Here is a 442951-nt window from a genome sequence, read left to right as displayed (position 1 = left end):
TTCTCAACCGACCCCCCCCCCCCCCCCGGCCGCCCCCCGCTTTTTTTTCTTGTGTTTTCCGCGGGCTTCCCCCCCCCCCCCCCCCCGGGCGCCCCGGGCCCCCCCCCCCCCGCTTCTGTGTTCGCTGGGAGAAGGACGCCGGCACCCTGGGTGCGGCCTAGGCTGAACGAGCGCTCCGCGCTCGGACCGACAGAAGGTGACGACGATGCCCGCCCGCACCACCGCGACGACACGACGACGTCGCGCGCGCCGGACGAAGGCGTCGGCGCGCAGGCGCAGGCCGCAGCGACACGCCCGCCGGCGCGGCCGGCGCGCGGGCGTCGCCCTGGCGATCGCTGTACCGGTGATCCTGTTCGCCGCCTTCCTGGTGGGGGCGGCGATCCTCGCGGGGAGCTTCCGGACGTCGTGGGCGGACGACCTCGCACTCGTCCCTGACGACCGCGCGCCCGCGCCGCCGACGATCGTCGAGCCCGCGGTCGCCGGGTACCGGTTCGAGCAGCTCACGAACGCCTGCACGATCCTGGCCGCAGGCAGGGACCTCGGATTCGACGCACGGGACCAGACCATCGCCGTCATGACCGCGATGGGCGAGTCGTCGTTGCGCAACATCGACTACGGCGACTGGGAGACGAGCGGGGTGACCAACCCCGACGGCTCCCGCACCACTTCGATCGGCCTGTTCCAGCAGCAGGACTCCTGGGGCACGCGCGAAGCGCGCCTGGACCCGTACACGGCCGCGACCGTGTTCTATCGGGCCATGGCCGAGCGCGTGCCCGACCGGGCGGCGGTGGAGCCGACACTCGTCGCGCACCGCACCCAGGTCAACGCCGACCCGGATCACTACGCCCGCCACTGGGATCGCGCGGTCCGCGTGGTGGCGGCCGTCACCGGGAACCCGTTGGACGGCGACCGCATCGACGGCATCCCGCACTGCCCCGGCGTGTGAGCCGCCGCGGGGAGCAGCATCGGGATCAGCCGTAGAAGAGCTTCTCGAAGACGCGACGTGCCCGGCGGGTCGTGCCCAGGTAGTCCTCCTCGACCTCTGTGGCGGATCTGGGCGGGTACTCGAGCAGTCGTCCGATCCCGTCGAGCTTCTTGCGGTCCACGGGGAGCACGTCGCTCGTCTGACCCGAAAGAAGCGTGTTCGCCGAGCGGAGGCGGCTCGCGAGGCGCCAGGCCGCCGCCAGGCGGTCTGCGGCGCTGGCGGGGATGAGCCCGGCGCTCTCGGCGGCGCGGAGCGCACCGAGGGTCGACGTCGTGCGCATCTCGGGCACCGCGTGGGCGTGCTGCAGCTGCAGGAGCTGCACGAGCCACTCGACGTCGCTGAGCGAGCCCGGGCCGAGCTTGAGGTGCCGCGAGGGGTCGACGCCCTGCGGCAGGCGCTCGCTCTCGACCCGCGCCTTGATGCGCTTGATCTCGCGGGTGGCCGCGAGGTCGACACGCTCGGGGTAGCGCACCTGGTCGGCGAGCTTCATGAAGTCGCCGATGAGCTTGACGCTGCCGGCCACCCCTCGCGCCCGCAGCAGCGCCTGAGCCTCCCACGAGAGCGCCCACCGCCGGTAATACTCCTCGTACGCGTCGAGAGAGCGCGCCAGCGGGCCGTTGCGGCCCTCCGGGCGAAGATCGGCGTCCAGCTCGAGCGGCACCCGTTGGTCCTCGGAGTGCGTGCGAAGGGCGGCGACGAGCTTCAGGGCGAGCTCGTGCGCGCGCTGCGGGTCCACGCCGTTCGGACGGTAGACGTACATCACGTCGGCATCCGAGCCGAAGCCGAGCTCCGCACCGCCGAAGCGTCCCATCGCGATGACGGAGAAATCGAGCGCCTCGTCCTCCGCCGGAACGACCTCGCGGCGCACCGCCCGCAACGTCGCCTGGATGGTGACGTCGGTGATCGTCGTGAGGGCGTCCGCGACTTCCTCGATCGTGACGCTTCCGAGGATCGCGCCCATCGCGATGCGCAGCTGCTCGCGGCGCCGGAGCGCCCTCACCGCACGCATCGCGTCGATGACCGTCCTGTGGCGGGTCTGGATAGCCCGCGCCTCCTGCTGCAGCGCGACGCCGGAGCGCGGACGCAGAAGATCGGGATCGTCGAGCCACGCGGCGGATTCGGGGATCCACTCGATGAGCTCGCCCACGTAGCGGGAACCCGACAGCACGCGGGAGAGGCTCTCGGCAGCCCCTGAGGAGTCCCGCAGCATGCGCAGGAACCAGTGCGTGTCGCCGAGCCGCTCGCTCAGCCGGCGGAACGCCAGGAGGCCGTAGTCGGGATCGACGCCGTCGGCGAACCAGCGGATCATGACGGGCATGAGGTGGCGCTGGATCGTCGCCTTGCGGCTCAGGCCGGCTGTGAGGGCGGCGATGTGCCGCAGCGCGCCCGCAGGGTCGGCGAAGCCGATGGCCGCGAGACGGTCGTGCGCCTGCGCCGTCGACAGCACGCGCTCATCGGCCGGAAGGGCGGCGACCGCCGACAGCAGCGGCCGGTAGAAGAGCCGGACGTGGATGTCGCGCACCTCGCGCTTGACCGACTCCCACAGCCCCCAGATCCCCTCGCCGGTCTCGGCGAGGCCGGTCGCGCGTGCGAGGACGCGCAGGTCCTCCGGACGCGACGGCATGAGATGCGTGCGACGCAGCTGGCGCAGCTGCACGCGGTGCTCGAGGAGGCGAAGGACGCGATAGTCGCGCGAGAAGGCGGATGCCTCTGCCCGGCCGATGTACCCCTCGGCGACCAGCGCATCCAGCGCCGCGAGCGTGCCCCGCTGCCGGATGCGGTCGTCCGAGAGACCGTGCACCAGCTGCAGGAGCTGGACGGTGAACTCGATGTCGCGGATGCCGCCCGGGCCGAGCTTGAGTTGATACGGCACGTCTGCGGGCGGGATGTGCTCGGTGACGCGCTCGCGCATGCGCTGCACGCTGTCGACGAAGTTCTCGCGGGCGGCGCTCGTCCACACCTTCGGCTGCACCGCTTCGATGTAGGCCTGCGCGAGGTCCTCGTCGCCCGCGATGGGTCGCGCCTTCAGCAGCGCCTGGAACTCCCAGCTCTTCGCCCAGCGGTCGTAGTACGCCAGGTGGGAGTCGAGCGTTCGCACCAGGGCGCCCTGCTTGCCCTCGGGACGCAGGTTGGCGTCGACCTCCCACAGCCCGGGCTCGATCTCGACGCCGGAGATCCCGCGCATCGTCTGGACCGCGAGCCGCGTGGCGATGTCGACGATGCGACTCTCACCGAACTCTTCGATCGCATCGTCGCCGCCGCCTCCCACGAAGATGACGTCCACATCGCTGACGTAGTTGAGCTCGCGCGCGCCGGTCTTGCCCATGCCGATGATCGCGAGCTTCGTGCGCGCCACCTGGTCGCGCGGGAACAGCCCGGCGCCGACGGCGCCTCCTGATACACGGGTGCGGGCGACCGCGAGGGATGCCTCGAGCGCCGCGCCTGCGGCATCCGCGAGTCGTGCCGACACCGCTGCCACCTGGTCGACCGGTGCCGGGCTCAGGAGATCGTACGCGGCGATCCGGGCGAGCATGCGGCGGTATCGCACCCGCAGTGCCACCCAGGCGCTCTCGTCGCCGTCTGCGGCGAACCCGTCCACCGCACCGATCGACTCGAGCAGCTCCGCGCGCAGCTCGTCGGGGGTGGGCAGCCGCTCCCCCGCATCGGCGAGCTGGTCGATCTCGGCGGGGTGTCGGAAGAAGAACTCTCCGAAGCCGGTCGATGCGCCCAGCAGCGCCCACAGCGCGCGCCATGCCGCGGGCCGTTCGCGAGCCCGGTGGACGGGCGCGGCGTCCCGACGCGCGAGCCGCACCAGGGCCTGCAGCGCCTCGTCGGGATCCGCGGCGTCGACGGCTCCCTCGAGCAGCGCGTCCCGCGGTGCGCCGATGAGCTCGGAGAGTTCGGCGAGCAGCGCCTCCGCCTCGGCGAGACGGCTGAAGCCCAGGCGCGCGAGCGGGGTCAGAGAAGCCGGCCGGTCGCTCGCAGACATGCGTGAGCCGGTCTCAGAGCATCTCGAGGTTGCTCTTGAGCTCGAACGGGGTCACCTGCGAGCGGTACTCCTGCCACTCGCGGCGCTTGTTGAGCAGCACGTAGTTGAAGACCTGCTCGCCGAGCGTCTCGGCGACCAGCTCGGATTCCTCCATGTACTCCAGCGCGTGGTCGAGGCTCGCGGGCAGCGGGGCGTAACCGAGAGCCCGGCGCTCAGCATCCGTCAGCGACCAGACGTTGTCCTCCGCCTCGGGCGGGAGCTCGTACTCGTTCTCGATGCCCTTCAAACCGGCTGCCAGCATGAGCGCGAACGACAGGTACGGGTTCGCGGCCGAGTCGAGGGCGCGGTACTCGACGCGCGACGACTGGCCCTTGCTGGGCTTGTACAGCGGTACGCGCACGAGCGCCGAACGGTTGTTGTGGCCCCAGCAGATGAAGCTCGGCGCCTCGTCGCCGCCCCATAGGCGCTTGTACGAGTTGACGAACTGGTTCGTCACGGCCGAGATCTCGTTCGCGTGGCGCAGCAGGCCGGCGATGAACTGACGGCCGACCTTCGACAGCTGGTACTGCGCGCCCTCTTCGTAGAACGCGTTGACGTCGCCCTCGAACAGCGACATGTGCGTGTGCATGCCGCTGCCGGGCTTGCCCGTCATCGGCTTCGGCATGAAGGTCGCGTAGACGCCCTGTTCGATGGCGACCTCTTTGATGACGGTGCGGAACGTCATGATGTTGTCGGCCGTGGTGAGGGCGTCCGCATAGCGGAGGTCGATCTCGTTCTGACCGGGGCCGCCCTCGTGGTGGCTGAACTCCACCGAGATGCCGAGGTCTTCGAGCATGCGGACCGAACGGCGGCGGAAGTCGTGGGCGGTGCCGCCCGGGACGTTGTCGAAGTAGCCGGCGGAATCGACCGGCTCGGGACCCTCGGTGCCGAACGACGATGACTTCAGCAGGTAGAACTCGATCTCGGGGTGCGTGTAGAACGTGAACCCCGCGTCGGCGGCCTTCGCGAGCGTCCGCTTGAGGACGTGGCGCGGATCGGCGACGGCCGGCTGCCCGTCGGGCGTGGTGATGTCGCAGAACATGCGCGCGGTCGGGTCGATCTCGCCGCGCCAGGGCAGGGTCTGGAACGTGGTCGGGTCGGGGTGGGCCAGGAGGTCCGACTCGTAGGAGCGTGTCAGGCCCTCGATCGCCGAGCCGTCGAATCCGAGGCCCTCGCTGAACGCGCCCTCGACCTCCGCGGGGGCGATGGCGACGGACTTCAGCGTGCCGATCACGTCTGTGAACCACAGCCGTACGAACTTCACGCCTCGTTCTTCGATGGTCCTCAGAACGAAGTCACGCTGCTTGTCCATCGCGTCCTCTCCGGTGCCGGATCGCCCGAGGTGTCTCTACGACCGCGGTGAAAGCCAGACTACTGGTCCTCGCCGCCCTCGCCGGACACCGTGTCGGAGCTCCAGGAGTCCTCGCGCGCCTCCTCCGCCGCCCAGGCGCGTGAGCGCTCCTTGATGACCTCGGGGGCGCTGGCGGCCTCCTCTGGAGTGTCGAAGGGGCCGGCGCGGTCGGGTGCGGGCGATTCGAAGCCCTTCTCGACCTCACCTGTCTTGAGGTTGTACCAGTACTTGTCGCTGCCGCTCGTCATCATGCACACTCCTCGCTCCGCGGGCTGGTCGCCGTGAGCACGATCCTACTGACGCCCGCCTCGTCGGCGACTGCGTCGGCGTCGATAGGCTGTCGACATGGCATCTGACGCGGCACGCGCCGTCGGCGTGGACATCGGCGGTACCGGAATCAAGGCGGGGATCGTCGATCTCGACAAGGGCGAACTCGTCAGCGACCGCGTGAAGGTCGCGACGCCGGCTGGGGCGCACCCGCCGGACGTCCTCGCTGCGGTGCGGGAGGTGCTGTCGACCCTGGGCGTCGCCGACGACCAGTCGGTTGCGCTCGGAGTGGCGTTCCCCGCGATCGTCAAGAACGGGCGCACGCTGTCGGCCGCCAACGTGTCCGAGCAGTGGATCGATTTCGAGGCCGAGAAGTTCTTCGAGGACGGCCTGGGCCGCGACATCCACTTCGCGAACGACGCGGATGTCGCCGGGGTCGCCGAGGTGCGCTACGGCGCCGCGAAGGATCAGCCCGGGCTCACGATCCTCACGACGCTCGGCACGGGCATCGGTTCGGCGCTGCTGTACGACGGCGTGCTGGTGCCGAACTCCGAGCTCGGTCACGTGCAGCGTGCCCGGCACGGGAAGGATGCCGAGGCCTACGCCGCATACTCAGCCATGGAGCGCCACCACCTCTCGTGGGAGCAGTGGGCGAAGCGGCTGCAGTGGTACTACAGCCACATCGAGTTCCTCTTCAGCCCGGACCTGTTCGTCGTGGGCGGCGGCGTGTCGAAGCACGCCGACAAGTTCCTCCACCTGCTCGACCTCACGACGCCGATCGTGCCCGCGGTGCACCGCAACAACGCGGGGATCATCGGCGCCGCGGCGCTCGCGCGCGGCTGACACCGCGTCGTCGCCGGCCCGCGACGACGCACAGTGGCGGAGAGGGCGAATGGGCCGGCCTGTACGCCGGGTTCTGTCCGGGGGCGTGAGCCCCGTGGACGGTCATCTCTCTCGGCGACACGTTGCCGTGCCGCTCCAGCGGCCTACCCGGGGACTCGGCGGGCCGCGTCGTCATCCCCTGTCTGGCCTTGCTCCGGGCGAGGTTTACCGTGCGGGCCGTGTCACCACGACCCCGGTGGTCTCTTGCACCACCCTTTCACCCTTACCCGGCCGAAGCCGGGCGGTCTGCTCTCTGTGGCACTGTCTCGCGGATCGCTCCGGGTGGGTGTTACCCACCGCCCTGCCCTGTGGAGCCCGGACGTTCCTCGGCGCGTGGCGGCGAACCGCCCGCGACGCGACCGTCCAGCCGACCCATTCGCTTGCCTGATCTTAGGCCAAGCCGAACAAACCCACACGCGGAGGTGCTGTCACGCGACCGCTCGATGGAGTAGAGTCAGCTTCACGATCCTTCTGGGGAGTTGGGTCGATCATGCCTGCTGGGGAGGCAACTGTGAAGCGACCATTCTTTCTCGCGCTTGCTGTCGCGGCCGTCGTCGCACTCGGTGCGCCCGCGGCTGCCTACGCGGAGCCCGACGACTATACGCCGACCAATCCGGCGACACCCACTCTCGCGGGCTCGACTGCGGTCGGCATCTGCGAGAAGGACGCACCGTGGATCGCGTACAACGTGACCCTGATCGATCCCGACGCCCAGGCGACGAGCAACGAAGCCAGGCTCGTCATCACCGACGGCACCAACACGTCGACCATCGTGCTCGGCACTCTCGTCAACGGGAGCCTGTCGGGTCGTGTCCTCTGGCCGGGCGCGTCGGTGAACGCGGCCGGCGAAGCCACAGGATGGCCTGGATGGGCGTTCGAGAACGGACAGTGGGTCGAGGTGCCAGGGAACTTCCGCTGGACGCGCGGAGACATCACCGCCACCATCGAGGTCAACCCGTCGCTCGTGGTGCCGCTGTCGTATCCGCCGGCGACGCCGCAATGTTCGGCGAACCCCCACAATCCCTCGACCGCGTCGCTCCCGGCGACCGGCATGACGGCAGCCGTCGGTCCCATTGCGATCGCCGGCGGTGCGGCGCTCGCGGTCGGCCTCGGCTTCCTCCTGGTCGTTCGACGGCGCTCCGCGCGACGCTGAGGTGACGATGTCCACGGCGATGGGGGCGCCGCGGAAGACTCGCCGCTGGATCCTGATCGGTGTCGTATCGCTCGGGTTGCTGGTGCTCGTCTTCGCCGGCTGGGTCGGGTTCCGCATCTGGTCGGTCAAGGTCGAACTGGACGGTCTCATCCCGGTCGCCCAGCAGGCGCGAGAAGCGATCGAGAGCGGCGATCTGGGTCGTCTTGCCTCGGTGACGGATGATCTGTCGGCCGGAGCGGATCGCGCTGCCGGGGCGACGAGCGATCCGGCGTGGAGAGTGGCGGAGGCCATCCCCGGCATCGGGTCCAACCTCGTCGCGGTCAGGGTGGTGGCGGAGGAACTCGGCGACATCTCGGGCGCGGCCCCGGGTGTCCTCACGGCCGCCGAGACACTCGCGAGGCGGGCCCCGGGGACGCTCGTCGACACGGCCGCGCTGGCGGCAGGAGAAGCGCAGCTCGCCGAGTCGGCTCGGGCTCTCGCCTCCTCGGCGAAAGCACTCCACGCGCTGGACGTCGATTCGCTCGTCTCCCCGGTGGCCAAAGGCGTCACGCAGGTTCGAGACGCTGTCGATGCGCTCGCTCCGGTCGCCGAGACCGCTGCCGGGGCGGCGCGAGTCCTTCCCACGGCTCTCGGGGGTGACGGACCTCGCTCGATCCTCCTCCTTGTGCAGAACCCGGCCGAGTTGCGCACAGGCGGCGGCATCTCGGGCAGTTTCGTCGAGCTGCGGGCGGAGGACGGACGGCTGACGCTCGTCGACCAGGCGGACTCGTCCGAGTTCCCGCGAAGGGAGACGCCGATCGTCGCAGTTGCGCAGCCGACAACCGCTTTGTACGGCGACGGCGTCGGCCGATACGTCCAGAACGCTTCGATGACGCCGGACTTCGCCGTCTCCGGCCAGTTGGCCTCGGCATGGTGGGCGAGTCTGACCGGGCACACACCTGACATGGTCATCGCTGTGGACCCGTATGTCCTGCAGGCGCTGCTGTCGGTGACCGGGCCGGTCGCTCTGCCGTCCGGGCAGGTGCTCGACGCCGGTAACGTGCTCGATGCGCTCCTCGTGCAGCCCTACCTCTCGATGTCATCGGACGATCAGACAGAGCTCTTCTCGGCGGCCGTCGAAGCGGTCTTCGGACGCATCTCGGACGGCACGCTGGACGCGCTGGCCCTCTTGAGCGCCGTCGAGGAGCCCGCCGCAGAAGGTCGGATCTCAGTGTGGAGCGCACATGCCGATGAGCAGGCGGTGTTCGCCGGCTCCCCCATCGGCGGAGCAACGGCCCGGCAGCGCGCCGCTGGCGCGGGCGCCTTCGCCGTCTACTTCAACGACGCGACGGGCGGAAAGATGGCGAGCTACCTCGACGTCGCCATCGAGAGCAGCACCGTCGATTGTCGTTCGGACGATCTGGCTGAAGTGGCCGTGACGGTGACCATGGGCAGCCACGCGCCGGTCGACGTCGGGTCGCTCCCCGTGAGCGTCACGGGCGGCGGACTGTTCGGCGTCGGAGCCGGTGACATCGGCACGAACGTCACGGTCGTCGCACCCGAGGGGTCGTTCGTCGGCGGGGTGGTCGTGAAGGATGAGCCCTACCCCGCTGCGACGGCGATCTCTGAGGGCCGCGCCGCGAGTACCGCCAGAGTCAATCTGTCGCCCGACGAAGTCAACGTGCTCGAGTTTCACTTTCTGATTCCTCGCGGCGACTCCGACGCGCAGGCGATCGTGCACACACCGCTGATGAACCCGCCGCAGGTCCGCGTCGGCGAAGGCTGCGGCGCGGGCGTCAGTCCTTGAGCGCGGTCTCGGCGATGCGCACGTCCAGCCGGAAGTCGAGCGGGAAGCCACCGAAGAGCAGGTGCGCAGCCGTGGCCGCGGCATCCGTCACCGCCTGAGCGGCGGCATCCGCGTGCTCCTCGGGGGTGTGCACGATCACCTCGTCGTGGAGGAAGAAGGCGAGATGCGGCCGTCGCGCGAACGCAGGGCCTGAGCGCGGCGCGGCGCGCTCAGCAGGCACGGCCGGGAGGGCGGCCAGACGCCCGCGGAGGTCGGCGAGCCACGCGAGCGCCCACTCGGCGGCGGTACCCTGCACGACGAAGTTCCGGGTGAAGCGGCCCCGATCGCGGGCCCAGCGCCGGGCGCGGGTCTCGTCGGCTCCGGATGCCTCGGCCTCGGTCGCGCGCGACTGCGCGGCCGACCACTCCGGCGACGGGGCGGGCGACGTGCGGCCGAGCCACGTCGAGACGATGCCGCCGTCCTCGCCGGTGCGCGCGGCATCGTCGACGAGCGCCATCGCCCGCGGGTACGCGCGACGCAGGCGCGGGACCAGCCTGCCGGACTCCCCCGTCGTGGCGCCGTACATCGCGCCGAGGATCGCGATCTTCGCCTCCTGCCGGGTCGCCACCGCGCCGCTGTCGACGATCCCGGCGTAGAGGTCCCGTCCGCGTGCGGCAGCCGCGAGCGCGGTGTCGCCCGACATCGCCGCGAGCACGCGCGGCTCGAGCTGCGCGACGTCGGCGACGACGAGCCGCCAGCCAGGGTCGGCGCGCACGGCCTCGCGCAGCTGGCGCGGCAGTTGCAGCGCTCCCCCGCCCGATGACGCCCAGCGCCCGGTGACGACGCCGCCCGGCACGAAGACGGGGCGGAACCGGCCGTCGGCGACCCACTCGGCCAGCCACGTCCATCCGTTCGCCGACAGCAGCCGCGAGAGCTTCTTGTACTCGAGGAGAGGTTCGATGACGGGATGCCGCTGCTCGGCGAGCTCCCATCGGCTCGTGGAATCGACGAGCACGCCGGCGCGGTGCAGCGACCGCAGCAGCTTCGGCTGCGAGTCGAGGCTCGCCGCGGGGTCGCCGAGTGCCGCGCGGACCCGCTCCGCCGAGGCGGCGAGCTTGGCGGGCTGCGCGCCGCCAGGTCGGCGCTCCCCCAGCGTCTCGACGAGGATGCGGTCGTGCGCCTCGGCGTCCCACGGGAGTCCCGCGGCGCGCATCTCGGCGGCCACGAGCGCGCCCGCCGACTCGGCCGCCGTCAGCAGCCGCAGGCGGCCGGGCGCGGCGCAGTCGGCGATCGCGTCCCGCTGCCGCGCGAACTCGGCCAGCGCCGCGTCGGCGTCCGGGGGCGGACCGGAGGGGCGTCCGACAGCGTCCAGCTCGAAGAGGGTGGGCGCGGCCGCTTCGGCGTCGACGTGCGGGGCGGCATCCCATTCCCGCGACCGTCTCACCGCTGCCGTCTCGGAGACCAGTGCCGACTCGCGCAGGATCGCGTGGCACAGGCGGAGGTCATGGCACCGGGCCACGCGGACGCCGTCGGCGAGCAGCGCGGCATACCACTGCGGGGTGTCGTGCCAGACCCACCGGGGCGCCCAGCGGACCTCGGCATCCGAGATCCACGACGTCAGCGCGCCTCTTTCGACCTCGTCACGCCCGAACTCCTCGGCGTTCGCGTCGAGCAGGATGACGGCGGCACCGCGTCCGGTCCGCCCGAGGACGATCCAGCCCGGGGCCTCAGACACGCCCACCGCAGAGAGTGCCTGCCGCCGTCACAGTCCGGATTCGTCGTCGCGCACGAGGATGCAGCCGCACTCGGGGCACATCACGACATCGTCCTCGCCCGCCTGGCGCAGCACGTGCAGGTCGGTGCCCGCGAGAACCATGTGGCATCCCTCGCACGTGCGACGGCGCAGGAACGCGGCACCGGCGCTGCGGACGGCGAGGCGGTCGTACAGGGCGAGCAGGTCGGCCGGGACGCTGCCGGCGACGGCCGCGCGGTCACGCGTGGCGGCATCGAAGGCCGCGGTCGCCTCGGCGACAGCCCGCTTGCCCTCGGCGCTCAGCTCGGCGCCCTCGGCGTTGGTCGCCGCGATGATGGCCTCCTGCTCGGCGACGGCGGCGTCGGCGATCTCGAGCCGCTCCATGACGGCGAGCTCCGCGTCTTCGAGGTCGCTCTTGCGCCGGGCGAGGGCGGTCAGTTCGCTCTCGAGCCCCTGGGCCTCCTTCGAGTTCGTCGAGGCGGCGAGACGGTCCGAGTCGCGGGCTGCGCGAGCGTCGACGACGGCGACGTCGGACTCGATGCGCGACAGCTCGGTGCGCAGATCGTCACGGGCGCCGAGGCGCGTGCCGAGCTCCTGCGAGAGCTCTTGACGACGGCCCAGCAGCTCCTGAACGCGACCGGCCTGGGGCGGATTCTTGCGGGCGTTGTCGGCCTGGCGGATGCGGGCGTCGAGCTGGGCGACCTCGACGAGGCGGCGCTGGTCTGCGGGGCTGGCGTTCACGTCACCAACCTACCGTCAGGCATCGACGGCGCGAGCGGTGGCGACTAGCATTCGACGACCGGCCCTTCCGAAGACGAAAGGCGCGCACCATGGGCGTTCTCCGCACAAAGTCCGTCGAGCAGTCGATCGCCGACACCGACGAACCGGAATTCCGACTGAAGAAGTCCCTGACGGCCCTCGACCTCACCGTCTTCGGCATCGGCGTCGTGATCGGCGCCGGCATCTTCACCCTCACCGGCCGTGCCGCGCACGAGGTCGCGGGCCCGGCGATAGTGATCAGCTTCGTGGTGGCCGCGATCGCCTGCACGCTCGCGGCGCTCTGCTACGCCGAGTTCGCGTCGACCGTGCCCGTGTCGGGCTCCGCCTACACGTTCTCCTACTCCTCCCTCGGCGAGCTGTTCGCCTGGATCATCGGGTGGGACCTCATCCTCGAGATGTTCCTGGGCGCGAGCGTTGTCGCGCAGGGATGGAGCGCGTATCTCGGCACGCTTTTCGAGCAGCTCGGGATGCCGATCCCGGCCGAGATCGGATACGGCGGCACCGTCGATCTGATGGCGATCCTGCTCGTCCTCGTGCTCGGCGGCCTGATGACGTTCGGCATCAAGGAATCGTTGCGCGTGAACATGGTGCTCGTCGCCGTGAAGCTCTTCATCGTGCTGTTCGTGATCGTCGCCGGCCTCCTGTTCGTGAACCCGGCGAACTGGTCGCCTTTCGTCCCGGCGCCCGCACCGAGGGACACCGCGACGGGATTGAGCCAGCCGCTGCTGCAATTCTTCTCCGGCATCGAGCCGACGGCGTTCGGCGTCGGAGGTATCTTCGCCGGCGCCGCGCTCGTGTTCTTCGCCTACATCGGGTTCGACGTCGTCGCGACCACGGCCGAGGAGACGCGGAACCCGCAGCGCGACCTGCCGATCGGCATCATCGCGTCGCTGGTGATCTGCACGCTGCTGTACTGCGCCGTCGCGCTCGTGGTGACGGGGATGGTGCCCTATCAGGACCTCGACCCGGCGGCCGCCCTCGCCAACGCGTTCGCATTCCACGGCGCGACCTGGATGGCGACGCTGATCTCGGCTGGAGCCGTGGCCGGTCTCACCACGGTCGTGCTCACGCTGCTGATCGGGGCGACGCGCATCATCTTCGCGATGTCGCGCGACGCGCTCCTGCCTGTTCGGCTCGCGAAGGTGCACCCGCGGTTCCGCACTCCGTGGATCATCTCGATCCTCGTCACGATCATCGTCGCCGTCGTCGCAGGCTTCACCCCGATCGGGCTGCTCGAAGAGATGGTCAACATCGGCACACTCTCGGCGTTCGTGCTCGTGTCGATCGGCGTCATCGTGCTGCGGCGCAAGCGCCCGGACCTTCACCGCAGCTTCCGCGTGCCGCTGAACCCGTGGCTGCCGGGGCTGTCCGCCGCGATCTGCGTCTATCTGATGCTCAACCTCACCGTGGAGACGTGGCTGCGATTCCTGGTGTGGCTCGTCATCGGCTTCGTCATCTACTTCGCGTACTCCCACCGGCACTCCAGGATCGGCCAGCCCGGCTACGAGGAGTTCGCGCTGCCGCACGTCGTCTCGCACCATCACGACGACGGCGATCGGGGCGGAGACGCCGATCCGCGAGCGGATCGGCCCTGAAGAACTTCGGTGGGCCCTGCCGGGATCGAACCGACGACATCCACGGTGTAAACGTGGCGCTCTACCAGCTGAGCTAAAGGCCCTCGCGGCCAGTCTACGAGGTGCGTCCGGACGGTCTCGAACTCGCTAGGCTGGCAGTTGGTGCGTTTGTGCAGGGCAGACAACGCCCGCGCCGCTCCGGTAGCGATTACCTGGCACGATCTGCCAGACGACGAAAGGTCTTCTGTGACTGTCAACGATCAGGATCCGTACTCGCAGGAACCCCTCGACAGCGATCCCGATGAGACCTCCGAGTGGCAGGAGTCCCTCCAGCAGCTCGTGCAGGCGAAGGGCCACGGACGTGGCCGCGAGATCATGCTGAGCCTGCTGCAGACCTCCCACGAGCTGCAGCTCAACGTTCCGCAGGTTCCCACGACGGACTACATCAACACGATCGCCCCCGAGAACGAGCCCGAGTTCCCGGGCGACGAGGAGCTCGAGCGCCGGTACCGCCGGTGGATCCGCTGGAACGCCGCGGTCACGGTGCACCGCGCCCAGCGTCCCGGCATCGGCGTGGGCGGCCACATCTCGACGTACGCGTCGTCCGCGTCGCTGTACGAGGTCGGCTTCAACCACTTCTTCCGTGGTCTCGACGACCCGACCGGCGGCGACCAGATCTTCATCCAGGGTCACGCCTCCCCCGGCATCTACGCCCGCTCCTTCCTCGAGGGCCGCCTGAGCTCCGAGCAGCTCGACGGCTTCCGCCAGGAGAAGTCGAAGGCACCCCACGCGCTTCCGTCCTACCCGCACCCGCGCCTCATGCCGGAGTACTGGCAGTTCCCGACGGTGTCGATGGGTCTCGGACCGATCAACGCCATCTACCAGGCGATGTCGAACAAGTACCTCACCAACCGCGGCATCAAGGACCTGTCGAACTCGCACGTCTGGGCATTCCTCGGCGACGGCGAGATGGACGAGGTCGAGAGCCGCGGTCAGCTGCAGGTCGCGGCGAACGAGGGTCTGGACAACCTCACGTTCGTCGTCAACTGCAACCTCCAGCGCCTCGACGGCCCGGTGCGCGGCAACGGCAAGATCATCCAGGAGCTCGAGAGCTTCTTCCGCGGGGCGGGCTGGAACGTCATCAAGGTGGTCTGGGGCAGCGGGTGGGACGAGCTTCTCGCCAAGGACACCGACGGCGCCCTCGTGCACCTCATGAACACCACGCCGGACGGCGATTTCCAGACGTACCGCGCGGAGGACGGCGCGTTCATCCGCGAGCACTTCTTCGGGCGCGACGAGCGCACGGCGGCTCTCGTGAAGGACTGGTCGGACGACGACATCTGGGGCAAGCTCCGCCGCGGCGGCCTCGACTACCGCAAGGTCTACGGCGCGTACAAGGCCGCCACCGAGCACAAGGGCCAGCCCACCGTGATCCTCGCCAAGACGATCAAGGGCTACGGCCTCGGGCATCACTTCGAGGGCCGCAACGCGACCCACCAGATGAAGAAGATGACCCTGCAGGACCTCAAGTACTTCCGCGACTCGATGCGGATCCCGGTCTCGGACGCGCAGCTCGAGGAGAACCCGTACCTGCCGCCGTACTACAACCCCGGCTCGAACGACGAGACGATCCAGTACATGCTGGAGCGTCGTCGCGCGCTGGGCGGCTTCCTCCCGGAGCGCCGCTCGCACCACGTCGGGCTGCAGCTGCCGGGCGACGACGCGTACGCGCTGCCGAAGAAGGGCTCGGGCACGCAGGAGATCGCCACGACGATGGCGTTCGTGCGTCTGCTCAAGGACCTCCTCCGCGCGAAGGACTTCGGCCACCGCATCGTGCCGATCATCCCCGACGAGGCCCGCACCTTCGGCATGGACGCGTTCTTCCCCTCGGCGAAGATCTACAACCCGCACGGCCAGAACTACACGTCGGTCGACCGTGAGCTGCTCCTGGCCTACAAGGAGAGCCCGCAGGGCCAGATCGTCCACGTCGGCATCAACGAGGCGGGCGCGGTCGCCGCGTTCACCGCGGCGGGCACCTCGTACGCCACGCACGGCGAGCCGCTCATCCCGGTGTACGTCTTCTATTCGATGTTCGGGTTCCAGCGCACCGGCGACGCGCAGTGGGCGGCGGGCGATCAGATGGCGCGCGGCTTCATCATCGGTGCCACCGCCGGACGCACGACGCTGACCGGTGAGGGCCTCCAGCACGCCGACGGCCACTCGCTGCTGCTCGCCTCGACCAACCCGGCGACCGTGTCGTACGACCCGGCCTATGGGTACGAGATCGCGCACATCGTCCGCTCGGGCATCGAGCGCATGTACGGCGGCAACCACCCCGACCCCAACGTCATGTACTACCTCACGGTGTACAACGAGCCGCTGGTGCAGCCGGCCGAGCCCGAGGGTGTGGACGTCGACGGCATCGTGCGCGGCATCCACCGCGTCTCGACCGCCGAGGGCGAGGGCCCGAAGGCTCAGCTCCTCGCCTCGGGCGTGGGAGTGCCGTGGGCGCTCGAGGCGCAGCAGCTGCTGCGCGACGACTGGGGCGTGCAGGCCGACGTCTGGTCGGTCACCTCGTGGAGCGAGCTGCGACGCGACGGGCTCGCCGCCGACGAGCACAACTTCCTCCACCCGGAGGAGGAGCCGCACACCGCCTACCTGACCGAGAAGCTGAAGGACGCGGCCGGCCCCGTGGTCGCGGTCAGCGACTTCATGCACGCGGTCCAGGACCAGATCCGTCCGTGGGTTCCGAACCGCTTCGCGACGCTCGGTGCCGACGGCTTCGGCTTCTCCGACACGCGCGCCGCGGCCCGTCGCTTCTTCAAGATCGACGGCCCTTCGGTCGCGGTCCGTACGCTCCAGGCTCTGGCCGAAGAGGGTGCCGTCGACCGCAGCCTCGCCGCGCAGGCCATCCAGAAGTACCGCCTGCACGACGTGACCGCCGGCACGAGCGGGAACGCGGGCGGCGAGAGCTGACCCGCAGATGGGCAAGTCCACCGAGGTGATGGACAAGGTCGAGACGCTCGCCTGGCTGCGACGCATCTCCGGCGACCTCGCGACCGTCACCATCAAGCGCCTCGAGGAGACGCTGCCCTGGTATGCCGAGATGCCACCGGCCCGACGGTCCGCCGTCGGGCTGGTGGCCCAGGCCGGCATCACGTCGTTCATCCAGTGGTACGAGGACCCCGCCTCGACGCCGTGGATCGCGTCCGACATCTTCGCGGCGGCACCCCGTGAGCTGCTGCGGAGCGTCAGCCTGCAGCAGACGCTCCAGCTCATCCGCGTCACCGTCGAGGTGACCGAGGAGCGGGTCGCGGGCAAGGGGGAGCACCTGCGCGAGGCGATCCTGCTCTACTCTCGCGAGGTGGCGTTCGCGGCGGCCGACGTGTACGCGCGCGCCGCCGAGGCCCGCGGCCTCTGGGATGCGCGCCTCGAGGCGCTCGTCGTCGACTCGATCCTCACCGGCGAGGCCGATGAGGAGCTGCCGAGCCGCATCGCCGCCCTGGGCTGGCACGGCCACGGCGAGGTCGCGGTGCTCGTCGGCACGACTCCCCCGCAGTTCGACGTCGATCAGCTCCGTCGTACGGCGCGCAAGCTCGGTGTCGACGTCCTGATCGGCGTGCAGGGCTCGCGCCTCGTACTGGTCGTCGGGCGCTCCGAAGCGTCGACCGGCGCGGACGATGCCGTGTCCGACCTTCCCTTCGCCGAGATCGCGCGCCGCCTCGAGCCCGGCTTCGGCGCCGGATACCTCGTGCTCGGCCCGACCGTGCCGGCGCTCGTCGACGCGAGCCAGAGCGCGCGTGCCGCCCTCGCCGGATTCGCCGTCGCGCGCGCGTGGCGGCATGCGCCCCGCCCCGTCGAAGCTGACGACCTCCTCCCCGAGCGCGCGCTCGCCGGGGATCCGCTGGCCAAGCTCACGCTCGTCGAGCGCATCTACCGCCCGCTCCAGTCCCACAGTGCCGACCTCGTGTCGACGCTATGGGCCTACCTCGACAACGGCCGTTCGCTCGAGGCCACCGCACGCGAGCTGTTCGTACACCCCAACACGGTGCGTTACCGCCTCAAGCGGGTGTCCGAGGTCATCGGCTGGGACGCCACCGGTCCCCGCGAGGCGCTGATCCTGCAGACGGCGCTGATCCTCGGGTCGATCGGGACGGATGCCTCGCGCCGCCGCCCGCCGGCCCGGCGCAACCCGGCCTGATCGCCCTGTCAGTGTGGATCACACACAAAGCAGCGCGCGATTCTTGTGACGGTGTCGCCAGAACGACCTTTCTGATCCTTGACAGGATGGAACGGTGAGAATCGCGGTCTTCCCCGGGCAGGGCTCCCAGTCCCCCGGCTTCCTGACTCCCTGGCTCGAATCGGACGGCGCGGCGGATCGCCTCGCGCAGTACTCCGAGTGGTCGGGGGTCGACCTCGTCGCCGCCGGCACCGAGTGGGACGCCGACCAGATCCGCGACACCCAGGTGGCGCAGCCGCTCATCGTCGCGGCCAGCCTGCTGTCGTGGAACGCGCTGCCCGACCGTGAGCGCATCGGCGGCGTCGCCGGGCACTCCGTCGGCGAGGTCGCCGCCGCTGCGGCGGCGGGCGTCCTCAGCGAGCAGTCCGCACTCACCCTCGTCGGGATCCGGGGCCGCGCGATGGCGGAGGCCGCGGCGACCGCCGAGACCGGCATGAGCGCCGTGATCGGCGGGGACGAGGCATCCGTCCTCGCCCGTCTCGAAGAGCTCGGCCTCTCCCCCGCGAACTACAACGGCGGCGGCCAGCTCGTCGTGGCCGGCGCGCTCGACGCCCTGCAGGCCCTCGCGGCCGAGCCGGTCGCCGGGACCCGCGTGATCCCGCTGCAGGTCGCGGGCGCCTTCCACACCGACTACATGGCGCCGGCGGTCGAGGCTCTGCGTGAGGCCGCGGCCGACCACGACGTGTCCGATCCGGGGATCACGCTGTGGACCAACCGCGACGGCTCCGCTGTGGCGTCTGGCCGTGCGTTCGTCGACCTCCTCGTCGACCAGGTCGCCTCGCCGGTGCGCTGGGACCTGTGCATGGCGTCTTTCGCAGACGCCGGGGTATCGGGCATCGTGGAGCTGTCCCCCGCGGGCACGCTCGTCGGGCTCGCGAAGCGCGCCCTCCGCGGAGTTCCCGCCGTCGCCGTCAAGACGCCCGCTGACCTGGAGGCCGCCGCCGCACTGGTGGCCGCCGACGCCTGACCGGAGTACCCCCGCATGACCCGCAGCCTCATCCAGCCCACCGGTGCCGCCCACACGCGCATCTACTCGTACGGCGCCGCCCGAGGCGAGATCGCCGTGCCGAACGACGACCTCATCGGCCCGATCGACTCGAGCGACGAGTGGATCCGCCAGCGCACCGGCATCGTCACGCGCACTCGTGCGGTGGCCGAGACGGACGCGATCGACCTTGCGACGGATGCCGCCCGCGAGGCGATCGAGCGGTCCGGCGTCGACGCGTCGCAGGTCGACGCCGTCATCGTCGCGACCATCAGCAACCCGAAGCAGAGCCCCTCCGTCTCGGCGATCGTGGCGGACCGCGTGGGTGCCAACCCCGCGGCTGCATATGACGTGAACGCCGCATGCGCAGGCTTCGCTTACGGCGTCGCCCAGGCAGACGCCCTCATCCGCGCCGGCGCGGCGCACTACGCCCTCGTCATCGGCACGGAGAAGCTCAGCGACATCGTCGACCCGGCCGACCGCAGCATCTCGTTCCTGCTCGGCGACGGCGCGGGCGCAGCGGTCGTCGGGCCCAGCGACACGCCCGGCATCGGACCCACGGTGTGGGGCTCCGACGGCTCGAAGGCCGACGCGGTGGGCATGAATCACACGCTCACCGAGTTCCGCGACGGCGTCGCGCCATGGCCGACCCTCCGCCAGGAAGGCCCCACGGTCTTCCGCTGGGCGGTCTGGGAGATGGTGAAGGTCGCACGCCAGGCGCTCGAGGCCGCCGGGGTCGAGGCATCCGATCTCGCCGCCTTCGTGCCCCATCAGGCCAACATGCGCATCATCGACGAGTTCGCCAAGCAGCTGGGCCTTCCCGACACGGTGCTGGTCGGCCGCGACATCGAGACCACCGGCAACACCTCGGCGGCCTCCATCCCGCTGGCCACGCACCGACTGCTCGAGGAGCACCCGGAACTCAGCGGCGGCCTCGCGCTCCAGATCGGCTTCGGCGCCGGGCTGGTTTTCGGCGCGCAGGTGGTCGTCCTTCCCTGACGCGGCGAACCGCGACCCTAGACTGATTCCCGGCCCGCTCGGGCACGCCTACCCCTAACAAACAGGAGAATCCCATGGCATTCACCAACGACGAGGTCCTCGCCGGACTCGCGGAGCTCATCACCGACGAGACCGGCATCTCGGCCGACGAGGTCGCACTCGAGAAGTCGTTCACCGACGACCTCGACATCGACTCGATCTCGATGATGACGATCGTCGTCAACGCGGAGGAGAAGTTCGGCGTCACCATTCCGGACGACGAGGTCAAGAACCTCAAGACCGTCGGCGACGCCGTCACCTTCATCACGTCGAACCAGGCGTAGGACCATCCCGGTGGGGGCCGCGGCCCCCACCGGCCAGCATCACGAGGACTCTGATCTCCATGAGCACACCCCGTATCGTCGTCACCGGCATCGGTGCGTCGACCCCCGTCGGCGGCACCGCCCCCGAGAGCTGGTCGGCGCTGCTGAACGGAGCATCCGGCACGCACACGATCGAGCAGGAATGGGTCGAGGAATACCAGCTCCCCGTCACCTTCGCCGCACAGGCGCTCGTCCGGCCCGACTCCGTGCTGGAGCGCCCTGTCGCCAACCGTCTCGACCCTTCGGCGCAGTTCGCGCTCGTCGCGGCGTTCGAGGCGTGGGAGGACGCGGGCAAGCCGGAGGTCGAGCCCGAGCGGTTCGCCGTGGACTTCGCGACCGGCATCGGGGGTCTGCAGACCACGCTCGCGGGGTGGGACACGCTCAAGACCAAGGGTCCCCGCCGTGTCATGCCGATGAGCGTCCCGATGCTCATGCCGAACGCGCCCGCCGCGGCCGTCTCGATGCACTTGAACGCCCGCGCCTACGCGCGCACCGTGGCCTCGGCGTGCGCATCGAGCACCGAGTCGCTCGTCAACGCGTTCGAGAGCCTTCGTGCGGGTCGCGCCGACGTCATCATCGCGGGTGGCGCCGAGGCCGTCATCCACCCGCTCACGATCGCCGCCTTCGCCGCGATGCAGGCGCTGTCCAAGCGCAACGACTCCCCCGAGACCGCGTCGCGCCCGTACAGCGTCGACAGGGACGGGTTCGTCATGGGCGAGGGAGCGGCAGCGCTGGTCCTCGAGACCGAGGAGCACGCCAAGGCCCGCGGTGCGAAGATCTACGGCGAGGTCGTCGGCGGTGGCGTGACGGCCGACTCGTACCACATCACGGCTCCGGAGCCCGAGGGCCTGGGCGCCTCGCGCGCGGTTCGCCTCGCGCTCGAGCAGGCGGGCGCCACTCCCGACGAGGTCACGCACATCAATGCGCACGCGACGTCGACGCCGACGGGCGACATCGCCGAGTACAAGGCTCTGCTGAGCGTTTTCGGCGACCGCGTCCACGAGATCCCGGTCTCGGCGACGAAGGGGGCGACCGGGCACCTGCTGGGCGGCACCGGCGCGCTCGAGGCGATCTTCACCCTCCTCGCGCTGCGCGAGCGCCAGGCGCCGCCGACCATCAACGTCAGCACGCAGGACCCCGACATCCCGCTGCGCATCTCGGGCTCGCCGATCGCCCTCGGCGCCGGCGACCAGCTCGCGATCAGCAACTCGTTCGGCTTCGGCGGCCACAACGCCGTCGTCGCCTTCCGCTCGGTCTGACGACCCGCGACGCGAAGACGCCCCCGGCGGTGCCGGGGGCGTCTGTCGTGTCAGGCGGCGGTTCGCGGTCCCGCGACCCGGGATTCACGGCCTCCGAGCCTCGGTAGTGGCGCCTCGCGCCGCCTGCGTCTGTGGGGTTGTGGCGTCAGCCGACCTTGTGCAGCCAGACGACGGGCGCATCGTCGCTCGCGTGCCGGAACGGCTCGAGCTCCTCGTCCCACGCCGCGCCGAGCGCGACATCGAGTTCGCGCTGCAGCTCGAACGCGTCGCCTCCGGCGATCTCCATCGCGTAGCGGATGCGGTCCTCGCCGATGACGACGTTTCCCGCGGTGTCGGTCTGGGCGTAATGGATGCCGAGGCCCGGCGTGTGCAGCCAACGGCCGCCGTCGCTGCGGGGAGTGGGATCCTCGGTGACCTCGAAGCGCAGGTGCTCCCAACCGCGGATGGCGGTGGCCAGGGCCGAGCCGGTCCCGGCGGCGCCTTCCCAGTAGAACTCGGAGCGCCGGCTGCCCGACAGCACCGGCTGATCCGCCCAATCGAAGCTGACGGCGCGGCCGAGGGCTCGCCCGACCGCCCACTCGAGGTGGGGGCACAACGCCCGTGGCGCGGAGTGGATGAAGATCACCCCACGCGCTTTTTGTGTCGCCATGATCTCTCCGTTCGTCAGGTGCGTCTTCCCCTACGACCTGTGACGGTGTCATGACGTGCTGTTCGGTTGTGCTGCCGCCATTATCGCGGAGAGGGCCCGGAAATCACAAGACTGTGATTCCCGGGCCCTCTCCGATCAGGCGGGCGGTGCTCAGGCCTCGCTCATGGCCTGGACCTCGGCCTTGCCCTTGGCGGCGTAGTACGCGGCGCGCGCGGCGTCACGGCGGGCCTGCTCGGCCTGACCGGCGTCGAGCACCTCCTGCGCGACCTCGAACTGCGGTGCGGTCGGCACAGCGTGGTACTTCTCCATGTATGCGTCGAGCTCGGGGCCCGACTCCCACGACGTGATGAGGCAGTAGCGCGGCTCGGTGCCGTCGTGGTGCACGGCGTGCCACAGGCGCTGCGTGTCGACGATCAGCTGGGCGCCGGCGGGAAGCGCGACGCGGTACTCGATGCTCGGGTCGGTGCGGTTCTCACGCAGCACGAAGTAGCTGTTCTTGTCGTCGGTGAGGTTGAAGAACCCGCGCACGACCCAGCCGGTGCCGTCGGGGTTGAGGCGGTTGTTGTCGTCCTGGTGGAGGTTGTACAGCGCGTCGGCGTAGGTGTTGGGCTGCAGCTCGATGATGCGGCAGCGGCCGACGTTCGAGCCCGGCTCCTGTGCGCGACGCGTCAGGGTCGGCGCCTTCTCGGTCTGTTCGGGGATCCAGACGCCGTCCTTGTCGGTGCGCGGCGGCGTGTGGTTCCAGAACCCGTTGCACTCGATCTCGCCCTTGGCGGACGCGAGCGGCGCGAAGCGGGTGTCGCCCGACGACTTCCAGTCGACGTACTCGATCGACAGCCACTCCTGCGGGTCGATCTCCTCACCGTAGGAGTCGAGCACCACGAAGCCGGTCTCGTCGAGAGCGGCGGACTTGATGTAACCCATGACGAATCATGCCTTTCGGTCAGTGAGCCAGCACGTTTTAACAGGCTCAACTTAGGTAAGCCTACCTCGGGGGTCTGGACGACCCCGAAGCCCGCGCCGTGAATAACCGGGGGCCGTCGCGCGCCCGCTCCGAGGCGGGGAGCCCGGCCTAGACTGGACACGCCATGGTCACTGCCACGAACGTCGATGCCACTGCTGTCAACACCATCGGCTGGCTCTCCGCCGCGGACTGGACGATCGTCGTCCCGGTGTATCAGCGGCAGTACCGGTGGGACATCGGCGGGTGCGAGCAGCTCCTCTCCGACATCCGTGCCGTGGCGGATCTCGACGATCGGCAGATGCACTTCATCGGCTCGATCCTCTCTTCGGCGAGCGGCGAGGGATCCGACGCAGAACTCGTGCTGATCGACGGGCAGCAGCGGACGACGACGCTCATGCTGCTCGTCGCCGCCCTGCATCACACTGTGCGCGAGGCGGATCCCGACCTCGCCGATCAGCTGCAGCGGGTGCTCGTGCACTCGCACGACGCGACACGCACGAAGCTGCGCCCGCATCGCGCGTGGGCCTCCGTGTTCGAGCGCGTCGTGCTCGACCTTCCCCTGGCAGCGGGCGAGCACCGCGATTCGCGATTCGATGACAACTACGCGTTCTTCCGCAGTCAGATCAGCCTCGAAGAGGCGCCCCACATCTGGCGAGGGCTCCAGAAGCTCGAGCATGTGGCGATCACGCTCGGCGCCGGCGCCAACGCGCAGCAGATCTTCGAGAGCCTCAACTCGACCGGTGAGCCGCTGCGCGACCACGAGCTCATCCACAACTACGTGCTGATGGGGCTCAACCATTCGGAGCAGCGTGAGATCGAGGTCGACTACTGGCAGGCGATCGAGCAGAACACCGGCGACTCGATCGCGGAGTTCTGGAGGCAGTACCTCGTCATGCGGACCGGCCGAGAGGTCACCGTCGTCGGCGGCCGCGGCGTGTACGACGCGTTCCGCCACGAGTTCCCGCGGCTCGACTTCGACGGCCTCCTGCACCACGCCGACGAGTGGCGCGAGCTCTCCCGCGTGTATCGCATCCTGCTCCGGCCGAAGGAGGCGCCGGACGCCGAGATCACGCGTCACCTCGCCTACCTCGGCACCTTCGGCACGGGCATGTATCCGCTCGTGATGCGGGCGTACCGCGACTTCGAGCTGGGGTCGATCGGGCGCGACGAGCTGATCGATACGCTCGAGATGGTGCAGTCGCTGCTCGTGCGCCGAGCGGTGGTCGGCACCGGGGTCGATCGCCTGGTCGCGCGCCTCTGCCGCGCGCGCGAAGAGGGCGCCGGCGCGCTGGTGTCGGCGATCTCTCGCATCACGCCGTCCGACGAGCGGATCGCGGTGGCCCTGAAGTACTCGGAGCTCCCCCACGCGGCTTACGTCCTCGGCCGCATCGCCGGAGTGGACGGCGCGGGCGGACTCGACGTCGAGCACATCTTCCCGCTCGCTCCTGGCGACGGGTGGTCGGGCGACGGCGTGCGCGAGTGGGCGTCATACACCGACGACGAGCAGAACAGCCATCGCGCCCTCGCCAACACGATCGGCAATCTCACCATCCTCGAGGAGGATCTCGCGCTCCGCGCCTTCGATCGCTCGTTCCCCGAGAAGCGGGCGCTGTACGCGCGCAGTTCCGTCGCCGCGACCGCCGAGCTCGCCGAGCTCCCCTCCTGGGGCACGGCGGCGATCGCGGACCGCTCGGCGCAGCTCACCGGCCGATTCGTCGAGGTCTGGAAGCGTCCGGGCGGTCCCGCGATCGACGACGACGGCCTGACCCCGATCCTCGACGCCGTGCGCCGTCGCGGATGGCCTCCGGGGTGGCACCGGGAGTGGTCGTATGTCGAGTACTGCGGCGAGCACTGGGAAGTGCCCGACGTCAAGTACCTCTTCAACCGAGTCTTCAAGCGGCTCTGGGCGGACTCCCGCGAGGCGGTCGTCGCGTACAGCGCGCGCAGGGGTGGCCCGGTCTACACCGCGCAGTCCTGGAACGGCCAGTGGGACCGCCTCGACGACGAGCATTCGCTCTATATGGGCTGGGACTCCAGCTACATGCTCAGTGCCGTGCAGGGCGTGCTCGAAGAGGCAGGACTGGCCCCCGAGGTCTTCGTCAAGTACTCCTACATCGGCAACGCGATGTGAGAACGGGACGGATGTCTCAGTGAGAGGCATCCGTCCCGTTCATCGTCGCCGGGACGCCGAGGTCACTCGAAGGTGACGGCGGCGTTCTCGTTGTTGAGCACGATCACCGGCGTGATCGATGGGTGCCCGGCTGCGTGGATCTTCGCGAGATCGAAGCGCAGGAGCGGCGTGCCCGCCGTGACCTTCTGCCCCTTCTCGACGAGGGTCTCGAAGCCGTCGCCCTTCATGCCGACCGTGTCGATGCCGACGTGGATGAGCAGCTCGGTGCCGTCGCCGAGGACGAGCGCCACCGCGTGGCTGCTGTCGAACGTGGCGCCGATGGTGCCGTCAGCGGGCGCGACCACGGTGTCGCCGGTCGGCTCGATCGCTACGCCCGGGCCCATGATCCCCTGCGCGAACGTGGGGTCGGGCACCGCCGTCAGCGGCACGATCTTGCCCTCGAGCGGCTGGCGGAGCTTGACGGCGGTGGTCGTCGGCGCGTCCGTCAGCACCGCGGTGCCTCCGGTGGCCGGGGTCTGCTCCGGTGCGGCTCCTGCCGGCGCCTCGGCCTGGCCCGAGATGATCTGCTCCATGGCGTCTTTCACGAACTGCACGTTGGTGCCGTAGATCACCTGGACGGACTTTCCGCCGGGCTTCATCGTCCCGGCCGCTCCCGCTCGCTTGAGCGCCGCGTCGTCGACCTGACTGACGTCGTCGATCTCCAATCGCAGGCGCGTGGCGCAATTGTCCAGGTCGAGGATGTTCTCCTTGCCGCCCAACGCGTCGATGAAGCGGCTTCCGGTGACGAGATACTTCTGGTCGACGTCATGCGTGTCGAACTCCGTGCCCTCCTCGAGGATGTTGTCGTCCTCGCGGCCCGGCGTCTTGAGGTTGAACCGCTTGATGAAGAAGTAGAACACCCCGAAGTAGATGAAGAACCAGAAGACGCCCATGACCGGGATCAGCCACGGGTTCTGCGCCATCGGGTTCGTCCAGTTGAGGACGAGGTCGACGAATCCGGCGGAGAACCCGAAGCCCATGCGGACCGGCAGGATCGCACTGATCGCCATCGAGATGCCGGTGAAGACCGCGTGGACCAGGTACAGCACCGGAGCCAGGAACATGAAGGAGAACTCGAGCGGTTCCGTGACGCCGACGAAGAACGAGGCGATCGCAGCGGACAGCAGGATGCCGTATGTGATCTTCTTGCGTGTGCTCTTGGCCGTGAGGTACATCGCGAGGGCGGCACCTGGCAGGCCGAACATCATGATCGGGAAGAAGCCCGTCATGTACTGACCGGTGACGCCGTACGTGCCTGTTCCGGCGAGGAAGTTGTTCAGGTCGTTGATCCCGGCGACGTCGAACCAGAACACGGAGTTCAGTGCGTGATGCAGGCCGATCGGGATGAGGAGCCGGTTGAGGAACCCGTAGATGCCTGCGCCGAGCGGTCCGAGGAACGAGATCCATTCGCCGAAGGTGACCAACCCGCCGTAGACGAACGGCCAGACGAAGAACAGGATGGCCGCCAGGACCAGCGAGAAGCCCGCCGTGACGATGGCCACCGAGCGCTTGCCGGAGAAGAACGACAGTGCGTCGGGCAGCTTGGTGTCTTTGAACCTGTCGTAGCAGAATGCGCCGATCAGGCCGCAGAGGATGCCGACGAAGACGTTCTCGACGTTGGCGAACGCGGCGGGCACCTCGTTGACGTCATTCACGCCCATGAACAGCATCACGGACTCCGGCTTCAGGAGCGTGGTCACGACCAGCCAGGACACCACGCCCGCGAGCGCGGACGTGCCGTCGCTCTTCTTCGCCATGCCGATCGAGATGCCGACGGCGAACAGCAGCGCCAGATTCGACAGCAGCGAGATTCCGGCGGTGTACAGGAAGTCGACGACGACTCCGCCGCCGATCGTGCCTTTGATCCAGTTGCTGATGCCGACCAGGATCGCGGCCACCGGCAGCACGGCCACCGGAAGCATGATCGATCGGCCGAGCCTCTGCAGGAACTTCATTGTTCGCCTCCATCAGGAGCCAGGGACAGTTGATGTCGCTGACGCTACAGCCAAACCGAGCCGCGCGTCACTGGGTCCCCCTCCGAAAGTTAGGGGTATGAACGAATTTCTCCTCGACCGTGATCCGCGATCCGGAAAGACGCGAGGTCCGTCGCAACCCGGTGGGTTGCGACGGACCTCGATCCGTAGGGCGGGTGGGACTTGAACCCACGATCGTCGGGTTATGAGCCCGCTGCCTTGACCAGCTTGGCCACCGCCCCGTGTGCGTCAGGCGCGCGCTGACGAGCCTACCTGCCCGCCTTGCCCTCGGTCTCGTCCGCGCGATCCTTCACCGGAGGCTCGGGCCACACCTTGGCGACGGCCTCGGTCACCTTGATGGATCCGGTGCGCGGGTGCGCGGCATCCGTCGCGCCTCCGGCGCTCCCCCGTTGGATCGGGAGCTCCTGACTCTCGCTCAGCACCTGCGGATGGTGGCGGGCGAGCTGGAACACCCCCCACATCGCGACCGCGCCGACCAGCGCGAACGAGATGTAGACCCAGAGCGGTGCGCCGGCCGCCTCTTGCAGCACCGTCAAGCCGATGAAGATCGCGACGATCGGGTCGATGACGGTGAGGCCGGCGACGACGAGGTCCGGCGGGCCCGAAGCGTATGCGTTCTGCACGAAGTAGGCGCCGACGATGGCGCCCGCGATGAGGGCGGCGAGGCACGTGAACGTGAGCCAGTCGAAGTCCTGCGACTGGACGCGCACGATGACGACCTTCGCGAGGGTCGCGACGAAGCCGTAGATGACGCCCGCTGCGATGATGTAGAAGAGGGCGCCCATTCGCTTGCGCAGCCAGATCCACAGGCCCGCGAACACGATGGTGACGACGCCCAGCAGTACGAGGATCGTGATGAGCTGACCGTTCGACACCGGCTTCTCGGTCGCGAACAGCGCCGCGATGGTGACGAAGATGAAGATGCCGCCGACGCAGGCGCCGATCGCGATGAGCGAGCGCTTCGTGGGCTTGTGCCCGCTGATCTGTGCGTTGAGCAGCGTGGTGATCACGAGTGCGATCGCACCGAGTGGCTGCACCACGATGAGGGGTGCATAGGCGAGGGCGGACAGCTGGCAGACGATCGCGAGCCCCAGCATCACGGTGCCGATCACCCAGGACGGTCGCGCGAGGAGTTTCAGCAGGTGGTTCGCTCCCAGCCCGCCGTTGCCATGGGACCCGTAGAGGCGCTCGACCTTCGTCACGCCGCGGTGCTGATACTGCGCGCCGAACGACATGAAGATCGCGCCGAGCAGGGCCAGCGGGATGCCGATGAGGATTCCGGGATTCTGGAACGCGCCGACGAGCTGATCGCCTACGTCCTCGAGCTCAACCGCAGTCCACACCACACATCGACACTAGCCGCAGGCGTCGGTCGATAGGCTCAAGGCGTGGCTGTTCTCCCGATTCGCATCATGGGCGATCCCGTCCTGCACTCCCCCGCCTCCGTCGTCGAAGAGATCACGGACGAGATCCGCACCCTGGTCGCCGACATGTTCGAGACGATGGATGCCGCTCCCGGCGTGGGCCTCGCGGCACCGCAGGTCGGCGTGCCGCTGCGCATCTACACATACAACTACGCCGACGAGGACGGCGCGCCCTGGCGCGGTGTGATCATCAACCCCGAACTCTGGATGAGGCCGCTCGAGCCGGGTGCGCCCGACCCTGACGAAGAGTCCGAGGGATGCCTCTCGTTCCCTGGCGAGCGATTCCCGCTGCGTCGGTCGGACGAAGTGCTGGTGACCGGCACGGACCTCGTGGGCGACCAGGTCCGCATCCAGGTCGACGGCTGGCGGGCGCGCATCATGCAGCACGAGTTCGATCATCTCGACGGCATCCTGTACGTCGACCGCCTCGACGACGGCGACTGGAAGACCGTGCAGAAACTCGCGCGCAAGCGGGGGTGGGGCCGTCCCGGAAGCTCGTGGACGCCCGGCGTCGACCAGATCGACGCCTGAGAGCGTCGCGGCGTCAGTCTTCGGTCCGGCGGTTCTGGCGCTCGACCCACCGGCGCAACTCCGCATCTGCTCCGGGAGGCGCCTGGGCGATGACGTTCATACCGTGCCGCACCAGGGTCGTGCCGATGCGCATCGGGCCCCACACGCGAGCGGTGGAGAGCTCACCGGTGTCGACGTCGCGCACCTGGATCTGCGTGGTGTCTGTTCTCCTGCGCGCACCGGGCTTGCCCGCGACATGCTGCACGACGAGCACCGGAAGGTCGTGCGCCGCGGCGGTCGCGATCACGGAATCGAGATCGTGGGCCGCCCACTGCCGGCGGATGCCTCGCACGGTCCAGAGGGCGACCAGGACCACGGCGATCGTGGCCACGCCCGTGGGAACGAGCCAGAGGCTCGCCACGGCGGACAGCAGCGACCACAGCGCGATCCCCCGGACGGCGAGCAGGATCGCGATGATCGACGGCACGAGCGCGAGGAAGAGCCAGGGCGCCGGTGCGGAGACCGGGAACATCCAGGGATCGCCGCCGAACAGCACCACGAGCCCGACCCACAGCACGGTCGCGCCGAACACGGCGAGTGCGATCAGAAGGGGGACGCAGCGATAGACCGGCGCCGGCGCAGGGACGCCGCCCTCCACGACCAGACGGGGCGAAGGCTTCGCGCGAGCCGCCATGTGCACTCCTCGACGTGATCCCCGGAGACGAAGAAAGCCTCGGGGGTGGAGCCCCGAGGCTTTCGCTCCCCCACTTGGACTCGAACCAAGAACCTATCGGTTAACAGCCGATTGCTCTGCCAATTGAGCTATGGAGGAATGTTCCGCACTCTCGTGCGGGCAACCAGTCCATACTAGCAAAGCTCAAGCCGTGCTCATGACCACGTGAGCCCGTTCAATAGTTGACGACGCGGCGATCGGCTCGCCCGTCGGGCGTCCACAGCAGGTCCTGCGTGCCGTGCCCGAAGGCGACGGCGTGGCCCGCGCGGAGCACGAGGACGTCCGCGTCGAGCTCGCTCACGACCTCCGGCTCGTTGGTCACGACGAGGGCGGCCATGTCGAGTTCGCGTCGACGCCGGAGCACCGCCTCGCGTGCGGCCTTGCGGACCTCGACGTCCATGTTGGCGAAGGGCTCGTCGGCGATCAGCACGCGCGGCTGAAGCACGAGAGCCCGGGCGAGCGCCACGCGCTGGCGCATTCCGGCGCTCAGTTCGTAGGGGTACTTGGGCGCCGCGCCGAGGGGGAGCATGAGCTCGTCCAGAAGTGACGCCACGCGCACCGCGAGTGCGCGCGCGCTGACGTGTCGATCGCGGCTGGTGATCGGCTCGCCGATCACCTCGGCGACGGTGAGACGGGCCGGAAGGTGTGCGCCCGCGGCCTGCGGCACATAGCCCGCGTAGTACGTGAGATAGCGGTGCGCGCGGCCGCGACGCCTCACCGCGATGCCTTCGACGGTGCCACGGCCGCCCACGACCGCGAGGCCGGGCTCATCGGCACCGGCCAGCACCGCGGCGAGCGAGGACTTGCCGGAGCCGGTCGGGCCCATCAGCGCGAGGATTCCGCCGTGCGGCAGTCTGAACGACACGCCGTCGACGACGCGCTTGGGCGGACCGCCACGGCTGGAACGGGCGATCGACAGATCGGAACAGTCGATCGCGACGTCCGCGTCCCGCCGATGAGTCATGTCCTCATCCTGCCGGGTGGACGCCGCCGACGCCAGCCGACGGGACGGGATCAGGAGCCCTCGTCAGCGAGGGCCTGGCGTTGTGCGTCGAGCTCGCGCAGGCGCAGGCGGATGGTTCGGCCCTCTTCCGAGTCCGCGGGCACGCGCTGGATCGCTCCGAGCAGCTCCGCCTTCTCGCGGTCGAAGCCGCGCATCACCAGGCGGCGAGCGAGGTCGCTCGCCGAGGAGACCGCCTCGTCGTCGCTCAGCGCCGGGAAGTCGGCCGCGAGCAGCTCGGCCGCGAGTGACCGATAGGGCTCGCGGACGGTGGCGACGGCATCCACGGCCCAGCCGGGACGCTGCATGCCGGCGGCGTCGCGCACGGCGATGCGAACGGCATCGAGGGCCGGGTGGCGGAACGGCAGGTCGAGAGCGCGCGCGACGAGCGACGGGTCCATGCGATGGCCGAACTGCAGCACGCCCATCACGGCACCCCGCTCCAGCCCGACCTCCGGTGTGCGTGGCAGGGTTGCGAGTGTGACGCGCAGGGCGCCGTCGTCGACCGGCGGTTCCGCCGGCTCGGCCGCGCCGGGCGCGGCGTCGCGCCGACCGCCCCCGCCGCTGCGGCCCGCACGCTCGACTTCGCGGCGGACGTCCTCGGTGTCCATGCCGAGCCGTCTGGCCAGCACGCGCACGTACTCCGGCTGCAGCAGCGGATCGCGCAGTTCCGCGACGACCGGTGCGGCGGTGCGCAGCGCGCCGACACGTCCTTCGACGCTTCGCAGGTCGTAGCCCGAGATGCGCTGGTCGAGCACGAACTCGACCATCGGCACCTTCGTCTCGAGGAGCGCCCTCACGGCGCCGTCGCCGCGCGCGAGTCGCAGGTCGCACGGATCGAGTCCTTCCGGACCCGTGGCGACGTAGGTCTGCGCGTTGAACCGCTTGGCGTCGGCGAAGGCCCGCAGCGCCGCCTTCTGCCCCGCCGCATCCGGGTCGAAGGTGAACACGACCTCGCCTGCCGTGGAGTCGTCGCCCATCACGCGCCGGAGCACCGTGATGTGGTCCGCGCCGAACGCCGTGCCGCACGTCGCGATCGCGGTCGTGATGCCTGCGAGATGGCACGCCATCACGTCGGTGTAGCCCTCGACCACCACGACCTGGTGCTGGCGGGACACCTCGCGCTTGGCGAGGTCGAGCCCGTAGAGCACCTGCGCCTTCTTGTAGATCGTCGTCTCAGGCGTGTTCAGGTATTTCGGTCCGTTGTCGTCGTCGAAGAGCTTCCGCGCCCCGAACCCGATCACCTGCCCCGTCACGTCGCGGATGGGCCACACCACGCGCCCGCGGAAGCGGTCGTACACGCCGCGCTGTCCCTGCGACACGAGGCCGGCGGACGAGAGCTCCTCGTCGGTGAAGCCCCGGGTGCGCAGGGCCTTGGTCATGCCCTCCCAGCCCTTCGGGGCGAATCCGACGCCGAAGTGGGCCGCGGCGCCGGCGTCGAAGCCGCGCTGGCCGAGGAAGCGTCGGGCGATGTCGGCCTCGGGCGTCATGAGCTGCGCCCGGAAGAATTCCGCGGCCGCCGCGTTCGCCGCGTAGAGGCGCGCGCGACCGGTGTGTTCGGGGGCGGCGCCGCCGTCCTCGTAGTGCAGGGCGTAGCCGATGCGGCCCGCCAGGCGCTCGACGGCCTCGGTGAACGTCACGTGGTCCATCGCACGCAGGAACGAGTACACGTCCCCGGACTCGCCGCAGCCGAAGCAGTGGTAGAAGCCGGCCTGGGGGCGCACATTGAAGCTCGGACTGCGCTCGTCGTGGAACGGGCAGAGCCCCTTCATCGAACCCACGCCGGCGGACTTGAGGGCGACCCTCTCTCCGATGATGTCGGCGATGTTCGTGCGCGCCTTGACCTCGTCGACGTCCGCCTGGCGGATGCGCCCCGCCATCAGCGCGCCTCGGACGCGCGGAAGGCGCGGGACGCCGTGTCCATGGGCCGTGCACCCGGCGCCCACACGCCGACGGATGCTGCGTCCACGGGCCCCACGAGCGACCCGTGCCACGCGATCGCGAGCTGATCGGTGAGGCTGGCGACCTGGTCGACGACCACGCGGCGGCGCGCGGCATCCGTCTCGGCCGCGGCGAAGTCCTCGGCGTGGAGCGCGTCGAGCGCCTCGGGGCGGTCCCACAGGGCGGTCGCGAGGCGCTTGAGGACGCGGCGCTGCTCCTTGTAGAGATCCTTGCGCCCCTCGATCGACACGACCGCTGCGCCGATGATGCCCTTGAGCACCGCCATCTCGGCCTCGACGATGCGGGGCACGATGAGGTGCCCGCGATACCGGGTGAGAACGGACGTCGCGTAGGACTCGCGTGTTGCCGTCGTCGCAGCGCGCGCGAAGCGGCCGATGAGGTCGGACGTGAGGTTCTTGAGCCGCGCGAGCGATGCACGGGTGCCGTCGAAGGAATCGATCCACTCGGGCATGCGGGTGAGCCGGAACAGCGCGTCCTCGAGCTCGTCGCGGGCGAAGTCGAACCCGACCCAGGATTGGATCGCGGTGAGGAGCCAGTCGTGCTCGCGCGGATCGACCAGGCGCGCCGGATCGAGGTAGCCGTTGACGACCGCGTCCTCGAAGTCGTGCACCGAGTAGGCGATGTCGTCGGAGAGGTCCATGACCTCGGCCTCGATGCAGCGCAGCCTGCCCGGTGCGCCGTCGCGCACCCAGCGGAACACGTCTTCGTCTTCGGGGTAGACGCCGAACTTGAGCCGGCCGCCGGGATCGGGCAGGGGGTGATCGGCGGTCCACGGGTACTTGCAGGCGGCGTCGAGGCTCGCCCGCGTGAGGTTGAGACCGAAGCTGCGCCCGTCGGCGTCGACCACCTTGGGCTCGAGCCGTGTGAGGATGCGCAGGGTCTGCGCGTTGCCCTCGAAGCCGCCGAAGTCCTCGGCCCACTCGTTCATGGCCCGCTCGCCGTTGTGGCCGAAGGGCGGGTGCCCGAGATCGTGGCTGAGGCAGGCGGTGTCGACGACGTCGGCGGCGAGGTCGAGGGCCGTCGCCAGCTCGCGACCGACCTGGGCGACCTCGAGCGAGTGGGTGAGGCGATTCCGCGCGAAGTCTGCGGGGCTCGCAGGGCTCAGCACCTGCGTCTTCGCGGCCAGACGGCGCAGCGCGGCCGAGTGCAGCACACGCGCGCGGTCGCGAGCGAAGTCGTCGCGCTGGGAGCGGTGGCGCTCGGCGTGGAAGCGGGCGGCGTCGGCATCGTCGTATCCCACGGGGCGCTCGGATGCGCCGGCCAGGTCACCCGCCACTGTGGTCGAGTTCCGCTTCGGCGATGGCGGTGGTCGCCTCGGCGCTGAGCTCCCGCGACTCCAGCCAGCGGTCGGGCAGAGCGGGGCGCTTCGGGGTTCCGGCGCGCCCGCGCTGACCTTCGGCGGCCGAGCCCGGGTACGGGGCGTCGGCATCGAGGGTGGCGAGCAGGTCGTCGATCTCGGCGAGGCTCGATGCGGTGGCGAGGCTTGCGCGGAGTTCCCCACCCACCGGGTAGCCCTTGAAGTACCACGCGACGTGCTTGCGGATGTCGCGGCAGCCACGGTCCTCGTCCTCGAAGAACTCGACGAGCAGTTCGGCGTGACGGCGGAACGCGCGGGAGACGAAACCGAGGGTCGCGTCGACCGGCTCGGCGGGTGCGGCGCCGGGGCCGCCGAGCGCGCGGGCGAGATCGCCGAACAGCCACGGACGCCCGAGGCAGCCGCGACCGACGACGACGCCGTCGCAGCCGGTCTCATCCATCATGCGTGCGGCGTCGTCGGCCGACCAGATGTCGCCGTTGCCGAGCACGGGGACGCCCGTGACAGCCTCTTTGAGCCGGGCGATCGCGGACCAGTCCGCCTGGCCGGAGTAGAACTCGGACGCGGTGCGGGCGTGCAGCGCGACGGCGGCCACGCCGGCGTCCTCGGCGATGCGTCCGGCGTCGAGGTAGGTGAGGTGGTCGGCGTCGATGCCCTTGCGCATCTTCACCGTGAGGGGGATGTCGCCGGCGGCGCGGGCGGCGCGCGTCACGATGTCGCGGAACAGGCCGAGCTTCCACGGAAGAGCCGCTCCCCCGCCCTTGCGGGTGACCTTCGGGACGGGGCATCCGAAGTTCAGATCGATGTGATCGGCGCGATCCTCTTCGACGAGGAGGCGCACGGCCGCCTCCGTCGTCGCGGGATCGACGCCGTACAGCTGGATCGACCGGGGTGTCTCGGACTCATGATGCGTGATCAGGCGCATCGTCGTCGCGTTCCGCTCGACAAGGGCTCGCGTCGTGATCATCTCGCTGACGTAGAGGCCGGCTCCGTATTCACGGCAGAGGCGTCGGAATGCGGTGTTGGTGATGCCCGCCATCGGCGCGAGCACCACGGGGGCGTCGAGTTCGATGGGCCCGATGCGCAGCGTCGGCGCAGGGGCGAGGGCAGTGGTCACGCGTTCCATTCTCTTACAGGAATCCGTCTCTTGGCTGAACGGCCGCGTCCCTGTGCACAGGGTTTAGCCTGGGGGGATGACCGAGGCCACGATCACCGACCTGCGCGAGATCCCCTTCACCACCGCCGACGGCGGAACTGCGACCCTCTCCGAGTACGGCGACCAGGTGCTTCTGGTCGTCAACGTCGCGTCGAAGTGCGGCCTGACCCCGCAGTACGAGCAGCTCGAGCAGCTCCAGCGGGCGTACGCCGACCGCGGCTTCACGGTGCTGGGCTTCCCCTGCAACCAGTTCATGGGGCAGGAGCCGGGGTCGATGGACGAGATCCTCGAGTACTGCTCGGTCACGTGGGGCGTGACCTTCCCCGTTTTCGACAAGGTCAAGGTGAACGGACCCGGTGCCGCTGCGGTCTACAAGGCGCTGAAGAAGTCACGCGATGCGGAGGGCAAGAAGGGCCCGATCGTCTGGAACTTCGAGAAGTTCGTCCTGACGCCGGAGGGCGGCGTCCACCGCTTCCGTCCGAACGTCAAGCCCGACGACCCGGCGATCGTCGAGGTCATCGAGGCGAACCTGCCTCGCTGAACCCGCAGGCATCGGACGGGCCCGCCGCGACGAATCGCAGCGGGCCCGTTCTCGTTCACGGGTTTCAGGCGTCGACGTCGGCGGGCTCGCGATGCTCGGACCACACCTGCCGCACGATCTGCGCGAAGGCCTCAGCCGGCTGCGCGCCCGACACGCCGTACTTGCCGTCGATCACGAAGAAGGGCACCCCGTTGATGCCGTAGGCCGCGGCCCGCGCCTGGTCGGCACGCACCGCGTCGAGGTAGCGGCCGCTGTCCAGCGCTTCCCGGGCGGCGTCGGCGTCGAGTCCGGCATCGGTGGCGAGGTCGACCAGCTCGTCATTTCGCCCGAGGTGGCGCCCTTCGGTGAAGTACGCGGCCATGAGGCGCTCGGCGAGCTCGTGCTGGCGGCCCTGCTCCTTCGCGAAGTGCAGGAGCTCGTGGGCCTTCACGGTGTTGGTGTGCTTGAGGAGATCGAACCGGTATTCCAGGCCCGCGTCGGCGGCGACGCCGGTGACGCGCTCGAGCATCTGCTGCACCTGGGCGCGCGGCATGCCCTTGTGCTTGGCGAGGAAGTCGAGCTCATCGCCCTCGAAGTCGACGGGCGTATCGGGCGAAAGCTCGAACGAGTGGTACGTCACCTCCACGGCGGGGGCGTCTTCGTCGGCGGATGCCTCGGCCAGTCCGTTCTCGAGATTGCGCTTGCCTATGTAGCACCAGGGGCAGGCGATGTCGCTCCATACGTCGATCTTGATGGCGTCCGTCATGCTGACGACAACCCTGCGCGTCGGCGCATCTATTCCGCCGAATGCGGCGGCCGGTGCGGATGCTCAGGGAACGGGCGGATCGGCGTCGGGCACGAACCGGAACCGCACCCGCACGTCGTCGTACGGCACCACCAGGGTCGAGGCATCAGGCGACCAGGCGTCGGGCACGAGGTAGAGGCGTCCGCCGCCCTGCGCGAGCAGTCGGAGCCCGAAGTAGCGGTATGCGAATGTCTGCGGCGCGGCCGCGGGATCTTCGACGGATGCCTCGTCCTCGAGCTGCTGGAACGTGATGGCGTCGTTGCCCGGGTAGAGCCGCTCTGGGGTGTCGAGCACGACGGCGGGGAGCGTCGTGAGGTCGGCGGCGAGGGAGCGGGCCTGCCCGAGGCCCCACCATTGCGCGATGGTCGCGGTCGACCAGAACGTGCCGGCGATCATCACGAGGACGAGGAGCACGACGACGCCGCGCCCGCCGCTCGACCGGTCGAGGGCGCGCACGGTGGCCGAGGCGTAGGCCGCGAGTCCCGCGCCGATCGCGAGGAAGAGCGGGGTGAGGAGCTGACCGTACGTCCACCCCGGCAGGAACGGCACGAGGAAGGCCAGGACGAGGCCCGCGAGGATGAAGCCGATCCCGGTCCAGGCGAGGAGGCCGATCACGCGCCGTTGCGCGGGCCGCTTCTGCGCCAGCAGCCGTCTGCGCAGGACGCGGTGGCCGAGGATCGCGGCGGCGGCGAGCAGGGTGAGGACCATGACCGGGATGAACAGCGCGCCGGGGCTGCGCATCACGAACTCCTGCGAGCTCAGCCCGATGATGTCGACGTCAACGCCGAAGTACCGGAAGAACTCGCGCGTCGACACGTAGCCGAAGTAGAACAGCAGCGCGGTCACCAGGGTGAGCGGAGCCACGAAGGAGGAGAGGAAGCCCATCCACTTCTCGAAGCCGAGCCCGGGGTCGACGGGGAGTCGCTCTTCGGCCGTCGGCACGGAGGAGGCGCCGGGTGCGGGGGGTCCAGCGAGTGCGGACGTGCCGTGACCCGCGGCATCCGCAGCTGTCGCGGCAGCGGGTTCGGACGGTGCGGCAGCGGGTTCGGACGATGCGGCAGCGGGCGTGTGAGCTGCCATCATCCGTCCACCTCTGTGGTCGGCGTGTCGGAGGGTTGAGGCTGCTGCTCCTGCTCCTGGTCCTGGTCCTGCTCGGCGGACGGCTCGGGGTTGTTGACGATGATCGGCGGCCCGGGTTCGACTTCGCGCGCCGCGACCTCGTCGCAGATCTCGGCGGTCGGGCACTCGAGCGTGCCGAGGAAGGTGATGGCGGTGCCGTCCTGGAAGTCGGCGCCGGGGCGGAGGACGAGACTGCAGAAGATGCCGGACTCGTTCGCTGCGACGAGCATGCCGAGGCAGGAGCGGTCCGCGCCACGCGTCCCGCAGACCCCGCCGTCGACCTGCAGACCGGGCCGATCGGTCACGGCGTTCTCGAACGTGAAGCTGACGCCCTCCGGTACGGGGTCGCCGCCCCAGAACACCGCGATCGTCTTGCACCAGAGCCCCGGCTCGAGGACCTCGGCGGTCCCCTGATCGCCGTAGGCGGGTCCGCCGTACTGGGCGGCGGGGCCGGTGCGAACGCGGTCCTGGGTGGGATCCTCCCCGCCGTCGGAATCGGCCTGCCCTTGGTCGTCGCCGCCGGTGTCGGTCTCCCCTTCGGCGGTGGCCTCTTTCGTGGCGTCCGTGGACGGGGAGGGGCTTGCCGTCGTCGTTCGTCCTGCGTCCTCAGCGGTCACCGGCGTCCCGCAGCCCACCAGGGCGAAGGCCGCGACGAGGCTCAGGATCGCGGCGAGGCCCACCCGAGGCCCTGACAGCGCCATGACGCGCCTCCTGACCGGCCGCATGCGCGGCTCACGTCAATGATGAGCGCGCGAGGGCTCGCTGGATACCCCTTCGGACGCAGGCGTGAGATCAGGACGTGGAGGCGTCGGGGGCGTCCACGGCGCCGCCGAAACGGCGATCGCGGCCGAGGTAGGTGTCGATGCCGTGCCAGAGGTCCTCTCGCGTGAAGTCGGGCCAGAGCGTGTCGAGGAACACGAACTCCGCGTAGGCCGATTCCCACAGCAGGAAGTTGGACGTACGCTGCTCGCCGCTCGAGCGCAGGAACAGGTCGACGTCCGGCATGTCCGGGCGGTAGAGGCGCCGCTGGATCAGCTTCTCCGACACCGCCGACGGCTTGAGCCGGCCCGCCGCGACGTCGTCGGCGATCGAGCGCATCGCGTCGACGAGCTCGATGCGGCCGCCGTAATTCACGCACATCGTGAGCGTCAGCAGGTCGTTGCCGGCGGTCAGCTGCTCCGCGAACTGCAGCTCTTTGATGACGCTCCCCCACAGGCGCGGCTTTCGGCCGGCCCACTGGATGCGCACGCCCCACTCGTTGAGCTGATCGCGCCGACGGTGGAGCACGTCGCGGTTGTAGCCCATGAGGAAGCGCACCTCTTCAGGGGAGCGCGACCAGTTCTCGGTCGAGAACGCGTAGACCGACAGGTGCTTCACGCCTGCCTGGATGGCGCCCGCCACGACGTCCAGCAGTGCGGCCTCGCCCGCCTTGTGCCCCTCGATGCGCGTGAGACCCCGGCGATTGGCCCAGCGGCCGTTGCCGTCCATCACGATGGCCACGTGGTTGGGCACGGCGCCGCGGGGGTACTCCGGCGGGTAGACGCCGGTCCAGTCGAGCGGGCGGTATGGCACCGCGTCGCGGTGCGTGTAGGGCTTCGGGGTCACCTGGTGCCTTCCTGCGGGGCTGCCGAGACATGGGAGAGCGAACGGATGCCGCGCTCGAGGTGCCACTGCGCGTAGGCGGCGATGAGTCCCGAGGCGGCGGCGGTCGACCCCGGCGACGCGGCATCCACCACGTCCCACTCCCCTGCCATCAGCGACTGCAGGAGCGACACCGTGGCGGCGTCGACGCGGGCCGCCCCGGTAGGAGCGCAGTCGCGGCAGACGATGCCGCCCTGCTGGGCGACGAACGTGTCGTGGGGGCCGCGGCGACCGCAGAGCGCGCATTCGCCGAGGCCGGGCGCCCAGCCCGACAGCGCCATCGCACGGAGCAGGTACGAATCCAGGACGCTCCGCGAGGCATGCTCGCCGCGCGAGAGGGCGCGAAGGCCTCCGACGAGGAGCAGGTACTGCTGAGGCGTGGCCTCGGCCTCGTTGAGGCGATCGGCCGCTTCGACCATGGCGTGCGCGGAGGTGTACCGGTCGTAGTGGGCGACGATCTCGGCGCCGTACGAGCCGAGCGATTCGGCCTGCTGGACGATGTCGAGCGAGCGCCCCTGGTACAGCTGCACATCGGCGACCATGAAGGGCTCGAGGCGTGCGCCGAACCGCGACGATGTGCGCCGCACGCCCTTCGCGACGGCGCGCAGCTTGCCGTGACGGCGGCTCAGCATCGTCACGATCCTGTCGGCCTCACCCAGCTTGTGGGTGCGCAGGACCACGACTTCATCGCGGTAGGTGGGCACGGGTCAATTATCCCTGCGCACCTGGCGGATCGGGCGGCACGACGCTGCGTAGGACCCGAATTAATGTACCATGTTCACTATGTCCGGCACTCAGATTCTCGACACGCTGCTCGCATTGACGGGCGTCCTGAGCGCCGACCAGGAGCGCGAGCTCGATCGCCGAGGCCTCACCCCTGCACGCACCCACGTCCTCTGGCTCGTCTTCCACGAGGGCCCGCGCACCCAGGCGGAGCTGGCAACGGGGCTCGGCGTCACGCCGCGCAATGTCACGACCCTCGTCGATGGACTCGAGGCCACCGGCTTCGCACGCCGCGAGCCGCACCCCCACGACCGCCGGGCGGTGCTCGTGACGCTGACAGACCGCGGTGAGGTGGCCATGCGGGCCATGGATGCCGAGCACACCCGACTCGGCGCACAGCTCATCGACGGCCTCGACGACGCGACGGCGCAGGCGACGCTGCGCGGACTGAACCACGTCCTCGACCGGCTGAGCCGGCTCATCGCGGAGCACGAGGCCCGCACCGCCGAGGATGACCCGTCGTGAGCGCCGTCGACACTCCCCGCGACAGCCCACCCCGACCGGAGCGGTCGCCGGGCAGCCCCACTCGACCCGCGTGGCGGGCGAAGCTGGGCACCTTCACCCGGCGCGCGTGGATCATGGAACTCGGCGTCTACCAGAGCATCTACCGGTTCGTGTTCCGCCGGCCCCGCGTTCCCGCGGGCGCCCGCGACCGCATCGAGGCGATGCGACTGTGGACGGACGATCTCGACGGATTCCTGTCGGCGGTGCGCACCCACATCCCCTGATCGCCGTCGACAATGGAGGGGTGTACGAGCCGGTCTTCGTGATCCCCCTCTGGGCCGACCTCATCGCCGTGGGCCTCGGCGGAATCCAAGGCGCGCTGTTCGCCTCCGGCTTCCGCGGCGAACGCCGGCTCGACATGCTCGGCGTCGCGATCATCGGCATCGTCATGGGCATGGGCGGCGGGCTCATCCGCGACCTGCTGCTCAACGTCACGCCGACCACGCTGCAGAGCAACTGGTACCTGCTCACCGCCGGTGGCGCGGCCCTGTTCGGGATGCTGCTCGCCGGCCTCTTCCAGCGGCTCAACGCCGTCATCGTCGGCCTCGATGCCCTGGTCATCGGCCTGTTCGGCGCATTCGGCACCAGCAAGGCCCTCGTCCTCGGGCTTCCGCTCGTGCCGGCCGTCTTCGTCGGGGTATGCGCGGCGGTAGGCGGCGGCATCCTCCGCGACGTGATCATGGGCCTGCCGGTCGCGATCATGCATGTGGGCTCGCTCTACGCAGTCGCCGCGGGAGTCGGATGCCTCGTCCTCGCGACGGCGGAGGAGCTCGGCGTGAACGTGGTCATCGCCGCGGTGATCGGCATCGTCGTGACGACGGTGATCCGTCTGCTCGCGGTGATCTTCGACATCTCGCTGCCCGAGCAGCGGGCGCTCTACCGTCGCAAGGTGGCCGTGGAGACCTCGACGATCCCGATCGTGAAGCACTGAGGCATCCGCGGTTCGTCCCTGCGCCTCGACTCGTCAGCCGCTCGACGACCAGCGGCGGCGAACACCGACGGGCGCGCGCGGGGATCACCCGCGCACACCCGTCGACGGTTCGCGCTCAGACGCCCGCGAGGGCCCCGGTGCGCTGCCGCGTACGGATGGCGCGGTTCACGCCCGACACGATCGCCTTGAGCGATGCGGTCGAGATGTCCGAGTCGATGCCGACGCCCCAGAGGCGCTCGCCATCGACCTGGAGTTCGATGTAGGCGGCCGCCTGGGCGTCGCCGCCGGCGCTGAGGGCGTGCTCGACGTAGTCGTAGAGCGTCACGTCGAATCCCTGTGCGCGGATGATCTCGAGGAAGGCTGCGACCGGGCCGTTGCCGCGACCGGATGCCTCGAACCGGTCGTCGCCGTCACGCAGCGTGATGTCGAGAGCGACGTCGCCTGACAGGTCGCTGCGGGTGCTGGTCGCCAGCAGCTCGAAGCGTCCCCAGCGCTCGTCGGCGACCTCCGACGGCAGGTACTCGTCGGTGAAGATCTTCCAGATCTGGTCGCTCGTGACCTCGCCGCCCTCGGCATCGGTCTTGGCCTGCACCACACCCGAGAAGTCGATCTGCAGCTTGCGCGGCAGGTCCAGCGAGTGGTCGGTCTTCAGCAGGTACGCGACGCCGCCCTTGCCCGACTGCGAGTTGACGCGGATGACCGCCTCGTACGAGCGACCGAGGTCCTTCGGGTCGATGGGCAGATACGGCACCGCCCACTCGATCTCGTCGACGGTGACGCCGGATGCCGCAGCGCGGGCGTCCATCGCCTCGAAGCCCTTCTTGATCGCGTCCTGGTGCGAGCCGCTGAACGCGGTGAACACCAGGTCGCCGGCCCACGGGCTGCGCTCGTGCACCGGCAGCTGGTTGCAGTACTCGACCGTCCGCTTGACCTGGTCGATGTCGCTGAAGTCGATCTGCGGATCGATGCCCTGCGTGAACAGGTTGATGCCGAGCGCCACCAGGTCGACGTTGCCCGTCCGCTCGCCGTTGCCGAACAGACAGCCCTCGATGCGGTCGGCGCCGGCCATGTAGCCGAGCTCGGCCGCAGCGATCGCGGTGCCGCGGTCGTTGTGCGGGTGCAGTGAGAGGATCACGTTCTCGCGGTGCGCGAGGCGGCGGCTCATCCACTCGATCGAGTCGGCGTAGACGTTCGGCGTCGCCATCTCGACGGTCGCGGGCAGGTTGATGATGACCTTGCGCTCAGGCGTCGGCTCGAAGATCTCGATGACCTGGTTGCACACGTTCAGCGCGAATTCGAGCTCGGTGCCGGTGTAGCTCTCGGGCGAATACTCGTAGAAGACCTTGGTCTCGGGGATGCGCTGCTCGAACTGGCGGCAGAGGCGCGCGCCCTCGAGGGCGATGTCGATGATGCCCTGCTCGTCGGTGCGGAACACCACCTCACGCTGCAGCACGCTCGTCGAGTTGTAGAGGTGCACGATGGCCTGCTTGGCACCCGCGATGGACTCGTATGTGCGCTCGATGAGGTGCTCGCGCGCCTGCGTCAGCACCTGGATCGTGACGTCATCCGGGATGAGGTCCTCTTCGATGAGCTGACGCACGAAGTCGAAATCGGTCTGGCTCGCCGAGGGGAAGCCGACCTCGATCTCCTTGTAGCCCATCCTCACCAGCAGGTCGAACATGATCCGCTTGCGCTCGGGGCTCATCGGGTCGATGAGCGCCTGGTTGCCGTCGCGAAGATCGACGGCGCACCAGCGGGGTGCGGTCGTGATGCGCTGGTCGGGCCAGGTGCGGTCGGGCAGATTCACGGTGATCTGCTCGTGGAACGGCCGATACTTGTGGGTCGGCAGGCCCGAGGGCTTCTGGGTGTTCTCCATGATGTCGTCGCTTCTCTCGTCTGTTCCGAGCTGCTGCCCGATCGGGGCGGCTCGATGCCTGATGATGCGGGCCAACGAAAAGCTCCGCGACGAGGAAGGCCCTAGAACGAGGTCTCGTCGCGGCGGCTAAGAAGGAGAAGCCGGCCGAAGCGCATGGATTCAGGCTACACCCCGTTGCGAGCAGAGAGCGAACGGATGACGGACGGATGCCGCGGCATCCGTTTCTGAGACGATCGGCGTCGACGCGACACCATCGAGACATGAGAGGTCTCCATCGCCCCCTCGGCATCGCCGCCACCGCCGCCGTCGTCATGGTCGCCATCGCCGCGTGCGCGAGCGCGGGTCCCGGCGGGACGCCCGCACCCGCGTCGCTCGGGGCCGTCACCCCGATCCCGCCCGAAGGCGAGGTCTCCGCCACCGGCACCGTGATCGACACCGGCGGCGCCGCACAGCTGTGCCTGGGCGCGGTCGCGGAGTCGTATCCCCCGCAGTGCACCGGGATCCCGCTGGAGGGCTGGACGTGGCAAGGCGTCGACGGCGCGGAGTCGTCGGGTGACGTCACGTGGGGCGCGTATGCGGTGCGCGGCACGTACGACGGCGAGTCCTTCACTTCGACGCAGCCGCCGATCCTCCTCGCCCTGTACGACCCGATCCGGCCGGAGGACCCGACGGGCGGGACACCCGGCACGGGCGACGAGGCGACTCTCGCGGCCATCCAGGACGAGCTCCCCGCCAAGCTCGGCGACGCCTATCTGACCTCTTACCCGCAGGACGGATGGCTCTGGGTCGACGTCGTGTGGGACGACGGGAGCTGGCAGGAGGCCGCCGACGCCGAGTACGGTGCCGACACGGTCGTCATCCGCTCGGCGATCACCGAGACCGGCGGGTGAGCGGGGCTCGGGTCAGAAGCCGAGGCGTCCGAGCTGCTTCGGGTCTCGCTGCCACTCCTTCGCGATGCGCACGTGCAGCTTCAAGAACACCTTGGTGCCCAGGAGCGGTTCGATCTGCGCGCGGGCGCGGGCGCCGACATCGCGCAGCCGGGAGCCCTTGTGGCCGATGATGATGCCCTTCTGGCTGTCGCGCTCGACGACGATGTCGGCGTAGACGTCGGTCAGGTCGGAGTCCTCGCGGGCCTCCACCTCCTGCACGACGACGGCGATCGAGTGCGGCAGTTCGTCGCGCACGCCGTCGAGGGCGGCCTCGCGGATGATCTCGGCGATCCGGTCCTCGGTCGACTCGTCGGTGACGACGCCCTCCGGGTACAGGGCGGGGCCTTCCGGCATGAGGGCGAGCAGCTCGTCGCTCAGGACCTCGAGCTGGTCGCGAGTGAAGGCGGAGAGCGGGATCACGGCGGCCCAGTCCTCGCGGAGCTGGTCCACCTCGATGAGCCGCTCGGTGATCTCGTCGCGGGTCGCGGCATCCGTCTTCGTCACGATCGCGACCTTCTTCGCGCGGCCGTAGCCGCTGAGCGACTCCGCGATGCGGCGATCGCCCGGTCCGACCTTCTCGGTCGCGGGCACGCAGAAGCCGATGACGTCGACGTCGCCGAGCACCTGCTCGACGAGGTCGTTCAGGCGCTGCCCGAGCAGCGTGCGGGGCTTGTGGAGGCCCGGGGTGTCGACGATGACGAGCTGACCGCCGGGGCGGTTCAGGATCCCGCGGATCGCCCGGCGGGTGGTCTGCGGCTTGTCGCTGGTGATCGCGACCTTCTCGCCGACCAGGGCGTTCGTCAGCGTCGACTTGCCGACGTTGGGTCGACCGACGAACGTGACGAAGCCGGATCGCCCCTCGCCGGACGCAGCGGTCGAGTCGGCCTCGGGTGCCGGTGCGGGGTCTTTCTCGGTCATGACGTCTCTTCCTTCCGAGGCAGCCGGATCTCGCCGGTGCGGGGGCTCACGATGCGGATCTCGCCCGTGCGCGGTGAGCGGCCGACGCCGAGAGCGGGATCGCCGCGCTCGACGAAGACCGTCGAGATTCCGCGCCCGCGCCCGCGGGACGATCCCCCGGTGAGCACGAGGCCGGCGTATTCGGCCGTGGCGCCCGGCTGCGGCACGCGGCCCAGAGCCTTGCCCAACAGCCCGCCGATGGAGTCGACGTCCTCGTCCTCGAGCTCGAGACCGAACAGGTCGCCGACTTCGTCGAGACCCAGACGGGCGCTCACGCGGTAGTGACCGGGCTCCAGTTCGGTGACTTCCTCGGCGCGCGGGTCGTACTCGTCCGCGATGTCGCCGACGAGCTCCTCGATGAGGTCTTCGAGCGTCACGAGTCCCGACACGCCGCCGTACTCGTCGACGACGAGACACACGTGCACGGCGTCGCGCTTCATCTGCTGCAGCAGCGTCTCGGCCTTCATCGACTCGGGTACGAACACCGCCGGACGCGCGATCCGGCTGATCGGGGCATCCCGCCACCCGGTCTCGTCGCGGAAGCCGAACTGCACCAGGTCCTTGAGGTACAGCACGCCGATGACGTCGTCCGCGTCGTCGTCCACGATCGGCATCCGCGAGACGCCCTTCTCGAGGAACAGCGTCATGGCTTCGCGCGTCGAGGTCGAGGCATCCACCGTCACCATGTCGGTGCGCGGCACCATCACGGCCCGCACGAACGTGTCGGTGAAGTCGAACACCGAGTGGATCAGCTCGCGGTCGTCCTGTTCGATGAGTTCGTTCTCGGCCGCCTCGTCGATGATGCTGAGCAGCTGCTCCTCCGACGCGAACGACGAGCCTCGCGACGCGCCCGGAGTGATGCGCGTGCCGAGCGCGACGAGCCCATGCGCGAGCGGGCCCAGGATGATGCGTACGCCACGAACCACCGGAGCCGCCCCGCGGAGCAGCCCGCGGGCGTGCAGCCGGCCCACCGATCGCGGGCTGGCGCCGACGACGACGTACGAGACGCCGGTCATGAGCAGGGCCGCCGCCAGCATCGCCCACCAGATGTTGTCGAACAGGTCGACGAAGGCGACGGTGACGAGCACGGCGGCCGTCGTCTCGGCCAGCACGCGGATGAAGATCACGGCGTTGGCGTGCGCGTCGGGATCGTCCGCGATCTTCCGCAGCGACGCCGCGTTGCGCCCGCCTGCTCCGAGCTCGGCGAGGTCGGCGCGGGAGGTGACGCTGAGCGCCGCGTCGATCGCAACCATGAGGGCGCCGAACGCGAGCAGGAGCGCTGCGGCGACGAGAAGGAGGGCGGCGGTCATGCGCGAGGTCGTCGGCGTTCGGATGCCTGGAACGAGGTGATGAGCTCGCGCTGCAGTCCGAACATCTCCCGCTCCTCCTCCGGCTCGGCGTGGTCGAAGCCGAGGAGGTGCAGCAGGCCGTGCGTGGTCAGGAGGATGAGCTCGTCGAGCGTGGAGTGCTTCGCGGCGACCGCCTGGGTCTCGGCGACCTGCGGGCACAGCACGATGTCGCCGAGGAGGCCCGCAGGCGTCGGGGCGTCCTCGGTGCCGGGACGCAGCTCGTCCATCGGGAAGCTCAGGACGTCGGTCGGTCCAGGCTCGTCCATCCACTGGACGTGCAGCGCCTCCATCGCGCCCTCGTCGACGAGGAGGATCGCGACGTCGGCCTCGGGGCTGACGTGCAGTTCGGCGAGGTTGTGCTCCATGAGCCGCAGCAGGACCGTCTCATCGACGGCGATCCCCGATTCGTTGCCGATCTCGATGGTCATGGGCGTCCTCGCTTCGGAAGGTGGTCACGGGGTCCGCCGGTGCGGGCGGTGGCGGCACGCCGCTCGGCGCGGTTGGCGAACTCGGAGGCCTCGTCGCGCTCGCGACGTGCGGCGAGCCGGCGCTCGTCGTACTCGCTGTAGGCGTCGACGATGCGGCCCACCAGCGTGTGGCGCACGACGTCGTCGCTCGTCAGGTACGAGAAGTGGATGTCGTCGATGTCGCCGAGCACGCGCGTCACCAGCCGCAGACCCGACGCGCCCTGCGGGAGGTCGATCTGCGTGATGTCGCCGGTGACCACCATGCGCGTGCCGAAGCCGAGGCGCGTGAGGAACATCTTCATCTGCTCAGGCGTCGTGTTCTGGGCCTCGTCGAGCACGACGAACGAGTCGTTGAGCGTGCGGCCGCGCATGTACGCCAGCGGCGCGACCTCGATCGTGCCGGTCGCCATGAGCTTGGGCACGAGCTCGGGGTCCATCATCTCGTTGAGCGCGTCATAGAGCGGCCGCAGGTACGGGTCGATCTTGTCGGTGAGCGTGCCCGGGAGGAAGCCGAGCCGCTCCCCCGCCTCGACGGCCGGCCGGGTCAGGATGATGCGGCTGACCTCCTTGCGCTGCAGCGCCTGGACGGCCTTCGCCATAGCGAGATACGTCTTGCCGGTACCGGCCGGGCCGATGCCGAACACGATCGTGTTCTCCTCGATCGCGTCGACGTACGCCTTCTGGCCGAGGGTCTTCGGGCGGATGACCTTGCCGCGCGACGACAGGATGGCCTCGCCGAGCACCTCCGACGGGCGGAGCCCGGCTTCGCTGCGGAGGATGCGGTTCGACGACGCGACGTCGTCCTCGCCGAGCGACTGGCCCGCCTTCGTCATCGCGAGCAGCTCGTCGACGAGCGTCCGCGCCGCGGCGACGGCCGGCGCCTCGCCCGTGAGCGTGATCTCGTTGCCGCGCACGTGCACATCGACACCCGGGTGCTCCTTCTCGACGACCCGCAGCAGTCGGTCCTGCGGACCGAGGAGCTGCACCATCGCGACGCCGTCGACCTCGACGTGGTCGCTCACCGTCTCATGACCGGGTTGATCAGGCACCGATGCTCTTCTCTTCGAGGCCCCCCGCGAGCACATGGGCGTGCACGTGGAAGATGGTCTGGCCCGCGTTCGGGCCGGTGTTGAAGACCAGGCGGAAATCGCCGTCCGAATGCTCGGCGGCGACCGTGTTCGCGAGTCCCACGAGCTCGGCCATGAGGGCCGGGTCGCCCGCGGCGAGCTCGACGACGTTGCGGTACTCCTCGGTCTTGGGGATCACCAGCAGGTGCACAGGCGCCTTCGGGGCGATGTCACGGATGGCGAATGCGTTCTCGGTCTCTGCGATGATCTCGGACGGGATATCGCCGTCCAGGATGCGCGTGAAGATCGAATGTCCACTCATGTCGCAAGTCTACCGACGGGGCCCCTCGGCAGGATCCGGGACCGGTCGGGTGATCCTGTCGAACCGTCACCACCGCCCGAGTGCGGTGCTGACGACAGCCAGCGCCGCGGGACCCGCGGTCGACGTGCGCAGCACGGTGTCGCCGAGGCGCACGAGTCGCGCGCCCGCGGACGCGAGGGCGTCGAGCTCTTCGGGGGCGATGCCGCCTTCGGGTCCGACGACGAGCACGACGTCGCGCTCCTCATCGGGCTCCACCGCGAGCGCGCTGAGCCGCTCTGTGGCCGTCGGCTCGAGGACCAGCACGACGGATTCCGGCGCCCGGCGCGCGAGCGCCGCGGTCGTGGTCAGCTCCGCCACCGCCGGCACCCACACGCGGTGGGCCTGCTTCGCGGCCTCCCGCACGATGGTGGCCCAGCGGGCGCGGCCCTTCACGGCCTTCGCCGCGTCCCATCGCGAGACGCTGCGTGCGGCCTGCCACGGCACGATCTCGTCGACGCCGAGCTCGGTCGCCGCCTGCACGGCGAGCTCGTCCCGATCCCCCTTGGCCAGCGCCTGCACGAGCACGATCCGCGGGCTCGGGGCTGCGGCATCCGTCCGTCCGTCGATGCGCACGATCACCTCGCGGGGCGCGACCGACTCGACCGTGCCGGTCAGCCACGCTCCGCGCCCGTCGCCGACCGTGACCTCCTCGCCGATGCGCACCCGGCGCACCGTCGAGGCGTGGTGGGCCTCCGCACCGGTGAGCGTCACGGCGTCGCCGGGAGCGGCGCCGACGGGCTGGTCGAGGAGGAAGTGCAGTGCCACCGGTCAGCTGTTCCGGAAGCGATCGCGGAGCTTCGCGAACAGGCCCTGGTGGAACTCGGCGAGCTTGGGGGCCGGCGCCTTGGTGCGCTTCGCGAAGTCCTCGATGAGGGCGCGCTCCTTGTGGTCGAGGCGCGTGGGCGTGACCACGTGCACGCCGACCTTGAGGTCGCCGCGCTGCGAGCCGCGCAGCGGCGTGATGCCGCGGCCCTTGATCGTCAGGATGTCTCCCGCCTGCACGCCTGCCCGCACCTCGAGGTCGACCGGGCCGTCGAGCGACTGGATGGTCGTCGTCGTGCCGAGGATCGCGTCGGGCATCGACACTTCGAGCGTCGCCAGCAGGTCGTCGCCGTCACGGCTGAACACCTCGTGCGGCTGCACCGTGACCTCGATGTACAGGTCGCCGTTGGGGCCGCCGGCCGGGCCGACCTCGCCCGAGCCCGGCAGCTGCAGGCGGAGCCCGGTCTCGACGCCGGCCGGGATGTCGAGCGACACGGTGCGGCGGGCGCGCACGCGGCCCTGGCCCTGGCAGGTGGCGCACGGGTACGGGATGGTGGTGCCGTAGCCCTGGCACACGTTGCACGGCTGCGTCGTGACGACGTTGCCGAGGAGGCTGCGCACCTGTCGCTGCACATTGCCGGTGCCGTGGCAGATGTCGCACGTGACGGGGCTCGTCCCGGGCTGGCAGCAGGAGCCCTGACAGGTCTCGCACACCACGGCCGTGTCGACCTCGATGTCGCGGTGCGTGCCGAACACGACATCGCCGAGCTCGAGCGTGACACGGACGAGGGCGTCCTGGCCGCGCTCGCGGCGCGATCGGGGCCGGCCCCCGCGCGAGCCGCCCGCCGCGCCGAAGAACGTCTCGAAGATGTCGTTGAACCCGCCGAAGCCGCCGGCGCCGCCGAACGGCGAGTCACCGCCGCCCATGTCGTAGCGGGCGCGCTGCTCGGGGTCGCTGAGGACGTCGTACGCGTGCGTCACGAGCTTGAAGCGCTCGGATGCCTCCTCGCCCGGGTTCACATCCGGGTGCAGCTGACGGGCCAGCCGCCGGTACGCTTTCTTGATCTCGTCGGTGGAGGCGTCGCGTGAGACGCCGAGGACCTCGTAGTGGTCAGCCACTTTCGCCTTCCTGCCGCGGCCGCGCCGCGGGATCGTGTGTGCGCGCGTGCGTCAGCGGGAGCTGTCGTCCTGCTCGAGCATGCGCGTGAGATAGCGCGCGACGGCGCGGACCGTCGCGAGGTTCGTGGGGTAATCCATGCGCGTCGGGCCCAGCACGCCGACGCGGGCGAGAGAGCCCGTCGCGTCGTAGTCGCTGGCGACGACGGATGCCTCGGCCAGGCCGAACGCCTCGTTCTCGCGGCCGATGCTCGCCGCGAGTCCCTGCTCGTCGGCGACCATCTCCCCCATCAGCCGCAGCAGCGTCACCTGCTCCTCGATCGCCTCGAGGAGCGGATAGATGCTGCCGCGGAAGTCGGATTCTCGGCGTGCCAGGTTGGCGCTGCCGGCCATCACGAGCTTGTCCTGGCGGAACTCCTCGAGCTCCTCGGCGACGGCGCGGACGATCTCGTCGGTCGCGCGCTCGTGCGCCGGAGCCTGCGCATCCCGTCCTTCGAGGCGCTCGGCGATGCGCTGCAGTCCTTCGCGGACGGGCCGGCCGACCAGCAGGGTGCCGAGCCCCGCACGGATGTGCGCGAGGTCGACGTCGTCGAATTCCTCGCCGACGAAGGTCAGGCGCTGCGACACGCGTCCCGTGTCGGTGACGACGATCACCAGCATCCGTCCGCCGCCGAGCTGGACCAGCTCGACGTGGGTGACCGTCGCGCGCGCGAACGAGGGGTACTGCACGATCGCGACCTGGCCGGTCAGCTGCGTGAGGGCGCGCACGGTGCGCACGAGGACGTCGTCGAGGTCGCCGGAGCCGTCGAGGAACGAGGCGATGGCCGCCCGCTGGGCCGGCGACAGCGGCCGGAGCTCCGCGAGATGGTCTACGAAGACGCGGTAGCCCTTGTCCGTCGGTACGCGGCCCGACGAGGTGTGCGGTGCGACGATGAGCTCTTCGTCCTCGAGCAGCGCCATGTCGTTGCGGATCGTCGCGGCCGACACTCCGAAGGCGTGCCGTTCGACGATCGCCTTGCTGCCGACCGGCTCGCGCGTGTCGACGTAGTCCTGGACGATCGCCCGCAGCACCTGCAGACCCCGTTCGCTGACCATCCCGCCTCCTCACGCCGCAGCTGGCACTCGCATGACTGGAGTGCCAATTCTATCCGATGGCCCTGTCAGGATCGTCGAGCGACGCCGAGACAGATTGCGAAGCCGTCCCACGCACGATCGCTCCGGGCTAATCGGTGAGCGCCCGCACCACCGCATCGGCGAGCAGACGCCCACGCCGCGTGAGCACGACCCTCCCGCGCAGGGCGGCAGGACCCTCGATGAGTCCGTCCGCGATCAGCGCGGCTACCGCGTGACGGCCTTCGCCGAGGAGCTCCTCGACGGGGAGCCCCTCGCGGATGCGGGTGCGCAGCAGCATGCTCTCGAGGTTCCTGGCCGCGGCATCCGGGATCTCCCGTCCGGCGGCCGGCGACTGCCCCGCGGCCAGCCGTTGCGCGTAGGCGGCAGGGTGCTTGACGTTCCAGAACCGCACGCCCGCGACGTGGCTGTGCGCGCCGGGGCCGAAGCCCCACCAATCGGCGCCGACCCAGTAGGCGAGGTTGTGGCGGGAGCGGTGCGCGTCGCCGCGCGCCCAGTTCGACACCTCGTACCAATCGAACCCTGCTTCCCCGAGCAGATCGTCGGCGAGCTCGTACATGTCGGCTTGCAGGTCGTCGTCGGGTGCGACGACCTCGCCACGGCGGATCTGGCGGGCGAGCTTGGTCCCGTCCTCGATGATGAGCGCGTACGCGGAGATGTGGTCTGACTCGAGGGACACAGCCGCCTCGAGCGAGGTGCGCCAGTCGTCGAGCGATTCGCCCGGAGCGCCGTAGATGAGGTCGACGCTGACGTCGAGCCCCGTCTCGCGCGCCGCAGCCACCGCGGTGCGGACGTTGTCGGGATCGTGCGTGCGATCGAGGGCGGCCAGGACGTGCGGGACGGCGGACTGCATGCCGATGGACAGGCGCGTGACACCGGATGCCGCGAGCTCGGCCGCCACCGCAGGCGTCACCGTGTCGGGGTTGGCCTCGACCGTGATCTCGGCGCCGTCGGCGATGCCGAACGTGTCGCGCACGCCGGCCAGCATGCGTGCGAGGTCGCCGGGCGGGAGGAGAGTCGGCGTGCCGCCGCCGAAGAACACCGTCGACGCGGGGCGGTTGCCTCCGGCGCGCTCGAGAACGGGCGCCGACAGCGCGATCTCACGAAGGAGCGTGTCGGCGTACTCGTCCTGTCGGGCGCCGCGCAGCTCGGACGACGTGTACGTGTTGAAGTCGCAGTAGCCGCAGCGGACACGGCAGAAGGGGACGTGCAGATACACGCTGAAGTCGGCGGCCGGATCGATGCGCGTGCCGGGCGGCAGCGAGCCGTCCGAGGGAACGGGCTCGCCGAGCGGAAGAGCGGAGCCCATCAGCGCCTCACGCGGGGGTCGTGTACAGCGGCGAGATCGCGCGCAGGTACCGCGTGAACAGCTCGCGACGACGGCGCTTCGTGAGCCCCGGGAGCATCCGGTACAGCACGGCACGGGGCGCGTCGAACGCGCGGACGGTGAACCACACCTCGTCGTTGTCGTACCAGTCGAGCATGAACGACTCCTCGCCGCTCACCACGGAGTCGCTGACGGTCCCGAGCGCGAAGCCGACCCGCCGAGGCTCTTCGACGGCGAAGATGACGCGAAGCTCCGCGTCGGCACGGAGCCCCTTGACGCGGCCGTCGACGCGGATCGTCGTGCCCGCGCCGACGAACGGGGTGCCGTCGACGTCGAAGCGCTGCTCGGCCTCGGATCGGCTGGGCTTGACGGGGTTGCCCTCCGCGTCGAAGCTCACCCCCGAGTACATGGGCCCGGACGCGGGGCGCACGTCGCTGACCTCGAGCCCGGCACCGCGCTGCGCGGTCCATGACATGAGCGCTTCGCTCGCGGCGCGGAAGCGGGCTTCCCCGCTGCCGATCCGCCAGGACTGCTCCGCCGGGATGCTGCGCTCCGGCGGATACTGCATCAGGTCCGGCGCTTGGGTCGCCCCGACAGCGGCATAGTCGACGGTGTCGTCACGGAAGGTTCCTCGACGCATGGATTCCAGCCTACTTCGCGAGTCGCATCACTTCTTGGCAGGACCCTCGACGTCGCCTGAGAGCGCGGCGATGAACGCCTCCTGGGGGACCTCGACGCGACCGACCATCTTCATGCGCTTCTTTCCCTCCTTCTGCTTCTCGAGGAGCTTGCGCTTGCGGGAGATGTCACCGCCGTAGCACTTGGCGAGGACGTCCTTGCGCATCGCGCGGATGTTCTCGCGGGCGATGATGCGGGCGCCGATGGCTGCCTGGATGGGCACCTCGAACTGCTGGCGCGGGATGAGCTTGCGCAGCCGCTCGGTCATCATCGTGCCGTAGGCGTACGCCTTCTCGCGGTGCACGATCGAGCTGAACGCGTCGACCTTGTCGCCCTGGAGCAGGATGTCGACCTTGACGAGGTCGGCGGTCTGAGAGCCTGCGGGCTCGTAGTCGAGACTCGCGTAGCCCTGCGTCTTGGACTTGAGCTGATCGAAGAAGTCGAACACGATCTCGCCGAGGGGCATGTGATAGCGCAGCTCGACGCGGTCCTCGCTGAGGTAGTCCATGCCCAGGAGGGACCCACGGCGGGACTGGCACAGCTCCATGACGGTGCCGACGTAGTCCTTGGGCAGCAGGATGCCGACCTTCACGACCGGCTCGGACACCTCCGCGACGCGCCCGTCAGGGTACTCGCTCGGGTTGGTGACGACGACGGTGTCGCCGGTGTCGGTGGTGACCTCGTACGTCACCGAGGGCGCGGTCGTGATGAGGTCGAGGTCGAACTCGCGCGAAAGGCGCTCGGTGATGATCTCGAGGTGCAGAAGTCCCAGGAAGCCGCAGCGGAAGCCGAAGCCGAGCGCCACCGATGTCTCGGGCTCATACTGCAGGGATGCGTCCGACAGCTTGAGCTTGTCGAGCGCCTCACGCAGGTCGGCGTAGTCGCTCTGGTCGATGGGATAGATCCCCGAGAAGACCATCGGCTTCGGGTCGGTATAGCCGGCGAGCGCCTCGGTCGCGGGCTTGCGCTGGTTGGTGACGGTGTCGCCGACCTTGGATTGGCGTACGTCCTTCACGCCGGTGATCAGATAGCCGACCTCACCGACGCCGAGCCCCTTCGTGGGGACGGGCTCCGGGCTCGACACGCCGATCTCGAGGAGGTCGTGCGTCGCCTTCGTCGACATCATCTGGATGCGCTCGCGCGGCTCCAGCTTGCCGTCGACCATGCGGACGTACGTCACGACGCCGCGGTAGGAGTCGTACACCGAGTCGAAGATCATGGCGCGGGCCGGGGCATCCGCGTTCCCCTTCGGAGCGGGGATCTGCTCGACGATGCGGTCGAGCAGCGTCTCGACGCCCATCCCGGTCTTGCCGCTCACTCGCAGCACGTCGTCGGGCGAACCGCCGATGAGGCCGGCCAGCTCTGCGGCGTACTTCTCGGGGTCGGCGGCCGGCAGGTCGATCTTGTTGAGCACGGGGATGATGTGCAGGTCGTTCTCGAGCGCGAGATACAGGTTCGCGAGGGTCTGCGCCTCGATGCCCTGCGCGGCGTCGACCAGGAGGATCGCACCCTCGCAGGCGGCCAGCGAACGCGAGACCTCATAGGTGAAGTCCACGTGGCCGGGGGTGTCGATCATGTTGAGCGCGAAGGTCTGATCGGCGGCGGCCCACGGCATGCGCACGGCCTGCGACTTGATCGTGATGCCGCGCTCGCGCTCGATGTCCATGCGGTCGAGGTACTGCGCGCGCATGTCGCGGTCGGAGACGACACCGGTGATCTGCAGCATGCGGTCGGCCAACGTCGACTTGCCGTGGTCGATGTGGGCGATGATGCAGAAGTTGCGGATCAGCTCGGGCGGCGTGGCAGAGGGCTCGAGGGGCTTCAGGGCGCGCGGTGACATGTCCAGACGATTGTACGGGTGCGCGCCCCTCGACGAACCCCGGGGCCGGTGTCAGGGTCGGGCCGGAGCGGGGATGCGACTCAGCCCTTCGAGCAGCTCGTCGCGGTCGCTGGCCACGCACACGCGGATCCAGCCCTCGCCCGAGGCGCCGAACGCGCTTCCCGGAGCGACGGCGACCCCCTCCTCGTCGAGGAACCGCTCGCACCACGCGACGACATCGCCGCCGGAGACATGCGCGACGTCGATCCAGAGATAGAACGCCCCTGTGGGGTCGAGGTAGCGCAGACCCCGTGCGTCGAGGAGCGCCGTCGCGGCGGCGAGGTTGTCGCGGTAGTGCGCCGCACTGCGCCCGACCGCCGCCTGGTCGCCGGTGAGCGCCTCGGCGGCCGCCCGCTGCGACGGCTCATCGACGCAGCTGACCACGGACTCCTGCACGCGCAGCATGGTCTGCCGCCATCCCGGAGGTGTGACCAGCCACCCGACCCGCGCTCCGGTCATCGCGTAGGTCTTCGACATCGAGAACACCGACAGCACGCGGCCGTCGTCATCGAGGGTCGCGGGGCTCACGTGGCGCTCGCCCCACGTGAAGCGCTCATACACCTCGTCGCTGATGAGCCACAGGTCGTGGCGGCGCGCCAGAGCGATCAGCGCCTCCAGCGTCGGGCGGTCGAACGTCGACCCGAGCGGGTTGGAGGGGGTGTTCACGATGATTCCTCGCGTCCGCGGCGTGACCAGCGACTCGAGCTCGGCGAGATCGGGCTGGAACGCGCGCCCGGGGCGCAGCGGATACGGCACCGGCGTCGCCTGCAGGAGATGGGCGTTCATCGTGAAAGTCGTGTAGCCGGGGTCGGGCACGAGCACTTCGTCGCCCTGCGACAGGGTGAGCGCCATCGCCAGATGCAGCGCCTGGGTCGCGCCGACCGTCACCCAGATCTGCTCGAGGTCGACGTCGAGGGCGTTCTCGCGAGCGAGCTTGTCCCGGATCGCTTCCCGGAGCGCCGGGATCCCGCCGTTCGGGGTGTAGCGGATCGCACCCTCGCGCCACGCCTGGGAGGCGGCATCCCTGATCCGCTCCCCGGCGACCTCTCCCGGCTCGCCCACCGCGAGGATGATCGTGCCGGGGCGGCGCAGGGCGCGCTCGAGGATGTGACGCACACCGGAACCCGGCATGCGCGCGACGTGCGGGGCGATCTCGGGCATGCCGCCATGCTAAGCGGGCGCGCGCGGCTACCCTGGCGTCATGGTCGTCCAGGTCGTGCTCGTGCACGGCATCCGGACGTCTGCGACCATGTGGCGCGCCCAGGAGGAGTACCTGACGGCCCGAGGCAATCCCGTCACGGCCGTGGACCTTCCCGGCCACGGCTCGCGGATGGCCGAGGATTTCACGCTCGAGACGGTGTTCGAGACGATCGACTCCGCGGTGCGCGCAGCGGCGGAGCGCGGCCCGGTGCTGCTGTCGGGGCACTCGATGGGCGGCCTGCTGTGCATCGAGTACGTGGGCGCCGAGAAGCCGCCACCGGTCGCGGGATTCATCGCGGCATCCTGCACCGCGATCCCTCGCGGCGTCGCGCTCGCCACGTACCGCGTGCTCGCCCGCGGCTTCGACGCCCTGCCCGATCGTGGCATGTGGCTCACCGATCGCATGCTCGACCGCATCCTCCCCGAAGAGACCCGCGCCGATTTCGGGGCCGGCGGGTACGCGCTGGATGCCCAAGACGTCGCGCTGCGCAGCCTCTCGGTGCTCGACCTGCTCGCGGCCCTGCATCGCATCGACGTGCCGCTGTGGTTCGTCAACGGGCAGTGGGACCAGCTCCGCGTGAACGAGAAGCTGTTCATGAGGGTCGCCCAGCACGCCGAGCTCATCGTCGTACCGCGGACGACCCATCACGTGACGGTGATGCGGCCGCGCGTGTTCGACGCGGTGCTCGAGGTGGCGCTCACGACTCTCGAGGCCTCACAAGGCTGACGCGGCGCGCTCCCGGCTGCGGATCGCATACGTCATCAGTCCGCCCGCGATCGACAGGATGCCTCCCACGAGGAACAGCAGCCAGAAGCCGCCCACGAGGGCGACGAGACCGGCGCCGAGGAGTGGGCCGATGAGCTGACCGAGGCTCGCCGAGACGTTCACGAAGCCGAGGTCGCGGGCGTGGTCCTCGGGATACGGGAGCAGGTCCGTGCCGAGGGCGAGCCCCACCGACATGTACGCGCCGTACCCGACGCCGAGGAGCGCGGCCGCGATCATCGCGGTCGAGAGCGACGGGGCCACCACCAGGATGATCGACGCGAGCCCCTGGACGACTGCCGACCACACGACGAACGGGATCCGTCGCCCGGTGCGGTCCGACATCCACCCGGACGCGATCGAGGAGCCCACCACGAACAGGGTGTAGACGAGGATCAGGAGCAGCAGCTCGTCCTCGGCCGTCGCTGGGTCGCGCTGCAGACCGTACAGCAGGAAGAACAGCAGCAGGCCGGTCCCGAGCGCGTTGCCGATGTTCACGGTGAGCCGCCCGGCGAGCAGCCACGCGAAGTCGCGATCGCGCAGCGCTGCCAGCCGTTCGCCGAGCGTGCGCACCTGGCGGGCGACGGCGACGTCGGAGCGCGCCGGCGGGTCGGGCAGCAGGAGCGCCGACGCCGTGCCGACCACCGCCAGGAAGCCGGCGAGCACGAGGTACCCGACCACGACGCCGAGCTCGAGCAGCACGATCACGCCCACGCCCACGACGATGCCGAGCGCCTGCGACGAGGAGACGGCGGCGGATGCTGCGCCCCGCTGCGTCGTCAGCTGGTCGGCGATGAGCGCGGTGAAGGCCGCGGAGGCGACCGCGACGCCGACAGAGACGCCCACCCAGGCGAGTCCCACACCCCACGGTCCGGACGCGAACGCGATGGCGGCGAGCGACGCGGTCCCGAGCCACACTCCGCCGAGCGCCCAGGGGCGCCGGCGCCCCATCCTGCCGCGCGTGCGGTCGGACAGGCCGCCGGCGACAGGCGCGGCGATCACGCCGGCGATGCCGCCCATCGCCAGCACGAGGCCGGACGACACCACGCCCGACACCCACCCGTCGGGGTCGTCGGGCGTGTTGAGCTGCAGCGGGATGAGCAGCTGCAGCGGCGTGAGCTGCACGGTCCACAGCGCGAGCCACGCGAGCGTGAAGAGCGTGAACCACCCCACGCCGACCTTGGCGCCCTGCCGGGCGCTCATGCGCGTGCCTCCGCGATGAGGGCGCGGTACCAGTCGAACGACGCCTTCGGGGTGCGTGCCGAGGTGTGGAAGTCGACGTGGACGAGACCGAACCGCTGGGTCCAGCCGTCCGCCCACTCGAAGTTGTCCAGGAGCGACCACACCGTGTACTCCCGCACGTCGACGCCGTCGGCGGCGGCCGCGCCGACGGCGTCGATGTGGCCCGCCAGGTACGAGATGCGGTCGGAGTCGCGGACGGGGCCGTCGACGTGGTCGGGCTCCGGGAAGGACGCCCCGTTCTCGCCGATCACGAGCGGCGGCAGACGGTCGCCGTAGCGTTCGCGGAAGTCGAGCAGGAGGCCGGTGAGGGCCGCGGGCACGATCGGCCACTCGGATCCGAAACCGGTGACGGGCGCGCCGGGCGTGGGCACGATCGCGAACGGGACAGGGCTGTCGTCGGGACCGGCGGCGACCGTCGTCGGGTTGTAGAAGTTGATCCCGTAGAAGTCGCCCGGCGCCGAGATCAGCTCGAGATCGCCCTCCTCGACGGGCATCGGCGGGATCCCGAACGCCTCGAGGTCGGGGTAGGCGCCGGTCAGCACGGGGTCCGCGAAGACGCGGTTGTGGAGCACGTCGTACACGGCGGCGGCCGTGAGGTCGGCATCCGCCTGCGACGCCGGAAGCACGAGGGTGTGGTTGTTGACGATCCCGACCTCCTCGGCCCCGGATGCGCGCAGCGTTCGCACGGCGAGGCCGTGCGCGAGCAGCTGGTGGTGCACCGTCGGCAGTGCGCCGAACAGCAGCTGCCTTCCCGGCGCGAGCGTGCCGACGGCGTAGCCCTGCAGCGACGTCGAGACCGGCTCGTTGAGCGTGTACCAGTGACGGATGCGGTCGCCCAGCGACTGCGCGACGATCTCGGCGTACTCGCCGAAGCGCAGCGCCGTGTCGCGAGTGAGCCATCCGCCGCGCTCTTCCAGGACGCTCGGGAGATCCCAGTGGTACAGCGTCGCGAAGGGCGTCACCCCCGCCGCGAGCAGGTCGTCGGCGAGGCGTCGGTAGTAGTCGAGCCCGGCCTGCCGGACCGGGCCGCCGGGCTCGGGCTGCACCCGCACCCACGAGATCGAGAAGCGATAGCGGTCGACGCCGAGCGCGGCCAGCAGCTCCACATCCTCGCGGTGACGCCGGTAGCTGTCAGGACCCGGGTCCGCCGTCGCCCCGTCCCGCACCGCGCCGGGCGTCGCGACGAAGTCGTCCCAGATCGACCGTCCGCGTCCGTCAGCGGCGCGCGAGCCCTCGACTTGGAAGGCGGCGGTCGCCGCCGACCACCGGAAGCCCGGCGGGAACGGCGAGAGATCGACGGACGGATGCTGCGGCACGGCGGACTCCTTCGTCACTGAGCGCGTTCGGGTGAGCACGCTCCCACGCGTAGATCATGCATCATGGAAGGGCTTCGCCGCGCACGCCTGTGAGTGTCAATGGCTCCTCGGTTCACCTGATAGAATCCTTGTTTGGCTTGCGTGTGGGTTCGCCCTCACGACCGCCGCGAAGCGCCCCTCTCTCGCTGACCGGCACATCAATCCGATTCACCTTCGAACGAAAGAACGTCGACACGTGGCGAACATCAAGTCGCAGATCAAGCGCAACAAGACCAACGAGAAGGCGCGCGAGCGCAACAAGGCCGTCAAGAGCGAGCTGAAGACGCACGTCCGTCGTACCCGCGAGGCGATCGCGGCCGGCGACAAGGCCGCGGCCGAGAAGGCGCTGGGCACGGCTACCAAGAAGCTCGACAAGGCCGTCAGCAAGGGCGTCATCCACAAGAACCAGGCGGCGAACCGCAAGTCGGCCATCGCCAAGCAGGTCGCCGCTCTCTGAGCCTCTGACAAGCTCCGCGACTCCGAGTCGCGTGAAGGCCCGTCCCGAAAGGGGCGGGCCTTTCGCTTGCGCTCGCGGGCGTCGTGTCAGGCACCGTACGGCGCGCGCGTGGCGATCACCGTGATCATGCGCTCGAGCGCGAACACCGCGTCGCGCGAACCGCCCTTGACCTCGGCATCCGCCCGTGCCGTCGCCTGGATCGCGCGGCCGAGGCTCTCTTCGTTCCAGCCGACCAGGTCGCGACGTGCGCGATCGATCTGCCAGTCCTTCATGCCCAGTCGCGAGGCGAGGGCCTTCGCCGGCTCGCGGTTGCCCGCGACCCGCGCCATCGTGCGCAGCTTCATGGCGACGGCCGCGACGAGCGGCACCGGGTCGGCCCCCGAGGCCAGGGCGTGCCGGAGCGCGATGAGCGCCTCGCCGTAGCGCCCCGCGATCGCCGTGTCGGCGACCGTGAAGGCCGACGTCTCGACGCGGCCGCCGTAGTAGCGCTCGACGACCTGCTCGGTGATGTCGCCGGGGACGTCCGCGATGAGCTGCTGGCACGCCGCCGCGAGCTCGGTGAGGTCGTCGGCGAACGCGGAGACGAGCGCGCGCAGCGCGGTCGGCGCGATGCGCTTCTTCGCTGCCTGGAACTCGCCCGCGGCGAAGTCGAAGCGGTCCGAGTCGCGCTTGACGGCCGGGCACGCGATCTCGACGCCCGAGCCCTCCCCCGCACGGATCGCGTCGAGCAGCTTCTTGCCGCGCACGCTCGCACCGGTGTGCCTGAGCACGACCGTCGCGCCGTCCTGCGGGGCGGCGAGATACGCGACGGCCTCGGCGAGGAACGTGTCGGAGCACTTCTCGACGCCGCTCACCCGGACCAGTCGGGGCTCGCCGAACAGCGACGGCGACGTGACGCCGAGGAGCGTTCCAGCGGCGTAGTCGTCGGCGCGGATGTCGGACACCTCGAGCGTGGGGTCCTCCGCACGGAGATAGTCGCGCACGCCCGCGATCGCCCGTTCGGCGCAGACCTCCTCCGGCCCCGAGACGAGCACGATCGGCGCCGGCTGCGGAGCCCGCCAGGACAGCTGGGGAATGGCGCTGCGCGCGGCCTTCGCGGGTGCTCGGCGTGCGGGGGAAGCCATTCCCCCAGCCTACCGACGCCCACCGACGGCGGCCGCGTCCCCTCATCCGCCGCGGTCGCGCCAGATAGACACCGAACCGGTCTCGGAGATCCACAGCGCGATCGCCCCGTCGCGGTCGGTGCGAAGGATCTTCGCATCGACGTCGACGAGCATCGCCAGGGCCGCGTCGCGCGGATGCCCGTAATCGTTGTCGGCGCCCACGGTGACGAGCGCGATCGACGGCTGTGCCGAGGCGTAGAGCCCCGCGTCCTGGTCGGCGCTGCCGTGATGAGCGGTCTTGACGATCACGTAGGGCGGGTCCAGCGCCCCCGATGCGGTCAGCAGCCGCTGCGGAGAGGCGGAGAGGTCGCCGAGCAGGAGGGTCGGCGGGATGCCGCCGCCGCGGACGTCGAGCACGACGCTGGCGTCGTTGCCCGGCGGGAAGGCCCGACTGCCGGTCTTCGGCCAGAGAACCCGCCATCGCGCGCCTCCCAGTGACCCGCTGAGGCCGGCGGAGGCCTCGGTCGCCCGGGCGCCCCGCGCCGTCAGCGAGGCGATCGCCGCCTGCCCCGTGGCGTCGCCGGGTCCGTGGAGCACCGAGCCGACACGACCGCGCACGGCGTCGAGCCCGCCGATGTGGTCGAGGTCGTAGTGCGTGAGGACGAGCAGGTCGATGCGATCGAGGCCCGCCCGCGAGAGGCAGGCGGCGAGCGGTTCGGGGTCGGGCCCGGTGTCGACCAGCGCGACGGCGCCCTCCGACCGGAGCAGTACGGCATCGCCTTGGCCGACGTCGCACGCGAGCACCGCCCAGTCGCCGGGCAGCGTCCATCGGCCGGCGATCGTGGTCAGGGCGCTCGCGCCGATCCCGCCACCGGTCAGCACGGCGACGACCACGATCGCGGTCACGCGCGCAACCCGTCGAGCCCGCGAGCCGCCGCGGTCGAGTGCGATGGCGAGCCCGATCGAAAGGCCGACCCCGGCGAGGGCCACCGCGCCGGGGATGCCCTCCAGCCAGGGCAGCGCGTCGCCCGGGAGCGCCGAAGCGGTCGAAGCCGTCGCGGCGATCCACGATGCCGGCAGCCAGGCGAGCACAGCGAGACCCGACTGCAGCCACGGAAGCGGTGCGCTGAGACATGCCGCCAGCCCGAGCACGGTCGCCGCCGGTGCCGCGGGGCCGGCGAGGAGGTTCGCGAGCACGCCGTAGACGGGCACGGTCGGCTCGATGAGGATCAGGAGCGGGCCGCACGCGAGCTGCGCGGCGAGCGGCACCGCCAGGGCGAGTGCCAGCGGCCGCGGGACCGCTCTGGCGAGACCGGTGGCGAGCGGGCGCGCCCACAGCAGCAGCGACCCTGTCGCGACGACCGAGAGCGCGAATCCCAGTGAGGAGGCGAGCCAGGGATCCAGCGCGAGGAGCAGGGCGACGGCCACCGACAGCAGCGCCATACCCGCGCCGGAGCGGCCGAGCAGCACCGCGAGCATTGCGATCGCGGCCATGGCCGCCGCGCGCAGGACGCTCGGCTCCGGCGTGACCAGGAGCACGAAGCCGGCGAGCACCGCCACTCCGCAGGCGACGCGGAGCCTCCTCGAGGCACCGAGTGCGGCGGCGAGGGCGAACGCGATGCCGACGACGAGCGCGCAGTTCGCACCCGAGACGGCGGTGAGGTGCGACAGTGAGGACTCCTTCATCGCCGCGTCCAGGGACGGCGACACGATCGACGTGTCTCCCACAGCCAGCCCCGGGACGAGCCCCGCGCCCGCGCCAGGCAGACCGTGCACCGCCGCGACGAGCCCCCGGCGCAATCCACCGGCGACCGCTGCGGCCCCGCCCGGCGGCTTCACCACCTCGACACCGCGCGACGCCAGCACCTCGAGCACCGCCCGCTCTCCCGGTCGCCCGGGCCCCGCGGTGCCGTGGGCGTCGATGGTGGAACCGACGTCGAGCTGCCACGGGCTGTCGACGTCGTCCGGTGAGACGCGCACCGCGATCTCGACATCCGCGCCGTGGCTCTCGTCGCCGATCGTCACGCGCGACGCCCACGCATCGAAGGCGAGCGAGCCGTCGGCGCGTCGCTCGATCTTGCCGACGACGTCCGCGCGGACGTCGACGGCCCGGCCGCCGGTGAGAGCGAGATCCTCGACGGCCGTCCGGGCCGGCTGTGCGAGGGCGACGTGGGACGCCGCGGCCGCGGAAGCCGCCCCCGCGAGCACGACGACCACGAGCACGCGGTGCACAGCGGCGCGAGGCATCCGCCATCGCGCGCGCAGGCGGCTGCGCCGAGACGGAACGTCGTCGTGTGCGCTGAGGCTCACCACAGCCGTCGTCAGGCGGAGGACGACGGCCCAGAGGGACAGAGCGATCCAGGGCGCTGCCGAAGGAGCGAGGATCGCGACGGCCGAGACAGCCCAGCACGCGCCCGCGACCGGCACCAGCCGCAGTCCGAGTCGGCCACGCACGTCACACCGTCACCAGGTCGCGCAGCGACTCGAGCATCTTGTCGCCGATGCCGGGGACGGCGAGGAGATCCTCGATGCTCGTGAACCCGCCGTTGTCGTCGCGCCACGCGATGATGCGCTCGGCCAGCGCGGGACCGATGCGCGGGAGCGTCTCGAGCAGGGTCGCGTCCGCCGAGTTGAGGTCGACGCGCGTGTCGGCGGATGCTGGGGGTCCAGGTGCTTCCGCTGTCGGCGCTTCCTCCCCTTCGTGCGGCACCGGCAGCTGTTCGCCGTCGTCGAGCGTGCGCGCCAGGTTGACCGCGTCGCGGTCCGCGTCGTCGGCGAACCCGCCGGCTGCCGCGATCGCGTCGACGACACGGGAGCCGGCCGGGAGCACATAGAGGCCAGGCGTGCGCACCGCACCCGAGACGTGCACGTAGAGCCTGGACGCGGGCGTCGCCGATGCCGCGGGCGTCTGGTCGATGACGACCTCATCGACCGGTGACATCGCTGCGCGAACGATGCCGATCCCGACGGTGATAGCCAATGCGGCGATCACGAGCACGATGACGGCGCCTCGCGCGAGACGTCGACGCGCGGCGAGGTGCTCGGCCGACGCGCTCTCGGAGCGGTCGCCGGCTGTCACGGACCCACGCTATGAGGCGGAAGGGGCCCGAGACGGAGCGGGTCCCGGGGATGTGCATACCCCGGGACCCGCTCTTGCTGTGGAGGAAGCTCAGTGCGTGCTGAAGCTCACGACCTTCGGTGGGCGGACGACCACACGCGTGATCTCGCGGCCCGCGAGCGAGCGGACGACCTTCTCGTCGGCGCGCGCGAGTCGCTCGAGCTCGGCGGCATCGATGCGCGCAGGCACCTGGAGGGTGCCGCGCACCTTGCCGTCCACCTGTACGACCGCGGTGACGCTCTCCTCGACGAGGAGGGTCGGGTCGGCGGTGCGCCACGGCACCAGGCCGACGAACCCGTCGTACCCGAGGATCTCCCACATCTCCTCCGCGAGGTGCGGAGCGAACAGGTCGAGGACCATCGCGGTGGCCTCGGCGGCCTCGCGAACGGCCGGGTCGGCGGGTCCGGCGCCGGTGTCGATGACCTTGCGCGTCGCGTTGACCAGCTCCATGAGGCGGGCGACGACGACATTGAACTTGGTCTGCTCGACCAGCCCGGGAGCGTCCGCGAGCAGGCGGTGGGTGACACGGCGAAGTGATGCGTCGCCCTCGGCCCACACCACGTCGGGCTCGCTCGTGACGTCCGTCGCGACGCGCCAGGCGCGCGCGAGGAACTTCTGGGCACCCGTGGTCGACACGTCCTCCCAGTTGATGTCGTCCTCGACCGGGCCGGCGAACGCGATCGCGGTGCGCACCGCGTCGGCGCCGGGGTCGATCATGCTCGAGGCGAACTCGACCAGGTTGCCCTTCGACTTCGACATCTTCGAGCCGTCCAGGAGCACCATGCCCTGGTTGATGAGGCTCGAGAAGGGCTCGGTGAAGTCGATGAGCCCCATGTCGAAGAGGACCTTGGTGATGAACCGCGCGTAGAGCAGGTGCAGGATCGCGTGCTCGACGCCGCCGATGTACGAGTCGACGGGAGCCCAGCGGTCGGCCTCGCGGGACGGGAACGCCTCATCGGGGTCGTTCGGCGCCAGGAAGCGGAGGAAGTACCACGAGCTGTCCACGAACGTGTCCATCGTGTCGGGGTCGCGCAGCGCCGGCTCGCCCGTCTCGGGGTCGGTCGCCTGCATCCACTGCGTTGCGCCCCCCAGGGGCGACGTTCCCTTGGGTGCGAGGTCGAGTCCGTGCGCGTCAGGCAGGCGCAGCGGCAGCTGGTCCTCGGGGACGGGCACGATGCGGCCGTCCTCGGTGTGGATCATCGGGATCGGCGTGCCCCAGAACCGCTGACGCGAGATGAGCCAGTCGCGGAGGCGATACGACTTCGCGGCGCGGCCGGTGCCGGCGGCTTCGAGCTGCTCGATGATGCGCGCGATGGCGTTGCGCTTGGAGAGGCCGTCGAGCGAGCCCGAGTTGATGAGGCGTCCCTCGCCGGTCAGAGCGATGCCGGTCGTCGCGGGGTCGAGGTCGGCCAGCGTGTCGAGGGGGCCCGGATCGATCGGCACACCCTCCTCGTCGAGCTCGATGACCGGGATCGCGCCCGTGATCGGCGCCGTGGTGTCGACGACGACCTTGACGGGCAGGTCGAACGCCCGCGCGAAGTCGAGGTCGCGCTGGTCGTGTGCGGGCACGGCCATGACGGCGCCGTGGCCGTAGTCGGCCAGCACGTAGTCCGCGGCCCAGATGGGCAGGCGCTCCCCGTTGACGGGGTTGACGGCGAAACGGTCCAGGAACACGCCGGTCTTCGGACGATCGGTGCTCTGGCGCTCGATCTCGGTTTCGCGCTGCACGCTCTCGAGGTAGTCCTGGAAGCGCATGCGCACGTCGGCCGACGAGCCGGCGGCGAGCTCGGCTGCCAGGTCGCTGTCGGGTGCCACGACCATGAAGGTCGCGCCGTGCAGCGTGTCGGGTCGGGTCGAGAAGACGGTGACCTTCTCGGCGCGGCCCTCGATCTCGAAGTCGATGTCGGCACCCACCGAGCGGCCGATCCAGTTCCGCTGCATGCGGATGACCTTCTGCGGCCAGAAGCCCTCGAGCTGGTTGAGGTCGTCGAGCAGCCGGTCGGCGTACTCGGTGATCTTGAAGTACCACTGCGTGAGCTTCTTCTTGATCACCTCGGCGCCGCAGCGCTCGCAGTGCCCGTCGACGACCTGCTCGTTGGCGAGCACGGTCTGGTCGTTGGGGCACCAGTTGACCGGGCTCTCCTTGCGGTACGCCAGGCCGCGCTCGTAGAGGCGCTGGAACAGCCACTGGTTCCAGTGGTAGTACTCGGGGTCGCTCGTGTGGAGGATGCGGCTCCAGTCGTAGGACGAGCCGTACTCGCGGAAGCTCTTCTTGTGCTGCTCGATGTTCGCGTAGGTCCACTCGCGCGGGTCGGCCCCGCGCTGGATCGCCGCGTTCTCGGCGGGCAGGCCGAACGAATCCCACCCGATCGGGTTCAGCACGTTGTAGCCGCGGTGACGCCAGAACCGCGCCACGATGTCGACGTAGGCGTAGCTCTCGGCGTGGCCCATGTGGAGGTCGCCGGAGGGGTAGGGGAACATGCCGAGCACGTACTTGCGGGGGCGCGTGTCGTCGGCGCCGCCGGCGCGGAACGGGTCGGCCTCGGCCCAGCGCGCCTGCCACTTCTGCTGGATCGAGTAGGCGTCATAGCCCTCTGTGGGCGCAGAGGTGTCGGGGGTTTCGGTCTGACTCACGTGGAAAGTGCCAATCATGGAAGCCGGAAAGCGCGCGCAGCGCGCGAAGCGCGTCTTCCAGGTTAGCGGAACGGGCGGTTCACCAGCCCGGCGGCAATGCGGCACCCAGCGCCGCAAGGGGCCCGCGTGCCTTGATCCCGACCTCGGCGACCTCGGCCGCAGCATCCGATCGCCACGTGATTCCGCCGCCGGCGCCGACGTACGCGCTGTGGGGCGTGACGACGATCGAGCGGATCACCATGGCGAGATCGAGTGCGCCATCGTCGCCGACCCAGCCGAAGCACCCCGAGAAGACTCCGCGCGGAGCGCCTTCGAGGCCGTGCAGGATGCTCATCGCGGACAGCTTCGGCGCCCCCGTCATCGAGCCCGCCGGGAATGTCGCCGCCAGCAGGTCGTCGAGGGTCGTGCCGGTCGCGAGCGTGCCCGATACGGTGCTCACGAGCTGGTGCACCGCGGGGTACGACTCGACCTCGAGAAGCGCGTCGACGCCTACGGAGCCGGCCACGCACACGCGCGAGAGGTCGTTGCGCATGAGGTCGACGATCATGACGTTCTCGGCGCGCTCCTTCTCGCTCGTGCGCAACTCGGCTGCCAGCGCAGCGTCCTCGCCGGCGTCCGCACCGCGCGGGCGGGTGCCCTTGATCGGCCGCGTGCGCACGACCGCACTGCCGTCGGGCGCCCCCTCGACGTGAAGGAACTGCTCCGGGCTCGCGCTGAGCAGCGCGGTGTCGCCGGAGCGGATGAAGCCGCCGTGGTGCGCGGGTGTCGCCGCGCGGAGCCGGGCGTAGACCTCGACAGGATCGACGGATGCCTCGACCTCGAAGCGCGTCGTCAGGCACAGCTGGTAGGCGTCGCCCTCGCGGATCGCGTCGCGGCAGCGTTCGATGAGAGCGGCGTATTCGTCGGGGCGGTGGCGCGCACGCGCGACAGCCCGGTGTGGGATGGACGAAGGCCGGCCGGGCGGAAGGGTCGCCGCGGCGACCGCGGTGGTGAGCTCATCGACGTCCGGCGCGGAGGCGTACACGCGGACGCTCCGACGCGCGTGGTCGAACGCGACCAGGCGCTGCACCCGCAGCCACAGCTCCTGCGGGACGTCGTCAGCCGGGCGAGACGCGGGCGCGCCTGCGCGCGCCGCTGCGTCGTCGTAGGCGGTCCAGCCGACCCACCCTCCGCGCAACGGGCTCTCGCCGTCGTGCGAGGTGACGGCCGTGCAGGTCGTCGCCTTCACGTGCGCCGGGTCGTCCGGAGCCCCTGCGCCCATCCAGCTCCACCCCTCGCGCGCATCGGGTCCGGCATCCAGCCAGAACGAGTGGGGCACGTGCGCGAAGACGGCGCCGAAGACGGATGCCGGGTCTGCCCAGTGCGCGACGTCCGCGGCGGCGAGGGGCTCCGTCATGTTCCCAGGTTAGAGGGGTGCGCGGAGCTCTAGGCTCATGGCGTGAACGAGTTCCTGACGTGGCTGCTCGACGCCGTGCAGAGCGTCGACCCCATCGTCAGGACGCTCCTCGCCGGGTTCGCGATCATGCTCGAGACCAGCGTGCTGATCGGGCTCGTCGTGCCCGGCGACACTGTGGTGATCGTCGCCGCAACCGCCGTCTCGTCCGTGCTGGAGGGCGTGATCCTCGGGATCGCGGTGGTCATCGGCGCCGTGATCGGCGAGAGCATCGGCTTCTGGCTCGGACGCTACCTCGGCCCGCGCATCCAGCACTCGAAGCTCGGGCGCCGGATCGGCGAGGAGAATTGGGCGCGCTCGGAGAGATACCTGCGGCGTCGCGGCGGGCCTGCGATCTTCATCTCGCGCTTCCTGCCGGTGCTGCACTCGCTCGTGCCGCTCACCGTCGGGATGAGCGGCTACCCCTACCGGCGGTTCCTCGCGTGGACCATCCCGGCGTGCGTGATCTGGTCGACGCTCTACATCTCCGTCGCCGCCGTCGCCGCAGGCACGTACCGCGAGCTCGCGGACCGGCTGCACTACGCGGGGTACATCTTCGTGGGCGTCATCGTGCTGTTCCTGGTGCTCGTCTTCGTGAGCAAGAAGGTCATCGAGCGGGCCGAGCGCAAGCACCTCGAGCACGACGGCCCGGACGAGTCGCCCGTGGCGGACGTGAAAGACTGAAGGGGTGCCCCACACCGACGCCCAGAACGCGCGCGCCAAGGTCCTGTGGCTGGCACGCCTGGAGTACCGGTTCCACGCGTGGCGCGAGCGGCGCGCGCGCCGTCGGGGCCAGACGCCCACCGTCACGCCTTTCCCCGGCTACGGGGGTCCCGGTTGGGTGCGCGTCCTCGGCCGGGTGATGATCGTCCCGCCGGCGAAGCAGACGACCACCGGCGAGTACGCCGGAGTGCGCGGCTGGCGCAGCTTCGCGGCCGTCCCCATCGGATACGCGCAGGTCACGGTGACGATCGGTGGCGTCGATCACGACGTGGTCGCCGACCGGGGCGGTGTGATCGACACGAAGCTCCCGACTGACCTCGAGCCCGGCTGGCAGACCTTCACGCTCTCGGTGGAAGGCGGGACGCCCGTCGATACACGGGCGTACATCGTCGCGCCGGATGTGAAGTTCGGCATCGTGTCGGACGTCGACGACACCGTCATGGTCACGGCCATCCCCCGTCCGCTGCTCGCTGCGTGGAACTCGTTCGTGGTCAACGAGCACGCGCGCCAGCCGGTGCCCGGCATGGCGGTGCTCATGGAGCGTGTCGTGCGGGAGAACCCCGGCGCCCCGCTCATCTATCTCTCCACCGGCGCGTGGAACATCGCGCCGACGCTCATGCGCTTCCTCAGTCGCCACGTCTTCCCGCCGGGTGCGCTGCTGCTGACCGACTGGGGCCCCACCCACGACCGCTGGTTCCGCAGCGGCAGTGCGCACAAGCTCTCCAACCTGCGACGCCTCGCCGAGGAGTTCCCGCATGTGCGGTGGCTCCTCATCGGCGACGACGGCCAGCACGACGACGCGATCTACACGACCTTCACCGACGAGCACCCTTCGCGGGTCGTGGCCGTCGCCATCCGCCGCCTCTCCCCTGCGGAGGCGGTCCTCGCGGGCGGCCGCACAGCCGTCAACGACCACGCCGCCGCCGAGGTGCCGTGGGTGAGCGACAGCGACGGCGCCGGCCTGCTCGAGCGGCTGGAGGATGTCGGGGTCCTCGGCGCCGCCGGAGCGCTCGAGGCCTGACGGTCCCGCCGGCACCGACGTCGGCGGCCCCGCGTAGGCTGGCCGCATGTGCGGACGCTTCGTAGTGGCCAGTGCCGGCTCCGACCTCGTCGGGGTGCTGCGCGTCGACGTCGAGGGCGACGATCTCCCGGCGCCGTCCTTCAACGTGGCGCCGACCGCCACTGCCGCGATCGTGCTCGACTCGGCGAAGACCGAGCCGCCGACGCGCCGGCTCGAGGCCGCCCGCTGGGGACTGATCCCTTCGTGGGCGAAAGACACCAAGATCGGTGCGCGGGCGTTCAACGCCCGGGCGGAGGAACTCGAAGACAAGCCCATGTTCCGCAGCGCTCTCGAGAAGCGCCGCGCGGTGGTGCCCGTGTCGGGCTACTACGAGTGGAAGAACGTCGACGGCACGAAGATCCCCCACTACATCCATCCCGCCGACGGCGAGCCGCTGTTCCTCGCCGGGCTGTACGAGTGGTGGCGCGACAAGACCAAGGGCGACGACGACCCCGAGCGCTGGCTGCTGAGCTTCACGATCCTCACCCGCGACTCGATCGGGCACCTGGGCTCGATCCACGACCGCATGCCGCTGTTTCTCGACCCCGACCACGCCGACGCCTGGCTCGACCCGACGACCGACAACGTGCGCGATGTGCTCGACGCGGCGATCGACGCGGCTCCGGCCCTCGCCGACACCCTCGACGACCACGAGGTGTCGAAGGACGTCGGCAACGTCCGCAACAACTCCCCGGAACTCATCGAGCCCGTCGAGGCCTGATCCGCGCCCGGGTCCCGCCGGGGCGCACCCGCGTATCCTCGAACGGTGACGATCGCGCCCTCGGAGACCCCGGTGCTTGCCGGCGGGGTCTGGCGCGAGCGCGAGGCGGCACATGAGGAGCGCGCCCGAGCGCTCACGTCCGCGCATCGCGACCGGGCCGCGCGCCGTGAGAAGCACCCTGTCGAGGACTTCCTCTTCACGTACTACTCCTACAAGCCCGCTGTCCTGCACCGCTGGCATCCCGGTGAGGACGTGGAGTTGGCGGATGCCGCCGCCGACGCCCGCGCCGAATGGCGCTGGTACCGACCCGGCAGCGTTACCGGTGCTCTCGCCGTCGACGGTTCGGGTTTCCGCGCCGAGCGGGGCGCGCTCGTGGCGAACGTCGGTCGGATCCTCAGGGCCACCGCCGGCCGCGCCCCCGGCTTCGGGTGCTTCGGCCTGCACGAGTGGGCCATGGTGTACCGGCAGCGCGAGCACCGGCATCCCGTTCCGCTCCGACTGGGACAGGACGAGACGGACGCCGTCGTCGAAGCCCACGATCTGCGCTGCACCCACTTCGATGCCTACCGGTTCTTCACGCTCGAGGCGGTGCCGCGCAACCGCGACGCACTCACCCGCGAGAGCCAGCCCGCCCTCGAGCAGCCCGGCTGCCTTCATGCCGGCATGGACCTGTACAAGTGGGCCGTCAAGCTCGGGCCGCTCGTGCCGGGCGAGGTGATGCTCGATGCGTTCGAGCTCGCCCGCGACATCCGGGTGCTGGACATGCGGGCGTCACCGTACGATCTCGCGGACTGGGGTTACGCCCCCGTCCCGATCGAGACTGCGGAGGGCAAGGCGGCCTATGTCCGCGCGCAGCGCGGCTTCGCCGAGCGCGGCCAGGTCATCCGGGCCCGCCTCGTCGAGATCGCGGGCGCCTGACTCACCCGGCCGGATCCGCGCACGTCGTGCACGGGAGCTCGCCGCCTGCCGCCTCCGCGACGGCGAGGCGCAGCCCCATCACGCGGGTCGCCGCCTCCTCCAGGCGCTCGGCGGGCACCGCGCCCGCCTCCACCGCGGCGACGATGCCGTCGATGATCTGCGGCGCGGTCTCGGGTGTCGACGAGGCCACCGTCAGCAGCATGTCGTTGCCGGCCGCGAGGGCGTTGACGGCATTCGCCACGGGGTCGGCGTACTCGGGCAGGCCGGAGCTTTCCAGCATGCCCAGGTCGTCGGTGATGATCACGCCCTCGAAGCCCAGTTCGTCGCGCGCGATCCGGTGCCATTCGGGCGACAGGCTCGCGGGCGCCGGATCGACGGCGGTGTACGCGAGATGGCCGAACATGAGAAGCTCGGCGCCGGCATCGACGCCCGCCTGGAACGGGAGGGCATCGGTGGCGCGCCACTGATCGAGCGGGATAGGGGTCGACGGGATCGACGAGTGGGAGTCGCCGGGTGCCGCGCCGTGGCCGGGGAAGTGCTTCAGCGTGGAGAACACCTTCCCTTTCTCGCCGTCGACCGCTGCGGCGACGTGAGCGGCGGCCGCGTCGGGTGTGGTGCCGAGGACGCGGCGATGGATGAACGAGTCCGGATCGGCCGTGACGTCCGCGACGATACCGAAGTTGACGGGGATCCCCGCCTGGCGCACGAGTGCCGAGCGCCCCGCGTACGCGGCCTCCACTGTGGCGGGATCGGCCTGCTGCAGCTCGAGTGGCGACGGAAGATCGTCCCACGGCAGCCGCGACACGTCGCCGCCCTCCTGGTCGATGGCGATGAGCGGCGGCTGCGCCGGATCGACGGTGAGCGATGCGGTGATCTCCTTGAGTGCCGCCTCGTCCGCGGGGATGTTCGCGCCCATGAGCAGGAAGCCCCCGGCGTCCGTGGATTCCATGTACGAGCGCAGGGCCGCGGCATCCGTCGTCGGAATGTGCCCCATCACAACGCTCGCCGCGCGCTCCCGCAGCGACATCGATGAGACTGCCTGCTGGGCCGGCGAGAGACCTGCCGCCTCGGCCGTCGGGGTCATCGTCGGCGACGGCGACGATGTCGGCGACGGCTTCGCGGTGGGGGCCGCGGCGCAGGACGCGCACACGATCGCCGCCGCTGCGACGACCGCGGCAAGCAGGAGGGAACGTCGCGCCGCAGTCACCCAGTCAGCCTAAGCGCGGACGGCGATCAGTGGCGCGCGACGATGGCCGCGGCATCCGTCCCCGAAGGCAGCACACCGTACTGCGCGCCGCGCTCCTCGCCGAGCCGGGCGGCGATGAACGTGTCGGCGTCCTGTCCCGGAGCGTGGCGCAGCATGAGCGACGCCTGGAAGGCGAGCGCGAGGTCCTCACTGAGTCGGCGGGCCTGTGACGGTGCCTCATCCGGTTCGGCCGCAAGACGCTGCAGCAGGGCGAGGGTGCGCTCCACGTGCCGATCGAGGATCGCCGAGGAGCCCGCCGTGGTCGCGAGCTCGTCGGCGAAGGCCTCACCCGACTCACGGTCGCGCGTGAGCGCTCGCAGCACGTCGAGGGCGATGACGTTGCCCGATCCCTCCCAGATCGCCATGACGGGCTGCTCACGGTACCGGCGGGCGAGCGGGAAGGTCTCGGTGTAGCCATTGCCGCCGAGGCACTCGAGCGCTTCGTAGGCATGGTGGGGGCCGCGCTTGCACACCCAATACTTCGACACCGGAGTCGCGAGACGGCGGAGCGCGACATCGCGATCGGATGCCTCGGCCTCGAAGAGCTGCGCGAGGCGCAGGCCGGCGAGCATCGCGGCTTCGTACTCGAGTGCGAGGTCCGCGAGCACGGCGGTCATGGCGGGCTGATCGACCAGGAGCGCGCCGAAGGCCTCGCGTCCGCGCGCGTGCCAGACCGCCTCGGCGACCGACTGCCGCATGCCCGCCGCGGTGCCCAGGACGCAGTCGAGACGCGTGCGCTGGACCATCTCGATGATCGCCCGGACACCACGGCCGGGCTCGCCGATCAAGAACCCGATGGTGCCGTCGAACTCGACCTCCGCCGACGCGTTTGAGCGGTTGCCGAGCTTGTCTTTGAGTCGCTGGATGCGGAACACGTTGCGCATCCCGTGCGGCAGGATGCGGGGCACGAAGACGCACGTCAGGCCTTCGTCGACGCCCCCGCTGCGCGTGTGGGCGAGCACCAGGAAGCCGTCCGACATCGGGGCGGAGCAGAACCACTTGTGCCCCGTGAGCTGGTAGGCGTGTCCGCCCATCGACTCACCCACGGTGGTGCCGGCGCGGACGTCGGAGCCGCCCTGCTTCTCGGTCATCGCCATCCCGATGAGGGCGCTCGCCTTGCCGCCGTCGACGATGAGCCGCGGGTCGTACTCGCGCGAGTACAGACGCGGGAGCCACTCGTCGGCGACCCACGGCGACCCCTCGATCGAGGCGACCGCGGCGTGCGTCATCGACACCGGGCACGCGTGACCCGGCTCGACCTGCGCGAACAGCATGAACATCGCCGCGCGGGCGACGTGCGCCCCGGGCCGCGGATCGGCCCATGCCGAGGTGTGTGCGCCGCGGGCGACCGCCTCGGCGATCACGCGGTGGTACGACGGGTCGTACTCGACCTCGTCGAGGCGGAAGCCCCACCGGTCGTGGGCGTGGGCGAGCGGGGTGTGCACGTTCGCGAGATGCGCGTCGCGCTGGAACGGTCCCGACCCGACGAGCACGCCGGCCGCGCGGAGGTCGTCCTCGGCCCACTCCGCCCCGAATCCGCGCATCGCCGCGCCGAGTGGCGCGTTGAGCGCGTATTCGTCGACGTCCACACGCCAGGGCGGCTGGTTCTCGACGTAGTGCGTCGCCGCACCGATCACCCGCTGCCCCCGCGCGAACGAGGTCATGACGTCTCCGTCTCCCCCGCCCCGGCACCCGCCATCGCGAGCGTGTACTGCTCCCCCGGGCTGAGCGGCGCGCGCGTCACGATGTCGTGGACGAAGGCGAGCTTGTGCCGCACCGGCGTCACGATCGTGAACGGATACAGGTCGCCGAAGCCCATCGATCGGTTGATGCGGTTGAACGCCTGCGACAGCCACTCCCAATCGGTGAGCAGCCTCTGGATCGGCTCGTTCTCGTACGAGTCGAGCGGCACGACATCGGTGTCGCGGAGGTTCGTCACGGACGCATCGAGATGGATGCCGATGACCGCGGCGGTCTGCAGCGTGCCGGTGATGTGGAGGTAATGCGCGAACGTCTCGGCGAAGTCCTCCCAGGGGTGCATCGTCGCGTACTCGGAGATGAACGCCTCGTGCCAGTCGGACGGGGCCCCGAAGGAGTAGTGGCGCTTCAAGGCGTCGCGGTAGCTCGTGCGCTCGTCGCCGAAGAGCTCGCGGCACCGGGCCCAGAGTTCGTCGTCGGTGAGGAGGACCCTCTGGTAGTAATGACCGACTTCGTGCCGCAGATGGCCGAGGATCGTGCGGTATGGCTCGCCGAGCCGCACGCGAAGAGCCTCGCGCCGGTCGTCGAGGCTCTCGGCGAGGTCGATCGTGATGATGCCGTTGGCGTGCCCGATGGTGACCGGCTTGCCGTCGGAGAGGCTGGAGATCAGGTCGAAGCCGAGCCCGCCCTTCTCGACGTCCCAGCCGACGATGGGCAGGCCGAGATCGGCGAGCTGCAGGAGGAGCCGGCGCTTCGCCTCCTCGGTCTTGGCGAGCTTCTCGAGCGCGACGGTGTCGTCCGCCGCGGGGCGGCGGCGGGTGAGCCGGCAGGAGAAGCAGCGGCCGGCGGGCGCGTTCTCCCACACCAGCCAGTTGCACGCCCATTCGCGGTTCGAGCAGGTGTACCAGGTCTCGCCGTCGATGACGGCCTGGCCGTGACGGAGCCCGAAGAACTCGCGCGTCGGGATGTGGTAGCCGATCTCGGCTTCGCAGTTCGGACACTGCAGGGTGTCCAGATAGACGAAGTGGCGACAGTGCGGACAGCGGGGCTGCGAGGTCACGCTCTCACCGTAGCGTGCCGGGGTGCGCGCGGACGCACGGGTCACGGCGCCTCGACGAGCTCCACCCGCAGGAGCAGATCGTCGCCCGGTCGCGGCGCGCCCCGCCCATCGGTGTTGTTGGTCAAGAGCCACAGCGACCCGTCGGTCGGCGCGACCACGTCGCGCAGCCGCCCGTACTCGCCCACGAACGCGGCGACGGGTTCGCCGCGCATCACGCCGGAGGCGGTGTCGATCTGCCAGAGCCGCTCGCCGCGGAGTCCCGCCATGAAGACCGTGTCGCCGCGGGCGGCGATCCCGCTGGGACTGGCATCGCTCGTCGGCCATTGCGCCACGGGATCGGTGAAGCCCTCCCGGCCGGAGATGCCCTCGACGATCGGCCAGCCGTAGTTCGCCCCCGGTTCGATGCGATTGAGCTCGTCCCATGTGTTCTGACCGAACTCGCTGGCCCACATCGTGCCGTCCGCCGTCCACGCGATCCCCTGGACGTTGCGATGTCCCATGGACCAGACGCGCGTATTCCACGGGTTCCCGGGAGCGGGGTCGCCCTCGGCGGTGACGCGGAGGATCTTGCCGCCGAGGTCGTCGCGGTCCTGGGCGGCGTCGCGCCGCTGCGCATCCCCAGTCGTGACATAGAGGCAGCCGTCGGGCCCGAACGCGAGGCGTCCGCCGTCGTGGGTGCTCGCCCGCGCGATGCCGTCGAGGATGACCTCCGGCTCGCCCAGCCCGAAGGATCCCGGTTCGCCGAGCAGCGGCATCCGTGCCACCCGGTTGTCGTCTGCCGCGCCGAAGTAGGCGTAGAGCATCCGGGAGTCGTCGGTCTGGAGCAGCGCAAGGCCGTGGAGGCCGGATTCGCCGCCCGACACCACACCGGGGATGACGCCGATCGTGCGGACCTTCCCGTCCGTGGTGAGTTCGAGCACCGTGCCGTCCCCGCGTTCGGAGATCAGCGCGCCCCCGCCGTCGAGGGGCACGACCGACCAGGGCGCCACCAGATCCGACGCAAGGGTTCCGGTGACCGAACCGGCGCGCCACCATGTCTGGGCTGCCGGAGCCGTGCTCGGGCCGATCGTCGGCGCCTGCGACGAGGGCGCCGGCGTCGGCTGCGGGGCGGTGCACCCGGCTGACGCGGTCAGCGCCAGCAGGAGGCATCCGACCGCCGCCCACCGGGCGTCGCGCCTCATCCGTCCGCCACTGCCGCCTCGAGGGCCGCGAGATCGATGCGGCGCATGCGGAGCATCGCCTGCACCGCGCGGTGGGCGATGTCGGGGTCGGGGTGGCGGATCAGTTCGACCAGCCGGTCGGGGATGATCTGCCACGACAGACCCCAGCGGTCCTTGAGCCAGCCGCAGGGCTGCTCCTGGCCGCCCTCTGCGGTCAGGGCGTCCCAATAGCGGTCGACCTCGGTCTGGTCGCGGCACGCGACGTACAGCGAGACGGCCTCGGTGAAGGGGAACTGCGGGCCGGCGTCCATGCCGAGGTAGTCGCGGCCGCCGAGCCGGAAGTGCACGTGCATGACCTTGCCGCCCATGCCCGGCACCTCGTCCGGGTAACGGTCGATCGTGACGAGTTCGGAGTCCGGGATCAGTGCGGTGTAGAACGTGACGGCCTCCTCGGCGGCATCGTCGAACCAGAGGAACGGGGTCACAGCGCTCATGCGTTCCACCCTTGTCGACGTGCGGCACCCGCGCAATGGGCGGACTACGGATGCTGCGCACGGAGCTGCACCGTGACGCGCAAGCCTCCTTCCGGTCGTGGCGTGAGCGCGAGCGTCCCGCCGTGGGCCTCCGCGATGCTCCGGACGATCGCGAGCCCCAGCCCGACTCCGGCGTGGTCGCCGGTGCGCACGCGCTCGCTCCCGCGCTGGAACGGTTCGACCAAGACGGCGGCGCGCGCCGGACTGAGCATCTCGCCGGTGTTCTCGACGACGATCTCCACCGCGTCGCCGCGCTCGGAAGTGAGGACGTCCACCGTGCCGTGCTCGGGGAGGTTGTGGACGATGGCGTTGTGCAGCAGATTCGACACCAGCTGCAGCAGCAGCGCGTCAGAGCCGGTGGTCCAGGCGGCGACGCCGCTCGCGCGGACGGTCACGCCACGGGCCTCGGCGAGCGGCAGCAGCGTCTCCACGGCCTCCTCGGCGACGAGTGACAGATCGACCGGTCCACGGGCGAATGAGCCCTGCTCGGCCCGGCTGAGCACCAGCAGCGCCTCGGTGAGATCGATCGCGCGCGTGTTCACCGCGCGGAGTCGCGCGATGAGCGCGTCGACGTCCGGATCGGGGTCGGTGCGGGCGACGTCGAGCAGGGTCCGGGTGATCGCGAGCGGCGTGCGCAGCTCATGCGAGGCGTTCGCGGCGAACCGCCGCTGTTCGGCGACGTGCGCCTCGAGGCGCGACAGCATCGCATCGAAGCTGTCGGCGAGCTCGCGGAACTCGTCCTGGCGACCGGGGAGCGCGATCCGATGCGACAGCGAACCGCCCGCGGCGAGGCGCGTCGCCTCCGTGATCCGCGCCAGCGGACCCAGCATCCGGCCGGCGAGGATCCAGCCGCCGAGCAGTCCGAACACGAGGAGGAAGACGAGCGCCCACGACGCCGCCGGCGTGAAGGCGCGGATGAGGTCATCGCGATTCGGGACGAAAGGCCCGGGTCCGGTGATCTGCCCGTTCGGAACGTATCTCAGGAGGAAGACCCACACCACCGCGAGCAGCAGCGCCCCGGCCACCATCAGGAATCCGGCGTAGCTGAGGGTGAGCTTGAGCCGCACGCTCATGCCGGGAGCCCTACTCATGCCGCTCGCCCTCGTCAGGGTCGATGCGGTAGCCCACTCCGGGCACGGTGGCGATGACCCAGGGCTCACCCAGCCGCTTGCGCAAGGCCGAGACGGTGATGCGCACCGCATTCGTGAAGGGGTCGGCGTTCTCGTCCCACGCACGCTCGAGCAGCTCCTCGGCGCTCACGACGCCGCCTTCGGCGCTCATCAGCACCTCCAGCACGGCGAACTGCTTCCGCGTCACGGCGATGTACCGGTCGTCGCGGTAGACCTCGCGGCGGAACGGATCCAGCCGGAGCCCCGCCAGCTCCCGCACCGGCGGCCGGCTGTGACCGCGGCGACGATCCAGCGCCCGCAACCGCAGCACGAGCTCCTGCAGGTCGAAAGGCTTGGTGAGGTAGTCGTCGGCGCCCAGCTCGAATCCGGTCGCCTTGTCGTCGATCCGATCCGCCGCCGTGAGCATCAGGATCGGGATGCCGCTGCCGGATCGCACGATGTGCGCCGCCACGTCGTCGCCCGACGGGCCGGGAATGTCGCGATCGAGTACGGCGATGTCGTAGCCGTTGATGCTCAGCAGCTCGAGCGCAGTGTCGCCATCGCCCGCGATGTCGGCCGCGATCGCTTCGAGGCGCAGCCCGTCGCGGATCGCCTCCGCCATCAAGGGCTCGTCCTCGACCACCAGCACGCGCATGCCCTCGATGGTACGAGCCGGTGCATATCGTCCGCGTATCCGAAAACCCATACGCCCTCGCAACACGCGCGCGCGTTGGCTGGGAGCATGATCCCCACAACGACGGCCCCGGCGAGAACCCCCCGTGTGCTCGGCCGTGTGCTCGTGTCCCTGCTCATCGCCGCCCTCGCGATCGTCGGTGTCGCCGTGTATCGATCGGCGTCGGCCACTGTGCCGACCGGCGGCGCCGTCGATGGCGCATCGCAGGCAGACCCGCCGCCTGCCCCCGACGGCGCGGTCACCCTGGACGACGGGCTCCTCCCCTCCGGCGCGACGGCGTTCGACGAGGGGTACCCGGGCATCGCGGGTCTGTCGCACGATCTGCGAGAGGCGCTGCAGCGCGCGTCGCGCGATGCAGCCCACGACGACGTCGCAGTCCGTGTCAACAGCGGCTGGCGTTCGGCGGAGTACCAGGATCGGCTGCTGCAGGAGGCCGTGTCTCAGTACGGTTCGGCGGAGGAGGCTGCGCGCTGGGTGGCGTCGTCCGCAACCTCGGCCCATGTGGCGGGCGACGCGGTCGATGTCGGTTCGTACGACGCCGTGGACTGGCTGACAGCGCATGGCGCCGGCTACGGGCTCTGCCAGACGTACGGGAACGAATCCTGGCATTTCGAGCTGCGCCTCGAAGCGATCGATCGCGGTTGCCCGACGCCCTACGCCGATCCGACCCAGGACCCGCGCATACACGGGTGACGCCGCGTGCCGCGACGCCCGGTCAAAGCGAAAGGCCGCCCTGATCGGGCGGCCTTCTCGGTGGACCTGAGGGGACTCGAACCCCTGACCCCCTGCATGCCATGCAGGTGCGCTACCAGCTGCGCCACAGGCCCGGACGCTGTCCCCGCTCTCGCGGGGCAACTCGTCTAGCTTACAACACTCCGAAGGGTGCTCCGTACCAGCATCACTCTTCGGCGGTCGCCCGAGCGGGAAGGGTGATGGGTACCACGGGGCAGTCCTTCCACAGCCGCTCGAGGCCGTAGTAGACGCGCTCCTGCTCGTGGAACACGTGCACCACCAGGTCGCCGAAGTCGATGAGGATCCACCTCGACTCCTCACGCCCCTCACGACGCAGCCGCTTGTGGCCGGCTTCGAGCAGCTTGTCCTCGATCTCGTCGGCGATCGCCGCCACGTTGCGCTCGCTGCGCCCGGTGACGAGCAGGAAGATGTCGACGAGCGGTAGGGGCTCGGACACGTCGAGAGCGACGAGATCCTCGCCGCCCTTCGCGTCCGCCGCGGCCGCGGCGATCTGGAGCATGTCGTGCGACTGCGCGCTCGCCACCATCAGAACACTCCTGTCACGAAGGCGAGGATCAGAACGCCGACGAGGGCGAGGGCCAGCACGCCCGCGGTGATCGCGAGCGACATCATGAGCTTGCCGCCCTTCTCGGGCACCGGGGGCTTGATGACGTCGCCGGGCGCCTTCACCGTGCTCACCGCGGAGCTTGCGGCGATCGGCGTCGGCGAGGAGTGCGACGGGAGCTCGCCGTCGACCAGCGTGGCGTCGATCTCCTTGCCGTCGGCGGTGCCCTTGGCGTGGCCGGTGGACCCGAGGCCCTCCGGCAGGTTGAACGTGCCGGTGACGATCACCTCGCCGGTCGCGGTGACGGGCGCCACGAGCGGCGCGATCTCGGGCGCCTGCGACACGATCAGCGCGTTGGGGATCGCGATGGCGCCGGTCGTGCGCGTGAGCAGCTGGTCGAACGACGGCGGGAACTCGACGGCGGCGGGCTGGCCGGCGTCGGGTCCGGCGTCGAGAAGGCTGGCACCGAGGAGCGGGCTGACGGCCTTCGGCGGTGCAGGCGTCGCTTCGGCCTCGTCGTCGGCGGAGGCGCCGAACACGCTGTCGAGTGAGCGGTCCTCGATCTCGGGCTCCGGGGTCTGCTCCGCGAAGGCGGGAACCGGGACCGGGGCGACGGGCGCGGCCTGCTGCCAGCTCGGCGCGGGGGCCGGCGCCGGAGCGGGCTCCGCCTCGCGCGGGATGCCGAACAGTGCATGCACGCCGCTGTCGGTCGATACCGGGGACTCGTCAGGGGCGGGGGCGAAGAGCGACGGCGTGTGCTCGTCGAACGGCGCCACGGGTGGAGGGGCGACGGGGAACGCGAACGTCGGGGCGGTGCCGCCGGTGGCGGCGGCGTGGGCGGCGACCACCTCCGGCGTGATCACGGGCACCGACGCGGTGCGGATGCGCTCCTGCTGACGCGCCTGGCGGCGGGTGAGCGGAGACACGCCGAGGTCCACGGCGGAGTCGGGAACGGGCGCGGGCGCCACGGCGGCAGGCTCGGATGGGCGCGGGAACGGTGCGGCGGCGATGGGCGTGGGAGGCGGGGTCGACAGCGCGGCGTCGACAGGGGGCGCCACGACGGGCGCGGCCGGGGTCTCGATGGCCTCGTCGTCGCTCGGGGTCGGCGTGATCACGGGGGTGGACCCCGTGTTGCGCAGTTCGCGGATCTGCTTACGTGTGAGGGCTGGCGTCGCCGGGTGCTCGGGTGTACTCATTCCTTGCTCCGGTAGAGATGGTGCTTCGCAATGTATTGGACGACCCCGTCGGGTACGAGGTACCACACCGGGTGCCCTCGCTGAACTCGATCACGGCAGTCCGTCGATGAGATCGCGAGGGCGGGGATCTCGAGCTGGCTGACGTCGTCGCTGGGCAGGCCATCCGTGTTCAGTACGTGTCCAGGCCTGGACACCGCGACGAAGTGGGCGAGGTCCCACAACTCATCATGGTCCCTCCAACTGAGAATTTGCGCTATGGCATCGGCCCCGGTGATGAAGAACAGCTCCGCGTCCGGGCGCTGGGCCTTCAGATCGCGGAGCGTGTCTATGGTGTAGGTGGGGCCGTCACGGTCGATGTCGACGCGGCTGACCGTGAATCGGGGATTGGATGCCGTGGCGATGACGGTCATGAGATAGCGATGCTCGCTCGGCGAGACGTCGGCCTTCTGCCAGGGCTCGCCCGTCGGTACGAAGACGACCTCGTCGAGGTCGAACCACTGCGCCACCTCACTGGCGGCGACCAGGTGCCCATGATGGATGGGGTCGAACGTGCCGCCCATGACCCCGATCCTCGGGGCTGTCGCCAAGGACATACAGCAGCCTCAGTGGCCGTGCCCCGCTCGCTGCACGTCGTTCGCGTGGGCCTTGGCGTACGCCTCGGCCTTGTGCGCGTGGCGGTTCGCCACGTTGCGGTACGACAGCGTCACGATCGCCAGCGCGGCGAAGACAACGATCGCGGTGATGCCGTACCCGACGGTCTCGAGGGCGACGTTGCCGTGGTGCTCCGACTCTTCAGCGGCAAAGGCGAGGATCGTGGCGAGTGTCATTCGGGCTCCGTTCGGGTTCGCCTCTGGGGCGCGGGACTGGACAAGTCTATTCCGTTATGCGCGGACCTGCCCGGCACCCCGCGCGAGCCACTTCGAGCTCGTGAGTTCGGCGAGGCCCATCGGTCCGCGCGCGTGCAGCTTCTGAGTCGAGATGCCGACCTCGGCACCGAAGCCGAACTCGCCGCCGTCGGTGAACCGGGTCGAGGTGTTGGCCATCACCACCGCCGAGTCGACCTCGGCGAGGAAGCGCGCCTCGTTGGCGGCATCCTGCGTCACGATCGACTCCGTGTGGTGGGTCGAGTAGCGGCGGATGTGCGCGAGCGCGTCGTCGAGGTCGTCCACGACGCGCATCGCCAGATCGAGGCTGAGGTATTCGGTCGCCCAGTCCTCGTCGGTCGCGGGTGCGACGCCCGAAGCCAGACGCTCGACGGTCTCGTCGCCGTGGACGGTGACGCCGCTCTGCTGCAGGGCCTCGACGACGGGGCCGACGAGGCGGTCCGCGGCGCCCCGATGCACGAGGACGGTCTCGACAGAGTTGCACACGCTCGGCCGCTGGGTCTTGGCGTTCACCACGATGTCGCGCGCCCAGTCGAGGGGCGCCGTCTCGTCGAGGACGATGTGCACGACTCCTGCGCCGGTCTCGATGACCGGGACCGAGGACTCGGTCACGACCGTCTCGATCAGCTGCGCACTGCCGCGCGGCACGAGCACATCGACGATGCCGCGGGCGTGCATCAGCTCACGGGCTCCCTCACGGCCGAACTCGTCCACCGTCTGGATGGCCTCGGGGTCGATCCCGCGGTCTGCCAGTGCGCCGCGCATCGCGCGCACGAGCGCGGCGTTCGTGTGCTCCGCCGCGGTGCCGCCTCGGAGCACGACCGCGTTGCCGGAGCGCAGGGCGAGGGCCGCGATGTCGACCGTGACGTTGGGCCGGGCCTCGTAGATCGAGCCCACCACCCCGAACGGCACCGCGACCTTGGTGAGCGAGACGCCGTTCGCCAGGGCGCGCTCGTCGAGGATCCGGCCGACCGGGTCGGGCAGCGCGGCGATCTCGCGCACCGCCGCAGCGAGGGAGGCGACGCGCGGCTCGTCGAGACGCAGACGGTCCTGCAGAGCCGTCGACAGTCCGCTCTCCGTCCCTCGGCGGAGGTCGTCCTGGTTGGCCGCCACGATATCCGGCGCCGAGGCCTCGATCGCGTCGGCGATCGCGAGGAGCGCATCGCGCTTCGCTTCGTCACCGAGGAGGCCGATGCTGCGCGCGGCATCCTTGGCGAGCAGCATCCGTTCGCGTGCCGTCGTGGCGGTGGTGGTCATCCGCCCAGTCTATCGAGCGCCGTCCGCACCGGACCGGTCGCGGCGGGCGCGGTGGGCTCGGGATTCGGCTGGAACCACGTGCCGATCTCGTCGCCCGACAGCGCTTCGCCGACGAGGTCCGCGCTCGTGACGAGGACGCCGATCCCGGATGCCGCAGCCAGACGCGCGGCGGACACCTTGGTCGCCGCTCCCCCGGTGCCGACGCTGTTGACGACGACGGAGCCGAACTCGAAGCCGTGCAGGTCGTCGCCGTACGAGACGTGCGGGATCGGCCGAGCGCCTGGCTCGTCCGGCGGACGCGTGTACAGGCACTCGATGTCGCTCAGGAGCACCAGCGCGTCAGCGCCGATCAGCTGCGCGACCAGCGCGGCCAGTCGGTCGTTGTCGCCGAAGCGGATCTCGTGTGTCGCGACGGTGTCGTTCTCGTTGACGATCGGGAGGATGCGCAGGCCCAGGAGCCGCTCCATGGCGCGGCGCGCGTTGGAGCGGTGCGTCGCGTTCTCGAGGTCGCCCGCGGTGAGGAGCACCTGCCCGGCGACGATGCGGAACGGCCGCAGCGACTCCTGGTAGCGGTAGATGAGCACGTTCTGGCCCACCGCGGCCGCCGCCTGCTGGGTGGCGAGGTCGCTCGGACGCTCATCGAGGAGCAGGTAGGGCATCCCTGTCGCGATGGCGCCGGACGAGACGAGCACGACCTCCGTGCCGCGGCCGTGGGCGGCCGCCAGGGCGTCGACGATCGGCTTGATCTTGTGGGCGTTGTCGCCGCTGATGGAGGAGGACCCGACTTTGACGACGACGCGGCGGGCGAGCGGGAGGTCGCTGCGCTCCCGCGCGCTCACTCCTCGTCCTCCTGGTCGCGGTAGCGCTGGGCGATCCGCTCGGCCTCGAGCTCCGCGCGCGCCTCCGCCTTCGCATCCATCATGTCGTGGTACCGCTCGCGGCGCTCCGACGTCGTGCGGCGGTTGTCGCGCAGCAGTCGCGGGTCGGTGCCGCGCGGTGCCGTCATGAGCTCGGCGTTCGACGAGATCGAGGGCTCCCAGTCGAACACGATGCCGTCGCCCTCGCCGATCACCACGGTCGCACCCGGGGTTGCGCCTGCGCGGAACAGCTCGTCCTCGACACCGAGCTTCTCGAGGCGGTCGCCGAGGTAGCCGACCGCCTCCTCGTTCTGGAAGTCGGTCTGCTGCACCCACTTGAGCGGCTTGTCGCCGAGGATGCGGTAGATGTTGCCGTAGGTGCCGCCTTCGACGCGGACCGAGAAGTCCTTCTGCGAACCCTTCGGCCGGATGACGATGCGCTCGGGCGCGGGAGCCGCCGCCTGCTCGGCGCGGTGCTTCGCGACGATGTCGCCCAGCGCGAAGGTGAGCTGACGCAGTCCTTCGTGGCTCACGGTCGAGATCTCGAACACGCGGAAGCCGCGCGCCTCCAGGTCGGGGCGGACCAGGTCCGCGAGGTCCTTCGCCTCGGGGACGTCGACCTTGTTGAGCGCCACCAGCTGCGGGCGCTCGAGCAGCGGCAGCTGCCCGTCGGGAACGGGGTAGGCGGCGAGCTCGGCGAGAATGACATCGAGGTCGCTGAGCGGGTCGCGGCCAGGCTCGAGCGTCGCGCAGTCGAGGACGTGGACGAGCGCCGTGCAGCGCTCGACATGGCGGAGGAACTCGAGACCGAGTCCCTTGCCCTCGCTCGCGCCCTCGATGAGACCGGGCACGTCGGCGACGGTGAAGCGCTGCTCCCCCGCCTGAACGACCCCGAGGTTGGGGTGAAGCGTGGTGAACGGGTACTCGGCGATCTTGGGCCGTGCGGCTGAGATCGCGGCGATGAGACTCGACTTGCCCGCGGACGGGAAGCCGACGAGCGCGACGTCGGCGACGGTCTTGAGCTCGAGGAGGACATCGCCCTCCCAGCCGGGCGTGCCGAGCAGCGCGAAGCCCGGCGCCTTTCGCTTGGGGTTGGCGAGGGCGGCGTTGCCCAGACCGCCGAGACCGCCGGGGGCGGCGACGAAGCGCATGCCCGGCTCGATCATGTCGACGATCACCTCGCCCGAGGGGTCCTTCACGACGGTGCCGACAGGGACGGCCAGCTCGAGCGGCTCGCCCGCGGCACCCGATCGGTGGTCGCCCATGCCGAAGCCGCCGTTGCCGCTGGAGCGGTGCGGCGAGTGGTGGTACGACAGCAGCGTCGTGACCTGCGGGTCGGCGACGAGCACGACGTCACCGCCGTGGCCGCCGTTGCCGCCATCGGGGCCGGCGAGCGGCTTGAACTTCTCGCGCTTGACCGACACGCAGCCGTTGCCGCCCTTGCCGGCGCGCAGATGCAGCGTCACCCGATCGACGAACGTGACCATGCGGTCCCCCCTGAGGTCTGGTGCTCCCCGGTGTCCGGGAAGGGATAAAGGGAAAGGGCGAGCCGAAGCCCGCCCCTTCCGGTAAACCGTGCGACTCGCTGGATTACTCAGCGACCGCCACGATGTTGACGACCTTGCGGCCGCCCTTCTGGCCGAACTCGACCGAGCCCGCAGCAAGCGCGAACAGCGTGTCGTCGCCACCGCGGCCGACGTTGGCGCCGGGGTGGAAGTGCGTGCCACGCTGGCGGACGAGGATCTCGCCGGCGTTGACGGCCTGGCCGCCGAAACGCTTCACGCCGAGGCGCTGAGCGTTGGAGTCACGACCGTTGCGGGTGGAGCTTGCGCCCTTTTTGTGTGCCATCTCTGCGTCTCCTGTGGCTTACTTGATGCCGGTGACCTTGACGCGCGTGAGGTCCTGACGGTGCCCCTGGCGCTTCTTGTAGCCGGTCTTGTTCTTGAACTTCTGGATCACGATCTTCGGGCCGCGCTCCTCACCGAGCACCTCGGCGGTCACGGTGACCTTCGCGAGCTTGTCGGCGTCGGTCGTGACGGTGTCACCGTCGACGAAGAGCACCGCGGGGAGCTCGATCTTGTCGCCGATCTTCGCGGCCTGACGGTCGAGAACGACGATCGTGCCGACCTCGACCTTCTCCTGCCGGCCGCCGGCGCGCACAACTGCGTAAACCACTTCACACCTGTTTCTTCTGGGAGCGCGCGCACGCACTCGGGGACGTCAACGAAGACTTGGTGCGGATATCTCGACGCACCAAGGGTCTACTTTATCAGATGGCGGAACAGTCCGCGAAAGCACGCCGCCGCCGTGTCGCGGCGTGCGGTGCGTAGGATCTGCACGTGGCGATCCTGATCGACGATCCTCTGTGGCCGGCGCACGGCCGGCTGTGGGCGCATCTGGTGACCGACACGGACCTCGCGGAGCTCCACGCGTTCGCTGCGGCGAACGGCATCCCCGCGCGTGGATTCGACCTCGATCACTATGACGTGCCCGAAGAGGCGCACGCGCGTCTGGTCGCGGCCGGCGCCCAGCACGTGAGCGGGCACGAGCTCGTGCGACGCCTCATCGCGTCCGGACTTCGCGTGCGGGGGCGCGACCGCCGCTGACTCACCGCGGCGCGACCGCGGACAGTTCGAGCACGTCGGCCGCGCGCCGGGGGCCGTCGAAGGCACGGATCGCGACGCCGAGCCGCTGGGCCCGTCCGCCGGTGCGATCATCGGCCAGCGTCCGCCGGATCGCGCGACGGATCGCGGCGGGTTCCGTCCGCCGCGACATCGTCGCTCCGACACCCGCGCGGGCCACCGCGCGCCCGATGCGCGGCTGGGCGGAGGTCGGCTCGAGAGGGAGCGTGCGCACCGGGATGCCGTGGGCCAACGCGGCGAGAGTGGTGCCGTGTCCGCCATGACCGACCACGAGCGAGGCCTCAGGGAAGAGCTCGTCGTGCGGCATCCACTCGTGCACTTCGATCCCGAGGGGCGCCGTCCCGGCCTGGGCCGGGACGGCGCGACATGCTCAGTCCTCCGACGGCGTGTGGGGCACCGGGGTGCCCGTGAGGGCCGCGGTCGTCACGCGGCGGCGCGCGCGACCCTGGCCCGGAGCCTTGGGCTCCGGAAGGGCGTTGAGCACCGAGTCGAGGAGGAGATCCTTCTCGGTGCGGTTCTCCTTCTTCGCGCCGGAATCCTGACGCTTCTTGCGCGGCTTCTTCGGGCGCTCGGCCGGGGCCTGCTCGACGACGGGGGCCGCCTCGACGGGCGAGGCCTCCTCGCTGTGATGGATCGTGGATGCCGCGATCTGTGCGAGCGCCGACTTCACGCCCTCGGTGATCACGTGGGTGCCGTTCGAGCCGCCGCTGGTCGCGGGAGCCGGTGCGCCGCCACGCGGGCGACGGCCGGACGACGGCGCACCGCTCGCTGCGGGCACGCGGTGCTTCACGACCGGGTCGTGGTGCACGATCAGGCCGCGCCCCGCGCAGACCTCGCACGCCTCGCTGAACGTCTCGAGGAGGCCGAGGCCGAGCTTCTTGCGCGTCATCTGCACGAGTCCGAGCGAGGTGACCTCGGCGACCTGGTGCTTCGTCCGGTCGCGGCTCAGGCACTCGACGAGACGCCGCAGCACGAGATCGCGGTTGGACTCGAGCACCATGTCGATGAAGTCGACGACGATGATCCCGCCGATGTCACGCAGGCGCAGCTGGCGGACGATCTCCTCCGCGGCTTCGAGGTTGTTCTTGGTGACCGTCTCTTCGAGATTTCCGCCCGAGCCGACGAACTTGCCCGTGTTGACGTCGACGACGGTCATCGCCTCGGTGCGGTCGATGACCAGCGAGCCGCCGGAAGGCAGCCACACCTTGCGGTCGAGGGCCTTCTCGATCTGCTCGGTCACGCGGAAGACGTCGAACGGGTCGTGCTCCCCCTCGTAGCGCTCCACGCGCTCCAGGAGGTCGGGCGCCACGGACTCGAGGTACTTCGAGATCGTGTGGTGCGCGTCGTCGCCCTGGATGAGCATCTTCGAGAAGTCCTCGTTGAAGACGTCGCGGACGATCTTGACGAGGAGGTCGGGCTCCGAGTGCAGCAGCGCCGGCGCCTGGATCGTCTCGATCTGCTTCGAGATGTGCTCCCACTGGTTCGTGAGGCGCTGCACATCGCGCGTCAGCTGATCCTCGGTGGCGCCTTCGGCCGCGGTGCGCACGATGACGCCGGACGACTCGGGCAGCACCTCCTTGAGGATCTTCTTGAGGCGCGCCCGCTCGGTGTCGGGGAGCTTGCGCGAGATGCCGTTCATGTTGCCGCCCGGCACGTACACGAGGTACCGGCCGGGGAGCGAGATCTGACTCGTGAGGCGGGCGCCCTTGTGCCCGACCGGATCCTTCGTGACCTGGACGAGCACACGGTCGCCGGTCTTGAGCGCGAGCTCGATCCGGCGCGGCTGGTTGCCGGTCTCGACGGCGTCCCAGTCGACCTCGCCGGAGTACAGCACCGCGTTGCGACCGCGTCCGATGTCGACGAACGCGGCCTCCATGCTCGGCAGGACGTTCTGGACGCGGCCCAGGTACACGTTGCCGATGAGCGACGCGTCCTGGTTGCGGGCGACGTAGTGCTCCACGAGCACGTTGTCCTCCAGCACGGCGATCTGGATGCGCCCGTTGCGCGAGCGCACGATCATGTCGCGGTCGACGGCCTCACGGCGGGCGAGGAACTCCGCCTCGGTCACGACCGCACGGCGGCGGCCCGCCTCGCGGCCGTCGCGGCGGCGCTGCTTCTTGGCTTCGAGACGCGTCGAGCCCTTGATGCGCTGCGGCTCGGTGATGAGCTCGACAGCGCGCTGACGCGGCTGCGACGGCTCGGAAGGCGCGGAGGCCTCGTCCCGGCCCTCGCCGCGACGGCGGCTGCGGCGGCGCGAGGTGCTCGACGATGCCCCGGTCTCGGGCTCCGGCTCGGGCTGCTGGCGGCCAGGACGCGCCGGAAGCGGCGTGATCTCCGGCGCGTAGAACATGAGCTGCGTCGACACGGCCGACACGAACACCTCGGGGAGCAGCCCCAGGGTCACCGCGGTCACCGCCTCGGGCTCGGCTTGCGCCTCAGGCTCGGCTTGCGCCTCGGGCTCCGGCTCGGCAGGTGCTTCAGCCTGGGCCGGTGCCTCGGGCTCCGGCTCGGCAGGCGCTTCAGCCTGGGCCGGTGCCTCGGGCTCCGGCGCGGTTTCAGCATCGACCTCGGCCGGTGCCTCAGCCGTGGGCTCATCCTGAGTCGCGGCGTCAGCCACGGGCTCGGGCGCGGTCTCCGCGTCTGCCGCGGGTTCGGCCTCCGCCGCCGACTCGGACACCGCTCCGGTCGCCTCGGCCGGGCTCACCTCAGCCTGCTCGGAGACCTCGACGGTCTCCTGGGGCTCCTCTACCGGCGAGTCCGCGTCTGCCGCTGTCGTCAGCGGCGCGTCCGGTTCGGTCTGAGGGGTGAATTCTGCATCGGTTCCATCAGCCATCACTGGCGTACTCCTTGCGGGGCGACACCGCGCGTCGCCCGGCGAAATCTCGTGCAGCGCCGCCCATGCCCTCTGGACGGGGCGGTGCCGCGAACTCACTCGGTCTGCAGCGGTCGTCCGGCGCTAGGCGGATGCTCGCGCTGCCAAGGGCATTCGTCGCCCTGAAGTCTTCTGGTGATGATCGTCACGGCGCGGCCGTGGGTCATCGCCCCCATTATCGCACTTCCCCCGCCAGAATGCCCATTCGCCCGGCAACCGCGCCTTCCCCACGCCGCGGATCGGCGATTTGCCACGGCGCGAGGGTGCGGCATCCGCGCAGAACTCGATGTCATAATCCGAGGCATGCCCGAGCAGCAGACCCACACCCGTCCGACCGGTCTCGCCATATGGCTCGTGATCGCGGGTGTGATCGGGTGGTGGGCGGCGTTCTCGCTGACGGTGGAGAAGTTCGAGAAGCTCGCGAATCCCGACGCGATCGCGTCCTGCGACCTGAGCGTGCTCGTGCAGTGCAGCGCGAACCTCGAGTCGTGGCAGGGCAGCGCGTTCGGGTTCCCGAACCCGGTCCTCGGGCTCACCGGCTGGGTCGCACCGATCGTCGTCGGCATGGCGATCCTCGCGCGGGCCCGGTTCGCTCGGTGGTTCTGGTGGTGCTTCTGGGCCGGCATCGCGTTCGCGTTCGGCTTCGTGATCTGGCTCATCGGCCAGAGCATCTACGCGCCCAACCTGCACACGCTGTGCCCGTGGTGCATGGTGACCTGGTCGGTCACCATCCCCACGTTCTACGCGGTGACGCTGCACATGCTCCGCGCCGGCATCGTTGCGGCATCCGACCGGGTCCGCGATGTCGCCGACCGGCTCATGGTGTGGGTACCGCTGGCGGCGATCGTGAGCTACGCGATCATCCTGCTGCTGGCGCAGCTCGAGATGAACGCCGTCGTCAACATCTGGCAGACGCTGTTCGGCTGACCCCGGAGTCGCGCCCGGGGGTCAGCCGACGTGCGATCAGCCGAACCAGATCTCGAGCTCGCGCGCGGCGGACTCCGGGCTGTCGGAGCCGTGCACCAGGTTCTGCTGCACCTTCAGGCCCCAATCGCGGCCGAAGTCCCCGCGGACCGTGCCGGGCGCGGCCGTCGTGGGGTCGGTCGTGCCCGCGAGCGAGCGGAAGCCCTCGATCACGCGGTTGCCGGCGAGGCGGATCGCGACCGACGGCCCCGACATCATGAACTCGAGCAGCGGCTCGTAGAACGGCTTGCCCTCGTGCTCGGCATAGTGGCGCTCCAGCGTCTCGCGGTCGGGCTCGACGAGGCGGATGTCGACGAGGGCGTACCCCTTCGCCTCGATGCGGGCGAGGATCGCGCCGGTGAGGCCGCGAGCGACGCCGTCGGGCTTGACGAGGACGAGGGTCTCTTCGATGGGCATGCGGGACCTTTCGTTGCTGATCAGGCGTGGGGAGGAGGATCCGCCGCAAGGCGCGCGTTGCGCCGGTCGAGAGCGGCCCCCTTGATCGTCGCATACCCGTACATGCCGCCGAAAATGAGCGCGACGATCGCGAGCGCCGGCACGAGGAAGGCACCGAGCAGGACGACCGCCTGCAGCGCCCAGCCGAGCACGATGCCCCAGCGGTAGCGCACGACCCGCGTCGTGAGGATCATCAGCACTGCCAGTCCGGCGCCGGCGACGATGCCCCACCACGGTTCGATCGACGCGGGAAGCGCCTTCAGACCGTAGACGACCAGGCCGCCGAGGAAGACGACGATCGACTCGAAGCCGAGCACGATCGTGGCCAGCGACTCGGCCGCACCGCGCGGGCGACGGGGTTTCGGCTGCTTCTCGCCGGTCACTCGCTCCACCCGGACTTCCAGTCCTCTTCCGCCGCGAGGGCGAGGGCCTCTCCCGCGAGCACCACTGATCCGGCGATCACGACAGCACGTCGGTCGGATGCCGCAGCCCACGCGCGTGCCGCCGCTGCGGCATCGGCGAGGTCACGGTGAACGGAGACGCGCAGATCGTGCGCCTCCGCGAGGTCGGCGATGGCATCCGCGTCCTCCGCCCGCTCGGAGTCGGGGGCGGTGGCGAACACGTGGGCGGCGACGGGTGCGATCTCGGACACGATTCCGGCAGCATCCTTGTCGGAGAGCACACCGAGCACCACGCCCCATTCGTCGAAGTCGAACGCCTCGCGCAGCGCCGTGACGAGGGCGCGGGCGCCGTGCGGATTGTGTGCCGCGTCGACCAGCACGGTCGGGGCGGCGCCGACGAGCTGGAGGCGTCCGGGCGAGGTCACTCCGCCGAGGCCCTCCGCCAGCACGTCCCCGGCGATCGGCTGCGACGCGCCGCCGACGAGCGACTCGACGGCCGCGATCGCGAGCGCCGCGTTGAAGCCCTGGTGGGCGCCGTACAGCGGCAGGTACTCGTCCTCGTAGGTGCCGGCGAGGCCGCGCACGCTGATCTGCTGCCCGCCGACGGCGAGTCGCTGCTGCGCGAGTGCGAACTCGGAGCCCTCGAAGGCGATCGAGGCGCCGTGTGCGGCCGCGGCTTCGCGCAGCACCGCCTCGGCGGCGGCATCCTGCCGTGCCGACACGACTGCGGCGCCGTCCTTGATGATTCCTGCCTTGACGGCAGCGATCTCGGCGATGGTGTCGCCGAGCCGGTCCGCGTGGTCGAGATCGATGGGCGCGAACACCGCGACGTCGCCGTCGGCGGTGTTGGTGGAGTCCCACGACCCGCCCATGCCCACCTCGAGCACGAGGACGTCGATCGGCGCGTCGGCGAAGGCGACGAAGGCGAGGACCGTGAGCAGCTCGAAGAACGTGAGGGCCGCGTCGCCGCTCGCGGCGAGCTCGGCATCGACCAGGTCGACGAACGGCAGGATCTCGTCCCACGCGTCGGCGACCGCCGCGTCGTCGATCGGCTCACCGTCGACCATGATCCGCTCGGTGAACCGCTCGAGGTGAGGACTGGTGAACAGGCCCGTGCGCAGGCCGTGCGCGCGCACGAGGGTCTCGATCATGCGGCTGGTCGACGTCTTGCCGTTGGTGCCGGTGACGTGCACGACGCGGTACGTCTTCTGCGGGTCGTCGAGCAGCTCGAGCACCCGGCGAGTGCGCTCCACGCGCGGCTGCACCCACCGCTCCCCCTGGCGCTGCAGGAGCGCCTCGTAGACGGCGTCGGCGCGCTTACGGTCGCGATCACTCATGCCGTGGCCTCCGTCCGGCCGACCGAGACGGTGAACGCGCCGCGGTTGGCGTAGGTTCCGGCGTCGACCACGGCCTCGAACTCGATGGGTGCCGCGGAATCACCGGATGCTGCGAGCTCTGCCGTGCGCGTCCGCACGGTGTGCGCGAGCGCGAGCGTCTCGCCTGCCACATCTGCGACGTCGAACGCCGTCGCGACGGCCTCGCCGTCGGCGTCGTCGTCGAACACGAGACCGAGACGGATGCGATCGCTCACGTCGAAGCCTGCCGCCTTGCGGGTGTCCTGGACGGCGCGGATCACGTCGCGGGCCAGGCCCTCCGCCTCGAGCTCGGGCGTCGTCGTCGTGTCGAGCAGCACGAAGCCGTCGCCCGCCAGAAGCGCGATGGCCGTGCCGTCGGCGACGCCACCCGCCTCGAGGGTGAGGTCGTACTCCCCCGGCTCCAGGGCGATGCCGTCGACGACCACGACACCGTCGCGCTCCTCCCACACGCCCGCCTTCGCACCCGAGATCACGTGCTGGACCTGCTTGCCCAGGCGTGGACCCGCGGCGCGCGCGTTCACGCTGAGTCGCTTGCTGATGCCGTAGCGCTCCGAGACGTCGTCACCGAGCTCGATGAGCTCGACCGACTTCACGTTGAGCTCATCGCGCAGAATGCCGTCGAACTGCGCGAGGGACGCGGCATCCGGAACCGCCACCGTCAGGGTGGGAAGCGGCAGGCGCACCCGACGGCCCTCCTTCTTGCGCAGCGCGTTGGCCACGCTGGATGCCTCGCGGACGGCGTCCATGGCGGTGCGGATGTCGTCCGCCGCGGGGAAGGCGCCGGCGTCGGGCCAGTCCTGCAGATGGACGCTGCGCCCGCCGGTGAGGCCCTGCCAGATCTTCTCGGAGACGAGCGGGATGAGCGGTGCCGCGACGCGTGTGAGCGTCTCGAGGACCGTGTAGAGCGTGTCGAACGCTTCGCGGCTCGACGGATCGTCGGAGACGCCGACCCAGAACCGGTCCCGCGAGCGGCGGATGTACCAGTTGGTGAGCGCCTCCGCGAAGTCACGGACCTTCGCCGCAGCCAGCGTCGAATCGAGCACCTCGAGGTCGGCGGCGACATCGCGCACCAGGTCGCCCGTCAGCGCCAGGATGTAGCGGTCGAGCACATTCGTCGAATCGGTGCGCCACGACGCCTGGTAGCCCTCGCCGCCGGCGCCGCCGGCGGCGTTGGCGTACGTCGCGAAGAAGTACCACGCGTTCCACAGCGGCAGCAGGAACTCGCGCACGCCTGCCCGGATGCCCTCCTCGGTCACGATGAGGTTGCCGCCGCGCAGCACGGAGCTCGACATCAGGAACCAGCGCATCGCGTCGGAGCCGTCGCGGTCGAACACCTCGCTGACGTCGGGGTAGTTGCGCAGCGACTTCGACATCTTGAGCCCGTCGCTGCCCAGCACGATGCCGTGACACGACACCCCGGTGAACGCCGGGCGGTCGAACAGGGCCGTCGAGAGCACGTGCATCACGTAGAACCAGCCGCGCGTCTGCCCGATGTATTCGACGATGAAGTCGGCCGGCGAGTGCTCGTCGAACCAGTGCTGGTTCTCGAACGGGTAGTGCACCTGCGCGTAGGGCATCGAACCCGAGTCGAACCAGACGTCGAACACATCCTCGATGCGGCGCATGGTGCTCTTGCCGGTCGGGTCGTCCGGGTTCGGGCGCGTCAGGTCGTCGATGTACGGGCGGTGCAGGTCGACCTCGCCGTCGGCATTCGTCGGGAGGCGCCCGAAGTCCCGTTCGAGTTCCTCCAGCGACCCGTAGACGTCGACGCGCGGGTGCTCAGGGTCATCGCTCTTCCACACCGGGATCGGCGAGCCCCAGTACCGGTTACGGCTGATCGACCAGTCCCGCGCACCGTCGAGCCACTTGCCGAACTGGCCGTGCTTGACGTTCTCCGGCACCCAGGTGATCTGCTCGTTGCCCGCGAGCATGCGGTCCTTGATGTCGGTGACGCGCACGAACCAGCTCGACACTGCGCGGTAGATCAGGGGGTTCCGGCAGCGCCAGCAGTGCGGGTACGAGTGCTCGTAGCTCGCGTCGCGCAGCAGGCGCCCCTCCTGCCGGAGCAGGCGGATGAGCGGACGGTTGGCGTCCATCCACAGCTCGCCGGCGACATCCGTCACCTGCGGGAGGAATCGTCCGCCGTCGTCGAGGCTCATGATGAGCGGGATGCCGGCGGCCTCGGTGATCCGCTGGTCATCCTCACCGAAGGCCGGGGCCTGGTGGACGATGCCGGTGCCGTCGCCGGTGGTGACGTAGTCGTCGACGAGGATGCGCCAGGCGTGCTTCGTGCCCCAGATCGAGGCATCCGCGTAGTAGTCGAAAAGGCGGTCGTACGTGACGTTCTCGAGATCGGCGCCCCGCACCGTCTGCTCGACGGCGTCGCGTGCGGCCTCGGCGGAGTCGTACCCGAGGTCCTTCGCGTAGCCCGCGAGCAGATCCTCCGCGAGGAGGTATCGGTGTGCGGTCGCGCCCTCGGGGTCGTCGCCCGCCGGCACGTCCGCCGCGCCGAGGGGACCGCCGGGAACGACGGCGTAGCGGATGTCGGGGCCCACGGCGAGGGCGAGGTTCGTGGGCAGGGTCCACGGGGTCGTCGTCCACGCGAGAGCGCGCACGCCGGTCAGCCCGAGCGCCTCGGCCTTCACGCCCGTGAGCGGGAACGTGATCGTCACCGACGGGTCCTGGCGCATCTTGTAGACGTCGTCGTCCATGCGCAGCTCGTGGGCCGACAGCGGGGTCTCGTCGCGCCAGCAGTACGGCAGCACGCGGTGCCCCTCGTAGGCGAGGCCCTTGTCGTAGATCGTCTTGAACGCCCACAGCACGGATTCCATGTACGTGAGGTCGAGCGTCTTGTATCCGCGCTCGAAGTCGACCCAGCGCGCCTGGCGGGTGACGTAGTCCTCCCACTCCCGCGTGTACGCCAGGACCGACTCCCGCGACTTCGCGTTGAACGTGGCGATTCCCATCGCCTCGATCTCGCTCTTCTCGGTGATCCCGAGCTGCTTCATCGCCTCGAGCTCGGCCGGGAGGCCATGGGTGTCCCAGCCGAAGACGCGATCGACCTTCTTGCCCCGCATCGTCTGGAAGCGCGGGAAGACGTCCTTCGCGTACCCGGTCAGGAGGTGGCCGTAGTGCGGCAGCCCGTTGGCGAAGGGCGGGCCGTCGTAGAAGACCCACTCCTCGGCGGCGTCGCGCTGGTCGATGGACGCGCGGAAGGTGCGGTCGGCCTCCCAGAACGCGAGCATCTCCTGCTCGATCTCGGGGAAGCGGGGGCTCGGAACGACAGTGGCCGGCGCGGCGTCGGCCGCGGGCCCGAAGGCGGAGGGGCGGGGGTAGGTCATCTTCTCTCGCAGGTGCTCGCTCGTGTGCTTCCTGCGGGGACGACACTGCTGGATCCCTGACCAGACGTACCGCGGTACCACCCTGCATTGGCGCTCGGGCCCTTCGACAGGCTCAGGGACCGAGACGCCCTCTCTCACAGCGGCTGTGACGGGCCTGACCCGCTCGGTTCTAATGGGGGCGCCACGTGCGTGGGGTCCTGTTCTTCCGAGAGCTCCCCGGTGATGGCCGGATCCGCGCTGGTCCGACGAGTCTACCGTGGCTGTGCAAGAGGGAATGCGACGACCGCTGCCGGGGTTTCTGGACTCGTGCCAAGATTGACGCCCGTGACCGCAGCAGCACCCGAACCCGCACTCGCCCTCGAGACCGCCCCGACGCGACGCGTCGCATGGGCGTCGATGGTGGGCACCTCCCTCGAGTCCTTCGACTTCTACCTGTTCGCCTACTTCTCGGCGTTCTTCGTCGGCCCTCTGTTCTTCGACCCGCTGGGCGAGTTCGGTGCGACCAGCGCGGCGTTCCTCACCATCGCCCTCGCGTTCGTCGTGCGCCCGATCGGCGCGGTGATCTTCGGCTACATGGGCGACCGGCTCGGGCGCCGTGCGACCCTCTTGTGGACCGTCGCCATCATGGGCGTCGCGACCGGCCTGATCGGCGTCCTCCCCACCTATGCACAGGCGGGGTGGCTCGGTGCGATCCTGCTGATCCTCCTCCGCATCGCGCAGGGTCTCTCGCTCGGCGGCGAGTGGGGCGGCTCGATCCTCATCGCCACCGAGAACTCGGGTCCGCTCAAGCGCGCCTTCTACGCCGCGGTCCCCCAGCTCGGATCCCCCGTGGGCTCGATCCTGTCCGCCACGGTGTTCATCGTGCTGACCGCGGTCCTCCCGGCGGACCAGATCGCCGAGTGGGGCTGGCGCATCCCGTTCCTGCTCGCGATCCCGCTGCTGCTGGTGTCGCTGTACCTGCGGTGGTCGATCACCGAGACGCCGGTGTTCGAGCGCGTTGTCGCCGAGGGACGCCGCGACCGCGTCCCCTTCCTCACGATGTTCGCGAAGCGCCCCGGTGCCATGGCCATCGCCATCGGCGCCGCCCTGCTCGGCATCGGGTCGTACTCGCTGATGAACACGTACACGGTCAACTACGGCGTGGAGCAGCTGGGCTTCAGCTTCCAGGACCTCCTCATCGCGACCACGATCGGCGGCCTGCTGCAGCTGGTCACCATCCCGCTGTTCGGCGTGTGGGCGAGCCGCGTGGGATCCGCCAACGTCGTGGTGTGGGGCGCCCTGGGCACACTCCTCATCACGTTCCCGATGTACTTCCTGCTCCAGTTCGCGACCTTCCCGATCCTCATCGCGACGATGCTGGTCGGCGGCATCCTGCCGACGATGGCCTGGGCCGCGCTCGGGGGTCTCATGAACGACCTCTTCCCCGATCGATTCCGGTACTCGGCGCTGTCGTTCGCGTACGCCCTGGCGGCGACGATCAGCGGTTTCGTGCCCTACCTCACGTTCGAGCTCGGTGTGGCGACGGGCTTCGTGTGGTGGCACCCGGGTGTGATCCTCGCGATCATGTCGGTCATCACCCTCGTGTCCGCGTTGTTCGCTTCCCGGCGCACCGTCGAGCCCGAGTTCGCGAGTGCCCCGGAGACCGTGACGACCGGCGCCTGAGCGCAGACGCCTGACCGCGAGCGGATGCCGGGACCCCCGGCATCCGCTCGCTTTTCCCGGTGGATCCACACCCGGGTAGAATCGTGCGACATCCCACACTCAGGCACGCACACACGGTGCCGCACATATCGCTCGAGGAGACGCCATGACCGACGCCCGCCCCGCACAGGGTCAGATCCCGGACAAGCCCGCGCTGGAGGGCCTCGAGGAGAAGTGGGATGCCGCGTGGTCCGGGCAGGGCACTTACCTGTTCGACCGCGCCCGTGCCGCGCAGGTCGGCCGCGCCGGCGTGTACTCGGTCGACACTCCCCCGCCGACGGCGTCCGGGAGCCTGCACATCGGGCACGTGTTCTCGTTCACGCACACCGACCTCAAGGTGCGCTACGAGCGCATGCGGGGCAAGACCGTGTTCTACCCGATGGGCTGGGACGACAACGGACTTCCCACCGAACGCCGTGTGCAGAACTACTACGGGGTGCGCTGCGACCCGTCGCTGCCCTACGACGCGGACTTCACGCCGCCGTTCGAAGGCGGCGACAACAAGTCCAGTCGCGCCGCCGACCAGGTGCCTGTCAGCCGCCGCAACTTCATCGAGCTGTGCGAGAAGCTCACCGTCGAGGACGAGAAGCACTTCGAGGCGCTCTTCCGCCAGCTCGGCCTCAGCGTCGACTGGACCCAGACGTATCGCACGATCTCCGACGACACGATCCGCACCAGCCAGCGCGCGTTCCTGCGCAACCTCGAGCGCGGGGAGGCCTACCAGGATCTCGCCCCCACCATGTGGGACATCGACTTCCGCACCGCCATCGCGCAGGCCGAGCTCGAAGAGCGTGAGCAGCCCGCCGCCTTCCACCGCGTCGCTTTCCACCGCACCGACGGCGCCGGAGACGTCCACATCGAGACCACTCGCCCCGAGCTGCTGCCCGCGTGCGTCGCGCTGGTCGCACACCCCGACGACGAGCGCTACCAGCCTCTCTTCGGCTCGACCGTGCGCACGCCCCTGTTCGACGTCGAGGTGCCTGTGCTCGCGCACCCGCTCGCTCAGCCCGACAAGGGCTCGGGCATCGCCATGATCTGCACCTTCGGCGACGTGACCGACATCATCTGGTGGCGCGAGCTGGATCTGCCGAACCGCACCATCCTCGGCCTCGACGGCCGTGTCGTGTCGGAGGCGCCCGAGGCGATCGCGACGGATGCCGGACAGGCGGCGTACGCGGAGCTCGCAGGCAAGACGGTGTTCAGCGCCAAGAAGCGCATCGTCGAGCTGCTGCAGGAGTCCGGCGAGCTGATCGGCGACCCGAAGCCGTTCACCCACGTCGTGAAGTTCTACGAGAAGGGCGATCGCCCGATGGAGATCGTCTCGACGCGTCAGTGGTACATCCGCAACGGCGCTCGCGACGAGTCGCTGCGTGACAAGCTCATCGCGCTCGGCAAGGACATGTCGTGGCACCCCGACTTCATGCGGGTGCGGTACGAGAACTGGACCAACGGCCTCACGGGCGACTGGCTGGTGTCGCGCCAGCGCTTCTTCGGCGTGCCGATCCCCGTCTGGTACGCGCTCGACGAGAACGGCGAGCGGGACTACGACCGCGTGCTCACCCCCGACCACGCGTCGCTCCCGATCGACCCGTCGACCGATGTGCCCGCCGGCTACACCGCCGACCAGCGCGGCGTCCCCGGCGGCTTCGAGGGCGAGAACGACATCTTCGACACGTGGGCGACCTCCTCGCTCACCCCGCAGCTCGCCGGCGGCTGGGATCGTGATCCGCAGCTCTGGAGCCTCGTGGCCCCGTTCGACATGCGCCCGCAGGGTCAGGACATCATCCGCACCTGGCTGTTCTCGACGATGCTGCGCAGCGCCCTCGAGGACGACCGCGCGCCGTGGACGGATGCCGCGATCTCGGGCTTCATCGTCGACCCCGACCGCAAGAAGATGTCGAAGTCGAAGGGCAATGTCGTGACGCCCGCCGACATCCTGTCGCAGCACGGCTCGGACGCCGTGCGGTACTGGGCGGCGTCGAGCCGCCTCGGCACCGACGCGGCGTTCGACCCTCAGAACCCGACGCAGGTGAAGATCGGCCGTCGCCTCGCGATCAAGGTGCTCAACGCGGCGAAGTTCGTGCTGTCGTTCCCCGTGCCCGAGGGCGCCGAGGTCACTCATGCGCTCGACGCGTCGATGCTCGCCACCCTTCACGGCGTGGTGCGCGACGCGACGAAGGCGCTCGACAACTACGACCACGCTCGCGCGCTCGAGCTCACGGAGTCCTTCTTCTGGACGTTCTGCGACGACTACCTCGAGCTCGTCAAGGAGCGCGCGTACAACCAGACCGACGCCGGGCAGGCATCCGCCGCGCTCGCGCTGCGGACCGCGATGTCGGCGCTTCTGCGCCTGCTGGCCCCGGTGCTGGCGTTCGCGACCGAAGAGGCCTGGTCGTGGTTCAACGACGGCTCGGTGCACACGGCCGACTGGCCGGTGGCGCCCGAAGAGGAGTGGGGCGACCCCGCCGTGCTCACGGCGGTCAGCGCGGCGCTGATCGGCATCCGGCGCGCGAAGACGGAGGCGAAGGCCTCGCAGAAGACCGCCGTGGCTTCGCTCACGCTTCGCGCCGACGACCTCACGATCGCGAACCTGCGACTCGCGGAGGGCGACCTGCGGGCCGTGGGACGCATCGAGACGCTGGAACTGCTCGACGGCTCGGAAGAGCTCGTCATCGAGGGCGTCGAACTCGCTCCTCAGGAGGCGTGACATGCAGCTCGGAACACGCTGGACCTCCGGCGACGAACCGCCGAAGGCCGTCCCGGACGCGCTGGTGCGCGGCATCCGCTCCGTCGATGAGACGATCCGCGCCGACCAGCTCGGTCAGCCGCGTCCGCGCTGGACGCTCACGTGGCTGGAGGGCAAGCCGATCGCGGAGCTCGACACGGGCGTGATCGTGTCGCTGGACGCCGACGGCGAAGCCGTCGTCCGGCACGATCCGGACGACGGCTTCGCCTGAGCCTCGGGCTCACTCCTCCGGTGCGTCGTGATGCGACGCCGAGAGGAGCCGCCGGATGGCGAACAGGGTCGCGACGAGCGTGACGCCCGCGGCGATGAGGAACGGCAGCCGCAGATCGATGCGAGCCACCCAGCCGCCGAGAAGCGTCGCGAACGGGAAGATGCCCCACGTGAAGGTGCGCGTGATTCCGAGCACGCGACCGAAGATGCGGCCCGGCACGATCGTCTGACGCAGCGCGCCCCACGGCACGTTCCACACGGAGACGGCCGCGGCCATGAGCCCGTACGCGATGGTTCCCGTGATCGCCTCGGGGGCCGCCCACACCGCCGCGAGGCTGACAGCCGCGACGATGTTCGCGCCGAGCATCACCGGGCCGCGGCCGAACTTCGCGACGAGCGACGAGGCCACCAGCGAACCCGCGAGTCCGCCGAGCCCGATCCCGGCGGTGACCACGCCGATCGCGGCCGCCGGGACGTGCTGCACGTCCAGGAAGTACAGGTACACCGGTGCCTGTGCGAAGGCGAACGCCGAACCGACGATCGAGGTGAAGATCACCATCGAACGGAGGAACCTGTGGTTCCAGAGGTACACGAAGGCGTCCCGAGCCGAGACGTTGGGACGGGCGGTGGCGGCAGCGTCCGTCTGGGCAGCCTCTTCGGAGGCCGCCAGCGGGTCGCCGGCTGCGACCGCAGCCTCGGCCCGCACCGAGGTGGCGCGAGCATCGTGCAGTGGACGAGCGGCTGACAGCGGGAGCATCACCGCGAGCACGATCGGGATGAGGTAGCCCGCAGCTCCCACCCATAGCGGGAGCGCGAGCGAGATCGCGAACAGCACGCCGCCGATCGGCGAGGAGATGAAGCTGTCGATCGTGATCTGCGCGGCCTGCATCCAGCCGTTGGCACGATCCAGTGCCGGCCGCTTGACGACGGCCGGCACGATCGCGTTCGTCGCGTTGTCGAACAGCGTCTCGCCGAGACCGAAGACGAGCACGCCGGCGAACAGCCACCAGATGTCGAGCGCGCCTGAGACGGTGAGCAGGGCAAGCCCGACCGCGGCGAGACCGCGGATCCCGTTGGCGATCGCCATGATCCACCGGCGGTCGAAGCGATCGACGAGCATGCCGGCCGGCAGGCCGAAGACGAGCCACGGGAGGAACGCCAGCGCGGAGATCGCCGAGATCGCGAGCGGATCACGCGTGAGGGTGGTGGCGATGAGCGGGACCGCCACGCGCCCGAGGCCGTCCGCGAGGTTGCTGAACGCAGCCGCGGTCCACAGCTTTCCGAAATCGCGGCCGAGCGGGACCCTGCGTGCCCGCCCGGCCGGCGATCCGGTCCGCTCGGCCGTGTCGACGCTGTCGCTCATCGCGGCAGCAGTCCCATCGCTGCACGCGCCTCGGCTTCGCGCCGAGCCCCGATCGCGGCGGCCTGTGCGGTCCGTGCGCGACGCTCCTCGGCGTCGTCTCGCTTCTCGACGCGTGCGACGACGTACGCGTCGAGAGCGGATGCTGCGCGCAGCAGCGCGCGGTCGAATCGGGTGGCGGATGCCCGGAACCCACGTGCCGCGAGTTCGTCTGCCGTGATGGCGGTCATGACTGTCCTCCTATTTGCGGGAGCGGGAACAGATCGGCCCGGATGGTGACGGGGCGGACGTTCTCGCCTGTCTGATTGCGGTAGTTGTCGACGGTCTCGTCGATGAGCGCCATGATCTTGAGCGCCAGGTCTTTGCTCTGCTCGGGGGTGAGGCGTGCGGTCGCGGTCGAGATCAGCGTGCCGTCCTGCCACATCTGGTCCTCGCCGCCGATCCCGCGGTTGACGAAGTCGAGCAGTTGGTCATTGCGGTTGCGCAGGAACTCGTTCATCACGACCTGCGTCGCCGCACGACCGGCGGGCGTCGCCATCGCATCCGGGTTGGCGAACGACACGCCCCCGACGGGACGCTCCCACCACCGCTCGCGGCCGGTGCCGCGGTCTTCGGCCTCGCGGATGAGGTCCTGCTTGGCGAGAGCGCGCAGGTGGTAGCTCGTCGAACCGCTGGACTCCCCCAGCCGCTCCGCCAGCGAGCTCGCCGTCTGCGGGCCGTACTGGCTGAGGATGTCGTAGATCTTCACGCGCAACGGGTGCGCCAGGGCCCTGAGCGCCCCCGAGTCGAGGACACGATCCTGGTTGTGTCGCTCCTCGGTGCGGGCGGCGGCATCCGCGGTCTCAGGTGTCTCGTTCTCTGCCATGACCCCAGATTAGCGATGCAAAGAGTACTTTGCAACTATCTCTTTGCAACTGATCGTTTGCAAGGGGAGCTTTGCAAAAGAGTCTCGGCATAGCTGGTCCGCGTGACTAGGCTGGACGCCATGCCGAACGAGAACCCGCTCCTGTCCCCCAGCACGCTGCCGTACGGTCTGCCCGAATACGCAGCCATCCGTCCCGAGCACTACCTTCCGGCTTTCGAGCAGGCGTTCGCGGATCACACCCGGGAGGTGGCGGCGATCACCCGTGTGCGCTCGATGCCGACGTTCGAGAACACGCTGGTGCCACTGGAGGAGAGCGGCCGCCTTCTCGGTGACGTCGCCCGCACGTTCTACACCGTGTCTTCGGCGGACGCGACGGCGGAGATCCAGGAGATCGAGGAGCAGCTCGCACCCCTCATGTCGGCGCACCAGGACTCGATCCAGCTCGACTCGGACCTCTTCTGGCGCATCAGGACGATCCACGAACAGCTCGACGAGCTCGACCTGACGCCCGAGCAGCGGTATCTCGTGGTGCGCCACCACACCGAGATGGCGCACGCAGGGGCGGGACTGGACGACCCTGCGAAGCAGCGCCTCACAGAGCTGAACCAGCGGCTTTCGACCCTCACCACGCAGTTCGAGAAGAACCTCCTCGCCGACACCAATGACCTCGCGATCGTTTTCGACGACGCGTCCGAGCTCGACGGGCTCTCCGAGGGCGAACTGTCGGCAGCGGCGCAGGCCGCGGCGGACCGCGGACTCGAGGGCAAGTGGGTGGTGACACTGACCCTCTTCACGGGGCACCCCTATCTGTCGAGCCTGACGGACCGCGGATCGCGGGCGCGCCTGCTCGCGGCATCCCGCTCCCGAGGCTCGCGCGGCAACGAGCACGACAACCGTGCCACCCTGCTCGAGATCGTTCGCCTCCGCGCCGAGCGCGCGGCGCTTCTCGGCTACGACTCGCACGCCGCGTACATCACGTCGGACGAGACCGCCGGCTCCCCCGCGGCGGTCCACGACCTGCTGCGCCGGCTCGCCGCGCCCGCGGCCCGCAACGCCCGGCGGGAGCAGGCCAAGTTGCAGGCCCTCATCGACGCCGAGCCGGAGCCCTTCGCTCTGGAGGCGCACGACTGGGCGTTCTACACCGAGAAGGTGCGCGCGGCCGAGTACGACCTCGACCGCGCCGCGCTGCGTCCGTGGTTCGAGGCGGAGCGCGTCCTCCAGGACGGCGTGTTCCGGGCAGCCACCGATCTGTACGGCGTCACGTTCGCCGAGCGGGCAGACCTCGGCGGCTATCACCCCGACACCCGCGTGTTCGAGATCCACAACGCCGACGGATCGCCGCTCGGTCTGTACATCCTCGACCTCTACACGCGTGACACCAAGCGCGGCGGCGCATGGATGAACTCGATCGTGCTGCAGTCGCGGCTGCGCGGCACGCAGCCGATCGTGGTCAACAACCTGAACGTGCCGAAGCCCGCCGAAGGGCGGCCGACGCTGCTCAGCCTCGACGAGGTGACCACGCTGTTCCACGAGTTCGGACACGCCCTGCACGGACTGTTCGCAACCGTGACGTACCCGCACTTCGCCGGGACCAACGTCTACCGCGACTTCGTCGAGTTCCCGAGCCAGGTCAACGAGATGTGGATCTACTGGCCCGAGATCCTCGCCTCGTATGCGCGCCACATCGACACCGACGAGCCGCTGCCCGCCGAGGTCGTGGAGAAGCTGCACGCGTCGGAGGCGTTCAACCAGGGCTTCGCGACCAGCGAATATCTCGCGGCGGCATGGCTCGACCAGGCGTGGCACTCGCTGTCGGTCGACGGCGCCGCGGCGGACATCGACGTCGCGGACTTCGAGGCGGCCGCACTGTCCGACATCGGGCTCGACAACGCGGTCGTGCCGACCCGCTACTCGTCGACCTACTTCGCCCACGTGTTCTCGGGCGGCTACAGCGCCGGATACTACTCGTACATCTGGAGCGAGGTGCTCGACGCCGACACGGTGGAGTGGTTCCGCGAGAACGGCGGCCTCCGTCGCGAGAACGGTGATCGCTTCCGCGGCCGGCTGCTCGGGGTGGGCGGGTCGAAGGACCCGCTCGAGGCCTACCGCGACTTCCGCGGGCGCGATGCCGAGATCCAGCCGCTGCTCGAGCGCCGCGGACTGGCGGGCTGACCCAGGTTCACAGCAGGTCGAGCTCGCGGGCGAAAGCGCGCACCCGCTCGGCCATCACGGCGGGCACCTCGGCGATCGCGAAGTGCCCGCCCTCGTCGAGCCGCTCGAAGGTGCGCAGGTCGCGGTAGAAGCGCCGCGCCAGCGATTCGGGGTAGTCCCCCTCGTGGCGTTGGATGTGGACGGATGCCGGAACCACGACCGGCGGCATCTCGTCAGGCTGGTCGGCGCCCTCGTAGTAGGGGCGGAACGACGTGCCGATGGTCTGGGTGGTCCAGTAGATCATCGCCTCGGTGAGGATGCGGTCGCGTGAGATCCGCCGCTCGACCGCGCGCGGGTCTGCGGCCGGGGTGTCGCTCCACTCGACGAGCTTCTCTGTCAGCCAGGCGAGCAGACCCGCGGGTGAATCGTTGAGGGCGGCCGCAAGCGTGTCGGGCCGGGTCGCCTGCACATGCCCGTAGGCGCCGTTGGTTCCGCCCCATTGCTCGAGGCGTGTGAAGAAGGCGACCTCGTCAGGGGCGGTGAGCAGCGAGCGCTCGGCCATCGACGGGAAGTGCGAGTGGGTGACGACGACACCGGTCACCGCCTCCGGGTACGATCCCGCGATCAAGTCGTTGACGTTCGCGGACACGTCCTCGCCGTAAGTCAGGTAAGTCTCGTAGCCGAGCGCCTCCGTCATGAGGCCGTGCATCGTCGCGGCGAGCCGGGTCTCCGTCATCGGGCCCTCGGCGTACGCGGACGAGTACGCGAAACCGGGGAAGCTCGGCACCACGACATGGAAGTCGGGCAGCAGATCCGCGAAGTCGAGCTGGAGCGCGAACGTGTGCGGCCAGCCGTGCATCACCAGCAGCGCGGGCGCGTCGTCGCGTGCGGAGCGCAGATGCGCGAAGTGGATCGTGGCGTCGCCGATGTCGGCGAGGAACTGAGCGTGCCCGTTCAGCCACGCCTCGCGTGCTCGCCAGTCCCAGTCGCGCCATGCCTGGACGAGGGTGGCGAGATAGTCGGCGTTCATCCCCGACGGCGGTCGCCGGGGTGATTCCGGAAGAGGCCGGAACCGATCGAGGCGCCCCTGCAGATCGGCGAGTGCGGGGTCGGGCACGTGGATCGAGAAGGGACGAACGGTGGGCATGGCCCGACGCTAGTCGGCCCTTCCGACACCGGCCGCCCGGATCGCGCCCATCAACTCGCGCACACGGACGAAGGTCGGCACCTCCACGTTCGCGAGGCCGGTGACGGTGGTGCCCGTCGGCGGGTGGTGCCGGCTCACCGCCACCACGCCGTGATCCCCGCCCACGATGACGAGATCCTCGCCATCGAGCCACACCCCGCGGCCGTAGCCGAGCCCGTCGCCGGCGTCGGCGGTGACCCGCTCGGTGAAGAGCGCCACGAGCGAGGGATCGACGATGCGCCCCGCCAGGAGCGCCAGCCAGAACCGGTGGAGATCGCCTACGGTGGAGTGCGCTCCCCCATCGCCCGATCCGACGACCGGCAGTTCGAACACGTTGGTGCGACCGTCGTCCTTGTAGCCCGTGGCGGTGCCTGGCGGGAGCAGATCGGAGCGCGGAAAGCCGGTCGATGTCATCCCGGCGGGGTCGAAGACGCGGGTGCGCACGAGGTCCGCGAAAGGGGTGCGCGAGACGCGCTCGGCGATGATCGCGAGCACGACGTAGCCGCCGTTGCAGTAGGAGAACCGTTCGCCTGCGCGGAACTTCGTCGGGAAGCCGTCGAGCATCGGCAGGTAGGCGGGCGTGGAATCGAGACGCTGCACCGGCAGGCTCAGGGGCGCCAGCGCATCGACCTCTTCATCGAGATAGTCACCGATGCCGGACGTGTGGCTCAGCAGGTGCTCGATGGTCACGTCGTCGGCGATGAGCGGCAGGTCGTCCTCGAGGATCTCACGGGCGGGGGTGTCCTGACGCAGCAGACCGTCGCCGATCAACGAGAGCGTGGTGAGGGCGGTGAAGGTCTTCGTACCGCTCGCGAGTCCGAACCGCGTCGTGGGTGTGTTCGGCGCACCCGCGGTCCGGTCGGCGAGCCCGACAGCCCACTCGCCCAGCACGTCGTCGTGGCCGCGACGCGCACTGATGACGCCGCAGAAGCCCTCGAGATCCGGTACGACGTCGGCCATGTACGGCACTCCCGGGGTCGTGGAACCCCGGTCAGGCGCTCTTGCGCTTCTCCCGCAGCACGAGAGTCGGCGCCGCGCCCTCGTCGACGGCGGCACGGGTCACGATGACCTTGTCGACGTCGTCGGTCGACGGGATCTCGAACATGATCGGTCCGAGAACGTCCTCGAGGATCGCGCGAAGTCCGCGCGCGCCGGTCTTGCGCGCCACCGCGAGGTCGGCGATCGCTTCGAGGGCCTCGCGATCGAACTCCAGGGTGACCCCGTCGAGTTCGAACATGCGGTGGTACTGCTTCACGAGCGCATTCTTCGGCTCGGTGAGGATCTCCATGAGGGCCTCGCGGTCGAGCGACGAAACCGATGCGACGACGGGGAGCCGGCCGATGAACTCGGGGATCAGGCCGAACTTGTGCAGGTCCTCCGGCTGCACGTCGCCGAAGAGATTGAGGTCTTCGTCCTTGCGGTGCAGCGAGGCGCCGAAGCCGACGCCGTGCTTGCCGACGCGGGAGGAGATGATGTCTTCCAGCCCCGCGAACGCGCCGGCCACGATGAACAGCACGTTCGTCGTGTCGATCTGGATGAACTCCTGGTGGGGATGCTTGCGGCCGCCCTGTGGCGGAACCGATGCCACGGTGCCCTCGAGGATCTTGAGCAGCGCCTGCTGCACGCCCTCTCCCGAGACGTCGCGGGTGATCGAGGGGTTCTCGGCCTTGCGCGCGATCTTGTCGACCTCGTCGATGTAGATGATGCCGGTCTCGGCGCGCTTCGTGTCGAAGTCAGCGGCCTGCAGCAGCTTGAGGAGGATGTTCTCGACGTCTTCGCCGACGTAGCCGGCCTCGGTCAGCGCGGTGGCATCAGCGACGGCGAACGGCACGTTGAGGCGCTTCGCGAGAGTCTGCGCGAGATAGGTCTTGCCGCAGCCGGTGGGGCCGAGGAGCAGGATGTTGCTCTTGGCGATCTCGATCTCGTCGGCGCGCTGCTCGGCCGACTGGATCGTGCCGTGCGCGCGCACACGCTTGTAGTGGTTGTAAACGGCGACCGAGAGGGCACGCTTGGCGTCGGTCTGCCCGACGACGTACTCCTCGAGGAACGCGAAGATCTCGCGGGGCTTCGGCAGGTCGAAGTCGGCGACGACACCGGACGACGACTCGGCCATACGCTCTTCGATGATCTCGTTGCACAATTCGACGCACTCGTCGCAGATGTAGACGCCGGGGCCGGCGATCAACTGCTGGACCTGCTTCTGGCTCTTGCCGCAGAAGGAGCACTTGAACAGGTCGGCGCTCTCACCGATGCGTGCCATGCGCTCCTCCTCGTACGTCGGGGGCAAGCCCCCCAGCTGTTCTCCGAGCCTAATAGCTGAGGCCGACATGCGGCGGCATTGCGACGCACGTTGTGGACGACCCGGGTTCGCGGAGAGAGAACCCAGGGCCGCCCACGCGAGCGCCCCGCCGCCCGGTCATCCGGGCGGCGGGGCGTGAGCTCTGCGTGGATCGACGCGGAGCGACTACTTCGTCAGGGCCTGCTGGCCGCGCTTGCGCGTGGTGAGCACCTGGTCGACGAGGCCATAGGTGACCGCTTCCTCCGCGGAGAGGATCTTGTCGCGATCGATGTCCTTGTTGACCTCGGCCTGCGTCTTGTTCGAGTGCTTCGCGAGCGTCTCCTCGAGCCAGGTGCGCATGCGCAGGATCTCGGCCGCCTGGATCTCGATGTCCGACGCCTGACCATGGCCGGCCTCGCCGACGGCGGGCTGGTGGATCAGGATGCGCGCGTTCGGCAGCGCCAGGCGCTTGCCGGGTGCGCCGGCGGCGAGCAGCACGGCCGCAGCGGATGCTGCCTGGCCGAGGACGACGGTCTGGATCTGCGGCGACACGTACTGCATCGTGTCGTAGATCGCGGTCATCGCCGTGAACGAGCCGCCGGGCGAGTTGATGTACATGATGATGTCGCGGTCGGGGTCCTGCGACTCGAGCACGAGCAGCTGGGCCATGACGTCATCGGCCGAGGCATCGTCGACCTGGACGCCCAGGAAGATGACGCGGTCCTCGAACAGCTTGTTGTACGGGTCCTGACGCTTGTAGCCGTAGGCGGTGCGCTCCTCGAACTGCGGCAGGATGTAGCGGCTGCCGGGCATCTGGAGGCCCTGGGGCGCCATCGGCGCTCCGCCGAAGGTGGGGGTCTGCATTCGGGGTTCTCTCTCTTTCGCCTTCGGGTCGTTCAGTTCGAGGAGCCGGCGGTGCCGCCGCCGCCGATGACGTCGCTCGCGGATTCGCGGATGTGGTCGACGAACCCGTACTCCAGTGCCTCCTCGGCGCCGAACCAGCGGTCGCGGTCACCGTCGGCGTTGATCTGCTCGACCGACTTGCCCGTCTGCTTGGCAGTGATCTCGGCGAGGCGCTTCTTCATGTCGAGGATGAGCTGCGCCTGCGTCTGGATGTCGCTCGCGGTGCCGCCGAAGCCGCCGTGCGGCTGGTGCAGGAGGACGCGGGCGTTCGGCGTGATGTAGCGCTTGCCCTTGGTGCCCGCCGTGAGCAGGAGCTGGCCCATCGAGGCGGCCATGCCGATGCCGACCGTGACGATGTCGTTGGGCACGAACTGCATCGTGTCGTAGATCGCCATGCCGGCCGTGATCGAGCCGCCGGGCGAGTTGATGTAGAGGTAGATGTCCTTCTCGGAGTCCTCAGCGGCGAGAAGCAGGATCTTCGCGCAGATCTCGTTGGCGTTGTCGTCACGCACCTCCGAGCCCAGCCAGATGATGCGGTCCTTCAACAGCCGGTCGAAGACGCTGGTCGCGACAAGTGGTTCGGCCATGTGTACTCCTGTTTCCTTGGGTCGCCATCGAATCTACCGGCGCCTTGCGAACGACCCGCCCGTGTTCGCCCTGGGCAGAGCGCACACATGACAGAAGAGGACGGATGCTGCGGCATCCGTCCTCTTCCGTCAATCGGTCAACCGACCGAGACGAGTGTCACTCGGCGTCGGCCGCCTTCTTGGCCGGGGCCTTCTTCGCGGCCGGCTTCTTGGCGGCCGGCTTCTTGGCGGGGGCCTTCTCGGCGGACGCGTCGTCCTCGGCGGCCGCCTTCTTCGCGGCGGGCTTGCGCGCGGGGGCCTTCTTGGCGGGCTTGTCGGCCGCCTCGGCCTCTTCCGCCTCGATCACGGCGTCGGCGTCGGCTGCGGCATCCGCGATCTCCTCCGCCTCCTCGACGACCTCTTCCTCGTCCTCGGTGGCGACGAAGCCGCTGAGGTCGACGGGCTTGCCGTTCGTGTCGACGACGTTCACCTTGCCCAGTGCGACGGCGAGAGCCTTGTTGCGCGCGACCTCGCCGATGATGGCGGGAAGCTGGTTGCCCTCCTGCAGCGCGTTCACGAAGTCCTGCGGAGCCATGCCGTACTGGGCGGCCGACTGCACGAGGTACTGCGTGAGCTCGTCCTGCGAGACCTGCACGTCGACGGACTCGGCGATCTTGTCGAGCAGCATCTGCGTCTTGAACTGCTTCTCGCTGGCCTCGGCGACCTCGGCGCGGTGGACGTCGTCCTCGAGCCGGCCCTCGCCCTCGAGGTGGTTGTGCACCTCGTCCTCGATGAGCTGCGGCGGGACGGGGATCTCGACCTGCTCGAGGAGCGTCTCGATCAGCTTGTCGCGCGCGGCGGAGCCCTGCGTGAAGGCGCCCTGCTGGCCGACGCGCTCCTTGAGGCTGTCACGCAGTTCGGCGATGGTGTCGAACTCGCTCGCGATCTGGGCGAAGTCGTCGTCGGCCTCGGGAAGCTCACGCTCCTTGACCGCCTTGACGGTCACCGAGACCTCAGCCTCCTCGCCCGCGTGGTCGCCACCGACGAGCTTCGAGCGGAAGGTGGTGTCCTCACCGGCGGTGAGCGAGTCGATGGCCTCGTCGATGCCCTCGAGGAGCTCGCCCGAGCCGACCTCGTAGGAGACGCCCTCGGCGCGATCGATCTCGTTGCCGTCGATCGCGGCGACGAGGTCCAGCTCGACGAAGTCGCCCGTGGCGGCGGGACGGTCGACCGTGACGAGCGTGCCGAAGCGGCCACGGAGGCGGTCCAGCTCCTCGTCGATCGCGGCCTCGTCGACTTCGACGGCCTCGACCTCGACGGTCGTGCCCTCGAAGGACGGCAGGTCGAACTCGGGACGCACGTCGACCTCGACGGTGACCTCGAGGTCGCCCGAGAAGTCCTTCTCGTTCGGCCACTCGGTGACCTCGGCCGACGGGCGGCCGAGCACGCGCAGCTCGTGGGCCGCGGCGGCCTCGCGGTAGAAGGTGTCGAGCCCCTCGCTGACGGCGTGCTCGAGCACCGCGACACGGCCGATGCGCTGGTCGATGATCGGCGCGGGCACCTTGCCCTTGCGGAAGCCGGGGATCTGCACGTCCTGCGCGATGTGCTCGTACGCGTGCTTGATCGACGGCTTGAGCTCGTCGGGGCTGACCGTGATGTGCAGCTTGACCCGGGTCGGGCTGAGCTTCTCGACGGTGCTGTTCACCATGCCTGTACTTCTCCTCTATCGGACCGCGCGAGGCCGCGGCGGTTGAAGGTCTGGGTTCGGAATTCCGATGGCCGTGATGTCGGGGCGACAGGATTTGAACCTGCGGCCTCCCGCTCCCAAAGCGGGCGCTCTACCAAGCTGAGCTACGCCCCGGGCGGGTTCGCACGCGTGCGTGCGCCTTTCGGCCCCGAGAAGTCTAGCCGACGCGCCCGGGAGGTTCCCCCTCGCGGGTCGGAACGGGATGACCTCCGCGATGTAATACGATTGGTCGGTGCCCGTCCGCGGGCGCTCGGGGATGTAGCTCAATGGTAGAGCCTCAGTCTTCCAAACTGATGGTGCGGGTTCGATTCCCGTCATCCCCTCGCTAACGAAACCCCTGATCAGGGTGAGGAACCTGATCAAGCTTCGTAGCTCCATCTGCGGATGAGTTCAGACCTCCGTGCAACTGCGTGCAACATCACGCCAGCACGAAAGGTCCTCTCCATGGTCACGAGCACTCCCCGGCGTCCACGCCGACGCCACAGTTTCGGCGCCATCCGCCAGCTCCCCTCCGGGAATTACCAGGCGTGGTACGTCATCGACGGCGAGAAGTTCAAGGCGCCCGTCACGTTCCCCTCCCGCACCGCCGCGCAGCGCTGGCTGGACTGCGAGAGCGCGGACCGCTGGCGCGGCGACTGGTTCGATCACCGTCGCGGCCAGCGCAAGCTCGCCGACTACGCCGCCGAATGGCTGGCGCTGCGCCCCGATCTCGCGCCGCGGACGCGGGATGTCTACCAGCACTCTCTCGACCGGTGGATCCTGCCGCAGATCGACGCGCCTGGCCAGCGCAGCGTGCGTCTCGCCGACGTCCCGCTCGCCGAGCTCACCCCGGCGCTCATCGGACGCTGGTACGCCACGGTGGTGATCGCCGCCCGCGCCAGCAGCGCCGACCGCCGCGGTGGCGGGCGGCGAGTCCAGCCGGCTCGGACGTGGGCCCGTGCAAACGGCTACGACGTCGCCGACAGCGGACGCCTCTCCCCCAGCCTCACCAATGCGTGGCAGCGCGCGGGCAGCCCCGACGTCTCTGCTCAGCCGGCAGCATCGCCAGACGACCAGGCGGGGCGCACTGCCGCGAAACGCGCCTTCGACCTGCTGCGCGCCATCCTGAACTCGGCAGTGCGTCAGGAGCTGATCGACCGCAATCCCTGTCACGCCGTCACCGGGACAATGGCGCCGCGCCGTCGCGAGCGCGGCGTCGCCACACCCGATGAAGTGCGTGCACTGGCGGAGCTGTTTCCCGCACGGCTCCGGGCCGCGGTACTGCTCGCCGCATGGTCCGGGCTGCGACACGGGGAGCTGTTCGGGCTCGCCCGTCGTCACATCGATCTCGACAACGGCACCGTCACCGTCACCCGCGCGCTGCTCATCCGTCCCGGACACGCGCCGTCATTCGGCTCGCCGAAGACCGCACGTTCGGCCCGCACGGTAAACCTGCCCGGGTTCGTCCTCGCCGAGCTGCGCAACCACATGGCGAACTACACCGACGCATTTCCCGACGCACTCGTGTTCACGACCGAGGCCGGGACGCCGGAGTCGACCTCCACCACATCCCGGCTGATGCGCCGCGCCCGACGCGGCATCGACCGCGAGGACCTCACCTGGCACGACCTTCGTCACACCGGCGCTACGCTCGCCTACACCACCGGTGCCTCAGTCCCCGAGGTACAGCGCCGCTTGGGCCACGCCACCCAGGCGGCCGCCGCCGTCTACCAGCACGTCTTCGCCGATCGCGATCAGCTCCTCGCCGCGCGGCTGAACGACCTGTACGGCGACGCGCCGAGCACGCCGCGCGCGCCGAGCGTCGCGACGCACGCGATTGGGTCCCGCAGTCTTGACACGCCGAGCGCGCCGGACGAGAGTTTGAGGTCCATCCCGGCGTAGATCGCACGGAGCAGCCATGGCACGCACGCCGCACGCGGAGACCGCAACCGCACGGTACCGTGCGGCGCGCGCCGAGGACGGTCCGCCCACGAGCGGGCTCTACCGCGGCAACGACATCCAGACGTTGCGGCTGATCGCGTTTCGCGGTTCGCGGCGCAGTCCGCTCGATCGGCAGCGTCGTCGCACCACGAGCCTGCTCGGTCGGGATGCGCGGGGCGAGCAACTCGCCGAGTTGACGGTGGACGACTTCGACGTGGTCGACGCGATCGCGGCCGTGCGCGACGTGCTCATACAGGCAACCGCGTACACCGCGCTGGCAAACCTGGCACCTGCCTGGTCCCACGACTTCGGCCCTCCCGCGCCACGGATCCTCTGCACGACTCCCCGCGCCCCGGCAGGAGCCTAGCCGAGCGCGCCCCGGCGACGCCGCGGCTGACGAGCATCCCACACAAACGGGGACTCGGGCCGGTTCTTGTGCATCCGCCGACGTAATACCCACGCTGCTAGCGCGCTCATCGTCGGGAGACCACCTGATTCTTTGGCCCGGTGTCCCCAGAACGGCGGTGCCCTCGTGGCTCGCAACACTGGTTCCGTTTCCCACGCCGGACCGAACGACGGTCCCGCGCAATGGCTCAAGGTCGACGACGTCGCCCGGCGGCTGAACTGTTCGCGCACGTTCGTGCTGACCGAGATCCGCGCCGGACGCCTCCTCGCGTTCCGGGTGGGGCGTCACTTTCGGTTCGACCCGTCCGAGGTCGAGGCGTACTGCGCATCGCTGAGGCAGACGCGATGAACGTCGATGCTCTGGTGGCAGCCGTCGCCAGCCTGCCGGACAGCGTTCTCCGTGATCCCGGTTCTCGCGAGACACGCGAACGTCTCCGGTGGGCGTACCCGCCATCGTCGGCGCTCTCACGACGGGAACGAATCGCGCTCGTGTCCGCCATCGTGAACCATGCCGGAGACGCGCGATGAACGCGCACGGCTGCTTCCGTGGCCGCGCGCACCAGTTCGACGAGATTTCGGGCTGGTGCGATCGCGGCTGCGGCGTGCGCGACGACGGGCGCGTGATCGACCGCGCCGGGAATGTCGTCTTCCCGGGTCCGCCGATGTCGCCGGAGCGCCTGGACGCCCATCGGACGAAGATCACGGCGATTTTGGCCGAGCGGGCGCGACTGTCAGCCGCGCCCCTCGATGAGTCGAGCGAAGCGGCGTCGGTGCCCTCTCAGAACACCGGTGTGGGGAGAGACTCGTGAGTACCTGGCCGTCGTCGCGAGAGGCGACGGCGTGGGCACGCAGCTTCGCGATGCTCGACATCGCGGTGGCGGCGCCCGAGGAGCTGCACGCGGCGAACATGCGCGCGCGTGGACTCGACCCCCGCATCGACTACAAGAGCGAGGAAAGGCGGCTGCGCCGAATCGGCGTGCGCGGTGCCGATCCAGGCGAGCGTGTCTCCGCGCGGGCGCTACGGGCGGTGCTCATCGAAATCTGCGACTGGTACGGCATCGAAGGCCCTTATGCATGGCGACCGGTCGACCAGATCGCAGCTCGCACCGGGATCACCGGGCGCACCGTCGCCCGTGCTGTCGCAAGGCTCGAGGAAGCCGGGCTCATCGTGCGGTCGATGTGGTGGGACGCGCGCTCGGGACGGCGGCTGCCGAACCGCTACTACCTGCCCTGGCTCTTCGACTGCCCGGTCCCCGTTAGCCCCGTCGCCGCGACCCGGGAACCCATGGTCATCCGCGGCAAGCTCGTCACGTCATACCAACCGGTCGCGGCACGCCGTGGCCCGAGTAGCCGCGACGACACACCGGTCATGATGTCCCCTCCCACACCCGACACCGCGACGCACGTGGGAGTCGACACGGTGTCGTCTGTGCACACCGGACACCGTGTCGAGCGTTAAGAAGACCGGAGCTACCTGAGACTGACGACTCTTACTAACGTGCGCGAGACTGAGGATCGAGCCGCAACCTGGTCACGCCCATGGCTTGTCCACATGCCCGAGAGCGCGCGCAGGCCGCACCAAAGCTACGTTGTCGGATGCTGCGGGCTCATCTTCCTGAAGGCCTCGGCCGACCGGCGGTGGCCGCGGCGCCTTTTTGGGGAGCATTCCGGCCGGTGTGACAGCACTGTCCGTGGTATTTACCCATGGGAGCAAAAAACAAGTGACATTCGGCATTGATCCCTACCGCGACCGGATCGCCGCCAACACGCTCGCGGGATGCTGCTTAGACGCCCGCGATGACTTCGAGTACCACGGAATCCACGCCCGCCAGAACGTCGCCCGCCTAGTTCCGCGGGGGTGAGCAGGTGTTCCCCGTGAGTGGAGCGGTGCCTCCGTTCTCCATCCGGTAGATGAACGCCGCCATCTCGGAGCGGAGCACGTTCTGCGCGGGGCGGTAGTCACGACACCCGTAGCCCATGTCCCAACCAGTCGAGATGCCCTGTGCCGCGAGCCACAGGATCTCGTTGTAGAACACGATGCCAGGCTGGACGTCACGGAACGGGCTGGCTCCACTCGGCGCGTACGCGGGGCTCCCCTCGAACCGGTGAAGGAACGCGGCCATGACCTCTCGGGTCGTGGACCACTCGGCGCGGAACTCGGTGCCGTTGGGCGTCACCCACCCCTTCGAGATCCCGGTCGAAGCCAGCCACGAGATCTCCTTGTAGAACACGTGGGTGGTGGGCACATCGATGAACGGCGACGACACGGGCGGGGTGTACGCCGGCTGACCGGCGAGACGGTAGAGGAACGCCGCCATTTCGCCGCGGAGGATCTGATTCTGGGGGCGGAACTCATACGTGCTCGGGCCAACCTGCCAGCCGCGGCTGATGCCATTGTTCGCCATCCAGGTGATCTCGCTCTGGAACACGTGCCCACTGATATCCGTAAACGAGATCGACGGCGCCGGCGGAGTGGGAATCTCCGGGTCGCCCACAACCGTGGAGTACCCGTTCCAAAGTGGTGTGGTAAACCCGGCCGCGTCGGGCGATATGTACAGGGTGGTAGATGCCGAATCACCGAACGAGCCGTACCAGTTTTGCCCGGGGGCGAATTCCTTGATAATCGGCGCGTCACCCCGAAAGATGACAAGTGGCGCACGGAAAGCGGCATCCCCGATCTTCCTCACCGATACCGGAATTACTACACTGGTCAACGGGTTGTGATCAAAAGCTTTGTCCCCAATCGATGTAACCGAGTGGGGTATGTCTACGTGGGTGAGCGCATTCCACCCGAACGAGTCTGGCTCGATCGTGGTCACGGAGTCCGGGATAACCACGCTTCTCAGCGAGTTTAGCAAAAATGCACCTCGGCCGATCGAAGCCACTGAGTCCGGAATCACGATACGCGTCAGGTTATTCTCGTAAAAGGCAAGGTCACCGATCTCCGTGACAGATCGGGGGATCTGAAGGCCGCCTAACTGATTGAAGGCAAATGCGCCATCACCCACGGTCGTTACCGAGTCCGGGATCTCCACGGTCCGCAGCGCATTGCTGGCGAAAGCCGATGCACCGATCACAGAGACCGAACTGGGTATCGTTACCGCGGTCAACGAATTCGACCCGAATGCGTTGTCCGAGACAGCTGTCAAGGCATCAGGAAGATCGACGCTCGACAACATATTCGCCTCAAAAGCCGACGTGCCGATGGATGTAACGGAGTTCGGAATCGTTACCCTGGTCATGGCGTTCGAAGCGAATGCGCCATCCCCAATCGCAGTTACTGAGGCGGGAACATCGACCTTCCAAATCTCATTGGATGCGAACGCGTGGGTTCCAATCGACGTTACCGAGTTGGGGATCGCTACAGTCGTCAGCGCGTTCGAGGAGAAGGATCCTTGCGCGATCGTAACCAACGAGTTGGGGATCATCAGATTCTTTAGGGAATTCGAGGCGAACGCATAGATCCCCACCGAGGTAAGAGAATCCGGCAGCACGAGACTCGTCAGAGAATTCTGATAGAAGGACCAGTCTCCGATCGTTGTCACAGACCCGGGGATCCCCACATTCGTCAGCGAGTTCGAGGCAAAAGCGCCATCTCCGATCGCTGTCACGGACCCGGGGATCCCCACACTCGTCAGCGAGTTCGAGGCAAAAGCGCTATCTCCGATTGTCGTCACGGACCCCGGGATCACTACACTCGTCAGCTTCCTCGAGAGTGTCCCTCCGTTGTACTGGAATGCTCGCTCAGCGATGCCGCTCACGGTGTAGGAGTTGCCGTCCTTCCAGACGACTTCAGGAATCGAGATATCGCTTGAAGACCCCCGATAACCTGTGACGGTCGCAGTCTCACCAGCGTAGGTGAACACAAAGTTGTCCGCATTCGCATCGAGCAAGGCCAATGCCTCCAGAGTCGCAGCCGCCTCCGTTGGTTGTGCCAACGTCGACGCGGCGGCCGGTACCGCAGGCGACGAGAGCGTGTAGGTCGCGACGAGTGGAACCGCAAGCATTGAACCAATTACAACAGAAAGCCATCGCGCAGACATGAACGCCCCTCGTTCTGAAATGCGACCGGCCGCGTCTCCCAACAAGCGATGCACGGTCTTTCCCAAACTCCATAGATCGTACGCCAGAGCAAGCGGGCTCTGAGCAGCCACGACGCTGAAAGTGTTGTCGCGGCCTCGGCGTCGGGCGCCCGTGCCCTAGCGCCAACGGAGTCGGGACTCCGTGGGCGAGGTCTTGCACTGCATCAGTGTTCCTCCGGACGTATACCCGTACCAGCCCGAGTACTGCTGAGCGCAGAACGCACCGGCCGTGACATTGCCAGAGATGAGCGGGGACGGCGGGGGTGAGCAGGTGTTCCCCGTGAGTGGAGCGGTGCCTCCGTTCTCCATCCGGTAGATGAACGCCGCCATCTCGGAGCGGAGCACGTTCTGCGCGGGGCGGTAGTCACGACACCCGTAGCCCATGTCCCAACCAGTCGAGATGCCCTGTGCCGCGAGCCACAGGATCTCGTTGTAGAACACGATGCCAGGCTGGACGTCACGGAACGGGCTGGCTCCACTCGGCGCGTACGCGGGGCTCCCCTCGAACCGGTGAAGGAACGCGGCCATGACCTCTCGGGTCGTGGACCACTCGGCGCGGAACTCGGTGCCGTTGGGCGTCACCCACCCCTTCGAGATCCCGGTCGAAGCCAGCCACGAGATCTCCTTGTAGAACACGTGGGTGGTGGGCACATCGATGAACGGCGACGACACGGGCGGGGTGTACGCCGGCTGACCGGCGAGACGGTAGAGGAACGCCGCCATTTCGCCGCGGAGGATCTGATTCTGGGGGCGGAACTCATACGTGCTCGGGCCAACCTGCCAGCCGCGGCTGATGCCATTGTTCGCCATCCAGGTGATCTCGCTCTGGAACACGTGCCCACTGATATCCGTAAACGAGATCGACGGCGCCGGCGGAGTGATCGGCATCACCGTCGGCAGGGTGATCGACGCCGCGCCACAGTCACCCGACAACAGGTTTGTCAGCGCAGCGTACTCCGCGGGATCAACCGCGAGGCTCCACCGGTACTTCACGAGAGCCCATGACGTCACGTACTCGCACGTGAACGACGTGTTGGTCGGCAGCCACTCCGCCGGATCCTTGTCGCCCTTGGACTGGTTCGACACCGTCGATGCCGCGGTCAGGGCGTAGGGCACGTCGAGGTCGTTAGCGAACGTGCGACGCTGGTCGTCCGTCCACGCGAACGCCCCGGACCTCCACGCTTCAGCGAGCGCGACGACGTGGTCGATCTCGATCCCCGCGGGGGTCGTTGCCGTCACACCGTCGTACGGGGATACCCACGTCCCACCGGTGAGGGAGCAGCCGGAGCCGACGGTGACAGGCGTGGTGGACTCGTCGATGAGCACCTCGTAGCGGGTGTTGCACCCGTCCCCGTCAGCGTCGATCCAGTGCTCGAACCGATCACGGTTGTACGCCGGTGATGTGGTCTCAGCAGTTTGCTTCAGCATCCCCGGAAGCTGCGAGGCGGTCGTAGTCGCTGCTGACGCGGGCTGCACCGCGACGAACAGAGACACTAGAACTGATGCGCCGGCGACCATTGCCAGGCGCGCACGTATTGACACGAAAATGTTGCCTTTCGTAGAGAACGCGCGGACCCCCAGGACAGCGCACTCTTAAGCCTAGGACCAGCCGCCGAAAGTTTCCTGCATGTCCCACGCTGCCCGGCTGAAGAGCGCCTCAGGGTTCTCAAAGTCATCGCAAGCCGAATGCACACTGGAATGCCGTTGAGCCGCGTGAGTCCGCCCGACCCGCGTGAGGGAGAAACAGTGGTCACTCTGCTGGCTTGTACGCAGCCAGCATCTGTCCTCGGTCGCGCGCTCTCCATATCGGGACAGTCCGTGTGGTCAATCGGGTCGAACCGAAGCCGACGGAAGAGGCTCTTGCCTGAGTGACCCCTAGAGGATGTCTATGTACATGTGAGGGGGCAGACCATTGCGTCAGCACTCTCTACACGGAGATACGCAAGGGTCGATCGGGGTGGCATCGACGATGCGCATCGGCCACGACGACGGGCATTGCCTTCTCGACGCGCTGCAGGGGTCTCTCCCGAGTATGTCGTGCAATAACGTGCAACAACGTGGCGCGCGAGAGGTATCCCTGCGCCTCGTACGTGCGCTGCGCGCGCGGCACCAATGGGCGTAAAATGCAGATCAACATAATAATCGGCGAAATCCAGCGGCGCGCCCCGAGCGCGGCGGTCAGAACTTCCAAACTGATGGTGCGGGTTCGATTCCCGTCATCCCCTCCGAATGCCCTTCCGAGGCCGGCCGAGCGCCGCCGCGGAGGGGCGTATTTCATTCACATCGCGCGATCCCTCCCGCGTGCCCTACTGTTCCCGGGTCGCCCACTCGCGGCAGACTGAGTGTGGAACTGTTCCATGCCCTCCAGGAGCCGCGATGAGCAGCCGTAAGCCGATTCCCGAGCCGGGCGAGCGCAAGCTCCCGCGGCGCCCTGCGTCGGAACTCGCCGAGAAGTGGACCCGCATCGACGGCGTCGACGTCTTCTACCGGGAGTCGCCGAATCCGACCAAGGACGAGCGCGTCATGGCGCACGTGCACGGGTTCGGGCTTTCCGGCCGATACCTGCTGCCGACGGCCGAGCGGCTCGCCGACGAGTTCCACACCTATGTCCCCGACCTTCCCGGGTTCGGACGCAGCGGCAAGCGCAGGGACATGCTCGACATCCCCGACCTCGCGCGTGCCGCGGTCGACTTCTTCGACGACCGCGGGGTTGAGAAGGCGACGCTCGTCGGCAACTCGATGGGCTGCCCGGTCATCATCGAGTTCGCGCACCGCTACCCCGAGCGCATCGACCGCGCGGTGCTGGTCTCCCCCGCGGGCGGACTGTTCAACCAGCCGCTGCGTCGGGCGATCAAGCAGCTCTCGCAGGATGCGCCGCGTGAGCCGGTGAAGATGGCGCGTGTCGCCGTGCCCGACTACGTGCGCTTCGGCGTGCCGAGCACGATGAAGATGTTCCGCTCGCTCACGCAGTACCCGTCACTGCAGCGGCTGCTCGAGATGCGCATCCCCACTCTGGTCGTGCTGGGCCAGCGCGACCCGCTCCTGCCCCACGCGCACCGCGTCGACGAGATCGCCAGTCAGACCGACAGCCATGTGCTCGTCGTGATGCTCGAGGGGGCCGCCCACGCGATCAACTTCAGTCATCCTGGGCAGCTGGCCCATGTGATCCGTCATTTCATGGACGACCTGCCGATCGAGAACGACCCGGCGTGGCCCGGCCATGTGCGCCTCTACGAGGTGCACCGCGGCAAGCACCACCCGCCCGCCCAGCCGCGCGTCTGACGCGTCGCCGCCTCAGACGAGGGGCGTCGCGTCGCGATGCTCGTCGATGTGCGCCAGGTAGTGCTCGGCGTTGCGGAGCAGACCCTCCCGTTCCTCCGCGGTGAGCTCTCGGCGCACCTTCGCGGGCACACCGGCGACGAGGGATCCGTCCGGGATCTCCGAGCCCTCGAGCACGACTGCGCCACCGGCCACGAGGCATCCGGATCCGATCTTCGCGCCGTTGAGCACCACCGCGCCCATGCCGATGAGCGACCCGTCGCCGATCGTGCACCCGTGGACGACGGCGTTGTGGCCGACCGAGACGTTCTCGCCGATCACGACGGGCTTTCCGGCGTCGACGTGGACCGAGACGTTGTCCTGGAGGTTGCTGTTCGCGCCGACCGTGATGGTGTCGCCATCGGCGCGGAGCACCGCGTTGTACCAGACGCTCGCGCCGGGGCCGAGGGTCACTCCCCCGACGACGCGTGCACCGGCGGCGATGAACGACGTGGGATCGAGCGAGGGCGTCCTGCCCGCTGCGACGAGGACCGATGCTCCGGGTGCGACCGTCATGATGCGACCCTATTCGCCAGGGCCGTCTGGATGGCTTCGGTGTACCACGGGGCGAGCGTATCGGCGAAGGTGACCGTCAGGTGGTCCTGGTCGCGGTAGATGTTCGCCCCGCCGACGACGGGTGCGCATGTGTCGGCGCCGCAGAACACGTCGGTGAAGTCGAGCAGCGTGACGGAGTCGAGACCGGATGCTGCACCCCGAAGCGGATCGTTCTCCACCAGCAGGTCCGATCGGGGGCCGTCGCACTCGGACATGTCGTGCGTGCGCAGGCACTTGTTCGGGTCTGTCTCCCAGACCGGGTTGTCGACGACCGTGATGACGGGGATGCCGCGCTCGGTGACCGTGCTCCACGCGTCGCGATAGCCGGCGACGGCCGCGTCGTACGAGGAGTCGTAGCCGGCGGCCGAGTACGGAGTGGTCGCGATCGCCGCGGTGAACACGGCGTCGAGATCGGCGTCGTCGATGGCATTCTGCACGCGCTCGCGCCATTCGGTGCACGCTGCGCCGAACGCCCCCGGCGTCGACAGCGGCGTCGCGTTCCACGGACACGCGCCCTTGAACCAGGTCACGAGCTGCCAACCGTTCTCGTCTGCCATGCGCTGGAACGTCGAGAGCAGCTGGTAGGCGTGGCTGTCGCCGATGAGCGCGACACGCGGGGCGTCGGGATCATCCGAGCCGAAGGTGCACGAGACGGGTCGCGAGTCGGTGAGCTGCACGAAGCAGTCCGGGTTCTCCGGCCGATCGATGCCCGCGAAACCGGGAGCGGGCAGGATCGTGTCGCCGAAGTCGGCGTCCGCGCAGGAGGAGTCGAGGACCGATGCCGCCCCGAAGCAGTCCGGCGGGTTCTGCTGCAGCTCGGCGATGTCGCGGGTGCCCTGGCCGTACAACGGCGCGTTGACGAACCATGCGGAGGCGGCCACCAGGCCGACGACGATCATCGCCGCGAGCGAGGACCACAGGGTCACTCGGGCGGGGCGCGAGGTGAGCACCTTCCAGCCGCGCGCGGGATCCTCGACGAACCGCTTCGTGAGCCACGCGAGCACGAAGCACAGCACCAGCAGCGCGACGCGGTGGTAGATCGTCAGGCCCCAGAACGGGACCGACGGTGCGATGACGATCAGCGGCCAGTGCCACAGATACAGCGAATACGAGATGTCTCCGACGAACTGAGCCGGACGGATCGCGAGGATGCGGGTGGGGTACCACCAGCGCTCGGTGTTCGCGGCTGCGATGACGGCGGCTGCGCCGAGGGTCGGCAACGCCGCCATGTACCCGGGGAACGGCGTCTGACCGTCGAACGTGAAGGCGACATAGAGCAGGAGAAGGATGCCGCCCCAGCCGAGGACGAAACTGCCGACTGCGCCCCGGACCCTCAGCATCGGGACGAGCGCGATGAGGGCGCCCACGCCGAACTGCCACATGCGGCCGAACGTGACGAAGTACGCAGGCGCAGGGTTCGTGATCGTGAAGACGACGCAGAACGCGAAGGAGACGACGGTCACGATGCCGAGCGCCGTGATGATGACACGGCGTCGCGCACCGCGGAAGAACTTCACGCCGATCCATGCGGCCAGCAGCATGATGAGCGGCCACATCACATAGAACTGCTCTTCGAGCGAGAGCGACCAGTAGTGCTGCACCGTGGTGGGCGAGCCCGAGTGGTTGAGGTAGTCGGCCGAGTTGAGCGCCAGGTACCAGTTCTCGACGTAGAACGTCGACGCGAGGATCTCGCGCACCTCGTTCGGCAGCGCCGACGTCGGCATGAGGTACGGCGACATCACGACGACCGCGCAGAAGAGCAGGACCAGAAGCGATGCTGGGAGCAGACGTCGTGCGCGGCGCGCCCAGAACTGGCCCAGCTTCACCGTGCCCGTCGCGGTCAGCTCGCGCATGAGGTGCGCGGTGATGAGGAAGCCCGAGATCACGAAGAAGATGTCGACGCCGATGTAGCCGCCTGTGAGCCGGCCCGGCCAGAAGTGGTAGAGCACGACGCAGAGCACGGCGATCGCACGCAGGCCCTGCACGTGCGGGATGAAGCGCGAGGGCTCGGCGTGTTCGGGCGAGCGGTCGCGGGGCTCGCGGGTCACGGTCTTGGCGGGAACGCTCAGATGCTGCGGTCCGAGGTCGTGATCGGCGGAAGGCACGAATCGACGTTAGCCGCTGTCGCGCCGTCGGCCCGCACCGACGGCGCGGATTCCCCGGTTTAGCCCAGCCTTCTCTTGCTTGCGGAATGACTCCCCGTGAGTAGCGTTGCAGTCACTGGAGGACGAAAAATGGAGACGAGCGACATGACGAACACCCAGACCACCCCCGCAACCGCGGCGAACCCCGACGTCGCCGCCGCGACGGCGCAGTTCCTCACCCCCGTCGTCTTGGGCCTGCAGGCACTGGCCGTGAACGGAAAGCAGGCGCACTGGAACGTGCGCGGTGCGAACTTCATCGCGATCCACGAGCTGCTGGACTCCGTGGTGGCCAACGCGCAGGCCGGCGCCGACCAGGCGGCCGAGCGCATCGTGGCATTGGGACTCCCCATCGACGCCCGCGTCGGAACGGTCGCCCAGAAGACGTCGAGTGCGGTGCCCGCCGGCTTCACGCAGTGGGACGCGCTCATCCGCAACGTGATCTCCGACATGGACACCGTCATCGCCGACACGCAGGCCGCGATCGAGGGACTCGACGAGTTCGACCTCACGAGCCAGGACATCGCGATCGGCATCAAGGAGTCGCTCGAGAAGGACCGCTGGTTCCTCTTCGCGCACCTCGCCGAGTGATCGCCACCTCGTGACGAAGGCCCCCGGGATTCCCGGGGGCCTTCGTCATGTCACGGATGCTGCAGAAAGGCGAGGACCGCGAGGACCCGGCGGTGCTCGGTGCCCGACTCCTCGAGCCCGAGCTTCGCGAAGATCGCGCTGATGTTCTTCTCCACCGCTCCCACGCCGACGAACAGCCGCTCCGCGATGCTCGCGTTGCTGCGCCCCTCGGCCATGAGCGTGAGCACATCGCGCTCGCGCGGCGTCAGCGTGGAGAGCGGATCCGGCCGCGCGGAGAGCAGGCCCTGCACGACGAGCGGATCGAGCACCGTCCCTCGCTCGCGGACGCGGCGGACGGCGTCGGTGAACTCGTCCAGGGATGTGACACGGTCCTTCAGCAGATAGCCGACGCCGCCCTCACCTCCGGCGAGGAGCTCCTTCGCGTAGACCCCCTCGACGTACTGGCTGAGAACGAGGATGCCGACCGCCGGCAGCGCGGCCCGCACGGCCAGCGCCGCGCGGATGCCCTCGTCACGGAAACCCGGAGGCAGTCGGACGTCGAGGATCGCCACGTCCGCACGCGCGTCGCGCACGCGGGCCACCACATCGTCGGCGTCGCCCCAGGCACCGGCGGTGACGTATCCCGCCTCGTCGAAGAGCCGGACGAGGCCCTCGCGCAGCAGGACGGAATCCTCGAACAGGACGACGCGGAGCGGTGCGGAGTGGGGCGAAGAGGCCATTCCCTCAGGATAGGGATCGGTCATGGCAGGGCCGTGAGCGGGATGTGCGCGCCGACCGAGGTCGGCCCGCCGACCGGGCTGGTGACGACCAGCACGCCGCGAAGACCCGCGACGCGCTCGCGCAGGCCCTCGAGCCCGTGACCGGAGGTGATGACGGCCCCACCGCGGCCGTTGTCCACGACCCAGACGTCGAGGTGCGTGGGCGCGCCGGTCGCCGTGCGTCGCAGCGAGGCACGCAGCGTGACCCCAGTGGCGCCGGAGTGCTTGACCGCGTTCGTCATGAGCTCCGCGACGACGAAGTAGACGGTCCGCGCCACCTCCTGGCTCACTCCGCGGTCGATCGCGGGGTCGATCTCGACCTGCACCCACAGCGGCGATGCTGTCGCGACGGCGTCCAGCGCTGCCGCGAGCCCGCGGTCCTGCAGCAGCGGCGGAGCGACGCCGCTCGACAGCGCTCGCAGCTCGTCCAGCGCCGCCTTCGCGTGACCACGTGCTTCCCGCGCGAGCTCGGCGGCGGCATCCGTGTCGCCGGTCTCCGCGCGGCGCTCCAAGGCGGCGAGATCCATCTGCAGGCGCACCAGGCGCTGCTGCGGACCGTCGTGGATGTCGCGCTCGAGGCGGCGCAGGGCGACGTCCTCTGCGTGCACCGCGGCACCGCGAGCAGCCGCTTCGGCGCGGACCTCGGCAGCGAGCTCGTCCGATTCCCACCGGCCGAGCATGCCCATCGCGATCGCGTGGTGACCGCGCGCGAGGCCGCCGAGCACCCACGGCATCGTGAAAGTGAAGACGATGCCGGCGATGAGGTAGAGCGTGACCTCGACGGCCCAGCTCGACCAGCCGCCGAACAGCCACGGCATGAAGTCGGCGACGTAGTGCCCCCATTCGCCGTCGCCGTTCCAGCTCCGGGGCAGGAACAGTCCCCAGAACCAGTACGTGAGGCCGCCGAGGCCCACGCTCAGCCACACCACGGTGAGGGTGAAGGAGATGGTGCTGATGATCGGGTTCACGATCATGCCGTGCACGAGGTACAGCCAGTAGTGCGTGTTGCGGATCGGGCGGGTGAGAGTCATCCAGAAGCCGGTCGCCTGCGGCGTGTCGCGATTCCACTCCGGCTCGGCGATCACGGGCTGCCCGGTCAGCAGCAGCAGGAACCTGTCGGCGACGCCGAACCCTCGCGCGATCAGCAGCGTCAGCACGATGAGCGGCAGGCCGATCACGAGGATCAGCAGCCCGACGCCAGTCCAGAACAGGGAGGCGAGGACGCTCACCGAGACCATGGCGAGCACGAACACCGCCAGCAGGTACAGCGCGCTGCCCGGTGTGCGGACCCAGGATCGTCCGTAAGATGCCCAGAACCCGGTGGCGGGGCCGGACGCGACGGGCTGGAGCGGAGCCGGTTCAGTGGTGGCGGCGGTCATCGGTGTCTCCCTCGGAACTCATGCTCCCAGCTTCGCGACGGCCCCGGCGTCGGGGCATCCGATGCCCTCCCGAACAGGTAGGGGGGCTGACCCCCCGTACCTGCGATTGATCACGCCACGTGGGTGAGTCGTCCCGCCAGCAGCGTCGCGGCGACGCGCATGCCGCGCAGCCTCGGCTCGTCGGCAGCGAGGGGGTCGTGCTCGCAGATCGCGAGGTCGGCGACGTCTCCGGGACCGATGCGTGCAGGCTCGGCGGAGCCGCCGCGCGTCGAAGCCGCCAGCGCCGTCGACGCGTCGACGCGCTGTGCCGGCTGCCACGGATCGCGGCTCCCGCGGGTGCGGAACACCGCGGCCGCCATCGCCGCCCAGGGATCGAGCGGCGCGACGGGCGCGTCGGAGCCGAACAGCAGGTTCGCCCCGGAGTCGGCGAGAGCCCGCAGCGGATATGGCTGCGCCGTCTGGCCCGCCCACACCGCGTCGGTCAGGTCGCGGTCGTCGAGCGCATGCTCGGGCTGGACGCTCGCGCCGACGCCCAGCCGCGCGAACCGCGGGATGTCGGCGTGCGCGACGAGCTGCGCGTGCTCGATCGTGCCCCACGCCCCGGTCGCGGCGAAGGCGTCGAGCGCGTGCGAGTTCGCGACGTCGCCGATGGCGTGGATCGCTGACGCGAGACCGGCAGCGGTCGCTCGGGTCATGAGGTCGACGAGCGTCGCGACATCCACGGTGAGCAGGCCGTGGTTGTGCGGATCATCGGGGTAGGCGTGCGAGCACGCCGCCGTTCGGGTGCCGAGCGATCCGTCGGTGATCACCTTGAGCGGGCCGACATGGACGAGATCGGATGCTGCGCCCCGGGCGACGTCTCCTGTCCGGAGTCCGTCGGCGATCGCGCGGTCGAGGAACTGGGGGTAGATCCCGAACGAGATCCGCAGCGCGTCGAACCCCGCGGCGAGGCGCCTGACCCACGCGTCCTCGTTCCACGACATGTCGAGGTCGACGACTCCCACGACACCGCGGGCAGCGGCATCCTGCGCCATGCGCGCGACGAGCGGGTCGGACACGGACGCGTCGACGGCGTTGAGCCGGCGCGAGATCTCGAACGCCGGCTCCTCACGGAGGATGCCGTAGCCGTCGGGTTCGAAGCCCTCACGGCGCAGCGCCGCCGAGTTGAGCCACACGCTGTGCACATCGGCGTTGATGAGGTACGTCGGAATCTCGCCCGTCGCGGCATCGAGCACGGCGAGGTCGGGGGTGTCGGCCCAGAACGCATCGCGGAAGCCGCTGCCGACGCGGCGTCCGTCGGGAAGCGGATCGGCGGCGCCCATGAGCCTCGCCGCCTGCGCGGCGGACGACGCCTCGCCGAGAGCCATCCGCTGGGCCGAGAGCGCCCACTGCACGGTGTGGACATGGTGGTCCCAGAGCCCCGGGACCACCCAGCCGCCGTCGACGTCGAGCACGTGCCCGCGGCGCGGGAGCGCCCCGGCGGGCGCGATGTCGACGACGAGGCCCTCGGCCAGGTGCACGTCGACCGGGTCGGCGCCGAACGGATCGGTGCGGTCGGAGCCGGTGAGACGCGCGTTCGCGATGACGTCGACGGTCTCGCCGCGCGCCGCCGTCACCGAGCGGCCTTCCGGGTCTCGAGATCGCGGCGCATCTCCGCGGGGAGCCGTGGGTCGGCGTAGGGGCTCTCGCCGGCCTCGAGCTCCGTGATCACCGTCTCGACGGTCTCGTCGGGCTTGTTCTGACTCAGCTTGCGCTTGGCGACGACCTTCGTCGGCGTGAGACGGAAGCCCACGGTGCCCCTTTCGAGCCGTCGCACGTACTCGGGATCGTTCGGCGGCTCCCACATCAGGCGCGGCTGCGGCAGGCCGCCCTCGAACCGAGCGACGAGGCGCTCAAGCACCTGGAGGTTCTCCTCCGGCGTCAGCAGCTCCGGGACGCCGCTGAGGTGCGCCGACACGAAGTTCCAGGTGGGGACGCTCTGCACGTCGCCGTACCAGCCGGGCGAGATGTATCCGTGCGGACCCTGCACGACCACGAGCAGCTCACGCTCGCCGAGGCCGTGGACGAGATCGTCCGGCTTGCCGACGTGGCCCACGATCGTGAGGTCGTCGCGATCCGCGTCGAGCAGCACGGCGTAGTGCGAGGCGACGAGCCCGTTCTCGGTCGACGAGACGATCGTCACCCACGGGTTCTGCTCGATGAGCCGGCGGATCTCGCCGACATCCGACATCGCGAAGCTCGGGTTCTGACGCATGCGCCCAGCCTATTCGCGGGCTGCGCCACCCGGCCGCGCGGTCATGCCTGGCAGCTCGGGCACCAGTAGAGCTTCCGACCGGCGGCCTCCTCGACCACGATCGCGGTGCCGCACACCCGGCACGGGAGTCCAGCGCGATGGTAGACCCAGTGCCGGTCGTCGCGACTCGCCATCGCGGCGCGGTAGGCCTCGGGGTCGAGATCGTCCATCGTCATCATCTGGCCCGTCTCGACGCCGATCGCGAGCAGCCGCACCCAGTCCCGCCAGAGCTCGCGGACGACCTCCTCCGGGACGTCCCGCCCCGGCGTGTGAGGATTCTGCCGTGCCCGGAACAGCAATTCGGCGCGGTACACGTTGCCGATGCCGCTGACGACGTTCTGGTCCATGAGCAGGAGCCCGATCGATGTCGGCTTGCGGCGCACGACGGAGGTGAAGCGCTCCTCGCCCTCCGCGACGTCGTCGACGAGCGGGTCGGGCCCGAGCTTGGCGATCGTCGCTGCGACCTCGTCGGGCGTCTGCAGCTCGCACGCTGTCGGACCGCGCAGGTCGGCGCAGGTCACTGGGCCCACGCGCCCTGAGGCTCCGATCGACGCGCCGGCAGCGAGGGGAGAGGGCGAGGGGACGGTGAGCAGGCGCAGGCGAACTTGACCCACGACCGGCGGGGGCCACTCGTCGCCCTCGTCGGCGAGCCCCGTGGTCTGCTCTGACATGCGCACGTGCACGCGGGTGCGCCGGGGCGCCCCGATCGAGGTCAGCGAGTTCTCGCCGGCGCCGTCGAAGATCGGGTCGTCGAGGTCGGTGCCTCGCTGGTTCGTCTGACCCATCCGGCCGTTGGCTGAGGCGATCGTCGGATCGACCAGGATGTCGCCCGCGAAGTCCCACGCGCCGTACATGCCCAGGTGCACGCGCAGCCAGATGTCGTCGTCGAACTCGAGGAACATCTGCTTGCCAACGGCCCGCACCGACGTCGCGGTGCGTCCGCTCAGGATCCCCGCGCCCTCGACGAAGCGCCCCTGGGGGCTCGACGCCGCCACGGGGCGGCCCACGAAGTTGCGGTCGAACTGTCGGGCGATGCGATGGACGGAATGCCCCTCGGGCACGACTCAGCCGGCTTCGGGGTCGAACGAGCTGTCGTCGGCGGCCAGGACGTCCGGCTGCCCGGAGACCGCACGCGGATCGGGCTCGAGCGTGCCGTCCTCCTCATACGCGGCGAGCTGCGCGATGCGGCGGGCGTGGCGCTCCTCGCCCGAGAACGGCGTCGCGATGAAGCGGTCGATGAAGGTCGCGGCCTCCTCGAACGTGTGCTGGCGTGCGCCGATCGCGATGACGTTCGCGTCGTTGTGCTCGCGGGCGAGCTCAGCCGTGGCGATGCTCCACGCGAGGGCGGCGCGGACGCCCACGACCTTGTTAGCGGCGATCTGCTCGCCGTTGCCGGAGCCGCCGAAGACGACGCCGAGTGCATCGATGCCGGCGGTCTGGTCGCGCACGACAGCCTGCGCGGCGCGGATGCAGAACGCGGGGTAGTCGTCGAGCGGGTCGTACTCGATCGGGCCGTGGTCGACGACCTCGTGACCGGCCGCCGCGAGGTGATGCTGCAGCTGCGTCGAGAACTCGAGGCCGGCGTGATCGGTCGCGATGTGGATGCGCATGGGTTCAATCCTAGAGAGGGGGGACGGCGGAGGACGACGGATGCCGCGCCCGCGGCGAGCGGTCCGCTCAGGCGGGTCGCCGGCTCAGGGGGCGATGCCGGCGGCGGCCGGCTTGAAGCCCGCGCGCACGTTCTCGCAGCAGGCGGGACGGCAGACGTCGAACCAGGGTCCGAGGTCGGTCGCATGTGGCCGCTCCCCCACGGGGGTGCCGTGCAGGCGCTCCTCGAGGAGGTCGACCAGACCCGACACGAAAACCGGGTCGACGCCGGGCGTCGGCGTGCGCACCGCGCGGATGCCCGCCTCGGCCGCGGCATCCATCGCCTCGGTGTCGAGGTCCCACAGCACCTCCATATGGTCGCTCATGAAGCCGAGCGGCACGATCGCGACGGCCTCCACGCCGCCCGCGGGGAGCTCGGCGATGACGTCGTTGACGTCGGGCTCGAGCCACGGCTGGCTCGGCGGGCCGGAACGCGACTGGTAGACGAGATCCCACGCGACGCGCTCCGCGCCGGGGACCTCCGCGGCCACGGTCGCCATGACGACCTCGGCCACGGCGAGGTGCTGAGCGGCGTACGCGCCGCCCTCCCCCAGGTCGCGGTGCCGCTCGTCGCCCTCGCGCGGACCGGAGCGCTCGGCATCCGCCGTCGGGATGCTGTGCGTCGAGAACAGCACCCGCACGGCCTCGGGCGCGATGCCGTCGGAGAGGAAGCCGGCCACGGCATCGCGCACGCCGTCGACGAAGGGCTGCACGAACCCGGGGTGGTCGAAGAACTGCCGCACCTTGTCGATCGTCACCGTGTCGCCGAGACCCGTCTCGGTGAGGACGCGGGCGAAGTCCTCGCGGTACTGACGGCAGCTCGAGAACGACGAGTAGGCACTCGTCGCGAGACCCAGGAGGCGCGTGTCGCCGGCGGCGGCGGCATCCGTCACCGCCTCGCCTAGGTACGGCGCCCAGTTGCGGTTTCCCCAGTAGACGGGCAGGTCGAGACCGCGACGCGAGAGCTCGGCCTCGAGGGCGGCCTTGAGGGCGCGGTTCTGCGCGTTGATCGGGCTGACGCCGCCGAAGTGGCGGTAGTGGTGCGCGACCTCTTCGAGGCGCTCGTCGGGGATGCCGCGCCCCCGGGTGACGTTGCGGAGGAACGGGATGACGTCGTCCTGACCCTCGGGACCGCCGAAGCCCGCGAGCAGGATCGCGTCGTATGCGACCGGCTGCTCCACATAGGGGGATCCCGACGCAGCGGCCGGGGAGGCGAACGGGACGACGTGCTGCTCGGGAGAAGTCACCCCTCCATCCTGACACCGCCCGCGGGTGCTTTCGTCCACGGGATCGGTGGTTTCCCGTGCTGCTGGCATAGGCTGGGACGGTTGTCATCGGTGCCAGCAGCGCTGGTGGCGGCCGCCGGATCGAGTGTCCGCGCAACGGGCCTATCGACATCCTCAGCCATCCTCACCCATGGGAGCCAAGCAGTGCCTGGAGAGAACCTCACCCGCATCGAGGCGCAGGAGCGCCGCGCGATCGTCGACACGCAGTCGTACGAGATCGCGCTGGAGCTGACGAAGGGCGCGGAGGTCTTCGGATCGCGCACCGTCGTCCGCTTCACCGCCACGCCCGGTGCTTCGACGTTCATCGACCTGATCGCCCGCGAGGTCCGCGAGATCACGCTCAACGGCCGGTCCATCGACCCGGCGACCGCGTTCGCGGACTCGCGCATCGCGCTCGACGACCTCGCGGCCGACAACGAGCTCGTCATCGACGCCGACTGCCTGTACACGAACACGGGTGAGGGCCTCCACCGCTTCGTCGACCCCGTCGACGGCGAGGTCTACCTGTACTCGCAGTTCGAGGTGCCCGACTCCCGCCGGGTGTTCGCGGTGTTCGAGCAGCCCGACCTCAAGGCCACGTTCGCGTTCACGGTCACCGCGCCGGAGCCGTGGAAGGTCGTCTCGAACTCCCCCACCCCCGAGCCGAAGAAGCACGGCGACGGCACCGCGACGTGGCGCTTCGAGCCGACTCCCCGCATCTCGTCGTACATCACGGCGCTCATCGCCGGCCCGTACGAGGCCACGTTCTCGGAGCTCACCAGCGCGTCGGGCCGCGTCATCCCGCTCGGCGTGTACGGCCGCAAGAGCCTGTGGCAGTTCCTGGACGCGGATTACATCTTCGACAAGACGCGTCAGGGCTTCGCGTACTTCGAGGAGAAGTTCGACTACGCCTACCCGTTCGCGAAGTACGACCAGCTGTTCGTGCCCGAGTTCAACGCCGGGGCGATGGAGAACGCGGGCGCGGTCACGTTCACCGAGACGTACGTGTTCCGCTCGAAGGTGACGGATGCGGTCAAGGAGCGTCGCGTCGTCACGATCCTGCACGAGCTCGCGCACATGTGGTTCGGTGACCTGGTCACCATGAAGTGGTGGAACGACCTGTGGCTGAACGAGTCGTTCGCGGAGTGGGCGTCGACGATCGCCACCGCCGAGGCGACCGAGTGGACCGAGGCGTGGACCACGTTCAACGCGATGGAGAAGACCTGGGCGTACCGGCAGGACCAGCTCCCCTCGACGCACCCGGTGGTCGCGCAGATCAACGACCTCGAGGACGTGCAGGTCAACTTCGACGGCATCACGTACGCCAAGGGCGGCTCGGTGCTCAAGCAGCTGGCCGCGTGGGTGGGCATCGAGGCGTTCTTCGCGGGTGTCGCCGCGTACTTCAAGAAGCACGAGTGGTCCAACACCGAGGTGGGCGACCTGCTCGCCGAGCTCGAGGTCACCAGCGGTCGTGAGCTGTCGACGTGGTCGAAGAAGTGGCTGGAGACGGCGGGCGTGAACACGCTGTCGCCTGAGATCGTGACGGATGTCGACGGCACCATCACGCGCTTCGCGATCGTGCAGACCGCTCCCGCGGACTATCCGACGATCCGCCCGCACCGCCTCGGCGTCGGCTTCTACGAGCTGCGGGGCGAGGCGCTGGTGCGTGTGCACCACGTCGAGCTCGACGTGGACGGCGACCTCACCGAGGTGCCCGAGCTCAAGGGACACAGGCGTCCGGCGCTGGTGCTGCTGAACGACGAGGACCTCGCGTACGCGAAGATCCGTCTCGACGACCAGTCGCTTGAGACCGCGATCGATCACCTCGGCAAGATCAGCGACCCGCTCGCCCGCTCGCTGGTGTGGGGTGCCGCGTGGGACCAGACCCGCGATGCCGAGGCATCCGCTTCCGACTACGTCGACCTGGTGCTGCGCAACATCGGCGCCGAGACCGAGTCGACCACCGTCCGCACCACGCTCGCGCAGCTGCAGCTCGCCGCGAACTCGTACGTCGCGCCCGAGAAGCGCGACATCACCCGCGCGAAGGTCGCCGACGCGCTGTGGCAGCTCGCGCAGGACGCGGAGTCCGGCAGCGACAGCCAGCTGCAGTTCGTGACCGCGTTCGCGTCCGCCGCGGCCACCCCTGGCCAGTGGGACAAGGTCCGTCAGCTGCGCGACGGCGAGGCGACGTTCGACGGCCTCGACATCGACACCGACCTCTCCTGGCAGCTGCTCGTGTCCCTCGCCGCCGGCGGGGTCGTGACGGCCGCCGACATCGACGAGGCCCTCGCCGCCGACAACACCGCCAAGGGCGGCGAGTTCGCCGCGCAGGCCAAGGCGGCGCTCCCGTCGGCGCAGGCGAAGGCAGCGGCGTGGTCCTCGCTCGTCGACAGCGACGACCAGCCCAACACGATCGTCCGCTCGGCCGCGCTCGGCTTCGTGCACCCGGCCGGCCGCGGACTGCTCGCCGACTTCGTCGCACGCTACTTCGACGCGCTGCTGCCGATCTGGAACTCCCGGACCTACCAGATCGCCCAGTACCTCATCGTGGGTCTCTACCCCGCACCGCTCGCCGACGTCGCACTCCAGGGCGCCACCCGCGCGTGGCTCGAAGCGAACCGCGACGCCGCTCCCGCCCTGCGCCGCCTCGTCGCCGAGAACCTCGCCGGCGTCGAACGCGCACTGTCCGTGCAGGACCGCGACGCCCAGTAGCGCCGTCGCGATCCACCGGATGCCTCGACCCCGCGTGGGTCGAGGCATCCGGTGTCTTCGGCACCGTGGTACCACGCCGTCGCCGATTGTTCATCCCGGAGGCTGACGCACGCGGGCACAGCGGCCTCATAGCGTGGTGGGCATGATCGTTGCAGAGCAGCTCACGAAGCGCTTCGGAGACAAGACCGCGGTGTCGAACGTGTCGTTCACCGTGCAGCCGGGGAAGGTCACCGGGTTCCTCGGCCCGAACGGCGCCGGCAAGTCGACCACCATGCGGATGATCGTCGGCCTCGACCGGCCCACATCCGGCACGGTGACCGTAGCCGGCCAGAACTACGCGCACCTGCGCTCACCGCTGACCGAGGTAGGCGTCCTGCTCGACGCGAAGGCCGTGCACACGGGCCGCTCGGCACGCAACCATCTGCGCGCGATGGCCGCCACCCACGGCATCGGACGTTCGCGCGTCGACGAGGTGATCGAGCTCACCGGCATCCAGTCGGTCGCCGGCAAGCGGGCGGGCAAGTTCTCGCTCGGCATGGGCCAGCGGCTCGGCATCGCCGCGGCGCTGCTCGGCGATCCGCGCACACTCATCCTCGACGAACCGGTGAACGGCCTCGACCCCGAGGGCGTGCGGTGGGTGCGCCAGTTCGTGCGGCACCTCGCCGCCGAGGGGCGCACCGTCCTGCTCTCCAGCCACCTCATGAGCGAGATGGCGCAGACCGCCGACCACGTCATCGTGCTCGGCCGCGGGCAGGTGCTCGCCGATGCCGAGCTGTCGGAGCTCGTGCGGGCGTGGACCACCAACAACGTCGTCGTGCGGTCGCCGCGCCTGTCGGAGCTCGTCGCCGCCCTCGCAGGCCCCGACGTCACCGTGACGGCGTCGTCCCCCGGGGTCGCCGAGATCTCGGGCGTCACCGCCGCGTCGATCGGCGACCTCGCCGCGTCGCTCGGTATTCCCGTCCACGAACTCACCTCCCGCACCGGATCGCTGGAAGACGCCTACCTCGCCCTCACCGGCGACGCCGTCGAGTACACCTCCAAGGAGATCGCATGACCGCCCTCGCCCCCGCCACGCGTGCCGACGCCGGAGCTCGCGCCGCCTCGCCGCACCGACTGACGTTCGCGAACCTGCTGCGCAGCGAGTGGATCAAGATCACGACGCTCCGCTCGACGTGGTGGTCGCTCGGGATCACGGCCGTGCTGTCGATCGGCATCTCGATGATGATCGCGTCGGCGTCCGCCCAGTTCGGCGGCGGATTCCCCGCTGTCAGCGCGATCCTCTCGCCGACGCAGTTCACCATGCTCGTCGCCGGCATCCTCGGTGCGATCGTCATCACCGGCGAATACTCGACCGGCATGATCCGCTCGACCCTCACCGCCGAGCCGCGCCGCGGCGCGGTCGTCGTGGCGAAGGCCGTCGTGGTGAGCGTGCTCATCGCGCTGACGACCGTGGTGACCTACGCCGTCGCGATCGCGGCCACCGCCCCGTTCCTCGCCGAGGGGCTCGACTGGTCGGAGCCTGCGCAGTCGATCGTGCCGCTCGCGCTGGGCGTGCTCTCGATGGTGGTCTTCACCCTCATCGGCCTCGGGTTCGGGTTCATCCTGCGCAACGGCGCCGGTGCCATCGCCGTGACCGTCGGCGTGCTGTTCGTGCTTCCCATCGTGTTCAGCCTGTTCTCGATGTTCGGTGAGAGCTGGAGCTGGATCGCCGACCTCGCGGAGTACCTCCCGATGAATGCCGCGTCCGCGGTGACCGCTCCGGGCGCGGAGGACCTCGCGGTCCCGCTCGTCACCCTGGCCGCGTGGGGCCTCGTGCCGCTCGTGGGCGGCTGGGCGGTGCTGCGCGGCCGCGACGCGTAGAGTCGTCCGAATGCCGCGAACCGCCAGTCAGGCCGTCGTCGGCGCCGCTTCCGGCGCCGACGACGGCCTCCTGCTGCCACGGCCCCCGGGCGTCTTCCGCCGCTTCTGGGCACGGCATCCGCGATCCGCCGATGTGATCGTCGCGGTGGTCGCGTTCCTCCTGTCAGCACCCACTGCCGCGCTCCGCTCCGAATACCCGGTCCTTCCGACCATGACGCAGACGGTGTACGCGATCGTCGTGGTCGTCGGCGCCTGCGTCGCCCTGGTATTCCGCCGTTCGCGGCCCGTCCTCGTCTTCGCCGCGGCGGCGCTGCCGCTGGTGATCCTGCCGCCGAGCCTCGTCCCGGCATCCCATGTCCTCCCCGCCTTCGCCATCTACGCGGTCGCGGTCTACCGGTCGGTCCGGTCCTGCTGGATCGCCTTCGCGACGGCGACCGCCCTGATGGTGGTCTACACGGTCACCGCCGGCCTCGCGGCTCGACGACGTGCCGGCGGAGGTGCGCTTCGCGGTGGCGCGCATCGTGCAGGAATCCCTCACCAACGCGATGCGGCACGCTCCCCTCGCCACCACGATCGACGCGCGGATCTCCGTGCGGGCGGACGGCGTCGATCTCGACATCGTGAACGACGGGGTTCGCCCGCGCACCGAGGCCGCGCAATCGCAAGGCGGCCCGGGGTTCGGGCTCCCGGGGCTCCGCGAGCGCGCGGCGCACGTGAGCGGCACGCTGCAGGCCGGACCTGCCGACGGAAGGCGGTGGGCCGTGCGCGCCTCGCTGCCGCTGCCGCTGCCTGCGCCGGCAGGCGCTGAGGGCGCGCTGGAGGATAACGCACCATGACCACACCCATCCGCGTCATCCTGGTCGACGACCAGGAGCTCATCCGACTCGGCTTCCGCCTGGTGCTCGAGGCCGAACCGGACGTCGAGGTGGTCGGTGAGGCGGCCGACGGAGACGAGGCGCTGCGTGCGGTGGCCGCGCATGCACCCGATGTCGTGCTGATGGACATACGGATGCCGCGCACCGACGGCATCGCGGCCACCCGGTCGATCGTCGCCGCGCACCCGTCGACACGCGTTCTCGTGCTCACCACGTTCGACCTCGACGAGTACGCGGTGGGGGCGCTCGATGCGGGCGCGAGCGGATTCCTCCTCAAGGATGCGCACCGCTCGGAGCTCACCGCGGCGATCCGCGCCGTGCATCGGGGCGACGCCGTGCTGGCGCCGTCGGTCACACGGCGGCTCATCGACCGGCTCCATGCGGCGCCGCCCGTGACGGAGCACACGAGCCCGGTCGGCGACCCGACGACGGAGCTGACGCACCGTGAACGGGAGGTGTTCACCGCGATCGCGCGCGGGATGAACAACACCGAGATCGCGGGCCACCTGTTCCTGAGCGAGTCCACGGTCAAGACGCACGTCGGCCGCGTGATGGCCAAGATCGGGGCGCGCGACCGTGTGCACGCCGTGATCCTCGCTCACCGGCATCGGCTCGTCGACGCGTCCGCGCCGCCCAGCGATGAGCGGTCCACAACCTGAGCGCCGCCCAGGCTGAGCGCAACCTCCGCTAGTTAGGATCGTGACGATGAGCCGCGTACCCCTCCAATCCACCCCGCCCGCGGAAGCCCCCGATCTTACGGACGCAGAGCTATGGCGGGGCGTCGGCGAGTTCTTCGTCCAGGCCGGCTGGAACCTGCTCGCCGTCGCCGGCATCATCGTCGGCGCCGTGCTCGTCGTCTGGATCCTCCACTTCGTGATCCACCGGGTCGTCGGTCGCATCGTCAACGGCGCCAAGAACAAGGCGAACGTCGACGACACCCAGGCCCTCGAGCGGTCGCCGCTCGCGTCGGTGCGGCTCGTCCAGCGCACGCGGACGCTCGGCTCGATCCTCGGCAACATCGTCAATGTGACGGTCGTGATCATCGCGCTGCTGCTGGTCATCAACGTCCTGGCACCGACCGCTCTCGGATCGCTCACACTGCTCACCGCCGCCATCGGCGCCGGTCTCGGCTTCGGCGCGCAGAACATCGTCAAGGACGTGCTCAACGGCATCTTCATCGTGGCCGAGGATCAGGTGGGGATCGGCGACGTGGTCGACCTCGGACTTGCGACGGGCATCGTCGAGTACGTGAGCGTCCGCGTCACGCACGTGCGCGACGTCAACGGCACCCTCTGGTACGTGCGCAACGGTGAGATCCTGCGCATCGGCAACCTCTCGCAGGGCTGGTCGCGGGTGATCCTCGATCTCTCGGTGGCCACCGACTCCGACATCGGCGAGGTCGAGAAGGCGATGCTCGACACCGCCAAGGAGCTCGCGAAGGACCCGAAGTGGCGCACGCGGATCCTCGAGCAGCCCGAGGTGTGGGGCCTCGAGTCGATCTCGGGCGACGCGCTCGTCATCCGCCTCGTCATGAAGACCCGCGCGAATGCGAAGGACGACGTCGCGCGCGAGCTGCGCATGCGCCTGAAGCACACGATCGACGAGATGGGCATCACGCTGCCCGCCCTCACCGCGGTCATGCCGAGCGGGCTCGAGGGCGCTCAGCGTGTGCGCGGCGCCAACCCGCCCAAGACCAAGCCCACGCCGGTCGCTTCCACGCCGGAGCGCCCGGTGTGGAAGCCGAAGCGAACCCCCAAGAAGCCGTCGACACCGCCCGCGGGTGATGAATCCGGCACGACCACCGGAGGAACCGCATGACGGACTCGGCCACCCCGCTGAGCTTCTACGACGAAGTCGGCGGCCACGACACGTTCGCTCGGCTCGTCGACGCGTTCTACCGCGGGGTCGCGGAGGACGAGGTCCTGCGCCCCATGTATCCCGAGGAGGACCTCGGCCCGGCGAAGGAGCGGCTCACGCTGTTCCTCGAGCAGTACTGGGGCGGTCCGACGACGTACAGCCAGGAGCGCGGCCACCCCCGGCTGCGCATGCGTCACGCGGCGTTCCACGTGGATCCCGACGCGCGCGACCGCTGGCTCGCGCACATGCGCGTCGCGGTGGACGAACTCCAGCTCCCGCCCCTCCACGAGGCCACCCTCTGGGATTACCTCCAGCGCGCCGCATATGCCATGGTGAATACCTTCGAGCCCTCGGGCATCGGACCCGCCGCAGGACCCCGGGCTGCGGCATCCTTCCCTGTCATTGCGGCACCCCCGGCAGACGCCGACCCCGCTCGCTGAGTCAGCGACTCGGCTACATCCCCTCGCCGACGAAGGAGTCGACATGCCCTCCCACCACACCGACATCCTCGTCATCGGATGGGGACTCGCCGGTCTCGTCGCCACCGCGGAGGCGGTCGCGGCGGGCAAGCGCGTGACGATCGTCGACCAGGAGCCGCGGTCGAATCTCGGCGGTCAGGCGTGGTGGTCCTTCGGGGGCCTCTTCTTCATAGACTCGCCCGAACAGCGCCGGCTGGGCATCCACGACTCGCTCGAGCTCGCGCGACAGGACTGGTTCGGCAACGCCGGGTTCGACCGCGAGGAGGATCTCTGGCCCCGCAGGTGGGCCGAGGCCTACCTGCAGTTCGCGCACGAGGAGAAGCGCGCGTGGCTGCGCGAGAAGGGCGTCGGCTTCTTCCCGATCGTCGGCTGGGCAGAGCGGGGCGGGTACACCGCGACCGGGCCGGGCAACTCGGTGCCGCGCTTCCACATCACGTGGGGCACGGGGCCCGGGATCGTGGCGCCGTTCCAGGCGGCTGTCGAAGCCGGCGAGGCCGACGGACGCGTGACCATCCTCCCCCGCCACCGGGTCACGTCGCTCACCGTCGCCGGCGGCGTCGTCACGGGCGCAGCCGGTGCGGTGCTGGCTCCGTCCGGCACCGCACGCGGCGTCGCGAGTTCGCGCGAGGCCGTCGACGCCTTCGAGATCACGGCGGACGCGACGATCGTCTCGTCCGGAGGCATCGGGGGAAACCACGACCTCGTGCGCCAATGGTGGCCCGAGCGCCTCGGCACTCCCCCCGCGACGATGGTCACCGGCGTCCCGGCGTACGTCGACGGCTCGATGCAGCCCGTGTCGGAGGCCGCTGGCGCGCGCCTCATCAACGGCGACCGCATGTGGCACTACGTCGAGGGCATCCAGAACTGGGATCCGATCTGGCCGGATCACGGCATCCGCATCCTTCCCGGGCCCTCGTCCGTATGGCTCGACGCGACGGGCAATCGCCTGCCCGTGCCGCTCTTCCCCGGCTTCGACACGCTGGGAACCCTCGCGCACCTCCGCGCCACCGGGCACGACCACTCATGGTTCGTGCTGTCGCAGAAGATCATCGAGAAGGAGTTCACGCTCTCCGGCAGCGAGCAGAATCCCGACCTCACCGGCAAGGACGTCAAGCTCCTCGCGAAATCCCGCCTCGGCAAGGGCGCCGCCGGTCCCGTGCAGGCGTTCATGGATCACGGCGCCGACTTCGTCGTGCGCGACAACCTCGACGACCTCATCGCGGGCATGCAGTCGCTCCCCGGCGGCGATGCGCTCGACGCCGACCGCGTGCGGTTCGAAGTCGAGGCTCGCGACCGCGAGATCGACAACGACTTCACCAAGGACGCCCAGATCGCGATGCTGCGCTCGGCGCGCGCGTTCCGCGGCGACCGCCTCATCCGCACTGCAAGCCCCCACCGCATCCTCGACCCCAAGTCCGGGCCGCTCATCGCGGTGAAGCTGCACGTGCTCACCCGCAAGTCCCTCGGCGGCATCGAGACCGATCTGTCGGGCCGCGCGCTCGGTGCCGGCGGCGAGCCCGTCCCCGGCCTGTACGCCGCAGGCGAGGCGAGCGGATTCGGCGGCGGCGGCATCCACGGCTATCGCGCCCTCGAGGGCACCTTCGTCGGCGGATGCCTCTTCTCGGGGCGGGTCGCCGGGCGCGCCGCCGCAGCGGCCGTGTGACGAGGAGCCCGCGTCAGTTCGCCGAGGAGCCCGTGCGGCGCACCGGCGTGAGGCCGGTCGCCACCGGTCCGCGAACGAGCACGTGACCGCGGCTGAGGCTCACTCGCGTCCACGGACCGCTCGCGAACACCCGAGCGGTCTCGCCGCCGCTGATGAAGCCGAGGCTCAGGGCTGCGAACGCGACCCCGAGCGGCAGACCCCCCAGCTCCTCGTCGGGCGCGCCCCACACGGCGGCGCGGACGGTGCGCACCACGTCTTCGCCGGCATCCGTCGGCACCGTGTCGGCGACGCGGGCGATCCCCCCTTGGGCCTTGGCCGCGAGCGTCGATGCCTCGATGCCGGGCTGCGCGTCCCAGCCGCTGCGCGGCGGGGTGATGCCCGCCCACGCGGGCGACAGAGCGGTCTCGGGAAGCGAGAGGGCACGAGGATCGTCGACGGTCGCAGACAGGGCGGATGCCTCGACCACGAGGTCGCACACGAGCTCGGGGTCCGCGTTCAGCGATCGCAGAGCCAGGACGGTCGGCGTCGGATCCCCGAAGCCGCGCGGCGCCAGAGGCGCGGCGGTCATCGCCAGGACGCCACCGGAAGCCTGCAGGCGCACGCCTTCGACCGTGAAGCGCGCTGCCCGACCCGCGAAGGTGAGGGCGTCGGCGGCGGACTCGGGATCGGCGAGCAGGAGGCGCGGTGACATCGCCCCCTAAGCTACCAAGCGGACCTGCGGGCGGCCGCCGCCCCGGAGAGGAGCACCCGTGGATGCCGAGCCGAACGCCGAGACGGTGCTGGAGAAGGATCCGGTCGCGTCGATGCTGTCGGTCATCGATCTGAGCGCGTCCGACGCGCGCACCACGGAGGACATCTTCACCGGCGCATCGCAGTCGATGCCGCTCGGGCGCGTCTACGGCGGCCAGGTGCTCGCGCAGTCCATCGTCGCCGCGTCGCGCACGATCCCCGAGGAGCGGATCGTGCACTCGATGCACGGGTATTTCCTCCGCCCCGGAGACTCGGCGAAGGGCATCACGTTCTCGGTCGACCGCATCCACGACGGACGCTCGTTCTCGACGCGGCGCACGCAGGCGTTCCAGGAGGGTGTCCCGATCTTCTCGATGATCGCGTCCTTCCAGGACGAGGACCCCGGCCTCGAGCACCAGGAGCCGATGCCGGAGGGCGTGCCCGCGCCGGAGGATCTCCCCGACATCGAGTCGCACCTGGGCGGCCTGCATCCGATGTCGAAGCGGCTCTTCACCGATCGGCCGGTTGATCTGCGGCACATCCCGGCGCCGATCTACGTCGCGGCGGACACCGAGAAGGCGCCGCGGCAGGCGGTCTGGATGCGCGTGCGCCGGCCTATCCCCGATGACCCTGCGATCCATCGCGCCGCGCTCGCGTACCTCAGCGATCTGACGATCCAGGAGTCGATCCTCCGGGCACACGGCGTCTCGTGGGCGACGCCGGGTCTGAAGGTCGCGAGCCTCGACCACGCCATGTGGTGGCATCGATTCGGCCGCGTGGACGAATGGATGCTGTACGTCCAGGAATCCCCGAGCGCCCGCGGTGGCCGCGGCCTCGCGTCAGGACGGATCTACGCCGCCGACGGCACCCTGCTGGCCAGCGTGGCGCAGGAGATCATGATCCGCGTTCCCGGGAGCGACGGCGACACCCGCTGAGCCGGCGCCGGTCGGCCGGGTCAGCGCCGGTGGGTGTAGTGGATCGGCTCGCCGACGTAAGGCCCCCACGCGGCGCGCTCCTCGCTCGTGAGTCGGAGCGGGCGCCCGGTCTCGGCATCCACCTTCACGATGACGGTGGTGGCGCGTGCGTACAGCGTTCGTCCGCCGGCACCGGACTCGACCGGGCTGTAGACCTCGTAGCAGACCTCGATGCTCGACCCGCCCAGCTTGCCGAACCACATCTGCACGTCGAGCGGATGTCGCTGATACGGCACCGGTGCGAGGTACTCGATCTCCTGCCGGGCGATGAGCGTGAGCATCCCGCTGAAGATGCTCGAATCCAGCACCGCCGTCGGCGGTGCGTCCTCGCCCGGTTCGGGAAGCCAGAACGCCCGCACGCGCGCTTCTTCGAGCAGCTTCAGCATCGACGTGTTGTTGACGTGGTTGAACGCGTCGAGGTCTCCCCATCGCAGGTGGATGGGGATGTGCAGGCGGCGGTCGCCGGCCGTGGCTGCGACCGCCGCGTCGCCCATCTCAGTCACGTGTGAGCTTGCGGTACGCGGTGCGGTGCGGACGTGCCGCCTCCACGCCCAGGCGTTCGACCTTGTTGGCCTCGTACGCCTCGAAGTTCCCCTCGAACCAGTACCACTTGTCGGGGTCTTCGTCGGTGCCTTCGTACGCGAGGATGTGGGTCGCGATGCGGTCGAGGAACCACCGGTCGTGCGTGATGACCACGGCACACCCGGGGAACTCGAGCAGGGCGTTCTCGAGCGACTGCAGCGTCTCGACGTCGAGGTCGTTGGTCGGCTCGTCGAGGAGCAGCAGGTTGCCGCCCTCCTTGAGCGTGAGCGCGAGGTTGAGGCGGTTGCGCTCACCGCCGGAGAGCACTCCCGCCTTCTTCTGCTGGTCGGGACCCTTGAACCCGAACTTCGACACATAGGCGCGCGACGGGATCTCGGTCTTGCCGACCGTGATGATGTCGAGCCCGTCCGACACGACCTCCCACAGTGTCTTGTTCGGATCGATGCTGGCGCGCGACTGGTCGACGTAGCTGATCTTGACCGTCTCGCCGACCTTGAGGTCGCCGCCGTCGAGGGGTTCGAGACCCACGATGGTCTTGAAAAGCGTCGTCTTTCCCACACCGTTCGGGCCGATGACGCCGACGATGCCGTTCGGCGGGAGCGTGAAGCTCAGCCCGTCGATGAGCGAGCGGCCGTCGAAGCCCTTCTGCAGCTTCTTCGCCTCGATCACGACGCTGCCCAGGCGCGGTCCGGGCGGAATCGTGATCTCCTCGAAGTCGAGCTTGCGGGTGCGGTCGGCCTCGGCCGCCATCTCCTCGTAGCGCGCGAGACGCGCCTTCGACTTGGCCTGGCGCCCCTTCTGGTTCGAGCGCACCCATTCGAGCTCCTCGGCGAGGCGCTTGGCGAGCTTGGCGTCCTTCTTGCCCTGGATGGCGAGGCGCTCCGACTTCTTCTCCAGGTAGGTCGAGTAGTTCCCCTCGTAGCCGATCAGACGCCCGCGGTCGACCTCGGCGATCCACTCCGCGACGTTGTCGAGGAAGTACCGGTCGTGGGTGATCGCGATCACGGCGCCGGGGTACTTCTGAAGGTGCTGCTCGAGCCAGAGCACGCTCTCTGCGTCGAGGTGGTTCGTGGGCTCGTCGAGCAGGAGCAGGTCGGGCTTCTGCAGCAGGAGCTTGGTCAGGGCGACGCGCCGCTTCTCACCACCCGAGAGCGGGCCGATCTCGGCGTCGGCCGGCGGGGTGCGCAGCGCGTCCATCGCCTGTTCGAGCTGGGAGTCGAGGTCCCAGGCGTCAGCGGCGTCGATCTCCTCCTGGAGCACGCCCATCTCGGCGAGCAGGGCGTCGAAGTCGGCGTCCGGGTCGGCCATGAGGCCGGAGATCTCGTTGAACCGGTCGACCTTCGCCTTGATAGCGATGCCGTCCTGGATGTTCTCGAGGACCGTCTTGGTCTCGTCGAGCTCGGGCTCCTGCATCAGGATGCCGACCGTGAAACCCGGGCTGAGCTTCGCCTCACCGTTCGACGGCGTGTCGAGCCCGGCCATGATCTTCAGGATCGTCGACTTTCCCGCGCCGTTGGGGCCGACCATGCCGATCTTCGCGCCGGGGAGGAACGCCATCGTGACGTCGTCGAGGATCAGCTTGTCGCCGACGGCCTTACGGGCGCGGACCATCGAGTAGATGTACTCAGCCATGCGGGTTTCTGCTCTCTTTGGACTTCAGACGTCAGCGTCCCAGCCTACCGGGCGACGCGACGAGCGGCGTGAGCCGACCCGCGTCCGAGCCGGTGCGGGTGGCGGTCGGGCCTCACCAGTCGATGGGCCGCGTCTGCCCGACGAGGCAGTTCCCCTCGGCGAGCACCGGGACCACGACGGTGACGGGATCTCCCGTCGCCGGGCCGACCTGGCCGACGAGGCACTGGTCGTTCCACCGCACAGAGAACTGGATGCTCTCGGCGGGATTGCCCACCGTCGAAAGGTCCTGCGTCACCTGCATCGCGGCCTTGTCGAACCCCGCCGCGGTGAGCGCATCGACATACGCCCGGCCCGTCACCCGGGCGTCCGTCGCCCACACCGCCGCGGTGACCGACGAGAACAGCGGGAGGTTGTCGTCAGCCGTCCCCTCCGGCACGAGCGTGGGCTCCGGCGGCGTCGTCGGCGAGGCGATCGGGCTCGGGGCGCCGTCGGTCGTCGTCGTGGTCGGCTCCGGCTCGGGCTCCGGCTCACCAGGGCTGCACGCGGTGAGCGCGCCGACGAGCGCGAGTGCGGCGATCACCCGCATGGCGCGCAGTGAACGGACGTCGAAGCGAGCGCGGGGCGGGAGGTCTCGGGCCACGGGGAGAGTTTAGGGGCCGCCGGCCCCGCGCAAGCTGAACGGCTCAGAAGGGCGCGTCCGTGCCGCCCGTCGACGAGTCAGCGCCCGTCGCGACGGCGGCGAGCATCGGCCTCGCGGCCCCTTCGATCTCTTCACCTGCGGACGCGCCGTCGACCCCGGGGGTCGCCCACGCGTCGTCGCCGACCGGAGCCGGCCGGGCCCCGGCGGCATCGATCGTCGCGCCGTTGGCATCCTTCACGAACGTCGTCGTCCCCCAGAGCAGGTCGTGCCCGATCGCCTCGGCGTCGATCTCGATCGCCGTGCCACGGCGGGTGCCGTTGTCCCATTCGCGCAGCCGCAGGCGGCCGGTGAGGATCACCCGATCTCCCTTCTGCAACGACCGATACGCGTGGTCGGCCAGCGAGCGGAACACCGAGACGGTGTACCAGTTCGTCCCGGCGTCGGTCCACGCTTCCGCTGCGCGGTCGTAGCGTCGCTGGCCGCTCGCCACCCGGAAGGTGGCGATCGGCACCCCGGCCGGCGTGCGTTTCAACTCCGGAGGTGTCGCCACATTGCCGGTGATCGTGATGGTGTCGCCTCTGTCGCTCATCGCTCATCCTCTCTGTCTCCCGAGGACCCTCCTCGGTCCTGCCGGCGCCCCGTGCCCGAGGACGCCGGCAGTGCACTCAGCCTCCCCGCGCGCAAGCGCTCGGAGTGGGGCGGGCCGGCGATCTGTGGACAGCGACGTGGTTCGCGTCGCTGGGGAGGAAGCGCCGGAGAAGCCCTCCCGCCAGGAATGTCGGCGGTCGTAGCTATGTTCGAACGCAGAGGAGGTACACCATGCCAGCTCTCGTTGAAACCCGCACATCGGGCCCGCCGACGCTCCAGACGCGGACCCGCTTGCGTCTCATCGCCGCGTCGCCGTCCCTCTGGCGGGTCGTGGAACCGGACGGGCGCGTGATCGGCCATCTCCAAGAAATCGCGCAGGCGGGCGCCATCCGCTTCCGCGCGCGACGCTACAGCCCCGCAGCGCACGCCTTCCGCGATCTGGGCGATTTCTGGAGCGCCGACGACGCGGTCGAGTGTCTGGTGTTCGCCCGCTGAGACCGCGAGCCGGGGTGGGGTGGGGCGCAGGCCCGCGTGTTCAGATGACCGCGCCGACCTGATCCACGAGCGTCGACGGCGCACCGGCGCGCACCGACGACCAGGCGTCGGCGAGCACGTCTGCGGCGCGCACCATCTCCTCGGGCGGCGCAGTGAAAGGCACGCGGAGGTGTCGCTCGTGCCCGCCCTCAACGGAGAAGCGCGGCCCGGCGCTCAACAGCACCCCGCGTGCCCGCGCCTCGATGACCAGCGCGGAACTGAGCGGGGCGCCCAGTTCGATCCAGAGCGAGACGCCGCCATGCACTTCGGGCAGGTCCCACGAGGGCAGGCGCTGTTTCAGCGCCCGCACGAGCGCGTCCCGCCCCGATCGCAGCAGCTCTGAGCGTTGCACGACGACGTCCTCGAACTGCGAGAGCAGCCGGGTGGCGATCGCCTGCTCGAACTCGGGCGTGCCGAGGTCATGTGCCGGCCGCGCCGCGACGAGTCTGCGGATCAGATCGCCGTCGGCGCGCACCCACCCGAGCCGCAGCCCACCCCACACCGTCTTGCCCAGAGAGCCGATGCGCACGACCGTCCCGGGCTCCGACGCCGCGAAGCCTGCCGCGAGGGATCCGCGGTCGATGTCCAGATCCGCGGTGGTCTCATCGAGGACGAGCACCGATCCCGACCGCTCTCCCGCCGCGAGCATCGCCTCACGCTCGCCGACGCTCATGCTCCGGCCCGTGGGGTTCTGGAAGTCGGGCATCAGGTACGCCATCACGGGGAGGGTACGTGCAAATGCCTGCTCGGCTCGATCGAGGTCCCAGCCCGCTTCGGTGGTCACGGGCACGCCCACGAGCCGGGCGCCGGCCCGGCGGAGAGCGTCGGCAGCGTGCGGATAGGTCGGCGTCTCGACCAGCACGCGGTCGCCCCGGCCGATGAGCACCGACGACACGAGATGTATCGCGCTCTGGGCGCCCGTCGTGACGAGCACCTCGTCAGGTCGCGTCGGCACCCCGCGTGCGGTGTAGCGGTCGGCGATGGCCTCACGCAGCTCGATGCGCCCGAGGACGTCGTAACCCACGCGCGACACCAGGGCGGACGCGGCGCCTGCCGTCTCGGCCATGATCCCGGCCAGGCCCGGCCATGCGGGCGGGCTGGCCTGCTGGAGATCGATCATCCCCTCAGCGGCGTCGGCGCGCCCGGGCTCCCTGCGCCCGAGAGGCAGCGTGACGCTGCCCGACCCGCGCAGGCTCGCGATGTGGGCGGTCTCCCGCAGGCTTCGATAGGCCGCCGCGACTGTGCTGCGGCTCAGGTGAAGGGCGGCCGCCAACTCGCGCTCGGCGGGCAGTGCGGTGCGAGGGGCGAGGCGGTTGTCCAGACAGAGCAGGCGGATGCCGTCGGCCAGTGCTTCGTACGCGGGCTCGCGAGTGCGCCAGCCGCCCAGGGCGGCCGCCAGGGCGCGCGCGGAGATGCGGGAGTCCATGAGGCCAGGGTACTCATATTGGACTGCATGCGTCGATCCAATTCTACGATTGGATGGACGCATGCCACGCCGAATCGCCCAGCTGCTCGTCGGCCTCTTCCTCTACGGAGCGGGCTGCGCCCTGACCGTCGAAGCCGGCCTCGGGGTCGACCCCTGGACGGTGTTCGCCCAGGGGCTCTCCGTCCGCACGGGGATCGGCATCGGCTGGATCACCAACATCGTCGGCTTCTTCGTGCTGCTGTTGTGGATTCCGCTCAGGCAGAAGCCGGGCGTCGGGACGATCGCCAACATCCTCCTGGTCGGCACCAGCATGCAGGTCGTCCTCGGGGTCGTTCCGCCGGTATCGGGCTTCGCCGCCCAGCTCGCGACACTGCTCGGCGGGATCGTCGTGGTCGCGGTCGCGTCGGGCCTCTACATCGGCGCACACTTCGGCCCTGGACCCCGGGACGGCCTCATGACGGGCATGAACGCCCGCCTCGGCTGGCCGATCTGGCTGTGCCGCGCACTCGTCGAGGTCTCGGTGCTCATCGTTGGATGGCTGCTGGGCGGCACGATCGGCATCGGCACGGTGCTCTTCGCCGTCCTCATCGGGCCGCTGGTGCACGTCGCACTGCCCCTGCTCGACACACGCAGAAAGCCGACGCGCGTCGCCGCCGAGCACTCGGCGTGACGCGCGTCAGCCCACGGCGCTCAGACGATCGCGTGCGCCGTGCGCATCAGTGCTCGCGGAACATGGGCCAGTCGCTGCCAGGCGTCATGTGCGAGTGAAGTGCGCTCTTCGCGATCTCCATCGTCGGGTATGTGCCCGTCGCTTCGCTTGCGCCGGCCATGGTGACCGTGTAGCCGCCGTCGTCCTTGCGGATGCTTCCGGCGACGCCGGATGCTCCGTAGGCGACCCAGAGCGGGTGGTGCGTCTCCGTGGTGCTCATCGGTGAACTCCTTTCGATGCGTCCGGTCCTGACGCTACGCCGAGAGAACGTGATGCGCCAGCGTCCGCGACGGCGTGGTGCGACCCGGTAGTGTGGAAGACCCATCCCTCCGTAGCTCAGGGGACAGAGCGAGCGGTTTCTACCCGCCAGGTCGGGGGTTCGAATCCTCCCGGAGGGGCGAACGGGGCTGGCGTGGGAGTCGGCACCCGAGTCCAGGCCCGTGGGATGTCTGGACTTGCGACAAGGATGGAGCACATGGTGGGTGCATCCGAGAACGACCGTCTGGTGTGGATCGACTGCGAGATGACCGGGCTCGACCTGGGCGTGGACGAACTGGTGGAGATCGCTGTGGTCATCACCGATTTCGAGCTGCGCACGCTCGATCCAGGCTTCTCCGTCGTGATCAGACCCGACGACTCGGCGCTGGCGAACATGAACGAGTTCGTCACCAATATGCACCGCAGTTCCGGGTTGCTCGACGAGATCCCGCAGGGCGTCAGCCTGGCGGACGCGGAGTTCCAGGTCCTCGAGTACATCCAGCGATTCGTCCCGCTCGAGGGGAAGGCACCTCTCGCCGGGAACACGATCGGCACCGACCGCATGTTCCTCGCAAAGTACATGCCGCGGGTGGACCGCTGGCTGCACTACCGCAACGTCGACGTGTCGAGCATCAAGGAGCTTTCGCGCCGCTGGTACCCGCGCGCGTACATCCACGCACCCGCGAAGGACGGCGGTCACCGCGCCTTGGCCGACATCCTCGAGTCGATCCGCGAGCTCGCCTACTACCGCCAGGCGGTGTTCGTTCCGGAGCCCGGTCCGACGAGCGACGGCGCGCGCGCGGCGGCTGCTGCCGTCGTGTCGTCGTTTGCTCCGGAGGTGTGAGAGAATCGTCTGGTTGCCCGCGCGAGCGGGAGACATGGTGGGTATAGCTCAGTTGGTAGAGCACCTGGTTGTGGTCCAGGGGGTCGCGGGTTCAAGTCCCGTTACTCACCCCAGTAGAACCCCCGAGATTCCGCGGATCTCGGGGGTTTTTCTCGTCTATGCCTACATCTAGGCCTACATCGCTGTTAATCTGTTAGTGGGTACAACCCACAAAGAAGCCCCCGAACCTGCTGTCACAGGCCGGGGGCAGAAGCCGACTAACAAGGAGTCGACATGGCACATCGTACCGAAATCGGTAGGCGTGAGCCGCACGACGAGAAGACGCCCGAGCAGACGATCGACTGGGTGGTCCAGGACTGGGACCAGAACGCACTCCGCGGCATCCCTCAGCCGCCACTCGCCAGCGCGATCATCGACGCCCTGGTCTACAAGGCGTATTTCGAGGAAGCGGAGAGCGCGCTGCGGTGGCTTGACCCCGAGGGTGGCGTTCAGCGCCGCGTCCTCAACGGCAAGGTGACTGAGTAATGAGCGCGGTTCTTGGTGCCGCTGCTGTTGTTATCTTCGCGGTGGTCTGGGTCGGTTGCGTTGTACTTCTGATCCTCCCCGCCGAGGGGAGTGAGCAATGAGCGGCCACTACCTTGCTGTCAGACACGAGTCCTACGACAGCGACATGGTGTACGGCATATTCGACTCCCTGCATGGAGCGAAGGACAGGCTAGAACAGGCCGGTGACCGGTCGGCCGCGATCGAGCTATGGGTAGATGCGAACGTGGTCGAGTCATGGGAATGGCTTCGCGAAGAATGGATGACTTGGGCAGAGTACCGAGCATCCAGGGCGCGCAATGCCTAGGCCTTCGCCGCGGAAGAACAAGGACGGCACCGTCTCGTGGCGGGTGCAGTTCCGCATCGGGGACAAGGTCGTCCAAGAGACATTCCCCACCGAACGGGGCGCGGCGGAGTTCGCCCGCCTCGTGGAAACCGCGGGTGGGGCTGCGGCACGTCAAGTGCTGCGGAGACGCGAGGAAGGCCAATCTGACGCGGTAACCCTCCGTGCCTGGACCGCCCGCTACCTCGACCCCGAATCAGGCCTCCTGACAGGCGTGGAACCCGGCACCCGCAAAGGCTACGAACGCGCCGCGAACAACAGCTTCCTCCGCATACTCGGCGACTACCCCGTAGACGCCATCCACAAAGCCGACGTCGGCCGCTGGTTGGCATGGCAGGAAGCGCAACCCGCCCGCCGTGGTGGCGGACGCCCTGTCGCGGCGAAAACGATCCGCAACTACCACGGCATTCTCTCCGCCGTCCTCGCCTCCGCCGTCGCCGAGAAGATCCGTGACGACAACCCCGCCTACAAGACCCGACTCAGTAAGGGTGTGAAACGGGAGGCAGTGTTCCTGTCCCCCGACGAGTTCGCCACACTCCTCTACTACATCCCCGACCACTACCAAGGTCTCGTGATGTTCCTCGCCGGCACAGGCGCACGGTGGGGCGAAGCAACCGCAGTTAAGTGGTCCGACGTGAACTCTCGAGCGATCCCCGCGACGGTGCGGATCGATGAGGCGTGGAAGAAGTCTGAGACGAACGTTCCCGTGTTGAAGCACACCAAGTCGTCGAAGTCGTTGCGTACGATCAGTCTTCCCCCGGATGTTCTTGACGCGATGGGGGTTCGCGGGGGTTCCCCCGAGCTCGTGTTCTCGACGCGACAGTTGCGGCGCCGGGTCCGGTATCAGACGTTCCGTGACCGGGTGTGGTTGCCCGCGGTCGAGAAAGCGATGGACGGGGATCTTTGCGACACGGCAGGGCTCGTGCCCCTCACCCGCCGACCCACCCCGCACGACCTACGCCACAGTCACGCGTCATGGTTGATCGCTGCGGGTACACCACTCCCCTACGTGCAGGCTCGCCTCGGGCATGAGTCCATCCAGACCACCGTCAACGTGTACGGGCACCTGGTACCCGAAGCGCACATTCAGATGGCGGACGTCATCGGCGGCACCCTCGCGAACGTGCGAACGCTGAAGCAACTGGACCACTAAGTAGCCACCCGGGCGTGGTGCGACCCTCCCGAGGGTCGTGTGTCTCGCCAGGGAGGGCCGCACGGTGAGCGTACCCTGGATTCCTCGGCCGGAGGAAGAGAGGCGCCGATGGCCGACTGGCATCCGATCGAATCAGCCGTGGAGAATCCGGCGGGTGTGTGGGCGATGGTTGCGCCGGATGGTCGCGAGTACGGGCGTATCGAACTGCGGCGTGTGAACGGTGGCGAACTGCGGTACAAGGTCACCCGTGACGGTGTGGTGTTGGGGTGGGCGTCGACGTTGCGGGAAGCCTGCTACCGGGTACACATGGTGTTCCTCGCGGCGCATGGTCCGGGTGGTGGGTCTGTGTCGGACTGGGGTGAACTCACTGGGCGGGAACGACGAAAAGCCCCCTCGAACCCGGCGTGAAGCCGAGCCCGAGGGGGCAAATCAAACTGAGGTGTTTAGGTGCCGGGTCAGAGTGTGAGCGGCTCGCGGAACAGGGTGAGCTTGACGCCGCCGAGGCGGAACGCCTGGTTCACCGCGGCCTTGGTCTGCATCATCAGCGCGCCGCACACCGACCCTGAGAGCATGGCCGAGGCGTCGAGCGTGGCGACCGGGTTGGCCGGGTCGTCCTCGAAGAACACCGCCTCTTTCTGCTTGGTGTAGAGCAGGAAGCCCATGTTGCGGAACCGGTAGCCCTCTCGGAGCGTGCGGAACGACGCGCCGAACTCGCCGAAGTCGCCTGTCACGCCGGGCATGGCGAACCGTGCCCACGAGTCGGTGTTGCGCTGGATGATGCGGGCTCCCGCGTTGCCTGCCGGGCCGCCCGTGTAGGTGACCGAGTGGATGCCGAACGAGATGAGCACGTTCAGGTCGTCGGATGCCGCGTTCGCGTTGGAGAACTGCACACCCGAGCACTGGAACATGATCGCCGCATACTGATCCATCGGGATCGGGGCCGTCGCCAGCCGGGCCACGTTGTCGAGCGTGGAGCCGGTGTTGACGAGGTAGGAGCCTGGCGTTGTGCCGTGGACGACGACACCGCCCGTGCCGCTGCTGCCGCTCGTGCCGTCCGTGGCCGGCGTCTGCAACCATGCCGGGGCTGTGGGGAGCCCCTCGCCGAACACGAAGTTCCGCTCGTAGACGTGCTCGCTGAGTCCGGGGCGCACCAGGCGTCCCTCGAAGTCGAGTGCGTAACCGCGTTTCAGATCCATGGCTCAGGCCTCCGCAACCGCGACCCGGAACGACGAGTAGGCGTCCCCCGATCGGTAGAACATGTACAGGCGTCCCTCGTGCTCGATGACGCCGCCCGCGCCGACTGCGGAGTCTGTGAGGGTGTGCACGCGGCCGACGACGCGGCGCAGGTCGGGTGAGAGCTGCACGAACCCGACCTGGCGTGGGGCGGTCACGAATCCGGACGTGTGGTTGCCGATGGTGACGACCGCCCACGGGTTGCCACGCCACTGGAAGATGGACCGGATGGACACGCGCCGGCCGTTGTCTGCCCCGACGAGGTGGGAGAAGTGCCCGAACCGGCGAGGGTCGGTGACGAACGTGATGCCGTCGTCCGAGTAGGATCGGCCGTATTGCGCCCAGTCCCCGCCGCCCATCAGGTGCACGGCGACGATGCGCCCGTTGATGCGCTGGGGCTCGAGGTACGTGGACTGCCCGTCGCCCGGCCACACGGGGTCGGTGGTGCCCCGGCCCTGCACGACGATGCCGACGCGCTCGAAGCTGCCCGGCAGACCGTTCGCTGACCGTGCCAGGAGCGTGGACTGGTTCAGCCCGGCGCCCTGGTTCTGGTAGTAGATGTAGATCGGCTTTCCTGCCGGGTCGCTCGGCACGTACAGCGGCGTGGGCGTCTCGGTCTGGTTGCCGACCACAGTGTCTTGCCACACGGTGAGGGTGCCGCCCGGCTTGTACATCGTCCACGGGCCGGTGAGCGCGTCGGCGTAGGCGAGCATGATGCCGCCCTTCCCGTTGAACGGCTCGGGGGTTCCTGCGGTGTCGTGGTCGGTAGCGATGTAGGCGTAGAACCGGCCCAGCGGGCTCGTGATGATCCCGTCCGTGCAGATCACCCGCATGGTCGCGATGGACGGCGCACCTACCACGGCGCGCGTGAGCAGGTCGCCGCCCGTCGCCACAAAGTTGGGGGCGAGTTCCTCGCCAGATCGCCCCGGCGTGACCGTCGTCTTTCCCGTGAACCGGGTCTGCCCGACCGCACCAATCGTGGCCGAGAGTTCTGGTGCTGCGGCGATCTTCGACATGTCCACCACAGCAGGCAGCGCACCCCACAAGTGCACCCCATCACCACGCTTCTCAACACCCGTGTCAGTGTCGAGACCAGGCTCACCAGGACGGAGAACCCGGGTTGATGCCGCCCACTGCGCGGTCGTACCCCGACGCAACTGGAACACATAATCAGTCACGGTGCACCCCCATCCAGAATCACCTCAGGGCCACCCGGGAGCGTCCCACCATCATCCAGAGAACGCCCCACAACAAGCGTCGCCGACCCGGACTGCGGGTACGTCCACGGCCCATCCGACCCCTGCGTCACCTTCACCTGCAACCGATACTTCCCCACCGGAAGCCCACCCGTGCGCGCCCACAACACACCCGCCGCAGCATCCTTCACCACATGATCGAGAGGCCCACCGCCACCCCCAGACACCGGTTCAGCAACTACCAGAACAGTCGCGGCGGTGAGGTCACCCGACGTGTCGACCACAGTCCACATGTCTCCCTGGGTGGTGAAGATCATTGCCCCTCCTCAAGGGTTCTATGCGTGCCCCCGTTGAGGGTGCGTGTGGTGTTGCCGGTGAGGGTGCGTGCCATGGCGGGCTCAAGGGTGCGGTGGCCCGGGATGGCGGGGTATCCGCCAGGAGGTGCCACCGTGGCCGTGAAGCCCGTCACTGAAACGAACAGGACCGCCCCCGCCGCGGGTACTGTTGGCGCCGCTGTGAGGGCACTGGTCGATCCGAGGGCGACTGTCCCCGCGACCCGCGCCGCACCAACCGCGGTCATGCCCGACGACGACACAAACAGGACTGTCGCGTCCGTGGGTACCGTGGACGACGCACCGAACGTGGACGTTGACGTGAACGTGCGCGAGCTCGCAAGCCGTGCCACCGGGGCCATCGTCAGCCCCGACGTAGACCCGGACGTGACGGTACTGGCTAGCCGTGCCACAGGTGCCGCGGTGACAGTGGATGTGGATCCGAACGTGACTGTTGCGGGGAACGTCCCGTTAGACGACACCGCGAACGTTGACGACGCCGGAATACTCACCGTGCCCACAAGCGCCGCCACAGGCGACCCCGTGAAACTCGACGCAGACCCGACTGTGACAGCACCCGCAAGAGCCGCAACCGGAGACACCGTCAGGCCACTAGTGGACGTGAACGACACCGTCGCGGCGAGACGCGCCACAGGCGAAACTGTCAACCCTGACGCTGCCGGGACCGTCCCCGCCGCCGCCAACCGTGCAACCGGGACACCCGACACCGTCGACACGGAATCGAACTGCACCGTGCCCGCGAACGACCCGCCACCGCCCGCGGTGTCCATACGGAACACCGCACCGGACACATCATGCCCAGACAGCCCAGACGGACCATAGTTGCGGGTGCCTGCCGTTTGCCCCGTCCACGACCCAACGAACAGAGAATAGTTGGTCGTGTCGAAGTAGGTCCGGTGGACCGTGCCGCCCGCGGGTGTCGTGGTGGACCCCATGTTCGTCGCAGCCCAGTCCGCAGCACCATACAGAGTCGTAGACGAGGTCGACAACGTAACCGACGTTTGTCCGTCCGTGTCAGCCGCGAACCCGGACCCCACGAACCCGTACGTCGCGCCAACCTCAGCAGCCGGAATGAGGAACGCCGCCACACCCATCCGCATGGATGACGTGTACCGAAGAGTGCCCCTAACCGTCACCGTCCCCGGAGCGGAAACGAGGGCGTACCCGCCGACAAAGTCCACGTCGTTTGACGCGGTCACGGCCGGTGACACCAGCGTCCACGATCCCGTCGAACCTGACTGGGTGGCAACGCTACGAGTGCCGGCACCCGCATAGTTCTCACCCATCACGAACACGACAATCAGGTCACCTGACTGCGCCCCCGTGATCGCAAGATCCTTATAGACGTTCCCCGAGCCGGTGCCCGACGTGCCGAACGAGCCGCCCGTCGACTGGGTGTCGAAGTAGGAGATAGCCATCCGCTACCCCCTCAGATCAGTTGAGACCAGTCAGCCGGTCAGCAAAGAAGAAGAAATCGTCCGCCTGAGCCTGCGTGCTCTGACCATTCGCGATCAGCGACAGCTTCGCCAACGCAAGAAACGCGGACTTCATCGTCGCCACATCCTCAGACGTCCAACCCTGCGAAACCAGGTCAGCATCCTGCTTCCCCTGCAACCACGCGTTGATCCGGGTGACGTCGTCTAGCTGGTTACGGAGAGCAATAATCGAGTTGCCCATGCGGGCGTCAACAGTGGGCTTATCAGTGGGGTAGCCAGCGGCCATCAAAATGTCCTAATCAGTCGAGGGTGAACGCAACCGAGCCAACGGCCCAACTGATTACGTCAGAGGTCGCGAGAACCCGGGAAGCACCAAGCGCCGTCCAGTCCGTGATCTGGTTACCCGACGTCGACGCGTCAAACAGGGCCACATGCGTGACCGTGACCGCACCGGACGCGCCCGCCGAAGTGAGCGCGTTCGCGTTCGCCTTCACAGACGGGGTCGCAGCAGTCGCAGCCGCCCACCCGGTAGCACCGATCGCGGTACGGGCAAGGTTCCCCGTCTCCGTCGTACCATTCGCGGAATACGCGATATACGACGTCCCACCGGTCGTCGGGAACCGCAGATCGAGGACCGCCTGCTGTTGCGCCTGAGTCCAACCACCAGCCATCTCAGTTCTCCTCAGTGTCGCCCGGAACAACCGGGGGCTTCGTGTTCAACGCCGCAAGCACCACGGCAAGGATCAGCGGCACCGTCGCAGGGTCAATCCAGCCCTGCTGAATCGCGAGCGCACCGACCGCGGAAAGCACCCAGTACACCCAACGGCGCACCAGATACCACTTGATGTTCTTCATGGTTCCTCCTGTGGAAGCAGAAACGCCGCCCATGAAGGCGGCGCGACGATTAGTAATGCTGTGAGGACTCAACCGGTGAAAGCCTTCACCGTGATCCCACCGAGAGCGACGATGACAATCCCCACCACAACCCACTGAGCGGCAACCTGCTGCTCGATCTTCCGCAGACGCTCATCCAGGATCGACTTGATACCCTGCACCTCGACGTACACGTCCTTCAACGTGACCCTGAACCCGGGCTCCTCAGGCGGCGTTGTCACGAGGCAAGCCGCTTCGCAAGCTCATCCGCAACAACCCCGCCCAACGCTGCCTTCAGTCGATCAGCCAACCCGCCGACATCCACCACGCCCTCAGCGTCCTTGATCCCAAGAACCGTCGCATGGATCTGTGCCAGCATCGCCGCGGCATTCAAACCACCGACCACACCCGTGACATTGTGACCCCACACCTCAGTGCCCACCGTGGGCACCTGGTCAATGTGCAGACCACCCGTCGCGATCCGCACATACGCGTCATACTTCTCAGTCGTAAGCCCCGAGAGCACCTTCGATGAGATGTCACCCGCCCACTTCTGGTCGGCAGGGTTGTCGATCTTCTGCGCCCCGAATGGGACACCGCCGATAACGGCCCAGGGCCGGCCAGCACCTGAGATTGTGATCATTTCGTCCTCCAAATTGACAGGCGGTTCAAACGGGGTAGCGCCGATGCCTGCTGGCACGGCCCGGTAAGGGGCGAAATCGATGACATGCCAGGGCTCATCTGGGTAACCGCGGCCACGAGATATCAGTCCCGGCTCGAGACCCACAGCACGCACATCCCTGTACCATGCGGCGCGGTCGCCGCCGTACACGTCCGACCAGTTGTGGTAGTCGATCGCCATCGTGTCGCGGTTCTCCCAGTAACCGCCGTGCGAAGACGTGCCAACGGTCGCGGCACCTTTTCCGTAGAGCCGCTTAGCAAACGCCTGCGAAGCGAGAGGCCTGTAGAACGAGTAGCCGGCGGATGGTTGCAGGTCGCGACCAGTGTTCCTCTTCGCAAGCGCAACAAGAGCACAGTGCTTCGCGTACGTGCCGGGCGTGGTCAACCACTGCCATTCCTCGATCTCGACCTTCCCGTTGATGACATGCCGGGTGGTTCCCGACTTGAGAAGGACCAGCGCCGACGCAGGAACACGACCATTCGGGAACGTCCCCGGCATCAGGTGACCCCGAACACGCGAATGACCCCGGTGGTCGTACCCCCCGAAGGACAGTTAAGCTGCAAGCCGGTGAGTTGATCGGTGGAGTTCAGGTTCCCGGAACAGAGCAGGGCGCCTGTTGACCCGCCCAGGAGGGTGAGGTTTGAGATAACCATCGTCGCTTCGGCAGCGTTAGCCGCAATCACATCCATGGTCGACGCGGACATGGAACCCGCATCACCGACCATTGGGTCACCGAAGTGCGACTGTGCCACGTTCGACCCACCCGTGACCGCGCCACCATTGATGACCCCAACCCGCGTGTGCGAGTACGACGTGCCACCAATGACGGTTGTGCTCACCATGCCCTGCACCGTGTACCCACCCGCTGCGATGCGCGCAGAGAACTTTGACATGATCCGGTAGTCGCGGAAGTTCGTGGAGAAGATGTCACGGATCTGCACTGCTGTCGACGCGGGAACCGCAGTGAGGATCACGTCGCCGTTCGCGCCAATGCTTACTCCCGATCCGTTCACCGATCCCGGAGTGAGGCGGAACATTCCGCCAGACCCAGCGGCCCACGCCGACCCAGTCCACCTGTACTCGTCAACGCCGATTCGGCAACGGTCCCCCGAGGCAAGGTAGGCGCTGTTGGACGTGGTCCATGTGTCGCGGGCGCCGGTCGACGCGAACGCCAGGACGCCGGAACTGGGGATCCATACGGTTCCGTCAACCGTGTACTCGAGGCGGTGGAGCCCAGGTGCATCGTGCCGGTATACGACGAGCGGTTTCGTTGAGGACGGCGCCTCACCAGCGGCGGTCAGATCGGAGACAAGCGTGGCACGTGCAGTCGTGTTCGCCACAGGGACGACATCCCGAATCGACTCGCCGAATTCCTTGAAGATCGTGTCGCGGCTCACCGAAGCGTCGGTCCCGGACGGGATGACGTGCTTACGCGCGTTCGTGGTTGGCATTAGTCCTCCTGCTGTACCTGGGCTTCATGCCACAGAATGTGTCTTACGCCGGACGCGACGATGGCCCCGCACGTCGGGCACTCCCACCAAACGTCGTCAGCCATCAGACGGTGACCGTGTACTGGATGGTCAACGCCATGCCGTCGCCCCGAGCTGTCCCGTAGAACCCGGCGTAGTCTGTCCCCACCGTCGCCAGGCCCTTGTATGTGCCTGCAAGGAAGCCTGCAAACACACTGGAGTTGAGGGCTACGCCTGTCGTCTGTCCGGGTGCGATTGCGGCGCCGGAGCTCGTCGCCCCGCCAACGCTCGGCGCTCCGCCTGGCTGCACACCATTTGACGACGGCTGAACGGTTGGTGTCTTACCGGTGGAAACGCTCGAATCTGCGCGGGTTACAGTGACAACCATTGATGTAATCGACGTCGCACCAAGATTGACGATCTGGTCGCCGTAGGTGGCGAGGCCGGTCATCGGACCAGACCCATACCCATTCCCCTGCCACAACGTGGACCTGCCTCCGTAACGATCCGTGTTCCACGAATCCCACCGGGAGTATGCCGACCGCCAAGAGCCTGACCACTGCGGGCTGATCGTCGCCTGCCGCGTCACAACCTGCCCAGGGTTGCCCGTCCCCCCCGACCCGGCCGTGCCACCATCACCCGCATAGGAACCCTGCGGCCCGAGGATGATCACCGGAGCACCGAACTGTTTCAATGAACGCAGCACATGCACTGCCGTCGACACGGCGTAGGTACCTGTGACGTAGGGAAGCGTGTACGAAGACCCAAGGCAGGTGATGGTGAGCGTGCCGGTGCCAGCGTTCACAGCCGTCACGGTGCCTGTCACGATCTCTGGTTGCGTGTCCAACGCGCCCAGACAGTAGTAGGCGCGTCCCCCATCAAGCGGGGATCGCTCCAAGCGGACCTTCGCTCCCGCGACGTAGATGTCTGCGGCAGCCGGAACCCACAACGGGTCTGAGGCACCAACAGTCACTTGAACCTGTCGTGCGGAAGCGTTCACACCAACGACGGTCCCGATCCGCAACGAACCTGAATCGGAACCCGGGTCGAGCCCGTCAGGCAGGTTCCCGAAGACGTCCATCAGAAAACCCCCACGTCAACAGTCATCGGCCCGTCATCGACCGTCAGCGGCAGTTCCACCGCCACCACGTAGCCTCGGTCGCGGAACCCGTCACGCATGACTTCGACCGGGTCGTCCAGTTCGATCCGAGGGTCCGGGGCCGCTGTGACCCTCACCGTCCGGGACGGGCGCACAGCATCAGAGAGTTGGGTCTGCGCGGCGGCGAGGCACTGCGCCTGATTCAGCAGCAACGGAGATGAGAAGAACTTCGTCACCCGGAAATAGGTGGCTGCATTCATCGGCCCAGCGGTCTGCACGGCTTCAGCCCACGCATCCACTCCATCCGCGGAAGACCTGGCCACCACGTGGTTATAGGCACGATCGCGGGACTCTACCCGCGGCACCGACACCACAGTCCCGCCCTCACCATCGGTGAAAGCAACGACCACCGACGACACCTCATCAGCAAGCGGCTGCTTCAACAGCACCTGACCCCACTCATCCATTCGCAACCGCGCCGGCCACGAATCAGCAATCAGATACAGGTCATCCAGACGGTTCTCTTCCCACTGCATCGACACCGGGCAGGACCGGTTCGAGAGCCCCACGAACTGCGCCGACATCTGGGCCGGCAACAGTCGCAGGAATTCGGACTGCAAAGTCCCACCGTCGCGTGGTGACAGAACGGCCGGGAGGCGATCGTCAGCAGCGATCCGCAGCAACCCCTCACCCTGAACAGTGATCGACGACTCGTCGTAAGCCCACTCAGTGATCAGGAACCGTCCCAGACGGGTATCAACATCGTTGACAACCACAGTCACGTCGAGCATCTGCCCGAATCGCGCCAACGGTGCCGAGTCGCTGACAGGAAGCCAGTCGACCGTCCGATTCCCCTCGACAGAGAACCGGGGCACAGTGATCTGCACACTGTCTGGTATCTGCCTGTCCAGCGACCACCGCGCGCTGCCCCGCAGGATGGGAACGTTGTCCGCGAGCAGCACGCCAGCCCTGGTCGATGAGATCCGCACGCTCCATGACGCCGCGGCGGCGAGCACTGCCGCGGAGGCACCAGCCCTCACAGCAACGTCCAATCCTGCGTGTCGAACTGATTCCACAGTTTGCCCGTGAACGCGGCGTCGAACGTTGACCAGAGGTCCGGCGACGCCATCGCGGCGTCGAAGTCGTCCCACGAGAACGCACCCAGCCGGGTATCCATGTACGGGTCATCGACCAGCAGGTAAGCGAGGCCCCATTCCCGTTTCCCCACTTCAGGGATGCCGGTGTTCGATGCTCGAGTAACAAGAACCGGTGCAACTGGGGACATGTCAAACGTGGACGACCCCATCAGCCAGATCAGCGGGGCACCGTCTTCCAGAAGCTCATCGAACGCCACCGAATCGGCGATGTCGACGCGCACCAGCAGATTCCCGCCACCAGCACCCGTGTTCGTGTACCGAACCACGGGCCGCCGCCTGCCCGGAACGGAGAACACGGCGTGCCGAACCTCAAGCTCGGTGTCCTGAGACCCATACATAAGGTCGGCGCCGACCGTCCTTCGCCCATCCAACGACTGCAATGCGATATCACGGCCGAACGTGCGCGTCACCGGGGAAGCGGCCTGTGTAGTACCTGCCGTGTACTGGTATGTGATCGGAGTGTTCAGCGGCCCACGGTTGTCAACGAGGACGAGCTGGTTGCCGTCGCCGACACCTTCACCACCGGGCACCGTCCACGTGTACGCCCCCGTCGTGCCGGTCACGGTCCACCCAACCCCAAGGGTTGTCGCGGAGACCACGATCTGCACCGACTGGGGCGCGGACCCGCTGATGAGAGTTGCCGTTGTCGTCAACGTCTACCTCCCTTAAAAGGTGTCGCAGCCTGCCGCAGTGCCGCATTCGCGACACCGCCAGAAACGTCCTCCACATACGCGGTGAACTCCCGCTCACCAACACGCAGCGTGAGGCTCGATGGCAGCGAAGTGCCGGACGACACCGATGCGCCGCCGCCGTGTAGCGACTCGCGGAACGCGTACACGGAATGCTGACCACCCATCGCAGCCACATCCGCCGCAGACAGCACATGCTCACCGTCAGACAGTCGGTACAGACCCGCAGTGTCCGACGTTCCCGTACCAGGTCCGTGGATCGCGCCACCCGACGCACGCCCCGGGACCAGACTGTCCGTCGCCGGGTTGTAACCGACCGTGCCGACCGCGGTACGGATCGTGATGACCCGACCGTCGTACTTGTTGAACACACCCTGAATCGCGTTGAGAGCGTCCTGCGTGTGCGCCTTCACATACGTGTCGATGTTCTCCGGGATCAACCCGAGCTCATCCGCGTACGCCTCCGCCGCATCGCCAGTGATACCGAACTGAGCCAGCATGTCGATCAGCTTCTGCCGCCCGTCAGCGACAACCTTGTTGGCGTCCTCCTGTGAACCGGTCTGCTCATACGTTGCCGCAGCCAGGTCGAGCGAAGACTTCGCGAGGTCATCCAACGCAGCCTGGTTGTCACGGCCCGCCTGAGTCGTCACATCGAGACTGTTACCGTTCTCGTCAATCGACGCCTGAAGGTCATCCAACGCCTGCTCGAACTGACGGTTCGCGTCACGAGTGGAGAGCGTCGCGGAACCGAAGTTGCGGATCTGATCCGCCAGCCCATCAACCTCGTCACCCGTCGACTCCGCCTGACCAGCAAGAGCCCGCAGAGCGTCCGTGTTCTCCTGAGTCGTCTCCTCGGACTCGCCCATAGCCAGGTCGAGAAGTGACTGCGAATCAGCCGCGACACCCGCCGCGGTCGCCTGATCTGTCAGTTCCTTCCTCAACGCCGGCATCGTCTCGAGCAACGTCTTCTGCTGCTTCTCAGTCAGATCGCCCGACTCCACCAGGAGACGGAACTGACGCTGAGCAGACGGAAGATCCGACTCCGCTAGTTTCGCGAGCTCGCCACCCAACCGTTCAAGGTTGAAGATCGTGTTCCCAAACAGGGGGTTGTTCTGCCCGCCCGTTCCCTTCGCGAAGTTGTCCAGCGCGTCACCAAGAGACTTCACCTGAGCCTCAGCGAGCTTCAGGTTCGACGACCCACCAACCTGCTTCTGAATCGCCGCGTCGAACAGCTTCGTGGCGTCCGTAGCCGTCTTGATCTGGTTGGCAGTCTCCTCCGCAGAAGGACCAATCTCACTCAACGCAGTCTGGAGCGCATCCAGAGCCACGACACCAACCGCAAGCCCCGCAAGAGCCCCGCCGCCGATCTTCGCCACCATCCCGATACCACGAGCCGCCGAAGCAGCCTTCGGGCCAAGGACATCCAACGCCGCGTTGAACTCAGCGATCTTCGGCACCAGCAGCAGATACGACCCAAGCGCGACCGAACCGGCCGTCGCCACAGCGCCCACCCAGAACACGGCATCCTTCGCCGGCTGCGGCATGTCATTGAACTTGTCGACAAGCCCCGTGAGGCCCTGCACGAACGACCGCAGAGGACCATCAGCAGCGGCACCGATCGAGATCATGGCCGTGTCAACCGCACCCTGAAGCGCCTCGATGTCACCCTTCAGGTTGTCAAGGCGGGTCTCAGCGGTCTCCGCCGCGTACCCGGCATCGTTGACCTTGTCAGTCCACTCCTCGATACCAGCGGCGCCCTCTTCGTAGAGGATCGTCGCGGCACGGATCGCGTCCTGACCAAAGATCGTCGCAAGGGTCGCGTTCTTCTGCTCATCCGTCATCCCACGCAGGGAATCCTGAAGTTCGCCCGCTAGCCCCGACATGCCGATGAACTGGCCCCCGGCGTCATACGCCTCGATGCCAAGTTCCTTCATCAGGTCTTTGACTTCCCCGGTGGGGTTCGCGAGACGCAGAAGCATCGTGCGGAACGACGTACCAGCGTCGGACCCGAGCAGACCCGCGCTAGCGAACGCTGCCAGCGACCCGACCGTCTCCTCAACGGAGATACCAAACTGGTTCGCGACAAGACCGGACTGCTTGAGCGCCTGCGACATGTCGCCGACGTCACCCATCGCCTTACCCGCACCAGCCGCAAGGAGATCCGCGACGTGAGCCGCCTGGTTCCCCTCCAACTGGAACTGCTGCATCGTGGTCGCCGCGATACCAGCCGCGTCTGCAACCTCGATCCCACCAGCCGCCGCAAGATCAAGAGCACCCGTCAGCGCACCGCCCAGAATGTCGGTGGTCGAGATACCAGCCTTCGCCAGTTCCTCAATCGCCCCAGCCGCCTCCGTAGCGGAGTACACCGTTGACGCGCCAGCCTCGAGCGCCGCGTCCGACAGCAACTTCATGTTCGCCGCGGTCTCATGCGTCGCCGCCTGAACGTTCGACATCGCCTGGTCGAAGTCCGCAAACTTCGAGATCGCAAGCCCCAGCCCGACAGCCATCAGCCCGCCGGCCGCAAGAGCCGTCCGCCCCAACTGGTCGAACTGCTTCTTCGTCTCCGCAAGCTTCTGCGCCTCAGACGCGGTGTCTGATGTCGCCTTCCGAGCCTTCTCCATCCCGGCCAGATAGTTCTGCATCTGCGCGGTCAGAGTGACCTTTACGACGCGCTCGGAAGCCATAAGGACCGCCCCTCGTGTATCACCACTCGCTAGACGGCCCTCAGCAAGGTATGTTCACTCACATGAGGGTCGGAGGAGTTGTCCTAATCGCCGCAGCCGTAATCGGCCTCGGCTTGCTCCTGGCCGCAGGATTCTTCCTGCCGTGGGTCATCGCCGCCGCAATAGTGACCGGCCTCGCCGGCGTCACCCTTGTGGTTTCTTCTGCACGTCCCACACGAACGACGAATCGCCCTTAGCAGCCGGGTAAGCGTCGTAGAACCGCTTCTGCGCCGAGTTCAACGCCGCCACCGACCAATCACGGATCGGCGGCTTCACATCAAACGCGAACTGATTCGCCGGGTCCGTCGCCTCCGCAAACGTGTACCCCGTGGGGCTTCGCCTCACGTTCGCCCGACGCCGGGACGCGATCAGCGCCGCAACGTCCTGCATGGAGAACTCCGACTCACGCACGACAACTGTCCGCCGAACCACATTCCCGTCACCGTCGAACTCAACGTGCGTCTCAGCGGGCTCCCACCCAGCCAGACGCCGCGGCGAAACACCTAGTTCGCGTGCGAGGTCCGCTTCCTCTTGGGCGCGGACATTCGTGCTTTTCCCAGTGACGCCAACAGGTCAGCGGGGGCCTTCTGATTCACAGCCCACAACGCCGCCGCAATGAGCTTGAGGTTCGGGGACGTGAGCTCGTCAATGAGCGCACCCCACGTCTCCCTGTCGAACTCGCCCTCATCGTCGAGCAGCGGTTCACCACCAACAACGACACTCTCGAGCGGGTAGACGCGGACGATACGGTCAGCATTGAACCCCACGTTCTCGTCCTGAGTGGAGCCCTTACGCGGAGGGCACATCGCAGTAAGGTCCGCCCATACATGCCCCGGAATCCTCCCGAACGCAATGTCAACGAGCTCCCCACCAACCTCCACCGGGACCACCGTGGGCGGCGCCGTTTCAGCCTTCGCGCGCGCTTTCGCGATCAACGCCTTCACATCAGTCATGTCCACCCCTTTTCCACCCCTTGGTTTGACACCGTGCCGGAGCCAAGGGTGGAGGTGCCCCGGCACGGTGAACTCATGAGGGCCTAGAGACCCACTCAGCGGACGCATCCGCGTAATACAGGAACGGCTTCACCGACTGGTCCTCACGAACCCGCGAACCACCAGAAACAGTGACCTTCGCCGGAACACGACCCGTAATAGCGACCTGATGGCCGACGAGTTGCGTGAGTACCCGCGACAACGTCAACCGGACAGCCTGCGGGGACACCCCGACAACACGGAAGTCCACCTCGAACTCGACCGTGTCCGCGAACGTCTGCACCTGAGAGAACCGTTCCTGCGGAGTATCGACCGGTACAGGCGCGTACAGCACCACATAGTTGTCGCGGATGAGAGCACCCGCGGCGTCGAGCCGCACCGTGTCGTACACCTTGCCGGCGAGACCCGTTCCCGCTTCAATGCGGGTCTTGAGGGCCGTGAAATACTCGTCAATCACGGTGCCTCCTAGAGGATCTACTGCATGATGAGGGCGAACCTCTTGTCCGCTTCTGTCTTGCTAAACGGCTCACCGCGTCGACGCGCCGCCGCGTACTCCTGGCCGCAGGCCCGACACTTACGCCCGCCTGCGAGAAGCTGAGCGCGCTCTAGGTTCGGCGACACAAGGGAGTGTCCGCGGGGACAGTGCGTCTTCCGCGACTCCTTGTGGGTTCGATGACGCCCCTGGTCGCGGTTGTTCTCCGCGTGGGTGTCCCAACGCAAATTCGAGAGGTGGTTATTGGTGGGGTCGCCGTCGTTGTGACAACCCTCCATGCCCTCAGGGCAGGTGCCAACGAACGCTTCCAGGACCATGCGGTGAACCAACTTTGCGGTGCGCCGATTGTCGGTGTACAGATGAGCGATCATGTAGCCGCCTTGATGGCGGTTCAGCGCGATCACCCGTCCCTGTTGCAGGCGCGTCATGCCCTGCCCCTTGTAGACGATGCGATCAACAGACCGGACAACGCCGGTATTCGATACCTCGTACTGTCCTGCATAGCCCGGGACGGGGCGGAATTCCTCGGTAGACTGCATAGCAGCCCTCCAATCAACTAGACCTTGATTGCGGGTGAGGTCCCGGATTGAGTGTTGACGCACTCTCCGGGGCCGTTTCAATTCTACCGCGGGCGTCCGACATTAGAGGATGTCGGAGACCGCCTTTGCAAGCCCCTCGATGAAGTCCTGCTCGTTCTTGCGCATGGCCGTTCTGCCTGCGTGTTGGGGTGCGCTCCGCACGTCACCGCGCGCGTCCTCGACGAGACCGAATGAACCTGAGTCGCCCGGCGTCGGGCCGATCTCAGCGACCACGCTCGACTTCAGTTCCCTGGTCTCGTAGGTGACGTCAGCCGCGTACCCGCCAAGCCCGGTACGGTCAGCACCAGCCCGCCAGTCCTTCTTGACATTCGTCGCCGTGAACCGGACCGCGGAACGAACGTTCGCGGATGCCTCGGCCGGCACGTTCGCGAGATCCTGTGCGAGCTTCAACAGTTCAGAGAAGTCGTCACTCACTACGCACGCCCCAGGTACCGCTTGCGGAGCGCGCGAGAGGTGAAGTACCACCGAGACATGAGTCGGTGCGCGCGCGGCGACACGACCCAACGCGTTCCAAACCACGTAACGCCGACTACCAGGCCTCGGTACACGATCACGGTCGAGTAGGCATCCAGCTTCAACTAACTCACCTCTTCGACGGGGAATCTGTGTGCCGTGGTCTGGCCCGCCTGAGGGCGATCTGAGACCCTGAAAACCCTGCCCACCAGCGACGGGTCAACCGTCGAAGTCGTGCACCGTACGAGCACCCCAGGGGCCGCAGATACCGTCCCCACGCCGACGTGGATCTCACGCCGCGACACAATCGGGAACTGGCCCCCGGACTCCACGTCACGACCATCCGTGTTCGTGAACTTCAGGCGACCCGCAACACCCGAAGCAACCACCGTCTCAACGGTCGTCGGGTTCAACGTGACCGGGTCCGTCGACTCAGACTCCGTGTAGAACGTGAACGTCTCCGTGAACCGAGCCTGCGCCCAGTTGCGTCCGAGACCAAGCGTGCCGGCGATCATCGGGAACCCGCGATCGTCGCCGATCCCATACCGAACTGGTTCCGCACGGCTGCCTCAGCGTGCGGGGTCAAAGCCATGCCTGACAACCCGCCAGCGTCCGCCCACGCGATCTTGAAGTCGTCGATCGAAACCGACGACAGCCCACCCGCAGAAAGCCCAAGATTCGCCTCGATGGTGAGGAGCGCCTGCGAGACGAGTACACAGGTGTACCGAACCAGCTCCTCCGGGGGATCGAGGAAGCCCCACGTGAACTTCACGGTCACGGGCTCGTCACACACAACGGTGATGTACCCGGGACGGTACCGGTGCTCAACACCAGCACCGTCCCGAGTCACTTCATCCACGGAGACGATTGGCCACTGTGGAAGGTCCAACCTGCCGTCGACCGGGTACCCAACGAACGTTGACTGCACCCGTGGGTATACCACCTGGCCGATGACATGGCGAAGGTAGGTGGAAGCGTCCTCCAACAGCACCTGAATCTGCTCCTGCTGGTCGACCTCAAAGGTACGACCCAGCCGAGTCTCGAGCTCGGCAACCGTGGCGAACGCTTCCACCAGAACCTCCTACTTGTTACGCGACGAGAACCTGATCCCGCTGGGTCACAGCGGTGATGAAGAACGTCTGCGACACGGTGTCAACACCGTTCTCCACGGGAGCGTCGGGACGCTTCGCGCCCGCCTTCCACGTGATGATGTCGACCTTGTGAGTCGTGACCGTCGCGTCAGTCGCATTGGCAACGCCATAACGAATCGCGAACTGACCCGTCAGACCCTCGGTGAACAGCGTGTCGGCGGAGTCCACAGCGGTAGACCGCACGTACTTCACCTCAAGGGTCTCCTTCTTGCGACCCGGCTGGGTGAGATCCTGGTCAAGCGTCAGACGCTTGTCCTCAACCTCAGCCTGCGTCAGGGTGTAATTCCACCCGTCAGCAGTGAACGAGTACGTGACCTTCTTCGCGGTCGCACCGTTCAGAATCGCAACCGACTTCGCGTTCGAACCGGTGGGCACGAACCAGATGGTCCGCGTACCGTCCGACTGGGTGGATGCGGGAACTGTTTCAGCAGCCATTAGCCACCTCCTTTCCTGTCAGGAGCCGGCTCAGACCTTGAGACCGGTGATGATGCCGTGCGCGGTCTCGGGGCCGTAGGCCAGGCCGATCTCGCCGTACAGCTGCACGTCCTCCGAAGCGCCCGTCTTGGCGAGCGGCTCAGCGAAGAAGTGACCCTTACCGGGGGTCTCGAGGTAGACCGGGCGGAGCAGGTCGAGCGAGGACACAACGACCGAGTCCGCGGGGACGTGACGGGAGACCATCACGTTGAGGGTGCCGAAGTCGGTCACCACCGTGGACACGTTGACGCCACCGACCGTGCGGGACGACTCGACGAACTTGCCGTACGCACCCGCGTACGCCGCCGAGATCGCGCGCTTCTGCGTCGAGTTGACGATCAGCGTCGCGGCGTCCAGGTTCTGGATGCCGCCGTTGTCGAAGACGAGCTGCGCGATGCTGTTGATGTCATCGACGCTCGTGGCCGAAGTCTGTGGCCGGCGCACGTTGATGCCAGTACCGGTGCCGACCGTGATCGCGGGACCGCCAACGGTCGCCGCGATCTTGAACGACACGGTCGTGCTGATCGACTGCACGTAGTACACGCGTCCAGGAACGATGACCGACGCCGCGGCGCCCGACACCGCCGTGAACACGACAGCGTCGTTGACCGACAGTGCGTGAGTGACCGTGATGGTGTCGGTCGCCGACGTTCCACCCGTGTAGCTCACACTCGCCTTGTTGATCACGTTCGTGGTGATCGCCGGGATGAGGCCGCGAGTCTGACGAGCCGAAGCGTTCGAACCAGGCTTCGAGTAGATGCCGTTGATGAACGACCACTCCACGTCGAGAAGCATCTGCTTCAGCTCCTGCGCAACCTGCCAGTCGAGCTCGTTCTTGATCGGGTTGGCCTGGTCGTTGTTCGACCCGGACTTCTGGCCGAACGCACCCAGCTTCGAGTAAGCGATGCTCACCTTCGACTGGTGGATCTGCGTCACGTTGGTGACGTTCGCTCGCACCCGAGCGACCGGGGACGGCGCGGTTGCACCTTCCACCTGAGTGTTCTGGCCCGGAGTGCGAAGGTCGAAGGTCTCCCACTCGAACTCGGGCGAAGTGGTCTGTCCGCCACCGTTCAGTCCACCGATCGCCGAGAAGAGAGGCGTCGCCGAAGGGCTGAGCTGGTGAAGGATGCCGGTGAAGTTGGGCAGATTGTAGGTCGTGCCCAGCCCAGTGATTCCAGCCATGCTGGCTCCTTAACTAGGAAAGGGCAGACCATGTGGTCTGCCCTGGTTGGGAAAGTTGGTTACTGCTGCTGAAGAAGCTGGTTCTGCAACGCAATGAACGTCGCCGTGTCCCCCGCTGCCTGCGCCGCCGCAATGCGGTCGGAGAGACTTGCAGGGGTGGACGGCTTGTTCGCCGGATCCGCAGGAACATCGGGGATGCGTCGCCTCGTTGCCGGAACGGTCGCGCCAGCGAGTTCCGGGTACTCTGCGAGCAGCGCGTCAATCGCGTCCGTCACGGACTGCGCATCAACCTCGCCGTTGTCATCCACATCAATCACAGACGTGTCGATGACCTTCAACGCGAGTGCTGCATTGTTCACCTTGCCGCTGAGGGCAGCCTTGAGTTCGGCCGTCACGATGCGCTGATTGAAGCCCCTCTGGGCTTCCTCACGCGCTTCGCGTTTCGCCTGCTCAATGGCCTGCTCTGCGGGTTCCTTGTCACGGTCAGCCAGAGCCGCAGCCGCCTTACGCTCACGCGCCTCAGCTTCACGGCGGGCCTTCCGCTCCTTTGCAAGAGCCGTCTTCAGCCCTGCGGACGGGTCCTCGTCGACCACATCAGTGGTCTCTTCGATCTCGTCCGTTTCGATCTGCTCGTCGTCCGTCGTCACAACGGTCACGTCGTCAGTCATGGTCGGAATCACTCCTCGATTGGGATAAGAAAAGGAGCCCCGTCACAGGGCTCCTTGGGCACCCCAAACGGGGTGATTCGCCGCGTCACGCGGGAAGTTGGTTCAGTACAGGTATCCGTACCGTTTGAGCAGTTCGACGGCCCGCTCAGGAGTCGTCGACATGCTCATGATCTGTTCGGGCATGAGTCGAAGGGTGGTAGTGCGCCGGTATCGGTCGTCACCTTGCTTGGTGAGGTTGTTCTGAGCCCGCGCCCACGACGACCGGGCGCTAGTACCCTCTGGTGTGGCATACACCATCAGCGGTGACCCGTCCGCCTTCGCGCCGATCTGCTTCGGGCGGAGGCGAGCCAGTGAGTACGACCCATCCGGGCGCTTCGTCGACTTCAGCGCACCGCGCCGCGCGTTGACCACCTTGACCGGGTCCGCACCCAACCGGATCGCCTCGGCGCCCGACTTCGTGAACACTCGTTCCTGCTCCGCCGCACTCAAGGACTCGAAATAGTCACCGGGCGAACCGTAGAAGCCCTCCGGGATCTCGTCCCCGACGATCGGCATCGACGTACACCGACACCGCGGATGCCGCTCGAAGTCCGCCCGATAGCCCTGCACGCCGGCCAGGATTGCGCACCTCGAGCACGCGCCCGCAGACACGACACGAACCGAACGGGTGAACTTCTTCCCGGTCGCCAACGTGCGATCAGCGGAACGCCCCGCATCCGACACAAGCGTGGAGGCGAGGATCGACATGACCGTCGCGCCCGCACGGAACGCGGCCGGCACGCCCGAACCACCCGCAATGAGGTTCTTCGTCGTCGTGACGGCCGCAAACATCTCTGGCGCCAGTTCACGACCCTCGCGGGTCGCTCCACCGAACAGCCTCGGCTCGAGCTTTGCCCCGCCCGCAGGCTCCCCGTAGGCGTCCGTCACAGCGTTCGTGTACGGAACCGCCTGGCGAGCCGCAGTAACCTGCGCTCCGGCCACCAGAGCCGTCAGCGCAGGCGCGATACGGTCCCACCCAGCATCCAGCGTGCGCGGGTCGATCGTGCGCCACAGCCGCAGCGCCTTACGAGAGGTCAGATCCGAGAGAAGATCGCGGCGGCGAGCATGGTCAGACGCGATATCAAGCAGCGTCGCCATCAGGAACACCCTGACCGAACTCGCCCTGCACCGCCGCCTGAACACCCAGGCCGAGGGCCTGATCCATCTCCGTCTTGCGCATGTCCATGATCCGCTTGATGTCCTTCGGCGAATGCCCACGCTTCTCAAGCAGGTACTCGAACGGATACCCGGACTGGGAGTCCTTCAGCATCGCATCCGCCATCTGTGCCTCAGAACGCGCCGCGGCGTTCGCCCACTGCACTTCACCGAGCGGTGCCTGAGATGCAGCCTTGTCCTCGCCAAGCTGCAACGCGACAAGCTCGAACACGTCCCGGATACGCGGCTCGAAGAAGTCCTGCGCCTGCTCCACCTTCTGCACCAGACCAGCCTCAAGACCGATCATCGCCTCAGCGGACAGGTTCGAGACACCCGACCCGGACAGCAGGTAGTGCTGAGGGGTACGAGTCTGCGCCGCAATGTGCCGGACAGCCTTCTCGATAACGTCAGTGAAGACGTCGAGCTTCGCGGACTCCCACTGACCGATGGTCGTGTTCTGCCCCGTCAGCCACAGCATGCGACCCTCGGTGAGCGACTTCTGGTCGACCGGCTGCTCACCAACCTTGATGCCGTTCTCATCGAGTACCGGAATCTTCGGCGGCTCCTGCCCCATCACCACACGCGCCGGCATCGACGCATAGTCCGCAGCGTTGAACAGGTACGCCCACAGCAGGTTGATCGCGTTCTGCATCGACGCGGTACCAGCAATGTCCGACAACGGACCCCGGCCCAGCACGGGACGATTCTGGAACTCCACACCAGGCACAATGCCCAGGTGGTTGCGCCCGTAGAACCCCTCCGGGATCAACTCCCAGCCGCCCGCCTCGGACAGAACCACACCAGCCGGAATCACGAGCCCCGCAGAACCCTTGTAGGCCCGCGGGCGACGCATCTTCCACACCTCGTCGGCGGTCTTCAGCGTCCCGTACTCGAACCCGTCATCCTCGTCATCCCAGATCGAGAGGTACGCAATGCGCTTACGCCCCGTCTCCGCGTCATACTCGACGATCGCCTGATTCGCAGGCTTCCACGTGATGATCGGCGTACCGTCAGGCTCGCCCCACACGTCACAGAACGACCGGCGAGCAACCGTCGCACCCAGGAACCCCTGAACCGACAGCGAATCCTGCTCGTTCCGCAGCCACGAATCCCACAGAGTCTTCTCAAGCCGCGACATCGCCGAACCACGAGACGACGGCAGCCGGAACCCGATAACCGTCTCACGCTCCACCGGTGCATTCGCGACAATCTCACACCAGTTGTCCGAGAAGTCCTTATACCGCGCCTTGTGGGACTCCTGCCACTTGTCCGACGCGTACGAGAGAGGCTGCTTCCCCTCGTAGAACTCCTGAAGTTCCACAGCCTCGCGCGCCCGCGGGATGAGCTGCTTGTACAGCTTCTCGGCCTTCGCAATTGCCTGCACGGGAGTCAGCGCCATGTTGCCTCCCTCGGCATCAGTCAGTACACGTATACGTAGGAATCTGGGTCAGTGTTCAGCGCCCCGTCCGCGATGGCATCCATACGCGCCTCATGGGCGAGCACCGACGTCATCGCGAGGTCGATCTTCTGCGGGTCGGTCGGCTTCCCGATGAAATACCGGTTGATACCAGTCGCCGGGTCCACGCCGCGCGCCCGGAGGATCGCGTTCCGCAGATGAGCTTCCACATCCACGTCCCCGTCGTGCCGGAAGTCCGACTCGGCGTTGTACACGTCCGTGCGGAACCGCTCGAGCGCCGCATGCATCGGGTTCAACCTGTTGGTTGCCCACTTGATGAACACCTTGTCGCCGTGCTCCGCCGCCAGGTTGTCGGCTTCGGATTCCCAGAACGCCGGGTCCATGTAGGCGCGGACAATCTCGAACTCAGATGCGATCTCCGACCATGCGGCCATAACCTCAGCGCGCGGAATACGACCGTCCCAGTCCTGCGGACGCCAATGCGTCTTACGACGCTTGTCCCCATAGGCCGGCGTGAACTGGTAACCGTCAAGCGTCTCGAGCCGGATGCCGGTGTGGTCGTCATTGTTGGATCCGTCGAACCCGGCACACACCTTCGTTCGCGGCGCCACCGTGATGGGCTCAACCTTCCGGTCAGCCCACTTCGTCATCTCGAACCACGAACCCGAACCAGCAACGATCCGGTTCCCGAAGAACCGCTCAGCCTCAGCCGGATTGGCCTCCGCAAGCGCCTGCGACTCCGCCTCAATCGACCGCTGATCCACCCACGGCGAACCGCCATAGTTGAACGCGAAAATCAACGCCCGATCCTTCTTCAGATCGAACCGAAGATTTGCGGGGGGCGGGAAGTAATGCTTGAGAACGTCCTTACGCTTCGACTCATGCGTATCCTGCGCCTGCGACGCCTCGGCCGGGTCATACGGGTTCGTCGTCTCCGACACCCGCCCACCCATACCCGCAGCACCACGCCGCAACGTACGCATGAACTTCTTCATCTTGTTCGAGTCAGTCCACAGACCCGTCTCATCACACTTCCCCGCAGAAATACGCGCGCCAAGCTTGCCGTCAGCCTTCGAAGTCACAATCTCGACCCGCGAATCACGGTTACCGTTCGGATGACGAATGAACGCCTCACCGGTACGGATCATGTTCGACAACGGACCAGAATCGATCATCGGGATAAGCGCACCCCAGGTGTTCTCCACCTGATCTTCAACCACAGCCGCAAGCTGGATGCGCGGGGTAGGCCAGTGACGCCCCCTAGGTTCACCGACCTCGTAGAAATACACGCCGCCACACGGGCACCCATGATCGGCACACGCATAGTAATCGCCCTCAGCAGCCCAACCATCGAACAGCGCCGGCCCCACGAACTCGAGACACGTCTCCGCGGCAACACCGGGGGACTTGCCCACCTTCTGAGCAGCCATCCACTGCCCCGTGCGGTACCGGAAAGCGACGTTACGCTCCCCCGGCTTCGCAGTCGGCCGAACCTCGTACCAGTTCGCCAGCCACACCCGATGATCGAGTGTCGGCATGAACGGGTCACCAGCAGTGTCGCCCTCGGGGACGACACAGTGATTCTCGATCCACCACATGCCGAGGTAACCGAGCGAACGCGTACGGGGCGGGATCTTGTAGTCAGGTCCCTTCAACGGAGACAGCTTTCAGCCAGTCACCGGAGGAAGTCTTACGGGCAGCCGGCGCAGTCGTAGCGGGCGCCACGGCAGTCCCATCGGAGATCCGCCAGCCGTTCTGCCGCATCCCGGGCAGGGACAATCCGAGCTCCGCTTCCATCCGCAGCGCAACCGTCGACCAGCCATTCACCGCATCAGGCGCAGTCGCCTTGATATACGCACGCACATACGCGGCAACCTGGAACTTGAGACCAAGAGACGCCCACGCAGCACCCTGAGGCTTAGCCCACAGTTCAGCCCACAGATCCGTCTCGACCTCGAGCGCCTCAGCCAGAGGAAACGACGGGACAGGGCCGGTGTACCCATCGGCAGGAAGGTCAACCCACTCCCGATCAAGAGACCGATACGAGTTCGGGTCAGGTGCAGGGCCACTACGTGCACGGGATCCACCAGAAGGCATGACATCACATCCTCAGCATCACGCTGCGCGGCATCACGCCACGTCGGAACAGTCGAACATTGGTACGGTTCAGAACGTTTTGAACCCGTCTGACGTTTTTTTCACCTCTCCGGCGGTTCCGATTCTGACGTTTGATCGCGGGTGGTCCCCCACCCCTTAGGCGACGAGGGCGACCGCTTGGGTCAGGTGTTGGTATCGCGCGTCAGTGTCAGACCATGTGGTGATGCGTGGCGGTAGGCCGCGGCGTTCGCGGTCTGTGTTCCACTCACTCAGTAGTAGGTCACGCTTGTCCGAGTTACATGGTGCGCATGAAGGGAGGATGTTGTTCAGGCCGTTGTCTCCACCACGGCTGAGTGGTGTGACGTGCTCGGCTTGTAGGTCTGCTGCGGGTAGGTGTTCGGTGCAGTAGGCACACCGCATCCCGAACCCCTGCCACACCCGGAGTAGGCCAGCGTAGGAGTATGACCCGGGGGCATCGTGCTCCCTGCCTCGTCTGTCTGCTTTGTACTGTGCTTTCTTGCACTTGTACGAACAGAAGCGTGCGCTGAGCGGCCTGTCGTTCGCCTTACCGCACCAGTCGCAGGCCCCCGTGTTGCGGATCAGTGGGGCTACCCATTCGCTCGTCAGCCCGTACCAGCGACCCCAGTGGGTGGGGGGAAGTTTTGTGGAGGTCGGCACGCCGTAGTTGCCCCAGTCGCGGCAGAGTTGGGAACAGTACTGGTGGCTGTACCGCTTGTCGCGGCCCGCTTCCTTGACGACTGTCGTTCCACATGCGTCGCACGTGTATTCGGCGGTGGGGTTGGGCTTGCGGTGCACTTCGTTGTAGTGAGTGATGCAGAGCCCTCTAGCTCGATGCGTCTTCTCGCAGTTCTCTATCGTGCAGGTACGATGGGCCACAGCCGCATCTCCTTCTAGCCAAGGTGATCGGTCAGGCTCCGGGAGTGTTACCAGCACTCTTTGGAGCCGTTTCTATTGTCTCAGTACCCTCCGACAGTGAATCCGCCTGGGGATGAGGTGGCGGTCCAGCGGTCGTGGCAGGGCTTACAGAGTCCACGGCCGGCGTCGGGGTTGTTCGGATCCATGCCGCGCTGTTCGAGCTCGCGTCGTGTGAGCGGGTAGTGGTCCGCGATGTTCGACTGTGCGGCTTCGCAAAGCACACAGATTGGGTCGCGGGCTAGAACATCGGCTCGGAAGCGTTGGTGCCCGCGTGATGTGTACCCGCGTTGCGTGGCTGTGCCTCTGTCCCTGTCCGCCTCCCGCCTATGGGTGGGGCAGCGTCCCTCTGTTCCTTCGTAGAGGGTGGGGCAGCCGGGGATGTTGCACACGCGCATGTGCACCTCGGTTTGGTCGAAGGGAATTGCTGGCACGGCTGGGATCGAACCAGCGCGCTTCCGATTAACAGTCGGGTGCTCTGCCTACTGAGCTACATGCCAATGGCCGTTTCGCTGTACGCGGGGACGGTCGGCCCTCGATAGCACCGTGCGGTTTCGCACTCTCGCGTGGATTCGAACCACGATCACCCGGTTCAGAGCCGGGCATCCTGCCGGTTGGACGACAAGAGTATGTGGGTGTGGTTTGCGTCGTCACCCCGACGAGATAGCGTGCACCCCCTGAAGACTCGGCTATCAGTTAATTCCGCGGACCCATTGCCGTTGGCGTAGGTCTTCCTCGCGGTCTTCGTCGGCGCATTCAGCAGCCGCTAATGGTGACGTGTAGTGCGCGCCGCACGATTCGCACGGGAACTGCCGGTCAGTCATCATCGTCTCCGGATTCGGTGGAGAACCGGTCCTCCGTCAACGCCACATCCAACAGGCCACGTTTCATCACCCATGACAGGTCCGGGGATGACAGGACACCGACGATGGATTGTCCGTTGGCTTCGAGGTCGAGGGTGCGTTTGTGGTTGATGATGACCCATGCGTCTACGTACGCGTCTGGTTCTGTTTCGGCGTAGTAGTCGCGGATCGCGGCGCACAGGTTGTCGTATGCGACGCTCATGCGTACTGCCACCAGTAGGCGCCGTGTTCACCCTTGCCCTTGTGGGGGCCGGCGTGACCATGGTGCAGGTAGCAGTCCAGGGAGTCGTAATCCAGGACCAGTGTGACCATGCAGGTTAAAGGTGTACCGGGTTGAGCGTCCGGGCTTGACTGGGTGTTCACAAGATCCTCGATTCGGCTCACTCGTCCTCCAGCAGGAAGCTGAAGTCCCAGATCCGTGTCGCCACAGTGACCAGTCGTTCCTCGCCTTTGCGGTAGTGGTGGACGCACCAGAGCATGTCCGTACCGTGGACGCGTGTGACGACGTACGCTTGCGCGCCGCAACCGTCGCACCGGTCTTGTGCGGTGAGACGTTCCCATTCGTGGTCCATGCGACACCGCCCGTCTAGAGCACCGTCAGTGAGGACAGGTCGAAGCCGTCCTCTGTGATGTCGAACACGAGCAGGCCCGCGTCACTGTCGCCGGCACCGATGTTGCGGAACCATGACGACCCGTTGTCCGTCGTCGGTGCCTGCAACCACCACTTCGCTTTCCCTGTGGCCGGGTTGCGGCCCGAAGGGAGCACGGTGAGGTGGTGGTAGTGGCCCGTGAGGAGGATGTCTGCGGTCGCGGTGGGCATGCCGCCGTGCTGCTGCTTCTGCCACCACGTGACTGCCTGGCCGGTGTTGTACTGGTTCCCGTGCACTACACCTAGACCGGTGCCGAGGACGTCGATGACGACGGACTCGTTGTACATGTCGGGGTATGTCCAGTAAGCGTCGATGCCCGCAACGTTGGCGAGCTTCTCAACCTGCCGGTGCACGAAAATGCCGAGGTCGTCACCGGGGCGCCCGAGCTGCTGCTTACCCGATCGCCACTGTGTGTGGTTCGACGGGATGCAGACGACGTCGACACGCCCGTGCCGTTGCATGACCTCAACGAACCGGTACACCTCGGTACCGGCAAGGTCCATCTGCTGGGCTAGGGACAGGTCGTTGGTGAACATCGGGTTTCCGCCCGACTCGAACCCTTCGAACAGATCCCCCACCTCGGCGAGCACGGTCGCTTGCGGTTTCCGTGCTTTGAGATGTGCGGCGAGGCGTTCCCGCATCCCCGCCAACCGGTCGATGAGTTCCGGGGTTCCACCCCGATGGTCTACCTTGCCCGCTTGAACGTCCGACAGAGCGACGATGGTTACTCGGCTCGTAGCCGTAGCCCGAATGGGCTTTCGTGGTGCTCGTCTCGCCTCGGCGTAGAGGGCAGGGAGGTCGATAGCTTCTTCGCCAGCCGTGATGGCTTCGAACGCGAAGAAGAAACTGTAGGTGTCTTCCTTGTCGTGGTGGGTTTTGGTCCACTGGGACACTTTGCCGACGATTCGGAAGCTCTCGGGGTCCAGGCCGGCGAGAGTGAGCAGTTCGGCGTAGTCGGTGACCATGCGGCGAACCGGGCCAGTAGCTGCGGTGCCTCCGGTCTCGTCAAACTCCGCATGCTGCTGAAACTTCGCCGGGACAGCAACGTTGATGGACTGACGGTCAGCGATACCCATGTGCCCGCCTCCACGTCGCGATCGTTTCCGAATCGCCCCGGTATCCGACGAACTGGTCTTCGACGTCATCCTCACGGATCCACCGCGCGATCTGCGCGTCGAAGATCGACGTGTCTTCGAGCCATGCGGTCACGGTGGTCCGGTTCGTCTCGGACAGTGAGTCCAGCCACTTCTCGAACTTCGTTCGCGTGTCCGGCCGGGTCATACGATCTGCAATTGCCACAAGTGCTCCCTGTGGTCAGGCAGGCTCCCCCGGACTGTTGCGCGGGGGCGCATGCACGGGAAGAGTTGGTGTTGCCCGACCTCACCTCTACGTGGCTTCGGGCTATTTACTTGTTGATGCCGGCGCGCTCCTGGGCGGGCCGTTCCTCAACCGAACTACGGGGTCGCCGCTGCCGGGAGGAATGGAAAATCCCCACTAGGCCCGGAGGACAGTGGGGAGCAAGAAGGCGATGCGGCCCGGTTTTAGGCGTGCGTCATCGACCTAAGACCAGATTGTACACGAACGAACGGTCGTACGCAATACCCGCTTCCCCTCAATCTCGGGGCCGGGCGCGAGAGCGTGCGCGAGCCTCGTGCCAAATCTCAGGCATGGTGATGGTGAAACCCTCCTTCTCCCACCATTCGGCAGGCTTCTCGACGAATCGAGTGCCTTCGAGCTCGCCCATGATTCCGCCCCAAGGGGAACGGGTTCCGATTACGGTCTCGGTCTCGTCTCCCACAACGCGAATCAGAAGGCACTCGATGGTGCCGTACCACTTGCCGTCGCTGCCCTTCCTGAAACTCATCATTCGCTCCTGTCCAGGTTGATGGTTGTTTCGAGTTCGTAGGCGAGTTCTCGTGCTCCCCACCTCTTGTCGCATGCACGACAGTTGGCGGTGGACTCGTCGATCAGGTTCCGTTCCGGGTTCCTCGGAGACTCCACCACCAGCGGTCGCGGGTAGCGTTCCCCGTCCCTCCACCACTCCGTAGCCCCACAACTCGGGCACGGGTCGGGGAGGTCTTTCTGCCGGGGTGGTTCGAGTTCGCGGCGGATGGACGCAGCCCACGAGTGCAGCAACTTCACCCGCCCCGCCACCTCCCCCGGCTCACGCTGGGTCTGTGTCCATGTCACGTACCATGCTCGCAACGTCCTTGCCGGGTCCCCCTTGTACACGGTCGCTTTGACCCCGTGTGCCCAGTCCGTCACCTGGGAACTGATCCGCATGAACAACCCCAACGCGCCACTGTTGAGTGGGATGCGTTGGTTCGGCAGCGACTTCGACCCCTCCCGGCTCAGGCTGAACCGAATCTCCGACTCAAGCCGTTCGAGTAGCGACTGGTCGTACACGATGCACGTAAACCGGGACTCCTGCACCGTCTGATGCAGAACAACCCGCCTCGTCAGCTCGTCGACCGCGTCCAGCAGTTCGTTGTGTTCACCCGACACTAGAAACCCCCAACAATCGCAAAGCCAACGCCGCCTGCTGCGGCACAACACCATTCCCGAGCGCCTTAGCCTCCTGGCCCCTCGTCAGACCGATTCCCGTCACATGCCCTTCGGGGAGGCCCATCATCCATTCCTCGAATCGGGTCGATAGCTGCTGCTTGCCATCTCGTCCAGTGGGAGCGGTGGGGGCAGGGGCCACCCGTCCGAGCTGGTGTTCCCATCGGACGATCGCGGAGAGATACGGCCCCCAGTCGACAGCAGGTCGTGATCCACGAGGACTTGCAGGCTCGTCACTACCAACCGCCCCGGCTTCTTCCGCAGATGATCCTCTGGTGTGTTCCCGGAGTCGTGCGCTGCCGGCGTCGGGAGAAGCGTCACCGCTGTCCGCAGATCCATTCCCCCCGCTCCATGCCTGCCCGGCCCATTCGAGTCCGACGCCCGCGGCGTGGGCAAGGATGAAGATCCTCTCTCGCCTGTGGGGAGCTCCGGCAGCGGAAGCCGGTATGCAAACCCACTGCGCGTCATACCCCGCTTCGGCCAGGTCTCCGAGAACTCGGTCGAACCCCAGAGTGAGGTGTCCCCGAACGTTTTCCAGGACGACGAGTCGTGGTCGTAGGTGGCGAACGGCGCCAAGTACGTAGGGCCAGAGGTGTCGCTCATCGGCTGATCCCTTTCGTTTTCCGGACAAGGAGAACGGCTGGCACGGGTAGCCAGCCGTTATGACGTCCACCTGCTGCACGCTCGACCAGTCCACTTTCGTAACGTCGCCGTAGTTCGGGACGTCGGGCCAGTGGTGGGCGAGGATGCGGGATGGGGCGTCGTCGAACTCGACGTGCCAGGCCACTTCCCCGCCGAGGACGGACATCACCCCCAGGTCCAGTCCGCCGTACCCGCTGAACAGTGACCCGATCTTCACCCGGTCCTCCCGGCATTCGGGCAGTCACTACGTCCGCCCGTGAATGGGTTGCGGCAGCGTCCGCATACGTGTTGTGGGGGTTCTGGTTCGGGGTTGAGTACGTCCGCGATCCACGCGGCCTCCCTCGGCCGTAACCGTCTCGGATACTGGGGAAACACGTCATCATCCACGATCAGAACGGTGTCTCAGAGTCCGAGATGGGAGCCGACTGCCACGGGTCACCAGCAGGTGCGGACACCATGGCTGCCCCTGATCGGGTGACGGTCGCGGTGGCGAAGCGAAGATCCGGGCCGAACGCGTCAGCAACCACATCCCACGCCCTGCGCGTCTGCCCCTCGTTCGTCTGGTACTCGCGTTCCTCGAGACGTCCGATGACGATCACGGATGTTCCCTTGACGAGTTGCGCGGCATTCTCACCGAGCTCGCCCCAGAGCGTGACCCTGTGGAAGTTGGTTCGCTTGGTGTCGTCCTTGCCGACGTTTTCGGCGACGGTCACGGATGCGACGGGCTTTCCGTTCTGCGTGTACCGGAGGCTCGGTGCGTCGGTCAGGTTGCCTCGGAATGCGATCGTGGTCATTGGTTACTCCATTCGGTGACGTCGATGCCGACGCCAGTAGGGTCTCCGGGGTTCGGGTAACGCTTGCGGACGATCAGGTCGACGACACGTGCGTCGTCGGCGAGAAGTCCGCCATCGGTGAGTCCGTCGAGGATTGCGCGGGACAGTTTGTCGATGTCGGGTTTCACGGCCGGCACAGGCCAACGGGGCCGTTGGGGGCGTGGGAGGACAAACGAAAGGGTCACGGTGACTGGACAGTCGAACGTGACCCCAACGTCGGCGTGGGTGGCTACCACGTGCCGCCACGGTTTCAGGCGGGCCGCGTTAGCATCCCTCAACCACGCCCGCCCCTTCGCCTGCGAAACGGTCTTGGATCCTTGCGGGACCGGGACACCCTCGATGAAGAACGACACCGCGTCAGAGGTCATGGTGTGTCCCTCCCGGCTTCGAGAGCGGCGCGTGCCTGCTTGCGGTACCACTCGCGGTCCTCGTACGCGACGCCCGGGTAGTTGTCCGGGTGCGCCTCCCGCTCCCAGTCCTCACTGCCCTCCCACTCGGAGATCTCCGTCTTCCAGTAGTCGGCGTCCGCCGTGCGAGCGATAGCCTCAGCGACGCGGTCCACCTGTGCGTCGGTGATCGGTCCCTGTCGGCGGGAACCAGCAGCGTAGGCATCGCGCAGCACTCTGCGCAGGTCGTCCATGTCGACCGGATTGGCGTAGGTGGTCGGCACCCGGACCGCAGACCGAATCAGGTCCGTGATCAGCGCCTCGCGCTCGTCGTCGGTGGGCGGGGCGATCGTCTCTGCGCGGTGCTCGCGCCACTCGCGATGGTTGCCGCACGTCCAGCAGTTGCCCTCGTCATCGGGCGTGTAGCGGTGCCCCAGCACCGCGATCGGGGCTTTGATGCTCCGGTCTGGGCAGTTGCAGTTTGCTCCGCACCAGCCGCACTCGTCGCTGGCGACGGTGCGCTCGTGTTCGACGAGCAGGGCACGCAAGGCACGCGCGAGATGGCTCGGAAGGATTCGCCCCTCGTTGTCCCAATCGGCCAGTGCGGCGCGGGCGTCTTCGATAGCGGTCATGCGGCCACCGTTCCGTCTTTGTAGTGGGTTCCGTTTGCGAGGTACACCGGAAGGTCGAGTTGGTTTCGGATGCGGTGGACTGTGTCGGTGGCGCAGCCGATGTGTTCGCCGATGCGCCACGCCGGCCAGCGGCGTTCGTTGAGGATCGTGATGACTTCTCGGCGTTGCGTGGGGGTGAGTTTCGGTTTCTCCCCGTTCAACGCGGCGTCCACAATGTCGGCGTCAGTGAGTTCTTTGAAGCCGTCCACGTCCGGAATGGCGAGGGGGTCGTCAATGCGGTCATCGTCCCAAGCCAGAGGTGACGGCCAGCCACGGTTTGCGGCGTGGGTGCGTGCCCGCTTGTAGATCCGGCGCTGCTCCGCCGTTGCCTGCGGTGGCGTTTCCGCCCACATCCCGTCATAGACCGCCGCTACCGTCGCATGTGTGGCGACGGTGACCATGTCCTGCCGTTCGTACCACCACAGTTGCGAAGGGGTCTTCCCAACCCTGCGAGCGATCTCCCGAACCGTCCACCCGACAGCGACGAGGGCTCGGATGCGGCGGCGGACACCGACAGCGTTGACCATGCGTGACGGGTTGGCACGGTCCCGCATCCTGGGGAGGGTGCCGAGGATCGCGTCAGCGGTCTCCGTCTCAACCCGCTTCGTCACGCCCCTGCGGACCCGTCCGATGGTGGGTTCCGAAACCCCGGACACCTTCGCGATGTCCGCGTACTCCCACCCGTCGCGGACGAGTCGGCGGATGTGCTGCGCGATCGGGCCGGCGTCCACATACTCCTGGATGTGACCGTTGCGGATCTTCCTGCGGTAGTCCTGATGCTGCTTCGCCCGCACTTCCCGGCATTCATCGCACCGGCATTTGTGATCGGAGTAGCAGTTCGATGTCTGCCCGTGCTTGTGGTCTGGGGGGCATGTGAAGGTCATGCCTGTTCCACCTCTCGGTAGTACCGGTTGAAGTTGGTTTCGTTGATCCACCTGACTGGTCCGTCTTCCATGCCGGGGCGTGTCCATGCGAGGTAGTTCGGGGAGTTTCTACGGGGTGACGCGTCCACAACCCGCACAGGTTCGTCGAACCGTTGCCACAACCGGGGTGCCCCGTACTTCTCCAACAGGACACCCCGCGCTTCCTTCGCGGGACCGGTGAGTGGTCGGCGGGTCACGGGCGGAACCAGTTTCGGATCCACGCCCAGAACCGGAACGGGTTGTTGGTGCGGTCGTTGGTGACGGAATGCGGCATCGGGCGAGGGTTACCTTCCAGGGGTACGAAAAAGAACCCGCCACAATGGGGTGACGGGTTCGGGTGAACAGCAGACGCAGCGGTCTACTGGGGTAGAAGAAACGGCCCCCACCAGGAAGGCAGGGACCGTTCGGATGAAGTTTGTTTAGTTGGGGCCAGGAGAACGCTTCCTAGGGCTCACGCCCAGTCCTCGCCGTCGCGGCGATAGGTCGTGTCAAGCGTCAAAGCTACGTCCCCGCTCGGTTCGGGGAGCCAAGCACCCCTCAGCCGAAGGAATGTATCGCCGGCGATGATGTCGCCTGTCGTTGGAGATTGCCAGACGGCACCTCCGTAGGTCGCGACGCCCGGGCGCTCGAAGGTGAGGCGGTCACCCGGTCGCACATCTGAGTACTTCACGCGGTCGCTCATTACTCACCCCCCCCCCCCCCCCGCGGCACGTTGCCGCGCAACCGCCGTGAGGGCGTGGAGGATTTCCTGTTCGCGGCTCATGCCGAGTGAGCGAAATCCCATCTCGCGCAGCGCCTTGTGGATCGTCTCGATGAACTCACGGTCTTGGTCCTGCTGGCCCCGCATCTGATCTATAGCGAGGTCGTATCCGGCCTGGTATACACCTCTCATGCCATGCACAGCTGCGAACTCAACCAACTCCGCGTCGCTCATGGCGTCGCTCATTACTCACTCCTATCGGCGGCGTCTTGCGCGCACCTGTCGCAGGGTAGCGGGTATTCCGCGTGTACCGTGCACAATGAAGAGAGCCCCACCCCATCGGGTGCGGCTCTCGGTGTATGTCTTGTCGCTGAGATCAGTGGAGCATTGCGATAGGCCAGTCGGTCGGAACCCTGGTAGCGCATCTATGCGAAGCGCAGTACGCATGGTGCTCGTCGGTCGCGTAAATCTCGAGCCACCCGTTCACGTCCTCATCGGACGCGCCCTTTTCGCGCCAGTCCAGCGGGCAGACCCAGATGACCGGCAGCACCGGACGGAACGGGTAGTCACGGTTGCTCTTAACGGTGTTGCAGTCCCAGCAAGCGATAGCAAGGTTGTCCGTGCGGTCGGCGATATGGATCATGTTCGGCGGGAAGGCTGAGCGGGGCTTGAGATGGTCAATGACCATCTCGCCCGCACATCCAGCACTTGTCTCCGTCTCGCGCCATGAGCGCCGCCCATACCGGGCCGTTCTCTTCGGGCATGGTGCGAGGTTCACGGTTCAGCACGGGGAGACGGTCATACTCGGTCCCGATTGACTCGATTGCTTCATCGACAGCATCCGCGACTTGGACGAATTCACTCTTATCCACAAAGGCTCCCGCATTAGAAACGAAAGAAGAATCAATCTGTCTTGGAGGTCGTACGTTCCGTCCGTTCGTTCGTACGTTTCGTTAGGGTACAACCCATGTCAAGTCCAGATGGGTGACCCATTAGGTATATCGTGGGTGACCGACATTCGACGGGTTAGGTGTCCGACCAGCGCCTATCAGCACCCTTCTTGCCACCCTCAACTTGGGCGGCGCGGATGTTGTCAGCGATCACCTGTTGCGATGCGCCGACGACGTTGCGGTTGCCGTAGTTGACGATCCGCCAACCGCCCTCAACGATCTCCCAAAGACGCGCCTCCACGAGCAAGCGCGCATCAGCCGGCGTTCCGTGGACAAACGGTAGGACCGCTTTCTTGATGATCCCGCCCGTGTCCTGTCCTCCGGAGTACGTGAGCGCCATCCAGTAGACGAACCCAGCCGACTTGCCCTTCGCGCCGACACCGACGAGCTCGAGAACCTTGTCGTGAGTGTTGACGTTGGTATCACACCTGATCCATGGCAGACCAGCCATTTCTCTCCTAGTTGTTGTATCTCAGGACGTTGTTCCCACGTCCGGGCATGAGGAAGGCCCCGTCCCATTGGCTGAGTCGGGGCCTTCCTTGATGAGTCTCACCGCACGTTTATCTGTCCGCGTCCGTAGCGGTCGAGGAGTTGAGTGACGACGTAGGTTAGCGTCTTGTCTTCGGATTCGGCGCGCTCCATCGCCTTCGCCTTGACTTCCGGTGGGATGCGGAAGTTCGAGATAGGCGTCTTCGGCTTGTCAGGGGCCACGCCCTCATCTTTACACGAGGGGTCAACCGGGTTGGACATGTCTAACCTCGGTCGCTGTCGGCGGAGGCCAGCATCGTAGGCATCGCCCAGCACCTTTCGCATGTCAGCCATGTCAATGGGATTCGCGTAAGTAGTTGGCACGCCGAAGACAGAGCGGACCAGGTCAGCAATCAGGGCCGCACGCTCGTCGTCGGATGGCGACGCATCGCTCATCGACTGAACCCGTACCCGTAGAGATCCTTCATGCGCTGATGCGGCGACCGTTCATCGACCGCCGACGCGGGGAACTGTGCAACTGACTCGGGGCAGCCCGAGTTGTGCGCGCCTTGCAGAAGGCCGCAGGTTCCGCACTCACTGTCGGTGTTGCCCGCGTCGCGTCGATCTACGCCGCACTTCGCGCAGCCGTCAAAGATCATGATGTGAACGGCCGACAGCGCCGCCCTCTCATACTCCGTTCGGCGTTCTAGGTGCCCGCAATTGGGGCAGCCATCGGCAGAGGTCACCTCAAGATTCTCGTCGGTGTTAATGAATCGCGCGGTCTCGGTCATGACTTCCGGCTCCCATCCTTTTGTGTCGTTGTGTCTTTACACCCAGCCTATCCGGTGTAAAGATAGGTGTAAAGATGCCGCACGCAAATTCACCACTCACCCCGGAGGGGAAACGGCGGCTTATCGAGCGCCTGGAAACAGGCAGACCCATCGCTCACGTCGCGGACGAGATGGGTATTTCACGACGCACGGCGTCGAAGTGGTACGCCCGCTATCGCCAGTACGGGTGGGACGGGTTGGAGGAAGCATCCTCCCGGCCGCTCACGAGTCCCACGTCCACGCCCGACAACGTCGTGGACCTTGTGCTCGACCTTCGACGGTCAACCAAGTGGGGAGCCGCCAGGATCGCTGCCCACATGAACAGCACACTCGGCGTCGACAGATGACCCGGATGCCCTGTTCTGAATCGGATCAGGTGTAACCAACGTCATGACATAGAACACCTAGTCGTCGTTTTGGCGTTTGGTGGCGTCGCCGAGGATTGCTTGCTGCACCCTCCACGCGGGGAGGCCGGATAGTTCGGTGATCTCCTCTACTGTGAACCCATACACGTAAGCGGTTCGGGCGCCGCTGATTCGTTGCGGCCCGTACGGTGATGTCAGGTGGGACTCGATGTACGCGACCTGCCACGGCCGCAAACTCTTATCAGGCATCGGGAACCCCCGAATATGACTCTGACGACATAACGCCTCCTAGAAACTCGGCTCGAAACCGGTGGGCTCAACACGTCCATCGCTGGTGAGCCATGACATGCCGCCACGCCAGAGGACGGGTGTGAATGCGGGGTCGGCCCATGAGTTCACGGACCATCCGAGCTCGTGTCCCTCGGTGGAGTGTGCGGTGCCGTGGCATCCGGTGTGGTTGCCCCACCCGCACAGGTAGATGAGGTTGGTGACCTCGTTTCCCCCGCCTCGTGACCGGTATTTGCGGTGGTGGAGTTCGGTGGCTTCCCGTTTCCCGCATCCCTCACAGAGACCGCCGCACCGTTCTTCAACGATGCGGCGGTTCTTCGCGGGGATCTGTTTCGTGCGGCTAGACATCGGGCGAGCTGTGGACCATCTGAGGCATCTCCTGCCACCGGCCGACGCGCGCCAGCGTCTCGCGGTCGCGGACGTAGCCGAACACGTCCATGTAGACACTCGGCGTGGTTGTCTCGTGGCTATCGAGCTCAACGATGATGTGCCGCTTCACAGTTCTGTCCTTCTGTAGAAGTCGGTGAATCGGAGCCCGTACCCGGCGACCTTCCCGCACGCCCCACACATGGCACGGGACGTGAGGAGTGTGTTGACGGCGGCACGGTAACCGGTAGCGTCGTGACTGTCGCAGAGTTCCGCGTGAGCACCACAACACCGGGTCGACCAACGCCACTCCGCCTCACCAGCACAGTTCGCACACGTGAGGACCGCGTCAAGGATCGACTCGTCAAGAACATCCGGGGCCAGAAGAGTCACGAAGCCTCCAACCCGGAGAAGTCGAACGCCTGCTGCGACAGGCGTCGGACGATGACCTCGCAGTAGCGTTCCTCCACCTCGACGCCGATGATCTTGCGGCCGAGATTTCGAGCGGCGACGAGCGTTGTCCCTGAGCCCGCGAACGGGTCGGCCAGAAGTCCGGCCGGCGCAGCGCCGACGAGAGCTTCCATGAGTGCGAGGGGCTTCCCGTGGATGTGGTCGTCCTGTTCCGGGAACGCGGTGAGGATCGACACGGCCGCATCGTTCGTGCGAACGAATCCCTCGGTGACGTAGATGGATTCGTGTCGGTATCGCCAAGGCCCACCGTTCATCCCGGGACGCTTCTTGTCCCACACGAGCCTGTCGGCGACCTTCATCGGCGGGTCGGGCAGGCGGGGTGACCCGAAGACGAGCGCTGGCTTGTCTCCCCAAAGCTCGAGAATCGCGTCCCGCACCTCGGTGGAGTCGTCGTTGGCGATCGTGAACCCTTCGACACCGATGTTCTTCCGTGTGGAAGCATGGCGTGAGTTTCCCGCCGCGTTCTGTCGCCGCCCATAGCCGCCCTTGGGATTGCCGCCCGTGAACTGTGTCCCGTATGGAGGGTCCGTCACGAGCACATCAGCGCGAGTCCAACCACGAATCGCGCGGCAGTCGCCTAGGTGCAACTCAACAAACTCGTCTTCGTAGTACAGGCTCATCCGCAATCACTCCCACCAAGCACATCCGTGAGAACGTTGCTGATCCGGGAAGCCCAATACGCGAACGCGTACGCTTCCGACCACGTGTCGAACTTGTCCTGATGGAACGGTTGGAACCGGAGAACCGTCCACAGTCCGTCGTCGTCTTTGAACACGATGGGGTTGGTGCCGTCGAGGTCTTTGACCGCGGCGGTGAGTTGCTGGGTCATCACGACTCCTTCGAATCGGGGATCGGGGCAGCGGCCCAATGATCCGTAAGCGACGGGCCAAGCTCAGTCCGTCGAGTAGCGAGCGCAGCCTTCACCTCAGCGACACCGTCGATGCCGAGGGACTTCGCGTGAGTCTCGATCGCGTCGAGGTTGTCCGGGGTGGTTGCGTTCGTGATCGCTTTGAGAGCGCCAGCGATCTTCTCCTGCGGGTCCGCCACGCGAGTCGTTCGCGCCTGCCGTGGTGCGGCACCAGGCCCCTTGGACGCTGCGTTCCCGTCGTCGTCCTCGTCCGGTGCGATACCGGTCACTGCGGATAGGGTGTAACGCTTCGCGTACGTCACCGCCGAACCCATCTGCTGAGGGGTTGCTTTCTCCGGGTCCGGGAGGGGCCATGAACCTGTGACCGCCTCCCCGGACGTGTGCCGCAGTTCGTACTCGAGCGTGAACCCGTCGTCGCTGACGCGGGGTGTGGTGATCCATGCCAGCCCGTTCTTCGCGAGCGCCGGCAGGACCACGGACACGATGTCGGCGAGGTCGGCGTACTTCGATTTGAAGGCCGGGTTGGTTGATCCCTTCCCGACCTTCGGCAGATCCGCGTGGAACGCGGCTAGAGCCTTCGCAAGTTCGCTCATGGTCAGTCCTTCGTGAAGTCGTAGAGGCACCCGTCACAGATGCCCGATTCGGTGACGACGACTCGGCCGTCTCGGGGGCAGTCGGCCCAGACACGGGGGTCGTCTTTGAACAAGGGGAAGTAGATTGACCCGTGGCCCTTGCGGAGCTCGCGGATCGCTTCGCTCTCTGTGAGTTCGTCCCATTCGGCTTGGCGGGTCAGGATGTATGTGACTGCCGCCCACCAGCCGGCGCGGTGTCCTTGCTTGAAGGACTCCGCATGCCGGTTCCGGTCGAACGCGAGGGTTTCCGCTTGGGCTTGTGCGAGGCCGTGGTCGGTTCGGAGCGTGTCGGTTTCCGCGGCGACCATTGCCCCCCAACTCATGCCGTGCCTCCTTCGATGACGCGGGCGGGAACGTCCTGAGAGGTGAGTAGGTGTGCGCTGGCGTCGGCGTGTGCACGGTCGCCCGGGTCACCCGGGTATGTGCGGATCGTGAACCATTCGTCCGTGCCGTCCTCCTGCGCCTGCAACAGGACCGGCTTACGGACAGGGTGAGCGGCGAAATATGCGCGAGCGGCGAGCGTGAGCGGCGATGCAAGGACGATGCTGTTGCCGTCGTCGTCGGCGCGCACGTACTCGCCCGATGCGCCGAGCGCTTCGTCCACCACGAACGCATCGAAGTCCGCCTGCTTGGTCCCATCTCGCGGCGCGGGGTACACGACGTATTCGGGGTTCTCGGGCCACCGCCACCGTCCGAGGCGTTCGTCTTCCTTGGCGCGGAAGTATTCGGCGAGTGCAGGCCCGTGGGTGCTTCCTGCACCAAACAGGATCGTTGACCCGATGAATAGCGACCCGCCCCGGTCCGTGATCTGTACGCCATTGCTTGCGGTGAACATGTCCTGCTCCTTAGCTTCCGGTTCCGAGTGCTGCGGCGTAACCCGCCGCGAACCCATCCGCGTGACCAGCCCCGTACCCTGCGGCGAAATCCACCTCCGCGGTCACGGGATCGGAAATAGTGATGCCCCGGTCAGTGACCGAGGCGAGATACTGGGTGAACGTGGGTTTGTGTTGGCCGGTCATGGGGTGTACCCGCCGTCGGTTGCGATGGTGATTTCCCGCAGTACGCGTTCCCGTTGAGCAACCCACGCGACCATCGCCGCGTAATGCTTGCGGGCGGTGTCACGGTTCGTTTCTGCGACGAACAGGGCCGACTCGGCTTTCGCGAGAAGCCGTGCCGCTTCGTCACGATGCTCCACAGCTTCCGTGACAGCATCCTCAGCATCAGCAACATTCATCACTCGCTCCTGTTCGGTTGAGCCCACCCGTACCAACCGCATGGGCACTTCATCAGCCAATGCGTGGTCAGGTAGGCGACGTTTCGGATGTGCGCGGTCGACTGGCGTTCCCAGCCATGCCGCTGATGTTCGCGGTCGGTCATGCTCCTGTGATTCCGTATGTGAGTGCGGCTGCTATGAGTAGCCCGGTGATGATGGCGCGACCAAGTACACGGTTCCGTTCACGGCGGGTCCATCCGGGGCGACCATTCACCCACGCCAACGGATCACGCCTCATTCGTCGACCGCCTCGCGGTACCAGCCGGGGAACAGATCGGTGCAGTCCCGCCTGACGCCTTCCATGTGCGCGCTCGGGCCGTAGTAGCTGAGCCCGACCGGTGCCATGACGACCCACCAGAACTCGTGACGCTTCCGGCAGCAGAAGCACCAACGCTCCCCCTCGGACGTCCGGCTGGTTTCCTCCATGTGGGTGCCGCAGATGACGACTCCGCCGAGGGCGGTGCAGTAGTCGGCGCTGGTGGTCTCACTCATGACGCTTCTCCCCGTTTTGTGTGTTGTGGGGTTCGGCACCCCCATGGCCGAACCGAACCCCACAAGCTCTAATCGGTCGATCCGCGGGTCTGACGCCACTCGTCGCGGATACTGTCGTATTCGAAGTCGCCCACGATCTCGGCGCCGTACGGGTCGCCCGCCTCGGTGGTGGTGCGCTCATAGGCGGCATGAGCCTCGGAGCGCGTCTCGTCCAGCACTGCGCGGCACCCTTCGCACAACGGGCATTCGCAACTCGCCAGACAGTCGGTCGTCGCTTCTTTCATCTCGCACGCGGTGCACAGCGTCATGACGGCTCCCCTCCGTGTGGTTAGTGGTTGGTGGGCTTCGGGGAGTCGAACCCCGACGTAGACCGTCAGCCCCGCGTCTTCATTCCCCCGACCTGTTCGTTCAGCACTCCCTCCACCCGAAGGTGTTCAGTGCCCGACAAGTTCGTTCAGGAAATCCCTCAACGCGATGTATCAAGCGGAGGACTAAGCTCTCCGACAAGATGTGAACCAGTCAGGGCCGTTCCTACCGACACGGAAACCGCGTCGGCGTCAGGTGCGTTGCAGCGCACCCGGTAGCTCCACAGACTGGGAAATCTCGGTTCCCTTCGACAGAAACCCCCACCCCAACAGCGCCGCATCTCACCAGCGAACGCCCGTAGACAGATGGTCTATTCGTCACCGTCCTGCTCCTGACCGGCCCCTGAGCGGGGATCGGAGAGCAACAACCCCCTCGGTTCCTCACCCGCTATGGGGTGACGTGGGGTTCGTTTCTAGCCCTGCATCCGCAGGACGGCTATGTAGTTGGTCTTGCGTGCATTGCTCCGCCGTGACGCGGGTGTCCACCTGTGTGGAGGCAATGCGGTAGCCAGGCTTCGACCGAATCGGCCGAAGTAGAGGCGGGTGACGCGGGCTACTCGAGCTCGGGTGAGTCCCCGTTCAAATCCGGATCATCCGAGGAGAGAATGTCCGGCACCGGACGCGACGGGTCAGTGCACATGACGCGCCCTCCCCGTCCGGTGCTCCACGAACAGATCCACCGCGAGCATCCCGGCCCCGACCCCCAAAGGGACTGTCCCGTCAAAACCGAACAGGGCCAGGGTGGCACCGAAGAAGAACAGGAACCCGCCCACCAGAGCGTTCAACGCCCGCAAACGACGGAACATCACACACCTCCCCAAGAAGCTCGAGATACCGGGGCCGTTGACGGAGCCGGATCTTGGAAACCGTCTGACGGGCAACCCCGAACTCTGCGGCGATGACCCCGTCACGCTCCCCCGACTTCACGCGCTCATCGATCTGCCGCACCTGGTCATCCGTGAGGACCACAGGATGCGCAGCGTGAGCACGCTTGAGGCTCTGGCGACCCTTCACCATCGCGTCCACGACGTTCATGCTCCGAGTGCCGAGGAACAGGTGAAGAGGGTTCACACAACGGCGGTTGTCGCAGGTGTGGCACACGTCCATGCCTGCCGGGATTGCCCCGCGGCTGATGAACCATGAGACGCGGTGAGTGTCGACTGCGCGGCCCTCGTACTTGACCTTGCCGTAGCCGGTCGACGCGGTGACAGCGCCCTGCCACTCCATGCAGCCGATTTCGTTCGGCTGGGTGCGGGCGTAGAAGCGAGCCTTGTAGTCCATCACGCCACCCGCTTCCGTGAACGGGACCGCGCGGACTGAGCCCACGGGTCGGCCTTCGGCGTCGTTACGTGCGCCTTCACCTCAGACGGGAAGAACCGCCACAACCCGCCGAGCTTGAAACCGGGGATCTCACCCGTCCGCGCCTTCCGGTAGGCGGTGTCAGTCGAAACCCGCAAGAGGCGGGCGATCTGAGGGATGCCGACAGCCTCTTCAGAATTCCCATGAATGAGAACTGGGAGCTCTACGTTGAGCGCGTCAGCGATGGTCGCAGCATCCTCAAGTGAGAGGTACTGAGTGTCGCCGGCGATGAGACTCCGCAGCATTTCTGCCGCGATTCCAGTCTCCTGGGCGAGCCATGCCTGGTCTCTGCCGCTGGCGGCGAGGAGGCTACCGATGTGGTGCCCGGCGTGGTGGCTGTTTCTCATGAGTGAGAATTTACGCCGCGCGGAGGCCGCTGTCTACTGCCTGATACGGCAGATTTGGGGAACTTCGGTTTCTCACTAGTGAGAATCGAAAACCTTGTAGGAATCCTCACGTATCAGCGGGCAAATGCAGGCCTCTACCCCTGCATGACGCTACGATTGGCCGCTATGGGGGATACCGACCGCCGCGAGATTGCGCGTGCGCGCACAGTGGAGGTATTGAGAATCCTCCGCGCCAACATCAAGAACGATCCGCAAGTCAACGTGACCCGTGCGGCGGCTGAAGCTGGGGTGGCGCCGTCCACGTTCTACCGGTGGTTGTCATCCCCACCACAGAGCATCGACATGGTGCAAGTGGTGGCGGTCTCAGACTTCCTACATGACGAGTACGGGCATGCAGACTTCGCCACCATCTGGCGTGACGTCGCTGCCCGCATCAAGTAGCAGCGCGAAGTCCAGGAAGCTGAGGCGGCATTCTTCGCCGGGCTTCTTCGCCTGGCAAATGGTCTCGCAGCTTTTACCCTGTCCGCAGGTACGGTCGTAGATCGCCATGTTGCTCTCCCCCGAATGCCTCCGTCCCGGGGCAAGGCCACTGCTGGGGTGTGGCCGGGGGAGGCTCTCTGAGAGGACTCTAATGTCCGCCTCGGACAACGGTTCCCGTCGCCTGTCCTCCTTTCGGGGGACAAACCCCACAAATTCGATAACTTTTTGATAACTGGCTAGCCAAGTTGCAGGATCATGCGGCTCTGTTCATACAGATGTGTGCTATTTCAACCCGGTTGAGGTGTATGAACACCCGCGATACCCTGGGTGTTCGAACACCTCACTTGGGGAGGCATCTGTATGAACAGAAGTGGCAGACTGTCCCGTATGCCTAACCAGCCCGCTACCATCATCCGCGGAGTCCGCGTCCCGGACGAGCTGTGGGCGGATGTCAAGTTCATCGCCAAGCGGGGCGGGTACTCCGGGGTGAGTGAGATGACGCGCGAGGACTACGAGAGGCGTCGTGCGGAGTACGTGCTCGAGCATGGTCCGATTGACCGTGAGTCCGACGAGTACCGCGAGGCGAACAGGGCCCGGTGATCCTCTCTTCGGCCGGCTCCGGATGTAGGCATGCCTGCAATCACACCCTGAAACCTGCATATTTCTGCCTAGGCAAGCGATGACCCGACACCCCAGTTTCCCGCGTGATTCCGCGGATTCTGCCCGATTCGGGGGTGGGTGCGTAACTGGTTCAAGTCCCGTTACTCACCCCAGATCAATCGAATGGGGCGCGTCTCACGCGCCCCATTCGCGTAGAAGCGGGGCATCATGATGGAGATGGATGCCGCGACCTTCGAGACGCTCGTGATCGACGAGCTGGATGCGCTCCCCGACGACATGGTCGAGGGCCTCGACAACGTCGTCTTCGTGGTCGAGGACAGGCCAGAGGACGGCAGTCTCGACCTGCTGGGGCTCTACGACGGCTGGGCGCTGACCGAGCGGGAGCGTTACGGCGTCGGCGAGCTGCCGGACCGCATCATCGTGTACCGCGAACCGCATCTGGCGGTCTGCGACGATGAGGGTGAGCTGCGCGACGAGGTGCATACGACGCTGGTGCACGAGATCGCGCATTTCTACGGCATAGACGACGACCGCCTGCACGAGCTGGGCTGGGCATGATGACCGCGCTCGCCACGCCGTCGGTCGACGAAGACATCGACCTCTCCGAACGCGTCGATCCCGCGCGCCCCTGGCAGACGGTCGTCTGGGACGATCCGGTCAACCTGATGAGCTACGTCACGCACGTCTTCCGCGAGTACTTCGGCCTCGCCCGCGCCGACGCGGAGCGCCTCATGCTCGCGGTTCACAACGAGGGGCACGCGGTCGTCTCTCGCGGGCCCCGCGAGCAGATGGAGATGCACGCGCAGGCGATGCACGACTACGGCCTGTGGGCCACCGTGAGGCAGGAACCCCGATGATCGACCGGATCGTGGTGCTCGACGTCGCCCGCCTCGAGGCCGCCCATCTCGCGGGCCTCGTCGGCCAGTTCGCCCAACTGCTGCGCGAGTCCGCGCCCGACGACGGCGACCCCGCGATCGCACGGCTGGTGCCGACGGCATACGCGGACGACGAGGACGCGGCGCGGGAGTTCCGTTCGCTGACGCAGGCCGACCTCCTCGATCGGCGGGCCTCCGACGCCGGTCTCGTGCTCGCCTCCCTCCAGGACGCAGCCGAGATCCCCGAGGACCCCGACGATCCGGCGCTGCTGGAGCAGGTCGAGATCCGGCTCGCCCCGGAGACGGCCCAGGCATGGTTGCGAACCCTCGCCGCCGTCCGCCTGGTGCTCGCGACCCGGCTGGGCGTCGTCGAGGAGGACGACCACGAGCACGACGATCCGCGGTTCGGCGTCTACGACTGGATCGGGTACCGGCTCGACGGCCTCGTCGCGGCTCTCGACAGCGGGGAGTGACCCGCACTCACGGTACGGGGAACACGAGGCTCGCGAGGCTCATCGGATCGTCGCGGGTGACGTGCCGCTGTTCCTGACGCGCCCATCGGTCCCAGTGGGGACGGTAGGTCTCACCGTCACGGGCCAGGGCGCGCTCCTTGCGCGAGGCCATCGGCGATTCGAGCCACACCCGCACGTCGGCGAGCCGCGCGGTCGTCGGAGTGAGCGCGCCGGAACCCTCGACGATGAGCGGCAGGGAGGGATCGACGGCATGCGCCTCGGCAGGTTCGCCGACGGTCCAGTCCCATCGCTGCCACACCCCCACGAATCCCTTGGCGTGTGGGGTCAGGATCAGCTCCCTGGCGAGCTCCACGCCGTCGTCCAGGCCGTCCCAGCCCGGATAGATCGAGTCGAGCGCCACGAGCTGGACGCGACCGCGCAGAGGCCACCGCGCAACCAGAGCGCGTGCCAGCGATGTCTTGCCCGCACCGCTTCGTCCGTCGATGAGGACCACGGGATTGGATGCCGCGACCTGCTCGATCGCCGCGATGATCCGATCGACCGCGATTCCGAGCGAATTGCCGACCGCGTCCTGGCTACTTCTTGAGGGTGCGGATGACACGGCTGAGCGCGCGACCTGCGAAGAAGACGAACGGAACCGCGACCGTCAGGAGCGCGATGATGTTCGGCTCGAACCGGAGGTCGTCGCCCCGACGGATGTATGCGCCGAGGGGGATGGCCCAGCCGCCTCCGCCACCGCCGCCGTTCCCCGCCTCGTCGGATCCACCGCCGAAGCCGGACCACGTCAGCGCAACCGGGATGATGCGGACGCCGTCGACGTCCTGCTGATCGCCGTATGCGCTCTTCACGCCGAAGGACGCGGACTGCTTGCCGAGTTCGAGTGCGATGTTGGGCATGGGTCCAACGTACTCGCCGCCGCGCCGCTCGCACAGCGCGGGGGCGAACTCCCGAGGCCCCGCCGCGCCATGTGCGAGCGCGTCACCCCTGGTCGAACCGTGGCGGGGGCGGGCTCGACGGAAGGGTGCCTCCGCCGCGCGTGCCCAGCAGCGTCGCGCGGGTGACCGCGCCGCGCCCGAACTTCACGGTGGCACCGTCGAGCGCGTCCTCGATGCGCCGCCATCCCTCGTCGTCGTCCCACAGCGTCGGCATCGCCTCGCCCGCCGGGCGCAGCTTCTCAGCGCGCACGCCGATGAGCCTCACCGGCAGCGCGCGATCCACTGACGCGAACAGCTCGTGCGCGGCATCTCCGATGCGCTGCCCGACGGCGGTGGGCTCGGGGAGCGTCTGCGAGCGGGTGATCGTCGTGAAGTCCGCATAGCGAACCTTGATCGCGACGGTCGATGCCTCCCACCCGCCGCTGCGCAGGCGCGCGCCCACGCGATCGGCGAGGCGGCGGAGTTCGGAGCGCAGGATCGCGGTGTCGCCGATGTCTTCGTGGAAGGTCTCTTCGTGGCCCACGCTCTTCTCGACTCGGCTCGTATCGACCTCGCGTGCGTCGATCCCACGCGCCAGGTGCCAGATCCGGTCCCCCATCGCGACCCCGAGAGCGCGATCCAGCAGCTCGCGAGGCGTGTCGAGCACGTCGGCGATGGTACGGATGCCGCGCGCCTCGAGTGCCTCGGACGTCTTCGGCCCGACGCCCCACAGTGCCCGCACCGACCGCGGCGCGAGGAACGCGGCCGTGTCGGCCTCCGCGATGACGAGCAGCCCGTCGGGCTTGCTCATCGTCGAGGCCATCTTCGCGACGTGCTTGGTCGCCGCAACGCCGACGCTGCACGTGAGGCCGGTCTCGTCGCGGACGCGTGCGCGCAGCATCCGTGCGATCTCCGCGGGTCTGCCCCACAGCCGACGCGCGCCGCGCACGTCGAGGAACGCCTCGTCGATGGAAAGCGGCTCGACCAGCGGGGTGACGTCGCGGAAGATGCCCATGACCTGCGCCGACGTCTCGAGATACCGATCGAAGTGCGGGGGGACGACGATCGCGTGGGGGCACAGCCGGAGCGCCTGGCCGACCGGCATGGCCGAGCGCACGCCGAAGCGCCGGGCCTCGTACGACGCGCTCGAGACGACCGACCGGCTGTCGGGTGCGCCGATGATGATGGCCTTGCCGCGCAGCGAGGGATCGTCGAGCTGCTCGACCGACGCGTAGAACGCGTCCATGTCGACGTGCAGGATGCCGGCGCCGCTGTCGTCGGCACCCTCTGGTGAGACGACACGGCCGGTCCCGTCGCCACGCCCCATGGCTCGATCCTTCCATCAACCTCGAACATCGAGAGCGAGAGGGCGGATCCCGGCCGGGATCCGCCCTCTCGAAGCAACTCGGGCGCCTCTGCACCCGTGGACGCTACGCGCCCGTCGAGCCGGCCCGCTCGAGCACGAGCTCGCGCACGCGGGCGGCGTCCGCCTGGCCCTTCATGGCCTTCATGACCGCGCCGATGACGGCGCCGGCAGCCTGCACCTTGCCATCACGGATCTTCTCGAGCACGTCGGGTTGAGCGGCCAGCGCATCGTCGATCGCGGCGATGAGCGCGCCGTCGTCCGAGACGACAGCGAGGCCGCGGGCATCGACGATCTCCTGCGGCGTGCCCTCCCCGGCGATCATGCCCTCGAGCACCTGGCGCGCGAGCTTGTCGGTGAGGGTTCCCGCGTCGACGAGCGCCTGCAGAGCCGCCACGTCGGCCGGCGTCGCGAGCTCAGCGGGTTCGCGGCCCTCGGCGTTCGCGATGCGCAGCAACTCGCCGGTCCACCACTTGCGGGCCGCGGCCGGTGAGGTGCCCGCGGCGATCGTCGCCTCCACCTCGGCGAGCAGGCCGGCGTTCACGACGCCCTGGAAGTCGATGTCGGCGAAACCCCACTCCGCCTTGAGACGGCGGCGGCGAGCTGCGGGCGGCTCGGGCAGAGCTGCCCGCAGCTGCTCGATCAGCTCGATGGACGGTGCCACGGGCAGCAAGTCCGGCTCGGGGAAATAGCGGTAGTCGTCGGCGTCGGACTTGGGGCGGCCGGGCGAGGTGGTGCCGGTGTCCTCGTGCCAGTGGCGCGTCTCCTGCGTGATCGTCCCGCCTGCGGCGAGGATCGCCGCCTGACGCTGGATCTCGTACCGCACCGCACGCTCGACCGAGCGCATGGAGTTGACGTTCTTCGTCTCGGTGCGTGTGCCGAGCTTCTCCTGGCCGCGCGGGCGCAGCGAGACGTTGGCGTCGCAGCGGAGGTTGCCGCGCTCCATGCGCGCTTCCGAGATGCCCAGCGCGATCACGATGTCGCGGATCGTCGCGACGTATGCCTTCGCGATCTCAGGCGCGCGCTCCTCGGCGCCGAAGATCGGCTTGGTGACGATCTCGACGAGCGGCACGCCGGCGCGGTTGTAGTCGACGAGCGAGTACTCGGCGCCCTGAATGCGACCGGTCGAGCCACCGACGTGCGTGAGCTTGCCGGCATCCTCTTCCATGTGCGCGCGCTCGATCGGCACCGTGACGATCTCGCCGTCGGCGAGCTCGATGTCGACCGAGCCCTCGAAGGCGATCGGCTCGTCGTACTGCGAGATCTGGTAGTTCTTGCCGAGGTCGGGGTAGAAGTAATTCTTCCGCGCGAATCGGCTCGACGGGGCGATCGAGCAGCCGAGGGCGAGGCCGAGGCTGATCGAGTACCGCACCGCGGTCTCGTTGACGACGGGAAGTGCGCCCGGCAGGCCCATGTCGACGGGAGCGACGAGGGTGTTCGGTTCGGCGCCGTGGTTCGCGGAGTTCGCGGGGTTCGCCGCCGCCGAGAACATCTTGGTCTCGGTGTTGAGTTCGACATGCACCTCGAATCCGAGCACCGGCTCATAGAGCTCGAGCGCCTTGTCGAAGTCCATCAGCTTGTCCTTCGCCATCAGCGGGCACCTCCGTTCGCGCCGAGCGCCGGCGCCCTGTCGAGGAGCGGACCGCCCCACGAGTCGACGAGCAGGGACTCCAGCGCCGCACCGACGCGGTACAGGCGCGCGTCCTCGTGGGCGGGAGCGAGGAACTGGATGCCCACCGGCAGTCCGTCTTCCGATGCCAGACCCGACGGAATGGAGATGCCGGGCACGCCGGCGAGGTTCGCCGGAATGGTCGTCACGTCGTTGAGGTACATCTGCAGCGGGTCGTCGATCTTCTCGCCGAGCTTGAACGCCGTGGTCGGAGCGGACGGCGTCGCGATGGCATCCACCTGGGAGAACGCGTCCGCGAAGTCCTGCTGGATGAGCGTGCGCACCTTCTGTGCAGACCCGTAGTAGGCGTCGTAATAGCCCGCCGAGAGAGCGTACGTGCCGAGGATGATGCGGCGCTTCACCTCGTCGCCGAAGCCGGCGTCTCGGGTCTTGGCCATGACGTCCTCAACGGTGCCGCCCGGAACGTCGACGCGCAGTCCGAAGCGGACCGAGTCGAACTTGGCCAGATTGCTGGATGCCTCGGCCGGGAGGATCAGGTAGTACGCGGCGACGCCGTACTCGAAGTGCGGCGCGCTGATCTCGACGATCTCGGCGCCCTGGGCCTCCATCGCGGCGAGAGCCGCGCGGAAGGATTCCGACACGCCGGCCTGGAAGCCGCTGTCGGGCAGCTCGCGGATCACGCCGACCTTGAGGCCCTTGAGCACCTCGCCGGTCGCGCCTTCGCGGGCGGCGGCCGCGAACGACGGCCACTCGTGGGCCAGCGACGTGGAGTCGTGCGGGTCGTGCCCGCCGATCACGTCGTGAAGGAGGCCCGCGTCGAGCACCGTGCGAGTGACGGGGCCGACCTGGTCGAGGCTCGAGGCCAGCGCGATCGCGCCGTAGCGGCTGACGCCGCCGTAGGTCGGCTTGATGCCCACTGTGCCGGTGACGTGCGCGGGCTGGCGGATCGATCCGCCGGTGTCGGAGCCGAGGGCGAGCGGTGCTTCGAAGGCCGCGACCGCAGCAGCCGAGCCACCGCCCGAACCGCCGGGGATGCGCGAGAGGTCCCACGGGTTGCGCGTAGGACCGTACGCCGAGTGCTCAGTGGACGAGCCCATCGCGAACTCGTCCATGTTCGTCTTGCCGAGCGGGACGAGGCCTGCGGCGCGCGAGCGCGCGACGACGGTCGCGTCGTACGGCGACATGTAGCCCTCGAGGATCTTCGAGCCGCTGGTGGACGGCATGTCCGTCGTCACCAGGACGTCCTTGATCGCGAGGGGAACGCCCGCGAGCGGGCCGAGGTCGTCGCCGGCCGCACGTCGACGGTCGATGTCGGCCGCGACCTCGAGCGCGTGCTCGTTGACGTGGAGGAAGGCGTGCACATCGGCATCCACGGCGGCGATGCGGTCGAGGTGGGCCTGCGTGGCCTCCACGCTCGACACCTCGCCGGCGGAGAGCTTGTCTGCGAGCGCGGCGGCGCTCAGCTTCGTGAGATCGGTCACGTCGGGGCCCCTTACTGCTCTTCGCCGAGGATCGCGGTCACGCGGAACCGGCCGTCCGCGGAATCCGGCGCGTTCTGCAGCACCTGTGCGGGCGTCAGCAGATCGCCGGGCACATCCGAACGGAAGATGTTCTCGAGGGCGATCGGGTGACTGGTGGCGGCGACGTCGGGCGTGGCGACCTCGGAGACCTTGGCGATGTTGTCGACGATCGCGTCGAGCTGCCCGGTGAGGCGCTCGACCTCTCCGTCGCTCAGCTGGATCCGGGCGAGCACACCGAGATGGCGCACGAGATCGGGGGTGATTTCAGACACCAGCACAGTTTAGTCAAGGAGCGGGAGCCGCCCCCGCTTCCCCCTCGCCCATTCGGGGGGCCTGCCCCGCGGGCCCCGACCACCGGGGCACGCGCCCATGACCCCGGGCGTCCCCGGCGTAGGCTGTGCCCGTGACGACCTACGACCCGCCGCGCCCCTGGATCGCCAGCTACGCCGAAGGGGTTCCGGAGGACCTCGCACCCGTGACCGGCTCCCTTGTCGACATCGTCGATGCGTCGGCACGCGACTACCCGGATGCTGCGGCCCTCCAGTTCTTCGGACGCGAGACGTCGTATCGCTCGCTGCAGGAGCAGATCGAGCGTGCGGCCGCGGGACTACGCGACCTCGGGGTGAAGGCCGGCGACCCGGTCGCGATCGTGCTGCCGAACTTTCCGCAGCACATCGTCGCGTTCTACGCGATCCTGCGCCTGGGCGCGGTCGTGATCGAGCACAATCCGCTCTACACGCCGCGCGAGCTCCGCAAGCAGTTCGAGGACCATGGCGCGAAGCACGCGATCGTGTGGACAAAGGTCGTCGCGACCGTGCAGGACTTCCCCGCCGACCTCGCGGTGACGAACCTCATCTCGGTCGACGTGATCAAGGCGATGCCGTTCGGAACGCGCCTGGCCCTCAAGCTCCCCATCGCGAAGGCCCGCGAAGCGCGCGAGGCGCTGACCGAGAGGGTCTCTGGAACGGTGGCGTGGGAACAGGTCGTCGGATCGTCCCCGCTGCCGGCATCCCACCCGCGCCCCGGCACCGACGACCTCGCGCTGATCCAGTACACGAGCGGCACCACCGGCACCCCGAAGGGCGCCTCGCTCACGCATCGAAACCTGCTCTCGAACGCGGCGCAGGCACGCGCGTGGGTGCCGTCTATCGTGCGTGGAGACGGATGCGTCGTCTACGCCGTGCTGCCGATGTTCCACGCCTACGGGCTCACCCTGTGCCTGACGTTCGCGATGTCGATGGGCGCTCGTCTGGTCCTCTTCCCCCGCTTCGACCCCGACATGGTGCTCGACGTCACGAAGAAGCATCCCGCCACGTTCCTCCCGCTCGTCCCGCCGATCGCCGATCGCCTCCTCGAGGCCGCGCGTGAGAAGGGCGTCTCGCTCGCCGGAACCGAAGTCGCGATCTCGGGCGCCATGGCTCTCCCCCACGAGCTCGTCGTGCCGTTCGAGGCCGCGTCCGGAGGATTCCTTGTCGAGGGCTACGGTCTGAGCGAGTGCTCGCCGGTGCTGATGGCCAACCCGGTCGCTGACAACAGGGTGCCCGGCACGGTCGGCCTGCCCCTGCCGGGCACCGAGTGCCGCGTCGTCGACCCCGACGACCCGACCCAGGATGTTCCCGCCGGCGAACGCGGCGAGCTGATCGTGCGGGGCCCGCAGGTGTTCGCCGGCTACTACGGCAAGCCCGAGGAGACCGAGGCGGTGTTCACGGACGGCTGGTTCCGAACCGGCGACATCGTCACGATCGACGACGCCGGGTTCGTGCGCATCGTCGACCGGATCAAGGAGCTGATCATCACGGGAGGCTTCAACGTCGCGCCGACCGAGGTCGAGAATGCGCTCCGCCAGCACCCTCAGGTCGAGGACGCGGCCGTCGTCGGACTCCCGAGCGAGCACTCCGGCGAGGAGGTCGTCGCCGCGATCGTGGTCGCTGGGGGCCAGGAGATCGACGTCGAAGCCGTGCGCGACTTCGCGCGGGGCATCCTCACGCCCTACAAGGTGCCGCGACGCGTCTACGTTGTGGACGAGCTGCCCAAGTCCCTGATCGGCAAAGTGCTGCGCCGCCAGGTGCGCGACCGCCTGCTCGCGCTGAACACGGGATCCTGACGGCTCAGCCCGCGAGCCCGTCGCGCGCGACCGCGATCCGATAGGGATGCAGGGACGCGACGAAGACGCCGGCCGCCACCGCGGGGTCGGCGTTCATGACCGCGCGCGCCGCGGGCTCGTCGTCGGCTTCGAAGATCGTGATGCCGAATGTGCCCTCGGTCTCCTGCGTCCGCCCCGCCAGGATGAGGACCCCGCGGTCACGAAGCTCCACCAGGTATGCGAAATGCTCACCCACGATGCGCTGCTCCTCGGGCGTCGCGTCAGCGACCATCTCGGACCGTGAGGGGACGATGCGATAGAGCCACTGCGCCATGCGGTCATCATCCCAGCCGACGCCCGCCGACGCATCGTTCGGAGGGGCGAAGTCAGCCCGCGTCGGGAACCAGGGCGTCGAGCGCCTGGGGTCCTCGCGTCACGAGGATGTGGAATTGCGCGGCATCGAGGATGCGGATGCCGAGCTCCTCCGCCTTCGCGAGCTTCGAGCCGGCACCCGGTCCGGCCGCGACGAAGTCTGTCTTCTTCGACACGCTCGAGGCCGCCTTGCCGCCGGCCTTGAGGATGGCTTCCTGCGCCCCCTCACGACTGTAGCCCTCGAGGGAGCCGGTCGCGACGACCGTGAGCCCGTCCAGCACTCCCCCGGTGCTGACCGCCGCTCCCGGGCCGGGGTGGCCGGGCGTCGCGAGCTGAGCGCCTGCCGCAGCCCACCGCTCGACGATGTCGCGGTGCCACTCCACCTCGAACCACTCCCGGAGCGAATCGGCGATGATCCCGCCGACGCCCTCGACCGCGGCGAGGTCGTCGCGGGATGCCTCACGGATCGCCGCGACCGAGCCGAACCACTGAGCCAGCGCTCGCGCCGCCACCGGCCCGACGTGGCGGATGTTGAGAGCCACCAGGAAGCGCCACAGCTCTTTGGACTTCGCGCGCTCCAGCTGATCGATCAGCGTGAGCGCCTGCGCCGATGGCTGCAGGTCGGTGATGCCTGCCTTCTTCTCGGCGGGTGTGGGGTTGCGCCGGAACGGCGCCCGCCGAACGACCTCACCGGATCTCTCGTCGACACGAGGCTCACCGGTCTCGGCGTCGCGCACGACCACCTCGATCGGCACCAGCTGCTCCACAGTGAGCTCGAAGAGCGTCGCCTCGGTCTCGAGAGGCGGCACCTCGGGCACCGACGGCTGCGTGAGCGCCGCCGCGGTCACCTCGCCCAGCGCCTCGATGTCGAGCGCACCGCGCGAGCCGATGTGCTCGACGCGACCGCGCACCTGCGCGGGGCACGCCCGCGTGTTGGGGCAGCGCAGGTCGATGTCCCCCTCCTTCGCCGGCGCGAGCGGGAAGCCGCACTCCGGGCAGTCGGCGGGCATGATGAACTCGCGCTCGGTGCCGTCGCGGAGCTCGACCACGGGACCGAGGATCTCGGGGATCACATCGCCGGCCTTGCGCAGCACGACCGTGTCGCCGATCAGCACACCCTTCGCGCGCACGACGTCCTGGTTGTGCAGCGTGGCCTGACGTACCACCGACCCCGCGACGCGCGCAGGAGCCATCACGGCGAACGGCGTGGCGCGACCCGTGCGACCCACCGAGACGACGATGTCGAGCAGCTTCGTGTTGACCTGCTCGGGCGGGTACTTGTATGCGATCGCCCACCTCGGCGCGCGGCTGGTCGCGCCGAGCTCGTCGTGCAGCGCGAGCTCGTCGACCTTGACGACGACGCCGTCGATCTCGTGCTCGACATCATGGCGGTGCTCGCCGTAGTGCCCGACGAAGTCCACCACGCCGTCGATGGCGTCGGACGTGCGGAAGTACGGACTGGTCGGAAGACCCCACTCGGCGAGGAGTCCGTACGTCTCGCTCTGCGAATCCACCGGTGGGCGACTCCACGCGCCGATGCCGTGGACGAAGAGTCGCAGCGAATCCAGCCGAGCCTGCCCGGCCTCGCGCTCCAGGCCGTCCTTCTTGTCGAGCTGCTGACGGAGGCCGCCTGATGCCGCGTTCCGCGGGTTGGCGAACGACGGGAACCGCCGCTCCGCGCTCAGGCGAGCCTTGGCCTCATCGAACGCGCGGCCGCGGGCGCGCGTCTCTTCGACGGCGCGGTCGCGCATGTCGGCCTGCAGCGCGTTCAGCGCCTCGAACGCCGCGACCGGGATGAACACCTCACCACGCACCTCGACCAGGTCGGGGTGCCCGCTGCCCTCGAGTCGCTGCGGGATCCCCGCCACGCGGATCGCGTTGACGGTGACGTCCTCGCCGGTGCGGCCGTCGCCGCGCGTCGCGGCCGAGGTCAGCACGCCCCGCTCGTAGCGCAGGCTGATCGCGAGTCCGTCGATCTTGAGCTCGGTGAGCCACCGCACCTTGCGGCCGGCCGCCGTCTCGGTCTTGACGCACCAGTCCCGCAGCTCGTCGAGACTGAACACGTTGTCGAGGCTCAGCATGCGCTCAGCGTGCTCGACCGGGGCGAACATCGAGCTCTCGGCCGCGCCGACCGTCTGCGTCGGCGAGTCCTGGCCCTGGAGTTCGGGATGCAGTCGCTCGAGCTCTTCGAGCCGGCGCATCCACCCGTCGTAGGTCGCGTCGTCGACGAGTTCGGCGTTGCGGCCGTAATACGCGTCGCGGGCATCGATGATGCGGTCCGTCAGCTCCAGCGCCTCGGTGCGCGAGGCCTCGAGACCGGCGTCGGCGGGGAGGGGAGCCGCCGCATCGAGCGGGGCGGAGGCTGGCGTACCGAGGTCATCCGTCACCGCACCAGTCTAGGAGCGGGGTCGGACACCACCAGGGAGCCGAGGAGTCCGCAGAACCGAGGGGCGCAGCATCCGTCTCAGATCTAGGCGTCGACCGCAACGGCCGAGACGGTGCGATCGATCGTGAACTGCCCGATCACGCGCGTGCCGTCGTACAGCACGGCCGTCTGGCCCGGCGCGACACCGTCGAACGGCTCCTCCGGAACCACCGTCAGCAGGCCGTCCGCGAGGGTCGCGGTCGCCGACACGGGGTCCGCGTGGGCGCGGATCTGCACGTGGCAGGCGAACTCGCCGGCGGGTTGAGGACGCCCGGCCCACGAATACCGCTCCCCCGCGATCTCCGCGGTGGCGAGCGCCTCTTTGGGGCCTACGACCACGGTGTTGGACACGGGCCGCACCTCGAGCACGAACCGCGGCTTGCCGTCGGGCGCCGGAACCCCGAGCTGAAGGCCGCGGCGCTGGCCGACGGTGAAGGCATGCGCGCCGTCGTGCGCGCCCACCACGGCGCCGGTTCGGTCGACGATGTCACCGCGCTCGGCGCCGACCTTCTCGGCGAGCCAGCCGCGGGTGTCGCCGTCGGGGATGAAGCAGATGTCGTGGCTGTCGGGCTTGTGCGCGACGGTCAGGCCGCGCTGCTCGGCCTCGGCGCGCACGAGCGCCTTCGACGGTGTCGCACCGAGCGGGAAGTACGTGTGCGCGAGCTGCTCGGCGTTCAGGACGCCCAGCACATAGGACTGGTCCTTCGCGGCATCCGATGCCCGGTGCAGTTCGAGACCCTGCGGACCGTCGACCAGCGTGGCGTAATGCCCCGTGCACACCGCGTCGAAGCCGAGCTCGATCGCGCGCTCCAGGAGCGCGGCGAACTTGATCTTCTCGTTGCACCGCATGCAGGGGTTCGGGGTGCGACCGGCGCGGTACTCGGCCACGAAGTCGTCGATGACGTCGTCGCGGAAACGCTCGGAGAAGTCCCACACGTAGAAGGGGATGCCGAGGCGGTCGGCCGCCCGGCGCGCGTCCATGGCGTCCTCGATGGTGCAGCAGCCGCGGCTGCCGGTACGCAGCGTGCCGCCCGCGCGCGAGAGCGCCAGGTGCACGCCGACGACCTCGTGGCCCGCCTCGACGGCCCGGGCGGCCGCGACGGCGGAGTCCACTCCGCCGCTCATGGCCGCAAGGATCCGCATGGGTCCAGTCTACGAACCTCTGCCTGACCGTGGCCCGGATGCCGCCCTCGCGCGCTCGACGACGTCGGGCAGCACCGCGAGCACGGCGTCGACATCGGAGTCGGCGGTGGTGCGCCCCAGCGTGATCCGCAGCACCTGGCGGGCCTCGGCCTCGGTCCGTCCCATCGCGAGCACGACATGCGACGGCTCGGGCACGCCCGCCTGGCACGCCGAGCCCGTGGAGACCTCGACGCCCGCCATGTCGAGCAGGAAGAGCAGCGTCTCGCCCGACGCCCCCGGGAAGAGCAGGTGCGCGTTGCCGGGCACGCGGTCGATCGGGTCTCCGAGCAGCTCGGCATCGGGGATGGTGCTCCGGATGCTGCGCACCAGGCGCTCCCGCAGGGCCGAGAGCCGTTCCGCCTCGGACACGCGTTCCGACTCCGCCAGTTCGGCGGCGACCGCGAAGGCCGCCGCGCCGGGCACGTCCTGCGTGCCGGCGCGCAGCCGCCGCTGCTGGCCTCCGCCGTGCAGGAGAGCGGTGACTTCTGCGCCGCGCGCCACGACGAGTGCGCCGACGCCGGCCGGCCCGCCGATCTTGTGCGCCGAGACGCTCATCGCTGCGAGACCGGCGCGGCCCTCGCCATCGCCCCGCCACCTCCGAAACGACACCGGCACGTGACCGAACGCCGCCACCGCGTCCAGGTGCAGCGGCACGCCCGCCCCGGCCGCCGCGGCCGACAGCGCGGCCGCATCGTTCACCGTGCCGGTCTCGTTGTTCGCGACGAGCGCGGTGGCCAGCGCCGCCCCGTGCAGCGCCGTGGCGAACTCGTCTACCCGGATGCGAGCGGTGTCGTCGATGCCGACATGGCGCAGGAGCGCGCCCTGCGCCTCGAGCCATTCGACCGCGTCCAGCGTCGCGTGATGCTCGCCGTCCGGCAGCACCACGGCGTCGGCGTCCGTTCGGCGCGCCCACCACAGGCCCTTCACCGCGAGGTTGACAGCCTCGGTGCCGCCCGAGGTGAAGACGATCTCGATCGGGTCGGCACCCACCACCGCGGCGACACGCTCGCGCGCCTCCTCGAGCACGCGTCGCGCGTGCTGGCCCGCGCCGTGGATGGACGAGGCGTTGCCCACCGTCGCCGCGGCGTCGACCCAGGCGTCTCGCGCCTCCGGTCGCAGCGGCGCGGTCGCGGCGTGATCCAGATAGATCCGCACGTCGCTCATGACCGGTCGGCCTCCTTCGCGATCGGAGGCGGCGGGCTGCTGCATCCGAGTTCCCTGTCCGGTGGGACCCGGTGCCGTAACACCGCCGACTCGGACCATGGTTATGGTAGTCCGCATGATCAGCCCGGTCTCCGTGATCTCGCCCCCTGACGCGGATCTGCTCGATCCCCGCCTCGACGGACTGGGCGTCGTGCTGCTCGATGGACACGCACGCCTGCGCGTGTGGTCCGACGCGGCGGACGCGATCGACCTCGTCGTCTTCGACGACACCGACCTCGACTGGATCACCGCGACCGAGCCCCTCGTCGCGATCGGCGGGGGCTTATGGGAGATCACGACGCCGCTCCTTCGCCCCGGCACGCGCTACGCGATCCGCGTCGACGGGCCGCAGGCGCCGGGCAACACCTTCAACCGCGGCACGCTGCTGCTCGAGCCCTACTCCCGCGGCCTCGTCCGCACCGGGTACGACGGCTGGCGCTCCGAGGTCGTCGACGGATCGTTCGACTGGGGCGGCGTCGCCAAGCCGGCGATCCCGATGGACCGCACGGTGCTGTACGAGGGTCATCTGAAGGGCCTCTCGAAGCGGCATCCCGACGTCCCCGGCGCACTCCGCGGCACATATGCCGGGCTCGCCCACCCGGCCATGGTGCAGCATCTCCTCGATCTCGGCGTCACCAGCATCGAGCTGCTGCCGATCCACGCGTTCACGACCGAACCGCGGCTGCTCCAGCACGGACTCACGAACTACTGGGGTTACAACTCGCTGAACTTCTTCACCCCGCACGCCGCCTACGCCACCGAGGACGCGCGTCGACAGGGCCCCGAGGCCATCCTCCGCGAGTTCAAGGGCATGGTGAAGCTGCTGCACGAGGCGGGACTCGAGGTGATCCTCGACGTCGTCTACAACCACACGGCCGAGGAGGGCATCGGCGGTCCGCGCTCGAGTCTGCGCGGCATCGACAACCGCGCCTACTACCGCCAGCAGGAGGACGGCGCCTACATCGACGTCACCGGCTGCGGCAATTCGGTGAACACGTCGACGGATGCCGCGGCCCGCCTGGTGCTGGACTCCCTGCGCTACTGGGCGAACGACGTGCAGATCGACGGCTTCCGGTTCGACCTCGCCGCGACGCTCGGACGGGACGCGGGGCACGTGTTCACGCCGCAGCACCCGCTGCTGCGGGCCATCCTCGACGACCCGGCGCTCGCCGGCGTCAAGATGATCGCCGAGCCGTGGGACGTCGGCATGGGCGGCTGGCAGACCGGCAACTTCGGCGACGGCTGGAGCGAGTGGAACGACCGCTACCGCGACCGCGTCCGCAACTTCTGGCTGAGCGACGTCGACTACGCGCGCCGCGCCTCGACCTCCCCGGTCGGCATCGGCGGGTTCGCGAACCGGCTCGCCGGATCCGCGAACACCTTCGCGGACGTCCGCGGTCCGCTCGCCGGCATCAACTTCGTGACGGCCCACGACGGCTTCACGCTGCGCGACCTCGTGTCCTACGACGTCAAGCACAACCTCGGCAACGGCGAGCAGAACCGCGACGGAGCCGACACGAATCGCTCCTTCAATCACGGCGCGGAGGGACCGACCGACGACGAGCGCATCCTCGCGACGAGGCGCAAGGCCATGCGCAACCTCCTGGGGACCCTGCTGCTGTCGGCCGGCGTGCCGATGCTGACCGCCGGCGACGAGTTCGCCCGCACCCAGCGCGGCAACAACAACGCCTACTGCCACGACTCGGTGCTGACCTGGCTGTCGTGGGAACACGCGCCGTGGCAGCAGGACCTGTATGCGCACGTGCGCCACCTGCTCCGCATGCGTCGCGAGAACCCGGCGCTGCGGCCCAGCCGCTTCGCGCGGCTCGGCGAACGAACGCCGTCGGCGTCCGTCATGGAGTGGTACGACGAGCGCGGCGAGACGATGTCGATCGAGCGATGGACCGATCCCTCGCACCGCACGCTGCAGTACGTCGCCGCGTCGACGCCCGAGTTCGAGGGATTCAACCGTGTGCTGCTCATGATCCACGGCACCGAGCGGGCGATCGACGTCACGCTTCCCGACGTGGAGGACGTGACCCGCTACGTCTCGCTGTGGTCGAGCGCCGACGAGACGCCGTCGGAGAGCGGCGAGACCTACGCGCCCGGCGACACCGTCTCGCTCGCCGGCACGTCGATGCGTCTCTTCCGTGCCGAGTAGCTCCGAACCGCCGGGGAGATCGCGGCCCCGCGTCACGTCGCTGTCATCCCGGTCGGGCGCGCGATAGGTTCGACTCGTGGTCACGAAGACGCGCTCCGTGCGCTCCCGCCCGTGGCGGAGCGACTCGGCACTCCCTGTCCGCAAGACCCGCGCCTGGCAGGCGGAACGCGATACCGCAGCGCGGCGCATTCCTCTCGCCCAGCCGACACCGGCGGTCCCGTGGGGCGATTACAAGCCCACGGCGTTCGCCGGCGAGGTCGTGCCGTTCGGGGTGACGTCCTTCCGCGAGGGACATGACCGCATCGGCGTGCAGGTGCGGCTGTTCTCGCCCTCGGGCGACGAATCGCTGCATCGCCTCGAGCCGCTCGAGGACGGCTTCGACCGGTGGCGAACCGAGGTGGCGCTGCTCGAGCAGGGCATCTGGCGCTTCCGATTCGAGTCGTTCGGCGACGACTTCGCCACGTGGGAGCACGCCGCATCGCTCAAGATCGCGGCGGGTGTGGATGCCCCGCTCATGCGCGAGATGGGCGCTCGCCTGTTCGAGCAGGCCGGCGCCGAGAGAGGCCGCCCTGCGGCGGAACGCCGGGCCCTCGCCGACGCGGCGGCGTCCCTGCGCAACGCCCAGCTCGACGATGCCGGGGCGCTTTCGATCGTCGAGGACCCTGCGATCGCACGGTACTTCCACGACCGGCCGGTGATGTCCCTCGTGACCATCGGCGACGATCTCGAGCTGCTCGTCGAGCGCGAGCGCGCCGGTGTCGGTGCCTGGTACGAGTTCTTCCCCAGGTCAGAAGGGGCCCGTCGCCTCAAGGACGGCACGATCAAGAGCGGCACTTTCCGCACGGCGGCCAAGCGTCTCCCAGCCGTCGCCGACATGGGCTTCGACGTGCTCTATCTGCCGCCGATCCATCCGATCGGCACGCTCAACCGCAAGGGGCCGAACAACACGCTCGACGCGGGTCCGGGCGACCCCGGCTCGCCGTGGGCGATCGGCTCGGCGGCGGGCGGCCACGACACGGTCCACCCCGACCTCGGCTCACTCGCGGACTTCCGATCCTTCGTGCGCCAAGCGCGCGACGCGGGCATCGAGATCGCGCTCGACCTCGCGCTGCAGGCCGCGCCCGACCACCCCTGGGTCGCCGAGCACCCGGAGTGGTTCACGACACTCCCCGACGGCACGATCGCCTACGCCGAGAACCCGCCCAAGAAGTACCAGGACATCTACCCGGTCAACTTCGACAACGATCCGGCAGGGATCCGCGCCGAAGTGCTGAGGGTCGTGCGTCACTGGATCGCCCAGGGCGTGCGCATTTTCCGAGTCGACAACCCGCACACCAAGCCGCTGCAGTTCTGGGAATGGCTGATCGCGACGGTCAGCGCCGACGAGCCCGACGTGGTCTTCCTCGCCGAGGCGTTCACGCGACCCGCTCCCCTGCAGAGCCTCGCGTCCGCCGGCTTCCAGCAGAGCTACACGTATTTCACCTGGCGCAACACCAAGGCGGAGCTCGAGGAGTTCCTGTCGGGACTCGCGCACGACACCTCCGCCTTCCTCCGCCCGAACCTCTTCGTCAATACCCCCGACATCCTCACGGAGTACCTGCAGTTCGGCGGAAGGGCGGCGTATCGCATCCGAGCCGCCATCGCGGCGACCGCCGCTCCCAGTTACGGCGTCTATGCGGGCTACGAGCTCTACGAGAACGTCGCTCGCCCGGGGTCCGAAGAGAACATCGACAACGAGAAGTACGAGTACAAGTTCCGGGACTGGGCCGGCGCGATCGAGCGGGGCGACTCCCTCGCTCCGTTCCTGACGCGCCTCAACGAGATCCGGCGCGCGCACCCGGCGCTGCGGCAGCTCCGCAACCTCAGCGTCCACTGGAGCGACGACGACGCGATCCTCGTCTACGCCAAGCACATCGACGCTGCGCTGTCACCTGACGGACGCAGCGACACGATCATCGTGGTCGTCAACACCGATCCCCACTCGGTGCGTCAGACGATGGTCCACCTCGACACCCGAGTGTGGGGCGTCGAGCCCGGTACGCCGTACGAGGTCGAGGACCTCGTGACCGGCGGCCGATGGACGTGGTCGGATCACAACTACGTGATGCTCGACGCGTTCACCGAACCGGTCCACATCCTCCACGTGAAGGAGCCCCGATGACGCCCACCGACCAGATCCTCGATGCTGTCGCGACGGGCTCGCACCACGATCCCCACGCGGTGCTCGGCATCCATCCCGACACGGATGCCGAGGGCACCGCGACCTGGATCGTGCGCGCCCGCCGGCCATTGGCCCGCAGCGTCACCGCGGTGTTCGCCGATGGCACTCGGGTGCCGCTCGAGCACGTGCACGCTGGGATCTGGGAGGGCACGCGCGCGGGTTCGCCGAGCCGGTACGAGCTGCTGACCACCTACCCCGACGGTCCCGACTTCACCGCCGACGACCCGTACCGTCACTCCCCCACGATCGGCGAGCTCGACCTCCACCTCATCGGCGAGGGACGCCACGAGGAGCTGTGGCGCGTGCTCGGCGCCCACGAGCGCGAGCACGACGGCTCGCTGGGCACCGCCTTCACCGTGTGGGCGCCCAACGCGCGAGCGGTGCGCGTGGTGGGCGACTTCAACGGCTGGGACGGCCAGGGGCACGCGATGCGCTCGATGGGCGCCAGCGGCGTGTGGGAGCTGTTCATCCCCGCCGTCGGCCAGGGCTCTGCCTACAAGTTCGAACTGCGCGCGCGCAACGGCGAATGGGTGCTCAAGGCCGACCCGATGGCCCGGTTCGCCGAGGTGCCGCCGGCCACCGCATCCGTCGTCGTCCAGTCCTCCTACTCGTGGGGCGACGCCGCCTGGCTGGCCGAGCGCGCCACATCGACCCCGGTGTCGCGGCCGATGGCGGTGTACGAGCTCCATCTCGGCTCGTGGCGTCAGGGGCTGTCGTACCGCGACGCCGCCGACCAGATCATCGACTACGTGAGCGCGCAGGGCTTCACCCATGTCGAGTTCCTTCCGCTCGCCGAGCACCCGTTCGGGGGGTCGTGGGGCTACCAGGTGACCGGGTACTACGCCCCGACCAGTCGGTTCGGGCACCCGGATGACCTCCGCTATCTCATCGACCGACTGCACCAAGCCGGCATCGGCGTGATCATGGACTGGGTGCCTGGCCACTTCCCGAAGGATTCCTTCGCCCTGGCCCGCTTCGACGGCGAGCCGCTGTACGAGCACGCCGACCCGCGGCGGGGTGAGCACCGCGACTGGGGTACGTACATCTTCGACTACGGTCGCAACGAGGTGCGCAACTTCCTGGTCGCGAACGCGCTGTACTGGTTCGAGGAGTTCCACGTCGACGGGCTGCGCGTGGACGCCGTGGCCTCGATGCTGTACCTCGACTACTCGCGCGAGGAAGGCGAGTGGGTGCCGAACGTGCACGGCGGCCGTGAGAACCTCGAGGCGATCCGCTTCCTGCAGGAGGTCAACGCCACGGCGTACAAGCGGTATCCCGGCATCGCGATGATCGCCGAGGAGTCGACGAGCTTCCCCGGGGTCACAGCGCCCACCAGCCGGGCCGGACTCGGTTTCGGGTTCAAATGGAACATGGGCTGGATGAACGACTCGCTCCAGTACATCAAGCGCGACCCGATCTACCGGTCTCACCACGAAGGCGAGCTGTCGTTCTCGTTCGTGTACGCGTTCAGCGAGAACTACATGCTCCCCATCAGCCACGACGAGGTCGTGCACGGCAAGGGCAGCCTCTTCTCGCGGATGCCCGGCGACCATTGGCAGAAGCTCGCGAACATGCGCGCCTTCCTCGCCTACATGTGGGGGCACCCCGGCAAGCAGCTGCTGTTCATGGGACAGGAGTTCGGCCAGCTCTCGGAGTGGTCCGAAGGCCGGTCGCTCGACTGGTGGCTGCTCGATCAGCCCACGCACGCCCAGCTTCAGCAGTTCGTGGGGGCGCTCAACCGGGTCTACCGCGAGGAGTCCGCGCTCTGGGCACGCGACAGCGACGGCGCGGCGTTCACCCGGCTGGGCGCCCCGAAGTGGAACCCGAACGTGATCGCTTTCGCCCGCAGAGACTGGCACGGCAACACGATCGTCGTCGCGGCGAACTTCTCCGGGAACCCGATCTCCTCGTACGAGCTCGACCTGCCCGAGACCGGGGTGTGGGACGAGATCCTCAACACCGATGCGCAGCTGTACGGCGGGTCGGGCGTCGGCAACCTCGGCGTGGTCCACGCAGGTGCGGGCGGGCGCGCGTCCCTCGTATTGCCGCCGCTGGCCGTCCTGTGGCTGCGCCACCGGACGGACGCACACATCCCCTCGCCGACGCAGGGCTGAGAATCCTCGGACGCGGACGAGGGCCCCGGATGCAGCATCCGGGGCCCTCGTCCGCGAAGCGGGTTCCCCCGTCAGGTGCGCGGATCGCTCAGAACAGCAGCGACGCGAGGCGGCCGCGTGCGGCGATGACGCGCGGGTCGGCGTCACCGACGAGCGCGAACAGCTCGAGCAGCCGCTCGCGCACAGGGGTGCGCTCATCAGCCGGAAGCTGGGCGAACAGATCCAGCAGGCGCCCGTAGGCGTCTTCGACGTGCCCGCCGGCGAGGTCGAGATCGGCGACCGTGAACTGCGCGGCCACGTCCTGAGGAGCGGATGCCGCGGCCGCACGGGCGGCCTGCAGATCGACACCCTGCACCCGGTCGAGCAGGCGCACCTGGCCGAGGCCGGCGCGCGCCTCGGCGTCGCGGGGGTTCTCGACGAGTGCCCGCTCGTACGCGGCGATCGCACGGGAGTAGTCGCCCTCCTCGATGGCCGCGAACGCCTCGGCGTGCAGCGGAGGAAGCGGCGGTTCAGCGGGGGCTTCCTGGGGGCCATCCCCGTCGACGGTCGCGGCTCCGGTCACGCCGTTCTGGGCGGCGAGCTGAAGGAGCTGAGCGAACACCTCGCGCACCTGCTGCTCGGGCACGGCGCCCGTGAACATCGGCACCGGCTGGCCGGCGACCAGGGCGACGACCATCGGGATCGACTGCGCGCGGAACGCCTGCGACAGCTGAGGGTTGGCGTCGACATCGACCTTGGCCAGCACGACGCGGCCGCCGAGCTCGACCACGACCTTCTCGAGGATCGGGCTCAGCTGCTTGCAGGGTCCGCACCACTCGGCCCAGAGGTCGACGACCACGGGGACGGTGCGCGACAGCTCGAGCACCTGCGGGAACGTCTCGTCGGTGACGTCCAGCACGAGCGAGGGAACCGCGACGCCGGCGCCGGCGCCGGCCGGAGCCTCCTCACCGGGCGCGGCGGGCGCCGGACGGTTGCGGAGGGAGGACAGGTCGACGGCGCCGCGCAGCGAGGCGCCCAGAGTGGGATCGGTCACTACAGAATCTTCGCATCGAGGATGTCGGACGAGTAACCGAGGAGTCGGATCTTCTCATTCGACCCGGGACCGGGCACGTAGAAGAACACCTGGTCGCTGAAGGTCGTGGCGAATCCGGTCTGCGACTGGTCGACACCGGCGAGCGTCTTGACCGTCCGGTTGTCGTTGACCTTGATCACGGCGTCCGCGTTGGTCGGCTTCACGGTGTCGATCTCGTTGATGTTCACCGCGACGATCGCACCGCTCTCGACCGTCTGCAGGGCGAACGGCGCCTGCACCCCGGCTGCGGAGCTGAACTCCAGGTTTCCGGTCGACGACGCGGTCTTGTTGAACTCCTCGAGCCGCCGCTGGCGGTCCGCCGCGATGCTGGCTCGGAGCTGATCGCCATCGGCCTCGAAGAGGTCGTAGTACTGGCTCGACTCGCCGTTGGTGATGATGTCGGCGTAGGCGGCGGCGATCTCGTCGGGCGGCAGCAGGAGGAACGGTGAGTCCGGCTCGACCTGGGGTGCGCCGATGTAGGCGGGCGCCAGATCGGGAAGCGATGTCGATGCCTCGAGGCTTCCGACATACGACAGCTTGTAGTCCGCCCACTGATCCTGCTGCGTGAGCACCATGATGCTCGACGTCTTGGATTCGTCGTCGTCCGCGACGGCGATGACCGAGCGCGGCCAGCCGTCATAGGCCTGCGGCAGGATGATCTCGAGCGGCTTGGCGAGGATCGGAGCCGGCGCCGGGTAGTCGCCGAGGGCAGCGCGCAGCTTGTAGTTGGTGTCACGCGCCGCGAGTGCCGCTCCCTCGAGGCGCGTGTCGGCGAGGTCGCCGTCCATCGCCGCGTCGGCGTCGGCAACCGTGGCGGCGATGCGGGTGAGGATGCGCTCGGCCTGGGCCTTCGTGACGGCCGGTGCCTGCTGGCCGTCAGGGGCGATGACGGTCGCGGTGGGCGACGGAGTGGGCGACGAGCCGAGCTGCGGCCACGCGTCGGCCGAGCAGCCGGAGAACAGCAGCGCCGACACAGCCACCACCGGCAGCACCGCGAACGCCCGTCGCCCGCCGCTCGAGACGGCACGGCGCGTCGGCTTCGCGCTGCTGATCACGCCCTTGTCGTCGTGATCAATCGCGATGTCGATGGGCTCGGTGACAGGCAGCGGCAGACCCTTGCGTCGCGGCCCGCGCTTGCGGCGCGCGTGACGGATGCCCAGGATGTACAGGAACACGCCGACGGCCATCAGGATGCCGCCGCCGACGATGAGCGGCCCCGCCCAGGGCGTCGACGTCTGCAGCGGCCAGGAGACCGTCACCCTGCTCGGCGCGGGAGCGGTGCCGTCCGCGGCGACGAGCACGCTCATGCTCTCGGGCAGCTGCAGCGGCGCGATCAGGAGGTCGGTCTGCTGGTACTCGTCGAGCCAGAGGTCCGATCCGACGGGGCTGCGACCGGCCGTCTCAGCCGTGGCGTCCCCGCTCGTCGTGTCGTCGGCGGCGGCGTCATCTGCTGCGGCATCCTCGGCAGGTGCTTCCGCGGTGGGATCCACGGTCGCGTCGACCTCGGGCTCGACCACCGCTGTCTCGAGACCGCCCTCGTCGTCGAGCGTGACGTGCGTATACGTCGAGTCGGAGAGCCATGCCTGCATGTCCGCTGTGCGGCCGTAGGAGGCGAAGATGTCGCCCTCGGCCTGGGCGCGCAGGGTCTGCGTGCCGGGCATCTGGTTGAGCACGGCGCCGTCGATGAGGAGATACGGAGTCTTCTCCTCGACCGAGATCGCCGTGGTCTCGGTCTTGGGTCCCTGGAAGATCGTCCGCTGGGCGATGCCCGCACCGATCATCACGGTGGCGAGCACGAACGCCGCCACGGCCCACACGAAACGCACGAAGAACACCTTTCCCGGGGCGCGCGGACATGGCGCAACCCTTCGATTCGACAGTTCAGACTAGCGAACACGACCTGTGAGGCGCGTGGGAGGCGGCATTCCCGGGGCTGAACGTCACTGATGCGTATCCTGGGCGGACAGACGAATCGACGCCATGTCGATCTGAGGGGGACCCGATGAAGCTGCACAACCCGTTCCGCACGGCGCTGCTCGCGACGTTGGGAGTCGGCCTCGGGCTGCTGCTCATCGGAAGCATCCAGAACCTCCAGACGATCCTGCTCTATGTCGGCACGGCACTCTTCCTGTCGCTGGGCCTGGATCCGATCGTGGCCTGGCTCGAACGCCGTAAGCTGCCGCGCTGGGCCGCCGTGCTCATCACGATCCTCGGCGTCCTCGCCGCGTTCGCGGGCATCATCCTCATGGTGGTCCCGATCATCGTCCAGCAGATCGGTCAGCTGGTCACGACGATTCAGGATCTGGCCGAGAAGGGCACGTTCGACGACCCCGTCGGCGCAATCCAGGACTGGCTGCACGCGGTCTTCCCTGCTTTGAACGTCGATGAGGTGTGGGGCTACATCGAGGACTGGTATGCGTCGCTCGATGTGGGCGCGATCGGCTCCGAGGTGGGCGGAAGCATCATCACCATCATGGGAGCGATCATCGCCGGGTTCGCCGGCGCGTTCATCGTTCTCATCCTCACGATCTACTTCACGGCGTCGACCCCGAGTCTGAAGCGGGCCGTCTACCAGCTCGTCCCCGCCTCCAAGCGTGCCCGCTTCATGGACCTCGGCGAGCAGATCACCGACTCGGTCGGCTACTACGTCATCGGGCAGTTCTCGCTCGGCCTGATCAACGGCGTGCTCAGCGCCATCTTCCTCACGATCATCAAGGCGCCCTTTCCTGCCGTTCTCGCAGTCATCGCGTTCTTCTTCTCGCTCATTCCCCTCGTGGGAACGCTCACCGGCTCGATCATCATCGTGTTCACGTGCCTGGTGGTGGGCTCCCCCACGACAGCCTTGATCGCCGCGATCTACTACCTGATCTACATGCAGATCGAGGCGTACGTGATCTCTCCGCGCATCATGGGACGCGCGGTGGCGGTGCCGGGCGCGGTCGTCGTGATCGCCGCCCTCGCCGGCGGATCACTGCTGGGCCTGCTCGGCGCACTCGTCGCGATCCCCGTGGCCGCCAGCATCCTGATCATCTACCGGCAGGTCGTGATCCCGCGTCAGAACGAGCGCTGACGCTCAGCCGTCCGCGGCAGGGCCGTGCCATTCGAGCGGCAGCGGCAGGGCGTCGGGGTTGACCGCCGCGACGATCTCGGTGAGCACGCGGCGGGTCTGGTTCTCCCCCACCCACAGGTGCTTGCCGCCCTCGACCGGGATCAGCACGGCCTCCGGGACGCTCGCGAAGCGCTGGGTCGCGGCATCCGGTCGAAGGTAGTCGTCGAACTCGGGGACGAGCACGATCAGGCGGCGCTCGTCGCCCGCCCACGCCGCGACCTCTTCATCGGTCGCACGGTGCAACGGCGGCGACAGCAGCACGGCGCCTTCCACGGTGTGGTCGCGACCGTACTTGAGGGCGAGCTCGGTGCCGAAGGACCAGCCCACGAGCCACGGTCGAGGGAGGCCGCGCTCGCGCACGAAGTCCATCGCCGCGGCGACGTCGAACGCCTCCGCCCGACCGCCGTCGAACGAGCCGTCACTGGTGCCCCGCGGCGAGGTCGTGCCGCGGGTGTTGAACCTCAGGACCGCAAGATCGGCGAGGGCGGGCAGGCGCCCGGCGGCCTTGCGCAGGATGTGCGAGTCCATGAAGCCGCCGGCCGTCGGAAGCGGATGCAGCGTCACGAGCGTCGCGACTGGGTCTCGGGTCTCGGGGAGGGCCAGTTCGCCGACGAGGGTCAGCCCGTCGAGCGTCTCGAGCTCGATGTCCTCGCGGCGCGCCGGCAGCAGCATCGGTCCGCGGATCTCCATGTCAGGCCACCTTCCAGCAGTGCTGATGCCAGTGCCGCCGCGCGGCGAGGTCAGCGGCGTCGCCCATCACGCCATCTGCGCGCCACGCCACCAGGTGCGCGACGCCCACGTCGATCTGACGACCGCACCCGGGGCACGTGTAAGGCTTCTGCGCCTGCGCAGCAGAGACCGGCTGCACCGTCCACTCGACACCACGGCGCATCTCGGTGCGCTTCCAGCCTGCGAGCAGGCGCTCGAACGAGTCGTCGCCGCTCGAATCGTGTCGGCGGCGGTTTGAGCGCGGCACAGCTCAGTACCAGCCTGTGCGCTGCGAGTGATCCCACGCGCCGCACGGCGAGCCGTAGCGGCCGCCGATGTAACCGAGACCCCACGCGATCTGCGTCGCGGGGTTCGTCTCCCAGTCGGCGCCGGCGCTGGCCATCTTGCTGCCTGGAAGCGCCTGCGGGATGCCGTAAGCGCCGCTGCCGGCGTTGTACGCGTTCACGCGCCAGCCGGACTCCTTCTTCCAGAGAGCGACGAGGCAGGCGAACTGGTCGTCGCCCCAGCCCCGAGCCAGCACCATGTCGTAGGCGATGGCCTGCGCGCTGCCCGGATCGGGCGTGACGAACGGTGGACGCCATCCGCCGGATGACGACGACGTGGAGGTCGACGCCTGGACGGTCGGCGTGGGCTTCGGCTTCACGTAAACCGTGTAGTTGCCGCGGTCGAGCGCCGCGGGCTCCGCATCGGCCGCAGCCTCGTCGCCGACGCGGGACTGGACGTCATCGAGCCCGCTGGCGTAGAGCGAGACCTGCGACTCGTCGTCCGCGCTCGCCTGCGCCAGCGCGAGCCCGGTCGGCCCGATGTACGCGACGACGAAACCCAGAACAGCGAAGGCGGCGAACGCGCCGACGACACCACGGCGCCGAGACCAGCGCGGAGCAGTCTTGCGGGGCGGCGAAGACGACGCCGACGGACTGGATCCTGACACCGCGACCGGCCGCGCAGACCGGGCCGCCACCTCGTGACGTCGGGCGCGTCTGGTCGGGTACAGCTCGTTTCCAGAAGTCACAGTGTCCCGATTCTCGCATACCGGCACGACGAGGTGCCATCCGCGCACCCGCGCGTCTCACTTGACGGCGAGCATCACCTCGACGACGGCATCGAGGACAGCGTCGACCTGGGTCTCACGGTAGCCCCCGCGCTGCATGCGGAACGCGACCGAGCGCACCTGTTCGACAGTGACGGAGTCCCCCGTTTCGAGGAACCGCGCGAGTTTGTCCGTGACGAGGTCGACCTCCGCGATGCGGTAGCCGTAGCGCAGCGGCGACACGCGATCGAAGCGGCGCCTGACCGGCCGGGAGAGGCGGTCCAGCACCTCCTGGGCGAGCTCGCGAGTGTGGCCGACCCACTCCCTCGCGCCCGTGGCCGCGACGGCCGACGAGCGCTCGCGGGCGGCGAAGGCATCCTCGATTCGCCCGAGTGCGGCGTCCACCGATGCGATCGCGTAGCCGTGGCGCACCAGTGGGAACGCGACCTGACGGATGTCGGCGGAGGTGAGTGCGTCGGTGCCGCGCTCGAACGACGCGCGTGCCCGGGCGAGGAACTCGTCGACAGGCTGCTTGTCGTAGCCCTTCTCGCGTCCTCGGGCCTCGGGGAAGGACGTCCGGGCGGTCGTCTCGGATGCCGTCATGATGCCACCATCGGAGTGAAGAGATAGTAGAGGGTCAGCGCCGCGACGACCGACAGCAGGATGGAGTCGAGGCGATCCAGGACGCCGCCGTGACCCGGGAGCCAGGAGCTCATGTCCTTGATCCCGAGATCGCGCTTGATCATCGATTCTCCCAGGTCGCCGACCGTCGCCGTGGCGAGGATGAGGATGCCGAACACGGCGCCCATCCACCACTCGAGGCCGAGCATGAAGAGCCCGACGAGCACGCCGGCGAGGATCGCGGCCGCAGCGGCACCCGCGAAGCCCTCCCACGTCTTCTTCGGGCTGATGCGCGGGGCCATGGGGTGTCTGCCCATCGTGATCCCCGCGGCGTACGCGCCGGTGTCGACGGCGACGGCGACGATGATGAACGACAGGACCCACCACTCGCCGCCGTCCTTCGACAGCAGCACGAGCGTGAGGCTTCCGAGGAAGGCGACGTAGAGCTGGAGGAACGTCGCGATGAGCACGTCCCCCAGCACCAGACCGTACGCGCGGCCGTCGTGCGACGCCATCTGGCCGACCAGTCGCCACACCACGACGAACGCCAGTGCGACGAACAGCAGCACCCAGTGCAGCCACGAGTCGACGAAGAACGCCGACAGCACGACCACCGCACCCGCGATGAGCTGCGGGATCAGATCGACCCGGCGACCGCTCGCGATGAGAGCCCGGGAGAACTCGAAGAGCGCGAGCAGCGCCGCCGCCAGGGCGAACGGCACGAACGCCCATTTGACGAACAGCAGCGACCCGAGCAGGACGAGCCCGATCGCGAGGCCGATGAGGATCGCGACGATCAGGTCGCGTCCCGTCCGCTCCTTGATGCGCTCGTTCGCCTCCTCGAAGTCGGCCCGCGCCTGTGCGACGTGGCCCTCCAACTCGCTGCGCGCCGCGCGCAGGTGAGACTGCAGTGCGGGGCCCGTGTCAGGGGTCTCGGCGGCACGGCGTGCCTCGCCGGCCTCGCGCCGCGTCTGCGGTGAGGCGGGCTGGTCGCTCCGCGGCGGGTCGGATGCGTCGGTCATCGGCGGACCTCAGACCTCGAGGAGCTCGGCCTCTTTGCGCTTGAGCGCCTCGTCGATGGCGTCGACGTGCGCGCGCGTGAGCGCGTCGAGCTCCTTCTCGCCGCGAGCGAGCTCGTCCTCGCCGACCTCGCCCTTCAGCGCGTCGATGTCGTCCTTCGCCTTGCGGCGGATGCCGCGCACGTGCACCTTCGCGTCCTCGCCCTTGGTCCGCGTGAGCTTCACGTACTCCTTGCGGCGTTCCTCGGTGAGCTCGGGCATCGTGACGCGCACGAGGTTTCCGTCGTTCGTCGGGTTCACGCCGAGGTTCGGGATGTCACGGATCGCCTGTTCGATCGCCTTCAGCGCCGACTTGTCGTAAGGCGTGATGAGGAGCGTGCGCGCCTCCGGATTGTTGATCGACGCGAGCTGCGCGAGCGGCGTCGGGCTGCCGTAGTAGTCGACGAGGACCTTCTGGAACAGCTGCGGGTTCGCGCGTCCGGTGCGCACCGTGGCGAAGTCCTCCTTCGCTGCCTCGACGGCGCGGTCCATGCGCACTCCGGCATCGGCCAAGACGTCCGCGATCACAGTGTCTCCTTCGCGTAGATGGGGCTGGTCAAGTCTATCGACGCGGGGCGGATCACGCCGTGACCAGCGTGCCGATGGTGTCGCCCAGCAGGGCCTTCGTCACGTTGCCCGCGGGCTCCATGCCGAACACACGCATGTCCATGCGGTTGTCCATGCAGAGGCTGAACGCGGTCGAGTCGACGACCTTGAGACCGCGCTGCAGCGCGTCGAGATACGTGATGCGATCGATCAGGGTGGCCGAGGCATCCTTCTTCGGGTCCGCGGTGTACACGCCGTCGACGCCGTTCTTCGCGACAAGCACCTCTTGCGCGTCGATCTCGAGAGCACGCTGGGCGGCGACCGTGTCGGTGGAGAAGTACGGCAGACCGGCGCCGGCGCCGAAGATGACCACGCGGCCCTTCTCCATGTGCCGCTCCGCGCGACGGGGGATGTAGGGCTCGGCGACCTGCGTCATCGAGATCGCGGACTGAACGCGCGTCGCGGCGCCCGCCTGCTCGAGGAAGTCCTGCAGGGCGAGGGCGTTCATGACGGTGCCCAGCATGCCCATGTAGTCGGCGCGGCCACGGTCCATGCCGCGCTGGCTGAGTTCGGCGCCGCGGAAGAAGTTGCCGCCGCCGACGACGATCGCGATCTCGACGCGGTCGACGGCGGCCGCGATCTCCTGGGCTATCTGGCTGACCACGTCGGGGTTCACACCCAGCTGGCCTCCGCCGAACGCTTCGCCGGACAGCTTCAGAAGGACGCGGCGGCGCCCGGTGTTCTCGTTGATCACTGTGGTCCTCTCGTCTACGACAAACTACCGAAGGGCATGAGAAAAGGCCCGCATCGGCTTGCCGATGCGGGCCTTCTCAGAAGGTCAGGCTCCGACCTTGTAGCGGGCGAAGCCCGTCAGGGTCAGACCGGCGTCCTTCGCGACCTGCGCGACCGACTGCTTGTTGTCCTTCGCGTAGTCCTGGTCGAGCAGCGAGACCTGCTTGAAGAACGCGTTCACGCGGCCCTCGACGATCTTCGGGAGGGCGGCCTCCGGCTTGCCCTCGTTGCGGGAGATCTCGGTGACGATCTCGCGCTCCTTCTCGACCTCGGCCTCGGGGACCTCGTCGCGCGACAGGTACGACGGGTTCGCGAACGAGATGTGCTGGGCGAGGCTGCGAGCCGTCTCGGCGTCGTCGCCCGAGTAGGCGAGGACGACGCCGACCTGCGGCGGCAGGTCCTTGCTGGTCTTGTGGAGGTAGATCTCGAACTTGTCGCCCGAGAGCGTGCTCACGCGACGCAGTTCGACCTTCTCGCCGATGATCGCGGCCTCGTCCGAGATGAGCTCGGCGACCGTCTGGCTGCCGGCGGGCGCGGCGAGGGCAGCCTCGGCCGAGTCTGCGTGCGCGGCGGCCGCGGCGTCGAGAACCTTCTCCGCAAGGGCGATGAAGCGGTCGTTCTTCGCGACGAAGTCGGTCTCGGTGTTGAGCTCGATGATCGTGACCTGACCGTCGACCTCCTTGGCCGCGACCAGCCCCTCGCTCGTGGAGCGGTCGGCGCGCTTGGCGTTGCCCTTCGCGCCCTTGAGGCGGAGGATCTCGACGGCCTTCTCGAGGTCGCCGTCGGCCTCCTCGAGCGCCTTCTTGGTGTCGACCATGCCCGTGCCGAGCTGCTCGCGCAGCGTCTTGATGTCGGCGATCGTGAAGTTTGCCATGGGTGGCGGCTCCTTGAATTGGTGAGTTCTGTGGATGCCTCGGCGGGACCGTCCGGACCGTTCGATCAGGGCGATCCCGCCGGGGCGGAGTGTGTGTGAGCCTTACTCGGCTTCGGTCGCCTCAGCGGCCTCAGCGGCGTCAGCGGCCTCGGGGGCGTCAGCGGCCTCGGCGGCTTCGACAGCCTCCGCGGCCTCGGCGCCTGCCTCGTCGGCGGCCGACTCGGTCGCGGCGGTCTCGACCTCGGCGACATCGGTCACGACCGGCGCGCCCTGCTCGAGCAGCTCGCGCTCCCAATCGGCGAGGGGCTCCGCGTCAGCGGTCTCGTCGGTGGGCTGGTGGCGCTGGATCAGGCCCTCGGCGGCCGCGTCGGCGATGATGCGCGTGAGCAGGCCCACCGAGCGGATCGCGTCGTCGTTGCCGGGGATCGGGTACTGGAACTCGTCCGGGTCGGCGTTGGTGTCGAGGATGCCGATCACCGGGATGCCGAGCTTGGACGCCTCGTCGATCGCGAGGTGCTCGCGCTTGGCGTCGACGACCCAGATGGCCGAGGGGGTCTTCTGGAGGTTGCGGATACCGCCGAGCGACTTGTGCAGCTTGTCGAGCTCGCGCTTCTTCAGCAGGAGCTCCTTCTTGGTGAAGCCGCTTGCAGCCGGGTCCTCGAAGTCGAGCTCCTCGAGCTCCTTCATGCGCGCGAGGCGCTTGGACACGGTCGAGAAGTTGGTGAGCAGACCGCCCAGCCAGCGCTGGTTGACGTAGGGCTGGCCCACGCGGGTCGCCTGCTCGGCGATGACTTCCTGCGCCTGCTTCTTGGTGCCGACGAAGAGGATGGTGCCGCCGTGCGCGACGGTCTCCTTGACGAACTCGTACGCCTTGTCGATGTACGTGAGCGACTGCTGGAGGTCGATGATGTGGATGCCCGAGCGCTCCGTGAGGATGAAGCGCTTGACCTTCGGGTTCCACCGGCGGGTCTGGTGTCCGAAGTGGACGCCGCTGTCGAGCAGCTGGCGAATGGTGACGACGGCCATGGCCGTTCTCCTGTTCCGGCGCGTGCGCGCCTGTTGCGGTTGTTCTCGCGCCGGCTCGTGGCCGGCGTGGCCTGGTGCCCGGCTCATTCCCGCCTCGCGCTCGCTCGCAAGCGTCCGCAAGGACCGTTGGGGATGGATGCCGCGCCGCGCCCTTCGTCAGACTCGGGGCTAGCGGCGCTATGGGCACGCGGAGTCACCCCGGCATGCGGAGTGCGCACTCAGTGTATCAGGAGCGGCCGGGCGGCTCCTCCTCCCCCGGCGACCGAACGCGAGTCTTCTCCACAGGTGTCGGTGCCACCGATCCGCGGATTCGCCAGGAGGGACACGGTGGGATCGTGACGCGGCCCGTTCTCACCCGCAAAGGCGGATCCCGTCGCGGGTCGCGCCGCCGCGCCCTCGGCGCGATCACCCTCAGTATCCTTCTCGCGGTCGCGCCCACCTCTGCAGCGCCTGCCACCGTCGTCGCGGAGCCCGAGCACCTGCCGGTCGTCGACGGCGGAACGGTGACGCTCACGCGGGACTGGACCTGGCCGGTGCACCCGTTCCGGCTGGTGCGCCCCTTCGTCGCACCGCCGCACGAGTACGGTCCGGGCCATCGGGGAATCGACCTGCTGCCCGCGGGCGACGGCGTGGTGCGCGCCCCGGCACCCGGCGTGGTCGCGTTCTCCGGGCAGGTCGCAGGGCGCGGGGTGATCACTGTGGATCATGGCGACGGCCTGGTGTCGACATTCGAGCCGGTCGACCCCGGGCTCGCGGCCGGGACGCGGGTTGAAAGTTCCATTCCACTGGGCACGATCTCGGTCGGAGGACACGCCGAGCCCGGCGCCGTGCATCTCGGCGTGCGGCTCGACGGCGTCTACATCAACCCGCTCGTGCTCCTGGGCGGGGTGCCGCGGGCGGTGCTCCTGCCCTGCTGCTAGCCGGTCTTCAGGCCCGCGGGTGCGCGAGGCGGTAGGAGGCCGCCAGCCGCTCGCTGGAGACGTGCGTGTAGATCTGCGTGGTCCCGAGGCTCGCATGGCCCAGCATCTCCTGGACGGCGCGGAGGTCTGCGCCACCGTCGAGGAGGTGGGTCGCGGCCGAGTGACGTAGCGCGTGCGGTCCGACCTGCGCCCCGAGCTCGGGTCCGAGTTCGCGCGACACGAGGTCGTACACCGCGCGCGCGCCGATCCGTCCGCCCCGCGCGCCCAGGAACAGGGCCGGGCAGGGCGCGTCGTCCGCGCGTCTGGCGAGGAGGGACGGCCGACCGCGCACGATGTAGGCGTCGACAGCCCGCAGCGCCGGCCACCCGAATGGCACGATCCTCTCCTTCGACCCCTTCCCGAGGACGCGAGCGGTGCGTCGGTCGCGATCGAGGTCGTCGACGTCGAGCCCGCAGAGTTCGGAGACGCGCATCGCAGCTGCGTACAGCAGCTCGACAATGGCGTGATCGCGCAGCGCGATCGGATCGCCCTCCACCGCGGCCGATGCCAGCCGATCCAGCACCCCGCTCAGGGTGTCGGCTGTCGCGACTCTGGGAAGTGTCTTGCCCCGCTTCGGGGCGACGAGGCGAAGGCTCGGGTCGGACGGGATCGCGCCCGACTCGGTCGCCCAGGCGAAGAGGCCCCGGACCGCCGCGGTTCGCCGCGCTATCGTGGCGCGGCTGTCGCCGCGCTGGACGGCGTGCCACAGCCAGTCGCGGAGGTTCTCGAGATCGACCGCGGCGAGTTCGATGTCTCCGCAGGCGGCGGCAAGTCCCTCGAGGTCGGAGCGGTAGGCCCGCACCGTCGCGGGAGACAGGCGGCGCACGTCCGCAAGGTGGCGCAGGTAGACCGCGGCTCCCTCGTGGATGTCCATGCCTCCAGCTTGCGCCCGCCGGCGCACGCGGCGGTGTTGCGACGCACCGGAGGGCGGTGCGCCGCTCGCCGATCACCCTCCGATCCGTGCCAGCCGCCAGCCCTCGATCCCCGACTCGACCGCGCCATCAAGCGCCAGCAGCCCGAGGATCCCCCCGACGACGTCGGCCGCCATCCCCGCGCGCCGCGCGATCTCGGTGGCACCCCGCCACACGCGGGTGCTCATGGCGTCCTTCACGCGGGTCGCGTCCCCGGTGTACGCCCCGTCTCCGGGGGCTGCGGCATCCGTCTCTCCTGGCATCCCCAGCAGCTCCCGGATGTCATCCGCACTCGTGATGCACTGGGCGCCGTACTCCCGGATGAGCCGGTGCGTACCCGCCGACGTCGCCGATGTGATCTGACCCGGGACGGCGCCGAGGGGGCGCGACAGCGCCGCCGCGTGGCCCGCGGTGTTGAGCGAGCCGCTGCGCCAGCCGGCTTCGACGACGACGGTGGCGGCCGAGAGCGCGGCGATCAGGCGGTTCCGCTGCAGGAAGCGCCACTTCGTCGGCGCGGCGCCGCACGGGACCTCGCTCACCACGACACCTCGTCGGGCGACGTCGTCGATCAGCTGCGTGTGACCCGCGGGGTACGCGCGGTCGGCACCGCCAGCGAGCAGTGCGACGGTGAGTCCGCCGGCGCGAAGTGCGGCGCGGTGGGCTGCCCCATCGATGCCATAGGCGCCGCCCGACACCACGGCGATGCCGCTGGCCGCCAGTTCGGCGGCGAGCTCCCTCGCCACATGGTCGCCGTAGTGAGAGGCGGCCCGGGCGCCGACGACGGCGACGGATGCCTCGAGCCGGCGCAGCGCCGAGGCATCACCGCGCACCCACAGGCACAGCGGCGCATGCGCGCCGAGGTCGTCGAGCTGCGTGGGCCAGTCCGGATCGCCGCGCGTCAGCAGCGTGACGCCCCGCGCGGCCGCCGCGGCCAGGGAACCGGCGACCGCGCCCGCCGACAGCCGCGGCAGCCATCTCTTGCGCGCGTCGACGAGTTCCTTCGGCGTGAGTTCGGGAAACTCCCCGTCTGCCAGCACGGCTTCCAGCGCCGCGACCGGGCCGCGCGCGCCGATGATGCGGCCGGCGACCGAGTCGCCGGGCTCGATGAGCTGGCACCAGACGGCCGTCGCATACCGTGCCCGCGCCTCCTGCGCGTCGAACTCGATGCCCGCGGGCGACAGCGCCTGCTGGGCGGCGCCTGCGCTCAGGTCGAACGCGATCACAGTGAGATCCCCTTCTTCAGGTACAGGGCGCGCCCGACATGTTCCGCACCGAGCTGGGCGCGGCCCTCGATGTCGGCCAGTGACCAGGCGACGCGCAAGACCCTGTCATAAGCCCGCAGGGTGAGCGCTCCGCGGTGAAGTGCGGCGTCGAGCGGGCGGCGGACGACTGGAGACGGCGCAGCAGGTCCCTCGCGCAGCCATGTGCCCGGCACGTCGGCATTCACCTTCCACGGTGTCTCCGCGAGGCGGCGGCTCGCGCGTGCCCGCGCATCGGCGACCTGCGCTCGTGCGCTCTCGGTGGACACCGTCGGCCCGGTGCCGCGCTGCGCCACTGCGACGCGCGTCAGGGTCAGCTCGATGTCCATGCGGTCCAGGAGCGGTCCGGACAGCCGGCCGAGATAGCGGCGGATCGCTGCCGGTGGACACGTGCACGTGCCGCCGCGGATGCCGTGGTCGCCGCACGGGCACGGGTTCGTCGCCAGCACGAGCTGGAACCGTGCCGGATACTCGGCGTGCGCGCCCGCGCGGTCGATCGTGATGGTGCCGGACTCGAGGGGCTGGCGCAGGGCGTCCAGCGCGCTGGCTGCGAACTCGCCCGCCTCGTCGAGGAACAGGACGCCCTCGCTCGCGCGCGCGATCGCCCCCGGGCGCACCACTCGCGTGCCGCCGCCCACCAAGGCGGCCACGCTCGCGCTGTGATGCGGAGCGACGAAGGGCGGGGTGCGGGAGAGCTCGACCACTCGGGAGCCCGCCAGGCTCCGAATCGAGGCCGCGGTCAGCGCCGCGCGATCGTCGAGTTCGGGGAGGATGCCCGGCAGGCGCCGGGCGAGCATCGTCTTGCCGGCTCCAGGCGGTCCGCACATCAGCAGATGATGACCGCCCGCAGCCGCGACGACGAGCGCCTCGACGGCGTCGCGCTGCCCGATCACCTCCGCGAGATCGAGCGACGGCTCGGCTGCCTCCTCGTCGTCCGGGAGGGCGACCGGTGCGTCGTCGGCGACTTCGACGTCGCCGCCGTGCCACGCGATCACCTGCGCGAGGTTGACGGCGGCGAGGACCTCGATGCCGTCCACGAGCGAGGCTTCGGGGCCGTTCGCGTGGGGAACCACGACGCGTCGATGCCCCGCTCGCCGAGCGGCGACCACCGCCGGGAGCACCCCCGGCACCGGCCGGAGGCGACCGTCGAGTCCGAGCTCACCGATGTGGACCGCCGACGCGACAGAGACCGCGTCCATGGACGTCTCGGTCGCCAGGGACGCGACCGCGATGGCCACGTCGAATCCGGACCCCTGCTTGGGCAGACTCGCGGGAGACAGGTTCACCGTGAGTCGTCGTCGCGTGAGCGGCGTGCCGGTGTTCGCACAGGCGTTGTGCACGCGTTGGACCGACTCGCCGAGCGCCTTGTCGGGAAGCCCGATGATGCGGAAGTCCGGCTGCTGGTTCGACAGGTCCGCCTCGACCTCCACGCATTCGCCTTCGGCCCCGACGAGGGCGACGGCCCACGTGCGTGCGACCTTCACGGCACCTCCACGTCGACGAGATGCTCCAGGCGCGCGGTGCCGGGATCGGGGCCGATGAGGCCGATCGCGTCGATGCGCAGCCGCCGTCCCTGCACGAGCTCGCGGTGCGCACTCGCCCACGCGATCGAGAGGCGCCAGAGCCTTCCCCGTTTGCGGGCGTCGAGCGCCTCGAACGGGTGCCCGAACCCCTCATCACGCCGCGTCTTGACCTCGACGACGACGACCGTCGAGCGGTCGGCGGCCACGAGGTCGATCTCGCCGTCGCGGCATCGCCAGTTGCGTGCGAGGACGGTGAATCCCCGCGCCTCGAAGTAGCGGGCCGCGCGATCCTCGCCCGCGCTCCCGAGGACGTCTTTATCTGCCATTCCGGCATCGTCGCGCGCGAGTGCAGGCGCGCGGACGCGAGGGTGCGGCATCCGTTCAGAACTCGAGCTGCGTCCCCGAATCGGTGGGCTGGGGAGGAAGCGTCAGGACCGCTCAGGTGTCGAGCGAGAGCTCCTCGGGGAGGTGGAAATCGCGGCGCGAGAGCTCTTCGACGTTGACGTCCTTGAACGTCAGCACGCGCACGGCCTTCACGAAGCGATCGGCGCGGTAGATGTCCCAGACCCAGACGTCGGACATCGAGATCTCGAAGTAGAAATCGTGCTCGGTGTCGCGGCGCACGACGTTGACCTCGTTCGCGAGGTAAAAACGCCGCTCCGTCTCGATCACGTACTGGAACTGCGAGACGACATCGCGGTACTCGCGGTACAGAGCGAGTTCGAGCTCGCGGTCGTAGTCTTCGAAGACCTCGTCATCCATGGTGAATCCATCCTATGGGCGCGGGCGGGCGCGGCGACCCGCATGCGCGTGTGGCGAACGTTCAGAAGAGCGTGGGCGCCTCGCCGATCGACCACGAGGCCCGGTGGTGCCGGCTGATGCCGTGCGTGCGGATGGCTTGACGGTGGTCGGGGCTGGCGTAGCCCTTGTTGCGGGCCCAGTTGTATGCGGGGAGCTCGTCGTGCAGTTCGGTCATGAGACGGTCACGCGCGACCTTCGCGATGACGGATGCCGCGGCCGCCGAGGCGCAGTCGCGGTCGGCTTTGATCACCGGACGCACCGTGAGCCCCCACTCGCCGGCGGGACGGATGTAGTCGTAGTTGCCGTCGAGGATGACGATGGCGTCCTCCGGCACGACGCCGTGCGCGCGGAGATCCGCGATTGCACGGATCGAGGCGAGCCCGAGGGCGCGCATGATCCCGATCTCGTCGATCTCCTCGGAGCTCGCCCATCCGACGGCGCTGGCGGCGACCCAGGTGGCCGCGCGTGCCGCGACATCAGCGCGCTTCGGCTCCGGAACGAGCTTCGAGTCGCGCAGCCCCTGCGGAATGCGCTTGCGCGATCGCGGGGCGTCCACGACCGCCGCGCCGACCGCGACCGGCCCGGCCAGCGCCCCTCGCCCCACCTCGTCGCATGCGATGACGAGCGCGTGCTCCCGCAGGAGCCGGCGCTCGAGCGTGAGACGGGGCTCGGCGACGGTCACTTCCCGCCGCCCTCCGGCTCCGCGTCGGGAACCCCGGCGAACACGTCGTGGTGGAAGTCCAGCAGTCCGAACCGGTCGAACGGCCACGTCACGAGGAACGCACGGCCCACGAGGTTGTCGATGGGCACGAAGCCCTTGCCTGGCTGATCGGTGTTGTACCGCGAGTCCTTGGATCGGTAACGGTTGTCGCCGAGCACCCAGAGGCTGCCCTCGGGAACCGTGACGTCGAAGGGATCACCCGAGGCCGCGGTCTCCCCCGCCGGCAGCTTGAGGTACGCGCTCTCGTCGATCGGCACCTCGTTGACGGTGATCTGCCCGATGGCGTTGCAGCACACGACGTGGTCGCCGGGGACGCCGATGATGCGCTTCACGAGGTGGTCGTCGCTGTCGGGCGCCGCGAGTCCGACGAGCGACAGCACCCACTCGACGCCCTCGACGATCGGAGGACGCGCGGGTGCCGTGCTGGGCGGCAGCCATCCGCCCGGATCCTGGAACACCACGATGTCGCCGCGCTCGTAGCCGCCGAAGCGCGGCGTGATCTCGTCGACGAGGATGCGGTCCTTGACATGGAGGGTGTCCTCCATCGACCCCGAGGGGATGTAGAACGACCGCACCAGGAAGGTCTTGACCACGAGCGAGACGAGCACTGCGATCAGGATGATCACGACGACGTCGCGCAGGAACACCAGCCAGCCCCGACGACGCGGCTGAATGGTCGCGGCGGGCTCGGGCCCGGGCGCCGGCTCGGCCGGAGCCGACTTCTCGGTCGTCATGAGTTCCTTCGCGGGCGCCGACGGTCGCGGCGACCCGCATTCAAGGGTCGCACACTCCGGCCCTTCCGGAGTACGGACGAAGCCCCGGACCTGGTCGGTCCGGGGCTTCGTGACAGCGCTGCGGGGAGAGCGTCAGTTGCTCTCGCGCTTCTCCTTGATCTTGGCCTTCTTGCCGCGGAGGTTGCGCAGGTAGTACAGCTTCGCGCGACGCACGTCACCGCGGGTCACGACCTCGATGTGGTCGATGACCGGGGAGTGCACCGGGAAGGTGCGCTCGACGCCGACCTGGAAGCTGATCTTGCGGACCGTGAAGGTCTCGCGAACGCCATCGCCGGAGCGGCCGATGACGACGCCCTGGAAGACCTGGATACGCGAGCGGTTGCCCTCGGTGATGTTGACGTGCACCTTCACGGTGTCGCCGGCGTTGAAGGCGGGGATGTCGGAGCGGAGTGAAGCCGCGTCGACGGCGTCGAGGATCTGCATGATCGTCTCTCTCTGCGGCCGCCACAGGTCGACCGCGGGAAGGATGGTAAAGGACTGAGCGTGCCGCAGGCCTTCGGCGTGACGCCGTTCAGCTGGTTCCCCTGAGGCAGAACCGGTCAGGGCACAAACAGCCATTCTGCCATGGATGCCGCACCCGGCCAAACCGCGTCAGCTCGCGGGTGGAGTCTGCTTCTCCGAGATGACGATGACCTCGCGCCGAGCCGCCTCCGGCGCGTCGGCTTCTGCGGGGATGTACGCGACGCCCTCGGACGTGTGCAGGACGAATCGCGAGGGCCGCGCCTCGCTCCACAGCTGCCACAGCTCGAGCCAGAAGAGGCCGACGCCCGCGAGGATCGCCACCACCATGACGGGCGCCCACCACGCCTCGGCGAACAAGCCCAGCGAGATGACGAGGAGGTGCCACACGGTGAACCCGAGGACGTCCCACCAGGAGACTGCGCGGTGAGCCCGCACCGTTCCGCGCGCCCGCACCAGCACCGTGAGGAGCAACTGCCACAGGAAGACGCCAGGGATGGCGAGGAACAGCACCCAGAGGAACGCCCAGCCCCCTGCGTTGAACACGGCCCATCCGACCAGGAGCCACAGCGGCAGCAGGAAGGCGGACGGGATCAGCCAGCCGAAGAATGCGCGACGCAGCCACATGCCACCGATGCTACGCCCGCACACGACCCCCGTGGTCCGCTTCCGCGCGCCGCGGAGCATCCTCCCAGCCCGGTGCCGACGGGTCAGACAGAATGGAAGGGAACGAGAGGATCCCCCACATGATCGAGTTGCGCACGCCTGCCGAGATCGAGGCGATGAAGCCCGCAGGGCGATTCGTCGCCGAGACGCTCGCGACGCTGCGCGACGACACGAAGGTGGGCACCAACCTCCTCGCCATCGACCGCCGCGCGCACGAGCTGATCCGCCGCGCGGGCGCCGAGTCGTGCTACATCGACTACCACCCCTCGTTCGGCGCCCGGCCGTTCGGCAAGGTGATCTGCACCTCCGTCAACGACGCGGTGCTCCACGGTCTCCCCTTCGACTACGCACTGCGCGACGGCGACCTGGTCTCGCTCGACTTCGCCGTCTCGATCGACGGCTGGGTCGCCGACTCCGCCGTGTCGTTCGTCGTGGGCACGCCGCGCGACGAGGATCTCGCCCTCATCGCCACCACCGAGCGCGCACTGGATGCCGCGATCGCCGCGGCGACCGTCGGCAACCGCATCGGCGACATCTCGGCGGCGATCGCCGAAGTCGCCCACGGCGACGGCTACTCGATCAACACCGACTTCGGCGGCCACGGGGTCGGGCGGGAGATGCACGGCGACCCCCACGTGGCGAACGACGGCAAGGCCGGACGCGGCTACCCTCTGCGCGCGGGCCTCGTCCTGGCCCTCGAGCCGTGGTTCCTCCAGACCACCGACGAGCTGGTGACCGACCCCGACGGCTGGACCCTGCGATCGGCTGACGGGTCGCGCGGCGCGCACTCCGAGCACACCGTGGCGATCACCGAGGGCGGTCCCATCGTCCTCACCGATCGCTCATGGCTCGGCGTGAACTGACGCGCAAAACGAGCGCTTGCGGTCAGGTGCGCATCTCCGCGCTCGGGGCGTGCGCGGGAGACGTCGTTGGCGTGAGCGCCGCGAGCGACGCCGCGACCGAGTGATCCGCCGCCGCCTCTGCGCGGGGGTGCTCGCACAGCACGATCAGCGACTTCGCGGCCAGGCGGAGCACGTCGCCCGGCTTGACGATGGCGGAGTCCGCGCGCTCGCCGGCGGTGTCGACGAACACCTCCCAGTCCGGGCTGTTCTCGACGACCGGGATGTGGAAGTCGATGATGTCGTCGCCGGCGTTGAACAGCACGATGAAGTGCCGGTCGCGGATCTCGTCGCCGCGGCGGTCGCGCTCGCGGATCCCCCCGCCGTTCAGGAACACGCCGATCGCGCGCCCGAAGCCCGAGTCCCAGTCCTCCGGCTGCATGAGGGTGCCGTCGGGACGCAGCCAGGCGATGTCCGCCAGCGCCCGGCCGACCTCCCGGCGGACGGGGCGGCCCTCGAAGAACCGGCGACGACGAAACGTCGGGTGGTCGCGCCGCAGCCGCGCCAGCGCGGCGGTGAACTCCAGCAGCGGCATGTCCGCGGCATCCCAGTCCACCCACGTGGTCTCGTTGTCCTGCGCGTAGCCGTTGTTGTTGCCGCGCTGGGTGCGTCCGATCTCGTCGCCGTGCAGCAGCATGGGCACGCCCTGGCTGAGCAGCAGGGTCGCGATGAAGTTGCGCTGCTGTCGGGCGCGCAGCGTCAGCACCGCGGGATCGTCGGTCGGCCCCTCGACGCCGAAGTTCGACGAGCGGTTGTCGTCGGCGCCGTCGCGTCCGTCCTCGCCGTTGGCGTCGTTGTGCTTGTCGTTGTACGACACGAGATCGCGCAGCGTGAAGCCGTCGTGGGCGGTGACGAAGTTGACGGATGCCACGGGCCGGCGTCCGGAGTGCTCGTAGAGGTCTGCCGACCCGGTGAGCCGTGAGGCGAACTCGCCGAGCGCCTGCGGCTCGCCGCGCCAGAAGTCGCGCACCGTGTCGCGGTACTTGCCGTTCCACTCCGTCCACTGCGGCGGGAAGTTGCCGACCTGGTAACCGCCGGGGCCGACGTCCCACGGCTCGGCGATGAGCTTCGCCTGCGACACCACCGGATCCTGCTGCACCAGCTCGAAGAACGCCGACAGACGGTCGACGTCGTAGAACTCGCGCGCGAGCGCCGACGCGAGGTCGAAGCGGAATCCGTCGACGTGCATGTCGAGCACCCAGTAGCGCAGCGAGTCCATGATCAGCTGCAGCGAGTGGGGATTGCGCACGTTGAGGCTGTTCCCCGTGCCCGTGTAGTCCGTGTAGAACCGCTTGTCGTCGTCTTCGAGCTTGTAGTAGGCGGCGTTGTCGATGCCGCGCATCGAGAGCGTTGGGCCTAGGTGGTTGCCCTCGGCCGTGTGGTTGTAGACCACATCGAGGATCACTTCGATGCCGGCCGCGTGCAGCGCCCGGACCATGCCCTTGAACTCCTGCACCTGCTGACCGCGGTGACCGGTCGCGGAGTACGCGTTGTGCGGGGCGAAGTAGGAGATCGTGTTGTAGCCCCAGTAGTTCGACAGCCCCTTGTCCTGCAGGATCGCATCGTCGACGAACTGGTGGACGGGCATGAGCTCGATCGCCGTAACCCCCACCTTGAGCAGGTGCTCGATGATCGCAGGGTGGGCGATCGCGCTGTAGGAGCCCCGCATCTCCTCCGGGATGGCAGGGTGCCGCTGCGTGAGCCCGCGTACATGGGCCTCGTAGACGAGGGTCTCGGAGTACGGCGTCCGCGGACGCCGGTCGCCCGCCCAATCGAAGAAGGGATTGACGACGACGCCCTTCATCATGTCGGCGGCGGAGTCCTCGTCATTGCGCGAATCCGGGTCGCCGAAGGTGTAGCCGTACACGGGCTGCCCCCACCGGATGCTGCCCTCCACCGCCTTCGCGTAGGGATCCAGGAGCAGCTTCGCGGGGTTGAACCGCAACCCGTTCGCGGGGTCGTACGGGCCGTGCACGCGGTAGCCGTAGCGCTGACCGGGCTGGATGTTCGGAACGTAGGCGTGCCAGACGTAGGCGTCGACCTCGACGAGATCGACGCGCGTCTCCGCGCCGCGCTCTCCGAACAGGCACAGCTCGACCCGCTCAGCCCCCTCGCTGAACAGCGCGAAGTTCGTCCCGCTCCCGTCGAACGTCGCTCCGAGCGGATATGCCGATCCCGGCCAGGTGTGCACGAATCTTCTCCTTGCCGTCGGGTCGGTACACCTTATCGGAGCAGGATCGCCGAACCCTGGAGCTCACGCGTCCAGCGATCTCGCCGACCGCCCGCGGGAAGCCGTCGAGCGTCGGAACGGCGGAGCGAGCAGCTCGCAGGAGACCGCCCCGCGCGCTCGCGCGCGGCGCACCATCCATTCCGCTCTTCTCACTTCCTCGCGCCGGGCGGTGTGATCGAAACGTTCGCTCGGGGTAACCGCGCGTGGTCCGACGGTGAAACACCGCGCTCGTAGCGTCAGCTTCACCGAGACGTCCGCCCCCGAGGAGGAGCCATGGCCCACCGCGACCGTGTCAACAGCCGGAAACACGACGCTGACGCTGATGCAACATCGCCGGCGTACGGTGACGGCATGAACGAGACCCCTGCCCTCGGCACCCACGTGGTGATCGTCGGCGCGGGCATGGTCGCGCACCGCTTCGTCGAGAGCCTGCTGAGCCGGGCGGGCGACGAGTGGCGCATCACGCTCATCGGCGAGGAGGGGCGTCACCCCTACGATCGGGTCGGCCTCACCGGATTCTTCGCCGGCGTCTCACCCGAAGACCTCGAGCTCGAGCGCGCGGTGCTCGACGACGAGCGCGTGCGGTTCCTCCGCGGCGAGGCCGTCACCCGCATCGACCGCGCCGCGCGCCGCGTCACGACCCGCAGCGGCACCAGCGTCGCCTACGACCGACTCGTCCTCGCGACCGGCTCGTACGCCGCACGCCTCTCGGTCGACGGCTTCGGGCTCGAGGGGTGCTTCGTCTACCGCACCCTCGACGACGTCGAGAAGCTCGAGCAGTTCGTCGAGCGCCGCTCGGCCGAGCTCGGGCGTCCGCTCGCGGGCACGGTGATCGGCGGCGGACTCCTCGGGCTCGAGGCCGCAGGCGCCCTCCAGGGCCTCGACGTCGACTGCACGGTGGTGCAGTCCTCCGATCGGCTCATGTCAGCGCAACTGGACCTGCCCGCCGGCAACGCGCTGCGCCGTCTCATCGAGTCGCGCGGCATCACGGTCAAGACCGAGGCCGTCACCACCCGGCTCGATCCCGATCGCTCGGGGCAGGTCACCGGCCTGGAGTTCCGGGACGGCACCTATGCCCGCACGGACGTCGTGGTGTTCACCGTCGGCGTGCGCCCGCGCGACGAGCTGGCGCGGGGCGCCGGGCTCGACGTGCACCCCCGCGGCGGCGTGCTGATCGACGCCGGCTGTCAGACCTCCGACCCCCGAGTGCTGGCGATCGGGGAGGTCGCCAACTTCGACGGAATGTGCGTCGGCCTCGTCGCTCCCGGCTATGCGATGGCCGAGGTCGCCGCGACGCGGCTGCTCGGGGGCGAGGCATCCTTCCCCGGCTACGACCTGTCGACCAAGCTCAAGCTCTCGGGAGTCGATGTGGCCAGCTTCGGCGACGCCTTCGCCGAGACCCCCGGCGCGCTCGACGTCACCTACGCCGACCCGGTGGCCGGTGTGTACAAGAAGCTCGTGCTGTCGGACGACGCGAAGACGCTGCTCGGCGGCATCCTCGTCGGCGACGCGTCGGCATACGGGTCGCTCCGCCCGCTCGTCGGAGGCGCGCTCGGCGGTGACCCGGCTGCCTACCTCATGCCCGAGGGCGGTGTGGCCGCGCCGACCGGCGACCTCCCCGACGAGGCGCTCGTGTGCTCCTGCAACAGCGTCACGGCGGGAGCGATCCGGCACGCGGTGCACGAGGAGGGCTGCACGGATGTCGCGGCCATCAAGTCCTGCACGAAGGCCGGGGCCGCGTGCGGTTCGTGCGTGATGATGGTCAAGAAGATCGTCGGCACCGAGCTCGCCAAGTCCGGAGCGGCGCTCAGCAACGCGATCTGCGAGCACTTCGACATGTCGCGCCGCCAGCTGTTCGACGCCGTGCGGGTGTCGGGTCTCACGACGTTCAGCGCCGTCATCGAGCGTTTCGGCACCGGCCGCGGCTGCGACATCTGCAAGCCGGCGCTCGCCAGCATCCTGTCGACGCTCGTGCGCGGACACGTGCTCGAAGGCGAGAACGCCACCCTGCAGGACACCAACGACCACGTGATGGCGAACCTCCAGAAGGACGGCAGCTACTCGGTGGTGCCCCGCATCCCCGGCGGCGAGATCACGCCCGAGGGGCTGCTGGTGATCGGCCAGGTCGCGAAGGACTTCGGGCTCTACACGAAGATCACGGGCGGCCAGCGCATCGACATGTTCGGCGCACGCCTCGAGCAGCTGCCCGAGATCTGGAAGCAGCTCGTGGACGCCGGCTTCGAGTCGGGGCACGCATACGGCAAGTCGCTGCGCACGGTGAAGTCGTGCGTCGGCTCGACGTGGTGCCGCTACGGCGTGCAGGACTCGGTCGGCATGGCCGTGCAGCTGGAGCTGCGCTACCGCGGTCTGCGCTCGCCGCACAAGATCAAGCTCGGCGTCTCGGGCTGCGCGCGCGAGTGCGCGGAGGCCCGGGGCAAGGACGTCGGCGTGATCGCCACCGAGGCAGGGTGGAACATGTATGTCGGCGGCAACGGCGGGTTCACGCCCCGCCACGCGGTGCTGCTCGCCGAGGGGCTCAGCGACGACGAGCTCCTCACGGCGATCGACCGGTTCCTGATGTACTACATCTTCACCGCCGACCGCCTGCAGCGCACCGCGCCGTGGTTCGAGGACCTGGACGGCGGGATCGAAGGTCTGCGCGACGTCATCTTCGAGGACGGCCTCGGCATCTGCGCCGACCTCGACGCCGCGATGGCGGCCCACCTCGACTCGTACGAGGACGAATGGAAGGCGACCCTCGAGGACCCCGAGAAGCTCCGCCGATTCGCGTCGTTCGTCAACGCACCGTCGACTCCCGACCCCTCGCTGGCCTACACCGCCGAGCGGGGCCAGCCCCGACCCGCCACCGAGGACGAGCGCGCCGATTCGCGCGTGCTCATCGCCGGAACGACCCTGGAGGTGCGCCGATGACCCTCGTCGACCCGCAGACGGCCGAGTACACCGCCCCCGACGGCTGGGTGCGCGTGTGCGCGCTCGACGATCTCGAGATCGAGCGCGGCCGCGCCGCCCTCCTGGGCGGCACGCAGATCGCACTCTTCCTCCTCCACGGGCCGGACGGCTCCACGGGCCGCGTCCACGCCGTCTCGAACCTCGACCCCTACAGCCACGCGCACGTCATCTCGCGCGGCATCGTCGGCACCCGCCAGGACGTGCCCACAGTCGCCTCGCCGATGTACAAGCAGGTCTTCGATCTGCGCACGGGCGTCTGCCTCGACACCCAGGGCAAGGAGCCGAAGAGCCTGCACGTCTGGCCCGTGGCCGTCGACGACGGACATGTGCTGGTCCGCTGGGAGGGAGAGGGATGACCGGGCGGGCGAAGAGCACCGTCGGCCGCGTCGACCTCATCGGCGGCGGCCCCGGTCCCATCGACCTGCTCACCCTGCGTGCATGGCGCCTGCTGACGCGCGCGGAGGTCGTCGTGATGGACCGGCTCGGTCCGACCGACATCCGCGACCATGTCGGTCCGGACGTGGAGATCATCGACGTCGGCAAGCTGCCAGGCCACCACCCCGTGCCGCAGGACGAGATCAACGAGCTCCTCGTCGACCGCGCCCGCGCGGGCAAGCGCGTGGTGCGCCTCAAAGGCGGCGACCCCTTCGTCTTCGGCCGCGGCGGCGAGGAGGTGGCCGCATGCCTCGCGGCCGGCGTGCCGGTCGACGTCGTGCCCGGCATCTCGAGCGCCGTCGCGGTGCCCCAGGCAGCCGGCATCCCGATCACCCATCGCGGTGTCGCGGGAGCCGTGCACATCATGAACGGGCCGTCAGAGGTGACCGAAGCCACGCTCGCGGCCCTGCGCGACGACAGCGTGACGACGGTCATCCTGATGGGCGTCGGCGCACTGCCCCGCATCGTCTCGGACGCCCTCCACGCCGGCGTTCCCGCGGATCGTCCCGTCGCCATCGTCGAGCGCGGTCACCACCGCGACCAGCGCACGACACGCAGTACTCTGGGGTCGGTCGTGGTCGATGCAGGCCTCGCCGGCGTGCGCAACCCTGCCGTCATCGTGGTCGGCGAGGTCGCCCGAGCCGGGCTGCTGCTTCCCGACCCCCAACTGGCAGGTGACATCGTCCTTTGAGCTCCACCCCACGCCCCACCCTCTCGGCCGCACTCGACGGCTGCACGATCGTCATCGCCGTCGATCGTCGCTCCTCCGAGCTGGCCGCTGCCCTCGAGCGTCACGGCGCTCACGTGCGCCACGCCCCCGCGCTCACGATCGTCCCCCACATCGACGACGACGCCCTCATCGCCGCGACGCGCGAGCTCATCGCGCAGCAGCCCGACGTGGTCGTCGCGACGACGGGCGTGGGCTTTCGCGGCTGGATGGAGGCCGCCGACGAAGCAGGACTGCTCGACGACCTCCACGCCGCACTGTCCCGCGCCCAGATCGTCGCACGCGGCCCGAAGGCGCGCGGCGCGATCCAGCAGGCGGGTCTCACCGCAGACTGGGTGGCGGAGTCCGAGACGTCCGCGGAGCTCGGCGAGTACCTCCTCGCCGAGGGTGTCGCCGACCGGCGCGTGGCAGTCCAGCACCACGGCTCGGGCGCCGACGGCCTCGACGAGCTGTTCGAGGGTGCGGGCGCCGACGTGGTGAGCCTGACCGTGTACCGCTGGGGCCCTCCCCCCGACCCCGCGGCGGTCTCCCGCTCGGTCGTCGCCGCCGCGCAGGGCGAGGTCGACGCGGTGCTGTTCACGTCCGCCCCGGGCGCCGCCGAGTGGATCGCGGCCGCACGGAACGAGGGCGTGCTCGCCGAGATCGTCGAGCGCGAGGCGGAGCGACGCCTGCTCATGGCCGCCGTCGGGCCGATCACGGCGGGCCCGCTCCAGGAGGCGGGCCTTCAGCCGCTGATCGCCGAGCGCGGTCGCCTCGGCTCGCTCGTGCGAGCCGTCGTCACACACTTCGGCGGGGGCGGCGCGGCATCGCTCCCGACCGCTGCCGGCCGTCTCGAGCTGCGCAGCACGGGCATCGTGCTGGACGGCCGGCACATCCCGCTGTCGCGCAGCGCCACCGACATCGTGGCCGCGCTGTTCGACGCCCAGGGCGGCGTGGTCTCGCGGCCGCGTCTGCAGGCGGCGCTCCCGCGCTCGGGCGAGAACACGCACGCCGTCGAGATGGCCGTCGCGCGGCTACGCGAGTCGCTGGGCGTTCCCGACCTGGTCAAGACCGTGGTGAAGCGCGGCTACCGCCTCAACGTCATCGACCCCGCCTGACGCGTCGCAGGTGATCCTGCGGCGGCCGCCGCTGAGCCCACGCGGCCGGAGGCTCCGCGCCACGCGCCGGCGGCGCGTGCAGGGGCCGTGGGGACCGCCCGCCCTCAGGCCGCAGGATCCGGCTCCGTCAGCAGGTCCGGACGGTGCGCCCGCGTGCGTTCGAGGCTCTGCTCGTGCCGCCATGCGGCGATCGCGCCGTGGTTGCCGCTGAGCAGCACGGGCGGCACCTCGAGCCCGCGCCATTCGGCGGGCTTCGTGTAGCTCGGGTACTCGAGCAGCCCGAGCTCGTGCGACTCCTCGACGAGGCTCTCGGGGTTGCCGACGACTCCCGGGATGAGCCGCGACACGGCCTCGATCACCGCCATCGCCGCGACCTCTCCCCCGTTCAGCACGTAGTCGCCGAGGCTCACCAGCCTCACCCGCCCACCCGCCGAGTAATGGTCGACGACGCGCTGGTCGATCCCCTCGTACCGCCCACAGGCGAACACGAGGTGCTTCTCGTCGGCGAGCTCCCGGGCCATCGGCTGCGAGAACAGTTCGCCGGCGGGCGACGGCACGAGCAGCACGGCGTCGTCGCTCAGCACGTCGTCGAGTGCTTCGCCCCAGGGCTCGGGCTTCATCACCATGCCGGCGCCCCCGCCATACGGGGTGTCGTCCACGGTGCGATGGCGATCGTGGGTCCAGTCCCGCAGATCGTGGACATGCATGTCGAGGATGCCGCGGTCCCGCGCCTTCCCGATCAGCGAGACGCCGAGCACGTCGAAGAACGTCGGGAAGATCGTGACGATGTCGACGCGCATGCCTTCGAGTCTAGAAGCCCCGCGTGTTTCCGACGTGTGACGGGGCGCCCACCTCGGGCCGCGGCATCCGTGATCGAGAAGTGACGGAGAGGTAACCGCGCGAGGAGGCGGGCCGAAACACCGCGTTCCTAACGTGGAGACACACTCACCCCCAAGTGTGTGCTCACCTCAGGGAGGCGCCATGACCACGACCGACACGCCGTCGATGACGGATACCGCAGCTCCATCCCGCACCATCGCGCCGGCCGACGCGCCGGTCACGCTCACCCATCGCCCCGGCCGCTGGATCGACGGCTGGAACGCCGAGAATCCGACGTTCTGGGCCGCCTCGGGCCGCGCCATCGCGCGACGCAACCTCGGGTGGTCGATCTTCGCCGAGTTCCTCGGCTTCATCATCTGGCAGCTGTGGAGCATCGTCGTCGTGATGCTGCCCGCCGCCGGGTTCCAGCTCACGAGCTCCGAGTCGTTCTGGCTCATCTCGCTGCCGAGCCTCGTCGGCGCGACTCTGCGCTTCCCGTACACGTTCATGGTCGCGATCTTCGGCGGCCGCAACTGGACGATCGTGTCGGCGGCGCTGCTGCTGATCCCCGCGACGCTGCTCGGCATCGTCGTGTCGAACCCCGAGACCCCGTTCGGCGTGCTGCTGCTCGTCGCCGCGCTCGGCGGCGTCGGCGGCGGCAACTTCGCGAGTTCGATGGCGAACATCACCTACTTCTTCCCGCAGAAGGAGAAGGGCTGGGCGCTCGGCCTGAATGCCGCGGGCGGCAATCTCGGCACGTCGGTCGCCCAGTTCGCGGTGCCGATCGCGGTGACCATCGGCGCCGGTGCGACCCTCAACATCTCGCTCGCCGGCTGGATGTGGATCCCGCTCATCCTGCTCGCGATCTTCGGCGCCTGGCGCTACATGGACAACCTGTCGTCGGCGAAGGCGGACTTCGGCAGCTCCGCCGCGGCACTGCGCGAACCGCACCTGTGGGTCATGGCGCTGCTCTACATCGGCACCTTCGGCTCGTTCATCGGGTTCGCAAGCGTCTTCCCGAAGCTCATCGCCGACCAGTTCCCCGAGTTCTCCACGATCCAGGTCGGACAGGCGGCGGTCTCGCTCGCGTTCCTCGGCGCCCTCGTCGGCTCGCTCGCCCGCCCCTACGGCGGCCGACTCGCCGACCGCTTCGGCGGCGCACGCGTGACGGTGTGCGCCTTCTCGGTGATGGCACTCGGCGCCCTCGCCCTCGTCTGGACGCTGCCGATGCACAACTTCGTCGTGTTCCTGGCCTGCTTCCTCGTGCTGTTCGCAGCGACCGGCATGGGCAACGGGTCCACCTACCGCATGATCCCGAGCATCTTCGCCGCACGCTCGCAGGCGCGGGGCTACGCGCCGGGCACGGCGGAGGCCACGAAGATGATCCGCAAGGCGGCCGCGGCGCTCGGGCTCATCTCGGCGATCGGCGCCTACGGCGGGTTCCTCGTGCCTCAGGTGCTCAACGCCTCCCAGCTCGCCACCGGCGGCTACCAGGCCGCCTTCTACGGCTTCGTCGCCGCGTACGTGGGACTGCTGCTCCTCACGGTGTTCGTGTACGTGATCCCGCGGGCGTCGCTGGCGAAGCAGCGCATCTGACCGCACGTGCCCTGACGAAGAGCGGATGCCTCGACCCGAGGCATCCGCTCTTCTGCATGCCCGTCGGAACCCGCCGTCGGAGGGGCTTCCTCCGTCACCTGCGCACCGCGGAACGCGCCGATCGCGGGCGCCGGTGACGGACCGACCGGGTGGCCGGCGCTCTCGGACGCGGCCGGGCGGAGCCCCGGCTCAGTAGACGTCGCGGACGTAGCGCTCGTCGGCGGCGAGCCCGCGGACGTACTCGGCGGCGGCCTCCTCGGAGAGCTTGCCGTGCTGCTGGGCGATGGCGACGAGCGTGGCGTCGACATCCTTGGCCATCCGCATCGCGTCACCGCACACGTATACGTGCGCGCCGTCGTCCTGGAGCCAGCGCCACAGGTGGGCGCCGTGCTCGATCATGCGGTCCTGCACGTAGATCTTCTGCCGCTGGTCGCGCGAGAACGCGACGTCGAGGCGCGTGAGGAAACCGTCCTCGCGCATCTCAGCGAGCTCGTCCCGGTAGTAGAAGTCGCTCGCGGCGTGCTGCTCGCCGAAGAACAGCCAGTTGCGACCGGTGTGGCCGTCGGCCCGACGATCCTGCAGGAACGCGCGGAACGGCGCGATCCCGGTGCCGGGGCCGATCATGATCATCGGGATGTCGCCGGCCGCCGGCGGGCGGAACGCGGGCGAGCGCTGCAGGTATACCGGGGCGGCGAGGGCGCCGCCGTCCGCGAGGAAGGTCGAGCACACGCCGCCGCGCGCGCGTCCGGAGTCGGTCTCGAAGCGGACCACGGACACCGTGAGCTCCACGGTGTCGGGATCGGTCTTGGGGCTCGACGAGATGGAGTACTGGCGGGGCTGCAGTCGCTTGAGCGCGCCGGCCCATTCCGCAGCGGTGGCCTGCACGGGGAAGTCGCGCACGAGATCGACCGCCTGCTGGCTCCACAGGAACTGCTCGAGGCGCCCCTTGTTCTCGCGCCGCAGCAGACCGTTGAGCATGCTGTCGCCGCTGCGCTCCGCGATGAAGCGCACCAGGTCGACGGGGGTCTTCGTGATGTCGAGGCGCGTGCGCAGGGCGTCGGCGAACGTGCGCTCCTCGCCGTCGACCTCCACGATCTCCAGCGGCGGGATGCCCGTCGCAGCGAGCCACTCTGCGACGACCGCCGGCGCGTTGGCGCACACGACGCCGAGCGAGTCTCCGGCCTCGTACGTCGCGCCCGAGTCCGAGAGGTCGAACGCGAAGCGCCGCACCTCTTTCTGCGAACCGGGCCCGCTCAGCAGATCGTTGCGCACGAGCGGCGCCTGCACGGGATTGGCTCGGCTGAACAGACGCTTCGCCGGCGGAGCCTGCAGAGCGACGGATGCCGCACCCGTCGTCCCCTCCGCGGCCAGGGTGTCGAGGATCTGGGCCAGCCACGCCTCGCGCGGCTCGTCGGCGTCGGGCTCGAGATCGACCCGTTCCAGGAGTGCGGTCGCGCCGAGCTCGCCCAGGCGAGCATCGAGCCGGCGGCCGTGACCGCAGAAGTCGTCGTAGTTGGAGTCGCCGAGCGCGAGCACCGCGTAGCGGAGACCGGACAGCTCGGGCGCTCCGTCGGCGTTGAGTTCATGCCAGAGCGCGGCGGCATTGTCGGGCGGTCCACCGTCGCCGAACGTGGACGTGACCACGAGCAGACGCTTCACCGCCGTCAGGTCCGGCGCGCGCAGCTCCGCCATGCTCCGGGCACGTGCGGGGATGCCGCGCGCGCCGAGTGCGGCGGTCGCCGCCGTGGCGAACTCCTCGGCGTTGCCCGTCTGCGAGCCCCAGAGCACGACGACCTCGTCCAAGCCCCCGGTCCCCGGCATCCCGGTGCCGACGGACGTGCGGGAGAACGCCCCCGCGAGCACGCCGTCGAACCACGCCCGCACGAGCCCGCCGAGCGGCGCCTCGACGGGCAGCACCGGCACCTCGCCCGGGGCGAGCACCACGGACCGCACCGTGGACAGGAAGCCGGCGAGGTACGCGCCCTCCAGATCGGTCAGCTGCGGCGGTGCGAGGGCCACGCCGGCGCTCGCGAGCGCCTCGTCGGCGGATGCGGTCGGCCATCCTGCTCCCCCGACCGCCGGGCCGACCCGGCGCAGAGTCACGGCGGCGAACTTGAACTCCGGCTGCGCCGACAGCGGGTCCACCGCGTCGCTCGTCACGGCATTGACGGTGACGTACTCTCCGTGCTCGTCGTTCCAGTGGAACGGCGCGAACAGTCCGCCCGGCTGCACACGGTCCGTGAGCACCGCGGGCACGACGAACCGGCCGCGGCGCGAGGCGACCTCGACCTGATCACCCTCGGCGATGCCGAGCCGCTCGGCATCGACCGGGTGCACCTCGACGAACGGTCCGGGATGCAGCTTCGCGAGCTTGGCGACGCGGCCGGTCTTCGTGAGCGTGTGCCAGTGGTGCGGGAGGCGCCCCGTGTTGAGCACCCAGGGATAGTCGTCGTCGGGAAGCTCGGCCGGTGCGAGGTGCGGCCGCGCGAGGAACTGCGCGCGCCGCGACGGCGTCGCGAACGCCAGGCGCGGCACCGTGCCGTCGTCCTGCACGTGCAGCGACTGGCTCACCCCGTCGTTGAGGTACCGGATCGGATGCCGCGTCGCGGTGTCGTCGGGCGGTGACGGCCATTGCACCGGCGTCTCGCGCAGGCGCTCGTAGGTCACGCCGCGCAGATCCCACCCGGTCTGGGGGTTCCAGAAGCGGCGGATCTCGTCGAACACCTCGGCGCTCGTGGCGAAGTCGAACCCCTCGAACCCCATCGCACGGGCGATCTGGCAGATCATGAGCCAGTCCGGCTGCGCCTCGCCCGGCGCGTCGATGACGTCACGCACAAGCGTCAGGGTCCGGTCGCTGTTCACCGTCACGCCCTCGGCTTCGACCCACAACGTGGCCGGCAGCAGGATGTCGGCGTATGCGGTGGTCGCGGTCTCGGTGTAGACGTCCTGCGCGATGACGAGCTCGGCGGTCTCCAGCGCCTCGATCACCGTCTTGCGATTCGCCACCGAGGCGACAGGGTTGCTGCAGATGATCCAGACGGCCTTGATCTCGCCGTCGGCCGCACGGCGGAACATGTCGATCGTTCCCGAGCCCGACTCTGCGCGGATCGCGCCTGATTCCAGCCCCCAGACGTCCTCGACGAACGCGCGGTCGGGCGCGCTGAACACGGCGCGCTGGCCGGGCAGACCCGGCCCCATGTACCCCATCTCGCGCCCGCCCATCGCGTTCGGCTGGCCGGTGAGCGAGAACGGGCCGCTCCCGGGACGGCAGATCGCGCCGGTCGCCAGATGGAGATTGCAGATGGCGTTCGTCGACCAGGTGCCGTGGGTGGACTGATTGAGGCCCATGGTCCACAGCGTCATCCACTCGCCGGCCTCGCCGATCCAGCGGGCGGCGGTGCGGATGTCGTCTTCGGCCAGTCCGGTCAGCTCCGCGACCCGCGCCGGCGGGTACTCGGCGAGGAGCTCGTCCATGTGCTCCCACCCCTCGGTGTGGGCGGCGATGAACTCCTCATCGATGTCGCCTGCCTCCACCAGGAGGTGCAGCAGGCCGTTCAGCAGCGCGAGGTCCGTGCCGGGCCGGATCTGAAGGAACAGATCCGCGCGCTCGGCGGTCGTGGTGCGACGCGGGTCGACGACGATGAGCTTCGCGCCTTGCTTCAGCCGGTCGGCCATGCGCAGGAACAGGATGGGGTGGCAATCGGCCGTGTTCGAGCCGATCACGAAGAAGAGGTCGGTGCGGTCGAAGTCCTCGTACGATCCGGGCGGCCCGTCGGCACCCAGCGACTGCTTGTAGCCGGTGCCGGCCGACGCCATGCACAGCCGCGAGTTCGACTCGATGTGGATGCCCCGCAGGTACCCCTTGACCAGCTTGTTCGAGAGGTACTGCGCCTCCATGCTCATCTGCCCCGAGACGTACAGCGCAATCGAGTCGGGGCCGTGTTCGTCGAGGATCGCACGGAGGCGGGCCGCGGCATCCGTCACCGCATCAGAGACCGCAACGGGCACCGCGGGCTCGCCGCGGGACGGCCGCACGTGCGCCGTGGTCATGCGACCCGGAGCCTGCATGAGCTCGGTGTGGGTCGCGCCTTTGGTGCACAGCCGCCCGCCGTTCGTGGGGTGCGCGCGGTCGCCCGTCACCTTCGCGATGGCGAGCGGATGCCCCGCCCCGGCGTCCGAGGTCGTCACCGAGATCCCGCAGCCGACGCCGCAGTAGGAGCACACGGTGCGCACTTCGCCCATGGCTTCGATGGTCCCGGACGGAGGTTCCGAGGTGTTTCCCGCCGTGTTTCCCGCAGATCACATCTGCCGCACGCTCAGCGGCTGCGCGCAGTGAGGACGAGTCAGTCGGTGGAGTCGTCGGCGTCGGGCGCGGAACGAGACTCGTCGGCGTCGTCCGGGATCTCTTCGAAGAGTCCTGCCGGCGGGGTCACGATGACGCGACCGCCCGCGATGTCGACCTCGGGCACGATCGCCCTGACGAACGGCACGAGCACCTCGTCGTCGCGGACCTTCACGATGAGCAGGTCCTGCGACGGGAAGTGATCCACGCGCGCGACCTTGCCGACGACCTCACCGTCACGCACGACGTCGAGGCCGATGAGCTGGTGGTCGAACCAGGCGTCCTCCTCGGCGGGCGAGGCCTGCATGTCTTCGTCGACCCAGAGGATCGCGCGGATGAGCCCTTCGGCCGCATCGCGGTCGTCGACGCCCTCGAAGAAGGCGACCGGGTGGCTGTTCATCCACTTGAACTCGCGCACCGTGAGGGGCTTGCCGTGCCACGGCGACGACTCGGGCACCTGGAGCGTGAACGTCGCGCCGGGGACGAAGCGTCCGTCAGGATCGTCGGTGTACAGCTCGAGTTTGATCGCGCCCTTCAGGCCGTGCGCCTTCACGAGGCGGCCGACCCGGAGCTGCGTCTTGCCCGCGGGGGGAACTGCGTTCACGGGCTTGCGGGCGTCTGCGCCCGATCCCGTGGTGTCGCCGGCGGACACCTCAGTCGTCCGCGACGTCGACGCGCACGCGGCGGCCGTCGGCGAGGGCAGAGATGAGGGTGCGCAGGGCTTTGGCCGTGCGGCCGCCGCGCCCGATCACGCGACCCCGATCGTCGGGGTGGACGTGCACCTCGAGCACGTCGCCTCGCGGCGACGTGGACGAGTCGATGCGGACGTCGTCCGGGTGATCGACGATCCCCTTGACGACGTGTTCGAGCGCGGCGGCGAGCAACGGATTACTCGGCGGACTCGGCGGCGGCGTCGGCCGCGTCGGTCGCCTCGTCGGCGGGAGCCTCGGCGGGCTCCTCAGCCTTCTTCTCAGCCTTCGGCTTGACGACCGACTTCTTCGAGGCGTCGACCTCGAAGGCGGCCTTGTCTTCACGGGTCTTCACGGTCGAGACCGCGTTCTTGTCGCCCTTGAACTGGCCCCAGTCGCCGGTCAGCTTGAGGATGGCGAGCACCTGCTCGGTCGGCTGGGCGCCGACGGACAGCCAGTACTGCGCGCGCTCCGAGTCGACCTCGATGAACGAGGGCTCCTCGGTGGGGTGGTACTTGCCGATCTCCTCGATGACACGACCGTCGCGCTTGGTGCGCGAGTCGGCCACGACGATGCGGTAGTAGGGCGCACGGATCTTGCCGAGGCGCTTGAGACGGATCTTGACAGCCACGATTCTCCTGAATGTGTGGAAAGTGATTGAACCGGTCGCCTGGAGCGTGGGGTGCACACCCGGCGGAAGCTCTGAAGGAGGACATCACGCTGGATAGAGGGTCGAGCGTGTGGTCCAGCCCTCTATTCTGCCAGATGACGAACCATGCCGTGAACCAAGGGGGTGCGGCGGGTCCCCGTGTCAGACTGTGCCCATGACGGTGCCCTTCGCGACATCCGCCCGATCGTCCGTCGGTCTCGAGTGGGAACTGATGCTCGCCGATACCGCGACCGGAGACCTCATCCCGCGCGGGCCCGAGCTTCTCGCCGCGCTCGAGGAGCGAACGACGCTGGAGCGCTACACGGTGACCGGAGAGCTGCTGACCAACACCGTCGAGTTGACCAGCGGTATCGGCGACACGGTCGCCGCCGCCGTCGACGACATCGCCGACGCGATCGCCGAAGTGCGCACCTACACCGACCCGCACGGCATCGATCTGCTGTGCGCCGGCAGCCATCCGTTCGCGCAGTGGTACGACCAGAGCGTCACCGACAAGACCCGATACCACAAGCTCATCGAGCGCACCCAGTGGTGGGGTCGCAACATGATGATCTGGGGCATCCACGTGCACGTCGGCGTCGACGACGTCGACAAGGTGTTCCCGATCATCAACGCCCTCGCCGTCTACCTGCCCCACCTCCAGGCGCTGTCGGCGTCGAGTCCGTTCTGGGCGGGTGACCGCACCGGGTACGCATCGAACCGCGCCCTCGTCTTCCAGCAGCTGCCCACCGCGGGACTCCCCTGGCCGCTGCACGACTGGAGCGAGTTCGAGGGCTACCTCGACGACATGGTGAAGACGGGCGTGATGGAGGACGCCACCGAGGTGCGGTGGGACATCCGCCCGGCCCCCCGCTGGGGCACGATCGAGGTCCGTGCCTGCGACGGGATGTCGACGCTCCCGGAGCTCGCCGCGGTCGCCGCGCTCGTCCAGGTGCTGGTCGAGCACTTGTCGCGACGCCTCGACGCGGGGCTTCCGCTCGAGACGATCCAGCCCTGGTTCATCCGCGAGAACAAGTGGCGGGCTGCCCGGTACGGCCTCGAGGCCCGCGTGATCGTGGATCACCTGGGCACGCAGCGCCCCGTCGTGGAACACCTCCGCGAAACCCTGGAGGAGGTCGGGGACATCGCCGTCGAGCTGAAGTGCGCCCGCGAGCTCGAAGGGATTCAGACCATCCTCAGCGATGGCGCGAGCTACTCGCGTCAGCTCGCGATCGCCGAAGCCGCGGACGGGGACCTCCGTGAGGTCGTACGTCACCTCGTGGGCGAGTTCCGTTCGGGCCCCACCCTGCGCGAGCACCTCGCCGCGCTCGGCCACTGATCCTGCGCAGACGTGTGAGTGCGCGGATGCGGCGGCCCGCACGCGGGCCCACGCGCCCGGAGACTCCGGGCGACGCGCCGGCGGCGCGTGCAGGTGACGTGGGGACTGTGGCTTCCGATGTCAGCCGCGGCCGAGCATCTTCTGCAGCTCGGCGAGGTCCGCCTCGGTCGGCGCGCCCTTCGCGCCACCGCCGCCGAGCCCGAAGCCGGATCCGGTCGGCGCCTCCGCGGCCTGAGCTGCGATGCCGGCGTTCTCTGCGGCGCGCTTCGCCGGATTGCCCGAACGCGAGCCCTTGGCTTTCTGCTGCTTGCCGCGCTTGGACGACGTGCCCGGACGCCCGGCGCCCGGGATCGGACCCATGCCGGGGATGTTCGGCACGCCGCCGCGGGCGACGGTCTTCATCATCTTCGCGGCCTGGTCGAATCGCTGCACGAGCTGGTTGACGTCGGTCACGGTCATGCCCGAACCCCGCGCGATGCGCAGTCGGCGCGAGCCGTTGAGGAGCTTCGTGTTGCGGCGCTCGGCAGGCGTCATCGAGCGGATGATCGCCTCGGTGCGATCGATCTCGCGCTCGTCGAAGTTCTCGAGCTGATCCTTCATGGACCCCATGCCCGGGAGCATCCCGAGCATCTTCTTCATGGAGCCCATCTTGCGCATCTGCTGCATCTGCGCAAGGAAGTCCTCGAGGGTGAAGGTCTCGGTCGCGAGCTTCTCGGCGACCTTCAGCGCCTCCTCCTCGTCGAACGCCTGCTGTGCCTGCTCGATGAGGGTGAGGATGTCGCCGAGGTCGAGGATGCGCGACGCCATGCGGTCGGGGTGGAACGCCTCGAGGTCGTCAAGACCCTCACCCGTCGACGCGAAGATGATCGGGCGTCCGGTCACCGACGCCACCGACAGAGCGGCGCCACCACGGGCGTCGCCGTCGAGCTTCGAGAGCACGACACCGGTGAAGTCGACGCCGTCCTGGAACGCCTTCGCCGTGTTGACGGCGTCCTGACCGATCATCGCGTCGATGACGAAGAGGACCTCGTCGGGATCGGTCGCCTTGCGGATGTCCGCGGCCTGCTTCATGAGCTCGCTGTCGACACCGAGCCGGCCGGCGGTGTCGATGATGACGACATCGTGCTGCTGGCGGCGGGCGACCTCGACGCCGTCCTTGGCGACCTTGACCGGGTCGCCGACGCCGTTGCCCGGCTCGGGAGCGTAGATCGCGGCACCGGCGCGCTGGGCGACGACCTGCAGCTGGTTGACGGCGTTGGGCCGCTGGAGGTCGGCGGCGATGAGAAGCGGCGTGTGGCCGTCCTTTTCGAGCATCTTCGCGAGCTTGCCCGCGAACGTCGTCTTTCCGGAGCCCTGGAGGCCCGCGAGCATGATGACGGTCGGCGGGTTCTTGGCGAACTGCAGGCGACGCTGCTCGCCGCCGAGGATCGCGATGAGCTCCTCGTTGACGATCTGCACGACCTGCTGGGCCGGGTTCAGAGCCCGGTTGACCTCGTCGCCGAGCGCACGCTCGCGCACCTTGGCGGTGAACTCCTTGACGACGGGCAGCGCCACGTCGGCGTCGAGCAGGGCGCGCCGGATCTCGCGGACCGTTCCGTCGACATCCGCGGGCGTGAGCTTGCCCTTGGTGCGGAGGTTGCGGAAGGTCTCGGTGAGCCGGTCGGAGAGGGTGCCGAAAGTCGCCATGATCCCCCGATTCTACGGGAGCGCGCCACATGCTTCGCCGTGCGGTGTCGCCTCGTCCTCGACGCCCGGTTCGTTCAGCTGCGAGCACCCTCCGGTGCCCGCTCATAGCCGTACGGGGTGAGCGTGAGCTCTGCCTGACCACCAGTGAGAGCGCGCAGGTCGAGCACGTACCGCGCGAGCTCCGCGTCCGGAACGATCGCAACGACGCGGGTGCGTCCGTCTGCGTCCGTCTCAGACTGGACCACGCGACCTCGGCGTCCCGACAGGTCCGTCAAGACCTGCCCCTGCTCAGCCGCAGGCACGAGGACGACGACCGTGGAAACGGGTTCGAGCAGAACGGCACCCGCTTGCGCGAGCGCCGCCCTGACACCCATGGCCGCGGCGGTGCGGAAGGCCATCTCCGAGGAGTCGACCGAGTGCGATTTGCCGTCGTACAGCTCGACGCGAACGTCGACGACCGGGTGCCCGAGCGTGCCTCCGGCAGCAAGCGCGTCACGTGAGCCCTTCTCGACGGCCGGGATGTACGAGCGGGGAACGGCACCGCCGACGACGGAGTCGACGAACTCGAAACCCCCTCCGGGAGCAAGCGGGGAGACCCGCAGCATGACGACTGCGAACTGCCCGTGTCCGCCAGACTGCTTCTTGAGCTTCCCCTCGGCCACCGCGCCGTGCGCGATCGTCTCCCGGTAGGCGACCGGCGCCGGGCCGGTCGTGACATGCACGCCGAGCACGCGAGCGAGCCGCTCGACGGCGACGGCCACATGCGTGTCGCCGAGTCCGCGCAGGATCGTGTCGGGCCCGACGCGATCCACGACGAGCGTGGGGTCCTCGGCGAGGAGGCGGCCGAGCGCTGTCGTGAGCTTCGTGTCGTCCGACTGCGACACCGGCTGCAGGCTCATCGCGAACACCGGCGGCCGGGCGGGCAGGCGCGCGGGGCGGGCGTTCATCTGAGGCCGACTCCACAGCAGCGAACCCGAAGGCGTGCCGGCGAGCTTCGCGACGGCGCCGATCTCACCTGCTCGCAGCGCGTCGACCGGCAGGTGGTCGGCCCCCCGAAGCCGGAACAGCGCCGGCATCCGCTCCTCGACGCCCGTCGTGGCGTTGCGCAGGCGATCACCGGGTCGCAGGACGCCGGAGAGCACCTTGAGCATCGCGATCTGACCCACGAACGGGTCTGCCACGGTGCGGAACACGTGGACCAGCTTGTCGCCCGTAGGCTCGGGTGCGACGCTGTGCTCGCTGCCTCCCCCGCCGTCTTCGTCGACGCCGAGAATGATGCTGCTGTCACGCTGCGACACGGCGGGGGCGAGCTCGCACAGGAGATCGAGCACGCGGTCGACGCCCGCCCCGGTCATGGCGGAGCACACGACGACGGGCACGCCGTCGCGGGCGGCCACGGTGCGGGCGAGCGTGCGCCCGAGTTCGGCTGCCGCCGGCTCGCGTCCCTCGAGGTACGCCTCGAGCTGGTCGTCGTCCCGCGACACGATCTCCTCGGTGACCGCCTGATGCAGGCGATGCTCCTCCTCTGCGAGGTCGGCGGGCACCGGTTCTTCGTGCCGGCCGCCGTCGGCGTCGTAGAGCACGGCCTGCTCCGTGAGGACGTCGGCGACGCCCTGGAACGACTGCGCCTCCCCGACGGGCAGCTCCAGCGTCCAGATGCGGTCGCCGAACTCGCCGCGGAGCTGGTCGAGCACTCCCCGGAACGACGCTCGCGCGCGGTCCTCCTGCGTCACGACGACCACCCGAGCCACGCCCGCGCCCTCCGCGGCGGCCCACGCGGTCCGGGCGCCGGCGGTCACGCCGTCGATGGCGCTGACCACGAGCACCGCCACATCGGCGACCGCGAGCGCGGCGTCCACGGCGCCCGCGAAGTCCGGGTGCCCGGGTGTGTCCAGGAGGGTGACTCCGCAGTCCGCGTCGCCGACACGCCACGACAGCCACGCGGGTGTCAGCCCGAGCGTCGTATGCCGCGCGATCTCCTCGGGTTCGTGATCGCACACGGTCGTGCCCTGCTCGATCGCCCCCCGCCGCGAGATCGCTCCCGAACGGTGCAGCAGCGCCTCCGCCAGCATCGTCTTGCCCGATCCCGTCGCGCCGATGAGGGCGACGGAGCAGTGCATGGAGAGTGCGGATGCCGATTCCACGATGACCTCCCACGACGATGTGCGCTGGGCACCATCGTGCACCGTCTCCGATCCGGCTGCCAGAGGACTCCGGAGGAACGCCGTCCAGCGGGTGGTCAGTCGGCGGGACCGAGCTCCTGGAAGAGCGTGAGCTGCAGCCCGGCGGGGCCGCGCAGGCGCGCGTTGACCGAGCGCCAGGGCGTCTCGCGCGCGGATGCCTCGATCTCGGCGCCCGCGTCGGCCAGCCGTGACGCGGTGGTCGCGGTGTCGGCCACCTCGAGGGCCAGACGGATCCGGTCGCTCGGAGCATCGCCGTCGGTCTCGACGCGGTCGATGAAGTCCACCTGGGCGGGATTGGCGATCTCGAGCGTCGCGCGACCGGCCGCGAGGATCGCGACTCGCGCGCCGCCGTCCGCCTCGTACGCCTCGGCCTGCGGCATTCCGACGACGTCGCGATAGAACGCGAGGGTCTGGTCGAACGCCGCCGCCTGCACCACGACGCGAAGCTGAGCGACGTCGCCGACCGGAGCCGTCGACGAGACGGGTGACGCCGCGTCGGCCGCGAGGGAGAGGAAGCGGACGAGCGACGTGCGTCCGGCGCCGTCGTGCGCCCACGCCTCGATGGCGGCGAGCACCGCGCCGCCCCACGCCGCTCCGGCGACCTCGGAGCGAACGCGGTCGGCGCCGCCGAGCAGCAGGCGAGCAGCGACCGCTCGCGCCACACGCGCTCGCCGCAGCGCGGCATCGCGCTCGTACTCCGCCTCCAGACCCATCGCACCGGCGTTCACGATCCCGAGGGCGAGGCTGTCGGGCGCGAAGGACTCGGCGATGCCCAGCGTCGCGGCGCGAACGGCGGCGGGGGCATCCGTTCCATCCGCTTCTTCGAGGCGCTGCTCGAAGACCGTGAGCCTTTCGTCGAGTCCTGCCCAGAGCACGTCCGACTTCGATGAGAAGTAGTTGAAGAAGCTGGATCGGCTGACTCCGGCACGACGGGCGATGTCGACGATCGACGTCTGCTCGTACCCCTGCTCGAGGAAGAGCTCGCAGGCGGCCTCGGCGATGGTCTCGCGCGACGACGCCTTGGGGCGCCCCGCGCGCGGCTCGGTGGACATGAAGCCCACCCTATTGGCCGCTTTCGGCGCGCGCCCGGCGATGCCAGGGGATCGGCGTCACCGCGCACGGCGGATGTATTGTTGGACGCGATCCATCAATCGCCACCAGCGAACAGCGAAGGAGCACGATGCTCGACATCCAGACCGTCGGCCTCTCCCCCGACTACGTGCCGTATCTCGACGGCTGGGCGCTGCAGCGCAGCCTTCACGCCGACATCGTCGCGGGGACCCGGTCCGACACGCTCCTGCTGCTCGAGCACGAGCCGGTCTACACCGCGGGGGCGCGCACCGCGCGCCACGAGCGGCCGACCGACGGCACGCCGGTCGTCGACGTCGACCGCGGCGGCAAGATCACGTGGCACGGACCCGGCCAGCTGGTCGGCTACCCGATCGTCCGCCTCGCCGAGCCGGTCGACGTGGTCGCCCATGTGCGCCGGCTGGAACAGCTGCTGATCGACGCGCTGCACGAGTTCGACGTCGACGGCTACCGGGTCGAAGGACGCAGTGGAGTGTGGGTGCGGCGCCCGCTCGGCGAGGACAAGGTCGCGGCCATCGGCGTGCGCGTGCAGCGTGGGGTCACGATGCACGGCTTCGCGCTGAACTGCGACAACTCGCTGGCAGGGTTCCGCGGGATCATCCCGTGCGGGATCACGGATGCCGGGGTCACGACCGTCAGCGAGATCGTCGGCGCCGACATCTCCCCGAGCGACGTGATCGACACCGTGTCACGGGTCTTCGCCGACGACTTCGCGGGGGTGCCGGCATGAGCGCCTGTGGCACGCCGGGCTCGGCATCCGCCCCCTCGTCCGCTCCCGACGGGCGCAAGCTGCTTCGTCTCGAAGTCCGTAACGCGCAGACGCCGATCGAGCGCAAACCGGAGTGGATCAAGACCCGGGCCAAGATGGGGCCGGAGTACCAGGCGCTGCACTCGCTCGTGAAGACCGAGGAGCTGCACACGGTCTGCCAGGAAGCAGGCTGCCCGAACATCTACGAGTGTTGGGAGGACCGGGAGGCGACGTTCCTCATCGGCGGCTCGCAGTGCACCCGCCGGTGCGACTTCTGCCAGATCGACACCGGCAAGCCCGCCGACTACGACACCGACGAGCCCCGCCGCGTCGCCGAGAGCGTCGTACGCATGAACCTGCGCTACGCCACGGTCACCGGCGTCGCCCGCGACGACCTGCCCGATGGAGGCGCATGGCTGCACGCCGAGACGGTGCGCGCCATCCACGCCGCGAACCCGAACACGGGCGTCGAGATCCTCGCGACCGACTTCAACGGCGACCCGTCGCTGCTCGGCGAGGTGTTCGACAGCCGCCCCGAGGTGTTCGCGCACAACGTCGAGACGGTGCCCCGCATCTTCAAGCGCATCCGCCCTGCGTTCCGGTACGAGCGCTCGCTCGACGTCCTCACGCAGGCCCGGGATGCCGGCCTCATCACCAAGTCGAACCTGATCCTCGGCATGGGTGAGGAACCGGAAGAGGTCGTGCAGGCTCTCGAGGACCTGCACGCGGCGGGCACCGACATCATCACGATCACCCAGTACCTGCGGCCCTCGCCTCGCCACCTGCCGGTGGCGCGTTGGGTCAAGCCGCAGGAGTTCGTCGAGTTCAAGGAGGAGGCCGAGCGCATCGGGTTCCTCGGCGTACTGGCCGGACCGCTCGTGCGCTCGTCGTATCGCGCGGGCCGCCTCTGGGCGCAGTCGATGATCTCGAAAGGCCGCGAGGTTCCGTCCCATCTCGCTCACATCGCGGAGGACGTGCACGTCGACCGCGGGTTCGCGCAGGCGGTCTGAGGGCGGGCGGACGCTAGTCGGCGCTCGTCACCGACAGCACGCCGCCGTCGGAGTCGAGGTTGACGAGCAGCACGTCGTCGGTGGCGTCGGGGTCGAGTGCGTACTCGAGAACGGCGAACGGGTCGGAGCCGCCGTGCTCGTCGGCGAGGATCGTCATGCTCATCAGCTGCAGCGAGCGGATCACGTCGATGTGCACATCGCCCGAGATGTCGACGAGCGTGTCTTCGAGCGCGTCGCCGAGCGCCTCCTGCTGCTGCAGGATGTACTCGGTCACTTCGCTGGTGCGGTCGCTCAGCTCGTTCACCATCGCATTGCGGGCGCTGCGGTCGATGTCCTCGATCGCGGAGATGAGCGCTGCGGCCACGTCGAGAGCCGCCTCCGAGACGTCGTCCTGGTCGGGAGCCGTGAGATCCACCGTGACGGACTGGTCTCCCAGTTCGACGTTCTCCGACCAGAAGATCGATCCGTCAGGCCCCGATTCGAGGAGTCCGAAGTAGTCGTGCTCGATCGCCATGACCCCATGAAACCGCAACGAGCGCGTCCGCGATAGTCCGACCCCGGCATGGCGCGGATTCGGTCGGATCTCCACCGCGATTCAGTCGACGAGGGATGCCGCGAAGACGTGCGGAGTGAAGCCCGTGAGGTCGCCGATGCCCTCGCCCTGGCCGAGCAGCTTGACCGGGATCCCGGTGCGCTCCTGCACGGCGAGGACGAAGCCGCCCTTCGCCGATCCGTCGAGCTTCGTGAGGACGAGGCCGGTGACGCCGGCGTGCTCGAGGAACGCCTGCGCCTGCATGACGCCGTTCTGTCCGGTCGTCGCATCGAGCACGAGGAGCACCTCGCTGATGGGCGCCTGCTTCTCGATGACGCGCCGGATCTTGCTGAGCTCGTCCATGAGCCCGCCCTTGGTGTGGAGGCGTCCGGCGGTGTCGACGAGCACGATCTCGGTACCGGTGCTCTTGGCGTACTCGATCGTCTGGAAGGCGACGGATGCCGGATCCTGGCCCTCCTGCTGCGGCCGGACGATCGTCGCGCCGCCGCGCTCCGCCCACGTCGCGAGCTGGTCGACCGCCGCGGCCCGGAACGTGTCGGCTGCGCCCACCACCACCGATCGGCCGTAGCGCTGCAGGAACTTCGCGAACTTGCCGATCGTCGTCGTCTTCCCGACGCCGTTGACCCCGACGACCAGCACGACGGCCGGTCGCTCGGTGAGACGCAACGTGGTGTCGAACTTCGCGAAGTGCTCCTCGAGGGTCTCCTTCAGCATCCGCTGGAGGTCCCTCGGGTCGGTGGTGCGGTAGCGCTCCACCTTCTCGCGCAGCTCGTCCACGATGCGCTCCGTGATGTCGGGGCCGAAGTCCGCGGTGAGCAGCGCGGTCTCGAGGTCTTCCCACGTCGTCTCGTCGATGGTCGGCTTGACGAACATTCCGCGCAGCGCGCGTCCGAGCGACCAGGAGCTCTCTGCCATGCCTCTAAGCCTAGGGTCCGCTCACGAGGCCACGCGCTCTGCGATGCGCTGGCCGACCACGGCCGACACGCCGTCCTGCCGCATCGAGACGCCGTAGAGCGCGTCGGCGATCTCCATCGTGCGCTTCTGATGCGTGATCACGATGAGCTGGCTCGAGGCGCGCAGCTGCTCGAAGACGCCGAGGAGGCGCCCGAGATTCGCGTCGTCGAGGGCGGCCTCGACCTCGTCGAGGATGTAGAACGGGCTCGGGCGGGCCTTGAAGATCGCGGTCAGCAGCGCCACCGCCGCAAGCGACCGCTCGCCGCCCGACAAGAGTGAGAGCCGCTCGATCTTCTTGCCCACGGGCCGGACGGCTACCTCGATCCCCGTGGTGAGGGGCGAGTCCGGATCCGTGAGCGCGATCGAGCCGGTGCCCCCAGGGAAGAGGATCGGGAACACCTCGCCGAACGCCACCTTGGTGTCTTCGAACGCAGCGAGGAAGATCGTCTGCATGCGCTCGTCGAGCTCTTCGATGATCGTGAGCAGGTCCTTGCGCGTCTGGGTGAGATCGGCCAGCTGCTCCGTCATGAACTTATGACGCTGCTCGAGCGCTTCGAACTCCTCGAGCGCGAGCGGGTTCACCCGGCCGAGCTGCGCCAGCTTGCGCTCGGCCTCCTGCAGGCGTCGGCGCTGCTGCGGGCGATCGTAGGGAACGGTCCCCACGCCCCCTCCAGGCGCCGCCGGCGCGTCGCCCGGAGGCCCGGGCCGCGTGGGCCCAGCTGCGCCCTCGGGGGCGCCCGCATCTCGGAGCGGCTGAGCGACCGGATCGACGGGAACGGGCTGATCCGGACCATATTCCGAAACAAGAATGTTCTCGTCGAGTCCCAGCTCAGACTGCACCCGCTCGAGAAGGCCGGTGACATGGAGACGCTTCTCGTGAATCTGCAGCTCCAGGCTGTGAACGCTCTCCGTCAGCCCTGCCAGCCGCTCCCGCACCCCGCTCTCCTGTGCGCGGAGCTCGGCGAGCTCGGCCGTCACCGCCGTGCGCTCCGACTCCGCAGCGGCGAGCTCGGCACGGGCCTGCGCGAGGGAACGGTCGACCGAGTCGATGACGGCGGGCAGATGCCCCGCGACGCCCGCGGCGATCTCGCGCTGCGCGCGACGGACCACGGCGCGGCGCGCCGCCTCTGCCGCCGCATCGCGCTCACGTTCACGCTGGCGCTCGAGCGCCACCACCCGCGCTTCGCCCGCCCGGATTCGTTCGCGGAGCGTCTCGACGTCGAGGCGAGAGCGCATCTCGCCGTCGCGAGCCTCTTCGAGCGCCGCGAGCATGCCCTCGCGCGCGGAGGCGTCCAGGATCGGACGCGGGGCTTCGAGTGCCGAGGTCAACTGGTCGTCTGCGGACCGCGCCGACGCCTCGGCCTCCGCGACGGCCGCGGCCGCCTGGGCGAGCCCCGCGGCGAGTCGATCGCACTCGGCGACGGCGGCCTCATGCCGGAGCGTCGCCCGGTTGACCTGCTCGGCGTGGGCCGCAAGAGCGGCGTCGTGCTCGCGAAGGGTCGCGAGCGCGGTCTTCGTGCGCAGGCGCGCCGACTCGAGCTCGCGCGTCGCGTCGGCCAGCGCGGCGCGCAGCGAGTCCGCCACGACGGCGATCTCGTCGCGGCGGTCGGCCGCGGCATCCCGTTCCGCCGCGAGCTCCAGTCGCGATCGCGAGGCCCCCGCGCCCGCGCGGAGCGAGTACTCGGTGTACACCTCGCCGCGGCGGGTGACGAGGGTGATCGGGCCGCCCAGCTCGGCATTCGCCAACGCGGGACCGGCGTCGCGCGCGGTATCGAGATCGTCGGCCACCATGACGTACGACAGCAGGGCGAGCACGCCCTCAGGAGCCGTCACGACCTCTCGTGCCGGCACCACACCGCGCAGCGACGGGAACGGCGGACCCATCACGCTCGCGGTGGCGATCACGATGTCGACGACACCGGCTTCGGCATCGCGCGCGGCGTCCGCCAACGTGAACGCGCTGTCGCGGTCTTCGACGAGGACGCCTTCGGCGATCGGTCCCAGCACCGCCGCGATCGCGGCCTCGAACCCCGGCTTGACCTGCACGGCGTCGCCGACCAGCCCGCGGACGCCGTCGCGCCCGTCCGCGATCAGCGACGAGGCGCCGTTCTTCACATCGAGCGCCCGGCTCAGCGCTGCCGTCTGCGCCGTAAGCGCCTCACGTTCGCGTTCCGCGGCGTGCAGGCGCTCACGGAGCGAGGAGACCGTGGCCTCGGACTCCGAGGCGTCGCGCTGCGCCCGGTCGTACGCCGCTGCGTGATCGGCCGAGGACTCCTCGGGAACGAGGTCGGGGTCGACGCCGGCGAGGATCTCCTCGGCCTCCGCACGGCGTGCGAGCGCGGCATCCAGCGCCTTCTGCTGACGCTCGACCGCGGCGCGCACGGCAGCGAGAGCGGATGACGCAGCCTCCGCGGTACCGCGCAGCGCGGTGATGCGCATGTCGTGGTCCGAGACCAGCGCGCTCTGCGCGGCGATGTCGACGTCGAGCGCGTCGAGTTCGGCGCGGGCGCGCACGACGCCGCGCGCCGCCTCGGCGGCGGAATCCTGTGCGGCGCCGAGGCCGTCCGACACGACGTCGATCTCGGCGCGTGCCTCGTCGATCATCGCCTGCGAGACCGTCGTCAACTCGATGCGGTCCTCGTCCTCGGCGTCGCCCAGGAGTGCGAGTCGCTGACCGGCCAGGGCGTACAGACCGCGCAGGCGCTCCTGCACCCGCTCGAGCCCGAACGCCACGCGGCGCGCCTGGTCCACGCTCTCGGATCGCTGGTCGCTCTCGAGCTGCTCGATGCGCACGCGAGCGTTGTCGAGCCGATCCTGCAGCACCATGCGCTCGGCATGCCGCTCCTGCTCGCTGTGCGCGTGCGAGGCGAGCTCGGCGCGGAGGCCCACGATCTCGTCGGCGAACAGACGGGCCTTCGCGTCGCGCACGACCGCGGCGATCGTCGCCGCTTCACGGGCGATCTCGGCCTGACGCCCCAGCGGCTTGAGCTGCCGGCGCAGCTCTCCCGCGAGGTCGCTGAGCCGCGTGAGGTTCGCCTCCATCGCGTCGAGCTTTCGCAGGGTCTTCTCTTTGCGACGGCGGTGCTTGAGGATGCCGGCCGCCTCCTCGATGAAGCCACGGCGGTCTTCGGGCGTCGCCTGCAGCACGCTGTCGAGGCGACCCTGTCCGACGATCACATGCATCTCGCGACCCAGCCCGGAGTCGCTCAGCAGCTCCTGCACGTCCAGCAGGCGGCAGGACTCGCCGTTGATCGCGTACTCGCTGGAGCCGTTGCGGAACAGCGTGCGGCTGATCGTGACCTCGGAGTACTCGATCGGAAGGGCGCCGTCGCTGTTGTCGATCGTGAGCTGCACCTCGGCCCGGCCGAGCGGCCCGCGCGTCGCGGTGCCGGCGAAGATGACGTCCTCCATCTTCCCGCCGCGGAGCGTCTTGGCGCCCTGCTCCCCCATCACCCACGCGAGCGCGTCGACGACGTTGGACTTGCCGGAGCCGTTGGGACCGACGATGCAGGTCACGCCGGGTTCGAGGGCGAAGGTCGTCGGCTGGGCGAACGACTTGAACCCTTTGAGCGTCACGCTCTTCAGGTGCATGGATTCGCCTTCCACCCCGGTCGTTTACCCGCCTACGCTACCCGAGCAAGCCTCCGCTGCCGGGAGGACCGGCCGAGCGGCATCCGGATGCCGCGACACGCCATGAGATCACCGAATCTGCGAGAAAGCTTGACGCGGGTATCCCGCACCCGCTAACGTCACTCTCTGCGTCTGAAGTCGAGAAAGGAGGTCCCCCGATGATGCTGATGACTCCAACCGGAATCGCCGCCCGTGATGGCGGAGCGATTCGTGCCGTCGCGTCGGGGACCGTCTCCTTCGGCGCTGTGCTGAGCGGCCGCTTCCCCGCCGCCATCTGATCCCCGCAGGGGACGAGTCTGCCCGTTTTCGGGCGACGACCGTCTGCTGCGCCGCACCCGCTTCGCGGTGCTGAGCGCTCTCCCCCTGCAACCACCTCCCGTCGTGCTGCGGCACGGCATCCCCCGCCTCCGGCGCCTGCCCGAGGCATCCCTTCCACAACCGGAAAGAACGCTCATGAATACTCTCCTTGCGCCGCAGCGCCGCTCGGGCCTTCCCGATACGCTGCGGCTCCCGAGCCGCGACACCCGCACATCGCTCCTGGACCGCCTCGCCCTTCACCTGGGTGTGCGGCTGCTGCTGTGGAGCACCCGCACGCCGCGGCTCGCGGACGACCGCCGCCGGCACGCTCAGACGTACCGGCATCAGGAGGCCACCGCGCAGCGTGAACGCGCCTACCTCCGCGAGGCCAGCCTCGCTCCCCGGCCGTGACGGCCACCGGGTCCGCCGCCCGCATGCGGGCGGCGGACCCCCACCCCCGACCACACGACATGCAAGGACGCACTGACATGACCACCCTCACGGGGCTCGAGTTCCGCCCCCTCGTCGTACCCGCCTCCATCGACGCACCGGATGCCGCCGACTTCGTGGAGATGGTGCGCGTGCGCAACCTCATCTACCGCGAGATCTCCGGGCACGACGACCACGGGATCACCGCGGACGAGCTGCTCCCCCACTACCGGCCTTCCGAATACGAGACCCGGCTCAGCTGGGTGATCGTCGACGTCGGCGCGATCGTCGGCCGCGTCGGCCTCGACGTCCCGCACGAGGACGGCTCGACCGCCGCGTTCTGGCTCATCGAGCTGCTGCGCGAGACGTGGGGCCGTGGCATCGGATCCGCGGCCTACGAGCTCGTCGAGCGCACCGCCCGCGAACACGGTCGCACCGTGCTGCAGTCGTGGGCTGAGCACCCGGCCGCGCCCGGCCCGCAGCTCGCACCGCCCACCGGCTTCGGCGAGATCCCCGAGGACCACGTCGCCCGGTTCTACCTCCGGCACGGATACAGGCTCGAACAGGTCGAGCGCAACAGCGCCTTCGACCTGACGGGCTCATTCGCCGGCGTCGAGCGACTCCTCGCCGAGGCGCAGGCCGCATCGCCCGCCTACCGCGTCGTCCAGTGGTCTGCGCCGACCCCCGACGAGTATGTCGCCGGCTACGCCTGGATGAAGTCCCGCATGTCGACGGATGCCCCCGCCGCGGCCCTCGAATTCGACGAGGAGACGTGGGATGCTGCGCGCATCGCCGAGCACGACGGGCGATACACCTCGTCCGGGCGCACGATCCTGGTCACGGCGGCACAGCACATCGAGACCGGTGCGCTGTGCGCGTTCAACGAGCTCGTGATCGGCAAGGATCACACCGAGGCGACGCACCAGGAGGACACCTTGGTCCTCAAGGAGCACCGCGGGCACAAGCTCGGAACGCTCGTGAAGTGCGCGGGGCTCCTGTCGTGGCGCGAGATCGCGCCGGACTCGAAGCGCGTCATCACCTACAACGCAGAGGAGAACCGGCCGATGCTGGACATCAACGAGGCGATCGGCTTCGTGCCGATCGCGTACGAAGGTGCATGGAAGAAGGTGCTCGATGACTGACCTGGCCGAAACCGGCGTCGTGACCGTCCAGCGGATCGTCGTCCCCGAGACGGCGGACGCCCCGGATGCCCGCGTGTTCCTCGAGATGGTGCGGATCGACAACGCGGTCTGCCTCGAGGACGCCGGACACGACTACCTGCACGAGGAGCCCGACGAGGTGCTCGGGTTCTGGCAGGACCAGACCGACTGGACGCAGCTCGGCTTCGCCGCACTGCGGGCTGACGAGGTGCTCGGGGCCGTGAAGCTCATGATCTCGAACGAGGCGGATGCCAGCACGATCGAGTTCGACCTGATGATCGATCCGCCGCACCGCGGTCGTGGTCTCGAGGAGCGGCTCCTCGCCGAGGTCGAGCGGGAGGCGCGCGAGCGCGGCCTCGCCACGATCCAGACATGGACACTGCATCGACCGGATGCTGCGGGCCCGCGCCTTCAGCCCTCCACGGGTTGGGGCGCCGTCCCTGCCGACGACGCGCAGACGAAGTTCCAGCTGGCGAGCGGCTTCACGCTCGAGCAGGTGGAGCGCAACAGCGTGTTCGATCTGACCGGCGACCTCGCCCTCGTGCAGCGCATGCTCGCGGACGCCGTCGCGGTCGCGGGTGAGGAGTACCGGCAGATCCAGTGGACGTCGCCGACGCCGCCGGAGTACGTCGACGGGTTCGCCTACGCGCTGTCCCGCATGTCCACCGACGTGCCGGCCGGCGGCCTCGTCATCGACGAGCAGCACTGGGACGCGGCGCGGGTCGAGCGCCGCGATGCCCGTCTCAAGGCACAGGGGCTCACTGTCTCGGTCGCGGCCGTGCTCCACGTGCCGACGGGGCGGGTCGCCGCATACAACGAGCTCGTGATCGGCGAGGACCGCTCCGGCGCGACGCAGCAGTACGGCACGCTCGTCGTGAAAGAGCACCGCGGCCATCGCCTCGGAACGATCGTCAAGTGCGCGAACCTGCTGCGCTGGCGCGACCTGGTACCGGAGTCGCCGCGGGTCTCGACGTTCAACGCCGAGGAGAACCGCCACATGCTCGACATCAACGAGTCCATCGGCTTCGTGCCCGCCTCGTACGCCGGCGCATGGAAGAAGGTGCTCGAACTCTGATCTCCGGCGTCCGCCGGAGTCGACTCAGTCGTGTGCCGTGCTCGGTTCGTCCACACCCGGGCGCGGCACTCGCTGGCAATGCGCACAGAAGTGACTCGAGCGATTCGTGAACGACACGCGCACGATCGGTCGGCCGCACCGGGGGCACGGCTCTCCGGTGCGGCCGTACGCGTTGAGCGAGTGGGCGAAGTACCCCGCTTGCCCATTGACGTTGACGTACTGCGCGTCGAAACTGGTGCCGCCTTCTGCCAGCGCCTTATCGAGGACGTGGCGCACTTCGCCGAGCAGGCGGTTCACGGCGCGGGTCGGCAGAGCGCGGGCGGGCGTCTCGGGGTGTATGCGCGCGGCCCACAGCGACTCGTCGGCGTAGATGTTGCCGACTCCGCTGACGACCGTCTGGTCGAGCAGCACGCGCTTGATCGCCGAGTCCTTGCGCGCGAGGGCACGCCGGAACCCGGAATCCGAGAACGCCGGATCGAGAGGATCGCGTGCGATGTGCGCCACCTGCGCGGGGACGGATGCCTCGCCCCACCCGTGACCGCCGGGTGCGCCGTCGGGCGTGGCGATCAGGTCGTCGATCGCGAGCGAGCCGAACGTGCGCTGGTCGGCGAAGACGACCGAGAGCTCGCCGTGCGTCGGATGTGCGAGGTCGATGCGCACGCGCTCGTGCCGCTCAGCGGGGGCGCCCGGAGCACGCAAAAGCATCTGCCCGCTCATGCCGAGGTGGCCGATCACCGCCTCCTCGGAGGGAGTGCCATCAGCGTCCGACCGCAGCGGAAGCCACAGGAATTTGCCGCGCCGGGCGGCGGCGCTGACGACACGCCCGGTGAGCCGCGACTCGAAGTCGGAGCCGCCGCCGGTGTGTCGCGTCAGCGCGCGTTCGTCGAGCACGGTGACGCCCACCACGAGCGCGCCGGTCACGGCAGGGGCGAGGCCGGCGCGGACGACCTCGACCTCGGGAAGCTCAGGCACGCCCGCTGAGTGCGCGCCACGCCGTGAGCGCGGCCGCCATCTCGGCATGCTTCTTGCTCGTGCCCGCGCCCTCCGCCGAGAGTTCGCCCACCGTCACGGTCGCGGTGAAGCGCCGGTCATGGTCGGGTCCCGTCGAGGTGACTTCGTACGCGGGGGGCAGCAGCCCGGCGTGCGCGGCGAGCTCTTGCAGCGCCGTCTTCGGATCCATCGCCGCACCGTAGCGCTCCGGGTCCGCGAGCAGCGGCTCGACGAGCCGCAGCACGAGTCCGGTGGCGGCATCGGATCCGTTCGACAGGTATGTCGCCCCGAAGATCGCCTCCATGGTGTCGGCCAGGATCGAGTCCTTGTCGCGTCCGCCGGTGAGGATCTCGCCGCGGCCCAGCCTGAGGTGCGCACCCAGGCCGATGCCCCGGGCGATCTCGGCGAGAGCCACCGTCGAGACGACGCTGGCGCGCCGCTTCGCGAGTGCGCCCTCTTCGAGCTCGGGATGCCCGGTGAACAGACGCACCGTCACAGCCAGGCCGAGCACGGAGTCCCCGAGGAACTCGAGACGCTCGTTGTGCGGGACCTGTCCGTTCTCATACGCCCAGGAACGATGTGTCAGCGCCAGCGACAGAAGCTCGGGGTCGATATCGACTCCGAGCTTCTGTGTGAGGTCTGAGAGCGTGTTCCGCTCCGCTGCGACGTCTGTCACGTCAGACCGTGCGCGACGATCAGACGTCGGCGACCTTGCGGCCCTTGTACTCGAGGAACAGCTCGGTGCCCTGCGAGTCCGTGACGACCTTCGCCTGGTGCGGACGGCTGTAGACGGTCTTGCCGTTCTCGACGGTCTTGACGAGCGTGGGGGCCTCGGCCTTCCACTGCGCGCGACGCGAGCGAGTGTTGGAGCGGGAGACCTTCCGCTTCGGGGGGTTACCTGCCATGGCTAGCTCTCTTCTGTGTTCTCGACGCCGCTGTCAACCGCGGGGGCGCGGTGCATCGTCGTCGTGGCTCGTGGTGAAGTCCTGGAGCGCGGCCCATCGTGGATCGAGAGGCCCGCTCTGCGGCGTTCCGGCGTTCTCGGCCAGTCGCTCACCCGTGACCGGATCTAGTCCGGGGCAATCCGGCTGGCACACCGGCTGAAACGGAAGCGACAGGACGACCGCTTCCCTGACCAGAGTTTCAAGATCCACGTGGTCGTCTTGAACCTCGAAGTCAGTTTCTTCCTCCCCAGGATACGCGAAAAGCTCCTGAAACTCGACTTTGAGCCCTTCGGCGATGTCGATGAGGCAGCGACTGCAGATGCCGGCGTACTCGGTGTCGATTTCTCCGGACACGAGAATGCCCTCGTGCACCGACTCGAGGCGCACGTCGATGACGACCGGCTCGCCCTCGGCGACCGAGACGAGTCCCTCGCCCCACTTCTCGGGAGCAGGGGCCTCGATGGTGTGCTCGCGCATCTCTCCGGAACGGTGGGCGATGTCTCGGATCGGGAGGACGAACGGACCCGTCACATGCTTTCTGACCACGGTTCCAGCCTAGCCGCGGTTTCTGGTCAGATGCCGCGCGCGCCGGTGTCGAGGAATCGCGCCACGGCCGGCGGCACGAACGGCGACACGTCTCCCCCGAGCGACGCGACTTGCCGCACCAGCGAGCTCGAGACGAGGGCGTGCGCCGGATCGGGCAGCAGGAACACCGTCTCGACGTGCGCGAGGTGGCGGTTCACGATCGCCATCGGCGTCTCGTACGCCACATCGACCTGCGACCGGATGCCCTTGACGAGCACGCCGGCCCCGACATCCGTCGCGTAGTCCACCAGCAGGCCCATGCTCCACGAGGCGACGATCACGTCGCCCTCGATCTCGGCCTCCGCGATCGACTGCTCGAGCAGCGACTGGCGCTGCGCGATGGGGAGCATCGCCTCCTTGCCGGGGTTGTGCACGACCAGCACATGAAGCTCGTCGTACAGCGAGGCGGCGCGCCGGATCACGTCGAGATGACCGAGGGTCGGCGGATCGAACGATCCCGGGACGACGGCGATCCGGCTGCTCATGCGGTCCAGCCTAGTGGGCCGTCCCCAGGGCCTCCGACGCGTCAGTTCTTGGCGAGCGCCGCGCGCTCCGCCATGCCGACGTTGCGCTCGAGAGCGGCGGCGAGCCCGGGATGCCGCAGCAGTGCGGGATCCTCGGCGAGCAGCTTCTCGGCCGCCACCCGCGCTTCGGAGATGATGTCCGCGTCCTTCACGACCCGCAGCAGTCGCAGCGACGACCGTGCCCCGGACTGCGCATCGCCGAGCACATCGCCCTCGCCCCTCAGCTCGAGGTCGATCTCCGCAAGGGCGAAGCCGTCGAGGGTGGAGGCCACGGCTTCCACGCGCTCGCGGGCGGGGCTGCCGACCGGAGCCTCTGTCACGAGCAGGCAGAGCCCCGGGATTCCGCCGCGCCCCACGCGTCCGCGCAGCTGGTGCAGTTGCGACACGCCGAACCGATCGGCCTCGAGGATCGCCATCGTCGAGGCGTTCGGCACGTCGACGCCGACCTCGACCACGGTCGTCGCCACGAGCACATCGATGTCGCCACGGGCGAAGGCCTGCATGACCGCATCCTTCTCGTCCGACGGCATCTTGCCGTGGAGGACCTCGACGCGGATTTCCGAGAACGACGGATGCCGCGACAGCAGGTCGGCGACCTGGACGACGCCCCAGCGGGTCCGGCTCGCCTCGCCTCCCGTGTCGCCGGCGGGCTCGTCGGCGGTGTCGTCCTTGGTGAGCTTCTCGGCGTCGATGGCGGCGCACACGACGAACGCCTGCCGGCCCTGGGCGACCTCTTCGGCGACGCGCTCCCACACCCGCGCGAACCAGCCCGGACGTTCGGCGAGCGGCGCGACGAAGGTCTCGATGCCCGCGCGGCCGGCGGGCATGGTGCGGATGGTCGACACGTCGAGATCGCCGAACACCGTCATCGCCACAGTGCGCGGGATGGGCGTCGCGGTCAGCACGAGCGCATGGGGTGACGACCCCTTGGCGCGCAGCGACTCGCGCTGCTCCACGCCGAAGCGGTGCTGCTCGTCGACCACGACGAGACCGAGGTCGGCGAAGGTCGTGCTCTCGCTCAGGAGCGCGTGCGTCCCGACGACGATGAGCGCCTGTCCGGAGGCGGCGCGCAGCGCCGCCTTGCGGCGTTCGGCCGCCGGGAGCTGCCCGGTGAGGAGCGTGGGCATGAGCTCGGGGGCGAGCTTCGGCCCCAGCATCCGTGCGATCGACCGAACGTGCTGCGCGGCAAGGACTTCGGTCGGCGCGATCAGGGCGGACTGACCACCGGACTGCGCGACCTGGAGCATGGCGCGCAGCGCGACCAGCGTTTTGCCGGAGCCGACCTCGCCCTGGACGAGGCGGTTCATGGGCCAGTCGCCTTGCAGGTCGCGCGCGACGTCGTCGCCGACCGTGATCTGGTCGGGGGTCCGTGGGAACGGCAGGCCCTCGTCGAATCGCTCGAGCAGCGTTCCCGGAGCACGCTTGGTCGCCGACAGCGCACGGACGAACTGCCGCTGCTGCAGGAGCGCGACCTGCAGGACGAAGGCCTCCTGCATGCGCAGCGTGGCGCGCGCGGGGTCGATCTGCTCGAAGTCGGTGGGGCGGTGGATGTGTTCGATGGCGGACCGGGCCTCTATGAGGCCGTGCCGTGCGCGCAGCTCGTCGGTGAGCGGCTCGGGCACCTCGCCGAGTCCGTCGAGGACGAGTTCGACGATCTTCTGCAGCTGCCAGCTCGCGACCGTGCTCGTCGCCGGGTAGATCGGGATGGGCAGATTGGCGTTCGCCTGCACCTTCAGCCTCGCCGTGTCGGCATCTTCGAACAGCTCGTAGTCGGGGTGGGCGAGCTGCTGGACACCCTTGTAGATGCCCACCTTGCCCGCGAAGATCCCCTGCCTGCCCGGCTGCAGGTCACGCACGCGCCACGACTGGTTGAAGAACGTCAGCGACATCTCGCCGTTGCCGTCGCTGATCACGACCTCGAGCAGCGACCCGTTCCGGTTCTTCATGCGCCGCTCGCTGACGCGGCGAACCTCGGCGACGATGGTCACCGGCTCGCCGAGCGGCAGTGTCGAGATCGGCGTCAGCTCGCCGTGGCGCGCGTAGCGGCGGGGATAGTGGACCAGCAGATCGCCGACGGTCGTCATGCCGAATGCGCGCTCGAGGGCCGCCGCGGTCTTTCCGCCGATCGCGCCGCCGAGGCTCGAGTCGAGGGTGAAGGAGGCCACGCCACGAGTCTAGGAGCGACCGGCGACGTCCCGTGCGCTAGCCGAAGATGGACTCCACGATCTCGGAGAGGAACGCGCGCCCGTTGCGGTTCACCGTGGAGAGGTAGATCCAGACCCCGTCGCGCGCGACGATCATCTCCTCGGTGTCGGTCCCCTGTCCGGGGAGCACGCAGAACTCCGCACCGAAGTCATCCGACACCTGGCATGTGTAGCCCTGTGCGGGGAGGTCGGCGACCGCGGCGGTGACGGCCTCCGGCGTCGCGATGCTGATGAGCAGCAGCATTCCGGTCGCATCGCCGACGATCCAGTCACAGCCCAGCGCGAGCGTCGCGCCATCGGGAGCCGGCCGCACGAAGCCCTCACCGTTGCTCTGCAGCGTCATGTCACCGACCGCCGCCTGCCACGTCGCGGGCGTCGCGAGGTTGTTGCAGTCGGTCGGCAGCGCGACCGGTGCGGGCTCGGTCGGCGTCGGTGTCGACGACGGGCTCGGAGACGCCGAAGGCGATGCCGAAGTCGTCGGCGACGTCGTCGGAGATCCGCCGCCGCTCGCGCATCCCGCGAGCACGAATGCAGCCGCGACGAACGCGATCACCGCCGATGAAACCCTGGTCCCGCTGCGATTCATCTCGACCCCCATCGATTCCGGGCTCCCCCACTCGCGATCATAGGGGCGCGCACGACCGGGCCGCATGGGGCGGGCCGATATCGTGGGAGGGTGACGCGCATCATCGCCGGCCGTGCGGGCTCGCTCATGCTCGACGTGCCCGAGGCCGGCACCCGGCCCACGAGCGATCGTGTGCGCGAGTCCCTGTTCGGCGCACTGGAGTCCGCGGACGCTCTCCGCGGCGCCGCCGTGCTCGACCTCTATGCCGGCTCGGGCGCACTCGGGCTCGAAGCGGTCAGTCGCGGTGCGGCTTGTGCCGACCTCGTGGAGAAGTCCCCGCGGGCCGCGACCATCGTCCAGCGCAACGCGGGCAGGGTGAGCAAGGCCGTGGGAACCGGCACCACGATCCGCGTGCATCGCGCGTCGGCCGACTCCTTCCTGCGGTCGGCCCGCGGCCCGTTCGACGTGGTCTTCCTCGATCCGCCCTACGACCTCGGCGAGACCGAGCTGTCCTCGACCCTGGCGCTGCTCGTGCCGGTCCTCTCCGCCGGGGCCGATGTGGTGATCGAGCGCGCCACGCGCTCCCCCGAGCCGAGCCTGCCCGACGGACTCGTCGCCACGCGCTCGAAGCGCTACGGCGACACCGTGATGTGGTGGGCGACCACCGCCGGCTGATCTGAAGCATCCGGCCGATGCCGGATCAGCCGGTGCCGGAATCCCAATCGCGGTAGGGGTCCCAGCCGCCGCGGCCGTCGTGAGGCCGGCCGTCGACGAGCACGGCGTCCTGGCCTCGCGCCAGCACCACGCCCACCCGGACGAACCCGTGCGGCAGCGGTCGGTCCGCCGGGAACGTCGCCAGCAGCGCGTGGTCCTCACCGCCCGCGAGTGCCGATGCGATGTCGGGTCCGAGCACCGCTGATTCGAGGGCGATGGTGACATCGGATGCTGCGGCCATGCGCGACGCGTCGAGCACGAGGCCGTCCGACACGTCCATCATCGCCGTCGCCCCCGCGTCGGCCGCCTCGGGACCGAGCCACACGGGAGGCGACGGACGCAGCTGCGCCGCGAGATCGGCGAGCTCCGCGTGGTCGAGCAGGCTCTCGTCGACCGGGACCGGGTGGCCCTCGGCATCCGTGAATCGCTCGAAGAGGATGCCGAGGCCGCGCGCCGCGCGTCCCAGGTCGCCCGCCACCGCGACGAGGTCGCCGGGTTCGGCGCCCGAGCGCAGCACCGGTGCGCGACCCGCGAGAGCCCCCAGGGCGGTCACCGCGATCGTGAGGGTGTCGGAGACCGTGAGGTCGCCGCCTTCGACCCGGCAGCCGGGCGCGAGCTCGCGGCAGGCGGCACGCAGGCCGTCCGCTATGCCGGTGACGAAGGAGAGACGTGTCGCATCGGGCATGGCGAGGGCGACGAGCAGGGCGGTGGGCGTCGCGCCCATTGCAGCGACGTCCGCGAGGTTGACGGCAGCCGCCTTGTAGCCCAGGTCGAACGCGCTCGACCACGCGAGGCGGAAGTCGGGACCGTGGACCAGCGTGTCGACGGTCGCCACGACGCGGCCGTCCGCGGCGGCGATCACGGCCGCATCGTCGCCCGGTCCGACGAGGGCGTTCGATTCGCCGAGGCGCTCGAGGATGCGCCGCAGGATGCGCCCCTCGCTGAGCTCGCCCACCGTCGGATCCATGCGCTCGTCGACCACACGACCACGCTACCGGTGCCGGCGTCGTCCGCCGCGCCGCCGGGTTAGCCTGGAACGGTGCGTGTTCTCCCCTTCCTGATTGCGTTCGGGCTCACGATGGCGGCTGCCGTCGGCGTGACGGGGTGCACCACCACCGTCGACCTGGATCCCGCGGAGGCCGCGAACGACCCGCTCTGCGCGGAGGTCACCTCGAATCTTCCGGGAACGGTCAGCGGTCAGGCGCGCCGGTGGACCGACGCACAGGCGACGGGCGCGTGGGGCGATCCGGCGAAGGTGCTGCTCACGTGCGGTGTCGCGCCTCCGGGACCGACCACCCTCCCCTGCCAGGACGTCGCAGGCGTCGACTGGATCATCGACGACTCCGATGCGCCGCGCTTCCGCGTGACCACGTTCGGCCGCACCCCCGCCGTGGAGATCTACCTCGACACGACCGCCGACGAGAACGGCGACGGCGTGTCGAGCCGCGACGTGCTCGACGCCTTGTCGCCGATCGTCAGCGTGCTGCCGGTCGACGGCCGGTGCCTCGATCGCAGCGAGGCGACCCCCGCTCCCTGAGGCCCCGGCTCAGCGAGCCGCGCGGACGACGACCGTCTGCCGGGCGCGCTCGAGTGCAGTGTCGATGAGCTCGGTGATGAGCTCGGGGTACGACAGCCCCGACGCGATCCAGCACTTCGGGAACATGGAGATCGGCGTGAACCCCGGCATCGTGTTGAGCTCGTTGACGTAGAGCCCGTCCGCGGCGAGGAAGAAGTCGACGCGCGCGAGCCCCTTGCCGTCGACCGCTTGGAAGGCACGGATGCCGAGCGCCTGGATGGCGGCGATCTCGCCGTCGGTCAGGTCGGCGGGGCAGACCACCTCGGCACCGTCGCCACCGAGGTACTTGCCCTCGAAGTCGTAGAACTCGCGCGTCGTGAGCACGATCTCGCCGGGCAGCGATGCGCGCGGAGCGGCGCCGCCGCGGCCTTCGAGGATGGCGACCTCGACCTCGCGGCCGACGATCGCCGACTCGATGAGCACCTTGTCATCCTCGGCGAACGCGAGGGCGAGCGCCGCATCGAGCTCCGAGGCGTCGTGGACCTTCGAGACGCCGACGCTCGAGCCGGCGCGCGCGGGCTTCACGAACGACGGCTCACCGAGGGTCGCAGCGTCCGCTCGGACACCCTCCGGGTCGCGCTCCCAGCGCTCCTGCGTCACGGTGACCCAGGGGGACACGGGCACGCCCGCCGCCTGCAGGACGATCTTCATGAAGTGCTTGTCCATGCACAGCGCGGAGTCGAGCACGCCGCCGCCCGCGTACGGGATCTCCAGCGTGTCGAAGTAGCCCTGGATCGTGCCGTCCTCGCCGTGAACGCCGTGGAGGATCGGGAGCACGACGTCGAGGGCGCCCAGGTCGTCGACGGTTCCATCGGCGCGGCGCACGCGCAGTTGGCGGTCGCCGACCTCGGGCCACAGCACACGGGTGCCGTTGTCGACGACCTCCGGAAGCCGTTCCGCGTCGAGGGCGAACTTGTCGGGGTCGTCGTCCTCGAGGACGAACACGCCGTCCCGCGTGATCCCGACGGGGATCACGCGGTAGTTGTCACGGTCGATCGCCCGCAGCACCCCGCCCGCCGTTGCGGAACTGATCGAGTGCTCGCTGGATCGACCGCCAAAGAGCACCGCCACCGCCGGCTTGTCCATTCGTCGTCCTCTCGCCCTGGGGGGTGTCGTCATCGGTCGTGAGATGCGGCGCGATGTCGCGAGGGTTCATTGTGCCGTCGAGCACCATCTTCACCTGCTCGACGATGGGCATCTGCACGCCCACCTCCCGCGCCAGCTGCAGGATGGGCGCGACGGACGCGAGCCCCTCCGCCGTCTGGTTCATCTGCTTCACGACGTCGTCGAAGCGATAGCCCTGGCCGAGCAGTCGCCCGGCGGTGTTGTTGCGGCTGAGCGGCGACTGGCACGTCGCGATGAGGTCGCCGAGTCCGGCGAGACCCTGCAGCGTCTCGTGCTGGGCGCCGAACGCCACCGCGAAGTCCGTCATCTCGACGAGGCCGCGCGTGATGATCGAGGCCTTCGTGTTCTCGCCGTAGCCGACGCCGTCGACGATGCCGATCGCCACCGCGATCAGGTTCTTGAGCACGCCACCGAACTCGGTGCCGATCACGTCGGTGTTGACGAACGTGCGGAAGTACTTGTTGCGCGCGCGCCGGGCGACGGCCTCTGCCGTCTCCTGGCTCGTCGAGGAGATGACGGCCGCGGTCGGCTGCTCGCGGGCGATCTCGAGGGCGAGGTTGGGGCCGGAGGCGACCGCGATGCGCGCGGGGTCGCAGTGCAGCTCCTGCTCGATCACCTGGCTCATGCGCAGGCCCGTACGCCGCTCGACACCCTTCATGAGCGACACGATGGGCGCGTCACTCTGCGAGATCAGCGGGCGGACCGCTTTCAGGTTCTGGCGCACCGCCTGGCTCGGGATCGACAGGTAGATCTGCTCGGCGCCCTCGAGCGCCTCCGACAGGTGGTGGGTCGCGTGCATGTCGCGCGGCAGGTTGATGCCGGGGAGGTACTCGCTGTTGCGTTTGCCCTCCTGGATCTCGCTCGCGAGCTCGGGGCGGCGTGCCCACATCGTGACGTGGGCACCGCCGTCGGCCAGGATCTTGCCGAACGTCGTGCCCCAGCTGCCCGCGCCGACGACGGCGACGCGCGGGCGCGCGGCATCCTGCCTACGGCTCAAGGCGCCCCGTCTCCTTCTGGCCGTGATCGGCCGGGTTCCAGCGCTCCGCGGGTGCGGGCTCGCCGCGCAGCTGAGAGAGAAGGCCCGAGATGTCGGCCATCACGGCGTCCGTCGCCTCGACGAGCGCGGTCTGCGACGAAGGCGCCCCGGTGTACGCCGAGAGGTCCACCGGGTCGCCCACGATCACGCGCACGCGGCGGCGCAGCGGCCACAGCTTGAGCTTGCCGTAGCGCGGGAGCACCTGCTGGGCGCCCCACTGCGCCATGGGGATCACCGGGATGCCTCCCGCCAGCGCGAGGCGGACGGCTCCGGTCTTGCCACGCATGGGCCAGAGGTTCGGCTCGCGGGTGAGCGAGCCCTCCGGGTAGACGATCACGCCGCGACCGTGCCGCACGAGCGTCTCCGACGCCTCGAGCGTGGCGCGCGCCGCGGCGGCCGACGTCGCCCGCGCGACCGGCACCATCCCCGTGATGCGCAGCACCCAGCCCAGCACCGGCACCCGGAACAGGCTCTCCTTCGCCATGAACCGGGGCGCACGACCCAACCGCCACACGGCGAGGGCGACCACGAGCGGATCGATCTCGCTCATGTGGTTCGGAGCGAGGACGTAGGCGCCATCGCGAGGGAGTTTCCTGCCGTCTTCGATCTCCAGTTTGAAGAGCAGGCTCAGCAGCGGCACGAGGAGGCCGGCCAGTGGCCAGAAGGCGCTCGGTCGCGTCTTCTCGGCCGACGCGCGCGGACGATCAGTGGACACCGGGTTATCCGATGACGTCGAAGTCGGCGCCGAGCTGGTCGAGCTTGGCGAAGAACTTCTCGTAGCCGCGACGGATGATCCCTACGTTGCGTACGACCGACTCCCCCTCGGCGGCCAGTGCCGCGATCACGTAGCTGTATCCGCCGCGGAGGTCGGGCACGACCACATCGGCGCCGTGGAGAGGTGTCGGGCCGTTGATCACGGCGGCCTGCTCGAGGGCTCGGCGGGGAACGCGGCGACCGGGCGCATCGATGCCGTCGCGGTGCACGACGATGTCGGCCCCCATGAGGTTCAGCGCCTCGGTGAATCCGAGCCGGTTCTCGTACACGGTCTCGTGCACGGTCGACTCCCCCTCGGCCTGGGTGAGCGCGACGATGAGCGGCTGCTGCCAGTCGGTCATGAAGCCGGGGTGCACATCGGTCTCGACGACGACGGGCTTCAAGGCCCCGCCGCGGCGGAACTGGATGCCATCCTCGCGGACGTCGAACCATCCGCCGGCCTTGCGGAAGACGTTGAGGAAGGTCAGCATCTCCTGCTGGCGCGCTCCGCCGACGAAGATGTCGCCGTCGGTCGCCAGCGCCGCGCACGCCCACGAGGCGGCCTCGTTGCGGTCGAAGATCGCGCGGTGGTCGTACCCGCGCAGCGAGTCGACCCCCTCGATGAAGATGACGCGGTTCGGCTCGTACGAGATGATCGCGCCCATCTTCTGGAGCACCGCGATGAGATCCATGATCTCGGGCTCGATCGCGGCGTTGCGCAGTTCCGTCACGCCTTTGGCGCGCACGGCCGTGAGCAGCACCTGCTCGGTCGCGCCGACGCTCGGATACGGCAGCTCGATGTTCGCGCCGTGCAGCCCGTCGGGCGCGGTGATCCGGATGCCCTCGTAGCTCTTGTCGACGACGGCGCCGAAGGCGCGCAGCGCGTCCATGTGGAAGTTGATCGGGCGATCCCCGATGCGGCAGCCGCCGAGGTCCGGGATGAGCGCCTCACCGAGCAGGTGCAGCAGGGGTCCGCAGAACAGGATCGGGATGCGGGAGGCCCCGGCGTGCGCGTCGATCTCCTCGAAGTGGGCTGCGACGGCCCCACTCGGGTCGAGGTGGATCGTGCCCTCCTCCTCGCCGTCCACGACGCGCACGCCGTGGACTTCGAGAAGGGAGCGGACCACCTGGACGTCGCTGATGTCGGGGACGTCGCGCAGCGTGCTGGCGGTCTCTCCGAGCAGCGCCGCGACCATCGCCTTCGTGACGAGGTTCTTGGCACCCTTGACCTCGACGCGCCCCGTCAGCGGTCGCCCGCCCCGGATCGCGAGGACTTCGCCGGTCCGTTCCTGCTCTCCCGCTTCGGCAGTGGTGCTTTCGCCGGCGGCGACGTTCAGGAGCGGCTTCATCCGGTGGTCCTCACTTGGTGTGCAGAGGGGGCTTGCGACGGTCGGGTGCCCGGGGTCTGGGCGCCCGGCCCGGCTTACGGAACGGGAAGTGTCCGCGGCCGCCACGCCTCTCGGCGAGCCTCGAACTGCGCGATCTTGTCTGCGTCGCGCAGCGTGAGCCCGATGTCGTCGAGCCCTTCGAGAAGCCGCCACCTAGTGTAATCGTCGATCTCGAAAGGGAGCTCCAGCGCGCCGATGCGCGCGGTGCGGGCGTCGAGGTCGACCGTCATCGAGACGCCGGGATCCGCCTCGATGGCGCCCCACGCGGCCTCGAGGTCGGCCTCGGAGATCACTCCGGCGACGAGTCCCTGCTTGCCCGCGTTCCCGCGGAAGATGTCGGCGAACCGCGGGCTCAGCACGACCTTGAACCCGAAGTCGCGCAGCGCCCACACCGCGTGCTCGCGGCTCGAGCCGGTGCCGAAATCAGGACCGGCGACGAGGATGCTGGCACCCGCGTACGCCGCCTGGTTGAGCACGAACTCGGGGTCCTGGCGCCAGCTGGCGAACAGGGCGTCCTCGAAGCCCGTCTTGGTGACGCGCTTCAGGTAGACCGCCGGGATGATCTGGTCGGTGTCGACCGCGGAGCGCTTCAGCGGCGCGGCGATGCCGGTGTGCGTCGTGAACTTCTCCATGTCAGGCCTCCGTGCCCTCGGCTGCGGCCGCGACGGGCGCGGGAAGATCGCCCGGGCTCGCGAGGCGGCCCATGACGGCGGTGGCGGCGGCGACGAGCGGCGAGACGAGGTGCGTACGGCCGCCCTTGCCCTGACGGCCCTCGAAGTTGCGGTTGCTCGTGGAGGCGCAGCGCTCCCCGGGAGCGAGCTGATCGGGGTTCATGCCGAGGCACATCGAGCACCCGGCGAAGCGCCACTCGGCGCCGAAGTCTTCGAAGATCTTGTCGAGGCCCTCGGCCTCCGCCTCGAGGCGCACCCGAGCCGAGCCCGGGACGACCATGACGCGCACGCCGTCCGCCTTCGTGCGGCCCTCGATGACGGATGCGAACGCACGGAGGTCCTCGATGCGGCTGTTCGTGCACGAGCCCATGAACACGGCGTCGACGGGCACCTCTTTGAGCGGCGTGCCGGGCACGAGATCCATGTACTCGAGCGCGCGCTCGGCTGCGGCACGCTCGTTGGGGTCGGCGAAGTCCCCCGGTGAGGGGACGGACGCGCTCAGCGAGACGCCCTGGCCAGGATTCGTGCCCCACGTCACGAACGGCTCGAGCTCGGCGGCGTCGAGGAACACCTCGGCGTCGTAGACCGCGCCCTCGTCGCTGGGCAGCGTCCGCCAGTAGGCGACGGCGTCGTCCCAGTCCTGACCGGTCGGCGCGTGCGCACGGCCCTTCACGTACGCGAAGGTGGTCTCGTCGGGGGCGACCATCCCGGCGCGGGCGCCGGCCTCGATCGACATGTTGCAGATCGTCATGCGGCCCTCCATGGAGAGGGACCGGATGGCGCTGCCGCGGAATTCGAGCACGTAGCCCTGCCCGCCGTTCGCGCCGATCTTGGCGATGATAGCCAGCACGATGTCCTTGGCCGTGACGCCGGGCCTCAGCTCGCCCTCGACCGTGATCGCCATGGTCTTGAAGGGCTTGAGCGGCAGCGTCTGCGTCGCGAGCACGTGCTCGACCTCGCTGGTGCCGATGCCGAACGCCATCGCGCCGAACGCGCCGTGCGTGGAGGTGTGCGAGTCTCCGCAGACGACCGTGATGCCCGGCATGGTCAGCCCCAGCTGCGGTCCGACGACGTGGACGATGCCCTGCTCCTTGTCACCGAGCGAGTGCAGTCGCACACCGAACTCGGCGGCGTTGCGGCGGAGCGTCTCGATCTGCGTGCGGCTGGTGAGGTCGGCGATCGGCTTGTCGATGTCGAGCGTAGGGGTGTTGTGGTCCTCGGTCGCGATCGTCAGGTCGAGGCGCCGCACCGGGCGGCCCTCCCCACGCAGACCGTCGAAGGCCTGGGGGCTGGTGACCTCGTGCACCAGGTGCAGGTCGATGTAGATCAGGTCCGGCTGACCGTCTTCGCCGCGGACGACGACATGGTCGTCCCACACCTTCTCGGCGAGGGTGCGGGGACGGTCGGGGATGCCGGATGCATCGGTCGTGCTCATAGCTAGTCGTTCTCCTCTGTGGGACTGCGCCCGAAAGGGGTGGGGCCCGCGACGAACTCCGCGACGAGGGAGGCCTGGGGACTAGGACTCGTCGCGGCCGCTAAGGAGAAGGCGAGCGATCCGCACGTGCCCAGGCTACCACCGCCGATGCGGGCACCCGCGCCGCCGCCGTCATCTGCCGTCTCTCCCCTCGCGTGCGCACCTCGGGCCGCCGACGACGGTCGGCGGCCCGAGGACAGGGCTGACGGAAGGCGATCAGAGAGCGTCGTCCGAACGGGGCTGGTCGACGGTGGGAGGGGTGCCCTTCTCGTCCGCCACGACGGCGGCCGCAGCATCCGCGGTCGGCATCTTCTTCTCCCGCGCGGAGGCGACAAGGCTCGCCACCGTCGCCACCAGCATCGAGACGATGATGACGCCGAGCGACATCCACGTCGAGATCTCGGGCGCCCACTCGATGGGCTCGCCGCCGTTGATGAACGGCAGCTCGTTGACGTGCATGGCGTGGAAGACGAGCTTCAGACCGATGAAGGCGAGGATGAACGCGATGCCGTAGTGCAGGTAGCGGAGGCGATCCAGCAGGTCGCCGAGGAGGAAGTAGAGCTGGCGCAGACCCATGAGCGCGAAGATGTTCGCGGTGAACACGATGAACGCGCTCTGGGTGATGCCGAAGATCGCGGGGATCGAGTCGATCGCGAACAGCAGGTCGGTCACGCCGATCGCCGCGAACACGATGATCATCGGCGTCCACATCTTCTTGCCGTCCACGACGGTGCGGATCTTCGCGCCGTCGTAGTGATCACTGATGTCGATCGTGCGGCGCAGCATCCGCACCACGAAGTTCTCCTGCTTCACGTCGGAGTCGTGGTCGCCGCCGGGGAAGGCCTGGCGCCAGGCCGTCCAGACGAGGAACGCGCCGAAGATGTAGAAGACCCAGCTGAACTCCTCGATCACGGCGGCGCCGACCATGATGAAGATGCCGCGCAGCACGAGGGCGATGATGATGCCCACCATCAGGACTTCCTGCTGATAGCGTCGCGGAACCGCGAACTGGCTCATGATCAGCACGAAGACGAAGAGGTTGTCGATCGACAGGCTGTACTCGGTGAGCCAGCCTGCGACGAACTGTCCGGCGTACTCGGGCCCGGCGACGATCCACATGATGCCTGCGAAGATGAGCGCGAGGGTCACGTAGAAGACGACCCAGAGCGTCGATTCACGCGTCGAGGGGATGTGGGGCCGCTTGAGGATGAGCAGCAGATCGGCGATCAGGATCAGGGTGAGGATCACGAGTGATCCGATTTCGAACCACAGCGGGAGTTCGAGGTCCATGGAGGGCCTTTCGAAGGGGATGTGAGCGGGGTCGGTGGAATCCGAAAGTCTCTCCCCCGCCGGCTGAGCGCCTGCGGCGCGCACCCGGGGTCGCTCTGTCGGGACCCGTGATGACGGATGCGCGGTGTCGGGATACTCCCTCTCGCTCGCAACAGACTACAGGGTCGGCGCGGCGCGACCGGCGCCCGTGAGACGATCCGGTCGGTGCGGACACTCACACGGTGAGAGACAATTCGGAGGATGGGGATGACGGGCGAGGACCTGCCGGGCGACGCCGAGCTCGTGGTGCTGGCTGCGGGCGGGAGCGAGCACGCCTTCCGCACGCTGTACCGGGCGTACGTGCGCCCGGTGTACTGGCTGGCGCACGGGCTCGTCGGCAATCCGGCGGATGCCGAGGAGGTCACGCAGGAGACGTTCCTCGCCGCCTGGCGCAAGCTCCCCGACCTCGACCTGGCCGGCGATTCACTGCTGCCCTGGCTCGCGACGATCTGCCGGTTCCAGTCGGCGAACCGCATCCGCCGGCAGCGGCGCGACCGCGAACACACCGGGGCTGCAGCCGACGAGACCCTGCCCTCGACGGTCGACGTCGAGCAGCAGGTGATCGGCGACAGCCTCGCCGAGGCGATCCTGCACGAGGTCGCCGGCCTCGGCGAGCTCGATCGCGCCATCTTCCGGCTCTGCGCGACCGAAGGCTACGCGTATCAGGCGGCCGCCGACGAGCTCGGCGTCGCACACGGTGTGGTCCGCAACCGTCTCTCCCGCATCCGCACCCGTCTGCGGACCGTCGTGAAGGAGAGCACATGAGCACGCAGTCCCCGGGTCCCGACACCCCGGCATCCCTCCCCGAACTCAGTTCCGAGCGCATCGACGAGATCGAGGACGCTCTCTTCGCCGACATCGCACGGGAGCGGGCACGCCAGTCCGCCCGGCGCACGCGGCGAGGACGCCTCTGGATCGCCGGCGGCGCCGCCGCCGCGGTGATCGCCGTCGCGGCCGTGATCGCGCCGGCCGTGGGCTCGCTGGTCAGTCCCTCGGGTGCCACGGGCGACGAATCCGCCGTCGCTCCCGTCGCTCCGGCCGACTCCGGTGCCGGCACGTACACGGACGAGTCCTCGGGCGCCGACACGCGCGAGTCCGCACCGCTTACGGTCGCACCCGGCACCGCCGGTGACACCGCTGCCGGCTCGACGGCGGCGGATCGCGACATCATCACCACGGCTTCCGCGACGGTCACTGCCGACGAGGTCGACGTGGCCGCACGTGCCATCGCCAACTCCGCGGTCGCGCACGGCGGCTATGTCGAATCGATGAGCGTCGGAAGCGACGGCACGGTGTACCCGGTGAGTCCCACCGACGGCGGCATCGTCTACGACACCATGCCCTATCCGTATCCGACGGACGGCGCGTGGATCACCGTCCGCGTTCCCGCCGACCAGCTGCAGCGCGTCGTCGACGAGCTCGACGACGTGGGCGAGGTGACGTCGACCAACCTGTCCCGTCAGGACGTCACCGAGCAGACCGTGGATCTCGAGGCCCGCATCGACGCGGCCCAGGCCTCGGTGGACCGCCTCACCGAGCTGATGGCGCAGGCGCAGAGCGTCGCGGATCTCATCGCCGCGGAGTCCGCGCTCTCGGAGCGTCAGGCGACCCTGGAGTCGTATCAGCAGCAGCTCGAGATGCTCGACGACCAGGTCGCGATGTCGACGCTGTCGGTCACGGTCGTCCCTGAGGTGGAGGCCGTGACCGCGGATCCCGCCGGGTTCGGCGACGGCCTCGCCGCCGGCTGGAACGGCCTCGTCGCCACGCTCAACGGCATCGTCGTCGCCCTGGGCTTCCTCCTCCCCTGGCTCGCCGTGGCCGCGGTCGCCGCGCTCATCGTCTGGGGCATCGTACGGCTCGTCCGCGGTCGCCGGAGTCGGCGGACGGATGCTGCAGCCCCCGCGTCGCCGACCGTCGACGCGGACCGTTCCAGCGACTCGCCGGGATGACGGTCTCGGCGCCGTCCGCCCCTCAGGGAGTCTCGACCCGGCCGTGGTGCCGCGCCACGGCCGGGTCGACAGGCGGCGCAGTTACGGTGTGAGGGTGACCCGCACCCGCTTCCCCGCCTCCGTCTACGGCACCGGCGACGAGCCGGACGCGCGCTTCAGCCTCGCGAACGAGCGGACGTTCCTCGCGTGGAACCGCACCGCTCTCGCGCTCATCGCGGGAGGGGTCGCCCTGGAGGCGCTGGGGCTCGACCTGCAGCCGGGACTGCGGCTCGCAGCATCCGTCATCCTCATCGTCGCGGGACTGCTCCTCCCCGCCCTCGCCTGGCGCGAATGGGGACGCACGGAGCGGGCGCTGAGGGCGGGCTCACCAATGCCGGGATCCGCGACGAGCATCGCCCTCGCCACCACGATCGTGGTCGTCGGCGTGCTCGTGCTGCTCGGTGTGATCCTGCGATGACCGAACGGCGGATCTTCGATCCGGGCCTGCAGCCCGAGCGCACGGAGCTCGCGTGGCGGCGCACGGCCCTCGCGATCGGCGTCGCCTCGCTGCTCGCCCTGCGGATCCTGCCGGCGACCACGCCGCGACCCGAGCTTGCTCCGGTGCTGCTGCTGCCGGGCATCCTCGGTCTCGCGTTCGCCGTAGTGCTCTGGGCCTGCGCCGGCGCCCGGCATCGCCGCGTCACCCGGGCCCTGCTCGACGACCGGCCCGACCGGCTGCCCGGCGCCGGCCTGCTCCTGCTGCTGACGGCGTTCGTCATCGCGTGCGGCCTGGTGGCGGCCGTCGTGATCGCGCTGCCCCGCCTCATCTGAGCGGAACCGAAAGACGCCCCAGTCCAGCTGGACCGGGGCGTCGATGGTGACCCCAGCGGGATTCGAACCCGCGTTACCGCCGTGAGAGGGCGGCGTACTAGGCCGCTATACGATGGGGCCGTACAGCGCGCCGCAACCGAGGCTGCGGCGTTGTTGCCTGACTGGTGACCCCAGCGGGATTCGAACCCGCGTTACCGCCGTGAGAGGGCGGCGTACTAGGCCGCTATACGATGGGGCCGTTCAGGCAACCGTTCGATTATGCCACGGGCCACATGCCCTCTCCAAATCGGCCCGGGCACCGGCGCGCCGCCCGCTCATCGCTTGCTCCGACGACGCCGTGACGCTTGACTCGACCCATGCGAGTCACGAAGTTCGAGCACGCCACCCTCACCCTCGTCGACACCGGCAGCACGGTCGTCATCGACCCCGGGTCGTTCACCGCCCCGCTCGGAGAGCTCGAGGGCGTCGTCGCGATCGTCATCACGCACGAGCACCCCGACCACTGGACGCCCGACCACCTGGACCGCATCCTCCAGGCTTTCCCGGGAACACCGATCTTCGCCCCCGATGGCGTCTCCAAGGCGGCCGAGGGCTACGACGTCACGATCGTCCATCCGGGCGACGTCGTCGACGTCGAGCCGTTCCGCCTCGAGTTCTTCGGCGGCCGGCACGCGGTGATCCACGAGTCGATCCCGGTCGTCGACAACGTCGGAGTGCTCGTGAACGACGAGTTCTACTACCCCGGGGATTCGTACGCCGTGCCGAAGGGCCGCCCGGTCAAGCTGCTGGCATCTCCGGTCGGCGCCCCGTGGCTCAAGATCGGCGAGGCGATGGACTTCGTACTCGCCGTCGCGCCGCGGCGCGTCTTCGGCACGCATGACATGACGCTGTCGGTCGCGGGACGGGACATGGGTCGCGCGCGCCTGGGCTGGGCGGCCGAACAGAACGGCGGGGAGCTCCTCGCGCTGAACCCCGGAGACAGCACCGACATCTGAGCCGGATGCGCCGGCACACCCCGGCAGAACGCGGACGACGGATGCCGCAGCGGCTTCGACCCGCGGCATCCGTCGACACGCTTCTCCCGCGGCCCTGCGACCGCGCCCTCTTCAGGTTCTCACTGGGCGTCGAGGTCCGTCTCGAGCAGAGCGACCAGAGCGTCCAGCGCCTCTTCGGCGCCGTCGCCGTCGGCCTTGAGGGTCACGACGGTCCCCTGCGAGGCGCCGAGGCCCATCAGCGACAGGATGCTGCCCGCGTTGAGGTCGGCACCGCCCTCGACCGCGATCGTGACCGGGACGGGCTGCGCCTGCACGGCCTGCACGAAGAGCTTCGCGGGGCGGGCGTGGAGTCCCGAGCTGCTGGCGATGGTGGCCTGACGTTCTGCCATGGTTCTCTCCTGTCTGTGTCGGACCTCGGCGGTCGACGATTCCGATTCTGGCGGACGACGGCCTCAGGCCGCCACGGGTACGCGCGCTTCGGCCTCTTCGAGCTCCTTCGGGGCGATCCACTTCTTGAGGGCGATCACCGTGAGGGCCGAGACGACCGTGCCCGCCGCCAGGGCGATCAGGAATCCCCAGATCGGGTTGATCGCGAAGAGGACGAAGATGCCGCCGTGGGGCGCCAGGGACTCGACGGCGAACGCCATGCTCAGCGCGCCGGTGACCGCGCCGCCCGCCATCATCGCGGGGATGACGCGCAGCGGGTCCGCCGCGGCGAACGGGATCGCGCCCTCGCTGATGAACGCCGCGCCGAGCAGCCAGGCCGCCTTGCCGTTCTCGCGCTCGACTGGGGGGAACATGTTCCGCGCCAGGACCGTGGATGCGAGCGCCATCGCGAGCGGCGGGACCATGCCCGCGGTCATCACCGCCGCCATGATCAGGTACGGCGTGGTGTTCTCCGCCGAGGCGGAGGCAAGGCCCGCGACCGCGAACGCGTAGGCGACCTTGTTGACCGGACCCCCCAGGTCGAAGCACATCATGAGTCCGAGGATCACGCCGACGAGGATGATCGCACCGGTCGCAGCGAGGCCCGTGAGCCAGTCGTTGAGCCCGACCATCAGGGTCGCGATGGGCCGGCCGAGGAACAGGATCATGAGTCCCGACGCCACGATCGACGCCACGAGCGGGATGATCACGACCGGCATGAGTCCGCGCAGCCAGCGCGGCGCGTTGAACCGCCCGATCCACCATGCGACGTAACCCGCGAGCAGACCGCCGATGATGCCGCCGATGAATCCGGCGCCCATCAGCGCGGCGATCGCCCCGGCGACGAAGCCGGGGGCGATGCCGGGCCGGTCCGCGATCGCGAAGGCGATGTAGCCGGCCAGCGCCGAGACCAGGAAGCCCATCGACGTCACACCGATCACGAAGAACACCGACCCGAAGTACTGGGCGAGCCCGCCCTCCGGAAGCGCCCACAGCGCGTTGTCCTTGATGACGGTGAACGCCGCGTCGTCGGCGTTCACGTTGACGCCGCCGATGAGGAAGCCGAGGGCGATCAGCAGACCGCCACCCGCGACGAACGGGATCATGTAGCTGACGCCGGTGAGGAGGATGCGCTGAATGCGCGCACCCCACGACAGCGTCTCGGCGGGGGCGGCAGTGGCCGCGGCCGACTCGCCGCCCACCCGCGTGGCGGACGGGTCGTTGGCGGCGGCGACGGCCTCCGAGATCAGCTGGTCCGGCTGCTCGATGCCGCGCTTGACACCCGAGCGCACGACGGGCTTGCCGGCGAACCGCTGCGGTTCCCGCACGTCGACGTCGGTCGCGAAGATCACGGCGTCGGCGTTGCGGATGACATCGGGCGGAAGCGCCTGGTAGCCGCTGGAGCCCTGCGGCTCGACGACGAGATCGATGCCGGCCTTCTTGCCGGCGGCGGTGAGCGCGTCGGCGGCCATGAACGTGTGCGCGATGCCGGTCGCGCAGGCCGTGACCGCGACGACGCGTGCCGGGCGGCCGTCGACGACGAGGCCCGGTGCGGCGCTGGGTGCCGCAGCGGCCGCGGCAGCAGCGGGCGCGGCGGCCTCGCGCTCCCCGATGGCCGCCTGCACGATCGCGACCACATCGTCGTCGGACGAGGCGGCGCGCAGTCCCGAGGTGAAGTCCTCCTGCATCAGGCTGCGGGCGAGCTTCGAGAGCACCGCGAGGTGCGCCTCGGCGGCATCAGCGGGGGCCGCGATGAGGAACACCAGATCGGCGGCGCCGTCCGGCGCGCCGAAGTCGACGCCCGGATTCAGGCGCGCGAAGGCGAGGGACGGGGTCGTTACCGCGGCGCTCTTGGCGTGCGGGATGGCGATGCCGCCGGGAAGCCCGGTCTCGTCCTTCTCTTCGCGGGCCCACGCGTCGGCGTAGAGAGCTTCGGCGTCGGTCGCGCGACCCTGCGCGACCACGCGTGCGGCGAGGGACCGGATGACGGCTGCCTTGTCGGCGCCCAGCGGGACGTCGAGACTCACCAGGCCTGGGGTGATGGTGTCGGACACGGTGACCTCCTGCGGTCGTGGGGTGGGGTTGGTGGGTGTCAGTCGAGACGCGTGACGGGCACGTCGCCGGTGGGAAGGTCTGCGGGAGCCGGCGCTTTCGTGCCGGGAAGGGATGCCGCGGCCGACCCGTACCGGACGGCGAGGCGCAGCCGCTCGCCCTCTTCGGCGCCGCGGGTCGCGGCGAGCACGTAGCCGGCGAGGGAGCTGTCGCCTGCGCCGACCGTGCTCACGACCTGGATCGGCGGCGGCGTGGCTACCCAGGCGCCATCGGCGGCGACGAGCACGGCGCCACGGGCGCCGAGGGTGACGAGTGCGGTCCGCACCCGCGCCGGGACCAGCACGCGCGCGACCTCGAGCACTGCGCGAGGGTCGGCGCCGTCGATCGCGACGCCGGCGAGCTCGGCGAGTTCTTCGTCGTTCGGCTTGATCAGGTCGGGTGCACCGTCGGCGACGACGGCGGTGAGCGCCGGGCCGGAGGTGTCGACCGCGATGAGGGGGGCGTCTGCTCCGTGCGCCCGTCGCACGGCGCGAATCACGTGCACGTAGAAGTCATCGGCGACGCCGGGAGGCAGCGAGCCCGCCAGCACCAGCCAACGGGCACCGACGGATGCCGCGACCACGGCATCGATGACCGCGGAGACCTCGTCGGGCGAGAGCTCCGCGCCCGGCAGGTTGAGCTTCGTCGTCACCCCGTCGGGGTCGGTGATCGCGATGTTCGCGCGCACGTTGCCGCGGATCGGAACGCGCTGGGCGTCGACCTCGGCGGCGCGGAGGGCGGCGTCGAACGGATCGCCCGGCGCGAGCGGCAGCACCGCGGTGCAGTCCTCGCCCGCAGCGGCGACGGCGCGGGCGACGTTGATGCCCTTGCCGCCGGCGTCCTCCCGCGTGGAGGCTGCGCTCTGCACATCTCCGACCTGCAGAGGCGCGGGGAGCATCACGGTGCGGTCGAGGGACGGGTTGGCGGTGAGCGTCACGATCATGCGAGCCAGACCTCCACGTCGGCGTCCGCGAGCGCGGACGCGAGTTCTTCGTCGGGTGCAGCATCCGTCACCAGCACGTCGATGTCGGAGAGCGACGCGAAGCCGACGAGCAGCTCCGCGCCGAGCTTCTCTGCGTCGGCGACGACGACCACCCGGCGCGCCGACTCGACGATGGCGCGCTTGACGGCGGCCTCGTCGGGATCGGGCGTGCTGAGCCCGAACGTGGCGGACACGCCGTTGGTCCCGATGAAGGCGACGTCGGGACGCAGAGCGCCGATCGCGCGGACCGTGTCGGCGCCGACCGCCGCGGCGGTGAGGCCGCGCACGCGACCCCCGACCAACGAGAGCGAGGCGCCCGGGACACCCGCCAGCGCGTTTCCGTGGGTCAGCGAGTGCGTGACGACCTCGATCCGCGCGCTCGAGAGGCGCGGGATCAGTGCCGAGGCGACAGCCGCGGTGGTCGTGCCGGCATCGAGGAAGACGGATCCGGCGAACTCGGCGCCGAGGGCGTCCAGGGCGCGCTGGCCGATCGCGGCCTTGGCGCCGCCGTGGTGCTCGAAGCGCTCGGCGAGCGAGGGCTCACGTGTGCTGGCGCGCTCGCGGCTCACCGCTCCCCCGTGAACCCGGCGCAGCGCGCCGGCCGACTCGAGGTGGTCGAGATCGCGGCGGATGGTCTCGGTCGTGACGTCGAAGCGCTCAGCGAGCTCGACGACGCTCACGCGGCTCTGCGCAGCCAGCAGGAGTTCGATCTGCTCGTGGCGCTCCGTCGCGTACATGTCGCAACCCTTCGTTGGATTCCAACACAATACAACACATTCCCACACAAACGCAATGGAGTATTTTCTTACGGTGCCCGACAAGCCCGCCGCCGAGATCTCGATCGACATCGCACTCATCCGCGGACTGCTCGCCGACCAGGCTGTCGCGATGATCCCCGCCGCCACCGAGCTGCCCCTCCGAAAGGTCGCCGAGGGCTGGGACAGCGAGGTGTGGCGACTCGGCGACCAGTACGCCGTGCGACTCCCCCGTCGCACCCTCGCCGCACCCCTCGTACTGCACGAGCAGGCGGTGCTTCCGGGCGTGGCCGAGCGGCTCGCACCGGTGGGTGTGCGCGTTCCGGCGCCCGTGGTCGACGGTGTTGCGGGCGACGGCTACCCCTGGGCGTGGTCGGTCGTACCGTGGATCGACGGCGTCCCAGCGCTCGCTCAGCCCGTCGCCGAACGCGGCGGATGGGCCGCCACGCTGGCTCGGGCGCTTTCCGCTCTGCACTCCGACGCCCCGGACGACCACCCGATCAATCCGTTCCGCGGCGTCCCGCTCGCCGCTCGCACAGGCGCCGTCGAGGAGCGGCTGCGGACACTCCGCGCCGGCGGCGTCCTCGACGGCTCCTCAGCGGACGCCCTGCACGCGCTGTGGCAGGCGGGAAGAGCAGCTGCTCCGTGGGATCGCACACCGGTGTGGATCCACGGCGATCTGCACCCGGGCAACCTCGTCTCGCGTGATGGCGACCTCGCCGGGATCATCGACTTCGGCGACGTGACCGCCGGCGATCCCGCCTACGACCTGGCTGTCGCGTGGCTGGCATTCGACGCCGCCGGGCGCGAGCGGTTCATGGCCGCCGTGGGTTCGCGCTACGACGCCCACATCTGGGTGCGGGCACACGCCTGGGCCGCCGCCGTCGTGCTCACGCTGCTCGCCCACAGCGACGACAACCCCGCCTACCTCGCGCTGGGACGGGATGCCGCGACGGAGGTGCTCGCAAAGGTCTGAGACCGAGGCATCCGTCGTCTGGAAAAACGAAAAACCCCCGCTCAGCGGGGGTTTTCTCGTTTGGCTGGGGTACCTGGACTCGAACCAAGAACAACTGAACCAGAATCAGCCGTGTTGCCAATTACACCATACCCCAAGGCTGTCAGCCGAAGCCGTGCCGAGGAATGAGTCTACGCGACGCCGGCACGTGCTCCAAACCGAGCCGTCACCCGCGCGCGTCGAGCAGTGCTCCGAGACGGCGGATCGACTCGGACTTGCCGAGCAGCTCCATCGATTCGAACAGCGGCGGCGACACCCGACGGCCGCTCAGAGCGACGCGCAGCGGGCCGTAGGCGATGCGGGGCTTGAGGCCGAGGCCACCCTCCTCCGCGGGCGAGATCAGCGCGCCGGCGAGGGCGTCCTGCACCGCGCCGGCGGTGAATTCGGTGCCGGGCACGAGCTCAAGGGCGCCGACCGAGGCGACCAGAACCTCGTTCGCGTTCGCCGGCAGCGACGCGAGGGCGTCTTCCTGGTAGGCGACCGTGTCCGAGAACAGGAAGCCGAGCAGTCCCGGCGCATCGCCGAGCAGCTGCATGCGCTCCTGCACGAGCGGCGCGGCGGCGACGAGGATGGCCTCCTGCGCCGGCGTCGGGTTCTCGGCGACCACTCCGGCCGCGGCCAGGTACGGCACCAGGCGATCGGCGAAGTCTCCGGGCTGCAGCATCCGGATGTGATCGCCGTTGATCGACTCCGCCTTCTTCTGGTCGAAGCGGGCCGGATTCGGGTTGACGTCGACGATGTCGAACGCCGCCACGAGCTCCTCGAGCGAGAAGACGTCGCGGTCGGGGCCGATCGACCAGCCGAGGAGGGCGAGGTAGTTGAGCAGGCCCTCGTGGATGAAGCCCTTTTCGCGCTGCAGGAACAGGTCGGCCTTCGGGTCGCGCTTGGAGAGCTTCTTGTTACCCTCCTCGCCGAGCACCAGCGGCATGTGGGCGAAGCGCGGGATGAACGTCGTGACGCCGGCATCGACCAATGCGCTGTAGAGGGCGAGCTGACGGGCGGTCGACGGCATGAGGTCCTCGCCGCGGATGACGTGGGTGATGCCCATGAGCGCGTCGTCTACGGGGTTCACGAACGGGTACAGCGGCACGCCGCCGGCACGCACGAGGACGAAGTCGGGGAAGGAACCCGCCGGGAAGGTCACCTCGCCGCGGATCAGGTCGACGTAGGTGAGGTCCTCGTCGGGGACCCGCAGGCGCCACGCGGGCTCGCGGCCCTCGCCGCGGAAGGCCGCCTTCTGCTCGTCGGTGAGGTCGCGGTCGTAGTTGTCGTAGCCGAGCTGCTTCGCACGGCCGTTCGCCTCGTTGCGGGCGTCGATCTCCTCAGCGGTCGAGTAGCTCTCGTACACGGCTCCGGCGGCGATGAGCTTGTCGAGCACCTCGCGGTAGATGTGGTGGCGCTGCGACTGGCGGTACGGGGCATGCGGACCGCCGACCTCGACTCCCTCGTCCCAGTCGATCTTGAGCCAGCGGAGGGCGTCGAGAAGCTGCTGGTAGCTCTCCTCGCTGTCACGCGCCGCATCGGTGTCTTCGATGCGGAACACGAGCTTGCCGCCGGTGTGACGCGCGTACGCCCAGTTGAACAGCACCGTGCGGATGAGTCCGACGTGCGGAAGACCGGTCGGCGAGGGGCAGAACCGGACGCGGACGTCGGTGCCGGTGGCGGTCGTGGTGCGGGGATCAGGCGAAGAAGACATCACCCCTGAGTCTAGTTGCGGGATGCCGCCGAACCAGGCTCGGCCAGGGGCTCGGAGATGAGCCGAGCCAGGGCGTTCAGCGTCGCCCGGACAGCCGGCACGCGCTCTGCGCCGCGCGCGGTGACGGTGTGGATACGGCGCTGCTCCCCCGCCGGCAGCGGCACCACCGCCACCCCCGGCAGCTGCGGGAACGACTCCACCGCCATCCGTGGCAGCGTCGCGACGCCGATGCCCTGTGCGACGAGTCCCTCGACGGCGACGAAGTTGTCGGTCTCGAACGCGATGCGCGGCGCGAATCCGGCGCGCCCGCACAGCTCGAGCAGGTGACCCCGGCAGCGCGGACAACCGGCGATCCAGTCGTCGTCCGCAAGTGTCGCGACGTCGATGATCTCCGAGGTCGCCGCCGGGTGCTCAGCGGGAAGCACCGCGAGCAGCTCGTCGGCACCGACCGTCTGCACAGCGAGGCCCCGGGCGCTCGAGCCGTGCGGATCGTCGCGGTCGCCCGGGTAGCTGAAGGTGAGGGCGATGTCGGTCCGGTCTTCGCGCACGGCCTCGACGGCCTCCGGGGGCTCCGCCTCGACGTAGGTGAGGGAGATTCCCGGATGCCGCTGCGCCAGGTCCGCGAGCAGGCGCGGCACGATCGTGGGCGAGGCGGACGGGAAGCCCACGAGCCGCACGCGCGCGGCCCGGAGACCGCGGAGCTCCGCGAGCTCGCCGGCGGCGGCATCCAGAGCCGTCGTCACTGCGGGAGCGTGCCGCGCGAGGATGCGGCCGGCGTCGGTGAGGCGGACGGTGCGACCGACACGTTCGACGATCGCGACGCCGAGCCTGTGCTCGAGGCGCTTGAGCTGCTGGCTCACCGCGGGCTGGCTGTAGCCGAGGGCGAGGGCGGCACCTGTGATGGACCCTTCATCCGCGATCGCCTTCACGACGCGGAGTTCGCGCGCGTCGAAGCCCGGGTCGTCGTCCCACGCATCGGTCATGCCTGAATCATAAGCTTCTGTTATGTCCAGCATGGAACACCTGCCGTAGACGCGAGCATTCGGCGCCGTCCACTCTGGATCCATGCCCGCGACCGCGCCTTCCTCCGCTCTCGACGCAGCGCGGCGCGAGTTCGCCGGCGGCCGCGACTATCTCGCAGCGTGCACGGTGGGCCTGCCGAGCCGGGCGACACGGCTCGCCGTACTGACCGACCTCGACGCCTCCGCCTCGGGCCGCCCCGACCTCGCCGCCTACTGCGCGGCGGTCGAGCACTCGCGGGCGCTCTTCGCATCGCTGGTCGGCGTGGGCGCCGAACGGGTGGCCATCGGCTCGCAGACCTCGGTCGCGGCGGGAATGGTGGCTTCCGCACTCCCTCACGGCGCCGAGGTGCTCGCGCCCGAGGGCGAGTTCTCGTCACTCGTGCTGCCGTTCGTCCACGCCGGCCGCGGGCTCGCCGTGCGCACCGCGCCGCTGGACGAGCTGGCCGCGCACGTGCGTCCGACCACGGCACTGGTCGCGTTCTCCGTGGTGCAGTCGGCAACCGGGGAGGTGGCGGATGCCGCGGCGATCGCCGCGGCGGCGGCCGCGCACGATGCGCTCACGCTGTGCGACGCGACCCAGGCCGTCGGCTGGCTGCGCGTGGAGGCATCCGTCTTCGATGCCGTCGTATGCCACGCGTACAAGTGGCTGTGCGCGCCGCGGGGCGTGTCGTTCCTGACCGTATCGGACCGTCTGGCAGCGCGCATGACGCCGCTCAACGCCGGATGGTACGCCGGGGACGACCCGTGGTCGTCGTGCTACGGCGCGGAGGTCGAGTTCGCACCTGACGCGCGCCGCTTCGACGTGTCGCCGGCATGGCAGGCCTTCGTCGGGGCCGCCCCGGCGCTCGACCTCTTCGCCTCGCTGGATCCGGCCGAGCTCCACGAGCACGCGACCGGGCTCGCTGCGGCTTTCCGAACCGGCCTCGGCCTCGCACCACCGGAGCGCGCATCGGCGATCGTCACGTGGGACGACCCGGAGGGGTGCGACCTCGCGCGCCTGACCGCGGCTGGGATCACGGCATCCGGTCGATCGGGCCGCGCACGCGTCGCTTTCCACGTGTTCAATGACGAAGACGACGTCGACCTCGCCCTCGCGGCGCTGGGTCACTGACGGCACGCCCTCGGGGCATCCGGGCGACTGCGTAGACTGCCAACGCGGGTCAGCCGGGCCCCGCACGACGGAGGCCGCATGACCGCCCACCCCGACCGCACGGTGCTGCGCGGCGGTACCGTGGTCGACGGCACGGGAGGCGACGCCCGCGAAGCGGACGTCGAGATCCTCGGCGATCGGATCGGCGTGATCGGCGACATCCCGGCACGGGAAGGTGATGACGTCGTCGACTGCCGCGGCCGCCTCGTGATGCCGGGCTTCATCGACGCGCACGCACACGCGGACGGGACCGTCTTCCGGCCCGACGTGCAGCTCGCACTCCTGCGCCAAGGAATCACGACCGTGATCGGCGGCCAGGACGGCGTCTCGTACGCCCCCGGCGACGGCGTCTGGGCGAGCCGGTACTTCGCGGCGATCAACGGCCCACATCCGACCTACACGGGCGGCGGCGTCGCAGAGCTGCTCCGCACCTACGACGGCACCACGCCCCTCAACGTCGGGTACCTCGTCCCTGCCGGCACCGTGCGCCATGCGGTCATGGGCATGGCGAGGGGACCAGCGGATGCCGGGCAGCTCGCGCACATGCAGCGCCTCGTGGCCGACGGGCTGGGGTCCGGCGCGCTCGGGCTGTCGACCGGGCTGGACTACGTGCCCGGCATCTTCGCCGGCACGGACGAACTCGCGCAACTGTGCGCTCCCCTGGCCGCCGCGGGCGGGCTCTACGTGACGCACATGCGCGGCGGGTACGAGACCAACACTGCGGCCGGCCTCGAAGAGGTCGTCGCGATCTGCGCGCCCGGCGCGGCGCACGACGGCGTGCGCGGACACGTCTCGCATCTTCACGTGGACGCCGATGACGCCGAGCGCCTGCTGGCCGGGGCCGCGGCATCCGGAGCCGACCTCTCCTTCGACATGTACCCGTACACGCGCGGCTGCACGCTCGTCTCGATGGCGGTGCTGCCCCCGCAGTACAGCGCGCTGGCCGTCGACGACGCGATCGCGCGGCTGTCGGATCCCGCCGAGCGTGCCCGTCTGCTCGACGAATGGTTCCCGACCGTGGCACACAAGCCGAGCCTCGGACCCGACTGGCCCTCGATGATCCGCGTCGGGCATACGCCCGCGACGGACTGGGCCTGGGCGCCCGGGCGGACCCTCGCCGAGATCGCCGACCGTCGGCAGACCTCGGTCGAAGAGGCGACGCTCGACCTCCTCGTCGCGGGGCGGATGGAGGTCAACGCGGTGATGGCGGTGCGCGACGAGCGCGCGATCGAGAACCTGGCGCAGCTGTTCGCGCATCCGGGGCACACCGGCGGCTCCGACGGCATCTTCATCGGGGCTGTGCCCCACCCCCGCGCGTGGGGCGCGTTCGGCCGGTTCCTCGGCACCTACGTCGGACGCTCGTTCACGTGGGACGGTGCCGCCGTCCACCTCGCCGCGCACACCGCCGAACGGTTCGGACTCGTCGATCGCGGCATCCTGCGTCCTGGCGCGGTCGCGGACATCGCGATCGTGGACCCGGCGACCGTCGCCGATGCCGCCACCTACGACGACCCGCAGCGGCTCGCACGCGGCATCGACGACGTCTTCGTCAACGGCACGCACGCGCTGCGCGACGGAGAGCTCACTGGCGCGCTCGCCGGGCGAGGACTTCGCCGTTCCCCCTCTCCCTCGAAAGGAACCACATGACCAAGCAAGCCGTCCTCATCGAGAACGCTCCGAAGCCCGCCGGTCCCTACAGCCACGGCGTCGCCGCCGCGGGTCTGCTCTTCACCGCCGGCTTCGGCCCGCAGGACCCCGCGACGGGTGAGGTCGTGCCGGGCGGTGTCTACGAGCAGACACAGCAGGTGCTGCGCAACGTCGGCAGCGTGCTCGCCGCCAGGGGCGCCTCCTTCGACGACGTCGTCAAGGTCACGGCCCACCTGCAGCACCTCAAGCGCGACTTCGCCGACTACAACCGCGCCTACGCCGAGTTCTTCACCGAGCCGTACCCGGTGCGCACCACGGTCGGCTCCGACCTGTACGACATCCTCGTCGAGATCGACGTCGTCGCCGTGCTGCCGAGCGAGTGATGCCGGCCGCGCAGCGCGGCATCGCCGATCGCGTGCTCGGCGGGGCCGACAAGGGACTGCCGTCGGATGCCGCGGGCCTGACCGTCGCCGAATTCCTGACGCGTGAGCCGCGGCTCGCCGACCTGTGGACACCCCTCGTCGTGCTCGACGACAGCGTGCTCGACGACAACATCGCATTCCTCGCAGGCTGGGTGGCCGCGCGCGGGCTCGAGCTCATGCCGCACGGAAAGACCACGATGGCGCCGCAGCTGTGGCATCGGCAGCTCGATGCGGGCGCCACCGGCATCACGGTGGCGAACCCCTCGCAGCTGCGCGTGGCGGTGGATGCCGGCATTCCGGCGATCATGCTCGCCAACCAACTGGTGCAACCGGGGGCGATCCGCTGGACCGCCGACGTCGTCGCGCGCGGCACCCGGGTGTGGAGCTGGGTCGACGATGTCGCCGGGATCGAGGCGATCGAGCGCGCCCTCGGCCCGGTGGAGCGGCCGCTCGAGGTTCTCGTGGATGTGGGCCGCCCGGGCGGCCGCACCGGCGCCCGCTCGCTGACGGCGGCGGTCGCGGTGGCCGAGCGCGCGGCGGCCTCGCCGGCGGTGCGCCTTGCCGGCATCACCGGGTACGAGGGCTCGGTCGCGCACGGGCGCGGCGCGGAGGCGCTGGCGTCGGCGGGGGCGTACATCGACGAGCTGCTCGCCGTCCATGACGCCGTCGGCCCGCTCTACGATGACGGCGACGTACTGGTGTCGGCCGGCGGCAGTGCCTACCCGGACGTCGTCGGCACGGCGTTCGCCGCGGCATCGGTGGGGGGCGACGGCGCGCGTTTCGTACTTCGCTCGGGCGCGTACATCGTGCACGACCACGGCTACTACCGGCAGAACTCGCCGTTCGAGGGATCGGGGCTCCGCCCCGCGGCGCGCGGGGTCGCACGAGTGGTGTCGCGGCTGGACGCCGACACCGCGATCGTCGATGCCGGCAAGCGCGACTTCCCGTACGACGAGGGACTGCCGACGCCGCTGTACGCGATCACGAGCGACGGCGAGCGGATGCCGCTTCCCGGCGCCGAGACGACCAAGCTCAGCGATCAGCACGGCTTCGTGCGCATCGGAGCCGACTCGCCGCTGGCCATGGGCGATCTCGTGGTGTTCGGACTCTCGCACCCGTGCACGATGCTCGACAAGTGGCGCCTCGTGCCGGTGGTGGACTCCGTGGAGGATCTCGAGGCCGCGATCGTGACCGACCTCGTCGAGACGCGGTTCTGAGGATCGTGCCGAGCTGCGCTCAGGCGCCCGACACGGCTTCCGGCGTCGCAGCTGTCGACGCCCGCCAGCCGAGTGGCGACAGCAGCACCGAGGCGGCGACGAGCACCATCACGACGAGTGCGAGCCCGCCGTAGCCGATCCAGCCGAGCAGTGCGCCGGCGATGATCGCGCCGACGCCGCCGACGATGCTCATCGTGAAGTCGCTGATACCCTGCCGCCTGGTGCGCAGCTCCTCAGATGACGACTCGGTGAGCAGAGTGGAGCCGGCGACCGTCGACGCGCTCCACCCGAGCCCCAGCAGCACCAGCGCGACGGTCACCGCAGTCGTCGAGGCCTGGCCGAAGGAGGCCGTCAACAGCGCGGCGGCGAGCAGCGCCTGACCCACGAGGATCGTCGGCACGCGCCCCATCTTGTCGGCGAGGATGCCGAAGACCGGTGAGAGCACGTACATGCCGGCGATGTGGAGGCTGATCGTGAGACCGATGATCGACAGCGTCGCTGCCTCCGACGCCTCGTGCGTCAGGTGCGCCAGGTGCACGGGGGTCATGGCCATGACCGAGACCATCGTGCCGTGGGCCGCAGCGACCGCGAAGATCGCGTAGCGCGCGGCCACGGGCCGGTCGGCTTTGGCGATCGCTCGGCTGCCCGCCTTCGCGGAGGCCACGACGCGCTGCGCGAGCAGCAGCGGGTCGGGTCGCATCGCGACGAGGTACAGGACGATGGCGAGCCCCTGCGCGACGATCGTGAACAGGTACGCACCTGTCAGCGGCGGCATTCCGATGGCCCCGCCGATCAGCTCGCCGGGACCTGTGAGGTTCGGGCCGAGGACGGCCCCTACGGTGGTCGCCCACACCACGATCGACAGGTCACGGCCGCGGGAGGCATCCGTCGCGAGATCCGCCGCGGCGAAGCGGGACTGCAGGTTCGCGGCCTGCCCCGAGCCGATGATGAGGAATCCCGCGAGCAGCAGCGGGAACGATCGCAGCGCGACCGCGAAGATGACGAGGCCCACTCCGATGAGTGCGACTGCCATCCCCGTGGTGAGTGACAGCCTGCGGCCGCGGCGGCGGGCGATCGCTGCGAGGGGCACCGCCGTCAACGCCGTGCCGAAGGTGACGGCGGCGGCCGCAAGCCCCGAGAACGCGTCCTCGCCGGACAATTCGGCCGCCAGCACCGCACCCAGCGACAGGGTCGCACCGAACGCGAGCCCGCCGAGCACCTGCCCGCCCGACAGGACCCACACGGTGCGTCGCTGGACGCGCACGACCTCTTGAGCGCTCGGCGCGAGGTCGACCGCCGGTTCTGATCCGGTCTCAGGCATCGCGGGCGGGATTGCGGAGCGTCCCGAGCCCGGTGATCTCGACCTCGACGGTGTCGCCCGCGCTGATCTGGCCGACCCCGGCGGGGGTGCCCGTGAGGATGACGTCGCCCGGCAGAAGCGTGAAGGCGGCCGAGGCGAAGGCGATGACATCGGCGAGCGAGAAGATCATGTCGCTGATCGGCCCCTGCTGGCGGACCTCGCCGTTGAGCCGGGTCGTGATGACGGCCGGGCCGTTCACGTCGAAGTCGGTCTCGATCGCGGGGCCCAGCGGGCACGACGTGTCGAAGCCCTTGGCGCGCGCCCACTGGCCGTCCGACTTCTGCCAGTCGCGCGCCGTGAGGTCGTTCGCGATGGTGTAGCCGAACACGTAGTCCAGCGCGTTCTCGGCCGAGACGTTCTTGGCGATGCGGCCGATGACGGCGGCGAGCTCGCCTTCGAAGCTGATGAAGTCGGACCCCTTGGGCAGCACGACGGCGTCGCCCGGACCGATCACCGAGGTGTTCGGCTTGAAGAACAGCATCGGCGATGTCGGCACGTCGTTGCCCATCTCCGCCGCGTGATCGCGGTAGTTGCGGCCGACCGCCACGATCTTGGACCGGGGGATCACCGGCGCCAGCAGCGCGACGTCGGCGAGCGGCACACGCTCTCCGGTGGTCTCGTACCCGGCGAACATCGGGTCGCCCGCGAGGACGACCAGCTCGCCCTCGTCGACGATCCCGAATCTGATGGCGTCGTTGTGGCTGAAGCGCGCGATCCTCACCCGCTCAGCCTAGCGAGAAGAGCCGACGCCGGCCCGGGGGGCACCGGAACGATGAAGCGGACGGATGCCGCAGCATCCGTCCGCTCCACAAGACCGGGTGTGCGCGCGGGTCAGCCGTCGAGGCGCACGAGCCAGTTGTGCTTGTCTTCGCGGCGGCCGTACTGGATGTCGGTGAGCTCCTCGCGCAGCGACAGGGCGAGCGAGCCGGTCGGCTGCTCGTCGAGGAAGTCCTTGCCCTTGAGTACGCCGATCGGGGTGACCACGGCTGCCGTGCCGCAGGCGAACACCTCGACGATGTCGCCGGACGCGACGCCCTGCCGCCACTCGTCGAACGAGACCGCACGACCCTCGACCTTGTGGCCGCGGTCGGCCGCGAGCTGCAGGATCGAGTCGCGCGTGATGCCCTCGAGGATCGAATCGGACTGCGGGGTGACGATGGTGCCGTCCTTGTAGACGAACACCACGTTCATGCCGCCGAGCTCCTCGACGTTGCGGTCCTGGTCGAGGAAGACGACCTGGTCGCACTCGTTCTCGTACGCCTCGGACTGCGGCAGCAGGCTCGCAGCGTAGTTGCCGCCCGTCTTGGCCGCACCCGTGCCGCCCTTGCCGGCGCGGGCGTAGTCCTCGCTGAGCCAGATCGAGACCGGCTGCACGCCGCCCTTGAAGTAAGCGCCGGCGGGCGAGGCGATGACGTAGTAGCCGACCTTGTGGGCGGGACGGACGCCCAGGAACGCCTCCTTGGCGAACATGAACGGGCGCAGGTACAGGCTCTGATCGTCGCCGGAGGGCACCCACGCAGCGTCGACGGCGATGAGCTCGCGCAGCGACTGGATGAAGTACGAGACCGGCAGCTCGGGCAGCGCGAGGCGACGCGCGGAGCGCTGCAGGCGACGGCCGTTCTGGTCGGGGCGGAAGGTGTGGATGGAGCCGTCCGCGTGGCGATAGGCCTTGATGCCCTCGAAGATCTCCTGCCCGTAGTGAAGCACCGCCGCGGCGGGATCGAGCGTCAGCGGGCCGTACGGCTGGACGCGCGGTCGGTGCCATCCGCCGCCGACCGACCAGCAGATGTCGACCATGTGGTCGGTGAAGCTCGTGCCGAAGCCGGGGTTGGCGAGGATCTGCTCGCGCTCTGCGGCGCTCTTCGCCTGGAGGTTGCGGTTGACGGTGAACTCGAGAGGTGCGAGTCCGGTGTCGGGATCGGAATCGATGAGGGTCATGACGAGCCTGTGCTTTCGTGCGGTCGAGCCGCTGGATGGAGAGGCGCTTGCCGGTTCCAGGTTACGCCGGGAGCCGGCCGGCGATGGCGTCGCCGATCTGCGCAGTGCTGCGCGATGCGGTGCCCCGGTTCGCGATGTCCGTTTCGACAGCCGTGGTGACGCGCTGTGCCTCTTCGGTGAGCCCGAGGTGATCGAGCAGTAGCGAGACGGAGAGGATCGCGGCCGTGGGATCGGCCTTCTGCTGTCCTGCGATGTCGGGCGCCGATCCGTGCACGGGCTCGAACATCGAAGGGAACGCGCCGTCGGGGTTGATGTTGCCCGAGGCTGCGAGGCCGATGCCACCGGTGACGGCGCCGGCCAGGTCTGTCAGGATGTCGCCGAAGAGGTTGTCGGTGACGATCACGTCGAAGCGGCCCGGGTTCGTGACCAGGAAGATGGTTGCCGCGTCGACGTGCAGATAGTCTACGGCGACGTCAGGGTGCTCCAGCGCCACCTCGTCGACGAGGCGCTTCCAGATCCCGCCGGCGTGGACGAGCACGTTCGTCTTGTGCACGAGGGTGAGCTTCTTGCGGCGCCGCTCGGCCAGGTCGAATGCATAGCGCACCACCCGCTCGACGCCGAAGGCGGTGTTCACCGAGGTCTCGTTCGCCACCTCGTGCGGCGTGCCGGTGCGGATCGACCCGCCGTTGCCGACGTACGGCCCCTCGGTGCCTTCGCGGACGACGACGAAGTCGATGTCGCCCGGCTCGGCCAGCGGTCCCGGCACTCCCGGGTACAGCTTCGACGGGCGCAGGTTGACGTAGTGGTCCAGCTCGAAGCGCAGCTTCAGCAGCAGCCCGCGCTCGATGTTCGCGTTCTTCAGCCGCGGGTCGCCGGGCAGTCCTCCGACGGCTCCCAGGAGGATCGCATCGTGCGTCTTGATCGCGTCAAGGTCGTCGTCGGTGAGCGTGTCGCCCGTTTCGAGATAGCGGGCGGCGCCCAGCGCGTACCGCGTCTTCTCGAAACGGATGCTGCTGCCCGCGGTCGCGGCGTCGAGCACCTTCTCCGCTTCGGCGATGACCTCCGGACCGATGCCGTCACCCGGGATGACGGCCAGCTTCACGACACGCGACATGGTGCTCCTACGACTTCTGGCGGGACCCTCCCAGGGTAGTGGCCGCGATGACCCCCGCGACGACCACGAGGGCCGCCCCGATGAGCGCAGTGACCGTGACGCCGGCGTCGAACGCGGTGGCCGCCGCCTCGAACAGTGCGTCGCCCGTCGCCCCGCCGATCCGGCCGGCCGCGTGCACCGCACCGGCCAGGGTCTCAGACGAGGCCGCGGCCGCGGCATCCGGGACGCCGTCCGGTACCACGAGATTCGAGCGGTAGAGAGCCGTCAGGATGCCGCCCAGCACCGTCGTGCCGAGAACGGCGCCGAGCTCGTACGCGGTCTCGGACACTGCGCTCGCGGCGCCCGCCTTCGCGGGCGGTGCGCTCGAGAGCACCAGCTCGTTCGACACGGTCTCGGCCGCGCCGATGCCGATCCCGAGCGAGATGAACGCCGCCACGAGCGTGCCGATGCTGTCGGGCCCGGTCGCGAACGCCACCGCGACATAGCCCGCGACGGAGAACACCAGCGCCGTCGGCACCACGATGCGGGCAGGCCACTTCTTCGAGATCGGCACCACCGCGAGGCCCGCCAGGATCATCATCGCGAGGCCCGGCACGAGCGCGAGACCCGCCTGCATCGGCGACAGCCCGACGATGAGCTGCAGATGCTGCGCGACGAAGAAGAGGAAGCCGACCAGCGCGATCACGCTGAGGAGGTTCACCAGCAGCGCGCCGCTGAACGTGCCGAGACCGAACAGCCGCATGTCGAGCATCGGGGTCTTGGCGCGCAGCTGGCGACGCACGAAGAGCACGCCGAAGCCGAGGCCCACGAGCATCGGCAGCCACGCGGCGACCGTGAACCCGTGCACCGCGAGCTCCTTGATGCCGTAGACGATCGGGATCATCGTCGCCATCGACAGCGCGATGCTGAGCGGGTCGATGCGGCCCGGCTTGGGGTCGCGACTCTCCGGCACGAGCAGCGGCGCCAGCACCAGCAGCGGAATGAGCACAGGGACCGAGAGGAGGAACACCGAGCCCCAAGAGAAGTGCTCGAGCAGCAGTCCGCCGACGACCGGGCCGAGTGCGGCACCGGCGGAGAACATCGACGCCCACACCGCGATCGCGAGACGCCGCTGATCGCGGTCGGTGAAGATGCTGCGCAGCAGCGAGAGCGTCGACGGCATCAGCATCGCGCCGAACACGCCCATCGCCGCGCGCGCCGCGATCAGCCACACGGCGCTCGGCGCGAAAGCCGCGAGCACGGACACGGCGGCGAAGCCGGTCGCGCCGATGAGCAGCATCCGTCGCCGTCCGAACCGGTCGCCGAGCGTGCCCATCGTGACGAGCAGACCCGCGAGCACGAGCGGGTATGCGTCGATGATCCACAGCTGCTGGGCGCTCGACGGCCCCAGTTCGAGCGCGATCGACGGCAGCGCGAAGCTCAGCACCGTGTTGTCGACCGAGACGAGCAGCACCGGCAGCATCAGCACGACCAGCGCCGCCCAGCCGCGCCAGCCGACCTTCCGCCCCTGGGCGTCGGCGAGCGAGAGTTCTTGAGTGAGTGTCATCATTTCTATACCGTCCAGCCGGTATAGTAACAGAATGCTCAGACACCCGTCGATACGATCGAGGCCATGAGCCGTCCTCCCCTCGCCCGCGAGAAGGTGCTCGACGCCTTCGAGCAGATCCTGATCGAGGAGGGCGAGCGAGCCGCGACGATGGACGCCACCGCCAAGGCCGCGGGCGTCTCCAAGGGCGGCCTGCTGTACCACTTCGGCACGAAGGAAGCTCTCGCAGCCGCGCTCATCGACCGGCTGCGGGAGCTCGTGCAGGCGGACGTCGACAGGATGGCGTCGGCGCCGGAGGGCCCGATCGCCTACTTCCTGCACACGTCGGTCATGGCGAACGACCCGATCGACCGAGCCATCCTCGCGACGTCGCGACTGGCCCAGGGAGGCGACGCGACGGCGAGCGACGCGCTGCGGCACATCAGAGAAGACTGGGCCGCCGTGCTTCAACCCCACACCAGGGACGCCACGGCGCTCGATCTCGTGATGCTCGTGAGCGACGGCCTCTACTTCAACAACGCCCTCGCGGGCGGCTCCATCCCCGGTCCGGTCCCTCGCGGCGAGGCGCTCGACGCGCTGGTCGCGCTGGTGGAGCGCGCCGCGCGACCCTGACCTGCGCCGGGTCTCGCCCGCACGCAACGACGGATGCCCCGCCCCGGCCCTCGCCGAGGACTCAGGGACGCGGCATCCGTCGTGGAATCAGGACTCGGTGATCTCGATCTGGCGGAACAGATCTGCCTGGATAGCGGTGCTCACCTCGTCGAGCAGGGCGTCGGGCACCGGCGAGTCGACCGTGAGGACCGACAGCGCCTGGCCGCCGGCCGTCTGGCGCGCGATCTGCATGCCGGCGATGTTGATGCCCGCCTCGCCAAACTTCTGGCCGTAGATCGCGACGATGCCGGGTCGATCGGTGTACAGCATGACGACGTGGTTCGTCTCGATCGGCAGCTCGATCGCGTAGTCGTTGATGCCGACGAGCTTCTCGACCTGCTTCGGGCCGGTGAGCGTGCCCGAGATCGCGAGCTGCGAGCCGTCCGACAGGGCGCCGCGCAGGGTGATGACGTTGCGGTACTCAGGGCTGTCGTCGTCGACGAGCAGGCGCACCTCGACGCCGCGCTGTTCGGCGAGCAGCGGCGCGTTCACGTACGACACGGTCTCGCTGACGATGTTCGTGAAGACGCCCTTCAGCGCGGCGAGCTTGAGAACGCTGACGTCGTAACCCTGCAGCTCGCCGTGCACCTCGACGTCGAGGCTCGTGAGCGGCGACCTCGCGAGCGCCGAGAAGATCTGGCCGAGCTTCTCGACGAGCGGGATGCCGGGGCGCACATACGGGTCGATGACGCCGCCCGCGACGTTCACGGCGTCCGGAACGAGCTCGCCGCCGAGCGCGAGACGCACCGACCTCGCGACCGAGACGCCCGCCTTCTCCTGCGCCTCTTCGGTGGAGGCGCCGAGGTGCGGGGTGACGACGACGTTCGGAAGATCCAGCAGTGCCGCAGCGGTGCCGCCCTCCGCGGGGGGCTCCGAGGTGAAGACGTCCAGGCCTGCGCCCGCGATCTCGCCGGCAGTGAGGGCGGCGTGGAGGGCCTCCTCATCGATGAGGCCGCCGCGCGCGACGTTCACCACGTACGCGGTCGGCTTCATGATCTTGAACTGCTCTGCGCCGATCATGCCCGTGGTCTCGGGGGTCTTCGGCATGTGGATCGTGACGAAGTCGCTCTGCTCGAGCAGCTCGTCGAGCGTGACCAGCTGCACGCCGAGCTGCTGTGCACGGGCACTCGTGACGTAGGGGTCGTAGGCGATGACGCGCACATCGAACGCCTGCAGGCGGGCCGTGATCAGAGCGCCGATGCGGCCGAGACCGATGATGCCGACGGTCTTCTCGAAGAGCTCGGTGCCGGTGTACGAGCTGCGCTTCCACGCGCCGCCCGAGAGCGACGCGTGCGCGGCGGGAATGCGGCGCGCGAGGCTGAGGATGTGACCGACCGTGAGCTCCGCCGCCGAGATGATGTTGGAGGTCGGCGCATTGACGACCATGACGCCGGCGGTGGTGGCCGTCTTGATGTCGACGTTGTCGAGGCCGACGCCGGCGCGGGCGACGACCTTGAGGACGGGCGCGGCGGCGATCGCCTCGGCGTCGATCTTCGTCGCCGAGCGGATCAGCACCGCGTTGGCGTCGGCAAGGGCCGAAAGAAGTGCGGGGCGGTCGGTGCCGTCGACGTTGCGCACGTCGAAGTCAGGACCCAGGGCATCGATCGTGGCGGGAGAGAGCTCTTCGGCGATCAGGACGACAGGCTTCGGCACGGGTGTTCCTTAGTGGGGCGGTGCGCGAACGCGCGGAGCAGAACCGGATGCCGCGCCGCACGCCGTCGGGGGGCGAGGCCTGTGCCAGCCTACCGCCCGCGCGGCGGAGCGCCCGACCGTATGACGGCCTGCGGCAGGCTCAGCCCAGGAAGGACGCGGAGTTGAGCGTGGTGTACGCGACCACGTTCAGCCAGAACACCGCTACCAGCGCGAGGCCGGTGAGCATCACGAGGAGGAGCTCGTGCGGTGCGCGCCGGTAGCCGATCGCGAAAGCTCCGCCCCACACGAGCAGCGGGAACACCGCGGCGAAGATCCAGATGAACCACCCGAGGGCGTTGAGCGAGACGCCCGCGCCCCCGAATGTCTGAAGCGTGATCACGAGGTTGCCGATCGCGTTCCAGACCGCGTAGGCGTAGAACAGGCCCACAGCGCCCGAGATCGTCGCCACGAGCCACGTGGGCGTCTTGCCGCGCTTCGCGGCCGAAGGCGCAGCATCCATCGCGTTCTCGCTCATTGTCCGATAGCCCCGATCATCACGAAAGGCCAGGGCAGCAGCAGCACGACCCCGGCCGCGAGCCACGTGAACCGCAGCCACGCGCGCGAGGCGCGGGTCAGCAGCAGGGTCGTGGCGAACCACAGCAGGGGGGCCAGCACGGCGAGCCACAGGCTTCCCTGGTACATCACGTCGGTCACGAGGTACTGGGCCCTCCCCTGCAGGCGCAGGCCTCCGATGAGCCAGCCGATCGCGAAGAGGGCGTACACGCCGCCGAGCACGCCGAACGCGATCAGAGCGCCGTTGCCCATCGGCCGGCGGTCGGGGGCGGTGGCGGTGGGCGCTTCGGGCACCGATTCCGCCGCCGGCGCGTCGGCGGAGCCGAGCGTCTCGCTGCCCTTGCCGACGGCGGTGAAGCCCTTCGGGAGTTCGGCCGGGGATGCCGCGGCCGCAGTCTCGGGCTCCTCCTCCGGCTCGCCGGTTCCGCCGTGGTCGAGCGTGGGATCGTCGTCGCCGTCCCACGTGAGGGCGTCGTCGTCGCGTCCGGTCGTCACGTTCTCAGCGTAGTGCCGCGGCCCGGCAAGCCCGGATGCCACCCGCGGTGGTCGCGGCACCCGGGCCCGCGTCGCTCATTCGAAGAGCCGCAGCATCAGCGTGTGCCAGGTGACCGGGCCCACGATCCCATCGACCGGCGGGGCGAACAGCTGCTGGAACTCGCGGACGGCGGCGTCGGTGGCCGGACCGAAGTCGCCGTCGACGGTGAGCCCGGCGAGGAGCGTCTGCACGGCGCGCACGGCCTCGCCCTTCGGGCCTGCGGGCCCGTCGCCCTGCTTCACGGTGATGATGAGGCTCGGCCAGTCGAGTTGTCCGAGCGTCGTCGAGATCTCGACGGCGCGCAGCGTCTGCTGGAAGGCCTTCACGGCCTGACCGCTCTGCGGGCCGAACGCGCCGTCGGCCGCGATGGTCGCACCGTGCGCACGCAGCAGGTGCTGCGCGGCGAGGACGCGCCAGTTGGTGGCCTGCGACGACCCCTGCTTCACGAGCGCCCACGGCCGGTCGCCCGGCATGAACGTGCTGAAGAACGACCAGGTCTCGCGGCCGGCGACGCCGTCGATGGTGAGGCCCCACGACTCCTGGAAGAACTCGACCCGCTCCTTGGTGATCGGGCCGAAGCTCCCGTCCACGACGAGCGGAGGCTCCCCCGGGGACCGCGCGAGCCCGAACTGCTGGACGGCGCGCACCGCGTCGCCGGTCGACCCCTGCTGCACGGCGATGACGAGCTTGGGCCACGTCACGGGTCCGACGATGCCGTCGGCGGGTACGGCATACGCGGTCTGGAAGGCCGTGACCGCTGCGGTGGTCGCGGGGTCGTACGTCCCGGTGACGGCCACAGCATGGCCGTGGGCTCGCAGGAGGTACTGGATGCCGGGGACGATCGCCGACGACGATCCCGGTCCGACGGTGCTCCACGGTTCGACGTTCATGACAGCTCCTCTGTTCTGAGTGGAATGCGGGGTCGCGCGTCCCCTCCCGCTTCCGAGGCGATCCCCGCGTGGCCTGATACCTCAGTCGCGCACGAGGGTGACGGCATCGGTCACCACCGCCTTCGCGTACTGCAGCGCCAGCGGCACGGCGAACTTGTCGTCACCCTCGGTGTAGCGGTGCTGGAGCCCCTGCGCAAGGATCCGCCATGGCCGCTCGTTCGACGGGGTCGCGGCGTCGCCGTCGTCGGGAACGAACTGCGTGTAGTCATAGGGATGACTCGCGGTCGCACCGAGCGGGACAGAGAAGGTGTCCACCGCCAGCACGCCGGCGGCGAGATCGACCTGCAGCAGCCGCTGGAAGCCCGTCGCCCGCTCCCCCGTCGGGGTGCGGAACTCCTGGTAGTCCGCGAGCGCCTCGAGCACGGTGTGCCCCGGGATGCCCCCGGCGTTCTCGGTGACGATCGCGCCGAGCCCGTGGAAGTGGCCGGACAGCACGAGGACCACATTGCGGTTCGGCGCGACGACGCGCTCCCACAGCCGGTCGCCGTGCGAGACCCATCGCGACGTGGTCGAACGCTCCGCGTCGTCTTCGGCGGTCGCCGGCGTGAGGTGCTCATGCGTCGAGATGACGATGTTCGCGTCCCGGTGAGAGGCGATGACCTCCTCGGCCCACGCGATCTCCCGGTCGTCATAGGCGTAAGGCAGCGAGACCATGACGAACCGTGCGCCGCCGGCCTCGAACGAGGACCAGTTCGCGCTGTTGTCGTCGGGCGTGAGCGAACCGCCGAACCACGGCTGGTCCCGGTACCTCTCCGGCCCGAAGTATTCGTTGAACAGGTCGTTGCTCACGCCCCGCTTGTTGTCGTGATTGCCCGGAAGCACGCTGTTGGCGATGCCGTTCGCATCCAGCACCCCCTGCAGCCGCGACGCCACCTCGTACTCCCGCCGGGCACGATCCTCGGGCTGGGCCGGATCGACCCAGTTCTGGATCAGGTCGCCGGTGTGGGTGACGAAGGCGAGCTTTCGCGCGCCGGCGTTCTCGGCGAGCCACGCCACCTCGCCCGCGTACACCTCGGGGTACGCCTCCGAGTAGTACTGCGTGTCGGTGATGTGCCCGAGCGCGAGGTCGTAGTCCGCGGGGTCGGCGAGTCCGTCCGCGTCGCGCGCCGCGGACTCCGTCCTCGGCACCACCTGCACCAGCAGGTCGACCGTGCCGCCGACCACCTCCTCGCCACGCACGACGCCCTCCAGCCGGATCGGTGCGGTGGCGGCCGCATCCGTCGCCGTCGCCGTGCCGGCGGCTTCGTCGAGGGCGCGCCAACCCGCGCGGCGCGCGGTTGCGGCGGCAGGAACCCAGACCGACAGCCGCACTTCGGCCCGCCCGACGGAGCGCCCTTGCCACGAGACGGTCCCGCCCTCGTCGGGCAGGCGCACGCGCATCCGCACATAGGGCAGGTCGTACCCGTCGTCGCGAGCCGCCGGATCGGCGGTGGAGACCTCCCGCTCGTCGGGCGCAGTCCGGCTGGTGAGCGGCGAGGGCCAGGACCCGGCGTGGGCCGCCTGCACCTCCAGCGGGGTGCCGTCCCCGTCCGCCGGCGCGACCGCGACCGCGATGGCCGCGGCCCGGCCCGCGGCCGCATCACCCGTGGCCGCATCGACCGCGTCCGATCGGGCGTCGTCGAGCGCGTGTCGGATCACGTCGTCCGCAGACAGCCCACGGCGCGGGGCGACCACCCCCGGGCTCTCCGGGGCCGGGACGAAGTCACTCGCGTCATCGCCGGTGAACGCGGTGCGCTGCAGCGTCTCGCCGCGCAGCCGGTCTACGGCGAAGGTCGACAGCGCGAGTCCTTTCGTGCACGGGCTCGGGACGTCCACGCTGTCGTCCATCTCGTTGCGGTGGAAGATGCCGACGCTGTCGACGCGGTGTCCCTCGGCGTCCTGCACCCACACGCCGGCTCCCGCGAGCTCGAGCGGCTCGGGGTACGCCGCGTCGGCGGCACCGGCCGCGGGTGTTCCTTGGAGGGCGGCCGTCCACGTGTCGTCAGGACCCAGCACCGTGCCCGAAGCCACGACGGCGAGGTCGTCCGACCGTCGGAAGCCGTCGGCACCGCACGCGACGAGCGTCCAGCCGGAGATGTCGACCTCTCGCGCGCCGAAGTTCGCGAGCTCGACGAAGTTGCGCCGGGGCATCCCGTCGAGCTCGGGGTCGGTGGCGATCTCGCTCACCGCCACCCCCGGAGGGCCGTCGTACCCGAACGCCGGCGCGATGGATGCCGAGACCGTCCGAACCGCGTTCGGTGCGCCCGGCGTGCGACTCGCGATCGCGAAGCCGCCGTCGGCCTGCCGCTGCCAGCTCTGCCCCGTGCGGTAGTCCAGCGTCGAGGGCAGCTTGTCGCGTCCGGTCTGGCAGGCGGTGTCCTCCCGCGAGGACACCCCGACGCCGTCGACACGACGTCCGTCGGCGTCGACGAGGAGGGCACCGTGCACGAGATCGGCCAGCGACGTCTCGACGCGGATGTCCGCGTGTTCCGCGAATCCGGGACCTCCGATCACCAGGCGCTCACCCGGAGGCAGCGCGGCGCCCGCGCCGAACACGTGCTGGAGCGCTTCGGTCGGGACCGCTCCGGTGGCGGTGCAGCGGTAGAGCCGCCAGCCGTCGAGGTCCACGACCGCCGTGCCGTCGTTCACGAGCTCGATGAAGTCGTCGCCGCGCCCGGCCGGGCCCGCCGCGGCGATCTCGGACACCCGCACCGGCTCGGCGGCGGCGTTCGCAAGCCGGTTCGGCTCCCCGGCGGTCGCGACGGCGCGCACCCAGCGCCCGTCGTCGGACGACCCTGCGCGCTGCCAGCTCTCGCCGAGCGCCGCCGCTGTGGTCACCGGCAGCTCGACACCCCCGCCGCATTCCGACGTCGTCCGAACGGGATCGTCCGAGTACGCCGCCAGAGCGTCGGCGATCCCGCCCGACGGGGCGACGACGATGAGCCCGTACCCGCGCTCGGAGAGACGGGGTGTGGGGAACGCTCGCCGCTCCCCGGCCGCGAGGACGACTCCGCCCAGGTCCGCCTCGGGATCCGACGGGCGAGAGCGCAGACCCTCGTCGTCGCAGCGGAAGACCGCGTACCCCGTGAGGTCGACCGGGCGATCCCCCGGATTCGCGAGTTCGAAGAACCCGGAAGCCGATCCCCGAACGCCTGCCGGCGAGACCTCGACGAGCGACACCGTGCCCGTCGACGCGACGATTCGGCGCGATTCCGCCGCACCGGCGGGAGAGCCGACCGAGGCCGCGATCCCGACGAGGAGAACGGATGCCGCAAGGATTGTGGTCACACGGTTCGTGGCGCGCACGCCCTGACCGTGTCCCGGCGAGGTGAACCGTCGCGGGCCCCGCGGCGATCATCCGGTGTACGGCTGCGGGACGGTTGCCTCAGCCGGCCGCGGCGACGGCCTCCGCAACGACGGCGGGGTCGGTGACGTCGTGCCCCGCCGAGCCGCCGCCGGGACCGGACGGAGCATCGCGGCCCGCGCGCCCTCGCGCCGACAGGTGCACCGCGTCGACACCGGCCGCGAACAGTGCGGGGATGTCGGCCGGCAGCACGCCGCCGCCCGCCATGACCTCGACGCTTCCCGAGCGCGCCGCGAATGCGGCGAGCATGGCCACCCCGTCGATGGAGCGCGGAGCACCGCCCGAGGTGAGCACGCGGTCGACACCCTCGGCCACCAGCGCGTCGAAGACGGCCGCCGGATCGGCGGCGGCGTCGACGGCGCGGTGGAACACGAGCGTCGCCGGGCCCGCGGCATCCCGCCATCTGCGCAGTGCGTCGACGTCGAGGCCGCCCGCCGAGGTCAGTGCGCCGACGACCACGCCGCCCGCGCCGCGCTCGACGCACGCGCGGATGTCGGCACACACCAGCGCGACCTCGTCGGGCTCGTAGACGAACCCGCCGCCGCGAGGGCGTACGAGCACGTTCACAGTCGCGGGGTCGACGGCCGCGAGCACGGCTTCGAGGGTGGCGAGCGACGGCGTCAGCCCGCCGAGGTCGAGGGCCTGGCACAGCTCGAGACGGGCGGCCCCGGCCGCGATCGCGGAGCGGGCCCCTGCGGGGTCTTGGACGGCGATCTCGACAGGGCGCGGAGCGGACATGCCGTGAGCCTAGTCCGGCGGTGCGCCCCACCGCAGACACGGCGAGACCCGCCGCACTCCCGGGCGGCGGGTCTCGACGGAATCAGGAGAATCGCAGCTGCCGCGGCCTCGTGAAGAGGTGCCGGAACCACAAGCCGATGCCTGTGGAGACGCGTGACGCCGGGCTTTCCGGCGTGATCGTCGCGCCACGATCGGCGATGCTGCGGAGAATCTCGTTCTCGCGATCCAGGGCGGCCGCCCGCTCGCGATCGAGCCGGTCGGCCGTGAAGGTCAGGGTGCTCCCGTCCATGGCCGTTCCTTTCATGATGCTCGCCCGGGTTGGCGAGGGTTGTGTGATGTGAGTCGCGGTCGCGGTGCGGTGATACGCCGGGCCGTGAACACAGCGTCGCGGCATCCGGTATCGGAATCGTGCCCGCCCGGTACTGGTCCGGTACTGATCCGGAGCGGATGCCGTTGACGCTCGTATCGGCGGAGATCACACTGCAACCATGGCCATCAGGGTCCTGGGGCCGCTCGACACGGGGACAGAGCAGACCCTGAGCCCGCGGGAGCGGGTGGTGCTCGCCGCACTCATCGTGCGAGCGGGACGGACTGTCGCGCCGGGCGATCTCGCGCAGGCGTGCTGGGGCGAGGACCCGCCGCGCACGTGGCCGCAGCAGGTCAAGACCTGCGTCGCGCGCATCCGGGCCGGGCTCGGAAGCGCCGCCATCGTGACGCGGGGCTCCGAGTACAGCCTCGGCATCGACCCGGCCACGATCGATGCATTCGAATTCGAGCGCCTCGTCTCGAGCGCTCGGCAGCATGCGCTGCACGACGAGCACGATCGCGCGGTCGATGCGTACCGGCGGGCGCTCGAACTGTGGCGCGGCGAGCCCTACGCCGAACTCGCGGACTGGGAGCCTGCGGCGGTGGAGGCCGAGCGCCTCATCGAGATCCGCGACAGCGCCCAGGAGGAGCTGCTCGAAGCACGACTGGCGGAAGGCGAGCATCGCGCCGTCATCGCCGACGCGGAGCGCCTCGTGCGCGCGGCACCGCTTCGCGAGGATCGCTGGGCGATCCTCGCGATCGCGAACTACCGCGCCGGCCGGCAGGCGGAGGCGCTCGCCACCGTCCGCGCTGCGCGCGTCCGGCTCGCGGAGGAACTCGGCATCGACATCGGTCCACGCCTGGGCGAACTCGAATCGTCGATGCTGCAGCAGGATCCCGCGCTCATGCTCGTCAAGACGCGGCATCGCGTCAGCGATACGTGCCCATACCGCGGCCTTGCGGCCTACTCGATCGTCGACGCGGACGAGTTCTTCGGACGGGAGGGCGATATCGACACCCTCCTGCAGCGCGTGCGCCCGGGGACGCTGACCGCCGTGGTCGGCGCGTCCGGATCGGGGAAGTCGTCCCTCGTGTTCGCCGGTCTCCTCCCGCACGCGTCGGAAGGCCGTCGCGTCGCCGTCGTCACTGCGGGGCGCGAGGCCGCCGCCCACCTGCGGGCGCGCATCGAGCAGCGCGGCGCCGACGACATCGTGGTCGTCGACCAATCGGAAGCGCTGTTCCAGCTCCCCGAGCAGGAGCGGGAGGAACTGTGCACGCTGGTCGCCGGCGTCCTCGCAGCCGGGTCGGCGGTCGTCTTGACTCTTCGCAGCGACTTCCTCGACAGGGCGACGGGGCTGCCTCATATCGGCACGCTCATCGGCCGCGGGGTCTATGCCATCGGGCCGTTGAGTCTCGCCGGACTCCGCGAGGCGATCGAGTACCCCGCGACGCGCGCTGGTCTCCGCCTCGAACCGGGACTGGTCGAGCTGGTCGTGAGGGATGCCGATGACCGGCGCAGCACGCTGCCCCATGTCTCGCACGCCCTGGTCGAGACCTGGATCCGGCGCGAGGGAGCCACGCTCACCGTCGCCGGATATGAGGCATCCGGGGGGATCGTCGGCGCCATCGCACAGTCGGCCGAGAGCCTTTACCGGTCGCTCGACGACGAGGATGCGGGTGCCTGCCGATCCCTCATGCTGCGCCTCGTTCACCGCGGAGTCGACGGCGCGTCGGTGCGCCGCACCGCTCAGCTGGCACCGCTCGTCGCGGATCCGGCTCGCCGCAGGGTGCTCGATCGCCTCGTGACCGCGCGTCTGCTCGCGACCGACGGCGACGAGGTCTCTGTCGCCCACGAAGCCGTGGCCACGGCGTGGCCTCGTCTGGACGGTTGGCTGGAGGAGGATGCCGAGGGTGCGCGCCTCGTCGCGACGGTGGCGACCGCTGCCGAACTGTGGAGCGGCGCCGGCAGGCGGGACGAGGATCTGCTCCGCGGAGCCCGGTTGCATGCCGCGCTGGACTGGCGGGACGAGGCACAGCCCGATCTCACCGCAGTGGAGCGAGAGCTGCTCGACGCGTCGGCCGAGCGCGAACAGGACGAGGTGCGCGAGCTCGGCGAGCGGGCGGCCCGCGAGAAGCGGAGCAACCGACGTCTCCGGTGGGCTGTCGGCGGCGCCGGAGTGCTGCTCGTGGCTGCCATCGTCGGTGGCAGCCTCGCAGCGATCCGAGGCGGCGAAGCGCAGGTCGCCGCAGAGAACGCGAGCGTCGAGGCGCTCGTGGCGACTTCGCTCTCGCTGCTCGATCAGGATCGGGAGGCGGCCGCGCTCCTCGCTGCGGAGGCATACCGCAGGTGGCCCGAAGATCCGCGGACGCGATCCGCGCTCTGGGGTGTCATGACGAACTCGGGAGGAGTCGTCGCCGTTCACCACGGAGGCGACGCGTCCGTTCCTTGGCTGGATGTCGTTCCGGGCACGGACACCGCGGTCGGGTGTCGGTGGCGCCGGCCGATCCGACAGCGTCCATCGTAGACATCGTGGATGTCGCGACCGGCGAGTCCCTGCGCGTGCTGGACACCGCTCTGCCGGCGGCCGAGGGCGCATCGGAGCGCAGCGTCTCGGTGAGCCCGGATGGATCCGTCGCGGCGATCAGCGTGTTCGTCCATCCCGACCCGCCGGCCGACGATACGTGCTGCTGGACGCACCTGTCGGTGATCGATCTCGCGACAGGAGGATCTCGGCCCGAAATCGACGTCGTTCACGCAATACTGACCACTGGCGCGGCATGGGATGCGGCGAGCCGGAACTTCTTCATGGCCGACGCGAACACGGCCGACCTGATCTCGGTCGACGCGACATCGGGTGTGGTGCGGGCCTCGAGCGGCTGGGCATCCTCCGCGCAGCAACCCCTGAATCAGGTGCAGTTCTACGCAGCCCCGGCCGTGATCGACGATCGCCTCGTCGCCGTCGGCGCCGGCCACGAGATCCGGATGTACGACCAGCACTCGCTCGCGCTCACGCGCACGATACCCTTCGACGACGACCGATCCAGCGAGGCGCTCATCACCGACGGCCGGGGTGGCCTCGTGGCCGCGGGGTGGGACGGCACTGTCCGCATCGCCCCCGACGGCACCGTGGCGTGGCGTCGCTACGGGGACGCGACCGCGACCTGCGTGGCTCTGCACCTTGCGTCCGCCGACACGATCGCGTGCGGATCCTACGGAGGGCTGTCGCTGCTCGATCTCGACACCGGCGAGCCGACAGGGGCGGGGGCACCGCTCCAGTACAACCGCAAGGCGTTCTTCGACACCATCGACGACGAGTCGCTGCTCGCGTTCCCCACGGTCCCCGCGGTCTGGCTGCGCTGGCGGATCGACGGCGGCGGCGCGGGAGCGGACGTCGTCGCGAAAGGACGCGAACTTCTCGAAGGACCCGAGGCGGGAGGCTCTCTCGTCGTCACCCAGCCGTCGGGCGGCGGTTCGATGCAGCTGTGGGATATCGACCGCGACGTCCCCGTCGGGAAGGAGTCGGCGCGGATCATCCCGCTCGGCAGCGGTGTGGTCGCGCGCTTCGCCGAGTACGAGCCGGGTCCCCTGTTCGCCCGGTATGAGCCCCGGTGGGGACGGCCGACGCTCGAGCGCGTGTCGACGGAAGAAGAGATCCCGCTGCGCATACCGGACCTGCCGGACTCGGTGACCCTCTTCCCGGGCGGCTGGGCGACTCCCGCCTTCGCCGCGTGGCCCGAGGGCGTCGTCGCCTTCGATCCTTCGACGGGCCGGGCCCTCGGACCCATCGTCACGCCTCCAGAGGGCCGCTTCGCGACGGTGACATCGGTGAGCGAGACGCCCGACTCCACGCTGGCGGTGATCACCTGGTGGAATGAGGAGCGAGCAGCCTCCGAGACCGGCGTCTTCGACTTCACGACCGGCGAGCTCCTCGCACGCGGTCTCTTCGGTCTGGAAGGAAGCCTCGCCGTCGACGATGACCGCATGATCGGCGTCGCGGTAGACGACGCGCGGATCTACGACCTTCGCACACTCGAGCCGCTGGTGGCCCTCCCCCGAGCGGCGGGAGGCGGCAATCGGATCGGGGTCAGCGCCGACGGTCGCACGCTGCTGAACGTCGGATACAACAACACGCTCACGCTCTACGATCTGGCGGGAAACGTGGCCCTCGCAGCCCCTCTCGACGGCCGTGCAGACGCGACCCGCATCTCCGGCGGGTTCCTCACGGCGGACGGCCAGACTCTGATGGAGGCTCTGCCGAGCGGCATCCGGATCTGGGATCTGCGCGCCAGGCAGCAGGCGACTCAGGCGTGCGCGCTGGCCGGGCGAGAGCTCACCGCGGACGAATGGTCGACATACTTCCCGGGCGAGGAGCAGGTGAAGACGTGCACCGCGCTGGTCTCAGCCGCCGCCACCGACTGAGACCGGCTTGCGGACCGCGGCATCCGATCCGCGCTGACGTCCTGACGGGGAGACCCCGAGGGCACGGTGAAACCCCGGCACTCCGGAGGTTGCCGGGCCCCGGCGTCGGGCGTCAGAACACCGGCGTGCCGGCGCGGACCAGCCGCCAGTTCTCGACGTGGAAGTCGGCGGGGTCGATCACCCCGGTGGCGGAGGCGTACGCGACGATCGCCTCGCGGATCGCGACCTGCGCGTTGTAGACCACGGGCGCCGTTGCGACGTGCGGGAACCCGCCGCCACCTGACTGCCGGTAGTTGTTGATCGCCACGACGAACCGCTGGTCCGCCGCGACCGGCGCGCCGCCGAAAGCGAGGTTCACGATGCGCGAACCCTGCGGCTGCGAGATGTCGATGTCATATGTGACGCCCGAGAACTGGTCGAAGTTGTAGTCGGGGGTGCCGAGCGCATTGGTCCAGGTCGCAGGCGCGACCGGAGCGTCGGGTGGGACCTGCTGGAAGTACTTGGCCGAGTACTCGAGGTAGTCCTTGATCTGGGCGCCCGTGATCACCGACCCGAGCAGCGTGTTGTCGTAGATGTACAGCCCCGCGACGTCCTTGATCGTGACCTGCCCGGCCGGGAACGTCGCGGCGCGGTTGAACGGCGCCGCGAGCGAGATGATCGGCAGGGATGCCTCGGGGGTGCCGACGATCGCCTTCGACACGGTGTCGATCTGCACGTGGTGGACGTAGTCGAGGATCGCGGTGTCCTTCCAGCACGACTCGGCGGCGGAGAGCACCTCCGTCGACGTCGCGACCGGAGTGTTGACGTACGCCACGACGGCTTCGTGCTGCGCTTTCACGACCTGCACGAGCGCGGGGTCGTCGGCGACCGTGTTGGTGTTGCACGTGAGCGACTTCGCTCCCGTGACGACCCACTTGCCGCGCTCCATCGTCAGCGTGAGGTCGAACACGCTGAGTCGCTGGCCCCAGTTCTTCGGCTCGCTCATCACCACCTGCTTGCCGGTGACGTTGTTCGTCACGAACCGCTGCGGGACGTCCTGGTGGGCGTGGCCGAAGAGGATCGCATCGATGCCGGGCACCTGCTCCGCGAGCAGCGCCGACGCGTTCTCGACCGGGATGTCGCTGCCGTACGACGACAGGCCGCTGTCGCCGGCGTGGACGCTCACCACGACGACGTCGACGCCTTCCGCGCGCATGACCGGCACCCAGCGGGCTGCCGTCTCGACGACGTCCAGCACCTCGATGCGGCCGCTCACGTTCGCCTTGTCCCAGATGACGACGCCGGGGTTGGTGAGGCCGAGCACGCCCACGCGGATCGGCTTGTAGCCGGGGATGTGCATCTTCTTGACGACATACGGCCGGAACGCCGGGTCGGTCGTGCCTGCGTGCACGGCGTTCGCGGCCAGGGCGGGGGCATCCAGCTGTGAGATCCAGTTGCCGAGGAAGTCGAGGCCGTAGTTGAACTCGTGGTTGCCGAGCGCCACCGCGTCGTAGCCGATCGCGTTGAACGCGGCCGCCATCGGGTGCACCGCGCCCGACGCGGTGACCGGATCGACGGTCGCGTAGTAGAAGCCCAGCGGTGACCCCTGGATCGTGTCGCCGGCGTCGAACAGCAGCGTCCGGCCGCGCCCGCGATCGGCGCGGATCTGGTTCACCAGGCTCGACACGCGGGCGAGCCCGATCGTGTTGCCCGCGCTGTCGCTGTAGGCGGCGTCCTTGTAGTAGTCCCAGTTGAGCGCGTTGGCGTGGATGTCGGATGTGCCCATGACGGTGATGGTCACGGACTTCCCCCCGGGTGCGGCCAACGCCTGCGGCGACTGCACCCAGCCGGCCGCGGCGAGCACGCTCGCCGCGGAGACGCCGACGAGGAAGTTGCGTCGACTCAGACCCGAGTGGGGCGGGTTCTCCGCCGTGGTCCCGAGGTCGTGGTCGGATGCGCGATCAGGCATGTTTTCTCCCATGGCGAGGATCGAACCACGCTCGCGTGCGCGCCGACAAGAGTCCGCGGATGAGGAAACTCTCAGCAATCGCTCCGACCAGCAGCGGTGCTCAGCCCCGGGCGGCCACCACCGCTTCCGCCACGATCCCTGGATCGGTCACGTCGTGCCCGTCCGTACCGCCGCCGGGCCCCGCGGGCGCGCCGAGCCCCGCGCGTCGGCGCGCCGAGAGGTGCACGGCGTCCACGCCGGCGTGGACGAGGTGACGGATGTCCGCCGGCGCCACTCCTCCGCCCGCCGTCACCTCGAGGTCCGGCCCGGCGAGGCGGGCGTACGCCTCGAGGCGGTCGATCCCCTGGATGCTGCGCGCCGCGCCTCCGGACGTCAGCACCCGGCCGACGCCCTCGACCAGGAGGGTCTCGAACACCTCGGCGCTGCGTGGCGACGCGTCGATCGCACGGTGGAAGACGAGCGTCGCCGGGCCTGCGGCATCCGTCCACCGGCGAAGCGCCTCGCGGTCGGCGCGGCCGTCCGCGTCGAGCGCGCCGACCACGACCCCGCCCACCCCCCGCGCGACACACGCGCGGATGTCGGCCGAGACGACCGCGACCTCGTCGGCGTCGTACACGAAGCCGCCACCCCGGGGACGCACCAGCACGTTCACCTTCTCGGCGCCGACCGCGTCGCACACGGCCTCGATCGACCCGATCGACGGGGTGAGACCGCCGACGACGAGCGCCTGGCAGAGCTCGAGTCGATCGGCTCCGGCGTCGATCGCCGCACGGGCGCCCGCGGCGTCCTGTACGGCGATCTCGACGACCGTGCGGATCACGGCCCGACCCGGAGGGCGACCGCCGGCTCGGTCCGGAAGGCGTCGGGGACCATCGCGTGCACGCGACCGTCGGGCCCGCGCTCAAGCGCCGCCTCGGTGCCGTCCGCCCAGCGGGCCGGCCGGCCCGCGAGCTCCTCGGGAAGATCGAACTCCCCCGCTGCGGGGTCGAGGGCGATCACGTTCACCACACCCTCGGCAGCGGTGTACGCGCGCGGCGCGCCGTTCTCCTCGTCGGCGCGCACCCACGGACGCGTGGCGTAGATCGCGTCGCCGTCGCGGCGGAGCCACGTGCCGAGCTCCCGCATGGCGCTTTCCTGCAGCTCGGGGATCGATCCGTCGGCGCGCGGGCCGACGTTGATCAGGAGGTTGCCGTTCTTGCTCACGACATCGGCGAGGAGCCGGATGAGGGCGTCGCCCGACAGCGAGTGACTCGCGTCCTCCGCCTGGTTGTAGCCGAAGGAGTACCCGAGTCCGCGCGTCGACTCCCAGGGCTCCGCGACGATGTCGGCGACGTGGGTGTACTCGCGTGTGAGGAACCCGTGCCGAGGCACGCCCCAGCGGTCGTTCACTGCGCCGTCCGGCACGACGGCGAGGTAGCGGCGCAGCAGCGCGGCGACCGCGTAGTCCTGCTGTCCCTTGCCGCCGTCCGGCCACTCGATGTCGTTCCAGAGCAGGTCGGGGCGGAAGCGGTCGACGAGCTCGTCGAGCTGGGCCGCGGCATACCGCGAGAACCACTCGTCCGCACGGCGGAACCGGAAGAGGTCGGTGTCGGATTCGATCGGCGGGTAGTCGCTGACGTGCCAGTCCAGCGCGCCCGAGAAGTAGACGCCGAACCGCGTGCCCGCGCGGCGCGTCGCGTCGTGGAGTTCGGCGATCAGGTCCCGGCGCGGGCCGCGGCGGGCCGCGCTGAACGTCGTCGTCGCGGTGTCCCACAGGCAGAACCCGTCGTGGTGCTTCGTCGTGGGGACGACGTAGCGGGCGCCCGCGTCGACGAGGGCGCCAACGAAGGTGTCAGCGTCGAACCCGCCCGGATTCCACTGGTCCGCGAGGTCCTCGTAGCTCGTGCCGGTGCCGTACAGCTCCTGGTGGCGCCGCCACGTCGGGCTGCCCGCGATGCGCACCGTGTTGGCGTACCACTCGGCGTACTGGTGGTGGGCATAGGCGTCCTCGGTGGGCACTCCCCCGGGAGGGTGGGCCGGCGCCCATGCAGGCACGGAGTACAGACCCCAGTGCACGAAGAACCCGAGCTTCGCGTCGCGGTACCACTCGGGGACCGGAGTATCGGGGTACTCGGGCGCCGCGTGGCCGAGGTCGGGTCCGGTGCGGGTCTCGAAGTTCATGCGCGTGCCTCCGTGCCGCGGCGTCGGGTGACGAGTGCCGAGAGGTCGGGCTCGTGGTCGGTCGTGGCGAACGGGTAGGTTCCGGGGCGCAGCCGCGAGTGGCCGAGGCGCAGCAGATCCTGGTCGACGCCGCCGGGTGTGAGTGCGAGCGTCCACCCCGCGGCGAGATCGTAGAGCTCGGGCTCGAGGTAGCCGATCTTCACGATCACGATGTCGGCCGTCTCGGGGTCGAGTCCCAGCAGCCGGAAATCGTCGAGGTGGTGGAAGGGCTTGCGACGCTCCGTCACGATCGCGTGCACGGCGCCGCGGCGCACCACGACCTGCGTGCCCGCGACCGGGTCGCCGCCGGTGATCGAGACGATCTCGCCGGCGACCTCGACGGGCCCGCGCGGACCGGGATCGACACGCCCGCCCACGTGCACCGTGACCGTGGCGCCGATCCCCGCCGCCTCGGCGGCGCGCACCGCCTCCGGATCGAAGACGGATGCCGCGAGCACCGTGCGCGACGCATCGTCGAGGTCGCCCCGTTCGAGCAGCCGACCGAGGGTCCACGAGACGTCTCCGGCGCCGCCCGCAGTCGGGTTGTCGCCGGAATCCGAGATCACGTAGGGCCGCGGCGCGTCGTCCGCCAGAGCCAGATCGAGCGCCTCGTCGAGGCTCGCGGTCGGACCCGCGAAGACGAAGTCCGCGCGCGCGCCCCAATACCGCTGTCCGAGTCGCTCAGCTTCACGCGCGATCACCGCCGGGTCGTCGCCGGTCACGATGACCGTGGCGTGGCACCGGGGCTCGTCGGCCCACGCGTACCCGACCCACACGGCGGCGTCGACGACGCCCTCGAGGTCCTCGACATCCGGGATCGCGCCGTACAGCCCCTTCGCCGGCTCGAGCCGCGTACTCGTCTTCTCGCCGGGCAGCAGCACCGGAACGCGCACCCACGCCTTGTAGGGGCGGCGCGCGTCCGGGTCGGCGCCCGAGGCGCCGCGCAGCCGCTCGAGCAGATTGTGCACCGCGCGCTGCTTCGTGTTCATCCAGTCCTCGTGCGGGGCCATCCGGTAACAGGTGATGAGGTCGACGGCGTCGAAGAGGGCGTCCGACACGTTGCCGTGCAGATCCATCGACGTCGACACGAGGGTGTCGGGACCGAGCGCCTCGCGTACCGCGGTCGCGAGGTCGCCCTCGGCGTCGTCCATGCCCACGACGCTCATCGCTCCGTGGATGTCGAAGAAGAACGCGTCGAACGGGCCTTCCCTACGGATCCCCTCGACGATCGCCTGCTTCATGCGCAGATAGGTCTGCGGGTCGACCGCCCCACCGGGAAGGGAGCGCCCGTGCGTGAGAGGGACCCAGGCCGCAGCATCCCGCAGCTCCTCCCCCTCGGCGAGGAAGGGGTAGTACGCGAGCAGCTCGTCGCCGGTGCGGATCGTGAACGCCTCGTCACCCGAGATGTGCGGTGAGAACGTGCTCGACTCGATCGAGATGCCGCCGATGCCGATGCGCGGGCGGGTGAGCCCCGCCGGGTGGAGCGGGCCCAGCGGGCCCTTCCAGATCTGGTCGTGGTCAGGACGCGACGTCACGGAGGAGCTCACCTTCTGCGAACGGTTCGGAGGGGATGGAACGATCGGATGCCGCCACCAGCGCCGCGGCGCCGAGCACGACCGCGTCACCGCGCAGCGTGCCGGGCACGATGCGCAAGGGAGCGCCCGACACCGGCGGATCGGTCAGGAGCGTGGCCGCGACGGCAGGAGCGAGCAGGTCCCATGCGGACGCCACCCCGCCCCCGACCACCGCGAGCGGCACGTCGACGAGGGTTGCGGCGGAGATGCACGCGAGGGCGACCGCCCTCCCCGCGACGTCGAACACGGTCTTCGCGACGGGGTCGCCGGTTCGCGCCCGGTCGGCCACGACCCGCGCGGATACGACGGCTTCGCCGGTCGCGGCCGCATAGCGGCGTGCGATCGAGGTGCCCGACGCCAGGGTCTCGAGATGGCCGGTGCGACCGCAGGTGCAGACCAGATCGCCGTAGCCCGGAGTATGGCCGATCTCGCCGGCGGCGCCGTAGGGACCGTGGCGCAGGGTGCCGTCGAGCACGAGTGCTCCGCCGACGCCGGTGCCGAGCATCACGCCCAGCACGTCGCTGCCCCGCCCCGAGCCCCACGCGGTCTCGCCGAGGAGGAAGGCGTTGACGTCGTTCTCGACCCGCACCTCGACGTCGAGCCGGTCGCCGAGGTGCTCGCCGAGCGGGAATCCCGCCCAGTCGACGAACATGTCCGATGCCGCGCGAATCGCACCGCTGCGCGGGTCGACGACCCCCGCCGCACCGACGCCTACCGCATCGGGGCATACGCCCGCGTCGTCGGCGAGCTCCTCGACCAGAAGCGCCGCCGTCTCGGCCATCGCGGCGCCGCCGGTGCGGGCGGGGGTGTCGCGCGTCGCCCGCGCCAGCACCGTGCCGTCAGCGGCGACGAGGGCGCCGGAGGTCTTCGTGCCCCCGATGTCGATGCCGGCGACGACCGCGGGGGCCTCTGCGCACCCGCTCATCGGCCGCCCAGCCCGGCCATCGCGATGCCCTTCACCAGGTGCTTCTGCAGGACGATCACGAGGATCGTGGTGGGGATCATCGAGATGATCGCGGCGGCCATCTGCAGGTCCCAGCGCGTGCCGGTGAGACCCGAGAAGCTGGCGAGGCCCACGGGCAGCGTGCCCAGTGTCGCGTAGTCGACCGTCACGATGAGCGGCCAGAGGTAGCTGTTCCAGAACGACAGGAAGGTGAACACCGCGAGCACCGCCACCGCCGACTTGGACAGCGGAAGGATGATCTGGAGGAACGTGCGCACCGGACCCGAGCCGTCCACCCGGGCAGCCTCCTCGAGCTCGAACGGGATGCCTCGGAAGAACTGACGCATGAGGAAGGTTCCGAACGCCGTGAAGGCGAACGGGAAGATGAGCGCCTGATAGGTGTTGACCCATCCGAACCACTGCATCACCTGGAACATCGGGATGACGAGCACCTCGGCCGGCACCATGAGGGTGGCCAGGAACAGCACGAAGACCGCGTCTCGGCCTCTCCAGCGCAGGCGCCCGAACGCGTAGCCCGCCGTCGTCGAGACGATGAGCACGACCAGGGTGCCGGCGACCGCCACGAACAGCGAGTTGCCGATATAGGTGAGGAACGGCCCGTAGGCGAAGACCTCCGCGAAGTTGCCCCACTTGATCTGCGAGCCGACCAGCGTGGGCGGCATCGAGAAGATCTCCTCGTTGGGCTTGAGCGCCGAGAAGAAGGCGTAGACGAGGGGCGCGACGAAGATGAGCGCCGCGAGGTAGATGCACATGTGCGCGAGAACCAGGCGGATGCGCTCGCCGGGGGTGCGGGCGGCGGTGCGGCGGCGCGCCGGGGGCGCCTCGACGAACTCGTCCTCGGAGGTCATCAGAAGCGTCTGCTCGATCGCCGACGCTTCCTTGTCGGTCTCGGTTCCGGTCCCGGTGTCAGTGCTCATAGTGCACCCACTTCCGCTGTGCGGCGAACTGCATGCCTGTGATGAGGATGATGATCGCGAACAGGATCCACGCCGCAGCTGCGGCGAGTCCCAGGTCGCCGAAGGTGAAGCCCTGCTCCCAGATGAACATGACGAGCGGTTTCGTCGCGTTGCCCGGGCCGCCGCCGGTCAGCAGCTGCGGCTGCGCGAACACCTGGAGGGCGGTGATCATCGTCATGATCGTCGCGAAGAAGATCGACGGCGAGATCATCGGGATCATGACGCTCCAGATGAGACGGAAGCCCCGGGCGCCGTCGATGCTGGCCGCCTCGAGGACGCTCTCGGGAAGCTGCTCGAGCGCCGCGGAGAAGATCAGCATGTTGTAGCCGAGTCCCTGCCACACACTCATCGCGACCACCATGATCATCGCCCACGAGGGATCGGCGAGGAAGTTCGGCAGCGTGATGCCGAACCAGCTCTGCGCCAGCCCGTTGAACAGGCCCTGCGGCTGCAGCATCATCTTCCACACCAGGACGTTGGCCACCATCGGCACGACGACCGGGATGAAGAAGAGCACGCGGAGGGCTCCGCGGCCGCGGATGCGCGGCCCGAGCCCGATCGCCAGGGCGAGCGAGAGGGCGATGCTGAGCGGCACGTACAGCAGCGTGTACACCGCCGAGTTGCGCAGCGCCGGCCAGAAGTCCGGGCTGCTGGTGAACAGCTTGGCGTAGTTCTCGACGCCGTTGAAGGTGCGGTCGCCGAACGTCGGCCAGTCGTAGACGCTCATCACGATCGAGAGCCCGACGGGCACGATCGTGAACAGGGCGAGCCCCACCAGGGCCGGGCTTGCGAAGCCCAGCGCCTGGCGGGCCTCGGCCCTGGCGAGCGACCCGCGACGTGTCGTCGTGGTCGTCATTGCTCTGCTCTCTTGCTCACGTGCGAGGGTTCGAGGACGAACCCGGTCAGTTGCCGAACTGCGCCTGGGCGCTCTCCAGCAGGTCCGACATCTCCATCTGGCCGTTGTAGACGCTGACGAGGTTCGGCTGGATGTAGCTGTCGAGCTTCTCCCAGTTCTTCGTCATGTACAGCGGGACGGTGGTGGCGAAGGCGGACTCGAAGACCGTCTGGACCTGGTCGCGGTACTCCTCGTCGATGGAGTCGAAGTACAGCGGCTGCGACTCGGTGCGCGCCGGGTACGAGCGGCCCGACGAGGCGATGTAGTCCTGCGCGTCCTTGCCGAGGAGCGAGCCCATGACCTTGAGCGCGGCCTCGGGGTCGTCGCACGTCTTCGAGATGCCGTAGCCCGAGCCGAGGATCGGTCCCGAGTTGCCGTGCTCGCCCGTCGGGAGCGGCGCCATGCCGGCCGCGAAGCCCGACTCGTTGTTGAGGTAGCTCACCGCGTTCCACGTGCCGTCGACCGCCATCGCGGCGTTGCCGCCGGTGTACTGGTTCTCGCCCCAGCCCGTGTCCGACGCCGACGCGACCGGCGCCGCGACACCGAGATCGGTGACGAGACCCGAGTACCACGACGCTGCGTCGACGAAGTCGGGGTCGTCGATGTGGAGAGTGCCGTCCTCGGACGCCGGCTGCTTGCCCGACAGGGCGATGGGCATCGACATCCACTGGTAGCCGCCCATGCCCATACCGAAGCCGTACTTGCCGTCGGCGGTCGCCGCCGTCGCGATGTCCTCGAAGTCGTCGAAGGTCCAGCCGATCTCGGGCGTGGCCGCACCGGTCGCGGTGAGCATGTCCTGGTTGTAGTACACGAGCATCGTCGCGACGTCGAAGGGAACGCCGTACAGCCCGCCCTCGAAGCTGAGGATCCCCTCGGCGCCCGGGTTGAAGTCGGCGAAGTCGAGGCCCGCCGTCTCGAGGTCTTGCGCCGTCAGCTCGCGGAATCCGTCGGTGAACCCACCCAGCTGCGCGCCGCTCATGCCGGTGACGCACGCCATGTTCCCGCTGGCCATGTTGGTGGTGAGCTTCGTGAAGAAGTCGTTCCACGGCGCGGTCTGGAGCTTGATCGTCACATCGGGGTTCTCCTCCTGTGCGATCGCGACCTGCTTCTCCAGCGCCGTCGTGTCGGCCTCGCTGCCCGCCCACATGTCGACGACGATCGTGGGCTTGCCGCCGGTGGAGCTCTCTCCGCCCGAACCGCTCGCACACCCCGTCAGGACCACCGCTACACCGGTGGCTGCGGCCACCGCGCCGACGCGCAACTTCTTCATCGAATGCCTCCTATGGCAGCCAGTTCCCACAAGGTTATTTCGATGTCCGAACCAACCTTGTACTCTTGTGTCGCAAGTCACCCTCGCAGGTTTCGATCGGTGACGCAACCCGAACATCGGATGTTTATCGACGTGTGATACTTCGTCACATCTCGGAAACACGACCAGACCACCACCCGCGAGAGGGACCATGACCCCCGACACCGACCGTTCTTCCGCCGACGAGGACCTGTCCCGGCGGATCATCGATCTGATCGCGCGCGGGCACGCGAGCTCGCGCAGCGAGCTCGCCGCGGCGCTCGGCCTCGCGCCGTCGACCGTCAGCCTGAGGGTGCAGTCGCTGATCGACGCCGGGCTCGTGACCGAGCGCGGCGACGGCGCGTCACGCGGCGGTCGACGTCCGCGACTGCTCGGGATCGACGAGGGCTCCGGCGTCGTGCTGACGGTCGACCTCGGCGGCGGCCACGCCCGCGTCGGCGCGCACTCGCTCAGCGGCGAGCTGCGCGAGACGCGTTCCATCCCGGTCACCCTCGCCGACGGCCCCGAGGCGACGCTCGACGCCGTGTGCGAGGTCTTCGACGAACTCGCGCGCGACACCACGATCCACGCGATCGGCATCAGTCTTCCCGGTCCGGTCGACATCGACCGCGGCACCGTCACGCAGCCTTCGCGCATGCCCGGGTGGCCAGGCTTCCGTGTCACCGAATACGTGCGGCGTCGTTACGGCGTGCCTGTCGCCGTCGACAACGATGCCAACCTCGCGGCGCTCGGCGAACACCGCGCGCAGTTCGGCGCGAACGGCCACAGCATCACCGTCAAGGCAGGCACCGCCATCGGCAGCGGCATCATCGTGGACGGCCACATCCACCGAGGGGCCACGGGCGCGGCAGGCGACATCACGCACACGCGCATAGACGGCAGCGGCGACATCCCGTGCTCCTGCGGGAACACCGGCTGCCTCGAGACCGTGGCCAGCGGCGCGAGCCTCGTGCGGCAGATGCGCGAGCGCGGGCGGACGGATGTCGAGACCACCGCCGATGTGCTGGCGCTGGCCCGCGACGCGGAGCCGGAGGCGACCACGATCGTCCGCACGGCGGGCACGCACCTCGGTCAGGCGCTGTCGGGCGTCGTGAACTTCTTCAACCCGCACGCGGTGTTCCTGACGGGCAGCATGAGCGCGTCCGAGCCGTTCATCGCCGCGGTGCGCAGCCGCGTGTACGAGGCATGCCACCCGCTGGCGACCCAGCAGCTGCGTATCGAAGCCGCGCGGACGCGCGCCGACGCCATTCTCTACGGCGCTGCGCGGTGGGCGCTCGACAACCTCGAGCTGCCCACCGCCTGAGCGTCAGCCTTCGCTGAGCGTGAGTTCGATCACGGGCACGAGCACGTCCGGCCGGGCAACGGGAAGGTGTACCGTGAGCGTTCCCTCCGCCTCGCCCGCCGGTGTCATGTTGACGGCCTTCTGACCGGGATCCGCCGCCGACGTGCGAAGCCAGGAGCCGTCGTTGAGCAATCGCGCGTACTTGACATCACCGGCGAGACCGGGAAGGTGGACGAAGCCCAGCGGCCACGACAGCAGGTGCAGGTAGAGCTTCCGGCCGCGACGGGTGTACACGCCCTCACGCGGCGGCTCGAATGCCGCATGACCGGCGTCGACGATCGCACCTCGGTGCAGCCGCATCCACTCCCCGATCTCCGACAGGGTGCGCTCGTCACGCGGGGCGATCGCGCCGCGCCCGTCCGGGCCGATGTTGAGCAGCATGTTGCCGTCCATCGACACCGAGTCGGCGAGCATCTGGACGAGGAGCGTCGCCGGCTTCTGCTCGGTGTTGTCGCGGTGATACCCCCACGAGCCGTTCATGGTCTGACAGGCCTCCCACACCTGCGGCACGCCGTCGACCGTCAGCGGCGCGGTGGGCTGGTACTGCTCGGGGGTGACGAAGTCCCCCGGGATGCCGAGCCGGTCGTTGACGAGCATCTCGGGCTGCAGTTCGCGGCACATCGCCAGCAGCGCCACGGCGTCCCAGTCCTCGGGGCCCTTGCCTGCCAGCCCGTCCATCGACTCGGGGTAGGTGAAGTCGAAGAAGAGATAGTCGATCTGTCCGTAGTCGGTCAGCAGCTCGCGCACCTGGGCGTGCAGGAACTCGCGGTAGCGCGCCATGTCGCGACCCTCGTTGAGGGCGGCGACGTCCTCGTCGGCCCGACGCGGGTGGTTCCAGTCGACCGTGAAGTCGGGGTGATGCCAGTCGATGAGCGAATGGTAGAGGCCCACCCTGAGCCCTTCGGCGCGGAGCGCATCGACATACTCCCTCACGAGGTCCCTGCCGCACGCCTCGACCGCGTTGAAGTCGCTGACCGCCGTGCCCCATAGCGCGAAGCCGTCGTGGTGCTTCGTCGTGAGCACCACGTAGCCCATGCCCGTCTCCTTCGCCCGCCGGGCGAGCGCCCGCGCGTCGAACAGGTCGGGGTCGAAGTTCTCGAAGTACGGGAGGTAGTCCTCGTCGGTGAGGAACTCGTAGTTCTGCACCCACTCGTGCCGTGCTGCACCGCTGTACAGGCCGAAGTGCACGAACATCCCGAATCGCGCCTCGTCGAACCACTGCTGTCGCATACTCGCCCCACTCGCCTTCCGTCGCTGGTCGGCTCCATCCTTCCATAAACATCGGATGTCTCCTCATTCCGAGGCCTCAGTCGACCGCGAACGCCGAAGGCCCGGCCCCCGTGAGGGGAGCCGGGCCTTCGGTGAATCGAGGCTCAGCGCGCGGCCGAGCCCTCGACGTAGTCCGCGTCCTGCTGCTTCCACGCGAAGAGCGAGCGCAGGTCCTTGCCGACCGACTCGATCGGGTGGGCGGCTGCCTTCTCGCGGAGCTCGAGGAACTCGACGGCGCCGTTGTCCTGGTCGTCGATGAAGCGCTTGGCGAACGCGCCCGACTGGATGTCGGCGAGCACGGCCTGCATGTTCTCCTTGACGTGCGGGTCGATGACGCGGGGGCCCGAGACGTAGTCGCCGTACTCGGCGGTGTCGGAGACCGACCAGCGCTGCTTGGCGATGCCGCCCTCCCACATGAGGTCGACGATGAGCTTCAGCTCGTGCAGCACCTCGAAGTAGGCGATCTGCGGCTGGTAGCCCGCCTCGGTCAGGGTCTCGAACCCGTACTGGACGAGCTGCGACACACCGCCGCAGAGGACGGCCTGCTCGCCGAACAGGTCGGTCTCGGTCTCCTCGGTGAAGGTCGTCTTGATCACGCCGGCGCGGGTGCCGCCGATGGCCTTCGCGTACGACAGGGCGGTCGCCCATGCGTTGCCGGAGGCGTCGCGCTCGACCGCGATGATGTCGGGGATGCCGCGGCCCGCGACGTACTCGCGGCGCACCGTGTGGCCCGGGGCCTTGGGGGCGACCAGGATCACGTCGACACCCTCGGGCGCCTCGATGTAGCCGAAGCGGATGTTGAAGCCGTGCGCGAACGCGAGGGTCTTGCCCGGGGTCAGCTTGTCCTTGATGCTGTCGTTGAAGATCCCGCGCTGGTGCTGGTCCGGCGCGAGGATCATGATGACGTCGGCCCACTCGGCCGCGTCGGCCACCGACTTGACGTCGAAGCCCTCGTCCTGCGCCTTCTCGATCGACTTCGAGCCGTCCTTGAGCGCGATGACGACCTCGACACCCGAGTCGCGAAGGTTCTGGGCGTGCGCGTGACCCTGCGAGCCGTAGCCCACGATCGCCACCTTCTTGCCCTGGATGATGCTCAGGTCGGCATCGGCGTCGTAGAAGATCTCAGCCATCTTCGTGTTTCTCCTTGATTGATCGGTTCTGGAAAGTGTCGGATGCTGCACGGCTCAGCCGCGCAGCACGCGCTCGGTGATGCTCTTGCCGCCGCGGCCGATGGCGACGAGGCCGGACTGCGCCAGCTCCTTGATGCCGAAGGGCTCGAGCGCGCGCAGGAACGCGTCGACCTTGCCCTTGTCGCCGGTGACCTCGACCACGAGCGCGTCGGGCGCGTAGTCCACGATCTGGCCGCGGAAGAGGTTCACGACCTCGAGCACATTCGAACGGGTCTGGTTGTCGGCGCGCACCTTCACGAGCATGTGCTCGCGCTGGACGGATGCTGCGGGGTCGAGCTCGACGATCTTGATGACGTTGATGAGCTTGTTGAGCTGCTTGGTGACCTGCTCGAGCGGAAGCTCGTCGACGTCCACGACCACCGTGATGCGCGAGAGCCCGGGCACCTCGGTGACGCCCACCGCGAGCGACTCGATGTTGAAGCCGCGCCGGGCGAACAGGCCCGCGACGCGCGTCAGCAGACCGGGCTTGTCCTCCACGAGGAGGCTCAGCACGTGACTCGTCATGTCTCAGTCCTCCTGCTCGTCGAAGGCGGGCGAGTGATCCCGCGCGTACTGGACGAAGCTGTTGCTCACGCCCTGCGGCACCATCGGCCACACCATCGCGTCGGCGCTCACGACGAAGTCGATGACCACCGGGCGGTCGTTCGTCTCGAGCGCCGTCTGGATCGCGGCATCCACGTCCTCTTCCTTCTCGACGCGGATCGCGAGGCAGCCGTACGCCTCCGCCAGCTTCACGAAGTCGGGGATGCGCACCGTGCCGTGGCCGGTGTTGAGGTCGGTGTTCGAGTGACGACCGTCGTAGAACAGCGTCTGCCACTGGCGCACCATGCCCAGGGACGAGTTGTTGATGATCGCGACCTTGATCGGGATGTTGTTGATCGCGCAGGTGGCGAGCTCCTGGTTGGTCATCTGGAAGCAGCCGTCGCCGTCGATAGCCCACACGACGCGATCGGGCTCGGCGACCTTGGCGCCCATCGCCGCAGGAACCGAGTAGCCCATCGTGCCGGCGCCGCCCGAGTTGAGCCACGCGTTCGGACGCTCGTACTTGATGAACTGCGCCGCCCACATCTGGTGCTGGCCCACGCCGGCGGCGTAGACGCCCTCGGGGCCGGTGAGCTCGCCGATGCGCTGGATCACGTACTGCGGTGACATGTGGCCGTCTGTGGGCTGGGTGTAGCCGAGCGGGAACTCGTCGCGCAGCCCGTCGAGGAACGACCACCACTCGGTGATGTCGGGCGCGGTGCCGCCGCTGACCGCGCGGAACGCCACGTCGAGGTCGACGAGCACGTCCTTGAGGTCGCCCACGATCGGCACGTCGGCGGTGCGGATCTTCGAGATCTCGGCGGGATCGATGTCGACGTGCACGACCTTCGCGTGGGGCGCGAACAGGGCCGCCTTGCCGGTGACACGGTCGTCGAAGCGGGCCCCGAGGGCGACGATGAGGTCGGCCTCCTGCAGCGCGAGCACCGCCGGCACCGTGCCGTGCATGCCGGGCATGCCGAGGTGCTGCGGGTGTGAGTCCGGGAACGCACCGCGAGCCATCAGCGTGGTCACGAGGGGCGCGCCCGTCGTCTCGGCGAGCGAACGGAGCTCCTCGGAGGCCCGGGCGCGGATCACGCCGCCGCCGACGTACAGCACCGGCTTCTTGGCGTCGGCGATCAGCTGAGCCGCAGCCTGGATCTGCTTGCCGTGCGCCTTCGTGACCGGCCGGTAGCCCGGGAGGTCGATGTTCGGCGGCCAGACGAACGGCGCCTCGGCCTGCTGGGCGTCCTTCGTGATGTCCACGAGCACGGGACCGGGACGACCGGTCGCGGCGATCTCGAACGCGGCCGCGATGGCACCCGGGATGTCTTCCGCGCGCTTCACCAGGAACGAGTGCTTGGTGATCGGCATCGTGATGCCGACGATGTCGGCCTCCTGGAAGGCATCCGTTCCCATGAGGGTGGAGAAGACCTGGCCGGTGATGCAGACGATCGGCACGGAGTCCATGTACGCGTCGGCGATCGCGGTGACGAGGTTCGTCGCGCCGGGGCCCGACGTCGCGATCGCGACGCCGACACGACCCGATGCGGCGGCATAGCCTTCGGCCGCGTGGCCGGCGCCCTGCTCGTGGCGGACGAGGATGTGACGCACGGACTCGTCGTCCATGAGCGGGTCGTAGACGGGCATGATCGCGCCGCCCGGGAGACCGAAGACGTCGGTCACCCCGAGCAGATCGAGAGAACGGACGACCGCTTCCGCGCCCGTGAGCACGGGCGTCGAGGCGGTGCGGGCTGGCGGCCGGGGAACGGCCGCGGCGGTGTCGGCTGACATGGTGATTTCCTCTGAAATGGGTCGGAGGCGGATGTCGGAAGCCAGGCTCAACCGGTGGTCGCGCCCTCCGCAGCGGAGCGCACGAGTCGGGAGTACTTGGCAAGGACGCCACGGGTATAGCGCGGGGGAAGCGGCTCCCAGCCAGAGCGGCGGGAGTCAAGCTCAGCCTCGTCGACGAGTAGGTCGAGAGTGCGAGCCGCGATATCGACCCGTATCAGATCACCATCGCGCACGAAGGCGATGGGACCTGCGTCCACCGCTTCGGGTGCTATGTGGCCGATGCACAGGCCGGTTGTGCCGCCTGAGAATCTGCCGTCCGTCAAGAGTAGTACATCTTTTCCGAGCCCAGCGCCCTTGATGGCCGCGGTGATCGCGAGCATCTCTCGCATGCCCGGGCCGCCCTTGGGACCTTCGTAGCGGATCACGACGACGTCCCCGGCGGCGATCTCGCCGGCCTCGAGGGCGTCCATCGCGGCGCGCTCGCGCTCGAACACGCGCGCAGGTCCTTCGAACACGTCGGCGTCGAAGCCGGCGGACTTCACGACGGCACCCTCGGGGGCGATGGAGCCGTGCAGGATCGTGATGCCGCCCTTGGCGTGGATCGGGTCGTCGAAGGAGTGGATGACCGTGCCGTCGACGGGGTCGGGGTTCAGGTCCGCGAGATTCTCGGCCAGCGTCTTGCCGGTGACGGTGAGCGCGTCGCCGTGGAGCAGGCCCTCGTCGAGCATCGCCTTCATGATCACCGGGATGCCGCCGTGGCGGTCGACGTCGTTCATGACGTACTTGCCGAACGGCTTCATGTCGGCCACGTGCGGCACCTTGTCGCCGATGCGGTTGAAGTCGTGCAGGCTCAGGTCGACATCGGCCTCGCGGGCGATCGCGAGCAGGTGCAGCACGACATTGGTCGAGCCGCCCAGAGCCATCGCCAGCGCGATCGCATTCTCGAACGCCTCCTTGGTGAGGATGTCGCGCGTCGTGATGCCCTGGCGGAGGAGGTTCACGACCGCCTCGCCTGAGCGGTGCGCGAAGTAGTCGCGGCGGCGGTCGGCCGACGGCGGCGCGGCCGAGCCGGGGAGGCTGAGGCCGAGCGCCTCGGCGACGGAGGCCATCGTGTTGGCGGTGTACATGCCGCCGCACGCACCCTCGCCCGGGGCGATCGCGCACTCGATGCGCTTGAGGTCGGCCTCGCTCATCTTGCCCGCGAGGCACGCGCCGACGGCCTCGAACGAGTCGATGATGGTGACGTCCTTCTCGGTGCCGTCAGAGAGCTTGACCCAGCCCGGCGCGATCGAGCCGGCGTAGAGGAAGACGCTCGAGAGGTCGAGGCGCGCCGATGCCATGAGCATGCCGGGGATCGACTTGTCGCAGCCGGCGAGCAGCACCGAGCCGTCCAGGCGCTCGGCCATGATGACGGTCTCCACGGAGTCGGCGATGACTTCGCGGGAGACGAGCGAGAAGTGCATGCCCTCGTGGCCCATCGAGATGCCGTCCGAGACGGAGATGGTGCCGAACTGCAGCGGATAGCCGCCGCCCGCGTGCACGCCCTCCTTGGCGCCCTGCGCGAGCCGGTCGAGGCTCAGGTTGCAGGGGGTGATCTCGTTCCAGCTCGAGGCGATGCCGATCTGCGGCTTGTCCCAGTCCGCGTCGCCCATGCCGACCGCGCGGAGCATGCCGCGGGAGGTCGTTGCTTCGATGCCGTCGGTGACGACGCGACTGCGGGGCTTGATGTCGATGGAGTTGTCAGCGGGCGAATCGGGCTGGGCCATTGACTCAGTGTATTCCCGTGACAGGAGCCGCCAGCTCCCAGTGACGCACCCGCGACGGTGATCTACGCGCGACGCCGCGACCGAGCCTCCGCGAGCTGCTGCAGAAGCACTGCGAGTGCCGCGATGTCGGCGACCCGCACGGTGGCGGAGGTGGGCCCCTCCCCCACGCGAACGCCGAGGTCATCCTCTCCGAGGCTGGCCAGCGCGTCTTCGTCGGTGACGTCGTCGCCGGCGAACAGCACGGCGGTGGCGCCGACGCGCTCGCGCAGCTCGGCGATCGCCGAGTCCTTGCCCTCGTGCCGGAAGGCGAACTCGACGATGTTGTGGCCGGTGCGCCGGCGCCAGTGGGGCGCCTCGCCGGCGACGATCGCGTCGACGCGGCGATTCGCCTCCTCCGCCGCCTCGGCGGTCGCACGGCGTGTGTGCACGCCGAACCCGAAGGTCTTCGGTTCGATCCAGACTCCGTCGAGGTGTGCCGTCGCGTCTTCGGCGTGGCCTCGCAGCGTGTCGCGCAGCGCGACATCCGTCTCGTCCTCGCCGTGACTCACGAGTCCCTCGCCCGGGATCCAGAACTCGGCCCCGTGCGATCCCGCCAGCAGCACCCGCGACGTGTCGTCGTGCTCGGCGATCACGCGAAGATCCACGAGGCTGCGCCCCGACACGAACGCGACGATGGTGTCCGGCGTCGCGACCAGCGCGTCGACGGCCTCGCGCGCGGCGGGCAGCATCCGTGCATCCATCGGCTCGTCCTCGAGCGGTGACAGTGTGCCGTCGAAATCGAGGGCGACGAGGAGACGATCGGATGCTGCGAGCTTGTCGATCGCCTCGCCTTCAGCGAGCGGGGCGTCGGTCATGCGCCGGCCCCCGCGGCTCTGTTGAGCGCGGGGAACCTGTTGCGCTCGCGCGCCCCGTCGAGTGCGTCGAGGAACGACTGCGACCATCGCGCGACGTCGTTCTCGAGCACCTTCCTCCGCAACGCCCGCATGCGACGGCCCTGCTCGGCCGGAGGCATCTCGATGGCTCGCATGATGGCGTCCTTCATGCCGTCGATGTCGTGTGGATTGATCCGCACCGCGCTCGAGAGCTCGTCGGCGGCGCCGGCGAACTCGCTCAGCACGAGCACACCCCGGTTGTCGATGCGCGCGGCGACGTACTCCTTCGCCACGAGGTTCATTCCGTCGCGGAGGGCGGTGACCAGCATGACGTCGGCAGCCATGAACAGCGCCACCATCTCCTCCCGCGGATACGCCTGGTGGAGGTACCGGATCGCCGTGTGGCCCATCGTGTCGTGGTCGCCGTTGATGCGACCCACGGTGAGTTCGATCTCATCCCGCAGCTGCATGTAGGCCGCCACCCGCTCCCGGCTGGGACTCGCGACCTGCACGAGCGTCACATCCTCGACCGTGATGCGACCGTCCTCCAGCAGCTCGCCGAACGCCTTCATGCGGTGACGGATGCCCTTGGTGTAATCCAACCGGTCGACGCCGAGCAGGATCTTCTTCGGATTCCCGAGGCTCTCCCGGATCTCCTTCGCGCGCGCCTTCACGTCGTCGCGCTGAGCGAGCTCCACGTACGACGAGGCATCGATCGAGATGGGGAAGGCCTTCGCCAGCGCGCGGCGGGTGGTGCCGTCGGGATTGGGGACGGTGATGCCGGACGCTTTCGTCTCGTAGCGGAACTGCCGGCGCACCGCGCGGGCGAAGTTGCCGGCATCCGCCACCCGCTGGAAGCCGATGACGTCCGCGCCCAGCAGCCCTTCGAGCACTTGCCTGCGCCACGGCAACTGCGAATAGAGGCCGTATGCGGGGAAAGGAATGTGGTGGAAGTAGCCGATCGTCAGGTCGGGGCGCGCCTCGCGGAGCATCTGCGGGACGAGCTGGAGCTGATAGTCCTGCACCCACACCGTCGCGCCCTCGGCAGCCACCGCGGCGGCCGATTCGGCGAAGCGCCGGTTCACCTTCACGTACGAGTCCCACCACACCCGGCGGTACCGGGGCTCGGCGATGACGTCGTGGTAGAGCGGCCAGAAGGTGTCGTTCGACATCCCCTCGTAGTACAACTCGACGTCTTCGGCGCTGAGCGCCACGGGCACCAGGTACGTGCCCTCGAACTCGAACGGATCGACCTCGATGTCGGCCTGCCCCGGCCAGCCGACCCAGGCGCCGTCGGTGCGGCGCATCATCGGCTCGAGTGCGGTCACGAGGCCGCCGGGCGAGCGCCGCCAGCCCGGCTCGCCGTCCCCGTCCACGACGCGGTCGACGGGCAGACGGTTGGCGACGACGACGAGTTCGGCGGTGTGGGCGGCGGGCTCTGTCACGCGGTCTCCTGACGGTTTCGTGGACTCGGCACGCCCAGGCTACAGCGCGCCGGCGCGGGCCCGGGTCCCCTTGACTCGCCGGGCGGGCCCATGTCAAGGGCGCGGCGCACGCGCACGCCGCGCTAACGTTGCCCCATGCGCAAGTACCTCTTCGGCACCGGCATCCTCACTGCCATCACCGGCGGGCTGACGTTGTTGAGGGGCCTCCGCGAGAACGAGCCCTTCACGTGGCGCATGGCGCTCGCCTGGCTCAGCTGGGGCATCTCCATCGCGCTCGCGATCGGCGCGATCGTCGACGTCCGCCGAGCCTCGCGCGGCGAGCTCATCGCGAACGACTCACCCGTCCACGGGCGGGAGAAGAAGCTCCTCAAGCGCCGCCTCCAGCCCTGATCCCCGCCCGCGGGGCGATCGCGAAAGGGTGCATCCCAGCCCCGACCAGCGTGACGGGATGCACCCTCTCGCGATTCCTGCTCAGCGTGTGAGGATGAGCGCGTCGCCCTGCCCTCCGCCCCCGCACAGCGCCACTGCCGCCGTGCCACCGCCTCGCCGGACGAGCTCATGCACCGCGTGGACGACCAGGCGGTTGCCGGATGCTCCGATCGGGTGTCCGATCGCGATACCGCCGCCGTGCGGGTTGACGACGTCGTCCGAGAGGCCGAGCTCGGCCTGCGAGCGCACGACGACGGCGCCGAACGCCTCGTTGATCTCGACGACGTCGAGGTCGCTCGCGGCGAGGCCCTGCTTGGCCAGCGCCTTCTCGATCGCACGCGCGGGCTGCGAGTGCAGCGAGTTGTCGGGGCCGGCCACCTGGCCCGACGCACCGACGACCGCGAGCACGTTCCAGCCGTTCTCGTCGGCGTGCGAGCGCGTCGTCAGCACGACCGCGGACGCGCCGTCGGAGATCTGCGACGAGTTGCCGGCCGTGATCGACCCGCCGGACGCGAACGCCGGACGCAGGCCCGCGAGCGTCTCGACGGTGGTCTCGGGGCGCACGCCCTCGTCCTTCGTCACGACCACCGGCTCGCCCTTGCGCTGCGGGATCTCGACCGGCACGATCTCGGCGTCGAAGAGACCCTCGGCCTGCGCGGCGGCCGCGCGCTGATGCGACCTCGCGGCGACGGCATCCTGAGCTTGCCTCGTCACCTCGAGCCGCTCGTTGTGTCGTTCGGTCGATGCGCCCATGCTCTCGCGGTCGTAGGCATCGGTGAGCCCGTCGAACGCCATGTGGTCGAGCACCTCGATCGAGCCGTAGGCCCAGCCGTCACGCGAGCCCATGAGCAGGTGCGGGGCGCGGGTCATCGACTCCATGCCGGCGGCGACCACGACGGTCGCGTCTCCCACCGCGAGCATGCGTGCCCCGTCGATGATGGCCGTGAGGCCGGAGAGGCACACCTTGTTGACCGAGCTGGAGTGGACGTCCCACCCGATGCCGGCGCCGACCGCCGCCTGACGCGCGGGGTTCTGCCCGCTTCCGGCCGCGAGCACCTGGCCGACGAGGACAGCATCGACAGCATCGGCGGGGATGCCGCCCCTTTCGAGAGCGCCCTTGATCGCGGCGCTGCCCAGTTGCACCGCCGTGAGCGGAGCCAGCTGGCCCTTCAGTCGCCCCTGCGGCGTGCGCGCAGCGGCGACGATGACGACGTCGTCGTGGTTCATGCTTCGATTCTCTCTCCGACGGCGACCGTCAGCTCCGGTTCGGTGGCCGCGATGACGTCTTCCACGGTGACGCCCGGGGCCGTCTCCACCAGCACGAGTCCGGCATCGGTCACGTCGATGACCGCCAGGTCAGTGATGATGCGGTCGACCACGCCGCGTCCGGTGAGAGGCAGCGAGCACTCGTTCACGATCTTCGCCGAGCCGTCCTTGGCGACGTGCTCCATCAGCACGATCACCTTCGCGGCGCCGTGCACCAGGTCCATCGCGCCGCCTGGCCCCTTCACCATCTTTCCGGGGATCATCCAGTTGGCCAGATCGCCCGTCGCCGACACCTGCATCGCGCCGAGGATCGCGGCGTCGATCTTGCCGCCGCGGATCATCCCGAAACTCGTCGCCGAGTCGAAGAACGCCGCTCCGGGCAGCGTCGTCACCGTCTCCTTGCCGGCATTGATGAGATCGGGGTCGACGTTCTCCTCGGTCGGGTAGGGCCCGACGCCGAGGATGCCGTTCTCGGACTGCAGCACGACGGTCACGCCCTCAGGCACGAAGTTCGGCACCAGGGTCGGCAGGCCGATGCCCAGGTTGACGTAGGCGCCGTCGGCGAGCTCCTCGGCCGCGCGGGCGGCCATCTCGTTGCGGGTGAGCGGCATGTCAGGCTCCTTCCGGCATCTCGCGCGCGGCGGCCTGTGCGACCGAGACCGTGCGCCGTTCGATGCGCTTGTCGATGTCGGATCCGACCTCCACGATGCGGTGCACATAGATGCCGGGGAGATGGATGCTGTCGGCCTCGAGCTCGCCGGGTTCGACGAGCTCCTCGACCTGGGCGATGCACACACGCCCGGCCATCGCGGCGAGCGGGTTGAAGTTGCGCGCGGCCTTGTTGAAGACGAGGTTGCCGTGGCGGTCGCCCTTCAAGGCGTGCACGAGGGCGTAGTCGGTGACGATCGCCTCTTCGAGCACGTAGTCGCGAGGCGCGCCCGAGACGTCGAAGCTTCGCACGTCCTTGACGGGTGACGCGACCGCGATGCCGCCGTCCGCGGCGTAGCGGCGGGGAAGCCCGCCTTCCGCCACCTGCGTGCCGACCCCGGTCTGGGTGTAGAACGCGGCGATGCCCGATCCGCCGGCGCGGAGCTTCTCGGCGAGGGTGCCCTGCGGCGTCAGCTCCAGCTCGAGCTCGCCCGAGAGGAACTGCCGCTCGAACTCCTTGTTCTCACCGACGTACGAGGAGGTCATCTTCCGGATGCGCTTGGCATTCAGGAGGATCCCGAGCCCCCAGTCGTCGACGCCGCAGTTGTTGCTCACGACGCTGAGGTCGCTCGTGCCCTGCGCGAGCAGCGCCTCGATCAGCGCGATGGGGTTACCCGAGAGCCCGAACCCTCCCACTGCGAGAGACGCCCCGTCGGGGATGTCGGCGACGGCCTCGGCCGCCGACCTCCAGGTCTTGTCGATCATTGTGCTCCTTCGCATTCGGTCGCTCGGCTTCCATCGTCCGGCTTGGCGGCGCGCACCGCCACCTCCTCGCTTGCCATGTGGCCACACCGGGTCGTAGCGTCCATATCGTGGACACCACAGCCAAGCGCACCGTTCCCGGAGCCCAGTCGATCGCCCGCGCGGCCCAGCTCCTGCGACTGGTCACCTCGGGTGGCGAAGAGGGGATGCCGGTGGCCGAGCTCGCCCGCCGCGCTGAGCTCACCCGCCCGACGACGCATCGTCTCCTCACCGCTCTGCGCCACGAGGGCCTGGTCGATCAGGACGAGCGCACCGGGCGCTGGATCCCCGGACCCGAGCTGTACCTGATGGGCACGGTCGCAGCATCCCGCTACGACATCACTTCCGTCGCGCGCGACATCGTGCGCTCGCTCGCCGTCCGCACCGAAGAGAGCGCGTTCCTCTCGGTGCGCCGCGGCGACGAGACCGTATGCCTGCTCCGCGAGGAGGGCAGCTTCCCGATCCGCTCGTTCGTGCTGTCGGAGGGCGTGCGGTTCCCGCTCGGCGTCGCCTCCGCAGGGCTCGCGATCCTGTCGTTCCTGCCGCCCCACGATGTGGACGCCTACTTCGAGCGCCACCCCGAACTCTCCCGCGAATGGGGCGCCGCCCACAGCGAGCAGCGGTTGCGCACGCGCCTGCGCGACACCCAGGAGCGCGGCTACGCCGTCAACCCCGGGCTCATCGTCGAGGGCTCCTACGGCATCGGCGCGGCGGTCTTCACGCGAGAGGGCCACCCGCAGTGGGCGCTGAGCCTCACGGGCGTGGAGTTCCGCTTCGGCCCCGACCGCCTCCCCGAGCTCGGCCGAACGCTGCTCGCCCACGCGCACCAGCTCACGACCCGCATCGCCGCTGCCCGGTGACGACCTGTTGCCCTCGCCACGAAACCGGCGAGAGTGCACCCAGCTCGAGACGATGACGAGGCGGGGGCCATGGGTGGCGCTCGACCGACGTGGGTCACACGCGGGCCGCGAGCTCCTCGCGCAGCGCGGCGGCGACCACATCCGCCCCCGAAGGCGACATCACGATCGTGTAGTGGTTGAAGCCGTCCACCCGCTCGTGCTCGACCGCCGGGTACTCCGAGAGCAATCGCGCGAGGTGCTCCGGGGCGTACAGGCCAGGCGGCTCGTTCTGCAGGCCGCGGGGGACGGTGATGAGGCGGGTCGGATGCTGCAACCCCGCCAGCGCCGCCGGCAGCGCGTGGCCCGTGTTCATGTCGACGGTGTCGTCGGCGGTCGTCGCATAGCTCGTCGCGGGGCGGAACGCGCCCGCGCCGTCGTCGACGAGGTCGTACGCGAGATAGCGTTCGAGCTCTGGTGTCCACGCGCCGGTGAAGGCCGGATGCTGCCGCCAGAAGTCCAGGTAGTCCCCCGCGTCCGCGAACCGCATCGACAGGCGCGCCGCGGTCGGGCCGAGGATGCCGGCGACGAGCTCGTCGGTGCTGAGTCCCGCGGGGACGTCGAGCGGAAGCCCGCCGTCGACGAGCAGCAACCGCGAGACGCGCTCGGGAGAGAGGTGCGCGAACACGACGGATACGAATCCGCCCATCGAGTGCCCGACGACCACCGTGCTGTCGATGCCGAGCGCATCGAGCAGTGCGGTGAGGTCAGCCGCGTGTGCGGCCATCCCTGCGGCTCCGTCGATGCCGTTGCTGCGCCCGCGCCCTCGCAGATCGGGCGCGACGACGCGCACTCCCGGGAGGCGCTCCACGACGAACGGCCACGCCAGATGCGAGGCCGTGACCCCGTGCACGAGCAGCACGGTCGGCGCGTCGGGTCCGGCATCCTCCGGATCCCACACTCCAGCGCGCAGCGCGCCGCCATCGACGGGGACGTCGATCGTCCGATACTCGTGGTTCACCGCGCCGTCCATCCGCCGTCCATCGTGTACGAGGCTCCGGTGACCATGCCGGCCTTGTCGGACACGAGCCAACCGGCCAACGACGCGACCTCGTCGGCTTCGACGAGCCGCTTCACCGCGCTCTCGGTCAGCATGATCTTCTCGACGACTTCGCTCTCCGCGATCCCGTGGACGGCGGCCTGGTCGGCGATCTGCTTCTCCACGAGCGGTGTGCGCACGTAGGCGGGATTGATGCAGTTGCTGGTCACGCCGTGCGGGGCGCCCTCGAGCGCCGTCACCTTCGACAGGCCTTCGAGCCCGTGCTTCGCGGAGACGTACGCCGACTTGAACGCGCTCGCCCGCAGGCCGTGGGCACTCGAGATGTTCACGACGCGGCCCCAGCCCCGCTCGTACATCGCCGGGAGTGCGGCGCGGATGAGGAGGAACGGCGACTCCAGCATGAGTCGGACGATGAGCCGGAACGCATCCGGATCGAACTCCGTGATCGGCGCGACCCGCTGGATGCCCGCGTTGTTCACGAGGATGTCGACGTCGAGGGTGAGGTCGTCGAGCGCGGCGGTGTCGGCCAGGTCGACTGCCCACGACTCGCCGCCGACGGCGGTGGCGGCATCCGTCGCGGCATCCGCGTTCAGGTCCGCGATGATGACGTGCGCGCCGCGCGCCGCGAACTCGTGCGCGCAGGCGAGGCCGATGCCGCTCGCACCGCCGGTGACGAGCGCGCGCTTGCCCGCGAGATCCTTCTCCGCCATCAGGCTTCCTCTCCTGCATCGTCCCCTCGCGGCGCGAGGGCGTTGTCGATGAACCGGGTCATGCCGGCGAACACCACCGGGTCGAGCTGCGCGGGCGGCTTCCCCTCGGCGTCGCGCTCCCACAGCAGGAACCGCATGCCGATGAGCTCGCCCATGCCCATGAGGGCCCACGCCGTCGTCTCGGGGTCGAGGGCGCGGTCGACGTCGCCGGTCGCCTGCGCCGCGCGCAGGCCGGCCTCGTAGCCCTCGACGATGCGCGTGTAGTGCGTGCGCAGCACCTCGGGTGAGACGAACTCCGCCTCGCGTACGACACGGTAGAGCGCGGGGTGCTCGGCGGTGAACCGGAAGAAGCCGGCGAACCCCGCACGCTCCGCTTCGAGGCGACCGGATGCGCCGGCCATCGCCTCCGACATCGAGTGGCGCACGCGGCGGTTGAGGTCGAGCACGAGCGCCTCGAAGATCGCCTGCTTGCTGTCGAAGTAGAGGTAGAACGTGCCGAGGCCGATGCCCGCACGCTCCGTGATCTTGACGATGGATGCCTCGTGGTACCCCTGCGCGGCGAACACGAGCTCCGCCGCCTCCAGCAGGCGACGCCGGGTCGCCTCACCGCGCTTGGTGAGGGGGCGTCCGGTGGCGGACGACACCAGCCCCTCTTCCCGGTCGACGAGTTCGTCGGACATGCTCATCGGGATTCCCCCTTCGTACGCTCGCGCCCCACTGTGTGCGCGCGCTCCCCAGCACGATCTTCCTGCTCCCGCCGCCGTTCGACCAGCAACCCGGCCTCTTCGCGGAGACGCGATCGTGCGAGCTTCTCGATGGTCGACCGAGGCAGCGTATCGACGAACTCCACGTGGACCGGGATCTTGAAGGCGGCGAGGTTGCGTCGCGCGTGGGTCAGCACCTCGTCGACCGACAGCGCCGCCCCCGCCACAGGCACCACGAACGCGACTCCCCGCTCGCCCCACACCGCATCGGACACGCCGACGACGGCGGCCGCCTCGATGAGCGGGTGCAGACACAGCGCGTGCTCGACCTCCGCGGGAGCGACGTTCTCGCCGCCCGAGATGAAGATGTCCTTCAGGCGGTCGACGATCCGGTACACGCCGGACGCGTCGCGCGACGCCAGATCGCCGGTGCGCAGCCACTCGCCGCTCATCGCACGAGCCGTCGCATCGACGTCGTCGAGATAGCCGGCGAAGACGCTCGGACCGCGCACCCACAGCTCGCCGGTGGCCTCGCCCTCCAGGGCGAGCCCCGAGGCGGGATCGACGATCCGCACCGACACGTGCGGGTACGGCCGGCCCACGGCGCCCGGCGACTCGATCGACTCGTCCGCCGGCAGGTGCAGCACATTGGGTGCCGCCTCGGTGAGGCCGTACCCCTGGGTGAGCGGGATACCCCGCGCGGTCCACTCCTCCTGCAGCTGAACGGGCATCGTCGCGCCCCCGACGAGAGCGAGGCGCAGCGACGAGGCATCTGTCGTCCGCCACTCACGGTCGCCCGCGAGCAGCGCGTACTGCGTCGGCACGCCCATCATCGCGGTGACCTTCCGGTCGGCGACCAGCTGCAGCACGCGCGCCGGCTGGAAGGACCGCTCGAGCACGACCGTCGCGCCGACCCACCAAGCCAGCAGCGGCTGGCAGTTCCACGCAGCCACGTGGAACTGCGGCAGCATCGCGAGCACGACGTCGTCCTGCGTGAGCGGCAGCGCCTGCGCGAGGGCGAGGTTGTTCCAGAAGCAGTTCGCGTGCGTCAGCACGACGCCCTTCGGCGCGGCTTCGCTCCCCGATGTGAAGATCACGAGCAGCGGGTCGTCGTCGCGCACCGGCCGACGGACGCGGCGCCGAGGCGGACGAGGCACGCTCGCCTCGATGCCGGTCGTTCCGAGCACCGCGACCGGCGGCGTCGCGTCCGCCAGGCGCAGCGCCTCGCCGGCGAGCGCCGCGTGCTCGTCCTCGATCAGCACCAGCGCCGGAGCGGAGCGGGTGAGGACATCGGCGAGCTCGCGCGGCGTGAGCCTCCAAGACAGCGGCACGAAGGCGATACCCGCGATCGCGCACGCGAAGAACGCCACGACGTGGTCGGTGGCGTTGCCCGACACGGTCGCGATGCGGTCGCCCGGCCCGTAGCCGGCCTGGCGCAGTCCGTCGGCGAGCCCGGACGAGCGGGCGGCGAGGGTGGCGTAGTCGGTCGTCACTCCGCGGTCGTCGATCGCGATGCGCTCAGGCGAGCGGGTCGCGCGGTCCACGATCCACCGACCGACGGTGTGCGGCCCGTCGTCGATGTCGGGGTCGGCCGTCCAGCTCATGCGCGCACCTCGACGGTCCCCACGCCCTCTCCGGCGGACTCGCCGGCGTCGTCGAGCTGCCGCAGCGACCCGCGGACCTTCTCTCCGCGCCGACGCCGGACCGCGGCGTCGATGGTGCCTGCGATGCCTCCAGGGAGGAACATCACCACGATGATGAACAGCACTCCGAGGAGGAAGAGCGGCTCCGACAGCGGGATCCGCAGAACGTCGGGAAGCCCGGCGATCGCCTCGGAGCCGGCGAGCACCGTGAGCCGCTGATCGAGCAGCGTGTAGAGCACACCGCCCACGATGGCACCCCAGCGGAATCCGACGCCACCCAGCACCACCATCACCAGGACCGTGATCGTGAGGTCCGCGGAGACCGACCGCGGAACGGTGCCCGACTGCAGCAGCATGTACGCGACTCCGGCGAGGCTCGCAAGGCCCGCTGCGATGACGAACACGATGAGCCGGACGCGGTAGGGCGACAGTCCCAGCACACGCACGCGCTGCTCGTTCTCGCGCGTCGCACGGGCGAGATGCCCCAGACGCGATGTGTCCACCCACAGCACCACGAGGTACACCAGCACGAGCACGACGAGCGTGAACCAGTACAGGTTGCGGGTGTTCACGACCCCGATGAGGAAGTCGGGCACCTGCGCCGTGTTGAGGCTGAGTCCTTCCTCGCCGCCGGTGACCTGCGAGTTGCGCCGCACCAGCACCGACCCGGCCTGCGCGAATGCCAGTGTCACCATCGCGAACGGGATGCCCGAGACCCGCATCGACACCGCGCCCGTCACGAGGGCGATGACCATGCCGCCGATCAGGGCGATGAAGACGCCCGGCCACAACGGCACGCCGAAGTGCTCGAGCGCGATGCCGAGTCCGTACGCACCGGCGCCGAAGTAGAGGGCGTGGCCGAACGACAGCATCCCTCCCGATCCGAGCAGCAGGTTGTACGACAGCGCGAGCGCCGCGAACACCATGCAGAGGGAGAGCAGCGCGAGGGTGCCGGGCATATAGGTCGGCGTGGGCAGGATGCCGGGGACCGAGAGGTTGAGCAGCGGCAGCATGGCCATGAACGCGACGAGCACGACGCCCACGACGGCGGGAATGAAGCGACGGATGCTGCGATCCGGGGCCTCCCCCGGTCCCCGAGCGTGTCGAAGGGTCATGCCTTCCTCCCCAGGAGTCCGGTCGGACGCACCAGCAGCACGAGTGCCAGGAGGATCACGACGATGAAGTCCCCGGTGCCGCCGAGGTAGAAGTTCGCGAACTGCTGCAGCACCGCCACGAGAACGGACGCCACCGCCGCACCGGTGAGCGAGCCGAGGCCGCCGACGACGGTGACGATGAACGCGAAGATGAGGAGTGTCTGCCCGAGGTGCGCCGACACGAAGGTCGAGTAGTGCATCGCCAGCACGCCGCCGATTCCCGCGGCCGCGCCGCCGATGGCGAAGACGAGGGTGAACGAGCGACGGACGTCGATGCCGAGCGCCGTCACCATCGAGCGGTTCTCGACACCGGCGCGGATGATCATGCCGTAGCGCGTCTTCTGCAGGAACAGCACGAGGGCCCCGAGCACCAGCACGGCCGCGATCATCAGCACCCAGTAGGTGTTGGGGATGCGGGCGCCCAGCACGTCGGTGGTCTGGGTGAGCCACGGGGGTCCGCCGATGTGGATCGGGTCGGTGCCCCAGATCCCCTCGAACAGCGCCACGGCCGCGAACGAAAGACCCACCGTGACGAGCACCTGCTCGATGTGCCGCTCGTACAGCGGTCGGATGAGCACGAGCTCGGTGAGCGTCGCGAACACGGCGCCCACGCCTGCGCCGACGAGGACCGAAAGAAGGAAGGATCCCCACGAGTCGGTGCCGAGCGCCTGCGCGACCATCCAGCCCATGAAGGCGCTCAGGGTGAGGAACGCGCCGTGCGCGAAGTTGAGCACGTGCATGAGCCCGTAGATGAGGCTCAGGCCACTGGCGACGAGGAAGTAGAGGGCACCGAGACCGACGCCGGTGATCAGGGTGAGAACGAGGGTGCTCATGCTGCATGCTCCGCGTGGACGCCGAGGAGGCGGCGGGTGAGGTCTTCGTCGTCGAGGAGGTCGCCAGCCTTTCCGACGTGCGCAACGCGCCCGCCGGCGATGACGACGACGTCATCTGCGAGACGGCGCACGACCTCGAGGTTCTGCTCGACGAGGAGGATGGGGACGGTCTTCGACGCCTCCTGGAGCGCGTCGGCGACCTCGGTCACGATCTTCGGCGCGAGACCCTTCGTCGGCTCGTCGACGAGAAGCAGCCGGTTGTCGTTGAGCAGAGCCCGCGCGACCGACACCATCTGCTGCTGGCCGCCCGAGAGCGTGCCGGCCTGTTGCTCGCGGCGCGCGACCAGGTCGGGGAAGAGCTCTGCGACGAACTCGCGCCGAGGCTTTCGCTGACGCTCGGCGAGGGCGAGGTTCTCGGCGACGGTGAGCTTCGAGAAGACTTCACGGTCCTCCGGCACGTACCCGACGCCACGCCGCACGATGCGATGGGTGGGGAGGCCGTCGATGCGGTCGCCCGCGAGCGTCACCTCGCCACGACGGGAGATGAGGCCCAGGATGCCTCGCAGGGTCGAGGTCTTGCCGACGCCGTTGCGGCCGAGCACCGCGGTGATGCCGGTGGCGGGCACGTCGAACGAGACGTCCTCCACGACCTGCTGGCCCGCGATCGTGCAGCGGAGGTGCCGGACGGTCAGGATGGGGGTTCCGGTAACCGCCCCGGTTCCAGAAGAAGCGCCGCTCATGCCGCCTCCCCCGCCGATCCGGTGCCCAGGTACGCGCTCTGCACGAGGGGGTTCTCCATGATCCGCTGCGGCGTGTCGTAGGCGATGATCGTGCCGAAGTACATGACCGCGACCTTCTCGACAAGGCCCATCAGGACGTCGATGTGGTGCTCGACCATCAGCAGCGTGCAGCCCTTCTCCCGCTGCATGTCGCGGATGTTCTCGACGAGCCCGGAAACGTCGCCCGAGGCCACGCCCGCCATGGGCTCATCGAGCAGCACGATGCTCGCCTCAGTCGCCAGCAGCACCGCGATCTCGAGCTTGCGCTTGTCGCCGTGCGAGATGTCGCCCGCAAGCGCGTCGCGCTTGTGGCCGAGCCCCACGACCTCGAGCTTCGCCAGCGCGAGCTCGGTGGCGGCATCCGTCCGCTTCGGGAAGTGCAGGAGCGAACCGGAGCCGCCCAGCGACACCTGGGCCGCCAGGCGAACGTTCTCGAGCACCGACAGCTTCGGGAAGAGGCTCGACGTCTGGAAGGTGCGCCCCAGTCCCGCCCGCGCCCGCGCCGGCACCGACGCCGTCGTGATGTCCCGGTCGTCCAGCACGACGCGGCCGGCGGTGGGCTTCATGAGCCCCGAGATCACGTTGAAGAGCGTGGTCTTGCCGGCGCCGTTGGGACCGATGACGCCCACGAGGGAGCCGGCGGCGACGTCGAGCTCGACGTCTTCGAGGATCGTCGCGCCGCCGATCTGCAGACCGAGGGCCTCGATCTTCAGCGGAGAGCCGCGGCGCGCGGTCTCCGCGACGGACGCGGACGGGACTGTGGTGCTCATCGTTTCGCGGAGCCCCGGATCACTCGGCTTCGGCGGGAGCGACGTCGTCGGCCGAGACCGTGTCGACGAGCTCGGGCACGAACGTGCCGTCCTTCGCGACGAGCTTGACCTGGTACATCTCCTGGATGAGGGCATGGTCGCTCGCGCGCACCGTCATGCTGCCCTTCGGACCGTCGAACTCGAAGCCCTCGAGCGCCGCGACCATCCCGTCGACGTCGCCTTGGCCCGACTCGATGGCGTGGACGATCATGATCGCCGCGTTGAAGCCGTCGGGGCTGAACAGGTCGGGCGTGCCGCCGGCCTCTTCGATCGCCTCGACCATCGCGGTGTTGACGTCGTTGGCAGGAGCCTCGGCGAAGTAGTGGTTCAGGAAGTTGATCTTCTCGGATGCCTCGCCATAGGCGCCGAAGGTCGCGGAGTCTCCCAGACCGGTCACCACCGGGATCTCGTCGAGCACGCCCTGCTGGCTCATCGCCTGCCACATCGCGCCCGAGGTCGCGCCGGCCCAGGCGACGAACACGAGGTCGGGAGCGCCCGCGAGCACCTGCTGCGCGAACGGCGTGAACTCGGTCGCGTCCTCCGCGACGAGCACGGAGTTCACCGTCGCGCCCTGGCCGCCGAGGATCGCCTGCACGGCCGTGACGTTGCCCTGGCCGAACGCGTTGTCCTGCGCGAAGACCGTCACGGTCTTGCCGTCGATGTCGTCGAGGAACGTGCCCGCGGTCGCGACGTCCTGTGCGCTCTGCCGGCCCGAGCGGAACGTGTAGTCGTTGATGCCCGTGATCGCATCGGCGGCCGCGGGTCCCGAGATGTAGAGCACCTTGTTCTGCTCCGCCTGCTCGGCGACGGCCAGGGCGACGCCCGACGACGCGGTGCCCGCGATGATGTTGACACCCGAGCCGATGAGCTCCTTGACGGCGGTGACGGCCTTGTCGGGGTCGCCGGCGTCGTCGCGGTACTCGACGTTGATCGTGGTCCCGTCGATCTCGCCGGTGCCGTCGGTGGCGTAGTCGAGCCCCGCCTTGAAGGCGTCGAGGTACTGCTTGCCGTAGCCGGCGAGCGGGCCGGACTCGCTCGTGACGATGCCGACGGTGACCTCGGACAGCCCGCCCGGCTCTGTGGATCCGTTGTCGGGATCGCCGGACGGCGCGCACGCCGCCAGGGCGAGCGCTGCCGTGACGACCACGGAGCCCAGGAGCAACTTCTTCGTAACCCGCATGTGCGTGCCTTTCCCCATTGGAAGGATCTGGTGCGTGAATCGGTGCTTCCGTCTCAAACATGAGATCCGATTCAGGTTCTTGCAATCTAGGAAGAGGAAGCCGCGCAGGTCAAGTCGGCGAGCCCACTCCTCCCCCGTCGTTACCGAATCGGGACGAACTCTCGCATCTTCCCGGATTCGCATACCAGAGGTATATATCAGCGGTATGCTTCTTGGGTGACCCACGATCAGGACATCGAGACCCTCATCGTCGCCGCCCACGCGCTGACCCGCGTCGCGGCGCTCGAGACCGCCAACGAGACACCCGCCGCCCAGTGGCGCACCCTCACGATCCTCCGCGACAACGGAGTGCTCCGCATCGGCGAACTCGCCCGCCTCAGTCGGGTGACCCAGCCCGGCATGACGCGTCTGGTCGGCCAGATGGCCGACCACGGACTCGTAGCGAGGACGACGGATGCCGCGGACTCGCGCGCGACGGTCGTGGAGGTCACCCCGCTCGGCCTCGAAGCACTCCAGACCTGGCTGCTGCAGCTCACCGCCGCACTCGCCCCCCACTTCGACGACCTCCAGCCCGAGGAGTGGGACGCGCTGCGGACCACGGCATCCGTCCTCACGCGAAAGCTGGACCGCACCCGCGCCGCGTCCGCCTCCGACACGGCCGAGGCCACCCGATGAGCGCGCCCAGCGGCACCACGGGCTCGGTGTGGCGCCAGCCCGCGCAGGTATGGGCGGTCGCCTTCGCCTGCGTCGTGGCGTTCATGGGGATCGGCCTCGTCGACCCGATCCTCCCCGCCATCGCCGAGTCGCTGCAGGCGAGTCCGGTGCAGACCGAACTCCTCTTCACGAGCTATCTGCTGGTGACAGGGCTCGCCATGCTCATCACGAGCTGGATCTCGAGCCGCATCGGCGCGAAGGCGACGCTGCTCATCGGGCTCGCGCTCATCGTCGCGTTCGCACTGCTGTGCTCGCTGAGCGGCAGCGTCGATGCGATCATCGGCTTCCGCGCCGGCTGGGGCCTCGGCAACGCGCTCTTCATCTCGACCGCCCTCGCCACCATCGTGGGCGCCGCGTCCGGCGGCAGCGGCGCGGCCATCGTGCTCTACGAGGCCGCCCTGGGCCTCGGCATCGCGATCGGTCCGCTCCTCGGCGGCCTGCTCGGCGAGATCAGCTGGCGCGGGCCGTTCTTCGGCGTGGTGGCGCTCATGGCCATCGCGTTCGTCGCCGTCCTCGTCCTGCTGCGCGGGCCGAGTGAGAAGCCTGTACCGGTGCCGCTGTCGGCGCCCTTCCGGGCACTGCGCATCCCGTCGCTGGCCGTTCTCGCGGTCGCCGCACTGTTCTACAACATCGGCTTCTTCGTGCTGCTCGCCTTCTCGCCGTTCCCGCTGGGTTTCGGCGCCATGGGGATCGGCTTCACCTTCTTCGGCTGGGGCGTCGCCCTCGCGGTCACCAGCGTGTGGGTCGCCCCGCTCCTGCTGCGCGTCATGGCCCGCACCACCGTCATGCTCCTGACGCTGTCCCTGCTCGCGATCGATCTGGTCATCGCCGGAATCCTCGTCGAGGACGCCGCGGCCCTGGTGGTCTGCATCATCGTCGGCGGCCTGCTCCTGGGCGTCATGAACACGGTGCTCACGGAGTCCGTGATGGAGGCGACGGATCTCCCCCGTTCCGTCGCGTCCTCGTCGTATTCGGCGGTCCGCTTCCTCGGCGGCGCCGCCGCTCCTCCGCTCGCCGCGCTCCTGTGGCACCTGTACGGCCCGACCGTGCCGTACCTCTTCGCCGCAGCATCCGTCCTCATCGCCACCGGCACGATCCTCTTCGGCCGGCGCGCTCTCGCCCGCATCGACGAGCGCGAAGCGGATGCTGCCGATGAGGCCGCAGCCGTGCTGGTGGGCGACGCGGCCTGATTCCCCCGCCGATCGGCTCGCGGCGCCGGTCGTCGATCACTAGCGTCTGGGGTGTGGACCATTCGCACACGGACGTGCTCGTGATCGGCGCCGGCCCCGCGGGCCTCGCGGTCGCCGCGTGCCTCCGCCGCCGCGGGATCGCCGCGACCATCGTCGACTCCGGTGAGGCCGTCGGCGAGACCTGGCTTCGCCGCTACGAGCGCCTGCATCTCCACACGCCCCGCATCCAGTCGGCGCTGCCCGGCCTGCGCATGCCGCGCCGTTTCGGTCGCTGGGTCGCGAAGGACGACGTCGCGCACTACCTGCGTGTCTACGCTCGCCTCCACCACCTCCACCCTCACTTCGGGATCGAAGTGCAGCGGATCGAGCGCGAAGACGGCGTCTGGCGCGCGACCACCTCGAACGGTGACATCACGGCACGCCAGGTGGTGCTCGCGACGGGTTACAGCAACCGCCCGATCGAGCCGCAGTGGCCGGGGCAGGCGACGTTCACTGGCGAGATCCTGCACGCCTCCCGATACCGCCATGCCGCGCCTTTCGCCGGGCGAAGCGTTCTCGTCGTAGGGGCGGGCAACTCCGGCGCCGAGATCGCCGCCGACCTGGCCGAGCAGGGCGTCACCGAGGTGCGGCTGGCCGTCCGCACGCCGCCGAACATCGTCCCCCGTCAGCTGGGCCCCCTCCCGACGACCCTCGTCGCCATTCCGATGGACTTCCTTCCCGCGTGGTGCACCGACCCCGTGAACCGGCTCCTGCAGCGCCTGGTCGTGGGCGATCTCACCCCGTACGGCATGCCGCTCGCACGCTCCGGGCTCGTCGCGCAGCAGCGCGCGACAGCGGTCACCCCGACGATCGACGTCGGCCTCGTGGCCGCGCTGCGCGCCGGCACGGTGACCGCCGTCCCCGCGCTCGAGCGCTTCGAAGGGAACGACGCGGTCCTGGCGGACGGCTCGCGGCTCACCCCCGACGCCGTGATCGCGGCAACCGGCTACTCGACGGGCCTCCAGGGCGTCGTCGGCCACCTCGGGATCCTCGATATCCACGGACGACCGGCGTCGACCGGCGCCCGCACGCATCCTCGCGCGCCAGCCTTGCGTTTCGTCGGCATCCGGAGCCCGCTGAAGGGCCTCCTCCTGCAGATCAACCTCGATGCGAGGGCGGCCGCTCGAGCGATCTCGCGTGAGCTGCGCAGCCGACGCGTGCAGCGCGCGCGACGGTGATCCCCGACTCGCCGACGGGATCGCGCCGGACAGCAGAAAGGCCCCGGAGATTCCGGGGCCTTTCTGGTCGGTGCACCCCCTGGGACTCGAACCCAGAACCCACTGATTAAGAGTCAGTTGCTCTGCCGATTGAGCTAGAGGTGCGTTGTTCACTTACGAGGCGAACGAGGATCAACATTAGCATCACGATCGCGTCTCGTGAAATCGAGGTGAGAACGCCCCGGCTATCCTTGATTCCGTGACCTCCCCCTCCCCCGTTTCGACGTTCGACACGCCGTTCGAGGGAGACCTCCGGGCCGATCTCGATCTCGCGCTGCGTCTGGCGGATGCCGCGGACGCGGCATCCATGTCCCGCTTCGATGCGGCCGATCTCGACGTGCACCTGAAGGCCGACGCGAGCCACGTGACCGAGGCGGATCTCGCCACCGAGCGCGCGCTGCGCGACGTGCTCGAGAGCGAGCGCCCGGGCGATGGGGTGTTCGGCGAGGAGTACGGCATCACGGGCGATGCGGCGCGGCAGTGGATCATCGATCCGATCGACGGCACCGCGAACTACCTCAAGGGCATCCCGATGTGGACGACCCTCATCGCCCTCGCGATCGACGGCGTACCGCGCGTAGGAGTGGCGAGCCAGCCGGCGATCGGACGCCGCTGGTGGGCCGCGAGCGGCCTCGGAGCGTGGACGAACACGCCGGCGGGCGAGACCAAGCGCCTCGCCGTGTCGACGGTCGACACGATCGCCGACTCGAGCGTGAGTTTCCAGAGCATCGGGCAGTGGCGCGACGCCGGCAAGCTCGACGCCCTGGAGCGCCTGACCTCGTCGGTGTGGCGCGATCGCGGCTACGGCGACGCGTGGCCGTACATGCTGCTGGCCGAAGGTCGTCTCGAATTCGTCGCAGAGTTCGGCGTCAAGGAGTACGACATCGCCGCGCTGGTGCCGATCGTGACCGAGGCCGGGGGAAAGTTCACGTCGTTCGACGGCAACGACTCGCTCTCGGATCTCTCCTCGCTCGCAACCAACCGCGTGCTCCACTCGGCCTATCTCGACCTGCTCCACTCCGCGTGATCCCGCACTCCTGACACCCGACCGCCTCCCATCCCCCACGGAGCCCCTCTGATGCCTTCCACCCGCATCCTCGGCACAGCCGCCGCCCTCGCCCTCTCCGCCGTGCTCCTCTCGGCCTGCGCCGGAACGCCCGAGGCCGCGCCCGAAGACACCGGCAACGCGAAGACGCCGACCGCGGCCGCACCCGAGCCTTCGGCGACGCCCGAACCTGCGCCCGCGTCGACCGAGGACCCGACCTGCACCACGATCATCGGAGCGTCGGTGGTGGCCGACTTCGAGAGCCTCGGGTGGAGCTCGCAGGCGTCGCCGCTGTACATCGGCAGCACCGAGATCGAGGACGGCCTGCAGTGCATGTGGGCGGACTTCGAGGGTCCCGCCGGCGACCACGGGCAGATGTTCGGCTGGGCGCCCGTCTCCGACGCCGACGCCGTCGACCTGCAGGAGGAGCTCCAGTCCCAGGGCTGGCTGCGCGAGGAGGATCCCGCAGGCGTCTACATCACCGAGAGCGCGGACACCGCGATCGCGACGGATGCCGAGGGCTACGGCATGACGTACCTGTTCACGTCCGGCCAGGTGAAGGTCGCCGACACGAAGCAGGGCCTCCTACTGATCGAGTGGCCCAAGAGCTGACGCGCGGGCTCGGCGCGGCTCACTCGGGCAGTGCATGCTCCGTCCGCGCCCGCGCGGCCTCCTCGAGCACGATCCGGCCGCCGCGCTCGTAGAGCGCCATCGCACGCTCGGGCGTGTCGCCGACCGCCGTCATGCCGATGCGACCCTGTTCGGTGATCGAGCTGATCATGTGGAACACGATCCCCTCCTGCCGCGACCGGTCGAAGTGCAGGTCGTGGCGCGCCACGGCGTCGAAGAGGTCTCCCACCGAGAGCGCGCGCAGGTCGTCGCCCTCGAGGTGGTCCGTCGCGACCAGGTGCTTCGGCACGCCCTCCGGGGTGATGAACGCGCCTTCGTCGCCGTCGTAGCGGCCGTCGGTGAGGAACTGCAGGGTGAGGAACGGATGGGTCGTCCCGCCCTTGCGGAGATTCAGCTCGATCGCCCACGAGCTCCATTCGCCCGCAGCATCCCGCACGACGACGAAGTCCAGCGCGAAGCGCCCGCGCACCCCCATGTCCGCGAGGCGCCGGGCGACTGCCAGCGCCGGCTCGCTGATGAGCCGCGAGTACGCCGGATCGGCGGGGAACACGCAACCGAGGTAGCTCTGCCCGCTCGGACCGCCGAGCAGCTGGTCGTGGGTCGAGAGCAGCTCGATCGTGCGATCGGGCAGTACCCGCAGCTGCACGCTCGGGCTGAGGATCTCCTCGCCCACGATGCGCTCCTCGATGATGCCGTGCCGGGACGCGAGGGCGTCGAGCATGTCGGCAGGGCTCAAGGTCTCGACCTCCGGCTGCATCGCCTCAAGGGCCTGGACGATCGCGGCGCGGCGGGCGTCGCCCGCGAGCTCGCCCGCTCCGGTGAGGTCCACGAGCGCGTTGCCCGACCCCGACACGCCCTCGTCGAGCTTGAAGATCATCTGCCGCACCGTCGGCTTGTCGTCCAGCACCGCCTCGATCGCCCGCACGGCGTCGTCGCGGCTGCGCAGATCCTCGACACCGAGCGGATGCGGCACGCCGACGTCGCGGAACAGCCGCCGGCATCCGGTCTTCGTGCCGAGCGCGGCGAGACGGTGGTCCGCGCCGAACATCGGGATGCCGAGCACCAGCGCGAGATCGCGCTCGCGCTCGGTGGTGTTGTACGGGATCAGGTGACACCGCTCGCGGTCGGGGATGCTGCGGGCGATCCGTGCGAGCACCCGCGGCCGCTCGAGCACCTTCTCGCTGAGTGTGCGGTGCGTGCCGTCGCCCACCGAGACGAGCGTGAGCCGTGCCAGCGCGTGGCTCGGGATGACTCCAGGAAGGAGCGCGAGGTAGTACTCGATGATGCGGGGGTCGATGGGCTGCGAGGTGACGTAGGTCATACGCAGCATGGGCTGGCGCAGCAGCAGGAGAAGGAACAGGAACCGTTCCTCGTACGCCTGCACCATGGCCGCCGAGGTCGCGCGGCTGCCGACGGTGAGCGACGGGACGACGACGACCGATTCGTCCTCGAGGTTCTGCTGCATCGACGCCCAGACCCCCGGCATCCGTGCCTGCAAGCGGTCGAAGCGTTCATCACGTTCGGCGTCCGAGAGCGACGAGAGCGTCACCGGCGCCGTGTCTGTGAGGGTCATGGTGCGACTCGATTCTCGGGATGACGGATGCCGTCGACGGCGTACGCGCGGACGGCCCGGCTGAAGCCGCGAACGTCGAGCTCCCCCACCGGGCTCGCGGCGATGTGCTCCTCGACGGCGGTGAACGCGCGCTGTGCGACGAGGATCTGCCCGGCTGCGGCGGCTGCGCAGAGGCGGGCGGCGAGGTTGGTGACGCTGCCGATGGCGGCGTAGTCGAACCGGCCCTCGAAGCCGATCCGCCCGAGCGTCGCGTACCCCTGCGCGACACCGATGCCGATGCCGAGATCGATCGCGCGCCGGTGCCACTCGGCGGTGAGATCCCCCACCTTGTCGCGGATCTCGATCGCCATCTCGATCGCGCGGCGCGCCGGCTCGTCGAGCGGCAGCGGGTCGTTGAAGAACACCATGACGCCATCGCCGGTGAAGCGCTCAAGCGTTCCCTCGTAGCGGTCGATGAGCTCGCCGAGCACCACGTGGTACTCCGACAGCACGCCCATGACCTCTTCGGGCTCGCTGGCCTCGGCGAACGCGGTGAAGCCGCGCAGATCGCAGAAGACGACCACGATGTCCCGCCGGTGGCTCGCCAGCACCGCCTCGTCGCCGGCGTCGAGCACGACGTCGACGACCTGCCGCGACAGGAATCGCCGCAGCCGGTTCACCCGCTCGAGCTCCTCGACCTGGCTCGCGACCCTGGCCTCGAGTTCGACGTTCCAGCGGGCGAGTTCGGCGGCCTGACGCTCGATGGTGTCGTGGTACCGCTTCAGTCGTGCGAGCGACGCCACGCGCGCGATGAGCTCTGCCTGATCGAACGGCTTGCTCACGAAATCGTCGGCGCCGGCCTCCAGCGCGTGCCGCTTCTCCTGATCTCCGCTCGCGGTGATCATCACGACGGGGAGGAACCGCCATCGCGGCACCGCGCGGATGCGACGGCACACCTCGTAGCCGTCGATGCCCGGCATCATGATGTCGAGCAGCACGAGGTCGATGTCGTGCCGCTCGAGCTGCGCGAGGGCCTCCTCGCCCGAGGCGGCGGTGACGACGCCGTAGCCTCGCGGGCTCAGCACCGCGTCCAGCAGCCGCAGGTTCTGCTCGAGGTCGTCGACCGCGAGCACGAGGATCGGATCACGGGGCATCGGCGCGGCCCCTGCCGATGAATGCGCCCACCTGCCCGGGCAGTTCGCGGATGCTGATCGGCTTCTCGAGGTACCCGTCGAAACCCGACTCCTTCGCCCGTTCGCGGTCCTCGCGCATGGCGAACGCCGTCACCGCGACGACGGGCACGGCCTGCAGGGCGGGATCCTCCCGCAGTCGCCGCAGCGCCTCGTACCCGTCGAAATCGGGCAGCTGCAGATCCATCAGCACGAGGTCGGGGTCGCATGTCGCCGCGAGCGTGACCCCCTCCGCGCCGGTGACCGCGGGCAGCACCTCGTAGCCCGACGCCGTGAGCACGTCGCGCACGAGCTTGAGGTTGAGGGGATTGTCCTCGACGACGAGGACCCGGCGTCCGGCAGTCACGGCGCCTCCTCCGCGCCCGGGCTCGCCGCGACCGCGCCGGCGAGCGCTCCGACGTCGCGCAGCGCCCCGACGAGCGCGTCCCGGCGGACGGGCTTGACGAGGTACGCCGAGGCGCCCATCGCGAGCCCGCGCGCCCGCTCGTCCACGATCGACACCACGATGACCGGCACCGCGGCGGTGGCGTCATCCGCTCGCACGCGTCTCAGCACCTCCCAGCCATCCGTCCGCGGCAGACGGATGTCGAGCAGCACCGCCGCGGGCACGTGCCGGCGGATCGCCGACAGGCCCTCGTCTCCGTCGCGCGCGATCACGACGTCGACCCCGAGCCCGTCGAGGTAGGCCGAGGTGAGGTCGAGCGACGCGCGGTCATCTTCGACGAGGACGATCATCGGCCGTCCCGCCTCGTCGTCCGCCTCGGGCATCGCGATGGGCACGCGCCGCGGGATCGTGAACCCGAAGGTGCTGCCGACCCCGACCTCGCTCTCGAGCCGCATCGTGCCGCCGAGGATCGCCACGATCCGCCGGCACAGGGTGAGGCCGAGACCCGTGCCCTCTTCGCTCTGCAGTCCCCGCCGACCCTGCTGGAAGGACTCGAAGATCCGCTCTCGGTCCGCCGGCGCGATGCCGATGCCGGTGTCGGCGACCGCCACGGCGATCTCGTGCTCGCTTCCCCGGGCGGTCACCGTGACGCTCCCGCCGTCCGGCGTGAACTTCACGGCGTTGCTGAGCAGGTTCACGAGCACCTGCTTGACTCGCAGTTCGTCGGACTCGACCGTATCGAGGTCGGCCTCGACGTCGACGGACAGTCGGATGCCGTGCCTCGCGGCCCGCTCGCGCACCATCGACGCGCCGTACTCGAGTGCGGAGCGCAGCGAGAACGTCGACGGTTCGAGCTCCATGCGGCCGGCCTCCACCTTCGACAGGTCGAGGATGTCGTTGAGAAGCTGCAGCAGGTGCCGGCCTGAGCCGAGGATGTCGCGCAGGTACTCGTCCTGCCGGTCGTTGAGCTCGCCGAACATGCGCTCGAGGAGGACCTCCGAGAACCCGATGACGGCGTTGAGAGGAGTGCGCAGCTCATGCGACATGCTCGCTAGGAACTCGGACTTGTGGCGGCTCGCGATCTCCAGCTCGGCAGACTTCGTCTCCAGCTCGCGGAACAGCTGCGCGTTCCAGACCGCGAGCGCCGACTGGCTCGCGAAGTTCTCGAGGAAGTCCATCGTGTCGGCCGAGAAATCGCCGGGCGTGCGTCGGCGCACCACGAGCGCGCCGACGATCCGATCACCCCGGAGAACGGGCACTGCGACCATCGACCGCCAGCCGTCCTCGTGAAGCAGACGCAGGTGGATGTCGAGTTCGACATCGTCGAGGTCGGCTACGGCGATGGGATGCCGCTCCCTCGCAGCACGGCCGACGAGGGTGGTGTCGAGGTCGACCTTGATGCCGCGCAGCCGCTCGAGGAGTCGGTCGCTCGCGTACGCGCTTCTCACCGTGAACGCGCGCTCGTGCTCGACGTACTCCATGATCGAACCGCCGTCGCAGCCGGCGAAGCGCACCGCGTTCATGATGATCGTGGTCAGCACCTCGTCGAGCACGAGGCTCGAGCTCACCGCCTCGCCGACCTCGCTGAGGGCTTCGAGCTGATCGACCTTCCGCGCGAGCTCGACACTGCGGTCCTCGAGCGCACGCACCAGGTGGACCTGACGCACCACCACAGCCGCCTGCGTGGCGAAAGCCTCGAGGGCGGTGCGCGCGTGCGCGTCGAACGGGGCGACCTCGGTGCGCCAGAGCGAGATCACGCCCACGACCTCGTCGTCGAGCAGCATCGGCGCAGAGATCACGGTGCGGTAGTGACCCACCTTCTGCGCGTCCTGCCGCCCATACTCGGCATCGGCGAGGACGTCGTCGATCTGCTGCATCTGCCGATCCGTGGCAACGCGTCCGACGAGACTGGCGCGGTCGAGTCGGAAGGGGTGCGCGGCGATGTACGCGACCATCTCGTCGGGCACGCCGACCCACGACGACAGCACGAACCTGTCCCCGTTGATGAGATACACGTGGGCGGCGTCGGACCGGCAGAGCCTTCGTGCACTGTCCACGATCGTGTCAAGAGCCGAATCGGGATCCGAAGCCGAGCGCCCGAGTGCAAGCAGCACTTCGTTCATCGCTGCGAACTGCTCGGTGGCGTCGGTGTAGCCACGCTGGGGGGTTTCGAGTTCCCCCTCGCCGGCTCCATCCGAACGCTCCACGGGTGGCCTCCTCCCAGTGAGACCTCGCGTTCGCCGCGATGACAGGCCACATTGTCCTCGCGCTCGGGAGCGCTTTCAAGACGAGGGGGTTCAGCCGTGCGGAGCGCCCGGAAGGTTCGCGGCGAACACCTGCTCGGCGTAGCCCGCGAGTTTCTCGGTCACGTCTTCGAGTCGCAGCGCGGCGGCGGTGGCGATGTCGAGCTCGACGACGTTGCGGCGACGCAGGTCGCGGTGCCAGCGGCGCAGGCGCTCGAGGCTCTGCTCCTCCTCCTCGAGCTCGCCGAACGTGAATTTCTCCTTGGCGATCTCGCGGTCGATCTCGTCGGAGAACTTGCCGCAGTCGGCGAGGAACTCCTCCCATTCATCGGCGCGCGCGGCGATGAAGGCGTCGCGCAGCACCGCGATGTCGTCCTCCCCGTGCGAGGAGGCGGTGAGCACCGCCAGCGTTCCCCCGCCGCGCTCGGCGAGCTCGCGCACGGTCGGGAGAGCATCGGTGAAAGCCGGCAGGTCGGGGATAGTCCATGCGCCGGATGCCGCGGGGACCGCGCCGACGCGGCGAAGCTCGCGCCAGACGGCGACGCGGTGGCGCGACGGCTCCGCCGGGACCTTCGGAATGACCAGCAGCCAGGACACGGTTGCATCGGGCGTCATCGGAACACGGTAACAGGCGTTACATCCGCCGGCACCACGTAGGCTCGATTCCCATGGCGATCGGCGTGACGATGTACACCTTCGATATCCAGCTGGCCGACGTCGATCGGGGCGTCTACGAGGATCTCTCGGTGCGCGTGGCGCGGCATCCGTCCGAGACCGACGCCTTCATGCTGACCCGAGTCCTCGCGTACGCACTCGAGTACGAGGAGGGCATCGCGTTCAGCGAGGGCATCTCGGCCACCGACGAGCCCGCTGTGCTCGTCCGCGACCTCACCGGTGCGCTGGTGGCGTGGATCGAGGTCGGGGCTCCCGACGCCGCACGCCTGCACACGGGCAGCCTGGCCGGCGCGCGCGTCGCGGTGTACACCCATCGCGACCCCGCGAAGGTGGCGGCGCCCTGGGCGGCGAAGAAGATCCACCGTGCCGGGGAGATCAGCCTCTACAGCTTCGACTCGGGCTTCTTCGATGCGGCGACGGCGGTGCTCGAGCGCCGCAACACGATGACCGTGTCGATCACCGAACGCCGGTTGTACCTCGACCTCAACGGCTCATCGTTCGAGTCGGACGTCCACGAGGTCGCGGCAGGCTGACACGGGGGTCAGGGCAGGAAGTTCTCCCGCGCGAGCGGCGCGACCTCGAGCTCCCGGGCATCGGCGCGCGAGACCCACCGCAGTTCCTCGATCTCGGCGTCGGTCACGGGCACCTGGGCGCCGATGTCGGCGACGAACACGTCCGCCACGACGACGAAGCCCGGTTCGTTCGCCGCTGCCGCCGTGTACAGACCGAGCGACTGCAGCTCATCCGGATCCACCGAGAGGCCCAGTTCCTCGAACAGTTCGCGGCTCAGCGTCTCGGCCGGCGTCTCGCCCGGTTCAGGCTTGCCACCCGGCTGCATGAACGCGGTCGTTCCGGCTTTGCGCACGAGCAGCAGTTCGTCGCGGTCATTGACGATGACCGCGGCCGACACATGGATGCTGCGCGCCGACGTCGATGCCGGGTTCGAGGTGCTCACGAAGGCACGCTAACAGGAACCGCCGCACCGGCCCGGCGTAGAATCACGTGTGCTTCCCGATTCCCCCGAGCCCTCCGACCTGCCGCCGAGCGGCATCGACCCGGAAGATCTGGCGACCACCCTGCGGGTGCTCGCGATCATGCCGGGCGTCGACGAGTCGCACCCCGACTACGTGGCCGTGCGCCGTGCCACCGCCGCGATGTTCAAGGCCGTCAAGAAAGTGCGGCGCCGCGAGATCCGTGAGGCGATCGCCTCCGCCGATCGCGCGGTGGTCGCCGCCACCGCCACCGGGGCGCCGGACCGGATCGACGACGAGACCCGCGGCATCCCGATCAGCTCGTCCACCACGGCGGCCAGTGCAGGCACGCTCCTCAAGCCGCGTGCCTGCTACATCTGCAAACAGGCGTACACGGTGGTCGACGCGTTCTACCACCAGCTCTGCCCCACGTGCGCGGCCATGAGCCACGCGAAGCGCAACGCGCGCACCGACCTCACCGGCAAGCGCGCGCTGCTCACCGGTGGCCGCGCGAAGATCGGCATGTACATCGCGCTGCGCCTCCTGCGCGACGGCGCACACACGACGATCACGACGCGCTTCCCGCGCGATGCCGTGCGCCGCTTCAGCAGCCTTCCCGACTCGCCCGAGTGGATCGACCGCCTGAAGGTGGTCGGCATCGACCTGCGCGATCCTGCCCAGGTGATCGGTCTGGCGGAGGATGTCGCTGCCGCCGGTCCCCTCGACATCCTCATCAACAACGCGACCCAGACCGTGCGCCGCTCGCCGGGTGCGTACCAGCCGCTGGTCGACGCCGAGCTCGCGCCGCTGCCCGATGGCCCGCTGCCGGAGCTCGTCACGTTCGGCCACACGAACGACCGTCACCCGCAGGCGCTCGAGCGCTCCGTGACAGCGCACCCGATCCTCGCCGCGGCAGCCGCCCGCGCCGACGAGCTGACCGAGCAGGCCATGGCCGCGGGTTCCAGTTCCCTCGAACGTCTCGCCGCCGGCACCGCCATCGACGCCGGCGGGCTGATCCCCGACCTCGACCACACCAACTCGTGGGTGCAGAGCGTCGAAGAGGTCGACCCCCTCGAGATGCTCGAAGTGCAGCTCGCGAACACGACAGCGCCGTTCCTGCTCGTGTCGAAGCTGCGCTCGTCGCTCGCGGCGAGTCCGGCACGCCGCACGTACGTGGTCAACGTCAGCGCGATGGAGGGAGTCTTCAATCGCGGGTACAAGGGGCCGGGGCATCCGCACACGAACATGGCCAAGGCGGCCGTGAACATGCTCACGCGCACAAGCGCGCGGGAGCTGTTCGAGACCGACCGCATCCTCATGACCAGCGTCGACACCGGCTGGATCACGGACGAGCGCCCGCACCCGACGAAGGTGCGGCTCGCCGAGGAGGGCTTCCACGCACCGCTCGATCTCGTCGACGGCGCGGCGCGCGTGTACGACCCGATCGTGCGCGGCGAGGCCGGCGAAGACCTGTTCGGGGTCTTCCTCAAGGACTACGCGCCCGGCCAATGGTGAACCTGCCCGAGCCCGGTCACCGGGTGGTCGTGCGCTACATCCTGCCGACGGGTCAGGCGACGGACGCCCTCGGCGAACTGCTGAGCGCGGATGCCGATTCCGTCGTCGTCGACGGCAAGCGCGGCGTCGAACGCATCCCGCACGGCGCGATCATCGCCGCGAAGGAGGTGCCGCCGCCGCCTGCTCCCCGCGCGCCGCGGCATCGGTCGGACGACGAGACCTGAGCCGCGGGGAAGAACTTCGCCCCGTCGGCGGTTCGACGATCCATGAGCACAGTCGCAGAACTCCTCCGTCTGAACCTCCACGGCGTCTTCGGGAACCGGGATGCCGCCCAACGACGCGAGGCTGCCGCTCGCGCCTACTCCCCCGGGGTGGTGCTGACGGACCCCGAAGGAACGGTCGTCGGCCCCGAGGCGGTCCTCTCCAGCGCGGAACGGCTGCTGAAGGACGCGCCCGAGGAGTTCGTGCTCGTCGAGGACGGACCGGCCTACATCTCGGAGACGACCGGGGTGCTGCCGTGGGCGTTCGGCCCTGCCGGCGCGCCCGCCGTGCGGGGCCTCGATCTCATCACCGTCGACGACGGCGCGATCACGTCGCTGACCGTCCTGCTGGCCGAAGCCTGAATCCGCGTGGGCCGCGCCGCCGCGGCCCACGCGCACACGCTCAGAACCGCAGCAGCACCTTGCCTGCGCGGCCGGGCACGGCGCTCGCGGCCGCTGCCGCGCGCGCCTGCTCGAACGGGAACACCTCGTCGACCGGCAGCGACACCTCACCCGACCCGATGCGCTGCACCAGTTCGGCGAACAGCGCACCGCGGGTGGCGGCATCCATCGTCTGGCTCACTTTGCTGCCCCAGAAGCCCTTGACCGTCGCCTGCTTGAAGATGAGGTCACCCGCCGACAGCTGCAGCGTGCTCGAGCCCATCGATCCGAACGACACCAGGGTGCCGCCCTCGCCGAGCAGCGAGAGCAGGTCGCCGGCAGCTTCGCCGCCGACCGAGTCCACCGCCGCGCGCGGAGCGTTCTCGCCGAGGATCTGCGCTGCCCGCTCCCGCCAGTCATCCGACGCGGTGGACACGACATCGCGGATGCCGAGCGCGGCCAGTTCGTCGACCCCCGCGTCGCGGCGCACCAGACCGAGAACGTGCACCCCACGCGCCGCGGCGAACTGGGCGACGAGCTTGCCGACGGCGCCGTTGGCCGTGTTCTGCACGATCCAGTCGCCCGGTTCCACGTCCAGGAAGTCGAGCAGGCTCAGCGCGCTGAACGGCATCGAGATCAGCTGCGCCGCCGTCTCGTCGCTGACGGCGTCGGGGACGGGTACCAGCCCGGCCGCCTTGGCGACGAAGTACTCGCTCCACACGCCGAATGTGCCGCCGGTGGCGACCCGCTGCCCGACCCTCAGGGAATCGACCCCCTCGCCGAGCGCGTCCACGACACCGACGGCCTCGGTCCCGGAAGCGGCGGGCAGCTCGGGCTTGTAGCCGTATGTGCCGCGGATCGTCCAGAGGTCGTGGTTGTGGATCGGCGAGAGGACCGTCCGCACCCGCACCTGCCCAGGACCCGGCTCCGGCAGAGGTCGCTCCGCGACCTCCAGAACCTCGGTCGGGTCGCCGAAAGCGGAATGGATGAGTGCGCGCACGGTGGTGCTCCTTGGTATGTCTCGGACCGCGGGTGCGCGGTCCGAGAAGGTAAAGCCGCACGCCGGCCGCTCGCATTCCCCGACTCAGCGGCAACCCGGTGTGCGACCAAGCACGCCCCGGTCCGAACAGCGCTCACCCGATTCCGCTTCCCGACCACCCTCCTCAACGGCGCAGGGGTCCGCGTGCTTTCCGCACGCGGACCCCTGCGCCTCCTGCGATCAGCTGCGGGGCGGGTTCGCCGGCAGCCACTCCTCGAGAGTCGTCTCGAACAGCTGAACCCCGGCCACGGGCATGAGCGTGCGCTCCTGCATCCGCGCACCGAAGTAGGGCGCCTCGGCGTCCGTCACGACCTCACGCGGATCCCCGCGGAAGGTGAGGCCGCGACGCACCATCTCGTCGAGTCCCATGACCTCGGGGCCGGCGATCTCGACGTCGGCGTTCAGCGGCGCTCCGGCGGCGGTACGCGCCACGGCGGTCGCGACATCCTCCGCGGCGATCGGCTGCACGAGGTTGCCCGGCAGGTGGATCGCGTCACCGTTGCCGGACACCCCCGCGATGCCGGTGATGAACTCGAAGAACTGCGTCGCGTGCAGGATCGAGTACGGGATGCCCGAGTCGCGGATCAGCTCCTCCTGCGCGGTCTTCGCCGCGAAGTACGAGATCGTGTTCGGACGGTTCGTGCCCACCACGGTGAGTGCGACGAAGTGCCCGACGCCCGCCTCGCGCGCTCCCGCGATGAGGTTCCGCGTCGACGTCGTGAAGAACTCCATCACGTCCGCCGGCGCGAACGACGGCGAGTTCGACACGTCGACCACGACATCCGCACCCTGCAGAACTTCGGCGAGGCCCTCGCCCGTGATGGTGTTGACACCGGAGTTCGGCGATGCCGCAACGGCCTCGTGGCCGTGCTCGGTGAGTTTCGCGACGACCTTCGCGCCGATGAGCCCGGATCCTCCGATGACGACGATCTTTGCCATGATGTGCCTTTCGTTCAGGGAGCGCGTGGAGCGGCGCTCACCAGCTAGGACCGTCCTCACCGCCGATCTGTGACAGCCCTGACTCAGCAACTCCAGCGCGTGAGCTTCTCGGGGTTCGAGACGAGCCACGCCTCGAGAATCAGGCGCCCCCGCACGCAGACACTGAGCACCCCGGTCACCCGGCCCTCCTCGCAGACGACGATCCCCGGCACTCCGTTCACCGACTCCACGCGCAGCGACACCACCCCGTCCAGCAGCAGGCCGCGGAGGTACCCGCCGACGTCCGGCGCGCCCTCGAGTGCGGCGGCCGGCGCTGCCACGACCCCGCCGCCGTCGACCGTGAGAACCACGCCCGGGTGCAGCATCCTCGTCAATCCACGGGAGTCAGCCTGCTCGGCGACGGCGACCAGCGCCCTCACGACGCGCTCGTGCTGGGCGGCGTTCGTGCTCGAGCGTCGCGCAGAGCGGTGCAGCCACGAGCCGAGCCGCCCGGTCACGCCCCGACCTGGGCGACGTGCCCGAGCTTTTCAGGGCTCATCACCCAGAGGAGGCGCCGGATGCCGTCTTCCGCCGCTGTGACAGTGACGAGGGTGGTGACCTCCCCATCCTCCGACAGGGTGGCTGCGGGTCGGCCGTTGACCTCCACCCAGCCGATCTGCTTGCCGGTCCAGAAATGGCTCGAGAACGCGGCCACGAACTTGGCGACGCGACCTCGCCCGGCCACCGGGACGCGCGCGGCGAGCTTGAAGCCGTTGCCATCGGTGTAGCTGACGACGTCCTCGGCGAACAGTCGCTCGAGATCGCCCACGTCGCCTTTCTGCGCGGCAACCAGGAACGCCTCCAGCAGGCGCCGCTGCTCCGCTGCGGCCACCTCCGCCTTCCGCGCCGACTCGAGGTGCCTGCGGGCGCGACTGACCAGCTGACGGGCGCTCGCGACGGTGGCTCCGATGACGTCGGCGATCCGCTCGTAGGGGTAGTCGAGCGCTTCGCGGAGGATGTACGCGGCCCGCTCGGTGGGCGTCAGCTTCTCGAGCACGAGCAGGATCGCGTACTGCAGGGCCTCGCCGCGCTCCGCGCCGAGCGCGGGGTCGGCGTCGGTGTTGACCGGCTCGGGCAGCCACGGCCCGATGTACGTCTCACGGCGTGCATGCGCCGACTGCGTGGCGTTGATGGAGAGACGGGTCGCGACCGTCGCGAGGAACGCGCCCGGCTCGCGGACCTCGGCACGGTCGGCGTTCTGCCAGCGGATCCACGTCTCCTGGACGATGTCTTCGGCGTCGGCCACGGTGCCGAGCATCCGATACGCGATGCCGAAGATGCGCCGGCGGTGCTCGTCGAAGACGGTGACCGCGAGCGCGATGTCGTCCGGATCGATCACAGGTTCCGTGCGTTCGCCCATTGCCTCCGCCGCTCCCGTCGCCGCGCTCAGCGTACGCCCGCCGCGGACGGCAGCAGCGCGTCGCCGGCCTCGCCGGCAGAGATCCGCCAGTCGTGGAATCGCGTCGGCGCGATGACGGCGCCCGCTCCGGGCAGCAGCTCGAACCGGTCGAGCTGCGCGCCGAAGTAGGTCGCGAGCGGGTCGGCGACGACCTCGCGCTCGTCGCGACGGAACCGGAGCTCGCGCTGCGCGAGGTAGCCGAGCTCGAAGACCTCGGGTCCCGCGTGCTCTGTGATCCCGCCGGTGGGTCGCGCGAGTGCGGCGCGGGCCACCGCCGCGGCCACGTCGCCGGCGGCCATGGGCTGGATGAGGGCGTCGGGGACGTGTGCGATCCCGCTGCGGGTCGCGGCATCCGTGATGCTGCGGATGAATTCGAAGAACTGCGTCGCGTGGACGATCGAATACGGGCGACCGGACGCCGTCAGCAGGCGCTCCTGCTCGGCTTTCGCCTGGAAGTAGCCGCCCTCGGAGCGGGCGAGCCGGTCGGTGCCGACGACCGACAGCACGACGTGGTGCGCCACCCCGGCGGCGGCGCCGTACGTGAGGAGGTTCAGGGTCGACCCGTAGAAGAACTCGCGGGCGCCGGCCTCGTCCGTGTATGACGAATTCGACACGTCGACAAGGGTCTCGACTCCGCCGAGGGCGTGCTCCAGCCCTTCGCCGGTGAAGGAGTTCACGCCCACCGCTCGGGCCACGACGACGACGTCGTGGCCCGTGGCTTCGAGCGCGGTGACGACCCTCGAGCCGATCAGTCCGGTTCCTCCGATGACAGCGATCCTCATGTCGAACCCTCTCTGCTCCGTCGCGCGCGGAACGCGCGCGTCACAGCTGAGACCGGATGACGCGGCGTTCTGTGACAGGTCCGCGAACCATCTGCGGGATCAGCCGGGCGCGGTCTTCGGAGGGTTGTGCATGAACTCGATGCGGATGCCGTTGTCGTCCTCGAGGAAGGACGCGTAGTAGCGCTCGTTGAACCGCGGGTACGGCTTGGGATCGCGCACCGCGCTCCATCCCGCGGCGAGCGCGATGGCGTGGAGCCGATCGACGTCGCCACGGGAGTCCACGGCGAACGCCAGATGCTGCCAGCCGACCGAGCCGTGGACATGGGGGCCGGTCCCGGGCTCCCGCGCGGGGAAGAGGATCAGTTCCGTCTCATCCTCGACGTACCACGAGACCCCGTTGTCACCGTCGGTGCGTTCCATGCCCAGCGCCGTGAGCACGGGATCGAACTGAGCGACCGCGCGGGGAAGGTCTTCCACGGTGATGCCGAGGTGATCGAGGAGGGGCATCGGCCCAGTCTCCTCGATGCCAGAGGCTTCCGCTTCGATCGACGCGGCCCATGTCACAAGTCCAGGACCTGCCCGGTCCAAGCTCACAAGACCGCAAAACCCCCTCGAAAGGAACTCGACATGACCGCTCAGAAGCCCACCATCGTCCTCGTCCATGGCGCCTTCGCCGAGTCGTCATCGTGGAACGGAGTCATCGCCCAGCTGCAGCAGCACGACGTCCGCGCGATCGCGGTCGCCAACCCGCTGCGGAGCCTCGCCGGCGACGCGGCGTACGTCCGCGACGTCCTTGCGTCGATCGAGGGGCCCGTCGTCCTCGTCGGCCACTCGTACGGCGGGCTCGTCATCACCGAGGCGGCCGCGGGCAGCGAGGCCGTCGTCGGACTCGTCTACGTCGCGGCGTTCGTCCCCGAGACCGGGCAGAGCGCGTTCGAGCTGTCGAACAGCGCGCCCGGAGGCACGCTCGGCGACGCGCTCACGGCGTACCCGGTGTCGAGCGGCGGCGACGAACTCGCCATCCGCCCCGAGCTGTTCCACCACCAGTTCGCCGCCGATGTCTCGCCCGAGGTCGCCGCGCTGATGGCCGCGACCCAGCGCCCGGTCACGCAGGCTGCGCTGTCGGAGGGCCTCCCGACCGATCGGCCGGCCTGGCGCGACATCCCGTCGTGGCACGTCTTCGGCGATCAGGACCTCAACATCCCCGTCGCCGTGCACCGAGCCGGCGCTGAGCGTGCGGGCTCGCGGGGCATCCTCGAGGTCGCCGGCGCGTCGCACGCGATCGCGGTGTCGCAGCCGGCCGCCGTGGCCGCGACCATCGCGGAAGCCGGCAAGGGCTACGTGGCTTCTCGGGAGATCGCCGCGTGACGGACCGGCGGCGCCCCGGACGATGGTCCGATCGCCGGGGCGTCGCCTCCACGGCGCACCACGGAACCGGCGTGCGAATCGCAGTCACACCGGTCGCTGCGGCAGACTTGATCTGTCCCTCGGTGCACGGAAGGTCGCCAGTGAAGATCAGTGAGCTGCAGCGCTTCGTCGCCATCGTCGACCAGGACCTGCATGTTCCGCGTGCCGCCGATGCGCTGGGGGTTCCGTTGGCGTCGCTGTACTCGACGATCGACAAGCTCGAAGCAGAGGTCGGGCACCCGCTCTTCACCCGCAGCAAGCCGAGCTGGTCGCTGACCCCCGCGGGCGCGCTCCTGCTCGACGAGGCCAGGACTCGGATCGCGCAAGCCCCCACTCCTGTCACCGCACCGAAGGCTCCCGGGGGCGGCAAGGCGAAGGCCTCCAAGGGCAAGGGCCGAGCGCCCATCGTGAAAGGCCAGCCGAAGCCGTACAAGAAGCGCCAGGGGCGCTAACGGGTCGCGGCTACAGCTCGGTGACGCGCCCGGCGTCGACGCGCCAGTGGCGGTCGAGGTCGACGGCGTCGAGCATCCGCCGATCGTGCGTCACCAGCAGCAGCGTCCCGCGATACGAGTCGAGCGCCTGCTCGAGCTGCTCTATCGCGGGCAGATCGAGGTGGTTGGTCGGCTCGTCGAGCACCAGCACGTTGACGCCACGTGCCTGCAGGAGCGCCAGCGCGGCTCTCGTGCGTTCACCCGGCGAGAGCTCATCGACCGGTCGGCCGACGTGATCCGCTTTCAGGCCGAACTTGGCGAGCAGGGTCCGCACCTCGCCGGACTCCATGTCCGGCACGAGCTCTCCGAATGCCGCCACGAGCGGCTGTGACCCCACCAACAGCGACCGGGCCTGGTCGATCTCCCCGATCTCGACGTTCACCCCGAGGCTCGCCGCGCCCGCGTCCGGCGCCTGCCGGCCGAGCAGAGCCCGCAGCAGCGTGGACTTGCCCGCGCCGTTGTGCCCCGTGATGCCGATCCGCTCTCCCGCGTTGACCTGCAGCGACACCGGTCCGAGTGTGAACGAGCCCTGCTCGAAGACCGCCGAGCTCAATGTCGACACGACCGTGCTCGAGCGCGGCGCCGTGCCGATCGTGAATTCGAGCTGCCACTCCTTTCGCGGCTCCTCGACCTCTTCCAGGCGCGCGATGCGGCTCTCCATCTGCCGTACCTTCTGCGCCTGCTTCTCGCTGGACTCGGTATTCGCCTTGCGCCGGATCTTGTCGTTGTCGGGAGACTTCTTCATCGCGTTGCGCACGCCTTGGCTCGACCATTCCCGCTGCGTGCGCGCCCGGGCCACGAGATCGGCCTTCTTCTCGGCGAACTCGTCGTACTTCTCCCGCGCATGCCGACGAAGCGTCGCACGCTCCTCGAGGTACGCGTCATAACCCCCGCCGTAGACGCGGTTGGAATGCTGTGCGAGGTCGAGCTCGAGCACGCGCGTGACGCAGCGCGCGAGGAACTCTCGGTCGTGACTGACCAGCACGACACCGCCGCGGATGCCGCGCACGAACGACTCGAGCCGCTCGAGCCCGTCCAGGTCGAGGTCGTTCGTAGGTTCGTCGAGCAGAACGATGTCGAACCGCGAGAGCAGCAGAGCGGCGAGCCCGACCCGGGCGGCCTGCCCGCCCGACAGCCCGGTCATCGTCGCCCGGTCCGCAGGCGTGCCGCCGAGATGGAGCCCCAGATCGGCGAGCACAGCGGGCAGCCGCTCGTCGAGGTCGGCGGCGCCGCTGGCCAGCCAGCGGTCGAGCGCGATCGAGTACATGTCGGCGGGGTCGGCGCCGTCCGACGCGAGCCCGGGGTCGGCGAGCGCTGCGGCCGCGGCATCCATGTCCCTCGTCGCCTGCGTGCACCCCGTTCGACGAGCGATGTATTCGGCGACGGTCTCGCCCTCGACGCGTTCGTGCTCCTGCGGAAGCCAGCCGACGAAGGCGTCGGCTGGCGAGAGCGAGATGGTGCCGGCCTGCGGTTCGTAGATGCCGCCGAGCAGGCGCAGCAGCGTCGACTTGCCGGCTCCGTTCGCGCCCACCACGCCGACCACGTCACCGGGCGCGACGGTCAGGTCGAGCGAGTCGAACAGGGTGCGGTGGCCGTATCCGCCGGCCACGCCGCGTGCCACGAGTGTTGCGGTCATCTGCCAATCCTCTCAGCGCCGATGGGCCGCGCGGACCCGTCGGATGCCGCGACGCCGGCCTCCGGTTCACGCTGGGGCGTTGAGGCCGATCCGGTTGCCCTCGCTGTCCTCGATGTAGGCGTAGACGCCGCGACCGCCCGTGATCTCCGTCTTTGGCACGAGGATGCCCCCGCCCGCCGGCTCGACCCGCGCCAGCCACTCGTCGATCGAAGGACCTGCGTCGAAGTAGACGCGCGACCCGAAATGCGACGGCTTGTCTTCCGGGGCTGCGAACAGGCATCCCGCCGCGCCCCCCTCCGCCGCGGCGAAGACGGCGGTCTCCTTGTCGGGGCCGACAGGGAGCCGGATGAGCTTCTCTCCGGTGAGCGCTTGATAGAACGCGATCGCTCGCGTCATGTCGGTGACGGGGATGTCGAACCACACGACTCTGGACATTGCTCGGTCCTCCTTCGGACGTCAGGCCAGGCGGGCTGACAGCACGATCCTCTCGCGGTATCAGGACAGATACCGTCCGCGAAGCGATGTCCGTCGGTAGCGATCATCTTGTGCGCACTGACGTCCGGGTCTACCGTCACGCCCAAGGGGAGATGCCGGTGCTCGCCTGGGGTCGATGGGTCGTGTTGCTGGGGGCGGTGCTGCTTCTGGCCGGCTGCAGTGCGCCCTCTCCCGCGAGTGCGCCCGGGCCGATCTCCCCACGGGAGGTGCCAGCGCCTCCGACCGCCGAACAGGCGACACCGCCTCGATCGGATCCCGCCGGCTCGGCCCTCGTCACGATCGACCCGATCGGATTCGGCCTTCGGCCCGGCATCGGCTCGCATCGCCTGGTGGCGTGGGCGACGCAGTACTGCGAAGCGGCCGGGCTGTCGCCCTGCGCGGACATCGCCGATCGTGCCGAGCCCCTCTGCATCGAGCGATGGGACTGTCACCCGGCCCTGCTGGTGCCTTTCAGAGAGGGAACCGCCGCGTTCCTGTCGGGCGGACGGTTCACCTCGCCGGTGGTCTACGCCGTGTGGCTTTCGGAGAACCCGATGGTCGCCGCGGCCGGCGGCAGCCGGGACCTCCTCGAGTCGTACCTGCTCGCCGTCGGCGTGTGCCCGGACCAGAGAGGCGGCTATCCGCGCGGGCCGGACTGCCCCGCGTAGAGGGAGGCCGCCGCGGGTTCGCAGTACGGGGCAGCGCACCACCTCCAGTCGATGAACCACTGAATCCCCGCGCATACGGTGACGGGCGAGACGCCCGAGATCATCGACCGGCGCCTGCGCGCGATCGCAGCCGCCGATCGGGCGCCTTGCGGCCGACCTGTCCTCGTGCGAGGCTTGCCCGCGATCGTGATCGACGACGGGAGGTGAGACCCATGAACGCGGTATCCCCATGGGGTGTGCTCCCCCGCAGCGCACGATCGGACGGCAGAGATAGCCGGACGGGAGCCCCTGAGACGCAATCGCGAAAGGCGACTCCCATGAACTCAGCAACCTCAGCTCACCCCGACCCGCGTCGGGCACTCGTCCTCGGCGGCGGCGGATCGGCGGGCAACGCCTGGCTGATCGGCGTCATCGCCGGCCTCTCCGAAGCTGGGCTGGACGTCACTGATGCCGACCTCATCGTCGGAACCTCGGCCGGATCCACCGCCGCGGCACAGGTCACCAGCACCACCCCGGCCGAACTGTTCGCTGCGACGATCGCCCCGGTGATCCAGGGCCCTGCCGGCCCACGCCCTCGTGCTGCCGGGCCCAGCCTGCAGTCGCGTCACCTGGACCGGATGAAGGCGATCATCGCGGCCGCATCGGACGCGGACGACTGGCGCCGCAAGATGGGCCGGGAACTCGAGACGGATGCCGCGGCCGCCACTTCCGCGCAATGGCGCGCGACCGTCGCGGCGCGGTTCCCGACAGCACTCTGGCCACGGCAGCGGATCGTCGTCACCGCCGTGGACGCGCACAGCGGCCAGCCCGTCGCGTTCGATCGCGACAGCGGGATCGACCTCGTGGACGCGGTCGCGGCGAGCTGCGCCGGCGGTTTCGCCTATGGCATCGGCGACGCCCGGTACATCGACGGCGGCTACCGATCCAACGCGGACAACGCGGATCTCGCGGCCGGACACGATCGTGTGCTGGTGCTGTCGCCCCTCGGCGGCCGATCCTTCACCCCCGTGGAATGGGGCACCCACCTGGCCACCCAGGTCGACCTCTTGCGCGCACAGGGAAGCAGCGTCGAGACGGTCTTTCCCGACGCCGCATCGCTGACCGCGTTCGGCGACAACATGATGAACCCGCTGACCCGCCCCTCCGCGGCCCGGGCAGGGTACGAGCAGGCCCGTACCGTCGCCGATCGGCTGAGCGAGTTCTGGCGCGTCAGCTAGCCGCCGCGAACCGGGGCAGATCGAGCGCACCCGTGCGCGCCGCGTCGACGGCGGCGCGCACGGCTCCGACCGAAACGATGTCGGCGCCCAGGTCGGACGCGACGATCTCGGGGGCGGGCAGGTCCAGCTCCTGCGGCAGCGCGTCGAGTGCCGCGTCGATCAGCGGTGCTGCGCCGGCGGCGACGGCGCCCGACACGATGATCCGCCGGGAGTCGAAGAGGCTCCCCAGGACGCCGGCGATGACGGCGAGCGTCTCTCCCACCTGCCGCGCGACGACCACCGCGCCCGCGTCCCCTTCCGCGGCGAGCGCGAGAACGGTCTTGGCGTCGATCTGGGCGGAGTCCAGTGCACGCAGCGCACTCGACGACGGCAGCGAGCCCTTCGCCACCGCACGACGTGCCAACTCGGCCACCCGGTGTCCGAGCCCCCACGCCCCTTCGACGCCCGCGACGTGGTCGAAGGCGACCATCTCGGCGGCGCCGCCATGCGCACCCCGCAGCAGCGTCCCGTCGACCCAGACCCCCGCGCCGAGCCGCTCGCCCGCGAGCAGCGTCACGAAGTCGTCGTAGCCGACGGCCGCACCGACCGCCCGCTCCGCGACCGCAGCCAGGGATGCGTCGTTCTCGACCCGCACGATCGGAACCCATTCGCCGAAGAGCTCGCCGAACGATGGGTTCATCCGGCGCCAGAAGTCATCGCGATGAGAGGGCGACGACCCGTTCCGGTCCACGGGCGCCGGAACACCGACGCACAGCGCGACAACGTCGGTTCGGGTGATCCCAGCGGCCGCCAGCGCATCATCGACCACACGCGCAGCGTCGCGACGACGGTCTTCGGGCGAATCCTGGGGCGCATCGGCTGACAGATGGCGCACCACCCGCGTGGCGCCCCGCAGATCCGCGACGGTCGCCGTGAGGCGGGCGCGACCGGCGTCCAGCCCGACCACGCACCCGGTGTCCGCGCGAAAGGCGAACCGCCGAGCGGGTCTCCCCTTCTGGTACTCCCCCACCGCACGGGCATTCGGCAGCTCCGCGAGAAGGCCGCGCTCGACGAGTTCATCGATGACGTCGATGGCGGTCGACCGCGTGAGCCCGACGTGTTCGATCACGTCCGAGGCTGTGAGCGCCTCGGCGTCCCAAGCGAAGCCGAGGACGGCGTCCAGGCTCGCGCGACGCAGTGCCGTCGGGGTGAGCAGCGATTGTGACATCGAGGTCTTGACCTTTCACGCGTTCCTCAGCATTATGGTCCACGACAACTTGATTCGGCGAGTAAATCTACTCTTCGAACCAATGAAGTCCCACAACCCACGGAAAAAGGACAACGACGTGCCTGCAGCATCCGTCTTCCTCCGCCGCGCGAGCGCGGCGGGCGCCGTCATCGCGATCCTCGGCACCTCCCTGGTCGCCTGCTCCGGCGCATCGACCGGGCCGGCCGAGGTGAGGTTCCATCTCAGCAAGCCCGAGGCGATCCCCTACTTCCGCGATCTCATCAAGGAGTACAACGCGAGCCAGGACGAGGTCGAGGTCGTCTTCGACACGTCATCGAACCTGCAGGCCGGCTTCCTGCGCGGCAACCCGCCGGACCTCGGACTGCTCAACTACAACATGGAAATGGCGCGCTTCATGGAGCGCGGCGCCCTCAGCGACCTGAGCGACATGCCCGAGGCCGACCGCATCCTCCCTGAGGTGCAGGATCTGGTCGACCAGTACGCCACCTACCCCGGGCGCACGAGCGTGCTGCCGTACTCGGTGATGGCGGCGTCCGTCATCTACAACAAGCAGATCTTCGAAGAAGAGGGTCTCGAGGTCCCCACCACGTGGGACGAGCTCGTCGAGGTCTGCGACGCGCTGAAGGCGGCGGGCATCACGCCGTTCTACGCCACCTTCAAGGACCCGTGGACCGTCGGGCAGGGATGGTTCGACTACGCCGTCGGCGGTGAGGTCGACGTCGCCTCGTTCTACGACGAGATGAACGAGCTCGGCACCGAGGTCGGCCCGGACTCGCCGGTGTCGTTCGAGAGGACCCTCGCCGACCCCGTCGAGCGGATGACGCAGCTCACGAGCGAGTACACGAACGCGGATGCCGCGAGCCGGGGCTACGGTGACGGCAACCTCGCCTTCGCGAAGGGTGAGGCGGCGATGTACCTCCAGGGGCCGTGGGCGTTCGGCGAGATCGACAAGACGAACCCCGACCTCGACCTCGGCACGTTCCCGCTGCCGATGACCGACGACCCCGATGACAACAAGGTGCGGGTCAACATCGACCTCGCCGCGTGGATCCCCGAGGCATCCGATCAGAAGCAGGGTGCGCGCGACTTCCTGAGCTACCTGTTCCGCAAGGAAGTGATGGACGAGTACAACGCCGCGTTCCTCGGCTACGGCACCACCACCGACTCTGCACCGGTCACCGACGAGCGCATCCTCGGCATGAAGAAGTACTACGACTCCGCGAAGTTCTACCAGGGCGCCTCGAAGGCGATCCCGCTGACCATCCCCACCGACAACTACATGCAGGGCATCGTGACCGGGTCCGACATCGAGAGCACACTGCGCACCCTCGACGCCGACTGGGCTCGGCTGGCACTGCGCCAATAGCAGACACGAAGGGAACGCACTCATGGCAACCACCACGGCTACCCTCACGGTGCCCAAGGCGGGCAGGCGCTCCGGCGCGGCGACGATGCCGCGCACGCGCCGACGCGTCGAAGGGGTCTACTACCTCTTCCTGCTCCCCGCCCTCATCCTGTTCACCCTCGCGATCACGATCCCGGCGGTCATCGGCATCTTCTTCAGCTTCACCGACTCGATCGGGTTCGGCGACTGGGAGTTCGTCGGACTCATCAACTACGTGGCCGTCTTCACCGACCCGGCGATCCTGCAGAGCTATCTGTTCACCTTCGGCTTCGCTGCCGTCACCGTCATCGTCGTGAACGTGCTGGCATTCCTGCTCGCGGTCGGGCTCGTCTCGCGCGTGCGGCTGAAGGCCGGACTGCGGGCGATCTTCGTGATCCCGATGGTGATCTCGGGCATCATCATCGCCTACGTCTTCAACTTCCTGTTCTCCAACTCCGTGCCCGCGCTCGGGCAGGCGTGGGGCGTCCCATGGCTCAGCGAGAGCATCCTCGCGAATCCGGATCTCGCGTGGATCGCGATCGTGATCGTCACGGCGTGGCAGGCGATCCCCGGTACGCTCCTCATCTACGTCGCCGGCCTCCTGTCCATCCCGGGCGACGTGTACGAAGCGGCCGACATCGACGGCGCCGGCAAGATGCAACAGCTCCTGCGGATCACGCTGCCACTGGTCGCGGGGTACGTCGTGATCAACGTCATCCTCGGCTTCAAGAACTTCCTGAACGCGTACGACATCATCGTCGGCCTCACCAACGGCGGTCCCGGCACCGCCACCCGCAGCATCGCAATGACGATCTTCACCGGCTTCTCGGGTGGCGACTACGCCTACCAGATGGCCAACGCGACGATCTTCTTCGTCATCGCGCTGATCCTCTCCCTCCTCCAACTCCGTCTCACTCGCGGAAGGAACGTGTTCTGATGACCACGCAAGCAGCCCTCGCCGTCGAGGACATCAACGCCGAACGCGTGCTCGACGGCGACGCCGTCCGCAAGCCCGCCCGCTCGCGCTTCGCGATGGAGCGCGTGAACTGGTCCGGCACGATCGTGCTGATCCTCTGCGCCTTCACGGTCCTGATCCCGCTGTACGTCACGATCTCCATGGCGTTCAAGACCCAAGGCCAGGCGGTCGACGGCAACGCGTTCTCGCTGCCGGCGCCGTGGAGTCTCGACGGGTTCACCACCGCGTGGGAACTCACGAACTTCCCCCGCGCTTTCACGATCTCTCTGCTGGTCACCGCGTTCACCGTGGCCGGCACGATCATCCTGGCCGCGCTCGCGTCGTTCGCCATCTCCCGCAACTGGGATCGCAGACTCTTCCGCTACTCGTTCTACTACCTGCTCGCGGCGATGTTCCTGCCGTTCCCGGTGGTGGCCCTGCCTCAGATCCAGCTGACGGGTCTCGCAGGCCTCGACAACCCAGCGGGCGTGGCGATCCTGCACATCATGTTCCAGTTGAGCTTCAGCATCCTGCTGTTCACGGCTTTCCTGCGGTCGATCCCCGGGGAGCTGGAAGAGGCCGCCCGCATCGACGGCGCCACGACGTGGCAGACGTTCTGGCGGTTGATCTTCCCGCTGCTCGCACCGATGAGCGCCACTGTCGGGATCTTCGCGTTCCTGGCATCGTGGAATGACTTCATGATGCCGTCGCTCATCATCTCGGACCCGGCATCGCAGACGCTGCCGGTCGTCCAGAACATCTTCCAGACCCAGTTCAGCAACAACTACAACGTGTCGTTCGCCTCGTACCTCATGGCGATGGCGCCCGCGGTCATCGTCTATCTGTTCACCCAGCGATGGGTCATGGAAGGCGTGACCCAGGGAGCCGTCAAGGGCTGAGGCCGCAGCATCCGTCATCCTTCACCGAAACCCGAAAGGAAAGCGTCCCCGTGACGACTGTGCACCCCGCACCCTCCCCCTCAGACCAGCACGACCTCGAACTGCCCGCTTGGTGGCGTCAAGCGGTCGTCTACCAGGTGTATCCGCGAAGCTTCGCGGATGCCGACGGCGACGGCATCGGCGACATCCGAGGCGTCACCTCGCGCGTGCCCTACCTGAAAGAGCTGGGGATCGACGCGGTCTGGCTGAGCCCGTTCTACCCGTCGGCGCTGGCTGACGGCGGCTACGACGTCGCCGACTACCGCGACGTCGACCCTCGCCTGGGCACCCTCGAGGACTTCGATGAGATGCTCAGAGCGCTGCACGGTGCGGGCATCAAGGTGGTCGTCGACATCGTGCCGAACCACACGTCGGATCAGCACGAATGGTTCCAGGAGGCACTCGCGGCCGGCCGAGGCTCGGCCGCTCGCGCACGGTACATCTTCCGCGACGGATCCGGGCCAGATGGCTCCGAGCCACCCGCTGACTGGGAGTCGGTGTTCGGCGGCTCGGCCTGGGAGCGCGTGGCCGACGGGCAGTGGTACTTTCACAACTTCGCGGTCGAGCAGCCCGACCTCGACTGGTCGAACCCGGAGGTGCGCGCCGACTTCGTGAAGACGCTGCGTTTCTGGTCGGACCGAGGTGTCGACGGCTTCCGCATCGACGTGGCGCACATGCTCGCAAAGGATTTCGTCGATCCCCTCCCCTCGCAGGCCGAGCTCGACGCGATGCCTCGCGACGGCAACCACCCGATGATCGACCGCGACGATGTGCACGAGGTGTACGCGGAGTGGCGCGAGGTGTTCGACTCCTACGACCCGCCGCGCACCGCCGTGGCCGAGGCGTGGGTCGAGCCTTCCCGCATCCCGCTGTACGCGCGCGCCGAGAGCCTGGGCCAGGCCTTCAACTTCGACTTGCTCGAGGCAGACTTCGACGCCGCGCAGTTCCGCCGGATCGTCGGGGACAACCTCGCGCTCGCCGGGAAGTCGGGCTCGTCGACGACGTGGGTGCTGTCGAACCACGACGTGGTGCGTCATGCCACGCGCTACGGACTGCCCGACGTCGAGCGCGACGACAAGGGACGCCCCACGCGCAAGCACGGCAACGAGTGGCTGCTGTCGGGAGGCGTCGAGCCCGAGCTCGACGTGGCACGCGGACTTCGTCGTGCGCGAGCGGCGACGCTCTTCGTGCTCGGCCTGCCCGGCTCGGCGTACGTCTACCAGGGCGAGGAGCTGGGCCTGCACGAAGTGGCCGCGATCCCCGACGCCGAGCGCCAGGACCCGACCTTCTTCCGCAGCCCCGGTGAAGACATCGGACGGGACGGATGCCGCGTCCCGCTGCCGTGGTCCGCTCAGGGCCCGTCGCTGGGATTCGGTGCGGGAGGTGCACACCTGCCTCAGCCCGCGTGGTTCGCGGAGTACGCGGTGTCGGCCGAGGACGGCGATCCCGCATCGACGCTGTCGCTGTACCGCGACGCCCTGGCGCTGCGCCGCGCGTCGCAGACCGGCGAGTCGCTGGAGTGGATCGACACCGGACGTGACGACGTCCTGGGCTTCCGACGTCCGAATGGGTGGACCGTGTTCACGAACTTCGGGACCGAGCCGTTCGAGCTTCCGGCGGGGTCGGATGTCTCGCTCTCGAGCGGACCCGTCGACGGGAGCCGGCTTCCGGGCGAGACCACGGCGTGGATCGCCGGGGCGTGACCTCGCCCACGTGACAGGAGAAGCCCCGGTCCTGGCGATTGCTCGCGGGGACCGGGGCTCCCACTCGGTGGTGACAACGGCGGTGGAGATGGGGGAATCGAATTCTGCCGACGCCTCCGCGCCGATTCTCGGAATCACGCCAAGAACCGCGGAATTCCGCGGGTCTTCGGGCCTTCCTGAACCGTCCCGAACCGTCTGGATCGGTGCCGATTCTCCTCGAATGTGGGCAAATTGTGGGCAAATTGGATGCCGCACCTCCCCCGCACGCTCAGATTGCGGCGCCCCGACAGTCGGCCGGGTCCGTGGTCGGGGTCGGCGTAGTGCCCAGAGCGAGCGGTTGGTAAGCGGAGCGCGGAGCGCGGAGTCTGCAAAGAGCGAGCGGCGGGAACGGAGGCGGGTCCGACCACTATCCTCTCGCCGTCGGGGCTCGCATCGAGGGGTCCTCGCAGTTTCGTCGCTAGAGTTCGATCGGTCCTGGTGAGGGGACCTCGTCCGGCAACCCGGCGTCGAGGATGGCGGCGACCATCTTCACGGCGCGGTCCGAAAGCGCATCTCCCGGATAGAAGTCTTCGTAGAGCTCTTCGGCTTCATCGAGTGTCCTGACGTCGCACAGTCGCAGGAGCTGGCGGATGTCGTTCGTATCGCGACCGGGCCGGTTGGCGCGCAGCTTCATCGCCAGCATCGCTTCCTTCGCCGCAACCTGGATCACGATGCCGTCGTGGTCGTAGATGGTCTCCCACTCGACCAGCCTGCGGCCGAACGTGGGAAGCGCATCAGCCTTTTCGACGTCGAAGTTCAGCCAGCCCGGATCCCACCCGCGGGACTGAGCCACCTTCGCGGCAGCCGCTGCGACCTCGGCGTTGCTTCCCGGATCGATGTGGAGCGAGTCGGGATCCTGCGTCGTGCCACGGTCGAAGTAGCGGAGAGCCAGAGCAGCTCCACCGATGATCCGGATACCTGCGATCTGGCCAGAGGCGCGCAGCTCCGTGATGAGCGCCCTGAGCCCATCGAGGATGTCCTCTCTGCCGAGCGTCGTCGCCATGCTTACACGCTCGCGAAGGTGTCACGCCAGACGAGCACGCCGCGCTCGGCGAACTCGTCGGGCACTTCCGACGTGGGCGGAGTCGGGTCGGCCGGGTCGACCTCGAGCGTCGCGGGCGTAGGGAGGTATCGGCTGGGATCGGATACCCACTCGGGTGCGGGCAGCCCTTCCTCGCGCAGCCGCCAGGCGACGAGACCGGCGAGCGCGGCATCCCACACTTGATACTGCGTCGATGCCGGCTCGGCGAGTCCGAGAATTCCTCGCACCAGTCCTCGCTCGGCCAGCAGGTTGTCGTTGAGCTGCAGGAGCGCACGGAGAGCGCGGTCCTTGTCGCCCTCCGCCAGGCGACGCCGGATCTCTTCGCCCGCGGTCGCCGCGTCGTCGCGCTGGGTAGGCGCGGAGTACAGCCGATGCCCCGCGCCTGCGAGCAATCGCTCTACCGTGCCGAACTCCGTATCGCGGCCGCCCTCAGATTTGGAAACACGGCTCTGATCGATGCGAGTGCGCTCTGCGAGTTGCTTTTGCGTGAGTCGCCGACTTTTGCGCGCGGCGCGGATGAGGGTTGAAGCAGTCATTGCACCCTCCGATCAACATTATGACTTCAGAGTCATATTCTACCCCTTAGTCCGCCGCGCCGTCCGCAAATCTGTCGTCTCCGGACGACGAACCAACACCCCGGCCGACAACCCCGTCGGCTGGCGACGCGTGACTCTCTAGCTCTTGTCGGCGACGCCGCGCTTGCTCAGCGCTTGGCGGCTGAGGCCCGTGCGCATCGCCAGTGAAGACCAGGGCACGCCTTGATCGCGCAGGTCTGCGATGAGCGAGTCGCGCTCGCGCAGTAGCTTGGCTTCCTCTCGATGAAGCTGGACGAGAGATTCCGACAGATCGCGGAGGCGGCGGAGGTCCGCTTGCTGAGCACGCTTCTTCTCCCATGGCGTCGCCGATAGACGCTTCGCCCGCGGTGTCGGACGTACTGTTTCCGTGACGCGAGTCTCCCCGTCCGGCAGGGGCCTAGGTCGCCGAAACGAACTGCCACCCGGGACGCCGACTACCGGCGATGGCGCCGGTGAGTCGCCTTCCACTAGTCCGGCAGGTGCGTGAGTAGTGGGGCTCGGGTCGCTCTCCGCGACAACGGCGGCAGCGTGTTCCGCCGTGACTTTCCGCTGTTTGTAGCGCCCGCGAGCCATGCAACCAGGTTGACACGCGATCGCACTCGGTTCAAGGGATCGCAGGCTGCCCACAGAAAGTGCCTGCGTGCATTGTCTTCCTCGATCGTCTTCCTCGGGTTCGTCAGTTCGGTCGTTACCTTCGCCGTTCGGCTGCCTCGCCCGAGGACTGCGTCGGGATGGGTCGGCGGTTCATGTCACGTCATTGACGAGGTCGGTGCGGGAGTTTGGGGCGATCGCTTCGCAGTACCGTTTGGAGCAGCTGGGCGGCCAAGAGCACGGTGTTTATCACCACCGATGTTGCGGCACTCGCCCCACGATGAACGGGCACTCCATCGAACGGGCTATCTGCGATTGCGGCACTTGGAGGGCGCACCGACTGCATGGCGCGCGAATCGCGCGAGCGATCTGGCCACCAGCGGCCCCTCCGGCCGCCCCCTCGTCGCCCCGCAGGGCGACCCGCATCCGCCCGGTCAGCGACCGCCTGGCGGGCGATAGAGGGCCGAGTTTGCGTCGTGCTCGTCTGTGGTGGCGCGGATCGGTGGCACGTGGTTGCGCCTCTCCGACGTGGCTCGTTAGAGGTCGCGCGGTGCGAGTGCTCCTTCAGTCGACGTCCGCGTGCCGTTCAAGGAGGGCTTTCGCCCGATCGAGTCCGGTGGCCAGGTTGGTGCGCACCATCTCGCCGATCATCGGTTCGACGAACCGCATCAGCCCCTCGGGCGTGACTTCGATGGTCGCACGCACGTCGCAGTCGTTGCCAGAGGCGGCGAAATCCAGCACCAGCGTTGTGGGCACCGGCCCGGAGGTGCTCACCGTCGCCATCCGCGCAGGGGGATTGAACTGCATCACCCGCCAGTGGAAGTCGCTCTCGCGACCCATCGCGCGAAGGCGCGAATGGATGGTGGTCCCGACCCCCACGGGCGGCGGCGAAGTGAGTTCCTCGAAGACCACCGACTCGTCCCATCTCGAACGCGAACGGGCGTCAGTGAGGAAGTCGAAGACCTCCTGAACAGGTCGTTCGATCCTGATCGTCTCAGTGATGGTGAACATCGGGCTCCCAGCGCGAACGAATGAGCTCTCAGCCTCACACGAAGTGAACGGCAACGAACAGCGCCGGACGCACGCCGGCGTTCCTTCACCGCAAAGTGCACGCTGACCGACCGCGAATCGGGCGCTCGGGCTACGTAGTTTCGAACACGCCCTCACCGGGACGCCATACCTCTATGCGACCGCCGACCTGCAGGAAGGCAACCTCGATCGCTTCGCCGAACCGCTCGTCGGCGCGCAAAGTCACGGAGCCCTTCGTCAAGACGACCTGGATCCCCGCCTGGACAGATTCTCCTGCGTCAACGACCTCCGAACCGATAAGCGAACGAAGGGCCTGGGCCCACTCAGCGGCGGTCGGCCGGTACGCACGGCTCGAAGTGACGACGTCGGGAAGGACGAAGAAGTCCAGATGTGAATCCTGGCTTTCCTCACCGGCATCGCTGTCGAAGAGCAGCTGAACGTAGTCCTCGACGAACACAACTGAGAACAGCCGGCGCCCGGTGAGCGCTTGAAGGCCCGAGAGGGACAGTTCGTCCATGAACGAAGCCTAAGGGCCGACAAACATGCACCGACAGCGACCGACAAGCGAGCAATACGCGGCGCTGCTGAGCCCAGGCGACCTGGCAGCACAGCCAGCAACTCCGCCCGGTGAGCGCCCACGGGGCGTCGTCGCCCGCTAGTCAATAATCAAGTATGAAGCGGACGATCGTAGGTCCCGACCCCGAGCCCGACTCGCGGTTAGATCCTTTTCGGATGGGCCTTGCCCGGGTGTACCACGAACGCGTTCTTGTCGGGTTTCTGTCCACGCGAGTAAACGTCCGGCGCGAACAGGTTCGACGGCTCCTGGGACGGCCACGCCTCGTGAATCCAGTGGAGTTCATTGAATGGTTCTTCGAGATGGCTGAGGACTGGCCTAGGCGGCATCCTGATGGCTGGGACGACGGTTGGGAACACGACGTCGAGATCAGAAGCGAGCTGCACGAAGGCCAGTTCGCGTACCCCGACGGCGCACCTCTGAAACTCATGTGGGTCGACGTCGTCGAGGCGTCCGTATGGGAGGAGCACTACGCATTTGCCGGCCGCCACGAAAAGGCAGCCTGGGACTGAGCCGTCGCCCTTGCCCCCGCTTTCAGGTCAACAGGACCGATGGGCGCACGCAGAACGGCCGCGATCGAACGCGCTTCTTCTCGCACGCGAGCACCGCCCTGGGCGCAGTGCCCGGGGGCGGACCGGCCATCGGTCGCCGATGCGAAGGACGCGGCGGCCGATCTCGCATGTCGTCGTGTCACGTTGCGCATGACGAATATCAACAGCAAGATGTCGTCCTCGACAGCGTGCGAACCGCATGTTGCCTGGCGAGGAGCGGACGGGTTCTGAGATGGTTGTGGTCGAGGATGTTCGGGCGCTCGGCGGCGAATTGGAGCGCTCGTACCAGATGTACGTGCGGGGGCGATTGAAGTTTCGCGTGGGGCAGCTGGTCTACGTGGCCTTCTCCCTCGATGAGACGGTGATGGGTTTCGCCTTCCCGAAGGAGGAGCGGGCGGCGCTTGTCGGCGGCAACCCCCGCAAGTTCCAGATGCCATCGGAGTCAGACATGCGCTTCAACTGGGTCGAGGCGGATCTGGCCTCGCTCGACCCGACCGAGGTTCGCGAGCTCGTCGTGGACGCCTGGCGCATGGTCGTCCCCAAGAAGGTGTCTCACACATACGACCTGATCCATCCAAACGGCCCGGGCTGAGGCACCGTGCGGACTCGTTGGTTCAGGTCAGCGGCGGGCTCATGCCCCCTGAATCGGTACGCGGACCTGCACGGTCCAGGACCGTCTCTCGTTCCCCGATTGATGGCCGCACAGTCGTGAGTCAGGGGTGCATCCGTTTCTCAATGGCTACGCCGGCATGAGGGACAACCAAGGCTTAGGTCATCCGAGCGCGGCTGCCGCAGCCCGGCGGAAGGATCGCAACGCGGAACCCCAATACGAGCGTGGCGCGAGACCACAAGCGCGCAACGCCGCCCGATGGTCGATTGCCAGCACGGTTCCGGCCCCAACCGCTACGCACCACCACACGGCAAACACCAGTGCGCGCCCAGCGGGTGGGGTCGCGGCGAACCCGAGTCTCAGCTGGTCGATCTGGAACGCGAGGTGGTGCTCCTCATCCAACGCGATCCGCGTACCAACCGCTCGGATCACATCGTCAGGGCCCGAACGGGAGAGTACGACGAAGTACGGCATAGCGACGGCTTCTGCGGCCAGGAACAGCGCCAGCTCCGTGCGTAGACCGAGTATGCGCCGCAAACGCGTAAACACCCGGTCCGACCAGTGACCAGGCAGCGTGGATGCACCCAGGTGCTGCAGCCCGCGCGCGAACAGCTCGGAATGCTGCTGTTCCTCAACGACGAGCAACCGAAGCGCTTCTTGCTGAGCGGGACTGCAGCGCGCCGCTTTGCGCAACAGGTGCTCGCCGTCTCCTCCCTCTCCCAGCTCGAATCGCTGGAACGAGTGAGTGATCGCGTTTCGAACGCCTTCAGGGAGGGCGGCTGGAGAGTCCCAGTCGACGCTAACCTCGGTCGCCTCGTGGCGCGCACGATTGTTTGCGAAATGCATGATCCAGCGCGCGAACTGATCGTCCGCGGCCACGGCCGCACGGCCAGCAAGCATCTCCCTCTGAAGGGGCGTCACAGCCCGCACCTTCGCCAGCGTGCAATGGAACGCGTCAAGCCGCACGTTAACAGCGGCGGTTCGATTGCTCTCACCTGCCCAATGTGCCAGTCGACCGGACCCCGCGCCCTCCCCACCGCCTTCGCTCAGCGCCCGCACACGGACCGCATGACGCGCGATGCCCGTATCAGTCGCCGTCACCGTGGTCCTGCTCGATCTGGGCGCGGCGGATCGCGCCCACGCGCAACCTTGCACATGTGGCCTCCCGCCGGATGCCTGGGCAGATGGAGCAGCTGTTCGCGCCGCTCCGGAAGACTCTGCAGTGCGTTCTGCGCGGAAGAAGTCGCGGAGGCTGCCAGTGCGCGCACGATCTTGCAGCGGGCGCGAGATCAACAACTCGGCGCGATAGTGGCCGCCTGTGTGCGAACCGGATAACCTCATAGAGTCTGCTTAGAACCCCGATAGCGGGATCATAGACACCGTAGCGTGATTACATGCAGATCTTCCCGACTGGCTCCAATCCCGCCTACGTGTCGCTGATCGTTGCCGGAGCGCTTTCGACCCTGACTGGGATTCTGGTCGCTGCGATCGGCGCCGCGAACGAAAGAGTCGCCGCGATAGCGGCGTCCCTCGTCGGCGTCTTCCATCAGCCGAATCCTTGGCCCGTCGTAATAGGCATCGTGGTTGCTGTGCTTGGAGTGATGCTCCTTGCTGCTGCACTCATCATCAAGGCTGCAAGGCCCGTTCCAGCGTCCAAGCAGGCAGACCCGCGCACCGCCGTCGATGTAGCGGACGTCTAAGCCCAGGCAGGAAGACCCGCGGGCGCAAGGAGAGGGGCTTCTCACCGCTTATCGGCCGGATGTCGGCGTTGCTTCGCGAGGCACGAGAGCGAATATGCAATGACGGATGAACTCCATCCCAAAGGTTCCTTCAGATGGAACGATCGCGACCACCCCTGGTGCCCGTCGACGAGCTGCCCGCCGAGCAGGTGGCGCTGCTGGCCTGGCTGCAGACCCGGCCCTCGCTGCGCGACGTCGGCATGATCACCTGGACCGACGGACTGGACTCCGGCCACCAGGCGTTCGACGCGCAGCTGCGCTACCAGTCCGGCGAGGACTACCCGGTTCAGCTGGCCATGGTGATGTGGGGCGACGGCGCCAAGCCCGACGGCGACCGGCTGCAGCGTGGCATCGCGCTGACCCGGCAGGCGGCGGCGCTCACCGAGGGCACCCTCTTGAAGGTCGGGCCGCTGTCGATCTGAGCCTGGCTGGCGTGGGCACTGGGTCGCTCCACCGAGGCCGGTGTGTACGGCAACCAGGCGACCGCGACCGCGACCGCGATCGAGCCCGAGCGTGGCCCGGCCAGATCGTGCTGTCATTCATCAACGCCGACCACCTGCCGAGCTGGGCGTTCACCCGCGGCTGAGTCGCTGTCCGTGCCCGACGACACGTCGGTGCAAGAATGCCCCTGCGAGAACATTCGCTGGCTTTCTGGGGAGGAAGGCGCGGTCATCTCTCTCAACGGGGACGTCGCTGCCGAATGCCTGGACTGTGGCGTGCAGGCGACGCTCGCTGACTGAGCCGTGCGGCTCACCCCGGGAAGGAAGGGACCCCCGGGGTGGGTCGGGCTGCTCAGCCCACACCACGAAAGGAACTACCCATGTCCGAACCCACCACGCCGAGTGCGTCGCCCGCCGGTTGGTATCCCGCCAACGTCGACGGGCAGGAGCGCTACTGGGACGGCGCGCAGTGGACCGAGATGCTCCGCCCCGTCGCCGCTGGGGCGCCGACGGTCACCGTGCCCGCCGCCGAGCCGGAGCCGGAGCCGGAGGCGGCCGCCAAGCTGCCCTGGTACAAACGCAAGGCCATCATCATCCCGGTCGGCGTGCTCGCCGGCATCATCGTGATCTCGTCGATCGGCAACGCGATCGCCGGCGGCGGCCGCAGCGACGACGCCGACGCCAAGCCGGCCGTCACCCAGGCCGTCGACGAGGCCGTCGACGAGGATAAGCCCGTCGAGGTGCGGGTGCCGGAGACCGCGGGCAAGAACGCCAAGGAGGCGGCCGCGCTGCTCGAGAACGAGGGCCTCGAGGTCGACTTCTCCGCCGCCGAGGGCGTCGTCATCGACAAGGACAACTGGGTGGTGCTGTCCACCACGCCGGCCGCCGGCGTGGCTGTGATGACCGGCGACACCATCGTGGTGAACGTCGAGAAGGTCCTGACCGAGGCGGAGAAGGCCGCGGCCGCCGCCGAGGAGCAGCGCAAGGCCGCCGAGGCGGCGATCGCTGCGATGACGCTAGGCCAGAAGAACGCCGTGAAGTCGGCGCAGTCGTACCTGTCGTACTCCGCGTTCAGCCGGGCCGGGCTCGGCCAGCAGCTGACCAGCGAATACGGCGAGGGCTACCCCGCCGAGGACGCCGAGTTCGCGATCGTCTACCTTGAGCAGAACGGGCTGGTGGACTGGAACGCGGAAGCTGCCGAGTCCGCGAAGAGCTACCTGGACTACTCGTCGTTCAGCCGGGACGGCCTGTTCGAGCAGCTGACCAGCGAGTACGGCGAGGGCTTCACCGCCGACCAGGCGAACTACGCGCTCAGCCAGGTCGGCTACTGATGAGCAGCGCCGCCGAGGACTACAAGGCGCGCTGGGCCAACCCGGTGCGCACCTCGCTGTACACCATCGGCGTGGTCGCGATCGTGCTGGGCGCCATCGTGGTGATGAGCGCGCTGAACGGCACCAACCCCGCCACCGCGTACTTCACCGGCGTGGTCGGCGGTGCGATCGCCGGACTCGGCGTGCAGCTGGTGATCGTGGCGGCGCTGCTGCACGGCATCGGCATCGCGCTCGAGAACCACGCGCTGGCAGTGACCGAGCTGCAACCCGACAACTGAACAACCACCACCCATCCGGGCGGCCCGTCACTTCGGTGGCGGGCCGCCCCTTTTCATGCGAGGAACCACCATGCCCACCACCACCCCCACCGTCGAGACCAGCGGCGCGATCGCCGACGACCTGCGCGAGCGGGCCCTCAAGGACGGCTTCACCAAGCTCGAGTGCGCGGCCTGCCCGCAGTCCGCCTGCGGCGGTCGGTGCGCGAGCGAGGCTCAAGCGGGCACGGCACAGTTCCGGTTCAACTTGCCGAGAGTTTGCCCGCCCCGATTGCGGCCACAGAGCACCCGGCGGATACCGGCGAGCCGCACCTCCGGCAGGTCTTCGACCCGCTCGGGGTCGAGGCCCTTATCGATCTCCACGCCGCGACTCCGGATCAGCGACAAGAAGTCTGACGTGGGCGGAAACGCATGAATCTCGAAGAGGTTCACTTCGCCGAGGTAGTCGGACTGCTCCAAGAAGCAGCGAACCGGGTGTGCTGCGGGCTCATCTTTACGCGTTCGTCATCTATGTCGCGCGGACACTCGCGGTCGAGGGAGCGTTCGGCGCCACTCATCGCTCTGACCTCACCGAACCGCACCAGTTACTGACGTTCATCGATTCGGAAGTTCACCGCCTCACGGGGGGCCTCTTCGGGTTCGGCCGCCGCCCGAGAGATTACATCGACGAAACACCAGCTGGATAAAGGCCGACGCCGGGCCACTACGAGACGACACCTTTGCTGAGGACCTCCTAGCGCGATCGTCTGTGTCCGAGTGCGGACCGGCCAGCGCGCACCATTTTCGAGACGCGCCTCCGCCACTTCGACTGTCGCCTCGTTCCTGTCCTACACGGGCTGGCCGTGCGGGCCGGTATCCGAGCTTGAGGCTTTCTGGCTGGATCCCGATGCCACACTCAGCGATACCGCCGATTGGTTCGACGAACACCCCGCCGGTGGTCTCGTGTCCGTATGGGGAGACCACCGACCCGACGGCATGAACAGTGACGGGATGACCCTCGGGTACATCCCGGAGCCGGGCGCTCAGGAGGGAATGGTGTACACACTCCGGATTGTTCCGGACGGCGTCGCTGTGCGTGCGGAGATCGCAGCCCAGACCGCTGACGCTTCTTGCCCGGAACTGCCCGATGGAGCCCAATATGGAGCGCCCGGCATGGGGTGGACCCCAGCCGGAAGCGTGGTCTAGGTACACAGTGCATTGCGATCGGAACTGCGCGTCGCGATTCCGCTAACGCGCGTCGCCCGCACAAGGACCGGCTTCCGTTCGACAAGTTGGATAGGTTCCGATGGTGGTGATCATTCGTGGAGCGGCGGCCGGGGTGGTCGACTATCAAACCCGCAGGGTTGACCGGGCCCCGCTGGCCGGCCCCGGAGTTCGCCGAGCTGGGAGTTCCTACCGTCGGCGAACGCGAGTGGTGAGCATCACGATTTCTAGCGCTGGGCCTTACGCTGAGCCGCTAGCTCGGCTGCGAACTCGGCTCTGTCGGCCGCCGGGATCGAGTTCCGGAGGTTCTGCAGGTCTGCCTCATTCCAGAACTGCGCCGGCGTCACACCGAGCCAGGTGTGCACGGCGAGCGACCAGGCCTTCGTCGACTCGAGCGCGATATGGCCGATCCCTCGGGCGTATGACGCCGGAGTGTCGAACGACGCGCTGACTGCAGCATGTCCTCCGTGAGTCGCCGCGGACATGTGGTCGTAGAGCCCGCTGATGATGGGGATCTCGTCCTTGAGCCGCTGCGTGTACTGGAACCGCGTCTTGGCGCCGGCCTTGCCGACTCGGACCTGTGCGACCCCGTCCAGGGTCACGCCGCTCTTGACGCGGCGGATGATCTGAACCTGTGGGCGCCCGCTCTCGAGTCTTGTGGCGAGCTCTTCCCTGAGGGCTCGTGTGCGGGGCGCTTCTTCAGCACCTCCGGACTCGATGCCCTTCTCGAGCATCGCGAACAGCGCCGCGTAGCTCCGCGCTGCACGCTCGTCGGAGGAGAGCCCCTGGCGCAGAGTCCAGACCGTCGAGCTCGAGACCTCGGCGAGCGACCTGGCGATCGCCATGGCGGGGAGCGGGTAGAACGTGTCGTCCGACAGCAGCACCTGCAGTCCGCGCAGGTGCGAGACGAGCGCGTTCGTCAACGCTTCCAGCCGCTTGATGGAGTGCTCGAACGCATACAGATGCTCTCCGGCCGCGGCGCGCCGGAAGTCGATGCCGCAGGGCGTGTCGGCGCCGGCGCTGTTCACGCGATCGCCGATCTTCCGGTTGGACTTCTCGACATGAGCACGGCACTGAGACACCAGCCGGCGCGCGGCTTCCGATGCGATCTGCATCTCACGGAGGCTCTCATCGGGCGCTGCATCGCTGGGCGCTCCCTCGAGTGGGGACTGATCATGCAGCGCTGATCCGGGGTCGGTCACGAGCACCATGATGCCGCAGCAGTCGGGTGATATCGCCCGTACGAGGATCGACCTCGCGCCCGCCTGCAATCGCCCCCGAGGCGACCCAATCTGGAGATCAGCTACATCGCGTGGATTCGGTCCCGTCGAGTGTCCGGTTCCGGCACTCCCGGTCGGATCCAAGCGACCTCGTAACCGAGCTCCCGGAGCTCCTCGATGGCAGCCGCCGGATAGTCGCTCACCGCGGCGCGCAACTGCATCTCGCGCCAGCGCGCACGCCCTTCCTCAATAGCTCCTCGTGCGGTGGGCCGCATGTCAATGCCGAACTCGGCCCACAGCATGTCAATCACGTCTTCGAGGCAGGGACGGAAACGATGCCCACCCACTGGAAAGTGCAGATCTGCAAGCCGTGGCTGGGAACCGGCGGTCGCCTTCTTCTTGTGCACCTTGCCTCGGCGTGACGCGCCAGCCCGTAGGAGTTGATCAGTTACCGCGTCGTGGTCAAAGTGCACATTGTAGTGCGCTGCAGGGATGTTCGAGCTGGCGTCACGGATGTAGTCCACCGTGAAGAGGGGGCGCGCGACCTGCCATGGCCGAACGCGAAAAGCCGAGCGCAGGACCGTCGCGCGCTGCGAGGTCGGGCTCATGACCAGTTCATAGTCCACCGCAAGCTGCAGCCGCGGAGTCTGGTCGATCTGTAGCTCAATGCCGCCACGAGCGGCCGACGCGACTGACATGCGAGCGCTGCCATCGGCCTGCTTCGCCGCGATGGATGTGAACCCGAGGTCGCCGAGGGGCAAGACCCGAGCAAGTCGTTCCATCAAGTCGAGCGCGAAGCTATTCGCTTCCTCTTCGAGCGCATCCACCCGCTGTAGTCAGCGGCCAGCAAGGAACTCAAGACGCTCGAGTTCGCGGAGAACTTCGAGTTCGTCAATTGTGAGTTCGTACGCGTGCGCCCTGTCGCGCAACTCTGACATCGAAACGCCGACATCGTTGAGGAGCTCGCGATGACGCTCGTTGATGTCCTGGAGGGAGAGAATCTCCACGGTTACTTCCCCGGTCGTCATGTTGCCAGAATGCCACCGGGCTGCGACATTGCTAGATCCCTCACGGCGTGTTGAATCACCCGCGGGGCAGGTATGCCGGAAAGGCGCGCACGGATCCTGAGCACGCCGACCGCGAATCTGCTGGTGCGCCGTGAGGTCTCTCGTGCATTCGAGTGACCGGACAGACGGAGTGAACCCATTGGCGTTATCTCGGCCGGGGATCCCCTCAGATCCCGGAGCACATCTGAGGTGGCCTCGAACGCACGCAGCGGTCCCACGCCCGTGCAGTGCGCGAATAGGGATCCCTCACGCGCGAACTATTGGTACAGGAAACGAACGCGCGCGCTGAGGGACCGCTATCCGTACGGGGTGAACAGTTCTGAGAACTGCTGAGCAGTCCCGGCGTCCGTCGCGACGATAACCACCGCTCCATCGGTGAAAACCGCATCGGTCGCGCCGATCTCGAGCTCTCCTGAATCGACCCTCTGACGCTCGGACCGATCGTGAACAGTCCCCACCGATCCGGCAGAAGCGCAGCGACAGCGGCGCCACACCGCAGATCCGCGCACACGAGGCCCCACTGCCGTGCAACCCCCGACAAGGATCGCGATCGCAGCGGGCTACGTTTCGGGGCTCCCGGAGATCATGTGGGGTGTGTGGTTCAGTGGTGCGCCTGCGGGGATCAGTGGTTCGCGTTGCACGGAGGCGTGAAAGGCGCCGAGGATGCGGTTCATGTGGGTGGCGACCCAGGAGTGCAGGTAGCGGACGTTGAACGCCTCCCGTTCTTGCGGGTCGGTGACGAGGTTGATCAGGTGTGGCGAGGCGAGGGTGCCGACGGGGTCGGTGGAGTATTTCTGGGACTTGAGGACGAGCTTGAAGTCGCGCCATTTCACGCCGTACAGCTCCGCTCCCATCCAGTAGGGGAAGCCGTCCCGGGCTGATTCCTCGGCGTTGCCGGTCAGCCATGGCAGCTGGTCGACACCGTCGATGACCCGATCTTGCGGGGTGTCAGTGCCGGCGGCGGTGAGCAATGTGGGGAACCAGTCGGTGACGTGCATGATCTCGTTGGAGGTAGTGCCCGGGGCGATCCGGTCGGGCCACCGCACGATGCACGGCGTGCGGTGGTTCCCCTCACCGCCGGCGAAGTAGGAGCCCTGCCAGTACCCGGACGTGCCGCGCCAGGAGAGGACTTCTTCCGGGCCGTTGTCGCCGGCGAACACGACGATCGTGTCGTCCGTGGCCCCGAGGCTGTCGATGAGGTCGAGCAGTCGGCCGAAGTCGGCGTCCAGTTGCAGGAGCGCGTCCGCCCACTCGCCGTTGCCGCTGCGGCCGCGGAACTCCTCTCGAGGGATCACCGGCATGTGCATCAGGGAGTGGTTGAAGTAGACGAAGAAGGGGTTGTCGGCGTCCACCTGTGCGCGAATGAACGCCTCGGCGCGCTCGAGGAAGTCGAGGTCGACGTCGCGGCGCACGTCGAGGGTCAGCTGCTTCCCCTCGGTGACGTCGGTGTCCCCTTGATTGATGGTGACCATGCGGCTGACCGGGTCACGGCCGGGCTGATACCAGGGGTCGTCGGGCCACAGCGCTTCGTCGTACGTGCGGGGCGGACCCGCCCACTCCCGGAACCCGTGGTCGGTCGGCCAACGGCCCGGCCCCTCACCGACGTGCCACTTGCCGTACGCTGCGCAGGCGTATCCGGCGTCCGTCAGCACATCCCCCAGCGTCCGCTCCCACGCCACCAGTCCCCACCCGTCCGGTGCGCCCAGCGGCACGCTATGGGTGCCGGACCGGACCGAGTACCTCCCGGTCAGCAGCGCCGATCGGGTCGGCGTGCACTGCGACTCAGGTGCGTAGTTCGTCAGCCGGAACCCCTCGCCCGCGAACAGGTCGATCCGCTCTGTGGTCGCCCCGCGGAACGAGCCGCCCGCGTAGCAGCTGAGCTCGCCGAAACCGAGGTTGTCGACGTGGAAGAAGAGGATGTTCGGCTTGCCCACCACACGACAATCCCAACCCCTGGCCTCACATGCAAGCGCCAGGTCTGAACGCACAGGTGCCGTTGACGACGAAAACGGCGTTCCCGCTAGGGCACGGTGACGGCCTGCGGGTTAGGGCCACCTCAACCACGCCACTCGCTCGCCCCTTGATGATGGGGCGTTGGTCGATGCAATCAAGTTCGACCGACCCGTCGCCCTAACTCCACGACCCGCGCGGGTGGCCCCGCTTCCCTCGTCGCGCGGTTGAGGAAGGGCAAACGCACGACATTCCGAGGCCGGTCGGGAACACTGGGTCCGTGGAGAAGGTCGCAGCGCAGCAACTCTTCGTCGTGGTTGCGCTCTTTCGCCCAGTCGGCGCCGGCACGAGCTTTGACCGTCGCGAGTGGCCGGCGCACGTCACGCTGGTGTCGAACTTCTCAGTCACGGAGCACGGCGACAGACTCGCCCGCACGGTGAGTGAGGTGTGCGCTGACCACGGACCGCTGTCGGTTCGTTTCGCAGCTCATGCGATGTTCGGCCGCGATAAGACCGTCCCTGTTCAGCTGGTGGATTCCGCCGACCTTCACGAGATGCATGAGCGCCTCGCCGATCTCCTGGAAGTGATGCCTGGTTTTGCGGCAGCCGACCCCGACTACTGGCGCGCGGGCTACCAGCCTCACATGACGGACGTGCCGACCGTCACCGTCCGCGAATGCGACATCAAGCAGATGTCGTACGTCGCTGTCGTCGCGCTGACCGGGAACACAGCAACCGTCACCACAGCTCTCACCCTCTCGCACGAGCCTGACGGCGCCTGAACCACGCCGCCCGCGGGCGGACCCAGATCGGTCACGTCGGTCGCATATGGCGCCGGCTGCGATTCAGTGGTGCAATCAGCGCATGAGCGCAGGACCGCGTGACTCCCGCACCGACCGATCGAGGCCCTGGAGGATCGTCCTCGCCGCACTCGGTGGCCTGTGGGCCGCACTGCTGCTGCCGCTACCGGCGACCGTCTGGGGCGTCACTCAGTGGGCCTGGCTGTTCGACCAACCGATGTACGTCTGGGCGCGGCAGTGGGCCGCAGACCCATACATCACCTTCGGCGCCCTCTCGAGTCTCTCGTTCCTCGCCGTCGGCGCTGCTCTGTTCCCCGACCTGCACCGTGCCCGGTGGGGTGGCATCCTGATGGCCTGGCTCATCATCCTCGGCGCGCCGCTCACCGCACTCAGCTACCTGAACACCCCGGTGGCCGCCCCGCTCCATTTCCTGTGGGGGTGGGAGGCCTACGCACTCCTCGGCGTCGGAGTAAGCGGGATTGCGGCAGCTGCCACCGCCGGTCCTCGATGGGGAATCGGTGTCCGCTCCGTCCTCGGAATGACGTTTCTGATCCTCGTGGTCGGCACCATCGCCCTCGGCTACTGGCCGCACGGCAGTCTCGTCGTCCTCGCCCTTGAGGCCGTCGGCGTGATCGCAGCCGCACCTCGTGACACCGCTTTCACTACTGCCGAAGACAGCACCCCGCCGGAAACCGCCCGGCAGCGAAGATCCACTCGGACACCCTGACGCGCCCCGCCCCGCCACACCACCCGGGTTGCGCACCACGAGTTGCTGCGGTGGTCGCCGGTATGCTCACGGCGATGACCGTCGAATCCGAGTTTCCATCATCGCTGGGCAAGGTCGCGCGTCGAGAACTCGCGGTGAATGGCATCACCAAGTATGACCAGCTCGTCTCCCGCACACCCACGGAACTGTTGGAAATACACGGTGTCGGCCCCAAAGCAGTACGGATTCTGACCGAGGAGCTCGCTCGTCGAGATCTTCGGTTCAGGGAGTAGACCGGCCGGCGCAGTCAACGACCCGCCTGCGGTCTGGCGAGCAGGGCATGCACGGTATCAGCCGTGCACGCGGCACATCTCGTTGTCGGACCCTGGGTCATCGGGTACCTCGAGGAACCCGAGCGTTCGTGTGGAGGTGAAGCTGTCGGGGTCAACATCCAGCGGGAAGCAGATGCTGAGAACACCAGATCTCGACGTAGTGAAGTACGCCATTGGGTTGTCCGAGTCCGGATCGCACCCGTGATCAACATTCAATGTCAGGCTGGCGAGGATGTTGTAGGAGGAGGAATCATCATGGTCGCCTGCGTCGAATGACCATGTGCCGGTGAGGTTCTTGGTGGGACTGTCATGCATGGCTTGCGCGTCCTCTGGCATGGGACCGACGCAGTTCAGGTTGCTAGGCCAGGATGTCGCCTGGAATGTGCCGTCCGCGGAGATCTCAAGCTCGGTGCCGATCGCTCCGGGGTTTGACCAGGTGCCTATCACGTCACCTTCCACGAGACCCCACGCATAGTTCTGTGCAGAACAGCCTGACAGTGCGAGAGCGCCGACGACGACCGCGCTGGCTGCGATGCTGCGAGCAGGCTGCATACGCGTCACATGATCTCCTTGCGGTCTCCGGTTGATCCTCGCACAGCGCTGCTCGAGTCGTACCGAGCCGTCCTGCCCGGTCACCGATGTCCGGCGCTCAGCTGCGCGAAAGGGGACCCTTCTCGAGCGCTCGGTCGTTGCGGTCGAACCGTATGATCGAAGCAACGTCCCGTCGGCTCCGCCGACTATGGTCGGAGAATGCGACAGCGGCGTCTGACCTGGATGATCGGTGGCATCGGCCTCATCGTGTGCGGGGTGATGGGGATGCTGCAGTATTCCCTGTTCGGGATCGCGCAGGCCACCGGGATCGTGCTCGATGTCGTCTTCGCCGCCGCTGTCCTGCTGTTCGCGGTCGGACTCTCGCGTGAAGCGAGCGTCGTGGCTCGCCGGCCACTCGGGGTCATCGCACTCGCGGTTGCCGCGCTTTGGCCGTTGATGACCGGAGCTGTGCAGCCGTTCCTGCCGACAATGGATGCCGCGACGTTCGAAGCGGGCATGGCTGCCTATCGCGAAGCCGAGAACGTGCTCACGGCAGTGTTCTTCGTGAACCTCCTGGTTTCGCTCGCAGCGTCACTGCTCGCGTCCGTGCAGATTGCGCGTGCCCGAGTGGTTCCGCGCCCTTGGAATTGGGCACCCCTGTGGGCGCTGATCGCTTCGGCCGCTGCCGGCGTCATTGCGCAGATTCTCTTCTCCGCTGCGGGCTCTGCCGGCACGCAGGTGTACGCCGAGATCGCCGTCCTCCTCGGTACCGTCGGATTCTTGTCGCGGACTCTTGGCCTCGGGATCCTCGCCCTCGTGCTCGCTACTCGGGTGCGTACCGGCAGCGTGGACATCTATCGCTCCAGCTGAAGCCCAACTCGCGCTTCGCTCAGCGACCCGCAAAGGTGCGGCCGACCGCCAGCCGCGCGCAGCGGATCTGCATGTGTATGTTGCGGTGATGGAGGTTGAGTCGCGACTTCGGGAGCTAGGAGTGCCCGAGTCGGTATATATCGTTGGCGGCGAGAGGAACGAGACCTACTGCCTCGTCGAGGAACCCGACGGTTGGCATGTGTTCTACAGCGAGAGAGGCAATCGCAACAGCGAACGCGTCTTCGTATCCGAGCCCACGGCAAGCGACGAGTTGGTGCGGTTGGTGACCAACGACGGCGCGATTCAGCAGTTAATCCAGACCGACACAACCGCGGGTCGCCAACGACCGGGCGCCTGACCCACCCAGGCGGACCGGCATACGCACTTGTCCGACCTCAAACCGCTGGACGGTCGACACCCTACTGTTGGATGCTTGCGACATGACCGATCGCGATCGTTCCCTCGCCTGGCGGGTAGCCGCGGTGATCGGCAGCACGTTCGTGAAGGCGCTTGGCTTCTTTCTCTCGGTGCTCAAACCACCTGAGCAGATGACTGCACAGACGATGCTCCCGCCAGAGCCCTTTCCACCGCGCAGGGACGAATACCGGCCGTAAGCCCGACGAGGCCGCGACTCGCGCGCTTGCGGACCGCGGTGCCCGCGCTTCACATGTGAGCTTCTCGCAGCCTCGTTCGGAACTCTCGTCCGATTCTCGGGCGTCCCGCCGCTGAGAGCCCCACACTGTAAACGTGAACGAGTTCGGGGATCTTCTAGTCGCGGAGGCGACGCCTGTACCGCGCGTCGCTAGGCAGAAGATGCTCCTGCTTCTCTCCTGCATCATGCTTCTCGTGTGCTTCCCGATCGCGGTCTTCAGCTGGGCTGCTGCCGAGTCGTCGACGTCCTTGCTTCTGCTCGGCGATGCCTCCGGTTTCCAGATCGGTCTTGTCGCCGGCATGGCCGTGGTCGTCGCGTTCGTCGTCCTTCTATGGAACGTGTCGTCGAGCCGCTGGTGGTTGATTGTCGCAATCCCCAGCAGCGTGGGAGCGGGCCTGATCCTGGTGCTCGCGATGGTCTTGCTTCCCCTTACCGCAACCGCGCTTGTTCCGATCCAGCTTGGTGGATGCGAGACGGGGTACGTGGCGGTCGAGCGGTTCGGCGGGGTCGGCAACTTCGTAGGCGTACGCGAGGGCATCCAGATGGTGAAGGTGCGCGAGTACTTGGCCGATGACTTCGGCATGCCGTTCTCCACCGGGACGGCTTCGGTCCAAGCCAGCGGCGGAGAGATCGGCATCTCGTATCCCGGCGGTCCCGGTTTCGGCCTTCCGATCCTCGAGACCGCGTCCTGCCCTTGATGGCCCAGCGCGCCGCCAACACACCTGAGGCCCTGGCTGCCCGCTCGTCGACCGGCTTCGGAGCGGACGAGTTCTCGGCGCGTTAGCCCTGTCCCGGCGCTCCGTACATCCCGCCGTCGGGGAGGGGCGGGCAGACGGCGGATTCGGTCTGAGCTGCGATCTCGGCTCTCACGGCGACGCCATCGCCCTTCCTCGCGATCGTGTAGACAATCCCTTCCTGCGAGTCAGGGGCAGGGATGTATCCGATCATCGCGGAATCGATCGCAGGGTCATCGGTTACGGGGGCGAAGGCCGTGGTGATGAGGTCCGCGGTCGGGTGCTCCCGTAGCCAGTTGGCCGTGTCGCTGACGGTTGCGCCGGGGATGGTCCAGAACGCTTCGAGTTCCTCTACTGGGCCGCACGGCCACCCGGTGTAGGAAGTGAAGCCGCCAATGGTCTCCTCGGAGCGGATGGCCCCGGGCGGGAGGTTGGCAGCGTCGAGCCAGATCTGTGCCTGCTCGCGTGCCGCCGTGATCTCGCTGTCTGAAGGCGCGGCAGGGTCCGGCGTTTCGGTGGGCGCGCTGATCAGGTAGGGCGGGGCAGGCGCTGCGCCGGCCACCGGAGTCGCACAGCTGGTCAGGGCGAAGGCGAGGAACAATGAGCCGACTGCTAAGGCTGGGCGACACCGCATACGCTCACCGTACTGGTCGGCACTCGACCCGCCGCGACCAGCCTTACCCACTGGGGAATACCGGGCTCCGAGGACCAGCGCGACTCGAGAGCTGAGCACCACCCCTGCATCGCAAGCTGAGCGGCGGTCCGTCGTGCGCTCGGGGACCGGCATCCGCACGCCACCGGTTTACGAGCGCTCGTTCGCAGCCGCACCCTCGGCCGAGCAGACGGGGCGACCTCCGCCTGGCACGACGGTTCGGATGCTCGAGTGTGCGGTGGTTGGGCTTCGAGCGAGTATGGACCGAAGCGCGCAATCAGGCCACAATGCGTTCATGCACGGCGATGTGCTCGCAACGAAGATGGCCAATGCGCTGATCGAGGACGTTCAGATTTCGCTCGCGCCAGGGGTGGATGAGCTAATCTCCGCCTTCGGATCTGACCTCGTCATGCCCGCCGTCAGACCAGTCATCTCCGTCTTCCGTGCGGCGTGGGGCGGGCTATGGGTCGGCGGTCGAGTAACACTCACACCGGAGGCGGTGAGTTTCGCTCCCAACGCGATGAATCGAGCGGTCCAGTCGGGAAGCCTCGACGTGGAGGTCCCGCTGGCGCTCGTGACAGGCGTGGACGTCATCCCCGCCTTCATGACCAATATCGTTGCGATCTCGACTCCGGAACTGGTCCTGAAGGTTCGCTGCTACGGCGCACGCGAATTTGCCGATGCCGCCAGGGCGGCCCGAGACCAGGCTGTCGAGACGCTGCGAAACACGATCGCCGACGCCAGGGCCGCTCAAGCGGTCGACGAACCTGAGATTCAATCGCTGCCCGATTCACTCGTGACTTCCTTGCGCGAGCTGTCCGAACTACACTCGGCCGGCGCCCTCACCGACGAAGAGTTCCGTGATGCGAAGCGCGCCGTGCTTCGAAACTCGGCAGCCGAAGAGTAGAGCCCTTCAGTTCGAATCCAGCGCGCGCGCGTGAGCGAGTTGCTGTCGCCTTCCTCAGCGAACATGGTCGGATGACCGAGCCCACACGGCACCAAGAGCTCGACAAGGACGGGAGCGTGCGAGCGTGCGGTCAGATGCTCGACGACGAGATGCATGGCTATTTGGGAGTGGTTCCGACTCGACGGGAGCGTCATGCGCAGCGGGTCGTTTGATCGCGGTCGCCAGATCGGAGTCTGGACCACCTACGATCGCTCGGGCGCGCCGCACAGGGAGACTCAATTCGGCCAATAGTCGCGATCTTGCCGGCCGCTGGTCGACCCGGCATGCGTGCGGTGGCCGACCGGCTTGCGCGCTGATGGACCGGGCCACGTGCCTTGGTGACGTCCGCAGGAGTCTTGACCGTGGGCGGTCGGCCGGCTGGGAACATGTGATGACTTCGCCGCCGTCGCGGCCGTCTCATCGCCTCACGTGTGTGAGTTGGAGAGCTTCACGATCTGATCGTGCATGAACTCGAAGTCGCCCGTGGGATTCTCAGAGGCGTACAGGTCTAGTTCGGCGTTCACGACAGCAGTCCCAGTCTTGAACGCGAAAACTCCGACGAAGACCGCGGTCTGCCGCACACGAACCCCAGGCGTACAGGAACCGGCCTGGAAGTCTTCCGCCTTGTTGATCACACCGCTCTTCGGCACCTTTTGGGTCAGATTCGGATACAGGTGGTAGGTAGACGCGATGTTGCAGTCGAACTCGAATGTGGCGCGCGCGTATCCAGTCTTTGTGTTGACAGTTGTGCCGGTGACGGTGAAGTTCAACGCCTCCACAGGCGGTGGCGCAGCGGTGATCGAAAGAGTCCCACTGCCGGTGACGTAGTCGCCCACCTGGGGGAACGACGCAACTGCAATCAGATACTCCCCCGCGAGCAGATAGCTGGGGTTGGCGGTGCAGAAGCTATCTCTGAGGTACGTCCCATCCGCGCGGTACACCGCGTGAACCAGCTTCAGAGCCGGATTGTCGGCGATAGTCACGAAGACAGGCTGGGTAGCCGTAAAGGAGTAGTAGATAGCATTGGGGAACGGATCCCAGCAGTCGTTCCATGCCTGGCCGGTTGCCCCCGTGTTGTCGACTGGGATCGCCACCGGAAGTGTCCCGGTGATGGGGATGGGGTCCGATATTGTGTCGCCGGGCGCAGCCGCCGCGGGTCCCGCAACCGCCAGAGACATGATCAGAACGGCTAGAACGACAAGTGTTCGTCGCATCGGACACACCTCCCAGTTCGCTGACACCGCACCGTCGCGATGCCGCCCAGTGACCCAGCTGTCCGGTTGCCACCGTAGCCCTGTTGGTCCGACGACACCAGACACGTTCGCGGCTCGCGGCTCATCGCTGACGGGAGTCCGAGCCCGGTCCGACAGAGTCAATCGATACAGTCCCCGTCTGCCACGAACCGAGTTACCAGCCAGAGTTTGGCAAATTGGTTGCGCCCATGGAGGAGCACTCGATAAGGGACCCACAACCGAACGAACTCCGGCCGGCACACCACGCGTCTAAACCGCGCACTGGCCTCTCGCCGGCCGACGAACGCGCGGATCCTCGACTCGGAATTATCATCTTTCGGTGACGAAGAGAATTCGGGTGCGCCGCAACGACAGTCCTCTCTCGCCACGTTCGTACTGGCGGTTGCTCGCATGGTCGCCTGCAATCATGCTCGTCGGCATGGCCGCCGGCGCAGTTCTGATCGTTCGCTCGATGTTGGTGTGGGGCGTCGACGACGACGACTACCAGTTCGGCCTGGACATCCCTCTCTCCGCTGGTCTCTTGATCTTGTGGGCCGGAGCTGTGGCATTGATCTTGCTGCCGCCCCGCGGGGTCCTCGCACTCCGGTCGGGACCATTCGAGGCCAAGCGGCTGATGGTGTGGCCGCTAGGTCGCCGGTTCCGAATGTGGAACATGCTCGCCGCCCCTGTCTGCGGTCTTCTGGTTGTCTTCGTGCCGTTCGCCATTCCGACAGCGCTGGGCTGGAACCCAGGCATTCCCGCCAGCCCGTGGGTGGGTCTGCCGATGGCCCTAGGCCTGACTGCGGTTGCGAGCGGACTGGTGGGGATCGTGTTGCGAAGCGCTCTCCACGGCGTCGAGTTGACGCCTACCCACTTGATCGCTCGCGGTTATCTGTGGACCCGGCGGTACCCGAGGCACCAGATCGTCTCCGTCAACCCGGTAGTCCTCACATTCTGGTCCAGCGCTCTGTTGCGGATGCTCATGAACAGGGACGTCGAGCACTCCTTGCAACTGTCGCTTGTCGACGGGCGGGAACCGCTGCTCCTCGCCAGCAATTCGCACGAAGCCGACGTTGACGCAGCGGCAGAGATCATCCGCGCATGGCGATCTGCGTTCGTCGGTTGATCTGCACGGCTGGGACCCGCAACCGCACGCACGCTGGCCGGCACGTCAGGTGCCTCAAGCGCGCGTCGCCCTCACGTGGACCCTCTTCCGCACCATCTCGGCAGACGACGCGCGCTTAGGCTTGCCGGATGCCCGAGGAGTTTCGCGTCGTCACGCATCGCGCATTGACCGGCCCACTGCGTGCCGCGCTGCATAGGTTGTTCGACAGCGAGTACCTAACGGAGTACGGCGCGTGGGATCCGGATCGGCCCTACGGCTACTCGCCCGCCGATGTGCACACCCTCGCCTTCGTGGACTCTGCGTTGGTCGGCCACATCGGGTTCCAGGTCCGGACGATCAGCGTCGGCGAAGCGGAAGTCAGCGTAGCCGGCACTGGGGGCGTCTTGGTAGACGAGGTCGCTCGGGGCAGAGGTCTGGGTCGGCGCCTCATGATGTGCGCGCAACAGGAGATGGGCAAGGACGCGCGCATCGAGTTCGGTTACCTCGGCTGCCGGGAGGAAGTCGTCCCGTTCTATGAGCGCGCAGGCTGGCTGCGGATTCGGGCCGTCGAGCGCCATATGTCGATGCAGGATCCGCAGGCGACGGTGGTGTCCCCCGACAGTCCGCTCCTGATCTTCCCGACTAGGACGGTCGACTGGCCAGTTGGCGACATCGACCTACGCGGCACGCCCTGGTGAGTTCGGGCTGACAGGCAACCGTCGTCGTCCGAGACCGGCGCGCTGAGCGACCGTCATGAGCGACAAAGCCACGCCCCGTGTGTCCGCACCCTGAGCTAGCCTGACAGCGAGGTCAGCATGGGAAGCATCGCGAGCTATCAGGCAGCGGCCGGACGCCGCTATCGAGTTCGTTGGCGCGACGACAGCACTCATCGTCAGGTCGAAAAGCGCGGATTCCGCACGAAGCGCGACGCCGAGATCTTCCTCGCCCGTACGGAAGTTGCCCGCACCGACGGTTCCTACACCGATCCGGCCGCGGCACGAGCGACGGTCGGCGATCTCGGCACCGAGTGGATGCGCAACAAGCGGCACTCGCTCAAGGCATCGTCGTACAGCTCGCTTGAGACGTCCTGGCGCGTGTACGTGCGACCGCGGTGGGAAGACACGCGCATCGGCGACATCCGCGCATCCCAGGTCGAGCAGTGGATCCGCGAGCTCTCCGAAGGTAATGCGGCGACCAATCGGACGAAGAGCAGCGGAGTTACAGGAAAGCCTCGCTCGGCGACTGTCGTCTACCGCGCGCTCGGCGTGCTCGCCGGAATCCTCGACACCGCGGTCCGCGACGGACGCATCGCGCGCAACGTCGCCCGCGGCGCGCAAAACCTGCCAGCGAAGCGATCCGAGAAGCCGCGGCGGTATCTGACGCACGCCGAGGTGGTCCAGCTCGCCGAGGCTGCCAGCACGTCGACCTACCGAACGCTCATCCTCGTTCTCTCGTATTGCGGGCTCCGCTGGAGCGAGGCGATCGGCATGCACGTGCGCGACATCAACTTCGACCGCCATCGTATCCAGGTCAATCGTGCGGCCGTCGAGGTCGAAGGCCGCATCGTCGTCGGAGCGCCGAAGAACTGGGAGCGACGGATCGTCCCGTTCCCCGAGTTCCTCGAGGCACCGCTCCGGGAGATGTGCGCCGGCAAGGGCCCGGACGACCTCGTGTTCACCGATGCCGACGGCAACCACCTGCGGCGGGCGAAGACGAGTGTCGGCACGACCTCCTGGTTCGCCGCGGCGCTCGAGCGGTCCGGCGTCGAGCGACTCACACCTCACGACCTGCGACACACGGCGGCGAGCCTCGCGATCTCGTCGGGCGCGAACGTCAAGGCGGTGCAGCGGATGCTCGGCCACAAGTCCGCCGCGATGACGCTCGACACCTACGCCGATCTCTTCGAGGACGATCTCGCCGACGTCGCCGCGCGACTCAATCAGGGTGCGCTCGCGGCTGATGTCTGCCGGATCATTCAGGCATGAGTTGTGGGCAGATCCGAGGTCGAGCCCCGAAACTGTGGGCAAATTGTGGGCAAATCGCGAATCGGCGCCGGAGCCAACGAAACGAAAAGGGCCAGAAATCCGCGTGATTCCGCGGGTTTCTGACCCTCTTCTGTGACAGCGGTTCGTGGAGATGGGGGGAATCGAACCCCCGTCCATCGCTGGGATACTGCGGATTCTCCGGGCGCAGTCTGTGCGAGCGTTCTACTCGGCTCCGACCTTTGTCACAGACACCTAAGTCGACAAGCCCATCCTGAAAAGAGTCCCGCGTGACGCTCAGGCGACGTCACGCAGCAAGATCCCTAGATGACGCCAATACCCGTGACGGGATCAGTCACGGATTGACGGACTCGGGCTCGCTGCTCAGGCAGCGAGGGCGAAGTCGGACTGCTTCTTTTCGGCAGTTATTGGTTCGCAGGGAGCGTTCACGAGATAACCCTGCATCCTCGGCCCGCTTCTCGCAGATTCACAGGCGATGTCGAAACCGATCATCCCCGCTTCCTCTTTCGAGGTGTCCTTCTCGCGAAGGGCCGCTGTCACACTGTGGAGTTGCCATTACTCGGGCGCCGAAGCATCCGAGCACATCAGGATACAACGGATGCGCCCTCCCCGCCATTCCTGGCCAGCTCCGGCCGGGGTGCAGCATCCGTTGCCTAGCATGTAAGGGTGACCTCACCTCGTGCCGCGCGCCCGCAGACCACCCTCTTCGTGACCGGGAGCACCTGGCTCTCGCCCGATCTCGTGCGGGTGACGCTGGCGGGCGACGAGTTCGCCGACTTCGCCGACAGGCCCGAGACGGACAAGTACGCGAAGCTGTACTTCCCTCCGGCAGGCAGCGCGCTCGAGCCGCCCTACGATCTCGCCACGCTGCGCGAGACGGTGCCGTTCGACGAACTGCCGACGATCCGCACCTACACGATCCGGCGCGTGGATGCCGCAGTCGGGACCATCGACATCGACTTCGTCGTGCACGGCGACACCGGCATCGCCGGGCCGTGGGCCGCGAACGCGAAGCCGGGCGATCGGCTGACGATGTCCTCCCCCGGAGGAGGCTATTCGCCCGACCTCACCGCGGATCACCACGTGCTGGTCGGCGACGAGTCGGCGATCCCGGCGATCTGGTCCGCGCTCGAGTCGCTGCCCGCGGGAACGGCCGTCACGACGATCATCGAGACGCGTTCGCCGGCACACCGGGTCGAGGTGCCGTCGGGCGCCGTCGTCCAGTGGGTCGACGAGGACCACGACGCTCCCGGCGCCCGGCTCGTCGCGGCAGTGGGTGCCGCCGACTGGCCCGCCGGCCGGGTGCAGGTCTTCGCACACGGCGAGCGGGGCGCGATGAAGTCGCTGCGGCCGCTCCTGCTCGAGCGCGGCGTCGCGCGGGCCGACCTGTCGCTGTCGGCGTACTGGGCATACGGACGGACGGAGGATGCGTTCCAGGCCGAGAAGCGCCTCCCGGTCGGGCAGATCTTCCCGGAGTGACCCACCGGTCACGGGTTAGGGTCTGAGCATGAGCGACGTCGTCATCACCGTCCGCGGGGAGCACGAGACCCGCATCGCCCCCGAGCGCGCGATCGCGCACCTGACCATCCGCGCCGAAGGACCCGAGCGCGGAGCCGTCGTCGAGCGCATGGCCGCGCTCACCGAGCCGGTGCGCGACGACCTCGCCTCGCGGAAGTCCGCGGGCACCGTCAGCGAGTGGACGAGCCAGCGCGTGTCGGTGTGGTCGGAGCGTCCCTGGAACAACGAGGGCAAGCGCCTGGCACCGGTGCACTACGCGACCGTCGACTTCTCCGTCACGTTCACCGACTTCGCGGTGCTGTCCTGGTGGGCCGGCGAGGTGGCGGAGCGCGAGGGCGTGCAGCTCGGCTGGATCGAGTGGAAGCTCACACTCGAGACCAGGGCATCCGTGGAACGGGAGGTCGCGACGCAGGCGGTGGGAGTGGCCGTTGCGCGCGCGACCGCGTACGCCGGGGCACTCGGACTCGCCGCTGTCACCGCTGTCGAGCTCGCTGATGTGGGACTGCTGACGCAGCAGGCCGGCCCCGAGATGGCACCGGCACCGCGCATGCTGATGGCGAAGGCTTCGTTCGCCTCGGACGGCGCGGGTGGGGGGCCCGCCGTGCAGCTCCAGCCCGAGGACATCGTGATCTCGGCGGCCGTCGAGGCCCGGTTCGCCGCCCGATGAGCCCTGCCGACGTCGCGCCCCGCGCGGGCATCGCCGAACGACTGTCGCGCATGATCCAGCTGCCCACTGTCTCGGCAGAGCGGAGTGAGCGCGGGCAAGGGCCGTTCGATGCGTTCGCCGACCTGCTCATCGAGCTCTACCCGCTCGTCCACGAGCATCTCGAGCGCGAGCGCATCGGCGAGCTGGGGATCCTGTACCGGTGGCGCGGACGCATCGCGGAGCGGCCCACCGTCTTGATGGCCCACTTCGACGTCGTCCCGGTCGACGAGAGCGACGCCTGGACCCACCCGCCGTTCGAGGGGCGCGTCGATCGCGGCTGGGTGTACGGCCGCGGCTCGCTCGACGACAAGGGACCGCTCGTCGTCGTCATGGATGCCGTCGAGAACCTGCTCGCCTCGGGCTTCACACCGGCGCGCGACGTGTACCTGTCTTTCGGGGGCGACGAGGAGACCTTCGGCGGTGCCGCCCGCACCATCGCCGAGACGCTCCGGGATCGCGGCGTCGAGCCGTGGCTCGTGCTGGACGAGGGTGGCGCCGTCGTCGACGCGCCGCTGCCCTTCGTCCGCGGAACTGCGGCCATGGTGGGCGTGGGCGAGAAGGGCGTGCTGACGCTCCGCCTGAGCGCCCGCGGCGAAGGCGGGCACGCGTCCGCTCCTCCTGCCCGCACCGCAGTCCGGCGCATCGCGCGCGCCGTCGAGCGACTGTCGCCCGAGACGTTCCCCGCACGCACACCCGCGGCGGTCACGCGCATGCTCGAACTCTTCGCGACCCGGACGGGCGGCATCTCTCGCGCACTCTATCGGCTGCTGTCGAGGGCACCCTGGCTCACCGCGCGCGCCTTCACCGCGATGGGCGGCGAGCCCGCGGCGCTCGTGCGTACGACCGTCGCCGCCACCATGCAGTCCGGCGGAACGGCCGCGAACGTCCTCCCCTCGCAGGCGACGGCGACGCTCAACCTGCGCATCGCGCTGGGCGAGTCGGTCGGAAGCACCGTGAAGCGGGTCCGCAAACGGGTCGCCGACCGGCATGTGAAGGTCGAGGTGCTCGAAGGCGACGGGCCCTCGCCGGAGTCGTCGACGGAGAATGCGCAGTTCGCGCTCATCACCGACGCGGTGAAGGTTTCGCACCCGGGCGCTGCGACCGTGCCGTACGTGATGATGGCGGCCACCGACTCGCGACATTTCCACCGCTTCTCGCCGGCGGTCTACCGCTTCGCGCCACTCGAGATGAGCAAGGCGCAGCGCGCCTCGATCCACGGGGTCGACGAGCGTGTCGAGATCTCAGCGCTCGAGCGGGGCGAGCTGTTCCATCGCACCCTTCTCCAGCGTTTAGAGTGATTCGCACCCGCCCTTCGGCATGCCCAGGGGGCGGAGCGCAGCAGTGACCGGGTCTGGGGCCCGAGCGAAGGAGCACCGATGACGGGCAGCGCCGTGTCCTCACGCGTCACCATCGGCGCGCTCGCGGGAGTCGTCGGCTTCCTCGCGTTCGTCGAGTTCACGAGCGGCGTGATCCAAGGCTTCTACACGCCCATGCTCACCGACATCGCCCGCCACCTCGGGGTGCACGACGCCGACGTCAATTGGCTCGAGGGCACGCAGCTCATGCTCTCGGCGCTCGTCGTGCCCGCATTCGCGAAGCTCGGCGACATGGTCGGGCACAAGCGGATGCTGGTGATCTCGACGGCGATCACGGCCGCGGCATCCCTCGTCCTGCCGTTCACCGACTCGTTCGGCGTCTTCCTCGCGGCGTGGGCCATCCAGGGGTTCTACGTGGTGTGGCTGCCTCTAGAGATCGCGCTGATCTGGTCGCGCTCACGGCGCATGGAGGGCCGTGCGACGATCACGGCACGAGCCGCCGGATTCCTCGTGGCGGCGCTCGAGACGGGCGCCATCACCGGCGCCCTCGTGGGCGGCATGCTCATCGACAGCCTGCCGCTGTGGATCGTGCTTCTGGTGCCGGCCCTGCTCGTCGTCGCGTGCTTCTTCGTGATCCTGTTCGGAGTCAAGGAGTCGCCCGAGCCCACCGGCGGCCGCCTCGACAACGTCGGTCTGGTGCTCATCTCCCTCGCACTCGTCGCCTTCACGGGCGGCCTCAGTCTGCTGCGCCTCAACGGCCCGGCAGATCCGATCGCCTGGCTCGTCACGGCTCTCGGGGTGCTGCTCGTAGTGCCCTTCGCGCTGTGGGAGCTGCGCCACGACGACCCGCTCATCGATGTGCGGATGTTCCGCTCCCCTGCGCTCGGGCCGGTGTTCCTCACGGCCGGCCTGTTCGGAGTGAGCGTGCTCGGCGCGCAGGCCCCGCTGTCGACCTTCGCCCGCACCGACCCGTCGGTGTACGGATACGGCCTGGGCACGACCGGCTTCCAGACCTCGCTCATCATCGGCGTCTACCTCATCGCGATGATCACAGGCGCCCTGCTGTTCCCGCTCATCGCCCGGCTCACCGCGCCCCGGCTGACTCTCATCGGCGCGGCGACGCTCGTCGGCATCGGGTTCCTCATGTTCCTGCCGTTCCACGACACCTACACGCAGGTGATCGTGAACATGGTGATCGTGGGCCTCGGCTCGGGAGCCCTGGTCGCGGCGCTGCCGGCGGCCGCGGCATCCGCTGCTCCGCCCACTCAGACCGGTGTCGCGACAGGTCTCACGAACTCGGTCAAGACCGTCGGCGGCGCCATCGCGTCGTGCGTGTTCGGCATCGCGCTGCTGCACGGCGCGACCGGTGCGGCGACCGAGGGCACGGCGGGATCGTTCTCGGGCTACGTCACGGTGTGGGTGGTGTGCGGCGTGACCGCACTGGCCGCCGCCATCCTGCTGTGCTTCGTCCCGAAGACGGCGTTCAGCGACCGGGCCGCGCACGGCGCGGATCCTGCGGAAGCTGTGAGCTGAGGCTCTACTCGCCGAGGCGGTTGCGGGAGCGCATCGCGCGCTCGGCTTCGCGCTTGTCTTCGCGCTCGCGGATCGTCTGGCGCTTCTCGAATTCGCGCTTGCCCTTGGCGACGGCGATCTCGACCTTGGCGCGGCCGTCCGAGAAGTACAGCTTCAGCGGGATCAGGGTGTAGCCGCCCGCCGAGATGGCGTGCGAGAGCTTGACGATCTCCTCCTTGTGGAGGAGCAGCTTGCGCGTGCGCTTGGACGAGTGATTCGTCCAGTGCCCCTGCGAGTACTCCGGGATGTGCACCGCGTCGAGGTACGCCTCGCCGTTGTCGATGTACGCGTAGCCGTCCGAGAGGTTCGCGCGGCCTTCGCGCAGCGACTTCACCTCGGTGCCGGTCAGCACGAGGCCGGCCTCGTACGTCTTCTCGATCGCGTACTCGTGGCGCGCGCGACGATTGGTCGCCACGACCTTCTCCCCGCGTTCCCTGGGCATGATGTCTCCTCGCTGATGCCGACCCGCTGGCCCCTGAGCCTGTCGAAGGGGCGGACGGCAGCCTGTCAGTCTACCCCTGCGACAGGGCCGATGATCACGCGCGCAGCCACCTGCGGATCGCGAAGCTCGCCGACAGCGCAGCGAGCACCACGCCGACGAGGATCAGGACGGGCACCACCAGCCACGCATCCGCCATGCCGACCCACGTCGTGACGAAGTCGACGCGGTTGCGCAGGTAGTTGTTGACGCCGAAGTGCACGCCGGCGATGACGGCCGCGCTCGCGAGGATCGACCCGAGCAGCGCCGCGATCACGCCCTCGAGGATGAAGGGCGTCTGAATGAAGCGATTGGATGCCCCGACCAGGCGCATGATGCCGAGCTCCCGCCTTCGCGCGAAGGCGGAGAGGCGGATGGTCGTGGCGATCAGCAGCACCGCGGCGATCAGCATCAGCACAGCGATGCCGACCGCGATGTACGTCGCGATGGTCAGGGCGGAGAACAGCGGGTCGAGGTACTGCATCTGGTCCTTCACCAGCTCGACCCCCTGCATGCCGCTGAAGGCCTCGATGATGACGTCCGACTGCTCGGGGTCGACGAGCGTGATGCGGAAGGTCTCGTTCACCTGCTCGGGCGTGATCATGCTCGCGTTCTCTTCGCCGGCGATCTGCAGCAGCTCGTCGTACGCCTGCTGGTGGTCGAGGAACGTCAGGTCGCGGATGAGGGGCGCCAGCGCGCTGCCCTCCAGCTTCGCGCGCACCTCTTCGACCTGCTCGGGCGACGCCTCGCCGTTCGAGCACGTCGCCGGCGTCGAGATGCTGGTGCACATGTACACCGCGACCTGCGCGCGCTCGACCCAGAAGTCGCGCATCGTGCCGATCTGCATCTGCATGAGGATCGCCGCACCGACGAACGTGAGCGACACGAAGGTGACCAGCACCACCGAGACGACCATCGAGACGTTGCGCCGGAGGCCGGTGAACGCCTCCGACATGATGAGTCCGAACCTCATGAGGTGGGCCCCACTTCGTCGTCGGGATCGGTGGTGCCGAGGCCGAGCCGATCGGCGAGACCGAGCTCCTCGACCTGCAGCTCGACGGCGTCGACGAGCGGGATCGGCTGCGTGTGGGTGGGCTTCGCGGGAGCGGACGCCTCGGCCGCGGGCGCATCTTCGACGACCGGCTCTTCGAGGGCCTGTGCAAGGCCCTCCGCCTGCTGGGCCTCCGCCGCCGTGACCGCGACCGCGGCGGCTGCGGCGGCCGCAGCCGCCGCGACACCGGCGGCCGGCGACGCTGCGCCCGGTTCCGCACCGACGGCTTCGTCGTCGTCCTGCACGGCCGTCGGGTCGAGGCCCGCAGCCGCTGCGATCGCGGCTTCGCGCTGAACTTCGAGCACCGCGGTCAGCGCGGCGACAGCGGCGGCGCCGCGCTCCGGCTCCGGCGCGAGGCTCGGCAGGCTGGACCGGTCGCCGTACCCGCCGTGCCGCTCGTCGCGGATGATCTCACCGTGGCGCAGTTCGATGACGCGGCGCTGCATCTGGTCCACGAAGCCTGCCTCATGGGTGGCCATCACGACGGTGGTGCCGCCCGCGTTGATGCGCGCGAGCAGCTGCATGATGTCGATGGATGTCGCAGGGTCGAGGTTTCCGGTCGGCTCATCCGCGAGCAGGATCTGGGGCCGATTCACCAGTGCACGGGCGATCGCGACACGCTGCTGCTCACCGCCCGACAGCTCGTGCGGGAACCGCTTCTCCTTGCCGGCGAGGCCGACGAGTGCCAGCACCTCGGGGACCGCCTGCTGGATGAAGCCGCGCGACGATCCGATGACCTGCAGCGTGAACGCGACGTTCTGGAACACGGTCTTGGTGGGCAGCAGCCGGAAGTCCTGGAAGACCGCGCCGACATGGCGGCGGAAGTACGGGACCTTGCGGTTCGACAACGTGCGCAGGTCGCGCCCGAGGACGACCACACGCCCTTCGGACGGCGTCTCCTCGCGGAGGATCAGGCGGAGGCAGGATGACTTGCCGGAGCCCGATGCGCCGACGAGGAAGACGAACTCCCCGCGCAGCACCTCGAAATCGACATCGCTCAGGGCGGGTTTGGAAGTGCCGCGAAAGCGCTTCGTGACGTTCTCGAACCGGATCATGGCCTAACGAGCCTATGCGGACGCCACCCGCCCCGGTTCAGCGACACTCGTCGTTTGCGCATCGGTCTGACGAGTGCGGGCCGGATCAGTCGTCGTCGTCCTTGCGCTTGCGCCAGCGGATGCCGGCGGAGATGAAGCCGTCGAGGTCGCCGTCGAAGACGATCGCCGGGTTGCCCACCTCGTGGCCGGTGCGGAGGTCCTTGACGAGCTGCTGACCGTAGAGGAAGTACGAGCGCATCTGGTCGCCCCAGCTCGCGGTGATGGTGCCGGCGAGCTCCTTCTTCTTCGCCGCCTCCTTCTCGCGCTGCAGCAGGAGCAGGCGGGTCTGCAGCACGCGCATGGCTGCGGCGCGGTTCTGGATCTGCGACTTCTCGTTCTGCATCGACACCACGATGCCACTGGGGATGTGGGTCAGACGCACCGCGGAGTCGGTGGTGTTGACCGACTGACCACCCGGGCCCGACGAGCGGAAGACGTCGACGCGCAGGTCGTTCTCGGGGATGTCGACCTCGACGGCCTCTTCCATCACCGGGATCACCTCGACGGCGGCGAAGCTCGTCTGTCGCTTGTCGGCGGAGCCGAACGGGCTGATCCGCGCGAGCCGGTGCGTGCCGGCCTCGACCGAGAGCGTGCCGTACGCGTACGGTGCGTCGATCTCGAACGTCGCCGACTTGATCCCGGCGCCCTCCGCGTACGAGGTGTCCATGACCTTGACGGGGTACTTGTGACGCTCGGCCCAGCGCAGGTACATGCGCATCAGCATCTCGGCGAAGTCCGTGGCATCGTCGCCGCCCGCGCCGGAGCGGATCGTCACGACCGCGGAGCGCTCGTCGTACTCGCCGTCGAGGAGCGTCTGCACCTCGAGCTGGCTGACGATGTCCTCCAGCTCGGCGATCTCGTGGCGCGCCTCTTCGGCGGAGTCTTCGTCGTCCATCTCGTTGGCGAGTTCGACGAGCACATCGAGATCGTCGAGGCGCTGCTCGACGTCGGTGACGCGCTTGAGCTCGGCCTGGCGGTGGCTGAGGGCGCTGGTGACCTTCTGCGCCTTCTCGACGTCATCCCACAGATTGGGGGCGCCGGCCTCCTCGCTGAGTCGGGCGATGTCGGCGTTGAGTGCCTCGACGTCGACCACGGCCTTGATGTCGGCGAACGTGGAACGCAGGGCCTGGATGTCGGCGGAGGGATCGAAGTCGAGCATGACACTCCAGACTAACGTGGAAGCGATGACCGATCACACAGGCTCCCCCACCGCTCGTGACGTGCTGTGGCGGTTCGGGCCGATGGTCTACGGCCCCACCGTGCTGTTCGCGCTCGGCGAAGGCGCCGTCATCCCGCTGATCCCCGTCATCGCCGCACAACTCGGCGCGGATGTCGCCACCGCTGCCCTCGTCGCTTCCGCGCTCGTCGTGGGGCAGCTCTGCGGCAACATCCCCGCGGGCTGGGCGGTCGCCCGTGTCGGCGAGCGGCTGACCATGGTGATCGCCGGGGTGATCTCACTCGGCGGGGTGGTGGGCATGGCGTTCGCGCCGTCGCTCGGCATCTTCGCCCTCGCGGTCTTCCTCATCGGCTTCTGCGCCGCGGCCTTCGGCCTGGCCCGCCATTCGTTCATGACGACCCGTGTCCCCCTGTCGTTCCGCGCTCGCGCACTGTCGCTGCTGGGCGGCACGTTCCGCCTCGGCATGTTCGTCGGCCCGTTCGTCGCGGCCGGACTTCTCGCCCTGTTCGGCGACGAGCGCGCCACGATCTGGTTCTTCGGCGGATGCCTCGTGGCCACGGTGCTCCTGGTGCTCCTCGGCCCCGACCCCGAGAAGCGATTCCTCATGCCGGAGGAGCAAGCGCTGCGCGACGCGTCCGTCGACACCGAAGACACGGGCGAGCCGGTCACCGGTTCCATCCGCCTTCCACGGCGGGAGACCTCCGGCACCGGTCCCGGAACCGGCGTGTTCCGCACGATGTGGCGGCACCGCCGCGTGCTGTCGACGCTCGGCCTGGCCGCGGCATCCCTCTCCGCCGTCCGTTCGGCGCGCCAGGTCGTTCTGCCGCTGTGGGGTGTGTCGATCGGCCTCGACGCGCAGACGATCGCCCTCGTGGTCGGGATCTCGGGCGCGATCGACTTCGCCCTCTTCTACGCGAGCGGACAGGTCATGGATCGCTTCGGGCGGCTGTGGGCCGCCCTGCCGGCCATGATCCTGATGGGTGCGGGCTTCGTCGCCCTCGCGTTCACGCACGATCTCCCCCAGGCGGCGATGTGGTTCGCGATGTTCGCGGCGGTGCTGGGCGTCGGCAACGGCCTGTCGAGCGGCATTCTGCTCACCCTCGGCGCCGACGTCGCACCGAAGGCCGACCCCGCACCCTTCCTCGGCTCGTGGCGGACCCTGACCGACGCGGGCGGCGCGGTCGCACCCCTGCTCGTGTCGGTCATCGCCGCCGTCGCGTCCCTCTCCGTCGCGACCGCGATCATGGGTGCGATCGGTCTCGTCGGCGCCCTCGCCTTCGTGCGATGGGTGCCGCGCCACGTCCCGCAGGCACGCCCGTGAGCGAGGTCGTGAGATTCTGCCGCAGCCGCAACGACGGACGTCGCTGCACGCGCCCCCTCGGGCATGCCGGACTGCACCGCCACCGCACGATCATGTGGACGGATGCCGGAGCAGACCCCACGCAGTGCCCCGGCTCTGGCGAACCCGGCGAGCCAGCAGCCACCCTCGCCGACGGCTTCCCCGGCGGCCGCGCGCTGTGCCCGGTGTGCCTGCGGTTCGTCCCGCTCGACGACGCGGGTCGCCTGATCAGGCACGACACCGCAGACGAGGGCGAGACGGATGCCGAGGCCCGGCGTCGCGCCGAGTGGTTCAACACTCACGGCTGGTAGCGGACGCGTCACACCCAGTTCCGCCGCACGGCCTCAGCCCCCAGCTGCATGCGCGTGGTGACGCCTGCCGTCTCCATCAGGTCGGATACCCGGCGCTGGACGGTACGCAACGAGATGCCGAGCTGCGCGGCGGCGGCAGCATCCGTCACGCCGAGAAGGAGCAGGCGGAGGAGGTCGGTGTCGACGGCGTCGGCGGTCGGGACGGCGGCGATCGGCAGGAACTCGGTGGCGGCCCGCCAGTACTCCTCGAAGATCGAGGTCACGAGGTCGAGCAGGCCGCTGGGATGGATGAGGAGCGCCCCGAATCCCTGATCCTCGGCCTGCGAGTGCATGGGCACGAGCGCCATCTGGTCGTCTGCGATGAACATCCGCGTGGGCAGCGTGGGCAGCACCCGGATCTCCTCGCCGATCTGGGCCATCTCGCGGGCCGCGTCGAGGAAGCCCGGGCGTTCGAGCACTGCATTCTCGACGATCACGCGATACCGCACGCCGCGCGCGAGCGCGCGGTCCTCCTCGATGTTCTCCTCGCCGCTCAGCAGCGCGACTTCGTGCAGCACGAGCACGCGCACCTGCTCGACGGAAGCCGCCTGCAGCTGCGCGACGCGCTGGCGCACGGCGTCGTCGCCGATCACGACATCCACAACGTCAGCCACGCTGCGCTGCTCGGCCGAACGACGGTAGAGGTCGCTGAGTTCGACGAGGGCCTCGTGGGCGCGGGTGAGCCCGCGCTCGCGCTCGAGCAGCAGGGGGCGCAGCGAGATCGAAGGCGGCGAAGCCACGAACCGGTCGCTGCGCGCGGCCTGGCGGGCGAGCAGGCCGAGGCGTTCCAGCTCGGCGACGATCGGTCGCGTGCGCGGCAGAGAAATACTGAGGCCCGACCCGATCTCCGCGGTCGACGCTGACGGCTGCTGCAGCACGAATCGGTAGACCGCGGTGTGGGCCTCGTCGAGGCCGAGCGCATCGAGCACGGCGAGCTTCTCCATCTGTTCATCGTCACCCACCGACGTTGGCGGATGCAGGCCATGGCATTTCTCCGCCATCCACTTTATGCACCCGGCACAGGAAGGTGGGGTTACACGGATCCCCACACACCGAGAGGCTCGCGCATGTCACGACCCCAGCCCTTCGGCCCTCGCCTCCGTCCGATCGTCGCCGCCACAAGCGGCCTGACGATCGCGATCGCAGGCATCGGCCTCACCACCCTGCCGGCGGCCGCCACTTCCGCCCCAGACGACTCCCCCGCCACACGGGCGGTCGCCGGCAGTTCCCACTCCGTCACCCTCATCACGGGTGACCGCGTCACCGTCACCGACCTCAGCGACGGCACCCACACGGTCTCCATCGACACCGCCGTCGACGGCGCCGGGGTCCGCACGTACGAGGCGGCGGGCGATCTTCACGTCGTCCCCGACGCGGCGTTGCCCTACCTCGCGTCCGGCGCGCTGGACTCCGATCTGTTCAACGTCACGCTGCTCATCGACTACGGCTACGACGACGCGACCGTCGACGCGACGCCGATCATCGTCGAGCAGGACACCGCAGCGGCCAGGTCCTTCACGGCACCGGTCCCCGGCTTCGACGTGCTGACGCCGCTCGAGAGCATCGGCGGCGCCGCGGCGACCCTCGGCCACGACGCCGCAGCATCCGCGTGGCAGTCGCTCACGGCGCCGACCGCGCGCAGCTTCTCCACTGCCCCCGGCTTCGCCGGAGGCATCCAGTCCATCCACCTCGACGGCAAGGTGCGCGCGACGCTCGACTCGAGCGTGCCCTACATCGACGCCCCGGAAGCATGGGCCGAGGGCTACACCGGTCAGGGCGTGACGGTGGCGGTTCTCGACACCGGCTACGACGACACCCACCTCGACCTGCAGGGCCACGTGAGCGCCGAATCGAAGAGCTTCGTGCCCGGCGAGGACGTCGACTCCGACCCCAACGGCCACGGCACGCACGTCGCGTCCACCATCGCCGGCACGGGCGCGGCCAGCGGGGGCACCCACCGCGGCGTCGCCGACGGCGCCCAGCTGCTCGTGGGCAAGGTGCTCGGCGCTGACGGCTACGGGCAGGACTCATGGATCATCGACGCGATGGAGTGGGCCGGCCAGAACGCCCCGATCGTGTCGATGAGCCTCGGTTCGACGGAAGCCTCCGACGGCAAGGACCTGATGGCGGAGTCCCTGAACCGCATCTCGGAGGAGACCGGCACCCTGTTCGTGGTCGCGGCCGGCAACGCCGGCGCGCCCGAGACCATCGGCGCCCCCGGCTCGGCGGAGCGAGCGCTCACGGTCGGCTCGGTCGACGACCCGTCCGGTTCGCTTTCGTACTTCACCAGCCAGGGTCCGCTCGCGCGCTCCGGGGCAATGAAGCCCGACGTCACCGGTCCCGGCAACGACGTCACGGCCGCACGCTCGGCCGACAGCCCCGGAGAAGGCTCCTACGTCGCGATGAGCGGCACGTCGATGGCGACGCCCCACGTCGCCGGCGCCGCCGCGATCCTGCTCGGCGCCCACCCCGACTACACGTCGGCCCAGCTCAAGGCTGCGCTCGCGAGCAGCGCCGTCGACCTCGGCTACACGCCGTACCAGGGCGGCACGGGCGTCATCAACGTCGCGGCCGCCCTCGATGCACCGGTCATCGCGTCGGGCACCGGCGACTTCGGAATGCTCGCGTGGGGACAGGCGCCGGCGCCGGTGACCCGCACGATCGAGTACACGAACCGCACAGACGCCGAGCTCACGGTGGCGCTCGAGCCGACGCTCAGCGATACAACCCCCGACGACGGCACCGGCGAGCCGGGCCCGCTCTCGGACGGCATCGCGTTCGACGCCCTCACGATCGACTCCGCGTCGCTCACCATCCCCGCAGGCGAGACCCGCTCCGTGACCATGACGGTCGACCCCGCGAAAGTACCGGCCGGCACGCAGCTCTCGGGCACGCTCGTTGGCCTCGTCGACGGCGACGCGGTCACGCGCACCGCTCTCGGCACGATCGCCGAGGCCGAGCGCTACGACCTCACCATCACGGCGACGGGCTTCGACGGCAACCCGGTCCAGACGTATGCGTTCCTGTGGAACGCGGCTACGCAGTTCGCCGAGCCGATCCCCGTGGACGGCGAGACGACGCTCCGCCTCATGAAGGGCGACTACTCGGTCGTGTCGTTCATGGAGCTCAGCCGGACGCCCGACACGATCGCCAGCGTCCTCGTGGGCGAGCCGACGCTCGAGCTCGACGGCGACAAGACCGTCGCTATGGACGCCCGCGCGGCGAAGCAGGTCACCCTCGACGTCGGCGAGAAGGGACTCGAGCCGGTCTTCCGCCGCATGGACATGAAGGTGGGTGATTTTCTCGCCAGCGCCACGATGCCGGTGTGGACGGATGAGATGTGGGCGCAGCCGATGAAGATAGACGACGCCGACTTCGGGTTCACGACGCGCTGGCGCCTGCAGACGCCGCTGCTCACGGTGAGCGCCGGCAAGAACGCCCTGGATCTCATCCTCCAGCCAGGTTCGACCTTCCTCGACGGCTCGTTCAAGGCCACTGCGGTCGAGGCCGGCTCGGGAAGACCCGACGAGCTCGCCGCGGCAGGGGTGGGCGGCAAGATCGCCGTGGTCACCCGCAGCGCCGACCTCTCCCCATCCGAGCAGGCTGCCAACGCCGCCGCGGCGGGGGCGAAGCTTCTCGTCCTCGTCAACGACGCGGACGGCGAGTTCAGCACGTGGGTCGGTTCGGAGGCCGACTTCTCGAACGTGTCCATCCCGGTCGCCGGCATCAGCGGCGTCGAAGGGCGCGCCCTGCTCGGGCAGCTCGGCGGGAGGAAGAAGGTCACGCTGTCGGCGGTGGGTGTGCCCACGACGGACGTCGTGTACGACATCGCCGAGTACGGCGACGGGCAGATCCCGCAGAAGCTGGCGTACAAGCACTCGTCGAGAGAGCTGGCTCGTATCGACACACGCTTCCACGGCCAGCAGGAGGAGCTGGCCGAGTTCCGGTACGACTTCGTCCCCGGGGCACAGTACGGCAGCGGGTTCCCGTTCCGCGCGCAGCGCGGCATGGATCGCACCGAATGGGTCAACACCGACAGCCTCCGCTGGAACCAATGGGTCGCCGTCAGCTCCGTGATGTGGGAGATCCGCGACAAGCAGACGACGTACACACGCGGCGAGCGCACCTCCGAGGAGTACTTCGGCGGCATCGTGCGCCCGTACGTGGCCACCGGGTTCTGGGTGCCCTACCGCGTGTCGGACTGGGCCCAGGTCAACATCCCCAGCTGGGCGGACGGCGGTGACGCCGACCACACCGGGACGTTCGACACGTGGGTCGAGCCGTCGACCGTGCACCAGACCGCGGATGTCTACATCGACGGACAGCTCGTCAAGCAGCAGGAGCACCAGGGCGTGAATCTGTTCGACCTCCCTGACGGCGACCAGCAGTGGCGTGTGGTGAGCACGGCGACCCATGACGGCGCGCATCTCGAAGGATCGACGAGGACGGTCAGCGACTGGACCTTCCGTTCCGCGGGCAAGCTCGGCGACTGGGGCAACCGCCTGCTGCCGATGATCCAGGCGTACTACGACGTCGACGTCAACATCGACAATCAGGTGGGCCAAGGTCGCAAGAAGGGTTCGGGGGTCACGCTCGGCCTCGAACTCGGTCATGTCGCCGGCACCTCGCCCGCCGGTGCCATCACCGGTGCGACGCTGGAGGCGCGCGGGGAGAACGGACAGTGGAGGCCGGTGGAGCTGAAGTCCGCCAAGACGGACGCCCCCACCGGGGCGGTCGAGGGTGACGGCGACATCTTCGTCACGAGCCGCGCGTGGGTCAGCGGGTTCACCGCGCAGATCCCCGTGCCCGACAAGGGCGGCTGGGTCGACCTGCGCGTCACGGCGAAGGACGCCGAGGGCAACACCTTCACGCAGGAGATCGAGAAGGCGTTCGAGGCCACACCCGCCAAGGGCGTCCGGTAGTCCAAGGGTCCGGAGACCCCGGCGCACGCGCGCCGGGGTCTCCGGCGTTCTCTCCGGTCGTTCGCGCCCGCAGCACGTGAAGCAGATCCCCGTGTCCAACGTCCGCGACTCCACCTGACCCACGCTCACCAGAGCATCGCGACGAGGTGGGCGAACACATCCTCGGGGTCGTTTTCGAGGCCGCGACGGGTGAACCACGTCGACACGTTGACGACGTCACGGTGGAGGAAGTCGAGACCCTGAGGGTTCGCGGCGACGTCGACGATCTGCGGGAGATCGATCACGACGACACGGCCGTCGTGGTGGAGCAGGTTGTAGGGCGAGAGGTCGCCGTGTGCGTATCCCGCGTGCGCGAACGCCTCGAGGATGACGACGACCTGGTCGAAGGCGCTGCGCAGCTGCTCTCCGTGCAACCGGCTCTGCGCCAGCCGCGGCGCGGCTGCCCGCCCCTCGCCGACGAACTCCATGAGCACCTCGGTGCCGCTCACCTGCACCGGATACGGCACCGGGACCCCCGCGCGCCAGGCACGGCAGAGCGCGTCGAATTCGCTCACCGCCCAGTGGCCTGCAGCGACCGACCGCCCGTATGAGGACCCGCGATTCACGGCCCGTGCGTCGCGCGTGTTGCGCATCGTGCGCCCCTCCTCGTAGCTGCCCGAGCGGTGGAAATCACTGTGATGGGAGTCGCGGTAGCGCTTGGCTGCCAGGAGCACGCCGGCGGTGCCGGGCACCGCGCGCTCGATCAGGTGCACGTCGGCTTCTTTGCCGGTCTTCACGACACCCAGCTCGGTATCGAACGCGCCGGACGCGGTGACGACCCATTCCGGGTGCGGCAGCGGGCCGCGCTGGGTGGGCGGAGAAGCCGGCCACGTGGACCAGCGCTGATCGGGGCCGGGTTCGAGATCCGGCGAGAGAACGGATGCGGACGCGTCGAGGCGTTCGTATGACATCGGTGGGACACTCCAGGACAGGAGGTCGCCGACGGGTCAACGCGTGCGGGCGACCTCGCGGAAGGGGGTGGGGTTGCGAGGCGCTACAGAGACAGCCATCGTTCTTCCTCCCTCCGGTCCGGTGTGCGGGCACGACGCTCGCACCGACTCCGGGACACTGTAGCCGACGGCATCCATCGCATCCACCCTTCATCCGTGAGCACGCACACGGATGGCGCCCGGATCGGGTCCGGACGCCATCCATGACGGTCGCACGGAGGGGATGTCCCAGAAGCAGGTCGCCACCGAGATGGGCATCAGCATCAAGACGGTCGGCGCGCACATGCAGAACCTGCTCGGCACGCTCGGTGTGCACTCGCGCATGGAGGCGGTTGCGCGCGCCGCGCGCGCCTCGGCCACGTCGGAGGCGTAGCGCCTGCGAACCCCCGCGCGTCAGCGCAGCGCCGTGCGGCTCGTCGCGGTGGATTCGAGGGCGACGCCGCCGGGCACGAACACGGTGACGATGGGAGGCTGCCACTGCCCGGCGACCCGCACCCGCGCGGAGACCCCGTCGGGGGTCGAGGCCGAGACGAGTCGCGCCTCGGGATCGAGAGCTCCCATCATCGCCTCGGCTTCACGGCGCACCCCCGCGTCGGTGAGGGTGGCGACCGGCTCGCCACCGACCACCGTCAAGTCGAACCCATCTGCCGCGGCCAGAGCCGCGGCATCCGCCACCGCGTCGAGCTGCTTCTGCGCGAGGTACAGGCTCGTCGCGGCGGTGCACACGAGGATCACCGCGATCGCGAGCACGGCGTAGCCGAGGGTGAGGATGAGGACGCTGCCTCCGTCGTCGGGATCGCGTGACTCGCGCTTCGGGGCGAGGGCGCGCCGTACCTGAGCGATCACCGCTCGCTCCAGAAGCGCGAGACCTTGTGCGCCGAAGAGGCCTCGATCGGGATCGCGGCGATGCGCTCCAGGTCGAGCACGGGCGGCACGAGCGGCAGCGTGACTGTTGTGCGGACGCGCACGTGCAGTGTCGCGCCCGCGCGCGGACAGATGCCGCCCGACGGCGTGCAGGCGATGGAGAGGTCGACGTCGTCGAGTCCGTACTCCTCCGACACCGCCCCGAGCACCGCGTCGGCCCGCGTGCGGGCGTCGTCGACGTCGCTCGCCGTCGACACCGCGCGCGCGATGTGACGGGCGGCGGCCTCCGCACCGAGGCTCTGCCCCTGGATGAGGCCCAGCGTCACGACCAAGTAGACGAGGGGCACCAGGAGGAGGAGCCCGACGAGGATGAACTCGAGCGCCGCCGATCCGCGATCGTCGCCGAGCGGACCCGCTGCGATCTCGTCAGCCGAACGATTCGACCGGTGCATGCGCCGTCACCTCCAGTCCACGCGATGCACCGAGCAGGCCCACAAGGGGCAGCGTCGCCCGGACACGCACCTCGATGGTCTGCTGACCGAGCGACGCCGTCTCCTGCACGCTGACCTCGGTGGCGTACCCGGCGCCGATCGTGCGACCCACGATGTCGCGCGTGCGTTCCGCACCGTCGCCGAGCGTCGTGTCGGCCAGGGCCGCGTGATACGCGCCCTCCACGGCTGCGTCGTGCACGACGTTGCGGACGTACACGGCGAGGCCGAACTGCAGCACTCCGAGGGTGAGCACGGTGAGCAGCGTCCCGACGAGGACGAACTCGACCGGACTCGCCCCGGCGTCGTCGTTCAGGTCTGCGGCGAGTCGGGCGCGTACGCCCGACACGGCGCGGGCGAGGACGACACGCACGACGTCAGAGCCCGGAGACGCGACTGATCGCCTGCTCGAACAGGTCGGCCAAGGCAGGCCCGGCCATCGCCCAGATCACGACGACGAGCCCCGCGGTCATCAGCGTGATGAGGACCCACCCGGGGACGTCACCCCGCTCGTCGTCGGCGAGGTCGCGCGCGGTCGCGCGAAGACGAGCAGCGAGGTGCAGCATCCGTGCTTTCATCATTTCTCCTTCCGGCCGTCAGCCGAGTCCGAGTCGCAGCATGAAGATCCCCGGGAACACCGCGAAGAGAACGCTGAGCGGGAGGATCAAGAAGACGAGCGGAAAGAGCATGTAGATCTCCTTCCGGCCCGCGCGTTCGATGAGTGTGCGCTTCGCGTCCTCGCGGGCGTCGATCGCCTGCGCCTGGAGAACGTGCGCGAGCGGCGCGCCTCGCTCTATCGCCGCCACGAGCTGGTCGATCGAGCGGGTGAGAGCGGGGATCTCAAGGCCCGCGGCAAGGCGCGTGAGGGATTCCGACAGCGGTGAGCCGGTGCCCACCGCCACGACGACGCCGCGAAGCTCCGCGGTGAGCTCCCCCGCGCCCACGTCGCTGACGCGACGCAGCGAGTCGAGGATGCCCTCGCCCGCCGAGAGGCACAGCGCGAGGAACTCGAGCACCGTCGGCAGCTCCTCCTCGATCCGCGTGGCCCGTGCCCTTGCCGCACGCGTGAGCCACGCGTCGTACGCGAGGGCCGCCGCAACGGCGGCGACGGGCGGCAGCAGCCCGAGGACGGGCGATCCGCGGCCCACCAGTACGAGCACGACGACCACTCCGCCGCCGATCGCGAGTCCGGCGATGGCCCAGGCGAGCTGCCGCCCGCGGAAGCGGGCCGCGTCGATCGTCCACGCGGCTTGATGCAGGCGACGGGCGAGCACCGCATCTCCACCGGCCAGCCGGGCGAGGCGGCGATGCGCGAACGCCGACCACGCGAACGGCGAGCCCCCGACCGCGGGGGCGGCCACGTCGAGCCCACGCGGATCGGTCACATCGCGGATGTAGGGCGCGATCCGCCGCGCGAGGCTGGGCGCGCCCCACCGCGGAGCGAGCGAGATCAGCAGGCACACCCCGACACCGAGCGCCGTGCCGAGCACGACGGCGTACGCGACGTCGCCCATCGCGAGCCCGATCATCCGAACCACCGCCTCGGTTCGGGGAGGCGGCCGAGACGGATCATGAGCCGGTACGCGACGAGCGACACCGCCGCGCCGACGAGGATGAGCGCGATGCCGCCAGGACTGCCGTACGCGCGGGCGCCCTCGGGACGCATGGCGAGCATCGCGAGGATGACCCATGGGGCGATCACGCCGAGCACGGCCGCGCCCCGGATCCACGACTGCCGCGATTCGACCTCGGCCCGAAGCGCCGCGTCCGCTCGCACGGAGGATGCGAGCGCGCGCAGCACCGCGGTGAGCTCGGTGCCGCCTACCTGACGCGCCATGCGCAGGGTCTCGACGATGCGGTCGGCGGCGGGGTCGGCCAGATTCGTCTTGAGCCGCTGGACGCTCGAGTCGAAGTGCCCCGACGCCGCCATGTCGCGCGCGAACGCCGCGAACGCAGGCCGCAGTTCAGCGGGAGCCGAGTCTGCGAGGCTGGCTACCGCGTCGGGCAGCGACATCCCCGCGCGCACCGACGCGATGAGCAGATCGCAGACGTCCGGCCAGAGTCCGCGCCGCGTGCGCAGCAGCTTCGAGCGACGCGAGCGCAGCCAGGTGAAGGGAGCGAGCGCGCCGGCCACGGCCGCGACCAGGGCGAGCGCGGCCACCGGCGCGATGAGCCATGCCACCGCGGCCGCCACTGCCGCGCACACCCCCGCGACCACGACGACCGAGGGCACCGACGCGCGTGCCATCCCCGCGTCTTCGAGAAGTCGCGAGATCCGCCCGCGGCGCGTCACGCTCGGGCGGCCGGAGCCCGCGGGCCAGAACCACGGCGACATCATCAGCAGCAGCCCGGCGGCGAGCGCCGCTCCCCATACGAAGGTCACGCGTCGACCGTCCGGTAGAGCGTGCGCGCGGTGATCACGCCGTCCGCGACTCCGGTCGGCGCGACGATCTCGACCACGCGTCGTGCGCCGCTCGCGTCGCGCTCGCAATGCGCGACGACGTGGACGGATGCCGCCACCGCCGGCTGCACGAAGCTCGCGTCGATGTTGCGCCCGGCCAGCAACGGCAGCGCGGCGAGCTTTCCGAGCGCTTCGCGGGCGGAGTTGGCATGGATCGTGGCGGCTCCGGGAACGCCGGTGTTGAGCGCCAGCAGCAGGTCGAGCGCCTCGGCATCGCGCACCTCGCCCACGACGAGCCTGTCGGGGCGCATGCGCAGCGCCTCCTTCACGAGCCGGCGGAGCGTCACCTCGCCGGTGCCCTCGAGACTCGGCTGCCGGCCCTGCAGGGCGACGAGATCCGGCGCAGCGACGGCGAGCTCGAAGGTCTCCTCGACCGTGACGATGCGCTGCTCAGGCGGGCACGCCGCGATGAGCGCGCCGAGCAGCGTCGTCTTCCCCGCATGCGTCGCCCCCGAGACCAGCACCGACTGCGCCGCGATCATCGCGTCGCGCAGCAGCGTGGCAGCTTCGGGGGCGATCGAGCCCGCGGCGACGAGTCGCCCGAGATCTCGGTACGCGGGAAGGAACTTGCGGATGTTGACGGCCCAGTGCCGGCGGGTGATGTCGGGGATCACGACATGAAGCCGGGAGCCGTCCGGAAGCGACGCGTCGACGAACGGCTGACTCAGGTCGACCCGCCGACCGCTGGACTGCAGCATCCGTTCCACCAGATCGCGCACCGCGGTATCGGTGAGCATGAGCGGCGTGCGCTCCGGGACTCCGCTGCGGGCCACGAAGATCCGGTCGGGTGCGTTGATCCAGACCTCCTCGACCGTCGGGTCGTCGAGGTAAGCCTGCAGCGGGCCGAACCCCGATACCGCGGCGAGCACTTCCCGCACGCATGCCGTCTCGTCGTCGACGGGCGCGAGGCCGCGCGCGAGCGCGAAGTCGTTGTGGCGGCGCACCTCCGCACGGGCGATCTGCGCGGCGAACTCGGGGTCGCGGGCCGGATCCGACCGCTCCGCGCGGAGCAGTTCCCGCACGCGCTCCGCCACGAGGGTCGCGACGGGGGCGGCGGGGGAAGTCACGCAGGCATCCTCCCAATTCGCCGCAGAGCCAGCCGAAAGTTATCCACAGATGCGGGCGGACCGCCGGCGCGGCAGGATGGAGGAACAGACGAAGGGACGAAGATGACCAAGACGGAGATGGCCCCTGCGGCGAAGGCAGGACTCGGCGTGCTCGGCATCGTGCAGGTCGCGTTCGCGTTCCTCGCATTCTGGGATCTCGCCCACCGCGACCCCGACGAGGTCCGCGGGCCCAAGGCCGCATGGATCCCCGCGATCCTCGTGAACTGGATCGGTCCTGCCAGCTACTTCCTGTTCGGGATCCGCCGCTAAACCTCCGGGCCGACCGGGGGCCCACCCCACAGCCGACCCTCAGTCCCCTCAGTAGACTGAGAGCCACTCGCGGGAGTGGTGAAATCGGCAGACACGCAGGATTTAGGTTCCTGTGCCTTCGGGCGTGTGGGTTCAAGTCCCACCTTCCGCACGCGAGTTCTCGCATCCTCCGCCGACTGACGACGGGACAACCATCGTGCACGCAGTTCCCACAGCCCTGATCCCCTGGCTGGATCCGGCCGCCATCATCGAATGGGCAGGGCCCTGGGCGCTGGTCGTGGTGTGCTTTATCGTGTTCGCCGAGACAGGGCTGCTCATCGGCTTCCTGCTCCCGGGTGACACGCTGCTCGTCATCTCCGGCCTGCTGACGCACACGAGCAACATCTTCGGCGTCAACATCTGGGTGGTGTCCCTGCTGATCGGCCTCTCGGCCTTCGTCGGCGGTGAAGTCGGGTACTACATCGGCCACAAGGGTGGCCCTGCGGTCTTCGAGAAGAAGGAATCAGGCCTGTTCAGCGTCGAGAACGTCGAACGCACCAACGCCTTCTTCGAGCGGTTCGGCGGGCTCACGATCATCCTGGCGCGCTTCGTGCCGATCGTCCGCACCTTCGCGCCCGTCGCCGCCGGCATCGGCCACATGAACAAGTGGAAGTACACGCTCTACAACCTCATCGGAGCCGTGCTGTGGGGCTTCGGGCTCACGATGTTCGGCTACCTGCTCGGCTATATCCCGCCCGTCGCCACGTTCGTCGAGAACTACATCGACCTCATTCTCCTCGTGGCCGTCGGCGGCACCGCGCTCGTGACGCTGTGGCACTACCTCCGCGAGCGCAGCAAGGCCAAGAAGGCCGCCGCGGCGGGTGAGGACGTCGTCACCGACCACGCCGAGGCAGAGGCCCTCGTGCTCGATCCCGAGGTGTTCGAACGGGGCCCCGAGCACGGCGAGGCGCCCAAAGCCTGAGCCGACGGCGTACCGCCGGTCAGGACGCCTTCTTCTTCTTCGCCGCGGGCTTCTTGGCGGGCGCCTCGGCGTCGGCCTTCGCCGGGGCTGCAGCATCCGTCCCTGAGGCCGCCTTCGCGCCCGCGCCCTCACGGGCTGCACGGGACTTCTCGACGCTGGCGCGGAGCGCGGCCATCAGGTCGATGACCTCGCCACCGGCCTCCTCTTCCTCCTGCTCGCCGAAGGTCTCGGAGGTGTCGAGTGCGTCGCCCTTCTCGAGCTTCGCCTCGATGAGGGTGCGCAACTCCTCCTGGTACTCGTCCTTGAACTCCTCCGGATCGAAGTCGCTCGAGAAGCTCTCGACCAGCGATGCCGACAGCTCGAGCTCCTTCGCCGAGATGCGCACCGACTCGTCGAGCGACGGGAACGCGGCTTCGCGCACCTCGTCCGCCCACAGCAGTGTCTGCAGCACCAGCACGTCGTCGCGCACCCTGAGCGCCGCCAGCCGGGTCTTCTGCCGGAGGGAGAACCGCACGATGGCCGTGCGATCGGTCTGCTCGAGCGTCTTGCGCAGCAGCACATATGCCTTGGGAGAGGCCGAATCCGGCTCGAGGTAGTACGCGCGGTCCAGCGTCAGGAGGTCGATCTGCTCGCTCGGCACGAACTCGACGACGTCGATCTCGCGACTGCGTTCCGCCGGCAGGGACTCGAGGTCCTCCTTGGTCAGGACCACGGTCTTCTCACCGTCGTCGTAGGCCTTGTCTATGTCGGAGTACGGCACGACCTCACCGTCGATCTCGCAGATCCGCTGATAGCGGATGCGCCCGCCGTCCTTGTTGTGCACCTGATGCAGCGAGACATCGTGGTCCTCAGTCGCCGAGTACACCTTCACCGGCACGTTGACGAGCCCGAACGTCAGTGCACCCTTCCAGATCGCTCTCACCCCACCAGTGAACACCAGGGCGCCGACACGCGGCCACCCCTTGCGCGACGCCGCGCCGATACTCTGAGCGCATGGCGGGCGACGAGCAGCTGGTGCGCATCGGCGGCCGCCGCCTGCGCATCACGAACCTCGAGAAGGTGCTCTACCCCGCGACCGGCACCACCAAGGGCGAGGTCATCGACTACTACTCGCGCATCGCCGAGCTCCTCGTCCCCCATGTCGTGGGACGACCCGTCACCCGCAAGCGGTGGCCGGACGGCGTCGGCACCGACGACGACCCCGGCATGGTCTTCTTCGCGAAGGACCTCGAGCGCGGCGCGCCGTCGTGGGTGCGAAGGATGCCGATCCCCCACTCCACGGGCACCAAAGAGTATCCGCTGGTGGGCGATGTGCCGACGCTCGTCTATCTGGCTCAGGTGGCGAGCCTCGAGCTGCACGTGCCCCAGTGGCGCTTCGCGCTTCTCGAACAAGCAGGCGGGCGCCTCGACGCCGTCGGGGGGCGCGGGCCCGCCGACCGGCTCGTACTCGACCTCGACCCCGGGCCCGGCGCCGGGCTTGCGGAATGCGCCGTGGTGGCGGGTTGGGCACGCGAGATCCTGCTCGACATGGGGCTCGAGCCCTACCCCGTCACGAGCGGCAGCAAGGGCATCCACCTGTACACGGCGCTGCCGCCGGGGCAGTCCACGGAGCAGGCCTCCGCGCTCGCGAACGAGCTCGCACGTGCGATCGAGGCCGACCACAAGGACCTCGTGGTCAGCAGCATGAAGAAGGCCGAGCGACACGGCAAGGTGCTCATCGACTGGAGCCAGAACAACGGATCCAAGACGACGATCGCGCCGTACTCGCTGCGTGGCCGGCCGCATCCGACGGTCGCCGCGCCGCGCACCTGGGACGAGCTCGACGATCCCGGGCTGCGCCACCTCGAGTTCACCGAGGTGCTCGAGCGGGCCGAGACCATCGGCGACCCCATGGCCGCGCTGGGGTTCCACGCGGGCGGGCGCGAAGCCGAGTCGGGTCCGCTTTCGGCGTACATCTCCAAGCGGAGCGCCGACCGGACCCCCGAGCCGGTGCCGGCGAACCCCCTCGGCGCGTCGCCTCACGGCGAACTGCCGCGATTCGTCATCCAGGAGCATCACGCGACCGCACTGCACTGGGACTTCCGCCTCGAACACGACGGCGTCCTGGTGAGCTGGGCCGTGCCGCGCGGCGTCCCGCACTCGTACCAGCGCAACAACCTCGCGATCATGACCGAGGACCACCCCATGGAGTACGCCACGTTCGAGGGCACGATCCCTGCGGGCGAATACGGCGGCGGCACCGTGACCATCTGGGACGACGGCCGCTATGAGCTGGAGAAGTGGCGTGACGACGAGGTCATCGCGACCCTCGAGGGACGCCCCGGCGGCCCGCTCGGGCGTGTGCGGCTGGCGCTGATCCGCACGGCCGGGCAAGGTGAGAAGTCCAGCTGGCTCCTGCATCGAATGAAGACGGATGCTGCCGGCCGGCCTCAGCCGAGCGGCGCCGTCGTCGAGCCCAGTCCCCAGGCCGATGCGCCTCGCCCCTCTGGCGGGCGCGCACCGGTCAGGCGGGAGTCCGCTTCTGCCGGCGATGCGAGCTCCGGCTCGAACAAAGATCCCGAGCCTCACCGGACCCGTCAGGCGAACCGGACCCTCACCGGCGATCCGCGCGAGCACGCACAGCCGGCAAGGGCATCAGAGCTGCGCCCGATGCTCGCGACGAGTGCGACTCCCGCCCAGGCGCGTCTGGCGGCGCGCACGTGGGCCGATCGCGGAGAGGGCACCGACGCCTGGGTCGAGATGAAGTGGGACGGCATACGCGCGGTCGGCGCATGGGACGGGCGGCGCCTGCGCCTGTTCGCCCGCAGCGGCAACGAAGTCACGCACCGCTACCCCGAGCTGACGGCGGTGGACGCCGGCCTCGGTGCGGAGCCGTGCGTCGTGGACGGCGAGCTCGTCGCCCTCGAACCCGACGGCAGGCCCAGCTTCCCGCTCCTGCAGACCCGGATGAACCTGGAGCACGCCGGCGACATCGCTCGCGTGGCGCGGCGGACGCCGGTGCGGTACTACCTGTTCGACGCGCTCTCGCACGACGGCGACGACCTTGCCGCGCTCACGCTGCGCGAACGCCGTGATGTGCTCGAGGCGGTGGCCGCAGCATCCGTCGAAGCGATCACCGTACCGCCCGTGTTCGACGATGTCGACGCCGCGCTCGACACCAGCGAGCAGCTGCGCCTCGAGGGCATCGTCGTGAAGGACCCGGCGTCGCGATATCTCCGCGGCGGCCGCTCGGAGTCCTGGTTGAAGGTCAAGAACACCCGGACGCAGGAGGTCGTGATCGCGGGCATCCGTCCCGGCAAGGGCGGGCGCAGCAGCACCTTCGGTTCGCTGCTGCTCGGCATCCCGGGCGCCGACGGCCTGCAGTACGCCGGCCGCGTGGGCAGCGGGTTCAGCGACTCGACGCTGTCGATGCTGCTGAAGAAGCTGACGCCGCTGCGCACCGACCGGAACCCCCTGGTCGGCGTGCCGCCGCTCGACGCGCGAGACGCGCTCTGGGTACGGCCCGAGCTCGTCGGCGAAGTCGAGTACGGCGAGTTCACCCCGGGCGGCATTCTGCGCCACCCACGGTGGCGAGGGCTGCGCCCTGACAAGTCCCCCGCCGAAGTGCGGCGCGAAGACTGACGTCCGGCGCTACGCGTGGGCTTCGTGCTCGACGTGTCCGGCGGGCTCGAGCTGGAAGGTGGAATGCTCGACGTCGAAGTGGTCGGACAGGCACGACTGGAGGGTGCTGAGGATCCCGGCGGCCCGGCCGTCGGTGAGAGCGGCGCCGTCGACGACCACGTGCGCGGTGAATACCGGCGCCCCGCGCGTGAGCTGCCACACGTGCACGTCGTGCGCGTCCACGACCCCGGGTGTCGCGAGGATGTGCTCGCGGATCTCGTGCACGTGCGTACCCTCGGGCGCCGACTCGGCGAGTACCGACACGACTTCGCGCAGCAGGCCTACCGCGCGCGGGATGATCATCGCCGCAATGAACAGCGACGCGATGGCATCCGCCTGGTACCAGCCGGTGGTGACGATGACGATCGCGGCGACGATCACGGCCGCCGAGCCGATGAGGTCTCCGAGGACCTCGAGATACGCGCCGCGCACGTTGATGCTGTGTCGCTGGGCGGAGCTCAGCAGCCACATCGCCACACCGTTGGCCACGAGCCCGACGATCGCGACGACGAGCATGAGGCCACCGGCGACCTGGGTCTGCCCCGGGTCGAGCAGGCGGGAGATGCCTTCGAACGCCACCCATCCCGACAGCACGATCAGGATGACGCCGTTGACCAGGGCCCCGAACACCTCGGCGCGCTGATACCCGAAGGTGCGGCGGTCGTTCGCCGGCCGGGCCGCGACGGTGCTCGCGATGAGGGCGATGACGAGGGCTGCGGCATCCGTGAACATATGCGCGGCATCGGCGAGAAGCGCGAGGGAGCCCGACAGCACCGCGCCGACGATCTGCACCACCATGACGGTGGAGGTGATCGCGAGCGAGATCGCGAGGAGGCGACGGTTGCCCGTCCCTCGGATCCCGGTCGGCGCGTGGTCGTGCATGAGCCCAGGCTAAGCCCGGGACTGCCCCGCAGAGGGCCGTCGCGCCCAGTCGGGAATGAGTGTGATTCTCACTCCCAACCCGGCCGATCTTTGTCGTCCTTGCGGCCGGCCTCCCGCCTCACCTCGATGAAGCTCGCGGCGACCTCGATCGTGCGCGCCGACTCCTGCTGATCCCGCGGCGGGCGTCTCAGACGCGGAGCGAGGATGACGCGGAGCACGATCCCGCTGACGACGGTCGCGACGAGAGCGCCGTTCGAACCGAACACGGCCGGATCGCGATCGAGGCCGCTCACCAGTCCGGCCGCGCCCCACGCGGCTCCCACGCTCGCCGCCCACAAGAGCACGATGCGCCAGCCGCGCCCCAGCAGGGGTGCCTGCGCGGCTCCGACCGCCAGCCCGGTCACGAGCCCTGTGACGCCCGCCGCGATCGTGGCCGCGATCGCGCCGAGAAGGAGCGCGCAGACGGCGGCACCCGCCGCCGTGGCGCCGAGCGACGCCACCGCCCACCGCCAGTCGACCAGCCGGCCGAGCGCGAGCCACTGCGCCGCGCCCACCACACCGCCGATGACCGCGCCCGTGACGAGCGCGCCCAGCGGATCGCGGTTCGTTCCCACGAGGGCGGAGGCGATCAGCTCCCCCAGCGGGAACGCGAGGAAGGTGGGGATCCATCGCACGAAGAACATCGGCCGCTCCGGATGGCTGCTCTCATCCCAGCATGCCCCTCGCGGGCGACGAGGGCGAGATCAGAGCTCGGCGAGCAGCCCGGCCAGCGCGACGAACGCACGCGAGCGGTGGGATTGCGCGTTCTTCTCGTCGGCCGTCCACTCGCCGACCGTCCGCTCGGCCCCTGCCTGCTGCCCGTCGGGCACGAAGATCGGGTCGTACCCGAACCCGCCGGCACCCGAAGGCGCCGACGCGAGGCGTCCGGGCCAGATCCCCTCGACCACGTGCTCGACAGCCTCTCTCCCGGCCACCGGCACGACGAGCGCGATCGTCGAGACGAACTGCGCGGTGCGGTGCGGGTCGCCGATGTCGGAGAGCTGGTCGAGCAGCAGGTCCAGGTTGGCGGAGGCATCCTTCGCATGTCCTGCCCAGTAGGCCGAGAACACCCCGGGGGACCCGCCGAGCACGTCGACGCACACGCCCGAGTCGTCCGCCAGCGACGGAAGTCCGGTGTGGTCGGCCGCCGCACGCGCCTTGATGAGGGCGTTCTCGGCGAAGGTCACGCCGTCCTCGACGGGCTCCGGCCCGTCGTATCCGACCACCTCGAGGTCAGGGCGAGTCGCCGCGACGATCGCCTGGAACTCCTCGACCTTGTGCGGGTTGTGGGTCGCGAGGACGATCTGTCGCGGCATCCGTCACTCCCCTTCCGCGGGCTGCAGCGCCGCGAGCTGGTGCGTCCGCAGGTCCGCGCAGCCGTTCACGCCGAGCTCGAGGAGGGCGTCGAGCTCGCGCTTGTCGAAGGGCGCACCTTCGGCCGTGCCCTGCACCTCGACGAAGAGTCCGCGGCCCGTGACGACGACGTTCATGTCGGTCTCGGCACGCACATCCTCGACGTACGCGAGGTCGAGCATCGGCTCGCCGTCGATGATGCCGACCGACACCGCGGCCACCGAGTCGAACAGCACCTGTGCCTTCTGGCCGATGAACCTCTTCCCGCGGCCCCACTCGATCGCGTCGGCGAGTGCGACGTAGGCACCGGTGATGGCCGCCGTCCGTGTGCCGCCGTCGGCCTGCAGTACGTCGCAGTCGATGACGATCGTGTTCTCACCGAGGGCCTTGGTGTCGACGACGGCGCGCAGCGCCCGTCCGATGAGGCGAGAGATCTCGTGCGTGCGGCCGCCGATCTTGCCCTTGACGCTCTCGCGGTCGTTGCGCTCGTTGGTGGCGCGTGGCAGCATCGCGTACTCGGCGGTGATCCAGCCCTTGCCCTTGCCTGTCAGCCAGCGCGGCACGCCGTTCGTGAACGACGCCGTGCACAGCACCTTGGTGTTCCCGAACGAGATCAGGGCGGACCCCTCGGCCTGGCTCGACCAGCCGCGCTCGATCGTGATGGGACGCAGCTGGTCGACGGAACGGCCGTCGGCACGGGTGATGTCGGTCATGCAGTTCTCCTCCGGAGGGACGGATGCCTCAGCCGAGGCGGCGGGCAGGGTTCGAGGCACGGGGAAGGTCGATGGCGCCGGTCTGCACCAGGCGCACGTCGGTGACCTCGCGGCCCATCAGGCGGTGCGCGAGTCGCAGGAACTCGTCTGCCGATGCACCGGTGGCTTCGTAGACGTGGCGGGGTTCGGCAGCCGGCCCGGCGAGCAGGTCGCGGGAGACCAGCTGACGGTAGACGTCCTTCGCGGTCTCGGAGTCGCTCGACACCAGGCTCACATCCGGGCCCATGACATAGCTGATGGCGCCCTCGAGGAACGGATAGTGCGTGCAGCCCAGCACGAGCGTGTCGACGTCGGCGGCGCGAAGCGGCGCGAGGTACTCCTCGGCGACGGCGAGCACCTCCGGCGAACCGGTGACGCCGGCCTCGACGAACTCGACGAACCGCGGGCAAGCTTGCGCGAAGACGGTGAGACGCTCGTTGACCCCGAGCATGTCCTGGTACGCACCGGAGCTGATGGTCCCGGCCGTGCCGATGACGCCGACACGCCCGTTGCGGGTGGTCGACATCGCCGTGCGCACCGCGGGGTTGATGACCTCGACCACCGGGACGTCATATCGCTCGCGCGCGTCGCGCAGCATTGCCGCGGACGCCGTGTTGCACGCGATCACGAGCATCTTCACGCCCTGGGCGACGAGGTCGTCGAGCACCTCGAGCGCGTAGCGCCGTACGTCGGCGATCGGCTTCGGCCCGTACGGCGAACGTGCGGTGTCGCCGATGTACAGGATCGACTCCTGCGGCAGCAGCGCAGAGACGGCCCGCGCGACGGTGAGCCCGCCGACCCCGGAGTCGAAGATTCCGATCGGCGCGTCGTTCACGAGAATCCACCCTACGCCAGCGGGTCACTAGGCTGACCCGCATGGCCGCCTCGACTGCCCTGCTGACGGACCGCTATGAGCTCACGATGGTCGACGCGGCACTCCGCGACGGAACCGCCCACCGCCGCTGCGTGTTCGAGTTGTTCGGGCGGCGCCTCCCCGGCGCCCGACGGTTCGGCGTCGTCGCGGGCACGGGCAGGCTGCTGTCGCTGATCCGCGACTTCCGCTTCGGCGACGAGGAGCTGCGCTTCCTCCGCGACGAGAAGGTGGTGGATGCCTCGACCCTCGATTTCCTGGAGGGCTACCGGTTCACCGGGTCTGTGACGGGCTACCGCGAGGGCGAGCTGTACTTCCCGGGCTCGCCCATCCTGACGATCGAGGGGACCTTCGCCGAGGCCGTCGTGCTCGAGACCCTCGCGCTCAGCGTCCTCAACCACGACTCCGCGATCGCGACCGCCGCCGCCCGCATGAGCATCGCCGCCGGAGACCGTCCACTGGCCGAGATGGGCTCGCGGCGGGCCGGTGAGTCTTCCGCCGTGGCAGCGGCGCGTGCGGCCTACATCACCGGGTTCAGCGCCACCTCGAACCTCGAGGCGGGTCGGCGATGGGGCATCCCGACGATGGGCACGGCCGCCCACGCATGGACGCTGCTGCACGACACCGAAGAGGACGCGTTCCGCGCGCAGATCGAGGCCCTCGGTGCCGGCACCACTCTCCTCGTCGACACCTACGACATCCACCAGGGCGTCCAGACGGCCATCCGCGTCGCCGGGACCGGGCTCGGCGGGGTCCGGATCGACTCCGGCGACCTGCCCACCGTTGCGGCCGAGGTGCGCGCGCAACTCGACGAGCTCGGCGCGACCGGCACGCGCATCACCGTGACGAGCGACCTGGACGAGTACGCGATCGCCGCGCTCGCGGCATCCCCCGTCGACTCCTACGGTGTCGGCACATCGGTGGTCACCGGATCCGGAACGCCGACCGCCGGCATGGTCTACAAGCTCGTCGCGCGGCAGGACTCGGACGGCGGATGGGTCGGTGTGGCGAAGGCTTCGACCGACAAGGCGTCGAAGGGGGGCCGCAAGGCCGCATTCCGCACGCTCGACGCGGGTACCGCGACGAGCGAGCTCATCGTCGTGTCGGACGGCTTCGAAGCCCTCGACACCGCGTCGGCCCACCCCGACTCCCGTGCCCTGCAGGTGCAGCTCGTGGTCGACGGCGAACCGGATGCCGCATATGAGGGACCCGACGGCGTCGAAGCGGCGCGCGCGCATCACTCGCGCGTGCGCGAAGAGCTGCCCGTGCGCGGGCTCGCCCTCAGCCGATCGGACCCGGCGATCCCGACGGTCTACGCCGACGCGGAGTGATCAGCCCTGGAGCGACTCGTAGATCTCTTTGCAGGTGGGGCACACGGGGAACTTCTCGGGGTCGCGGCCCGGTGTCCACTTCTTGCCGCACAGTGCGCGCACCGGCTTGCCCGTGATGGCGGACTCCAGGATCTTGTCCTTCTTCACGTAATGAGAGAAGCGCTCGTGGTCACCCGGCTCGATGTTCTCTTCTTTGAGGAGCTCTTCGAGCTCGCGATCGAGGGTCGCGATGCCGCCCTGGTCAGGGCTGTCCAGCGGGGTGCTCATGGTCTGCCAGTGTAGTCGGGGCGGGCACGGCTGGGGCCCGTCCGCGGGAGTCAGGTGGACTCCGCGAACTCCATGAGCCGCCCGCCGCGACGCTCGAAGACGATGGCGCCGACGCCGATGCCGACCACGAGCACGCCGAGTCCGATTGCCAGGCCTGCCCACAGCGCCGTGTCCGCGGCATCCGTGTCCCCCTGCAGAGCGAGCCAGCCGCACCACAGGACCGGTGCCGACACCACGAGCGCGCCGGCCATGACGCTCCCCTGCGCGATCGCGCCGTTCGCGCCGGTGCGCTGCGGCTGCTGGAACGGGCTCTCACCGGGCCGCGACACCGCGTAAGGCGCGACCACCGACGAGATGCTGGAGAGCCCCAGGCCCGAGAGGAACAGCGCAGCGCACACGCCGGTGAGGGCCGGGAGCACCGCCCATCGCCCGTGCAGCAGCGTCGCCACGGGGATCGCGACGGCGAGCAGCGGGACTCCGACGAGCAGCACGGGCACCAGCCGGCCTATGCGGTCCGAGACGCCGCGCACACCGCTGGCGATGTGCATCCAGACAGCGGTGGAGTCGTAGGCGACGTCGTCGTGCGGCAGCCAGCCGAGGAAGAGCGCCGCGAACGGCACCGGCACGAGGGCGACCAGCTCGGGCGGAACGCCGGCGATGAGCAGCGGCACCACCGTGATCGCGGCCGCGAACGGGATCACGAGGCCGTTCACGACGTAGCGTCTGTCGCCGAACCAGTAGACGAGGCTGCGCGCCGCGATCGCACCACCGGGCGTGCCCGGGGCGACGCCGAACCAGCCGAGTCCGCCTCGCTCACGACCGGTGCCCGGACGCTCGGTCGTGGTCAGCAGCCGATTGACCGCCCACACCCAGAGCATCGCCAGCAGAACGATGGTTCCGACCGCGATGAGCGCAGACAGCCATGCGTCGCCACCCGTGATCACCATGCCGGGAAGAGCCCAGGCGGCGCCGAGCGGAGTGAGGGCCAGCCAGTCCACGGCCTCGAGCAGCTGCGGCGGGACGCTCCCCTGCCATTCGAGCGAGGCGAGGAAGACGCCCACCGGAACCACGACGACGAGCACCACGAGCACGAAGACGCCCGAGAGCTCGCGCGATCGACGGTCGCGGAGGAACAGCGAGGCCAGCGCCATGCACACGCGCGCCAGCAGGACGCACGTGAGCACCCCGAGCAGCACGCTCAGGATTCCGACGATCACCGGCACGCCGTGGTCGGCCCACACGATGGCGGAGCACACTGCGACGGCGAGCAGCACCAGGATCGGCACGCTGAGGAATCCGGCGACCGCGAGGACGAGGGCGAGGCTGCGCCGCGGAAGGCCGAACAGGGCGAATCGCCGCGGATCCAGCGGGTCTTCCACGGAGCCGAACAACGGGGCGAGCGCGAAGCCGAGGGTCACCGCCGAGCCCCCGAGGACGGTGACGGCGAGCACCTCCTCGGTGGAGGCATCCTTCAGCGTCAGCAGCGCCCAGCAGGCCGCCACCGTCGCGGCGGCGAGGATCAGCAGCGCACTGACCACGCGCACGACATGGCCGGCGTGACCGCGGAACGTGCCGACCAGCAGCGCGAGCCTCAGTCGGAGAATGTGTGCAGCCACTCGAGGCCCTCCACGTCGCTGAGTCCTCCGGCCAGCTCGACGAAGCGCTGCTCGAGCGTCAGCTCGCCGCGCACCTCGTCGACGGTGCCCTCCGCGAGCACCTGGCCGGCCACGATGACCGCGACGCGCGTGCAGACGCGCTCGACGAGGTCCATGCCGTGGCTCGAGAGGATCACCGTGCCGCCGTGGGCGACGTAGGTGGAGAGGATGTCGAGGATGATCGCGCTCGAGACCGGATCGACCGCTTCGAACGGCTCATCGAGCACGAGCAGACGCGGCGAGTGGATCAGCGCGCCCGCGAGCATGACTTTCTTGAGCATGCCCGCCGAGTAGTCCGAGACGCTCCGGCCCAGCGCGTCCTCGAGGTCGAAGGCGCGTGCGAGATCGGCGGTGCGGCTCTCGACGACGGCCGGCGGGAGCTTTCGCAGCACCCCGTAGTAGTAGAGGAGCTGGCGGCCGGTGAGTCGGTCGAAGGTGCGCAGTCGATCGGGAAGGACCCCCATCATCCGCTTGGCCGCGAGCGGTTTGGCCGCCGCATCCACTCCTCCGACATGGATCGTGCCCCGATCGGGCTCGAGCAGGCCCGCGATCATCGAGAGCGTTGTCGTCTTGCCCGCGCCGTTGGGTCCGACGAGACCGTAGAACGTGCCCGCCGGGATCGTGAGGTCGATGCCGTCGACGGCGTGGGTGCTGCCGAACCGCTTCGTGACGCCGCGCAGCACGAGGGCGTCGGCGGATGCCGCAGCCGCCGACGCGACCGCGTCCAGCGAGACGGCCGCGGCCAGGGCCTCGGGGTCGAGGGTCGTCGCCGCCTCCGGGGCCGGCGCGAGCGTCGGCTCGAGCGGAGCAGGCGAGGCGCTCTGCTCCACCGCGGCGCCGGCCGGCTCGGCGGGCGCATCAGAAGGCTCGACCGCTGGCGTGGGCTCGACGACCCCCGCGGGCTCGGCCACGGGCGCGGACTCGACCACGGGCTCAGCATCGACCACCGCCGCGGTTTCGGCAAGGGTCGTGCTCTCGACGGGGGCCTCGGGCTCGGCCGCCTGTTCGGGCACGATCGAGGCTTCGGGCACGATCAGGGGCTCGATCGCGGGCTCGGGCTCGGGCTCGATCACGGCCTCCGGCTCAGCCGCGGGCTCGATCACGGCCTCCGGCTCAGCCGCGGACGCGGACTCGGCATCCGGCTGGGCCTGTGCCTCCGTCTCGTACGCGGCGTCCTCCGTTGCCGCGCTGTCGTCGACGGGCGTCGCGTGGTCGACGGACACCGCCTCGGCAGCATCCACCGGCGAACCATCGCCCGCACCGGGAAGCGGCGGGCGCGGCGGAACGACGATGCCGGCGGCGGCGCTGGCCGCGAGCTCGAGATCGCTCGGAAGGGGCGGCGGCGGCCCTGGGTCCGGAGCGGGCGCCGGCTTCGGCTTGGGCTTCGGCTTGGATGCAGCCGGCGTGCGCTTCTTGCGCGGAGCGGGCGCGGGTTCGCGACTCTCGTCGGTGCGCGGCTTGCGCGGCGGGCGGCGGGGCTTGTCGGGAACCGGTGAGACCGTATCGGCGAGGCGTACGACGCGCGCGCTGGAGTGACGGTCCGGCTCTTCCGGATCGATGTCATTCGGCACCGGGAGGGAGGCTGTCACTGAACCAACGTA

437 protein-coding genes, 15 tRNA genes, 2 other RNA genes and 3 pseudogenes are annotated in these 442951 nt (G+C 69.1%); 147 read left to right on the top strand and 310 right to left on the bottom strand.

Going from position 1 to position 442951, the window contains the following annotated elements; translation table 11 throughout:
• Positions 1-205: 205 nt before the first annotated feature.
• Entirely contained in the window at positions 206-946 is a 741-nt protein-coding gene (locus J2Y46_RS13795) for a peptidase M23 (protein WP_310243035.1), read from the top strand.
• 25 nt (positions 947-971) lie between these two features.
• Here the strand turns inward: J2Y46_RS13795 and J2Y46_RS13790 are convergent, their stop codons facing one another.
• The 3 genes from J2Y46_RS13790 to J2Y46_RS13780 are packed head-to-tail and all read right to left on the bottom strand — an operon-like array spanning position 972 to position 5615.
• Entirely contained in the window at positions 972-3974 is a 3003-nt protein-coding gene (locus J2Y46_RS13790; protein ID WP_310243033.1) for a bifunctional [glutamine synthetase] adenylyltransferase/[glutamine synthetase]-adenylyl-L-tyrosine phosphorylase, read from the bottom strand.
• A 13-nt stretch (positions 3975-3987) separates the two neighbouring features.
• Positions 3988-5325: a type I glutamate--ammonia ligase gene (glnA, locus tag J2Y46_RS13785; protein WP_045302628.1), complete on the bottom strand. Its 1338-nt coding sequence runs from the start codon at positions 5323-5325 to the stop codon at positions 3988-3990.
• 59 nt (positions 5326-5384) lie between these two features.
• Positions 5385-5615, bottom strand: a complete 231-nt coding sequence (locus J2Y46_RS13780) for an SPOR domain-containing protein (RefSeq protein WP_245619669.1) — start codon at positions 5613-5615, stop codon at positions 5385-5387.
• Positions 5616-5709: 94 nt separating this feature from the next.
• On the opposite strand from J2Y46_RS13780, the gene ppgK reads away from it, so the two are divergent.
• Positions 5710-6474, top strand: coding sequence for a polyphosphate--glucose phosphotransferase (gene ppgK / locus J2Y46_RS13775; protein ID WP_045302631.1), 765 nt, complete (start codon positions 5710-5712; stop codon positions 6472-6474).
• A gap of 46 nt (positions 6475-6520) precedes the next feature.
• Here ppgK and rnpB read toward each other — a convergent pair.
• Positions 6521-6888, bottom strand: an RNA gene (gene rnpB / locus J2Y46_RS13770) — RNase P RNA component class A.
• Positions 6889-7024: 136 nt separating this feature from the next.
• Between rnpB and J2Y46_RS13765 the strand changes: the two genes are divergently transcribed.
• The gene (locus J2Y46_RS13765) at positions 7025-7666 is read left to right on the top strand and encodes an LPXTG cell wall anchor domain-containing protein (protein WP_245619670.1); all 642 of its coding nucleotides are present in this window, start codon (positions 7025-7027) and stop codon (positions 7664-7666) included.
• Positions 7667-7673: 7 nt separating this feature from the next.
• Complete coding sequence (locus J2Y46_RS13760) at positions 7674-9452, top strand: DUF4012 domain-containing protein (RefSeq protein WP_310243078.1); 1779 nt, start codon at positions 7674-7676, stop codon at positions 9450-9452.
• On the opposite strand, the gene J2Y46_RS13755 is transcribed toward J2Y46_RS13760, so the two are convergent.
• Positions 9442-11172 (bottom strand): bifunctional 3'-5' exonuclease/DNA polymerase, encoded by a 1731-nt coding sequence (locus tag J2Y46_RS13755; RefSeq protein ID WP_310243026.1) that lies wholly within the window; start codon positions 11170-11172, stop codon positions 9442-9444. The two genes, J2Y46_RS13760 and J2Y46_RS13755, sit on opposite strands and share 11 nt — an antisense overlap.
• A 21-nt stretch (positions 11173-11193) precedes the next feature.
• Positions 11194-11925 carry a C4-type zinc ribbon domain-containing protein gene (locus tag J2Y46_RS13750; RefSeq protein ID WP_310243024.1) on the bottom strand — a complete coding sequence of 244 codons (732 nt, stop codon included), beginning with the start codon at positions 11923-11925 and terminating at the stop codon, positions 11194-11196.
• Between the two features lie 89 nt (positions 11926-12014).
• Here J2Y46_RS13750 and J2Y46_RS13745 point away from each other — a divergent pair, with 89 nt between their 5' ends.
• Positions 12015-13559, top strand: a complete 1545-nt coding sequence (locus J2Y46_RS13745; RefSeq protein WP_310243021.1) for an amino acid permease — start codon at positions 12015-12017, stop codon at positions 13557-13559.
• A 10-nt stretch (positions 13560-13569) separates the two neighbouring features.
• Here the strand turns inward: J2Y46_RS13745 and J2Y46_RS13740 are convergent.
• Positions 13570-13642 (bottom strand) — tRNA-Val (locus J2Y46_RS13740).
• Between the two features lie 142 nt (positions 13643-13784).
• Here J2Y46_RS13740 and aceE point away from each other — a divergent pair.
• The 6 genes from aceE to J2Y46_RS13710 all read left to right on the top strand — a co-directional run bounded on the left by aceE (position 13785) and on the right by J2Y46_RS13710 (position 21383).
• Positions 13785-16514, top strand: a complete 2730-nt coding sequence (gene aceE / locus J2Y46_RS13735) for a pyruvate dehydrogenase (acetyl-transferring), homodimeric type (RefSeq protein ID WP_045302638.1) — start codon at positions 13785-13787, stop codon at positions 16512-16514.
• A gap of 7 nt (positions 16515-16521) precedes the next feature.
• Positions 16522-17739 carry a CdaR family transcriptional regulator gene (locus tag J2Y46_RS13730; RefSeq protein ID WP_045302639.1) on the top strand — a complete coding sequence of 406 codons (1218 nt, stop codon included), beginning with the start codon at positions 16522-16524 and terminating at the stop codon, positions 17737-17739.
• A gap of 94 nt (positions 17740-17833) precedes the next feature.
• Complete coding sequence (locus tag J2Y46_RS13725; protein WP_045302640.1) at positions 17834-18745, top strand: ACP S-malonyltransferase; 912 nt, start codon at positions 17834-17836, stop codon at positions 18743-18745.
• Positions 18746-18760: 15 nt separating this feature from the next.
• Entirely contained in the window at positions 18761-19762 is a 1002-nt protein-coding gene (locus J2Y46_RS13720) for a beta-ketoacyl-ACP synthase III (protein WP_045302641.1), read from the top strand.
• A gap of 74 nt (positions 19763-19836) precedes the next feature.
• On the top strand, positions 19837-20085 hold the full coding sequence (locus J2Y46_RS13715; RefSeq protein WP_013586517.1) for an acyl carrier protein: 249 nt from the start codon (positions 19837-19839) through the stop codon (positions 20083-20085).
• Positions 20086-20144: 59 nt separating this feature from the next.
• Positions 20145-21383: a beta-ketoacyl-[acyl-carrier-protein] synthase family protein gene (locus tag J2Y46_RS13710; protein ID WP_310243011.1), complete on the top strand. Its 1239-nt coding sequence runs from the start codon at positions 20145-20147 to the stop codon at positions 21381-21383.
• A gap of 145 nt (positions 21384-21528) precedes the next feature.
• On the opposite strand, the gene J2Y46_RS13705 is transcribed toward J2Y46_RS13710, so the two are convergent.
• A complete protein-coding gene (locus J2Y46_RS13705) occupies positions 21529-22032 on the bottom strand; it encodes a DUF3145 domain-containing protein (protein WP_045302643.1) in 504 nt (167 codons plus the stop codon).
• A gap of 150 nt (positions 22033-22182) precedes the next feature.
• On the bottom strand, positions 22183-22956 hold the full coding sequence (locus J2Y46_RS13700; protein ID WP_045302644.1) for a hypothetical protein: 774 nt from the start codon (positions 22954-22956) through the stop codon (positions 22183-22185).
• A 164-nt stretch (positions 22957-23120) separates the two neighbouring features.
• Here J2Y46_RS13700 and J2Y46_RS13695 point away from each other — a divergent pair, with 164 nt between their 5' ends.
• Positions 23121-25127, top strand: a complete 2007-nt coding sequence (locus J2Y46_RS13695) for a DUF262 domain-containing protein (RefSeq protein WP_310243007.1) — start codon at positions 23121-23123, stop codon at positions 25125-25127.
• Positions 25128-25189: 62 nt separating this feature from the next.
• On the opposite strand, the gene nagE is transcribed toward J2Y46_RS13695, so the two are convergent.
• The 3 genes from nagE to J2Y46_RS13680 all read right to left on the bottom strand — a co-directional run bounded on the left by nagE (position 25190) and on the right by J2Y46_RS13680 (position 28506).
• Positions 25190-27121 carry an N-acetylglucosamine-specific PTS transporter subunit IIBC gene (gene nagE / locus J2Y46_RS13690; protein WP_045302646.1) on the bottom strand — a complete coding sequence of 644 codons (1932 nt, stop codon included), beginning with the start codon at positions 27119-27121 and terminating at the stop codon, positions 25190-25192.
• Positions 27122-27307: 186 nt separating this feature from the next.
• Positions 27308-27381 (bottom strand) — tRNA-Ile (locus tag J2Y46_RS13685).
• Between the two features lie 27 nt (positions 27382-27408).
• The gene (locus J2Y46_RS13680) at positions 27409-28506 is read right to left on the bottom strand and encodes a DMT family transporter (RefSeq protein WP_310243004.1); all 1098 of its coding nucleotides are present in this window, start codon (positions 28504-28506) and stop codon (positions 27409-27411) included.
• Positions 28507-28548: 42 nt separating this feature from the next.
• Between J2Y46_RS13680 and def the strand changes: the two genes are divergently transcribed.
• Positions 28549-29115 carry a peptide deformylase gene (gene def, locus J2Y46_RS13675; protein ID WP_310243001.1) on the top strand — a complete coding sequence of 189 codons (567 nt, stop codon included), beginning with the start codon at positions 28549-28551 and terminating at the stop codon, positions 29113-29115.
• 13 nt (positions 29116-29128) lie between these two features.
• Here the strand turns inward: def and J2Y46_RS13670 are convergent, their stop codons facing one another.
• From J2Y46_RS13670 to dusB, 6 genes are all read right to left on the bottom strand, one after another.
• Positions 29129-29788, bottom strand: coding sequence for a hypothetical protein (locus tag J2Y46_RS13670; RefSeq protein WP_310242998.1), 660 nt, complete (start codon positions 29786-29788; stop codon positions 29129-29131).
• Between the two features lie 65 nt (positions 29789-29853).
• Positions 29854-29926: transfer RNA gene (locus tag J2Y46_RS13665), tRNA-Asn, on the bottom strand.
• 76 nt (positions 29927-30002) lie between these two features.
• Positions 30003-30791 carry an ATP-binding cassette domain-containing protein gene (locus J2Y46_RS13660; protein ID WP_310242995.1) on the bottom strand — a complete coding sequence of 263 codons (789 nt, stop codon included), beginning with the start codon at positions 30789-30791 and terminating at the stop codon, positions 30003-30005.
• A gap of 50 nt (positions 30792-30841) precedes the next feature.
• Positions 30842-32707, bottom strand: a complete 1866-nt coding sequence (gene dnaG / locus J2Y46_RS13655) for a DNA primase (RefSeq protein ID WP_310242992.1) — start codon at positions 32705-32707, stop codon at positions 30842-30844.
• Positions 32707-34065: a deoxyguanosinetriphosphate triphosphohydrolase gene (locus J2Y46_RS13650; protein WP_045302657.1), complete on the bottom strand. Its 1359-nt coding sequence runs from the start codon at positions 34063-34065 to the stop codon at positions 32707-32709. Before J2Y46_RS13650 ends, dnaG begins: the two co-directional genes overlap by 1 nt.
• Positions 34055-35230, bottom strand: a complete 1176-nt coding sequence (gene dusB / locus J2Y46_RS13645; protein ID WP_396653191.1) for a tRNA dihydrouridine synthase DusB — start codon at positions 35228-35230, stop codon at positions 34055-34057. Before dusB ends, J2Y46_RS13650 begins: the two co-directional genes overlap by 11 nt.
• Before the next feature lie 67 nt (positions 35231-35297).
• Between dusB and J2Y46_RS13640 the strand changes: the two genes are divergently transcribed.
• Entirely contained in the window at positions 35298-35801 is a 504-nt protein-coding gene (locus tag J2Y46_RS13640; RefSeq protein ID WP_045302659.1) for a glutathione peroxidase, read from the top strand.
• 64 nt (positions 35802-35865) lie between these two features.
• On the opposite strand, the gene J2Y46_RS13635 is transcribed toward J2Y46_RS13640, so the two are convergent.
• The 5 genes from J2Y46_RS13635 to recO all read right to left on the bottom strand — a co-directional run bounded on the left by J2Y46_RS13635 (position 35866) and on the right by recO (position 40049).
• Positions 35866-36546 carry a DsbA family protein gene (locus J2Y46_RS13635; protein WP_045302661.1) on the bottom strand — a complete coding sequence of 227 codons (681 nt, stop codon included), beginning with the start codon at positions 36544-36546 and terminating at the stop codon, positions 35866-35868.
• Positions 36547-36609: 63 nt separating this feature from the next.
• Positions 36610-37665, bottom strand: coding sequence for a hypothetical protein (locus J2Y46_RS13630; RefSeq protein WP_052676943.1), 1056 nt, complete (start codon positions 37663-37665; stop codon positions 36610-36612).
• Entirely contained in the window at positions 37665-38405 is a 741-nt protein-coding gene (locus J2Y46_RS13625) for a hypothetical protein (RefSeq protein WP_310242980.1), read from the bottom strand. The genes J2Y46_RS13630 and J2Y46_RS13625 overlap by 1 nt, the downstream gene beginning before the upstream one ends.
• A gap of 91 nt (positions 38406-38496) precedes the next feature.
• Entirely contained in the window at positions 38497-39309 is an 813-nt protein-coding gene (locus J2Y46_RS13620) for an isoprenyl transferase (protein ID WP_045302665.1), read from the bottom strand.
• Positions 39306-40049 carry a DNA repair protein RecO gene (gene recO, locus J2Y46_RS13615; RefSeq protein WP_045302667.1) on the bottom strand — a complete coding sequence of 248 codons (744 nt, stop codon included), beginning with the start codon at positions 40047-40049 and terminating at the stop codon, positions 39306-39308. Before recO ends, J2Y46_RS13620 begins: the two co-directional genes overlap by 4 nt.
• A 79-nt stretch (positions 40050-40128) precedes the next feature.
• Between recO and J2Y46_RS13610 the strand changes: the two genes are divergently transcribed.
• The 3 genes from J2Y46_RS13610 to J2Y46_RS13600 are packed head-to-tail and all read left to right on the top strand — an operon-like array spanning position 40129 to position 41563.
• On the top strand, positions 40129-40593 hold the full coding sequence (locus J2Y46_RS13610; protein WP_310242974.1) for a MarR family transcriptional regulator: 465 nt from the start codon (positions 40129-40131) through the stop codon (positions 40591-40593).
• The gene (locus tag J2Y46_RS13605) at positions 40590-40856 is read left to right on the top strand and encodes a hypothetical protein (protein WP_157005694.1); all 267 of its coding nucleotides are present in this window, start codon (positions 40590-40592) and stop codon (positions 40854-40856) included. Before J2Y46_RS13610 ends, J2Y46_RS13605 begins: the two co-directional genes overlap by 4 nt.
• A 20-nt stretch (positions 40857-40876) precedes the next feature.
• Positions 40877-41563, top strand: a complete 687-nt coding sequence (locus J2Y46_RS13600; RefSeq protein WP_045302669.1) for a trimeric intracellular cation channel family protein — start codon at positions 40877-40879, stop codon at positions 41561-41563.
• A 115-nt stretch (positions 41564-41678) separates the two neighbouring features.
• On the opposite strand, the gene leuA is transcribed toward J2Y46_RS13600, so the two are convergent.
• Positions 41679-43439 (bottom strand): 2-isopropylmalate synthase, encoded by a 1761-nt coding sequence (gene leuA / locus J2Y46_RS13595; protein ID WP_045302931.1) that lies wholly within the window; start codon positions 43437-43439, stop codon positions 41679-41681.
• A 260-nt stretch (positions 43440-43699) separates the two neighbouring features.
• Here leuA and J2Y46_RS13590 point away from each other — a divergent pair, with 260 nt between their 5' ends.
• On the top strand, positions 43700-44329 hold the full coding sequence (locus J2Y46_RS13590) for a hypothetical protein (protein ID WP_045302671.1): 630 nt from the start codon (positions 43700-43702) through the stop codon (positions 44327-44329).
• Positions 44330-44341: 12 nt separating this feature from the next.
• Here the strand turns inward: J2Y46_RS13590 and era are convergent, their stop codons facing one another.
• The 12 genes from era to J2Y46_RS13530 form a co-directional block, all read right to left on the bottom strand.
• The gene (gene era, locus J2Y46_RS13585; RefSeq protein WP_310242966.1) at positions 44342-45286 is read right to left on the bottom strand and encodes a GTPase Era; all 945 of its coding nucleotides are present in this window, start codon (positions 45284-45286) and stop codon (positions 44342-44344) included.
• Positions 45283-46635: a hemolysin family protein gene (locus J2Y46_RS13580; RefSeq protein ID WP_045302674.1), complete on the bottom strand. Its 1353-nt coding sequence runs from the start codon at positions 46633-46635 to the stop codon at positions 45283-45285. The genes era and J2Y46_RS13580 overlap by 4 nt, the downstream gene beginning before the upstream one ends.
• Entirely contained in the window at positions 46632-47102 is a 471-nt protein-coding gene (gene ybeY, locus J2Y46_RS13575) for an rRNA maturation RNase YbeY (RefSeq protein WP_045302676.1), read from the bottom strand. Before ybeY ends, J2Y46_RS13580 begins: the two co-directional genes overlap by 4 nt.
• On the bottom strand, positions 47099-48130 hold the full coding sequence (locus J2Y46_RS13570) for a PhoH family protein (protein ID WP_084695790.1): 1032 nt from the start codon (positions 48128-48130) through the stop codon (positions 47099-47101). The genes ybeY and J2Y46_RS13570 overlap by 4 nt, the downstream gene beginning before the upstream one ends.
• Before the next feature lie 52 nt (positions 48131-48182).
• Complete coding sequence (locus J2Y46_RS13565) at positions 48183-48530, bottom strand: HIT domain-containing protein (RefSeq protein WP_310242961.1); 348 nt, start codon at positions 48528-48530, stop codon at positions 48183-48185.
• A gap of 66 nt (positions 48531-48596) precedes the next feature.
• Positions 48597-49334: a 16S rRNA (uracil(1498)-N(3))-methyltransferase gene (locus tag J2Y46_RS13560; RefSeq protein ID WP_310242958.1), complete on the bottom strand. Its 738-nt coding sequence runs from the start codon at positions 49332-49334 to the stop codon at positions 48597-48599.
• Between the two features lie 3 nt (positions 49335-49337).
• Positions 49338-50450 (bottom strand): molecular chaperone DnaJ, encoded by a 1113-nt coding sequence (gene dnaJ, locus J2Y46_RS13555; protein ID WP_045302688.1) that lies wholly within the window; start codon positions 50448-50450, stop codon positions 49338-49340.
• Between the two features lie 51 nt (positions 50451-50501).
• A complete protein-coding gene (hrcA, locus tag J2Y46_RS13550; protein WP_045302690.1) occupies positions 50502-51542 on the bottom strand; it encodes a heat-inducible transcriptional repressor HrcA in 1041 nt (346 codons plus the stop codon).
• Positions 51543-51669: 127 nt separating this feature from the next.
• Positions 51670-52887, bottom strand: a complete 1218-nt coding sequence (gene hemW / locus J2Y46_RS13545; protein WP_310242955.1) for a radical SAM family heme chaperone HemW — start codon at positions 52885-52887, stop codon at positions 51670-51672.
• A gap of 7 nt (positions 52888-52894) precedes the next feature.
• Positions 52895-53545 carry a DUF1990 family protein gene (locus tag J2Y46_RS13540; RefSeq protein WP_045302694.1) on the bottom strand — a complete coding sequence of 217 codons (651 nt, stop codon included), beginning with the start codon at positions 53543-53545 and terminating at the stop codon, positions 52895-52897.
• Positions 53546-53572: 27 nt separating this feature from the next.
• Positions 53573-55423, bottom strand: a complete 1851-nt coding sequence (lepA, locus tag J2Y46_RS13535) for a translation elongation factor 4 (RefSeq protein ID WP_045302696.1) — start codon at positions 55421-55423, stop codon at positions 53573-53575.
• A gap of 51 nt (positions 55424-55474) precedes the next feature.
• The gene (locus J2Y46_RS13530; protein ID WP_045302698.1) at positions 55475-56623 is read right to left on the bottom strand and encodes a pyridoxal phosphate-dependent aminotransferase; all 1149 of its coding nucleotides are present in this window, start codon (positions 56621-56623) and stop codon (positions 55475-55477) included.
• A gap of 40 nt (positions 56624-56663) precedes the next feature.
• Here J2Y46_RS13530 and J2Y46_RS13525 point away from each other — a divergent pair, with 40 nt between their 5' ends.
• Positions 56664-57389 (top strand): alpha/beta fold hydrolase, encoded by a 726-nt coding sequence (locus J2Y46_RS13525; protein WP_045302700.1) that lies wholly within the window; start codon positions 56664-56666, stop codon positions 57387-57389.
• On the opposite strand, the gene J2Y46_RS13520 is transcribed toward J2Y46_RS13525, so the two are convergent.
• Positions 57378-58628, bottom strand: coding sequence for an MFS transporter (locus J2Y46_RS13520; protein ID WP_045302702.1), 1251 nt, complete (start codon positions 58626-58628; stop codon positions 57378-57380). The genes J2Y46_RS13525 and J2Y46_RS13520 overlap by 12 nt on opposite strands.
• Positions 58625-59983, bottom strand: a complete 1359-nt coding sequence (locus J2Y46_RS13515; RefSeq protein ID WP_310242945.1) for a GH1 family beta-glucosidase — start codon at positions 59981-59983, stop codon at positions 58625-58627. The genes J2Y46_RS13520 and J2Y46_RS13515 overlap by 4 nt, the downstream gene beginning before the upstream one ends.
• Positions 59984-60218: 235 nt before the next feature.
• Here J2Y46_RS13515 and rpsT point away from each other — a divergent pair, with 235 nt between their 5' ends.
• The gene (rpsT, locus tag J2Y46_RS13510) at positions 60219-60479 is read left to right on the top strand and encodes a 30S ribosomal protein S20 (protein ID WP_045302706.1); all 261 of its coding nucleotides are present in this window, start codon (positions 60219-60221) and stop codon (positions 60477-60479) included.
• An 86-nt stretch (positions 60480-60565) separates the two neighbouring features.
• On the opposite strand, the gene holA is transcribed toward rpsT, so the two are convergent.
• The 5 genes from holA to J2Y46_RS13485 all read right to left on the bottom strand — a co-directional run bounded on the left by holA (position 60566) and on the right by J2Y46_RS13485 (position 68730).
• Positions 60566-61603 (bottom strand): DNA polymerase III subunit delta, encoded by a 1038-nt coding sequence (holA, locus tag J2Y46_RS13505; protein ID WP_045302707.1) that lies wholly within the window; start codon positions 61601-61603, stop codon positions 60566-60568.
• 42 nt (positions 61604-61645) lie between these two features.
• Positions 61646-64036, bottom strand: a complete 2391-nt coding sequence (locus J2Y46_RS13500; RefSeq protein WP_310242942.1) for a ComEC/Rec2 family competence protein — start codon at positions 64034-64036, stop codon at positions 61646-61648.
• 1 nt (position 64037) lies between these two features.
• Positions 64038-64661: a ComEA family DNA-binding protein gene (locus J2Y46_RS13495; RefSeq protein WP_310242940.1), complete on the bottom strand. Its 624-nt coding sequence runs from the start codon at positions 64659-64661 to the stop codon at positions 64038-64040.
• A 90-nt stretch (positions 64662-64751) separates the two neighbouring features.
• Positions 64752-67352, bottom strand: coding sequence for a leucine--tRNA ligase (gene leuS, locus J2Y46_RS13490; protein WP_396653190.1), 2601 nt, complete (start codon positions 67350-67352; stop codon positions 64752-64754).
• Positions 67353-67413: 61 nt separating this feature from the next.
• Positions 67414-68730 (bottom strand): anthranilate synthase component I family protein, encoded by a 1317-nt coding sequence (locus J2Y46_RS13485; RefSeq protein WP_310242935.1) that lies wholly within the window; start codon positions 68728-68730, stop codon positions 67414-67416.
• A 42-nt stretch (positions 68731-68772) separates the two neighbouring features.
• On the opposite strand from J2Y46_RS13485, the gene J2Y46_RS13480 reads away from it, so the two are divergent.
• The 4 genes from J2Y46_RS13480 to J2Y46_RS13465 are packed head-to-tail and all read left to right on the top strand — an operon-like array spanning position 68773 to position 72188.
• Positions 68773-69450: a DedA family protein gene (locus tag J2Y46_RS13480; protein ID WP_310242933.1), complete on the top strand. Its 678-nt coding sequence runs from the start codon at positions 68773-68775 to the stop codon at positions 69448-69450.
• 4 nt (positions 69451-69454) lie between these two features.
• On the top strand, positions 69455-70510 hold the full coding sequence (locus J2Y46_RS13475; RefSeq protein WP_045302716.1) for an App1 family protein: 1056 nt from the start codon (positions 69455-69457) through the stop codon (positions 70508-70510).
• A gap of 46 nt (positions 70511-70556) precedes the next feature.
• Complete coding sequence (locus J2Y46_RS13470) at positions 70557-71270, top strand: SOS response-associated peptidase (protein WP_310242929.1); 714 nt, start codon at positions 70557-70559, stop codon at positions 71268-71270.
• A 45-nt stretch (positions 71271-71315) separates the two neighbouring features.
• Positions 71316-72188 carry a hypothetical protein gene (locus J2Y46_RS13465; protein ID WP_045302720.1) on the top strand — a complete coding sequence of 291 codons (873 nt, stop codon included), beginning with the start codon at positions 71316-71318 and terminating at the stop codon, positions 72186-72188.
• Position 72189: 1 nt separating this feature from the next.
• Here the strand turns inward: J2Y46_RS13465 and J2Y46_RS13460 are convergent, their stop codons facing one another.
• From J2Y46_RS13460 to J2Y46_RS13430, 7 genes are read right to left on the bottom strand one after another with little or no spacing between them, the layout of a single operon-like run.
• The gene (locus tag J2Y46_RS13460; RefSeq protein ID WP_310242925.1) at positions 72190-73395 is read right to left on the bottom strand and encodes a glycoside hydrolase family 3 N-terminal domain-containing protein; all 1206 of its coding nucleotides are present in this window, start codon (positions 73393-73395) and stop codon (positions 72190-72192) included.
• Positions 73396-73421: 26 nt separating this feature from the next.
• Positions 73422-75098 carry an acyl-CoA dehydrogenase family protein gene (locus J2Y46_RS13455; protein ID WP_310242922.1) on the bottom strand — a complete coding sequence of 559 codons (1677 nt, stop codon included), beginning with the start codon at positions 75096-75098 and terminating at the stop codon, positions 73422-73424.
• Positions 75095-76192: a putative zinc-binding metallopeptidase gene (locus J2Y46_RS13450; protein WP_084695792.1), complete on the bottom strand. Its 1098-nt coding sequence runs from the start codon at positions 76190-76192 to the stop codon at positions 75095-75097. Before J2Y46_RS13450 ends, J2Y46_RS13455 begins: the two co-directional genes overlap by 4 nt.
• A 41-nt stretch (positions 76193-76233) precedes the next feature.
• Positions 76234-77373 carry a sorbosone dehydrogenase family protein gene (locus J2Y46_RS13445; RefSeq protein ID WP_045302725.1) on the bottom strand — a complete coding sequence of 380 codons (1140 nt, stop codon included), beginning with the start codon at positions 77371-77373 and terminating at the stop codon, positions 76234-76236.
• On the bottom strand, positions 77370-77846 hold the full coding sequence (locus J2Y46_RS13440; protein WP_045302726.1) for a VOC family protein: 477 nt from the start codon (positions 77844-77846) through the stop codon (positions 77370-77372). The genes J2Y46_RS13445 and J2Y46_RS13440 overlap by 4 nt, the downstream gene beginning before the upstream one ends.
• Positions 77847-77890: 44 nt before the next feature.
• Positions 77891-78976: a HAMP domain-containing sensor histidine kinase gene (locus J2Y46_RS13435; RefSeq protein ID WP_310242916.1), complete on the bottom strand. Its 1086-nt coding sequence runs from the start codon at positions 78974-78976 to the stop codon at positions 77891-77893.
• Positions 78969-79649, bottom strand: a complete 681-nt coding sequence (locus J2Y46_RS13430; RefSeq protein ID WP_045302728.1) for a response regulator transcription factor — start codon at positions 79647-79649, stop codon at positions 78969-78971. The genes J2Y46_RS13435 and J2Y46_RS13430 overlap by 8 nt, the downstream gene beginning before the upstream one ends.
• Before the next feature lie 87 nt (positions 79650-79736).
• On the opposite strand from J2Y46_RS13430, the gene J2Y46_RS13425 reads away from it, so the two are divergent.
• Complete coding sequence (locus tag J2Y46_RS13425; RefSeq protein WP_310242910.1) at positions 79737-80381, top strand: M15 family metallopeptidase; 645 nt, start codon at positions 79737-79739, stop codon at positions 80379-80381.
• A 61-nt stretch (positions 80382-80442) separates the two neighbouring features.
• Here the strand turns inward: J2Y46_RS13425 and J2Y46_RS13420 are convergent.
• From J2Y46_RS13420 to rplU, 10 genes are all read right to left on the bottom strand, one after another.
• Positions 80443-80515: transfer RNA gene (locus J2Y46_RS13420), tRNA-Ala, on the bottom strand.
• A 71-nt stretch (positions 80516-80586) separates the two neighbouring features.
• Complete coding sequence (gene rsfS / locus J2Y46_RS13415; protein WP_045302730.1) at positions 80587-80967, bottom strand: ribosome silencing factor; 381 nt, start codon at positions 80965-80967, stop codon at positions 80587-80589.
• The gene (locus J2Y46_RS13410) at positions 80967-82181 is read right to left on the bottom strand and encodes a hypothetical protein (RefSeq protein WP_310242907.1); all 1215 of its coding nucleotides are present in this window, start codon (positions 82179-82181) and stop codon (positions 80967-80969) included. Before J2Y46_RS13410 ends, rsfS begins: the two co-directional genes overlap by 1 nt.
• Positions 82178-82774 carry a nicotinate-nucleotide adenylyltransferase gene (nadD, locus tag J2Y46_RS13405; RefSeq protein WP_045302733.1) on the bottom strand — a complete coding sequence of 199 codons (597 nt, stop codon included), beginning with the start codon at positions 82772-82774 and terminating at the stop codon, positions 82178-82180. Before nadD ends, J2Y46_RS13410 begins: the two co-directional genes overlap by 4 nt.
• A 9-nt stretch (positions 82775-82783) precedes the next feature.
• Positions 82784-83008 (bottom strand): hypothetical protein, encoded by a 225-nt coding sequence (locus J2Y46_RS13400; protein WP_045302734.1) that lies wholly within the window; start codon positions 83006-83008, stop codon positions 82784-82786.
• A gap of 54 nt (positions 83009-83062) precedes the next feature.
• A complete protein-coding gene (locus tag J2Y46_RS13395) occupies positions 83063-84322 on the bottom strand; it encodes a glutamate-5-semialdehyde dehydrogenase (RefSeq protein WP_310242903.1) in 1260 nt (419 codons plus the stop codon).
• Positions 84319-85161, bottom strand: coding sequence for a glutamate 5-kinase (gene proB / locus J2Y46_RS13390; protein ID WP_045302737.1), 843 nt, complete (start codon positions 85159-85161; stop codon positions 84319-84321). Before proB ends, J2Y46_RS13395 begins: the two co-directional genes overlap by 4 nt.
• Positions 85158-86666, bottom strand: coding sequence for a GTPase ObgE (obgE, locus tag J2Y46_RS13385; protein WP_045302738.1), 1509 nt, complete (start codon positions 86664-86666; stop codon positions 85158-85160). The genes proB and obgE overlap by 4 nt, the downstream gene beginning before the upstream one ends.
• 103 nt (positions 86667-86769) lie before the next feature.
• The gene (gene rpmA, locus J2Y46_RS13380) at positions 86770-87027 is read right to left on the bottom strand and encodes a 50S ribosomal protein L27 (protein ID WP_045302739.1); all 258 of its coding nucleotides are present in this window, start codon (positions 87025-87027) and stop codon (positions 86770-86772) included.
• Positions 87028-87045: 18 nt separating this feature from the next.
• Positions 87046-87354, bottom strand: a complete 309-nt coding sequence (gene rplU / locus J2Y46_RS13375; protein ID WP_026059456.1) for a 50S ribosomal protein L21 — start codon at positions 87352-87354, stop codon at positions 87046-87048.
• Between the two features lie 164 nt (positions 87355-87518).
• Between rplU and J2Y46_RS13370 the strand changes: the two genes are divergently transcribed.
• Complete coding sequence (locus J2Y46_RS13370) at positions 87519-87785, top strand: DUF4031 domain-containing protein (RefSeq protein WP_045302741.1); 267 nt, start codon at positions 87519-87521, stop codon at positions 87783-87785.
• Between the two features lies 1 nt (position 87786).
• On the opposite strand, the pseudogene J2Y46_RS13365 reads toward J2Y46_RS13370, so the two are convergent.
• Positions 87787-88149: pseudogene (locus J2Y46_RS13365) on the bottom strand (glycosyltransferase); the annotation flags it as partial.
• 42 nt (positions 88150-88191) lie between these two features.
• A complete protein-coding gene (locus tag J2Y46_RS13360; RefSeq protein ID WP_310242892.1) occupies positions 88192-90654 on the bottom strand; it encodes an Rne/Rng family ribonuclease in 2463 nt (820 codons plus the stop codon).
• A gap of 342 nt (positions 90655-90996) precedes the next feature.
• Here J2Y46_RS13360 and J2Y46_RS13355 point away from each other — a divergent pair, with 342 nt between their 5' ends.
• Entirely contained in the window at positions 90997-91620 is a 624-nt protein-coding gene (locus J2Y46_RS13355) for a vitamin K epoxide reductase family protein (protein WP_045302745.1), read from the top strand.
• A gap of 36 nt (positions 91621-91656) precedes the next feature.
• On the opposite strand, the gene ndk is transcribed toward J2Y46_RS13355, so the two are convergent.
• From ndk to ileS, 4 genes are read right to left on the bottom strand one after another with little or no spacing between them, the layout of a single operon-like run.
• The gene (ndk, locus tag J2Y46_RS13350; protein ID WP_045302747.1) at positions 91657-92073 is read right to left on the bottom strand and encodes a nucleoside-diphosphate kinase; all 417 of its coding nucleotides are present in this window, start codon (positions 92071-92073) and stop codon (positions 91657-91659) included.
• A 20-nt stretch (positions 92074-92093) separates the two neighbouring features.
• Entirely contained in the window at positions 92094-92504 is a 411-nt protein-coding gene (locus J2Y46_RS13345) for a DUF4233 domain-containing protein (RefSeq protein WP_045302749.1), read from the bottom strand.
• Entirely contained in the window at positions 92492-93850 is a 1359-nt protein-coding gene (locus J2Y46_RS13340) for a folylpolyglutamate synthase/dihydrofolate synthase family protein (RefSeq protein ID WP_310242888.1), read from the bottom strand. The genes J2Y46_RS13345 and J2Y46_RS13340 overlap by 13 nt, the downstream gene beginning before the upstream one ends.
• On the bottom strand, positions 93847-97230 hold the full coding sequence (gene ileS, locus J2Y46_RS13335; protein WP_310242886.1) for an isoleucine--tRNA ligase: 3384 nt from the start codon (positions 97228-97230) through the stop codon (positions 93847-93849). Before ileS ends, J2Y46_RS13340 begins: the two co-directional genes overlap by 4 nt.
• Positions 97231-97554: 324 nt before the next feature.
• Between ileS and J2Y46_RS13330 the strand changes: the two genes are divergently transcribed.
• The 3 genes from J2Y46_RS13330 to J2Y46_RS13320 all read left to right on the top strand — a co-directional run bounded on the left by J2Y46_RS13330 (position 97555) and on the right by J2Y46_RS13320 (position 101888).
• On the top strand, positions 97555-98892 hold the full coding sequence (locus J2Y46_RS13330; RefSeq protein ID WP_310242884.1) for an MFS transporter: 1338 nt from the start codon (positions 97555-97557) through the stop codon (positions 98890-98892).
• A gap of 145 nt (positions 98893-99037) precedes the next feature.
• Positions 99038-101638 (top strand): valine--tRNA ligase, encoded by a 2601-nt coding sequence (gene valS, locus J2Y46_RS13325; RefSeq protein WP_310242882.1) that lies wholly within the window; start codon positions 99038-99040, stop codon positions 101636-101638.
• 1 nt (position 101639) lies between these two features.
• Positions 101640-101888 (top strand): hypothetical protein, encoded by a 249-nt coding sequence (locus tag J2Y46_RS13320; protein WP_310242880.1) that lies wholly within the window; start codon positions 101640-101642, stop codon positions 101886-101888.
• Positions 101889-101897: 9 nt separating this feature from the next.
• Here the strand turns inward: J2Y46_RS13320 and J2Y46_RS13315 are convergent, their stop codons facing one another.
• From J2Y46_RS13315 to J2Y46_RS13305, 3 genes are read right to left on the bottom strand one after another with little or no spacing between them, the layout of a single operon-like run.
• On the bottom strand, positions 101898-103250 hold the full coding sequence (locus tag J2Y46_RS13315; RefSeq protein WP_310242878.1) for an MFS transporter: 1353 nt from the start codon (positions 103248-103250) through the stop codon (positions 101898-101900).
• Positions 103247-103477 (bottom strand): hypothetical protein, encoded by a 231-nt coding sequence (locus J2Y46_RS13310; protein ID WP_045302761.1) that lies wholly within the window; start codon positions 103475-103477, stop codon positions 103247-103249. Before J2Y46_RS13310 ends, J2Y46_RS13315 begins: the two co-directional genes overlap by 4 nt.
• On the bottom strand, positions 103474-104112 hold the full coding sequence (locus tag J2Y46_RS13305; protein WP_082496912.1) for a transcriptional regulator: 639 nt from the start codon (positions 104110-104112) through the stop codon (positions 103474-103476). The genes J2Y46_RS13310 and J2Y46_RS13305 overlap by 4 nt, the downstream gene beginning before the upstream one ends.
• Positions 104113-104232: 120 nt before the next feature.
• Here J2Y46_RS13305 and J2Y46_RS13300 point away from each other — a divergent pair, with 120 nt between their 5' ends.
• A complete protein-coding gene (locus J2Y46_RS13300; RefSeq protein ID WP_310242874.1) occupies positions 104233-106284 on the top strand; it encodes a M3 family metallopeptidase in 2052 nt (683 codons plus the stop codon).
• Between the two features lie 7 nt (positions 106285-106291).
• Here J2Y46_RS13300 and J2Y46_RS13295 read toward each other — a convergent pair whose 3' ends face one another.
• The 7 genes from J2Y46_RS13295 to J2Y46_RS13265 all read right to left on the bottom strand — a co-directional run bounded on the left by J2Y46_RS13295 (position 106292) and on the right by J2Y46_RS13265 (position 113057).
• Positions 106292-107410, bottom strand: a complete 1119-nt coding sequence (locus tag J2Y46_RS13295; protein ID WP_310242872.1) for an epoxide hydrolase — start codon at positions 107408-107410, stop codon at positions 106292-106294.
• 9 nt (positions 107411-107419) lie between these two features.
• On the bottom strand, positions 107420-108409 hold the full coding sequence (locus J2Y46_RS13290; protein WP_045302767.1) for a serine hydrolase: 990 nt from the start codon (positions 108407-108409) through the stop codon (positions 107420-107422).
• 31 nt (positions 108410-108440) lie between these two features.
• A complete protein-coding gene (gene clpX, locus J2Y46_RS13285) occupies positions 108441-109709 on the bottom strand; it encodes an ATP-dependent Clp protease ATP-binding subunit ClpX (protein ID WP_045302769.1) in 1269 nt (422 codons plus the stop codon).
• A gap of 204 nt (positions 109710-109913) precedes the next feature.
• A complete protein-coding gene (locus J2Y46_RS13280; protein WP_045302771.1) occupies positions 109914-110591 on the bottom strand; it encodes an ATP-dependent Clp protease proteolytic subunit in 678 nt (225 codons plus the stop codon).
• Between the two features lie 32 nt (positions 110592-110623).
• Positions 110624-111217, bottom strand: a complete 594-nt coding sequence (locus J2Y46_RS13275; RefSeq protein WP_045302773.1) for an ATP-dependent Clp protease proteolytic subunit — start codon at positions 111215-111217, stop codon at positions 110624-110626.
• A 157-nt stretch (positions 111218-111374) separates the two neighbouring features.
• Positions 111375-112901 (bottom strand): trigger factor, encoded by a 1527-nt coding sequence (gene tig / locus J2Y46_RS13270; RefSeq protein ID WP_310243072.1) that lies wholly within the window; start codon positions 112899-112901, stop codon positions 111375-111377.
• Between the two features lie 82 nt (positions 112902-112983).
• Positions 112984-113057, bottom strand: a tRNA-Pro gene (locus tag J2Y46_RS13265).
• 138 nt (positions 113058-113195) lie between these two features.
• Between J2Y46_RS13265 and J2Y46_RS13260 the strand changes: the two genes are divergently transcribed.
• The 6 genes from J2Y46_RS13260 to J2Y46_RS13240 all read left to right on the top strand — a co-directional run bounded on the left by J2Y46_RS13260 (position 113196) and on the right by J2Y46_RS13240 (position 116727).
• Positions 113196-113266, top strand: a tRNA-Gly gene (locus tag J2Y46_RS13260).
• Positions 113267-113387: 121 nt separating this feature from the next.
• Complete coding sequence (locus J2Y46_RS13255) at positions 113388-114824, top strand: tyrosine-type recombinase/integrase (protein WP_310242869.1); 1437 nt, start codon at positions 113388-113390, stop codon at positions 114822-114824.
• A 16-nt stretch (positions 114825-114840) separates the two neighbouring features.
• Positions 114841-115230: a hypothetical protein gene (locus J2Y46_RS13250; RefSeq protein WP_310242867.1), complete on the top strand. Its 390-nt coding sequence runs from the start codon at positions 114841-114843 to the stop codon at positions 115228-115230.
• Between the two features lie 165 nt (positions 115231-115395).
• A complete protein-coding gene (locus J2Y46_RS20700; RefSeq protein ID WP_396653189.1) occupies positions 115396-115617 on the top strand; it encodes a helix-turn-helix domain-containing protein in 222 nt (73 codons plus the stop codon).
• A 175-nt stretch (positions 115618-115792) separates the two neighbouring features.
• Complete coding sequence (locus J2Y46_RS13245) at positions 115793-116077, top strand: hypothetical protein (protein WP_310242865.1); 285 nt, start codon at positions 115793-115795, stop codon at positions 116075-116077.
• The gene (locus J2Y46_RS13240) at positions 116074-116727 is read left to right on the top strand and encodes a helix-turn-helix domain-containing protein (RefSeq protein ID WP_310242864.1); all 654 of its coding nucleotides are present in this window, start codon (positions 116074-116076) and stop codon (positions 116725-116727) included. The genes J2Y46_RS13245 and J2Y46_RS13240 overlap by 4 nt, the downstream gene beginning before the upstream one ends.
• Before the next feature lie 385 nt (positions 116728-117112).
• On the opposite strand, the gene J2Y46_RS13235 is transcribed toward J2Y46_RS13240, so the two are convergent.
• Positions 117113-119311: a leucine-rich repeat protein gene (locus J2Y46_RS13235; protein WP_310242862.1), complete on the bottom strand. Its 2199-nt coding sequence runs from the start codon at positions 119309-119311 to the stop codon at positions 117113-117115.
• Positions 119312-119467: 156 nt separating this feature from the next.
• Complete coding sequence (locus tag J2Y46_RS13230; protein ID WP_310242860.1) at positions 119468-120778, bottom strand: S-layer homology domain-containing protein; 1311 nt, start codon at positions 120776-120778, stop codon at positions 119468-119470.
• A gap of 948 nt (positions 120779-121726) precedes the next feature.
• Here J2Y46_RS13230 and J2Y46_RS13225 point away from each other — a divergent pair.
• On the top strand, positions 121727-122632 hold the full coding sequence (locus J2Y46_RS13225) for an alpha/beta fold hydrolase (protein ID WP_310242859.1): 906 nt from the start codon (positions 121727-121729) through the stop codon (positions 122630-122632).
• A gap of 12 nt (positions 122633-122644) precedes the next feature.
• Here J2Y46_RS13225 and J2Y46_RS13220 read toward each other — a convergent pair whose 3' ends face one another.
• Together J2Y46_RS13220 and J2Y46_RS13215 are read right to left on the bottom strand one after the other, a co-directional pair.
• Positions 122645-123184 carry a gamma carbonic anhydrase family protein gene (locus J2Y46_RS13220; protein ID WP_045302777.1) on the bottom strand — a complete coding sequence of 180 codons (540 nt, stop codon included), beginning with the start codon at positions 123182-123184 and terminating at the stop codon, positions 122645-122647.
• On the bottom strand, positions 123181-125328 hold the full coding sequence (locus tag J2Y46_RS13215; protein ID WP_045302779.1) for an acyltransferase family protein: 2148 nt from the start codon (positions 125326-125328) through the stop codon (positions 123181-123183). The genes J2Y46_RS13220 and J2Y46_RS13215 overlap by 4 nt, the downstream gene beginning before the upstream one ends.
• Before the next feature lie 144 nt (positions 125329-125472).
• Here J2Y46_RS13215 and J2Y46_RS13210 point away from each other — a divergent pair, with 144 nt between their 5' ends.
• Positions 125473-125955, top strand: coding sequence for a Dps family protein (locus J2Y46_RS13210; protein ID WP_045302939.1), 483 nt, complete (start codon positions 125473-125475; stop codon positions 125953-125955).
• Between the two features lie 50 nt (positions 125956-126005).
• Here J2Y46_RS13210 and J2Y46_RS13205 read toward each other — a convergent pair whose 3' ends face one another.
• From J2Y46_RS13205 to J2Y46_RS13175, 7 genes are all read right to left on the bottom strand, one after another.
• On the bottom strand, positions 126006-126674 hold the full coding sequence (locus J2Y46_RS13205) for a response regulator transcription factor (RefSeq protein WP_310242856.1): 669 nt from the start codon (positions 126672-126674) through the stop codon (positions 126006-126008).
• Between the two features lie 20 nt (positions 126675-126694).
• Positions 126695-128092 (bottom strand): sensor domain-containing protein, encoded by a 1398-nt coding sequence (locus J2Y46_RS13200; RefSeq protein ID WP_310242854.1) that lies wholly within the window; start codon positions 128090-128092, stop codon positions 126695-126697.
• Positions 128093-128202: 110 nt separating this feature from the next.
• Positions 128203-129708, bottom strand: a complete 1506-nt coding sequence (locus J2Y46_RS13195) for an amidohydrolase family protein (RefSeq protein WP_310242852.1) — start codon at positions 129706-129708, stop codon at positions 128203-128205.
• A complete protein-coding gene (locus tag J2Y46_RS13190; RefSeq protein WP_045302787.1) occupies positions 129705-130346 on the bottom strand; it encodes an FMN-binding negative transcriptional regulator in 642 nt (213 codons plus the stop codon). The genes J2Y46_RS13195 and J2Y46_RS13190 overlap by 4 nt, the downstream gene beginning before the upstream one ends.
• A 41-nt stretch (positions 130347-130387) precedes the next feature.
• Positions 130388-131446 (bottom strand): Fpg/Nei family DNA glycosylase, encoded by a 1059-nt coding sequence (locus tag J2Y46_RS13185; protein WP_045302789.1) that lies wholly within the window; start codon positions 131444-131446, stop codon positions 130388-130390.
• 3 nt (positions 131447-131449) lie between these two features.
• A complete protein-coding gene (locus J2Y46_RS13180) occupies positions 131450-131995 on the bottom strand; it encodes a ribose-5-phosphate isomerase (protein WP_045302791.1) in 546 nt (181 codons plus the stop codon).
• A gap of 84 nt (positions 131996-132079) precedes the next feature.
• On the bottom strand, positions 132080-133279 hold the full coding sequence (locus J2Y46_RS13175; RefSeq protein WP_310242849.1) for a ferrochelatase: 1200 nt from the start codon (positions 133277-133279) through the stop codon (positions 132080-132082).
• Between the two features lie 183 nt (positions 133280-133462).
• Between J2Y46_RS13175 and pepN the strand changes: the two genes are divergently transcribed.
• The 8 genes from pepN (at position 133463) to J2Y46_RS13135 (ending at position 142743) form a co-directional block, all read left to right on the top strand.
• Positions 133463-136009 carry an aminopeptidase N gene (gene pepN, locus J2Y46_RS13170; protein WP_310242847.1) on the top strand — a complete coding sequence of 849 codons (2547 nt, stop codon included), beginning with the start codon at positions 133463-133465 and terminating at the stop codon, positions 136007-136009.
• A 142-nt stretch (positions 136010-136151) separates the two neighbouring features.
• Positions 136152-137063: an ABC transporter ATP-binding protein gene (locus tag J2Y46_RS13165; RefSeq protein WP_310242845.1), complete on the top strand. Its 912-nt coding sequence runs from the start codon at positions 136152-136154 to the stop codon at positions 137061-137063.
• Positions 137060-137869 carry an ABC transporter permease subunit gene (locus tag J2Y46_RS13160; RefSeq protein ID WP_310242844.1) on the top strand — a complete coding sequence of 270 codons (810 nt, stop codon included), beginning with the start codon at positions 137060-137062 and terminating at the stop codon, positions 137867-137869. Before J2Y46_RS13165 ends, J2Y46_RS13160 begins: the two co-directional genes overlap by 4 nt.
• A gap of 485 nt (positions 137870-138354) precedes the next feature.
• The gene (locus J2Y46_RS13155; RefSeq protein WP_310242842.1) at positions 138355-138705 is read left to right on the top strand and encodes an ATP-binding protein; all 351 of its coding nucleotides are present in this window, start codon (positions 138355-138357) and stop codon (positions 138703-138705) included.
• On the top strand, positions 138702-139403 hold the full coding sequence (locus J2Y46_RS13150; RefSeq protein WP_310242840.1) for a response regulator transcription factor: 702 nt from the start codon (positions 138702-138704) through the stop codon (positions 139401-139403). The genes J2Y46_RS13155 and J2Y46_RS13150 overlap by 4 nt, the downstream gene beginning before the upstream one ends.
• Positions 139404-139449: 46 nt before the next feature.
• Positions 139450-140562, top strand: a complete 1113-nt coding sequence (locus tag J2Y46_RS13145; protein ID WP_045302798.1) for a mechanosensitive ion channel family protein — start codon at positions 139450-139452, stop codon at positions 140560-140562.
• On the top strand, positions 140559-141041 hold the full coding sequence (locus J2Y46_RS13140) for a globin (protein WP_310242838.1): 483 nt from the start codon (positions 140559-140561) through the stop codon (positions 141039-141041). Before J2Y46_RS13145 ends, J2Y46_RS13140 begins: the two co-directional genes overlap by 4 nt.
• Before the next feature lie 43 nt (positions 141042-141084).
• Entirely contained in the window at positions 141085-142743 is a 1659-nt protein-coding gene (locus J2Y46_RS13135) for an FAD-binding dehydrogenase (protein ID WP_310242836.1), read from the top strand.
• A gap of 13 nt (positions 142744-142756) precedes the next feature.
• Here the strand turns inward: J2Y46_RS13135 and J2Y46_RS13130 are convergent, their stop codons facing one another.
• The gene (locus tag J2Y46_RS13130) at positions 142757-143434 is read right to left on the bottom strand and encodes a hypothetical protein (RefSeq protein WP_045302801.1); all 678 of its coding nucleotides are present in this window, start codon (positions 143432-143434) and stop codon (positions 142757-142759) included.
• 112 nt (positions 143435-143546) lie between these two features.
• Here J2Y46_RS13130 and J2Y46_RS13125 point away from each other — a divergent pair, with 112 nt between their 5' ends.
• A complete protein-coding gene (locus J2Y46_RS13125) occupies positions 143547-144407 on the top strand; it encodes an acyl-CoA thioesterase II (protein WP_310243070.1) in 861 nt (286 codons plus the stop codon).
• Between the two features lie 20 nt (positions 144408-144427).
• On the opposite strand, the gene J2Y46_RS13120 is transcribed toward J2Y46_RS13125, so the two are convergent.
• The 4 genes from J2Y46_RS13120 to J2Y46_RS13105 all read right to left on the bottom strand — a co-directional run bounded on the left by J2Y46_RS13120 (position 144428) and on the right by J2Y46_RS13105 (position 147850).
• Positions 144428-144940: a thioesterase family protein gene (locus J2Y46_RS13120; RefSeq protein WP_310243067.1), complete on the bottom strand. Its 513-nt coding sequence runs from the start codon at positions 144938-144940 to the stop codon at positions 144428-144430.
• A gap of 1 nt (position 144941) precedes the next feature.
• The gene (gene ettA, locus J2Y46_RS13115; RefSeq protein ID WP_045302803.1) at positions 144942-146621 is read right to left on the bottom strand and encodes an energy-dependent translational throttle protein EttA; all 1680 of its coding nucleotides are present in this window, start codon (positions 146619-146621) and stop codon (positions 144942-144944) included.
• Between the two features lie 112 nt (positions 146622-146733).
• The gene (locus J2Y46_RS13110) at positions 146734-147261 is read right to left on the bottom strand and encodes a DUF6993 domain-containing protein (RefSeq protein WP_310242833.1); all 528 of its coding nucleotides are present in this window, start codon (positions 147259-147261) and stop codon (positions 146734-146736) included.
• 43 nt (positions 147262-147304) lie between these two features.
• Positions 147305-147850 carry a single-stranded DNA-binding protein gene (locus tag J2Y46_RS13105; RefSeq protein WP_084695785.1) on the bottom strand — a complete coding sequence of 182 codons (546 nt, stop codon included), beginning with the start codon at positions 147848-147850 and terminating at the stop codon, positions 147305-147307.
• A gap of 290 nt (positions 147851-148140) precedes the next feature.
• Here J2Y46_RS13105 and J2Y46_RS13100 point away from each other — a divergent pair, with 290 nt between their 5' ends.
• A complete protein-coding gene (locus J2Y46_RS13100; protein WP_310242831.1) occupies positions 148141-148344 on the top strand; it encodes a hypothetical protein in 204 nt (67 codons plus the stop codon).
• A gap of 40 nt (positions 148345-148384) precedes the next feature.
• Here the strand turns inward: J2Y46_RS13100 and J2Y46_RS13095 are convergent, their stop codons facing one another.
• The gene (locus tag J2Y46_RS13095) at positions 148385-149809 is read right to left on the bottom strand and encodes a PLP-dependent aminotransferase family protein (protein ID WP_310242829.1); all 1425 of its coding nucleotides are present in this window, start codon (positions 149807-149809) and stop codon (positions 148385-148387) included.
• Positions 149810-149870: 61 nt separating this feature from the next.
• On the opposite strand from J2Y46_RS13095, the gene J2Y46_RS13090 reads away from it, so the two are divergent.
• Positions 149871-150479, top strand: a complete 609-nt coding sequence (locus J2Y46_RS13090) for a YitT family protein (protein ID WP_045302811.1) — start codon at positions 149871-149873, stop codon at positions 150477-150479.
• 46 nt (positions 150480-150525) lie between these two features.
• Here J2Y46_RS13090 and J2Y46_RS13085 read toward each other — a convergent pair whose 3' ends face one another.
• The gene (locus tag J2Y46_RS13085) at positions 150526-150738 is read right to left on the bottom strand and encodes a hypothetical protein (RefSeq protein ID WP_045302813.1); all 213 of its coding nucleotides are present in this window, start codon (positions 150736-150738) and stop codon (positions 150526-150528) included.
• Positions 150739-150843: 105 nt separating this feature from the next.
• Here J2Y46_RS13085 and J2Y46_RS13080 point away from each other — a divergent pair.
• The 6 genes from J2Y46_RS13080 (at position 150844) to J2Y46_RS13055 (ending at position 154067) form a co-directional block, all read left to right on the top strand.
• Positions 150844-150916 (top strand) — tRNA-Arg (locus J2Y46_RS13080).
• A 77-nt stretch (positions 150917-150993) separates the two neighbouring features.
• Entirely contained in the window at positions 150994-151620 is a 627-nt protein-coding gene (orn, locus tag J2Y46_RS13075) for an oligoribonuclease (protein WP_045302815.1), read from the top strand.
• A gap of 37 nt (positions 151621-151657) precedes the next feature.
• Positions 151658-151733, top strand: a tRNA-His gene (locus J2Y46_RS13070).
• A gap of 160 nt (positions 151734-151893) precedes the next feature.
• A complete protein-coding gene (locus J2Y46_RS13065; protein WP_310242828.1) occupies positions 151894-152145 on the top strand; it encodes a hypothetical protein in 252 nt (83 codons plus the stop codon).
• A 368-nt stretch (positions 152146-152513) separates the two neighbouring features.
• Positions 152514-153659, top strand: a complete 1146-nt coding sequence (locus tag J2Y46_RS13060; RefSeq protein ID WP_310242826.1) for a site-specific integrase — start codon at positions 152514-152516, stop codon at positions 153657-153659.
• A 108-nt stretch (positions 153660-153767) separates the two neighbouring features.
• Complete coding sequence (locus J2Y46_RS13055) at positions 153768-154067, top strand: hypothetical protein (protein WP_310242824.1); 300 nt, start codon at positions 153768-153770, stop codon at positions 154065-154067.
• Between the two features lie 47 nt (positions 154068-154114).
• On the opposite strand, the gene J2Y46_RS13050 is transcribed toward J2Y46_RS13055, so the two are convergent.
• The 4 genes and pseudogenes from J2Y46_RS13050 to J2Y46_RS13040 all read right to left on the bottom strand — a co-directional run bounded on the left by J2Y46_RS13050 (position 154115) and on the right by J2Y46_RS13040 (position 156405).
• A complete protein-coding gene (locus J2Y46_RS13050; RefSeq protein ID WP_310242822.1) occupies positions 154115-154855 on the bottom strand; it encodes a hypothetical protein in 741 nt (246 codons plus the stop codon).
• A 3-nt stretch (positions 154856-154858) separates the two neighbouring features.
• On the bottom strand, positions 154859-155908 hold the full coding sequence (locus J2Y46_RS13045) for a hypothetical protein (RefSeq protein ID WP_310242820.1): 1050 nt from the start codon (positions 155906-155908) through the stop codon (positions 154859-154861).
• 48 nt (positions 155909-155956) lie between these two features.
• Positions 155957-156058, bottom strand: a pseudogene (locus tag J2Y46_RS20695) (hypothetical protein); the annotation flags it as partial.
• Between the two features lie 8 nt (positions 156059-156066).
• Complete coding sequence (locus tag J2Y46_RS13040) at positions 156067-156405, bottom strand: hypothetical protein (protein WP_310242817.1); 339 nt, start codon at positions 156403-156405, stop codon at positions 156067-156069.
• A 261-nt stretch (positions 156406-156666) separates the two neighbouring features.
• Between J2Y46_RS13040 and J2Y46_RS13035 the strand changes: the two genes are divergently transcribed.
• Positions 156667-157263, top strand: a complete 597-nt coding sequence (locus J2Y46_RS13035; protein WP_310242815.1) for a hypothetical protein — start codon at positions 156667-156669, stop codon at positions 157261-157263.
• A gap of 612 nt (positions 157264-157875) precedes the next feature.
• On the opposite strand, the gene J2Y46_RS13030 is transcribed toward J2Y46_RS13035, so the two are convergent.
• The 42 genes from J2Y46_RS13030 to J2Y46_RS12830 form a co-directional block, all read right to left on the bottom strand.
• The gene (locus J2Y46_RS13030) at positions 157876-158163 is read right to left on the bottom strand and encodes a hypothetical protein (protein ID WP_310242813.1); all 288 of its coding nucleotides are present in this window, start codon (positions 158161-158163) and stop codon (positions 157876-157878) included.
• Between the two features lie 13 nt (positions 158164-158176).
• A complete protein-coding gene (locus J2Y46_RS13025; RefSeq protein WP_310242811.1) occupies positions 158177-158548 on the bottom strand; it encodes a hypothetical protein in 372 nt (123 codons plus the stop codon).
• Position 158549: 1 nt separating this feature from the next.
• Complete coding sequence (locus tag J2Y46_RS13020) at positions 158550-158732, bottom strand: hypothetical protein (protein WP_310242810.1); 183 nt, start codon at positions 158730-158732, stop codon at positions 158550-158552.
• Positions 158733-158800: 68 nt separating this feature from the next.
• Positions 158801-158992: a hypothetical protein gene (locus tag J2Y46_RS13015; protein ID WP_310242808.1), complete on the bottom strand. Its 192-nt coding sequence runs from the start codon at positions 158990-158992 to the stop codon at positions 158801-158803.
• Positions 158989-159930, bottom strand: coding sequence for a hypothetical protein (locus J2Y46_RS13010; protein ID WP_310242806.1), 942 nt, complete (start codon positions 159928-159930; stop codon positions 158989-158991). Before J2Y46_RS13010 ends, J2Y46_RS13015 begins: the two co-directional genes overlap by 4 nt.
• Positions 159930-160883, bottom strand: a complete 954-nt coding sequence (locus tag J2Y46_RS13005; RefSeq protein WP_310242804.1) for a hypothetical protein — start codon at positions 160881-160883, stop codon at positions 159930-159932. The genes J2Y46_RS13010 and J2Y46_RS13005 overlap by 1 nt, the downstream gene beginning before the upstream one ends.
• 103 nt (positions 160884-160986) lie before the next feature.
• Positions 160987-161982 (bottom strand): hypothetical protein, encoded by a 996-nt coding sequence (locus J2Y46_RS13000; protein WP_310242802.1) that lies wholly within the window; start codon positions 161980-161982, stop codon positions 160987-160989.
• Positions 161982-162962: a hypothetical protein gene (locus tag J2Y46_RS12995; RefSeq protein ID WP_310242800.1), complete on the bottom strand. Its 981-nt coding sequence runs from the start codon at positions 162960-162962 to the stop codon at positions 161982-161984. Before J2Y46_RS12995 ends, J2Y46_RS13000 begins: the two co-directional genes overlap by 1 nt.
• A gap of 74 nt (positions 162963-163036) precedes the next feature.
• Positions 163037-163720 (bottom strand): hypothetical protein, encoded by a 684-nt coding sequence (locus J2Y46_RS12990; RefSeq protein ID WP_310242798.1) that lies wholly within the window; start codon positions 163718-163720, stop codon positions 163037-163039.
• Positions 163721-163806: 86 nt separating this feature from the next.
• On the bottom strand, positions 163807-166530 hold the full coding sequence (locus J2Y46_RS12985) for a phage tail tape measure protein (RefSeq protein WP_310242796.1): 2724 nt from the start codon (positions 166528-166530) through the stop codon (positions 163807-163809).
• Positions 166531-166713: 183 nt separating this feature from the next.
• Positions 166714-166959, bottom strand: a complete 246-nt coding sequence (locus J2Y46_RS12980; RefSeq protein ID WP_310242794.1) for a hypothetical protein — start codon at positions 166957-166959, stop codon at positions 166714-166716.
• 113 nt (positions 166960-167072) lie between these two features.
• Positions 167073-167522: a hypothetical protein gene (locus J2Y46_RS12975; RefSeq protein WP_310242792.1), complete on the bottom strand. Its 450-nt coding sequence runs from the start codon at positions 167520-167522 to the stop codon at positions 167073-167075.
• A gap of 73 nt (positions 167523-167595) precedes the next feature.
• Entirely contained in the window at positions 167596-168018 is a 423-nt protein-coding gene (locus J2Y46_RS12970; RefSeq protein ID WP_310242790.1) for a hypothetical protein, read from the bottom strand.
• 17 nt (positions 168019-168035) lie between these two features.
• Positions 168036-168593, bottom strand: a complete 558-nt coding sequence (locus tag J2Y46_RS12965; protein ID WP_310242788.1) for an NUMOD4 motif-containing HNH endonuclease — start codon at positions 168591-168593, stop codon at positions 168036-168038.
• 102 nt (positions 168594-168695) lie between these two features.
• The gene (locus J2Y46_RS12960; RefSeq protein ID WP_310242786.1) at positions 168696-169067 is read right to left on the bottom strand and encodes a hypothetical protein; all 372 of its coding nucleotides are present in this window, start codon (positions 169065-169067) and stop codon (positions 168696-168698) included.
• A 164-nt stretch (positions 169068-169231) separates the two neighbouring features.
• Entirely contained in the window at positions 169232-169621 is a 390-nt protein-coding gene (locus J2Y46_RS12955; protein ID WP_310242784.1) for a DUF6093 family protein, read from the bottom strand.
• Complete coding sequence (locus J2Y46_RS12950) at positions 169618-170178, bottom strand: hypothetical protein (protein ID WP_310242782.1); 561 nt, start codon at positions 170176-170178, stop codon at positions 169618-169620. The genes J2Y46_RS12955 and J2Y46_RS12950 overlap by 4 nt, the downstream gene beginning before the upstream one ends.
• A 16-nt stretch (positions 170179-170194) precedes the next feature.
• Entirely contained in the window at positions 170195-170692 is a 498-nt protein-coding gene (locus J2Y46_RS12945; protein WP_310242780.1) for a hypothetical protein, read from the bottom strand.
• Between the two features lie 30 nt (positions 170693-170722).
• Positions 170723-171913 carry a DUF5309 family protein gene (locus J2Y46_RS12940; RefSeq protein ID WP_310242779.1) on the bottom strand — a complete coding sequence of 397 codons (1191 nt, stop codon included), beginning with the start codon at positions 171911-171913 and terminating at the stop codon, positions 170723-170725.
• Between the two features lie 59 nt (positions 171914-171972).
• Positions 171973-172581 carry a hypothetical protein gene (locus tag J2Y46_RS12935; RefSeq protein ID WP_310242777.1) on the bottom strand — a complete coding sequence of 203 codons (609 nt, stop codon included), beginning with the start codon at positions 172579-172581 and terminating at the stop codon, positions 171973-171975.
• Between the two features lie 102 nt (positions 172582-172683).
• Positions 172684-173718 carry a hypothetical protein gene (locus J2Y46_RS12930; protein WP_310242776.1) on the bottom strand — a complete coding sequence of 345 codons (1035 nt, stop codon included), beginning with the start codon at positions 173716-173718 and terminating at the stop codon, positions 172684-172686.
• Positions 173702-175174, bottom strand: a complete 1473-nt coding sequence (locus J2Y46_RS12925) for a phage portal protein (protein ID WP_310242774.1) — start codon at positions 175172-175174, stop codon at positions 173702-173704. Before J2Y46_RS12925 ends, J2Y46_RS12930 begins: the two co-directional genes overlap by 17 nt.
• A 20-nt stretch (positions 175175-175194) precedes the next feature.
• On the bottom strand, positions 175195-176790 hold the full coding sequence (locus J2Y46_RS12920; protein ID WP_310242772.1) for a hypothetical protein: 1596 nt from the start codon (positions 176788-176790) through the stop codon (positions 175195-175197).
• A 655-nt stretch (positions 176791-177445) separates the two neighbouring features.
• Complete coding sequence (locus tag J2Y46_RS20690) at positions 177446-177709, bottom strand: HNH endonuclease (RefSeq protein WP_396653194.1); 264 nt, start codon at positions 177707-177709, stop codon at positions 177446-177448.
• A gap of 940 nt (positions 177710-178649) precedes the next feature.
• Positions 178650-178722: transfer RNA gene (locus tag J2Y46_RS12915), tRNA-Asn, on the bottom strand.
• A gap of 57 nt (positions 178723-178779) precedes the next feature.
• A tRNA-Gln gene (locus J2Y46_RS12910) sits at positions 178780-178851 on the bottom strand.
• Between the two features lie 187 nt (positions 178852-179038).
• Entirely contained in the window at positions 179039-179287 is a 249-nt protein-coding gene (locus tag J2Y46_RS12905; protein ID WP_310242770.1) for a hypothetical protein, read from the bottom strand.
• Between the two features lie 384 nt (positions 179288-179671).
• Positions 179672-180811 (bottom strand): hypothetical protein, encoded by a 1140-nt coding sequence (locus J2Y46_RS12900; protein WP_310242768.1) that lies wholly within the window; start codon positions 180809-180811, stop codon positions 179672-179674.
• Positions 180798-181016: a hypothetical protein gene (locus J2Y46_RS12895; protein WP_310242765.1), complete on the bottom strand. Its 219-nt coding sequence runs from the start codon at positions 181014-181016 to the stop codon at positions 180798-180800. Before J2Y46_RS12895 ends, J2Y46_RS12900 begins: the two co-directional genes overlap by 14 nt.
• A 331-nt stretch (positions 181017-181347) precedes the next feature.
• Complete coding sequence (locus J2Y46_RS12890; protein ID WP_310242763.1) at positions 181348-181599, bottom strand: hypothetical protein; 252 nt, start codon at positions 181597-181599, stop codon at positions 181348-181350.
• The gene (locus J2Y46_RS12885) at positions 181599-182240 is read right to left on the bottom strand and encodes a hypothetical protein (RefSeq protein ID WP_310242761.1); all 642 of its coding nucleotides are present in this window, start codon (positions 182238-182240) and stop codon (positions 181599-181601) included. Before J2Y46_RS12885 ends, J2Y46_RS12890 begins: the two co-directional genes overlap by 1 nt.
• On the bottom strand, positions 182230-183156 hold the full coding sequence (locus J2Y46_RS12880; protein WP_310242760.1) for a DNA cytosine methyltransferase: 927 nt from the start codon (positions 183154-183156) through the stop codon (positions 182230-182232). Before J2Y46_RS12880 ends, J2Y46_RS12885 begins: the two co-directional genes overlap by 11 nt.
• A gap of 172 nt (positions 183157-183328) precedes the next feature.
• On the bottom strand, positions 183329-183733 hold the full coding sequence (locus tag J2Y46_RS12875) for a single-stranded DNA-binding protein (protein WP_310242758.1): 405 nt from the start codon (positions 183731-183733) through the stop codon (positions 183329-183331).
• Complete coding sequence (locus J2Y46_RS12870; RefSeq protein ID WP_310242757.1) at positions 183730-184140, bottom strand: RusA family crossover junction endodeoxyribonuclease; 411 nt, start codon at positions 184138-184140, stop codon at positions 183730-183732. The genes J2Y46_RS12875 and J2Y46_RS12870 overlap by 4 nt, the downstream gene beginning before the upstream one ends.
• On the bottom strand, positions 184137-184790 hold the full coding sequence (locus tag J2Y46_RS12865) for a hypothetical protein (protein ID WP_310242756.1): 654 nt from the start codon (positions 184788-184790) through the stop codon (positions 184137-184139). The genes J2Y46_RS12870 and J2Y46_RS12865 overlap by 4 nt, the downstream gene beginning before the upstream one ends.
• Positions 184787-185713, bottom strand: a complete 927-nt coding sequence (locus tag J2Y46_RS12860; protein ID WP_310242754.1) for a helix-turn-helix domain-containing protein — start codon at positions 185711-185713, stop codon at positions 184787-184789. The genes J2Y46_RS12865 and J2Y46_RS12860 overlap by 4 nt, the downstream gene beginning before the upstream one ends.
• Before the next feature lie 490 nt (positions 185714-186203).
• Complete coding sequence (locus J2Y46_RS12855; RefSeq protein WP_310242752.1) at positions 186204-186434, bottom strand: hypothetical protein; 231 nt, start codon at positions 186432-186434, stop codon at positions 186204-186206.
• A gap of 3 nt (positions 186435-186437) precedes the next feature.
• On the bottom strand, positions 186438-186698 hold the full coding sequence (locus J2Y46_RS12850; protein WP_310242751.1) for a hypothetical protein: 261 nt from the start codon (positions 186696-186698) through the stop codon (positions 186438-186440).
• Between the two features lie 130 nt (positions 186699-186828).
• Positions 186829-187140, bottom strand: a complete 312-nt coding sequence (locus J2Y46_RS12845) for an HNH endonuclease (protein ID WP_310242749.1) — start codon at positions 187138-187140, stop codon at positions 186829-186831.
• Positions 187141-187478: 338 nt separating this feature from the next.
• Positions 187479-187853 (bottom strand): hypothetical protein, encoded by a 375-nt coding sequence (locus J2Y46_RS12840; protein ID WP_310242748.1) that lies wholly within the window; start codon positions 187851-187853, stop codon positions 187479-187481.
• Between the two features lie 98 nt (positions 187854-187951).
• On the bottom strand, positions 187952-188326 hold the full coding sequence (locus tag J2Y46_RS12835) for a hypothetical protein (RefSeq protein ID WP_310242746.1): 375 nt from the start codon (positions 188324-188326) through the stop codon (positions 187952-187954).
• Positions 188323-188661 (bottom strand): hypothetical protein, encoded by a 339-nt coding sequence (locus J2Y46_RS12830; protein ID WP_310242745.1) that lies wholly within the window; start codon positions 188659-188661, stop codon positions 188323-188325. The genes J2Y46_RS12835 and J2Y46_RS12830 overlap by 4 nt, the downstream gene beginning before the upstream one ends.
• Positions 188662-188735: 74 nt before the next feature.
• Here J2Y46_RS12830 and J2Y46_RS12825 point away from each other — a divergent pair, with 74 nt between their 5' ends.
• Positions 188736-189047: a helix-turn-helix domain-containing protein gene (locus tag J2Y46_RS12825; RefSeq protein ID WP_310242744.1), complete on the top strand. Its 312-nt coding sequence runs from the start codon at positions 188736-188738 to the stop codon at positions 189045-189047.
• A gap of 306 nt (positions 189048-189353) precedes the next feature.
• Here the strand turns inward: J2Y46_RS12825 and J2Y46_RS20685 are convergent, their stop codons facing one another.
• The 12 genes from J2Y46_RS20685 to J2Y46_RS12770 all read right to left on the bottom strand — a co-directional run bounded on the left by J2Y46_RS20685 (position 189354) and on the right by J2Y46_RS12770 (position 195526).
• Entirely contained in the window at positions 189354-189701 is a 348-nt protein-coding gene (locus J2Y46_RS20685; protein ID WP_396653187.1) for an HNH endonuclease, read from the bottom strand.
• On the bottom strand, positions 189694-189852 hold the full coding sequence (locus J2Y46_RS12820; protein WP_310242742.1) for a hypothetical protein: 159 nt from the start codon (positions 189850-189852) through the stop codon (positions 189694-189696). The genes J2Y46_RS20685 and J2Y46_RS12820 overlap by 8 nt, the downstream gene beginning before the upstream one ends.
• 256 nt (positions 189853-190108) lie before the next feature.
• Complete coding sequence (locus J2Y46_RS12815) at positions 190109-190810, bottom strand: site-specific DNA-methyltransferase (protein WP_310242740.1); 702 nt, start codon at positions 190808-190810, stop codon at positions 190109-190111.
• On the bottom strand, positions 190807-191019 hold the full coding sequence (locus J2Y46_RS12810; RefSeq protein WP_310242738.1) for a hypothetical protein: 213 nt from the start codon (positions 191017-191019) through the stop codon (positions 190807-190809). The genes J2Y46_RS12815 and J2Y46_RS12810 overlap by 4 nt, the downstream gene beginning before the upstream one ends.
• The gene (locus J2Y46_RS12805; protein WP_310242736.1) at positions 191019-191651 is read right to left on the bottom strand and encodes an ERF family protein; all 633 of its coding nucleotides are present in this window, start codon (positions 191649-191651) and stop codon (positions 191019-191021) included. The genes J2Y46_RS12810 and J2Y46_RS12805 overlap by 1 nt, the downstream gene beginning before the upstream one ends.
• 2 nt (positions 191652-191653) lie before the next feature.
• Positions 191654-192013, bottom strand: a complete 360-nt coding sequence (locus J2Y46_RS12800) for a hypothetical protein (RefSeq protein ID WP_310242734.1) — start codon at positions 192011-192013, stop codon at positions 191654-191656.
• Positions 192010-192525, bottom strand: coding sequence for a hypothetical protein (locus J2Y46_RS12795; RefSeq protein ID WP_310242732.1), 516 nt, complete (start codon positions 192523-192525; stop codon positions 192010-192012). Before J2Y46_RS12795 ends, J2Y46_RS12800 begins: the two co-directional genes overlap by 4 nt.
• Positions 192526-192705: 180 nt before the next feature.
• Positions 192706-192924, bottom strand: coding sequence for a hypothetical protein (locus J2Y46_RS12790; RefSeq protein WP_310242730.1), 219 nt, complete (start codon positions 192922-192924; stop codon positions 192706-192708).
• A gap of 273 nt (positions 192925-193197) precedes the next feature.
• The gene (locus J2Y46_RS12785; protein ID WP_310242728.1) at positions 193198-193455 is read right to left on the bottom strand and encodes a hypothetical protein; all 258 of its coding nucleotides are present in this window, start codon (positions 193453-193455) and stop codon (positions 193198-193200) included.
• Positions 193456-193523: 68 nt separating this feature from the next.
• Positions 193524-193763: a hypothetical protein gene (locus tag J2Y46_RS12780; RefSeq protein ID WP_310242726.1), complete on the bottom strand. Its 240-nt coding sequence runs from the start codon at positions 193761-193763 to the stop codon at positions 193524-193526.
• Positions 193764-194540: 777 nt separating this feature from the next.
• Positions 194541-195101: an HNH endonuclease gene (locus tag J2Y46_RS12775; RefSeq protein WP_310242725.1), complete on the bottom strand. Its 561-nt coding sequence runs from the start codon at positions 195099-195101 to the stop codon at positions 194541-194543.
• Positions 195101-195526 (bottom strand): helix-turn-helix domain-containing protein, encoded by a 426-nt coding sequence (locus J2Y46_RS12770; protein WP_310242724.1) that lies wholly within the window; start codon positions 195524-195526, stop codon positions 195101-195103. The genes J2Y46_RS12775 and J2Y46_RS12770 overlap by 1 nt, the downstream gene beginning before the upstream one ends.
• A gap of 165 nt (positions 195527-195691) precedes the next feature.
• Here J2Y46_RS12770 and J2Y46_RS12765 point away from each other — a divergent pair, with 165 nt between their 5' ends.
• From J2Y46_RS12765 to J2Y46_RS12745, 5 genes are all read left to right on the top strand, one after another.
• Positions 195692-195967, top strand: a complete 276-nt coding sequence (locus J2Y46_RS12765; RefSeq protein ID WP_310242723.1) for a hypothetical protein — start codon at positions 195692-195694, stop codon at positions 195965-195967.
• A 426-nt stretch (positions 195968-196393) separates the two neighbouring features.
• Entirely contained in the window at positions 196394-196606 is a 213-nt protein-coding gene (locus tag J2Y46_RS12760; RefSeq protein WP_310242722.1) for a hypothetical protein, read from the top strand.
• Between the two features lie 231 nt (positions 196607-196837).
• Positions 196838-197185 (top strand): metallopeptidase family protein, encoded by a 348-nt coding sequence (locus J2Y46_RS12755; protein ID WP_084695363.1) that lies wholly within the window; start codon positions 196838-196840, stop codon positions 197183-197185.
• The gene (clpS, locus tag J2Y46_RS12750) at positions 197185-197484 is read left to right on the top strand and encodes an ATP-dependent Clp protease adapter ClpS (RefSeq protein WP_310242720.1); all 300 of its coding nucleotides are present in this window, start codon (positions 197185-197187) and stop codon (positions 197482-197484) included. Before J2Y46_RS12755 ends, clpS begins: the two co-directional genes overlap by 1 nt.
• Positions 197481-197975 (top strand): DUF2017 family protein, encoded by a 495-nt coding sequence (locus tag J2Y46_RS12745; protein ID WP_045296053.1) that lies wholly within the window; start codon positions 197481-197483, stop codon positions 197973-197975. The genes clpS and J2Y46_RS12745 overlap by 4 nt, the downstream gene beginning before the upstream one ends.
• Before the next feature lie 7 nt (positions 197976-197982).
• Here J2Y46_RS12745 and J2Y46_RS12740 read toward each other — a convergent pair whose 3' ends face one another.
• The 6 genes from J2Y46_RS12740 to gatC all read right to left on the bottom strand — a co-directional run bounded on the left by J2Y46_RS12740 (position 197983) and on the right by gatC (position 203674).
• Positions 197983-198576 carry a sigma 54-interacting transcriptional regulator gene (locus J2Y46_RS12740; RefSeq protein WP_396653186.1) on the bottom strand — a complete coding sequence of 198 codons (594 nt, stop codon included), beginning with the start codon at positions 198574-198576 and terminating at the stop codon, positions 197983-197985.
• On the bottom strand, positions 198551-198871 hold the full coding sequence (locus tag J2Y46_RS12735; RefSeq protein ID WP_045296051.1) for a hypothetical protein: 321 nt from the start codon (positions 198869-198871) through the stop codon (positions 198551-198553). Before J2Y46_RS12735 ends, J2Y46_RS12740 begins: the two co-directional genes overlap by 26 nt.
• 82 nt (positions 198872-198953) lie before the next feature.
• Positions 198954-200216 carry a DNA polymerase IV gene (locus J2Y46_RS12730; protein ID WP_310242717.1) on the bottom strand — a complete coding sequence of 421 codons (1263 nt, stop codon included), beginning with the start codon at positions 200214-200216 and terminating at the stop codon, positions 198954-198956.
• Positions 200217-200319: 103 nt separating this feature from the next.
• Entirely contained in the window at positions 200320-201843 is a 1524-nt protein-coding gene (gene gatB, locus J2Y46_RS12725; protein WP_045296049.1) for an Asp-tRNA(Asn)/Glu-tRNA(Gln) amidotransferase subunit GatB, read from the bottom strand.
• Positions 201843-203363 carry an Asp-tRNA(Asn)/Glu-tRNA(Gln) amidotransferase subunit GatA gene (gatA, locus tag J2Y46_RS12720; protein WP_310242715.1) on the bottom strand — a complete coding sequence of 507 codons (1521 nt, stop codon included), beginning with the start codon at positions 203361-203363 and terminating at the stop codon, positions 201843-201845. Before gatA ends, gatB begins: the two co-directional genes overlap by 1 nt.
• A gap of 11 nt (positions 203364-203374) precedes the next feature.
• The gene (gene gatC / locus J2Y46_RS12715; protein ID WP_045296062.1) at positions 203375-203674 is read right to left on the bottom strand and encodes an Asp-tRNA(Asn)/Glu-tRNA(Gln) amidotransferase subunit GatC; all 300 of its coding nucleotides are present in this window, start codon (positions 203672-203674) and stop codon (positions 203375-203377) included.
• Positions 203675-203805: 131 nt separating this feature from the next.
• Between gatC and J2Y46_RS12710 the strand changes: the two genes are divergently transcribed.
• A complete protein-coding gene (locus J2Y46_RS12710; protein WP_310242712.1) occupies positions 203806-205506 on the top strand; it encodes a long-chain-fatty-acid--CoA ligase in 1701 nt (566 codons plus the stop codon).
• Between the two features lie 4 nt (positions 205507-205510).
• On the opposite strand, the gene J2Y46_RS12705 is transcribed toward J2Y46_RS12710, so the two are convergent.
• From J2Y46_RS12705 to J2Y46_RS12690, 4 genes are all read right to left on the bottom strand, one after another.
• Positions 205511-205819: a YciI family protein gene (locus J2Y46_RS12705; protein WP_310242710.1), complete on the bottom strand. Its 309-nt coding sequence runs from the start codon at positions 205817-205819 to the stop codon at positions 205511-205513.
• 52 nt (positions 205820-205871) lie between these two features.
• Positions 205872-208058: an NAD-dependent DNA ligase LigA gene (ligA, locus tag J2Y46_RS12700; protein ID WP_396653193.1), complete on the bottom strand. Its 2187-nt coding sequence runs from the start codon at positions 208056-208058 to the stop codon at positions 205872-205874.
• A 269-nt stretch (positions 208059-208327) separates the two neighbouring features.
• Positions 208328-209425, bottom strand: a complete 1098-nt coding sequence (gene mnmA / locus J2Y46_RS12695) for a tRNA 2-thiouridine(34) synthase MnmA (RefSeq protein WP_310242705.1) — start codon at positions 209423-209425, stop codon at positions 208328-208330.
• Between the two features lie 9 nt (positions 209426-209434).
• Complete coding sequence (locus tag J2Y46_RS12690) at positions 209435-210619, bottom strand: cysteine desulfurase family protein (protein ID WP_045297996.1); 1185 nt, start codon at positions 210617-210619, stop codon at positions 209435-209437.
• Positions 210620-210743: 124 nt separating this feature from the next.
• On the opposite strand from J2Y46_RS12690, the gene glgX (J2Y46_RS12685) reads away from it, so the two are divergent.
• From glgX (J2Y46_RS12685) to glgB, 3 genes are all read left to right on the top strand, one after another.
• A complete protein-coding gene (glgX, locus tag J2Y46_RS12685) occupies positions 210744-212828 on the top strand; it encodes a glycogen debranching protein GlgX (RefSeq protein WP_310242704.1) in 2085 nt (694 codons plus the stop codon).
• Positions 212829-213015: 187 nt separating this feature from the next.
• Positions 213016-214989, top strand: a complete 1974-nt coding sequence (locus J2Y46_RS12680; protein WP_045297997.1) for a maltotransferase domain-containing protein — start codon at positions 213016-213018, stop codon at positions 214987-214989.
• The gene (gene glgB / locus J2Y46_RS12675) at positions 214986-217163 is read left to right on the top strand and encodes a 1,4-alpha-glucan branching protein GlgB (RefSeq protein WP_045297873.1); all 2178 of its coding nucleotides are present in this window, start codon (positions 214986-214988) and stop codon (positions 217161-217163) included. The genes J2Y46_RS12680 and glgB overlap by 4 nt, the downstream gene beginning before the upstream one ends.
• An 88-nt stretch (positions 217164-217251) precedes the next feature.
• Here glgB and J2Y46_RS12670 read toward each other — a convergent pair whose 3' ends face one another.
• Both J2Y46_RS12670 and J2Y46_RS12665 read right to left on the bottom strand, forming a co-directional pair.
• Entirely contained in the window at positions 217252-218196 is a 945-nt protein-coding gene (locus J2Y46_RS12670) for a tetratricopeptide repeat protein (protein WP_310242703.1), read from the bottom strand.
• Entirely contained in the window at positions 218196-220061 is a 1866-nt protein-coding gene (locus J2Y46_RS12665; RefSeq protein ID WP_310242702.1) for a glycosyl transferase, read from the bottom strand. The genes J2Y46_RS12670 and J2Y46_RS12665 overlap by 1 nt, the downstream gene beginning before the upstream one ends.
• Positions 220062-220237: 176 nt before the next feature.
• Here J2Y46_RS12665 and J2Y46_RS12660 point away from each other — a divergent pair, with 176 nt between their 5' ends.
• Positions 220238-221305, top strand: a complete 1068-nt coding sequence (locus tag J2Y46_RS12660) for an AI-2E family transporter (RefSeq protein WP_045297875.1) — start codon at positions 220238-220240, stop codon at positions 221303-221305.
• 3 nt (positions 221306-221308) lie between these two features.
• Here J2Y46_RS12660 and J2Y46_RS12655 read toward each other — a convergent pair whose 3' ends face one another.
• From J2Y46_RS12655 to rpsB, 9 genes are all read right to left on the bottom strand, one after another.
• Positions 221309-222034, bottom strand: coding sequence for an alpha/beta hydrolase (locus tag J2Y46_RS12655; RefSeq protein WP_310242700.1), 726 nt, complete (start codon positions 222032-222034; stop codon positions 221309-221311).
• Between the two features lies 1 nt (position 222035).
• Entirely contained in the window at positions 222036-222320 is a 285-nt protein-coding gene (locus J2Y46_RS12650) for a hypothetical protein (protein ID WP_310242698.1), read from the bottom strand.
• Positions 222321-222323: 3 nt separating this feature from the next.
• On the bottom strand, positions 222324-223085 hold the full coding sequence (locus J2Y46_RS12645; protein ID WP_310242696.1) for a lytic transglycosylase domain-containing protein: 762 nt from the start codon (positions 223083-223085) through the stop codon (positions 222324-222326).
• A gap of 57 nt (positions 223086-223142) precedes the next feature.
• Positions 223143-223706, bottom strand: a complete 564-nt coding sequence (locus tag J2Y46_RS12640) for a DivIVA domain-containing protein (RefSeq protein WP_310242694.1) — start codon at positions 223704-223706, stop codon at positions 223143-223145.
• Complete coding sequence (locus tag J2Y46_RS12635; protein ID WP_045297880.1) at positions 223703-224746, bottom strand: phosphatidate cytidylyltransferase; 1044 nt, start codon at positions 224744-224746, stop codon at positions 223703-223705. The genes J2Y46_RS12640 and J2Y46_RS12635 overlap by 4 nt, the downstream gene beginning before the upstream one ends.
• Before the next feature lie 9 nt (positions 224747-224755).
• Positions 224756-225310, bottom strand: coding sequence for a ribosome recycling factor (gene frr / locus J2Y46_RS12630; protein ID WP_045297881.1), 555 nt, complete (start codon positions 225308-225310; stop codon positions 224756-224758).
• Positions 225311-225362: 52 nt separating this feature from the next.
• Positions 225363-226082: a UMP kinase gene (gene pyrH, locus J2Y46_RS12625; RefSeq protein ID WP_045297882.1), complete on the bottom strand. Its 720-nt coding sequence runs from the start codon at positions 226080-226082 to the stop codon at positions 225363-225365.
• An 84-nt stretch (positions 226083-226166) separates the two neighbouring features.
• Complete coding sequence (gene tsf / locus J2Y46_RS12620) at positions 226167-226994, bottom strand: translation elongation factor Ts (RefSeq protein ID WP_045297883.1); 828 nt, start codon at positions 226992-226994, stop codon at positions 226167-226169.
• A gap of 102 nt (positions 226995-227096) precedes the next feature.
• Positions 227097-228020 carry a 30S ribosomal protein S2 gene (rpsB, locus tag J2Y46_RS12615; RefSeq protein WP_310242692.1) on the bottom strand — a complete coding sequence of 308 codons (924 nt, stop codon included), beginning with the start codon at positions 228018-228020 and terminating at the stop codon, positions 227097-227099.
• A gap of 335 nt (positions 228021-228355) precedes the next feature.
• Between rpsB and J2Y46_RS12610 the strand changes: the two genes are divergently transcribed.
• Entirely contained in the window at positions 228356-228940 is a 585-nt protein-coding gene (locus J2Y46_RS12610; RefSeq protein WP_310242691.1) for a M23 family metallopeptidase, read from the top strand.
• A gap of 7 nt (positions 228941-228947) precedes the next feature.
• On the opposite strand, the gene J2Y46_RS12605 is transcribed toward J2Y46_RS12610, so the two are convergent.
• The 9 genes from J2Y46_RS12605 to J2Y46_RS12565 all read right to left on the bottom strand — a co-directional run bounded on the left by J2Y46_RS12605 (position 228948) and on the right by J2Y46_RS12565 (position 236074).
• Positions 228948-229853 carry a tyrosine recombinase XerC gene (locus J2Y46_RS12605; RefSeq protein WP_045297885.1) on the bottom strand — a complete coding sequence of 302 codons (906 nt, stop codon included), beginning with the start codon at positions 229851-229853 and terminating at the stop codon, positions 228948-228950.
• A 72-nt stretch (positions 229854-229925) separates the two neighbouring features.
• Complete coding sequence (dprA, locus tag J2Y46_RS12600; protein WP_310242689.1) at positions 229926-231113, bottom strand: DNA-processing protein DprA; 1188 nt, start codon at positions 231111-231113, stop codon at positions 229926-229928.
• Entirely contained in the window at positions 231110-232633 is a 1524-nt protein-coding gene (locus J2Y46_RS12595; RefSeq protein ID WP_310242687.1) for a YifB family Mg chelatase-like AAA ATPase, read from the bottom strand. Before J2Y46_RS12595 ends, dprA begins: the two co-directional genes overlap by 4 nt.
• The gene (locus J2Y46_RS12590) at positions 232630-232998 is read right to left on the bottom strand and encodes a YraN family protein (RefSeq protein WP_310242685.1); all 369 of its coding nucleotides are present in this window, start codon (positions 232996-232998) and stop codon (positions 232630-232632) included. The genes J2Y46_RS12595 and J2Y46_RS12590 overlap by 4 nt, the downstream gene beginning before the upstream one ends.
• Positions 232999-233110: 112 nt before the next feature.
• Positions 233111-233434: a DUF2469 family protein gene (locus tag J2Y46_RS12585; RefSeq protein ID WP_045297888.1), complete on the bottom strand. Its 324-nt coding sequence runs from the start codon at positions 233432-233434 to the stop codon at positions 233111-233113.
• A gap of 61 nt (positions 233435-233495) precedes the next feature.
• On the bottom strand, positions 233496-234155 hold the full coding sequence (locus tag J2Y46_RS12580; protein WP_045297889.1) for a ribonuclease HII: 660 nt from the start codon (positions 234153-234155) through the stop codon (positions 233496-233498).
• Positions 234152-234928: a signal peptidase I gene (gene lepB / locus J2Y46_RS12575; RefSeq protein ID WP_310242682.1), complete on the bottom strand. Its 777-nt coding sequence runs from the start codon at positions 234926-234928 to the stop codon at positions 234152-234154. Before lepB ends, J2Y46_RS12580 begins: the two co-directional genes overlap by 4 nt.
• 132 nt (positions 234929-235060) lie before the next feature.
• On the bottom strand, positions 235061-235411 hold the full coding sequence (rplS, locus tag J2Y46_RS12570) for a 50S ribosomal protein L19 (protein ID WP_045297891.1): 351 nt from the start codon (positions 235409-235411) through the stop codon (positions 235061-235063).
• A 168-nt stretch (positions 235412-235579) separates the two neighbouring features.
• Positions 235580-236074 carry a hypothetical protein gene (locus tag J2Y46_RS12565; RefSeq protein ID WP_045297892.1) on the bottom strand — a complete coding sequence of 165 codons (495 nt, stop codon included), beginning with the start codon at positions 236072-236074 and terminating at the stop codon, positions 235580-235582.
• A 119-nt stretch (positions 236075-236193) separates the two neighbouring features.
• Here J2Y46_RS12565 and map point away from each other — a divergent pair, with 119 nt between their 5' ends.
• Positions 236194-236976 (top strand): type I methionyl aminopeptidase, encoded by a 783-nt coding sequence (gene map / locus J2Y46_RS12560; protein WP_310242680.1) that lies wholly within the window; start codon positions 236194-236196, stop codon positions 236974-236976.
• A 22-nt stretch (positions 236977-236998) separates the two neighbouring features.
• Here map and glgX (J2Y46_RS12555) read toward each other — a convergent pair whose 3' ends face one another.
• Complete coding sequence (glgX, locus tag J2Y46_RS12555; protein WP_045297894.1) at positions 236999-239203, bottom strand: glycogen debranching protein GlgX; 2205 nt, start codon at positions 239201-239203, stop codon at positions 236999-237001.
• Between the two features lie 390 nt (positions 239204-239593).
• On the opposite strand from glgX (J2Y46_RS12555), the gene nirB reads away from it, so the two are divergent.
• Genes nirB through J2Y46_RS12535 form a run of 4 tightly spaced genes read left to right on the top strand, consistent with a single transcriptional unit; the run spans position 239594 to position 244471 of the window.
• Positions 239594-242173, top strand: coding sequence for a nitrite reductase large subunit NirB (gene nirB / locus J2Y46_RS12550; protein WP_310242677.1), 2580 nt, complete (start codon positions 239594-239596; stop codon positions 242171-242173).
• A complete protein-coding gene (gene nirD / locus J2Y46_RS12545) occupies positions 242170-242568 on the top strand; it encodes a nitrite reductase small subunit NirD (RefSeq protein ID WP_045297895.1) in 399 nt (132 codons plus the stop codon). The genes nirB and nirD overlap by 4 nt, the downstream gene beginning before the upstream one ends.
• Complete coding sequence (gene cobA, locus J2Y46_RS12540; protein ID WP_045297896.1) at positions 242565-243338, top strand: uroporphyrinogen-III C-methyltransferase; 774 nt, start codon at positions 242565-242567, stop codon at positions 243336-243338. Before nirD ends, cobA begins: the two co-directional genes overlap by 4 nt.
• Positions 243335-244471, top strand: coding sequence for a uroporphyrinogen-III synthase (locus J2Y46_RS12535; RefSeq protein WP_310242676.1), 1137 nt, complete (start codon positions 243335-243337; stop codon positions 244469-244471). The genes cobA and J2Y46_RS12535 overlap by 4 nt, the downstream gene beginning before the upstream one ends.
• Positions 244472-244575: 104 nt before the next feature.
• Here the strand turns inward: J2Y46_RS12535 and trmD are convergent, their stop codons facing one another.
• Positions 244576-245271 carry a tRNA (guanosine(37)-N1)-methyltransferase TrmD gene (gene trmD, locus J2Y46_RS12530; protein ID WP_045297898.1) on the bottom strand — a complete coding sequence of 232 codons (696 nt, stop codon included), beginning with the start codon at positions 245269-245271 and terminating at the stop codon, positions 244576-244578.
• A 181-nt stretch (positions 245272-245452) separates the two neighbouring features.
• Here trmD and J2Y46_RS12525 point away from each other — a divergent pair, with 181 nt between their 5' ends.
• Positions 245453-246886 carry an MFS transporter gene (locus J2Y46_RS12525; protein ID WP_396653185.1) on the top strand — a complete coding sequence of 478 codons (1434 nt, stop codon included), beginning with the start codon at positions 245453-245455 and terminating at the stop codon, positions 246884-246886.
• 189 nt (positions 246887-247075) lie between these two features.
• On the opposite strand, the gene J2Y46_RS12520 is transcribed toward J2Y46_RS12525, so the two are convergent.
• The 4 genes from J2Y46_RS12520 to rpsP form a co-directional block, all read right to left on the bottom strand.
• Complete coding sequence (locus tag J2Y46_RS12520; RefSeq protein ID WP_310242674.1) at positions 247076-251128, bottom strand: bifunctional nitrate reductase/sulfite reductase flavoprotein subunit alpha; 4053 nt, start codon at positions 251126-251128, stop codon at positions 247076-247078.
• A gap of 101 nt (positions 251129-251229) precedes the next feature.
• A complete protein-coding gene (gene rimM / locus J2Y46_RS12515; protein WP_396653184.1) occupies positions 251230-251880 on the bottom strand; it encodes a ribosome maturation factor RimM in 651 nt (216 codons plus the stop codon).
• Position 251881: 1 nt separating this feature from the next.
• Positions 251882-252112, bottom strand: coding sequence for an RNA-binding protein (locus tag J2Y46_RS12510; RefSeq protein ID WP_045276246.1), 231 nt, complete (start codon positions 252110-252112; stop codon positions 251882-251884).
• 4 nt (positions 252113-252116) lie between these two features.
• The gene (gene rpsP, locus J2Y46_RS12505) at positions 252117-252548 is read right to left on the bottom strand and encodes a 30S ribosomal protein S16 (protein ID WP_045297900.1); all 432 of its coding nucleotides are present in this window, start codon (positions 252546-252548) and stop codon (positions 252117-252119) included.
• Positions 252549-252741: 193 nt separating this feature from the next.
• Here rpsP and J2Y46_RS12500 point away from each other — a divergent pair, with 193 nt between their 5' ends.
• On the top strand, positions 252742-253905 hold the full coding sequence (locus J2Y46_RS12500; RefSeq protein ID WP_310242670.1) for a glutamate--cysteine ligase: 1164 nt from the start codon (positions 252742-252744) through the stop codon (positions 253903-253905).
• Between the two features lie 120 nt (positions 253906-254025).
• On the opposite strand, the gene ffh is transcribed toward J2Y46_RS12500, so the two are convergent.
• The 3 genes from ffh to J2Y46_RS12485 all read right to left on the bottom strand — a co-directional run bounded on the left by ffh (position 254026) and on the right by J2Y46_RS12485 (position 258826).
• A complete protein-coding gene (ffh, locus tag J2Y46_RS12495; RefSeq protein WP_310242669.1) occupies positions 254026-255591 on the bottom strand; it encodes a signal recognition particle protein in 1566 nt (521 codons plus the stop codon).
• A 74-nt stretch (positions 255592-255665) separates the two neighbouring features.
• Positions 255666-257735 carry an elongation factor G gene (locus tag J2Y46_RS12490; RefSeq protein WP_310242667.1) on the bottom strand — a complete coding sequence of 690 codons (2070 nt, stop codon included), beginning with the start codon at positions 257733-257735 and terminating at the stop codon, positions 255666-255668.
• 95 nt (positions 257736-257830) lie between these two features.
• Positions 257831-258826 (bottom strand): TetR family transcriptional regulator, encoded by a 996-nt coding sequence (locus J2Y46_RS12485; RefSeq protein WP_310242665.1) that lies wholly within the window; start codon positions 258824-258826, stop codon positions 257831-257833.
• A gap of 128 nt (positions 258827-258954) precedes the next feature.
• On the opposite strand from J2Y46_RS12485, the gene lipB reads away from it, so the two are divergent.
• Together lipB and lipA are read left to right on the top strand one after the other, a co-directional pair.
• Entirely contained in the window at positions 258955-259593 is a 639-nt protein-coding gene (lipB, locus tag J2Y46_RS12480; protein ID WP_045297903.1) for a lipoyl(octanoyl) transferase LipB, read from the top strand.
• Complete coding sequence (lipA, locus tag J2Y46_RS12475) at positions 259590-260621, top strand: lipoyl synthase (protein ID WP_045297904.1); 1032 nt, start codon at positions 259590-259592, stop codon at positions 260619-260621. Before lipB ends, lipA begins: the two co-directional genes overlap by 4 nt.
• 13 nt (positions 260622-260634) lie before the next feature.
• Here the strand turns inward: lipA and J2Y46_RS12470 are convergent, their stop codons facing one another.
• The 3 genes from J2Y46_RS12470 to smc all read right to left on the bottom strand — a co-directional run bounded on the left by J2Y46_RS12470 (position 260635) and on the right by smc (position 265719).
• Positions 260635-261135 (bottom strand): DUF2004 domain-containing protein, encoded by a 501-nt coding sequence (locus J2Y46_RS12470; protein ID WP_045297905.1) that lies wholly within the window; start codon positions 261133-261135, stop codon positions 260635-260637.
• Between the two features lie 81 nt (positions 261136-261216).
• Complete coding sequence (gene ftsY / locus J2Y46_RS12465) at positions 261217-262089, bottom strand: signal recognition particle-docking protein FtsY (RefSeq protein ID WP_045297906.1); 873 nt, start codon at positions 262087-262089, stop codon at positions 261217-261219.
• 21 nt (positions 262090-262110) lie between these two features.
• Positions 262111-265719: a chromosome segregation protein SMC gene (gene smc / locus J2Y46_RS12460; protein WP_310242662.1), complete on the bottom strand. Its 3609-nt coding sequence runs from the start codon at positions 265717-265719 to the stop codon at positions 262111-262113.
• A 492-nt stretch (positions 265720-266211) separates the two neighbouring features.
• Between smc and J2Y46_RS12455 the strand changes: the two genes are divergently transcribed.
• The 3 genes from J2Y46_RS12455 (at position 266212) to J2Y46_RS12445 (ending at position 268719) form a co-directional block, all read left to right on the top strand.
• Complete coding sequence (locus J2Y46_RS12455; protein ID WP_045297908.1) at positions 266212-266466, top strand: hypothetical protein; 255 nt, start codon at positions 266212-266214, stop codon at positions 266464-266466.
• A gap of 77 nt (positions 266467-266543) precedes the next feature.
• Positions 266544-267626 (top strand): GNAT family N-acetyltransferase, encoded by a 1083-nt coding sequence (locus tag J2Y46_RS12450; RefSeq protein WP_310242660.1) that lies wholly within the window; start codon positions 266544-266546, stop codon positions 267624-267626.
• Positions 267619-268719, top strand: coding sequence for a GNAT family N-acetyltransferase (locus J2Y46_RS12445; RefSeq protein WP_045297910.1), 1101 nt, complete (start codon positions 267619-267621; stop codon positions 268717-268719). The genes J2Y46_RS12450 and J2Y46_RS12445 overlap by 8 nt, the downstream gene beginning before the upstream one ends.
• Before the next feature lie 24 nt (positions 268720-268743).
• Here J2Y46_RS12445 and mutM read toward each other — a convergent pair whose 3' ends face one another.
• The 7 genes from mutM to J2Y46_RS12410 all read right to left on the bottom strand — a co-directional run bounded on the left by mutM (position 268744) and on the right by J2Y46_RS12410 (position 274309).
• Entirely contained in the window at positions 268744-269691 is a 948-nt protein-coding gene (gene mutM, locus J2Y46_RS12440; protein WP_045297911.1) for a bifunctional DNA-formamidopyrimidine glycosylase/DNA-(apurinic or apyrimidinic site) lyase, read from the bottom strand.
• A complete protein-coding gene (gene rnc / locus J2Y46_RS12435; protein ID WP_310242658.1) occupies positions 269684-270385 on the bottom strand; it encodes a ribonuclease III in 702 nt (233 codons plus the stop codon). The genes mutM and rnc overlap by 8 nt, the downstream gene beginning before the upstream one ends.
• 19 nt (positions 270386-270404) lie before the next feature.
• Entirely contained in the window at positions 270405-270614 is a 210-nt protein-coding gene (gene rpmF / locus J2Y46_RS12430; protein WP_045297913.1) for a 50S ribosomal protein L32, read from the bottom strand.
• Between the two features lie 33 nt (positions 270615-270647).
• On the bottom strand, positions 270648-271130 hold the full coding sequence (locus tag J2Y46_RS12425; protein WP_396653183.1) for a YceD family protein: 483 nt from the start codon (positions 271128-271130) through the stop codon (positions 270648-270650).
• A 95-nt stretch (positions 271131-271225) separates the two neighbouring features.
• Positions 271226-271723, bottom strand: coding sequence for a pantetheine-phosphate adenylyltransferase (coaD, locus tag J2Y46_RS12420; protein WP_045297915.1), 498 nt, complete (start codon positions 271721-271723; stop codon positions 271226-271228).
• A gap of 41 nt (positions 271724-271764) precedes the next feature.
• A complete protein-coding gene (locus J2Y46_RS12415) occupies positions 271765-273927 on the bottom strand; it encodes an ATP-dependent DNA helicase RecG (RefSeq protein ID WP_310242654.1) in 2163 nt (720 codons plus the stop codon).
• 37 nt (positions 273928-273964) lie between these two features.
• Positions 273965-274309 (bottom strand): hypothetical protein, encoded by a 345-nt coding sequence (locus J2Y46_RS12410; RefSeq protein ID WP_310242652.1) that lies wholly within the window; start codon positions 274307-274309, stop codon positions 273965-273967.
• Here J2Y46_RS12410 and J2Y46_RS12405 point away from each other — a divergent pair.
• Together J2Y46_RS12405 and rsmD are read left to right on the top strand one after the other, a co-directional pair.
• Positions 274308-274595 (top strand): hypothetical protein, encoded by a 288-nt coding sequence (locus tag J2Y46_RS12405; RefSeq protein WP_310242649.1) that lies wholly within the window; start codon positions 274308-274310, stop codon positions 274593-274595. The genes J2Y46_RS12410 and J2Y46_RS12405 overlap by 2 nt on opposite strands.
• A 47-nt stretch (positions 274596-274642) precedes the next feature.
• Positions 274643-275206 (top strand): 16S rRNA (guanine(966)-N(2))-methyltransferase RsmD, encoded by a 564-nt coding sequence (rsmD, locus tag J2Y46_RS12400; RefSeq protein ID WP_045297919.1) that lies wholly within the window; start codon positions 274643-274645, stop codon positions 275204-275206.
• A gap of 25 nt (positions 275207-275231) precedes the next feature.
• Here the strand turns inward: rsmD and thiL are convergent, their stop codons facing one another.
• Positions 275232-276212, bottom strand: a complete 981-nt coding sequence (gene thiL / locus J2Y46_RS12395) for a thiamine-phosphate kinase (RefSeq protein ID WP_396653192.1) — start codon at positions 276210-276212, stop codon at positions 275232-275234.
• 72 nt (positions 276213-276284) lie between these two features.
• Here thiL and J2Y46_RS12390 point away from each other — a divergent pair, with 72 nt between their 5' ends.
• Positions 276285-276782: a DUF3515 family protein gene (locus tag J2Y46_RS12390; RefSeq protein ID WP_245619540.1), complete on the top strand. Its 498-nt coding sequence runs from the start codon at positions 276285-276287 to the stop codon at positions 276780-276782.
• Positions 276783-276791: 9 nt separating this feature from the next.
• Here J2Y46_RS12390 and J2Y46_RS12385 read toward each other — a convergent pair whose 3' ends face one another.
• The 7 genes from J2Y46_RS12385 to J2Y46_RS12355 all read right to left on the bottom strand — a co-directional run bounded on the left by J2Y46_RS12385 (position 276792) and on the right by J2Y46_RS12355 (position 284558).
• Positions 276792-277907, bottom strand: a complete 1116-nt coding sequence (locus tag J2Y46_RS12385; RefSeq protein WP_045297920.1) for a D-alanine--D-alanine ligase family protein — start codon at positions 277905-277907, stop codon at positions 276792-276794.
• A complete protein-coding gene (locus J2Y46_RS12380; RefSeq protein ID WP_310242644.1) occupies positions 277807-278943 on the bottom strand; it encodes an NAD(P)H-dependent glycerol-3-phosphate dehydrogenase in 1137 nt (378 codons plus the stop codon). The genes J2Y46_RS12385 and J2Y46_RS12380 overlap by 101 nt, the downstream gene beginning before the upstream one ends.
• Positions 278933-279697: a 1-acyl-sn-glycerol-3-phosphate acyltransferase gene (locus tag J2Y46_RS12375; RefSeq protein ID WP_045297922.1), complete on the bottom strand. Its 765-nt coding sequence runs from the start codon at positions 279695-279697 to the stop codon at positions 278933-278935. Before J2Y46_RS12375 ends, J2Y46_RS12380 begins: the two co-directional genes overlap by 11 nt.
• Before the next feature lie 4 nt (positions 279698-279701).
• The gene (gene murA, locus J2Y46_RS12370) at positions 279702-281084 is read right to left on the bottom strand and encodes a UDP-N-acetylglucosamine 1-carboxyvinyltransferase (protein WP_245619541.1); all 1383 of its coding nucleotides are present in this window, start codon (positions 281082-281084) and stop codon (positions 279702-279704) included.
• Between the two features lie 74 nt (positions 281085-281158).
• Complete coding sequence (leuD, locus tag J2Y46_RS12365) at positions 281159-281755, bottom strand: 3-isopropylmalate dehydratase small subunit (RefSeq protein ID WP_045297923.1); 597 nt, start codon at positions 281753-281755, stop codon at positions 281159-281161.
• Between the two features lies 1 nt (position 281756).
• Positions 281757-283229 (bottom strand): 3-isopropylmalate dehydratase large subunit, encoded by a 1473-nt coding sequence (gene leuC / locus J2Y46_RS12360; protein ID WP_045297924.1) that lies wholly within the window; start codon positions 283227-283229, stop codon positions 281757-281759.
• A gap of 255 nt (positions 283230-283484) precedes the next feature.
• Positions 283485-284558, bottom strand: a complete 1074-nt coding sequence (locus J2Y46_RS12355) for a TerC family protein (RefSeq protein ID WP_045297925.1) — start codon at positions 284556-284558, stop codon at positions 283485-283487.
• Positions 284559-284804: 246 nt separating this feature from the next.
• On the opposite strand from J2Y46_RS12355, the gene J2Y46_RS12350 reads away from it, so the two are divergent.
• From J2Y46_RS12350 to J2Y46_RS12335, 4 genes are all read left to right on the top strand, one after another.
• Positions 284805-285362 carry an RNA polymerase sigma factor gene (locus J2Y46_RS12350; protein WP_045297926.1) on the top strand — a complete coding sequence of 186 codons (558 nt, stop codon included), beginning with the start codon at positions 284805-284807 and terminating at the stop codon, positions 285360-285362.
• Positions 285359-286546, top strand: a complete 1188-nt coding sequence (locus J2Y46_RS12345) for a DUF4349 domain-containing protein (RefSeq protein ID WP_045297927.1) — start codon at positions 285359-285361, stop codon at positions 286544-286546. Before J2Y46_RS12350 ends, J2Y46_RS12345 begins: the two co-directional genes overlap by 4 nt.
• A 94-nt stretch (positions 286547-286640) precedes the next feature.
• The gene (locus J2Y46_RS12340) at positions 286641-287003 is read left to right on the top strand and encodes a YidH family protein (RefSeq protein WP_045297928.1); all 363 of its coding nucleotides are present in this window, start codon (positions 286641-286643) and stop codon (positions 287001-287003) included.
• Positions 287000-287356 (top strand): DUF202 domain-containing protein, encoded by a 357-nt coding sequence (locus tag J2Y46_RS12335; protein WP_045297929.1) that lies wholly within the window; start codon positions 287000-287002, stop codon positions 287354-287356. The genes J2Y46_RS12340 and J2Y46_RS12335 overlap by 4 nt, the downstream gene beginning before the upstream one ends.
• A gap of 44 nt (positions 287357-287400) precedes the next feature.
• Here the strand turns inward: J2Y46_RS12335 and J2Y46_RS12330 are convergent.
• Together J2Y46_RS12330 and J2Y46_RS12325 are read right to left on the bottom strand one after the other, a co-directional pair.
• A tRNA-Glu gene (locus J2Y46_RS12330) sits at positions 287401-287476 on the bottom strand.
• Between the two features lie 42 nt (positions 287477-287518).
• A tRNA-Glu gene (locus J2Y46_RS12325) sits at positions 287519-287594 on the bottom strand.
• 118 nt (positions 287595-287712) lie between these two features.
• Here J2Y46_RS12325 and J2Y46_RS12320 point away from each other — a divergent pair.
• On the top strand, positions 287713-288351 hold the full coding sequence (locus tag J2Y46_RS12320; RefSeq protein ID WP_045297930.1) for an MBL fold metallo-hydrolase: 639 nt from the start codon (positions 287713-287715) through the stop codon (positions 288349-288351).
• 119 nt (positions 288352-288470) lie between these two features.
• Here the strand turns inward: J2Y46_RS12320 and J2Y46_RS12315 are convergent, their stop codons facing one another.
• The 4 genes from J2Y46_RS12315 to J2Y46_RS12300 form a co-directional block, all read right to left on the bottom strand.
• A complete protein-coding gene (locus J2Y46_RS12315) occupies positions 288471-288740 on the bottom strand; it encodes an HPr family phosphocarrier protein (protein ID WP_045297931.1) in 270 nt (89 codons plus the stop codon).
• Between the two features lie 63 nt (positions 288741-288803).
• Positions 288804-290831: a fructose-specific PTS transporter subunit EIIC gene (locus tag J2Y46_RS12310; RefSeq protein WP_045297932.1), complete on the bottom strand. Its 2028-nt coding sequence runs from the start codon at positions 290829-290831 to the stop codon at positions 288804-288806.
• A gap of 38 nt (positions 290832-290869) precedes the next feature.
• The gene (gene pfkB / locus J2Y46_RS12305; protein WP_045297933.1) at positions 290870-291811 is read right to left on the bottom strand and encodes a 1-phosphofructokinase; all 942 of its coding nucleotides are present in this window, start codon (positions 291809-291811) and stop codon (positions 290870-290872) included.
• Positions 291808-292587 (bottom strand): DeoR/GlpR family DNA-binding transcription regulator, encoded by a 780-nt coding sequence (locus tag J2Y46_RS12300; RefSeq protein ID WP_045297934.1) that lies wholly within the window; start codon positions 292585-292587, stop codon positions 291808-291810. The genes pfkB and J2Y46_RS12300 overlap by 4 nt, the downstream gene beginning before the upstream one ends.
• A gap of 73 nt (positions 292588-292660) precedes the next feature.
• On the opposite strand from J2Y46_RS12300, the gene J2Y46_RS12295 reads away from it, so the two are divergent.
• Positions 292661-293581 carry an aminoglycoside phosphotransferase family protein gene (locus J2Y46_RS12295; protein ID WP_045297935.1) on the top strand — a complete coding sequence of 307 codons (921 nt, stop codon included), beginning with the start codon at positions 292661-292663 and terminating at the stop codon, positions 293579-293581.
• A gap of 61 nt (positions 293582-293642) precedes the next feature.
• On the opposite strand, the gene J2Y46_RS12290 is transcribed toward J2Y46_RS12295, so the two are convergent.
• The 3 genes from J2Y46_RS12290 to J2Y46_RS12280 all read right to left on the bottom strand — a co-directional run bounded on the left by J2Y46_RS12290 (position 293643) and on the right by J2Y46_RS12280 (position 296299).
• Positions 293643-293717 (bottom strand) — tRNA-Gln (locus J2Y46_RS12290).
• Positions 293718-293786: 69 nt separating this feature from the next.
• Positions 293787-295316, bottom strand: coding sequence for a glutamate--tRNA ligase (gene gltX, locus J2Y46_RS12285; RefSeq protein WP_045297936.1), 1530 nt, complete (start codon positions 295314-295316; stop codon positions 293787-293789).
• An 11-nt stretch (positions 295317-295327) separates the two neighbouring features.
• Complete coding sequence (locus tag J2Y46_RS12280) at positions 295328-296299, bottom strand: LysR family transcriptional regulator (RefSeq protein ID WP_045297937.1); 972 nt, start codon at positions 296297-296299, stop codon at positions 295328-295330.
• 82 nt (positions 296300-296381) lie between these two features.
• Between J2Y46_RS12280 and J2Y46_RS12275 the strand changes: the two genes are divergently transcribed.
• The 4 genes from J2Y46_RS12275 to J2Y46_RS12260 all read left to right on the top strand — a co-directional run bounded on the left by J2Y46_RS12275 (position 296382) and on the right by J2Y46_RS12260 (position 300774).
• Complete coding sequence (locus tag J2Y46_RS12275; protein ID WP_045297938.1) at positions 296382-297449, top strand: aminotransferase class V-fold PLP-dependent enzyme; 1068 nt, start codon at positions 296382-296384, stop codon at positions 297447-297449.
• Between the two features lie 78 nt (positions 297450-297527).
• Positions 297528-299135: an amidohydrolase family protein gene (locus J2Y46_RS12270; protein WP_045297939.1), complete on the top strand. Its 1608-nt coding sequence runs from the start codon at positions 297528-297530 to the stop codon at positions 299133-299135.
• Positions 299132-299518, top strand: coding sequence for a RidA family protein (locus tag J2Y46_RS12265; protein WP_045297940.1), 387 nt, complete (start codon positions 299132-299134; stop codon positions 299516-299518). Before J2Y46_RS12270 ends, J2Y46_RS12265 begins: the two co-directional genes overlap by 4 nt.
• A complete protein-coding gene (locus tag J2Y46_RS12260) occupies positions 299518-300774 on the top strand; it encodes an alanine racemase (protein ID WP_045297941.1) in 1257 nt (418 codons plus the stop codon). The genes J2Y46_RS12265 and J2Y46_RS12260 overlap by 1 nt, the downstream gene beginning before the upstream one ends.
• 19 nt (positions 300775-300793) lie before the next feature.
• On the opposite strand, the gene J2Y46_RS12255 is transcribed toward J2Y46_RS12260, so the two are convergent.
• The 5 genes from J2Y46_RS12255 to J2Y46_RS12235 all read right to left on the bottom strand — a co-directional run bounded on the left by J2Y46_RS12255 (position 300794) and on the right by J2Y46_RS12235 (position 306735).
• Positions 300794-302095: an MFS transporter gene (locus J2Y46_RS12255; protein ID WP_045297942.1), complete on the bottom strand. Its 1302-nt coding sequence runs from the start codon at positions 302093-302095 to the stop codon at positions 300794-300796.
• Positions 302088-302855: a fumarylacetoacetate hydrolase family protein gene (locus J2Y46_RS12250; protein ID WP_045297943.1), complete on the bottom strand. Its 768-nt coding sequence runs from the start codon at positions 302853-302855 to the stop codon at positions 302088-302090. The genes J2Y46_RS12255 and J2Y46_RS12250 overlap by 8 nt, the downstream gene beginning before the upstream one ends.
• Positions 302856-302965: 110 nt before the next feature.
• Positions 302966-304072 (bottom strand): branched-chain amino acid aminotransferase, encoded by a 1107-nt coding sequence (locus J2Y46_RS12245; RefSeq protein WP_045297944.1) that lies wholly within the window; start codon positions 304070-304072, stop codon positions 302966-302968.
• Positions 304073-304133: 61 nt separating this feature from the next.
• The gene (locus J2Y46_RS12240; protein WP_045297945.1) at positions 304134-305186 is read right to left on the bottom strand and encodes a 3-isopropylmalate dehydrogenase; all 1053 of its coding nucleotides are present in this window, start codon (positions 305184-305186) and stop codon (positions 304134-304136) included.
• Positions 305187-305193: 7 nt separating this feature from the next.
• Complete coding sequence (locus J2Y46_RS12235; RefSeq protein ID WP_396653182.1) at positions 305194-306735, bottom strand: MFS transporter; 1542 nt, start codon at positions 306733-306735, stop codon at positions 305194-305196.
• A 63-nt stretch (positions 306736-306798) separates the two neighbouring features.
• On the opposite strand from J2Y46_RS12235, the gene J2Y46_RS12230 reads away from it, so the two are divergent.
• Positions 306799-307344, top strand: coding sequence for a TetR/AcrR family transcriptional regulator (locus tag J2Y46_RS12230; protein WP_045297946.1), 546 nt, complete (start codon positions 306799-306801; stop codon positions 307342-307344).
• Between the two features lie 87 nt (positions 307345-307431).
• On the opposite strand, the gene serA is transcribed toward J2Y46_RS12230, so the two are convergent.
• From serA to J2Y46_RS12195, 7 genes are all read right to left on the bottom strand, one after another.
• On the bottom strand, positions 307432-309036 hold the full coding sequence (gene serA / locus J2Y46_RS12225) for a phosphoglycerate dehydrogenase (protein ID WP_045297947.1): 1605 nt from the start codon (positions 309034-309036) through the stop codon (positions 307432-307434).
• Positions 309037-309175: 139 nt separating this feature from the next.
• Positions 309176-309550: a hypothetical protein gene (locus J2Y46_RS12220; protein WP_045297948.1), complete on the bottom strand. Its 375-nt coding sequence runs from the start codon at positions 309548-309550 to the stop codon at positions 309176-309178.
• Positions 309547-310083, bottom strand: a complete 537-nt coding sequence (locus J2Y46_RS12215) for a hypothetical protein (RefSeq protein WP_045297949.1) — start codon at positions 310081-310083, stop codon at positions 309547-309549. The genes J2Y46_RS12220 and J2Y46_RS12215 overlap by 4 nt, the downstream gene beginning before the upstream one ends.
• 75 nt (positions 310084-310158) lie before the next feature.
• Complete coding sequence (locus J2Y46_RS12210) at positions 310159-311013, bottom strand: peptidoglycan-binding protein (protein WP_310242629.1); 855 nt, start codon at positions 311011-311013, stop codon at positions 310159-310161.
• 81 nt (positions 311014-311094) lie between these two features.
• On the bottom strand, positions 311095-314358 hold the full coding sequence (locus tag J2Y46_RS12205; RefSeq protein ID WP_084695510.1) for a lamin tail domain-containing protein: 3264 nt from the start codon (positions 314356-314358) through the stop codon (positions 311095-311097).
• A 79-nt stretch (positions 314359-314437) separates the two neighbouring features.
• Positions 314438-315154: a copper homeostasis protein CutC gene (locus J2Y46_RS12200; protein WP_045297950.1), complete on the bottom strand. Its 717-nt coding sequence runs from the start codon at positions 315152-315154 to the stop codon at positions 314438-314440.
• An 82-nt stretch (positions 315155-315236) separates the two neighbouring features.
• On the bottom strand, positions 315237-315443 hold the full coding sequence (locus tag J2Y46_RS12195; RefSeq protein ID WP_045297951.1) for a hypothetical protein: 207 nt from the start codon (positions 315441-315443) through the stop codon (positions 315237-315239).
• A gap of 199 nt (positions 315444-315642) precedes the next feature.
• On the opposite strand from J2Y46_RS12195, the gene J2Y46_RS12190 reads away from it, so the two are divergent.
• Both J2Y46_RS12190 and J2Y46_RS12185 read left to right on the top strand, forming a co-directional pair.
• Complete coding sequence (locus tag J2Y46_RS12190) at positions 315643-317985, top strand: BTAD domain-containing putative transcriptional regulator (protein ID WP_310242624.1); 2343 nt, start codon at positions 315643-315645, stop codon at positions 317983-317985.
• A 5-nt stretch (positions 317986-317990) separates the two neighbouring features.
• The gene (locus tag J2Y46_RS12185; RefSeq protein ID WP_310242622.1) at positions 317991-319880 is read left to right on the top strand and encodes a hypothetical protein; all 1890 of its coding nucleotides are present in this window, start codon (positions 317991-317993) and stop codon (positions 319878-319880) included.
• A gap of 112 nt (positions 319881-319992) precedes the next feature.
• Here the strand turns inward: J2Y46_RS12185 and J2Y46_RS12180 are convergent, their stop codons facing one another.
• The 8 genes from J2Y46_RS12180 to J2Y46_RS12145 all read right to left on the bottom strand — a co-directional run bounded on the left by J2Y46_RS12180 (position 319993) and on the right by J2Y46_RS12145 (position 329686).
• Positions 319993-321828, bottom strand: a complete 1836-nt coding sequence (locus J2Y46_RS12180; protein ID WP_310242619.1) for a 5'-nucleotidase C-terminal domain-containing protein — start codon at positions 321826-321828, stop codon at positions 319993-319995.
• A 100-nt stretch (positions 321829-321928) separates the two neighbouring features.
• Positions 321929-322648: a copper homeostasis protein CutC gene (locus J2Y46_RS12175; protein ID WP_310242618.1), complete on the bottom strand. Its 720-nt coding sequence runs from the start codon at positions 322646-322648 to the stop codon at positions 321929-321931.
• Positions 322645-323988 (bottom strand): alpha-L-fucosidase, encoded by a 1344-nt coding sequence (locus tag J2Y46_RS12170; RefSeq protein WP_310242617.1) that lies wholly within the window; start codon positions 323986-323988, stop codon positions 322645-322647. Before J2Y46_RS12170 ends, J2Y46_RS12175 begins: the two co-directional genes overlap by 4 nt.
• Positions 323985-325562 (bottom strand): M81 family metallopeptidase, encoded by a 1578-nt coding sequence (locus J2Y46_RS12165; RefSeq protein ID WP_310242615.1) that lies wholly within the window; start codon positions 325560-325562, stop codon positions 323985-323987. The genes J2Y46_RS12170 and J2Y46_RS12165 overlap by 4 nt, the downstream gene beginning before the upstream one ends.
• Complete coding sequence (locus J2Y46_RS12160) at positions 325546-326526, bottom strand: ROK family protein (RefSeq protein ID WP_310242613.1); 981 nt, start codon at positions 326524-326526, stop codon at positions 325546-325548. The genes J2Y46_RS12165 and J2Y46_RS12160 overlap by 17 nt, the downstream gene beginning before the upstream one ends.
• The gene (locus J2Y46_RS12155) at positions 326523-327482 is read right to left on the bottom strand and encodes a carbohydrate ABC transporter permease (RefSeq protein WP_310242611.1); all 960 of its coding nucleotides are present in this window, start codon (positions 327480-327482) and stop codon (positions 326523-326525) included. Before J2Y46_RS12155 ends, J2Y46_RS12160 begins: the two co-directional genes overlap by 4 nt.
• On the bottom strand, positions 327472-328377 hold the full coding sequence (locus tag J2Y46_RS12150) for a carbohydrate ABC transporter permease (RefSeq protein ID WP_045297957.1): 906 nt from the start codon (positions 328375-328377) through the stop codon (positions 327472-327474). The genes J2Y46_RS12155 and J2Y46_RS12150 overlap by 11 nt, the downstream gene beginning before the upstream one ends.
• Before the next feature lie 46 nt (positions 328378-328423).
• The gene (locus J2Y46_RS12145; protein ID WP_310242610.1) at positions 328424-329686 is read right to left on the bottom strand and encodes a sugar ABC transporter substrate-binding protein; all 1263 of its coding nucleotides are present in this window, start codon (positions 329684-329686) and stop codon (positions 328424-328426) included.
• Positions 329687-329876: 190 nt separating this feature from the next.
• Here J2Y46_RS12145 and J2Y46_RS12140 point away from each other — a divergent pair, with 190 nt between their 5' ends.
• On the top strand, positions 329877-331028 hold the full coding sequence (locus J2Y46_RS12140; RefSeq protein WP_310242608.1) for an ROK family transcriptional regulator: 1152 nt from the start codon (positions 329877-329879) through the stop codon (positions 331026-331028).
• Between the two features lie 3 nt (positions 331029-331031).
• On the opposite strand, the gene J2Y46_RS12135 is transcribed toward J2Y46_RS12140, so the two are convergent.
• The 7 genes from J2Y46_RS12135 to J2Y46_RS12105 all read right to left on the bottom strand — a co-directional run bounded on the left by J2Y46_RS12135 (position 331032) and on the right by J2Y46_RS12105 (position 339922).
• Positions 331032-332297, bottom strand: a complete 1266-nt coding sequence (locus J2Y46_RS12135; RefSeq protein WP_310242607.1) for an alpha-L-fucosidase — start codon at positions 332295-332297, stop codon at positions 331032-331034.
• 143 nt (positions 332298-332440) lie between these two features.
• Entirely contained in the window at positions 332441-333517 is a 1077-nt protein-coding gene (gene ilvC / locus J2Y46_RS12130) for a ketol-acid reductoisomerase (RefSeq protein ID WP_396653181.1), read from the bottom strand.
• Between the two features lie 3 nt (positions 333518-333520).
• A complete protein-coding gene (gene ilvN / locus J2Y46_RS12125) occupies positions 333521-334030 on the bottom strand; it encodes an acetolactate synthase small subunit (RefSeq protein WP_045297961.1) in 510 nt (169 codons plus the stop codon).
• 3 nt (positions 334031-334033) lie between these two features.
• Positions 334034-335839: an acetolactate synthase large subunit gene (locus J2Y46_RS12120; protein ID WP_310242600.1), complete on the bottom strand. Its 1806-nt coding sequence runs from the start codon at positions 335837-335839 to the stop codon at positions 334034-334036.
• Between the two features lie 47 nt (positions 335840-335886).
• Entirely contained in the window at positions 335887-337605 is a 1719-nt protein-coding gene (gene ilvD / locus J2Y46_RS12115) for a dihydroxy-acid dehydratase (protein ID WP_045297963.1), read from the bottom strand.
• Between the two features lie 62 nt (positions 337606-337667).
• Positions 337668-338459, bottom strand: coding sequence for a trehalose-phosphatase (gene otsB / locus J2Y46_RS12110; RefSeq protein WP_310242598.1), 792 nt, complete (start codon positions 338457-338459; stop codon positions 337668-337670).
• Positions 338456-339922, bottom strand: coding sequence for a trehalose-6-phosphate synthase (locus J2Y46_RS12105; RefSeq protein ID WP_310242596.1), 1467 nt, complete (start codon positions 339920-339922; stop codon positions 338456-338458). The genes otsB and J2Y46_RS12105 overlap by 4 nt, the downstream gene beginning before the upstream one ends.
• A gap of 135 nt (positions 339923-340057) precedes the next feature.
• Between J2Y46_RS12105 and J2Y46_RS12100 the strand changes: the two genes are divergently transcribed.
• Positions 340058-340312: a hypothetical protein gene (locus tag J2Y46_RS12100; protein ID WP_310242594.1), complete on the top strand. Its 255-nt coding sequence runs from the start codon at positions 340058-340060 to the stop codon at positions 340310-340312.
• An 81-nt stretch (positions 340313-340393) separates the two neighbouring features.
• On the opposite strand, the gene J2Y46_RS12095 is transcribed toward J2Y46_RS12100, so the two are convergent.
• The 3 genes from J2Y46_RS12095 to J2Y46_RS12085 are packed head-to-tail and all read right to left on the bottom strand — an operon-like array spanning position 340394 to position 343030.
• Complete coding sequence (locus tag J2Y46_RS12095) at positions 340394-341578, bottom strand: acetyl-CoA C-acetyltransferase (protein WP_310242592.1); 1185 nt, start codon at positions 341576-341578, stop codon at positions 340394-340396.
• Positions 341575-342228, bottom strand: a complete 654-nt coding sequence (locus tag J2Y46_RS12090; RefSeq protein ID WP_211255885.1) for a CoA transferase subunit B — start codon at positions 342226-342228, stop codon at positions 341575-341577. Before J2Y46_RS12090 ends, J2Y46_RS12095 begins: the two co-directional genes overlap by 4 nt.
• A gap of 1 nt (position 342229) precedes the next feature.
• On the bottom strand, positions 342230-343030 hold the full coding sequence (locus J2Y46_RS12085) for a CoA transferase subunit A (protein WP_310242590.1): 801 nt from the start codon (positions 343028-343030) through the stop codon (positions 342230-342232).
• A gap of 107 nt (positions 343031-343137) precedes the next feature.
• Between J2Y46_RS12085 and J2Y46_RS12080 the strand changes: the two genes are divergently transcribed.
• Positions 343138-343926 carry an IclR family transcriptional regulator gene (locus J2Y46_RS12080; RefSeq protein ID WP_310242588.1) on the top strand — a complete coding sequence of 263 codons (789 nt, stop codon included), beginning with the start codon at positions 343138-343140 and terminating at the stop codon, positions 343924-343926.
• A 94-nt stretch (positions 343927-344020) separates the two neighbouring features.
• Here the strand turns inward: J2Y46_RS12080 and J2Y46_RS12075 are convergent, their stop codons facing one another.
• The 9 genes from J2Y46_RS12075 to J2Y46_RS12035 are packed head-to-tail and all read right to left on the bottom strand — an operon-like array spanning position 344021 to position 352774.
• Positions 344021-344935, bottom strand: coding sequence for an alpha/beta hydrolase (locus J2Y46_RS12075; RefSeq protein WP_310242586.1), 915 nt, complete (start codon positions 344933-344935; stop codon positions 344021-344023).
• Positions 344920-345672: a 3-hydroxybutyrate dehydrogenase gene (locus J2Y46_RS12070; RefSeq protein WP_310242584.1), complete on the bottom strand. Its 753-nt coding sequence runs from the start codon at positions 345670-345672 to the stop codon at positions 344920-344922. Before J2Y46_RS12070 ends, J2Y46_RS12075 begins: the two co-directional genes overlap by 16 nt.
• Positions 345672-346358 carry a TetR/AcrR family transcriptional regulator gene (locus tag J2Y46_RS12065; protein WP_396653180.1) on the bottom strand — a complete coding sequence of 229 codons (687 nt, stop codon included), beginning with the start codon at positions 346356-346358 and terminating at the stop codon, positions 345672-345674. Before J2Y46_RS12065 ends, J2Y46_RS12070 begins: the two co-directional genes overlap by 1 nt.
• Complete coding sequence (locus tag J2Y46_RS12060; RefSeq protein WP_310242583.1) at positions 346355-347980, bottom strand: AMP-binding protein; 1626 nt, start codon at positions 347978-347980, stop codon at positions 346355-346357. The genes J2Y46_RS12065 and J2Y46_RS12060 overlap by 4 nt, the downstream gene beginning before the upstream one ends.
• Positions 347977-349134, bottom strand: a complete 1158-nt coding sequence (locus J2Y46_RS12055) for a branched-chain amino acid ABC transporter permease (RefSeq protein ID WP_310242580.1) — start codon at positions 349132-349134, stop codon at positions 347977-347979. Before J2Y46_RS12055 ends, J2Y46_RS12060 begins: the two co-directional genes overlap by 4 nt.
• Positions 349131-350006: a branched-chain amino acid ABC transporter permease gene (locus tag J2Y46_RS12050; RefSeq protein ID WP_310242578.1), complete on the bottom strand. Its 876-nt coding sequence runs from the start codon at positions 350004-350006 to the stop codon at positions 349131-349133. Before J2Y46_RS12050 ends, J2Y46_RS12055 begins: the two co-directional genes overlap by 4 nt.
• Complete coding sequence (locus tag J2Y46_RS12045) at positions 350003-350746, bottom strand: ABC transporter ATP-binding protein (protein ID WP_310242577.1); 744 nt, start codon at positions 350744-350746, stop codon at positions 350003-350005. Before J2Y46_RS12045 ends, J2Y46_RS12050 begins: the two co-directional genes overlap by 4 nt.
• Complete coding sequence (locus J2Y46_RS12040) at positions 350743-351555, bottom strand: ABC transporter ATP-binding protein (RefSeq protein ID WP_310242575.1); 813 nt, start codon at positions 351553-351555, stop codon at positions 350743-350745. The genes J2Y46_RS12045 and J2Y46_RS12040 overlap by 4 nt, the downstream gene beginning before the upstream one ends.
• A gap of 19 nt (positions 351556-351574) precedes the next feature.
• Complete coding sequence (locus J2Y46_RS12035; protein WP_310242574.1) at positions 351575-352774, bottom strand: substrate-binding domain-containing protein; 1200 nt, start codon at positions 352772-352774, stop codon at positions 351575-351577.
• Between the two features lie 216 nt (positions 352775-352990).
• On the opposite strand from J2Y46_RS12035, the gene J2Y46_RS12030 reads away from it, so the two are divergent.
• From J2Y46_RS12030 to J2Y46_RS12020, 3 genes are read left to right on the top strand one after another with little or no spacing between them, the layout of a single operon-like run.
• The gene (locus J2Y46_RS12030) at positions 352991-353449 is read left to right on the top strand and encodes a MarR family transcriptional regulator (protein WP_310242572.1); all 459 of its coding nucleotides are present in this window, start codon (positions 352991-352993) and stop codon (positions 353447-353449) included.
• The gene (locus tag J2Y46_RS12025) at positions 353446-354678 is read left to right on the top strand and encodes an MFS transporter (RefSeq protein ID WP_310242570.1); all 1233 of its coding nucleotides are present in this window, start codon (positions 353446-353448) and stop codon (positions 354676-354678) included. Before J2Y46_RS12030 ends, J2Y46_RS12025 begins: the two co-directional genes overlap by 4 nt.
• A gap of 53 nt (positions 354679-354731) precedes the next feature.
• Positions 354732-355895, top strand: coding sequence for an NAD(P)/FAD-dependent oxidoreductase (locus J2Y46_RS12020; RefSeq protein WP_310242568.1), 1164 nt, complete (start codon positions 354732-354734; stop codon positions 355893-355895).
• Between the two features lie 71 nt (positions 355896-355966).
• Here the strand turns inward: J2Y46_RS12020 and J2Y46_RS12015 are convergent.
• A tRNA-Lys gene (locus J2Y46_RS12015) sits at positions 355967-356039 on the bottom strand.
• Between the two features lie 94 nt (positions 356040-356133).
• On the opposite strand from J2Y46_RS12015, the gene J2Y46_RS12010 reads away from it, so the two are divergent.
• On the top strand, positions 356134-356961 hold the full coding sequence (locus J2Y46_RS12010; protein ID WP_310242566.1) for an inositol monophosphatase family protein: 828 nt from the start codon (positions 356134-356136) through the stop codon (positions 356959-356961).
• Between the two features lie 51 nt (positions 356962-357012).
• Positions 357013-357591 carry a hypothetical protein gene (locus J2Y46_RS12005; RefSeq protein WP_045297983.1) on the top strand — a complete coding sequence of 193 codons (579 nt, stop codon included), beginning with the start codon at positions 357013-357015 and terminating at the stop codon, positions 357589-357591.
• 19 nt (positions 357592-357610) lie between these two features.
• Here J2Y46_RS12005 and J2Y46_RS12000 read toward each other — a convergent pair whose 3' ends face one another.
• The 5 genes from J2Y46_RS12000 to J2Y46_RS11980 all read right to left on the bottom strand — a co-directional run bounded on the left by J2Y46_RS12000 (position 357611) and on the right by J2Y46_RS11980 (position 363594).
• Positions 357611-359182, bottom strand: coding sequence for a peptide ligase PGM1-related protein (locus tag J2Y46_RS12000; protein ID WP_310242563.1), 1572 nt, complete (start codon positions 359180-359182; stop codon positions 357611-357613).
• Positions 359179-360315: a response regulator gene (locus J2Y46_RS11995; protein ID WP_310242562.1), complete on the bottom strand. Its 1137-nt coding sequence runs from the start codon at positions 360313-360315 to the stop codon at positions 359179-359181. Before J2Y46_RS11995 ends, J2Y46_RS12000 begins: the two co-directional genes overlap by 4 nt.
• Positions 360305-360697 carry a response regulator gene (locus J2Y46_RS11990; protein ID WP_045297985.1) on the bottom strand — a complete coding sequence of 131 codons (393 nt, stop codon included), beginning with the start codon at positions 360695-360697 and terminating at the stop codon, positions 360305-360307. The genes J2Y46_RS11995 and J2Y46_RS11990 overlap by 11 nt, the downstream gene beginning before the upstream one ends.
• Positions 360694-362943: a GAF domain-containing protein gene (locus J2Y46_RS11985; protein ID WP_310242560.1), complete on the bottom strand. Its 2250-nt coding sequence runs from the start codon at positions 362941-362943 to the stop codon at positions 360694-360696. Before J2Y46_RS11985 ends, J2Y46_RS11990 begins: the two co-directional genes overlap by 4 nt.
• Positions 362944-363033: 90 nt before the next feature.
• Positions 363034-363594, bottom strand: a complete 561-nt coding sequence (locus J2Y46_RS11980; RefSeq protein ID WP_310242558.1) for a Chromate resistance protein ChrB — start codon at positions 363592-363594, stop codon at positions 363034-363036.
• A gap of 53 nt (positions 363595-363647) precedes the next feature.
• Between J2Y46_RS11980 and J2Y46_RS11975 the strand changes: the two genes are divergently transcribed.
• Positions 363648-364187 carry a YaeQ family protein gene (locus J2Y46_RS11975; RefSeq protein ID WP_045297987.1) on the top strand — a complete coding sequence of 180 codons (540 nt, stop codon included), beginning with the start codon at positions 363648-363650 and terminating at the stop codon, positions 364185-364187.
• 8 nt (positions 364188-364195) lie between these two features.
• Here J2Y46_RS11975 and J2Y46_RS11970 read toward each other — a convergent pair whose 3' ends face one another.
• Positions 364196-364609: an NUDIX domain-containing protein gene (locus J2Y46_RS11970; RefSeq protein ID WP_045297988.1), complete on the bottom strand. Its 414-nt coding sequence runs from the start codon at positions 364607-364609 to the stop codon at positions 364196-364198.
• Positions 364610-364658: 49 nt separating this feature from the next.
• Here J2Y46_RS11970 and J2Y46_RS11965 point away from each other — a divergent pair, with 49 nt between their 5' ends.
• From J2Y46_RS11965 to J2Y46_RS11955, 3 genes are read left to right on the top strand one after another with little or no spacing between them, the layout of a single operon-like run.
• Positions 364659-366140, top strand: coding sequence for an SDR family NAD(P)-dependent oxidoreductase (locus J2Y46_RS11965; protein WP_310242556.1), 1482 nt, complete (start codon positions 364659-364661; stop codon positions 366138-366140).
• Complete coding sequence (locus tag J2Y46_RS11960; protein ID WP_045297990.1) at positions 366134-366364, top strand: hypothetical protein; 231 nt, start codon at positions 366134-366136, stop codon at positions 366362-366364. The genes J2Y46_RS11965 and J2Y46_RS11960 overlap by 7 nt, the downstream gene beginning before the upstream one ends.
• 42 nt (positions 366365-366406) lie before the next feature.
• Positions 366407-366763 (top strand): nuclear transport factor 2 family protein, encoded by a 357-nt coding sequence (locus J2Y46_RS11955; protein ID WP_310242554.1) that lies wholly within the window; start codon positions 366407-366409, stop codon positions 366761-366763.
• Positions 366764-366803: 40 nt separating this feature from the next.
• On the opposite strand, the gene J2Y46_RS11950 is transcribed toward J2Y46_RS11955, so the two are convergent.
• The 6 genes from J2Y46_RS11950 to J2Y46_RS11925 all read right to left on the bottom strand — a co-directional run bounded on the left by J2Y46_RS11950 (position 366804) and on the right by J2Y46_RS11925 (position 371486).
• The gene (locus J2Y46_RS11950) at positions 366804-367781 is read right to left on the bottom strand and encodes a zinc-binding dehydrogenase (RefSeq protein ID WP_310242553.1); all 978 of its coding nucleotides are present in this window, start codon (positions 367779-367781) and stop codon (positions 366804-366806) included.
• 219 nt (positions 367782-368000) lie between these two features.
• Positions 368001-368759, bottom strand: a complete 759-nt coding sequence (locus J2Y46_RS11945) for an SDR family oxidoreductase (RefSeq protein WP_310242552.1) — start codon at positions 368757-368759, stop codon at positions 368001-368003.
• Positions 368760-368842: 83 nt separating this feature from the next.
• A complete protein-coding gene (locus J2Y46_RS11940; RefSeq protein WP_310242551.1) occupies positions 368843-369256 on the bottom strand; it encodes a hypothetical protein in 414 nt (137 codons plus the stop codon).
• On the bottom strand, positions 369253-370158 hold the full coding sequence (locus J2Y46_RS11935; protein WP_157005345.1) for an RNA polymerase sigma-70 factor: 906 nt from the start codon (positions 370156-370158) through the stop codon (positions 369253-369255). Before J2Y46_RS11935 ends, J2Y46_RS11940 begins: the two co-directional genes overlap by 4 nt.
• A 26-nt stretch (positions 370159-370184) precedes the next feature.
• A complete protein-coding gene (locus tag J2Y46_RS11930) occupies positions 370185-370979 on the bottom strand; it encodes an NmrA family NAD(P)-binding protein (RefSeq protein ID WP_310242547.1) in 795 nt (264 codons plus the stop codon).
• A 99-nt stretch (positions 370980-371078) separates the two neighbouring features.
• On the bottom strand, positions 371079-371486 hold the full coding sequence (locus J2Y46_RS11925; RefSeq protein ID WP_310242546.1) for a VOC family protein: 408 nt from the start codon (positions 371484-371486) through the stop codon (positions 371079-371081).
• Positions 371487-371606: 120 nt separating this feature from the next.
• On the opposite strand from J2Y46_RS11925, the gene J2Y46_RS11920 reads away from it, so the two are divergent.
• Together J2Y46_RS11920 and J2Y46_RS11915 are read left to right on the top strand one after the other, a co-directional pair.
• Positions 371607-372347 (top strand): alpha/beta hydrolase, encoded by a 741-nt coding sequence (locus J2Y46_RS11920; RefSeq protein ID WP_310242544.1) that lies wholly within the window; start codon positions 371607-371609, stop codon positions 372345-372347.
• 140 nt (positions 372348-372487) lie between these two features.
• Positions 372488-372838, top strand: coding sequence for a LysR family transcriptional regulator (locus J2Y46_RS11915; RefSeq protein WP_310242542.1), 351 nt, complete (start codon positions 372488-372490; stop codon positions 372836-372838).
• A 10-nt stretch (positions 372839-372848) separates the two neighbouring features.
• Here J2Y46_RS11915 and J2Y46_RS11910 read toward each other — a convergent pair whose 3' ends face one another.
• Positions 372849-374513: an ABC-F family ATP-binding cassette domain-containing protein gene (locus tag J2Y46_RS11910; protein ID WP_310242540.1), complete on the bottom strand. Its 1665-nt coding sequence runs from the start codon at positions 374511-374513 to the stop codon at positions 372849-372851.
• Positions 374514-374579: 66 nt separating this feature from the next.
• Positions 374580-374948 carry a VOC family protein gene (locus tag J2Y46_RS11905; RefSeq protein ID WP_045296914.1) on the bottom strand — a complete coding sequence of 123 codons (369 nt, stop codon included), beginning with the start codon at positions 374946-374948 and terminating at the stop codon, positions 374580-374582.
• Positions 374949-375100: 152 nt separating this feature from the next.
• Between J2Y46_RS11905 and J2Y46_RS11900 the strand changes: the two genes are divergently transcribed.
• Together J2Y46_RS11900 and J2Y46_RS11895 are read left to right on the top strand one after the other, a co-directional pair.
• Positions 375101-375655: a hypothetical protein gene (locus J2Y46_RS11900; protein ID WP_310242538.1), complete on the top strand. Its 555-nt coding sequence runs from the start codon at positions 375101-375103 to the stop codon at positions 375653-375655.
• Between the two features lie 317 nt (positions 375656-375972).
• Entirely contained in the window at positions 375973-376872 is a 900-nt protein-coding gene (locus J2Y46_RS11895; protein ID WP_310242537.1) for a patatin-like phospholipase family protein, read from the top strand.
• Here the strand turns inward: J2Y46_RS11895 and J2Y46_RS11890 are convergent.
• Entirely contained in the window at positions 376865-378079 is a 1215-nt protein-coding gene (locus J2Y46_RS11890) for an ROK family protein (protein ID WP_310242535.1), read from the bottom strand. The genes J2Y46_RS11895 and J2Y46_RS11890 overlap by 8 nt on opposite strands.
• A gap of 82 nt (positions 378080-378161) precedes the next feature.
• On the opposite strand from J2Y46_RS11890, the gene J2Y46_RS11885 reads away from it, so the two are divergent.
• The 4 genes from J2Y46_RS11885 (at position 378162) to J2Y46_RS11870 (ending at position 383080) form a co-directional block, all read left to right on the top strand.
• Positions 378162-379466, top strand: coding sequence for an ABC transporter substrate-binding protein (locus J2Y46_RS11885; RefSeq protein WP_396653178.1), 1305 nt, complete (start codon positions 378162-378164; stop codon positions 379464-379466).
• A 22-nt stretch (positions 379467-379488) separates the two neighbouring features.
• Positions 379489-380421: a carbohydrate ABC transporter permease gene (locus J2Y46_RS11880; protein WP_396653177.1), complete on the top strand. Its 933-nt coding sequence runs from the start codon at positions 379489-379491 to the stop codon at positions 380419-380421.
• A gap of 95 nt (positions 380422-380516) precedes the next feature.
• Entirely contained in the window at positions 380517-381338 is an 822-nt protein-coding gene (locus J2Y46_RS11875) for a carbohydrate ABC transporter permease (RefSeq protein ID WP_310243044.1), read from the top strand.
• A 50-nt stretch (positions 381339-381388) separates the two neighbouring features.
• On the top strand, positions 381389-383080 hold the full coding sequence (locus tag J2Y46_RS11870; RefSeq protein WP_310242533.1) for a glycoside hydrolase family 13 protein: 1692 nt from the start codon (positions 381389-381391) through the stop codon (positions 383078-383080).
• A gap of 457 nt (positions 383081-383537) precedes the next feature.
• Here the strand turns inward: J2Y46_RS11870 and J2Y46_RS11865 are convergent, their stop codons facing one another.
• The 5 genes and pseudogenes from J2Y46_RS11865 to J2Y46_RS11850 all read right to left on the bottom strand — a co-directional run bounded on the left by J2Y46_RS11865 (position 383538) and on the right by J2Y46_RS11850 (position 386873).
• Positions 383538-384122: a hypothetical protein gene (locus tag J2Y46_RS11865; RefSeq protein WP_310242531.1), complete on the bottom strand. Its 585-nt coding sequence runs from the start codon at positions 384120-384122 to the stop codon at positions 383538-383540.
• 2 nt (positions 384123-384124) lie between these two features.
• The gene (locus tag J2Y46_RS11860) at positions 384125-384553 is read right to left on the bottom strand and encodes a Cro/Cl family transcriptional regulator (RefSeq protein WP_310242529.1); all 429 of its coding nucleotides are present in this window, start codon (positions 384551-384553) and stop codon (positions 384125-384127) included.
• Positions 384554-384697 (bottom strand): annotated as a pseudogene (locus J2Y46_RS20680) (helix-turn-helix domain-containing protein); the annotation flags it as partial.
• Between the two features lie 1194 nt (positions 384698-385891).
• Positions 385892-386338: an SRPBCC family protein gene (locus tag J2Y46_RS11855; RefSeq protein ID WP_310243041.1), complete on the bottom strand. Its 447-nt coding sequence runs from the start codon at positions 386336-386338 to the stop codon at positions 385892-385894.
• 130 nt (positions 386339-386468) lie between these two features.
• Complete coding sequence (locus J2Y46_RS11850; protein WP_310242527.1) at positions 386469-386873, bottom strand: hypothetical protein; 405 nt, start codon at positions 386871-386873, stop codon at positions 386469-386471.
• Positions 386874-387028: 155 nt separating this feature from the next.
• Here J2Y46_RS11850 and J2Y46_RS11845 point away from each other — a divergent pair, with 155 nt between their 5' ends.
• Together J2Y46_RS11845 and J2Y46_RS11840 are read left to right on the top strand one after the other, a co-directional pair.
• Entirely contained in the window at positions 387029-387442 is a 414-nt protein-coding gene (locus tag J2Y46_RS11845) for a hypothetical protein (RefSeq protein ID WP_310242525.1), read from the top strand.
• 271 nt (positions 387443-387713) lie between these two features.
• A complete protein-coding gene (locus J2Y46_RS11840; RefSeq protein WP_310242523.1) occupies positions 387714-388073 on the top strand; it encodes a hypothetical protein in 360 nt (119 codons plus the stop codon).
• A 180-nt stretch (positions 388074-388253) separates the two neighbouring features.
• On the opposite strand, the gene J2Y46_RS11835 is transcribed toward J2Y46_RS11840, so the two are convergent.
• On the bottom strand, positions 388254-389192 hold the full coding sequence (locus tag J2Y46_RS11835) for a ferritin-like domain-containing protein (protein ID WP_310242521.1): 939 nt from the start codon (positions 389190-389192) through the stop codon (positions 388254-388256).
• 293 nt (positions 389193-389485) lie between these two features.
• Here J2Y46_RS11835 and J2Y46_RS11830 point away from each other — a divergent pair, with 293 nt between their 5' ends.
• The 4 genes from J2Y46_RS11830 to J2Y46_RS11815 all read left to right on the top strand — a co-directional run bounded on the left by J2Y46_RS11830 (position 389486) and on the right by J2Y46_RS11815 (position 391879).
• Complete coding sequence (locus tag J2Y46_RS11830) at positions 389486-389791, top strand: hypothetical protein (protein ID WP_310242520.1); 306 nt, start codon at positions 389486-389488, stop codon at positions 389789-389791.
• A 134-nt stretch (positions 389792-389925) separates the two neighbouring features.
• Entirely contained in the window at positions 389926-390252 is a 327-nt protein-coding gene (locus J2Y46_RS11825) for a hypothetical protein (protein WP_310242518.1), read from the top strand.
• Positions 390253-390650: 398 nt separating this feature from the next.
• Positions 390651-391601, top strand: coding sequence for an Ltp family lipoprotein (locus tag J2Y46_RS11820; protein WP_310242516.1), 951 nt, complete (start codon positions 390651-390653; stop codon positions 391599-391601).
• Entirely contained in the window at positions 391601-391879 is a 279-nt protein-coding gene (locus J2Y46_RS11815) for a hypothetical protein (protein ID WP_310242515.1), read from the top strand. Before J2Y46_RS11820 ends, J2Y46_RS11815 begins: the two co-directional genes overlap by 1 nt.
• A 213-nt stretch (positions 391880-392092) precedes the next feature.
• On the opposite strand, the gene J2Y46_RS11810 is transcribed toward J2Y46_RS11815, so the two are convergent.
• The 5 genes from J2Y46_RS11810 to J2Y46_RS11790 form a co-directional block, all read right to left on the bottom strand.
• Positions 392093-392335 carry a hypothetical protein gene (locus J2Y46_RS11810; RefSeq protein ID WP_310242513.1) on the bottom strand — a complete coding sequence of 81 codons (243 nt, stop codon included), beginning with the start codon at positions 392333-392335 and terminating at the stop codon, positions 392093-392095.
• Between the two features lie 971 nt (positions 392336-393306).
• Positions 393307-394194, bottom strand: a complete 888-nt coding sequence (locus J2Y46_RS11805; RefSeq protein ID WP_310242511.1) for a hypothetical protein — start codon at positions 394192-394194, stop codon at positions 393307-393309.
• 188 nt (positions 394195-394382) lie between these two features.
• A complete protein-coding gene (locus J2Y46_RS11800; RefSeq protein ID WP_310242509.1) occupies positions 394383-395126 on the bottom strand; it encodes a hypothetical protein in 744 nt (247 codons plus the stop codon).
• A gap of 9 nt (positions 395127-395135) precedes the next feature.
• Positions 395136-395327, bottom strand: coding sequence for a hypothetical protein (locus J2Y46_RS11795; RefSeq protein WP_310242507.1), 192 nt, complete (start codon positions 395325-395327; stop codon positions 395136-395138).
• Positions 395328-395926: 599 nt separating this feature from the next.
• Complete coding sequence (locus J2Y46_RS11790; RefSeq protein ID WP_310242505.1) at positions 395927-397300, bottom strand: sulfatase-like hydrolase/transferase; 1374 nt, start codon at positions 397298-397300, stop codon at positions 395927-395929.
• 296 nt (positions 397301-397596) lie between these two features.
• Between J2Y46_RS11790 and J2Y46_RS11785 the strand changes: the two genes are divergently transcribed.
• The 3 genes from J2Y46_RS11785 (at position 397597) to J2Y46_RS11775 (ending at position 399114) form a co-directional block, all read left to right on the top strand.
• Positions 397597-398097 (top strand): 2'-5' RNA ligase family protein, encoded by a 501-nt coding sequence (locus tag J2Y46_RS11785; RefSeq protein ID WP_310242503.1) that lies wholly within the window; start codon positions 397597-397599, stop codon positions 398095-398097.
• An 82-nt stretch (positions 398098-398179) separates the two neighbouring features.
• Positions 398180-398842 (top strand): hypothetical protein, encoded by a 663-nt coding sequence (locus J2Y46_RS11780; RefSeq protein WP_310242501.1) that lies wholly within the window; start codon positions 398180-398182, stop codon positions 398840-398842.
• 74 nt (positions 398843-398916) lie between these two features.
• Positions 398917-399114 (top strand): hypothetical protein, encoded by a 198-nt coding sequence (locus J2Y46_RS11775; RefSeq protein ID WP_310242500.1) that lies wholly within the window; start codon positions 398917-398919, stop codon positions 399112-399114.
• Positions 399115-399171: 57 nt separating this feature from the next.
• Here J2Y46_RS11775 and J2Y46_RS11770 read toward each other — a convergent pair whose 3' ends face one another.
• The gene (locus J2Y46_RS11770; protein ID WP_310242499.1) at positions 399172-399714 is read right to left on the bottom strand and encodes a hypothetical protein; all 543 of its coding nucleotides are present in this window, start codon (positions 399712-399714) and stop codon (positions 399172-399174) included.
• A 189-nt stretch (positions 399715-399903) separates the two neighbouring features.
• Between J2Y46_RS11770 and J2Y46_RS11765 the strand changes: the two genes are divergently transcribed.
• The 4 genes from J2Y46_RS11765 to J2Y46_RS11750 all read left to right on the top strand — a co-directional run bounded on the left by J2Y46_RS11765 (position 399904) and on the right by J2Y46_RS11750 (position 401904).
• The gene (locus J2Y46_RS11765; protein WP_310242498.1) at positions 399904-400554 is read left to right on the top strand and encodes a hypothetical protein; all 651 of its coding nucleotides are present in this window, start codon (positions 399904-399906) and stop codon (positions 400552-400554) included.
• An 88-nt stretch (positions 400555-400642) separates the two neighbouring features.
• Complete coding sequence (locus J2Y46_RS11760) at positions 400643-400912, top strand: hypothetical protein (RefSeq protein ID WP_310242496.1); 270 nt, start codon at positions 400643-400645, stop codon at positions 400910-400912.
• An 82-nt stretch (positions 400913-400994) separates the two neighbouring features.
• Positions 400995-401168, top strand: coding sequence for a hypothetical protein (locus J2Y46_RS11755; protein WP_310242494.1), 174 nt, complete (start codon positions 400995-400997; stop codon positions 401166-401168).
• Between the two features lie 133 nt (positions 401169-401301).
• Positions 401302-401904, top strand: a complete 603-nt coding sequence (locus J2Y46_RS11750) for a hypothetical protein (RefSeq protein ID WP_310242492.1) — start codon at positions 401302-401304, stop codon at positions 401902-401904.
• Positions 401905-401986: 82 nt separating this feature from the next.
• Here J2Y46_RS11750 and J2Y46_RS11745 read toward each other — a convergent pair whose 3' ends face one another.
• On the bottom strand, positions 401987-402541 hold the full coding sequence (locus tag J2Y46_RS11745; RefSeq protein WP_310242490.1) for a hypothetical protein: 555 nt from the start codon (positions 402539-402541) through the stop codon (positions 401987-401989).
• 346 nt (positions 402542-402887) lie between these two features.
• Between J2Y46_RS11745 and J2Y46_RS11740 the strand changes: the two genes are divergently transcribed.
• Positions 402888-403499 (top strand): SHOCT domain-containing protein, encoded by a 612-nt coding sequence (locus tag J2Y46_RS11740; RefSeq protein WP_310242489.1) that lies wholly within the window; start codon positions 402888-402890, stop codon positions 403497-403499.
• A gap of 464 nt (positions 403500-403963) precedes the next feature.
• Here the strand turns inward: J2Y46_RS11740 and J2Y46_RS11735 are convergent, their stop codons facing one another.
• A complete protein-coding gene (locus tag J2Y46_RS11735) occupies positions 403964-404752 on the bottom strand; it encodes a hypothetical protein (RefSeq protein WP_310242487.1) in 789 nt (262 codons plus the stop codon).
• Between the two features lie 358 nt (positions 404753-405110).
• On the opposite strand from J2Y46_RS11735, the gene J2Y46_RS11730 reads away from it, so the two are divergent.
• The 3 genes from J2Y46_RS11730 to J2Y46_RS11720 all read left to right on the top strand — a co-directional run bounded on the left by J2Y46_RS11730 (position 405111) and on the right by J2Y46_RS11720 (position 407860).
• Positions 405111-405896 carry a hypothetical protein gene (locus J2Y46_RS11730; RefSeq protein ID WP_310242485.1) on the top strand — a complete coding sequence of 262 codons (786 nt, stop codon included), beginning with the start codon at positions 405111-405113 and terminating at the stop codon, positions 405894-405896.
• A 128-nt stretch (positions 405897-406024) separates the two neighbouring features.
• Positions 406025-406573 (top strand): GNAT family N-acetyltransferase, encoded by a 549-nt coding sequence (locus J2Y46_RS11725; RefSeq protein ID WP_310242483.1) that lies wholly within the window; start codon positions 406025-406027, stop codon positions 406571-406573.
• Positions 406574-406690: 117 nt separating this feature from the next.
• Positions 406691-407860: a tyrosine-type recombinase/integrase gene (locus tag J2Y46_RS11720; RefSeq protein WP_310242481.1), complete on the top strand. Its 1170-nt coding sequence runs from the start codon at positions 406691-406693 to the stop codon at positions 407858-407860.
• A gap of 143 nt (positions 407861-408003) precedes the next feature.
• On the opposite strand, the gene ssrA is transcribed toward J2Y46_RS11720, so the two are convergent.
• Positions 408004-408374, bottom strand: a transfer-messenger RNA (tmRNA) gene (ssrA, locus tag J2Y46_RS11715).
• 170 nt (positions 408375-408544) lie between these two features.
• On the opposite strand from ssrA, the gene J2Y46_RS11710 reads away from it, so the two are divergent.
• From J2Y46_RS11710 to J2Y46_RS11695, 4 genes are all read left to right on the top strand, one after another.
• Complete coding sequence (locus J2Y46_RS11710) at positions 408545-409357, top strand: siderophore-interacting protein (protein ID WP_045296907.1); 813 nt, start codon at positions 408545-408547, stop codon at positions 409355-409357.
• A gap of 28 nt (positions 409358-409385) precedes the next feature.
• Positions 409386-410063, top strand: a complete 678-nt coding sequence (locus J2Y46_RS11705) for an SIMPL domain-containing protein (RefSeq protein ID WP_045296906.1) — start codon at positions 409386-409388, stop codon at positions 410061-410063.
• Positions 410060-411400, top strand: a complete 1341-nt coding sequence (locus J2Y46_RS11700) for a M20/M25/M40 family metallo-hydrolase (protein ID WP_310242478.1) — start codon at positions 410060-410062, stop codon at positions 411398-411400. Before J2Y46_RS11705 ends, J2Y46_RS11700 begins: the two co-directional genes overlap by 4 nt.
• 78 nt (positions 411401-411478) lie before the next feature.
• Positions 411479-412951 carry an MFS transporter gene (locus J2Y46_RS11695; RefSeq protein WP_310242477.1) on the top strand — a complete coding sequence of 491 codons (1473 nt, stop codon included), beginning with the start codon at positions 411479-411481 and terminating at the stop codon, positions 412949-412951.
• A gap of 4 nt (positions 412952-412955) precedes the next feature.
• Here J2Y46_RS11695 and smpB read toward each other — a convergent pair whose 3' ends face one another.
• The 4 genes from smpB to prfB all read right to left on the bottom strand — a co-directional run bounded on the left by smpB (position 412956) and on the right by prfB (position 416772).
• Entirely contained in the window at positions 412956-413432 is a 477-nt protein-coding gene (gene smpB / locus J2Y46_RS11690) for an SsrA-binding protein SmpB (RefSeq protein WP_045296901.1), read from the bottom strand.
• A 94-nt stretch (positions 413433-413526) separates the two neighbouring features.
• Positions 413527-414441 carry a permease-like cell division protein FtsX gene (gene ftsX / locus J2Y46_RS11685; protein WP_045296900.1) on the bottom strand — a complete coding sequence of 305 codons (915 nt, stop codon included), beginning with the start codon at positions 414439-414441 and terminating at the stop codon, positions 413527-413529.
• Positions 414438-415574 (bottom strand): cell division ATP-binding protein FtsE, encoded by a 1137-nt coding sequence (gene ftsE / locus J2Y46_RS11680; protein WP_045296899.1) that lies wholly within the window; start codon positions 415572-415574, stop codon positions 414438-414440. The genes ftsX and ftsE overlap by 4 nt, the downstream gene beginning before the upstream one ends.
• 85 nt (positions 415575-415659) lie before the next feature.
• The gene (gene prfB, locus J2Y46_RS11675; RefSeq protein ID WP_045296898.1) at positions 415660-416772 is read right to left on the bottom strand and encodes a peptide chain release factor 2; all 1113 of its coding nucleotides are present in this window, start codon (positions 416770-416772) and stop codon (positions 415660-415662) included.
• Positions 416773-416797: 25 nt separating this feature from the next.
• On the opposite strand from prfB, the gene J2Y46_RS11670 reads away from it, so the two are divergent.
• Both J2Y46_RS11670 and J2Y46_RS11665 read left to right on the top strand, forming a co-directional pair.
• Complete coding sequence (locus J2Y46_RS11670; protein ID WP_310242474.1) at positions 416798-418111, top strand: MFS transporter; 1314 nt, start codon at positions 416798-416800, stop codon at positions 418109-418111.
• The gene (locus J2Y46_RS11665) at positions 418108-418440 is read left to right on the top strand and encodes a hypothetical protein (RefSeq protein ID WP_310242472.1); all 333 of its coding nucleotides are present in this window, start codon (positions 418108-418110) and stop codon (positions 418438-418440) included. Before J2Y46_RS11670 ends, J2Y46_RS11665 begins: the two co-directional genes overlap by 4 nt.
• An 8-nt stretch (positions 418441-418448) precedes the next feature.
• Here the strand turns inward: J2Y46_RS11665 and J2Y46_RS11660 are convergent, their stop codons facing one another.
• The gene (locus tag J2Y46_RS11660; protein ID WP_245619499.1) at positions 418449-419423 is read right to left on the bottom strand and encodes a transcriptional regulator TrmB; all 975 of its coding nucleotides are present in this window, start codon (positions 419421-419423) and stop codon (positions 418449-418451) included.
• Between the two features lie 123 nt (positions 419424-419546).
• Here J2Y46_RS11660 and J2Y46_RS11655 point away from each other — a divergent pair, with 123 nt between their 5' ends.
• Complete coding sequence (locus J2Y46_RS11655) at positions 419547-423401, top strand: S8 family serine peptidase (RefSeq protein WP_310242470.1); 3855 nt, start codon at positions 419547-419549, stop codon at positions 423399-423401.
• 125 nt (positions 423402-423526) lie between these two features.
• Here J2Y46_RS11655 and J2Y46_RS11650 read toward each other — a convergent pair whose 3' ends face one another.
• The gene (locus J2Y46_RS11650) at positions 423527-424351 is read right to left on the bottom strand and encodes an RIO1 family regulatory kinase/ATPase (RefSeq protein ID WP_310242468.1); all 825 of its coding nucleotides are present in this window, start codon (positions 424349-424351) and stop codon (positions 423527-423529) included.
• A 262-nt stretch (positions 424352-424613) separates the two neighbouring features.
• Between J2Y46_RS11650 and J2Y46_RS11645 the strand changes: the two genes are divergently transcribed.
• Positions 424614-424763, top strand: coding sequence for a LuxR C-terminal-related transcriptional regulator (locus J2Y46_RS11645; RefSeq protein WP_310242466.1), 150 nt, complete (start codon positions 424614-424616; stop codon positions 424761-424763).
• A gap of 20 nt (positions 424764-424783) precedes the next feature.
• Here J2Y46_RS11645 and J2Y46_RS11640 read toward each other — a convergent pair whose 3' ends face one another.
• Genes J2Y46_RS11640 through J2Y46_RS11610 form a run of 7 tightly spaced genes read right to left on the bottom strand, consistent with a single transcriptional unit; the run spans position 424784 to position 429270 of the window.
• A complete protein-coding gene (locus J2Y46_RS11640; RefSeq protein ID WP_310242465.1) occupies positions 424784-425236 on the bottom strand; it encodes a pilus assembly protein TadG-related protein in 453 nt (150 codons plus the stop codon).
• Entirely contained in the window at positions 425233-425706 is a 474-nt protein-coding gene (locus J2Y46_RS11635; protein ID WP_310242464.1) for a TadE family protein, read from the bottom strand. Before J2Y46_RS11635 ends, J2Y46_RS11640 begins: the two co-directional genes overlap by 4 nt.
• Positions 425681-426115 carry a TadE/TadG family type IV pilus assembly protein gene (locus J2Y46_RS11630; protein ID WP_310242462.1) on the bottom strand — a complete coding sequence of 145 codons (435 nt, stop codon included), beginning with the start codon at positions 426113-426115 and terminating at the stop codon, positions 425681-425683. Before J2Y46_RS11630 ends, J2Y46_RS11635 begins: the two co-directional genes overlap by 26 nt.
• A gap of 4 nt (positions 426116-426119) precedes the next feature.
• Positions 426120-426308, bottom strand: a complete 189-nt coding sequence (locus J2Y46_RS11625; protein WP_211255847.1) for a hypothetical protein — start codon at positions 426306-426308, stop codon at positions 426120-426122.
• Between the two features lie 30 nt (positions 426309-426338).
• A complete protein-coding gene (locus J2Y46_RS11620) occupies positions 426339-427271 on the bottom strand; it encodes a type II secretion system F family protein (RefSeq protein ID WP_045296888.1) in 933 nt (310 codons plus the stop codon).
• Positions 427268-428125: a type II secretion system F family protein gene (locus J2Y46_RS11615; protein ID WP_310242460.1), complete on the bottom strand. Its 858-nt coding sequence runs from the start codon at positions 428123-428125 to the stop codon at positions 427268-427270. Before J2Y46_RS11615 ends, J2Y46_RS11620 begins: the two co-directional genes overlap by 4 nt.
• On the bottom strand, positions 428122-429270 hold the full coding sequence (locus J2Y46_RS11610) for an ATPase, T2SS/T4P/T4SS family (RefSeq protein WP_310242458.1): 1149 nt from the start codon (positions 429268-429270) through the stop codon (positions 428122-428124). The genes J2Y46_RS11615 and J2Y46_RS11610 overlap by 4 nt, the downstream gene beginning before the upstream one ends.
• 102 nt (positions 429271-429372) lie before the next feature.
• Here J2Y46_RS11610 and J2Y46_RS11605 point away from each other — a divergent pair, with 102 nt between their 5' ends.
• The 3 genes from J2Y46_RS11605 to J2Y46_RS11595 all read left to right on the top strand — a co-directional run bounded on the left by J2Y46_RS11605 (position 429373) and on the right by J2Y46_RS11595 (position 430540).
• Positions 429373-429579 carry a PLDc N-terminal domain-containing protein gene (locus tag J2Y46_RS11605; RefSeq protein WP_310242457.1) on the top strand — a complete coding sequence of 69 codons (207 nt, stop codon included), beginning with the start codon at positions 429373-429375 and terminating at the stop codon, positions 429577-429579.
• Positions 429580-429648: 69 nt separating this feature from the next.
• A tRNA-Leu gene (locus J2Y46_RS11600) sits at positions 429649-429730 on the top strand.
• Positions 429731-429775: 45 nt separating this feature from the next.
• On the top strand, positions 429776-430540 hold the full coding sequence (locus tag J2Y46_RS11595) for a VTT domain-containing protein (protein ID WP_310242455.1): 765 nt from the start codon (positions 429776-429778) through the stop codon (positions 430538-430540).
• Between the two features lie 19 nt (positions 430541-430559).
• Here the strand turns inward: J2Y46_RS11595 and J2Y46_RS11590 are convergent, their stop codons facing one another.
• Positions 430560-431462 (bottom strand): Ku protein, encoded by a 903-nt coding sequence (locus tag J2Y46_RS11590; RefSeq protein ID WP_045296882.1) that lies wholly within the window; start codon positions 431460-431462, stop codon positions 430560-430562.
• Positions 431463-431533: 71 nt separating this feature from the next.
• Between J2Y46_RS11590 and J2Y46_RS11585 the strand changes: the two genes are divergently transcribed.
• Positions 431534-434161 (top strand): ATP-dependent DNA ligase, encoded by a 2628-nt coding sequence (locus J2Y46_RS11585; RefSeq protein WP_310242453.1) that lies wholly within the window; start codon positions 431534-431536, stop codon positions 434159-434161.
• Positions 434162-434170: 9 nt separating this feature from the next.
• Here the strand turns inward: J2Y46_RS11585 and J2Y46_RS11580 are convergent, their stop codons facing one another.
• The 5 genes from J2Y46_RS11580 to murI form a co-directional block, all read right to left on the bottom strand.
• Entirely contained in the window at positions 434171-435082 is a 912-nt protein-coding gene (locus J2Y46_RS11580) for a cation diffusion facilitator family transporter (protein ID WP_310242451.1), read from the bottom strand.
• A gap of 68 nt (positions 435083-435150) precedes the next feature.
• Positions 435151-435765, bottom strand: a complete 615-nt coding sequence (locus J2Y46_RS11575; protein ID WP_310242449.1) for a hypothetical protein — start codon at positions 435763-435765, stop codon at positions 435151-435153.
• A 60-nt stretch (positions 435766-435825) separates the two neighbouring features.
• Positions 435826-436437 (bottom strand): RdgB/HAM1 family non-canonical purine NTP pyrophosphatase, encoded by a 612-nt coding sequence (gene rdgB, locus J2Y46_RS11570; protein ID WP_310242448.1) that lies wholly within the window; start codon positions 436435-436437, stop codon positions 435826-435828.
• A 3-nt stretch (positions 436438-436440) separates the two neighbouring features.
• The gene (rph, locus tag J2Y46_RS11565; RefSeq protein ID WP_045296874.1) at positions 436441-437187 is read right to left on the bottom strand and encodes a ribonuclease PH; all 747 of its coding nucleotides are present in this window, start codon (positions 437185-437187) and stop codon (positions 436441-436443) included.
• Between the two features lie 28 nt (positions 437188-437215).
• The gene (gene murI, locus J2Y46_RS11560) at positions 437216-438061 is read right to left on the bottom strand and encodes a glutamate racemase (protein WP_045296872.1); all 846 of its coding nucleotides are present in this window, start codon (positions 438059-438061) and stop codon (positions 437216-437218) included.
• 41 nt (positions 438062-438102) lie between these two features.
• Here murI and J2Y46_RS11555 point away from each other — a divergent pair, with 41 nt between their 5' ends.
• The gene (locus tag J2Y46_RS11555) at positions 438103-439428 is read left to right on the top strand and encodes a nicotinate phosphoribosyltransferase (RefSeq protein WP_310242446.1); all 1326 of its coding nucleotides are present in this window, start codon (positions 438103-438105) and stop codon (positions 439426-439428) included.
• On the opposite strand, the gene J2Y46_RS11550 is transcribed toward J2Y46_RS11555, so the two are convergent.
• The 3 genes from J2Y46_RS11550 to J2Y46_RS11540 are packed head-to-tail and all read right to left on the bottom strand — an operon-like array spanning position 439429 to position 442939.
• Complete coding sequence (locus J2Y46_RS11550; RefSeq protein WP_045296870.1) at positions 439429-439695, bottom strand: DUF3039 domain-containing protein; 267 nt, start codon at positions 439693-439695, stop codon at positions 439429-439431.
• 50 nt (positions 439696-439745) lie between these two features.
• Positions 439746-441311 carry a hypothetical protein gene (locus tag J2Y46_RS11545; protein WP_310242445.1) on the bottom strand — a complete coding sequence of 522 codons (1566 nt, stop codon included), beginning with the start codon at positions 441309-441311 and terminating at the stop codon, positions 439746-439748.
• A complete protein-coding gene (locus J2Y46_RS11540) occupies positions 441287-442939 on the bottom strand; it encodes an ATP-binding cassette domain-containing protein (protein ID WP_310242444.1) in 1653 nt (550 codons plus the stop codon). The genes J2Y46_RS11545 and J2Y46_RS11540 overlap by 25 nt, the downstream gene beginning before the upstream one ends.
• Positions 442940-442951: the final 12 nt, after the last annotated feature.

It is taken from the genome of Microbacterium sp. BE35, assembly GCF_031457705.1.
In the GTDB taxonomy this organism is placed as follows: domain Bacteria; phylum Actinomycetota; class Actinomycetes; order Actinomycetales; family Microbacteriaceae; genus Microbacterium; species Microbacterium trichothecenolyticum.
This window is presented reverse-complemented; position numbering and strand designations above follow the sequence as displayed.

Coding starts and splice junctions, on each gene's coding strand:
- J2Y46_RS13795 (WP_310243035.1), top strand. CDS start 206: ATGCCCGCCCGCACCACCGCGACGACACGACGACGTCGCGCGCGCCGG.
- J2Y46_RS13790 (WP_310243033.1), bottom strand. CDS start 3,974: ATGTCTGCGAGCGACCGGCCGGCTTCTCTGACCCCGCTCGCGCGCCTG.
- glnA (WP_045302628.1), bottom strand. CDS start 5,325: ATGGACAAGCAGCGTGACTTCGTTCTGAGGACCATCGAAGAACGAGGC.
- J2Y46_RS13780 (WP_245619669.1), bottom strand. CDS start 5,615: ATGATGACGAGCGGCAGCGACAAGTACTGGTACAACCTCAAGACAGGT.
- ppgK (WP_045302631.1), top strand. CDS start 5,710: ATGGCATCTGACGCGGCACGCGCCGTCGGCGTGGACATCGGCGGTACC.
- J2Y46_RS13760 (WP_310243078.1), top strand. CDS start 7,674: ATGTCCACGGCGATGGGGGCGCCGCGGAAGACTCGCCGCTGGATCCTG.
- J2Y46_RS13745 (WP_310243021.1), top strand. CDS start 12,015: ATGGGCGTTCTCCGCACAAAGTCCGTCGAGCAGTCGATCGCCGACACC.
- J2Y46_RS13730 (WP_045302639.1), top strand. CDS start 16,522: ATGGGCAAGTCCACCGAGGTGATGGACAAGGTCGAGACGCTCGCCTGG.
- J2Y46_RS13720 (WP_045302641.1), top strand. CDS start 18,761: ATGACCCGCAGCCTCATCCAGCCCACCGGTGCCGCCCACACGCGCATC.
- J2Y46_RS13715 (WP_013586517.1), top strand. CDS start 19,837: ATGGCATTCACCAACGACGAGGTCCTCGCCGGACTCGCGGAGCTCATC.
- J2Y46_RS13710 (WP_310243011.1), top strand. CDS start 20,145: ATGAGCACACCCCGTATCGTCGTCACCGGCATCGGTGCGTCGACCCCC.
- J2Y46_RS13705 (WP_045302643.1), bottom strand. CDS start 22,032: ATGGCGACACAAAAAGCGCGTGGGGTGATCTTCATCCACTCCGCGCCA.
- J2Y46_RS13700 (WP_045302644.1), bottom strand. CDS start 22,956: ATGGGTTACATCAAGTCCGCCGCTCTCGACGAGACCGGCTTCGTGGTG.
- J2Y46_RS13695 (WP_310243007.1), top strand. CDS start 23,121: ATGGTCACTGCCACGAACGTCGATGCCACTGCTGTCAACACCATCGGC.
- nagE (WP_045302646.1), bottom strand. CDS start 27,121: ATGAAGTTCCTGCAGAGGCTCGGCCGATCGATCATGCTTCCGGTGGCC.
- J2Y46_RS13670 (WP_310242998.1), bottom strand. CDS start 29,788: ATGGCGGCTCGCGCGAAGCCTTCGCCCCGTCTGGTCGTGGAGGGCGGC.
- J2Y46_RS13660 (WP_310242995.1), bottom strand. CDS start 30,791: ATGACTCATCGGCGGGACGCGGACGTCGCGATCGACTGTTCCGATCTG.
- dnaG (WP_310242992.1), bottom strand. CDS start 32,707: ATGGCGGGGCGCATCCGCCAGGCGGACGTCGACGAGGTCAAGGCGCGC.
- dusB (WP_396653191.1), bottom strand. CDS start 35,230: ATGGAACGCGTGACCACTGCCCTCGCCCCTGCGCCGACGCTGCGCATC.
- J2Y46_RS13640 (WP_045302659.1), top strand. CDS start 35,298: ATGACCGAGGCCACGATCACCGACCTGCGCGAGATCCCCTTCACCACC.
- J2Y46_RS13635 (WP_045302661.1), bottom strand. CDS start 36,546: ATGACGGACGCCATCAAGATCGACGTATGGAGCGACATCGCCTGCCCC.
- J2Y46_RS13630 (WP_052676943.1), bottom strand. CDS start 37,665: ATGGCAGCTCACACGCCCGCTGCCGCATCGTCCGAACCCGCTGCCGCA.
- J2Y46_RS13625 (WP_310242980.1), bottom strand. CDS start 38,405: ATGGCGCTGTCAGGGCCTCGGGTGGGCCTCGCCGCGATCCTGAGCCTC.
- J2Y46_RS13610 (WP_310242974.1), top strand. CDS start 40,129: ATGTCCGGCACTCAGATTCTCGACACGCTGCTCGCATTGACGGGCGTC.
- leuA (WP_045302931.1), bottom strand. CDS start 43,439: ATGGAGAACACCCAGAAGCCCTCGGGCCTGCCGACCCACAAGTATCGG.
- J2Y46_RS13590 (WP_045302671.1), top strand. CDS start 43,700: ATGAGAGGTCTCCATCGCCCCCTCGGCATCGCCGCCACCGCCGCCGTC.
- era (WP_310242966.1), bottom strand. CDS start 45,286: ATGACCGAGAAAGACCCCGCACCGGCACCCGAGGCCGACTCGACCGCT.
- J2Y46_RS13580 (WP_045302674.1), bottom strand. CDS start 46,635: ATGACCGCCGCCCTCCTTCTCGTCGCCGCAGCGCTCCTGCTCGCGTTC.
- ybeY (WP_045302676.1), bottom strand. CDS start 47,102: ATGACCATCGAGATCGGCAACGAATCGGGGATCGCCGTCGATGAGACG.
- J2Y46_RS13570 (WP_084695790.1), bottom strand. CDS start 48,130: ATGGTGCAGCTCCTCGGTCCGCAGGACCGACTGCTGCGGGTCGTCGAG.
- J2Y46_RS13565 (WP_310242961.1), bottom strand. CDS start 48,530: ATGAGTGGACATTCGATCTTCACGCGCATCCTGGACGGCGATATCCCG.
- hrcA (WP_045302690.1), bottom strand. CDS start 51,542: ATGGTCAGCGAACGGGGTCTGCAGGTGCTGCGGGCGATCGTCCAGGAC.
- hemW (WP_310242955.1), bottom strand. CDS start 52,887: ATGGGCTCCGCTCTTCCGCTCGGCGAGCCCGTTCCCTCGGACGGCTCG.
- J2Y46_RS13540 (WP_045302694.1), bottom strand. CDS start 53,545: ATGCGTCGAGGAACCTTCCGTGACGACACCGTCGACTATGCCGCTGTC.
- lepA (WP_045302696.1), bottom strand. CDS start 55,423: ATGTCACCGCGCGCCCTGAAGCCCCTCGAGCCCTCTGCCACGCCGCCC.
- J2Y46_RS13530 (WP_045302698.1), bottom strand. CDS start 56,623: ATGCCCGAGATCGCCCCGCACGTCGCGCGCATGCCGGGTTCCGGTGTG.
- J2Y46_RS13525 (WP_045302700.1), top strand. CDS start 56,664: ATGGTCGTCCAGGTCGTGCTCGTGCACGGCATCCGGACGTCTGCGACC.
- J2Y46_RS13520 (WP_045302702.1), bottom strand. CDS start 58,628: ATGAGCGCCCGGCAGGGCGCCAAGGTCGGCGTGGGGTGGTTCACGCTC.
- holA (WP_045302707.1), bottom strand. CDS start 61,603: ATGGCTTCCCCCGCACGCCGAGCACCCGCGAAGGCCGCGCGCAGCGCC.
- leuS (WP_396653190.1), bottom strand. CDS start 67,352: ATGATTGGCACTTTCCACGTGAGTCAGACCGAAACCCCCGACACCTCT.
- J2Y46_RS13485 (WP_310242935.1), bottom strand. CDS start 68,730: ATGACGGAGCCCCTCGCCGCCGCGGACGTCGCGCACTGGGCAGACCCG.
- J2Y46_RS13470 (WP_310242929.1), top strand. CDS start 70,557: ATGTGCGGACGCTTCGTAGTGGCCAGTGCCGGCTCCGACCTCGTCGGG.
- J2Y46_RS13455 (WP_310242922.1), bottom strand. CDS start 75,098: ATGACCTCGTTCGCGCGGGGGCAGCGGGTGATCGGTGCGGCGACGCAC.
- J2Y46_RS13445 (WP_045302725.1), bottom strand. CDS start 77,373: ATGAGGCGCGACGCCCGGTGGGCGGCGGTCGGATGCCTCCTGCTGGCG.
- J2Y46_RS13440 (WP_045302726.1), bottom strand. CDS start 77,846: ATGAGCGCTGTGACCCCGTTCCTCTGGTTCGACGATGCCGCCGAGGAG.
- J2Y46_RS13435 (WP_310242916.1), bottom strand. CDS start 78,976: ATGAGTAGGGCTCCCGGCATGAGCGTGCGGCTCAAGCTCACCCTCAGC.
- J2Y46_RS13430 (WP_045302728.1), bottom strand. CDS start 79,649: ATGCGCGTGCTGGTGGTCGAGGACGAGCCCTTGATGGCGGAGGCGATC.
- J2Y46_RS13425 (WP_310242910.1), top strand. CDS start 79,737: ATGATCCCCACAACGACGGCCCCGGCGAGAACCCCCCGTGTGCTCGGC.
- rsfS (WP_045302730.1), bottom strand. CDS start 80,967: ATGGTGGCGAGCGCGCAGTCGCACGACATGCTCCAGATCGCCGCGGCC.
- J2Y46_RS13410 (WP_310242907.1), bottom strand. CDS start 82,181: ATGAGTACACCCGAGCACCCGGCGACGCCAGCCCTCACACGTAAGCAG.
- nadD (WP_045302733.1), bottom strand. CDS start 82,774: ATGTCCTTGGCGACAGCCCCGAGGATCGGGGTCATGGGCGGCACGTTC.
- J2Y46_RS13400 (WP_045302734.1), bottom strand. CDS start 83,008: ATGACACTCGCCACGATCCTCGCCTTTGCCGCTGAAGAGTCGGAGCAC.
- J2Y46_RS13395 (WP_310242903.1), bottom strand. CDS start 84,322: ATGACCACCACCGCCACGACGGCACGCGAACGGATGCTGCTCGCCAAG.
- obgE (WP_045302738.1), bottom strand. CDS start 86,666: ATGGTCACGTTCGTCGATCGGGTGACGCTGCATCTGCGCGCCGGCAAG.
- rpmA (WP_045302739.1), bottom strand. CDS start 87,027: ATGGCACACAAAAAGGGCGCAAGCTCCACCCGCAACGGTCGTGACTCC.
- J2Y46_RS13360 (WP_310242892.1), bottom strand. CDS start 90,654: ATGGCTGATGGAACCGATGCAGAATTCACCCCTCAGACCGAACCGGAC.
- J2Y46_RS13355 (WP_045302745.1), top strand. CDS start 90,997: ATGCCCGAGCAGCAGACCCACACCCGTCCGACCGGTCTCGCCATATGG.
- ndk (WP_045302747.1), bottom strand. CDS start 92,073: ATGCCCATCGAAGAGACCCTCGTCCTCGTCAAGCCCGACGGCGTCGCT.
- J2Y46_RS13340 (WP_310242888.1), bottom strand. CDS start 93,850: ATGAGTGATCGCGACCGTAAGCGCGCCGACGCCGTCTACGAGGCGCTC.
- ileS (WP_310242886.1), bottom strand. CDS start 97,230: ATGACCTACCCCCGCCCCTCCGCCTTCGGGCCCGCGGCCGACGCCGCG.
- valS (WP_310242882.1), top strand. CDS start 99,038: ATGACCGACGCCCGCCCCGCACAGGGTCAGATCCCGGACAAGCCCGCG.
- J2Y46_RS13320 (WP_310242880.1), top strand. CDS start 101,640: ATGCAGCTCGGAACACGCTGGACCTCCGGCGACGAACCGCCGAAGGCC.
- J2Y46_RS13315 (WP_310242878.1), bottom strand. CDS start 103,250: ATGAGCGACAGCGTCGACACGGCCGAGCGGACCGGATCGCCGGCCGGG.
- J2Y46_RS13310 (WP_045302761.1), bottom strand. CDS start 103,477: ATGACCGCCATCACGGCAGACGAACTCGCGGCACGTGGGTTCCGGGCA.
- J2Y46_RS13305 (WP_082496912.1), bottom strand. CDS start 104,112: ATGGCAGAGAACGAGACACCTGAGACCGCGGATGCCGCCGCCCGCACC.
- J2Y46_RS13300 (WP_310242874.1), top strand. CDS start 104,233: ATGCCGAACGAGAACCCGCTCCTGTCCCCCAGCACGCTGCCGTACGGT.
- J2Y46_RS13295 (WP_310242872.1), bottom strand. CDS start 107,410: ATGCCCACCGTTCGTCCCTTCTCGATCCACGTGCCCGACCCCGCACTC.
- J2Y46_RS13290 (WP_045302767.1), bottom strand. CDS start 108,409: ATGGCCGACGTCGTACCGGATCTCGAGGGCTTCTGCGGCGTCATCAGT.
- clpX (WP_045302769.1), bottom strand. CDS start 109,709: ATGGCACGCATCGGTGAGAGCGCCGACCTGTTCAAGTGCTCCTTCTGC.
- J2Y46_RS13280 (WP_045302771.1), bottom strand. CDS start 110,591: ATGCAGACCCCCACCTTCGGCGGAGCGCCGATGGCGCCCCAGGGCCTC.
- J2Y46_RS13275 (WP_045302773.1), bottom strand. CDS start 111,217: ATGGCCGAACCACTTGTCGCGACCAGCGTCTTCGACCGGCTGTTGAAG.
- J2Y46_RS13255 (WP_310242869.1), top strand. CDS start 113,388: ATGGTCACGAGCACTCCCCGGCGTCCACGCCGACGCCACAGTTTCGGC.
- J2Y46_RS13250 (WP_310242867.1), top strand. CDS start 114,841: ATGGCACGCACGCCGCACGCGGAGACCGCAACCGCACGGTACCGTGCG.
- J2Y46_RS13245 (WP_310242865.1), top strand. CDS start 115,793: ATGAACGCGCACGGCTGCTTCCGTGGCCGCGCGCACCAGTTCGACGAG.
- J2Y46_RS13235 (WP_310242862.1), bottom strand. CDS start 119,311: ATGTCTGCGCGATGGCTTTCTGTTGTAATTGGTTCAATGCTTGCGGTT.
- J2Y46_RS13230 (WP_310242860.1), bottom strand. CDS start 120,778: ATGCTGAAGCAAACTGCTGAGACCACATCACCGGCGTACAACCGTGAT.
- J2Y46_RS13225 (WP_310242859.1), top strand. CDS start 121,727: ATGAGCAGCCGTAAGCCGATTCCCGAGCCGGGCGAGCGCAAGCTCCCG.
- J2Y46_RS13220 (WP_045302777.1), bottom strand. CDS start 123,184: ATGACGGTCGCACCCGGAGCATCGGTCCTCGTCGCAGCGGGCAGGACG.
- J2Y46_RS13210 (WP_045302939.1), top strand. CDS start 125,473: ATGACGAACACCCAGACCACCCCCGCAACCGCGGCGAACCCCGACGTC.
- J2Y46_RS13205 (WP_310242856.1), bottom strand. CDS start 126,674: ATGGCCTCTTCGCCCCACTCCGCACCGCTCCGCGTCGTCCTGTTCGAG.
- J2Y46_RS13200 (WP_310242854.1), bottom strand. CDS start 128,092: ATGACCGCCGCCACCACTGAACCGGCTCCGCTCCAGCCCGTCGCGTCC.
- J2Y46_RS13190 (WP_045302787.1), bottom strand. CDS start 130,346: ATGCGTCAGAACCCGAGCTTCGCGATGTCGGATGTCGGCGAGATCCGC.
- J2Y46_RS13180 (WP_045302791.1), bottom strand. CDS start 131,995: ATGCGCATCCACATCGCGACCGATCACGCCGGCCTCGAGTTCTCGACG.
- J2Y46_RS13165 (WP_310242845.1), top strand. CDS start 136,152: ATGATCGTTGCAGAGCAGCTCACGAAGCGCTTCGGAGACAAGACCGCG.
- J2Y46_RS13160 (WP_310242844.1), top strand. CDS start 137,060: ATGACCGCCCTCGCCCCCGCCACGCGTGCCGACGCCGGAGCTCGCGCC.
- J2Y46_RS13150 (WP_310242840.1), top strand. CDS start 138,702: ATGACCACACCCATCCGCGTCATCCTGGTCGACGACCAGGAGCTCATC.
- J2Y46_RS13145 (WP_045302798.1), top strand. CDS start 139,450: ATGAGCCGCGTACCCCTCCAATCCACCCCGCCCGCGGAAGCCCCCGAT.
- J2Y46_RS13140 (WP_310242838.1), top strand. CDS start 140,559: ATGACGGACTCGGCCACCCCGCTGAGCTTCTACGACGAAGTCGGCGGC.
- J2Y46_RS13135 (WP_310242836.1), top strand. CDS start 141,085: ATGCCCTCCCACCACACCGACATCCTCGTCATCGGATGGGGACTCGCC.
- J2Y46_RS13130 (WP_045302801.1), bottom strand. CDS start 143,434: ATGTCACCGCGCCTCCTGCTCGCCGATCCCGAGTCCGCCGCCGACGCC.
- J2Y46_RS13125 (WP_310243070.1), top strand. CDS start 143,547: ATGCTGTCGGTCATCGATCTGAGCGCGTCCGACGCGCGCACCACGGAG.
- J2Y46_RS13120 (WP_310243067.1), bottom strand. CDS start 144,940: ATGGGCGACGCGGCGGTCGCAGCCACGGCCGGCGACCGCCGCCTGCAC.
- ettA (WP_045302803.1), bottom strand. CDS start 146,621: ATGGCTGAGTACATCTACTCGATGGTCCGCGCCCGTAAGGCCGTCGGC.
- J2Y46_RS13105 (WP_084695785.1), bottom strand. CDS start 147,850: ATGAGCGACAGAGGCGACACCATCACGATCACCGGCAATGTGGCGACA.
- J2Y46_RS13095 (WP_310242829.1), bottom strand. CDS start 149,809: ATGGACTCCCGCATCTCCGCGCGCGCCCTGGCGGCCGCCCTGGGCGGC.
- J2Y46_RS13090 (WP_045302811.1), top strand. CDS start 149,871: ATGCCACGCCGAATCGCCCAGCTGCTCGTCGGCCTCTTCCTCTACGGA.
- J2Y46_RS13085 (WP_045302813.1), bottom strand. CDS start 150,738: ATGAGCACCACGGAGACGCACCACCCGCTCTGGGTCGCCTACGGAGCA.
- orn (WP_045302815.1), top strand. CDS start 150,994: ATGGTGGGTGCATCCGAGAACGACCGTCTGGTGTGGATCGACTGCGAG.
- J2Y46_RS13065 (WP_310242828.1), top strand. CDS start 151,894: ATGGCACATCGTACCGAAATCGGTAGGCGTGAGCCGCACGACGAGAAG.
- J2Y46_RS13055 (WP_310242824.1), top strand. CDS start 153,768: ATGGCCGACTGGCATCCGATCGAATCAGCCGTGGAGAATCCGGCGGGT.
- J2Y46_RS13050 (WP_310242822.1), bottom strand. CDS start 154,855: ATGGATCTGAAACGCGGTTACGCACTCGACTTCGAGGGACGCCTGGTG.
- J2Y46_RS13045 (WP_310242820.1), bottom strand. CDS start 155,908: ATGTCGAAGATCGCCGCAGCACCAGAACTCTCGGCCACGATTGGTGCG.
- J2Y46_RS13040 (WP_310242817.1), bottom strand. CDS start 156,405: ATGATCTTCACCACCCAGGGAGACATGTGGACTGTGGTCGACACGTCG.
- J2Y46_RS13035 (WP_310242815.1), top strand. CDS start 156,667: ATGCCCGACGACGACACAAACAGGACTGTCGCGTCCGTGGGTACCGTG.
- J2Y46_RS13030 (WP_310242813.1), bottom strand. CDS start 158,163: ATGGCCGCTGGCTACCCCACTGATAAGCCCACTGTTGACGCCCGCATG.
- J2Y46_RS13025 (WP_310242811.1), bottom strand. CDS start 158,548: ATGGCTGGTGGTTGGACTCAGGCGCAACAGCAGGCGGTCCTCGATCTG.
- J2Y46_RS13020 (WP_310242810.1), bottom strand. CDS start 158,732: ATGAAGAACATCAAGTGGTATCTGGTGCGCCGTTGGGTGTACTGGGTG.
- J2Y46_RS13010 (WP_310242806.1), bottom strand. CDS start 159,930: ATGCCGGGGACGTTCCCGAATGGTCGTGTTCCTGCGTCGGCGCTGGTC.
- J2Y46_RS13005 (WP_310242804.1), bottom strand. CDS start 160,883: ATGCCAACCACGAACGCGCGTAAGCACGTCATCCCGTCCGGGACCGAC.
- J2Y46_RS13000 (WP_310242802.1), bottom strand. CDS start 161,982: ATGGACGTCTTCGGGAACCTGCCTGACGGGCTCGACCCGGGTTCCGAT.
- J2Y46_RS12985 (WP_310242796.1), bottom strand. CDS start 166,530: ATGGCTTCCGAGCGCGTCGTAAAGGTCACTCTGACCGCGCAGATGCAG.
- J2Y46_RS12980 (WP_310242794.1), bottom strand. CDS start 166,959: ATGCAGGACGTTGCGGCGCTGATCGCGTCCCGGCGTCGGGCGAACGTG.
- J2Y46_RS12975 (WP_310242792.1), bottom strand. CDS start 167,522: ATGACTGATGTGAAGGCGTTGATCGCGAAAGCGCGCGCGAAGGCTGAA.
- J2Y46_RS12965 (WP_310242788.1), bottom strand. CDS start 168,593: ATGCAGTCTACCGAGGAATTCCGCCCCGTCCCGGGCTATGCAGGACAG.
- J2Y46_RS12955 (WP_310242784.1), bottom strand. CDS start 169,621: ATGATCGCCGGCACGCTTGGTCTCGGACGCAACTGGGCGCAGGCTCGG.
- J2Y46_RS12945 (WP_310242780.1), bottom strand. CDS start 170,692: ATGGCTGCTGAAACAGTTCCCGCATCCACCCAGTCGGACGGTACGCGG.
- J2Y46_RS12940 (WP_310242779.1), bottom strand. CDS start 171,913: ATGGCTGGAATCACTGGGCTGGGCACGACCTACAATCTGCCCAACTTC.
- J2Y46_RS12935 (WP_310242777.1), bottom strand. CDS start 172,581: ATGACTGACGACGTGACCGTTGTGACGACGGACGACGAGCAGATCGAA.
- J2Y46_RS12930 (WP_310242776.1), bottom strand. CDS start 173,718: ATGGCGACGCTGCTTGATATCGCGTCTGACCATGCTCGCCGCCGCGAT.
- J2Y46_RS12925 (WP_310242774.1), bottom strand. CDS start 175,174: ATGGCGCTGACTCCCGTGCAGGCAATTGCGAAGGCCGAGAAGCTGTAC.
- J2Y46_RS12920 (WP_310242772.1), bottom strand. CDS start 176,790: ATGTGGTGGATCGAGAATCACTGTGTCGTCCCCGAGGGCGACACTGCT.
- J2Y46_RS20690 (WP_396653194.1), bottom strand. CDS start 177,709: ATGCGGTGTGCCTACTGCACCGAACACCTACCCGCAGCAGACCTACAA.
- J2Y46_RS12905 (WP_310242770.1), bottom strand. CDS start 179,287: ATGAGCGTCGCATACGACAACCTGTGCGCCGCGATCCGCGACTACTAC.
- J2Y46_RS12900 (WP_310242768.1), bottom strand. CDS start 180,811: ATGGGTATCGCTGACCGTCAGTCCATCAACGTTGCTGTCCCGGCGAAG.
- J2Y46_RS12895 (WP_310242765.1), bottom strand. CDS start 181,016: ATGACCCGGCCGGACACGCGAACGAAGTTCGAGAAGTGGCTGGACTCA.
- J2Y46_RS12890 (WP_310242763.1), bottom strand. CDS start 181,599: ATGAGTTTCAGGAAGGGCAGCGACGGCAAGTGGTACGGCACCATCGAG.
- J2Y46_RS12875 (WP_310242758.1), bottom strand. CDS start 183,733: ATGACCACGATCGCATTCCGAGGCAACCTGACCGACGCACCGAGCCTC.
- J2Y46_RS12870 (WP_310242757.1), bottom strand. CDS start 184,140: ATGACCTCTGACGCGGTGTCGTTCTTCATCGAGGGTGTCCCGGTCCCG.
- J2Y46_RS12865 (WP_310242756.1), bottom strand. CDS start 184,790: ATGACCGCTATCGAAGACGCCCGCGCCGCACTGGCCGATTGGGACAAC.
- J2Y46_RS12860 (WP_310242754.1), bottom strand. CDS start 185,713: ATGACCTTCACATGCCCCCCAGACCACAAGCACGGGCAGACATCGAAC.
- J2Y46_RS12855 (WP_310242752.1), bottom strand. CDS start 186,434: ATGAGCGACCGCGTGAAGTACTCAGATGTGCGACCGGGTGACCGCCTC.
- J2Y46_RS12850 (WP_310242751.1), bottom strand. CDS start 186,698: ATGAGCGACGCCATGAGCGACGCGGAGTTGGTTGAGTTCGCAGCTGTG.
- J2Y46_RS12845 (WP_310242749.1), bottom strand. CDS start 187,140: ATGGTCATTGACCATCTCAAGCCCCGCTCAGCCTTCCCGCCGAACATG.
- J2Y46_RS12840 (WP_310242748.1), bottom strand. CDS start 187,853: ATGGCTGGTCTGCCATGGATCAGGTGTGATACCAACGTCAACACTCAC.
- J2Y46_RS12835 (WP_310242746.1), bottom strand. CDS start 188,326: ATGAGCGATGCGTCGCCATCCGACGACGAGCGTGCGGCCCTGATTGCT.
- J2Y46_RS12830 (WP_310242745.1), bottom strand. CDS start 188,661: ATGACCGAGACCGCGCGATTCATTAACACCGACGAGAATCTTGAGGTG.
- J2Y46_RS12825 (WP_310242744.1), top strand. CDS start 188,736: ATGCCGCACGCAAATTCACCACTCACCCCGGAGGGGAAACGGCGGCTT.
- J2Y46_RS20685 (WP_396653187.1), bottom strand. CDS start 189,701: ATGTCTAGCCGCACGAAACAGATCCCCGCGAAGAACCGCCGCATCGTT.
- J2Y46_RS12815 (WP_310242740.1), bottom strand. CDS start 190,810: ATGAGCCTGTACTACGAAGACGAGTTTGTTGAGTTGCACCTAGGCGAC.
- J2Y46_RS12810 (WP_310242738.1), bottom strand. CDS start 191,019: ATGACCCAGCAACTCACCGCCGCGGTCAAAGACCTCGACGGCACCAAC.
- J2Y46_RS12805 (WP_310242736.1), bottom strand. CDS start 191,651: ATGAGCGAACTTGCGAAGGCTCTAGCCGCGTTCCACGCGGATCTGCCG.
- J2Y46_RS12800 (WP_310242734.1), bottom strand. CDS start 192,013: ATGAGTTGGGGGGCAATGGTCGCCGCGGAAACCGACACGCTCCGAACC.
- J2Y46_RS12795 (WP_310242732.1), bottom strand. CDS start 192,525: ATGTTCACCGCAAGCAATGGCGTACAGATCACGGACCGGGGCGGGTCG.
- J2Y46_RS12790 (WP_310242730.1), bottom strand. CDS start 192,924: ATGAATGTTGCTGATGCTGAGGATGCTGTCACGGAAGCTGTGGAGCAT.
- J2Y46_RS12785 (WP_310242728.1), bottom strand. CDS start 193,455: ATGAGTGAGACCACCAGCGCCGACTACTGCACCGCCCTCGGCGGAGTC.
- J2Y46_RS12780 (WP_310242726.1), bottom strand. CDS start 193,763: ATGACGCTGTGCACCGCGTGCGAGATGAAAGAAGCGACGACCGACTGT.
- J2Y46_RS12775 (WP_310242725.1), bottom strand. CDS start 195,101: ATGGACTACAAGGCTCGCTTCTACGCCCGCACCCAGCCGAACGAAATC.
- J2Y46_RS12770 (WP_310242724.1), bottom strand. CDS start 195,526: ATGAGAAACAGCCACCACGCCGGGCACCACATCGGTAGCCTCCTCGCC.
- J2Y46_RS12765 (WP_310242723.1), top strand. CDS start 195,692: ATGGGGGATACCGACCGCCGCGAGATTGCGCGTGCGCGCACAGTGGAG.
- J2Y46_RS12760 (WP_310242722.1), top strand. CDS start 196,394: ATGCCTAACCAGCCCGCTACCATCATCCGCGGAGTCCGCGTCCCGGAC.
- J2Y46_RS12755 (WP_084695363.1), top strand. CDS start 196,838: ATGGAGATGGATGCCGCGACCTTCGAGACGCTCGTGATCGACGAGCTG.
- clpS (WP_310242720.1), top strand. CDS start 197,185: ATGACCGCGCTCGCCACGCCGTCGGTCGACGAAGACATCGACCTCTCC.
- J2Y46_RS12745 (WP_045296053.1), top strand. CDS start 197,481: ATGATCGACCGGATCGTGGTGCTCGACGTCGCCCGCCTCGAGGCCGCC.
- J2Y46_RS12735 (WP_045296051.1), bottom strand. CDS start 198,871: ATGCCCAACATCGCACTCGAACTCGGCAAGCAGTCCGCGTCCTTCGGC.
- J2Y46_RS12730 (WP_310242717.1), bottom strand. CDS start 200,216: ATGGGGCGTGGCGACGGGACCGGCCGTGTCGTCTCACCAGAGGGTGCC.
- gatB (WP_045296049.1), bottom strand. CDS start 201,843: ATGGCGAAGGACAAGCTGATGGACTTCGACAAGGCGCTCGAGCTCTAT.
- J2Y46_RS12705 (WP_310242710.1), bottom strand. CDS start 205,819: ATGGCGCAGTGGCTCTATCGCATCGTCCCCTCACGGTCCGAGATGGTC.
- ligA (WP_396653193.1), bottom strand. CDS start 208,058: ATGCGCCGGCTCGAAGAGCTCGAGCGACTGCATCCCGAACTCCAGGGC.
- mnmA (WP_310242705.1), bottom strand. CDS start 209,425: ATGCGGATCCTTGCGGCCATGAGCGGCGGAGTGGACTCCGCCGTCGCG.
- glgX (WP_310242704.1), top strand. CDS start 210,744: ATGATCAGCCCGGTCTCCGTGATCTCGCCCCCTGACGCGGATCTGCTC.
- glgB (WP_045297873.1), top strand. CDS start 214,986: ATGACGCCCACCGACCAGATCCTCGATGCTGTCGCGACGGGCTCGCAC.
- J2Y46_RS12660 (WP_045297875.1), top strand. CDS start 220,238: ATGAAGCTGCACAACCCGTTCCGCACGGCGCTGCTCGCGACGTTGGGA.
- J2Y46_RS12655 (WP_310242700.1), bottom strand. CDS start 222,034: ATGGAGATCCGCGGACCGATGCTGCTGCCGGCGCGCCGCGAGGACATC.
- J2Y46_RS12640 (WP_310242694.1), bottom strand. CDS start 223,706: ATGACGGCATCCGAGACGACCGCCCGGACGTCCTTCCCCGAGGCCCGA.
- J2Y46_RS12635 (WP_045297880.1), bottom strand. CDS start 224,746: ATGACCGACGCATCCGACCCGCCGCGGAGCGACCAGCCCGCCTCACCG.
- tsf (WP_045297883.1), bottom strand. CDS start 226,994: ATGGCAAACTTCACGATCGCCGACATCAAGACGCTGCGCGAGCAGCTC.
- rpsB (WP_310242692.1), bottom strand. CDS start 228,020: ATGGCCGTCGTCACCATTCGCCAGCTGCTCGACAGCGGCGTCCACTTC.
- J2Y46_RS12605 (WP_045297885.1), bottom strand. CDS start 229,853: ATGGACATCCACGAGGGAGCCGCGGTCTACCTGCGCCACCTTGCGGAC.
- J2Y46_RS12590 (WP_310242685.1), bottom strand. CDS start 232,998: ATGGCAGATAAAGACGTCCTCGGGAGCGCGGGCGAGGATCGCGCGGCC.
- J2Y46_RS12585 (WP_045297888.1), bottom strand. CDS start 233,434: ATGGATGACGAGGTCTTCGAAGACTACGACCGCGAGCTCGAACTCGCT.
- lepB (WP_310242682.1), bottom strand. CDS start 234,928: ATGACGACCGAGAAGTCGGCTCCGGCCGAGCCGGCGCCCGGGCCCGAG.
- rplS (WP_045297891.1), bottom strand. CDS start 235,411: ATGCAGATCCTCGACGCCGTCGACGCGGCTTCACTCCGCTCCGACATC.
- J2Y46_RS12565 (WP_045297892.1), bottom strand. CDS start 236,074: ATGTGGCTGCGTCGCGCATTCTTCGGCTGGCTGATCCCGTCCGCCTTC.
- map (WP_310242680.1), top strand. CDS start 236,194: ATGATCGAGTTGCGCACGCCTGCCGAGATCGAGGCGATGAAGCCCGCA.
- nirB (WP_310242677.1), top strand. CDS start 239,594: ATGAACGAGACCCCTGCCCTCGGCACCCACGTGGTGATCGTCGGCGCG.
- nirD (WP_045297895.1), top strand. CDS start 242,170: ATGACCCTCGTCGACCCGCAGACGGCCGAGTACACCGCCCCCGACGGC.
- cobA (WP_045297896.1), top strand. CDS start 242,565: ATGACCGGGCGGGCGAAGAGCACCGTCGGCCGCGTCGACCTCATCGGC.
- trmD (WP_045297898.1), bottom strand. CDS start 245,271: ATGCGCGTCGACATCGTCACGATCTTCCCGACGTTCTTCGACGTGCTC.
- J2Y46_RS12525 (WP_396653185.1), top strand. CDS start 245,453: ATGACCACGACCGACACGCCGTCGATGACGGATACCGCAGCTCCATCC.
- J2Y46_RS12520 (WP_310242674.1), bottom strand. CDS start 251,128: ATGGGCGAAGTGCGCACCGTGTGCTCCTACTGCGGCGTCGGCTGCGGG.
- J2Y46_RS12500 (WP_310242670.1), top strand. CDS start 252,742: ATGACGGTGCCCTTCGCGACATCCGCCCGATCGTCCGTCGGTCTCGAG.
- ffh (WP_310242669.1), bottom strand. CDS start 255,591: ATGGCGACTTTCGGCACCCTCTCCGACCGGCTCACCGAGACCTTCCGC.
- J2Y46_RS12485 (WP_310242665.1), bottom strand. CDS start 258,826: ATGTCCACCGAGCCGCGCGCGGGGCGCCCCAAGGCGTCGTCGCGCGAG.
- lipB (WP_045297903.1), top strand. CDS start 258,955: ATGCTCGACATCCAGACCGTCGGCCTCTCCCCCGACTACGTGCCGTAT.
- lipA (WP_045297904.1), top strand. CDS start 259,590: ATGAGCGCCTGTGGCACGCCGGGCTCGGCATCCGCCCCCTCGTCCGCT.
- J2Y46_RS12470 (WP_045297905.1), bottom strand. CDS start 261,135: ATGGCGATCGAGCACGACTACTTCGGACTCCTCGAATCGGGGCCTGAC.
- ftsY (WP_045297906.1), bottom strand. CDS start 262,089: ATGGCAGAGAGCTCCTGGTCGCTCGGACGCGCGCTGCGCGGAATGTTC.
- smc (WP_310242662.1), bottom strand. CDS start 265,719: ATGCACCTGAAGAGCGTGACGCTCAAAGGGTTCAAGTCGTTCGCCCAG.
- J2Y46_RS12455 (WP_045297908.1), top strand. CDS start 266,212: ATGAATACTCTCCTTGCGCCGCAGCGCCGCTCGGGCCTTCCCGATACG.
- J2Y46_RS12450 (WP_310242660.1), top strand. CDS start 266,544: ATGACCACCCTCACGGGGCTCGAGTTCCGCCCCCTCGTCGTACCCGCC.
- J2Y46_RS12445 (WP_045297910.1), top strand. CDS start 267,619: ATGACTGACCTGGCCGAAACCGGCGTCGTGACCGTCCAGCGGATCGTC.
- rpmF (WP_045297913.1), bottom strand. CDS start 270,614: ATGGCAGGTAACCCCCCGAAGCGGAAGGTCTCCCGCTCCAACACTCGC.
- J2Y46_RS12425 (WP_396653183.1), bottom strand. CDS start 271,130: ATGCGCGAGCACACCATCGAGGCCCCTGCTCCCGAGAAGTGGGGCGAG.
- coaD (WP_045297915.1), bottom strand. CDS start 271,723: ATGAGCAGCCGGATCGCCGTCGTCCCGGGATCGTTCGATCCGCCGACC.
- J2Y46_RS12405 (WP_310242649.1), top strand. CDS start 274,308: ATGTCACCGACCGCCGCCTGCCACGTCGCGGGCGTCGCGAGGTTGTTG.
- J2Y46_RS12410 (WP_310242652.1), bottom strand. CDS start 274,309: ATGACGCTGCAGAGCAACGGTGAGGGCTTCGTGCGGCCGGCTCCCGAT.
- thiL (WP_396653192.1), bottom strand. CDS start 276,212: ATGGATCCGACGGTGGGCGAGCTCAGCGAGGGGCGCATCCTGCGGCGC.
- J2Y46_RS12385 (WP_045297920.1), bottom strand. CDS start 277,907: ATGGACAAGCCGGCGGTGGCGGTGCTCTTTGGCGGTCGATCCAGCGAG.
- murA (WP_245619541.1), bottom strand. CDS start 281,084: ATGAAGCCGCTCCTGAACGTCGCCGCCGGCGAAAGCACCACTGCCGAA.
- leuD (WP_045297923.1), bottom strand. CDS start 281,755: ATGGAGAAGTTCACGACGCACACCGGCATCGCCGCGCCGCTGAAGCGC.
- leuC (WP_045297924.1), bottom strand. CDS start 283,229: ATGAGCACGACCGATGCATCCGGCATCCCCGACCGTCCCCGCACCCTC.
- J2Y46_RS12355 (WP_045297925.1), bottom strand. CDS start 284,558: ATGGACCTCGAACTCCCGCTGTGGTTCGAAATCGGATCACTCGTGATC.
- J2Y46_RS12350 (WP_045297926.1), top strand. CDS start 284,805: ATGACGGGCGAGGACCTGCCGGGCGACGCCGAGCTCGTGGTGCTGGCT.
- J2Y46_RS12345 (WP_045297927.1), top strand. CDS start 285,359: ATGAGCACGCAGTCCCCGGGTCCCGACACCCCGGCATCCCTCCCCGAA.
- J2Y46_RS12335 (WP_045297929.1), top strand. CDS start 287,000: ATGACCGAACGGCGGATCTTCGATCCGGGCCTGCAGCCCGAGCGCACG.
- J2Y46_RS12320 (WP_045297930.1), top strand. CDS start 287,713: ATGCGAGTCACGAAGTTCGAGCACGCCACCCTCACCCTCGTCGACACC.
- J2Y46_RS12315 (WP_045297931.1), bottom strand. CDS start 288,740: ATGGCAGAACGTCAGGCCACCATCGCCAGCAGCTCGGGACTCCACGCC.
- pfkB (WP_045297933.1), bottom strand. CDS start 291,811: ATGATCGTGACGCTCACCGCCAACCCGTCCCTCGACCGCACCGTGATG.
- J2Y46_RS12300 (WP_045297934.1), bottom strand. CDS start 292,587: ATGTACGCGACGGAGCGCCACGAGCAGATCGAACTCCTGCTGGCTGCG.
- gltX (WP_045297936.1), bottom strand. CDS start 295,316: ATGTCTTCTTCGCCTGATCCCCGCACCACGACCGCCACCGGCACCGAC.
- J2Y46_RS12280 (WP_045297937.1), bottom strand. CDS start 296,299: ATGACCGATGCGTGGGACGACGACCCGGGCTTCGACGCGCGCGAACTC.
- J2Y46_RS12275 (WP_045297938.1), top strand. CDS start 296,382: ATGCCCGCGACCGCGCCTTCCTCCGCTCTCGACGCAGCGCGGCGCGAG.
- J2Y46_RS12270 (WP_045297939.1), top strand. CDS start 297,528: ATGACCGCCCACCCCGACCGCACGGTGCTGCGCGGCGGTACCGTGGTC.
- J2Y46_RS12265 (WP_045297940.1), top strand. CDS start 299,132: ATGACCAAGCAAGCCGTCCTCATCGAGAACGCTCCGAAGCCCGCCGGT.
- J2Y46_RS12260 (WP_045297941.1), top strand. CDS start 299,518: ATGCCGGCCGCGCAGCGCGGCATCGCCGATCGCGTGCTCGGCGGGGCC.
- J2Y46_RS12255 (WP_045297942.1), bottom strand. CDS start 302,095: ATGCCTGAGACCGGATCAGAACCGGCGGTCGACCTCGCGCCGAGCGCT.
- J2Y46_RS12245 (WP_045297944.1), bottom strand. CDS start 304,072: ATGACCCTCATCGATTCCGATCCCGACACCGGACTCGCACCTCTCGAG.
- J2Y46_RS12240 (WP_045297945.1), bottom strand. CDS start 305,186: ATGTCGCGTGTCGTGAAGCTGGCCGTCATCCCGGGTGACGGCATCGGT.
- J2Y46_RS12235 (WP_396653182.1), bottom strand. CDS start 306,735: ATGATGACACTCACTCAAGAACTCTCGCTCGCCGACGCCCAGGGGCGG.
- J2Y46_RS12230 (WP_045297946.1), top strand. CDS start 306,799: ATGAGCCGTCCTCCCCTCGCCCGCGAGAAGGTGCTCGACGCCTTCGAG.
- J2Y46_RS12220 (WP_045297948.1), bottom strand. CDS start 309,550: ATGAGCGAGAACGCGATGGATGCTGCGCCTTCGGCCGCGAAGCGCGGC.
- J2Y46_RS12210 (WP_310242629.1), bottom strand. CDS start 311,013: ATGAACGTCGAACCGTGGAGCACCGTCGGACCGGGATCGTCGTCGGCG.
- J2Y46_RS12200 (WP_045297950.1), bottom strand. CDS start 315,154: ATGTCCGCTCCGCGCCCTGTCGAGATCGCCGTCCAAGACCCCGCAGGG.
- J2Y46_RS12195 (WP_045297951.1), bottom strand. CDS start 315,443: ATGGACGGGAGCACCCTGACCTTCACGGCCGACCGGCTCGATCGCGAG.
- J2Y46_RS12190 (WP_310242624.1), top strand. CDS start 315,643: ATGGCCATCAGGGTCCTGGGGCCGCTCGACACGGGGACAGAGCAGACC.
- J2Y46_RS12180 (WP_310242619.1), bottom strand. CDS start 321,828: ATGCCTGATCGCGCATCCGACCACGACCTCGGGACCACGGCGGAGAAC.
- J2Y46_RS12170 (WP_310242617.1), bottom strand. CDS start 323,988: ATGAACTTCGAGACCCGCACCGGACCCGACCTCGGCCACGCGGCGCCC.
- J2Y46_RS12160 (WP_310242613.1), bottom strand. CDS start 326,526: ATGAGCGGGTGCGCAGAGGCCCCCGCGGTCGTCGCCGGCATCGACATC.
- J2Y46_RS12155 (WP_310242611.1), bottom strand. CDS start 327,482: ATGAGCACTGACACCGGGACCGGAACCGAGACCGACAAGGAAGCGTCG.
- J2Y46_RS12150 (WP_045297957.1), bottom strand. CDS start 328,377: ATGACGACCACGACGACACGTCGCGGGTCGCTCGCCAGGGCCGAGGCC.
- J2Y46_RS12145 (WP_310242610.1), bottom strand. CDS start 329,686: ATGAAGAAGTTGCGCGTCGGCGCGGTGGCCGCAGCCACCGGTGTAGCG.
- J2Y46_RS12140 (WP_310242608.1), top strand. CDS start 329,877: ATGACCCCCGACACCGACCGTTCTTCCGCCGACGAGGACCTGTCCCGG.
- J2Y46_RS12135 (WP_310242607.1), bottom strand. CDS start 332,297: ATGCGACAGCAGTGGTTCGACGAGGCGCGATTCGGGATGTTCGTGCAC.
- ilvN (WP_045297961.1), bottom strand. CDS start 334,030: ATGACGAGTCACGTGCTGAGCCTCCTCGTGGAGGACAAGCCCGGTCTG.
- J2Y46_RS12120 (WP_310242600.1), bottom strand. CDS start 335,839: ATGTCAGCCGACACCGCCGCGGCCGTTCCCCGGCCGCCAGCCCGCACC.
- ilvD (WP_045297963.1), bottom strand. CDS start 337,605: ATGGCCCAGCCCGATTCGCCCGCTGACAACTCCATCGACATCAAGCCC.
- otsB (WP_310242598.1), bottom strand. CDS start 338,459: ATGACCGACGCCCCGCTCGCTGAAGGCGAGGCGATCGACAAGCTCGCA.
- J2Y46_RS12100 (WP_310242594.1), top strand. CDS start 340,058: ATGCGCAAGTACCTCTTCGGCACCGGCATCCTCACTGCCATCACCGGC.
- J2Y46_RS12095 (WP_310242592.1), bottom strand. CDS start 341,578: ATGAACCACGACGACGTCGTCATCGTCGCCGCTGCGCGCACGCCGCAG.
- J2Y46_RS12090 (WP_211255885.1), bottom strand. CDS start 342,228: ATGCCGCTCACCCGCAACGAGATGGCCGCCCGCGCGGCCGAGGAGCTC.
- J2Y46_RS12085 (WP_310242590.1), bottom strand. CDS start 343,030: ATGATCGACAAGACCTGGAGGTCGGCGGCCGAGGCCGTCGCCGACATC.
- J2Y46_RS12075 (WP_310242586.1), bottom strand. CDS start 344,935: ATGGACGGCGCGGTGAACCACGAGTATCGGACGATCGACGTCCCCGTC.
- J2Y46_RS12070 (WP_310242584.1), bottom strand. CDS start 345,672: ATGGCGGAGAAGGATCTCGCGGGCAAGCGCGCGCTCGTCACCGGCGGT.
- J2Y46_RS12065 (WP_396653180.1), bottom strand. CDS start 346,358: ATGAGCATGTCCGACGAACTCGTCGACCGGGAAGAGGGGCTGGTGTCG.
- J2Y46_RS12060 (WP_310242583.1), bottom strand. CDS start 347,980: ATGAGCTGGACGGCCGACCCCGACATCGACGACGGGCCGCACACCGTC.
- J2Y46_RS12055 (WP_310242580.1), bottom strand. CDS start 349,134: ATGACCCTTCGACACGCTCGGGGACCGGGGGAGGCCCCGGATCGCAGC.
- J2Y46_RS12050 (WP_310242578.1), bottom strand. CDS start 350,006: ATGAGCACCCTCGTTCTCACCCTGATCACCGGCGTCGGTCTCGGTGCC.
- J2Y46_RS12045 (WP_310242577.1), bottom strand. CDS start 350,746: ATGAGCGGCGCTTCTTCTGGAACCGGGGCGGTTACCGGAACCCCCATC.
- J2Y46_RS12040 (WP_310242575.1), bottom strand. CDS start 351,555: ATGAGCACCACAGTCCCGTCCGCGTCCGTCGCGGAGACCGCGCGCCGC.
- J2Y46_RS12035 (WP_310242574.1), bottom strand. CDS start 352,774: ATGCGGGTTACGAAGAAGTTGCTCCTGGGCTCCGTGGTCGTCACGGCA.
- J2Y46_RS12025 (WP_310242570.1), top strand. CDS start 353,446: ATGAGCGCGCCCAGCGGCACCACGGGCTCGGTGTGGCGCCAGCCCGCG.
- J2Y46_RS12005 (WP_045297983.1), top strand. CDS start 357,013: ATGCCTTCCACCCGCATCCTCGGCACAGCCGCCGCCCTCGCCCTCTCC.
- J2Y46_RS12000 (WP_310242563.1), bottom strand. CDS start 359,182: ATGACCCTCACAGACACGGCGCCGGTGACGCTCTCGTCGCTCTCGGAC.
- J2Y46_RS11995 (WP_310242562.1), bottom strand. CDS start 360,315: ATGCCCCGTGATCCGATCCTCGTGCTCGCGGTCGACGACCTCGAGCAG.
- J2Y46_RS11980 (WP_310242558.1), bottom strand. CDS start 363,594: ATGACGCCCGATGCAACCGTGTCCTGGCTGCTGGTCATTCCGAAGGTC.
- J2Y46_RS11975 (WP_045297987.1), top strand. CDS start 363,648: ATGGCGATCGGCGTGACGATGTACACCTTCGATATCCAGCTGGCCGAC.
- J2Y46_RS11960 (WP_045297990.1), top strand. CDS start 366,134: ATGGTGAACCTGCCCGAGCCCGGTCACCGGGTGGTCGTGCGCTACATC.
- J2Y46_RS11955 (WP_310242554.1), top strand. CDS start 366,407: ATGAGCACAGTCGCAGAACTCCTCCGTCTGAACCTCCACGGCGTCTTC.
- J2Y46_RS11945 (WP_310242552.1), bottom strand. CDS start 368,759: ATGGCAAAGATCGTCGTCATCGGAGGATCCGGGCTCATCGGCGCGAAG.
- J2Y46_RS11935 (WP_157005345.1), bottom strand. CDS start 370,158: ATGGGCGAACGCACGGAACCTGTGATCGATCCGGACGACATCGCGCTC.
- J2Y46_RS11930 (WP_310242547.1), bottom strand. CDS start 370,979: ATGAGGATCGCTGTCATCGGAGGAACCGGACTGATCGGCTCGAGGGTC.
- J2Y46_RS11925 (WP_310242546.1), bottom strand. CDS start 371,486: ATGCCCCTCCTCGATCACCTCGGCATCACCGTGGAAGACCTTCCCCGC.
- J2Y46_RS11920 (WP_310242544.1), top strand. CDS start 371,607: ATGACCGCTCAGAAGCCCACCATCGTCCTCGTCCATGGCGCCTTCGCC.
- J2Y46_RS11910 (WP_310242540.1), bottom strand. CDS start 374,513: ATGACCGCAACACTCGTGGCACGCGGCGTGGCCGGCGGATACGGCCAC.
- J2Y46_RS11905 (WP_045296914.1), bottom strand. CDS start 374,948: ATGTCCAGAGTCGTGTGGTTCGACATCCCCGTCACCGACATGACGCGA.
- J2Y46_RS11900 (WP_310242538.1), top strand. CDS start 375,101: ATGCCGGTGCTCGCCTGGGGTCGATGGGTCGTGTTGCTGGGGGCGGTG.
- J2Y46_RS11895 (WP_310242537.1), top strand. CDS start 375,973: ATGAACTCAGCAACCTCAGCTCACCCCGACCCGCGTCGGGCACTCGTC.
- J2Y46_RS11890 (WP_310242535.1), bottom strand. CDS start 378,079: ATGTCACAATCGCTGCTCACCCCGACGGCACTGCGTCGCGCGAGCCTG.
- J2Y46_RS11885 (WP_396653178.1), top strand. CDS start 378,162: ATGAAGTCCCACAACCCACGGAAAAAGGACAACGACGTGCCTGCAGCA.
- J2Y46_RS11880 (WP_396653177.1), top strand. CDS start 379,489: ATGGCAACCACCACGGCTACCCTCACGGTGCCCAAGGCGGGCAGGCGC.
- J2Y46_RS11875 (WP_310243044.1), top strand. CDS start 380,517: ATGGAGCGCGTGAACTGGTCCGGCACGATCGTGCTGATCCTCTGCGCC.
- J2Y46_RS11865 (WP_310242531.1), bottom strand. CDS start 384,122: ATGGCGACGACGCTCGGCAGAGAGGACATCCTCGATGGGCTCAGGGCG.
- J2Y46_RS11855 (WP_310243041.1), bottom strand. CDS start 386,338: ATGTTCACCATCACTGAGACGATCAGGATCGAACGACCTGTTCAGGAG.
- J2Y46_RS11850 (WP_310242527.1), bottom strand. CDS start 386,873: ATGGACGAACTGTCCCTCTCGGGCCTTCAAGCGCTCACCGGGCGCCGG.
- J2Y46_RS11845 (WP_310242525.1), top strand. CDS start 387,029: ATGAAGCGGACGATCGTAGGTCCCGACCCCGAGCCCGACTCGCGGTTA.
- J2Y46_RS11840 (WP_310242523.1), top strand. CDS start 387,714: ATGGTTGTGGTCGAGGATGTTCGGGCGCTCGGCGGCGAATTGGAGCGC.
- J2Y46_RS11830 (WP_310242520.1), top strand. CDS start 389,486: ATGCAGATCTTCCCGACTGGCTCCAATCCCGCCTACGTGTCGCTGATC.
- J2Y46_RS11825 (WP_310242518.1), top strand. CDS start 389,926: ATGGAACGATCGCGACCACCCCTGGTGCCCGTCGACGAGCTGCCCGCC.
- J2Y46_RS11820 (WP_310242516.1), top strand. CDS start 390,651: ATGTCCGAACCCACCACGCCGAGTGCGTCGCCCGCCGGTTGGTATCCC.
- J2Y46_RS11815 (WP_310242515.1), top strand. CDS start 391,601: ATGAGCAGCGCCGCCGAGGACTACAAGGCGCGCTGGGCCAACCCGGTG.
- J2Y46_RS11805 (WP_310242511.1), bottom strand. CDS start 394,194: ATGCAGATCGCATCGGAAGCCGCGCGCCGGCTGGTGTCTCAGTGCCGT.
- J2Y46_RS11795 (WP_310242507.1), bottom strand. CDS start 395,327: ATGACGACCGGGGAAGTAACCGTGGAGATTCTCTCCCTCCAGGACATC.
- J2Y46_RS11780 (WP_310242501.1), top strand. CDS start 398,180: ATGAGCGCAGGACCGCGTGACTCCCGCACCGACCGATCGAGGCCCTGG.
- J2Y46_RS11775 (WP_310242500.1), top strand. CDS start 398,917: ATGACCGTCGAATCCGAGTTTCCATCATCGCTGGGCAAGGTCGCGCGT.
- J2Y46_RS11765 (WP_310242498.1), top strand. CDS start 399,904: ATGCGACAGCGGCGTCTGACCTGGATGATCGGTGGCATCGGCCTCATC.
- J2Y46_RS11760 (WP_310242496.1), top strand. CDS start 400,643: ATGGAGGTTGAGTCGCGACTTCGGGAGCTAGGAGTGCCCGAGTCGGTA.
- J2Y46_RS11755 (WP_310242494.1), top strand. CDS start 400,995: ATGACCGATCGCGATCGTTCCCTCGCCTGGCGGGTAGCCGCGGTGATC.
- J2Y46_RS11740 (WP_310242489.1), top strand. CDS start 402,888: ATGCACGGCGATGTGCTCGCAACGAAGATGGCCAATGCGCTGATCGAG.
- J2Y46_RS11735 (WP_310242487.1), bottom strand. CDS start 404,752: ATGCGACGAACACTTGTCGTTCTAGCCGTTCTGATCATGTCTCTGGCG.
- J2Y46_RS11725 (WP_310242483.1), top strand. CDS start 406,025: ATGCCCGAGGAGTTTCGCGTCGTCACGCATCGCGCATTGACCGGCCCA.
- J2Y46_RS11720 (WP_310242481.1), top strand. CDS start 406,691: ATGGGAAGCATCGCGAGCTATCAGGCAGCGGCCGGACGCCGCTATCGA.
- J2Y46_RS11705 (WP_045296906.1), top strand. CDS start 409,386: ATGAGCGACGTCGTCATCACCGTCCGCGGGGAGCACGAGACCCGCATC.
- J2Y46_RS11700 (WP_310242478.1), top strand. CDS start 410,060: ATGAGCCCTGCCGACGTCGCGCCCCGCGCGGGCATCGCCGAACGACTG.
- J2Y46_RS11695 (WP_310242477.1), top strand. CDS start 411,479: ATGACGGGCAGCGCCGTGTCCTCACGCGTCACCATCGGCGCGCTCGCG.
- smpB (WP_045296901.1), bottom strand. CDS start 413,432: ATGCCCAGGGAACGCGGGGAGAAGGTCGTGGCGACCAATCGTCGCGCG.
- ftsX (WP_045296900.1), bottom strand. CDS start 414,441: ATGAGGTTCGGACTCATCATGTCGGAGGCGTTCACCGGCCTCCGGCGC.
- ftsE (WP_045296899.1), bottom strand. CDS start 415,574: ATGATCCGGTTCGAGAACGTCACGAAGCGCTTTCGCGGCACTTCCAAA.
- prfB (WP_045296898.1), bottom strand. CDS start 416,772: ATGCTCGACTTCGATCCCTCCGCCGACATCCAGGCCCTGCGTTCCACG.
- J2Y46_RS11670 (WP_310242474.1), top strand. CDS start 416,798: ATGACCGATCACACAGGCTCCCCCACCGCTCGTGACGTGCTGTGGCGG.
- J2Y46_RS11660 (WP_245619499.1), bottom strand. CDS start 419,423: ATGGAGAAGCTCGCCGTGCTCGATGCGCTCGGCCTCGACGAGGCCCAC.
- J2Y46_RS11655 (WP_310242470.1), top strand. CDS start 419,547: ATGTCACGACCCCAGCCCTTCGGCCCTCGCCTCCGTCCGATCGTCGCC.
- J2Y46_RS11650 (WP_310242468.1), bottom strand. CDS start 424,351: ATGTCATACGAACGCCTCGACGCGTCCGCATCCGTTCTCTCGCCGGAT.
- J2Y46_RS11645 (WP_310242466.1), top strand. CDS start 424,614: ATGTCCCAGAAGCAGGTCGCCACCGAGATGGGCATCAGCATCAAGACG.
- J2Y46_RS11635 (WP_310242464.1), bottom strand. CDS start 425,706: ATGCACCGGTCGAATCGTTCGGCTGACGAGATCGCAGCGGGTCCGCTC.
- J2Y46_RS11625 (WP_211255847.1), bottom strand. CDS start 426,308: ATGCTGCACCTCGCTGCTCGTCTTCGCGCGACCGCGCGCGACCTCGCC.
- J2Y46_RS11620 (WP_045296888.1), bottom strand. CDS start 427,271: ATGATCGGGCTCGCGATGGGCGACGTCGCGTACGCCGTCGTGCTCGGC.
- J2Y46_RS11605 (WP_310242457.1), top strand. CDS start 429,373: ATGACCAAGACGGAGATGGCCCCTGCGGCGAAGGCAGGACTCGGCGTG.
- J2Y46_RS11585 (WP_310242453.1), top strand. CDS start 431,534: ATGGCGGGCGACGAGCAGCTGGTGCGCATCGGCGGCCGCCGCCTGCGC.
- J2Y46_RS11580 (WP_310242451.1), bottom strand. CDS start 435,082: ATGCACGACCACGCGCCGACCGGGATCCGAGGGACGGGCAACCGTCGC.
- J2Y46_RS11575 (WP_310242449.1), bottom strand. CDS start 435,765: ATGTTCTTCGTGCGATGGATCCCCACCTTCCTCGCGTTCCCGCTGGGG.
- rdgB (WP_310242448.1), bottom strand. CDS start 436,437: ATGCCGCGACAGATCGTCCTCGCGACCCACAACCCGCACAAGGTCGAG.
- rph (WP_045296874.1), bottom strand. CDS start 437,187: ATGACCGACATCACCCGTGCCGACGGCCGTTCCGTCGACCAGCTGCGT.
- J2Y46_RS11555 (WP_310242446.1), top strand. CDS start 438,103: ATGGCCGCCTCGACTGCCCTGCTGACGGACCGCTATGAGCTCACGATG.
- J2Y46_RS11550 (WP_045296870.1), bottom strand. CDS start 439,695: ATGAGCACCCCGCTGGACAGCCCTGACCAGGGCGGCATCGCGACCCTC.